A 461,373-nucleotide genomic window follows, 5' to 3' on the forward strand; every position below is an offset into this window, starting at 1 on the left:
CTACTTTACCCAGTAAGATATTACTGGAATAATACGCGCCCTGAAACACACAGTTACTGGGCGCATTTTTATGTCTGAAGTAGAACAACTCGATCAAGTTAAACAAAATATCACCCGTATGACCAAGCTGGAAAAACGCTTACGTAGCGAAGTTGGTAGTGCAATTGCCGACTACAACATGATTGAAGATGGTGATTTAGTCATGTGCTGCTTATCTGGCGGTAAAGACAGTTATGCCATGCTTGATATCTTAATTAAGCTTCAGAAACGAGCGCCAATTTCATTCAATATTGTTGCCGTCAATCTTGACCAAAAACAGCCCGGTTACCCAGAGCATGTTTTACCTGCCTACTTAGATAAATTAGGCATTGCGTATCATATCCTAGAAAAAGACACCTACTCTATCGTTAAAGATAAAATACCTGAAGGTAAAACCACCTGCTCTTTATGTTCTCGACTACGTCGTGGTACTTTGTACGGTTTTGCCCAGCGTATTGGCGCGACTAAAATTGCCCTGGGACATCATAGGGACGACATCATAGAAACATTATTTTTAAATATGTTCTATGGTGGAAGAATGAAAGCAATGCCACCTAAGTTACTTTCTGATGACGGTGCTAACATGGTGATTAGGCCTTTGGCGTACAGTCGTGAAAAAGATATCGCGGAATATGCAACTTTAAAAGAGTTTCCAATTATTCCGTGTAATCTATGTGGCTCACAGGAAAACTTAAAGCGCGGTGCGATAAAAGATATGCTTAACCTTTGGGATAAACAGTATCCAGGTAGAATTGAAACTATCTTTACCGCTATGCAAAATACTGCGCCGTCCCAAGGTGTTGATCGCGACCAATTTGATTTTCTAAGTTTACAACGCGATGCTGACGCCCCATTAAAAGGGGATGTTGCTGAGTCTGACTTACCCGCGTTTGATTTTCTAGATATTAGCAACAATGGGCATATCGATCTTGATGCTGCACAGCGCATTGATATTGTGACGACATTTAAACCATAAAAAATATTCACTTAATAAAAAGCCCTGTGAGTTCAGGGCTTTTTGTTTTTCTGATCTATGTTGCGTGCAATGATAGTCAGCTATATCCCATTGACCTGGCAATTCAATTCGGCAGCTATAAAAATAGCTAAACCATCATTATATTAATTAACCCAGGGGCTCACTACGCTTGGCTTTTCTGAAAATGTTAAATGTATCAAGGATGCAATCTTTTCACTGCTTAAGGTAAAGTGTTCATTGATCTGCTGAGTTTCGCCGTTCAACGTCATAATGATGGGTTTATCATTTGCAAACTCAAATGTTAAACCAGACAGTGGTTTTCTAAAGTACTTCATTGGAAAACCTTGTAAAGAATCAAGCAGACCATTCATGTCATTTAACACTAATTGCAATTGATTATTGCGATATTCGCTAAGAGCTTCACGTGCTCTAACCTGCATTGCTATACCGCACTGACTAGAGTCACCCTGCACTTCAATATTAATTAGGCCGCGATTTGACTTTAAATCTTCATTGAATGGAATATATATACGCTGCTCTTGAGTATACGTTAGCGGAAATGATTGCGACTCAGTAGTAATATTTCCTGAAATAATTTTACAATTATCTGATTTTGGAACACTAAATGCTAATTCAACATTCGGATAACTGCCTTTATTAACCCGCTTAAGTGGATTATAAAAACTATTATATTCTAACGAAACGGTGTCTGACATCACATTAAAGGCACTAAATGAACATAATGTGATCCCCAAAACAACTAACTTGCGCAACAACATATCAATAATCCTGTTTGGACAATAAACACCTATCAAATATGGTATAAAACACATGTTTATAGCGTGTCTTGTCGTAATGTATAATACAATCAATGAAAGCTTATTCTATCACACTCAATTGGTTAATTTCTCATGGAAAGAGACAAGTAATTATATGTTAAATCAACGTTTATCAAGCTATAACAAAGTCGTTGCTATCGGTGGCGGTCATGGATTGGGTCGCGTCCTTGCCTCGTTATCTTTTTTAGGTAATCGATTAACCGGCATTGTTGCCACAACAGATAATGGTGGTTCTACAGGACGTTTAAGACAAGACCAACAGACTATTGCATGGGGCGACTTACGAAATTGTCTGTCTCATTTAACCCCTCGCCCTTCATTAAGTGCCTGTCTTTTTGATCACCGTTTTACCGGCACCAATGAATTAAGTGGTCATAACTTAGGTAATGTTATTTTGCATGCCCTTGACCAACTTTGTGTTCGACCATTAGATGCGGTCAATTTAGTGCGTACCATACTTAAGATAAATACCTCTATTATTCCTATGTCCGAAGCCTCGACTCATTTAACGGCAATAATGGGTTGTGGTAAAAAGGTCATTGGAGAGCTTAATGTAGATGAAATGATAGAGGCACCTGTAGCATTAAGTTTAGAGCCGCAAGTTGAGGCTACCATTGAAGCATGCTTAGCCATTAAAGATGCTGATTTGATTATTCTCGGGCCTGGGAGCTTTTTGACCAGTATTCTGCCCCCCTTATTACTGCCAAAAGTTACGGAATATATTAGAGCATCGCAGGCTAAAGTCATCTTTATTGATAATTTAACGGATGAATATTCGGTAGCAAATCAATTTAGTATTGAAGAGAAAATTGGTTGGGTTAATCAAATTGTAGGCAAGGATATCATCAGTGATGTGATCCAACATTGTGATATAAAATCACCTGTTGTTACCACTAAAGTCTGTTCAGGCACTAAGGTTAACTTTCATCAGTTTAGTTTAGTCAGTTCACATCACAAAGGTTTACACGATAAACTAGCTTTAGGTGATGCTATTTGTAGTGTTAGTAGATTTAAAGCATTAAAAAGGACTGCTTAGCAGTCCCTTTCGTTTCATAACCCTATCGCGAAATTATTGGGTGTTATAAAACTTGTGCAATGGCTCGACATACTGAAGGCATGTTATCTTTGGTCAGTCCCGCAACACTGATACGACCCGAACCCACAATATAAATAGCAAATTCTTCACGTAGTCGATTGACTTGTTCTTTGCTTAAACCTGAAAAGCTAAACATACCATTTTGACGTGAAATAAAGCTAAAGTCCTGGGTCACCCCTTCAGCCTTTAAGCTCTCAACAAATAGTAGACGCATTTCTCCAATACGCACTCTCATCGCAGTTAACTCACTTTCCCACTCTTGACGTAAGTCAGCATCGGTCAAAATAGTGCTAACGATCAAACCACCGTGTGCAGGAGGGTTTGAATAGTTTGCACGAATAGTTCTTTTAATTTGGCTAAAACTGCGAGCTGCAGTAGCTTGATCCTGCGCGACTAATGTCACAGCACCAATACGTTCATTATACAATCCAAAGTTCTTTGAAAATGAATTAGCCACTAGTAACTCTGGCACAACAGCAGCAACGGCACGTAAGCCTTGCGCATCTTCCTCAATACCAGTACCAAAACCTTGGTATGCAAAATCAAATAAAGGTAATAATTCTTGTTCAAGACAAAGCTGCGCTATGACTTTCCACTGTTCAATGTTTAAATCAATACCTGTTGGGTTGTGACAACAACCGTGTAATAAAACGATGTCACCTTGTGCTGCTTCAGATAAGTCAGCAACCATAGCATCAAAATCCATGTCATGGGTTTCAGCTACATAATATTGATATTGCTTAACCGTCAAGCCGGCTGTTTCGAAAATATTTTGATGATTTGCCCAGGTTGGATTACTGACCCAAATGGTTTTAGATGTGGTGTTAGTTGATAAAAACTCAGCAGCAACACGTAATGCGCCTGTTCCACCCGGTGCTTGAGCGGTAACAACACGGTTATTAGTAACAAGTGAGCTGTTTTCACCAAACAATAATGTTTGCACTACTTTGTTGTAAGCCTCTACACCTTCAATTCCAAGGTAGTTTTTACTTTTCTCTACTTCTAAAAGCTTAGCTTCTGCTTTTTTTACCGATGTGAGTACTGGGGTTTGACCAGCCTCATCTTTATAAATACCAACACCTAAATTAACCTTATGGGCACGAGGGTCAGCTTTAAATGCATCGGTTAAACCTAAGATGGGATCAGCAGGAGCTTGGGATACTTGAGAGAAAATCATTACAACATTCCTAAAATAGTGACTTACATGATTGAGTACTGGGTGGTTTCGATATTTATACCACTGCTGTTCAGATCTGAGTAGTGAGATTTTTGAATGTTGAGATAAAAAACACACTTAAATGTGAATGCAGCAAAATAATGGTTAATTATTGCTAAATATGAAATCAATATGGCATATCAATATTATAGTTGAATCAAAGCCGCTTTTAAAAAACACCCCTGCTATAACAATAAACTTTGCAATGGGCATAAAAAAAGCCTCATCATTTGATGAGGCTTTCTCTAATTTGGCGGAGCGGACGGGACTCGAACCCGCGACCCCCGGCGTGACAGGCCGGTATTCTAACCAACTGAACTACCGCTCCAAATTCATTTTAATCTAACGTTGAGAATAATAAAGTTGTCTGTTTATGCCGTCAATAGATATTTATAACATTTTAATTTGATTAGCTAAAAAATAACCAATTAGTTTTTATCATCTGGTATTGTCAAATCAATATCATCGAGATCTAAATCTAAACTATCATCTTTTTTCTTTTTGCCAGTTTCAAGCTCTTCTTGCTGTAATCTAATCTCTGCAGCAGCTAACGCTTTTGAAAGAGCTTGCTTTTTACGCCAGATAATAAAGCCTATGATCCCGAGAAAAAACAATACCCCGTTTATCACTGCAATTAAAAAAACAGCATCTTCTTTAGCCTTTTCTTCTTCTGCCCTTGCGATAACAGCCGCTTTCTCGGCTAACTCTTCCGCACTTGGCGGTGGTGGCGGTGGCTCAACCAGATTAAAAAACATTTCAGGGATATTGAGCAGTATTTCTCGCCCACGAATAGTAGTACTCGCCACAGTTCCTTTTACACGGTAACTACCAAACGCTGAAACTGAAGGCAGAGATAACATATATTCAGGTGTTGGCACTCCCATTAATACCACGGGCACATGCAAACCAGCAGGACCAACAAGCTCAAATTGAATATGGGTTTGAGACAATAAGACTTCGGCTTCATTGACCAAAACCTCTAAATACCAGGTTCCAGTTAGTGGATCTTCTGGAGCAACCATTTTTACGTTTACAGGCTGCTTAGACAGTAAAAAAGGCATACTATATTCACGTTCAAATATGTTGTTTCTCGCTGTAACACTTAATACATAATGGCCTGACGGTTGTTCTAGGTTAGTGCTGCCAGTAAAAATGCCATCATCAGGTCGTTCATCTAAGTCTTCACCATTGTCTTTATATGCTCCAACTATAATAGTACCAGTGGCAAAATTATCATCAGTGGGTAAATGTTGGCTAGTAAACTTTGATGTCCACTCAATCATAAACTCTAAACCTGGCATCCGCATGGTTAAATCATCAGCGGTTAATCGTGCAAGGACTTTTAATCGCTCACCTTGGTATAAAGGTTGCGGCAATGGTTCAACATCAATGTTAATTTTGGATACTTTTTCAATAGTTGAACCGGGTAACACATCACCAAGCAATTGCCATGGACCTGGCGTTGGATTAGCTATTGAAATGATATCGCCAGTAATGCCATCTACCCATTTTACGGATTCAGGGTGTCTAGATGAGTACCATTTACTGCCATCTGGCTGCACGATAACCACGGGGGATGATCCATAATTACGTTGAACAATTAACGTAACCTGGTCAACTTTATGATCGATTCTGAACCTATTTTTCAGTTCCATCGCATAGGGTGCGGGCACATAATTACTCATTGTGGTTGAATTAGCGACAGCCGCATAGCTGCCTGTTGAAATAGACCAACAAAAGCTAGCAAGTATCGTTAACGTGTAAACACCCATTGATTTCATTAAGTGAATTATCCTCTCCAGAGGCATTTTCCTGATTTAGCAACTAAATCAAGTCTTTGTTCATGTAATACTATCTCATCGGCCGATGCGCGGATCACTTTAAGATTAAACGCATTTTGATCAATTCTTTTAATACCACCGGCCTCTTGTCCTGCTTTTTCACTGGATAAATTAAACTTGATCTGACCACCAGTCATAATCAAATAAACATCCGCTAAAATTTCAGCATCAAGTAATGCTCCATGATAGGTACGACGAGTATTATCAATACCATAACGACGACAAAGTGCATCTAGATTGTTTTTCTGACCTGGGTGTAAACGCTTAGCTATCGCTAACGAGTCGAGGATTTGACAGATATCTTTGGTTTTAGGACCGACTGGATTAAGTTTAGAAAACTCATGATCCATAAAGCTGACATCAAAGTTTGCGTTATGCGCAACAATTTCAGCCCCATCAATAAAGTTAATAAAATCCTGCGCTATTTGATGAAATCTAGGCTCACCCGCAACACGTTCATCGGTTATGCCGTGAACTTGAATGGCTTCGGGATCGATAGCTTGCCCGGGGTTAATATACTGATGATATATACGTCCCGTTAAGCGACGGTTTATCACCTCAACACAGCCTATTTCTATGATCCTGTGACCAATGTAAATTGGGCCGCCAGCTTGATTCATGCCAGTTGTTTCTGTATCGAGAATAATTTGTCGTGGTGCTGAAGAAATGATATTCATTTATTTAGTCATCTTAAGGTTATGAGTATACTAGCGCCAAAATGTTACTTAAAAGCAAGTGTATCAATTCAATGACTGAACTAAAACAACTTCATATTTATACCGATGGCTCTTGCCTTGGCAATCCAGGTCCTGGCGGTTATGGTGTCGTGATGATCTATAAGCAAAAGCAAAAAGAATTGTCTGCCGGATTTGAACTTACCACCAATAATAGGATGGAATTATTAGCGCCAATTGTAGCCTTAGAGTCACTTTTTGATGCTTGTAACATTATTTTGATAAGTGATAGTCAATATATGCGTAAAGGGATCACTCAGTGGATCCATGGCTGGAAGAAAAAAATTGGAAAACCTCAGCTAACGAACCAGTTAAAAATGTCGATTTATGGAAGCGTCTTGATGCTGCCAGTCAAAAACACAAAATTGACTGGCGTTGGGTGAAAGGACATTCTGGCCAAATTGAAAACGAGCGATGTGATGACTTAGCCAGAAATGCTGCTATGGGTAAAAATCTACAAAAAGATATTCATTATCAAGCCAGTTAACATCAACCCGCTATTTAACTCTTAATCCAGAGCGCCCAGCAGAAGGCGCGGTGGACCAATTAGGGGCTTTAATCTTTTGTTTATCGCGTATAGGTGTATAGGGTGAGTCAAGTTTTCGCGCCACAATCAAATACATACCGCCAGTACTAGGCAACCAGTTTTGAAGTCGGTTATGCCAGCCGAATTTACTAGGGTATTGGGTCAACAAATGGTGATACACCAAACGATCATCGGTTAATACTTGATAACCCAATAAGCCTAACCAATCTTTCACTCTTGATGGCATATAGAAATGACCACTCCAGGGCAATTGAGATTGATACTTTGGCATTAATTTACCAAAAAAAGCAGGACTAATAGGATTAAAGCCTGCGATGATAACATATCCTCCCGAGACAATTACCCTGTCCACTTCCCTGAGAATTTGATATGGGTCTGACTCATATTCAAGTAAGGCCGTCATGAGTACCGCATCAATACAATTTTGTTGTATGGGTAAGTGTTTTGGGCTGGCATTAATCGAAGCTTTTGGGTCTTGGTACACACTAAAATGATAGTTTATTTGGCAATGCAGGCTGTTAATAGCAGAGCTTAAAGGACCTAACTTCAATAAATGATAGCCAAATAGCCTTGGCCACCAGGCTTTAAGGGCTAAATTGATTTCAGATTCAATGTAATCACCGCATGCAAAATCCTGCCAAATCATGGGTGTTGTTGCGTCATTAACATCTGATCCATCTAGCAAATTGAACTCCTAAAAAGCGCATATTATTGAACAAAGTCGCTGATATGTTTACTCTATCAAAACGAATGATGAAACTCGAGAATGATAATGTATCAAATCCACCGTATTGCCGCCTTTAATGATAATTATATTTGGTTAATTCAATATAACTCAAACCATGCATATGTTGTTGATCCTGGTTGTGGCCAAAGTGTGATTGATTATCTTACAGCAAACAACATTCAGTTGGCCGGCATACTCATTACTCATCACCACCATGATCATACTGGTGGTATCAGATTATTACAAAGCTATTATCAAGATAAATTAACCGTTTTCGGCCCCTATAATGAGTCAATTACAGGATTGACTCAGCCGATAGAATTGACAGAACATCAAACTGATATACTACACATTAAAGATTGGAATACAGATATAAAGGTCATTAGTGTTCCCGGACACACTCGAGGACATATCGCCTATATTATGGATGATAATTTATTTTGTGGTGACACATTATTTAGCGGCGGATGCGGCCGATTGTTTGAGGGAACTGCACAGCAGATGTCACTTTCGCTGTCTATCTTGTCTCAATTACCAGATGCGACAAAAGTGTTTTGTGCCCACGAATATACCTTATCAAATCTGACTTTTGCTTCTGTTGTCATGCCTGATAATCAGGTTTTAACAGATTACTTTGCTGAAGTTAACGAATTAAGAAATGATGATAAACCCACTATTCCAAGCAGTATTGGTTTAGAAAAAAAGATCAATCCATTTCTTCAATGCGACGACTTAGCTATTAAAACAGCTGTTTCATTACATTTTAATACACAGATTAATGATGAAATTCAGGCGTTTAAAAACCTGAGACTATGGAAAGATGACTTTTAATCCTATATAAACAGAGTTTAATAAGACATTAAATATATTTTCTTTTACAATGTTTAATTCGGCTTTTCTAGACTGAGAAAAACTATCTCAAACAATTAGAATATAATCATATCAAATCAAGGTGTTGCGCCTTTATTTCGGGATATTTATTTAATGAAAACAAAGTTAACATTGCTTGCAGCTAGTATTATATTAGTTATAGGCTGTCAATCAGTAAAGCATGATATAGATACCGATCCTGTTATCGACCCAACGTTAGTAAAAGTCCCGACAAAATTAAGCAAGCAACCCACTTCTATAGAAGACATTGAAGATGATTTAGCACAAGCCAATGACGTTTGGCAGCGTATTCGAGATGGCATGCAGTTACGTATTGCCGATAAAGAATTAGTTGAGCATTACCGCCAAAAGTTTATCGAAAATCCACACCATTTAGAAGTGGTAACTCAACGGGCCGAACCTTTTCTATTCTTCATTCTAGAAGAAATTGAAAAGCGAAACTTACCCACAGAACTCGCCCTTTTACCCATCATTGAAAGCGCATTTGACCCTTCTGCAACATCAAGTAGTGATGCATCAGGATTATGGCAATTAACATTGCCTACCGCGGCAGCGTTTAAGGTAAAAACAAATTGGTGGTATGACGGTCGACGTGATATCAGAGCATCGACAATCGCAGCTTTAGACTTATTAGAATATCTTTATGCCAAAATGGATAAAAATTGGATTTATGCCCTTGCAGCCTATAATTCAGGCGAAGGACGGGTGTTAAACGCTATAAAGCGAAATAAAAATAAAGGCACTGAAACTAACTTTTGGATGTTAAAACTACCAAAAGAAACAGCTCATTATGTACCACAGTTATTGGCACTCGCTGACATAGTGAAAAACTCATCTGAGTTAGGTATTCACCTTGCGGCAATTGAAAATAAGCCGCGTATTGAAATGGTGAATATTGAAAGCCAACTAGATTTAAACTTAGCGGCTGAAATGGCTAATATTTCAGTCGAAGAGCTTAAGCTTCTAAACCCTGGATTAACACGATGGGCCACTGCACCAGAAGGGCCACATTACCTAACGATCCCAATTGATAATGCCCAAAGCTTTAAGCGCTCACTTGCGTCTTTAGACCCAGACTCACGTATTAACTGGGTGCGTTATAAAATTAAACCTGGTGACAGTATCAGCGAAATTGCCGATCAATTTGAAACTTCGCCAACAATGATCCGTAGCAGTAATGGTATTAAAGACAATAACATTACCGCTGGAAGGTTTTTAATTATTCCTATAGCAACTAAAGATGCAGATATAGAGAGTTTACATGCTGATCAACAGCTAGCACGCAAACCTGTAGTCAAATCGAGTACTAAGGGCCAATCATATTTAGTCAAATCCGGTGATAACCTTTGGAACATCGCTAAAAATAATAATATTTCAGTGGATCAGATAACCAAGTGGAATAGACTTCGCAAGGATCAATCGCTTAAAATTGGTCAGAACTTAATTTTTTATCCTAATGAAATAGCGCAAACAAACGGTTTATCTGAGAAAGTGGTCAATTATAGAGTTAAATCAGGCGATTCACTTGCGCGTATAGCTGCAGCCTACAAGGTTACAGTTGCAGACTTGATCGAGTGGAATAGCTTGCAAAAGAATAAATATTTACAGCCGGGGCAAATGCTAAAGCTACTCATTGCCAATAGCTAAAATAGATATTTAATTCAGTATAAAAAAAGCGGGTTAACCTAAGTTATCCCGCTTTTTATTAACCATACAGTTTGATATCGGCTCACTAATGATCCAATCGTAATTCGACTGAAATGTCATTAACTATAGGGGAATTAGTTTCTAGCGATCGGCCTTTAAACTTTGGTTGTAACGTAAAACCTCGTTTATCGACTTTGGATAGAATATCGCTTGGCACATTAAATTGTGTTTTCAATGATTTTCCCGCGCCAATGCGAATTTGCTTTAAGGCTTGGGTGAACATCATCGTATCTGACCAGGCCCAAACTTTCAGGCCTTTAGGGTCAATCAGCAATAAATCAGCCAGCATCCCAGAGTTAAATTGTAGATCAACACCCACACTGCTTGAGTTTGTGACGATTAGCTCTACCGCCATTGATTTAGCATCTTGATAATATGGACTTATCTCTAACTTGGCATGCAGCAATGATTCATCCATCGTTTGCATTTCATTCCCCGCGGTTAAGATGACTTTCTTGTTAATTTGCTTAGCATGGTTAGCCTGTACATCTGAATTAACGCCGCCAGTACAACCTATTAAGGCTAATAAGCTTATTGCGCCTAATACCTTACGCATTAGAATCCTCCTAATTTTTTAAGTAAACTGTCTTTCAACTTATCTTTTTCCTGATCTAATCTACCTTTTAATAAGGCATCAGTATCTAAACCAAACTTTGGGTCTTGAAAACTACCATTTATACTTAACGGGATATCAATCCCTTTTAAGGTATCTTGCTCACTGCCTTGACCAGCAAGTGACCCTACTACTTTGGTGAGCAGTTTATAATCAATATTTTGGCTAATAATATTAGCCGTACCTTTACCCTCTAATCTTATTAAAGGTGACGACATTGATAAATCAGGATTGTTTAATACACCTTCAAGTAAATTAAAGCTTCCAGTTAAACTGGTAAAATCAGTTTTAAGCTCCTGGGCATCTTGGGCTGATAAGTCTCCAGCTATTTTTTTTTGAGCACTGCGGATCATTTGCGGAATATTAACACCATATAAGGACCCATCAGCTACCTCAAATTGACCATTGGCTAACAGTTGTTGTTTAAGCTTACTGGGTATCAAGCTTGACCCTTCACCTTTAATTGAAAAATTAGCTATACCTGATATCAAATCCACTTCAGCCAAATCAATTAATAAGGGACGTATTTGTACCCCAGTAACTTGCTTATCAAATTGATATGTTGGCACACTTTTACGAGCATCAACTTTGGCAGAGACTGTGATATTACCCTGATAAAGTTCTGCTGATAATTTTTTCAAATCAATAACGCCCTGCTTGATAATAGTATTCATTTGCCAGTTTTGAGTCAGTAAATTATTTACCTTGATCGACTTGGCTTTTAAATTCAGGGTTAAATCAACTTGTTTAAGTGCAGATAAGTCCGGCTCTTTGTCACTTCCCTTACTGACTGAAGCGACTTTTTCATCGCTCGCATCTGCTGCAGATTTTGGCAGTAAGCTGTATAGATCAATATCACCGAATTCAATATCGAACTTGATAACAGGAATAGTGTTGCCATAATTGAGTGCGACTTTGGCATTAGCTTCTATGTTATCAAGGGTTAACTGGCTAATTGTGAGTGTCACGTCTTTACTATTAAGCGCGATAACAACATCGGTAAGCAAATCTGCTTGTAACGATTTGTTCGGTAACGATTCACCTTTAAGATTATTTGTAATCGAAAACTGATTGATATGAATACTATCCAATTTATCTGAAACTTTAATTTGCCCTTTACCCGCTGAGCTTAATTTCATTTCAGCCAATTCAGCGTCAAACTCATATTCCATATCAGCAAATTGCCCAAGTGAAAATTGACCTAACGTAAATGAGCTTAATGTAAAATGTTGCTCAGTTTTGGTTTGTTGATTAATGATATTAACTTGCATATTGGTTATAGAGATCCCACCAATATTTAGACTTGATAAGGCCAAAGGTTGATTGTTAGCTGTCTCTGCAGGCATTGCAGTTGTTTGCTTGTGTTCAGCTAAGCCATCAAAGCTTGTTTTTCCATTTGTATCGGTCACTAAATTAACCGTCAAACCATCTAAACTTAACTGTTCAATTTCGATTTCCTGACTCAGTAGCGGTATTAAAGCAACATTGGCAATAGCTTGATTAATCTCAAGCATGTGTTGAGGTTGAAATGAGTCAGGATTACTGAACGATATAGCACCAACGTTGATCCCAATAGAGGGGAAAAAGCTCCAACTTAAGTCTTGGTTTATCGTTAACGTACGACCTGTCTGTTTTTTTACCGCATCAACAATTTGCGGTTTAAAATCATTAATATTGAAAAACAATGTTAAATACAGAGCGGCACATATGCCGATAACGAGGATGGATATAACCAACCATTTAATTAATTTCATCATTCTTCCTTAGTCTGTTATGAGTAAATTACTAATCTGATCGTGTATACACTATAAACTTAAAACTGATTGACTAATGGCGACGCCATTTAAATCAGCATAAAGCATCATACCATCAACAATTTCGATTGAATTAATTTCAAGGGTTACGCCTATCTCCCCCAAGTCACGCTTCTCTGTTTTAATGGGGTTAACGCCAATTGCTTTCACACCAATATTCATAGTATTTATTGTGGCCACATCTCTTATACAACCATAAATAACAATACCCTGCCATCCATTATTAACAGCGTCTTGTGCTATCATATCACCCAATAACGCCCGTCTAGTGGAGCCGCCACCATCAACGACCAACACCTTCCCATGGCCTGGTTTAGCTAGAGTTGACTTTACCTTTGAATTATCTTCAAAGCACTTTACGGTTACGATTTTGCCTGAAAAAATGCTTTTTTGTCCAAAGGATAGCCAGGGTAAATTAATCAGTTGTAACTCTTGAGGGTATTGGTCAAACAGATCAGGAAGTAAATCAAGCATAATGCCTCCACACGATATAATTGAATAAACACACAACAAGCCTACTTAAAAAGCCATTAATGAACAAGTTGTTAAGCTTATACATGATGTAAAGTTAATAGAGACAATATGATTGCCAGCCTATTGAAGAGCACTTTCTATATTGCTTTAATTCATAAAATTGCTTAGCCCATAATCACTCTCAGTGTCACTTCAAAGCGTGATCGTATCCTCACTATTTCGGTTGTAGGGTCAAAATGTCGCAGTAAAAATCAATTAATCGATCTAGATCAAACTATTAACAATTATCTGTTAACTTATTTACAATTTCTATTTAAGCCTTGATTTAAATCAAGTTGGCCATCATTAGCGCGCCATATAGTTACCGTGAGGATATGCAAAACTCTGACATTAAGAAGGTTACTTTATGGATACTCATGCAGCTCTATATGAACAAGGCAAACAGCGTCTTGATTATTTACGTGCACTAGCACCTAGACAGCCTGTTAGTTTAGAACAGAAGATGGCCGATAATGGCATCTCTCGCCGAGATTTTATAAAGTGGAGTGCGGCTATGGCGGCTATGCTGGCATTGCCACTCCCGTTCAGTACCTTAGTCGCAGAAGCCGCGGAATTAGCAGACAGAGTACCGTTAATTTGGTTACACATGGCGGAATGTACTGGTTGCTCCGAATCGCTTATTCGTGCAGATACCCCTAATTTAGATACCTTGATTTTTGACCATATTTCATTGGAATACCATGAAACCTTGATGGCAGCTTCTGGGTGGCAAGCGGAAGAGAATCTTGAAAATGCACTTAAAGAATACAAAGGACGCTACCTTTTAGCCGTTGAAGGCGCTATTCCTACCGCTAATAATGGCGCCTATTTGACTGTAGGTTGTAAAGGACACACCGGATTACACATAGTAAAAGAAGCTGCTGAAGGTGCTGCTGCTATCATCTCTGTGGGTACATGTGCAGCATTTGGTGGCGTGCAAGCCGCATACCCGAATCCAACTGGTGCAAAAGGCGTACATGAAGTTGTTGATAAAACAGTTATTAATCTTGGGGGCTGTCCGCCAAGTGAAAAAAATATCGTCGGCACATTAATGTACTTCATCATGTTTGGCAAACTCCCTGCTTTAGATATGTTTAATCGACCAAAGTGGGCTTATGGTGCCCGCGTACATGACAACTGTGAACGACGTGGGCGCTTTGATGCCGGTGAGTTTGTTGAAACATTTGGCGATCAAGCAGCTAAAGATGGCTATTGCTTATATAAAGTAGGCTGTAAAGGTCCATACACTTACAACAACTGTCCAACAGAAAGATTCAATCACCATACTAGTTGGCCAGTACTCGCAGGTCATGGTTGTATGGGCTGTTCTGAACCCAACTTCTGGGATGATATGGCAGATTTTGAAAAACCATTAGGGCGTCAACTTTTACACGGTATTGATGCTACGGCAGACACCATTGGCGCAGTCATACTAGGTGCAACGGTTGTCGGGATCGGTGCCCATGCTGTTGCTAGTGTATTTGCTAAGCCATTGGAGGATTAATCATGAACAAACGCGTAGTTATCGACCCTATCACCCGCATTGAAGGTCACTTGCGAGTAGAAGTTGAAGTCGATGAAAACAATGTCATCACAAAGGCTTGGTCATCATCAACTTTATGGCGTGGTATAGAAGTTATCTTAAAAGGCCGCACGCCGATGGACGTCGGCTTAATCGTGCAGCGTATTTGTGGTGTGTGTACATATTCACATTATCGCTGTGGTACCGAAGCGGTGGAAAATGCTTTAGGAATGACGATTCCTATTAATGCTAAATACCTTAGAAGTCTGATGCAATCTTCATTATATATGCACGATCATATCGTCCATTTTTATCACTTACATGGCTTAGACTGGGTTGATGTAGTATCGGCATTAGGTGCTGACCCCGCTAAAGCGGCGCAGGACTCACTAAAATATACAGACAAACCCATCGCGACAGGCGAAGGAGAATTAAGGGCTGTACAAGAAAGAGTAAAAGGCTTGGTTGATACTGGTAAGTTAGGCCCGTTTGCCAATGCCTATTGGGGCAATAGCACTTACCGTTTTAGCCCTGAACAAAACTTAATTGCCTTATCACACTATTTAAAAGCTCTAGAAGTACAACGAGTTGCTGCCGAAATGTTGGCTATTTTTGGTGGAAAATCCCCACACCCACAATCATTGGTGGTTGGCGGGGTAACCTCTGTTCGCGACATGTTGAGCCCGGCCCGTTTGCAAGAGTGGAAACAGAAGCATGCCATTGTGCAAGATTTTATTGAACGCGCTTATCAAGCAGACATAGTGATGGCAGCTGAGGCATTTGGTGCTGAACCTAGTGTGTTAGGTGGCGTAAATGTGAAAAGCTTTCTGTGTACAAATGACTTTTTAATGGGAGATGGTCAGTTTTTATTTGAGCAAGGCGTAATAATGCATGGCGACTTGGCAAACGTGACTGATATTAACCCCGATTTAATCAAAGAAGACGTGACTCACGCTTGGTATAAAGCTGATGGCGCGCAGCATCCCTATGACGGTACAACGGTGCCAGATTACACAGGTTTTGTCGAAAGAGACACAGTGTATGGCAAGTTACCAACTTTAGATGGTGACGGTAAATATTCCTGGGTTAAATCACCACGCTACCAAGATGAACCAATTGAAGTAGGCCCACTTGCTTGCTTATTAGTGAACTATGCCAAAGGTAACCAAATTGTTGTTGATGCCGTTAATGGTTTATTAACTGCAACAGGTTTGCCAATTGATGCGCTGTTTACCACCTTAGGTCGCACCGCAGCTCGAATGCTGCAAACAGTATTAGTAGGTCAAGCCAGTTTAAAAACCTTTGACGCGTTAGTGACTAATCTTAAAAGCGATGAAGCTACCTACATAACGCCACAAATTGACGTTGATAAAGAATACGTGGGTCATGCCATGAATGAGGCTCCTAGGGGAATGCTCAGTCATTGGATAAGAATTAAGAATGGCAAGGTAGAAAACTATCAAGCGGTAGTGCCAACCACCTGGAATGCGGGACCAGTTGATGCTAACGGAAAAATGGGACCTTATGAGGCCTCATTAATCGGCTTAACACTTGAAGATCCTACTAAGCCATTAGAAGTTATTCGTATTATTCACTCATTTGACCCCTGTATGGCGTGTTCAGTGCATGTGATGGATTACAAAAAACAAACCTTAGGCCAATTTAAAATTGATCCTAATGGGTTTTAATCTTGAGTGAATTCAATATGGAGGGATGACTTATGCAACATCAAGCAACCCATACAAGGCACTACATTTTTACTCCAGCCATTCGAATATTTCATTGGCTAAGGGCATTATCGATACTGATATTGGTGATCAGCGGGTTTTATTTGGCATGGCCATTTCTAGTCGCGCCAGGCACATCTGATGTATTGGTTCAAGGTTGGATCCGTTTTGCACATATCATTTTTGGTTTTGCATTAACGGCAATTACCCTAGCACGCTTTTATTTGTTCTTTTTCAGTCGGCTTAATATTGAAAGACGCTCATTTAAAGACGTGTTAAGTGTATCGAGTTGGATGAGCCAATTAAAATCTTACTTATGGATGGGCAAACTGAATAAAGCAGGCGTTTATGGCCCATTACAGTTTATGACCTATGTAGCCATATCTTTTGTTGCTTTGCTTATCTGTATTACGGGTTTAGTCCTGTACGCCAATGTCTATCACCAAGGTTTGGGAGGTGCACTTTGGGAAATCTCGGCATGGATCACAGCGCAAATGGGAGGATTAGCGTACGTTCGAGTCATACACCATTATTTAATGTGGGCATTTATTATATTCGTTGTTATCCATGTTTATATGGCGGTGTGGTCTGGCATACGCTTTAGACATAACTCTGTAGACTCCATTGTATCGGGCTATGATTATCACAAGGATCATTAAAACCCATGAAAAAAATACTCATATTGGGTATTGGCAATGTGTTGTACGCCGATGAAGGTATCGGCGTACATTTTGTCAATTACATCAAAGATAAATATCAATTTAATCACCTTTCCCATCAAATAGATTTAATTGATGGCGGTACCCTAGCACAAAGTTTAATCCCATTGATTTGTCAGTATCATCAACTCATTGTGGTCGACACTGTCAATAGTTCAGAAGCCAAAGCAGGCGATGTATTCTTTTTTGATTTCGACCATGCCCCTGCTGAAATTGACTGGCAAGGCAGCGCACATGAAGTAGAAATGTTACAAACATTAACCATGATGGATATGGTCGGCGATCGCCCTGCAACTCAAGTATTAGGTGTTATTCCAACGGTAATAGAACCGATGACATTAGGGTTAACACCTTCTTTGATCGCCGCTATTCCTGTGATGGAAAAAACCCTACTGGGTTTTTTAGATGAGTTTGGAATTACCGCTGTTCAGCAACAATCCATTAAAATTGATGATGTCATCCCCGATGCATATAAACGTGGAGTCAGCTATGAAGCACCTCATTCAGTTTGAGTTTGTTTGCCTTAAACCTGTGCCGCTTTACGCATATCTTTGCCAATATTTTACGTTACGCACTGAATTCGACATTAGCTTCGGTATCGTAAAGGATGATAAACAGCTAACACATTACATAATTGAAGCTTGTGCACTACAAACAGAATTAGAAAGCCTTGCCGATGAAATTGCAGCAAATTTTCTCCTATCGGTATGGTTAGTTGATACTCAGATTAAACGAATACACAACAAACAATTCCCCCCCGTGGAAGCACTTAAATCATTATCAACAGCCCCACTATCATCAGCGCCACTGTTATATTGCCAACATTGCCAGCCTATTTTTGGCGATAATCAAAGCCAACAGTTTGGAGAGCTTAACCTGTTATGTGCTCACTGCCATGGTGAAACTAAACTCACAGCAGTTCAACAAGGCCTGACAGCAAATGATATCCGCACTATGGTCGATACACTGCTAATTCAAGGTGAATTACCGCTCTTAAGCGAGAAATTAATTCTCTCAATAGATGAACCGTTAAAAAATTCAACTAGTGAGTCGCTGTCAGAGCACCTTACCTTAAGACCGCATATTTTGATTTGTAACCCAAATACCTTAAATGCTCAGTTTTTAGTAAATGATTATCAGGTATTGGCTTTATCCAGTATTGAAAAACCTATCTTGACACTGGTCAGTTGTGATAAACAAACCGAGTCAGAAAACTGCAGTCATGCGATTCGATATGATGTGCAATTTGCTTATAACCGACTACTGCAAGTCATTTGTGAACGATTAAGACAAAAAGGCATTAATTGGGTTTATATCTCCCCCACTGCCGATAAAAAACGCTTACAAGCTAAACATGCAGAAGTAAACAAGCCATTACGCTTAGCACGAGTTAATCATCAATGGATAACAATACAACAGACAACAGAGGCTATCAGCATTGATATTTTACAGCCTTGCTTGCATGATCATGCTGTTTTTAATGACGGTAATAAACAATTCACCGCAACAGACCAGTCAAATAGCCAAGATCACCTTAAAACAATCTTTTTAAGCCACTGTATTTATAGCGAAGAAGACTTAGCCGCCAATGCTGAACAGATAACAACAAATTTATCAGAAAATGATCAACATTTAGGCTATCGATCTCTACTCGCTGGGCTGGCAAATAGGCCTGATAAACCTAAAAATGCCGCGGTATTGTATTTTAGCCAGCAGCATAAAAGTCAAATTTTCACTTTAGATGGCCAAAGTAAAGCTGAATGTTTTTTCGAATTTGCCGCGATACCTGAAAACGGTTATGAAATATGTCATCAAATTCTCTCCAGTAAACAAGCCCATTTACTCAATAAATTTAAACAACAATTTCCTCAAAGTTATTTGCGTTTACTTGACCTTAAGCTACCGCAGCAAAACGCTAACTTAAGTGGTTTATTGCCTATGGCGGCAATTATTATCGGATGTCCTATCAATGAAAACTCGCCGCACTCAGTTACACAACAATTACTCGATGGCATCATCAGCCTTGCCCAATGCTATCAAGGCAGTAACGCCCCAAGAATTGACTTCCAATTAGTTAAAGGAGAAGCCGTAAGAAGTCTTAATTGGTGTAAAACACTCGGTACTTTGATGAGTTTTAGAATTGCCGGTGAACAAGATAAAGCCAAACTTGCTTATGGATTTTTTGATTCTTTCGCTGATTATTTGAGTAATTGGTTAGCGCATTTGGATCAAAATATAGGTATCAATCAATTAGTGTTAGCGGGCAGCGAATTTAGCTATCCCCCTTTAGTGCGTCAAATACAGTTAAGGCTCGCTAATAATTTTACATTAGTGGTTGATTCTCAGATGGATTTAGACGGTGTCAATATTGCTGTCGGTGGCTTATTACTGCCCATACGCCGACGTGGTGGTGCTGTCTAATGGCCCCAAAAACTACCACTTTGATGTGCCAAAAACGCTTAATGGCCAAAGGCATTGTCCAAGGTGTGGGTTTCAGGCCATTCGTGTATCGCCTTGCAGATGAGCTCAAACTTGCGGGAACGGTACTCAATGACAACCAAGGGGTTGAGATTGTCCTACAAGGTGAGTCGGCTAAAATAGACTTGTTTATTGCTAGGTTGCAATCCTCGCCACCGCCACTGGCAAGAATAGATGAGCTAGTCTTTGTTGAGGAACCTATCAGCACGACATTTGATCATTTTAATATTTTACAAAGTGAGACTAGCGATTCCCAGGCCATAGTGGCGGTGTCCGCAGATAAAAGCACTTGCGCGGATTGCTTAACTGAGATGCAAGATAAACACAATCGCCACTATCTTTATCCGTTTACCAACTGCACCAATTGCGGGCCGCGCTATACGATTATTAAACATCTACCCTATGACCGTCATTTCACGTCCATGGCTGACTTCGATATGTGTGAACAATGTGCTAAAGCCTACCATGACCCTTTTGATAGACGTTACCATGCACAACCCGTTAGCTGTAATCATTGTGGACCACAACTAAGTTTATATGTCGATAATGTCCAAGTGAATTGCCAATCAACCGAGGTGATTACCCAAACGGTTGCCTTACTCAATCAAGGTAAAATAGTGGCGTTAAAAGGATTGGGGGGATTTCATTTAATTTGCGATGCTACCAATGACGCCGCGGTAATCACCCTTAGAAAACGTAAACATCGCCCCGCTAAACCCTTAGCGGTTATGGCTGCTAATCTTGAGCAAGCTAAACATTTGGCGGTAGGTACTGATGTTGAATGGCAAGTTGTAGACAGCGCTGAAAAACCCATTACTTTACTTGCAAAAATGACTCGTTCGTTAGAAGCATTAGTCAATCCCGACTTGTTAGACCGACAACCGTCTAAAGATGCCAGACCCGTTTTAGCAAAAAGTGTTGCACCCGGGATAGATCGCATCGGGATATTTTTACCCTACACGCCTTTGCATCACCTATTACTCCAACAATTTAACAAGCCTATCGTGGCAACTAGTGCTAATCGCAGTGGCGAACCTATTATTTGCAGTCTGGAAGGTATTATTAGCCAATTAGGTCATGTAGTCGATGCCATTGTTGACCATAACCGCCCTATCGCCAATGCTTGTGACGACAGCGTGGTACAGGTGATTAATGACCAATTACAAGTGATACGACTTGCCAGAGGTTATGCTCCACTCACCCTTGCCCATGGATTAGAACCCTCAAATTTTGAGCCTACACTCGCCGTTGGAGCGCAGCAAAAAAACACTATTGCATTGGCGTTTAATCGTAATATGATTTTATCGCCACATATTGGTGATTTATTCAGTCTTGAAGCAGAGCAGTATTTTGAAGATAACTTAACAACATTCAAACGACTTTATCACTTTAGTCCCAAGTGCATTATTAACGACAACCACCCCGAATATGCTCCCAGCCAATGGGCAAATCGCTTTATTGCCCAACATTGTGGTGTGACGCCATTATCGATCCAACATCATTATGCTCATATTCTTGCGGTAATGGCCGCTAACCAATATCGGCATAAAGTGATTGGTTTTAGTTTTGATGGTACAGGCTTAGGTGACAAAGGTATTCTTTGGGGCAGCGAGGTGATGCTGGCTGATGTGAACACATTTACGACACTCGCCCATTTTAGTGAGTTTAAGTTGATTGGCGGTGAACAAGCCATCAAGCAGCCAGTTCGCATATTGTTGGCATTGTTATTTGATTCATACACAGTAACCCAGATTAGCCAAATGCCAATTCCAGCGATTAAACGCTTGTCACTTATTGAACTTAATAATCTACATCGATTATGGCTTAACAACAGCCACTGTATACCCTGTAGAGCGGTGGGCAGATTATTTGATGCACTTGCTGTCGCACTTGGGCTTATTGAGTTAAATCAATTTGAAGGTCAAGCCGGTATGTTAATCGAGGCGCAGGCGGCTAAAACCGTGCCATTAACGGCTGCAACTGTTATTGAAACTCGAGATTCATCAGTGATAGGCAGTGCTAATGTAGATGCCGAACAAGTCAGTTTGTTATCCATAAAAGCTTTACCACAAGCGGATATTATTATTTGGCAAAGCCAAGAATGGTTTAAAGATATCATTGAGATAATTTGTCATACCAAAGACCCTGCGAAAGTATATATCCCCAAAATCTGCAATCAATTTATGAGGGCGATCGCCGATTCAATTAAACATATTGCGCAAGAGTATCCTCAATACCCCATGGTATTGAGTGGCGGTGTTTTTCAAAATAAACACTTATTGAGCCATTGTTTAACCGATGCAGAAACTGACAATCATCTTGTGTTGTCTCCTAAACTGGTGCCAATAAATGATGGCGGTATCGCATTAGGCCAACTTTGGTATGCATTACACTGTAATCAAAATAAAAGTGGGACAAAACAGGGTGAATAAAATGAGACCCGTGTCGCAAAACTGAATTAACGTTTTGTTAACAGTTAAACATTTTCCCAAAACTGATATTCATCAAAGTTTTCATATCCATTTTGGCGCAAAATTATTTTATCAACATCTCGTCAGGAAAACATATGTGCCAGGATTGCGGTTGTTCTATTACCCATACTCATCACGATCATTCATTGAAAACTAATCCTCAATTGAATGATAAGAAAACCTTGTCTGTGATCCACAAAATTCTCGATAAAAACGATATTGAGGCGCAGCACAATCGAGATCACTTCAATCAACATCAAGTAACTGCATTTAATATCATGAGTAGCCCAGGCAGTGGCAAAACAGCATTGCTGGAGCATTTACATCATTACTCCCCATTACAATATGCCGTTATTGAAGGTGATTTAGAAACCTCTCGAGATGCAGACAGATTAATCGCTCAGGGTATTGCGGCGTATCAAATTCAAACCGGATCGGCTTGTCATTTAGATGCGTTTATGGTGCATGGGGCCTTACATCATGTTGATCTTGAATCATTGAATATTTGTTTTGTTGAAAACGTCGGCAACCTTGTTTGTCCGGCTAGCTATGATGTGGGTACCCACAAAAATATTGTGTTGCTATCAGTGCCTGAAGGTGATGATAAAATTGAAAAATATCCAGTTATGTTCAGAAAAGCTGATTTAGTGGTGATCACCAAAACTGATTTGCTGCCCTACTTCGATTTTGATATTGAACAGGCAAAAACAGAACTTTATAAGCTTAATCCCCATGTTGAATTAATGCAGCTATCGATTAAAGAGCCTAACTCATTTACTCCTTTAGTTAACTGGTTAGCTGCCGAACACATGAAAAATTTAAGTCTACACTCGGTCACAAAACAAGGTTTAGACCAAAACCAGAACCTAGCAACTAAGCTCACAACTAATATTGAGGAGGTCTAGCCATGTGCCTATCTGTGCCTTCACAAGTTGTTGAAATTCATGATGATGCAAGTGTCACGGTCGATACTATGGGGGTTAAACGGCGAGTCAGCAGCCATCTAATGTCTGAGCCTCTCTCAATAGGCGATTATGTGCTTATTCATATTGGTTTTGTGATGAATAAAATTGATCATCACGATGCGCAACAAAGCTTGGTGTTATACCAAGAAATTGTCGCATCAATGAATGAGCACGGTGAATAATATGAAGCTTAAAGACTTGTATCAAGGCTTTCGAGACCCTGCGACGATTCATTCTTTAGCCGCAGAGATTAAACGACTCGCTGAACTCGTCGATGAACCCATTAATATCATGGAAGTGTGTGGCGGTCATACCCACACCATTATGAAATACGGTTTATTGCAACTGTTGCCCGATAACATCAAATTTATTCATGGCCCTGGCTGCCCTGTTTGCGTGATGCCTAAAGAGCGGATTGATCATGCCATTGCCTTAGCGAATGAGCCTAATGTGATATTAGTCAGTTTAGGCGATATGATTAGGGTACCAGGCTCTACAGGTAGTCTGGCTAATCATCGCGCTAAGGGTTGCGATATTAGAGCCATCTATGATCCACTGGATACACTAAAAATTGCAGAAGATAACCCAGATAAAACTGTGGTCTTTTTTGCCATTGGATTTGAAACCTCGACCCCAATGACTGCAGCGTTAATTGAACAGGCTGAAAAACAATCCGTCAACAATCTGCTATTTCACATCAACCATGTACTTGTCCCACCGGCTATTGATGCCGTAATGGCTGAAAAAAAATCTAAGGTTAATGCCTTCATTGGTCCAGCCCATGTCAGTGTTATTTCGGGTGCGAAAATCTATCAAGCTGCAGTGGATCAATATCATACCCCTGTTGTGGTATCGGGGTTTGAACCGGTTGATGTGATGCAATCTATATTATCAATCGTCAAACAGAAAGTCGCTAAACAGCCAAAACTTGAGGTGCAATACACTCGCTCGGTCAGTTTTGACGGCAATCTTCATGCGCAACAACTGGTTAACCGCTATTTTGAACCCAGAGATGAGTTTAGATGGCGAGGACTGGGGCCGATTGCTAAATCAGCGTTGCAATTAAAGCCTGAGTATCAACGACGAGACGCAGAGCATCATTTTAAATCTATTTTGTCCACTGAACCGATTGACGATCATAAAGCCTGTCAGTGCGCAGATATATTACGGGGACTTGCCGGCCCTAAAGAGTGCAAAGTATTCGGCCGCGGTTGTACCCCTGAAACACCTCTTGGCAGTTGTATGGTGAGCTCCGAAGGTGCGTGTAATGCTTACTATCGTTATGGAGACATTCTGAATGGGTAATATTGCTAACCAAACGATACAACTCAGCCATGGTGGAGGCGGAAAAAGAAATGGATCAGTTGATCAAATCCATTTTCTTTAGTGCATTTGCTAACCCTATCCTCTGTGCCGAAGAGGATGCCGCTAAACTTAACCTTTGTGGACCAGTGGCGTTCACCACAGATTCTTTTACCGTATCGCCGCTTTTTTTTGCTGGTGGCAATATTGGTAAACTTGCCATAGCAGGTACGGTAAATGACTTAGCCATGATGGCGGCGCAACCTGAATATCTCAGTTGCAGTTTTATCATCGAAGAAGGTTTTTTAATTACTGATTTGAAAAAAATTGTCCAAAGCATGGCCGATGAACTGCATCAGTCCGGTGCAAGAATTGTTTGCGGTGACACTAAAGTGGTGCCTAAAGGATGTGCTGATGGCCTATTTATCAATACCACCGGCATTGGCAGAATGTTAATAACTGATATTTCGGCTAAAAATGTACAACCAGGAGATGCCATTATTGTCTCACGAGATATTGGCAGGCACGGCGCAGCTATTTTAATGGCCCGTGAAGGGCTTGAACTTGAGTCTGACTTAACCAGTGATTGCGCCACTCTGTGGCCAGTGGTTGAACAATTAATTGCAGCAAATGTCACTCTTCATGCCATGCGGGATGCTACCCGTGGCGGTATTGCCGCGGTATTAAATGAATGGGCTAAAGCTTCTAATGTCGGAATTGATTTAATAGAAAAGGACATCCCTGTTGCAGATGAAGTGAAAGGACTGTGTGAGTTATTTGGTTTTGAACCCTATGACTTAGCTAATGAAGGCACCTTTGTGATTGCCCTACCACAAGATGTTGCTTTAGGTGCGGTAGAAATACTGCAGCGTTACGGACACTGTGAGCAGGCTTGTATTATTGGCCATGTGGTAGAAGCGCACCCAACCAGAGTTGTATTAACAACACCTTGGGGTAGCCATCGTTATTTAGATTTGCCCCATGGGGAACTTCTGCCAAGGATTTGCTGATGCACGAATATTCGATTGTGATGGCATTGATTGAACAATGTGAAGCATTGGCAAAACAGCACAAAGCCAACTCAATTGTGCGAGTTGACATTAAAGTTGGCATATTAAGTGGCGTGGAACCTTGCTTATTAGAACAAGCTTTTATGACCTTTAAACTGGATAGCCTGTGCGCAAATGCGCTATTGAACATGCAGATCCAACCACTGATCATACAGTGCCATCAGTGCGAAAAACAGTCAGAACAATCGCAGCGAACGGTTTTATGTCCACATTGTGGCTCAGCAGATACGCAAATTATTGATGGAGAAGACATGATGTTGATGCAATTAGAGATGGACACTTAAACACTGACTTTCTGACTAAAATTGATAAAAATAAAAAACACTCACACAAGTAGTATAAGGAATTGGCAATGATAAAATTTAACTCTGTAGTATTGAGCGCAGCAATGTCTCTGATGGTGTTTTCTGGGTCAGCCTTTGCTCATGAAGGCCATGGTGCACCGGGTTTATTCCATCACTTTGAACAAATGGCGCCAGCAATTTTGTTAGTGGCTATCGTGGCAGGTATTTTATGGAAAATGAAAAAATAAATTCATTGCAAAAAATGCAAATAAAAACGCACTCTTCAGAGTGCGTTTAGTGATGTCATTTTATTTAACTATTATGATGCTGAAGGGGTTAGCCTTTTAGGGCGTTATCAATCATTTGTTGCGCTTGAATAATGATATTGTCCAAATGCTGCTGACTGATAAAACTTTCAGCATATATTTTGAATAACGCCTCAGTGCCTGATGGACGCGCCGCAAACCAACCATTTTCTGTGGTCACTTTAATACCGCCGATTGCCGCATTATTACCTGGTGCATGGGACAGTATTGCCGTTATCGGCTCACCCGCTAATACAGTATCGGTAAAGCTGTCACGGTTTAACAATTCAAACTTTGCTTTTTTCTTGAGGCTAATTGGGCTATCTATTCGAGTGTAAAAACTCTCACCAAATTGAGCCGTTAATTCCTGATAACGTTGTGCGGGTGTTTTGCCCGTCACAGCAGTAATTTCAAGGGCCAGTAGCGCTAGGATAAAGCCATCTTTGTCTGTACACCAAGTACTGCCATCACGCTTTAGGAATGCTGCGCCGGCACTTTCTTCACCACCAAAGGCGATGGTGTTATTGGCTAAGCCATCGACAAACCATTTAAATCCAACCGGCACTTCTAAGCAAGTTCGGTTCAAACTTGCACATACGCGGTCTATCATGGCACTGGACACTAGTGTTTTACCAATAGACAGTTTTTCAGACCACTGCGGACGGTGGCTAATTAAATAATCAATGGCAACGGCTAAATAGTGGTTTGGGTTCATCAAGCCAAAGCCTGGGCAAACAATGCCATGACGATCATAATCTGGATCGTTTCCTACACATAAATCATAGTTTTCACTGTGTGCAAGTAAGCCAGCCATGGCATAAGGCGATGAGCAGTCCATACGAATTTTGCCGTCTTTATCTAATGTCATAAAGCTGAATGTAGGATCGACCTTTTCATTGACCAAGGTGATATCTAAATCATACTTTCTAGCAATATGTTGCCAGTAATAAATGCCAGAGCCGCCTAAAGGATCTACGCCTAAACGCAAATTTGCTTTTCTAATGGCTTCAAAATCAATTACATCAGCTAAAGAGTCAACATAGGGTGCAATAAAATCAACCTCTTGTACCCAACCCGATGCTAACGCTGCCCCAAAATTTACTTTTTTAACGCCACTGAGTTGTTGGGTTAAATAAGCATTGGCTTTATCTTCAATAATTTTAGTAATTGCGCCTTCGGCTGGCCCACCATGGGGCGGATTATATTTAATCCCACCATCCTCTGGCGGATTATGCGAAGGGGTAATGATTAATCCGTCAGTTAAGTGAGCAGAGCCTTTAGCTGAAGCATTAGCACAAATTATTGCCTGTGAAACAACAGGTGTAGGCGTAAAACCATCATTAGCTTGGATAAGTACTTTAACCTGGTTGGCGGTTAGCACTTCTACAACCGACATAAACGCCGCATAAGATAACGCATGAGTGTCATAACCCACAATCATAGGGCCGGTAATATTAGCCGACTGACGATAATCAACCACAGCTTGTGTAATCGCCCAAATATGATTTTGATTAAAACTGGATTTGAACGCACTGCCTCTATGGCCAGACGTGCCAAAAGTCACCTTTTGTTGCACATCGGCAACATTGGGGATCATCCGATAGTAATAACTCATTAATTTAGGAATATTCACTAAATCCGATTGCAATGCCAACGTCCCTGCACGCTCATGTATGGCCACGTCATTCTCCTTTGATTGAGGTTAAATATATTGCGCTATGGTCGATGCTTTAATGGCGTCACACCCTAAATGAACTAACACTTCAGATAAAATAGTTTGTTTCTTTGCAGTATTATTATTGGTTGTAACCCAATAGCCGCTTTGGCCTATCTCTTTAGGATTAGCGGATTGGCTGGCATCTAATAACGCCTGTTTAGATTGAGCAAAATATAAACGCCCTTTTCCTTGGATTTGTAATACTTGCTCAAAGTCTTTACCCGCTTGAACCGCTAATGCGTCGAGCAAAAACATGAACCGTCCCACAGCGCCCTTTTGTTGTGCAATTAAGTGCTCATTAACGACTGTATTAAAATCAATTTTTTTTGCGGTTCTACTTGAATGAGTCTGGGTTTCAGCAATTGAAAGAGGAATGTCTGCGTTGGCAGGATTTTCAGCTTTTACCTGATTAGATTCAATAGCTGTAGGTGCAACTGCTGAAGCAGGTTCAGTGCGAGTTTGAGCACGATGATTAACTAATTGCTCAACGATTGTCTTAGCTTTATTAAATAACGCATCTCTTGTATTGGCATCAAGCGCATCTAAGCCTGGCTGACTAATTGATTCTGGGCGTTGATCTGTCACAGATTCAACAGGAAGATCCAATAAACGACGCAAAATTTCTGAAGCGCTTTCGCCAATTCTTTCTGTTTTACTGGCGATAAAACGATAAAGTTCTTCATCAATTTCAATGTATTTCATTTCAATCATCCTTTTGCATGTTGAAGGTATAACCAAAGCATCTGGACTGCGATATCCACGTTTGGCAATACTGAGCTTATTTAATTATTATTTTTGATCAAATGCGATCGCTTATCGTCCCAGTTTAAGCTAAGGCTCTGCTAAGAATAAAGCCCCAAATCAAATAATTGATATAAATTCACCTTATAACCCCCCTTTAACTAAAAATGTTGTCCAACTTGCCGTTTTGCTGAGCAACAATACTTGATTTGAACACGGGTATCGCGCAAAATTTGCCGCAATTAAAGTCACACCTTAGGTAACAACATGCATTACGTCATCTCAGGCGCTGGTGAGCCGGTCATTTTAATTCACGGCTTGTTTGGAAATTTAGATAACTTAAAGTCTTTAGGCACGTCACTTGAAAATGATTTTCAAGTCGTTCGGGTTGACTTACCTAATCATGGCCTAAGTGAACATTGGTCAACAATGGATTACCCCAGCCTAGCTAAGGCAATCATTGCATTGATAGATGAGTTAGGGTTTAACTCAGTTAAAATAGTGGGTCATTCCATGGGTGGAAAAATCGCTATGGCGACTGCCCTATTGTATCCAGAGCGCGTTAACAGTCTTGTGGTCGCTGATATTGCCCCAGTGACATATCAACCTCGCCATCAAACGGTGTTTGCTGGCCTAAGTTCATTAGTGTTAGATAAAGATACCAATCGCAAAACCGCATTGGTACATTTAATCGATTCCGGCATTGATGAAGGTACAGCCCAGTTTTTACTGAAAAACTTACAAAGAACAGATGACGGCTTTGAATGGAAAATGAACTTAACTGGGCTAATTAACTGTTACGACCGTATTATTGGCTGGCAGTTAACCGATGATCATCGTCCACTGCATTACGATAAACCTTGTTTGTTTATTCGTGGCGATGAGTCTAACTATGTCATGGCGGAACATCGCGATGCTGTCGTTACGCAATTTCCACAGGTGAGTGCAAAAACAATCAATGGCGCAGGTCATTGGTTGCATGCGCAAAAGCCTGAAATATTTAATCGGATAGTGGCAAATTTTTTACGTTAAAATCATGGCTATTTTTACACCATTTACACAGTGACAGATAGCCGTTGTGACTCTGATGTGATATATTCGCGCCTCTTTTTTGCAATCTAAAGAAGTTAGTAAAGGTAAAGTATGCTCAATCAATATATGGAACAAATTGAAACCTTTGGCTTAAATTTCTTTTTTGCAGCAATTTTCTTTTTTATCGGCATGGCTATAAGCGATGTGCTAAAGCAAGGTAACGTACCAAAATTTGGACGTTACGTTGTTTGGAGCGTATTATTTTTAGGCTGTGCAGGTTTTGTGGCAAAAGGCATTATTCAAATGACCTGGGAAGGCTCAGGTATTGGTTAATAAGAGACATGGCAAAAGAAACAGCAGATAGAACAACCATTGATCTTTTTGACAGCGAAAGACGGCGTGGAAGACCTAGAAGTAATCCATTAAATCGTGAACAGCAACTGAAGATCAACAAGCGTAACCAAATTCAGCGTGATCGCGCTAACGGTTTAAAGCGGATAGAGTTAAAGGTGTCACAAGATTTATATGACGCCTTGAACCAACAAGCTTTGGCCAGTAACATTAGTCGTAGCCAGTTAATCGAACATATTCTGCAACAGCAAATCGACAACTGATTCGTTATTTGAACATCGCACTAAGCGAAATTGATATTGAAAGGATACCCCATGGCAACTGTAGGTCTATTTTTCGGTAGCGACACAGGTAATACCGAAGCTGTCGCCAAGATGATCCAGAAAAAACTGGGCAAGCAAATGATCGATGTTAAAGACATCGCCAAAAGCACCAAAGAGCAAATTGCAGAATATGATTTATTACTATTCGGCATTCCAACCTGGTACTACGGTGAAGCACAATGTGACTGGGATGATTTTTTCCCTGAACTTGAGCAAATTGACTTTAACGATAAATTAATCGCTATTTTTGGTTGTGGCGACCAGGAAGATTATGCTGAGTATTTCTTAGATGCTATGGGCATGGTTCGAGACATAGTAGAAGCCCGTGGCGGCATTATTATTGGCAACTGGCCTACTGCAAGTTATAACTTTGAAGCATCTAAAGGTTTAGCAGATGATGATCACTTTGTCGGTTTAGGCATTGATGAAGACCGTCAGCCAGAATTAACGGAAGAACGTGTTGATGCATGGGTTAAACAAATCTATGAAGAAATGTGTTTAGCTGAATTAGAAGACTAAATCCTTAAAGACCATTAAATAGCAGCTTATTGTTAAACAGCCTCTATTATAAAAGTCTAGAATAAATCTTCACTAAAAAGCGGCCTTAGCCGCTTTTTTACTATGTACACTAAAGCGGTACTTTATGCTAAAGCTGAATATTGAGACGCGGGAAATTATTGATAACGTGGTGGTGAAATACCATATATTCGATGTTAATCAACCTATAATGATTACGTTTCCTCCTGTCTGTCAAAGCATATCCAATATCGATGCCGCCGCTGATGCGCCTGTGTGGAGCTTTGATTACTTCGCTAATCGTAAACTGAATATTATTGCCTTTAATCATATCGGTGAAGGCAATTATTTTGACAGTGAAATGTTTATCTCATACTTAGATAAGCTTAAACACGCCATTGCCATGTTTCCAAGTAAAGTAGGTTATGGCACAAGTTTAGGCGGGTTTGCCCTTAGCTTACATGCAGACAGATTAGACTTGGACAAAGCCTTATTGATGATGCCGCAAAGTACTTATTGCAAATCAATTGCCCCTTGGGACCCTATTGTAACCAATGCCCAAGATAGTCGCATAAGTGATATGAAAACACTGGACGGTAAAGGCTGTAAAACCCCGCTAACGGTAATATATGATCCACTGTCTATTGCCGATAAATTGCATGTACAAAGGTTTGAACAAGCATTAACTGTTTTGAAAATATACGCAGTAGGTCACCGTGTTCCTCGCGCATTACAGCATTTAAATATGCTGTCAGAGGTTATTCTGCAATTTAGACTGGGCACAATTGATCAAGATTACTTCTATGCAGGCATCAGGGGCAGACGAGCCTTAAGTTATTACTTTAGGGATGCCTTTAAAAAACCAAATAAAAGCTACACTAACAGACGTGTTGCGATTATTTATTGGCATAAAGCTAAGCAAAAAATCACCCACTTTAAATTTGAACCTAGTCAAATTATTGAGCGAGTAGCGGCTAGTTGTCACAAACGCATAGGTAAAATTAAAGTTAAACTAGATCAATTCATCTCTCGTTAGCAATTTGGATGAAAACTACATTGAACACTCAAGTCACCCCTGCTCACTTAACAAACAAAACCTACGCTAAACACTGGGATATTTTCTGTGTAGTGGTAGATAACTATGGGGATATAGGCGTCACTTGGCGATTAGCCAAACAGCTTGCTGCTGAATACAGTATTCAGGTCAATTTATGGGTGGATGATTTAAACAGTTTCTCACATATTTTACCGGCATTAAATCCTCAACTTAACCAACAACAGTTTGCTGGCGTTAATATTATTCACTGGAATAAAGTCACGGAAATAAGCTTTATTGCAGGCTCAGTGTTAATCGAAGCTTTTGCCTGTGAATTACCTTCATCAGCTACAAATACGCTTACCCAACTAAAACACACACATTTAGACCAAATCCCTGTTTGGCTGAATTTAGAATATTTATCCGCTGAAGATTGGGTTGAAGGTTGCCATGGTTTACCCTCGACTCAACTATCCGGTTTAATCAAGCATTTTTATTTCCCCGGTTTTAGTGTCAAAACCGGCGGATTAATATGCGAACAAGATTTATTTGTTCAGCGCGATAACTGGCAAAATGATAATAGCAATAAACTGGCATTATTCGACAAACTCGGCCTCAGTGGCATTGAAGCGCACCATATTGTCATTTCAGTATTTAGTTATGAAACAAACGCCCTCCCCGCACTTATTAAGCATTGGCAGGTATCGACGACGCCAATTCACTTACTTATTCCAAAAGGCAGAAGCTTAAATAGTCTCAGTGCTTTATTACCTTGTCATGTAAATGAGTTAGTCACTGGTCAGCAAATTCTGCTTGATTCGGTGACGCTGCACATTTTACCGATGACAGATCAACAAGGTTATGATCAACTGTTATGGAGCTGTGATTTCAACATAGTACGCGGCGAAGATTCCTTTTTAAGGGCACAATGGGCGGCAAAACCGTTTATTTGGCATATATATCCGCAAGAAGATGATTATCATCTAATAAAATTACAAGCTTTTATGCAAGTTTACTGCGATAATCTAGCGCCTGATTTAGCCAAGCCTTGGTGTGAATTGAACTTGTCGTTTAACCAAGGCGATCAAATTGACATCGTCAATCATTGGCAAAAACTCGAATTTAATCATTTGCCTTTATTACAGCATGCTAAAAAATGGCCAATGACCGCATTAAATGATGCAGATCTTGCTTCGCGACTAGTTCAATTCGTGAAAAGTCGCTAAGATACTGCTCGAAATAAGAAATCGATAAATTATAGGAAATAATGTAATGAAAACTGCTCATGAAATCCGTCCTGGCAACGTGATCATGTTAGATGGCAGCCCATGGGTTGTTCAAAAAACTGAGACAACTCGTTCTGGCCGTAATGCTGCAATTGTTAAGCTAAAATTGAAAAACTTGTTGCTTGACTCTGGTACTGAACAAACCTTTAAAGGTGAAGACAAGTTAGACGATATTATTTTAGAACGTCTAGATTGTACTTACTCTTACTTTGCTGATCCTATGTATGTATTTATGGATGAAGAATTCAACCAATACGACGTTGAAGCTGACAATTTAGGCGATGCAGCTGCTTACATCGTTGACGGTATGGAAGATCAGTGTCAGGTAACTTTCTACAACAGCAAAGCAATTTCTGTAGAATTACCGGTCCACATTGTACGTGAAGTCACTTACACCGAGCCATCAGCTCGCGGTGATACTTCAGGTAAAGTAATGAAGCCAGCTACCATTACTGGTGGCGGTACGGTTACTGTTGCTGACTTCGTAAAAGTTGGCGATAAAATTGAGATTGATACCCGTACAGGCGAATTCAAGAAACGTGTTTAATCACATCTTGTAAATTGTCTAAAAGCCAGCTTAATTGCTGGCTTTTTTGTTTTGAAGTAGCATAAAAAACTAAAATCCTTATTGCCTGCCCCACAAAATAAGATAGAAACGCTAATTTCAGTCTGCCAATTAGAATTATTCACTAAAAATCTTTAATAAAATCTCATTTTGACACTTCCACTCTCTTTATAAATTCGTTATGGTTCGCTTACTTAGTAGTATTTTATAGAGAGTAGTATGCGTCCAATCATCAAATCGAATAAATTAGATACTGTGTGTTACGACATTCGTGGACCTGTACACAAAGAAGCACGCCGTTTAGAAGATGAAGGACACCGGATATTAAAACTGAATATTGGCAACCCTGCACCATTCGGATTTGAAGCGCCTGAAGAAATTGTTCGTGATGTGATTTTAAACCTGCCCAGTGCTCAAGGTTACTGTGAATCAAAAGGATTATTCTCTGCCCGTAAAGCTATCGTTCAACATTATCAATCTCAGGGTATTTTTGGCGTTGATATTGAAGATATCTATATCGGTAATGGCGCATCGGAACTGATTGTGATGGCGATGCAAGGTTTACTCAACCCAGGTGATGAAATGTTGATCCCGTCACCGGATTATCCATTATGGACGGCGGCAACTCACTTGTCTGGCGGTAAAGCGGTTCATTATCGATGTGATGAAGAAGCTGATTGGTTTCCTGATATCGAGGATATGAAAAGTAAGATCAGTGCTCGCACCCGCGGTATTGTGTTAATTAATCCTAATAATCCAACTGGTGCTGTGTATTCGCGCGAACTGATACAACAAGTTATTGAGCTTTGTCGTCAACACGATTTGATTTTGTTTTCCGATGAGATTTACGACAAAATTCTCTATGATGAAGCGCAACATGTTCACGCGGCTTCATTATCAGATGATATTTTAACTGTGACCTTTAATGGCCTATCAAAAGCGTATCGAGCCGCTGGGTTTCGAGTGGGCTGGATGATGCTAACTGGTAATTTAAAAGCGGCTAAAAGCTATATTGAAGGCTTAGAAATGCTGGCTTCAATGCGGTTATGCTCCAACGTGCCGAATCAACATGCAATTCAAACGGCTTTAGGGGGTTATCAATCTATCAATGAACTTATTTTACCTAAGGGTCGGCTAACAGTGCAGCGTGATGCTTGTTATGAATTATTAAATTCAATACCGGGTGTCAGTTGTAAAAAACCTAAAGGTGCACTGTACGCTTTTCCCAAATTAGATATGAAAAAGTTTAATTTACGCGATGATGAGCGCTTAGTGCTTGAATTACTTAAGCGAAAGAAGATTTTACTTGTGCAAGGTACCGCATTTAATTGGCCAGAACCTGATCATTTACGGGTGGTTTTTTTACCTCATAAAGAAGATCTCACCAAAGCATTACAGGAGTTTGGTCACTTTTTAGAAGATTATCGCCAATAAATCATTAGCAATACATATTAAAGTACAAACAACTGGGGCTGATTAATTCGGCCCTGTTTTTTTGCCAAGCCTAGATTCAACTATAGCCTGCTGTCATATCATTATTGAATTCACTTTAATTGTATGAACACGTATTCAAAGCATTTAAAAAATGTGTGATTTACACTATGATTAGTCAGCAAATTTATTATTCAGTTCGGAAGTAATATGGACAAGAAAGTCAGTTCTCGCAGTACCAAAGAAAAAGCCCTTAGACTTAATTTGGATGATAAGAAATACGGCACCATAGTTGAAATTGGCGCTGGCCAAGAGGTGGCGCGTAATTTTTTCGTTGCAGGAGCCGCGGCAGGCACTATTGCTAAAACTATGTCTGCCTATGACATGAAGTTTTCCGATGCCATTTATGGCGTACAGCAAAATGGCCGCTATGTCAGTAAAGGCCGTGTACTTGCCATGATGGAGCAAGAATACGACTTAGTAGTTGAACGTGTTGCCGATGTACGCTCACGTTCATCACGTTACTTCAGTTATGCCGCCACTGTGGCAGCAAAAAGCTTCAATAAAGACAATGAATGCCATGCATGGTGTGGTGTTAGAGTGCAAATGTACCCAGGTGCAGAGCCATCAAATATTGTGGTCCATGTGCGCATGTTTGATGACAATGCAGAAGACCAGCAGCATGCACTGGGCATTATTGGTGTGAATTTAATTTATGGCAGCTACTATTACTTCGAAGATCCAAAGAAGTTAATTGATTCGTTAACCGATAATATGAAAGCCAATCGTGTTGAAATAGACTCGATTGAATTTCAAGGCCCTTACTTTGAGGACATCGACAATAAAGCTAAAAATATCCATTTAATTCGCAGCTGGAAAACCCGTGCAGTGATGTTTAAGCCTGATGGCACCATTGGCGTACCCGCTGAGATGCTTTACAAGAAAAACGTGCTGACGATTCGCGGATCATTTAAGCCGGTCACTAAGCTTAATGTGGATATGATTGAACAAGGTCAAAAGGCTTTTGCTGAATTAGAGGGCGTTGACAAAGACAACACCATTTTGATCGCTGAAATATCATTAAATGATTTGCAAGGTAACGATGCGAATATGTCTGAGAAAGACATTCTTGAACGGGTACGCCTTTTAAATTTATTGGGTTATAACGTGCTGGTATCAGATTATACCCGTTACTTCTCATTAAGAGCCTACTTCCGCCAATTTACCAACCTACAAATTGGCATTGTTGTTGGCATGATTAACATTAAACAAATTTTTGATGTTGAATTCTATCGCGGCCTTGAGGGCGGTATTTTAGAAGGTTTTGGTAAATTATTTCCAGACAATACCCGTTTATTCGTTTATCCAGAATTGGATGATAAAGGGGCATTAAACGATTTATCCAATGTGACTGTGCCGGCCAATCTTCGTTACCTGTATCGCCATTTAGTCGATAATGGTTTTATCAAAGGCATCGAGACCAGTAATATAGAGCTATTTAGTATTTATTCCCGTGAGATCCTTAAACAGCTGGCACGTGGATCTGATGAATGGAAACTAGCTCTGCCAGAGGTTGTTGCTGAAGAAGTGATTAAGCATAAGTTATTCGGTTATAGAGGCGCGAGAAAGTAAACAATATTGCTTGATGACAATCTTAGATTTACTTAACAACGTTTCTCAAAATAAAATACAAAAAAAGCCATTAACATTACGTTAATGGCTTTTTTATGCCGTTTTTGTCACTTTAGTAGCAACGACAATCAATAGTTGCAAACATCAATCAATTATATAAATGGTCTTTATATGCTTGCGCCACCGTTTGCCAATCAAATCTTGCGTTACTGGCTTGCTGTTTAATCTGTTGCCATGGAAGTGTGCCGTAACTTTGTAAGCATTGATTAAATTGCGAGATAAAATTATTAGCCTGCATTTCAATTCCATCACCATTAAACACCCACCCATTTTCATCATGTTTAACCGTATCTTTTAACCCGCCGACGCCATGGACTAAACAAGGTTGACCGTGTTTCATGGCTAACATTTGGCTAATACCACAGGGCTCGAATGAGCTAGGCATTAAGAATAACTCCCCCTGTTGATACAGTAGCTGTGATAATTGCTCGTCGTAACCATTTAAAAAGATACTATTAGCATACTGGGCACATATCGTTTTAAGCTGATTTGATAATTGCTCATCACCACTGCCAAGTAGCATAAACAAAGCATCTGGTTGCTGCTGTTTTAGATTAATCAGTAATTGATCTAATACCGTTTTACCATTGGCTATTTTGGTTAAAAAAAGCATCACCTTTTGTGTCGTTAATCGCCCTACAGAGGTCACCAGTAGTCCCGGATAACTGCTGTCAATATTTGTATACCGACGAATATGCTGATCGACTCGTATATTGGCTATAAAATCAGTTGATGAAACCACTGATTTATATTTTTGCCACTGAATCAAAGCCTCCTGAGCAGTGCTCAACAAATCCAGTCTTTCAAATGTGAGATTTTCGGATTGAGACTTTGATACTTGCTGCGTTTCAGAACGAGCGCTATCGGCTGTATTTTGGGTATGATTATCATCAATTGTATAATCACAGCCATTAATAATGCCAACAAGCTGCTGATTTGTAGCTTTCAACTGTAAATCTTGCTCTAGCCCCTCGCCACCATAAAAGCCTTTTTCAGGATGAGATGCTAATAATATTTCTTTAGCATAAGTCGGTGATACCACATGCACCTTGTTACTAAACACAATCCCCATGCGCATCGGGTTTGCACAATTAGGATACCTAGGGTCAACAATGCCGTTGGGCAAGTTATCAAGTTGATTGGCAAAAAACCATTGCGGATACCAATGACATAATGACGATTTATCGCCAGTTAAAGGTCTTATGCCCTGCAGCGCTAGGTTGTGAATAGTATAAATGCACTTGATCTGTTTCAATGATGCAAAATCATCCACACATTCCCTGAGCATCGCAATCATTGCGGTATGCCAGTCATGTAGATGCATCACATCATAATGTCCGAGTTTACCTTGCACTAATGCACTGGCAACCGCTAAACAAAACAAGGCAAACTTATCTGCATCATCAGCAAAAGGTCTGTCAGCGGAACCTTGAGTATAAATACTGCCGTCGGCTTGATTAAACATAGGATGGGCAAATAAATATACCCAACTATGTTGCTCACTAGACCCTTTGGCTGTGCAAACCTGTGCTTTACTCTCTGGCCGTGGGATCCTATAGATGCTTATCTTTTCCATTGCCCCACCAAAAGACACTTCAATGTCAGTGACTTTATCGGCGCAATAATAATCCTTTAAGAAGCCATACTCAGGCATGGCGACATCGGCAGATATTCCACAATCACTTAATGCCTTGGGGAGATCGCGAATAACATCCCCCATGCCGCCGACTTTGGCTTTAATCAAGGCATCGTTTTCAGCGGCGACTAATAGCACTTTATTCATTAACATTCCTTATTCAAAACCAACCGCGAGCCCGAGCATTTTACGCGTGACTAAGGTGATGCCTTTTTCTGATACTCTAAAGCCGCGAGCTCTATCGTGATCATGGTTATAACCAATTTCCATGCCCTCAGGAATAATACAACCGCGATCCAAAATAGAGTTTTTAATTTTACAGTTTTTAAGTACCACAACATCGGGTAACAGCACAGAGTCTTTAACTAATGAATAGGAACACACTCTGACTTCGTCAAACAACACGCTGCGTTTTACTTTCGCACCGGAAATAATACAACCGCCAGAAATAATTGAATCTACCGCCATTCCACGTCGATTATCATCGTCAAAGACAAACTTAGCCGGAGGGAGTTGCTCTTGATAAGTCCAAATAGGCCATTTCGCATCGTAAAGATTAAGCGCCGGTGTCGGTGACAACAACTCCATGTTGGCCTGAAAAAACGATTCTAATGTGCCCACATCGCGCCAATAAGCAGGCTCATCTTCAATAGCACTGATAAACGGAAAGGCATACACGTTATGCTCTTTAATAATATTGGGAATGATGTCTTTACCAAAATCGCGTTCAGAGTGTTCATTGACCGAATCTTTTTTCAATTGATCAAATAAAAACTTGGTATTAAAAACATAGTTGCCCATAGATGCTAAGCATTTATCAGGTTTACCTGGAATAGGCTTTGGGTGTGCTGGCTTTTCTTCAAAGCCAATAATACGATTATTTTCATCAACTTCAACAACCCCGAATGCACCAGCGGCCTCTTCTAAAGGTACTTCTAAACAACAAACCGTCATATCGGCATTAGAACTCAGCGTGATCCGCCAACAGACCGGCATAATCCATGCGATAAATATGATCGCCAGATAAAATCATCACATACTTGGTCGTTTCATGGCGGATAATATCAATATTTTGAAACACAGCATCTGCGGTGCCTTCATACCAATTACCTGAGGTCTGTTGAGATGCCGGTAATATTTCAACTGATTCACCCAGTTCCTTCTTAAAATGACCCCAGCCCCTTGTAACATGCCGGATCAACGAATGGGATTTATACTGTGTCACCACCCCAACCCGTCTAATGCCAGAGTTGATGCAATTTGATAAAGGAAAATCGATAATTCTATATTTACCCCCAAAGTACAACGCAGGCTTTGCACGCCAGTCGGTCAGCTCATGCAAGCGAGAACCACGACCACCAGCGAGAATAATTGCATAAGTATCACGCGTTAAATTACTAATATACCGTACACTTTTATTCATACATTCACTCCATAGACAAAACAATTAGGTTTAAATGGGCGTTAACATCCCTGTTATTACTTTTTAACTGACATTACTTTGATTACTTTCAAAACCTAGACATCACACATGTTTGAGCCAAATATCATCACGATAGCCGGCGATGGTTTTGTCACTTGAAAACCGGCCACTGGCAGCAGTGTTACGAATACTGGTTTGCTGCCACAAGGTTTGATCGCTATAAAGTTTGGCCACGGCTGATTGCGCACCGCAGTACTCATCAAAGTCTGCGGCTAGCATCCATTGATCGTGGGGATCTTTAATGGCATTGATGATGCTGTCGAATATGCCGGGTTCAACTAAATTGAAATGGCCACCAGCTAACATATCAAGTACTCCTTGTAGCGCTGGGGAGGCGTTAATATACTTTTGTGGCTGATAATGGGGTTTGAGTGATTGGACTTGCTCTGCGGTTAAGCCGAACAAGAAAAAGTTTTCCTGGCCGACCTCCGCTAACATTTCAACATTCGCGCCATCTAAGGTGCCAATTGTTAGCGCGCCATTCATCATAAACTTCATATTGCCGGTGCCAGAGGCTTCTTTACCTGCGGTTGATATTTGTTCTGATAAATCGGTACCTGGGCAGATTTTCTCCATTGCACTGACATTATAATTAGGCAAAAAAGCAAGCCGTAAATACGGCGTAACAGCTGGGTCATTGTTAACCATATGCGCCACATTATTGATTAACTTGATAATTTGTTTAGCCATCGCATAACCAGGCGCAGCTTTACCACCAATCAACACACAGCGCGGAACCATGTCTTGAGTATCGCCAGCTAGTATTCTCTGGTACAGGTGAATAACGTGCATGATATTAAGCAACTGGCGTTTGTACTCATGGATACGCTTTACCTGCACATCAAACATCATACTTGTATCAAACTGCACACCACTTTCTGCCAACACAAACCTTGCCAACACTTGCTTATTGGCATGTTTCACTTCGGCCCACTGTTTGACGAACTTTTTATCAGAGGTAAACGCATTTAGCGCAGTTAAATGCGACAGATCGTTAATCCAGGCATCTCCAAGTTTGCTATTGATCAAATCGGTTAATAAAGGATTACAATTCACTAACCAACGTCTTGGTGTGACACCGTTAGTACGGTTATTGAATTTAGTTGGCCATAATTGATAAAAATCATTAAATAAGCCTGCTTTTAATAACTGCGTATGTAAACCTGCTACACCGTTGACCGAAAAACTGGCCACAATGGCTAAGTAAGCCATACGAACATGTTGCACTGGCCCTTCTTCAATAATCGACATCGCAGCTAACTTGGTCACATCCCCCGGCCATTGATGGGCAACCTGTTCAAGGAATCGAGCGTTGATTTCAAATATAATTTGCATAATGCGTGGCAACATATGCTGCATTAATGGTACCGGCCAGCGCTCAAGCGCTTCCGGTAATAAAGTATGATTAGTGTATGCTAAGGTTTGTGAGGTGATTGACCAGGCGCTATCCCAACCTAAGCCGTATTCATCCATCAATAGGCGCATTAATTCTGGTGCGGCAATACTTGGGTGAGTATCGTTAAGCTGAATCGCATTTTTAGCACTGAACTGGCTAAAGTCTTCACCGTATATCGCCACATATCGGGCCAATAAGTCCTGTAAACTTGCTGAACTTAAAAAGTACTGTTGCCTTAAGCGTAATTCTTTACCATTCTCGCTGGCATCATTGGGGTACAACACCATAGTAATTTGTTCTGCTAAGTTTTTATCGGCCACCGCTTCGGCATAATCGCCATCATTAAATTCTGCTAAATCGAAATCATCATTGGCTTCTGCTTTCCAAAGCCTTAGGGTATTTATACGGCCATTACGGTAACCTGGTACTGGCATGTCGTAGGGCACAGCCAGCACTGAGCGACAATCTTGCCAAACATGCTGAGTATTACCGGCCTTATCTTGATAGGTTGTGCAGTGGCCAAAAAAGGGTACTGACACAATCCTGTGGGGCATTCTCACTTCCCAGGGGTTACCTTGACGTAACCAGCGATCGGGCTTTTCTACTTGATATCCATTGACTATTTTTTGGGCAAACATGCCATATTGATAACGAATACCATAACCCGTCACGGCTAAGTCAAGGCTGGCACAGCTATCTAAAAAACATGCAGCGAGTCGCCCCAATCCACCATTGCCAAGGCCTGCGTCATGCTCATATTCTTCAATGACTTCTAGCTGAATGGCATAGTCAGTGAGCAGTTTACGGGTCTCGTCAGTTAACTCTAAACTCAGTAAAGCATTACCTAAAGCACGTCCCATTAAAAACTCAAGTGACAAATAGGCAATTTGTTTTTGATCAAATTGATTATCTTTAATACGAGTAGATCGCCACTTATCCAGCATTTGCTCTTTGACACCTAATGCTAAAGCATCAAACAGCGATGAGTCTTGGTGCTCACTGTTGCATAACCCATAACGAATTTGCCTTGCAACACTTGCTGCCAATGAATCACAGGGTTCGCAAGGTTCAGATTTGGCTAACACTTGATCAGTTAACGCATTACTGGCTAAGGATGTACTCTTTGCGCTAGATTCTGACTCCGACTCTGATTTAGTGTGACTCTTGGGCTTAGCTGGCTTTTTGTTTGTCGATTTATTCGCACTAACAGTTTTAGCTGCGGTCATGTTCCACTCCTTGAAAATGGCTATGAAATATCATCAAACTACGGGGTTGAAGGTAAAATTTCCCATCAAGATTAGCTTGAGTTTGTGCAACATCTATCTGGGTATCGCTTTGGGTATGCAACACACAGGACCAATGTTCAAAATGGATTAAGTTAGGTTGATGGAAGGTTTGCTCTAATTCGTCAGCATTAATAAACAGCATTAACGCTTGAGTATTTTCAGGAATGGCGTCGACTTCAGCTTCAAGTAAATTACCGGTCACAATGACCGTTAAAGTACGGCAGTGATGTTCACTCCACAACACTTTGGTCATCGGCTCACCCAGCTTATTAAACCAGGCAATACCATTATCAAATAAGGCTTCAGGTTGATGGATAAACGCTTTATGGCATAACAAGGGGAAATGTTTGCGCAGCTTGATCAGCTCTTGGGTAAAGTGAACTAAATCCCAATCAATGGTTCGCCAATTGAACCAATTATCAGGCGTATCCTGGCAATAGGCATTATTGTTTCCTTGTTGGGTGTGGCCAGCTTCATCGCCACTTAACAACATAGGTACGCCTTGAGATAGCAATAAGGTCGCTAAAAAATTACGTTTTTGACGGCTGCGCACAGTATTAATCTTGCTGCTATCTGTTTCGCCTTCTACCCCATAATGGCAACTGAAGTTTTCTTGATGACCGTCTCTATTATCTTCGTTATTAGCCAAGTTGTGCTTAGCTTGATAAGACACCAAATCATGCAGAGTGTAACCATCATGACTGGTAATAAAGTTAATACTTGCCGCAGGGCCACGGCCATTGTGTTCAAAGAAATCACTTGAGCCATGGAAGCGTTTAGCAAACTCAGACAATATGCCATTATCTCCACGCCAAAATCGACGCATGGTGTCACGGTATCTGTCATTCCATTCACTGAATACCACAGGATAATTACCTAGTTGATATCCACCGGGGCCAATATCCCATGGCTCAACAATTAATTTAACCCGGCACAATGTTGGGTCTTGCATTAACGCATCAAAAAAACCACTGCCAGGGTCAAAGCCATAATTTTCACGGCCTAAACAGCTAGCAAGGTCAAAGCGGAATCCATCTACTCCCATCACTTCAACCCAGTACCGTAATGAGTCCATGATTAACATTAAAACCTGAGGATGGTTAACGTTAAGGGTATTACCACAGCCAGTATCATTAATATAAAAGCGAGGTTCATTGGGCATTAAACGGTAATAGCTTGCGTTATCTATGCCTTTTAAATGATAACTTGGGCCTAAATGATTACCTTCTGCAGTATGGTTATAAACCACATCTAAAATAACCTCGACACCGGCCTGGTGCATCTTTGACACCATGTGCCTAAACTCAGCAATATCATCTGATGCCAGATATTGTGGATGCGGTGCAAAAAATCCTGCTGTGTTATAACCCCAATAATTATTGAGTTTTTTCTCTACCAAAAAAGGTTCGTCAAAAAATGCATGTACAGGGAGTAACTCAATAGCCGTGATCCCAAGTTGAGTTAAATACTCTACAACTGCGGGATGAGACAGGCCTGCGAATGTACCGCACATCTCACGTGGTAAATCTGGATGCAGTTTGGTAAATCCCTTAACATGGGTTTCGTAAATGATACTGTGGTTAAGCTCGCGCCTTATCGGCGCTATAGGTATCGCCTTAATGCGCTCAATATCAACCACTGCACATTTGGGCATAAAGGCGGCATTATCTTGCTGACTAAACGACAAATCTGCACTGGCGTCATCAACATCGTATCCATAAAGGGCATGACTATGCTGCAATTCACCAACCAGCTTTCGTGCATAGGGGTCAAGATGAAGCTTGTGGTGATTAAATCGATGACCCAGCTCAGGTTGATATGGTCCAAACACTCGATAACCATAAAGTAACCCGTCTTTAGCACCGGTTAACTCACCATGCCAAATATGATGAGTTTTATGGGTTAATATGTATTGGGCAATTTCAAGCTGTGAAATGGGATCAAATATACACAATATGACTTTGGTGGCATTGGCTGAAAACAGTGAAAAATTCACCCCATTCTCGGTTAGATTTGCCCCTAAAGGATAAGGCATACCTTCATCGAGTATTAGGTGATTAACGCCTGCAACAATTGACGGTTTATACTCAACCTTATCATTACTTTCAGTTCGATTAACCATACTCGCCACTCCTTTACAACACGCACAAAAACAATAAACGGACTTAACCAGTTTTTATCGATTACCCTTAGGTTTTAGATGACGTCTTCGGCTTTGATTTAGCTTTAGGCTCAGACTGTGCTTTTGTTTTAGGTTGCGAGAGTGATTTTACAGACGGTTTAATGACTGGCGTAAAAATCACACAGGACAATGGCGGCACTGTTATCAGCGCACTGTAATCTTGCCCTTGCCATGCTTGAACTTCAGCATCGATAGCATGTTCGTTAATCAGGTGCGATCCGCCATAGCGGGCATCATCACTGTTTAACGCTTGCTGATAAGCTGTATGTTGAGGTAAACCGATGCGAAAATCATGGTGCACTGTTGGTGTCATATTGATCACAATCACTACATGCTCATTAGACTGTTTGCCAAATCGAGCAAACACTAAAATACTATTGGCCTCGTTATGGCAATCAAGCCAACTGAAACCCGCCGGATGAGTATCAAGTGCATATAATGCCGGGGTGTGCAGGTAAAGTGCATTAAGATCTTGGATCCAGTGCTGTATTTGCTGATGAGCTTGATACTCTAGTAAATGCCAATCTAAACTTAGGTTATGATTCCATTCGTTTCGCTGTGCAAATTCGCACCCCATAAATAACAGCTTCTTGCCTGGATGAGCCCACATAAAACCAAAGTAGGCCCGTAAAGTAGCAAATTTTTGCCAGTCATCTCCGGGGATCTTATTAATGAGCGAACCCTTACCGTGCACCACTTCATCGTGACTAACCGACAGTATGAATTGCTCTGTATAGGCATACACTAAACCAAATGTCAGTTCATTGTGGTGGTGAGAGCGATAAAGCGGATCGCGCTTTAAATAACTAAGCGAGTCATTCATCCAGCCCATATTCCACTTATAACCAAAACCTAAACCTTGATGCTCGGTACTTTGAGTCACTCCGCCCCAAGCGGTAGATTCTTCAGCGACCATATCTATGCCCGGAAAAGCTTGATACATTTCGATATTCAGTCGTTTTAGAAAACTTATCGCAGCTAAATTCTCACGGCCCCCGTGTTCATTGGGTAACCATTGGTCTTGTTCTCTTGAATAATCTAAATACAACATTGACGACACGGCATCTAATCTAAGGCCGTCAAAATGAAACTCACTTAACCAGTAATAAGCATTACTTAACAAGAAACTGTTAACTTCCGCTCGGCCATAGTTATAAATAAGGGTATCCCAATCTGGGTGCTCTCCCTGGCGTGGATCGGCATGTTCATAAAGACATGAACCATCAAAACGAGCCAGGCCGTGTGGGTCTTTAGGAAAATGTGCCGGTACCCAATCAAGCAACACTGCTAGGTCATGTTGGTGACAACTGTCGATAAAGGCTTTTAAGCCTTCTGGTTTGCCAAAACGATAGGTCGGTGCATACAAGCCTACGGGTTGATAACCCCACGAACCATCAAATGGATATTCACTGATCGGCATTAATTGCAGATGTGTAAAACCCATTTTTTTGACATAGGGAATAAGTTCATCGATTAATTGCTGATAGTCATAAAAGCATTCACCTGTGTCCCCTTTGCGGCGCCATGAGGCTAGTTGCACCTCATATATTGCCATCGGTTGATTGCAACTTTGACGACTAGATTGTTGTGCGTTAGCTATCCTTTGTGTCATCCAGTTAGTATCTTGCCATTGATAAGCATCAACATCAGTCACAATAGATGCATTCCCCGGTGCAGCCTGCATCATTTTGGCGTAGGGATCTGACTTTTCATGCCTATTGCCCTGCGCATCTTCAATACTAAACTTATAATGCATGCCGGCATCAACATCAGCGATAAAGATGTCCCACAAGCCACTTGCTGGATGTCGTCTTAATATATGACGGCGCGGATCCCAATGGTTCATATCGCCAACAAGCGCAACATTTTGTGCATTAGGCGCCCACACGCAAAAGTGAACCCCTTTAATACCTTGGTGGGTTTGCCAATTAGCGCCTTGAAATAAATAAGCTTGTAACTGTGAGCCCTCGTTGAATAAATAAACATCTTTATCATCAAGTAGGCTATCAAATTGGTAAGGGTCAATAATCTCAACCACACTAAGCGGATAACTGACTCGCAATAGATATTGAAACTTATTTTTACGACGGGGAATTTTGCCACTAAAAAAACCAGCATCAACCGCAGTCAGTGTTGCCACTTTACGACCACTTTTTAAATCAATCACCTCAACCTGACTTGCCTCTGGTAAAAAGCAATTTATAACAAGTGATTTAAACTCTTCAACATAATGCATTCCAAGTTGCGAGAACACATCGTTAAATTGACCCACACTTATCTGACTAAGCACTGAAGCATGAATATTGGTGTCACTTGTTATCATCATAATGGCTTCCATAAGGTAATTTTTGTCGTTTGCTGGCGTAACGGTATTAAGTTGTTCTGGCTATTCATTTTGGTTGTGGTGATTTCTGCTCGCCAAGACTAATTGGCATCGTTGCTGAATGGCCTTATCTTGAAACAGTTGCGTCAAGGTCATCGGTAATCGGCGTTGCCAATTAGGAAACTCTTTCCAGGTTCCCGGAATATTGACGCAGTGGTTATCAGCCATCAAATCAGCAAGCTGGACACAAAATAATGTTGATTGACTTGTTGACGCCACAATCAACCAAGCATTAAGTAACCGATTGAAAACTAATTCAGATAAAACTTTTTTTAAGCCCATGTGAGATGCACGTTTGTCGACAGGTATCTGATGATATTGGCTTAACAAGGTTTGTAATTCTGCAAGTAACAAACTGACGTCATCAGGCAAATGCAGGCCACCAGATTTAACTTGGCCAAGCCCGATAACTAGCCAATCAATAAGGTGCCATTTATCAACGTCACGTTGCTCAGCTTCGGTGATAAAATCCTGTTCTGACTCATATTGCGCTAAGCGCTGACGGATCAATAAATCTTCACCTTGCCACCAGGCTTTTAATGGTGCGACATCATGATTTGCCAGCATCATTAAACTATTGGTTTTGTGTGAATCAGGCGGACAGAACTGATGTTGTTGTGTAGTAAAATAAAATAATTGATTCGATAAAATATTACGCTGAGCCATAGCATCGATAATTTCAGGCGGAACCGTGCCTAAGTCTTCACCAATAACAACACAATTAGCGCGATGGCTCTCAATACAAACAATGGCGAGTAGAGTCTCTAATGGGTAATAAACATAGGCGCCGTTGCCCCAGTGTTTATTAACAGGCCACCACCAGAGTCTGAGTAATCCCATAACATGATCAATTCTAATTGCACCATAAAAGCGCATATTGGTGCGAAGCAAATCAATAAAATGTTGATAGTCAGCCTGTTTCAGCTTAACGGGGTCTAATGGCGTTAACCCCCAATTTTGGCCACTTGCCGAAAAAGGATCTGGCGGCGCACCAATACTGGCTTGTGTACAAAACTGACTAATATTGCTTTGTACTTCATTGCCAATAAGTAAGGCGCCTATGGCTAAATCACCAATCAGGCCGATTTTCATATCAAGGGATGTGCAATATGCTTGGCATGCCTTAAGTTGCTCTACCGCGATAAACTGCAAATAGGCATAAAACTCTTCTGGCATAGTTAGCCATTGGGGAGATTGACATACCTGATCTGCACAAAACTGCTGCAGTGACTGACCTTCTTGCTCAACAAATTGGCGAAACTGTTGATAATAACTTGAATTTACAGCCTTACTATTAGCAGAAAATAATTCATACATAATTACAAACGAGCGATATTTATAGTCAAAAACCTTTTTGTAACTGATATTTTTTAAATGATTTATTTTCATATCAAAATCATTATGTTTCATATCAACATAACTATTACCGTCTTTAGTTAACAGATTGTGCATCTCATCAAGATCGATATAGAGCGGATTCAGTCGTCTTCTGTCTGTTGGACTATAGGGACTACAATTGTCAGGATTAGCAATATCAAGTGCATGTAAAGGATTAAGCATGACAAAATCAGCCCCCATAGAGGCACTATATTCAATCATTTTTTTTAAGCTGCTAAAGTCCCCTATTGCATCAAAACCCTCGCCGCCCTTTTTTAAACTATAAAGTTGGACACTTATTCCCCACAATTTTTGCTGGTTTTGCTTAACCTGCCCAGCATCAAAACAATGATTAGGGGCAATAAGTAAAGTTGCTGAGGCAGAAGAAACCGTGTTTATATTCGCTGCAGACTCAATTTCTACCGATATATGATGATAACCATCAGGAATAGCAAATTCAGTAAATTGATTGAGGGTAAATTGATAGCGGCAATAACGAACACCTTGGTAGTAATACTCACCAATAATGGCCATGTCACACGTACGACAAGTAAATACAGTGCTGCTAGGTGAATCTATAGGACGACGACTCATTTGATCAAAAATGATTTCAACCCTAACCACAGCATCTTGTTCAGGTAAATGAATGTGTGCAGCGGCCATTGATACATAACTGTATTGAAAAGAAGGTAATATCGATAACCATGGCTTTGCATCTAACGTATAAACAGTCTCTTCAACGATAGAAACACTTAAAGGTTCATCGTGACTGATACTGTTGTTAATGCTTTTATTAATGCTTTTATTAATACTGCTATTAATTGGCAAATGCTTATTTAAGGATGTTGATAATGGCTCATGGCCATTTGGTGCCAACATCGCCTTTACTATCCCTAGCCTATCGTGTTGATCAATTTTTACATGCCTGCCAAAGCAGTCAATAAACTCTGCCCCAACGCCCTGCAAATACAGTAACTTCTCTAGCCCCATATTTGTCTCCATGCTCTGCACCATAACAAGTAATAGCAGCTACCATGCCAGTGTTAAGTAACAGTAAGAAGACAGATTGATGACAATAATAAGACATACAATATTATTTAATTACAGTGCGTTATGAATAAATAAGAATATTTGGCTTATTTAGTACGCATTAAAACAGTTGTTTAAATGCACAAAAGTGGGGCGATAAATGTTCGACAACAGCGCAAATAATAGATTAGGTAGCAAAGGAGGTAGTAGCGAAAGTAACAAAACAAGCCGCACAAATTACCTATGAGGTTAATTAGCATCGATAACATACATGCGACGTTCATTGCCGAGCGATAATGATAAAGCTTGGTGAGCTTCAAGCTCACTTCTGGACAAAGGCGGGTTGAAAGGTTTCATTTTAATAAAAGTGTAACCAGATAGAATTAAATTCTCATAGGCTTGAGATTGACTACAAGTGCAGATGGTCCAGCGAGACGCCGCAAGCACGTCCATGTGGGCTTAACCAAAACATCCATGTTTTGGATACTCGCTGACTCATCTGCACCTGCATTTTTATCTCTTCGATTTAGCTTCATTTGTGATTGTATTAAAAGCTAAATCAGAACAAGAGTTAACTCGTTTTTGGACAGAAGTTTGTTAGATTTTTAGCTCTAATTCGTGAGTTTCGGATTAGTATTTGTAAGTGCATATTCCGCCCACAATGGACAATTGCTCCGCAACTCAAGGACCAGCACTCCGAATTGCTCGGACCAGGCTTCCGCTAATAATGGACCACAAAATGCCATCTAGATGGACATGACGAACTAGAACGAGCTGGAAGCCTAGGCCAGAGACAACAAAGCCCGCAATGCGGACTTTGTTATCAACTGCCTCAGGTCAATTACGGCTGCCTAGCCCTTTCTCCTCACGCAAAAAATACATTTCGGTATTGTCGTCATCCAGCGATGTGATTGAAAATGCTAATAGCCCATGTTCGATTGAGTAAAAAAACTGAAACTTTATATATTTGTTAATTTTTGAGTTGATTAAATAAGTCTGCTCAGATTTACCGAGTAGTTTTAGTTCCACCTCTTTCTTAACAGCAAACTCTCTGCCATCTATCGTCCAATTACCCCCAACTTTCAAAGGGCCAATAGGAACCGCAAAGTTAAACAGACCATCTTTAACACAGAAGTATTTTCCTTCTGATTTACATAAAACTAAGCTTCTATATTCATTTGTAGGATCCAGTGTGTATGAATCTTTTAAGTTGAAATAAAAATAACTTGGTTTACCTTCACTTTCTGCATCAAATGCATAGTTATCATAGTGGTAGTTACTAGCAAGTGCGTTAGAGGCCATAAGCAAACTCATCAACCATAAGACTGCAATTGATTTTTTCATTTTTAATCTATCCCTTTTGCAAACTTAATATCTTTCCTATTAACATCTGTTCCTGATAGCCTTCTGGGATAGTGTTTCTTTGCAAATGAATTAGCAAATCGCTCTTTTTTATCCGCATCCCATATGTTGCTATATTGCCTACCAACGACATGACCAAACTCGTGCAATCCAACAAACAAAAGCCCTGTATCTCCCCCTCTTATAACAGACTTATGATAAGGAAAAGTCATATTAGGATCATCAACATCTATCAGCTTTCTACCGACATAAATAGTTGTGCTCGTTTCATTTGCAACCCTAAAGGCGGCTACATTACTATTGGACTCTTCTTGAAATACCTTGTGGTTTGGATCGTAAATAAAATTCGTATTACTCATCTCATTAATAAGGGTTTCATCGTCTGCTTTTTCCCGATCGATGGTTGTTGACAATTTAAATGGCTCGACCTTATTTTCAGAATGTCCTGATGCTTCTGACCCCTTAGCCGCATTATCCCCCAAGCTCCCGACATTGCTGACCTGAAAACCTTGACCAGACAGCTTTCCAGCAACCGCATTCATAGCCGCAGATCTGGCCGCACCATTACCACCTGAGAAGGTGATGGTTACACCACCACTGCCGTTACTCTTGGCGGTGGCTGTTACAGTCTGCTTAATGTTGCTCCCTGTCACGCTGACTTTTATCTTTTTCTCTATTTCTTCCGCCGCATACCCGGTCGGATCTGTTCCTGCTAGCGGGTTGTTCATGATATACGAGTACGGATTCACGCTCTGGGTCGAGGTCGGACTCTGAATAAGCGGGTCTACACTCATAAACCTACCAAGGTTGTAATCGTACACCCGGCCGTTCATGTGAATGAGCGAACCTGACGTGCGTCAAAACGTTGGAGGCGTTTTCGCTTAGAGAGCTGCGGTGTTAAAGAGCATGAAATTAAGCTCAGTATACCTTGTTGGAAAAATTTTCCTAGAGACGCTTTTTTTCGTTAATTGGCTGATTTAGATAGGCTATCAGACAGCCTGTGATTGGCTGTCTGTCGAGGGAATTAGCGCAGGATAGGTGGCTATAATTGTGCTGTACACCACCGCCATGGACAGAGCAGCGTCATACGTGGCAGGCAATCGCACAAGGACACGTGCCATTGGTTCGTCAAAGGCCAAGATCTGGATGCCCAAAGTGGTCAGGCCGACAAGGGCCAGACGTCTGATATGGCCACACGGCTGAAAACCTTGGCCCGCGGCATGAGCATCAATAAACACAAGGCCATAGCCAGTGAGTATCTTGCCGAGCAACAGGCCGAACAAGCAGCCGAGAAACAGACCCTGCAATCCAACGATAACGAGCTGGCAGCCTAGGCCAGAGACAACAAAGCCCGCAATGCGGGCTTTGTAATCACTCTATTCACTGACTAATATTTTAACTATGGGCGTTTCGCTAAAGAAAAACAATGCCACCCATAATTGAACAGTGCATATAACGCCCGGCTCAGCGAGCAAAAAATTGTCCGGTGCAGCCGTTGGTTATGAGGTCTTATATTGAACTCAATGACGTCATGAAATCTTCATCGTAAGCCAACGGCATATATTTTTTTGGAAAGCCTTTCGGAAAATTTAGTTCTGGTTTATATGCAATGTGAAATAGTTTCTCAAGTTTTGTAATAAAGCTTTTACCTTTCGTATTCGCATTGATTATGAGTAAAACATAGCCACCCATTTTTAAGAAAATAACATAACCCGTTTTGATCCCTTTTACGACAGTTCTTTTCTAGATACTCAATCCAATTATTTGAATCGATATTGCTGAAAATTAGCGCTACATTAGTCGTTGATTAGTCATCTAGTGAATTTAACACTGCAGAAATACTTGATATCATTCAAGTATGAATTGGAAAGTTATTTGGAGGAAAGTTAACGGTTAAGCGCACAACCAGCGCTGACAGTTCGCTGCGCCTTGTCGTCGTTTTCGGTCTAAATGGTCACAATAGTCAGTTAATGCAGGTAAAGCTCCTACCGCACCTTTGAATAATGCGCCAAACTCGGTAGTGATTTTTAACCAGTTTTCAGCAGGAATGTTCAATCGATTCAGAATATCCTGGCTACTTGCGCTAATGGCACCGCGCTTATCTTGTCGAATAATCCTGCCGGTATCTTCAACCAGAACAATGTAGTCTTTTACACTGAACATTAACCCATTAGGCATGTTTAAAACATAGCCACCCATTTTTAAGATAACACCTAAAACATAGCCACCCATTTTTAAGAAAATAACATAACCCGTTTTGATCCCTTTTACGACAGTTCTTTTCTAGATACTCAATCCAATTATTTGAATCGATATTGCTGAAAATTAGCGCTACATTAGTCGTTGATTAGTCATCTAGTGAATTTAACACTGCAGAAATACTGATATCATTCAAGTATGAATTGGAAAGTTATTTGGAGGAAAGTTAACGGTTAAGCGCACAACCAGCGCTGACAGTTCGCTGCGCCTTGTCGTCGTTTTCGGTCTAAATGGTCACAATAGTCAGTTAATGCAGGTAAAGCTCCTACCGCACCTTTGAATAATGCGCCAAACTCGGTAGTGATTTTTAACCAGTTTTCAGCAGGAATGTTCAATCGATTCAGAATATCCTGGCTACTTGCGCTAATGGCACCGCGCTTATCTTGTCGAATAATCCTGCCGGTATCTTCAACCAGAACAATGTAGTCTTTTACACTGAACATTAACCCATTAGGCATGTTCAAACGCTCATTACCCACAAAAGGCAACAATTCTGTTGGTTGCTCACCTTTTATCGCTGAATTTATTCGACGCTGAATACTGGTATAGTCTGAGCTTTCAGGGGTAGCAGCCATTTTGGCGCGAATAGGATTCAAATCGACATAGGCCATACAGGCTAATACTGCGGCTTCATCTAGTAATGCTTGAGACTTGAACCTACCTTCCCAGAAGCGACCTGTGCATTTATCTTCTTTATTGGCCATTCTGGCTATTGGCTCACTAAGTGAGCGCATAAACCAGCTGATATCAATCAAACGTTGGCGATATTGAATGATACTGTCGTTTACCGTCTTTAATTCAAATTCATTCAGCTCTTCACCTTTTACGAACTTATGTGTCAGTAAAGTACCTTTAAAGCCTTTGTGCCATTGAATTAGCACTTCTTTATCTAACCATTGTTTTGCTTTGTCAGCATCCACTTTAACCACTACATGTAAATGATTACTCATCACAGCATAGGCACAAATATCAATGGCGAAAATTGTCGCTAATTCAAGAATACGGGCATCAACCCATTCTCGTCGATGCTCAAAGTTTTCGCCTGTTGAGTTATCAAAACCACACAAAAAAGCCTTACGCACGACCCGCGAACAACAGTGATAGTAAGGTGTATCTTCTAAGCTAACGATAGTTTGTCTTGGTCTGGCCATCTTCAAATACCATTTAGGAAGGGTACATAAAGCGTAGTTGAGCGGTTAATATTTAGCCAGCAGGAATGGGTGGCCATGATGCTAGTTGGTATATTGCTAGTTGAATTAAGCTATACCCGTGGCCACTGCCTTTAGTACCGGAAACTGTGTTTAAGGATAAATAAAAAGCCTAACACAGAATGTTAGGCTTTTAAAATAGCGACTTGCCTCATCCAAGATCTAAATTGACATAGCCAATTCAGCACCTTGTCTTATCGCACGTTTAGCATCTAACTCAGCGGCAACATCAACACCACCAATAAGATGAACCGGTAGCCCTGTCGCTTTCATTTCATCCACTAAGGTGCGATTTGATTCTTGTCCCGCACATAGCACGACATTATCAACCGCAAGAATTTGAGATACATCGCCGACTTTAATATGCAGCCCTTGTGAGTCAAATTTTTCATAACTGACTCCGGTCATCATATTAACTTCATGCTGTTTAAGCACTGAGCGATGGATCCAACCAGTCGTTTTGCCTAGGCCTTTGCCCATTTTAGTGGTTTTGCGTTGTAGCAAATAGATTTCACGGCTTGGGTGATGCTCCGCTTCTTCTGTCAGTCCACCACGATTCTGATACTCTTTATCAATGCCCCACTGCTTTAACCATTTATCGGGTTGCAATGTAGAAGACTCTTTTTCACATAAGAAATGCGCCATATCAAAGCCAATACCACCGGCACCGATTAATGCGACTTTTTGACCAATTTCAACTTCGCCATTAAGCACCTTTTGATAATCAACTACACGGGGATCGTCAAAGCCTTCTAGCTTAAGATTACGCGGCACTACACCTGAAGAAATAACCACTTCATCAAAGTGTTCTTGCTTCAATACTTGGGCATCTAACTTAGTATTTAAACGTAAATCGACCTTCAGCAGTTTAATCTGATTGGTAAAGTAGCGAATGGTTTCATTAAACTCTTCCTTACCAGGGATTTTACGCGCCAAGTTGAACTGGCCGCCCACTTCACTCTTCGCTTCAAACAACACCACATCATGGCCGCGAGTTGCTGCATAGACCGAAAACGCCATGCCAGCAGGACCTGCGCCCATAACTGCTATGCGTTTCTTCGCCTGGGTTGGTGTAAAGTTAATTTCTGTTTCATAACACGCACGCGGATTCACTAAACAAGTGGCGCGCTTCATCGAGAAGGTATGATCAAGACAAGCCTGATTACAGCCAATACAGGTATTAATTAACTCACTTTGATTAGCGGCAGCTTTGTTAACAAATTCAGCATCCGCTAAAAATGGCCGTGCCATAGACACCATATCAGCTTGACCGGAGGCAATAATATGCTCAGCAATTTCTGGGGTATTAATACGGTTTGTGGCCACTAAAGGTATGTTAACTTCTGATTTTAATCTTTCAGTCACCCATGCAAAGCCGCCCCTTGGTACACTGGTGGCAATAGTCGGTACACGCGCTTCATGCCAACCAATACCGGTATTAATAATACTCACGCCGACGGCTTCTAATGATTTTGCCAGTTCAACAACCTCATCCCAAGTTGATCCATTATCGACTAAGTCCAACATAGATAAACGGAAAATGATAATGAAATCTTTACCGACTTTCTCACGGATAGCTTTGACTATTTCTAAAGGAAACTTAACCCGGTTTTGATAACTGCCGCCCCATTCATCGGTTCTTTTATTGGTACGAGAACTGATAAATTGATTAATCAAGTACCCTTCTGATCCCATCACTTCAACACCATCGTAACCTGCTTTACGGGCTAGTTTAGCGCTGCTGGCATAATCTTTAATGGTATTATTAACTTGTCTTGATGACATAGCCGAAGGGGTAAAAGGCGTGATCGGCGATTTCACTTTACTCGGCGCCAAGCTAAAAGGATGATAGCTGTAACGACCCGCATGCAAAATTTGCATACAGATTTTACCGCCAGCGTCATGCACTGCATCGGTAACAATTTTGTGTTTACTGACTTGCCAAGGAAAGCTTAATTGGCATGCATGAGGCGCAAGACGTCCACGCATATTAGGCGCGATACCGCCAGTAACAATTAAACCTACTCCGCCAGCGGCTCGTTCTTTATAAAACGCTGCCAGTTTCTCAAATCCGCCTTTTTCTTCTTCTAAGCCTGTGTGCATAGAGCCCATTAACACGCGGTTTTTCAACTGCGTGAAGCCTAAATCTAAAGGTTCTAGTATGTGTGGAAACGACATTCAAACATCCTTTTTAAACAAGTGATTGAAACCAGCATAACCTTAACTTTGATAAAGCTCAATCATTGACACAGCGGATTGTCAAAAACGTTTACAATTGAATTTACCATTTAAATCCATTTTCAGTTAGGATGACATTATTAGAATGTTATAGGAGTGGTAAATGTCCACTAAACCCCCGTTTTTAAAAAGGTTGTTCACCTTATTATGGAATACAGTGAACACTATAAGAAAATTAATTATCAATTTTATTTTTTTCAGCATATTAGCAATCATCATTATTGCGGTCATGACTTCAGAAGATGAAATTGTGCTCGACAATCAAACAGCCTTAGTGCTCAATTTATCTGGTCACATAGTCGATCAAAAACGCTTTGTTGATCCCTTTGAAGCCGTGTTAGCACAGGGCAATGATAATCCCGATGCTGAAATTCTGTTAGCGGATGTGCTTTATGTGATTAACAACGCCACCCTAGATACACGAATTAGCACCATAGTACTTAATTTAAGTAACTTACGCTCGGCAGGTGTAAGCAAAATGACTAATATTGGCGATGCGTTAACTGAGTTTAAAGCTGCCGGTAAAAAGGTGATTGCAATGGAGGATGGTTACAGTCAAAACCAGTACTTCCTTGCGAGTTATGCAGACACCTTATTTTTAAATTCTAAAGGCATGGTTAGCCTTGATGGATTAAGCCGTTATCGCCTTTACTATAAGTCTGCACTAGAAAAGCTTAAAATTAACACCCATGTTTTTCGTGTTGGTACTTTCAAGTCAGCGGTAGAACCTTTTATTCGTGATGACATGTCTGACGCTGACAAAGCTGCGAGTGATGAATTGCTGGGCGATATTTGGCAAAGCTATTCAACTATTGTTGCTAAAAACCGCGGCATTAGCCCTGAGCAATTAGTGCTTGATACCGATGCTTATTTAGCTCAGTTAGATAAAGCAAACGGTGACAGTGCATTGATGGCAATGAATATGGGTTGGGTTGATGAGCTTGTTTCTGCTGAGCAATTTCGCCTCGCCATGATAGAACTTGTCGGTAGCAATAAAGAAGGTAATTCATACCGTCAAATAGGTTTCAATGATTACCTATCACTCACCGCACCGCTACCTCAGTTTATTGAAAATGATTCAGTAGGCATTATTGTCGCAAAAGGTAACATTCTTAATGGCGCCCAGCCTGCTGGACAAATTGGCGGTGAAACCACGTCTGAATACCTGCGTAAAGCTCGTTTAAACGATAAAGTAAAAGCTGTGGTGTTACGGGTAGATAGCCCTGGTGGCAGTGCATTTGCTTCAGAGCAAATACGCCAAGAAGTGCTGGCACTTAAAAATGCAGGTAAACCCGTTGTTGTGAGTATGGGAAGTTTAGCCGCGTCTGGCGGTTACTGGATTTCAGCAAGCGCTGATTATATTTATGCAACTCCGACGACGCTTACCGGTTCAATTGGTATTTTTGGCATGTTTGCCACCTTTGAAGATACCCTAAGCCATTTGGGTGTTAATTCAGACGGCGTAGCAACATCAGATTGGGCTGGTCTCTCACCTACTCGCAGTTTAAGTCCCAATGTAAAAGCCGTTATTCAACGTCATATAGAACGTGGTTACCATGAGTTTATTTCTCTTGTTGCCTCCGAGCGTAATATGACACTTGAACAAGTCGATAATATTGCCCAGGGCCGAGTTTGGACCGGTAACCGTGCACTTGAATTAGGTCTTGTTGATGAAATTGGCGACATGAAACAAGCTATCGCAAAAGCTGCAGAACTGGCTGAAATGGATAAGTTTGATACCAAATTAATTGAACAGGAATTGACTACTGAACAACAGTTTATTCAACAGTTAATAGGCGCCTCAGCGGCTTATATACCAGTATCTGCGCATAAATCATCCATACTCGAAACCATGTTAACCCAGTGGAGTGGCGTGATTGAAGACTTTGCTAAGTTTGATGACCCGCAGGGAGTGTACCTTTACTGTGAGCAATGTGACTTCTAGTTTTTAGCATAGAATTATTAAATATGTAAAAAAAGCCTGCTTAGCAGGCTTTTTTATATCGATTCGACAATATAACTCGTATAATTTACACATTATGTAAAATTAATCTAATTTGAGCTAATCCATGACTAAACGCGCTATTTACGTTGCCTATACGGGCGGAACAATAGGTATGCAAAAAACCGCTAATGGTTTTGCACCTGTTTCTGGCTTTTTAACCGATTGCGTTCAGTCTATGCCTGAGTTTTATCATGAAGAAATGCCAAGCTTTGTGATCCAGGAATACAGCCCATTAATTGACTCTTCAAATATGGCGCCTACGGATTGGCAACTCATCGCTAATGACATAAAAGCTAATTATGAAAAATACGATGGCTTTGTCATATTACATGGCACCGACACTATGGCTTATACCGCTTCAGCATTGTCATTTATGCTACAAGGGCTATCAAAACCTGTCATTGTGACCGGCTCTCAAATTCCTTTAGCGCAGCTTCGTTCTGACGGTCAAACAAACTTATTAAACTCATTGTATATCGCTGCCAATTACCCAATAGCAGAAGTCTGTTTATTTTTTAACAATAAATTGTTTAGAGGTAATCGTTCAACTAAGGCCCATGCCGATGGCTTTGATGCATTTGCCTCACCTAACTTCCCGCTACTACTTGAGGCGGGTATTAAGATTAATATCAAAGAAGGCAAAATCACTCAGCCGACAAACTCGCCTTTAAATGTAATTAATATCAAACCGCAGCCTATTGGGGTAGTGACTTTATATCCCGGAATTTCAACCCAGATATTTAACAATATTTTACAGCAACCGGTTAAAGCATTAATCATGCTTACCTTTGGTGTGGGTAATGCACCACAGGACCCACTGCTTTTACAGGCATTAAAACAGGCCGATGAGCGTGGCATAGTCCTAGTGAACCTGACTCAATGTTTTCAGGGCAAAGTCAATATGCGCGGTTACGCCACAGGCAATTCATTAGCTAAGGCTGGCGTAATAAGTGGTATGGATATGACTATTGAAGCAGCATTAGCAAAATTACACTATTTGCTTTCAATAAATTTGACACCAGAAGAAATTAAGAAATCGATGCAAATGAACTTGATTGGTGAGCTGTCAGCAGACTAACCAATACTCATAGCCAACGATAAACAGATAAAAACTCGCTTACAAGATTAATAATCATATTTGCGAAATAGGTGTACCAAAGTCATTATCTTAATTTAGCAGCGAGTTTTTATATTTCACATCAATTAAATTGATAGCTGACAATCCTCCTCTGCGGCCTAAGTTAATTATCAACCACATCAACTTAGGTATACAAAGTAGAAAATTCTGCTCAATTTACTGTATAAATTGATCTTCTTCCTTGGCGTTACAGTATTTATAGAAATAATTAACTGATCCAAGGTAGTGCCATGTCATTTTCATTAAGCGAAGAATCAAGAATTATAGAAATGGCTTGGGAAGACAGAACGCCTTTTGAAGCAATAGAGCTGCAGTTCGGAATGAATGAACCTTTAGTGATTAAATTTATGCGCAGTCGCCTTAAACCTAAAAGTTTCAAACTGTGGCGTGAAAGGGTCAGTGGCCGCAACACAAAGCATTTAAAACTCAGAAACCCTGAAATAAGCAGAGGTTATTGCCCAACCCAATATAAACAGCGTTAATGCGAGCAATTATAATTAGATTCATCTTCTATTCCGACCTGCTGTTTACATAATATAAGGTCGGTCTAATCCAGAATCAATAATTGCCCACTAAACCTCACCAAAACATAACCATGCAAAGTCTCCCACCCTAGCAGTAAACTTATCCTTTCTCTGAATAAAGCTTTGCAAAACGTGTATTTTAAAGGCAAAGTGTTGAATTATTAATACTATTCGTCAATCTGAGTTAAATACTCAAAACAACTTCCCTTCCTTGTTGAGTGATAGCTTAGGATCATTTAAAGATAAATATATGACTAAAAATTTGCTTAAAATAGCGCTTTCCTTGCCACTATTAACATCCTGTGTATCTAAAATAGATCAAACAATTCCTCTTTCTGATGAGTTTCAGACTAGTTCTACAGTCATCATTCTGGACAATCCTAGCTTTAGGATCCCTGATTCAGTTTATAACAATGATTTGGGTATCTATTCCGTTGTAAACGCAGAAACATCCTGGAAAAGCTCACAAAAAAACTTAGTTGATAGAAAGAAAGACATAAGTTTTATCAATTATATACTTTTTGATGATGCTCTTTCATTCATTAGCGCAGAATATGAAGTTGATGATACACAAAGGTTTTCTTTCACCCTTCAACAAAATAATGAAAATGTTTCTACATCAAAATGTGAAATTTTTTCGCAGTCTTTGACTAAAGAGACAGAAGCAAATGATATTGAATTTTCTAGTCCAAGTTCTCATTCTAGTCATAATACCCGGTTAAAAACATACCTAGTATGTGCTATCAAACACAATCAAAAACTTTGGCAGCTGACATTAAAATCTTATCAAAATCAAACAACAATAGTTCAAGTGAAAAGCGATGATCGGTCTTATCAAGTCGAAGATATTTCACAGAATGTAAGCTTAGTAAAAAAGGGGGATATTATTGAGCAGAGACATTCAGCCCCATGGCGATCATTAAGCTCAGGACTTGAGTTTTTTGATAATAAAGAACAAGTTGGTGCTTTATCTTTTGTTGGTAAGCCTAAAATTTGGCTAAAAAATGATTTGCCAGATCAAACAAAACAATTATTAGTTTCAATTAACTATAGCCTGACGATGTTTAATTGGTTGGACAGCGATTGGCGTTAAATACTATTTTCACTCTGTTTGATTAGCGTCGATATATGCCTGTAAAACAAGCCTGTAAAAGATTCTGTGTAACAGCAAAAAGAAATACTAATCTGGGTGTTATCTATCATCAACGCCCAGATTAGGAATATTTATAACGGATTAACTTCGAATGTGTTACTTAGGCAGTAATACTGTATCAATTACATGTATTACACCGTTACTTGCAGCAACATCAGCCATAATAACTTTAGCATTGTTTATCATGACGCTACCGTCAGTAACTTTTACCATCACCATTTCACCTTGAACGGTTGCAGCACTATCAATTTTAGCCACATCTGCCGCCAATAACTTTCCTGATACTACATGGTATGTTAATACAGCGACTAGCTTATCTTTGTTTTCTGGTTTTAGTAACATTTCAACAGTACCGGCCGGAAGATTTGCAAAAGCTTCATCCGTTGGTGCGAACACTGTAAACGGACCTTCTCCCTTAAGCGTCTCAACTAACCCTGCCGCTTTTACCGCAGCGACTAAAGTGTTAAAAGATCCATTTTCAGCAGCGACATCAACAATGTCTTTTTTCATACCATGATGTTCTGCATAAGAAGTGGTCACAAACGCAAAGCTGGCAAGGATAATCGATAGTGTTGTAATTGCTTTCTTTAACATTGTATTTTCCTTTTTAGAGAGTTTTTGTAGAGAGTTAAGTTTTGTTGTCGCCTTATTTTACGAAGCATTACAGGATAAAGATCACTCAATTTACATATCAATTACTTTTGACTGGTTCATCACCAATAAAAATCAGATCTAACAACAGATTGCCACCTTATTAATAATATATTAATCAATTTCTTACAGCTTAAAATAGGTTATTAACAACTACGTAAATCCCTATCGGTAACAGTCTGATAACTTTCATGATAACAAGCACACTAAAATTTTTACTGCTTAAACAACGCTAAACCTAAGCCACTACAATATTACTTCCTTGTTATTGATAGATATTACGCTCCAACGGCAAGTCGCTTAGGTACTGAACAAACTCAACTTCAAAACCATTAGGGTCAATAAAATACACACTTTTAGCATGGGGCTCATTTCCACCCCAAATACGCACCTCAAACCCTGCATTGTTTAAACGTGCTATTAAACTGTTTAAATCAGCAACTACATAAGCAAAGTGGGCTACACCCATTTCATTAGAGGCTAGCTCTCGCACTTTGCCGGTTCCGGAATCATTAAAAGATAAGTACTGTTTGTCATCACCAAAATGTACCCATTTACGTGGAACGCCATACCACGTTGACTCGCCGCCTCCCCTTATCCGCCAATGAGGCATGGCAGCACGATAAAAAGCTAATGTTTGATCTAAATCTTTTACAACGATATTTACATGTTCTAAATGCATGATATGTCCTTATTTTTAATCCCAATTAAATTAACTAGACACAGCATAAAACCTCAAGTTAACTTGAGGTAAAGCATTTTTTTCGTTATTTTAGTTATCTTAATTTTTGTGTGTGGCTTATATATGTTGAACGAGTACGATCTATCTGTGGGACAAGTGGCTAAACGTTGTGGTGTTAAGGTATCGACATTGCATTTTTATGAGCAAAAAGGGCTAATTAAATCATTGCGTAATCAAGGTAATCAGCGTCGTTATCAACGTGATGTGTTACGACGGGTATCTGTGATTAAAGCGGCTCAACAGTTCGGGATTAGCCTGCAGGATATTCAAACCGCGTTTAGTCATTTACCTGATCAAAGAACCCCAAACAAAGATGATTGGACTCAACTGTCGCAAACGTGGAAAACGCAATTAAATAAACAAATTGCAGCATTAGAAGATTTGAGGGATTCACTTGAAGGATGTATTGGTTGTGGTTGCCTGTCGATGACTAGCTGCCCTATTTATAACCCGAACGATACCTTGGCCACCAAAGGTAATGGGGCTGTATTATTGGATATAACCAATTAAAAAAAGCTTACTGATAGCAATTTAAGCCATATTGCTCACCACATAAAAACTAAAAAGGGCCTAGTCACTTCTACTAAGCCCTGATGAAACTATTCATCTAATTTGGGAGGAAATTGAGAACAATGAAACGTGTTATGAATTAAGGGTTACTCTTCGATTATACGAGAGCGAGTAATTTCAATTTTACGGGCTTTCATTGCCTCTGGGATCTCACGTTCCAAATCAATATTCAGCAATCCATTTTCTAACTCAGCGCCGACGACTCTGACATGATCTGCAAGCTGGAATACCCGTTCAAAACCTCGTTCAGCAATGCCCTGATGAAGATATTTACGTTCATCTTTTGTGTTAGCTTTATTACCTTTAACTAATAACTTTTCACCTTCACTAGTGATATCAAGTTCAGTCATGTTGAAACCAGCAACAGCCATGGTAATGCGATAAAGGTTTTCACCGAGCAATTCGATGTTGTATGGAGGATAGCCATTGTTGCCATTGTTCGCTGCGGCATGTTCCGCAAGCTGGGCTAAACGGTCAAAGCCAATAGCGCTACGGTATAGTGGGGTTAAATCTGGAGAAATAGAAAAATTACGCATAATCATATCCTTGTCTAAAGCAATATGTAAAAAATTAAGCCATTATTGGCGAGTTTTCATTGCCCTTTCGGCACAATCGATAACAAAATATCAAAACCTCTGTTGAGCGTTTTTAACTTTCATCTTGTTACAAATAAGATATAGGGATGGGATTCGTTAATTCAAGGGGAAAATAAAAAATACTAAAAAAAAGACAGCTAACTTAGCTGTCTTTTATGCATTAACAATTTCATCTTGCAAATGTTAATGTCTGTTGAGAATTAGTTTAACTGACAACCTAAAACACTATTAGAGTTAGTGTAAACAATATCACCTACTGGTGCGAAATCAGCAGCAACAATCATGCTTTTATCTTTAAAGTAAGTATAAAGCACCTCAGCATCAACATAGCCTGTTTGTACTGACTCAAGTTTTGGATAACCATCACCACCTGCAGCATTATAGCTTGGTACAGTGAAGGTGTAGCTACCATCGGCAGCATACGTTTCACCATTGATTTCACTGATATCAACACTGCTTGCTGCACAGTCGACAGTCATTTTAACGCCAGTAATTTGTGCATAAGCACCTGAACCACGTTGGAATGTCGCCACTGTAGCTAAGTATTCAGACACTTGTGCACCTGTGAGTGTGTTTAAGGTAACCATATTGCCAAACGGCTGTACGGTTAATACGTCACGATACGAGATTTCACCCGCTGCAATTGATGCACGTACACCGCCTGAGTTCATTACAGAAAAATCGGCATTAACTTTAGTACGCTGTGCTTCTGCAATTAAACGACCTAGGTTAGTTTGCTCACCACGTACAATAGCGCGATCGCCTTCAAGTTTAGCGTCAGTTTCAGCAATCACTTCGCCTAATTGACCTTGACCTTTTGCTTGATAATAAGACAGTAATTGCTTTAAATCTGCATCAGGTACAATTTCTTCACCAATAAATACTGTGGTTTTTTTACCTTCAGCATCTTCAACTGTTTTCTTCAAGTTAACTGGGATCAACTTATAGCTAGCAAGGTTCAATTTACCATTGAAGTATTCAAAATCTGCACGTCCCACATACTTGCCCCACTCATGGGCTTGCATGATGTAAGTGCCATTTTGCATATCAGGCGCACAGTCATCGCCAGGTTTGAAATCAGCGTATTCATTCGTGCCAGGTTCCATACACACTGGGTTTTGTGAATGCCCACCAATTACTGCCTGTAAATCACCTGCAGCAAGTGCTCTTGCCATTTCAACATCACCTGGGGCGTTGCTGCCATGTTTGCCATCGGCATAATGTCCCATATGGGTAGTGGCAAAAATTAAATCTGCACTATCGTTCGCTTTAATTTCAGCAATGACTTTTGCCACTTCTGTGGTTGGATCGGTAAACTTGATATCCTGAATGTATTCTGGGTTACCTAACTTCTCAGTATCTTTAGTTGTTAAACCAATAACGGCAATGCGTACGCCATTAACGTCGAATATTTTGTAGGGTTCAAAATAACGTGTAGTGCCATCAGCATGATAGATATTGGCCGCTAGCATTGGAAAGTTAGCGATAGAGCGTTGTGAATCTAATACTGCTAATGGGTTATCAAATTCATGATTACCCACTGCCATGGCGTCATAACGAATTTCGTTCATGCCAATAAAATCAGGAACGGCATCTTGTAAGTCTGATTCAGGTACGCCGGTGTTAATATCGCCGCCAGATAACAGTATACTTTCACCGCCATTAGCACTCACTTCAGCACGAATTTGATCGATTAAGGCTTTGCGCGCTGCCATACCGTATTCACCACTAGTATTTTCCCAGAAGCGACCATGGTTATCATTGGTATGAAGAACGGTAAATATTTTACAATCTGCTCCAGCTTCTGCGCAGGTGGTAGGCACTTTTGCATCGTCGTCACTATTACAGCCCATTAATGCAACTAACACAGCTGATGCCAGCATTCCTTTTATTAACACTTTAGACATATGTAACCCCATTTATTATTTATCTTGTATTTATTTGTATAAATAAGCGAACTTTAAATTCACCTTAAAATGATACCAAACAATGAGGGATACACGTGACAACTTTATGACAAAACAATGACATTTAGTGCAATCTTAACAATGAGTTACATGAAAAACTGTCGTAAATAAAGAACAGGGCAACCCTATCAAATTTATACCTATGCAGTAAACAATAAAGGCTTAACCCAATAATGAAGTTAAGCCTTTATAAACAAAGATTATTTTATATACAACCCAACAATGCACCATTGTCTCGCATAGAGAACAGTTCTGACAGTTGTGTGGTAAAGATTAATTCAATACTTTTTTCAACCATTGACCTATTTCAGATAACTGTGTAGGCAAAACACTGTGCGCCATTGAATAGGTTTTCCAAACGCTATTATAACCCGCATTATTCAAGGCATCGTATGCCATTTTGCCAGCAAATAATGGCACTACTTCATCTTGTTCACCATGATTTTGCAAGATTGGTGTGTGTTTATTTGCCTGGGCAAGTTGTTCCGGTAAATGCTCGCCACCGGGTAAATAACAGGATAAAGCCATAATTCCGGCTAAAGATTGCTCAAAGCGTAACCCAGTGAACAAACTCATCACACCACCTTGGCTAAAACCAGCCAACACTATTTTGTTTGCTGGAATACCCGCTGCAATCTGTTGCTCAATGAGACGTTTTATTTGTAGCTCTGATGCCTGCACACCTGCGATATCTGCACGATCATGTAAGTCCATGCTTTTGATGTCATACCATGAACGCATGATATAACCCCCATTAATGGTTACCGCTTGTTCTGGTGCATGTGGGAAAACAAACCGAATAGCATGATCGCCAGGTAACCCTAAAACAGGTACTACAGGAGCAAAACCGGCACCTGAATCACCTAAACCATGTAACCAGATAACACAAGATGAAGCCTTATTGCTAGGTTCAACGACAATGGCTTCTAGAGATGATTGAGTCATGTGATTCCTTATCTATTTGTATGTGGTGAACTTTGAATATTATTGAGCGTGAATACCGGTTTCTTGTAACAATTGTTCAAACTGTTGTGGATTATCCAGTTTAATTGTCCATTTCACTGTACCAGCATCAGCCGCTATGACTAATCCATGATGAAAACAACTTATATCATCGACAACTGCGCTGAGAATAATATGATTTTCAAAAAGACGACATTGTATTTCATTAGGGGTAATGATGAGCTTACCTTGGGAAAATTCGAGGATCATATAGGTACTTAATAAAGGTTTATCCCAAGTCTATTGTAGACCTGGGATCGAAACGGCTAATTAATGCTGATGACCACCGGCACCATGGGCATGACCATGGGCGATTTCTTCATCAGTTGCATCGCGTGCACCAACGACTTCAATATCAAAGGTTAATTCACGGCCCGCTAATGGATGATTAACATCCACTGTAGCCATAAACTTACCTACTTTAACTATGGTCACTTGACGTTGACCTTGATCAGAATTAACGATAGCAGCCATACCTGGCTTCCATACTTTAGCACCTGATAAATGCTTAACAGAGACGCGTTGCTCAGCTCCTTCTTGACGTTCACCATAGGTGTCAGCTGCCGGAGGCGTGACAGTAAACTTGTCACCAATTGCTTTACCGGTAATAGCATCTTCAATACCAGGCATCATGTTGTCGTTGCCATGAAGGTAAGCTATCGGATCGCGGCCTTCATTTGATTCAAGCACTTCGCCTTTTTCATCGCGCAGGGTGTAATTAAACTGCACAACCATATTGTCTTTAATGCTCATTACGTATCCTTAAAATTAATCTGTATTTGCGTCAACTGTCGATTATACAGTTAACGGCTATTAAAAAAGTCGCAAGAGCTTAACAAATGCTTATGGGGTCGGCAATTTGTTTAAGCTTATGCCTAACTTCTCAAATGTAGCATTATCTGGATAACCATCCGCTATTAAACCATGTTTACGCTGATAAGCTTGTAATCCTGTTACAGAGTTTCGACCTAAAATACCATCTGGTTTACCCACATCAAAACCCTCATCAGTCAGTTTTTGTTGCAACTGTTGAACCATTTCTCGGTTTAAACGGGGATGATTTGGTAAAGGATGAGAAATACCAGCGCCACCATTAATTTGATCGGCTAGTTTACCCACCGCAATAGCGTAAAATTCAGAACGATTCCAGCGCATTATCACATTAAAGTTTTCATAACCTAAAAAGGCTGGTCCTGTATGGCCTGCAGGCACATACAATGCAGCTTGCATGTCAGGTGTTGATAACGGCTTGCCACTTGTTTGCTTTATGTTTAGCCCAGCCCAATCAATCAATAATTTTGTATCCTTACTGCCCATATAGGCAAAATCATAATTTTTCGGTAACTGTACTTCCCGTCCCCAACGCTCATTGGCTTTCCAACCTAATTGTTGCAGAAAGTTGGCCGCAGAGGTTAATGCATCTGCGGTACTATTCCATAAATCTGCTCTGCCATCGCCATCGCCATCAACTGCATACTTAAGATAATTAGTTGGCATAAACTGGGTATGCCCCATTGCCCCCGCCCATGAGCCAACCATATCTTTATCAGCAAATTGATAGCGCTCTTTTAAGGTTAAAGCTTGCATCAACTCCTGGGTAAAATATTCGCTGCGTCGAGGGTCGCATGCCAAAGTAGCTAATGAGTTAAGCACTGACATATTCCCTTTATAGCTTCCATAGTTAGTTTCAAGCCCCCAGAAGGCAACAATATACTGACCCGGAACACCATATTTAGTGGTTAACTGCCTCAATAACTGGCCGTGCTGTGCATAGAGTTTACGTCCCTCTTTGATGCGCCAATCGGTTACACGCTTGTCATAATAATCTTTAAATGTGGTGGTAAACTCAGGCTGCTGATTATCGAGCTCAATCACCCTAGGAATGAAGCTTAAGTTAGCCACCGTAGTATCAATTGTTTGCTGTGAAATACCCTGTTGCTTTGCTTTTAACTGTAATTGACTCACACATTGTGAAAAATCAGCACTGGCTATAGCTGAATGAGAGAAACTGACGCTTAATAATAATGCTGTAATGGATAAATTAACGCGCATAAGATTCAAGTAGTACCCAAATAATAACAAATAAGATTGTGTGAATATCGTGACTGATTGCTATCAACTTCACAAGCGCTTAATAACCTTAAAAAGACCGATTTACGATATAAAAAGTGTGTTAGCTGAAATAGCCATCAGCATTAGGCATAACCAACTTGAGCTAAAGTAGGTATTCAGTATAATGAAACCGTTTTTAACTTCACTTAATGAGAATGATCATGACCGAACAAAACCCGACGTTAACTAGCTTCATCGAAAGTGTAAAAAAACACCAAATCGTTTGGGGTCTTCAGGACGAAACAGGCGAAGGATGGGTTGTGTGTGATTCATCTGAGTTTGAAGAAACTGATGTTATGCCACTGTGGTCGTCAGAAACTACTGCCAAAAGTCATTGCACCGAAGAATGGGCTGAATACACAGCGGTTAGTATCACTTTGGTCGACTTTCTTGAGTATTGGGTTGGCGACTTAAATGATGATGGCGTTTTAGTGGGTGTTAACTGGGAAAGCGATCAAGAGTGTTTTGAAATAGACCCAATTGTATTAGCAAAAAGCTTAGTTGATATCGAAAAAGATTAATTATTGTTACTTGCACTGGGATATTCATCTCAGTGCATTTGCCCATTACCTTTTGCTTAAGTATCCAATATGACAAACCCTACTATGGTCGACATTCCTTTCGATAAACGCCACATGTGTTGGTTTTGTGATGAACCCTGCCATGCAGAGTTGCCTTATTGGCGTATGGCGCATACTCCTCACCCATCATTAACCGTCCCAGCATGTCAAGAATGTAAGTTGCTGGCACAAAAGCACTTATTAACCTCTATCTGGGATTGTCGTGAAGCGGTTAAAGATCAGTTAATGAAGCGTTACCATAAGGATTTGGCAATTGGCATTAATTGGACCGAACAAGAATTAGCAGAATCTGAATTTGATTGTAGAATTTTTGGGGGCTTTAAAAAGAGCGCTTGGATGATGTTCAAGATTGCTCAAAAAAGAATCAATGCTTTAGGCTGGGCGCTAAGTATTGATGATAATCACTTTGAAGATGACCCCTTGTTTGCAGGAACTAATACCTTAGGCTTCGAATTTGATGGCTTACAATTCAACAACCTAAATCAAGGCATTAAGCATTACTGTCAAGTATTGGCGTTAGATGAAGAGTTTTTAAAGCAGTTGGTGACTTATTTAGGTAAAGATCAATTTGGTCATGCAATCAAGCTCGCCAGACTTAATATTGGCGTGACTAAAAGTATGCAACAAAAAATTCTACAAGAACTACTTGAAGATTTAGACCGCTAAATTACAGACTAACAGTTTCGCAGAATTTGACTTACTATAAACATCGTTTCAAGAGAAAAACCAATAGTTAGCACTAATAATTTGCCGTAAAATAGCCGAAGCTTCTCGTTATGGGAAATAATCTTAAATCCAACGAAACCAAAAACAATGTTCTATCGTATAAATTAGTATTATCCACATACAAGTGATTAAAATGTTCTCATTATTCAGACAAGACCCGATAAAAAAACTCACTAAACTTTATGAGTCAAAACTTGAAAAAGCGATGCACGCGCAGCGCAATGGTGATATTAAATCTTATTCTATGATTACAGCAGAAGCTGCACTGATAGAGGCTGAGATTAGTGCATTAGAAAATCAGAAAAAGCCTATTTAAACTATATTAGTCATAGGCTCGTAATGAGCCATTTGAAAGTTTACCCCAGAATATCTCTTAACCTATTTTGAACACCTGTTACTAATAAGTCAGGCTGAAATTTCGAAATAAAAGCATCGCAGCCAACCTTTTCAACCATTGCATTATTAAAGCTGCCGCTCAAAGACGTATTTAATGTGATAAATAACGAAGCCATTCGAGGATCTGCACGCACTTCAGAAGTGAGCTTATAGCCATCCATCTCTGGCATTTCAGCATCCGTTATCATCATTAATAATTCAGTAGCGACATTTTGGCCATTATCCGCCCAGGACTTAAGTAAGTTCAACGCCTGCAACCCGTCTGACGCTTCAATAATTTCAATACCCAGCTGACTGAGTGTTTCTCTGACCTGTCTTCTGGCAGTACTTGAATCATCAACAATTAATATTTTACGACCAGGCATTTGCGGGGCTAAAGCCTCATCCAAAACACCATCCGATAACCGAATATCATAGTTAATAATTTCAGCGAGGACTTTCTCTACATCAATAATCGATACTAAGCGGGATTGACCTTGGTCCTCTAACCGAGTTATTGCAGTTAGATAATTGTTTTTACCTGCCATTTTAGGCGGTGGCATAATGTCTCCCCAGGTCAAGTTAACAATATGTTCCACTTTACCAACCAAGAAACCTTGTATACTGCGATTATACTCAGTAATAATTAAATTACAGTCATCGGTAATTGGTAAAGGAGAAAAACCAATAGCGCCACGTAAATTAATCACAGGTATAGAAGTGCCTCTAATGTTAGCAACTCCAGCGATACTGTTATTACTGCCAGGAAGAGCGCTTAACGATGGCACTTTGACGACTTCTTTGACTTTAAATACGTTAATTGCAAATAGCTGAGTTGAGTTAATTCGAAACAGCAATAACTCCAAGCGGTTCTCACCCACTAGATTAGTACGTTGATCAACACTATCGAGCACTTTCTTCATTAAACCTACCACCAATCTATAAATACAAGTCGTGACTAATTATGCTAGGCACTGCACATCATATTTATCATTATAAACATAAATCAGCAAAAAGATGACTCTCTGATGACTAGATTTAGTATCTAAGCTATTTTTTTCCTAATAATGAGATTATAGCTCACTTCTGTTTAATTAAAATTTAACAAAAATATTATCAACAAATGGCAAAAGCTTCTGTTTTTAAAGGTGTAACATCAAGCGTGCAAAACATTAAAGTTAAAAGATGCCAACATGATAATTAGAAAACGACTAATGCTCATCAAGAAAAACTGCTGCAGACACACAACGAGCCTATTCACACTGTTAACGTCTATCAAATTTGAATAAAACGACAAAACGAATGTGATCAATTACCTATTAAGTTCGTATAAATTGTCAGTTTACATTGTTCATATAAAGGCTGGTTATGATAATTCCAATTTTTCCTTTGCCGATCTGTATATTACCTCAAGGGTATAGTCAGTTGCGCATTTTTGAAGCTCGATACAAACGTTTAGTCACCGAGTCGCTCAAAACAGGAGTGGGATTTGGACTATGCATGCTCAGTGATGATAAAAAGGAGATACTTCCTATAGGCACGTTATGCAAAATCATTGACTTTGAAACACTCAATGATGGTCTTTTGGGTATAAGTATCCGCGGTGAGCAAAAATTTATTATTAAAGATGTTAGCGTCGAACAAGATGGATTGAAACGCGCTAAGGTTTCACTCATTGAAGATTGGCCTGAGTCACAAATTAATGCATTAAATTCGAAAAATAAGCCAGATAAGCTTCAGCAGCGTGACAAGATACTCAGTGACACTCTTAAAGATATACTTAGAGAATACCCTGCTCACTTAGCCCACTATCAGCAAGAAAATTTTCAAGATATATCATGGGTCTGTCAGCGATGGTTAGAAATAATTCCCATAAGTGCTGCCGAAAAGTACCGCTGTATCAATAGTCACGACCATCATATGGCACAAACATTTCTCGCAGATATAATCAGTTAACCTTATTACTATGCGGATTGATCAATAGACTATTTAATCTGTTAAAAATTAATTCGAGTTATTGTAAATGTGTTGTAATTGCATGCTACACATGGAAAACTATTTTTTTATTTATTTGGTTTAAAAGTGATCCAATTCATTTATCGAGCGTATAAAAGTACATAACCGGCCCACAAAAAAGACGCGAGTGAAGATAATGGAAAATTTTCAATCACAAAGTGCACAAAATCGTTATGATAAGGCAAGTATTGCAAAACGAAACGGTGTAATAAATTTGTCTAATAGTAAAGAGCACGATGCGGAACAGTTAGCAGCGTTGATGTTAAAAGTGGCTAACGTGCGGTGTAAAGCATCATTTGCTAAGTTATTCAGCCACTTTGGCTCAAAAATTAATGCTTTTGGTAATCAACGATTACATCAGCAGGGATTAGCAATGGATTTGGTTCAAGAAACCATGACCAGAGTGTGGACTAAAGCGCATTTATACAATCCCGATAAAGCCGCTGTTAGCACCTGGATTTTTACAATCATGCGTAACCAATGCTTCGATATGCTCAGAAAAGTGCAGCACAACCGTGAAGATTCATTTGGTGATGACATTTGGCCACTTTTCGAGTCAGATGATGCTGAAAATAACGAAGATGATTTTAAGCTTACAGGCACTCTGTTACTTCACGTTAACGAATTACCTCCTTTACAACGTGAAGTTGTACAGGGCATATACATGCAAGAAATGACACAGCAAGAATTGGCAGACAAACTCGAGATACCTATAGGTACAGTTAAATCAAGATTACGCTTAGGTTTAGAGAAGTTAAAAGGCTTTATGGAGAAACATTATGATTAATTATCATCCTAACGAACAATTATTACTACTTCATATTAAGGGAGAACTACCGCTATCAATGTCATTGGCGGTTTCAGCCCATGCCGAACTTTGTGATATTTGCCACAAATCTTTATCACTATTAACCAATGAGCAAACCGTTGAAGCGTTTAACATTGATAGTTTCAGCAACGATTCGACAACAGATATAGACATGGATTTGTTGTTAGAAAAAATGTTGGATAGCACACTGGATGAACTTGATTCAACACCACATCGCCCAGTAGACAAGGGTACGTTTGAAGTATCAGTTAAAGGTGAGTCTTATACTTTACCAAGAGCATTTAGACATCAGATTAACGCTCAGTGGCAGGGTATTGGTAAAGTCAGCCGCCTGCGCTTAAATACAGGTGAAGATAAAGCAAGGGCCAGCTTATTACACATAGCTGCAGACGGTGAAATTCCTGAACATACCCATAAAGGTTCTGAGCTAACGTTACTATTAGCAGGTGAATTTAGTGATAAGTTCAACAGTTATAAGCCAGGAGACTTCATGCTACTTGATGAGAACCATGAACATTCTCCTAAAACAATGTCAGGTTGTTTATGCTACACCATAGTTGACGCACCATTGTATTTTACTAAAGGTTTTAGCAAACTGTTAAACCCTATTGGTGAGTTGATTTATTAAGGTGGGGTGTTGAGCTTAACTGTGATGCTTATTACAGATAATTTTTGTGATTGTGCTGTTTGGTAATAAATAAGTAATATCTATTGCCAAACAGGTATTTTACATATATTATCATTAAAGTTTAATTACTTTGTTTATCTGTTTACCTATCGTAAGTCTGCTCAACTTCCTTTGTAAACCACCACAAGCGCCTTTGATTTTATCTATGTTGATACACAATTAGTATCCATTAATATATTTATTCTCATTGTAATGGGCTTGTCATAAACCTATGGTCAACTATCACTGTCAAGCATTTGATGTATTATCTACACATTAAATAATTGAGTTAATTGTAAAACAACCTTTAATTAATAATTAAGATTTTTTACATATTTTTTACATATTTCTCACATAAAGACTTGATTAGTGTAAGATTGATAAGGTAACTTAATCTAGTAACTTAAATCTTTCGCAACACGAAAAATATTAAGGGAATTATATTGTTAAAACTTACATCACCTAAGGGTGAGCATAAATTATAAGGAGTATGATAATGTCATACCAATTTAACGGACACGAAATTACAGTTAACTTTCCTGTTAATTCTATTTCATCAAACAAAAACTCAATTGCTTTTACCGATTCACAAGGTAAAAACAAAACAACTTTTTCAAAACGCATTGAAGCCGTAAACTTTATGAAATGGCTGATTAGTTCGAATAAGTAATAAGTACATCCCCTACGCTTAGGCGTAAATCATTTGCTCTGTTATTTAATAAACCTGGCTAACGGTATTCTCCTCTCATTTACCGGGCGTTTATTAACAACAGGGCAAACTGATAAAATCTCTTTATCACACATTCAAAAAACTCTTATCCACAACTTCAATTAATGAAGTTAACTTTTATATATCTGTATAACGACATTATTATGTTGCAATGCAGTTGTAGATAGAGTGTTATTCTATAAAATATATATTCAATATTAATCCCTCTACATACTGCATATAGCAATCAGTTATCTATTAGCAAGCTTACGTGTATATCTGGGTAGCATAGTTGCATTCCCTAACAAACCGCCTTGATGAATATATAAAACTTGCCTATCTTGGCATTGATTCGCTTCTATGTAGCGCTTCAACACGCTCAAGCCAATAGGGTCGTATAATAAATCGAACTCTATTCCACTTGTTTTTAGCACATCGTTCCACAACTCAAATAAGGGCAAATACAACTTACCAAAGTGATACTTATTACCATCATTAATAATAGTGGGATGCTGGGTTTTATCTGGGTTTAATTCACAAAATTGATTTGCTAAATATGTATCACCGCCAACAGTGCTGCAAGTTAACACCTTAATATCAATTATTTCCTTTTGGCATTTTTTTATAAAATACTGTTGCAGAAAAACTGCTGTCGTACCTGTGCCAGATGGAAGATATACTGAAAGAGCGGATATATTTTGTCCTTTAGCCCAATCTATAATTTCACAACCAAGCTGGTAGATACCAGTTTTAGCATATTCACATCTCCCCCCTCAGGAATAAACAGTATTTGTTGCTCAGAATATCGATTTAGGTATTCAGGCCTAAATATGTTTATTACCTCATCCAAATGCTTGCAGCCACTGAGTTCAGCTTGGTCCCAATCAACTTGGATAATATTGGCACCGTTATGATGGGCTTGAGTAAAATTTGACACAATAGCAGGCGTAGCTTGTAATTGTGACTTTATATAAGCACTAATATGACTTACATAATAATCTAGCTGCCAGCCTTTCATTTTTGCCAATACCGATAGCGAATATAATGAATTTGCTTGAGCCGAACCCGATCCCACTATTCGTGTCACTTTAGGAAAGTCATTGATAAGGAAATGATAAAATTTTCGGGCTTTATTACCACTAAAATCAGGGTGTAATTTATCATCGCGCTTGACGAATATTTGTCTTCCTGCAAAATTAATTGTATCTGTTGGACTATGACTTAGCATTTATAACACCATTAAAATTGATTAGGGTCATTGTAACTAAAATTAGTTAAAATCACTCATTTTTAGTCTAAATCTTAATTCTTAGTTTACTTCATCCAAATAAAAATCAATTTAACCATTTAGATCAATATCTTAAGCCTTGGCACATTCCCTGCTTAGATATCAATATTAATCTCATATTTCAGTTGTAAAAGGAAAAAGATATGGCTATTTTTAGACTAGTTTTTAATATTGCATGGTTTATTTTAGGTGGATTTATAATGGGTCTAGCCTGGTGGCTTGCGGGGCTACTATGTTTTATTAGTATTATTGGTATTCCCTTTGGACGGGCTTGTTTCGTCATTGGTGAGATGGCGTTTTGGCCATTCGGCCAGCAAAGTGTCAACCGAAAACACTTAACGGGTGTTGAAGATCTAGGAACTGGTACCATAGGATTAATCGGTAATATTGTTTGGTTTGTGTTTTTTGGAATTTGGTTAGCGATAGGTCATTTAGCTCATGCGCTAGCGTGTTTTGTGACGATTATTGGTATTCCATTTGGCATTCAGCACCTTAAACTGGCATTATTAAGTCTAACCCCTATCGGCCAAACTGTGGTACCAAACGAACAGTATTAACATTAGGGATGCTTATTTATTTCTTGTAAATAAGCATCCAGCATTATTTGAGGTTCAAATTTTGATAAGCCATCGTTAATTATTTTAAGCCACCTTTCACCCTCTTTATTATTTGCTAATGCAACATGCAAGCTCTTAGAGTCAAGGATTTTATTATTGATTTGCAGTAGATGTGATATTTTTTCAATTTTTGGATCACTTTTTAAGTATTGATAAACATTTAAATCGATTACAATTGTATCAATACGTCCGGCTGCTAATTTTAATATATTCTGCTTTTCATTCATGGCCTCTTCGTATTTTTGCTCACCATTAGCAATCATAGTGTCTATCTCGTCTGTGTTTACATACCCCTTTACCACGCCTAATACATATTTATTTAAATCAGTAAATGTATCCCAAACAATCGGGTTATTTTTAAGCTCCAATAAACCTATCGGACTTGCGCCTAAAGACTGAGAAAAAATAAACTCATTTGTAACATTAATGTATTCAGGGAAATAGCCTATTTTAGCCCCCGTTTTTACCATTCTAATAGCACGAACCCAAGGAACAACTGTGACTTTTAATTGATGGTTGTCATAAGCAATAGCATGTTTAACTATACGAGTAGCAATACCTTTTTCAGTCAACTCAGCTCCACTAAACGGTGGCCAGTCTAGCGTTGATAATTCAAGAGTGTCTGATACACCAGCACTAGATATAAATAGCGACAAAAATATGTATAAATGCTGGTTTCTTATGCCATTAGATAACATTAACATCACTCCATCTCCATAACGTTACTCTTGAGATAAAAATCATATAGAAAACCTTGTCGATAGTGGTATCAAAAAGCTACCATCAGAGTCTTATTTATATATATTCTTGTTCTGATAATAGTACAAAATGACTACTTGGTGTGATATATGAAATATTGGTTAATGAAGTCTGAACCTGATGACTTCAGTATAGATGATTTACAAAGGTGCAGTGGACAAAAATCAGCTTGGCAAGGGATTAGAAATTATCAAGCCAGGAATTTCCTACGAGATCAAGTACGCGTCAATGATTTAGTGCTCTTTTATCATTCAAGCTGCAAAGAGCCTGCAATTGTAGGACTCGTTAAAGTAAGCCAATCTTCACAGCCTGATCTAAGTGCTTTTGATAGCTCATCACCGTATTTTGATCCTAAATCTGATCCTTTGAAACCTCGCTGGGTTGAGGTTGAAATATCATTTATTGAGAAGTTTGTTAATCAGATAAGCCTGAAACAACTTAAAGCTGACATGGAATTAGCTAATATGGTGTTAGTGGCAAAAGGTGCAAGATTAAGTGTTCAACCAGTCAAAGAATCTGAATTCAAATACATACTATCACTTTGTAGTAGGGCTTGAAGAGTAAATATATTCAGATTATTACTCATAAAGTTTTACCTTTATAAAAATCAAAATGCTTACCTTATATTGAGTAAGCACTCTTACTTGAATTTACGAATAATCTTGGATAATTGATATTTTTAAACACTATAAAATTGATTAATTAATAGATTATTAATCTTCACCTTTTGATGTACCGCCAGTAGTAGGTGCATGGGCGATAATACGATCAGCCATACGAGAGAATGGTAACGATTGTAGCCAAACGGTTCCGTGCCCTTGTAGAGTAGCTAAAAACAACCCTTCACCGCCAAATACCATAGACTTAAGCGAACCGGCTCGTTGAATGTCGTAATCAATTCCAGGAGAAAACGCGACTATACATCCAGTATCAACCCTCAATGACTCTCCATGAAGCTCTTTTCTAATTAAGGTGCCACCTGCATGAATGAATACCATACCGTCACCTTTCAAACTTTGTAATATGAAACCTTCCCCGCCGAAAAAACCTGCTCCTAAACGACGATTAAATTTCATGGTAACGTTTGTGCCCAGTGCTGCAGCTAAAAAACTGTCTTTTTGACAGATAAGCTCACCATTATGCTGAGATAAATCGACCGCTAAAACACTACCTGGATAAGGAGCTGCAAAAGCCACTTTACGCTTACTGTGCCCATCATTAGTAAAGTGAGTCATGAAAATACTTTCACCGGAAAACGCCCGCTTACCAGCGCCAAGTAACTTACCGAAAAATCCAGACTCAGGTTCAGAGCCGTCGCCCATTTTAGCCTCAAAAGTGATATCTTGTTCCATGTAATTCATCGCGCCCGCTTCTGCTATCACAGTTTCATGTGGATCGAGCTCCACCTCAACTAATTGCATACTTGAGCCGATAATTTCATAATCTACTTCGTGGCATCGCTTGCTCATTTGTCACTCCTTGGACTGTTAGTTAATCTCATTCTCAATGAATTTAGCATAAAAGTAATGACCGACTCTATCAAATCTCTGTTGGCACATTAATCGTTTATAGAAAATATTATCCAAGCCCTGTGGTATTAATCTCTTTGGAAGTGTGCAATTCAAAACGAGTAAACTCATCTAAAATCAACTCGGTAAATAGTTGCCCTGCTCGCCCTAATGGTCTTTCTAAGGTTGACACTAATTGAGGCGTAAAGCTGAATGTATTACCGCCAACAAAATCGACCGATTTTAATTCGCCTGAATTTAACTCTTCATGGATCAAAAAAGCTGGCATCCAACCAAAGCCAAGGCCTTTCAGTAAAGCATTTTTTTTCATGATAAACCCTGATAGATAAAACACCTTGTCGCCACCAAATTGCATTTCATCACGCACTAAACGCTGTGGGGACGAATCTTCAATGGTCAATTCCACATGCTGTTGTAGCTCAGTTAAACTTATCTGACTTTGCTTAACTAAGGGGTGATGGCAACTAGCAACAAGTAGACTGGTAATAGTGGGTAAGGCTTTAGGATGATAGTTTGGCCCTGTCAAATAGTCTTTTACTAACATTAAATCGGCGCCCTCTCGCTCAAACCTATGTTGCACACCGCCTAAAAATTCCATATTTAGTTGAATTTTAGTCGGTACTTTATGTTCAGCCATACGTTTGAGCGCCGTCATGATAGGTTCCATCGGCAACGCCCCGTCGATCACCAGTTCAAGTTTGGGCTCCCAGCCTTCACTAAAACGGCTAGCAAGATGCTCAATATTGGCCAAATGTTGCAATAAACGTTGCCCCTCAGCCAAAATAACTCGGCCTTCAGGGGTTAGCTCTGCACGATATTGATCGCGATTAAATAAACTTACCCCCAAATGTTGCTCTAACTTTTTGACTTGGTAACTCACCGCAGATTGCGCTTTATGTAAACGCTCAGATGCTTTAGCGAAACTTCCCTCTTCGACTAATACTTGTAAAACCTTAAATGCATCAACATCTATGCGCATTTATCACTCCTTTGTGAGGTAAATTTGTGCTTTTGTATCGATTAGCTGCCAGAAATGTACCGATAACAATACAATCTAAAAAACAGATAGAGTCTAGCTGTTTATTATTCTTTTTTTGTTCATCTAAGCAACTAAATTGAATCTATCTATGCGGCACAGGTCAAACTACTCATTGATAAAATGAGCTAGATGAACAAACTAAGTGCTGTAAATACCCGGTTAAGGAAGCTGATATGCCATTTTATGTAAAACAAGGTGAAATCCCCACAAAGCGTCATATCGCATTTGAAAAAGAAAATGGCGAACTTTACCGTGAAGAGCTTTTTTCAACCCATGGTTTTTCAAATATTTATTCTAATAAATACCATCATAATATGCCGACTAAGGCGATTAATGTGGTGCCATATGCCGTAGAACATGGCCAAGAATGGCAAGACTCATTAATTCAAAACTACAAACTTGACTCACGAAAAGCAGATTGTGACGGTAATTTTTTCAGCAGCCGCAATAAAATTTTCTATAACAGCGATGTTGCCCTTTATACCGCTAAGGTAACCCAGAGCACAATCGAGTTCTATCGTAATGCTTATGCGGATGAAATTGTGTTTGTTCATGAAGGTGAAGGACAGCTGTTAAGTGAATATGGTGTTATTGACGTTAAAAAGTGGGATTACCTGGTTATCCCCCGCGGCACCACTTATCAATTAACTTTTAATGATTACAGCAATGTTCGTTTGTTTGTCATTGAATCGTTTTCAATGGTTGAAGTACCTAAACATTTTCGCAATGAGTACGGCCAATTATTAGAGTCTGCTCCCTATTGTGAGCGGGACTTACGTACACCAGAACTTGCAGATGCGATCGTTGAAAAAGGTGAATTTCAATTAATATGTAAATTTGGTGACAAGTATCAACAAATGACACTCGAATGGCATCCATTTGATTTAGTCGGCTGGGATGGCTGTGTTTACCCTTGGGCGTTCAATATTGCTGAATATGCACCTAAGGTAGGTAAAATTCATTTACCTCCATCTGACCATTTAGTGTTTACTGCGAACAATTTTGTCGTATGTAACTTTGTGCCGCGCCCATATGATTTCCATCCTAAGTCAATCCCTGCACCTTATTACCATAACAACATTGATAGCGATGAAGTTTTATATTACGTCGACGGTGATTTTATGAGCCGCACCGGTATTGAAGCGGGTTACATGACCTTACATCAAAAAGGTGTGCCACACGGGCCACAACCAGGACGAACAGAAGCGTCAATTGGTAAAAAAGAAACCTATGAATATGCGGTGATGGTAGATACTTTCGCCCCACTGAATCTTACTTCACATGTAAAAAATTGCATGAGTGAAGACTACAACCGCTCTTGGTTAGAAGACTAAACCATAAGTCGATAGAAAATACCTTCTAACTGCATCACTTTTAACGTGATGCTGAGTTGAATATAACGAGGAATAACAACATGGCAAGCGAACAAAATCCACTGGGACTTTTAGGCATAGAATTTACTGAATTTGCCAGCCCAGACACTGAGTTTATGCATCAAGTATTTATTGATTTTGGTTTTTCTATGCTGAAAAAGGCAAAAAATCATGACATTACCTACTACAAGCAAAATGATATTAATTTTTTATTAAATAAAAGCCGTGCAGGATTCTCAGCAGAGTTTGCTAAATCACACGGACCGGCAATTTGTTCAATGGGTTGGCGTGTTGAGGATGCAGAATTAGCGTTCAAACTTGCGGTAGAACGTGGCGCAAAAGCTGCGGCAGAAGCTGAAAAAGATATGCCATATCCAGCTATTTACGGTATTGGTGACAGCTTAATTTATTTTATCGATACCTTCGGCGCTGATAATAATATTTATGCGACTGATTTCGTTGATTTAGATGAGCCAATCAATACACCTGAAAAAGGCTTTATGGAGGTTGACCATTTAACTAATAATGTCTACAAAGGCACTATGGAGAAGTGGGCAAACTTTTACAAAGACATTTTTGGTTTTACCGAAGTGCGCTACTTTGACATTAAAGGGTCACAAACCGCGTTAGTATCCTATGCATTACGCTCACCCGATGGTAGCTTCTGTATTCCAATCAATGAAGGGAAAGGCAACGATAAAAACCAAATTGATGAATATTTAGGTGAATACAATGGTCCGGGCGTACAGCATTTAGCCTTTAGAAGCCGTGATATTGTGGCCTCATTAGATGCAATGGAAGGAACTGCAATCAAAACCTTAGATATCATTCCTGAGTACTATGAAACCATTTTTGATAAATTGCCACAGGTTACTGAAGACAGAGAAAAAATCAAGCATCATCAGATCTTGATCGACGGTGATGAAGACGGTTATTTATTACAAATTTTCACTAAGAATTTATTCGGTCCTATTTTTATCGAAATCATTCAACGTAAAAATAACTTAGGTTTTGGTGAAGGTAATTTCAAAGCATTATTTGAATCTATAGAGCGTGACCAAATTAAACGTGGCGTACTGTAACGTTTAATTAGCTGATTCAAACTAAACAAAACCAGCCTAGTGCTGGTTTTTGTTTATCTAAGCATTATAATCGAATTAATTTTATCACTAAGAATATTTTATATGCCTGATTACGCAGTACTTGCGGTTTTTATCCCGACATTCTTCTTTGTATCTATCACTCCAGGCATGTGCATGACCTTGGCAATGACCCTAGGTATGAGCATCGGCGTAAGGCGTACCTTGTGGATGATGATAGGTGAACTCGTTGGTGTAGCGATTGTAGCCATAGCCGCTGTGCTAGGTGTCGCCAGTATCATGCTGAACTATCCACAGATATTTGAAATATTAAAATGGCTGGGTGGGGCTTATCTTGTCTACATCGGTGTCAATATGTGGCGCTCGAAAGGGAAAATGGCTGTTATTGATGGCCAACCAACGAACACTCGTCGGTTAAGTTTGATCAGTCAGGGCTTTATTACCGCCATTGCAAATCCAAAAGGTTGGGCATTTATGATTTCGCTGTTACCGCCATTTATTAATGTAGATAAGCCAGTGGCAACTCAATTAGTTGTCTTATTGGGTATCATAATGGTAACAGAATCTGCATCTATGTTGGCTTATGCCAGTGGTGGTAAAAGTTTACGATTATTTTTATCCCGCGGTGATAACATTCGTTGGATGAATCGTATCGCCGGCAGTTTAATGATACTTGTAGGTATCTGGTTGGCTTTAGGATAATTGTATTAGTTTTTAAACGGTAATTGTTGTGCAACTTGTACCATGTATAAATTCATTTGTTCAAGTTCTTGCTGGCAATAATGACTAATAGCATCATTAAATGCTGGGTGAATAATAATGTGTTTTGAATACGTTAATCTAGGCTCAAACCCTCTCGATACTTTATGCTCACCTTGGGCTCCAGCATCAAATATTGAGAGATTATTAGCTATTGCATAGTCAATCCCTTGGTAATAGCAGCTTTCAAAATGTAAACCATCAAGTTCAGTTAATGTGCCCCAGTATCGGCCATATAAATGCGTATCAGATACAAAAAATAACGCAGATGCGATCATTTTGCCATTCACATCAGTGACAATCAATAATCGAATCACCTCCCCCATAGTTTGTTGCAGCCCTAGAAAGAAAGCTGATGTTAAATATCCTTGATGACCTGAACGCTTTTGATAGGTCATTTGATAACATTTAATAAAATGCTGCCACTGTTCAAGCGATGCTTCAGCACCAACAACAAAGCGAAAACTTAATTGATAATTGGCAACTAACTGTCTTTCTTTGCTGATATTTTTACGTTTTCTTGATGTCATAGACGCTAAAAAATCATTAAAATCAGTGTAATTTTTATTACGCCAATGAAATTGAGTCCCTACCCGTGTTATGGCCGCGTTTTTAGGCCATAGGGCTTGTTCTTGTTCGCTAATAAACAAACCGTGCCATGATGAGTAGTCTTGTTGAGCCATTATATCGCGCAAATACTCACACAAACTCAGTAACAGGCTTTGTTTAACTTCTTCGGTTATAGCTAAGTTAAACCCTATTCTTTGTCCAGAAGCTGGAATAAAAGGCACACTGGTCACTAGCTTAGGATAATATTCTAATTGATTACGCCCATAAGCCTCAGCCCAGGCCCAATCAAAAACATACTCTCCCCATGAATGTGTTTTCAGATACAAAGGCACGATTGCAGCTATTTCTGCGGTTAACTTGTCAGAAATAACAAGGTGATTAGTTTGCCAGCCTGTTCCATCCCCAATACAAGCCGAACCTTCTAGCTGTTGTAAAAATGCATACCGTATAAAGGGGTTAGACTCACCAAAACATTGGGTCCATCTATCTTGACCAATCTCTTCAATACTCGAAACATGTGAAAATGCATACGCAGATGGCAATGTGTAGCCCTTATTATTTAATCAATTTACTTATATAGCATACCAATTTAATGACAGCTATGGCACAGTCAAATCATTCTGGTAATTATCTAAGGATTATTCGTGTCCCTAACAATAAAATTCACTCCACTGTTATTATCTACTTTGATTGGTATTAGCATGTCATCAGCTGCGTTGCATTCAACCTATACATGGGCGAATGATGACGCAATATTCAGTGAAATGGCTACCGCACAACCTATTTTTGCTAAACACGGTATGGTTGCTAGCCAGGAAGCCATAGCAAGTCAAATTGGTGTAGAAATTCTCAAACAAGGCGGTAATGCAGTAGATGCCGCTGTTGCCGTTGGCTTTGCATTAGCAGTAACACTACCTCGAGCAGGAAATATTGGTGGTGGAGGCTTTATGCTAGTTCATCTTGCCGAAGATAATAAATCCATTGCGATTGATTACCGTGAAACGGCACCCAGTAAAGCCCACAAAGATATCTTTCTAGATGAAAAAGGTAACGCGGTTGATAAATTAAGTCGTGAACACGGTTTAGCTGTCGGAGTGCCTGGTACCGTTATGGGAATGGAGTTAGCTTTAAAGCAATACGGGACAATGTCACTTGAACAGGTGTTAAAACCAGCAATTAAACTGGCAAAAGATGGCATTATTATCACATCGGATTTAGCTAATTCTTTGGCAGGAACACGCAGCCGTATTAGCCAATGGCCAAGCTCAAAAGCTATCTTTTATCGAGCTGATGGCAGTAATTTTGATGTCGGTCATATATTATATCAACCAGAGTTAGCCCATTCACTCAACTTAGTGTCTAAATTGGGTAGTAAAGGTTTTTATCAAGGTGAAACTGCAGAAAAAATAGTCAACGCTGTTCAGCAAGCTGGTGGTGTAATGACATTAGCCGACTTAGCCCATTATAAAGCAGTCGAACGTGAACCAGTTCGAGGTACATATCGAGGTTATGAAGTAATTTCAATGCCAGCACCCTCTTCTGGCGGAATTCATATTATTGAAATACTCAACGTATTAGAGCAATTCCCCATAGACAAATTTGGTCACAACACCGCACAAACAATCCATGTTATGACTGAAACAATGAAATATGCCTATGCCGATCGCAGTGAGTTTTTAGGCGATCCTGATTTCGTTAAAGTACCGACAAGTCATTTAATCAGTAAAGATTATGCTCATACGATTGCCAGTAAAATAGCCCTAAACAAAACGACCCCTAGCAGTGAAATTCTGCCCGGGAAAGTTGGTGGATATGAAAGCCCGCAAACGACACATTATTCTGTAGTCGATAAATGGGGTAATGCTGTATCTAATACCTATACTTTGAATTTTAGTTATGGATCTGGGCTGGTGGCATCAGGAACTGGAATATTACTCAATAATGAAATGGATGATTTCTCCGTCAAAGCTGGCGTGCCAAACGGTTACGGACTGATAGGAGGTGAAGCAAATTCTGTAAAAGGTAATAAGCGTCCACTGAGCTCAATGAGTCCAACAATTGTAATGAAAGACGGTAAACCTTTTATTGTTACCGGTAGCCCAGGTGGTTCTAGAATTATAAATATCACCCTGCAGATCATCATGAATGTGATTGATCATCAATTAAACATTGCTGAAGCCAGCGCAGCTGCACGAGTGCATCATCAATGGTTACCTGACTTTTTATGGGTGGAACGAAGCTTGAATCAAGACACAATTTCATTGTTAGAAGCAAAAGGTCATCAGGTAAAAATTCAACAATCTATTGGTAGTACCCAGTCAATAATGGTCACGGAACAAGGTAAATATGGAGCGTCAGATCCCCGCAGAGCAGGTTCTGCTGCCGTAGGCTACTAAAAATCAATACTCGCCATTCAGAAGATGCTCAAACTTACATCTTCTGAATGTTTTTAATACACTTAACATAAAACGTAACGCCATAGCTTGGGCTTATTATTTTTTATACACTATAGTTAACCTACTAATGTTACTTTTACTTATCTCTCAAAGATTATCTCACACACTTTCTAACAAAACTTTAATGAAACAATAACTAAAGCTTATCAATTTTACTGCCGATAGACAGATCTATATAATCAATATATGCCTTTACGTATGGCATGTGTTAAAATAAGTAACTGAATTGAAACAATTACTACAAAAGGGTTGCCATGAAGCTATCTAGCCTGAAAATTAAACACCGTATAGCAATACTCACTTTTGTTGCTTTAGCTTCATTTATTATTTCAATCGCTATCAACAGTGTCACAACCACAAGCAACACTGATCGTTTAAGTAATTTACAGAACAGGCTCTACCCAGTGCTAAGCTTAGCGACGGTCAATGACGGACTGTTGATCCAATTGGAACAAATTATCCAATCTGCGGTGACGACTGGCGAAGAAGAAAACCTACAAACGGTTGACACCATGGTGAAAACCATCATAAGAAACTTAGATGAAATTGGTCAATTATTACCAAGTGAATCAAATGATATGCAGCGATTAAAAAGTGATATCACTACTTATCATCAAAATGCTAAAACACTGGTGATGGCTTTTTTAGCCGACGATATCGATTTTAACGCAATAAAAACTCAAGCGGCTGACAATGCTGCAAGATACCAAAATCTAGTTAAGAATTTCAAAACTAATCAAGGCGATTTTGAATCGCAATTTACCAACAGTATCGAGTCTACCATCACAGATGCGAACAGTGCACAAACCTCAGTCTTAATGATAGGTATTGTCGCTACCATATTAATGGTGATTCTTGGCTTATTAGTTAATAGTTCAATTATTACTACCCTTTCTAATGTCACTAATTCATTACGTAATATTTCTGAAGGTGAAGGTGATTTACGCTCGCGTATTCAATATGATGGCAAAGATGAAATAGCCGATTTAGTCTATTGGTTTAATCAATTCGTCTCTAAACTTCAATCTTCAATAGCAGACACTAAACAAACAACAGAAAGCTTAAGTGCTGTATCAAAAACATTATTAAACGGCAGTAAAGTCAGTGAGCTTACAGTCAAAGAACAAACCGCTGCTATTGAACTAATTTCCCAAGCAATGGGTGAGATGTTTATCAGTGTGACTCATATTGCTGAATATGCTGCAAACGCTGCTAGCGAGGCAGACAACGCAAATAAAGAAGCCACTAAAGGTACTCAAGTGGTTAATACAGCCGTCTCTACCATTAAAAGGCTAGCGGAAGAAGTTAGAACCACAGCCACTTTAGTCAACCAATTAGATGCTTTCACCAATAATGTTAATTCTATTTTAGATACGATCAGGGGTATTGCTGATCAAACAAATCTTCTTGCGCTAAACGCTGCTATTGAGGCGGCTAGAGCAGGAGAACAAGGACGGGGCTTTGCCGTTGTGGCAGATGAAGTAAGAACCCTTGCTTCTAGAACACAGGCGTCAACGCAAGAAATTCAACAAGTACTGCAAGAATTAAGAACCTCTTCTAAAAAAGCGGTTCAGGCTATGCAGCATGGTGTTGAAACAGCCGACGAAGGAGTTGAGTCAACTATGCTTGCCGGCAAAACCTTGACAAGTATTACTGAAAAAGTCAGTGCAATTAGTGTTGTAAATGAACAGATTGCCGCCGCAACAGAGGAGCAACACAATACCTCAGTGTTGATCCAGCAATATGTTGCTGATATTCAGCAAAACGCTCAGAAAGTCAAAACCACTACCGAAGACATGGGCGGGATCAGTTTTGATATCCAAAATGTCAGTAAACAGCTCCAAATCATAACTAACCAATTTAAAGTGTAAATAATTCGCTTAAAAATTGGTTAGTTACGTGAATGTTAGCTATATAAATAGAGCAATATAAAAATAAACCCGATGGGTACGATGAGTGATGAGAAAGGAGTAACACTATGAAATTTTACTTGAAAGCGCTTCCGTTAGCGATTTCTGTAGCATTAGTTCCTGCCGCAGCTTTTGCTGACGAAGCAACCGATGCAAAAGTAGCTCAGCTAGAACAACAAGTTCAGGCGCTACAAGCTCAACAAACCAAAAATCTGACTGATAAATTCAATTTTAACGGATTTATTAGCGGTGCATATATCAGTTCGGATAACGATGCGGGCTATAACAATGCTACTAGCAGCGCAGATTTTACGCAAGACAGTAAAATGGGGCTACAAGCAACGTTTAACATCAGTAACCAAACTCAGGCAGTTCTTCAGCTCATGATGAAAGGTGAAAATGATTGGGATGTTGAGGCTGAATGGGCTTATTTATCTCACCGTTTTGATAATGGCGTAAAAGTGCGTGGTGGTAAGTTACGCGTGCCCTTATTTATGTATTCTGACTATTTAGATGTGGGTTATGCACAGCCATTTGCTCGCCCACCTGGCGAAGTTTATGACCAAGTGCCCTTCTCATCATATACCGGTGGCGACATTGCTTATGATTTTGAATTTGAAGACTCAACCTTAACCTTGCAAGGTTTTGGCGGTGAATCTGATGTAAGTGGTGAAGCAACAAGCCTAGATTTATCAAACATCATGGGGGTTAACGCTTCTTGGACTGATCTAACTTGGACATTGCGTGCTGTATATGGTCAAACAGACCTTGACGGTTCAGCTTCTGGTGGCGCATTGGTTATCGACGGTGAGCAAGCACAGTTTACAGGCTTAGGTGGTAGTTACGACAATGGCTCATTCATTGCTATCACAGAATGGACCACAGTTGAGATTGAAGGATTACTTGCAGATCATGAATCAGCGTATGTCACTTTAGGCTATAGAATTAAGGCATTTACGCCTTATGTAACCATGGCATATGCTAAAACGACTGACGATGATGTGAGATCAGCTTTACCGCCTCAATTAGCAATACCATTAGGGTTAGGATTGAACGAAGAACGAACTGCTTATAGCGCAGGTGTTCGCTGGGATGCCATTGATAACGTAGCGATCAAATTTGACTTAACCTATGCAACAGACTTTGGTGATACTTCTGGTGGTTTAGGTGGTAATGCGGTTGTTAACCCATTGACTAAGCAATTCTTATTTGATGACACATTAGTCTACACCGTTAAATTCGATGCAGTATTTTAAAGGAGCGATGATATGAAAAAGTTACTATGCGTATTAACGCTCAGTTTGGGTGTTGCATTTACCGCTTCTGCTGGTGTTGTTGTTATTGGTAATAATGCAGCTGGTGATATGTCAGCTGCCGATGCTAAAAAAGCATTTTTAGGCAAGGGTGATAGCTCACTGGTTGTTTATGAATTAGATGAAGGTAATAGCACTCGCTCTGAATTTCACAGTACTGTTACGGGTAAATCAGATGCACAGTTAAAGGCATTTTGGTCTAAACAAGTGTTTACTGGAAAAGGTAATCCACCTGCCACAGTATCTTCAGCAACGGCTATGAAAGCAGCTGTAGCATCAAATCCAAGTGCAATTGGGTACATTGATGAAGCTGATGTTGATGGCACAGTTAAAGTTATCTTAAAACCATAGTTCCTAACTTAAAAGGTTAAGCAAATCTTCTAAGTATAAGCTTTAAAAAGGAGATGTAGCACATATGTGTCACATCTCCTTTTGTTATAAATAAGATTCAAAAACTCAACAAGACTATTAGATCAATAGCCATTCATAACGCCACAACATAATTGATATATCCAAAACCGCAAAATCATAAGTTTTGATCAATTAATCGGCAAACTATCTTAATGCCACAAATTGATACAGCAAAATCCAGCAGAAGTCACAATACCTTCATTGGTTTTCATTATAATCCAAACGTTTTCAACATAAAAAACCAAATACTAATCATAGGTTTGTTGTTTTAAACAGGGGCAAGTTCGCTCCGGGGTCATAAAGGAAATATGAATATGTACAATAAAAAGTTACTTGCGGTATTGATCGCGAGTTCATTAGGCTTGTCCGCATGTGGTAGCTCAGATGATGATAAACAACCTGAGGTTAAACCAATTGAAGTTAATCTTCGCGTTCTGGAAACATCAGACCTTCATGCCAATATTATGGATTACGATTACTATAAATCTAAGTACGATGCCACTATCGGCCTAGCCCGCACCGCAAGTTTAATTAAACGTCATGGTGCAGACGCTGATAACTTTGTCTTAGTAGATAATGGTGATTTATTACAAGGTAGCCCTATGGGTGACTATATCGCCAACAACTTCAAGCAAGATAGCACTATTGGTGGTACCCACCCAGCTTATAAAGCTATGAATACGCTCGGTTATTCTGTCGGCAATATAGGTAATCATGAATTCAATTATGGTTTAGATTTTCTTTATGAGTCTATTTCTGGAGCGAACTTTCCGTATATCAACGCCAATGTATTATGTGAAGCCGATTGTTGGGAAGATAAACAAAAAGGCGATAATTTATTTAAACCTTACCTCATTGAAGAAAAAACAGTGCTAGATAGTAATGGCGATCAGCAAGTCATTAAAATTGGCTATATCGGATTTGTACCGCCACAAATTCTATTATGGGACAAACAAAATTTAACAGGCAAAGTGACTGTTATGGGGATTGTGGAGTCTGCTGAAAAATTTGTTCCAATGATGAAAGCAGAAGGTGCTGACATTATTATTGCGATTCCGCATTCTGGTGTTGGATCTTCGACTAATCCTGTCGATATTGATGACGAGAATGCCACTTGGGCATTATCAAAAGTTGCTGGTATTGACGCTATTACCTTTGGCCATAGTCATTCTGTATTTCCATCAAGTACTTTTGCAGGGTTAGAAAATGCGGATCTTGAAAAAGGCACTATTAACGGTGTCGCTGCCGTTATGCCTGGCCGTTGGGGTGACAACTTAGGCATAGTCGATTTCAAACTTGCAATGAAAGATGGTAAATGGTTGATTGTCGATAGAACGGCTAAATCGATGCCCATTTATGATAAAAACGCTAACACCCCGGAGTTAGTCCAGCCAGATTTTGGTATTCGAGATGCTGTTGCTAAAGAGCATGACGATACTAAAACTTACGTTGACCAGCCAATTGGTAAAGCATCATCAGATATGTATAGCTTTCTCAGTTTATTGCAAGATGATCCTACCGTTCAAATTGTTTCAGATGCTCAGATAGCAAAAGTGCAACAAAATTTACCTCCAGCGTTAAAAGACATCCCCGTACTTTCTGCATCAGCGCCTTTCAAAGCAGGTGGTCGTCACAGCACTACTGCAGATACAGAGAGCTATGTCCAAGTTGCCGCTGGTGAGTTAACTTACAAAAATGCGGCCGATTTATACCTTTACCCTAACACCATGGTTGCAGTAAAAGTCACCGGAGCCCAAGTACAAGATTGGTTGGAATGCAGTGCAAATCAATTTAATCAAATTAATCCTACAGCAACAACGCCGCAATACTTGATTAATTGGAGTACACATCGAACTTACAATTATGATGTTATTGATGGTGTTAACTATCAAATCGATGTGACTCAGCCAACCCGCTTTGATGGCGACTGTAAATTAGTCGATGCAAATGCACATCGAATTGTCGGTTTATCCTATACAGACAAAGAAGGTACTGTGTTTATTGGTGCTGAATTTGCTGAAAAAGAGTTCATTATTGCATCAAATAACTATCGTGCTTTTGGTGGTAAATTCGCTGGTACGGGTTCTGATTACGTTGTAATGGAATTGCCAGATTCAAACCGTGAAGCACTAGCACAGTATATTACTGCTGAAACTGAAACCTACGGCGAAGTGAATCCATCTGCCGACAACAACTGGGACTTTGCTACGATTAGCACAACTGTTGCTCTTGATGTCCGCTTTGAAACTCAAGATAGTGCCTTGGCTGATGCTTTTGTTTCTAAGTACCAACAACGTAAGATGATCAAACTCAATAATGTAGTAGATGAGTTTGGTTTTGCTGTTTACAGCATTGATTTACAGAACTGATCTACTACATGATGCGAATAATTAATCAGGGCGTAAATCCCTAATTCAAAGCCCTGTTTACTCAGGGCTTTTTTCAATGTAATTTTTTAACTCCCCCCAAAATAGATCATAAAAAATTCTATAAGAGGTTTATCAAATTTACTGCCTCGGAGCAGTATAACTGCAAATGCTATTCAAAATAAACGCTTACTATATCTGGTTTTATTTTCGCCAGCTTTAGCAACTAATGTTAGTATTAACGCTATTTAATATCTGCGGAACTCCCCAATGCGAGCAGCATCTAGTGCTTTATACCAAACAACAATTTGCATTACTCTATTGTGTTTAACGCTTTTCTGTTCACTTGGGTTTACTCAGCAGGTAATAGACCAGAGGGAAACTGCCATCAATGGAAATGCTCCATTACAGACGACTCAAAAATGGACTTTTATATTAGTTCGCCATGGTGAAAAGCAACTAGGTGATGATCCTCAATTAACTGAACAGGGAGATCAACGTGCTGAACGGCTTGCTCACATGCTACAACATATTCCATTAGATAAAGTATACTCAACCGATTACCAACGCACTCAACTTACCGCAAAGCCTACAGCGAATAATCATAATCTTTCGGTGATATCATATGATCCCAGTAATCTTGATGCTTTCAGTGAACAATTACTGATGCATCCAGGCAATTATTTGATAGTAGGCCACAGTAATACTACCGCGCTTTTGGCTGACAAATTAAATCAAACCTCAGAAGATAGCCATACAGAACATACTGAAGACTTTGACCGTTTATATTTGATTGAAGTGAACATCGTTAATGGAAGACGGTTAAATTCAATGTATCGTTTCAGTTATTAATTTATCTTAACAATGGAAACTGAACGATATGACTAAAATACTTGCTTGCAATCTGCATGATTATATTGAGGTAATGTGCCTATATCAGTATGAAGTGCAGATTACGCTCAACAACGGTAAACTCATTACGGGGAAATTTGACTCAACCGGCTTTATTGGTCAATCGACCGCTAAGCAAGAGGTCATTCGTGGTAAGGATGATAATGGTGTTGATTTAACCTTAGTGTTAACTGACATTAAAACAGTGACAGTATTAACTAAAAATGCACAATTTACTATTGTGCATTTTTAAAGAGTTAATAAAGTATGTCGAAGATTATTCGGGATCGAATACTGACTTATTATCATTATTTGGCCAGGCATTAATCACTGCCTTCACCAAGGATGCTAAAGGAATAGCAAAGAAAACACCCCACACGCCCCATAAGCCACCAAAGACCAAAACCGCGGCAATAATCATCACAGGATGTAAATCTACCGCATCACTGAACAAAATTGGGACCAATACATTGCCATCTAGCGCCTGGATGATACCGTAACCCAACATTAAATATCCAAACTCAGGACCTATACCCCATTGCACAAAGGCCACAAGTGCTATGGGTAATGTCACCAATGTTGCGCCAACATAAGGGATCAACACAGACAAGCCCGTTAACACACCTAACAAAGCAGAATATCTCAGTCCCATTAGCGCAAAAAACACATAGCTGGCTACACCAACGATGATAATTTCAATCACTTTGCCACGGATATAATTAAATATCTGCTGATCCATTTCGTACCATACTTTACTTGCTAAACCACGATTAGCAGGGAAAAATCGTTTACTACTGGCAATCAGTTCCTCTTTATCCTTTAAAAAGAAAAACACAAGCAAAGGGACTAAGATAACGTAAACCATTAATACTAGTACAGATGCTGAAATACCCAGTATTTGTTTAGCAAAATCCAATAAGTGTTCAGTATCGAGCAGTTTTTTGAATTCGTTAAGTGAAGCATCTATTTGTTCAGCACTAATAAACTGCGGATACTTATCGCTTAAATCTTTTACGACAATCATGCCCTTGTCCAGCATGCTGGGTAAATCTGTGACTAAACTGACCCCTTGGCGCCAAATACTCGGCATCAGTACTAACAATGTCAGCATCATTAGCCCTAAAAACGCCACCAACACAATTGAAGCCCCAGCGGTACGATTAATGCCCAGCTTTGACATTTGAGCCACAGGCCACTCTAGTAAAAATGCTAATACCAATGCAACAAGTAAAGGCGCCAATAGTTCCGCGCCAAAATATATTGTCAGCGCAATACCCATCAAAATAAACACTAATGTTATTGCTTGTGGGTCACTAAAACGAGTTTGGTACCAATCTTTTAAAAACGATAACATTGCAAAACCTTGTATAAATGAAAGAAAATTAACCTAATACCGCGCTATTTAGTGATATTAATTGCCATAATGCTTTTATCTTGTTGCAATAGACTGACCTGATATCCACTTTTTTTAGCCCATGTGGGAACATCTTTGCAGGAACCGGGGTCAGACAGTAAAACCTTTAACGTTTCACCTTGCGGTAATTGCTTCAATAACAGTTTTATCTGCACTAATGGATATGGGCATCGATAAGCGGTTAAATCTATCAGTTTCATAGGGAATTTACGTTAAATAAACTAAAGCTATTATCCTTAGTTGCATAGTAAACCACAAGCTAACAGAGTAAACTCTTACGCGTTTTTCTCTACTAATTAATCAGATTAAAGGGTGTCGTTTGGCTAAAATTACTTTCACCACCAAATCATTCAGCAAAATGAGCAAAACTTTCATCGCCAGCAGTGTTGCTGCTACACTATTTACAGCGAATATTACCAGCAGTTTTGCCAACAACGACTTACCCGATCTTGGTACTGCCGCGGTCAATACCTTCAGTCTTGAGAAAGAAATGGTTTATGGCGATGCTTATATGCGAGTCATACGCTCATCTGCCCCCCTTTTGACGGACCCCGTTTTAAGCCAGTATTTATCTGAATTAGGTAATAAATTAGTTGCTCACGCCACAGGCGTTAAAACGCCATTCTATTTTTTCTTGCTGCGTAATGATGAAATTAACGCATTTGCTTTTTTTGGCGGTCATGTTGGTGTTCATACTGGCTTATTTTTAAATGCAGATACCGAAAGTGAGCTCGCTTCAGTACTGGCCCATGAAATCACCCACGTTACCCAACGCCATTTAGCCCGTTCATTGGAAGCACAAGAAAAAAGTTCCACCGCTACGATTGCCGGTTTACTAGGGGCTATATTACTGACTATTGCTGCGCCTCAAGCTGGTATGGCGGCATTAGCAACAACTCAGGCTTTAGCAACTCAAGCTAAAATTAATTACACACGTTTGCATGAAAAGGAAGCTGATCGGATAGGCATGCAAATATTGGTTGAAGCTGGATTTGACCAGAATGGCGCTGCAAATTTCTTTGCGGAACTGGCCACTCGCTACCGCTTTACCACAACGCCACCTCAAATGCTGCTCACTCATCCATTACCTGAATCACGCATTACCGATGCACGTAACCGGGCTGCACAATATCCAAATCGTTATATTGCAGATAACTTAAATTACCAGCTTGCTAAAGCTCGCATCCAGGTCAGATTTTCCAGCTATAACGATGAAGCGGCTTTATCTTTATTTAATGTCCAGTTAAAGAAACGCTCTTACGCATTCAAAGAAGCTGCTTTATATGGCAAAGCTTTAGCACTGTTTCGCTTGAAGAAATTTGCTGAAGCAGAGGCCATAATTGATGAGTTGCGCCAAACAGATGTCAATAATTTATTTTATATCGATACAAAAACCGATTTACTAGCCGAACGTAAAGCCTTTGATGAAGCTATTACACTATTGCAAGACCAGCGTAAATTAAAGCCGACCTCTCAGGTTATTAATACTAATTTGGCCCACATTTATGTTGAGTCAGGAGCGCCCAAGCTAGCTATCCCGTTGTTGGAAGATCTCATTTTTTTCGATAAGCAAAATATACTTTCCTATCAATTGTTAAATGATGCCTATAAAAAAATGGGAAACAAAGCACTAGAATATTATGCTAATGCAGAGGTAATGGCATTAGTGGCGGATTACCCTGGCGCGATTGATCAATTAAACTACGCATATAGATACTCTGAAGGTCAGCCGCTGCAAATTGCCAGAATTGAAGCTAGAATACGTCAATTTAGAGATGCTGAACGAAATCTAGAGCAATTTAAATAACTTTTATACTGAAATAAAAAGAAAGCTAATACTATGACTAAAATTACTATTTTACATAATCCACGTTGTTCCAAAAGCCGTGAAACCCTAGCATTACTTCAAGCTAGGTCTAATGAAATAAATGTGATTGAGTATTTAAAAAATACCCCCTCAGCAGATGAAATCAGTAACATACTATCGCAACTTAGTTTAAGCGCTCGTCAATTGATGCGTACTAAAGAAAGTGAGTATAAAGAATTAGGCTTAAATAATGTCAATCTCACGGAAGTGCAACTTATTGCAGCCATGGTAAAAACGCCAAAATTAATTGAGCGACCTATTGTGTTATGCAATGGCAAAGCGGCTATTGGTCGACCTCCTGAAAATGTTTTGGCAATCATAGAGTAAATTATTAATGAAAACTAACAGCTTATTTCAGCTTTGCCGTATAGGTTATATTGCACTGGTATTATTGCTTACTGGATGGTTTGTACAACAAGGTGTGCAAGGATCTTATTCATTAATATTTAATCTAATGTGGATCATCCCGCTATTGATGCCATTAAAAGGTGTTATTCAAGGTAATCCATACACTTACGCCTGGGCGAGTTTTATTCTGTGTCTGTATCTGCTTCACGGATTAACCTTAGTCTATGTGACTGAAGACGCGCTTGTGTTTGCAATTATAGAGTCTGCGCTTATTAGTGCCTTGCTAATTGGCTTTCCATTTTATGCCAGAATAAGAGGCAGAGAACTGGGCCTGGGTTTAAAGAAAAAATCACAACAAGAAGATTAACAATCTGATTTAAATTAATTTTATTGCTTATTATTATCAATAAATGTTTCATTTTTAAAAGCGCCAATTGGCGCTTTTTTATTCTTTCGCATGCAAAAAGCACATGATATAGTCAGTAAATAATTGTAGAAGGGATTAAATAATGGCTTTCAGTCGCAGTATTCTTACGCTTCTTATTTCAACCAGCATAATAACCGGATGTGGAGGTAGCGGCGACTCAGCACCGACGCCTGTGGTCCCCGACAATACACTGCCTGTTACAGCCTGTAGTCAGCCTTTAGAGTTGAGCACTGTAACAGGTACAGATAACCTGGAGTTTTTGCTTGAGACAAGTTATCAAGTAAACCAACCAGGGGCAATTATTGCTAAACTAACGAATAAAGACTCAAGTGGCTTAGTTTTTAAATGGCAGCAAATGGCAGGTACAGATTTATCTCTAGCCAATAACTCCTCCCCCATACTTAATTTTACACCGTCCAATACCGGTGAATACCAATTTAAAGTGACAATTTCAGGTTCTGGTATTGATATTAATCAATTGATTACCATTAATGTCACGAATGCTCAACAAATATCATTATCAGTAAATGCTGATCATCAAGTCGTTGAAGGTAATGGTGTTAGCGTGAGATTAGCGTCCATTAATGGTCAAATGCCGACTAATGTAAAATGGTGTGCTTACTCAGATAATCCGATTAGTTTAGACCTAACAAAAACTGAACGACCATTATTCATTGCTCCTATTGTCAACAAAGACAGCATTGTATCTCTTAGGGCTACAGCCGAACTGAATGGGCAAACATTAACCGATGATGTCCACATCTTAATTACCAATGAAGCTGGGATCACTTCTCCCTATTTTGATCAGCCCGTTTCTCGCACCTATGCCTATAACCCTAATTCATCATATGCTGCTGTTTTACCTAAATGTGTTTACTCAAATAAACTTGATAGTAGTTGCCGTATTAATCAACTACCTTTAATTGGACAGCAAATAAGTGCCCCCTCTATTGCTAATATCATGGACAGAGTTGTGGTATCTCACGATTGGATGGGGAAGAATTTTGAGCAGTTTTTGCAGCAGCAAGACCCTAATAGTGACTTCATTACATTATTACAATCTGTTACCGCTATTATCATTAGTTATGATGTGCGCCCCTCTTTTTATTGGGTAGTTACCGGCGCGATATACCTAGATCCCGACAATCTTTGGTTAACAGCTGCTGAGCGAGATACCATTAATGAGGCACCAGATTACCGAAGTAATTTTGGTAATGATTTACAGTTTTTAATGCCATGGCGATATGTGAAAAATAATCAGTATGCTTATGCATCTTACCCATATGAAACCCGAACAAACCGCTCAGTTGCTGACTTTACCCCTAGACTTTCCTCGTTGCTGTATCACGAGTTAGCCCACGCTAATGACTTTTTCCCGCGCAGTACACACAGCACACTTCAAGGGCCAACTTTATTAGAGGATTTCAACAGACGTTCGAGTAGTAATGCTTTGGTGTCTGATCAACTCGCAATACGCTTTCCATTACAAAGCAGCGAAATGTATTCACTAGGTACTGTAAGCTTTAAGGGGCAAACAGCTAATAACACTCAAAAGTCGTATATTCCAAGTGATATTTCCACCTTCTTTAGTCAAGACCATGCATCCGACTATTACAACTATTCCTCAAGTCGAGAAGATGCTGCCATGTTGTTTGAAGAAGCCTTTATGAGCTATCGCTATAATATGTTGAGAGATGTGGCCGTAACAGACAATCCGGATAATGCTACAGGATCAAGTATTACTGTCGATTGGGGACAACGCGGTCGTATTGGCGAAGCCAATATTAAAATACGTGCACAATATGTTATTGATGAAATAATGCCAGAAGTGGCAAGTCAAAACCTTATTAACAGTCTATCGAAACCGTTGCAATTAACCCCCGGTAAATCGTGGGCAGAAAACTTAGTAGTTAATCCAACGAGTGCGAGTTCACCGCAAAAGGTGAGCCAATCCACCGAGATAAAAGCATTAGAGGATAGGCCCTTAGAATTAAGTGGCGAGCAACATAGATAATAGGATTCAGCGGACGGATCAAATAGACTTAGACAAACGCAGATTTTGAATTTTTGCCCTGGCCTTAAAGCTAGGGCAATGTATAAGCAGCTATAACTTAAGCATTTCTTTGATAAAAGGTATGGTTAATTTACGTTGATGTACCATAGATGCTTTATCTAACTTGTCTAATACATCAAACAGTGTGCGTAAATCTCGTGCCATTCTCGTCAGTAAGAAACGCCCTACTTCATCAGACAATTGCAGACCACGCATAGCGGCTCTGCGTTGTAACGCTAACAGTTTTTCATCATCAGCCATAGCTTGCAATTGGTATATTAACCCCCACTGCATACGGGAAACCAAATCAGGTAAAGCAAAACGGGCTTCAGATGGTGATGCACTGGCGCTGACAATTAAACGACAGTCTTGTTGTTCAGCAATACGATTATACAAATGAAATAAAGCTTCTTCCCAGACAGGATGACCTGCTATGGCATCGATATCATCAATGCAAATTAAATTTAAAGACTCAACACCTTCAAATAAAGCGGGCGAAATACTGGCATGAATACCTAGAGGTATATATAAAGTACGACGGTCTAAATCACTTGCATGTGCACATGCAGCATGCATTAGGTGGGTACGGCCTGATTTTTGCGGACCATACAAATAAATAGACGAAGTCATGCTCCCTTCAGCACAAGACTGAAGTTTTTGAATAAGTTCATCATTACCCGATGCAGGATAATAACTATTAAACGTTTCATCATCCGGTAAATAAACGGGCAAAGATAATTGGCGCGGAGAAGATAGGGTCACTCAAACATTCTCAAAAATAAACATAAAGCGGACGCTACTATAACACAAGCGCCCTTCGGGTAAAATATCACTGGGATTATTGCCCCTGCCATTGATAGGTTAACGTTGGCTTATCGTTCGATTTCGGCTCAAGGTAGGAATTTACATTGCCCATTGTATCTATTTTGCTTAAACGATTATCAATACTTAATAATCGTTGTAGATCTTCAACACTACTGAATAATGACAACAGGTAAGTCACTGTTTCATTTTGGAATTGGCTGATTGAAATCTCTTTTACTGCACTGAGTTGCTGCAAATACTTTTCAATTTCTACCAGTTGTGACATTTGTGTCACACCGGTAAAACTCACATGCGTTTCAAGGTTATTACCTGAAGATGCAATAGCATATTGGCTAATATAATAATCAGCTAATAAAGCCATTATGCGTTTAGATGCCGCAGCTGTATCGACTGCCTCACCTTGTTGTTTAATTAAGGGTTGAAGTGTTGAACCCGTTTGTGTTTTATCGAATAAAGACAAAGTAAATGTTACTGCACTCGTGGTCTCTGAAATATCTGCAATAGCAAAATAATCCGTTTGGTAACGAGCCGATGCGATATTGACAGGACTTAGAAACATGCCTTTTACATCTGTTGGCGATACCGCCATAAGATCATCAAGATCCATCAAAGGTAACAATACTGGAATACCTTTATTATTTGACTCAGCGATTAAATCAGATCGTAAAGCGCTCTCGCTTGAGTCAGATAAAATAACTGTATCATTAGCATCTGCAATTGTTACCCATAATAAGGTTAAAGGACGTTGAGCCCCCCAAACAGGTAAATCAGCCTGGCGCAAAGTGCTGATTACGCGTTGATGATCAAAACTTGCTGTCAGTAATAAATCACTATCAGCCTGGCTATAACCATACTGAATGAGTAATGCTTCAGGATTGTCAATTTGTGCTTTAACCGTAGGGTGCATCACGACGCTAGGGCTGCCGGAGTTTTTCAAAAAAACACTGGCTAACGCTTGTTTAAGTGCAGCAGATCGAGCACTGTTAGCGCGAGAATCAACTATGATATCTGCTTGATCTAGCTTCGTCACCTCGACAGCAGATAACTGAACATGAAAAATAGCCAGTGAAAGCACGGTAATATTGAGTAAATTTTTTAGCATTGGGAGTTATAAACGCAATCAAAATAAGTGATCAAAGTGTAACATAATAAAGATCTATCGAGTATGGTCTAATCACACTCTTTTTTATGTGAACGCACTATTTAAACATAAGCAGAAAACATGCTAACTGTACCTATTCAAAGACATAATAAAAATAATGGAGTTAATCTAATGCAACGCTTTTCAATTCCGCTCCAAGGAGCACAAATGTTATTTGTGGCCTTTGGTGCACTCGTATTAATGCCTTTAATTACTGGGCTAGATACCAGTGTAGCGCTCTTTACTGCAGGTATTGGCACACTACTTTTTCAACTCGTCACAAAGCGTCAAGTGCCTATTTTCTTAGCGTCATCTTTCGCATTCATAGCCCCGATACTTTATGGTGTGCAAACATGGGGAATACCAGCAACTATGGGCGGGCTGATGGTTTCAGGATTAATTTATGTACTATTGGGAGCAACAGTCAAAATACGTGGCGTAGGGTTTATTCATCAACTCCTCCCGCCTGTGGTGGTTGGTCCGGTCATTATGATTATCGGCTTAGGGTTAGCACCAATGGCTGTTAATATGGCTTTAGGCAAAACGGGCGATGGTTCTGTCCAATTAATTAATACCAACACCGCGTTAATTATTTCACTTGCCTCACTATCAACCACCATTCTAGTCGCGACTTTTGCAAAAGGTGTTGCCCGATTGATGCCTATTTTGGCAGGTATTATAGTGGGCTATAGTATAAGTCTATTTTTTGATGTGGTGGACTTCACGCCTGTACAACAAGCAGCATGGTTATCTATGCCCAACTTTGTCGCCCCCGAGTTTCATTGGCAAGCCATACTTTTTATGATCCCCGTTGCCATAGCACCCGCTGTTGAGCATATTGGAGATATCTTAGCGATATCTAACGTAACCGGTAAAGACTATATAAAAAAGCCCGGCTTGCATCGCACCTTAGCCGGTGACGGCATCGCAACAATGGCAGCATCGGCATTTGGTGGGCCTCCAAACACCACCTACTCAGAAGTCACTGGCGCGATTACCTTAACCAAAAGTTTTGATCCTCGCATAATGACTTGGACCGCGATTACCGCCATCATTTTAGCTTTTGTGGGTAAATTAGGCGCCTTATTACAAACAATTCCTGTTCCAGTAATGGGTGGCATTATGTGCTTGCTATTTGGATCAATTGCCGCAGTGGGCTTGAATACCTTAATTAGAAATCAAGTCGACTTATCAGAGCCGCGAAACTTAAGTATTGTCGCTGTCACCTTGGTATTTGGTATTGGCGGAATGGCATTTGGTATAGGTTCTTTCAGTCTCACTGGTATTAGTTTATGCGGTATAATCGCCATATTAATGAATATGATTTTGCCTAAAACTGATAAAAATCATCAAGCAGAACATTAATCTTATTTCAGAATGGGAAACAAATACTAAAAAGCCATCATATTTTTGATGGCTTTTTTATTCATCTTAGAACAACAATAATTTAAAAATCATAACTGCGTTTTCTGGCGACGGCTCGAAAATTTAACTTATTAATTAAATTAAGCTTTTGTGCATTATTCATAGAGTGCCACTCTAAAATCTCATCTAAAGTACGATGACAACCCAAACAAATATCTTGCTCGTCTAAACTACACTGCCTAATGCATGGGCATTCAACACTAGGGATATAGTCCATAGTTCTTACTCAGACCATACGGCAAATTCATTGCCATTGACATCGAGGAAGTGGAATCGTCTACCGCCAGGGAAAGCAAATACGGATTTATTAACGACTCCACCATATTGAGTGACCTTGCTTTGGGTCTCCTCTAACGACTGACTGTACAAAACAATTAAGGGCGCACCTATTGTGGTAGTGAAATGACTGTCAGATTCAAAGAAGCCACCATCAATGCCCACATTTATAAAGCAGCTATATTGCGGACCGTAGTCTTTAAAATGCCATCCAAATACATGCTTAAAAAAATCCTTAGTAGAAGCAATATTTTTAACCGGTATTTCTAAATAACTAATCTGATGATGTGACATGCTTTGCTTTTACTAGTGATTGAAGGATATTTTGAGTATAACGAAATAATTGCAAATAACCATTTTGACCCAATGTTTATCAGAGAAAAACTTGGGTCAAAATACTAACTTATCTAATTTGAGCTTAGTTAATTAACGCGGCGATAGCACCAATCACTCCACCTAAAACACCACCCCAAACCACTAACCAACCAAGATGTTTTTTAATCATATCTTGAATAATTTGCTTAACTAAGTCAGGTGTTAGTTCATCCAAACGCTGGTCAACAATATTAGCGACCTTAGCTTGAATATCAGCAATCACATTCGGTTGTTCTAATTCGTTAACTAAAATTTGATTAAATTGATCACTTTGAGACAGTTCAATTAATGACTGTTTCATTTTATCAATAAAAGGCTCTTTTAGGGGCATTAAAGCCTCTACTCCGCCAAACATGGCGAGCATTCCACCAAGAGATGACTTTTCAACAGTTGACACAAGCGCATCAAACGATGGCGTTAAATCAACTTTTTCTATTACAGGGGTTAAATCGATACTTTTACTGTCACTAACGGTCAGAAAACGGTCAATATTTTCTTGAGTGAAAAACTGCTCCATCATCAGATGCTTAATGCCTGCTTTAAACTCTTCAAAACGATTTGGCACAACACCTGAACCGTATAAACCAGGCACTTTCTCAAATAGCATATACACTGCTAGCCAGTTGGTGATCGCACCAGACAAGGCAAACATTCCGATTGTTAATATAATGGGCTGAACCATTAAGTAGCCAACTAACACAAACAAGGTTGCAATTAAGTTTGTAAAAAGACTTTTATTCAATCTTACTTCTCCAAATACAATAAACCCGCAATATTTTAACAGTAAAATACTGCGAGTCATAAGGATTAGAACCTATACCTTTAAATCTTGTTCAATGTGTCTATTGACTAGTGCAACTTGTGCACTTTTTGCTAACACTCTGGCTCTGGCTATCATCTGGCTGGCAATACCTCTATTACGGTATTGTGGTAATACAAAAGCATCATCAAAAAACCACACTGGCTGTAACATTAATGAAGAAAAAGAGGGATACAATTGAATAAAACCGAGCAAATGCTCCTCTTCTAATGCGACAAAAATAATCGAATCATTTTCTGATAGGCGCTGACTTAAAAATGAATAACAACCATTTATATCACTGAGCTGTTCACAAGACTGACGGTATAGATCGAAAAGATGGCTAAGTGTCTGTAAATCTATATTTGAGGCAAGACGTATTTGCATATTTCATCCTTGAATTACCAGCATAAAACTCATGATTAAAAACAAGATTAATCATAGTTCTTGTAAAAAAGTAACACAATTAACTATAAAACCTTACACACTAATATTCTAAAAGTCTATTTACTAACCATATATAAAATAGCCAATAAAAACCTCTCAATTAAGCTACTTTTTAGTTAAAATAATCTTATTCGTTTTTATGCCTAAGAGTATCGTATGGCAAGCTCATTAAAAAAATTCTCATCTAGCCCTCTTCTTAAAAGAATTCTTATTAGCCTATTTATCGTTTATGGACTGTTTTGTTTTATTTTCGGCATTATTATGCCTTTTATCGCAAAACAACACCTGGCACCTTTAGTCTCTGACAAGTTGGGCCGTGAAACTCAAATTGAAAGTATTCACTTTAATCCATTTACCTTTGAACTATCAGTAGAACATTTGATTGTCTCTGAAAGTAAACCGACACAAACTTTTATCGGGTTTGAACAACTATATATCAATATCTCACCACTGGAATCGTTAGCCAATCTCGCCATTATTTTTGAAGAAGTGTCTATTACAAAGCCCACAATTAATATAGAGCGGCTGACTACAGATAGTTATAATTACTCTAATATTATTGCCTTATTTCAATCAGTTTCTGATCCTGAGGCCCAAAATGAGGAGTCTATCGACAAACCTATTGAAATACGTATTACTAAAATAGCTATCGAGCAGGGTGCTATCTCAATTAAAGATGCTGTCAGTAATAGCCAGGTGGTGTATCCGCAAATCAATTTAGCTTTCGATCATTTTGATTCTATTGCTAAAATCAAACATCAAGCAACTAGTATTCATAATCAGTATGATTTAACTCTCACAGATGAATACAGCAGTAAGCTGCAACTTTTTGGACAACTGCAGCTATTTCCCTTCGTATTAGAAGTGAATGTTGCCTTGTCTGAATTTAATATTGCTAAATATTGGCAGTTTGTTGATGAGCACTTTGATATTCAGCTAACCCAAGGGAAATTGAATATCAACAGTAAAATCATCCTTAATATTGACCCTAAACAGGATACCCCTGTCAAATTTACACTTACCGATACTGACATCAATATTAATAGCATTATTGCTTCACATGCCAATGAAGAAAAGATCGTTATTGACGCGATAAACCTCAATGACATTCAAGTCGATAGTGCAACTCAGCTAGTTAACATAGACAGTTTTCAAACAAAATCAGGTAAAGTGGCTCTGAATATCTCTCCAACAGGAGCAGATTTAATGAAACTATTAATGCCCAAAAACCTCACTGATATCGACAATACCAATCTTGAACCCTCAATTGAGAAAGCTAGCCCTTCTTGGATAATCAACCTCAACGCCGTCGACATTGCTAATTATGATATAAACTTAGGCGAATCTGTCGCTAGCGATCAGGTTGTTTTATGGCAAATAGGCCAAATTAATATCAAAACAAGTCAAATTAAATCTGACTTGTCCATTCCATTAGACTACCAATTTTCGGCTAAAATTAACCAAAAAAGCGAACTTGGATCTGTCGGTGTATTTAACTTAGTTGACCAAACATTAAATGCAGACTTTAGTTATCAAAATGTCTCGTTAACCTCTCTGCAACCTTATGTCGAAAAATTTATCAACATTACCATCGAAGACGGCACTTTCAATACCACTGGGCGGTTGAGTTTAGACACTGAAAAACAATTAAACTACAGTGGTCAGGCTTGGATTGATAACCTTGATATTAAAGACAATTTACATCAAAAGACCTTGGTTAGCTGGCATAAAATGTCAATTAATCAATTAGAGTTTGATAGACAACAAAGTAAAATTGATATTGATGAAATTCTATTTGAGCAATTGTATTCTCGTATCATTATTGCAAAAGACAGAAGCACCAATATTTCAAATCTACTAAAAAAACCCACTGTTACGCTTCAAGCTGATAGTAATGATAAAGAGATTGAACAAAACCAACAGCAAGTAGAACTTGCACAAGAAAACAGTATTAGTCCACAAATTGCCATTAAACATATGACACTAAAAGACAGCTCAGCATTTTTTGCCGATAATTCGTTAACTCCAAATTTTGCATCTGGAATTGAATTGTTAAATGGTCGAATTAACCAACTATCTAATAATCCACAAACGATTGCATCGGTAAATTTAGCGGGAAAAATAGATAAATATGCTCCAGTAATATTAAAAGGTGAAATTAACCCATTACTAGAAAATCCTTACCTTGACCTTAATCTCATTTTTAAAAATGTAGAGCTAACCTCTGTTAACCCTTATTCAGGCACTTATGCGGGTTACTATATAGATAAAGGTCAAATCTCATTAGATTTAAACTATCAATTAAAAAATAATGTCTTAGTGGGTTCTAATCACGTCGTTATCAACCAACTCCAACTGGGTAAACCGAGTAACAGCGATCTTGCTACTAGTTTACCAATAACATTAGCTGTTGCTTTACTTCAAGACCGCCACGGCGTCATTGATTTAGGCGTTGATGTAAAAGGTGATTTAAGCTCACCCAGTTTTAGTTTTGGTAGCGTTATTTGGGGTGCTTTGGGTAATATCATTACTAAAGCCGTTACGGCTCCTTTTAGTTTACTTGCGAATTTGATTGGCTCAGACGAACCGTTGAATAAAGTCAGTTTTGATTATGGTAATGCTGAACTAAGCAATACACAGACTAAACACTTAATGACATTGGCTGATGCATTATTAGACAGGCCGTTACTGATTGTTAATGTTAAAGGTGAGGTTGATGCTATTAATGATAGCCAAGCACTGGCCAAACAAGCCCTGCATCTAAAACTGGCAAATACAGCGCAGATCCCCATTGACCAATTACCAGCTGATTTATCAGCCAGCCAGTTTCCACTATCAGGGCCAATTACAGAAGCACTTTATACACTTTTTGAACAAGAGTTAGCACAAGATTCTATGGCAATTAAGCAGTCCATTATTGATGAGTATGAAGCCCAATACCCAGATACTCCCTTGTTAGAAAATGACCTCAATACCCGTTTGCATATTGTTTTATACAACACAATCAAAAGTGCCCATGTTGTAGCACCTAGTGAATTAGGCAAACTTGCCCAACTTAGGGCTAAAACGGTTAAATCATTCTTGGTTGAGCAGGCAAACATTGAAGCTACTAGGGTGTATGTGATGGAAAGTAGAATTAATTCAAAACAAAAACTAGCAGAAGTACAACTTGAGTTACAAGCAAACTAAATAGCGCATGATAGCTGACACAATTGTTTATAAGCAGCATGAGATAAAGTAGAATTGGCGTTTACTGAAAATCAGTAAGCTCATATTTAAATTATAAAGAGGTAATTATGTTTGTAGTACGCTGGATTTTAGGTCGGATAATTCTATTACTAAATTTCATTTTTAGCCCTAAAAAACGTCAACGCCCTGAATCTGAACAAGTTAAAATTGATATGCAAACACAAAATTTATCTCTATATCAGTATAATGCCTGCCCTTTTTGTGTAAAAGTACGTCGAGAAATGCGTCGTCAAAACTTAAATATCGCCTTAATTGATGCTAAACAGGACAGCAACAAACAAGCGTTATTGATTCAAGGTGGTAAATTACAAGTACCTTGTTTGAAAATTAATAACGATGGCAAAACCGAATGGTTGTATGAGTCTAAGGCAATAATGAATTACCTCAATGACAATTATGCAAAAGCATAACCGGATAATACGCCTATTGAGCATTAATTAAATTCAAATAAATTAATGCTACATTCCATTTGTACAAAGGGTTTCAAGTGATTAAATCTATCGCATTCAATATACTATTCATTTTACTGGCGGGTTGCAGTGCTAAAGCGATTGACCCTATGGAGTTTGCTGGTCAATTCAAAGATAAATTTAACACTCAAATCAAAGGCGATGGGATTAAATTGTTTGTTTATCAAGCTAAGCTTGCAACCGTCTCCGATAGAAATATAAGTGATAAACCTGCTCATCAACAACGTATCGATCGACGTATGCAAGATGCGCGAAGCTATGCTGAAGAGATGCGTGAAAAAGAAGAGTTTCTTGAGCTGTGGACCCAACAAGTGCAAGTCGGTTTAGATAAAACTATTGTAATGACCGGTTACTGTAAACAAGGTTATATTGAATTAAGCCGTTACATTGAGAATGAACGCGGGGAAATTCGCGGGGAATGTAATGATGGGGCAACAGCTGAAGATATCAGTAAATTTGGTCGCTAGGGTTTTCGCTCAATATAGGATAAAATAGGGCTATTATTTTTTAAGATTGTTATCCAATAATCGAATACCTGCATACTGAAGATTTATTATGAACAAAAAACAAGTGATGATTAAGAAACTGGCTAAACGTGCTAAAGCACGTCAAAATAAAGTTGTGCCAGATAATCCAAGTACTAAAGTGAAAGAACGTTATATATCAAAAGCTGAACGTGCAAAACTGGCTTTAGAGCAGGAACAATCAGTCACTGAACCAACAATAGAATCAGCCACTTCGGCAGAGTAATTAAACATAAAAAAACGCCAATCAAATGATTGGCGTTTTTTTATGTTTAATTTTCTAGTATAGATTAGCTATTGTCATGAGCGATTTCAGCTGGCATATCATCTCGTAACTTCTGCCAAATCTTGCCACTTTCAATTGCATTTGTTCGCATTAAACCTGGAATTGCTTGATAACTTTTATCTTTAGCCAATTTCTCAAGCTCAATATAAAAATTAAATGCCAACTTTCGAGCCTCTTTACTTGAAAAATAGTAGCGACCCACTCGACTATAAAGCCCTTTGAAACCATTTAATATCAGCACATATAACGGATTACCAGAAGCAAACGCTAAAGTATGATGAAGTCGATAGTCAAATTCAGCATAGGTATCTGCATCATCTTCTAATTGATGAATTTTAGCTAAAATATCCGCAGCTTTATCTGGGTTTTGTCTAAATGAAGCTCTGAAGTAAATGGTACTCACACTAGCACGAGCAGACATAAGTTGATCGACCAATAGCGGAAAACCATCAGGATTTAAGTCGGCTATTGTTTCAAGAATATTAAGGCCAGAGGTTTCCCAATAGTTATTCACTTGAGTTGGCTTACCATGCTGAATTTTCAACCAGCCATCTCTTGCTAATCGTTGCAGCACTTCTCTTAATGTCGTGCGTGTGACACCGATAAGTTCCGAAAGCTCACGTTCAGCAGGTAAGATAGACCCTGGTGGAAATTTGTTGTCCCAAATTGAACGAACAATGTATTTCTCTGCAAAACTTGCAGGACCTTTGGCATTGATAATCATCAGCCTAGATTTCCTATACTTAGCGGTAATAGCAATTATTGCTACTTAAATTAATACTGATCATACCAGAGAAGCAGTAAATAAAAACTATTGTTTATTCACAATAACTTTAGTGGTCAATTTATCACCACAGAAAATTTATTTTTTCTCTTAAAATCATTCGTTTTTATGATGTAGCACATGCTTAATAATTACATTTAAGGATCAATTAAGCTAAACTAACGAAAAATACAACGTCAAAACGAGTGGGAATATAATTAATTTAATAATAATATTCTTAAAATCAAATAATTAGTAAGCAAACATCGTCTTTACAAGCTGAGCAGGTATTAGTCAAATTAATCTCTGTTAATTTATGTTTTAAACATGATTCTTGTGTTCGAAAACAAACAGCCATTTTAGACATTGCAACTAACTTATATGATATTGGCACTTAATTTGGCTATTTGATTGGTAACGTAACATTATCGGAGTGGCTATTATGCCTGCAACCCAAGCTGAGGCAATGTTTAGTAACTTTTTAGGTAACTCACCTAAATGGTACAAACTTGCAATTGTGGCATTTCTTGTAATTAACCCATTATTATTCTTTTTTGTTAGCCCATTCATTGCTGGTTGGGTTTTAGTTATTGAATTCATTTTCACCCTCGCTATGGCGCTTAAGTGTTATCCACTTCAACCAGGGGGCTTGTTGGCCATTCAGGCTGTGATGATAGGGATGACATCCCCAAGCCAGGTGCTACATGAAATTGAAGCCAATTTAGAAGTATTGTTACTGCTAATCTTTATGGTAGCGGGCATTTATTTTATGAAGCAATTATTACTTTTTGCTTTTACTAAAATGATCACTAAGGTTCGCTCAAAAATTATTGTGTCATTGATGTTTTGTGCAGCATCAGCATTTTTGTCTGCTTTCTTAGACGCGTTAACCGTAATTGCTGTAATTATCTCTGTTGCAGTAGGCTTTTACTCGATTTACCACAAAGTCGCTTCAGGTAAAAACTTTAACTCAAGCCATGACCACACCAACGAAGATGCAAGCCCACAACTCAATCATGATGAATTAGAAGATTTCCGTGCCTTTTTACGTAATCTACTGATGCATTCAGGTGTAGGTACCGCGCTTGGTGGCGTTTGTACCATGGTCGGCGAGCCTCAAAACCTAATTATTGCAGCACAAGCTCACTGGAATTTCGGTGAATTTTTCATTCGCATGTCTCCGGTTACTATGCCTGTTTTGATTGCAGGGCTTTTTACCTGTTACCTGGTTGAAAAATTAAAGTGGTTCGGTTATGGTGCGCAACTTCCTGATGCTGTTCATCAAATTTTAACCGACTATTCTAATTATGAGGATGAACATCGCACTAAACAGGATAAAGCAAAACTGATTATTCAAGCTTTAGTCGGCGTGTGGTTGATTGCCGGTTTAGCATTGCATTTGGCATCCGTAGGCTTGATTGGCCTATCCGTTATTATTATTACGACTGCTTTTAATGGTATTACTGATGAACATCAAATTGGTAAAGCGTTTGAAGAAGCACTGCCCTTTACTGCACTACTGGCAGTTTTCTTCGCCATTGTTGCGGTAATAATAGATCAACATTTATTCGCTCCAGTGATCCACTGGGCGTTAAGCTATGAAGGTAATACGCAGTTAGTGATTTTCTATATTGCTAATGGTTTATTGTCTATGGTCAGTGATAACGTCTTTGTCGGCACTGTGTATATTAACGAAGTGAAAGCAGCCTTAATTTCAGGTCAAATTACCCGCGACCAATTCGACTTATTAGCCGTAGCGATTAACACTGGTACTAACTTACCCTCTGTTGCGACGCCTAATGGTCAAGCCGCATTCTTATTCTTATTAACATCAGCCCTCGCACCACTCATTCGTCTATCATATGGTCGTATGGTTTGGATGGCGTTACCTTATACCATCGTATTATCGATCGTTGGCATAATGATGATTGAATCAGGCTTTTTAGTCGAAATGACCAGTTATTTTTATGATAGTCAGTGGTTAATTCACCATTCGGCAAAAGATATTGGTGGCGCGATTTCAGGTCATTAATATCTGTTAATGAGCAAATCTTAACATAGACAATAATCTGTAAATATTTTATGGTCTATCAATAATATCAACACCCTCATAGAGGGTGTTTTTCTTTAAAATTTACAGGATAATATTTTGACCGCATTACAACTTTTTTGCCACCATCGCATATCATGGGCGATTCTATTTCTATCTGGTTTAGGTCTTGAAGGTGCTGCGTTGTATTTTCAGTACGTCATGGAATATGACCCGTGTGTAATGTGTGTATACATTCGTGTTGCCATTTTAGGGATAATGCTATCTGCTCTGGTTGGTTTAGTTAATCCCAAGTTCTGGGTGCTGAGGCTGATTGGCATGGCTGGCTGGATAGTTTCTGCGGTTTGGGGAGCCAAACTGGCATTTGAGCTTAATGATATGCAAGTAAACCCCTCTCCTTTTGCCACATGTTCTTTTTTTCCTGAATTTCCAGCATTTATGCCACTAGACAAGTGGTTACCGCAAGTGTTCTCTCCAACAGGGATGTGCGGTGAATCAGTCTGGTCATTTATGTCGGTTAGCATGGTACAGTGGACGATAATAGGCTTTGTCGTTTATGGTGTTATATGGTTCATAATGCTATTACCTGCATTAACACCTAAGCGCAGTAGCAAATAGCACTATTAACTGTCGGTATTCAATAATCATAAAAAAACAGACCATCTGGTCTGTTTTTTTATGACTGAGTATTCTCTAATCAAAATCTTGTAAGGGCCATAAAACGATATTGTCTTCAAGGTACCTTACTTTCATTTCATTCACAGTTTTGCCTTTAACTGATATCCCTAATTTATGCATCTCATCTTTATTACCTGTAATCAATGGATGCCAATTGGGTAAATCACGACCCAAATATAACCGTCTATAGGCACAGCTTTCTGGTAACCAAGTGAGTTCAGGTAAATTAGCTAAATTAATTGCTGTACACTCTGGTACATATTTAAAGCGATCACTATAGCGTTTACACTGACAACTCTCATCATCTAATAAATGACAAGCGGCATTAGTGTAATAAAGCGCCTCTGTTTCATCGTCTATGATTTTATTTAAACAGCATTTACCACAACCATCACAAAGGGATTCCCATTGTGCGTTTGTCATATCTACTAATGCAGTGGTTTGCCAAAAATTCATGTTCCGTTTATCTCTTACTCAATCACAATAAGTGATACTTTACAAAATGTAATCTCAGTCGACTGATGAAACTATTTACTATCGAAATTTAGACTGGCTTTATGTTGTTCAAGTAAATTCTCTTTGGGAGGCGGAACTTGCAAATAATAGCCTTTAGCGAGTAATTCACTTTTAACTTTTTCGATATCCGCTAACGCTAATGATTCCCTTTTAGACAAAGGCACTAGCATTACTAATTTTGGGGCGCCAAACATTTTCATCAATGCATCAGGAACTGCATCAAAAACATCACGTTTCTCGACAAAAAGGTATGTTTCGACCTTTAGACTGCTTTTATATACTGCACAAATCATTTTAGTGTAATTTTCCGCTGTTTCAAACTTGATAGTCCACAACGCACACTATAACATGGTGTCCAATAAAATAATTGTAAATTGATTTACAAGCATAGAAATTTGGAGACTAGCGACGAGATGGCTAAACAAAATCTCGAGTTAAAAGCCACATCTTTTACTCTATCGGTACTTTATATTAATAATAGTAATTTAGATGTTGTTGCTTTAGAGCTTGATAAAAAATTAGCTGAGGCGCCACAATTTTTTCTAGGTGCACCATTAATTTTAAATCTAAGTGCCTTAGATGATACCCCAATTGATTTAGCAGCATTAAAAGCACTGTTGAATCAGCGTCAGTTGGTTATTGTAGGGATAACTGAAGCTTCTATTCCCTTTTCTGTTCAAGCTAAGGACTTAGGATTAGCTGTCGTTCGATCGGGTAAACAAGCTACAGCCGCTACAATTCCACCTCGTGGAACTAAAATAGTTAAACAAAATATTCGCTCTGGCCAACAGATATATGCAAAAGATGCGGATTTAGTCATTTTTGGTGCTGTTGGCAATGGCGCTGAGGTCATAGCAGATGGTAGCATCCATGTCTATGGCGCTTTACGCGGTAAGGCAATGGCTGGCGCTGGCGGTGATACACAAAGTGTTATCATAGCGAGCTCGCTTGAAGCCGAACTTGTTTCCGTTGCTGGGCAATATTGGATCGCAGAAAACCTGCAACAACATTGCCATGCACAAAGAGGTTGTGTTCGCCTAGATGGCGAGTCTCTCACTGTTGAAATATTGCCACAATAAGGCAAATTTAAGGAAAAAATACACATGGCACAAATTATTGTTGTCACTTCAGGAAAAGGCGGTGTGGGTAAAACAACCTCAAGTGCAGCTATTGCAACTGGCCTAGCACTAAAAGGTAAAAAAACCGTCGTTATCGATTTTGATATCGGTTTACGTAATCTAGACTTAATTATGGGCTGTGAACGCCGTGTAGTTTATGATTTTGTAAATGTAATCAATGGTGAGGCTAACTTAAATCAGGCTATGATTAAAGATAAGCGTTGTGATAAGTTGTTCATTTTGCCAGCTTCACAAACTCGTGATAAAGATGCCCTGACTAAAGAAGGTGTGGGCAAGGTGCTAGATGATTTATCTAAAGATTTTGATTATATTGTTTGTGACTCCCCTGCAGGGATTGAGCAAGGTGCCATGATGGCGCTTTACTTTGCCGATATTGCCATTGTAACGACCAACCCAGAAGTCAGTTCAGTACGTGACTCTGACCGTATTTTAGGTATGTTACAAAGTCGCTCACGCCGTGCAGAAGAGAATCTTGAACCAATAAAAGAATACTTATTATTAACACGTTACTCTCCTGCGCGTGTTAAAACTGGTGAAATGCTGAGTGTTGAAGATGTTAAAGAGATCCTAGCAATTGAACTTTTAGGGGTAATTCCTGAGTCACAAGCTGTGTTGAAAGCATCTAACTCTGGTGTACCTGTTATCATTGATCAAGAAAGTGATGCAGGCCTAGCATATAGCGATACGGTTGCCCGCCTTTTAGGTGAAGATGTAGCCATTCGTTTTATAACAGAAGAAAAGAAAGGTTTCCTAAAAAGGATATTCGGTAGCTAATTATGTCCATACTTGATTATTTCAGAAGTACTAAAAAACCTAATACGGCCTCTTTAGCCAAAGAGCGTTTGCAAATCATTGTAGCCCATCAGCGTGGTGAACGCGGTGCGCCTGACTACTTGCCAAGAATGAAGCAAGAAATCATCGAAGTGATCCGTAAATACGTGCAAATATCTGATGATCAGGTCACGGTTCAATTAGAACAAAATGATGATAATTTATCTGTTCTAGAGTTGAACGTGACTTTACCAGAGACTAAGTAGTGTGATAAATCTTTTATTTTAATGATTTATCTACCTAATCAAAAAGTAAAAAGGATATGATGAATTCATATCCTTTTTAACTTTAATTGCTACATTTGTTATAGGAACCAACAATTAACGCTAAAACTATTCACCATCAAAGGCAATACTATCTAGCTTATTGCCCACTAACGCACCACGCCAACCTTGTAAAATTAATGGCTTATCGCCCTGCTTACCTTCGAATAACCAAACTAAGAATTGATGAATTAAACGTTTCGAACCAATAAACTCAAGCGGTACAGACTGTTGCTCACTAATGTCAGTTAAACACGTTTTAATCAATTTAAAAGATGACTTATAACCTGACTTTAAAGCAATAACATCGACTTCCTCTGGCGGGTTATCCATGTCTGCATTTGCGATGACTTTTAATAAGTCCTTTCCATGAAAACGCTTTTCTTGATCAGTTAAGTCATTTAGCTGATTTAACTCTGCCAAACTTGTAGGCGCTTTTTTAGCGAGTGCAATGAGTGCATGATCTTTAACAACAAACCCAAGAGCTAAATTTCGATTGACCGCTTTTTCAAGGCGCCATGCTGCCATGACTTTTAAGATAGCAAGTTGCGGGCGAGTCAATTGGAAAGCATTCTTAACTTTCAAATAAGCTTCATCAGGATCAACACCACTTAAGCGTCCTTGGGTTATCCTTTCGCCTTCTTCATATAACCAATCTAGACGATTTTGCTCAGTCAGCTTTTGTAGAATTTGCGGGTATATCTGATATAAGTAAGATACATCATTAGCTGCGTATTGAAGCTGAGCATCACTTAAAGGCCGTTTCATCCAATCGGTGCGTGACTCACCTTTGTCTAGTTCAATACCTAAGCATTGCTCAACTAATTTAGCATAGCCTAAACCATGCCCCATACCCGCTAAACTAGCCGCAATTTGACTATCAAATAATGGCTTAGGTTGACAGTCTCCATAATGGGCGAAGACTTCAAGATCTTCACTACAAGAGTGAAGTACCTTAATAATATTTTCATTGGTTAATAATGACCAAAATGACGATAAATCTTTGATAGCGACAGGATCAATCAATGCTAGTGTTTTGCCATCATAAGCTTGAATTAAGCCCAGATGTGCATAGTAAGTACGGGTGCGAACAAATTCTGTGTCTAACACTAGCAAGCTAGCTTGCTCATATTGCTTTACTAACGAGGCTAACGCATCATCATTACTTATATACTCGAACGCAAACACAGCTTACTCCATTTATTTTATGGGCTTAAAAACAAAAAACCGGCTAGATGCCGGTTTTTCAAATTTACGCTTTATTGGCTTCGTCTCGAAGCTGTCTGCGTAAAATCTTACCCACATTGGTCTTTGGTAATTCGTCTCGGAATTCTACCAGTTTTGGTACTTTATATCCCGTTAAATGATGGCGGCAATGTTCAATCAGCTCTTTTTCAGACAATGACTTATCTTTTGCAACCACGTATATTTTGACTAATTCACCGCTAGCATCATTGGCAACACCGACAGCAGCGACTTCAAGCACTTTTGGATGAAGTGCTACAACTTCTTCAATCTCATTTGGAAATACGTTAAAGCCAGAGACTAAAATCATGTCTTTTTTACGATCGACTATGAAGAAAAAGCCTTTTTCATCCATATAACCAATATCGCCAGTAGCTAACCAACCGTCTTTATCAATTACTTTGGCGGTCTCTTCAGGACGCTGCCAGTAACCTTGCATCACTTGCGGACCTCTAGCAAAAAGCTCACCGGTTTGACCTTGAGCTAATACTTTACCATCATCGTCACGCACTTGAATAAATGTCGATGGCGCAGGAAAACCAATGGAGCCGTTATAACCTTCTAAGTTATACGGACAACAAGTCACTAAAGGTGAAGCTTCCGTTAATCCATATCCTTCCAGTAAGCGAGTTTTGGTAATCGCTTGCCATTTATCAGCAACGGCTCTTTGTACTGCCATGCCACCGCCAATTGACAGTTTTAGGCCGCTAAAATCTAAGCTTTTGAAGTCGTCATTATTAACTAAGGCATTAAATAAGGTGTTAACGCCAGTTAATGCCGTAAAGGGATATTTTTTAAGCTCACCAACAAATGCTGGAATATCTCTTGGGTTGGTGATTAATAAATTTTGACTGCCTTTATGTAAAAATAATAAGCAATTTACCGTTAATGCAAAAATATGATAAAGCGGTAAAGCAGTAACAACAAACTCTTTACCATCATCTAATGCCGGCGAGTATGCGCCATTTGCCTGTAAAACGTTAGCAACAACATTTCGGTGGCTTAACATTGCACCTTTAGATACCCCAGTTGTGCCACCGGTATATTGTAAAAAGGCTAAATCATCACCGCTAACACCTGGTTTGACGTATTGTAATCGTCGCCCTTTAGATAAGCTGTCTCGAAATGAAAGTGCGTGTGGTAAATGATACTTAGGCACCATTTTTTTAATATACTTGACTACAAAATTAACTAAAGTCCGTTTTGGCGCACTAAGTTGGTCGCCTAAGCCAGTAATTATCACAGACTCCACTGCAGTTTGATCAACAACTTCTTCTAGCGTTTTGGCAAAGTTAGATACAACAACGATGGCTTTAGCACCAGAATCTATTAATTGGTGCTTAAGTTCTCTTGGAGTGTAAAGAGGATTAACATTAACTACTACCATACCAGCACGCAATACACCAAATAGTGCTATCGGGTATTGGAGTAGATTTGGCATCATTAATGCCACTCGATCGCCTTTTTCAAGCTTCAGTTCATTTTGTAAATAAGCGGCAAAAGCGCGACTTCTTTCTTCAAGCTTTCGATAAGTCATGGTTGCACCCATGTTAATAAAAGCAGGCTGATCAGCGTATTTCGCTACAGCGCTTTCAAACATGGCGACCAATGAAGGAAATTGATCCGGGTCTATCTCAGCCGGTACATTGGCTGGGAGGTGATTAATCCAAGGCTGGTCCACGTGTGTCTCCTATAATGGCCACTGTGCTAAGACGTGCATTCCCCGTCAGTGGCTAAAAACGTTTTCCTGTTATTGGCTATTGTTATGATATGGCAATAATCAGTCAACGCGTTGTTATTGTTATCGCCTATACCTAAAATCATACAAGCGTTTTAATTTTGAACATAATCACATAATTGGCACAAAAATAATAGCGCTTTAAGCTTCATTAACATTTATTTTAGAATAAATGCTCGAATTAATAAGCATAATCCAACAGCATTACCCATATGCAGATGATGATCGCCGTCTATTTCTGCGATTTCAAGATGCTTAAACCATTTTTTAGCCTGCACTTGAGCTGATTTTAACTGCTTAAAACCAGTTTTCCCTAGCACTAACAAGGTATCAGTAGTGCTTTGGCTCATTAATGCATCGACTTGTTCAAAACTCATTCTATACACAGAATCTAATTTTAACCGCGGATCACTTCGCCAATAGTAAAGTTCATCAATAAACTCGAGATTTCTTTTTGCAATAAGTTGACACCAAACTGGGTCCATCCCGGTCAGTTGTTGTCTCGCTTTCACCACGATGTCAATTGACGAATATCCTTTTATGTTAGCTTGAAATGGCTTAGTCAGTAAATGAGTATGTTGACTGAAACTACGACTTATTCTTGATGCATTATTATTAGCATCTTCAAATAAAGGGGAAAGTGCTTCGATAAGAATTAATTGGGATATACGCTGGGGAAAACTGGCGTTGTAGGCACTTGCAACAATACCGCCAAGGGAATGACCTAAAAGAATTATTGATTGATTTGGATCAGGCTGAATAAAATTAATAAGCGCATGCAAATCATACAAATAGTCAACCCAATGTAACGGATATAGCCCTGGACGGTGGTCTGAAAAGCCGTGTCCAGGCCAATCAAAAGTAATAAGTTGGTAATGATTGGCTAAATCTGATTGTAAAAAACACTCTGCCAAGGGGATAAAACTGTTTAAATTATCTAACCAACCGTGGCATGCCAAAATAATTGGCTTGTCAGCATGGCCATATCGCATAGCCGATAAGGTTAAATGGGCCAAAGCGATTGTCATTGGCTGACCTTGCTCCACTGCTGTGAAACAGCACTTTGGCTCATTTAATGACATAATTTACTTCGCTTTTTTAATAAACTTTAATGTCATACGGTCACTTTCACCGATATCGATATATTTTTGCTTATCTTCATCACCCATTGCAAGACGTGGGGGTAATGTCCACACCCCTTTAGGATAATCTTTTGTGTCTTTGGCATTAGCATTTACTTCTGAACTTGCTAGCAATTCAAAACCCGATTTTTTAGCTAATTCAACCATTTGATTTTGTTCCATATAGCCACTTTCCGCTGCCATACCAACATTAGCTCTATGCTCAACCACTCCTAAAGTGCCGCCGTCTTTTAACACAGCATAAGCTGCATTAAACACACCTTCTAATTGCCCTTTCATTGCCCAGTTATGTAGGTTTCTAAATGTCAGTACATGATCAGCTGAATTATCTTTACCTAAGTTAAATTTTTCAGGCGGGCTTAACGTCACAAACTGCACATTACCGACAGATGCTTTATTATCTGCTACCCACTTTTCAAACTTTAAACCCGCTGATTTATAATATTCAGTTTGACGATTTTCTTCTGCAGGTTTTGTTTCAAAGTTGGCTGCAACGTACTGACCATTTTTGGCTAAGTAAGGCGCAAGGATCTCAGCATACCAACCACCACCGGGCCAAAGTTCAATAACTGTTTGATCGGCTTTAACATCAAAAAAAGCAAGTGTTTCTGCTGGGTTACGAGCGCTATCTCTTAACTTATTGGACGCTGTTCTAAAATCACTTGATACCGCAGCGGCCAAGGCATCATTCACTTTAACTTCTTCTGCCTGTGCTGGAGTAACCAATACGGTTGAATACATTCCAACAGTTGCGAAGCTAATCGCTATCGCGAGTGCTATTTTACGTTTCATTTCACATTCCTTTTTATTGAATCAACTTTTTGCCAACTGAGCCATAACATACCACAGCTCACCACTAACCAAATAACAACCCAAATCCAAGCGGGGATCCAAGTCATTTGCGCTAATGCTGCTGCATCGCCCTGACCTGCCAAACCAAATAACACCATGGGACTTGCCATGGCATTGAGGATTATCATCAATCCTAATATACGCAGTAAACTATTTAAAGGACGACTATTTTTTAATTTAAGTGGTAACAAAATAAGTCCAGTTAAACATAATAAAATAGCAATGCTCAACAAGTCTCTAGCCCACAATATAATTGACGCTAAAATAGTAAAGGCCAATAAAGACAAAGTAAATCTGATGCCATCACGCCATGTTGCTAATAAAAAAATCAAATACCCCCATAGCGCCGCACCCAAATAGCCTGCAAATGCAATAAATATCGCATTACCTCCTTGGCTATAACAAAGACCTGCCCCATTAGGAAAAAGCTGAATTGAGCTGACCACCCCACCCGACATTATGGTCGCTATCCCGTGTGACAATTCATGGAAATAACTTTCAAACCATTTAAATGGCACGCTAATAAAGGGCAGCCTTGTTAATAAAAAGGCCACTATCAGTTCCAGCACAAAACGGCCTCGACTAGGAATGCCAGATGATGAAGCTGATAAGGTATTATGATTAAAATGGGTCATTAATATTGAGATTATTTATAGAATAATTGACGTTAGTAAATCAGAATTGTCAGCAGGAGGGAATGCTTGTTAAACATTCAGATACAATGTTGTCGTAATAAGACACAAGAAGAAGTAGGAAAGAGTTAAAATAATAATCAAATAGATCAACACCAATAGATAAATTAAGCGTAAAGATCAATACCTACCATCTGTTGAATTTCATCTCGTTTTGCTGAATGCTGGGTCATTAGATAGACATTTATTGCACTACGATTAGTCTGTTTATCAGCATCATATTCGACTTTACTTTGTTGGCTATCGGACACAGAAATGGTTTTATGGTCAAAAAGCTGCGTATTGCCTTTAAACTCAAACAAGCCTGAATTCTCAACTGTTTGTTCTCTTTCTTGCTGACTTAATGAAGATGCTTCGACATCAATTTGGATGTCATTGGCTGAGGGTTGGCCTAAAAGGATATTATTTTTAACGGTTTGACTGGAATTGATTGAGTTAATATCAGACACTGATTCTAGCGGACGATTACCGGCAACAGCCTGACTCAAAGACGTTTTAAAGCCTTGTTGAGTTGCTGTTTGATGAACCGATGACTGATTTATCTGCATTTATGCTTATCTCGACAGTACTTATATCTGCAATGCTTAGCTACAGTGTAGTTTAATACTTAACATTAAAATAAAATATAATCGACTATAACTTAGCCAACCAGTTATTGCCAATGACAAAATTTTCTTAAAACGTAACCTGCGTTAAGCATTAAACAGTTTAGCAAAGTTATCACTTTATGCCATTAACATCATTTTTTCTATTTAAATACTACCGAAGATTAGGCTTTTTCTTGGTATCAGCTAACAAATAAAATACTGAAGATACATTTTTAATATCACTCTCTACCCGGTAGCTTCTTCCAGGTCACTTTATCTCGGATATACACTGGGGCAAGTTCATCCACACTAGTATGTTGATGTTGGCTAACGCCATATTCAGCTAAAGTGAGCATTGCTTTGGCATCTGGGTATTTAAGTTTATCTTGCAATTGAATATTATCTGCTAACTCAAGCAACGCTGGATACACTTCAAAACCGGTTCCACAGGCAATAATGGCTTTACTGCCGTCCAAATGCAGCTCAACCTCTTGCGGTGAACAAACATGCTCGATACCAACCAAGGTCGCTATGCCCTCTTTTGCAACAAATTGCCCCACGTACACTTCGTTCATGCGCGCATCAATAGTACAAAATACTTGCTCAGCATGGTGAGTCGTAATTGCCATTTGTGCCATCGCAGCTAATGTCGAAATACCGATAACCGGTAAATCAGTTCCCAGGGCTAAACCTTGGGTCATACTGGTACAAATACGAATGCCGGTAAAACTGCCTGGGCCGCGACCATAAGCAATGACATCAATATCGGCCAGCTTCACTTGAGCTTCTTTTAATAGTTCATCTACCATTGGCAATATACGTTGACTGTGCTCACGCGGTGCATCAACTGTGCGAGCGTAAACCTTACCATCAATAGTCAATGCAGCAGAGCAAGACTCGGTGCAGGTATCAAGCGCAAGAACACGCAGTGGAATGTGAAATGTCATGTTTACAACCAATGTGGAACAGAAATTAGGTCGCTATGATAACTTATGGGATTTGTTTTAAAAAGTGCAACGCCGTATCTAAATCACGGGTACGATGCATTGGCGGCAATGAATTAATAAAAGCTTGCCCATAAGAGCGATTAACAATGCGATTATCACATAAAATCAACACACCACGGTCTTTCTCATCACGAATAAGCCGGCCGACACCTTGTTTTAATGCAATAACAGCTTGGGGTAATGAAATAGTCGTAAAAGGATCAAGTCCTTGTCGTTCTGCGCTAGCGGCTCTTGCTCGATATAAAGCATCATCAGGCGACACAAAAGGCAACTTATCGATGATTACGCAGCTCAGCAATTTACCTCGAACATCGACACCTTCCCAAAAGCTGCCGGTACCGAGTAGTACAGCATTACCCAATTGACGGAATTTATTCAATAAGCTTTGCTTACTGCCCTGGCCTTGTACCAGTAATGGGTAACTCACTTGGCTACGTAATAAACCCGCAACTTGTTCTAACATACTATGGCTAGTGAATAAAATGAAGGTACGACCCTGCGCTGCATTTATTGCCTTTACACATACCTCAACCAATTGCTTAGCGCTATGCTGGGTTTGCCCTACTTTGCCCAAATGCCGTGGCACACAGAACATCGCTTGGTTAGGATAATCAAATGGACTGTCTAAAATAACCTGAGTCGCTTTATGTAGCCCGAGTTCTTTTGCAAAATGAGATAACTGACGGTTAACTTGTAGTGTTGCCGAAGTGAAAACCCAACTGATTTTAGGGTCAAACAGCTGCTCACATTGCTTAGAGACATTAATAGGCGAAGCACGAAGTGTGATAAACCGTGGCCCATATTCAACACTGTAAGCTGCTTGAGGGTCTTGGCATTCGAAAAATATTTTTAATCTATCATTCAATTCGTGGATTTGTTCAAAAGCATTATCTAAATCATCATCGCGGCCTAAGTGGTGTGTCAGCAATTCACTTAATTCGGTTAATGATTGATGTAATGCCCAAGCACTAAAAATAAGTGCTTTAGTCGATAACACCTGACGCCAATCAGTTTTACCACTGTCAAACATCTCATTATGCCACTGAGCTAGTTGCATGATTGAGCGGTTAGCAAAGTGTTCAATCTGAATGCTGTCGCGAATTTTTTGTTTGTGTATAGTGACTAAACTGTTTAACAGCTTATCGATTTCACGGCTACTGATGTGACTACCAAAATAACTGATACAAATATCGGGCACTAAATGAGCTTCGTCAAAGATGACAACATCAGGATCTGGAAGCAGTTCAGCAAAACCAGTGTCTTTGAGTAATCTGTCGGCAAAAAATAAATGATGATTTACCACGACCAGCTTTGCTTCCATGGCTTTAACACGTGCTTTGCGGGTAAAACACACGTCATAAAAATTACACTTCTTGCCGGTACAGCTTTCTTTGGTACTGACAATGCTTGAGATCATGGTTGAATTTTCAGACACTGACGTTAGATTACCTATGTCACCATCTTTACTGAGTACCGCCCACTGATTTATTTTAAGTAAGTCATCTAAAGCCTGCTCCCGATACTGACTGGCATGCTTCATTTGGTTATCTAAGCGCAATTGACATAAGTAGTTATTGCGGCCCTTAAGCAAAGCAATTTTTGGTTGTATATCTAACATGGTTAGCAATGCAGGGAGATCTTTTAAAAATAATTGTTCTTGCAGGTTTTTACTGCCGGTACTCACAACGACTTGTTTGCCACTTAATAACGCAGGAATAAGATAAGCAAAGGTTTTACCGACCCCTGTACCTGCTTCCAAAATTAAGTTGATTTTTTTTGCGATAGCTTCACTTACTGCTATCGCCATATCAGTCTGGGTTTGACGACTACGGTACTGATGCACATGACGGGATAATGAACCGCCTACACTAAATTCAGCGGCAACCAATGTGGTTAAACTCGCTAGCTTATGCGGAATTTGAGACGTGTTTGATTTCACAGTTTTAGTAGATACTCATAGTGTAATTCTAGTTTAAATGCATCAAATCTAGCGAAGAGATGAACAACCCAGCCATGATAGGTATTCAATCTATAGGTTCCGAGGTTTGGCTAACTCGGCGTATAGGGTCGAATAAGCTTCAGTTAATAAAAATAATTCAACTGGATAAGCGGCAAACAAGACGGTCTGAAAGCTTTTAAATATCACTGGCTCAGTTTAAAGACCAGATCAATTACATCGTCCGATATCACTGTTTACTGACTTGACTATTATGCTGATAAATAATGATTAATCCAACCAATTAACTCTGCTGGAGTATAAACAATGCAACTAGCGGTCCCTTTTTTCACAATCGATAACTTAATTATTGGCTAATTTATATCAATGATTCTATATCTTATCAAAAAAAATCATAAAAAAAGGAACCCTAAGGTTCCTTTTTCAAAGCCGATTAACTAATTACTTAGTTAAAGCTTCTTTTGCTTTTTCAACTAAAATTGTAAAAACAACTTTGTCGAATACAGCGATGTCAGCCAAAATCTTACGATCGATTTCGATAGACGCCTTTTTCAAACCGTTAATGAAACGGCTATAAGACAGACCATTTTGACGAGAAGCCGCATTGATACGTGCAATCCATAATTGACGGAATTGACGTTTCTTTTGACGACGATCACGGTAAGCATATTGACCAGCTTTAGTTACTGCTTGAACAGCAACACGGAAAGTACGGCTACGAGCGCCATAATAACCTTTAGCTAGTTTAAGTACTTTCTTGTGACGAGCACGAGCGGTTACACCACGCTTAACTCTAGGCATTGTTCATTGCTCCTTTAATTAAGCGTATGGTAGTTGACGTGCAATTGCTGGCACATCAGACTTGGCGACTAAACATTTTGCACGTAAGTGACGTTTACGCTTAGTGCTCTTCTTGGTCAAAATATGACGTAAGTGTGCTTGTTTGCGCTTGAAACCATTAGCGGTTTTTCTGAAGCGCTTTTGCACACCCTTGTCTGTTTTCATTTTAGGCATTTCTAAAACTCCGCATTGGGATATTTAATAAACGTAAGGCGAGCAAAAGCCTCAAGAGACTTTTGCTACTTTTAGGTTGCCCTACTATTTCTTTTTAGGTGCTAGCACCATAATTGCTTGTCTACCTTCCATTTTCGGGAAAGATTCAACAACCGCATACTCTTCCAAATCAGCCTTGATACGGTTCAAAAGATCCATACCTAGGTTTTGGTGTGCCATTTCGCGACCACGGAAACGCAGCGTAATTTTCGCTTTGTCCCCATCTTCTAGAAAACGAATCAGGTTGCGTAGTTTTACCTGATAGTCGTTTATATCAGTTCCAGGACGGAATTTTATTTCCTTAACCTGAACCTGCTTCTGCTTCTTCTTTTGTTCCTTTTGCGCTTTCGCTTTATCAAAAAGGAACTTACCGTAGTCCATTATGCGACAAACTGGAGGCTCAGCGTTTGGACTGATTTCAACAAGGTCTACCCCTGCTTCATCCGCGACGCTTTGAGCTTCTTTAATGCTAACGATACCAATGGGCTCACCATCTATGTCCGATAAACGGACTTCAGGAACACCGGTGATTTCATCATTGATTCTATTAGGCGCTGGTTGTCGCCCTGCTGTTCTTTTGATCTTTATGACCTATTCCTCCAACAATTTTAGACTACGGAGCGAAATCTGTTGATGTATCATGGTAGCAAAATCTTCGATTTTAAGCTTACCTAAATCAATACCATCACGTGTACGCACCGCAACTTCCTTATTCTCAACTTCTTGATCACCTACGACCAACAAATAAGGCACACGTCTTAAGGTGTGTTCGCGTATTTTAAAGCCTATCTTCTCATTCCTCAAGTCAAAAGATGCACGAATGCCCTGTTTTTTGAAGTTTTTTACAATTTCTTCTGCATATTCAGACTGTTTGTCAGTAATATTCATCACAACTACTTGCATAGGTGCAAGCCATGTTGGGAATTTACCAGCATACTCTTCAATCAAGATACCGATGAAACGTTCTAATGAGCCAAGAATGGCACGATGTATCATTACCGGTGTTTGTCGACTATTGTCTTCTGCAACATATGTTGCTCCCAAACGAGTCGGTAACGCATAATCTAATTGTACAGTACCACACTGCCAAGCGCGATCTAAACAATCATGTAAAGTAAATTCAATCTTAGGACCGTAGAAAGCACCTTCGCCTGGTAATATCTCATATTTGATATTATTAGCTTTAAGCGCTTGCTTTAACGCTTCTTCAGCACGATCCCACATATCGTCATCACCAATACGCTTTTCAGGGCGAGTGGATAATTTGACGACAATATTTTCAAAACCAAATGTGCCATATGTGTCATATACCATTTGAATACATGCACTCACTTCTGTTTGCACTTGATCGTCAGTACAGAACACATGGGCATCATCTTGGGTAAAGCCTCGCACGCGCATTAAGCCATGCAGTGAACCTGATGGTTCATTACGATGACAACAACCAAACTCAGCCATACGCAATGGCAAGTCACGGTATGACTTTAGGCCTTGATTAAAAATTTGCACGTGACCAGGACAATTCATCGGCTTAATGGCATATTCACGACTTTCGCTATTAGTAGTAAACATAGCTTCTGAGTATTTATCCCAGTGGCCTGAACGCTCCCATAACACGCGATCCATCATTAGTGGGCCTTTCACTTCTTGATAAGTGTATTGACCTAGCTTTTGACGAATGAACTTTTCAAGTTCTAAAAATATGCTCCAACCATCATTGTGCCAAAACACCATGCCTGGCGCTTCTTCTTGCATATGGTAAAGATCTAATTGCTTGCCGATTTTACGGTGGTCGCGTTTAGCCGCTTCTTCTAATCGTGTTAGGTGCGTTTTAAGGGCTTTTTTATCTGCCCAGGCCGTACCGTAAACGCGTTGTAACATCTTGTTATCAGAATTACCGCGCCAATAAGCACCAGCAACACTCATTAACTTAAAGTGTTGACAAAAACGCATGTTCGGCACGTGCGGACCACGACACATGTCGATGTATTCTTCATGATCATAAAGTGCAGGCGTAGCATCTTTGCTGATGTTTTCATCTAAGATGGCAATTTTGTATTCTTCACCGCGGGCACTGAATGCATCACGGGCTTCTTGCCAAGACACAACGCGCTTGACCACGTCATAGTTTGTTTTGGCCAACTCTAGCATGCGTTTTTCTAACGCATCTATATCATCTTGGGTAAGTTTGTGCTCTAAATCGATATCATAGTAAAAACCGTTATCGATAACAGGACCAATGGCCATTTTGGTTTGAGGCCACAGTTGCTTGATAGCATGACCTAATAAATGCGCACAAGAATGGCGAAGAATTTCAACACCTTCTTCATCTTTAGCCGTGATGATAGATAAATCCGCATCGGTAAAAATTAAATCGCAAGCATCTTTTAGTTCACCGTTAACGCGACCTGCAATACAGGCTTTTGCTAAACCGGGACCAATGTCAGCGGCGACATCAAGGGTAGATACGGGATTCGCAAACTCACGTTTGCTGCCATCAGGCAATGTAATAATAGGCATGAAAATTCCTTGTCCAGTGGTGACCCACACGTAGGGCCACTTGGTAAATAGTGAATAAAAGTTATGAACACATTTTTGAAATAAAGACAGTACAAGAGTCTTAGTTACCCAAAAATGTAGTGCCTGATTGTATGTGACAACATAGTAATGGATCAACCTTTAACGGCTTTCTATACTGCCAAAACTCAATAAACTCATGCATTACACTCAATGCGGTATAACTAAAATAGGGCTATATTTAATCAAGCACAGTAAATACGTTAAATTCCATCACTGGAGTACAAGATATGAGATTGTTGTCACGTTTAATAAGCTGTCCACATTGTGGTCAGCATCAACATGTAACCATTGATACGAGTTGTGGCGATCAAGAATATTATGATGATTGTCGAATCTGCTGTAACCCTATCCATATTAAAATGCATTTAGATGACAGCAGGCGGACCATTCAATTATTTATTGATTCAGATGATGAGCAAATTTATTAGTACTTGGCTTGGTTGTCGCACGAAACTAACCCTGTTGCTTTTTAGCTAAAATGCGCTCAACCGTATCAACAATAACTTGAGTTTGACTGTCAATTTCAATATTCATTTTATCGCCAACTTGGTGGGCTTTGATATTAGTTAATCTTAGCGTTTCAGGAATAAGGTGCAATTTAAAACCACGCTCAGTCAATTGCCCTACCGTTAAGCTACAACCATTCACCGCGACAAAGCCTTTATAAAACACGTAGTCTTTCCACTTTGCATCTAACGCTAACTCAATATCATAATGCTCAGCAGTATCACTTACCGATACCACTTCAGCTTGCGTATGAATATGGCCCGATAAAATGTGTCCGCCAATTTCACTGCCAAAGGTTAACGAGCGCTCAATGTTAACTAGGTCGCCCCGCTGTACTTTATCTAGATTAGTTAGCCCTAATGATTCTTCCATTACATCGAAAAAAACCTTATCATTCGATATCTTAGTAACCGTTAAACAAACACCATTGGTTGCAACACTGGCTCCTGTTTGTAATCCGGTAAGCAATTCAGGCTTTAGCGCAATTTCAAAACGTTTCAATCCAGCTTGCTGTTGAACCGATACCACTTCACATGTGGCTTGTACAATTCCTGTAAACATAAAGTAACTCTCGTTTATTAATAGGCTTAATATGAACAACACCGGCTTTCAAGCCAAGCGCTTAATACAACTCGCATTACCAATATTAATCGCCCAAGTGACTCAAACTATGATGGGCTTTATTGATACTGTTATGGCAGGACGAGTCAGCGCTGTCGATATGGCCGCTGTCGCTGTTGGCACCAGTTTATGGCTACCGGCCATCTTATTTGTTCAAGGCCTACTGATGGCCTTCACGCCAGTATTTTCACAGCATCATGGAGCCGATAACCAGAAGGTGATCCCAAACTTACTGTTTCAAGCTGGATATATTGCCATAATAGGCGCCTTGGGTGTGATGTTATTTTTAGCCTCTTCAAGCTATATCTTAGATTTAATGGATTTAGAGCCACAACTGCATCGCTTAACGGTAGGATATATAGATGGCATTCTCTGGGGCGCACCTGCATTCGCTTTATATCAAGTGCTCCGCGGTTGCAGTGAAGGCATATCTTACACTTTACCGACTATGGTGATTGGCTTTGTTGGCTTGGCGGTCAATATCCCTGCAAACTATATCTTTATTTATGGAGGATTTGGCATTCCAGCAATGGGTGGTGCTGGCTGTGGAATAGCAACCGCTATGGTCTTTTGGGCAATGTTAATTGCTATGACCATCTATATGCTTGTTGATAAAAAATTTATTGATATTGCCCCCTTTAAACAGTTTTATGCCCCTAAATGGTCCACCATGAAGTCAATGACTAAATTGGGATTCCCGATTGCAATGGCGTTGTTCTTTGAAGTAAGCCTATTCGCGGTTATTGCATTATTTTTAGCGCCAATGGGCGCTAATGTAGTAGCAAGTCATCAAATAGCGTTAAATTTTTCATCTATAGTATTCATGTTGCCTTTGTCGATTGGTATCGCTGCATCTATTCGCATTGGGTATTATCTTGGTCGAGAAAGAACCGATATAGCGCAACTAGTCACTTATGTCGCCTTAGGACTGTCGTTATCTCTCGCGCTGTTAACCGCTATTTCAACCGTCGTATTTAGACACGAAATAGCTCTACTATATAATGATAATCCTGAGGTTGTCGCGTTAGCCGGAAGCTTGATGTTAATGGCAGCCTTATACCAAATATCGGACTCTATTCAGGTTGTGGCGGCGGGAGCACTACGGGGTTACAAAGACACTCGCAGTGCCTTCTACATTACCCTCTTTTCATATTGGTTTATCGGCATGACATTAGGATATGTATTAGCCTATACCGACTATATTGTTCCCGCGATAGGTGCGCATGGATTCTGGATTGGGCTGATAGCTGGGCTTACCTCTGCCGCTATTCTCTTTGGCTGGCGATTGAGTTACATTCAACGAAAAGGCATTATTTTTGTTGAAATAGATTAGGTTAAAAACGAATAAATCTACGCCGCTCATTCAGCTTGTCCGAGTGAACGGCGTAAAGAAATAATAAATTTTATCTGCATTAGCCTATGAATATATAAAATTAGCGGCGCACAAAAAACGGTATTGCCACTAACATCATACCAACTATAACTAAGCTCGTCACACTGGCAACAAAGAACGGATACACCATTAAAGCCATACCTATACATAACGGAACAATTGCTTGTTGGCGTTTACCATAGACAAAATACCCCATTCCAATCGCACCAAATAATACGCTCCACATTATCATTGCAGTACTACCCATCTTATTAGCCTGGTTATCTTATTTTGGTGAATGTGTTTATCCGAGTTCGGGTCTACAGATTTTGTTTGTTCAATAATCAACACAATATTTCAATTGTCGCGATAGCTGATATTTAAAAGACGCAATTCACTTTAATATGATCACATAATTTATCCCAAGCAATCAAAATTTCACCTTTCAAGTTGCTCTATATATTTTGTCGAAGCAATGCTGTCAAAAACATACCTCTGAAATCTATGGTTAGCTGTCTTTGTCGCGCTTTTACGATTATTGCAATGCTATTAGTTCAGGTTATCAATTTAACTAGAATTCAATTCGAATAGCAGTTACCACTTAAATTTATCAGCAACAATGCTTTCAGCACAAATCTTTATCATTGACGTAAATTAGTAAATCACATGTCAGATGTGAAAATTTACCTTATCAATAACAACAACCTATATAAACAAATAACTAAAAACCTAACGACAGATCAAATAGTTTAATGTGATCTAAATCAAATAAAAACTTGATAGTTAGTACTCTAATCATTAGGATCGGTGTTAATTGAACGTTCAATCAATGATTAGCTGGATTAAAAAAGGAAATCATTAATGCCAAGACCTGTTATGAAAAGTGCGCGACAACAACAGCTAATTGAAGCGACATTAATGTCGGTTGAACGTTTTGGATTGCAAAAAACCACCATTAATACCATTAGTGGCATAGCTGGAATGTCATCAGGCATTATTAGCCATTACTTTGGTGGTAAACAAGGGTTGATTGAAGCCACGCAGAAATTTTTACTTGAACAGTTAAAGCAATCATTACTGGCAAGGACATCAGGTAAAACCTTAACCCCAACGGCAAGATTATTAATGATAGTTGAAGCCAATTTCACCGATTTACAACGTTCAAACGCCGCGGCAAAAACATGGTTAAGCTTTTGGTCTCAAGCAATGCACGATCCGGGACTGGCAAGACTTCAACACATTAATAGCCAACGCTTATATAGCAACCTGCTTTTTTCGTTCAAACAATTATTGCCAAATATGGCAGCCATTAATGCAGCAAAGCAAACCGCAGCAATTATTGACGGTTTTTGGTTACGCAGCGCGCTAAGCCACACCCCTACAGAAGATTTTAAACAAGCCCAAATTTTATCTAAAGCCTTTATCGAGGCTGTGATCGTGCAACACGGAGAAATTGAATGTCAGCGTTAATCACCTATCAAAATTATGTTCACGGTAAGTACATTGCAAATGGCAGTGGCGAAACCTTCCAGGTTATCAACCCTGCTACTGGCGAAGTCAGTTATTTAGTTGAAGTGGCAACCGAGTCTGTGCAAAAAGCTGCTATAGAAAGTGCCAAAGCAGGTTTTGCTGTTTGGTCGGCGATGACGCCTATAGAACGTAGCCGTATTTTATTAAAAGCCGTTGCCCTACTACGTGAGCACAATGATGAACTTGCTGCAGGCGAAGTATTGGATACAGGTAAACCATGGCAAGAAGCTTCGGTTGTCGATATCGTCACTGGCGCCGACTCAATTGAGTTCTTTGCCGGTCTCGCCCCAAGTATTGAAGGCAATCAACAGCCTGTTGGAGCAGATTTTTATTATACTCGCCGTGAGCCATTAGGTATTTGTGCCGGTATTGGCGCATGGAACTACCCGTTACAAATTGCTTGTTGGAAAGCAGCCCCAGCACTTGCATGCGGCAACGTAATGATTTTCAAACCTTCAGAAGAAACACCTCGCGGCGCAATGCGTTTAGCTGAAATATTCACTCAAGCGGGTGTGCCAGATGGCGTGTTTAACGTTGTTCAAGGTGACGGTAGAGTTGGCGCATGGCTCACCACCAATGAAGATATCGCTAAAGTGTCATTTACGGGTGAAGTCGGTACCGGTAAAAAAGTCATGGCTGCGGCGGCGGGTTCACTAAAAGAAGTGACCATGGAGCTTGGCGGAAAATCGCCATTGATTATCTTTAACGATGCCGATGTTGAAAATGCAGTATCAGCCGCGATGTTAGCTAATTTCTATACTCAAGGTGAAGTGTGTACCAACGGTACTCGCGTGTTTGTGCAGCAAGATATTTATCCGCGCTTTATCCAACGCTTAAAAGAGCGTACTGAGCAAAACATCGTTTGTGGCGACCCAATGCACCCTGACACCAATTTTGGTGCATTGATTTCACGCGACCATCAACAAAAAGTACTCGACTACATTGAAATCGGTAAAAAAGAAGGTGCCACCTTATTAACAGGCGGAACAGCATTAACACCTGACAATGCACCGAATGGTTTCTTTGTGGCGCCGACTGTATTTACAGAATGCACTGATGAGATGACGATTTCAAAAGAAGAAATATTTGGCCCTGTGATGTCAGTCTTTACCTTTGCTGATGAAGATGAAGTCGTTAAACGTGCCAATAGCACTCACCTAGGCTTAGCGGCAGGTGTATTTACGCAAGACATTACCCGTGCACATCGCGTTATTCATCAAATGCAAGCCGGTATTTGTTGGATAAATGCGTATGGTGCTTCTCCTGCAGAAATGCCGGTTGGTGGTTACAAGATGTCTGGCATTGGTCGTGAGAATGGCTCTGAAACATTAAAAGCATACACCCAAATAAAAGCTGTTTACGTTGGTATGCAGTCACTTGAAAGCCCATTTTAGGAGTGACCCAATTAATGTCTACGCAAATGTCTCATGAATACGATTATATTATTGTTGGTGCCGGTAGCGCAGGTTGTGTATTAGCCAACCGCTTAACGGAAAACCCAGACAATAAAGTCCTGATACTTGAAACCGGTGGTAGCGACAAGAGCATTTTTATCCAAATGCCAACTGCCCTTTCAATTCCCATGAATACTAAAAAGTATGCATGGCAGTTTGAAACGCAGGCCGAACCACATTTGGACAATCGCCGTATGCATTGCCCGCGTGGCAAAGTGTTAGGCGGTTCATCATCAATCAATGGCATGGTCTACGTACGTGGTCATGCACGTGATTTTGACGAGTGGCAGCAAGAAGGTGCAAAAGACTGGGATTACGCTCACTGTCTGCCTTACTTTAAAAAAGCTGAAACATGGTCTTTTGGCGGTAATGTTTATCGCGGTGATAAAGGCCCATTAGCGGTTAATAACGGTAATGAAATGAAAAACCCGTTATATCAAGCTTTTGTTGATGCTGGTGTCGATGCTGGCTACCTAGCGACGAGTGATTACAATGCCAGTCAGCAAGAAGGCTTTGGCCCAATGCACATGACAGTTAAAAACGGCGTACGTTGGTCTACGGCAAATGCGTACCTTCGCCCAGCAATGAAACGCCCGAATTTAACCGTGGTCACTCATGCGCTTGTGCATAAAGTGATTATGCAAGGTAAAACCGCTGTCGGCGTGCGTTACGAACGTAAAGGCGAGTTAATTGATGTTAACTGCAATAAAGAAGTGGTGTTATCGGCAGGTTCAATTGGTTCACCGCATATTTTGCAATTGTCCGGTATTGGCGATGCAAGTACTTTAGCCAGTGCAGGTATTGAGCAAGTTCATCAATTACCCGGTGTAGGTCAAAACCTGCAGGATCACTTAGAGTTTTACTTCCAATTTAAGTGTTTAAAACCGATTACGCTTAATGGCAAAATTGATCCTTTAAACAAACTGTTTATTGGTGCTCGCTGGATTTTAAATAAGACTGGTTTGGGGGCCACTAATCATTTTGAGTCCTGTGGCTTTATCCGCTCAAAAGCCGGTTTAGAGTGGCCGGATCTACAATATCATTTCTTACCCGCAGCTATGCGCTACGACGGTAAAGAAGCATTTGCAGGTCATGGTTTCCAAGTACATATCGGTCACAACAAGCCTAAAAGCCGTGGCGCGGTAACCGTGGTATCAAATGATGCAAAGGTTGCACCACAAATTCAGTTCAATTACTTATCACATCAAGATGATATTGAAGGCTTTAGAGCATGCGTTCGCTTAACCCGTGAGATTATTAACCAACCGGGCTTAGATGAATACCGTGGTGAAGAAATCCAACCAGGCCTTGCAATACAGACCGATGAAGAAATTGACCGTTTTGTCAGACGTTCAGTTGAAAGTGCCTATCACCCTTCTTGCTCATGCAAAATGGGCGAAGATGAGATGGCCGTGGTTGATTCAGAAACAAAAGTTCACGGTATTAACGGTTTAAGAGTCGTTGACTCATCTATTTTCCCAACTATTCCTAATGGGAATTTGAACTCACCGACCATCATGGTTGCCGAGCGTGCTGCCGATTTGATTTTAGGTAACACGCCACTGGCACCAAGTATGGCAAAAGTGACGCTAGCCGAAAAGTGGCAAACATCACAACGCTTACAAGCACCTAAGCGGCCAATTAAAACTTATTAAGTTAATGGGTATGAATTAATGCCCATCTATAACAGGTTCATGGCCAACCTACGTTTTTTGTAAATGGCCAATTTAGCCAAGATCAATCTATCAGGGTTTAACTATCGTCAGTACGATACTTAAGGCTTGAGGGCATTTAGCCTTTAAAAATTGTTCTATGGCATTAAAAACATACAACAAGGAGCCAACACTATGTTTGCACACACCCTTTATTCAGGAGTCAAATAATGACGACCTGGTTATCAATAGGCATTTTATTTACTTTTGCCGCTATCGCGTTTGTGATTTATCGTTGGGGTAACATGCAGTGCATTGGTGTCACGCCGGTGCGAAAATTTACCTTTATTGCGATTTTATTCACCTCAGGGCTAGATGTTGGCTTAATCATGTTCCCGTTAACTGAGTTTGCAGGATATGCCGATTTAGCCACTAGTCCGGAATATAGTTTTAGTAATCCGCTGGCAATTGAGTTTGGTTTTTGGGCCTGCTTGATTTGGGCTTTTTACTTTTTAACCTGTTTTTACTTTTGCGTAATTGAGCCAAGAGTAAAATATTTTGAAATTCCGCTGATTAAATTTATCAATAACCTTGTCATTATCGGGACTTGTGCCTTTACTGCTTACTTATTATTGACCAATTTACCTTGGTATTTACCACAATTAGGTGACGGTGAATCCATTGTAAGCAGCTTCTATCTCATCGTATTTTTGGTTATCGCTGCAGCAGTTTATTCTAGCACCAGCATCCGATATGTTCGTTACCTTAGCCTAGCTAGCACTTGGTTATTCTTTGGTTTGATTGCCGTGATGTGGTCTGGCGCCTTTTTATCAGATGACTCAAGTGTGGGTGAATTCTTTACCACCTTTGCATTAATTGGTGACTACTTCGGTAACATACATCACTTTGTGCTGCCGTTTAATGACTACCATGAGTTCTACCTGTTTTGGTGGTTTGCATGGAGCATCATGATTGGCCAATTTACTTCACGTTTTGTTGGTGGAATGAAAACCTATCAAGTATTAATTGCTATGATGGTATTCCCTTCAATACCCATCGCAATTTGGTTCACAGTGCTTTACTACTATAGCTCTAACGGAATCGATACATCAGGCTTCTACAACCTTGCTATGGTAATTGTGGGCATCACATTTGTGATCAACTCACTCGATTCGCTAGTCCGATTATATACAGACAACTTAAACCTAACGGTTGAGCGTTTTGGTAAACTGACTTACATCATCGGAAATATTGTGCTGCTAAGTTGCTTAACCTTACTATTCAAACTAGACTTTTTAGAGATCCAATGGGTAGGCGCGCTTGCCATAGGCTTAATACTAAGCTGTTTCCTTTACATCTTAAAATCTAACTACCGTAAAGTAGGAGCAATAGAACTCTCTCCAAAAGATAATAAAATCGATTTCAATAAGATCGAGTTGTTAGACTAAATCAATAATGAAAAAGGAATGATGATGAACACCACAATTAAAAAATTAGCACTATTAAGTTTATTCGCTTTACCAACCTCAGTAATGGCTGGAGAGTTAAGCACTACAGTTAATGCAACGTCTGATTATACTTTTAACGGTGTTAGCCAAACGGATAGCGGCCCGGCATTACAAGCTAGCCTAGACTATGCAGCGGATGATGGTTGGTATGTGGGTTCTTGGGCATCAAATGTAGACTTTGGTGACGCGGATGATACTTGGTTAGAACTTGATTTTTACGCAGGTAAATATTACGAGCTAACAGATAAATTATCTATCGATGCTGGTCTTGCTTATTACACCTATCATGGTGATGACGCCTCTGATGAATATTACTACCCAGAGCTATATACCAAGTTTGGTTATGCATCATCACTGGGGCAAAGTGAATTAAACTTTTGGTACACATGGGATTATTTTGGTGTTGATGCAGGTCATTACATCATAATGGCGGCGCATACTTTTACAGTTGCTGAAGGTCATGATATTCGTGTCAGCTTTGACCGTTCAACATCGCAAGATGAAGACAAATGGGCATGGGGAGACGATGCTTCTTACAACCATTATCGTGCAGAATACATGACAAGCTGGGAAGGTTTCGACTTTAACCTAGCAGTAGAAGATACCAGCCTAGATAGCGATGCAAGTGATACCCGCGCAGTGATCTCTGTATCACGTACTTTCGCGCTATAAGTCTTTAATACGACTTAACTAACATCATAGTTAGCATCACTCAGCAGAATAATGTTTATGACATTATTCTGCTTTTTTATATTTATCAGATATCTAAATATCAATTAAGTATCAGTAAGTCATAATTCTACCTTAATTATCTTATATGCCCATTCAACTTATCTGCCTTCAAGCACATGTTCAAGTTTGTTTATGCTGGCTTTAGTACCATCTACGACTCTTTACAAAAAAGTCCTTCCCTAAGGCCATTTTTACCAGTGTTCACCTCATTTAGACTCTACAAACTCAATCGCATTAGGATACTTACCAATAACAACCTCGGTCTTAAATTGGACTAAAAATCTATTTAGGTCTAAAATAAGACCCATGCAATACTAATATAGCTAACATTAAAACCTGTTATCACTCTAGCTTAAATGTAAAACGGAGAGTAATTGTTATGACTGCACACAATACCAATACATCAAACATTGATTTTGCAGAGGCAAAGACCTCAAAAGTGGGTTTTAGTGCCGCTGTATCTATTCTAGAAAAATGGGGCTGTGCGCCAAAAGATATGCTTAATATTTTACGTTTACCTCGCTCTTCTTACTTTGCATTTAAAAAACCAGAGGCGAAATTCGTGCTCGACAAAGATCAGCTAACACGCATTAGTTACATACTGAACATTCACGCAGCACTTAGAATGTATTTCTCCAATCCTGAAAACGTATATGGCTTTATGCAGATGGAAAACGCCAATCCCTATTTTGAGGGGCGTAAACCGCTGGATATAATAAAAGGTGGAGGCTTTCCTGAACTGCATGAAGTCTTTAGCCGTGTCGATAGCATGCGAAGTGGTGGTTGGTAATGACGACAATATCAACCGTTGAGCATCAGGTTGCATATAGACTTATCAATTCAAAATTTCCACCCATTTCGATGTTTGATGATGTCGCTTCTGTGGAAGATTTTGATACTATTTTTGCATTACAAAGTCTAACCAACCCAAGGTTACTGGATCAGCTTGGCCATATTGATTTGGTTAACAAAGCAGATATACCTTTTGGTATTAATGGCTGCTCATACGCCACAGCCCCTTTTACCCACATCAATAAAGATGGCAGTCGTTTCTCTAATGGTTCGTTCGGGGTACTTTATCTTGCCGATGATATCGACACAGCAATTGCAGAAACCAAATATCATCAACAAAAGATGCTAATGGCTATCAAAGGGGTTCATTATGACACGATTATCATGCGAGGCTTACGTTGTGTATTTAGCGCCGAATTAACTGACAGCACAGTGATAAGTTTAGAAGCCATATCAAAGTCGTCGATTTACCACCAAACAAATTATAGCGAAGCACAGCAGTTTGGAGCACAGCAGCGAAAATCTGCAATTGAAGGCATTCATTATACGTCGGTAAGAAACCCATTAACGGCTTGCTACGCGCTATTCACTCCAAGATGCGTCGAAGAGATTGTACAATCATCACATTACGAATACGTTTGGGGCGGTTCATCGATCGACGCAGTGAGACTAATATCCGCGCCTTAATCACTTTGAATGACTAGAGTTAAGTGGCAAATAAATAATCACATCGAAAGTTGCAGCATAAAAAACATAACGCTTAAAAGTGGTAACAAACTATTGGTATAGTTTAAAACAAGGGACTTTATTACAGATAGAGAGGAAAGGATAAACAAGATATGGTACACCCGAGTGGACTCGAACCACCGACCCCTACCATGTCAAGGTAGTGCTCTAACCAACTGAGCTACGGGTGTATATTGGAAATTGGATAAGATTAAATTGGTACACCCGAGTGGACTCGAACCACCGACCCCTACCATGTCAAGGTAGTGCTCTAACCAACTGAGCTACGGGTGTACTGACTTTGATTTCCTAACAAAGCGGTCGCCATAGTAAGGGCGTTGGCTAACGCTTGCAAGTAAAAATTACCATAACATGGCTAAATGGTGATTTGCTGTGCAACTTGCCGATTTAATGACAAAAAGTCCTAGCCATGTGAACCTAGCTCCCCTGGACTTTTTATCTAAATGTTAAAACTCAGCGATCATATTGGGGAGTAAATGATTAAATCTAATATCAAGTTTAATCTATTGCCACCAATGGCGTAGCACGATTCTCCAGTAAAACTGGAATACCATCATTAATCGGATAGGCAATTTTATCAAACTTACAAATTAGCTGTTGGGCTTCTTTGTCAAATTCCAGTTTACCTTTGCACACAGGGCAAGCGACAATATCAAGTAACTTTTTATCAAAAGCCATTTAGATTTCCTTTTTAAGTTGAATAAGTTGAGTCACTCGACTCATAAACTGAATATCAAATTGTTCACTTAGCTTCGCATTTACCGGTAAATACCACCAGTTTTGTAATGCAAAATCGCGACATTTAACCGCATCTTTTTCGGTCATTAGCAAGGGGGTTTGTGTTGATAGCTCAATCAGCTGTTGTTGATCGTAAGCTTGATGGTCGGCAAAAGCCACTGTCTGCCTAAGTTGATAACCTTGTTGAATCAAACTATCAAAAAAACGTTGTGGATTACCAATACCTGCTATCGCCACAATAGGTTGTTCAATGATTGATGCCTCTGTATCAAACAAGTCTGGGACTAAGGCTTTATCAAACGAATGTGGTTTAATCCTACATAATGGCGCTGGCACTAATTGCATCAGCTGTTCTTCCGGCCCTTGAGTCTTTGCTAATAGCGGACCACCATTATTGATAATCCAGTCGATATTATCTAAACGCCACAAGCCTTCTCTTAATGGTCCTGCTGGCAGTAAACATTGATTACCATAACGACGTGCACCATCTACTAGGGCGATTTCAATATCACGCCCTAATGCGTAATGCTGCAAGCCATCATCACAAATGATCACATCAACATCAAAGTCAGCTAATAACGTTTGCGCAGCTAACACGCGTTGACTGCCAACCACCATAGGTACATGGGTACGATTGACAATCATTAATGGCTCATCACCCACATCAACCGCTTTGCTTGACTGAGTGACACTGATTACACCATCAATACTCGCCCCGTAACCACGGCTTACAACGCCAGGTTTTAAACCATTGGCTCGTAGTAAGTTAATTAGATAAATCACCGTTGGGGTTTTACCACTACCACCAGCAGTAATATTACCAACAACAATGACAGGCACAGGCAGTTGGGTGACTTTTTTGATGCCAAATGTGAACAGCGAGCGTCTGATATGGCTAATAACAACAAACAACGCCGACAACGGCAGTAAAAGCCACCTTGCCCAGTGGCCTTGATACCAAATTTGATTTATCCATTTTTGCATTGAGGTAAAAACCTAGCTGCTAAATTGCATTTGATACAAGTTGGCATACACCCCGTTTTGGGTAATCAAATCTTTATGTACGCCACGCTCGATAACTTTACCTTGATCGATAACCAATATTTCATCGGCCGATTCAATAGTTGATAAACGATGCGCGATAACCACTGAGGTTCGGTTATGGCGTAAGTTATCTAAACCTTTTTGAATCGCTTTTTCTGATTCAGTGTCCAACGCCGAGGTTGCTTCATCTAAAATCAATACCGGTGCATCACGTAACATGGCACGGGCAATAGCGATACGCTGACGCTGACCGCCAGATAACAACACCCCATTCTCCCCTACCTGAGTGTCTAATCCATCGGGCAAGGTGTTGATAAACTCCATGGCGTAAGCAAGCTCTGCAGCTTGTTCTATTTGCTCACGGGTAGCTTCACCAGGGTAGGCATAGGCTATATTGTTAGCTATTGTGTCATTGAATAACGTGACTTGCTGAGACACCAATGCCACTTGATTACGAAGACTTTTTAATTGGTAATCATAAATGCTGGTGTCATCGAGTAAAATATCACCATTTGATAAACCGCCATAAAAACGGGTGATCAAATTAGCGATAGTCGATTTACCAGAACCAGATCGGCCAACTAGAGCGACGGTTTTGCCCGGTTTAACATCAAACTCAATTTGATCTAGGGCTTTTCTGTCTTGTTCTGGGTAGCTAAAGCTGACGCTATTAAATTGTAAATGTCCTTTAACACGATCAACGCTATGGGTGCCGGTATCGGGTTCTACTGGGGTATCTAATAATTCAAAAATGGTGGTACAGGCTGCAATACCACGCTGAAATTCAGCATTGACGCGGGTTAAGTTTTTAATTGGCTGTAACATGGCCATCATTGCACCTAAAATGGCGGTGAAGGTACCGGCCGTTAGCTCTGCCTTCATGCTGTCCCAACTGGCAGCATACAACACAAAGGCTAATGCGAATGAGCCAATGACCATAATTAACGGTTGGCTAACTGACTGCGCCACTGCTAGCTTCATATTTTGATGACGATTACTGTCATTCACTTTAAAGAAACGCGCCATTTCAGTTTTTTGACCACCAAATGACAGCACGTTTTTATGGCCTTTGATCATTTGTTCGGTTGTGGCTGTTACTCCGCCCATTGCGGATTGAATTTGCTTAGACACTTTACGAAAACGTTTACTGACCACACTGATAACAATGCCCATAACGGGGCCAATTACCAAGATACACAGAGACAATTTCCACGAGAAATAAAACATGATGGCTAACATGCCGATAACTGTCATTGAGTCTCGAACAATCGAAATAAGCGCACTGCCTGATGCTCTGGCAATTTGCTCGGTATCAAAGGTGACACGAGAAATAAGGTTGCCACTGTTTTCGCGGTCAATGTAACTGACAGGTAAATGTAGATAGTGCTCAAAAACCTGTTGACGCATGTCCATGATAAGTTGAGCGCTCATGTAAGACACACAATAGGTCGACACAAAGTTAGCCAAACCGCGCAAAGTAAACATGCCGATCACCACAAAAGGTGCCATTCGCATAATGTCATTGTCGGTATTAAAACCACCGTGGGAGGGTATTTCAACTCCGGCGACGGTAGTCGCTGATGAGGCAAAACCTTGGTCAATAAAAGGTTTAATAAACGCAATAAAACCAGCATCAACCGCGCCATAGGTAAGTAAGGCCAATACCGCCATAATAAACATGGCTTTCATCGGTAAAACATAAATCATTAAGCGTTTAAAAACGCTCCACATTTCATTATCAGAGTATGACGACATTTATATAATTCTTAACTGACAAACATAAGCGACATTCTACTCTGCTTTAACTATCTGGCCAAATCTAAACAAACGGTTATACCAAAATGGCGCTAAATCGTTGCGATAAGTGCTTATTTGATAACCAGTGTGTTTAAACTTGATACTAATTTGTCCCTGTTCTCCGCTGATAAGAGTCTTTATCCCCCGTTGTTGATAACGCGCCATCACATCAGATTTAGGAAATCCGTATTGATTATTAAAACCCGCATTCACTATGGCTAATTGTGGTGACACGGCATCAATAAAAGTGTCGGTAGATGAAGTACGGCTGCCATGGTGCGGCACAAACACAATATCAGCATCTATCTGTTGCTTGTTTGATATTAAACTTTGCTCTCTTTTCGCCTCAATATCACCCGTCAGCAATACAGCAAAAGCCTTCGCGGTTAATTCGGGTAGAAGTATATTCATTAGTTCACCTTTACCAAGATGGTCTGCACCTTGTTCAACAGTTTGAAGGTGATCATTCTCAAATTCGATATTCAGCATGATTACGCAGGATTGATTGTTATCTTTATCTGAGCCTAAATGATCTGACAAAGTGGATATTTGTACCCTTCCCCATTGCCATGATGCTGAATGGCAATCACTGATATTAATGTTAACCAGGTCAGCCGCTCGATTGATTAATGCCTTGCCATTATCAGCAATCAAGTGGGTGTTGGGAAATGCCGTTAACATCGGTATTAACCCGCCACTGTGGTCATTATCATGGTGGCTTATGACAATATAATCTAACTGGGTGATGCCCCTTGCCTGTAGAAAAGGCAATATTGCCCGTTCAGCATAACTAAAGTCACCAAAGGCTGCGCCGGTATCATAAATCATGGCTCGGTGTTGTTGTTGAAGTACGATGGCAGAACCTTGTGCTACATCTAGTACATGAAGATAAATTGGGCCATTTAAGGTAAAAACCTGACTTTGATCGCCTTTATTATCCATCTGCGACATTTTGCTAATAGCCAATTGTATTAATGGCAAGTTCATTACTAAAGCGGTGAGTAATATGATCCCATGATGATTAATTTTAGCTATCTTATTTGATTGACCGGGTTGATTGAATATTGATTTACTGCCATTAAATGAATGAGTAAGTAAACGGCTAAATGACCAGCGAAATGTCAGCAGTAATGTCCATCCCAGCAAACTAAACATACCCGCCACAACCCATGACTCACTGACGTAAACAACATTATGACTAAAGTCACTAGACCAAGTTAATAGCTGACTAAAAGGGGCGAGTAGTTTGTCTGCTACAATAAATAAAACACTATCGAAGCTAAGTTCATTTGCACTTGAAAACTGGAATAGACTCGCTAGACCGCCGGAATGTATTAAGGGGCTCAACACCAGCCAGACTATAAAACTACCCAATACAATGGGGATCACCAATATACTAAACCAGGGCACAACAATGAGGTTTATCCAAATACTGTGAATCGATAACGTGCCAAATAACAGTGCTTGCAATAACCCTAGACCTAAGGCTAATCGCCACTGAATTGACCAGAGGGACCCAATATAGCCTGTCACTTTTTGTCGCCAATGATGATCTGTGTATACTTTTTTAGCATGACTTACTGAGGTATCAACAAAGCGCAAGATAATGGCCAGTGCAATAAAAGATAGCCAAAAACCTGCGCTAAGCATTGATAAAGGGTCAATAAACAACACTCCTGCCAAGGCATACATTAGTCGTTGCCAGACACTGTGATGCTGTTTTAACAGGCTAAACAGTACCAAGAATATCAGCATAAACAAGGCCCGCTGAGTGGCAACAGCGAAGCCGGCAAGATAGGCGTAACCCAATGCTGACAATACTGCCAAAGTTAATGCTAAATAAACAGCGAACATACCGAACTGCAAGTTAACTTTGGCCATAGCTATTTGCGCCAGCTTAACCCGGGTTAGTATTACAAAGCACAAGCCGAATATTAAACCAAACACCACTGACAGGTGTAATCCAGAAATGGCAATTAAATGGCCGGTACCCGTTTGACGTAATTGCTGCCAGCGCTGATCAGATATTTGGCTTTTATCACCAAACAGTAGTGCCAGTAGCAGATCACCATTGGCTATCTTGGGGGTAATGGCTGCAAACTCAGTTAACCAACGCTGGCGCAAAGACGGCTGATACGATAACAAATCAGCCTGTTTAACTCGCCCTTTTGCGACAATATGGCGATTAATATAATACCTTTGCTGATTAAAACCGCCTTGATTAGCTATACTGGTAATAGGCTTTAATTTTGAATCAAACTGCCATATTTGACCTAGCTCTACTTTTGGCGCTTGTTGCCAGGTTAAACGGTAAATTTGATCGCCTGTTATGGTTTTAAATAAACCAGATATATTAATATTGGTTAATTTTGGTTCAATTACACGCACATCAATGCTTATCCAGTCGCGGTTATGATTTACTAGTGATACTATCTCCGCTGTAAAGGTTTTGTTAGTTTTTGGTGTAACTTCTGGCTGAAAGTCTAACGAATAGAAATAGATACTTATCCAAAAAATAGCAAAAAAAGCACCACTTAATCTAGGTGCTTTGAAAAGGCAGACCAAAGCCAAGAGTAACCAAATAGGTAAACACCATAGCGATGGGATTACAGGCCAAAGTAATCCAATGAGGCTACTGATACAGAAGCCGAAAATAAATCGATTCATAGGGTACTAGTAAAGACAGTAATCACTTAAGATGCCAAAAAAATTCATACAAAAATTTATGCCTGATCCAAAAACACTGAAAAAGCATAAATATTTGCGGGTGTTTGGTAAATTATTGGATAAACCCAATTTGTGGGTATTAAATCGTAAATCAGCCCCAGGGGCTTTTGCGGTAGGGTTATTTATTGGCTGGATGCCTATGCCATTTCAAATGGTTGCTGCTGCTGGGTTAGCCATTTTATTTAACGTTAATATTCCGTTAGCAGTGGCATTAGTATGGATAACTAACCCTATCACCATGCCATTTATGTTCTATATGGCTTATTTATTAGGCGTGAAATTACTCGGGGTTGAAAAGTTGCCCTTTGAATTTGAAGCAAGTTGGCAATGGGTAGAAACATCGATATCGACAATTGGCCCACCCTTTTTACTCGGCTGCTTTGTATTAGGCGTGGTTTTTGCTGCAATTGGTTATTTGATTATTAATAGTTTATGGAAATATTCGATACTATTTAAATGGCAAAAACGCAAATAAGCTTTAGATTGCCATTTTATTTTTGAGTTTACTTTTAGTACTGAGTTATTGACATTTTCTATTGCAATAAGCTGAGTTAAAAACAGATATCAAGCTGATATGATGACACAAGCAAACATTCAATATTACCAGCCTTTAAGCCTATTTATAAGCAATTCACGTGATGCGCTTCTTAATTTCATAGTAAGCTAGAAAAAGAAGATGCAGTAGCAATAACGCACTAAAAGCTGAACAGAAAAAAAGTAACGCTATCGATTCTACCTTAGTTGGCTGTTCTGCATAAAACCACCACCATAACGGCCAGCCGATCACAGATAGTGACGTTAACTGTGCCATGCACCTGAAGCATCTCCCCAGTTTTTGTATAAAAATTGATTCATCACATTGATTGCAAGCCATGTTATTTCTTAATTAAGTGATTCTGTTAATGAGCCCAAAATAAGATAATAACCCAATTGGCTTAACACTGACTAAATTCACTTGCTAGCATGGCATATAGGTATTCATCGCCCCACTTCCCTTTAAACATCACATTTTGCTTAAAATGGCCTTCTTGTCGAAAATTGGCTTTTTCTAACACTGCTATACTGGCTTTATTTAAACAATCAGTAATTGCAATAACACGATGTAGCCTCAACTCAGTAAATAAATACTCTAGTAACCCCTGTAATGCTTGTGTTGCCAAACCTTGGTTCTGGTGTTGTGGCGCAACGGTAAAGCCCACTTCAACTTGTCGTTCATCAATGAAATGTACCGCTAAGTCACCCAGTATTTGATCGGTTAATGGATCAGCAATCGCCAATTGATACCAATTACCTGGCACAGCGAAATCAGTGTAATCCGTTTGTGCTAGTAGCTGCTTAGCATCATCTAAACTGTATGCAGTCCAACTTTGATATTTGGCGATGTCGACAACATTTCGATATTCAGAAAAAACCACTAAATCAGACGTTATGAAGCGACGGATAACAAAGCGTTCAGATAAAAGACTTGGGGCACTAATCTTAGCAATGACTGATTTAGGCAAGGTATTTTTAGACATGACGTGCTACTTAGGCTTATTTGAGGTTAAATTGTACAAGATTAAACGCTAACAGAAATGGATTAATCTCACTATAAATATTGAATCACACGGCATTATTAATCAGTAACATCCGGCTTTGTTTAACTAGGTTACCTCTAAGTATTCAGCTGAAAGTTCAACCATTGTTAATTTATCGCAAATATATTATTCAATAAAACAAATAAACCGCAAAACACATCCTCATAATGCAAACTAGATCGCATTATAAATCGACAATTGACTACTTCCCTGTATAATTCGGCGCCTACTAATACACCCAAGTCAGTCTTATTCTCACTAAAGCCGTTTATCGCTTTTTTGTCGATCAATATTCTGTAATTACTCAATTGGATACATGTTTTGATTTCTACCGCAAATATTACTATGCAGTTTGGCCCAGAGCCGTTGTTTGAAAACATTTCGGCGCAATTTGGCCACGGCAATCGTTATGGCTTGATTGGTGCTAATGGTTGTGGCAAATCCACATTCATGAAAATTCTCAGTGGTGAACTGGCTCCAACATCAGGCAATGTTTCAATTTCGCCAGGCTTAAAAGTAGGCACCTTGAACCAGAACCAATTCGCTTTCGAAAACTTTAGCGTGGTTGACGCGGTTATCATGGGCGATGTGGCACTTTGGAAAGTGAAACAAGAACGTGACAGCATTTATTCCCAGGCAGAAATGAGTGATGAAGACGGCATGCGCGTCGGTGACTTAGAAAGCCAATTTGCAGAAATGGACGGTTATAGCGCTGAAAGTCGCGCTGGCGAAATCCTGTTAGAAGCAGGCATTGAAGAGTCGTTTCACTATGGCTTGATGGCACAGGTTGCCCCAGGTTGGAAATTGCGAGTGTTATTAGCACAAGCATTATTTGCCAACCCCGACATACTGCTACTTGACGAACCCACCAACAACTTGGACATTCATACCATTAGTTGGCTTGCTAACGAATTAAACAAACGCAAATGCACCATGATTATTATTTCCCATGACAGACACTTTTTAAACTCTGTGTGTACCCACATGGCAGACATCGATTATGGCGAACTGCGGATTTACCCTGGTAATTATGAGTACTTCCTCGCACAATCAAGTTTATTGCGTGAACAGCTTCTGGCTGGTAATGCGAAAAAGAGCGCTGAGATTGAAGAGTTACAGGACTTCGTTAACCGCTTTGGCGCTAATGCTTCCAAAGCCAAACAAGCCAGTTCTCGCGCTAAGAAAATGGACAAAATTAAACTTGATGATGTTAAATCATCAAGCCGTATTACCCCGTCTATACGCTTTACTGAATGTAAAAAACTACATCGCCAAGCATTAGTGTTAGAAGAGCTTGGGCACGGTTTTGATGAAGTATTATTTGAACATGGCGATCTTATTTTAGACGCAGGTTCAAAACTGGCTATTATTGGTGAAAACGGCGTGGGTAAAACAACACTACTGCGTTGTTTAGTTGAAGAAATTAAACATAACCATGGCCGGATTAAATGGTCAGAAAATGCTGCCATTGGTTATTGTCCGCAGGACAGTAGCGCAGATTTTGACAATGACATGACTTTATTTGACTGGATGTCATTATGGCGTACACCTAAGCACAACGACCTTATGGTACGTGGCATGTTGGGTCGTTTATTATTCACTGAAGATGACGCGAACAAGAAAGTGCGCAACTGTTCTGGTGGTGAAAAAAATCGTCTGTTATTCGGTAAGTTAATGATGATGGACGTTAACGTATTGATCATGGACGAGCCAACTAACCACATGGATATGGAAGCAATTGAAGCGCTGAACCAAGCGTTGAAATTATTTGAAGGCACATTGATATTTGTCAGCCATGACCGTGAGTTTGTGTCATCACTTGCAACACGCATTATTGACGTAAAAGATAAAAAATTGGTTAACTTCCACGGTACATTTGATGAGTACCTTGCAAGTCAACCGCCGTTGTAAGCAGGAATTGACACCGTAAATTAAGGCCTTCATTGTGATATCCAGCTATGGGATAAGAATCACAATATTAATGAAGGCCTTTTTATTTACCCTAACGTTTAGTCTTCCCGTTTTGATAAGTAAACACTGAATATCTACTGTATTGATGATTCATATTGATTAACCGTTTTGCTGTAGGCAGAACAAGACCAACAAAATCAATAAAGAATCAAAATAGTTGGCACCTGATTTGGCTTTAACGCCTGTTTCTTTTAAGCAACATTAACCCAAATAGCGAAAGTATCATGAATAGAAAAATCGAATTACTCGCACCAGGCGGCGATGTTGACGCAATTAAAGCAGCAATCATTGCTGGCGCGAACGCGGTATATTGTGGTTTAGAAACCTTTAACGCACGAAATCGCGCCGCTAACCTTACGTTTGATGATCTTCTTGGTGTTATTTCCCTAGCCCATCGATATCAATGCGAAGTTTTTTTGACCATGAATGTCGTGATCCTTGAAAATGAAATACCGACTTTGGTTAAATTGCTGAATCAACTGGTTAATACCGGCATAGATGGCATTATTGTTCAAGATTTGGCTTTGTTTCACCTAGTCAACAAACACTTCCCTAGCTTACTTATCCATGCGTCAACACAATTAACCACCCACAATGAAGGCCAAATTGGCTTTTTAGCCAAAGTGGGCGCAACCCGGGTTAATTTGTCGCGCGAAATGAATCTGGCTGAAATAAAAAGCCTCACCCGATACGCACACGATTTAGATGTACTAACCGAAGTCTTCGTGCACGGTGCATTATGTATTGCATTTTCAGGCCAATGCTATTCAAGTTCAGTCAGTGTGGGCAACTCAGGCAACCGTGGCCGCTGTAGCCAAGCGTGTCGTGATGAATATGACATTACTGCTGCGGGCAATAAGTTTCCACTAAACCTCAAAGATAACTCAGCTTATTTTGACTTGCCTGAATTAGTGGACGCTGGGGTTGACTCATTAAAAATTGAGGGCCGTATTAAAGGCGCGCAATATGTCCATACAGTAGTGGATAGCTGGCGTAAGCAAATTGATAGATTTGTGGAATCAGGCAAATTGCTGTCAGATGACTCAAATCTTTATAAAGTGTTTAACCGCGACTTTACTAACTCTTTTTTGAAGGGCAACCTGACTAAAGACATGTTTATCGACAATCCGCGCGATAACAGCTTTAAACATGCCAATGATAAAAGTAATGCCATTTCAGTGGTGCAAATTCAAGAGGCGCAGCAAACACTGTCATCAGAGAAAGATGCCATCGTTTCACTGGTAGCCGATAAGGTCAGCCAACTCAGCATTGAAAAAGTCAGCTTGTCACTGCATTTCTCAGGTAAGCTAAACGAGCCCTTAACCATTACTGCTGTCACAAAAGACACCACAGTTGAAATTCAATCGGCAGTAACACTGACATTAGCAACAGATTCTCGTATTGACGAAGCGGCAATAGTAAAACGCTTTAAAAGTCTTAAGCAAAGTGAATTTGAGTTATTACCGTTTAATTTTGATGGGTTAGAGAGTGACTTAAGCATTCCTTTTAGCCAACTAACGCAGATGAAAAATCAACTGTTGTTCAAGCTGACAAAAAGACAATACATAGGCGCGGTAACCTTACCGGCATTAACTCATTACCCCAAATTAAATAGCCAGCCAACATTGTCATTGCTTATTTGCGATGAAAAAGATGTTGATTTGTGTGATGTCACAGACGCTGACATTTACTTTAAGTTGCCTGAAAGCTTTAAAGTTAATGACAATAAGTACATTGATATATTTTTACGTAATCCAAGGTTAATTCCGTGGTTTCCAGCAGTATTAATTGGTAAGGATTACCTTGAATCCGTTAGATTATTAGAAACCGTAAAACCTAAACGCATAGTCAGTAACAATACCGGCGTGGCATTTATTGCAACCAATATGGGGATTGAATGGATTGCTGGGCCGTTTCTCAATACCACCAACTCTTATGCTTTGTTAACATTGCAAGAGAGACTGAATTGCGCTGGCGCGTTTATTTCAAATGAAATAAACCGCAACCAAATTAAGAATATCGCTAGACCAAAAAACTTTAAAATGCTTTACAGCATTTACCACCCTATTTTGATGATGACCAGCAGACAGTGCTTTTTCCAGCAAACGGTTGGCTGTAACAAGCCCAGTATTGAAGATGGCTGTATGCTGAAATGTGAAAAAGCCACTACGATCACCAATGTAAAAGGCATTTCATTTGCGGTTGATAAACAAAAAGGCGGTTATCCAAGTATCTATAACCACGAACAATTTTTAAATATTGACGCGGTTGAAGACTTATCGCATTTGTTTGATGAGTTCTTTATCGACTTAACCGATATAGGCTCAGGCTCTAAAGCTAAAATAGATAAAGTGGAATTAGTCAGCCATTTTGAAAACGTGCTGAAAGGTATTACTGAATCGAAAACGAGCCTTAAGCAGTTAGTCACCATTTCAACCAATGCCCAATACCAACAAGGGTTATAGTAACCGGTTAATATTATTCGTATTAACCTCAATTTGATAATGACTACACCGCTCAGCAAAAAGGCTTTACCTTCTACAGGTAAAGCCTTTTTAACATTTTATTTAGCAGCATTTCAGTTTGATTTTCTTATTGAAACGAACTCACTTCGTCTGCTGTTAAGTCTCGCCACTGGCCAACTGGCATATCAAGCATCACTTCACCTACTTGTTGACGATGTAAGCCGTTCACGCGATTGCCTATGGCAAAGAACATCCTTTTAACTTGATGATATCGCCCTTCTGTAATCGATAGCAGCACCTCAGTATCACTCATAATAACCAGTTCGGCAGGTAATGTAGGTTTACTTTCACCTTGCAACAATAAGCCTATTTTAAACAATTCTATTGCATCATGGTTAATAGGTTTAGCTAACTGCACTCGATACACTTTACGGCAAACACACTCTTGTCGAGTAATATTATATGACCAACGTCCATCATCGGTTATCAACACAAGCCCTGTGGTGTCGGCATCTAGGCGTCCTGCGATATGCAGCTCGTCTTTATGGGCAACATCGATGCTATTAAGTAACGAAGGATAATGGCCATCAGCATTAGAACAAATGGTGTCAGCCTGTTTATGCATCAACATATAACGAAATGGCCTTGTGGTAAGCGTCTGCCCATTTAATTGAATCAGGTTATTTTCATGCACCTGGCTAATCATGTCAGTATTCACCACACCATTAACCCTGATATTACCAAGACTAATTTGATCTATAACTTGAGCTTTAGTAAATAATGTACTTTTAAGTACAAATTTATCTAGCCGCATAAAACATCTACCCTGTTAACATTAATGCATTATTAAATTCATAGTCATGACAAACAACAAATGAAAAAACGACTTATATTCAACGATTCACTTTTGGTTGTTGCGCTAAAAAGGCTTTGAAAGCATTAACGGTTTTAAGCGGGTCTTCTTCCTGAGGAACATGACCAAGTTCGTTAAAGCGCACTAGTTGGCTACCAACAATATCCTGGTGAAATTGGTCTGCAATTTGAGGCGGAATAAGCCTATCTTGCTCACCCCAAATAATCAGAGTGGGCAGTTTAAGCTCAGATAGTCGCGATGCTAGCTGCCCGGAACGGAGTTTTGGCATCAGCTCGGCTAAGGCCTGCCTATTGCCTTCTCGGGTAGTAAGATCAAAATATCGCTCCACTAGTTCTGGGGTGACCAGCTCAGGATTACCATAAACATTTTTAACACTGCTTTCGACAAGCCCCCTTGGTAGCACTTGTTGCATGAGTTTATTTAAAATCGGCGTGCTGGCAATTCTAAAGCCTATTGGGATAGACTCGGGTTGAAATGGATATCCACTGGAATCTATCAACACCAACTGAGCAACGCGATCAGGATAAAAAACAGCCGTAGCCCACGACACATACCCTCCTAAAGAATTACCAACCAAAATAGCACGGTCGACCTCGAGCTTATCAAGCACCTCAATAACAATACGGGAATAACTTTCAATACTGTAATTGCTGTCTAAAGCTGGGCCTGTTAACCCAAAGGCGGGTAAGTCAAAACGAATAACTCTATGATGATCTTTTAACGCATTAGACCAGCCATCCCAGGTGTGAAGCGATGAGCTTGTACCATGAAGTAACACTATGGGGATCGCATCATCACGTGGCCCTTCATCCCGTAAGTGTACCTGCATACCCGCGATATCAATAAACTGTGACGGAGTTTGTGCCCATTGTGGCTTAAGTTGCTCGACAGAACGGTCAGGCACACGATTAACTAAAAAATAAATAGTCGAAAAAATGATAAACAGCAGTAAAAGGCTGCTGACTAATTTTAATATTAACCTCAATGAAAACTCCGACTTAATAATGAACCCGTTGTAGATTTTACATTCTACTGATGGAACCATTAAAGACGCAAGTATAAGATAAATAAAACATTAAGCCTGATACGGAGACGAACTCACCCATTCGTCAGATATAATCCTGCATATAGCTTTGTAAATCCATTTATGGCTGCCATTACCGTGAGTCTATTTTAGCAACCATTTCTGAACCGCGTCTTTATCCGGTATAGACCCTGTGTGCACTAATTGATTATCTATTACAACCGCGGGCGTACTCATTACATTATGTTTAAGTAATACCTCAAGACTTGGCTCTTTAACCACGCTAACTGTCACGCCACAATCATCTGCAACTGCCTGAATTAATGCTGCCGTTTTGACACATTTTGCACATCCGCTGCCAAGCACTTCTATTTTTTTCATAAGGCCCCCATTAAATATAAATAACATTAATTATCCACCCAACAAGGGTGAATGAAACGAGTAAAAGCATAAAAATGATAGTCAGTAACTTCCAGGTCATGACTTGCTTTAACAAGATAAATTCAGGAAAGCTTGCTGCAACGGTACTCATACAGAATGCTAATGTTGTACCAAGCGGAAGCCCTTTAATGATTAAACTTTCCATAACTGGAATAATCCCAGTTGCATTTGAATACAGAGGAATGCCAGCTAACACCGCCATGGGCACAGACCACCATTGGCCGCTACCTAAATTGGCAGCAAACCACAAGTCAGGGACAAAACCATGTAAAGCTGCGCCTAATCCTACCCCAATAAAAACCCATTTCCATACCCGAGTTAAAATATCTAACAACTCCGCTTTGGCAAAATCGTGCCGTGCTTTAAACGTCAACTTAGTATGAGTTTTCTGAGGGCTATCTGGCTGATTTGCGGTTTGATATGCCTTAAGTGCAAATGGCTGTAACATTTTTTCAGCCCGAATGAGATCAAGAAACATCCCCGCTGCAATCCCTATTGCCATACCTACTAGAATATAAATAACAGTTATTTGCCATCCAACTAAACTTAACAACAATAGAACTGCCACTTCGTTTATGAGCGGTGACGTGATGAGAAACGACATGGTAATACCTACAGGTATTCCTGCGGATGTGAATCCCAGAAAAATCGGTATGCTGGAGCAGGAACAAAAAGGGGTGATAGCGCCGAATGTTGACCCCATTAAATAACCCATAAATTTATTTTTTGAGGCTAAATAATCACGTACCCGGTTAATATTGAGTGAAGCACGGATCAACGCTATGACGTAAATCATCAATACTAGCAGGAAGAATATCTTAGTGGTGTCTTCAATAAAAAACTGAATCGCATCGCCGAGTTTAGTTCCGGGAACCAAACCCAATACTGAAAATACTAGCCAATCAGCTAATGTGGTAAATAGGGATAACATAAAACCTCTCAATACACATTTAAAGGTCAATTCAGTCGTAACACGTTTTACCCAAACATTGGTATGTTGAGCATTTATTATGCAAAGAAACTAATATTGATAATGTTAAGGACCTAATGAGCCTATTAGTCAGCCACTTATGCTTATCTTGTTACTTAGATATAGCAACAATACTAAATAGATTATGTATTAGGGATCGCAGTTTAGTGATTAACAGTACTGTTTATGAAAATATCTTGGTTTAATTACAACATTAGAATGTGCTAACTTGGTTACCATAGGCTAGTATAAAACAAGGCATAGGATTGCTTGGCTTTTGAGCTTAATTTATGTGATGTGATGAAATGATAAATTGATGTAAATAACTCAACCTGGAAAGGAGTACAGATTGAAACTTATTTTACTAGTAACACTATTAAGCTGTTTTAGTGCGTGGGGAGAAACATCCACAAGCAAACACACACGCCAGGATATATCACTGTATACCTATCACTATATGCCGCCTTACGTAATTGATAGTAAAAATGAAATAGGCCTGCTTTATGATGTGGCACATTTTTTTAACCAAAAGCAACAAGATTACCATTTCAGCGTGTCTTACATTCCTCGAAAACGTCTTAATCATTTGCTCGAGACACAGAAATTTGACGGTATGGTTATCGGCGTAAACCCTTTTTGGTTTAAAGACAAAGATAAAACAACTTATTTATGGTCAGAGCCACTAATGCGCGATCAAGATGATATAATTTCTCATCTAATTAATCCTGTCGAATTTGTTAATAAGCAAGCTTTGTACGGTAAAGTCGTCGGGGGCATATTGGGTTTTCGTTATCACACTATAGACAAACTCGTCGCTGACGGCTTAATGACTCGCATTGACACTTCTAACGAATCACAACTGATTAATATGCTTATCAAAAAACGTTTTGACTTTGCTATTGTGTCTAGAGCAACATCCATTTACTACCAAGGCTTACTCGAACAAAATCAACAACTTTACTTATCTTCTAAGCCTCACGACAAATATACTCGTCATATTCTGGCTCCCAAAGCACTCAGTACTCAATTTAAGGCAATTAATCCCCTTATTGTGTTACTTAGCAACAACCCAGATTGGCAAGACAGCATGCAAAAGTATAAAACATTTCTATTACCTGTTGATCTAACAAAGGTTGACTGACAACAACTAAATCAATCAAAGTTGTCATTGAATGTCCCGGCAAACAGCCTGAAAATCAACTTTTATTAATCAGTGCCTTTACTCTTGCCATTTGTGATTGCAACAGCAAACTGTGTCGATGTGAGACTACCTTACTTTCAAATATGCCATTCTCAATTAGTCTGTAAGCCTCTTCTGCTTCAAAATGATAACCTAGCGATTGCCTGTTGTCAGAAAAGGTATCGACTTGCTCATCAAGATGATACAAGTGACATTTACTCGCCCTAAAGGCATCTGGAATAATGATGTAACCTTTATCACCAATTATATAAGCATTGTTCGACAAACGGCACTGAAACGATGCGGCTAAACTCACCATCACCTGCTCGCTTTTTGCTATGATAATGACATCATCTTCCACGCCCGTTTCACAGCAATGTGCTTGAACATAAAGATTGCCTATATCAGCATCAAGAAAGTAATTAGCAATTGCCAAAGGGTAAATCCCCATATCTAACAAGCAACCACCAGCCAACTGCGGATTATAGGCTCGATCATCAGGATTAAATGGAATAGGATAGCCAAAATCAACTTTGATATGCTTTAGCTGACCAATTAGGCCATCATCTAACCACTGTTTAGCATGTTTAAGGGCGGGTAAAAAGTAAGTCCACAACGCCTCCATCAACAGCAAGTTTTTCGCTTTAGCTAAATCGACCAATATTTGACATTCTTCAACCGAAACTGTCATCGGCTTTTCACACAGCACATGTTTCCCGGCCATTAACGCATCATAGGTTTGCTGGAAGTGAAAATTATGTGGCGTTGCAATATACACGATATCAACATCAGGATCGTCAAACAGGGTTTGATAGCCCTGATAAGCTTTCTCTACATGATATTGCTGCGCAAATACATCAGCATCATCTTGAGTTCTAGCAGCTACTGCATATAAATGATTGTTTTCAGCAAACGCTATATCTTGACAAAACAAAGCAGCAATTCTGCCCGTACTGACAATTCCCCAATTTAACTTACTCATTTACGTCCTTAATAGTATTGAGATGGTTATCTCAATTATGATACAGAAGGATTCTGTGGGACATAATATATCGATACTTTTGATTAAGTGCTGCTACCAGAACTTATAAAGAGTGGGTGATGTTGTCATATAAAAAAATACACATGAAATAGCATTAAATGTTGAATTAACATTCGATATTTTGATGTTGTTTCTTACATTTATACATAGCTTTATCCGCACAGGCAAGCAAGGCATCTGACGTGGTGCCATCATCCGGATAAATTGCGACACCAATACTGCAATTCACCTCAAACGGCTTACCATTAATGGTATAAATTTGGCTTAGCTTGTTAGATAAAGTATCAATCATTGACGAAATAACGTCCTCACTTGCTATGTTTTCTAATAACAGAACAAACTCATCTCCACCAATTCTTGCAACCGTATCGGCGTGACGAATAGACCGTTTAAGCCGTTGTGCGGTTTCGAGTAATACTTTATCTCCAAACGCATGACCTTTTGTGTCATTAATGATTTTGAATTTATCTAAATCAATATAAAACAGCGCAAAGCGGAGGCTATTTCGCTCACTTTGCGCGATTAAATGCTCTAAGCGATCAAGTACTAAATAACGATTAGGAATTTTTGTCAGGGAGTCGTAATGCGCTAAATGCTCAAGCCGCTTAGTTTCGATGATACGCTCAGTAATATTTCTATTGATCCCTAATGCGCCAATCATCTGGTTAGTTGAATCATAAATAGGCACACATATAGACTCAACCCAGCCAATATTGCCATTTTTATGCAGCATTCTTACTTCACCAGTCCATTTACCTTGCTTCTCTACCGCAGATATCACTTCAGAAGAGATATGAACGCTGTCTTCGGGCACATGTAAAATATTAACGGGCTGGCCGATAGCCTCAGCTTTAGAGTAGCCATATAGGGCTTCAGAGCCTTTATTCCAATCCGCTATAATACCCTGCATATCAGTGACAACCACTGCATCAAATAAATAGTCGAATGCCTGAGCTCGTTGTTTAAGCGTATCAGAAATCATTATTTGTCCATCATTGCAAAAACTAATTGGTTGGTTAAGGCTGTATGTCGATTCACGAATAAAAATGACTTAATCTTGAATATTGTTACTGTCTACGCAACACTGACCAAAACAGATATTTCCACTTTACTATCCATATTCATACAACTTAGCATAATCAAACAGTTTAATTTAAATGTCACTGGTGCCTTGTTGAATTAACGCAAAAAATATGACTCTCATATAACTAAAGACTAGGCTAATGAGAGATTTTTACCAAAAATTTTATCTCCAATGTGCAACAATTAACATCCACTAATTAGAATTCGTTAAGTTGCTTTGTATCAGCCAGTAACAGCGTCATCGCTGAATCTGAGTCTACTGGTTTACTGTGGTAATAACCCTGAGTTTTGGTTGCACCAATTTTTTGTAATGCCTGATATTGCGCTTTTGTTTCTACCCCTTCTGCTGTTATTGCAATTCCGAGGCGATTAGCTAACAACACTATACTTTCAACAATGGCATGATCTTTGTCACTATCCATTAACCGACTAACAAAACTGCGATCAATTTTTATGTTATGAATGGGAAAACGATGTAAATAACTCAGCGAAGAAAAACCAGTGCCAAAGTCGTCTAAATGAATATTAATTCCGATAGCCTGCAGTTGATATAATATTTTCATCGTTGTTTCTGGATCATTAATTAATACACTTTCAGTGACTTCAATATTAAGGCAGTGTGCGGGCAATCCATGCTTGTCTAAAAGTGCTTTGAGTTTATCAACAACATGATAAGTTGAGATTAAGTCACTCGACGCATTACAACTCACGGTTAAATCATCGCGTTTTAACTGTTCACGCCATTGGGTTATTTGGCCTAATGCTTGATCAATAACCAGATAATCAATTTCAGCTATCCTTCGCATCTCTTCAGCTATACCTAAAAACTTTATCGGCTCAATCAATCCTTTGGTTGGGTGCAACCAACGAACTAATGCCTCAAAACCGGCTATATGGCCTGTACTAGATTTGATAATTGGTTGAAAATAAGCAATAAATTGCTTTTCATCTACAGCCTGACTTAACTCATTACGCAACCTTAACTGATTTTTTCGCCATCATATGCATATCTTCATTAAAGATTGCATAACCCCCTCGGCCTTCACGCTTTGCATGGTACATAGCACTGTCTGCATCACGTAAATATTCTTGCGCATCAAGTAGCTCTTTGCTCGCCAAAACAATACCGATACTAGCATTGGTCACAACAGACTCATTATTTAACATAAAGGGTTTATTAAGTGAGCTATTAATACGCTCGGCAAGTTTAACCACCTGATCTTCATTTGTAATACACTCCATTAATATACAAAATTCATCTCCACCAAATCTTGCCAGAGTATCTGAATTACGTATTTCATGACTCAACCTTTCAGCGATCGCAACCAGTAATTTATCGCCTTCTAAGTGACCTAAACTATCATTGACTAATTTAAATCCATCTAAATCAAGAAACAACAGAGCAAAATTGTGTTCAGCATCACGTTTATACTGCCTTACTGCCTTGGTCAGAAACTCAATAAATAATGTTCTGTTAGCTAAATGAGTCAAAGGGTCATGAAAAGCTAACTGATTTAATTTAAGTTCAGCCTGTTTTCTTAAGCTAATATCAATGCACTGAATAAAAATATAGTCGGCTAGGCCATCGATATTTTTTTGAACAAAAACATTAATATAACAGCAAAGTTCTGTACCATTTTTACAGACCAAGGTTATTTCTGTATCAAATGACTTCGCTTGTGCATGACGAATAAGCTCTAATTGTTTGTAACCTAATTCACGTTCACTTGGCTGAAGTAAATCGACATAATTTAACAGGTTGATTTCATCATAGGTATAGCCGAACGTTTTGCAGAGTGTGTTATTAGCTTGTAAGATTTTGCCATCAAGCCCTACCACAGCCATGCTAATAGTCGAATTGTGAAACACATTACGGAACAATTGCTCACTTTGTTTTTTAGCTTGTTCCGCTTTATGTTGCTCACTTAGATCTTGTACTGTACCAGTCAAACGCAGTCCATCTTGCTCAACCTGTCCTGTTGAATGAACATAACTGCGATCATGCTTATCATTAATGCTAACTAACTCATGACTCAAACTAAAAGCAACACCATGTTCGATAAACTGCTTAAACACATCTGATATGGGTTCATTATCACTTTTACCTAACCGATTAAATAATCCTTCGATATTGAGATTTGCAACTTGAGATGAATTTAACTCCAATAGTTTAACCAGCTCTTTTGACAGGATTAATTGGTTAGTTACAATGTCATACTGCCAACTCCCTAAACGTGCAGCAGCTTGCGCATTAGCAAGGTTACTTTGACTTAACTGTATTTGATGTAATTGTGTTTCCAGTACTTTGTTTGCATTCGCCAGCTGATTGTCACGTTTAATTAAATTATGATTCATTGCATTGAAAGCACTGGCAAGACGCCCTAATTCATCTGGGCGAAGATCATCTAACTTTCCTGCTTGTTCACCTCTAGATAATGCGAGGGTGGCATTATTTAGTTTTGATAAAGGCTGGGTAATTTTCTTTCTCATTACAAAAAATAGCACCATCAACTCAATTCCAAGTGCAATAAATCCTGAAATGAATACAATTATTGCCGTACTAGAAGCCACATTACTCACCAGGGCCTTAGGTATAACACTGACATAATACCAACCAGGGCCTGATAGCTTACTGACCATTAAATAAGAATCTATCTGTGCCAATTCAATCATTTTTTGGCTCGGTTCTGCACTAATTACCGCTTGATAAATTGATTTTAATGAATCGCTACCATCCCGATTAATAATAAACTGACCATCAGCCGCTTTAAGTTGTTCAATGTAATTGTGATGTGCAATCAAGCGACCATCGTGACGAAAAATAAGGTTATACGCCCCTTGGGGAGCCTGATAAATCGTTCTTTGGAACAGTTCATCCAAAGACATGTCATTGCCAATGGTGGCTATGTGTTGCTGCTGATAATAAATAGGCGTTTCTATTGAAACCATCCAAATATCAGATTGTTTATCAAGGTAAACGCCTGTCCAAACCGTCTTTTTCTCTGGATTATTTTTTTCAATCGAAATGGTAAAATACTCTTCCAAACGGATATCAAAATCAGCGGCTAATCGATAGGTAAAATCAGGAATTTCTGGCCAATAAATGGCGGCAAAGTTTTCAGTACCATAAGCATAAGTATTAATGAAACGATTGCGCCAGCTTTTGCCATAATCGCTGACGAGTGTATAAAGTAAACTTGCACGGTATTTAAGCTCGTCAGTTAATTGGACATCTTTTGCAATCCAAACCCCCGCACGTTCATTTGCATCGAATAATTTTGGATTAAAACGCACAGCATGATCATCTTGACGAATGAAGTCTTGATCGAAAAGGGACAACATCGCTGCTTTATTTGATGGCTGATAAGAATTCAGAATATCTTGCTTTAGTAATTTGTGGTTGTCTTCTGCCAAAGTGAAAATTTGGCTTTCTCTAGCCACCCTTTCTTGGGTAAAAGATTGGAATTCAGCTAACTTGGTCGACTCTATCTCGGAGAATATATGAAAATAACTTAAGGTGGTTAATATGCTTATCACTAATAAAATTCGAACACCTACCGCCATCAAGGTATGACTAACAATAGATTGCTTCAAACTTGCTAAGAGCTTTATCATTCAAGTTCCCTGTAAAAAGTGCACTAGAAACGCCACAAAAGTGCGGTAACTGAGCTTAAATTATGCTTTAGACATATTATATAAAGCATTATGGATTAACTTTAGCAGAGTTGATTGAATGTTAACAAACAGTTAGAGAAAAACATCTATGCTTACCGCAAAAGGCAGGAGTTCTATTTACGGCGCATTTTTTATCACTTAATAACTCCGAGTTTAAACAAGACCTATCATACAAGCTAAAGAAACCCTACCGCAAAGCGAAACACAAAATATAATCAATAAAAATCACTAATAAAAAACCTACCCATAAAATCAGCACCTTACACAAAGACACCAATCAAATTATGCACTAATCCAGCTAATGAATATAACCTAAACCGGCTGACACCTACATTAATATTCAAACAGAAAGAACATGAATATGACTCATGTTTGAAGTGAAATAATACCGTTTTTGTTCATGTACCGAACCACGTATAACTTACTCAGCGCAAAACACTAGACAAACTTATAACTGATCCTTAATTAAGTCATCAGGCGAAAAACCTAAAAGACTGTAAGACAACTGACTGAGAAAATGAGATCAGTAGATAAAAAATGTCTAGAAGCACAATGCATAAACTCAGGTTTGAAATCATAGAATGGATACTAAATCGCCATGAATAATAATTTTACATTTTCAATTAACAGCATTTGTCTAGATGAGAATTACCACCCTTCAGACAAAACCCGTATCACTACCAACTTTGCTAACTTAGCCAGAGGCAGCTATCGTCAGGCCAATTTACGCAACGCGTTGAAGATGATTGATAATAGTTTTAATGCCTTAGCCCATTGGGATAATCCAAAAGGCGATCGCTATACAGTAGAACTTGAAATTATTTCCGTTAATATGGACATTTCAGGCAGTGGCCAAGCCTTCCCTTCGATTGAAATTTTGAAAACCAATATTGTTGATAGCAAAACCAATAGACGTATTGAAGGCATAGTCGGCAATAACTTTTCTTCTTATGTTCGCGACTATGATTTTAGCGTATTACTGCCAGATCATAACAAAGATCAGCCCCAATTTAGCATCCCAGAAAACTTTGGTGAGCTACATGGTAAACTGTTTAAATATTTTGTTAACTCAGATACCTATAAACAGCACTTCACTAAGCCACCGGTTATCTGCCTCAGTGTTTCGGATAACAAGACCTATCATCGCACTGAAAACCAACACCCGGTATTAGGGGTTGAATACCAGCCGAATGAATCGTCATTGACCGAACAATACTTCCAAAAAATGGGCTTACAGGTTCGCTACTTTATGCCGCCAAATAGTGTCGCGCCGTTAGCTTTTTACTTCTTTGGTGATTTACTCAATGATTACACTCATCTTGAGCTGATAAGCACCATAAGCACAATGGGCACCTTTCAAAAAATCTACCGACCTGAGATTTATAATGCCAATGCCGTGGCGGGTAAATGCTATCAACCAAATTTGAAAAATCTAGATCATTCACTGACGCAAATTGTTTATGATCGCGCAGAACGTAGCCAACTTGCTACGGAACAAGGGAAATTTGCTGCGGAGTATTTTATCAAACCGTATCAAACTGTACTTGAGCAATGGTCAGCTAATTATGCGTAATTTATATATTTATTCGCACGGTTTAACCGCTTAGCTCAGTGGTTACGTTAGTCAAAATTTACGGTATCAATATAATGAAAACATTAAAAAAACAAATACTACTACCCACTTCAACTGCGGGCAGTTTACCTAAACCTCTATGGCTAGCAGAGCCTGAAACACTATGGTCTCCTTGGAAATTACAAGGTGATGAGTTAGCTGCTGGCAAACAAGACGCACTGCGTTTGTCGTTACACGATCAACAGCGAGCAGGTATTGATATTGTCAGTGATGGCGAGCAAACACGCCAACATTTTGTGACCACCTTTATTGAGCACCTCAATGGCGTTGATTTTCAAAAACGTAAAACCGTTAAAATTCGTGACCGTTATGATGCCAGCGTTCCCACAGTTGTTGGTCCAGTGAGCCGTCAAAAGTCGGTTTTTGTTGAAGACGCCAAATTTTTGCGTCAGCAAACCACGCAACCAATAAAATGGGCGCTTCCTGGCCCTATGACAATGATAGATACACTTTATGATGATCATTATAAAAGTCGTGAAAAACTTGCCTGGGAATTTGCCATTATACTGAATCAAGAAGCCAAAGAATTAGAAGCTGCGGGTGTTGATATTATTCAATTTGACGAACCTGCATTTAACGTGTTTTTTGATGAGGTGAATGACTGGGGCATAGCGTGCTTAGAAAGAGCCATTGAAGGGCTAAAATGCGAAACCGCGGTCCATATTTGTTATGGTTATGGCATAAAAGCTAATACCGATTGGAAAAAAACCTTGGGCTCTGAGTGGCGTCAATATGAAGAAGCCTTTCCCAAACTGCAAAAATCAAATATCGATATTATCTCACTAGAATGTCACAACTCCCATGTGCCGATGGAGCTCCTTGAACTCATTCGCGGTAAGAAAGTCATGGTTGGTGCGATTGATGTAGCAAGCAATACCATAGAAACGCCAGAGGAAGTGGCAGATACTCTGCGAAAAGCACTTCAATTTGTCGATGCTGATAAGCTTTACCCTTGTACCAACTGCGGCATGACACCTTTAACGCATCAAGTAGCAAGAGCCAAACTCAATGCCTTAAGTGCAGGTGCTGAAATCGTTAGACAAGAGCTATTGGTAAAGACGATTTAAGAGAGGTATTCTAATACAATCAATACAATGTAAAACTACAACTTAGTCATCTATAGCTAAGTTGTAAATTTATATTGTGCCAACCAGACACCAAACTTGCAAATATCTTCTAAATTAGTGATAACAAAATTCGGCACAACATTGACTAAAGGAGGATCAACAATAATTGTGTCGATGATGGCCCCATTGGCATAACACAAGCCATCGGTGCTAAAAATAAACGTGTAAGATACTAGTTTACTTTTTTCACTTTTAGTTTTAGCTCACTAGTTATATCGAATATTAATTAACTATAACTTTTCAATTTATATTATTCACTTCGGGATTTTTCGAATTAATTGGTAGTAAAACGGTAAACTGAGTGGAAAACTTATTATCACTATTTTGTTCAGAGTTAAGCATTATTTGGCCCGCCAAAAGTTTTGTTACCCATTGATTAACCATATATAAACCTAGTCCAATATTACCTTTCCCCCTTCCGCTTGTAACAAAGGGATCGAATAGATTATTTTGCATAGTTGAAGAGATACCAGATCCGTTGTCCGACAATAGAATAGATATTTGATTTTCACCAAACCGACGCGCTTTTATTTCGATGATACCTGTCTGTCCTGGAGCAAACCCATGTTGCAAGCTATTCATAATCAAATTCTCTAGTACTTGGGAAATAATACCTGGTCGACTTAATAATGTTAAGTTGGCCTCAATATCTTCAACAAGTACAACTTTAGTTTTAATAAATAAAGGTTGTAAGCTAACAATCAGGTCACTGACCACTTCATTCAACAGGCATTCAATATAGTCTTCATTAACGCGGTCAATTGCTAAGCGTTTAAAGTGTTTTAAATGATTAACGGCTTTATCTAAATTAACTATTGCTAGGTGCAGACTGCTGTGTATTAACTCCACTGCAGCGCTAAACTGGCTTTTAGATAAACCCTCTAACATAGATTTTTTCAACTTTTCATTGGCATTATCAGCACTAGATACGCAGATAATCGCACCGCCAAGTGGAGTGTTAAGTTCATGAGCTAAACCAGCAACCATTAACCCTAAAGATGATAACTTGTTGGCCTCAACCAACTCGTCCTGTAAAAGTTGTTGTCTAACGATATTTTTTGTTAATGAATCATTAACGCGTTTTAATTCTTGTTGCTCGTTTTGTAATCTCAACGAAAGTGCGATTAGCTTTGATTGATAACTAAACTCACGCCAAATGATGAAGAAACCACATATAGCTAAACTCAAAAAAATTACTAGTACAAAAAATAAGTACTGAGTCCTCGCACCCGACAAAAAATTTGGATTACTGGTCGCATAAAATAATAACTCGTTAGTATTAACACCTGGTTCCGCACTTAAAAATATTGCTAAAGGAATAAAACTACTGAGTACATTGTTAAGAATGTAATCGCCGCCAGTGGGATGTTCATTTTGGTAGTGCCAAAGATCTGGTGACTCAGTTTTTAAATTTAACCTTGGCTTATCTAGCATAAAGCCCCACTCTTTATCGGGTTGTGGGTGTAGCAACCAATATCCTTGACGATTGATAATAGATATTTTAGCTTCCGGGATATTATGATCCCGGATGGTTGTAAGCAAATTATCTAATCGATAATTGATTATTAGCAATCCAGATAATAGATGTGTATCTGATGATGTTTTAATTGTTCCTCTTATTACAGGTTCAAATGGTTTAGTTACTTCACCGCGTTCAACATTCAGATCAATCGGTGAAAAATACATATTTGGCGCAGCGACTTGCATTCCTTGCTTAAAATAATAACGTGCCTGTTTGTTTTGTAGACTTGTTACTTGCGGCACAACAACTTCACCGGCATCAAACTCGACCCTTACAACTTCCTGTCCATTGTGATCAAGCCAGCGAATTTGTGAGATTCTAGACGAGTTTTTACCAAATTCAATAAAATAGTTATTAACTTGTTGTTTTAATTGTAGTGTTAAACCTTGAGTCTGGCTACTTTGATCGTTTTTTTGAGAAAGAGCTTGGCTACTTGCCAGAAAAGTCAGCAAGTCACCTAAGCCGCTCAGCTCACGACTAAATAGGTTTGTTGCTATAAACAGTTTATGACTTTGAATATTTTTTAGCTCCTCCACTTTATTCTTATAAAGAAGTTGATAGGTCAACCATGCAAGTATTATTGAAAAAACCAATACCAGTAAAGACTTCAACAATAAACGGCGCTCTGGAATAGCAAGATTAGTTGTAAATAATGACATAAATACAGTACCTATTACTTGCGATATGCTGCTAGCCATTCGATTAAGTCTTGGATAGCTAAGGGCTTAGAGAATAAATAACCCTGAGCAATGTCACAACCTGCGTTCTTAAGCCACATCTTTTGATATTCAGTTTCAATACCCTCAGCCACAATGCTGAAATTGAATTTTTTTCCTAATTTCAAAATCATATTGATAACATGCTCACTGTTTTCATCTACTTCAAGCTGACTAACAAAGCTTCGATCAATTTTGATCGAATGGGCGGTAATGTTTGAAATATGTGCAAGTGATGAATAACCCGTTCCAAAGTCATCAATACTTATTTTTATGCCTAAAATCACAAAGCGTTGCAGAGATTCTTGAATGCGATCGTAATCTGCAATTGACTGAGACTCTGTCACCTCTAGCTCTAGTAACTCCGAAGGCAAGCCATAGCGAGTAATACAATTAGTGATAAAGTTAAAATAATCTGGGTGTAATAAGTCAACAGAAGAAGCATTAAAAGCGATAGGAATTCGGTACCCCATATCAACCAAGGTTTTTAATACTTCCATGGTTTTTTCAAATATCAAGCAGTCAAGTTTAATAATCAACCCAGCAGCTTCCGCGATAGGTATAAATTCATCTGGTGGCACAAAGCTACCGTCATCACGTTGCCATCTAGCTAAAGATTCAAAACCAACAATTTCTCCCGAACATAAGCATACTTTGGGCTGTAACATAACACTCAATTTACGTTCACGAATGCTATTACGTAATTCCCCCATTAAACTGTAACGACGATTTATTAAGTCTGTTTCGTGTTGTGAATGTTGTATGTAGGCAATGTTGTTCAAGGAAGCTTGTTTAAGTTCTGATTCAGCCATACTGATTATTTTGATAGCTGAGTTTTGATCTAGAGTATCAAGGGGCATATCGAGTAATGTGAAGGAAGTGATATGTGCTACACCATCAACTTCTATTTCATTAGAAGTTAGTTTATCGATTAGCTCAGGAGTCAACTCAAAATTAATGTCTAATAAAATAGAAAACTGTTTGTGCCCTGATAAAGTAACTTGTGAACTAGTCGGTAATATTTCATGCAAGAGTTTATATACATAAATCAATACATTCTGTGTAAACTCATAGCCAAAAGTAAATTTCATTTCATCATAATACTTCACATCTAGCATTATTAAGCGAGTTTGTTTCCACTCTAAAGAACTCATTTTCTGAATTTCTTTTTTTAACCAGTTACGGTTAGGAATATTCAGATCACTGTGGGTATAGGCAAGTTCAGTCACACGGTTAATTAAAGCTATATTGGTAAAACCACTACTGATATTTTCACTAAAAACTTTAAGTAAATTGATATGTGCCTCTGTTAAAGCTTTAGAGGAACTCACTACAATTAAATAGCATTTCTCGTTTACATCTTTGGTTTCAAAATAAAGCACGGAGCGTAGTCCTGTTATAACGTGACATTTTTGATTAAGTGCTTTCTGTAAATCTTCATGAATTTCAGTTAGATGACTATCAGAAATAGTGATCCCCGCGAGGTTTTCAAAACAACCAGTAGCAGTTACAACATGAGCACCCTTAATTGTGTTAAGGTTATTACCCATACAGATCAAACCACCTTCATTAGCACCAATGATATTGGCGATTTCGGCTAATACGGTTCGGGTAAAGTTGGGGAGTTCGTAACGACAACTTATACTTCTAGCAGCATCGAGCACTATTTGTAGGCTTTGATTTGCTTCAGCAAGCTCTGATATATAATTCCAGGTTCGAAAATTACTGGAAACTATAGAATGTAATTTATCGTGTTTTAAGTCAGTTTTATTCCAATATTCGTCTACATCTAAGGCATGCATAACTTCTTTTTCGGGAGCAAATCCAGGTTGCCCTGTTACAAGGACAATTCTAACTAGCGCGTTTCCTAGCTCTTCTCGGATAGTACTGACTAAACGTAGGCCAGAATCGTCTTCCTCCATCACTACATCCACTAAAATCAGACCTATATCGGGATGAGTACTGAGGATAATTGACGCTTCAAAAGCAGAGTTAGCCGTAAGTATTCTCAATCTGATGCGATCAGGTAAAATTAACGATTCTAAGCTGGAAACAAGGGCTCGTTGGTAATCTAAGTCATCTTCGATACTTAATATCTTCCATGTTTTACTAAGCTTTTCGATTTTTTGTTGATTTTTATCTGCTTCTTCTAAAAAGATATATGATTCCGTTAATTGTTCCAAGTTAACCTCCAGTTATTTGGGGACATAGTCATATTACAATTAGTTGACGCTTATATTTCTAGTCCCAAATTAGTCATTTGTCAATTTTTATAGCTTACCTATCAATCACTTTATAAATGGTCACAAGTCGACTTACTTCTTATCGAAAAATAGGTAATTATTGTTAAAATAATTACCTGTAACCCACTTTCCAAGAAAACTGTTAACCTCTGAATACAAAAACTAATGCCATTTGTTATAAGCGATATATTGACATTATGCTTATATTAAAGATGCATATGTATTGAAATAAAAAATGGGATTGATATTTAGAATACCAATCCCATTGTTGATTTGTGATATTTAGGCTTAATGCTGCAGTTCAGGGCTTATTGACCTAGCGCTGGTGTGCGTGAAGGAATAACGCGCTTATTGCCCGTCGCTTCAAATGCACTGGCAAACTTAAGCAGGTTATTGTCGTCATAGGCACGGCCTGCAAAAGTTAAACCCACTGGCATACCAATATCGGCCATTACGCCCATAGGCACAGTTACCGTTGGTACACCTAAGTGACGAATAGCCAGATTACCGTTGGCAACCCAAATACCGTTGCTCCAAGCTATGTCGGCAGACGCAGGATTAAGGTGTGCATCAGCAGGACCCACATCAGCCACAGTTGGAAACAGCACAGCATCAAGTTTTAGCTCGTCCATCCAGTCTTCTAGATCCAGCTTGCGCGTTTTCTCTAAGCCACGCAGTCCATCGGGAACACTGTCGATTTGGTTATACGACTTAAGCCCTCTTTTAGCCATGTTGACGTATTCATCCATGCCTGCGGCTAAATCGCCCTCACGATTTGGCAAGGTGCCTAAGTCATGTGGGAAAATTAAATGGCCGTTAACGTCAGAAAGCTTATTTAATTTAGGATCATTATTAGCACGCAAGAATTCATCTAATGCCCAACCTGATAATTCCCATAGCTCATCTTCCAAAAACTCAGCTGTGACTATGCCGCGATTGAACACGGTCGGCGCACCAGGTCGGTCACCTTCGCAGTTGGAAACCAGCGGAAAATCAACTTCAATGACTTCTGCTCCAGCAGACTCAAGTGCTTTGCGCGCCGCTTCCCATAAGTCGATAACTGTCGCGCGGGTATTGATACGCTGACCGGTTGGTCCACCAATACCTGGATTTTCGCTGGTGCCAGCCAATTCATCTTTATTGATGTACATGCGCGGCACCCCAAAACGCTTGCCTTTAAGCGTGTCGGCTTGTGCAGCAAGATCCAAATAAGATTGTGGTCGCACGCTTGATGCTTTGGGGATTTGAACCCAAGGTTGCAAACGCCACAAGTCACCACGGGTGATTGGGTCATCAGCCACGATAACATCAAGTACTTCGAGCATGTCTGCCATAGTGCGGGTGTAAGGTACGACCACATCCATAGTCGGTGTCAATGGCCAATTACCGCGCACAGAGATGACACCGCGTGATGGAGTATAAGCACACAAACCATTATTTGATGCAGGTCCTCGACCGCTTGACCATGTTTCTTCAGCTAAGCCAAAAGCTGAATAGCTTGCCGCGGTGCCAGTTCCGGCGCCATTAGACGAACCAGAAGCAAAAGGAGCAGTAAGGTAGTTCGCGTTATATGGACTTTCAGCGCGACCATAGTGACCGCGCTGCATACCACCATTAGCCATAGGCGGCATGTTGGTTTTGCCTATGCATATAGCACCGGCTTCGCGTAGACGCTCCACGGCAAAGGCATCATATTGAGCCACTAAATCTTTAAACGCTGGGCTGCCCGAAGCCGCTGTTAACCCCTTAACAAGGTAGCTGTCCTTGGTGGTATAAGGAATACCATCGAGTGGGCTCAGTGTTTGACCACGAGCCCGGCGTGCATCAGAAGCCTGCGCTTCTTTTATCGCATCTTGATTGCGCACCACTAATGCATTTAGCTTGGTCTGTGTCGCTGGACCGTCATAAGCATCAACTCGCGCTAAATATGACTTAACCAGTTCAACCGATGTAGTACGACCTGATTCAAGCGCTGCACGCAGCTCAGCAATAGAAATCTCAGTGACTTCGAACATGTTACAACCTCTTCTTGAAAGGCAATTGTGTTAAAGATCAATTGCTCTAAAAGATAAATATCATCAAAGACAGTGACTGAAAATTCACTGTCTTTTATTGGTCTTGGTTTTTATTTATTGACCAGAGGGGATCTGTTGGGTAATACAATGGATATTACCCCCACCTAATAAGATCTCCCGTGCAGGCACACCAACAATTTCATATTCAGGGAAAATGTCCTGTAATTTTTGAGCTGCAATATCGTCAGTTGCAGGATCAAGCAGTGGGAAAACAATACGCTGATTAGTAATAAGAAAGTTCACGTAAGAACCCGCTAAACGCTCACCCGCCGTGCGTGGTACACCAGTGCCCACTTCTACACCTTGCGCTTCTTCTTCAGTACAATACAAAGGGCCCGGTTGTGGCATTAAATGGATTTTTAACTTACGACCCTGTGCATCAACAGCATTTTGTAACACATCTAAGGCCGCTTTTGAGCGAGGATACTGCGGATCATTTTGATCATCAGTCCAATGCAAAATCACTTCACCTGGACGCGCAAAACAGCACATATTATCAATATGTCCATCGGTCTCATCCATGTAAACGCCATCTTCCAACCAGATAAACTGCTGCACATTTAAGTACTCAGACAGTAATGCTTCTATCTGTTCACGGGTCAAATCTGGGTTGCGGTTGCTGTTAAGTAAACATTCAGCACTGGTCATGCAGGTGCCTTCACCATCGACATGAATTGAACCGCCTTCAAGAATAAGTGGCGCGCGATACCCCTCAAAACCATGTTGTGCGTTCATTTGCAGTGCAACTTGCTCGTCTTTATCCCATGGAGAGTACAAACCGCCGTTATGACCGCCCCAGGCATTAAAGCCCCAATCGATACCACGACATTCGCCCTTGGCATTTACCACGACAGTAGGGCCGGTATCGCGTGCCCAGCAATCATCGCTATCGATTTCAACCAAGGTAACGTGAGCAGGCATAATCGTCTTAGCTTGCGTTAAAAATGCCTTGGGCACGCCCATATAAACGGGTGTAGCGGCACCGATGGCATCAGCCACCTTGGCAAACGTGGCTTGAGCATATGCACCAGCAGAGCGCCAGTTGTCAGGACGGTATGGCCAAAGCATCCACACAGCTTGCTGCCTCGCCCATTCGGCGGGCATATGAAAACCATCTTCAGATGGCTTAGTTGTTAACTGCGTGGTATTCACGTTTGTCATGAGTCTTGTCTCCAGTAATGCTGAAAAACGATAAAGGTAAGCGCCCTAACTATAGGACGACAGGAAAGAAATACACCTAGCATCATTCTAATAAAAATCGATTTACGGCACTCATCAGGCGGATAGTTAGGCCGAAATAGCCGCATCTTCACTCGGTGAGTTTTAGCTTTGTTAAAACATATTGCCATATCATATCATTTAAGGCTGCTTGCGCTAAAGGGTTGTATGTCTTCTAGTAAAGTAAATTTATGAGTTTTTAACATGTCTGCATGCATCAATATTAACACTGATTAATGATTATACATTCAAGTCGGTTGCTGCAATTAACAGGCCTATACCTTGATTAATAGTCGCAAGATACCCGCATAGCTCAAGTCGAGAATAATACAATTGACGCCAAATCAATCAAAGCTATAAAACCAAAAATATTTTCTATTATTTTCAAGCTGTTTCAATAATTGCATAGCATCATTCATCGCTGGTCTCCCCATAAACATTTACGGGCACTTCCTGCTAAGCTTAGTGAATACACTACCTTAACCCAATCAAAAATCGAGTCGAAAACCTTATGAGTAAGATGCGTATAGAGCATGACAGTATGGGGAACGTTCAGGTGCCAGATGATGTTTATTATCAGGCACAAACTCAACGCGCACGAGATAACTTTCAGTTTTCGAAGCGGCGCTTTCCGACGCCAGCAATACTCGCCCTACTCGACATAAAATCAGCTGCAGCACAGGCTAATAGCCAACTCGGCTTGTTAGATAACGCTATGGCCAAAGCAATTCAACAAGCGATTATCGCCAGTAAGAAGCTTGATTTTTCGCAGCACTTTCCAATTGATTTGTTCCAAACAGGCTCTGGCACCAGTTCTAATATGAATGTTAATGAAGTCATTGCCAGCCTCGCTAGCAACATTTTGCAGGCAAAAATTCACCCTAATGATCATGTCAATATGGGGCAAAGCAGTAACGATGTGGTGCCCGCCTGCATTCATATCAGTACGGTTAGGCAATTAAAGGGCTTGTTGTATCCATCGATTAAGGGCTTGAGTGACAAATTAGCAACTTTGGCCGATGAGTATTCCAATACAGTAAAAACCGGTCGCACCCATTTAATGGACGCCATGCCGATTACACTTGGCCAAGAACTGCAATGCTGGCAACAACAGCTAAACAGTGCTCAAGCTAGGTTACAGCAAGTAGAGCTGAGCCTGCATCATTTGCCATTGGGCGGCACTGCGGTGGGCACTGGCGTTAATTGTGACCCTAATTTTGCCAAACTTGCATGTGATGACTTACAACAGCAAGATCAAATCCCCTGGCAAGCGGCGGTAATGCCTGCATTGTATATGAGTAGCCAAGATCATACCTTAGCCATGGCTTCGGCGCTCAAAGGGTTAGCGGTTACCTTATTGAAAATCGCCAATGACTTACGCTGGATGAACTCTGGCCCTGTGGCAGGATTACAAGAAATTAGTTTAACGGCGCTGCAACCGGGCTCATCGATAATGCCTGGTAAGGTTAATCCCGTGATCCCAGAAGCCGTAGCCATGATTGCTGCTGAGGTTATCGGCAATGAAACAACCATCACCATCGCGGCGCAATCGGGTAATTTTCAGTTAAATGTGATGCTGCCACTGATTGCCGATAAGCTACTGTCCAGTATTGATTTATTAACCCATGCCTGCCAGGCCATGACCGATAAAGTGTTTGCCGAATTTAAGCCCAATGCAGAGCATTTGACCCAGGCATTAGAAAAAAACCCTATTCTGGCAACCGCACTTAATTCAGTGGTGGGTTACGATATGGCCGCAAAAATTGCTAAACGAGCAGATAAAGAACATAAATCAGTATTAGCCATTGCGCTTGAAGAAACCGATTTAGACGAAGATAAACTTAAAGCAATACTCGACCCGTTGCATCTGGCAAAGCCTTTTGAATAGCATTGTGCCTGACGATAAGCGCCTGTATTAACCTATATTAGATCGATTGATTGACTAATGTTTGCGTCATAATCCTTTCCATCTTAAACAAGATTGCATCAGACTCTTAGGTTAAGATAGCTTGCTGTAATAAAAATAAACCCTTGAGTTCAAAGTGCTATTCTCAGCTCAAAAAAAAGCCTTGTCATTCGACAAGGCTTTTTCGTTGAATCATGCAAAGGGATAATTTGCTTGTAATAAAGAGGAAACCAAACTCTCGAATTAAAAAGTTAACACAATATTTAAACTTATTTGGTTACAGTGATTTTAAGAATAAAAACTGCAGTGACTCACTGGGATTGACCATATTTGCATCTTGAAATAAAGCCCATTATTTCAATATAAAAATATAAAAATAGATAACTTTACGCCAAGCACCTTTTAAATGATTAGCGTAAACATGGCAGTCAAAGATCACAAAAAGAGGTAATAATGTTTATTCATCATCACGGTCATAATGAGCTTGGAGACTTTGCTCATGTTCAAGGTTGAAAGGCTCTGAGGGATCAAAAGTAGGTGCATTTTTCACTTGCTTCTGCGTCATATCAACATAAATTTTAGAGGTTGGCCAACTCACCTCTTTAATCCATTTGGGTGCAATCAAAACCAGATGGCCCAGCCACCAATTACTGGTGTTAATAATCAAATAACGAATTTCCCAAGTCTCGATATCTATTAACATACCTTGCAAATGGCCCAACTCACCGTCTATGGCATCAAGGTGATACCCCGTCACAGCATCACTACTGCGCAGATGATGATCATTATCCCGCGATAGTGCAGCGTCGATGTCTGCGAAATTGTCTGGAGAATCTAAGTCATCTGGCTTTGGCGCTACACTGTAAGAACCAGGGGCTATCATGTTAGGACTGGGATAACTTCCCCAAATACCCGTGCTATCCCAGTAATGTGAGTAACCATAATATCGCATGTATTCTACTTCATATTGTCTAGAAACCGGTTTTTCGCTATCAATGTCGGGGCAATTTTTAACCTGCTTCCTTGAAATTGTGGCAGTGAGCGTCTGTTCCTCCTGATTTAACTCTTTAATTGATATAGGTGAAAGCAAAATCTTTTTACTAAATAACCAAGATCCAGTTTCGACCACCAGATATCGGATAACCCATTGTTTATCATCGAAATAAAAATCTTTGGTCAGTCCAATATCCCCATCCGATGCATGAATGGCTAAATTTTTTAAATCATTTAGTGTATGTAACATGATGTATTTTCTCCAGATTAAAAATAGCAAACAATAAATCATTGTTTTGCTGATAGGGTGATATCTATCAGCTTGCACCAAATTTCTAATTCAATCTGTTCGGTGTCGCACCGAAGGGGCATCAATACTAGCCTAATCTAGTTCTATCTTTGAATATTGAGGTGAACGAGTATGGCTGAAATAGAAAAATTAGAGTTAGCGGCCCATCGCAGCGATATTATCGAAGACGTCCACACTTTGATTGAGAAATATCGCGCTATTTTTGGCTGGGATGTCCCCGATATCGATGAAAACCTAGCAAACAGGTTAATTTTAAATGAAGTTCGGCAGGCGATTGATGATATTCAAAATGAATAAATGGCAAATACCTGTCAAAAAATCAATGCATTCGCTTATAAAGACTATAAAATCATTCACCTAAAGCGCCTTGCATCAGACTGCACATTAACTGAATGCATACAACCTTAGCTAACGCCGTCGGCAAAGGCTAAATCTCTAGCAGCCGTTAGAAATAAGGCCCTTAAAATCACTTTGCAGCTCAATCTATTTCAAATCAGTGAAACTCAGCTCTGCAGGAGCCTTGCTTTACTGTCTATCCTTGCCACTTAAATCACTGTCGATGTGCAATAGAGACAACACAACATACGATATTTTTGAACTTAAATCATGGTTTCAATCGGTCAATATCACCGCCAATGACGTTGAGTAAGGCACTAATTTTTCGTAAAAAATCATAATTAAAAACCCACAAAATCACATAAAATATCGCACAGAACACTTTAACCCACTCAATTTAAAAAACTCTGTTATATTAACAACAGCATCATTATTACTTGTGCATTATGTCATCATGAATAAAAGCAAGAATATGGAACGATCATAGATAGTGGTAAATGATTTACTTTATATCGAAAAAGGTTATCAATGATTGCACCAAATGAGAACGGATTACTTAAAGCATTACCCGAAGAGACGCAAAAGCGTTTATTTCCTCAGTTGAAGATAATAAAACTGCCTTTAGGTAAGGTTATCTATGAAGCAGGACAAAACCTTGAAAATGTCTATTTTCCCATTGACTGTATTGTCTCTTTACTAAACGTCCTCGAAGATGGGGCATCGGCAGAAATATCTGTTGTCGGCAATGAAGGTTTAGTGGGCATTGCCGTGTTTATGGGGGGAGAAAGCACCATAAATCGCGCCATAGTGCAAAGCGCAGGCCGAGCCTATAAATTGTCCGCATCTATTTTATTCAATGAATTTAACCACAATCAAATCCTTCGCGAACTTTTTTTGCGATACATTCAAGCACTGATGGCCCAAATGGCGCAGACGGCAATATGTAACAGACACCATTCTATCGATCAGCAACTTTGTCGTTGGCTACTACTATCACTTGATAGACTGGCTAGCAACAATCTTACTATGACCCAGGAGTTGATCGCCAACATGCTAGGGGTCAGACGAGAAGGCGTAACTGAAGCCGCCGGTAAACTACAAAAACTTGGGGTAATCAACTATAAGCGCGGCCAAATTACCGTGACCAACAGACAAAAACTCGAAACACTCTGCTGCGAATGTTATGCCGTGGTAAAGATTGAAACCGATAGACTTGACACCTATTAGCTAAAATATCTACTCACTAAAATATCTATGTCAAGTTACCCTCATTGGTAGCTTGCCATGCTATTTATGGCTATCTTGTCGTTAAAAAAAATCATATAGCCATTATAAAACAATAACATCATCACCTTTCTATATGTCCTCAAACAAGATTAACTGGCTTCACTGCTAGGCGCTTAAGATAAAATGAATTGATGTCATTCAAACTCAGTGTTGTGAAGCCATATATTATGGCAATAACATTGTGAAACCATAGCCCTAGCAGTGCAACCGTTACATAGGTGCATCCATCGAAATGGAACGTACCAGCTTCTTATTAACAAACTGCTGGATGCCCATTTCGCCGAGCTCGCGGCCATAACCGGACTCTTTGACGCCGCCAAATGGAAGCGCGGCATCGGTCCAATCAATATTGTTGATGAACATCATACCTGTATCTATTTGACTAGCTACGCGTTTGCCGCGAGCTTCATCTTGGGTAAATACGGAGCCACCCAGTCCGAAGTCAGAGTCGTTGGCAAGCGCTATGGCCGTTGCTTCATCCTTGACCCGAAAGATCAACGCGACGGGTCCGAAGAACTCAGTGCGATAAGCTGGGTTGTCTGAACCAATGTTGGTCAGTATCGTGCTCTGCATGAAAGAGCCAGGGCAGTCAATACGCTTGCCGCCCATTAACACCTTGGCACCATGGGCTACGGCCTCATCGACCTGCTTCAAAAGATTAACCAGAGCGACTTCTTGCGACATCGGCCCCTTGGTGGTTTTTTCGTCCATCGGATCGCCAGGTTGCTGAAGTTCAAGTGCGGTTTGGAACTTTTCGATGAATTTGTCAGCTATCGAATCGATCACAATAAAGCGTTTAGCAGCACAGCAGGTTTGTCCCTGGTTGTACATACGCCCCCAAACAGCCCAGGGAATAGTTTTGTCGAGGTCAGCATCATCAAGCACGATAAAGGCATCATTGCCACCGAGCTCCATCGAGGAGGGTTTGAGGTTTTGCCCTGCTCGGGCGGCAACGCTTCTGCCAGCCTCAAAACCACCCGTCAATGCCACGCCCTTGACCCGGAGATCATCAATAACCCGGTTAGACTGTTCATGCGATACCAGCAGATTTGTGTACAACCCCTTAGGTGCACCCGCATCAATCAGCAGTTGTTCAAAGGCGATAGCACATTGGGGCACATTGCTGGCATGTTTCACCACTAAAACATTGCCCGCCATCAGCTGTGGGCCTGCCACTCGAGCAAGTTGATAAAAGGGAAAGTTCCACGGCTCGACACAGAAAATCACACCTATCGGGCTGCTTTCCATATGGGCTTCGCCGTGTTCTGGATTAAGTGTCTCTGGTGCTAAAAACGCTTGTGCATGCTCTGCATAATAGCTGAGGATATTGCCGCTAAAATTCACTTCACCACGGGCTTCATCAATTCGCTTGCCCATCTCAAGTGTTGCCAGCTTGGCAAAGTCATCAGTGTGCGCATGCAGAAGTTCAGCAGCTTTATTCATAATAGCAGCGCGTTGCTTATAGCTGGTATTTTTCCATGTTTGGTAACAGGTGTGCGCTGTGGCGAGCTTAATTTCAAGCTGTATATCGCTAATTTCATCAAAGGTCTTCAAGATTGTTCCGTTGTTGGGGTTAATGCTTTTGTAGGTCATAGTAAAATCCTGTTTTAATTTGGTCTTATGATTGCCACGGGCGTCTGCTCAGTTGTGTTAGGCCTCGGCGATAACTTTTAGCACTAACGCTCTTGTGAAGTCGCGAGAGTCGGATAGTCGGTGTAGCCCTTGGCGCCAGGCACGTAAAAAGTCGCTTCATCTGGAGTATTGAGCGCCGCATCCTGCCGCATCCGTGCAACAAGATCGGGATTAGCCAAAAACGGTCGACCGAAAGCGACCAGATCACCACTTTTATCAAGTAGTGCCTGTTCAGCACTTTGATGATCAAACCCTCCTGACAAGATAAACAAACCATCGAAACTAGCGCGCAGCTTGAGCTTGAAGTTGACGGGCACAGTTGGTGCCCCCATAGATGAATGATCGACCAGGTGGATGTAGAGAAGCTCATCCGACGAAAGCGCCCTGGCCAATGCCAGGTACTGTGTCTCTACGTCAGGGAATGCGCCGGTGCCGTTGAATACACCATAAGGAGAGAGCCGGATACCGACCCGTTCGCTGCCGATGGCAGCCACTGTCGCACGTACGATTTCTAGCGCAAGTCGATTACGACCATCAATGCTGCCGCCGTAATCGTCAGTTCGCAGGTTAATCAGCGGGTTCAAAAACTGCTCGATGAGGTAGCCGTTGGCGCCATGTATTTCGACACCGTCGAAACCGGCCTCCAGCGCGAGCTTAGCTGACGTCACATATTCTTTTACCACTTGAGCAATATCAACCTCGGTCATTTTGCGTGGCGTACTGTGGGGCTGCATACCTAAGGCATCGGTATACATCTCTCCGTGGCACACTGCGGCGTCAGGCCCAAGTACTTCGGCACCTGTCGGTAAGTTTTCGACATGCGCGACTCGACCGCAGTGCATCAACTGTAAGAAAATTTTACCGCCTTTGGCGTGTACTGCAGCAGTACTTGCCTTCCATGCATTCATTTGTGCGTTATCGAAGAGACCGGGGATCCGTGGGTAGCCCAGTCCGTTTGGGCTGGGCGAAGTGCCCTCGGTAATAATCAGTCCCGCCGTCGCACGTTGGCCATAGTAAGTGGCCATCAGTTCATTGGGCGTGTGCTCAGGCGTAGCCCGACTGCGTGTCAACGGCGCCATTACCATGCGATTGGCTAGCTGCAGCGAGCGGTGAGAAAACGTTTCGAAAAGCATAAGCTAGATATCCTGTTATGTATGATGAGGATGAACCCTGGCGAGCCGGAGAAAAAGATCATTGGGGCCAAGGTCTGAGACCTACAGCTTGCGCGCTCTCATTAGGCTAGTCTGTTCGATAGAACACATACCGACAAAGGGCGTCTGCGGATCCAATAGGATCATTAGCTGGCAGAAAGTTCGCTAGCGAACAGAAGAAATGTCGTTAATCACATATTGTATGTGAGATGTTTGCTCGTCAGACATGAGAGCCAGGATGATTTACAAAAGAGTTTCACTGACACTGCTACTTCTGTGTTTGGATCTTGCTGGACCGATTTGTTCGCGCCACGACTAATGAACGGAGGAATACTATGATATCCAGACCAATAAAACCGATATCACTTTGGAGCTCGTCATCACTACGCGTTACTGAGCTGACCCTTCTTGCGATATTGACCCTATTTGGGCCGCCTGCTATCGCAGGCGAAGGACCATGGCCATCATTTACAGCGACGACGCTTAACGGCGAAAAAGTTGACAGCAACAAACTGATAGGTCAACCAACACTGCTGATACTTACGCCGTCTCGAAATGCCGCAACCTCCACTCGGGAGTGGGCTAACACATTGCGCTCAAACATAGATCATACTCAATATCGGGTTCGCGACGTACTGGCTGTCAATTTACCCTTCTTTATGTCGGAAGAAGATCTCATTGGTACGGCCAAAGAGAGCGTGCCGCAGCGTTACCACGACCAAACCTGGATTCTAAACTCGCAGATTATGGAAAGCGCGTTGGGTGTACCCTCCGATAGCGACGAAGCTGTCATTGTTGTTCTAGATAAGAACGGTAATCTGGTATCGCAGGTTCATGGTAAAGTCACGTCGGCGCGGATGAGTGAAGTTACCGATGCCCTACAGAGCCTAACTAACCACTAACCGCCTCCATAACTGTCGCTGTGCATTATCACTGTCATATCGCGTTGCCAATATCATATTGGTCGGGCTGTTATGTATGGTTATCGAATGCTGAAATAATCCTCTGCATTTGCGCAGAGCAAAATTATCTGAGTGATAGTGAGCGATAAGGTTGTTAATTTGGTGCGTTGAATGTAAAGCCAGGAAAAGCTAACGAATGGGTCAACAAAATAAACTAATCTTTCTCTACTCATGCGCGCAGTGCAGACTGAGCTTGCAGCGATTCACGCACCTTGGACTGCCGCATTTCGAGCTGGGCGCGATCATGACTGGATTCAAAACAACGAGCGGTCAACTCTTCAATCCACTGTAGCTGTTGGTCAAGTGCTCTCAAGCGGTTCGGGCAGGTAGTTAAACTTCCGATGGTCTCGATGGCACCAAGCATGCGTACTAGTATAGCAAGATTCTCCTCTGCGCAACTTCGGATCTGGTCGAAAGCATCGGCCAATAGACTCTCAAAGCTCGGAACAATCGCTACCATCCGCAGAGTGTCTTCTTCATAACGATATAATGGCGGAAATTGCCGACTGGCCAATCGAGCCATAATCGAGGTTAAATAGTCCACGCACATCACTGCTGTTGAAGTGTCGTTTACCCCTGGGGACAATGCTTTTATGGCCATATCCACAATCTGTCGAATACCAAAAGCAGGATCCTGATCCACTGTGCGATGGCGGCCAATACTGTAAGCAGCATTCAAAGCATCAATCAGTTTCTGCTCTGGCGGATAAGTCAGAGCGAGCGACACTAAAGCCGTATCTTGGACAATAAACGAGCCAATGCCCTGCTCCATCCGCACTATCGTCCTGTGGTCACACGCCAGACATATTAGTCTTTTGTTATTTACGCCTAAAACGTAACCACTGCGAGCTGCTGGCACAGGATACCAGACCCGCTCATCCAGAGACTTAAGTATCGGGTGTCGTATTTCATCTTCATCAAGTTCTCCATCCGGTTTTATCGGCAGCAACCTATCTATGGCAGCATTGGTTTCCTGAGCGACCGAAGCGATGATACTTGATGCCTGGATTGACAAGGCAATATGATGAATAAAATAGATAAGCACCCCCACCCCACCAAGCGACATCACAAAGGCAAAAAACACCGCCAGACTGGGCACAAATTCATCACCACCACTGCTACCACGAATGGTGCGTAATACGATAAGACAGTAAGCGAAAATGCTCGCAAAAACCCCCAGTGTTGCTTGCGTGACACTGTTGCGCATGAAGTTCCTCAAAATGCGAGAGGTGTACTGGCCCGATGCCAGCACCAGGGCCAACAGTGTCATGGAGAAAGTGATCCCCATGACAGTCATCATCGAACCTGCCAAGGTGGACAGCATTTGGCGAGCGCCTTCTGCACCGACCCCAAACAGCTGTGGCCACTGACTTAACCATTGGTTTAAACCGGCAGACTCCGCTTCGATCAACATAACCGCTAAGGTCATGCTGACAGTGACCATCAGTGAAGGCATAAACCAAAAGCTCGACCGCAAATCTCCCCAAAACTGTCTTAACTTAATCATGTGGCCACTCCCGATTTGAATTTTTCCCGATCTCGCAGTATTTAAGGGGTTAGGCGTTTTTCTTAACTAAACTAATTACAAATAACAAAATAACAGCGCCAATTGTGGCCATAATCACAGAACCTAAAAAACCGCCTGTGGTTATGCCGAGTAAGCTGAATACAACGCCACCCAATACAGCACCAACTATACCTACAATAATATTGCCTATAACACCAAATCCTCTCCCCTTCATTATGTTGCCTGCAAGCCAGCCGGCTAGGGCACCAATTACCAAAAATATGACTAAACTAATAATATCCATGTTGTACTCCAGTGTTAATTTATAGGGCGCCTACTTGGCGCGACGACTATGCAGATTATTTAAATCTTGAAGTAGCCGACTTTAGTGAATTGCCAAGTGAGTTCCACGCACTATCTATACCTGCCTTAAGATCATCCCAAGCATCGTCACTTGCTACCTTAAGTTCAGTAAGTTTGCTGTCAGCCGTTTTCTGCATCGTTCGCAGTGCCTCTATTTGTTTGTAGTACTCAATTTGTGCATCGGCCTCTGCGTTATCCGCTTTAGCCTTGAGCTTGTCGATCTCAGCGCTCCACTCGTCCAACTGTGCCTGTAGTTTTTTTTGGTAAGCTTCTTTCCTGTTCATGGTTAAACTCCTTTATGTTGCTATTTATCAGGGCTTGGAAATCAAGCCAAATCAAAGCAGTCAGCGTGCATTACCTTTGTCCATGCTGTAACAAAGTCCTGGACAAACTTTTCCTTGTTATCGTCCTGGGCGTAAACCTCGGCATAGGCACGCAGAATCGAGTTAGATCCAAAAACCAGATCGATTCGAGTCGCCGTCCACTTAAGCTTATTCGTTTCACGGTCGCAGATTTCGTAAAGGTTATTCCCAGTAAGCTTCCACGTATTGCTCATATCAGTCAGATTGACGAAGAAATCATTGGTCAGTTTGCCTTCATGTTCGGTGAACACACCATGCTTGCTGCCGCCGTGGTTGGTGCCAAGCATACGCATGCCGCCAACCAACACCGTCATCTCAGGGGCTGTAAGGCCCATTAACTGAGTACGATCGAGCATGAGTTCTTCTGCACTGACGACATAGTCCTGCTTGAGCCAATTGCGATACCCGTCGTGAATGGGCTCCAACACGTCGAAAGCTTCTGCATCCGTCATTTCGTCAGTTGCATCGCCACGGCCAATCGAGAATGGCACAACAATATCAAAACCTGCGGCTTTAGCGGCTTGCTCAATACCGACGTTACCCGCGAGCACAATCACATCGGCGATGCTAGCGCCACTCTGGGCTGCAATGGGTTCCAGCACGGCCAGTACTTTGCTCAGACGCTCAGGCTCGTTGCCTTGCCAATCCTTTTGGGGAGCCAAACGAATGCGCGCGCCGTTGGCGCCGCCGCGCATATCCGAACCGCGAAAGGTTCTTGCGCTATCCCATGCAGTTTTGACCATTTCGCTAACACTCAAACCGCTGCTAACAATGTTCTCTTTCACGGCTTGGACATCGTAATCGTGACTCCCGGTGGGAACCGGATCCTGCCAAATCAGATGTTCTTTGGGCACATCAGGACCGATATAGCGCACTCTAGGCCCCAGATCCCTGTGTGTGAGTTTGAACCATGCCCGTGCGAAGGTTTCAGAAAAGTGCTGTGGATTCTGGTAGTAATGCTCAGAAATTTTGCGATATGCCGGATCCATCTTCAGGGCCATGTCGGCATCGGTCATGATCGGGTTTTGACGGATTGACGGATCTTCGACATCAACCGGCATATCGGCTTCTTTAATATTGATAGGTTCCCATTGCCATGCGCCAGCAGGGCTTTTTTTAAGCTCCCATTCATAGTTAAGCAGTAAATGGAAATAGCCGTTGTCCCATTGAGTTGGATGAGTCGTCCACGCCCCCTCAATACCACTGGATACCGTATCGCGGCCTATGCTGCGCTCAGCTTTATTGATCCAACCAAAACCCTGGTCTTCGATGTCACCTGCTTCGGGCTTGGGGCCAAGTAAATCGGCATCACCGTTACCGTGACATTTACCCACAGTATGGCCTCCGGCAGTGAGCGCCACGGTTTCCTCATCATTCATGGCCATTCGCAAGAAAGTTTCACGTACATCTTTGGCTGTTTTGAGAGGGTCAGGTTTGCCATCGACACCTTCAGGGTTAACATAGATCAGGCCCATCATCACAGCAGCCAGCGGGTTATCCAGATCCCGATCGCCTGAATAGCGGCTGTTAGGGGCATCGCTAGGTGCGAGCCATTCCTTCTCGGCGCCCCAATAAGTGTCTTTTTCAGGATGCCAGATATCTTCACGGCCAAAGGCGAAGCCAAAGGTTTTTAACCCCATAGATTCATATGCGATGGTTCCTGCATAGGCAATCAAGTCCGCCCAGCTAAGTCTATTACCGTACTTTTTCTTGATAGGCCAAAGTAACCGACGAGCCTTGTCCAGATTAACGTTGTCAGGCCAGGAGTTAATCGGCGCAAAACGCTGATTACCTGTAGCGGCACCACCCCGACCGTCAGCAATACGATAGGTGCCGGCCGCATGCCACGAAAGGCGGATCATCAAGCCGCCATAATGCCCCCAGTCCGCTGGCCACCAGGCCTGGCTGTGCGTCATCAGCGCATGAAGATCTTGCTTGAGGGCAGTTACGTCAAGTTTTTGGACCTCCTCCCGATAGTTAAAATCCGCCCCCATAGGATTGGTCTTAGTATCATGTTGGTGCAGAATATCTAGGTTCAGGGCCTTGGGCCACCATTGCTGGTTTGACAAGCTACTCTGTGTGACGCCGCCGTGCATCACTGGGCATTTATTTTCAGACATTGGCTAATCTCCTATTTTGTAAGCAAAAAGAAATTGTTGTTCGTACCACTTGATATAGGTCGGACAGCCGAAGAAGATGAACAAAAATAATTCATCAAAATCGCTGAGCTTTGACCACTTCAATATAGGAAAACCATTGCTTACACACCTTTTTATAAATTACAGACTTCAGCAAAAATAAGCAGGACGATTGAGCTGAATGTTATGGCTTCCTTCATCATGTTTTATAATAATTCCCGTAGGTATTTTATGTCGTTCTTTGTCGTATCGACTATTTCTGCAAATTTTCCATTAACCATTAATTTTGCCATGGAGGCTGCCATGCCTTTCACTTGATCAATGTTTACGGAAGGTGGCATTGCCAAGGCATTGGGATCGGTAAAAATATTGATTATCGCCGGCCCCTTATGCTTGAATCCGTTTGCCAGTGCTAATTCCACATCTTTGGGCTCCTTTGCCTCCCATGCTGAGATATTCATCGCTTCAGCCAATTTTACAAAATCAGGATTAACCATATCCGTCTGCCACTCCATATAACCTTCTACTCGCATTTCAAGTTTCACCATGGCTAACGAACGATTGTTAAAGATGATGATTTTGACAGGAATTTGATATTGGCTAATGGTCATTAAGTCGCCCAGCAGCATTGAAATACCACCATCACCACAAAAAGCAATCACTTGCCGGTCTGGTTGTGATAAGCCTGCCCCCATCGCCATAGGCATGGCATTCGCCATCGAGCCATGATTAAAGGAACCGGTCAGGTAGCGATTGGCTCCCGCCTTTAAATAACGGGCGGCCCACACAGCGCTCATCCCCGTATCAACGGTAAATATTGCATCGTCATCTGCGAGTTTATCCACCAAATAGGCAACATATTCTGGGTGAATATTTTTTTCAGCTCCCTTTCCTTCTACATAGCTGTCATAGATGGCTTCAATTTCTTGATGTAGGGAACGGGTTTTGTCGATGAAATCAGTGGACGTTTTTACATCAATTAAAGGCATAAGATCTTCAAGAGTTGATTTAATATCACCACAATATCCAAAGTCCACTTTAGCTCTACGGCCTAATTTTTCCGGTTTAGTATCTATCTGAATAATTTTGCATTTTTCTGGGAGAAACTCACTATAAGGAAAATCCGTGCTCAGCATCAAAAGGACATCGGCTTGATGCATGGCTTCGAAACCGGACTTATTGCCTAACAGCCCATTTAATCCAACGGCATAAGGATTTTCTTTACGTTCAAAAAATATTTTGCCTCGAAAACTATATCCCAAAGGAGCCTTAAGTATTTCTGCCAATTGCATCACTTCTTCGATGGCATAGCGACAGCCATGGCCGCAAAAAAGCATCACTTTTTCATGCCCATTTATGACGCTTGCCAGTTCTTGAAGCTGTTCATAGCTTGGGGTTATTCTAGGTTGGGTATAAAAGTTTTTATTTGCCGTATGCACAGGCTCAATACTTGCCGCAGCCACATCACCAGGAAGCCCCAGAACAGCGACTCCTTTCTTACTAATTGCATGCTGAATAGCGGTTTGCAAACCATTAATGGCTTGTTTGGGGGTATTTGCTAGAAATACATATTTTGAACAATCTTGAAATAACGATTCGGGTCTTGTCTCTTGAAAGTTGTCCAGGCCCATTTTTTCAGTATGAATAGTTGAAGCAATTGCAATAACCGGATTTTCAGCTCTATTGGCATCATAGAGTCCATTGACTAAGTGAACATGCCCTGGCCCACTGCTGCCCATGCAACAACCAATACCATTTAGCTCAGCTTCCATCGAAGCAGCATAGGCGCCAGCCTCTTCGTGCCTGACATGTATCCATTGCAGTCTGCCATCTCTTCGCACAGCATCATTGACCGGATTAAGACTGTCGCCTGTGACCGCGTAAATTCTTTTAACACCCGCTTCTACTAGCATTTCGACTAAATGATCTGATACGTTTTTTGACATAATTAGCTCCAACGTTTTAATAAAAAATATTCTATCTAATTACCAAGCTAACCTGTGCCAATAAAGAACAGCGGAATTAACATCCGCTGCGGCGTCGTACTATTTACTTTCATCTTTGTCTAAGCCTCGAACGAATTGGCGATCAAATTTTTAGTCCAATGATGATTCATCATTCCCGCAAGAAAATAGACTAACTTAACTCCTAGTACTGTGAGGCAAGTATCATCAGAATAATAGGTGGAGAGCATGACTATTGAGGTTAAGTTATATCAAAAGGTTTAAACCAAACTAACAGCACTGAAAGGTAAACAAAGCGATTATCATGAACCAGAAGCTCGACCGCAGATTGCTCCAAAATCGCCATAACTTATTCATGCTTTTACTTCATAATTCCTGAATCCATTGCCATGTTGTAAACCTATAGATCAAAGAGATGAAATATTTTTAGTATTACAGCTAACGACCAATATCACAGAAGGTAACTGTCGCAATGACCGTCCCGCGCAGCGCCATTTTGTGTGCTCTCATGTTCGAACAATCCTGCAACAAGTAACATCTCGGGCCGTTAGCGGCAGAACATAGAATCTGCTTATCTTGACCAGTGATTGTGATAGGGCTCTGCGAACACGCGGGACCATTGCAGAACGCCAGTAATGATTTGGGTTTCATTCTTCTGCCGCAGGATTTAGACAGGACCGTCTGGCATATCGATGATGCGCTTGGTCAAATCATCGGTAATCTCGAGCAAGTCATCCATACGGTTCACTCCTTCATCACTGTCTAATATCGTGCAAACGCTTTTCGTAGACATCTTTATCGATTTCGCCGTTTGCATATCGTTGCTTAAGCAACTCTTCAGCGGACACGCCACCATTGCCAGATTTTTGAGACGATATCCTCAACATTGCCCAAATAAGAGCAGCGATAATCACTATACCGGCAATCCACCAGAACCACATTCCGCCCATGTGTCCTCCTCCGTTCCAGTCATACATATCAAACCACTCCCGTAATTATTTGAAATTTAAGCGCCCGTATACGCTCCTGATGTCTACTGCTGATCCGCCTGCGCAGACTGATGTTCCATCATCTGTTGCATCATCATTTGCATCATTTTCATGCGCTCCTGAATGTCTTCCTGACGATGACCCATGGTTTGCATGTGTTGGCATTGCACATTGTCTTGCTCACAAGTCATTTGCGGTTGTTTTTCCTGCATCATATGCATTGCCATATTGGTCCGAGCTGCCTCCATATTGCCCATCATCATCATGCCCTCACGCATGCTTTGCATGTGCTGTTGCATAACGACTTTTCGCTTTTCGGGGTCGTTGGTTGCTTTGATTTCTTTCATTTTCTGCTGGGTCGTCTGCATCTGGCTGTTCATCATTTCCATCTGCTGAGCCATGGGCTTTTCCGTCGTAGGCTCGTTCTGGGCAGCCAGCATGGGTGATCCGAACATCATGAGAATTGTAAGGGTTAAAAAATATATAATCGTTTTCATTTTTTCCTCTCTTTCTTACTGTAGGACGGACAAATATGTCAAAGCCTTATCTTGAATTGACTAGCTGCCATATACCGTCGTCGATGTACAAGTTTTAAAGGGATGCTACGAGCATTGCTGCTTCCCAGAGACACATCTTTTTTTCTAACAACAATTATCCTTATCTATGCCGCGTGCGTCTGTACGCCAACGCACTTAGTTTCCTGTACGAATACCCTTGTAGTTTGCTTTCGACATATTCTATGCACCAGCGTGACAGCATAAATGGATGAGTATCCAAGTCTTCAGCCACTTGACTGACTTGCACTCCATTTTTGAAACTGAGTTTGACCGCCTTGATTTTAAAATCTGATGTGTAATGCTAGGTTTTTTGTCGATTGTGTATATTTGGTATCTCGCCACTTCCTAAGCTATTAGAAGGTGTCCTAAACGGTCAGATGAAACGGCTTGATACCACACATCATGTAGCAATAGTTAAACTAGTCTTTCTAGTTTTTAGCTACGACGGGGTTTCGAATTTAGTGACAGAGCAACAGCAGGGCAAGGAAAACGAGTGCACTGTGTTAGTTGAGATCAAGCGAAATATCAGAGCAACGTAAGCCGTGGAGAACGCGGCGGCAATAGTGACGATAATGAGGCCAACAATCACTACTGCGATCGCCCAGAGTGCCGCACGAGGTAATGTTTTTGTGGGTTGTCGATATTTTTGTAATCGTAAGTCTGTCGTTAAAAATCCCTGGTAGGCCATGAACACAGACGCAGCACCGAACAGTGCAATACTAATCCCAGCGTCAGGCAGACTCTGCGAGAGCATCTGAGGAGCCCACTGTGTAAGCCCCCAGCCAGCCCCACAATTACGACAAGCTTGAACCACACCAGAAACATCTCAACGCAGCCAGCATCACCGATACCCCGCGAGTTTAATCCAATAAAAAATAGCTGAGTTGTCCTCCCGCTATAGGCAATAGAAAACTCCCCTCTCAATGTGGATTGACAAGCAATATTTTTTTATATTCGTATTTTTTCTCCTTTTTGAATATGTCGTTTCGCGTTAGCTGACTGTTAGCGAAGGAACATAGAATTTATTTATTTTCATTTATGACTGTGGCTTTTTGGCTCGATAGGGTTATGTCGTAAAAACAGCACCTCAACAAGCAGAATAACCAACATAACAACACCAGCGACACCAACCACCAAAGGATCGCTGTTTATCTTGACCCAGACAAAACCACCCAGAACGATACAATCAAGGATAATCGCGACGATAGGGAATGCGCTTCTGGCACCCACTTCATCTCGCAGGTGACGTAAAACCCCCCAGTGGATCGCCATGTCCATAATCAAATAAAAGATGATACCCATGGCCGCAATCCGCGTCAGGTCAAAAAATATCGTCAATAGTAAACCTAAAATGACGGTATAAACCAGGGTGTGTTTTTGGATGCTACCGGGCATGCCAAAATGGCTATGGGGAACGAGTTTCATCTCTGTCAGCATTGCCAACATCCGCGAAACCGCAAATATACTGGCAATAACACCGCCTGCTGTTGCTATCATGGCCAAAACAACCGTAAACCAGACAGCGTACTCACCCAGTGCAGGCTTTGCGGCTGCAGCTAACGAGTAATTTCTTGTTTCGATGATTTGTGCAAGTGATAGGTTACTGGCGACGGCAAAGCCTACTAGCGTATAAATGACAACACAGAGACCGATGGAGATCATGATAGCTCTGCCCACATTTCGGTGAGGGGCGGTAAGCTCTGATCCACTATTGGTAATCGTGGTAAAGCCCTTAAAAGCCAAAATACCCAGCGCGGTTGCACCAATAAAACCAGCGATTGTTGCACCAGAAGTTGAAGCATCTGGACTGACTGTTAAGAAATCGACTTCTACCGAGCCTGCCACCATTACGCCAACGATACCGAACAAAACGATACCGCCAATCTTAATAAAGCCCAGCACTGACGCGACACCTTCGATCATCTTGTTGGCGGACAAGTTGATCAGAAATGCCACCAGCAATAATCCGGCACCCAGTGTCGGCACTAACACGCTGCTATCATCGATACCAAACAGCTGTAATGTATAAGTCCCAAAGGTACGCGCCAGAAAACTCTGGGCAATCACCATCGAAAAATACATCAACAGGGAATGAAAAGCGGTTGTTACCGTACTACCGTAGGCCTTTTTCAGGTACATGGCAATCCCGCCAGCAGAAGGATAAGCATTGGACAATTTGACGTAAGAGTATGCGCTGAATAACACAACCACCGCAGCCGAAAGAAAAGCCAGCGGGAAAAGACTTCCGGTCATCTGAGCCATCTGCCCCGTCAAGGCAAATATGCCAGCACCAATCATAACGCCAGTGCCAAGCGCCACCGCACCCACTAATGTCAGGCTATCTTTCTGATAATGTGACTTTTTATCTTGCTGGTCATGCATACGCCCTCCGTGATTTATCTTTTGTTTAAGCCACTCTTTATCCGGCAATCCCCAAGGCGATTGCGCTTACCAATAACATAGCCATGAATATCAAACCAACATCTAACACGTTAGGCAGTTTGAAGTAATAAAGCACATCATCAATTTTCCCAAGGAGTTTAAACACCAGAAAGTTCGACTGTGGAATGACCTTGAGTTGCGGTTCAAAAACCTTTACCGCAAGCTTGCCACTCTCGACCGCAGCCTCAATGCTCCAAACATCCGCCGTCGTTTTGGTGTGAGCCCCTGCAAGAACAAGGTTGGATATTGTCGTCTTTTGCTGTGGTATATATTGCTGGGTGTTGGTCGAATTAACCCATTTAGGTTGCGCCGATGTTATTCCTTCAGGGGAAAACGCCCATTCATGCCAAACTTTGATTTTTACCATAGAAAAATCTTGCCAGCTTTTGCCATCGTTAGCCTTTTTAACCAGTTCATCTAAGGCATGGCACTGTTTTAATTGAAATAACACTTCATCAAGGAATTGTTCCTCTGTGCATTGCTCCAAACAAAGGCCATGAACCGGGCCTGGTACTTTTGAAACGCAAGCGGTAACTGTCCACAATGATTGAATATTTTCCCCTAGAGAACTAGGCTTCCCCCAAGCTTGTTCCTGAGAGAAAAGCGTCAGGTTAAAGGCGGAATCTGAAATAACCAGCGCACATCTTTTTCGCGGCCAAGACATTTTTTCTTTAAAGCCAATTCTAAAGGACACCTGAGTATGCGGTCCCTGCTTTACTAAAGGTTTAAAAAGATTAAGTTGCGGTTTGTCTTCAAGTACAGGGGTTCTGGCCAAGATATCTGCCGCACAAAAGGGATTCAGTGCCATCACATAGATATCGGCCTGAACGGTTTCGCCATTATCCAGCTCTGCCGCTGTTATGCTGTTTTCTTCAAAACTCAAACGATGAAGTGAGGTCTGCCAATAAAACTCAACCTGCTTTTGCTTCAGGTCATCAACCCACTTATCAAACCAAACTTCACTGCTGGGCCCGTTCAGAAGCAGCCATCCAGTGCGCGCCGTGTGATCCCAAGGCCCACCGTCACTGTCTCCTGTATGATGATACGAATACTTGGTGACTAATTGCTTACGGAAAAAATGCGCCACATGATGGAAAGAAACATGCCACCAGTCGGAACCCACCCAAGAGCCAAAAGTAGCACTCCAGGTGTTCAGTGTCGAAGCGTCCAAATAGGGACGCCAAGCTTCTTTAGCATTAATGTTACTGTACTTTTCACTACTTCTGGTATTTGAACACCAGACCTTCACCATCAGCCAGCTCCAAAGCCATTTCTCTTTGGTTGTCATACTAAACAGGTTTTCCAAATCGACATTTTTGGAATTAGAATCACCAAAATGAGCCGTGCCTGAATTAGGCGCCAAGCCAAATACTACCGGCCTTGTGAGGATGTTTTCATAAAGACTGGAGTGCTCATCAAAGGGGATTTCCTTGATGAGTTCGAAAAAATTGTTATACCAAGGGCCCATTCCATGCCAAGAGTATTCAGAAGGCATATCTTGATCTTCTTTTCTTCTGGCACTTCTAAAAAAACCACCGGCATCAGAATTGGCCTCGAACACTTTGACTTTATAGCCAAGTTTTACAAATTCATGCGCTACCGTTAGTCCGGCAATACCGCCACCAAAAACAGCGACAGTTTTCGCTTTTTTGGCTGATTTTTTGGCTGATTCTGTAGATGTAGATATAGATTTGACTACCATTTATACCTCTTAATATTATCGTCGATCGCTTCTAAGACACTACTAATGCTGTGATTTTTCGGTTGCATGCTTATCCTTATCCATCCAGTAACCCAGACGACCATAATGATTGTAGATATGCATTTCCATCTTACGATCCACTTGCATATTTGAGTTATACGATGGAGCATCTTTCACTTCCTGTTGTGTCAGATTGACAGACGCGCTGGCATCGGACCAACTCAGATCTTCGATCCAGTGTCTAGGGATCAGCACTTGATGACCTAACCACCAGTTACTGGTATTCACTATTATGTATCGAATGACCCAAGTATCTTCATCGATAAGCAAGCCCTCTATATGGCCAATGTCTCCATCGATTGCTTGAATGCGATAGTCGATTACCGCCTCACAACTTCGCAGATGAATATCATCTTCTTTATGCTGTTCGGCTTTAGCCGCCTTGGTCTCTTTTGTATGGTCATCATGGTGTTGTGAAGTCAAGTCGACGTATCCCGTTAACATCATATTCGGCAACACATTGTCGCCCCACATCCCATATCCTCCCCAATAGTATGGATAGCCGTAGTACTCGAGTAAGCGGATCTCTTGCTGCCTAGAGACGGGTTTTTGGGTGTCGATGTCGGGACTGTGCTCAACTTGATATTTGGTGATCGAGACGGATAATTGCTTATCCGCCCAGTTTGCATGCCCTATTGAGATAGGTGAAATCAGTACCTGCTTTCTCGAAAGCCAAGTACCCGTTTCAACAACGAAAAAGCGGACACACCAGGTTTCATCATCGAAATAAACGTCTTTGATATGACCAATGTTGCCATCTGTAGCACTGATGACATAGTCCTCTAAATTTTTAACGGTGCGTAACATAGCTACAGTCTCCTTCGAATGCTAAATGTCCCAAGATAAGGGCGATACAAGACCATTAAAAGGCAAAGCGGTAACTGTGTCTGTACGCTATCAAACGTTAGCGTCCTTTTGATGCGATTAACAAACGGCCTGCTGCCTATATCGCCGAGTTGACAATTAAATCAAGAATATTGATGAGTGCGTTAACGCACAGACACCAGTCACCCGCTCATCCACCTTAGAAAGACAGTCGACAATCTTGCAGGCTGTAGGTAAATTTTGGAGAACAATATGAACACACCCATTAAAAAATTAATTTTAGCGTCCAGTCTGACGGTGGCGTTGATACCATTTACTGGTATGGCTTTGGCGGATGTTGAGTCTCAGGAGATGACTGAATTAAGTCAATCGGTGCAGATATCGACAGCTTATGCATTGAGCCCCTTTTTACGTGCACACGACCTGCATGTGTCAGTTAAAGGCAATAAAGCAACCTTGAACGGTAAGGTTGAAGATGAGGTCAATAAGGAACTAGCCAGGCAGATTGCGTTGGGTGTAAGCGGAGTAAATGAAGTAGATAACCAGATCACCCTCGATTATGACTATGATGCCAAAGCCGTTTCTACAGGTCGGAGTTTTGGCGAGATGGTTGACGATGCAACCATCACAGCTGCTGTGAAGTCGAAACTACTTTGGAGTAAGTTCTTCGAAGGTCTGATAATTGATGTGGACACTGAATCCGGTAAAGTCACCCTTAAGGGGACGGTAGACAGTGAGGTGAACAAGGCACTTTCAGGCAGTTTGGCGATGAACACTAAAGGCGTGGTTGCACTAGATAATCAACTTAAGATCAATAATGATAAACCGACTGTCATAGACAAAACGGTAAAAACGATTAATACGGCAGGTCAAGATATTACGGATAGTTGGATCACCACCAAGGTAAAATCAACGCTCATGTACTCTGGTAACGTGAATGCTAGCCAGATCTCAGTCATTACAAATAAAGGCGAGGTCAGCTTAACAGGTTCGGTTAGTTCCGATGCCGAACGGGCTTTGGCTATCAAAATTGCCGAGAATGTACGTGGTGTTAAGCGTGTTACTGCGAAAGATCTTATGAGTGGATATCTACTCATTGCCAAGCCTTTTTAAGCACCATATGTACTGGATAATGCTAGCTTGGTCTGCGACCAAATAGAACCCAAACACAAGCATGGGACCGAGTAGTACAGTACCCATGTTCCCCCCGACAATGGCGGGATTGTCATCTAGTGGTATAGAGTTGGCTGATATCCTATCTCAGGATATGCGCTATTTCAGTGTCGCTTGTAGGGTAATCTCACCAACACCGGCAAGGGCCTTAGAGACCGGACAGTCACACTTTGCCGCAGCGGCAATTTCCTGAAATTTTTCCTCGTCGATGCCCGCAACCTCAGCGGTCATCGTCAACGCGATGCGGTCAATAACGAAACCTTCGCCTTGTTTAGCGAGACGTACACTGGCTTTGGTGTCTATATTGGCGGTGGCAAACCCTGCCTTATCGCAGGCGAATGAAAACGCCATGGTAAAACACGCGGCATGTGCTGCGGCCAGTATCTCTTCAGGGTTAGTGCCATTCCTGTCATCCTCGAAGCGACTACCGAAGCCGTAGGGATATTGCTTCAGTGCACCGGTCTCGGTACTTATTCTACCTTGGCCTTTCTTACCTTGACCTTGCCATTGGATTGTTGCAACTTTTTCAATCATGGTGTGTCTCCTAAATATCAAAATTTCTCAAGAAGGGTTTAATTTTCGACTGTAATGGTAATTATTCCCTTATTATTAAAGTATTAAAGCATTGGTAGCTTGTCTGATTATCATAAGCCGCTTGCTACAAACCGTTGTAATTAGGTCAGTTCTGGCGCTAATAATTGGATAAATTGAGACGAATTATACTTCCAATGTAGCCAGTCTGGACTTGACCATAGGTATCCGTCTGTGCGGTATCTAACAGACGTGATTGGGTAAAATAGCGCTGCACGTTGCAGAGCTTCATGCTCCAATCAAAAATATACTTATCAGCTTCGCCTCTAGACTGTTTCATTTCAGCACCAGCTTGCCTCAGCGGTTGGATTCTCTAAAAGCGCTTCAATATTAGCAAGGATAACGCGGTAACCTACGTTGCCATACAATGTTTGACGACCATCACCAATGACATAGGAAGGACTCCCTTTAATGTTTTGCTCCTTTGATTTTTGATAATCACCCATTAAAGATGCCATAGCAGAACCATCACCAATACTGGTATTGACGGTGTTTCGGTCTAGTCCATTGGCTGTAACTAAATTATAGAGGACGTTAAGGTTGCCAATGTCCAACCCATCTACAAAAAATGCTGTTCGAAACTTTAAGGCCATCTCGATACTTTTCTTTTTATCATAAGTTATCTCTACCGCTTTGAGCATTAAATGCGCATTGGCTGAAGTGGAGGGTCTAACTTCCGTCCATACTTTCGGGTTTATATGGGCATATTCAAAGGCAGACGCAGATTGCTGTATATGCTCAGCAAAGCCAATAAAACCCCCTTTCGATTGCCATTGTGTGTTTATTTTTGTTGGTACATCACCAAAAATGTCAACGTAGTAACATTTAAGTTCGATCTTGTTTCCCAATGTTTTATTGAGTTCATCGATACGCTTCTGAGCAATCCAAGCCCAGACACAAAGAATGTCAGTGTAATAATCTATGATTAAAGTTTTATCCATTTGGAATGTATCTCCTGTCTTTGAGGTGATTTGATGACGTAATCAGATAATTACGTTCTGGCCCTTTTGGGGATGGGAACTTTGTTCCCAGCACTCCGAAAATTGAATTGTATTACTAGGACTATTTTTTTGAAGCAATAAATCGAAGATACAAGACTCCTAGTATTGCAGAAATTAACGAAGCAACCAGAATCGATGATTTAGTACTTTGCAGATGTATTGGTAGTGAGTCGAACCCTAAGGTGGCTATAAATGTCGACATCGTAAAACCGATCCCAGCAATAAGTGATACGCCGATGATATGTTGAAAACTAACGCCATTGGGTAAACAGCCGATTTTGTAGCGTAGACCCAGCCAGCAGGCACCGGAAATACCGATAAACTTTCCCAGAACAAGTCCAGTCATAATTCCTAAGCCAATTGGATGTTGTAAGCTTTCGACAAATGAGTTCACGCTGAAGGGAACGCCCGCATTGGTAAGCACAAATAAGGGTAAGATAAATAATGCCACGGGTAACTCCAGCGCATCTTCCCAGCGACGTAGTGGTGTACTAGCACGTTCTGCCAAGTCACGCATATCTAACACTTGTTCATGGGCTTCGCGACTGCCGAGAACATCGACTGAAACTGATTTTTTCTGCATTGACTTGATTGTAGACCTAGCTTTAACCAATTGTTTCTCCGATGTTAACTTTGGACGAGCTGGTACAGTCAAAGCGATAGCGACACCGGCAAACGTAGGGTGAACACCCGATTTAAGCATCATCCACCAGGCTGCTACGCCAAAAATAATATAAAAGTAGGGTTGACGTACCCCTGCGTAATTGCCCAGAGCTAAAAATGCAATCAGTGCAAATGCGCTTAATAGATGCAAGATAGATAAATCCTGAGTGTAAAATATTGCAATCACTAATATCGCACCGACATCGTCCACAATCGCGAGGCCGACAAGAAAAGCCAATAGACTGGTGGGGATGTATTTTCTTACGGTTGTGAGCACTCCTAAGGCGAACGCGGTATCGGTTGCCATGGGTATACCCCAGCCAACCAGTGAATCATGTGACCAATTGAACAACGCATAGATTACCGCTGGACAAACCATTCCACCGATGGCGCAAAGAATGAGCATACGTCGATTCTCTGGACGAGCTAGATCGCCGGCAAGGACTTCTCGTTTAATCTCAAGTCCGAGAAAGAAGAAAAATATCACCATAAATCCATCATTAATGATGTGGTTTAAGGACGTCTCCAGTTTATAACCACCCAGAAAAAAACCAATCGATGTATGTGTCAGGTTCTGGTAACTAGAATAATACTCTGAGTTGGCCCACCATAGGGCGATGATAGTCGCAAGCAGAAGAAACCAGCTAGTGGTAGCCTGCGCGCGAATAAAACTAGAAAAAGGATCCTGTATATTTTCAAGTCCACGTTGCAACGCATTTTTGGAGTCATCAGTCATGTTGTTAATCCTCTGTACACCGTATACCTAGAAACCCTTGGCGACCTGATGATGTATTTTATTTGTGTGTAATTGGCTTATCAGTAAAGAGGTAATCTTTTAACTTCTTATCAAAAGTTGAGTCTTGTCTTCTGATCCATTCCAGCAACATGGCGGCATGCTCTTTCTCTTCATCGCGATTGTGCGCAAGAATTTCCTTTAATTCTGTATCTTTACAGGCATCAACTCTTTGGTTGTACCAGTCAACGGCTTCAAGCTCTTCCATAAGTGATGTAATCGCCCTGTGCATATTTCTGGTGTCATCTTTTAGCTCACCTATTGGTTCGTGATAGCCTTCATTCGACATGCTTATCTCCTCGAGGAATGTTCAAATACGGTATAACTACTTAGCTGCGTCGACGATCATGATCATCTTTTGTTCAACATCTTTAGCAATGGCGGCTAACGCAGTATCTTGCGACAATGCCGACAGCATTTGCTCAGGCTTTATCAAACCAATTAATGTTTTTCCTTGCTCAGTAAATACCGAGATCCGGCAGGGTAAGGCCATATTTAAACGCATATCAATAGCCAACACCTTTGCTGCCTGCATAGGATTACACACTTCAAAAACCTTACAATCTTCAGTGAAATCAATCCCCTTACTCCGTAAAGTCATTCCGAGATTGTGAATATGTAAAACACCAAAATCATGACTTTTTACAGCCTCGTCGAGATCATTCGATACTTGTTCAAATGATTTATTTGTTTCTACTATGTAGTACATTCATTCATCCTTTAACCGAATTAATTTATCGTTTCGTCTACCCTAAGGTACCGTTCCCATCATCAACCGAAGTATAGTTTTTGTCTGTACGCTGCCGAACATTCCTTAAAGGTTCGGTAAGCTGTTGAGATGGTTTCCTGTAAAAAATGAGCAATTAATAGCCACAAAATGACCCGTAAGCTAAATTCAACGCAGCAAAAAAGCTCGATATCAATCAAGTGGGAATAACTTGGTGTGATTAAGAAATGATTATTTAATCACGCAGCTGGAGTTAGCAGCTGGCAATTGCATATCGTATATAGTCAGCTAAACTCTTATTAGAGTCTTAACATTTATCCTACATGAGATTATATATGGTCAAATTAGCCTTATTCCTCGTTTTTTCACTGATGCTATCCAACCCTGTATTTAGTCAATCTAAAGAAATTATTGCCTCTTTTGGGGAGTCCTTGCCTCCGTGGGTAATTGAAGAGGGTCCCACCGGAATACTGCTCAACTTGTTGCAAGATTGCCTAGAACCTGCAGGTTATAAACTGACGCCAAAAACACTGCCTTACGCAAGACGAATTGCTGAGTATCTGACAAATCAGGTTAGTGTGGTGACAGATATCAATGAAAAAACCATTGCTGAAAGAGGACTTAAAGGCTATTACACTGGCGATATCTACGCCTATGAAAACTTTCTTTTTTCTCTTTCTGAAAAGGCTCTTAAGGTCAATAAAATAGCTGATCTTGCTGAATACTCATTACTTTCATGGCAGGGAGCAATTGCGCATATTGGCGGTGAGTACGCTGCAATGGCAACGCAGAATAAAAAATATAGTGAAACTCATAATCAAAAAACTCAGCTAAGAATGTTATTCAGTAAAAGGGTCGACTTTATTCAAATGGATGGACAAATCTATCAATTTTATCGACAACAATTGTTAAATGACAACGAATTTGACGAGACAGTTGCGGTGGATAAATCCCCCCTATTTGGAAAGAGTCCCAATGGTTTTCTATTTAAATCAGAAGCGGCAAGAGATGCTTGCGTGACTAACTTAAAGCTGATTAAAGAGAACAATAAATATAAGGATATTTTATATTTTGGCAGCTAGGTTAAAAAATCCACATTCGTTGTTTATTTTTCTTAAGCTATATGATCTTTTAGGGCATAGATACTGATGAGCATCATAGATTATTTAAGAAAATCGTTAGCGCTAACACAAGCCATAATCGCTTTAGTGCTAAGTATTCTCATTGCTCTGTTAGTCAGTGGATACTCGCTTAGCTTGCATCTGTCAGACCAACGAGATGAAGCCTTTAGTTTGGCTCAAGAGATCCTTACCGCTGCTGAAGGTGGCGCTACCAATGCGGCTTGGACTTTAGATCCTGCTCTTGCCGAACAAATTGTCGCGAGTATGACGGCACTGGGCTTGGTTCAAGATGCGGTACTTATTGGTGAAACTGGAAATATTATTGCCGCTGACAGAAAACCCGTTCAGGAAAGCAAACCTTCGATTGCATGGATCACTGCTAACTTTATCGGCGACGAAATTCTCGGTGAAAGAAAACTCTATATTGAACTGAATAACGAAAAGCGCCAAGTGGGCGTACTCTCAATAAAATTAAATCCCACCCCTCTTGCCCAACAGTTTTTAACCTTTGCCGGCAGCGTAATTATTACAGGTCTGCTGCAGGCAGTTATCATTGCTTTGGTCTTATTATGGTTATCTTCATGGCTACTGAGTTCACCTTTGCGGCGAGTAACCCAGTCCATATCAAAAATTGACCCTGAAAATCCAGATCCAAGAACACTGGAGAGCTTAACTATCCATGCTAAAAATGAAATGGGACAGCTCGTAAATCATATCGAGCAAATGTTAAAAGGTCTGATTAATGCTCAAGTACAGCTTAGAAATCTAGCAACGAGAGATCCACTGACAAAAATACTCAACCGAACACTCATAGCCGACCGATTATCGCAAGCAATTGTCACCGCCAAACGAACCAAGACTAAAGTGGCGGTTTTATTTATTGATATGGACAGGTTTAAAACGATCAACGACTCTTTAGGTCATGATGTCGGCGACACTCTTCTTATTGAAGTGGCTAACAGATTATTAAAAGTACTTAGAAGTAACGATTCCGTCGGACGTTTAGGCGGAGATGAGTTTCTGGTTGTGATTGAAGGAAATAATGAACTAAGCGAATTAATGTATGTGGTTCAGCGAATTGATGAGGCATTAACACGGCCCTATTTTTTGGCTGACCGGGAAATTCGTACTTCAGGTAGCATTGGGATTTCTATTTATCCCGATAACGGAGAAGATACAAATCAACTAATGCGCTGCGCTGACTTGGCCATGTATAAAGCAAAAGGGAGTGGTAAACATTGGCACTTCTTCGCGAAAGAAATGAGCGATAAAGTCGAAGCAAGATTAAATATCGAAGCCGCGCTAAATTACGCGGTTGAGCGTGAAGAATTTCATTTGAATTATCAGCCAAAAATAAACGCTGAAACGGGTAAGTTAGTAGGCTGCGAAGCGTTAATACGTTGGAATAATAATCCTGAAGATGTTTCAGTAGAAGGCTTTATTAAAATTGCTGAGGAAAATGGATCAATTATCGCAATTGGAGACTGGGTATTAGAAACCGCTTGTCTGCAAATAAAACGCTGGGAGAAAGAGTATGGTGGAATATCCGTTGCGATCAACGTTTCTGCTCGACAGATGCAAGAAGACAATTACGTTGAACATGTGTTATCCATGCTTAAAAAACATGATGTTAATCCTAAACTGATTGAACTGGAAATTACCGAAACTGTATTGATGAAAGCTCTCGATAAAAGTTTTATTGCCTTAAAAAAATTACGCCAGTATGGGATAAATATTTCAATAGATGACTTTGGCACCGGTTACTGTTCGCTTTCCTACCTATCTCGTTTACCTGTCGATATACTCAAAATCGATCGTTCTTTTGTTTCAGGAGACCAACCATCTACTGCCGTTTTAGAAATGATTGTTGCAATGGCTAAAGCTCTAGATTTAAAAACGATTGCTGAAGGGGTCGAAACCCAAGAACAGAAAGATTGGCTCGTTAGACAGGGTTGCGATTATTTACAAGGCTATTTAATCAGTAAACCTATTTCAAGCAAAGAGCTCGAAGAAAAATTCTTAGTTAACCTCAATTAAATATCTGCCAGTCTCATAATAAATATCAAAGATGGTCGCCAGCTCAATAATACGAGCATCTACTACACACTCGCGTCGATGTTCAAAATATTACCTGTTGATGTATCAAGACAACAAAGAAAAGCCTTACGTACCAACCGCGAATAGCAGTGATAGTAAGGCATATCTTCTAAGCTAACGGTATTTTTTCTGGTCTGGCTATGTTCAATATGCTGAAAAAAATTGTGACATTGAGGGTGTTTTGTGCAAAGGTAATGAAACAAATGCCGGAAGCACTAACGAGGACAAGAGCATAAACATTCTTGAACAAAGGCTTGTTAAATTATCTGAGCTTGACCTCATTATTACCTTTTACTGACATAAAAAAATAACAAAAATAAGTAATGAAGATAATCAAATCCTATATTCTTTTCCTAGTCGGTTAATTATTTGCACAATTTGAGAAGGGATATCCTGCAAGCTTAAAATCATCTGTGCGGCTCCTAAGTCAATTGCAGCTTTAGGCATTCCAAATATAACTGAGCTTGCTTCATCCTGTGCGATAGTAATACCATCAGAGTTCAGCAGTTCCAACATTCCGGCAGCACCATCTTTACCCATACCAGTTAAAATAACACCTAAGACATTGCTACCTGCTGTTTGCGCTAAAGATTGAAACATCACATCAACTGAAGGCCGGTGACCGCTGACTCGCTCACCATCAGACAGTTTAATCCGATAATCAGCACCACTGCGAACAACAAGTAAGTGCTTATCGCCTGGCGCTAAATATGCACAGCCAGGGATCAATCTTTCACCATCCTGAGCTTCTTTCACATGTATCGCACTAATATTGTCGAGGTGTTCGGCAAAGGTTTTAGTAAACCCTGGAGGCATATGTTGGGTAATAACAATGGCTGGACTGTCGATAGGCATTTCAGCAAGTAATGATTTTAGTGCAACTGTTCCTCCTGTTGAGGCGCCAATAGCAATAATTTTCTCACTTGTTTTAAATTTAAATGCAGTATTTACTGTATTTTTTTTGATAACTTTAGGCTGAACCTTTGCCTTAGCAACAGAGCGTATCTTAGCAACAATTTCGCTACGATAGGCCTCCATGCTATTAGCAATATCCAATTTAGGTTTGGGAAAAAAATCAACGGCGCCAATTTCTAAAGCTTTGAGGGTCACCTCAGCACCTTGCTCTGTTAAACTAGAAACCATTAACACAGGAGTTGGTCTGGCTTTCATTAAACGGTCTAGAAAAGTTAACCCATCAACCTTAGGCATTTCGACATCTAATGTAATCACATCAGGACTAAAGGTGATGACCATATCTTTTGCTACAAAAGCATCTGGAGCGGCACCAACTAATGTAAAATCTGGCTCAGCTCGAATAATCTCACTCAATAAGCTCCGAATAAGGGCCGAATCATCAACTACTAATACTTTTATTTGTCTAGTCATCAAATAGCTCCACATCACCACTCATAGCTTGTGAACGTAACTTAAACTTGTACTCACTTTCACGGTCTAAAATTGTAGTGTTATGCATAGTTTTAATTTTTCTAACCAATACCCGTCCCGTATCTGGGAAAAAATAAACTTTACGGGGGTAAACATCAAGTAGGTCAGAAGCTATTATTGGAATATGTTCCATTCTTAAATAATCTTGCACAAATTCAGCGTTACGTTCACCAATATTAACAGTCATAAACCCTTGCAGCACATTACCGCCGCCAAACACCTTAGCCTCAAGCCGATTTTTACTTGCACCGAGCTTGAGTAAATGGTTAATCAGTATTTCCATCGCATAAACTCCATAGCGAGCAGACTCAGAAGTCCCACCACCTTGTGGGTAGTTATCCTGTGGTAGTAAGAAGTGATTCATACCGGCAATTCCTAGGACAGGATCTCGTAAACACACTGATACACAGGATCCTAAAACTGTCACAATAAGGGTATTTTGTGTTGTAGCAAAATACTCTCCGGGAGAAATTTTTACTGCTTCAGAATTAAAATACCGGTCATAATATCGATTAGGAGCAAGGTTCGAATTATTAACATCAAAGTTTAACAAGCTTACCTCACAGAGTGATTTGGGTAATAAGTTGTGTTGCCAGCAGATCTAACCAGATGAGTAGCATTATTAAAGGTTTCAGAATGTCCTGCTACATAAAGGCCATCAGCAGGTAATAATTTAACCATCCTTTCTAATACCTTTAACTGAGTCGAACGGTCAAAATAAATCATTACATTGCGACAAAAAATAATGTCAATTGGCTCTCTTAATGACCATTCAGATTTAAGTAAGTTAATCTGTCTAAATTCAACCATTTTCTGTAACTCTGGTACGACTTTAACCATACCAGCAAATGCTCCTTTTCCTTTAAAAAAAAATTGTTTTTTACGCTCCTCTGCTAAAGAATTTATTCTGTCGATTGAATAGATCCCTGCTTTAGCTTTTTGCAGTACCTGACTATCTACATCGGAAGCAATAATTTTAATTGGTACATCAAACATAGCAAACGTTTCAGCAACCACCATTGCTATAGAATAGGGTTCCTCCCCTGTACTACTGGCGGCACACCAAATCGTTCGTGTTTTAGGATGTGCTATCAAGTACTTTTTAAGAATGTCAAAATGATGTGGTTCACGAAAAAACGAAGTCAAGTTTGTCGTTAGCGCATTAATGAAATGTTCTTCTTCGCTAGGATGAGTATTAAGATGATGCAGATATTCCGAAAAACCTTGCAGTTTTAACGACCTAACCCTGCGGGCTAAACGGCTATAAACCATCGAGTCTTTACTATCTGCTAAGCGAATTCCTGTTAATTGATATAACAAAGTTCTCACTGAATCAAAATCAGCTTTTGCAAAACTGAACTCTCTATTATCCCAGCCTTCAGAGCTTGTCATTATAATATCCTAGTATAAATATATTATGACCCTCACCTGATGGGTGAGGGCTTCAATCATTTTATTATTTAATACTTATAAGACTAAAAACTCTCCCATTCGTCATCTTTGGGCTGCGATGGTTTGATGGCATTTCTTTTCGGTAATGTGCTCTTAGCGTGAGAAATCATTTGTGTTTTGGGTGCCGAATGTTGCAAAGCGGCTTGCACATGTTGATAATCATCGTCGAGTTTAAATTGGCTAACATTAGTCGCCAATTGTGCCGCTTGAGATAGCAAACTCTCAGCTGCAGCGGCAGCTTCTTCAACTAAAGCAGCATTTTGCTGTGTCATTTCATCCATTTGACTCACGGCTTTACCTACTTCATCAAGACCGGTCGCTTGCTCACTAGAAGCCGCGGCAATTTCTGCCATGATGTCGTTAACACGTTTAATCGATGTCACGATTTCTTTCATCGTATCACCAGACTTTCCAACTAACTCATTGCCGTTATTAATCTTACCGACAGAGTCAGAAATCAATGCCTTAATGTCTTTAGCTGCGTTTGCTGATCGCTGCGCTAATGTTCTTACTTCAGATGCAACGACAGCAAACCCTCGACCTTGCTCCCCAGCTCGCGCAGCTTCTACTGCAGCATTCAATGCTAGAATATTAGTTTGGAAAGCGATCCCATCAATTACACCGATAATGTCAGCGATTTTTTGTGATGACTCGTTAATAGATGCCATTGTAACGACAACTTGATCAATTAAATTCCCTCCGTTAATAGCAACTTCAGAAGCTTTAGCTGAAAGCGTATTGGCTTGTCTTGCATTATCAGCATTTTGACGCACGGTTCCAGTAAGCTCCTCCATGCTCGATGCAGTTTCTTCGAGGCTGGATGCTTGCTGCTCAGTACGACTAGATAAATCAGTATTACCTTGTGATATCTCACTTGAAGCGGTTTTAATAGTATCTGCGGCGGTACGAATTTTACCTAACATCTGCGCTAGGTTCTGGGAAGTTTGATTACAGCCATTTTTAAGTAATTCAAACGAACCTTGGTAATCAGCGGTTACACGCTCAGTTAAGTCTCCTTCAGAAATGGATTTAAGCACTCGGTTAATGTCATTTAAGCCACTTTCAGTGACCCTAAGTAGCGAATTTAATCCCTCAGATAATTTCAAGAAAAATCCATTTTTTCCTTCGGTCGAAATTAAACTGGTAAAATCACCCTCTGCTGCTGCTTGTACAGCAGTATTCACTTCAGACTCAACAAACACCTCTTGAGTACGATCTAACCACTCTACAACTGAGCCTAATCTTGTTCCATCATTGGCAAAAATAGGGTTAGCAACCAAGCGAAAATGACGGCTTCCAACAACAATATTTGCGGTATATGTTTTAGTTAAATTGGCAAGGAGGTGCATTTGATGAGCAGGGTTCTTATGGAAAATATCTATATTACTGCCAACAACCTTTTCAACAGAAAAGTGAGGAAGCTCTTTTCTTAAATCAGCCTCAGCAATGCGAAGCATGTTTTCAACTGATTTATTCATATAGGTGATATTACGATCAATATCGGCAATCATTACATTCGTTGTAGTGGTTTCTAATGCACCTAAAATTCGGCTTAATTCATGCTCGGAAGCGACCTCTTTCGTGCGGTCAATCCACTCCACTACTGTGCCTAATCGATTACGCTTTGTATCAAAAATTGGATTGGCAATTAACCGAAAGCTTCGACCAGCAACAACAATATTTCCTACATAAGTTTTGTCTAACGCTGCAAGCAATCTGCGTTGATGCGATGGTTCTTTGTGAAAAATATCAATATTACTGCCAATAACGGAACTAACAGAAAAATGCGGGAGGGCTTTTCTAAGATCGCTTTCAGCTTCCCTAAGCATCCGTTCAACAGCTTGATTCATATATATGACGTTGAGGTCATTATCAGCAACCATTACATTTGAAGATGTAGCTTCTAATGCTGAGGTTACTCTTAATGAAAGTAATTCATGCTTTTTCTGCTCTGTAATATCGTGCCACTCTACTGATGTACCAAGAGATACCCCCTTCTCATCACGAAGTGGATTAAGCACCAGTTTGAAACAACGCACACCGACATTGATTGAAGCCGTATGAGTTTGGGACAGCTGAGAAACAATATTTTTTTGATGTTGAGGTTGTTTGTGAAAAATATCAATATTACTCCCAATCAGAGAAGATACTGAAAATTGGGGTAACTCTTTACGAATGTCATCCTGTGCTGCGGTCAATAAATTAACTACTGCTCTATTCGCATAAACGATAACTCGTTCGGGGTCTGCAATCATAAAACAGGTGCTGCTATTGTCTAAAGCCAAACTAGCGCGGGTTAACGATTGTTGTTGCTGTCCATTATTTTCAAACCAAGATCTGATACCCATATTTATCACTCCGATGGCAATGCTGTAGAATCGAATAACCCCAGCTCTTGGCTGGAAATCAATTTTTCAATGTTAAGTAAAATAATCATTTGTTCATTAACTGGTGCTAATCCAAATAAATACTGGCTGTCAAAGGCTACACCAAACTCTGGAGGCGGTTTAATATCTGAAGCCTGCATATTAATGACATCAGACACTGCATCTACCACTATGCCAACAATGCGATTATTAATATGAAGCATGATGACAATAGTAAATTCGTTATAGGAAGCCTCACCAACATCGAATTTAAGTCTTAAATCAACAATCGGAACAATATCACCACGCAAATTCAAAACCCCTTTAATAAAGGCTGGGGCATTGGCAATTTTCGTAACTGGTTCATACCCCCTAATTTCACGTACCTTCATGATATCTAAACCGTAATGTTCATCACCTAAAATAAAGGTTAAATACTCATGTGCGGTGCTATCTTGACTATCTGCATCTTTTTTTTGTTCAGTTATCATACTTAACCCTTTGCTTTAAAGATTCATTGATTTTCAAAGCCAATGATTCTGCATCCAATATCAATGCAACACTGCCATCTCCCATAATAGTCGCTCCAGCAACGCCTTGTACTCGGCGATAATGTTGCTCCAAACTCTTAATAACAGCTTGTTGCTGCCCGATTAGCTCGTCAACAAGCAAGGCAAAGCGCGTGTTATTAGTTTCAACTAACACTAAAATACCTTCAGTTGCTAACCTAGACTTGGGCTCTAAATCCATAACCTGATATAAATTTACAATTGGCCAATAAGCGTCACGTAAATCCAAAACTTGTTCATTACCAATAAACTTTAATTGAGAACTTTGTGGTTGTACGGATTCAATAATATTTACCAGTGGAATAATAAATATTTGCCCACCAACGGAGATAGACATTCCATCGAGGATAGCTAAAGTGAGAGGCAAGCGGATTTGAAAAGAAGAACCGCGACCCTTTTCAGAGAGTATTTCTAGCCGGCCGCCCATAGACTCTATATTACGTTTCACAACGTCCATACCAACGCCACGGCCCGAAACATCAGTGACTTGTTCCGCGGTTGAAAATCCCGCAGACATGATTAATTGCCAAACCTGTTGATCGGTTGGATTTTCAGGCACATCTACATTATTTTCAAAAGCTTTAGCGAGAATACGATCACGATTGAGCCCTGCACCGTCGTCTAATACTGAGATCAAGATGTTACCCCCCTTCTGTTCAGCTTTGAGGGTGAGTACGCCGGTTTCGGGTTTACCATTAGCAATCCTGATTTCAGGCAATTCAATGCCATGATCTAGACTGTTGCGCACCAGATGCGTCAATGGATCCACCAACAGTTCAATTAAGCCTTTATCTATTTCGGTTTGGCCACCTACAATAGTTAAATCGATTTTCTTATTAAGCTTTTTAGATAAATCTCTGACAACCCTAGGAAACCGATTAAAAACAAAAGACATAGGCAACATCCTAATCGACATGATGCCCTCCTGAAGTTCTCGTGTATTCCGTTCAAGTTCGGCTAATGCTGAGCGTAGTTTTTCACTTGCAAGGCCGGTTATCTCGTCACCAATAAGATTCAGCATAGATTGCGTAATAACTAATTCGCCAACCAAATTAACTAAACTGTCGATTTTTGCTATGTCGACTCTAATGCTGCTACTTTCACTTGCTTCAGCCTTCGCTTTGGTATCTGTGTTAGATTTTGAAAGGGACGTAGATTTAGCATGTTGTGCAAGACTGGATACTGAGGTAATCGAATCGTCTGTCGTATCGTGAAGAACTGATGCCTCTAATTCAGGCTCCTCCTGATCATTGGACACCTTTTGTTTAGATGAATTTGAGTCTGGTAAATTATCGTCTAAATCAACAAAAAATCCAAAACCGTCCTCTATATCAGCGGTGCTTTCATCAACTATAGGTTCAAAGAATCCAAAACCATCGTCAGTGTCATCATTTACTTGCGACATGATTTCGGAAGTATTGCTTTTACTTGAGGAATTAAGTGGCTTAAAAAAACCAAAGCCATTTTCATCATCTTGCGACTCTGCGTGACTATCTGGTTCTAAAATAACTTCTAAAGATGCGGTGGTAGAATTAACTAAAGCCCATTCGATTTCGGTACTATCAGCATAGCTTTTTAACAGCTTACGAAGAGTATCAACAGCAATTAATAATTCATCTATGATATGCACTGAAAAATTAAATTTACCTTGTCGAGCTTTGTCAAAAAGGCTCTCCATAACATGGGTAACAGTAATTAGCGCATCAAAGCTAAACATGCCACTACCGCCTTTTATCGAATGTGCGGCACGAAAAATACTGTTTAACTCTTCGATATCTGGCGAACTTGGATCAAGGGCTAGTAATAGGTGCTCCATCTCATCAAGATGCTCTTGGCTTTCTTCGATAAAGACACCATGAAATTGACTCATATCCATTGACATAATGTTACCAACTATTAAATAAGAGGACTTATCCCAACACTTTGGAAGCTACTTGCAGAAGCTTATCTGGATCAAATGGTTTAACCATCCAGCCAGTTGCCCCAGCCGCTCTACCGCGAGCCTTCATTTCATCGCTTGCTTCGGTAGTTAATACCACAATAGCTTTCGTCCGATATGCAGGTAACCCTCGTAATGATTTAATTAATGTTAGTCCATCCATACGTGGCATATTTTGGTCTGTTAATACGAAGTCAAAAATTTTTGTTTTACATAAATCAAAGGCCTCTTGACCATCTGAAGCCAATGTCACTTGGTAATTGGCTGACTTAAGTGTTGCTTCTACCATTTGACGAATTGAAGCTGAATCATCGACAACTAAAATGCTTTTACTCATAGTTTATGTTTTCCAACCAATACCACCCTTACAGCATTTCCAGGAGGTATAATTTCAAGGGTTTCAGCTAAGTGCTTAATTAAAGTTAAGCCTCGGCCGTAGCTTTTAGACAAATTACTCGGTTCTACATCATTCTTAAAAAAACCATGACCACTATCTTCGATATAGATTTCTAAGCGCTGTAAGTGGCTTTGCCACTGAACTTTTAATATAATTTTATTGTCATTAGATAAGTGATTTACTCTTTCCATTTTTTCTTCATAAAAAGCTAAAAAGCCATTTTCTTGTGACTTAATTTCACTATTTAACTCGAGTACGCCATGTTCAAATGCATTAGTATATAACTCAGATAACACAGTAAAGACTTTGGTCACCAAGGATAATGGCAGTTGCTTAGATATTAATTCACACAAATGTCCCGGAATATCAAACAAATCGAGTGTTGCTCCCTGTAATGTGTGTTCAATAAAAAATGCACTCTCTTGAACAGTTGTTAATTCATCTTCTTCTATAAAGGACTGCAAAATATCGTGAGTATCTATTAGCACAACAGATATATCGTCTTGTGGCGATTCACATTCAACATTAAAATGCTGTTTAACACCTTCTAAAGGTTCTCCAGGTAACTTTAGTAACGAAACAAGATCATCTATGGTTAACGTTTTTCCTTTATTAGATGGAGTTTCGATAACACCATCACTGAAAAGAATTACCCTTTGGTTATCTAGCAAATCAATATGTTCTGAATTAACACTAAACTGATTATCGGACAAAATACCCAATGCCATATTTTCAGATTTTATCTGCTTAATTATTTGGTATTGCTCATCGACTATAATGACTGGTGGCATACCTCCATTCCAAATATCAATAGTTTTATTGTTTGGTTGCAAATGAATAATGACTGCCGCCACAAAACGGTCTTCTGGTAAAAAATGATTTAGTTTGGTATTGAGCTCAAAAACAATATTACACAACGGTAAGCCTTTTTCTGTCATGGCACCAAATGCCTGCATCATTGGCATAAGCGACACTGCGGCGGCTAAGCCATGTCCCATTGCATCGGCTAACATGACATAATCACTGCCGTCTGGACCACTACAGTGGATAACGCCGTCGCCACTGAATAACGATGAAGGTTTAACCCAATAATTTATTGCTGGTATATCTAAATGAATTTTTCCATGCATGGCACCAAATAAATGTTTAGCCAGCGCCTGCTCCTGTAATTGTGAATCTCGCCAAATATTTATTGCTACACGTTGTGTATTATTAACTTTTTCTAAGTAACGCTGATGAATTGACCTTTTCATTTTTAGCCATAATAAATCCATCTTAATTGGCTTTAATGCAATATCGTCAATATCTTGTTTGAATGCTTCAACAAAAAAATCGGTATCACTATTGGCACTGACAATAATAATCGCCGCCATAGGTAAGTGTTCTTTTAGCTGTGAAACAAACTTAATCCCTTCCCCATCGGGTAAGTGATTATCCAGTAACACCAATTCATAATTTAATCGTGGTCTACAAACTTCTTTTTTTGCTTTTTCTATTGATGTACATACAGCTACTTTTATTCCTTTTTCCATAAAGAATTGTTTGTACATCAAAATACAAACAGGATTATCCTCAATAATCAAAACTGATATAGGTGGGCGACTGTCGTAAAACAGTTCAAATGAAGGCATAAAGTTTAGTCATTTTTGCGATTTCTAGGATTTCCAAAGCACTACCATGAGCGCCTTTAATGATCAGTTTTGCACCAACACCTTTCTCATTTTTCTTTGATAATAAAACTAACATTCCTAGCGCAGAACTGTCTAAATAGTTCACTTGAGAAAAGTCTAATTGGATTTCTTTAATACCCGTTTTTGCAACTAATGCCTCAACCTCTTGGTTGAATGTTTTGTGGTAACTAAAATCAAAACGGTTTGGTAACCTAATACTGTAATTATCCAAAGTACTTGTCCTCAATGGTATTTCATTGTAGATGTCTGTTTTCTAGAAAAAATCGATATCACCACTTGCCATAGAACTGGCCGAAACAGGGTTATGTTTTTGAATTTTAAATTGTACAAGGCTTTCATTACACCCTTGTATCTTAGCTTCATCTTCCATACCACCAGGTTCCATCAATATATTTAATTGTGTATTAACTTGGGCTAATTGTTCAGCGGTATAAGCCAGATTTTGTGAGTTAATATCACCAAATTGCAGCCCTCGCATCGCGTCATTCAAAGACTGTTGTAATATTTGGTTATGTTCATCAAGAGCTGAAGTATGCTTTCGATTGCCTGTTGCGTTTTCCATTAATTTATCGATAGCAATGTGGACATTTTTTTTCGATTGCATCACATAAGTAACATCTTGTGAGGCGACGCCACCTATATCAGCAGTTAAAGTTTCAATTTGCACTGCCATATTTTTTAGTTTTTGTTGGATCTGATTACTAAAACCCGCTGACCGAGTAGAAAGCGACCTAACCTCATCTGCTACCACGGCAAACCCGCGCCCAGCCTCGCCTGCACGTGCAGCCTCAATTGCCGCATTAAGTGCAAGTAAGTTGGTTTGTGATGCTATTTGATCAATATCTTTCATCGCCTTCATAACATCAGGAACCATGGTATTAATTCGACCGACTTTTTCGACTAGCTCCATTGAAGATGCTGACATATTGACTGTTGTTTCAACAAACTGTTCAAGAGTTTTACTGGTTTCTTGAGCAAATGAAGTCAACCAACTATTCCCATGCTCATCGTTTTCAGCTTCTAGCAACTGCATTACGCGATCTTGTTGTAGCTCTGCCAATTCTTTTAATCGAGAAAATGAAGTAACAAGGGTTTCAATAGCATCCGATTGCACATTATTTACATCGTCAACATTTTGTTTGCATTCGAGTAGGGTTGATTTTAATGTGTCCAGAAATTGTTGTTGTAATTGGTCAACATCATTAGTGAGGGGTGGCTTTGAAATCATATTTTTCACAGCCGTAGTTTGGTGATTAACAGTGGAGCTAGTCGTTATCAATTTTAGTGCAAAACCGCCAGATAGAGTGCAGATAAGTACTGCAATAAATAAAGCAACCACTACTGGCACCCAATTCATCAATAACCAAGAAATGCAAAAAGCGATAAATGAGCCTATCGCCAAAGCTACAAATGGTGATGACATAAAATGCTTTTCTTTCAAGAGACTATCCTTAATTTCTTTTTATATTAAAAGAGTAGACAGTAATTCCTTAACTGCAAATTTTATTTATATAATTTTTATTTTTTTCTTATCTCTGATCGTTGCCAAAATTAGCGTACCACTGCTGGGCAACCTAAAATCAACAAAACATTAACATAAGAGTTAGAGTGGCTCAAGGTATTAAATTATGCTTTTTAGGAGGTATTCGAGAAAGATAACTTACTCTTTATGATGATTATAATTGCTCATGTCATTTTGTCTTAGCAGCATACAAAAGTACTATTTTGGTCGTTTTTATGGTTATTAATTTCATTTAGCTAAAAGGTGATGTTCAAAAGCGATTGCCCTATCGCACTGGGTTTTATGGTACATAATGGGCACTTTATAAACAAAAAAGAGCATAGAATACTCTACCATTCAGTTCGTAGAACTGGCTTTTTAAAAGCTCAACATTTTTACTCCACCAGTCCCTAATAAAATATCCCTAGCAGTAAGAGTGCTACAGGAAAGATTTTATTCATGGCTATTACATAGCTTTTTGTAATAGTTCTATTATATTTAATTTAACTTTTTCCTAGTTATAAGAGAATAGTATGTTTCTAACTCGTTTAATCTACGTAAGTACAGTGACAGATTTTATTAGCGAATCGTCTTTAGAGGACATACTCAAAAAAGCACGTTTGCATAATGCTAAAAATGGTATGACTGGAATGCTCTGCTTTAATAATAATTATTTTATTCAATGCATCGAAGGTAGTAGAGAAAGCGTTAATGAGACTTATAATAAAATTGTAACCGATACACGCCATTCAAACATTGTGATTATTGAATATTGCGAGATATATTCAAGGGAGTTTAGCTCTTGGGATATGGCATATGTGCCTGCAACTAAAAATATGGGGCCCATTAATTTAAAATTTTCAACCTCAACAGAATTCAATCCTTATAACATACCTGGTTCTGCAGCTTTTCAGATGCTTTTGGAGCTTCGAAACAGTCTTATTTCTGTTTAACTTAAGCAACAGCCAATAAGAAAGACGTATAAAATCATTAGTGTAGGTTTGATAAACTATGGTGTTGATGGCTTAGAAAAGGCGACGGCCCTGTCACGAATCAGTAGCGAGACTTTTCATTAGACCAGAACAAACTAGCTGCATATCTCAGCCTCTTGTCACAGAAACTGGGCTAATCTCAATACGCTGTTTGCCCACGGTTAAGACATTCGAAAGGCAATTTATACCACTAATGCCATCAAGAACCGCAAGCTATTTCCTAATGATGACTGAGCAAAGATGGTGGTTGACTTGGCTATTATGCAAGCGTCGAAGAAATGAACGATGCCGATTAGAAACCGGTAAACGGCACAGGCATTCTATACTCGCTTATCTTTTCAATAGAGTCTGTTATCGCAAAATGCCGCAAAATGCCGCAAAAAGCCTCATCATATTTGATGAGGCTTTTTGTTGAATGTAAAGAAATCATATTAAAAGTAAAACACTAGCCAAATTTCAGCCTAACACCCGCATTAACAATGAACCCATCGTTACGGGACCAAATATCTGTGGTCCACTGGCCACTGGGCATTCTATTAGGTAACAGAAGTGGGTGCTCATCAGTTTGTCTTACATTGAGTAAGTTCTCAAAATTAATGAACCAACTTGCTCGCCCATACGTTATCTCTCCCATTAACCCAAGGTGCCAATAAGGATTAGTTTCATCAATATATGGGTTATCGTTAACCCTTTGGGTACCGGTGTAATAGGATTCAAAGCCCATTCTAAAGTTGCCATGTTGCTCCCACATAGCAACAAAACCCGCAGAGTGACGTGGGGTTAACGCTATCTCTCTTCGTTCTGAACTATCGGGTGACTCTTCACTTGTGTCTAAATACAAGTAACTTGCGGTGAGCTTAATGTCACCCAAATAGTAACGCAGCAACACTTCAGATCCCCGAATTTCACTTGTCCCTTCAGCATTAACTAATCTAACTGCGTCGAATGTGCCGTTGTTACCCGAAGAAAAAGCCACTAACCCAGTCACATTATTAACATTAGATCCAAAAAAAGTCAGGCTCGTCTCTGCATTTTCAAAAGCATAAGTGAAATCTAACGATGCGGTTTTAGCCTGCTCTTGTTGTAAATTCTCAATGGGGGCTAATCTTGATAATCCCGCAGCTTCAATCTCTTCAACAAAAGGAGTTGGGGCAAAATATCCCTGTCCATAAGAGCCTCTTATGGTTAAATTGTTTGGTCGATAAAGTAGCGATACTCTTGGGCTAAATTGGGTTCCGTACTCACTGTGCTCATCCACACGTGCACTGTATGAGGTTGTGATTTGTTCCGAATGGGTATAATCAAGCTGAGCAAATACACCTGGCACCTCATAGGAATAATCAAACACTGGAAAGGTGTTTGAGGTAAAAACCTCTGACTGGTACGCTAAACCGACAACCCAATCACTGTTATCTGTATAACCCGCAAGGCTGTTTTCAAGCAAATAACTCTCGTGTTTATCTTCTTCTAAGTCAATACCATAAATATGCGTGTGTTCTTGTACCATAGCCGAGGCTCGCGTATTAAAGGTCAGTGACTCTAATACCGGAAGGCTAAACACAACACCAGCGTCAAGCCTATCTGAGTCTTGTGATTGCTCAAATGATTGACCATCTGCAAGTTTATTATCGCCTAGGGTTCCTCCCGTTCGTTGCTCTGACATCAAGCCGCTAGTCACATACAGTGTTTGCCCGGCATCTCCTTGCCAAAATATTCGAGGCCGCACGGTATACCTTTCATAGCCAGCCAAATCAATCCAGCCATCATTATCAATATCTTGCTCATCTTGATAATGAGCGCCAGCAGTTATCGAGCCTTTTATATCCTCACTCAGCGGCGATTCAATATAAGTCGTCACATCCTGACCTGCTCGAGTGGTTGAGTTTACTAACACCTCACCGTTTAATTCATCACTTGGGGTTCTAGATATCAGATTAATCACCCCGCCCAAGGCAGAGCCACCATAAAGTGATGACGCCGAGCCTTTAATAATTTCTACCCGGCTAAGATCCGTTGGCGGAATTTGTAACAAGCCTATTGATGACGCTTGATTACCATAAAGCGGTAAACCATCAGCCAATAGTTGTGTATAACGACCATACAGACCTTGGAGGCGAATATTAGCACTGCCTAAAGCCGGAGACGTCGTTTGCAACCTAACCCCACCCGTCTCAGCCACTAGCATAGAAATGTTACCAGGCCGCATCGCGGCTTTTTCTTCAATTTCTTCACGGTTAATTAATTCAACACGAATGGGCTGCTCATCGGCAATACGTCCAGAACGCGTGGCTTGCACGATAATGGTTTCCATTTTTTCTTCGTGATCATGCTCATCATCATGCTCATCATGCTCATCATGCTCATCATGCTCATCGGCATGGGTTTGCTCAGTGTGCGAATGGGTTTCGCTATTATCAGGGCTATGGATCAAATTGTCGGCAGTGCTTGCCTGACTTAAGTTTGTTATACCCAGTGACAAAATTAACGATGCCGCTGCAGAATAGCTAAACATACAACTTCCTTTTACAAAACATGACTTAAAAATGATATGCTCAAGTGTAAAGGTTACAGTTACTGGAAGGTCAAGTTGAAAATAAGTGAATTGGCATTAGCAGCCCAAGTATCGGTAAAAACAATCCGATATTATGAGCAAATTGGTTTACTATGCGCGCCAGTCCGCACTGATAATGGCTATCGTCATTACCAACAAAAAGACATAGAAACGCTAATTTTTATACGAAGATGCAGAGAATTAAACATTGCATTAGATGACATTAAACGCCTAGTTGATACCCAACAAGACCCCAAATCCTCATGCCTACTGGTAGATAACATTATTGCCGAGCAACTAGCACGTATTCAACAAACTCAGCGAGAGCTGGCATTATTAGAGCAATCATTAGCCACCCTCGCCTCTTGTTGTAAAAGCCACCAAATTAAAGACTGCAGCATTTTACAAAGCCTAAAATCACCGTCAGTCATAACGTAAGTCAATTAGCCTGCGCTTTTTACCAAAATTTAAATCCTGCTGCTAATCCCACCTTGGGTTTATATTGCCACGACTAACTTGAGGGAATTTTGCTTGGGATATTTCAAGTGCACACACTCTGAAATTGAGAATAATACTGGCTCGAAGATAACTATTGTCGCGATAGACAATTACGTAGCTTGCTTAAAAGAAAGAGGAGCACGGAGTTTAAATTCCTATTTTTCGCCCAAATAAAAAAGCCTTCTCTTTCGATAAGGCCTCTTCATTAGAATGTGGCTGAGGGATAGCTTGCTTGTAATAAAGAGGCACCTGGGGTTCAAAGTTTTATCTTTCACCAAAACAAAAAAGCCTCATCATTTCTGATGAGGCTTTCTCGGTGAATCTGGCGGAGGGATAGGGATTTGAACCCAAGCAATCAGCCACAAAATAAAACTAAAATCCATTATAATCAATAACTAATCGAAAAATCACATCTCAGATAGTGAACATTCGTAGTCGATATATGACATTTAAATATTTACCGGTTAGATTGTCAATGATTAACGCTCAAAACTGAAGAGCATTAATTGTATGGGTACCGACTAGACTGCTCAATAAACTCTTTAAAAAACTCAAATTCCTTATCACTTTCAATTGGATTAGGGTCTGTATTTGCTAGTTTCCTTACATATATTTTTCCATCGTACTTTATGGGTGAATCACCGCGTATAATTTTTAACATGACTACATCTTTGTCATAATATTTAAAGAAAACAACATTGCGCTGAATTATACGCTTTGTTTTATCATCTACAGGTGCATTTTCTAAAACTTGCTGTAGCTTTTGTTGATAAGCATCTATATCTTTATGATGAAGATTTGCTTCATCACCAATACCTGTAATAAAAAAGTCTCCATAACATCTTGGTTTAATACCATACTTTTTTTCATGCATTGATGCATCTTCTTTGCTATCAGCAACACCAAGAATTACATAATTATCACCGGCGTGAGAATTGGCCATAGCCGTCAACGTTTTTACTATTTTAGAAGTGAGTTTCTCACTAAATGAATCATTTCCAAGTAAAGCATGGAGGCCAATTTTAAAGTCGTAACACACACTTTCTGTCTTTGACTGATTCAATATATTTTCAAGATTTTGAACCCATGACTGAGATGTAAGATCCATCCCTTCTCTAGCAATAAATTGTGAATCAATTACGCCACATACAGCCTTAACCATTTTAGAACGGTCTCTGGCGAGCCATTTGTAATCTCCTTTTAATGCGCTCATGCAGTCTGAAGCAGTATTTTTTAATAGCCCTGCTAACACCTTATAGTTTAATATCTTTTTGTTTCGCTTAGAAGAAGTTCATGAAAAGCAATAATAAGTACTTGATATGACCCTTGGACTTTTGCAGGTTTATCTTTATACAGATATGTATGATATTCCTCAGGAAACTCGTTAATCACCTTTGTTAGTTCGTCAAATGTAAAACAAAATTGTTTGTAAAGAGTTTCGACACCATATTTTAAAATTGCATCATTTGCTTTGTTACTAGCAAAAGTTCCATCTATATAAGCCTCGTCCAAAAACGTTGATGAAGTTTGACTTTCAGAGTTAAGCAATATGTGTAGAATCACATGCGCAACTAGTTCCTCATCGCGTGATGCCAAAATATTCTCTACCGTAAGAATGTGATTTTTATTCCAAAAAGTGTCTTTAATATTTATACCGTAATTTAGTGATTCTTTAGTTAAACTTATAGCTCTCATTTTATCTAACTCAACAATATCTGTATGCGATACATCTCCACGTATATATATCGCACACTTCCTAACTAGTTGAGAAAAGTCAGAAATAACACCAGCCTGACGAACTTCTTGTCTAGATAAACGAACACCACCTGTATTAATCCTTCGAAAGGTTTCATCAACACTTTCATTGGATGTATAATTTGAAGTAGATATTGGAAGAGGGTAGTTAAGTAATATTTTACATAAATCAAAATCTAATTTTGGTTCTTGTTGAACTAACTTTCCAGTTTCCAGCAAACGATTCGTTTCTGCTACTACTGATAGATCAAAATATTTACCTCCCACACTAAAATCACCATCCATATATGATGTAATTGCATCCAATCGCTGCATTCCATCTAATATTTCAAAACACCGTCCTTTTGTTGGATGTTCAAATATAACACCAAGAAATAATGGGACGGGATATTGATTTAAAAGAGAATCAATAAACTTCTGTTTTTCCGGCAATGTCCATACCAATTTTCTTTGATAACGACGATTAACAATGTATTTCCCTTGTTTATATTCACTGTAAATACTCTGAATTGGTTCCCCACGAATATTAAGATTATTTTGCATTTCAATTCCTTTATCTATGTAAATCTTTTAGTAATCTTCTCGCCAAATTGGACGCTAACGTATAAACCTTGCTTAATGAAACCACATATAACATCAAAAAATATACCTTACCCTTCCGATAAAACTTATTCTTCCAAATTAATGCATTTTTTAATTTAAATCAATGATCTAAATTACTAGCAAGGAGCTAGCATTAATTTAAATTTCTAATCGATAAGCATATATAAACGAGATGAAACTTATTGCTAGGCCATTGATGACTATTTTACTTCTGTGTGTACCTTTTTTGGGGGTTAAGGGGTTCTCCCCTTGCTCGTAGCTCCTATCCGACCTTTTGGAACAAAAGTGGGATAGGAGCGTACCGGGTTACGTTGTAGTCCCACATAATTGTGGGCTGCTTTTGCTTCGCACTCACTGAGTGCGAAGCGGTTTAAATTGCACTTTTTACGTGAAAAGTTACGTGAAATTAACGCGAAAAAAGGTGAAAATTCGATTTATCAACAAGATTTATTATCGATTTACGCCCGTAGAATTTGATAAGTGCGGCTGAGAAATGATGCCGCTGATAGGTTTCATCATTTCTCAGGCTGATTTTTGGTTCTGTAAGAGCAAATTTTGGCGTATAAAGTCACTCAGGATTTACTGACTGTTGTCATGATTAACGCTCTACGGTTGATCTTTTCAGTAAAAATCCTCTCATATAATCCCACTTCTTATACTGGTAGAAATAAATTCAATGTGTAACTGACTTTATCCACCACTGGTTTTAGTGTTTTCACATCATATTGCTTACCGTATCGTCCATAGGTGATGTTGTGATAAGCGTGGCCGACGATTTGTGCCACCATCGATTCTTCTATTTGCAGTTGTTTCAGTTCATCAATAAAGGTGTGACGGAATGAATAGGCTGTAGGTCGTTTACCTGCAATAAAGTGAAGTTGGTCGAGTAATTTGCCAAATTCACGGCAGAACTTATGTGACCAAACGCCATCACTACTAGGTTGGTAATGAAATAACGGGCTGCTTGTTAATTGACTGGTTTTTGATGTTCGGTCAGTAATGGTTTGAACGAAATCAATAAAACCAAACTCAATAAGCTTTTGATGTAGCGGAACGGTTCGTTTTGACTGTGCTGTCTTAAGTTGTTGGCTCATGCCTTCATTGGTGACGTGAATGACGTTGATACCATCGATAGTGGTTATATCATTGCTGTGTAGCTGACAGGCTTCTGAAGGCCGTAAACCGTGATAGAGCATCAATAGCGTTATCCATTTAAAGTCAGGGTGTTTATCAATAAAGTCTTGTGATTGCAGCACGTGTTTTAGTTGCTCTGGTTGCCAGCGCTGACGCGCTAAATCATGCCCAGCTTGGTTACTTGGCTTTGACAGTTTCACTTCATCAAACGGGTTGGCGCTGGTGTAGCGCATCAATTTGCACCATTTAAAGAACTGCGACACCGCTGCTAGGTAGTCTTTGTTACTTTTGTGGCTTCTGCCCTCTTCAAGTAAACAATCCTTGTATTCCATCGCCTCAGCGCTGGTAATGTCGAATACATCATCTAGGTGGGTTCGCTCAATAAAGTGGCCTATACGTTGATTTAGCTGCTTTACCGTTAACACTGAGACAGACTGCTTTTGTTTAGACGCAATAAACTTAATTAACGCATCCAACAATGTGACGTTAGCGACTGAATTTGTTTGTTTTTTACTACTCGAATTATTTGAGAATGCCAAGTTTGTTAGTGAGGGACAATTGTCATATGTCGCACTATTATGGGCTAATTGCGTTGGCCGAGTGGGAATAAACTGAATAACTTCCCGCACTGGCTTAGCCTTATCATCAAGCGTATCTGTTACCCCAACAAAGCCTGCTCGGGCATCATTAATCAATTGATTAACGTCTTCCTTAAACGCATCAGGCTGTGATTGTGGGGTTAAGTTACTGATTAATGGCCGTAAGATACCCGCAACGACAAGGTTACGGCCTATCGCGATTGAGCGCTGTTTAGTGAGCAAAGATACTTTGATGTCGGCAGCGAAGCCTTTATCACGCAGATAAGCAGGCAACACCATGCGGGTGTAATAGGTACAATTTGTGGCTCGAAATAGGTACATATGTCTCAGTCATCCGTTTTGGGTCTGAGAATATGATTTTTCAAATGCTAGAAAGCAAAAAAGCCATTGATTATCAATGGCTTTTTCACTTTAGAATGTGTCGGAGGGATAGGGATTTGAACCCAGGCTATCGAATTAAATAGTTAAAATAGTCGTTTAAATTCATTTATTTGCAGGACTTTACAGCTTCAAAGTCTGCAATTGCTAACTAAGATTGACTATATGATTGAAATGAAAAATTGTCAAATTAAGGTTTGGTAAAAATTATTAACCTATACAATTGCCTTATAAACAATCAATATAAAAAGGTAGCACAAACTACATAGTCATTTTGTCGGAATCATTCTAAATTATTACGATAAAATAGTGCTTTAAAAAATAAAGCTCTGTTCCTAGCTACCATATTTGATAAAAAGTCTTTTAGGCTGTAATTGTCAACGACAAAAAAAGCTGTTCTTGACCCAAAATAAATTAGAAACGATGCTATATTTATGATGAACGAACATTTAATGCATTCGATTACAACGATAATTATTTAGATGATAAGCATATCGCTACTCAGTGATGCTGCTAACAAGACCAATGGATATAGCAAACTATCCATCAAACTGCTTAGATAATATGCTAGAAATTGATGATATGGTTGTCATGATTAGCCGGTATGCCTACAGCCAATTCACAACAGATCGATGCCACGCTGTCGCTTGTTGCAACCAATTAAATCTAAAGTCAAAAGCCGTAAACTGAAAAGATTATATAAAATAGACATCAAAGGTATTTCTACTATTAGAGTGAATTTCAACACCTGCACCCGACAACTAGCATAAGTAACCTTACGTGGTGCAAAGCAAAACTAACTGAATTGCCGCTGTTAATACTAAAACAACTCTGTTTGCTGGTTATACTCAAAGAACTTAAAAAAACAAAAGTGTAGAAGGAATTTAAGTTAGCTACCGCTTAGCATTAGTTTGAGAGGGTTAAAGATATAATTAAGAAACGTCAAACCTTTACAGTAAATAATAGAGTCGGTTTCATTCGATTACCCTCCTCTATTTGCGGCGAAAACAACAAGTGATAAAAACAAATCGGGAACTTTAAGATGCCAGCGTACACACCAAATACCATTAGTGATGATTTACAAGCACAATTAGCTGCAGCACGTGCAGAAGCGGAAAAAGTTAGAGCGACTTCGCAACAGGCTGAGATGGATAAGCAAAGAGCTGAAGGTGATGCAACCTTAACACAGCAGCAAGCACAAACCGCTAGTGATGCTATGAGCCAAGCCAGCGCCGGCGCACAGCAATCACAAACCTCTGCCGCTGAAGCCGCACGCATGGCCGATGCCGCTGGCAGCTCTGCTAACCAAGCTGATGCCGAAGCCACCGATGCCCGCGCCGCTAGCCGCCAGGCGGATGGCGCCGCCACCGACGCACAACAAGATGCCCAGCAAGCCGGCAATGCTTCAGGTGAAGCTATGCAACAAGCCGGCGCCGCCGGTGGTGCCGCAACCGATGCTTTAGCTCAATCCGCTTTTGCCTCTACCAGTGCTAACACCGCTAACACCCAAGCCCAAGAGGCTTATCAACAAGCTCAAATGGCCAGTGGTGCCGCCACCGATGCCAGCGGCCATATGCATGTCGCTGACAGCGCCGCGGGTGTTGCACAAACCCAAGCGGGGCAAGCTGCATCTGCCGCTAGTGAAGCTGCCACACAAGCCGATGCGGCGCGTACCTCGGCCACCGAAGCCGACGAACAACTGAGAGCCGCACAAGAAAAGGCCCAAGCGGCGGCAGACGCAGCACAAAAGGCGGCGGAGTCTGAACAAGCGGCAGAGCAAGCCGAGCAAGAATCTTTGGCCGCGCGCCAGGCCTCACAGCAAGCACAAACCGCAGCCGAGCAAGCCAGCGACAGCGCTCGCCAACAAGAACAACAGGCCACGCAAGCCTCACAAAACGCCGAAAAAGAAGCGCAAGAAGCCGTAGCCGCTTCAGACCTAGCCGATAAAGAAGCCCATGGCGCCACCGCCGCGCACCACCGCGCCAGCCAAGAAGCCGCCGAGGCAGTGCAAGCGTCTAACACCGCGCAGCAAGAGGCGAGCGAAGCCACACAAGCCTCTAACATGGCCAGCACATCGGCTGGCCGGGCTGAGTCGGCATCAAGTACGGCACAGTCTGCCGCCAACACGGCACAGCAAGAAGCAAATCAAGCCACGCAGGCCTCTAATGTGGCAGACCAATCGGCCAATGCGGCGCGCGGCGCGGCCAGCGATGCAGAGTCTGCATCCAACCAAGCTCAGTCTGCCTCTGGCACGGCGCAAAGCTCAGCGGGTACGGCGCAAACAGCGGCCAACACCGCCGACAGCGCCGCCAATGCGGCGTCAGCGGATGCTAACGATGCCAAATCAGAGTCTGGCCTTGCCGCCAGCGCTGCAACTGATGCTCAGCAAAGTGCCGACGACGCTGAACAAGCGGCACAACGGGCGTTGCAAGCCGCCAACTTGGCCACTAATGCCCAACAAAATGCAGTAGATGCCGAAGACGGTGCTAAGCGCGCCATTGCCGCCGCTGATGTCACCGAAGATGCCAAAGAACGTGCGTTGCAAGCGTCGCAAGATTTAATTGCCCAGCTGCAAGATGCCCTAAGCGAGGCGCTGAATTTATTGGCGCGGGTACAAAGCGCTGAAAGTGAATCCCAGTCATTAACCCAAAGCATTGGCAACCTACACAACCAGGCCGATACCACCTTGGGGCAGATTATTGAATTGGAACACACAGGCCAAGATTTGGTGGCCAGTATTCGCTATTCTGAAGGCGAAGCCGACAACGGTAATCAGCAAATTCAGCGCTTTCACACTGCAGCCAGTGATGCGCTTACTAGTACCCAAAGCTGCGAGTCAAAGGCGGACCGTTCAGCCGATACGGCTGAACGAGCTGCCGATGCGGCTGAAGCCGCTGCCGCACGGGCAAGGCAATTTTCCTAAAAGTACCCGCCGCGGCCCGTTGGTTCATCAACAGGCCGCGCGTTTTTAGACCGGCGTTACGACGGCCACTTGATGCCTAACGCTACGAACAGAACGCACCCATGTTAAAAAACACACGGCTAGCCCTGTTGCTTTTGCCCTTGCTACTGAACGCTTGCGGCGGCACCCAACCGGTAAAACAGGCCAACCAAACGCAGCTTGTTACGGCGCCCGTGCCTTAGCTTAACTTAGCTTAGCTTAAGCTGCCAAACCGATAAAGCAGCCCTTGTAGGTTACGGCCGTGGCAGCACCTTGGCACAAGCCAAACAACAGTGACCTGGTCAAGTCTACGTGGTAACGGAAGCCGGCGGTGTATTTGAAGCCGCCGCACTGGCCGAGCAAACCCTAACTACCGACACTTTTATCCTCGTTGTTAGCACTGAATCTTTAAGCCAAACCGCACTATCAAACCTGCACCGACAAAAAAATCCGCGCGTATTCAGCAGTTACTGCTTAGTCTTGAACACATGGCTGCCGATGTGGCAGTGGTGCAATTGGTGGTGGAATAAAAAACGCCCCTTGCCGAATACCTAGGGGCGGTAAATTATTAACGGAATTCTGTGTTTTCAGTGCAATACGCTTTGCTATTGCACCCTACCGCCCTAACCCGCCTTACAGCCTTCAAACGCCACTCTCCATAAGTGGCGCACCAGCGCCAGTTGCACATTGGCCTTTTGCAAGAAGGCAAGTTTTTTATGCGTATAAGCGGCTTCCACTAAACAGGCCAACACATCCAAGGTGAAACGGCGGTTGCGCGAGAATTTATCCTGCTGTGGAATGAGCCATTTCAACAGTAAATGGCAATCTTGTTAGGCTTTGGGAAGGGTGGATTCACTCATTATTCGCCAATACGTTATCAACAAAAACCACCCGCCCTGCGGGCGGGAAACCTAACAGCCTTAGCCTCTTTCACCGCCCGGCCAACTTTCAGCAGGGCTCCCTCAGGATCTTTTGAAAAGGGTAAAAGTAAAAAGGGTAAAAGTAAAAAGGGTAAAGCTAATTGTCCTGGACAAGCCGAAAGCCGACGAGATGGCTACTATCGGAAGCGAGACTCCTACTTCGGTAGGCCGAACGCGCGGTGTACGGAGAGTTGGCAACATTACCACCACGCAGCACACGTAAACGACAATCAACACCCTGCCAGGCGCTGCCATTACTCGGTGCACCAACGTAACTGTCATTCCAGCAATCCTGCACCCATTCCGATACGTTGCCATGCATATCGTATAAACCATAGGCGTTGGGGGCAAAGCTTTTGACGGTGACAGCTACGCCGCAGTCATTACAATTGGCACGATTACTGCCATAATCATCACCCCAACTGTATTTTGTGCTAGTACCCCCACGTGCAGCGTACTCCCATTCCGCTTCTGACGGCAGCCTAAAACGCTTTCCCGTGGCCTCGTTCAACCAAGGAATAAACTGCTGGGTAATATCATCGTAGCTCACAAAATTAACGGGAAGAGTGCCGTGCGGGCCCCGACCCTGACTACAGCCACCCGCTTGCACACAAGCATCCCACTGCGCAAAGGTCACTTCGTGCTCCTGCATTTTAAATGCCTGAATTGAAACAGTGTGTATGGGTTGCTCGGTTGTGCTTAAACTCTTGGCACCCATTTGAAAACTGCCGGCAGGAATGGAGATCAGATTGCCCTCGCCCTGCTGGACCAACGCAGCTTGCTGTTGACGCTTGGCTGCGACTTCTGCTTCTCCAGCTAACCGCGCGGCTTCTGCTTTGGCTTGGCTGGCTTTACGTTCCGCTGCCGCTTTGGCTACTGCATTCTCCATTGCTTTGGCTTCCCGTTCTTTATTAATGGCAGCTACTTGTCCACTGACCGCCGCTGACACAGCCTGCCATTGATTGGTTGCCTGCTGCCAGTGTTGCTGCGCTTTGGTAAACTCCCCAACAAGTTGTTGGTTGTTAGCCTGTTGTTCTTCATTTTCGGCTGCAGATACTTCAGGTGGATTTTTTAGGCGATAGTTTTTAGCCAGGTTGGCCCACGCATTGCGTGCATCTTCCATTGATTTTTCTGCACTGTAGAGCTTTTCAGCGGCCGTAAAGTTATCCCACAAATCTTTATAACCACTGCTGACTTTGTCTATACTGGCCTGCGCTTGTTCAAACACATTTTCGCGCAGCAGGGTTTCGGCCATACTCAGCTCGCCTTCTAGCGCTGTTATCTGACTGCCAGCAAAAATCCCGTTTTCAGTTAGCTGCTGCCAATGTTGAAGTGCAGGTAGGTTACTATCTTTGTTACGGGCGGCGTCTTTTACGTCGCTGTCTAATTGACGGCGGCCGTTTTCTAGGCGTTGTTTGTACACTTTAATTTCGCCCTGGGCTTTGGCCACGTTGGCTTTTTGCGTGGCAATTTCTTCTTTGCTTTTCGGTAGCAGCGAGGCCCAATCCACCGAGCCGGAACTTAGTACGCCGCCTACGCCTAAAAGTGCAATTAATACGCCGGCGGCTAGGCCGATGTTTTTCCACGGTAAAGCGGGCAAAGAGGCGCCGCCTTTTTTGGTTAACGCGGTTTTAAATTCTGTGATGTTGGCGAAGCGATCTTCGGCTTTTGGCGCTAGCGCGGTATCTACCGCGCGGGCTAAGCTTGCGGGCACGTCTTTGCGGATTTTATGCAAGCTTTCGATGCGCCCAGTGGGTACTTCGCCGGCTAGCATTTCATACAGCAATACACCTAGGGCGTATTGATCGGCGCGGCCGTCGATGTCGCCGCGGCCCTTAATTTGTTCGGGCGCCATGTAATAGGCGGTACCCATGGCGGCGCCGGTTTGGGTGCGCTGGCTGTTGGACATTAAGCGGGCTATGCCGAAGTCCATCAATTTAATGGTGCCGTCTTCACACAGGAATATATTTTCCGGTTTGATGTCGCGGTGCACGGTTTTGGTGTGGGCGTGTTCCAGGGCATCACACAGCTTGCTGACGATTTCTAGCGTTTCTTCAATATCTATGGGCGTGCGGGTGGCTTCGTGACTGGTGATGAAACTGCGTAGGCTTTGGCCTTCTAGCAATTCCATGGTGATAAACCAGTTATCGCCATCTTGTTGCACGTCGAATACGTTGATGATGTTGGGGTGGCTCAGCTCACTGGAAAGACGGGCTTCATCTAAGAAACGTTCGCGCGCCCGCTCGCTGCTAGTGAGTGCCGGCAGCAATACTTTAATGGCGATGTTTTTATTGCGGGTACGATCGAAAGCGCAATACACCGCGCCCATGCCACCGGCGCCTATTTGTTCTTTCACCTCATAGCGACCGGTTAAGATTTGTCCCACTTGCAGTTGCACAAGTGTAGTATCGCCGGCCATATTAGGTAAGTCGGCCAATTTAGTTTGGCTCAAGGGTGAGCTTGGCCTTTGTGCTGAGACCGGCGATGTCGATTGCAGCAGCGCTTGGGCTTGCGCCACTTGAATTAGCAGTTGATCAAATTTAGCTTTTAATGCATCAGTAGGTGCTGTATCGCGTTTTTGTTGGAGCATTTCCTTTTTGGCGGCTATTGCATTTGCCAGTTCAGTCGCAGAAAACTGTTCACTTAAACCTAGTAAGGTTTGTGCATGTTGTTTATCCATAAAATATCCTGTGTACATGTAATATCAAAATCATGGCTAATGTTATCAATGCTGGTTTAATTATTTTTTTGGTTCAAATTACTCAGGTAACGCTCAGTTTTTTCAAGAAGTTGGGATGCGTTTACTTTTAAGCGCTGAATTATGGGCGTACTTTTTTGCCATTCACTAATTTGAGTGTCAATAGCTGTGATACGCGTTTTAGCTCGCGTCATATTTTGATCTCGCTCAATCTGACTTCTCCCCTGATGCTCACGTGCCAACAGCTCTAACTGCTGTTGCCACTGTTTTTTTAGATTGTCGGTGTAGTCGGCTAATTTATTTTGTTTTAAGCGGTTAATATCCATCAATACACGACGGCTAGCGCTTAGTAATTCGTCACGCACCCTCACGAGTTCTTTATCTAAGCGATGTTGTTCATCTTTTTTAAAGCTAACAAAAGAGTAAATTACAGTACCTATAAAAACAGGTAACAATATAAGCCCTATCCAGCCAGAGTTACGTAAATCAATACCGATGTAACCAAGCAACATGGCGCTCATCATCAATACCATTACACCTTTTCTTCCCTCTGCTAGCCGGTCAACAAAACCTCGCTTTGGTAGTTCGCCCTGATAACGTAACTCTAAACCAATCATGCCGTTGATATCCTGCCAAAGCGCATTGTCATCTACTGCTGGCATATTAAAATTAGGTTTATAACCAAGCAGAACCTTACATTGCTGACCAAGGCTTTCTGCATGCAGCTGAAATTGTTTATTTAATAGCTGAACATCTTGCTTAAGACTTTGCTTGTTACTCTGTTGTAAAAACTGCAACAGTTCAGCCTGATAACTGCTTCCAAGGCTAAGCTTGATCGTTTTATAAGCTTCTTCACGGTCTAAATCATGATAGGTTAGTGTGTCGGTATGCTGTTTCAAACTAATGTTACCTGTACTATTTGGTAACTCTCGTTTGCGCCCTGTTTCTTGTAAGGTTTTCAAAGTTTGCTGACATTGGTCATTTAGTTCTGCGCGAAGCTGAGTCCACAGCGTTAAATCATGCTGAGAAACTGTTGTGGTGTCGCTTTTGCGTATTTCACGTTTTTTTCTACTTTGTAATTGTCTTAATTCTTGTTCATAACGATCGATTACAGCATCGCTAACTGAGAGCTGCCGCTTTGCTTGCAATGATAGCTGAAGTGCGCGGCGTAAATCGTTTTGCACTTCAGATAAGTGAGCAGGAATTTCAGCATCAATATGAGTTGTCAACAAAATAGGGGGAGATTGAACAATGCCTGGATTTGTGTCCACCAGCCTTTTGTAGGAATCTGTAGATCAGGCAAAAGCTCATCAACTGGGAGTAATGGCCAAAATGCAACCATATCTTCCAATAGATGATTAATAACGTCTTTATCTTTTTGCGTCAGTTGGTAATCAGGAGCTGCCGCCACCATCAACAAATTAGATTCGGTGATAAGACGGGTTAACAATGCTGGGGATTCAGCAATAAATTTAGTATCCTCAGGCAAAAGTACTTGTAAATTACGAACATTAGTAGGTGCCTGAGTTCCTACTTTTAATTCTGTTTTGGTTTTTTTTAAGCCAGCCTCTGATGGAACGCCAGATAAACTTGCATCGTTCACAGCAGTAATAAAAGCGTCCCAGGTTTCAAACTCCTGCCGTTCACCTGTACTTTTTTCCAGCGAATAGCCCTGTTCTTTCAAATGCACTTCCAGCAGGCCAATTTGCTGACTGACTTCCAACGAAAATACAGCAAAATTGTGGCCGTATAGCCACTTTAGGGCTGCACTTCTGGCTTGTGGGTTGAGTCCCAACAACGTTAACCCTAATGGTTTGCCATCGATACCTTTGCCTAATTGCTGAAACAAATCTAATAACGGGGTATATGCCTGACCCCGTTCAATTAATTGGCAAACCTCTTGCCCTTGCTGGTTGCAGTTGTGAAACTCAGCAATTAACTCTTCTAATCTACTCATAGACTTTCCTATTTGGTTTGTTCACAGGCAAGTCAGATTTTCTGCACTGTATTTCAAAACATTTGATATCAAATATATGAGGAGTTCATTATCCTCATATATTAACCACGTAATTGAACTAATACTCTGACCTTAATAGCCCGCTTCTACAGTCTTTAAATCATTAAGCTTGTTTTATTGTGTCTTTTAGTTAGAGCTAAACCGTTAGCTAGTTGCTAATCATTATTATCAATTTTTACAAAGATAGATTTTAGCCAGCGGCCAAAAATAAAGGGCTCTGCGCTGAGTAAAATAAAACTGAAATTGTCGCTGGCGGTGGTTGCCAATACGGCAGACTGTAAACGTTTCGCCGCATTAACATCATCAATTTCGTCCGATAAACACTTAGCAATGGCAGCATCAGGTAATAGATCGTGAACACCGTCGGTGCAAAGCAACAGGCGATCGCCGCACGCTAATTTATGGCGCTGCAAATCAACTTTTAACTGCCGTAAATTGGCTTGGCCCAAGGCTTGATTAACTAAATGTTTCTGTGGGTGCTCGCGCGCTTCTTCGGGGCTTAACACGCCCCGCTCTACCATATTTTGAACAAAAGAATGGTCGCGACTTAATAAGCTAAGCTGGCCTTTTCGCCACAGGTAAATACGACTGTCCCCCACCCAAGCTAACTGCACATATCGCCCCTTTGCCTGCACCGCCACCAAGGTAGAACCCATGCCTGATAAGGCGGGTTCAGCTTGGGCTTTAGCCAATACCGACACATGGGCATGCTTAATGGCTTGATCCAAAGGCTCACCATGGGCACAAGCAGCGGCCGTTGTTTCGCACACCAATTTGCTAGCAACATCACCACCGGCATGCCCCCCCATTCCATCGGCCACTAACCATAAACCTGCGCTGTCGTCGCTGTGAATGGCGTCTTCATTTCGTGGGCGCAGATGACCAGTGTGGCTAAGACTAGTACTAAGCCAGCGCGGCTTATTGGTTAATAACCAGACCATTAATCCAACTCTGTTGTTCCAATAATTCACGGTCCATGGCTTGGCTATCTTTGTCCATTTCCTGCTGCATTTGGCGACCAGTTTCTGGGTCGCACGCAGTAATCACTACGCAACCTTCTAGGTCATAGGCCAGCTTGATTTCAACTGGGTATTTGGCGCGGGGATTATCAATGGTAAAAGCAAAAAAACCTAGGCTACTTTCTTCCTGCCCTTGATCTGTCTCCCGCTGCTGCACGGCTTCAATGATCAGTCGAGCTTGATCGGCACGGTTAGTGTAAAAGGTGGTACTTTCCGCTGCGGGTACCGGTGTATTCTTGTTCACCAGCACTTTCACGGCAGGCTGCCCATCAGCTCCGCGCACACGAATGCCTAGATCGTATGCACAAATAGATTGCAACTTTTTGGCGCCCCCGCCGCCGGTAAATTGTTGTGCGGCTAAAATCGCTGCACCATAGGCAACGGCTTGGTGTGGTTGTCTGCACACAAGCTGATCTTTGGGGCGGCCACTGGCGCGGGAAATTTTCTCAGGTACAAGCGGTAATAGCGATGAACCACCAGTTAGCAAAATGGTGTCGATAAAACTCCACTCTAAGCCCGCGGCTTTTAAACAACGCGTGCAAACAGCCAAGGTTTCATCTACAAAGGTATCTATCATTTGATGGAACAAATCGCGAGTAAGTACAAAATCTAGAGTTTTCCCAGCCAACACCAAGGTTTTTGCCACCTTAGTTTTACCCGGTTTCACCAAGGTAAGCTTAGTGTCATGAGCGAAGCGGCGAAGCGTCATAAGGGTGGTTTCATCGCTAGGCCGAACGCCGTGCTGACGATGATATTCATCTAAAATAAAATCCATAATAAATTGATCAACCCGCATACCACCATGTTGGTTACTGCCTTCTGTGGCAAGCGCATAAAGCCCGTCATCACCCACTTGCAGTACAGTAGCATCAAAGGTGCCGCCGCCTAAGTCATACACAAATAAGGTTTGCTCTGCACCCTTGCGGTTATAACCGTAAAATGTTGCCGCTGCTACCGGCTCATCCAATAATTTCACTCGATTAAGGCCAGCCAATTGAGCTGCTTCACGGGTGGCCTTGCGCTGGGCATCGTTAAAGTTAGCGGGCACGGTAATTAATGCACCAGCCACTTCATCGTGAGCAAAGGCTTCTACATCGTTAAGTATTTTCTTTAATACCAAGGCCGATAAGCTTTGTGGCCACCAATGGCGCTGACGATGGTCTCTATAAACTCCCTCAGGTTCACCCATGGCCAACTTAAAAAAGCGCGCTTGGGACAGCTCTGGTTCGTCTTCCAGCATTTCCTCTAAGGCCGAACCTACAAAGCAGCCTTCATCACCAATGTGCACCACCGAAGGCGTGCGAAATTCATTGGCATTGTGGTAATCCGGAAACAGCGTAGGCTGCCCGTGATCATTCATGTGAGCAACCAACGAATAAGTGGTGCCTAAATCTATGCCGAGATATAACAAAAAGAATATCCTTAAGGAGTCTATATTGGTTGAGGCGTTTCTAAACTTGCAAAAAACACCAGAAGAAAAGTATCTCAATATGCAATAGTAAGATCTAGAACTTTAAAATCGAAGTTTAGCGCTCTATTTTTCAAGTACCGACCTATCAATAGTCCATTGACTATGTATTTCTCCATCACATGCCCTGAAAATTTCTGCTTTCACACTGCTGTCCGAAACATGAATTAGCATATAATTATTTTCTGGACAGGATTGATTCACTATGTTCACTGTAAAGCTTCCTGGGCGACTTTCGGGCGCGATCGCCAATTGCGACAAATCCTCAGGCAACACCCCCTGCTCCAGCTTACGCAACAAAAACTGTTTTTTACTTTCAGGCTGAGTCCCAAACGTAATCCAGTTAAATGCAGAAGATACGAGGCTAACAGCAACCAGCTCGCTTTCATCGGCAATTGTACAATGGATTTCCGCCATACACGACACGTGCAAATCGCCACTTAATAGTATAGGACGCAAACCGGGGGCGTTCCTGATGATATGCAATAGTTTATTTCTCTGCTCGGGGTAAGCACGCCATGTATCGCTATGAAAGCCACTATTGTTATTTCGCAAAATTTTGGTTGAGTCGAAATTATCATCGTGATTGGTATCAGGTGCGATAGGTACAGGTGAAACAATAAACTTATAACGTCCAACCCCCTCTGTTAGAAATAACTCTATCTGGTCAAATTGTTCATCAAGCATTTTCGGATCATTACCAAATGGGTCACTGCGTTCAGTCCTGCCATCGAGAATCAACAAATCGGCCAAACCATTACTGAACTTATAGCCCCAGTGTGGAGTTGAAACACCAATATTACTCAATCGTTTATTAACAGAATCGCCAGAATCGGGGGGAATAGCGGAGAGTGACTAGCCTGATAAGCGAGATAACTGATAAGCCCTCGCCTTAATATTTTCGGATTCCAACCTCGATTTTCAGGTTTCTTGAAAATATTGGAGACAGATTTTTTTTTCCCTTTTTTCTCGGTAAAGGTACCCGCCCCAATTATTCTCTACCTCGTGATCATCCAGAATCATATAAACAGGCAAAGTTGCCATCAGATTACGCAATGATATATTCGAAAAATCATGCCGGTATTTCACAAAGTAGCCTTCTGTACTATTTGGAGGGTTGTTGGCTGCAATCCATGGAATAAATGGCACAAGATCATTAATGGGGTGATCTGCATAGACCTGATCACCCATCATCAAAATAAAATCAGCCAACTCAGCATGCACAACTCCCTGAGTGCCAGAATCATTCTCCAATATTGTTTGAAACGCCTCCCCTCCTTTACGGCCAAGCCCATACCCTCGGTGTGAACAAGAACCAGCAATAAAACAAAACTCCGCATCGCTTGCGGGTGCAGGCCTTACACGCCCTCTGAGTATCTCAACATTCTGCGAAGTCCAGCGCTCATCGTTTACCTCGGGATCGCTTGCTGCTTCTGGGTAGAACAGAATTTCCACTGTAATTGGTTGCTTGGCTATAGGAAAAAAAATCTGAGTGATACCAGTAAAATCAAGTAGCGGATTAAGGTTCAGAGTCTTCTTTTGCCAATTACCAGTCGATTCAGCTTTCCAACGAGCAGTGGCCTTCCATCCTTTACGCCCTTTAACCCAAAGTGTAGAAAAATGTTGAGTAGTGTAACCAAATATGGGACCTAAAAGAGTGTTTTTATTTGGCATAGCGAATCCCTCAATACCCAACAAACGTTTCGGTTAGTTTCTTTTGGACCTTATTAGAGGCGAAAAAGGTAATGTGCCAGACCTCGGACTGGGCATCACTTTCATCACCGAATTCAATTAGGTTGGTTTTGTTTACAACACCGTCAAGATAGTTTTGATTCATGCCTGCCCCTTCAAAAGGCACAACTACATCATTGCCAAGCCCTTCAAATACAAGCCTGTCAATAAAAGCTTCATCTACCACATTGACAATGGTATTTTTCGCATCGAAATTAGCACGAATATAGTAATAGTGATTAGCTCGGGTATATTGACTTGCTTTTAGTTTATTAATCCAATCGCCCTCAGGGTTAAGGCAGTCGGTTCCGGGCAACTCCTGAAACCCTCTGAATATCAATTTAACAATTTGGCTCCACACCCCAGCAGATAGCTTTGCACTTGGTGATAAGAGCCTATTAATTGCAGCGTGAGTCTTAAACAATCTGTCAACCATCTCAGGCTTCGCCAGCGCAGAACCTTCGCAAGCACCAGCGACAAAACAGACTTTGTCAAATTTGAGATTTTTAGCCTCGCACTTAGCCTTAAGTGCATCAGACTCTAGCAACGAACGCACTACACCAGCCCCCCGGCTGTGGCAAATCACATCAATAGTGATGTTATCCGGCAGCAGCGTTAATAGGTGTTGTGCATTCTCAAACGTTGACTTACTAAGCGTCCAATGATCGTAGGCCAGAACACGGCCACCGTAAGCATCTGATAATGTCTGCCAACAAAAGCCTTCATTTGACTCTGTCAAGGCATCAAACGCCCCTTTTGAGGAGGAAATTATTCCGTGCACAAATAGTAGAACACGCTTACCTGCCATAGCGATTTTTTCGTCGGCCGTAACGTCAGGTAATGTCATTGTCTTATCGAACCATTGCAATCTTTCATGCGGTACGATTTTTTTGTCAATTAAGCTTACTGCAGGAATAAGAGCACTCCCAATCAGTTTTTCTAGCTTCGGTATAGAAAACAGCTGAATGATTTTCTTCACACCTGGAGCGAAGGATTTCACAAAAGGCTTACCGTCGACTCTACCGAAGGCAAGATCTTGTTGGCGGGCTATTAGTGGAGTCTCAAGTCGAGCAAAGGGTAATTGTTGTGCTAATAAATCTACTGAGTTCGAATTTCCATCACCAACCAGAGCCCAACCAATCACATCCCCAGTCTGCTCATCAAATTCCACCTGTACTTGCAGCTCATTGACCGGAACTTGTGTTTCCAGAATAAAGCGTGGCTTTGGAAAGTGAAATTTATGGCCACTAAGGAATGGTGCACGAGATTTCATGGCAGTCAATCCAACCATTGGACTGATAGATGTAAATCCTGCCGCCTCAAATTCCGCAACAGATGACTGCAACGCTGGCGATGGAGGAAAATCAAACTCAGTGACAGAGAGTTCTGCATCAATAGGAGACAAGCGAATAACTCGCCCACCATTAAGAAAATCAAAAGACTCACCATCTATTATTTTTTTTGACATAAAAATTCCTTTTTAATTTATGCTAAGTAGAAGTGAAGCCTTACAACAATTTTCAGTTCACTACCTTTTACTGTTAAGCCCACAGTAAAATCTAAATACGCTTTCAAAAGCAGAGTGGCTTAGCGGCAGCATAACCCACCTTATGAATAACAATCGGACGCATGAATTTCTCGGTGCAATACGCTGTGCTATCACCCCCTATGGGCTTTCAGCTGCTTCACACAACCTTTATGCAAATCATTATTCTAGAAGTAAATAGCATTCGAATATGATTTTTTGTAATTTATTTTGCAATAAAAAACTTTTACGCACACCCGGCCTACTGGCGAGAACCTTAGCCTCTTTCTGTTAATTGTCCTGGACAAGCCGGAAGCCGAAGTTACTGCCGCGATTGGAAGCGGCGGACCTGACACGGCGGGCCGAACGCAAGTTGACAGGATTAACGCTCCAAGTGCCGCCACGCAGCACACGCATACTACAATCACCACCTTCCCAGGCACTGCCGTTACTTGGCGTGCCGCTGTAACTTTTATTCCAACAGTCCTGTACCCATTCCCACACATTGCCATGCATATCGTATAAACCAAACCCGTTTGGCGCAAAGCTCTTGACCGGTGCGGTGTTACTATCATCCCATTGACTGCCACAACCATCACAATTGGCTCGGTTTGAGCCCACTGAATTACCCCAGGTAAAATCCGTGGTTGAACCTGCCCGCGCCGCATATTCCCACTCTGCTTCACTGGGTAACCTAAAACGTTGGCCTGTGGCTTTATTCAGCCAGGGGATAAATTGTTGCATAATGTGGTTGTAACTCACGTTAATGACCGGCCGGTTGCCACGGCCCCATCCTCTGTCATCAGGCTTATGTGAACAACCACCCGACGCAACACAGTTATCCCACTGAGCAAAGGTCACTTCATGCTCTTGCATTTTAAAGGCTGGAATAGTGACGCGGTGTACGGGTTTTTCATCATCATCTCCATTACCCGTTAAATCACCCATGCGAAAACTGCCCGCTGGTATAGAGACTAGATTACCCACCTTTTGTTTTACTAAGGCAAGTTGCTGCTGAGCAGCTTCGGCTTCTTGCTTCGCTTTGAGGGCATCTTCGGCATCGGCCTTTTGCTTTGCTTTGAGGGCAGCTTCGGCTTTTTGCTTCGCTTTGAGGGCAGTTTCGGCATCGGCTTTTTGCTTCGCCTTGAGGGCAGCTTCGGCATCGGCTTTTTGCTTCGCCTTGAGGGCAGCTTCGGCATCGGCTTTTTGCTTCGCTTTGAGGGCATCTTCGGCATCGGCCTTTTGCTTTGCTTTGAGGGCAGCTTCGGCTTTTTGCTTCGCTTTGCGGTCACCATCAATACGTGCCACCTCGCTGGCCACCGCAGAGGGCGCGCTTAACCAATGGCTTTTTGCTTCTTTCCAATGATTATTGGCGATACTGAATTCACCCGCCAACTGCGCTTGTCTGGCTTCGCTCTCCGCGGTTTTGGCTAATGCGGCCGGCGGCGGGTTTTGTAAGTCGTATTCGGCCACTAGTTTTTGCCACGCAGTTTGCGCATTTGTGGTGTCGGCCTCTGCCGCATACAAACCCTCCGCTGCGGTAAAATTTGCCCACAATTTTTCATAACCATCGCGCACCTTGTTCATACCCGTTTCCGCGGGTTCGAAGGCATTTTCCCGCAGCAGGGTTTCTGCCATTGAAAGTTCACCTTCCAGCTCAGTAATTTGGCTGCCGGTAAAAATGCCGTTTTCGGTGAGTTGTTGCCAGTGTTGCAGTGCCGCTAAGTTTTTATTGTTATTGCGCTGGGCATCGCGCACATCGCTATCCAGTGTACGGCGGCCATTTTCTAGGCGTTGTTTGTACACTTTAATTTCGCCCTGCACTTTGGCAATGGCACCTTTTTGTGCGGCGATTTCTTCTTTGCTGGTGGGCAGTAAATTTTTGAAATCTATCGCGCCAGAACTGAGCACACCGCCTATTCCTAAGAGTGCAATGAGTACACCGGCGGCTAGACCGATAGGTTTCCACGGCATGGCTGGCAGAGAGGTGCCGCCTTTTTGGGTTAACGCGGCTACAAAGTGCTCTACATCAATGAAGCGGTTTTCGGCTTTGGAGGCCAGCCCTTGGTGGATGGCGGCCACCATACTTTTTGGGGCATCTTTGCGATGTTGATTGAGGGGTTCAATCATACCAGCAGGTACTTCGCCGCTTAGCAGTTCATACAACATTACCGCTAAGGCATATTGGTCGGCTCGTCCGTCAATGTCTTTTTGCCCTTTAAGTTGCTCTGGCGCTATGTAGTAGGCGGTGCCCATGGCTGCGCCAGTTTTGGTGCGCTGGCTGGTGCTTTGCACTTGGGCGATGCCGAAGTCCATCAGTTTGTAAACGCCGTAATCGGTTAGCCACACGTTTTCCGGTTTTAAGTCACGATGAATGGTGTACTTATGGGCATACGTTAAGGCGGTGCCTATAGCGTTGGCGATGTCTTGCGCTTCTTCCACGGTAAAGGGCTGGCGGGCCAAGGTACGGTTTTCCATCACTTGGCGCAGGTCTTGGCCTTCTAGTAATTCCATGGTAAGAAAATACAGTTCGCCATCGTTTTGCACATCAAACACGTTAACAATGTTGGGGTGACTTAGCTGTTGGGAAATTCTGGCTTCGTTTAAAAAACGTTCGCGTGCTGTGTCATTTTTTAATAATTCTGGTTGCAACACTTTAAGTGCAATGTCGCGCCCCATGGATTGATCAAAGGCGCTGTACACCACGCCCATGCCACCGGCGCCAATTTGCGCTTTGATTTGGTAGCGCCCGGCTAAAATTTGCCCCACTTGCAACTCCACCGGCGCGGTAGCACCCGCCATGTTAGGCAAGTCTGCTAATTTAGTTTGGCTTAAAGGCGAGCTTGGTTTCTTCACAGAAGCAGTGGCAGGCGCGGCTGATTGCAGCAGCGCTTGGGCTTCGGTCACTTGCATTAGCAATTGGTCAAATTTGGCTTTTAGTGCTTCGGTGGGTGCGGCTTCTTGTTTTTCTTGCAGCTGTGCCATTTTGGCCTTAGCCGCAACAGCGATCTCTGCCGTTGTGGCCGTTTCAGTTAGGCCAAGCATACTAAGCGCTTTTTGTGGGTCCATTGCAATATCTCATAATGATTAATCTAAAGGGAAAGTATAAATGGTTCAAAGCTGATGGTGTGACGTCTCAATACCGGCATATGCTCAAATCTATAAAATCACGTTTACCATTAAACTATATTGAAACAATTGCGAAAACACCTTTTTGTAACATTTGGAGCAAAAGTCAGTTCCATATCGAACCAGCCTTCGTATTCTCGGTGCAATACGCTGTACTATCACCCCCTATGGGCTTTCAGCTGCTTCACACAACCTTTATGCAAATCATTATTCTAGAAGTAAATAGCATTCGAATATGATTTTTTGTAATTTATTTTGCAATAAAAAACTTTAACGCACACCCGGCCTACGGGCGAGAACCTTAGCCTCTTTCACCGCCTTACCATTTGGTAGAAGGTCTCCCTAAGGAAATTTTGAACACGCTTGCAAATCCATTCGCCCGTGTCATACGTCCACTTAGGTTGTGCGTTATAAGGTAAATTCTGTAACTTATTATATTTTAGGTAAAAAACCTTTTAAATATCATTTAATCCACCAACAATTTATAAATTGAGCTTCGTTCTGAAGATGCTTTGTGTAGTGTTATCCGACAGCTATAGTCGCAATAGGCTATAAATCTTCACCAGAGCAGATCGAAATTAATTTTTTGACATTACCTTCTGCCCCTTTGCGTAAAGCGATTTGAGCAGGTTGATCGCGGCTCATTCTTAATTTTTTAGTTGCTTCTATGGTCTTCAGAACTTCGAGAAACTTCCAATATTTTTGCATGCCCCCGCTATAAAAATCATCTGGGTCTCTGCTTGAATTATATTCTGCAATAAATTTATTGCGTAACCCAGTTAGAACAAGCCATTTTTTTTCATTATCATTTTTCAAAAAATCATTAGATTGATTTACTTTAAATACTCCTCCCCAAGGAATTGACCATTCCTCTCGGTAAACGTCCAAGTAATACTTCCAATAATTATCTTGGTCATAACCTTTTCGATAAGAAAAAATTACTGCAGTTTCACGAGTCTCGAGTCTATAAGTAGTAAATGAACAATCAAGTCCACCAGTCCCATTTAACACAACCCTGATATCAATATCGTAAAAACCGTAAGTCGTATAGTCTGTTTTTGAGATTGAAGATTTTAATAATACTGTTTCCTTTGGAATAATTAGTGAGATTAATCTTAATGCAAGTTCTTGCTCAACTCCCAACTGAATACCGAGCAACTTTCGTGCTTCATCTAAATGACCGGTGAAGCTCGACCCCAAATACGACCTTGTTGCTTTGCTCGTATTAGTTTTAACCACACGACTCCATTCATCATCGTCTCGTTTTTTTCCGACATTAACCTTACGCTGTCGATCGATTTTTACCAGTTCATCCTTTACAGACTCAGATGCTTGAGTCCACAATTCTCTAGCCTTTAACCATAGATTAGCTGCTAATTCAAATTCACCAGCCATCTCTTGTTCATGAGCATTAGACTTATTAATTTTGGCTTGTTCTGCATATTCTGAATCTTTTAACCCATAATTATCTTTCCTTTTTAACCACTCTGTTTCAGCTATCAACGCTGAACTTCGTTGTGCGAGTAGAGAATCCGCAGCGAGTCTTGCGGAAAGCCAGGCATCCGCAGCCTGTTTCCATAAGTTTAAGCTGGACAAAAAGTCCCCAACATCCATTTTTTTTATCGCATTAATTTCAAATTCTATTGCGACTTTAGACTCTTTAGGCTCTTCGGATTTTTCATTTCCTTTAAATTCCAACCATTGATTCTTCGCTTCAGTCGCCCTAAATTTTTCGATTAACAAAAATTCTGCCGCACCAAACTCTTTCAATAAATTTTTATAACCGTCACTCACTTTATCCATGACCACTTGTGCTGACTCAAACGAATTTTCCCGCAATAGCGTTTCTGCCATGCTCAGATCACCTTCAAGTTCGGTAATTAGATTACTGGAAAAAATCGAGCTTTCAGTAATTTGTTGCCTTTGTTGCAGTGCGGCAAGGTTTGTATCGCTATTGCGCTGAGCGTCGCGCACGTCGCTATCCAATTGCCGGCGGCCGCTTTCTAAACGTTGTTTGTAGACTTTAATTTCGCCTTGGGCTTTTGCTACATTGGCTTTTTGGCTAGCAAGCTCTTCTTTGCTTTTAGGCAACATTGATGCCCAATCTACTGAACCAAAACTTAATACCCCGCCTATTCCTAAGAGTGCAATGAGTACACCGGCGGCTAGACCGATAGGTTTCCACGGCATGGCTGGCAGAGAGGTGCCGCCTTTTTTGGTTAACGCGGCTACAAAGTGCTCTACATCAATGAAGCGGTTTTCGGCTTTGGAGGCCAGCCCTTGGTGGATGGCGGCCACCATACTTTTTGGGGCATCTTTGCGATGTTGGTTGAGGGGTTCAATCATACCGGCAGGCACTTCGCCGCTTAGCAGTTCATACAACATTACCGCTAAGGCATATTGGTCTGCTCGTCCGTCAATGTCTTTTTGCCCTTTAAGTTGCTCTGGCGCCATGTAGTAGGCGGTGCCCATGGCTGCGCCAGTTTTGGTGCGTTGGCTGGTGCTTTGCACTTGGGCGATGCCGAAGTCCATCAGTTTGTATACGCCGTCATCGGTTAGCCACACGTTTTCCGGTTTTAAGTCACGATGAATGGTGTATTTATGGGCGTAGGTTAAGGCTGTGCCTATAGCGTTGGCGATGTCTTGCGCTTCTTCCACGGTAAAGGGCTGGCGGGCCAAGGTACGGTTTTCCATCACTTGGCGCAGGTCTTGGCCTTCTAGTAATTCCATGGTAAGAAAATACAGTTCGCCATCGTTTTGCACATCAAACACGTTAACAATGTTGGGGTGACTTAGCTGTTGGGAAATTCTGGCTTCGTTTAAAAAGCGTTCGCGTGCTGTGTCATTTTTTAATAATTCTGGCAGCAATACTTTAAGTGCGATATCACGCCCCATGGATTGATCAAAGGCGCTGTACACCACGCCCATGCCACCGGCGCCAATTTGCGCTTTGATTTGGTAGCGCCCGGCTAAAATTTGCCCCACTTGCAACTCCACCGGCGCGGTAGCACCCGCCATGTTAGGCAAGTCTGCTAATTTAGTTTGGCTTAAAGGCGAGCTTGGTTTCTTCACAGAAGCAGTGGCAGACGCGGCTGATTGCAGCAGCGCTTGGGCTTCGTTCACTTGCATTAGCAATTGGTCAAATTTGGCTTTTAGTGCTTCGGTGGGTGCGGCTTCTTGTTTTTCTTGAAGCTGAGCCATTTTGGCCTTGGCCGCAACAGCGATCTCTGCCGTTGTGGCCGTTTCAGTTAGGCCAAGCATGCTAAGCGCTTTTTGTGCGTCCATTGCAATATCTCTTAATGATTAATCTAAGGGGAAAGTATAAATTGTTCACAGTCGGTGGTGTGACGCCTGTTTACCTGCACATGCTCAAATCTATAAAGTTACATCAACTATATATAACAATATCGAAATAATTACAAAAAAACACTTTGTTGTAACATTTGAAGCAAGAGTCAGTTCCATCTCAATTTATCTTGTCTGCTGCGAAAAGTGTAGTGTAAGGTTAGACATAATCATGCGCTTATAGAAGCAAATATTTATCTCAATATTTTTTTAGAAGTAAAATTAAGTTTGTAAACTTATGATTATGTGAAAGATTTCAATAAAATAGTAATTTTGTGGATATGTTAACCAACGACAAAACGCTATTATTTGATAAGCTGATCCATTAATTTAAGTTGTGTTGCAGTAGATGGGATTAATCGTAGAGCTTTGATACATATTAGTCTAATACAAGAGGGATAATTTCAATAGACTGCTCAAGTTCATTATTAAACAGCCCAAAATCTGCGAAGTTAAAACATTCATCGTCAAAATTGGTGTTTTATCCAAATTATAAGTAAAACTGGATTTTAAAATGTTACTTCGCACCACTTTTAGATTACCTAAATAAACATAACTAAATTTGCCTATGCAGCCACAAGCAATGAAACACATCAGCATTTACATACTATTCGCATTTCTTTGTGCCTTGGGCTCAACCGCCTGCGAAAAGGAAGATAGTTCAACGTCTAAACGACACAACGCAACAAAAGTGATCATCAATCAAAGCAACATTAAGATGACATATCAGGAATCAAACTCTTTTGAGCCTAAAGTTGCATCAGAATTGCAAATACTGGCTCACTATTCGGACTATCCCTATGTAGTTTCGCAATCACAACACTTCACGTTATTACAGCCGCCCATAGGGTTAGAAGGCATTTTTACCTTGACGGTGCGTGAAAAACTGCAAGATTACACCCAAATAGAATTGCTATTTAACAACCGCCTGCTCTACAGCCGTGAACTAAACCAAGCTAGTTTCGGAGGCTACTGCCAAATGCCTCAGACTAAAGCTCTGGTGTTTTTTATAGATAGCGTTAATGAAGGCATTGACACCTACAAACACCAAATCTTATATGAAAGCGAAGCGCAAGGTTGGCTAGCTAAAGAATTACCAGGACAAGATAGCCCCACTATTTTTGATGCATACTCCCGATGCGAATTTGTCGAAAGTAATAACGCCATCATAGCCAACAACAAAACTAATCTTGCCGAGTGCAGTTGTGCCTTGAATGACAGTGTTTTTAGCGTAGCACAAACAAAACAATGGCAAACAGCCATAGGCAATACAGAGGTTGCTCTGTTTGAACTACCCTCCAGCTTTCAACAAGGTCAACCACAAACTTTAAACCTGTATCCCATTACTGATCAGGCTGCACTTCAAGTCCTTATCAACAAGGCAGAACGAGACGTTAGTTTTGAGCTATCTCGCATTAACGTTGACAGCCGCACAGTATTAACAGTTTCCCTGAACATCGAACCTTATTTTAATCTCGGTTATGGTTTTTTATGGGACAACGAGCGCTGGTATTTATGGTACACCGCTGGCGACTCTTCTAAATTTTTTCAGCCAATTACCCAGCTCAAGCAAACTGGTGAGCACACTGTCAGCATGGAATTATGCACCAATGATTGTAACTGGTGGGGAAAACGAACAGACATAGAAATAGATTTAGCGACGCTTACATTTAGAAAAACAGCTGCTGAAAAATAGTATATTTTACAGTGTTGTTTCTGCACAGCAAATCGAGCTTGATAAAGCACTCAACTAATTAAATACAGGTAAAAGGATACCGCAATTGGATCTATAATTCCCTCTGAAACGAAAAAGATTTAGCGCTAGTGATCGGCCATGAAACCAGCATAGTCGGCGGTGAAAAATAGATTTTTTTACTTACTCTTTGAGCCGCGTTAGATGGTAAGGCCTGAGACATCTTGAAATCTTTATATAGTAATAGCAACTAAACTCCGTTGTTTTTGTCATATTACTTAGCGAACAAACTCTCTGGGATAATGCGTTTTATATGAGCGGAAAAAACATAATCACCTATAACTCGAACAGGTACGTCTTTTTTAACTTCGATCCAGTCCAAATAGATTAAATCAATAATTACATCGTGCATCCGCTCGGATAAATCTTCGGCACACAACTGGCTGTTACCACTCATTTTTTTGAGTAGCTCCTCGTCAAGTAAATCACTAACGGTTAAGTTTGGTTCCAGTTGTTGCAAAGCTTCGCAAAGGCTTTGTAATTTAGATATGAGAAAGTCATGTTCTCCAGATAACATTCGGCTCATAAACGTCTTGTTTAAGTCTGAGTTGTAACCAATTAAGTTCGATGCTCGTATGCTGTGTTTTTGGAGTAAACCGGAAACGTTTTTAGCAACTGTTTTCGTTAACATTAGCGCTAATCCTTGTGTCTAATGATGAAATTAAGTAGAAGGTTACTTAACATCTTTGAAAATAACAACAGTAAAAGTTTATAGCCATCATTTCCATATTGCTGCGAAGAGTTTCCATGCAGTTAATAGTACTTAAACCGTGGCTAATTTAACTTGACCACTTGTAATGGTTATAACTACAGTCAGCAGAGGACCATAAAATCTACAAATTTTTTATCTTCGCTTTTTGAAATGCTTTTGGGGTTAAGGGGGACTCCCCTTGCCCGAGTTTATCTCCCATCTTTTTGGAACAAAAAGTGGGAGATAAACGTACCGGGTTACGTACTGGTCCCACATCATTGTGGGCTGCTTTTTGCTTCGCAGTCGATGACTGCGAAGCTGTACTTTTTCGCACTCACCAAGTGCGAAGTTAAGGTTTGTTTGGATTAGAGCCAAACATTATCATGTTGTAAAAAACAAATGGCCATGCGGGTTTTACACTATCGCAGACAAGCTCGTTTCAACACCAATAAGCTTCAATCGTACATGTTGTTCAAAGCTCAATTTATCAAATCGATATTTTCATTATTTCACCTTAACCGTTTGCTCTCTAAAACGACCTCTGACATGTTTAATGCCGCCACTGGCAGCGTAAGTGCCATCTGTGGCAGCAGTGCTGTCAATTAAGGCTAGATAGCGCTATTGACACCAACTACACTGCATAACTCGATACAAACATAGCCTTATGCTTTGTCGTTAGTTTAAGCCTGACATTCGCAGCGATTAATAAAAAATCGGTCATCACTTTATAATAGTAATGACCGATTCTATGCTTATTTTGCGAGCAACTTATATTGTATTAACTCTAATCTTAGCGAATACGGTTAACGTATAATTTAGCGAATATTGAACGCGTGCTTATCACATATCAAATGAGTCGTTAATCTGACTGTCTTTGCGTGTTAACGCGTTTTCAAGCTCTGTATCGCCAGTATTATTCGTAATTTTTATTAGTGTTTTTCGGAGCTCAGCTGGCAAATCTGCACTAAAGGCTTTAATGATATGTTGCATGAACTCCGCCGCTCCCGCTCTTCCTTTTAGTATTAAGCGATTGTTCATGTGCTCCAACATTTTGTGCAATGGATACAATGCTTTAGTTGTCATTACGCTAAGTCTTTCTAAAATTGATTGTTTTTCAGCTATAGCGCTATCTAATTCTGTGTGTTTTTGCTGTTTAAGCAAAATCGATGCATCTATTTTCTTTTCTTCCTTTATCTTTGTGCTTAAACGCTCATCAACTTCTTGCTCAAGCCGCATGTTTTTACTAAGTCTACGCTGATTTTGTTGAACAACTATCTCGATATCAGACAGTCTTTCTTCTTGCTGAATACATTGTTGTTCAAGTGCGTCATGTTTTATTGTCAAAGCGTCATAACTTTTACTCACGTTAACAATTTTGCTCTCTACATCATCAAGCGCTTGCTTTCGCTCAGAAATTTTATCATCCAAACTTTTAAGCTGAATTTCTAAACTGTTTACATTTTCAAGCAGTCTAGCATGATAGTTGAATGCTCTATCACGCTTAGCCAATTTCGCTTCTTTTCGCATTTGCTTTCGTTTTTCAGATTTACGAACCGATTCCGGATCAAATGCAGCATTGATGTTCTTCGGATGAAAGAGATGTTCATTGACAAACTCATAGAACATCTCTTGCATGTGATGCGCAACGTCACCAGCCTGTTCATAATTCAAACGCCCAGTTTCAGAAAATAAATTAGCTGACATACCATCACGTTTGAATAGAAACTCATTCACTTTTTTAATTTGTGCGATACGCAAATCGTACTTGCCTGTTAAAGCATTTTTTCCCGAAATAAACGCGTGAACATGCGCACCTGTAGTTTCACGCGCTAAGCGCTCATCATCATGCAACAGCATTAATTTGATTGGATAATCTGGATAAAAATGTACGATGAATTCCTTCATTGTTTGCATCATTTCTTTACCGCTCACAATGTCAGCACCAATTCCATTCACAATTGGGATTTTGAATAATATTTCTTGGAAATTAGTAAAGTTTAACGTTTTTGGCTTATCGATAAGTGCATTATGGGCGTTGATATAATTGGTTAGTTGCTCAATTTTCTGTGATTTACGCTTCATATCAAACAGATTAAATCGATATTTCGAGTGATGAACATTCACAACATTTTCAGACGCTAATATTTCTTTGACAAATTCAATCCCCTCATCACAAAAATCGTCTTTTTTAATCCATTGATTTAGCTTGTATTTTGCGCTGGATTTGATTTTGCCGAACTTACTAGCATTCGCTGCTCTGAGTAAGGGTGGCTCAACAACGTCAAGCAACAATTGCTGTCTTTGAGCTTGAGTAAAAGCGTCAAGTCGAACGATACCGTCCTCTGTATCAATTAAATTTGCATGTGACAATGAGCTGTCCCATTCGATTTTTATTTCATTTTTAGTGCGCATAAGCTCATGCGATTTATTTAAATATTTTTGTTTAAGCTCAAGTTGCTCCATAAGTCGTAACGAATGAATTAATGAAGCTTTTCCATTTCTGCGCCCTTTTTTATTCAAGCCGTAATTTGCAAAAGAATAGAATAAAGTACAATTTCTCATAGTCATTGCTTTATCCTCCAACACTCTGACTCAGCAATCGATTGAGATACTCTGTTATCAAGCGGGGATTACTAATGAGCAGTTGTGATAACTGTTGCTCTGAAAGCTGAATATCAGCGTTTGAAACCGTGTTGTAAGTCGTTGTTAAATCTGATGTGTTTTCATCTGCAGCTATAGATTCATCAAAAAGTTTGGGTGTAAAAATGCCGCTAAACTGTTGTTCTACTCTGTTAACAAAGTCTGGTGCATCTGCACACATCCAACGAGCATAGTGAATATCAATCATCGCAGTGCTTTCATGCCCTAATTGCCTTGCGATCCACTCTTTTGAGACACCTGATGTCAGGGCTTGACTTGCAAAAGTGTGTCTAAGTTGGCCAGCGCCACGATGCTTCACTTTTGCAGATGCTAAAAATGGGGTGAAAAACGTTTTGTTAAATTGTTTTGCGCTAATAAACGGCTGATTTGTTTGAGTGTTGTAAAAAACGAGTGATAAATTTTCGATTTTTTTCGTTTTATTGTCGCGCTGAAGCACTGAAATCTTTCTAGGTTTTCTATGTCCTGTAATCAGTTTTTGCTGTGTTAATATGCTTATAGCAGATGCGCATAACTCAACTGTACGCTGTGAGCCTAGTGTTTTTGGTGTTTTATATTGCTTATCTACTAATGCAATTCTGACTTTGAGTTTTGCGTTAATAAAGTCAATATCTTCCCAGCTTACAGCGAGCAACTCACTTATACGAAGTCCGGTCAGAGCGCATAACTGAAAAGCATTTTTTCCAGATGCACACAACACTTTAGTTTGTGCTAACGCTGTTAATTCTGCACGTGTGAAGGGGTTAGGCTCTGCGTGACAAACCGATAGATTTTGAACCCCATCCATTGGATTTCTAACGATTACTCCATCTCGAAATGCATTGTTAAATATTGCACGCAGAATGATATAAAACTCGTTTATTGTCTTGTTTACATAGCTTTTATGCAACTTTTGACGCAACTGAATGATGTCACTGTGAGTGACAGAATCAATATAGCGCTGCCCCATTATTTTAATGATTTTTGATGCTTAACAGCGTTCAGAGCGTAACGTTGACGGAGCTACTTCATGTTTCCTAGAAGATAAATATTGTTGAACATAAAACTTGATGCTCAGGTCTTGCATAACGAACCCTTTGCAGCTCTAACGGCTGCTTTTTCTTAGGGTTAGATTAACATATCGTTAAACATACACAATACAAAAATTAATAATGAATCGTTATATTTCAAATGATTACATACTATTAACGTTTGAAAAAGTCAATATTACAACGTTTGGGTTATGATAAAACGTTACATAATCACAGTGTTAAATATCATAGCGAACACTTTTAAAATGAGTAAAACCATCATCAACAATTTAGATTGTTGAGTACATTATTTTTTGAATATATTGAAAAATAGGCTGAGGGTTAGGAGGTATTAACGGTTCGTCATGACACAGTAATGTTACCGACATTGTTGAGCTGTCATACCATGCAGTAACTTAGTTAACCTGGCAGTAATCATTTCAATACCAAAAAAGTATCGCTAAATGAAATTGTATATTGATGGGCAAAAATAATATTTGGCAGTTGTAAGCACCTTAGCTTTTTATCTTGTGCTTAAGTGGTTTTTGCCAGTCAGAATGATACTTAACTAGCATTAATATTCGCCATACTGCAAATGACTGTCATGGAGTTGTGTCTAAATCGCGCTTCGATAAGATTATTCTCATAACTGCATTAAGTAGCATGTCATCTCCTCTAACGTTAAATAAACCCTCACTTTACTCGGCAATCTTATGTCTTAACGTTATTCATTTTCGTGTGAAAGTTCTTTTTCATCGGGGATTAAATCATGCACTGAGCATTCAAGAATAGCAGCAATAACAAACACTTTCTCTAAGCTAATGCTTTTCTCACCGCGCTCTACGATGCCGATATAATTAAGACTAAAGCCACATTGTTGAGACAAGTCTTTTTGAAGTAGTCCTTTTTCTTTTCTTTTTTCTTCGAGTTTTCTTCCAAACTCAATCGCAATCTTTTTTTTCATTCTTATCTTGTAGATCAGAACAAAACACACTATAGTGTGTTTTGTGGTAATTAATCACTTAGCTAATATCAGTTTGCCGCTGCCACATTAGCTAAACTCCCGCCCACTGATGTTCGCATCAGTGGGTTCATTTACTCACAACTCGAATCCATCAAAGATGAAACAAATTGATTTTATAGCGATTATTAATAAACATTGCCCCGTTGTTTTTCAAACGGAGTTTTTATTACAAGCACTTATTGTTACCGCTAAAGCTAACTGCTATGAAGACATCGCCATTCTTCGAAAGTGTATGTATAACCACTTATCTAGATTAGAAAAACAATATCTTGTTAAACGGCTTTCCCCTAAAGGAAGCCGGAATGCCCATTATGAACAACTTTTTAGCCTAAAAAGCCCCATTCAAGTGTTCATCAAAAGACATGACAACACTCAAGATAAGCATTGTCATAATCAGAGCCTGCTGAAAAGCCACTATAGTGTACTTCAACAACATATCAAGCAGTTAACACATAAACTCGATGCGTTTAAATTACTTAATGATAAGTTTGACTCATACAGCCCCATAATTAATCGCAAGCTCAAGCTGTTGGATGCTGAGCTGTATCTTAAAAGTATTGAGTTCAATGCGGTTAATGAGTTGATGGATGAGATCAAAAAAAGCCATGTTACGTAAAAGGTGTTGTCGATTTTAATCTAGTGTAGTGACCGACGAATACTGCCACTACACAGCCAAAAGGTGGCACAACTAAGCAAAGATTTTTTCAAGAAGGTTAGTACAAAGGCTTCTTGAATAGGTTATCAAAGTTTTCTGCTTCAATGATTTGAGCAACTAATGGGTAAAACATCAAAACAGGCCCTAAGAATTTATCGCGAATGTGTGTTAAAGGGCGTGGTGTATAACACCTCAATATGAAAATCTAAATCAGACTGTAAACTTTATACAAAATAGTTAATGCACTGACTGTGAGTTTGATGAAATTCTACCTGCTAGGCTCAAATATAAAATAAAACTAGATTAGTGCTTATATTTAAATTGGGCCTAATTAATTTACATTTACAGCAGCACTTTAGTAATTAAAATCATTAACTTATTAGCTAAGGTTATAATGGAACTGATAAGAAAAGGTTCCAAAGCCATATTGTTTAATCAAATCTGCAACACTGGGCAAATGAGTTTGCAATACATATGCTGCTCGCAAGCGTTTATCATCCATTATGCAAGTTTCATTCATACCCTCGCATTCAATCAATGCGCTTTTCATTTCTTCAAACGAGTAAAATCCTAACCCCGTTGAAAAATAAGGCCCAGCAAACTCGTTAATTTGAGTCTTTGTACCGGATGCTATTACATACGTAACACCTTCTCCAGTAGCAAAATACTCACAAATACCAACGTATTTAGTATCCATAGAACTACTGTTTAAATCAGTTGTCATGAAGTTAAGCTTCCTATAATTAATTCAGCGCATTGGTCGTGATTTCAAGTTGATGAGCCATTAAACAATGAGCTAGTTATGTGCTCATTAAACTTGAAAATGGACATTTCCGAGTTACAAAGATCGGACAAAGTTTGGTTTTCAGATAACTTCTAGTATCACAATTACTTACAAATGACTGGTCAAAACTACTGAGCCACTACAATGCAACTTCTAAAGCCTCTTTATAAATAGCCTCTATGCAAAAAGAATCTTTTAGTTTAAATGCCGTTGTTTTAATAGAAACAGAGTTTTCTGTTTCCCCATAAATTTCCCACATAACCATATTTTCTTTCAAAGATTTATGCCAACAACTTATGAATGTGTTACGGCTTATATACTCTTGGAATTCGCCAACATTTTTGACAGGTAAGTCTTGGTGAAAGTCAGGCCTTTGCGACATTACATTATAAAAATCTTCAAGCTCTTTTGTCATCGCAATATGAAAAATTCCTTCTCGTTTATCCTTAAATGTATCAGACCTAGCAAGCCAAATAGAGGAGCTACTTAAAAGGGATAAATACTTAGGGAGATCCATATATTTCCATAAAACTTCATCGTCTAATAAAGTTTTTTGAATGACTTTATACATGCAATTACCCCGAAAAATATAACGCTCCGTTAAGGGGCGTAAAATGCATGGCTATAATCGTGAGGAACGAACGTCAGCCATGCGTTAGACGTCCATACCTTTAACGGCTTGTTATATTTTATTTACTGCGTACTTTGTCTTTAAAAAAGTTTTCAACATGCACTACAGCATGTTTTATTTTTAATGTAAATTCATCATCTTCAGAGATGTAGTACACAATTTTATCATTTTCTATTCTACGTTCAGCACTATTATCCACGGTTGCACCTGGACCGGCATATGCACCTTTCATCCAGAAGTGAAGCCAGATACCTCCTCTTAATTTTCCAATAATATCTCTGATTTCATTGAAACTTTCAGCGGCGGCATCATCCCAAATGACCTTGGACTCAAGTTTTATGGTTTGTAATTCAGCCCATTTACTTTCTAAAACAACGAAGCGATCTGCATATATTTGTTGTTCGGCTTCTAGCTTACGCCCAGCCTCAACTTCGTCTTTTGGAAGGTGTAACATAGGATTTCGTACACCTTGGATAGCTTGCTCAACTTCATATGTAAGTAATATCGCTTTTTTAGCTACTTCATACTCACTTGTTCCTTTCAATTGTCTGCGCCAAGTGGTTAATCCGATTACACCAATAACAATCGCGGAGATTGTTCCAATAATCGCAAACACATCCTTAGTTATTGCCCAGTCAATTTTTGAAATAGTTAGACAAATACTCACAGACTCTCCAAAAAATATAACAGCTTATTCAATAGCAGCACGATAACGTTCCAGGCTGCTCAATTCATGCAGAAAAGATACCATCGCTAAGTTATTGTTGTAAATAGAATATTTTTACAAATACTTTAGCAATGCTTAAAGTACCGCTGGAGAAAGAATGCGTCTTTGTTTACGAGGTCTATTGTTCTGGTCTAATTCCATCGGACACTTAATTTTGAGACAGTATGGTCAATAAATTAAGAGGTCAATATGAGTCTAAAAAAATCACATAAGAGTTATCCGCAGGTATTTAAAGATGAAGCCGTCTTGATGGTGCTAGAGCAAGGTTATAGCGTTGCTGATGCAGCAAAGTCTCTTGGGGTTAGCACTAGCCTGCTTTACAACTGGAAGGAAAAACACCAAGCCCTGCAACAAGGTATCACCTTAGAAGAATCTGAGCGTGATGAGTTGAAACGATTGCGTAGAGAAAACAAAGAATTACGCATGGAGAAAGAAATACTAAAAAAGGCAAGCGCCTTCTTTGCGAGAGAAATGAAGTAAAATTTCGCTTCATCAAACAGCAATCTAACCGGTTCCCTATCGCACTCTTATGCCGAGTAATGAGTGTCAGTAAGTCAGGCTATTACGATTGGCATAAACGCCCAGCAAACGTGATAAGCCTTGAAACACTGAAGCTTTATCGCCTTGTTAGACAGCTATTTAAGCAAAGTCGAGGCAGCTTAGGAAATCGTGAAATGGTGAAGAAATTGCGCAAGGAAGGCTACCAGGTTGGTCGCTATCTCGTTCGTAAAATTATGCACCGCCTTCGACTCAAAGCTACCCAGCGACGAGCTTACAAGGTGACTACACAGCGCAAACATTCAGATGCAGTGGCTGATAACCTGTTAAACATGAACTTTAACCCAGTATCGGCTAATGAGGTTTGGGCGGGTGACGTGACCTATTTAAAGACAGGTGAAGGCTGGATGTATTTAGCAGTGGTAATGGATTTATATTCACGCCGGATTGTTGGGTGGCACATAGACAAACGCATGACTACAGATTTGGTATCCAAGGCATTAATGAAAGCCTACAACCTGCGCCAACCGGCCAGAGGGCTGGTATTTCACAGTGACCGAGGCTCACAGTATACCAGTAAGCAATTCGGTAGGCTGCTATCGAGCTATGGTATCCGAGCCAGTATGGGTGATGTGGGTGCGTGTTGGGATAACGCAGTCGTTGAGCGTTTCTTTGGCAGCTTGAAACACGATTGGATTTTTAACGTTGCTCAACCAACAAGGGAGTTTATGAAGCAAGATGTGACTGCTTACATGAAATATTACAACTTGGAGCGACTTCATTCTGCTAATGGTGATCTGTCACCGGTAGAGTTTGAAAATTCTCAACTAAAAGTGTCCAGTTTGGCTTGACCAGTACACGCTACTTTCTCTTTATGATCATAACTTATTGCAGCTTCATCTTCAGTCCTCCACCGCCCCCATTGGCCATCAATCAACCCAGCCCATTGAATACTCGATGGATTTACCTCGCATACATAGTTCCACGTTGTATTATCAGATGAGCGAATATATGAAATGTAAACTAAATCTTTAATGTCGACCCTTTCCAGTTTCATTATATCCCTTGGCTTTCCGAATTGATCTGCTATGTATGCTTTGCATAGCGATACTTTCTCTTGTGCCGTCCATTCTTTTTTTGTTTGCTGCTTTGATTTTGATGAATTCATACCTAGATAGACAATAACTAGAATGATCGCTGCTAGTGTCCATATAAAATATTTTCTTAGGAAGCTTTCTTCTTTTTTATTTTGTGGTTGATGCTCATTCATAACAAAGTCCTTTTTGTATTGTAGTTATATATCTATTTTTAATTGTTTGCTTTGTTTAAATTCAAAGCCTAGTGCTGCAACTGTACGCTATTTCTTAATTTTTTCATATTTGATAACCAGATCAGCTGCGCCGATTAAGCTCTTTTATTGCCGGCTTAATAAAATCACTATTCAAAACCTTAAACTCTGCATATTTATCTTCTAATTTTAGCGCAACCTGGGGTTTTGCGCCCATCCCCTCGAAATTAACCTTAAGAAAATTTCTATACGTGAATGTTAAGATCCTTTGAGATAAGAATATAATGTCTGCCGGCTAATCTTATACTCACTTGCTAAAGCCGTCTTGTTTTCACCTGCAACAGCCCTTTGCTTAAGTTCAGTTATTTGTTCCATTCTGAGAGCCTGCTTTCTGCCTTTATATACCCCTTTTTTCTTCGCAAGCACGATACCTTCGCGTTGTCGCTCTTTGATCAATGCTCGCTCAAATTCTGCAAATGCTCCCATTACAGATAACAGCAGATTTGACATAGGAGAGTCTTCACCATTGAAAGTGAGCCCTTCTTTAACAAAATAGATACTAATGCCCTTATCGGTGAGCTTTTTGACTAACTGCCTTAAGTCATCAAGATTACGAGCCAGCCTATCCATGCTATGCACAAATACAGTATCTCCCTCTCTGACGAACTGTAGCAATTCTTGCAGTTGAGGACGATTGGTATCCTTGCCTGATGCTTTATCTGTAAAAATGCGATCTAGCTTTTCGCCTTCTAACTGACGATTTTCATTTTGCTCAAGTGAGCTGACTCGGACATACCCAATTTTTTGCCCTTTCATCATTTTATCCATGTAATTTGTAAAGTTAGAGTCTAAACTATTATTTACTATTGTCAATGAATGCAATATTAGATGCTATCTTTACACTTTTAAACTATACGCACTAATGTTCATTTAGGGTGTACCTTAAGTTTACGGTTAGATAAAAGCCATAAATATCAGTAGATAATTGAATGTAAGGTTAATTTCGAGGGGATGGTAACAAAACTCCAACTTGTCAGGAATAGGACTTGTAAAAACGAAGTTGCTCTGTAGCCCAGTGATATCATGACCTCTAGAGCATTAAGCGAATAATATGCCGTTTATGCACAATACCCCTTTAACCCCCAATTATCTCAATTTGAAGCAATTCAGTTATACCTGTGTAGATAACCAGTCTTTTTAGCGGCAAGTAAAGCCGTTAAAAAAGATTACAAAAAGTAAGATTATATTGATTCGTTCTAAATAGCCTCGTTGCTACCGCTGACTAGCAATGGGGCATAAACGTGCCAGAACTGATCGGCCTGACACGAGTTTGGACCAAAGCGCGTTAGCCCAAAGCCTGCGCAAAAATGGCGGGGTTTTACGCATGAACCAGACTAGGCAAGTCTGGTTCAGTGAATCAGTCTGACCTAGAGTGATTCACTGGCTGATTTTTGGACATTTCCGAGTTACGGCCCACAAAGTACTCTGAGTATTTGCATTACATGAAGTATGGCAAATGAAGTCGAAAAACTCAGTCTGTTCATTATTCTTAATTTGCGACTCATAATCGTCAGCTCCCTGATTCAAGTCCTGATGGCCAGCATATTAACCCCGTAGCCGCAAGGTTTCTGGTTTTTTACTATTTTGTCGCTTTCGTATAATATGCTTACATTTGAGCTTAGCTACGCTCACAGGGAGTGATTAATGTCCGACTACAAAAATCTAAATCTCGATAGAGATACAATTGATGCTCACGTTGCCAAGTTTTTAGAATGCAACAATATGGTAGAAGACGGCGAGCCAACAGTAGTCGGAAAAGCAAAGCGTTATAAATTCGGTTCTGCTGGATCGAAGTTCGCTATGGTAGACCTTTACCTGAACCAAGATGGTACGACAACCATTAGCCACAGAATTGGCAGCAATCAGGAACTAGGTGAACATTTTGCTGATTACTTGAAAGCAAGTATCAATCCAGCAGAATCTGAATCTGTAAATCTGTCTATTGACGGAATCAGGGCAGAAGATTTCGATTCAGTAATTGCTTTCATCAATGATACGGGTGAGTTTGAAATAGAAATCAATCGTGATGAGCCTGCGTGCAAGCAAATCACGCTTAAAAGCATTGCGCACCAAGACCAACTTAAATTAACCAGCCATAGAACCACGAGAAATATGCAAATACAGGGGAGGCCTCTATCTTGCTATCGGCGAGTGATTTTCATGCTGACCGATCTGTTAGATCTTAAAGCGCTTGCTCAAGTTCTCTACAAGAAGGACGATAATAGTGCAGAGATAGTTCGGACTGAAATGGCAGAAGATCACCTAAAGCGATTTTTTGTGAAAAGTTACGAACAATTGTCTGCGCAGGTAAAAAAGTTGTTGATTTCGAGTTGCTGTGTAAAACTTGCATCGCCTCAGCTCCCCGATTATTGCCTTCTGCTATACCCAGATCTCAGGGCGTTAGAAGGAGTGTTGAAGCTACTTCTTGACAGCTATGGTATGTCTGTTGCTGACGCTGAACATGGTTTTGGTGATTTTTTTAACGTCGACACAAAAAGTGGGCAGTGTACAATTAAGCCAGCTTTCAGGGCCCAAATCGGAAATGCCGCAATGGAAAGCGCCTTCAATGTCGGCTATAGTTTTTATAGGAAACATCGGCATACCTTATTCCATATGGAGGAGTTCGATGGCGGTAGCCGTTTAATATCAAATTTGGAGATGGCTATTAGTCTTTCAAACGATGCTTACAATGCCATTGATAATTTGTATACCGCTAGAACATGACAATTATGATCAAGAAGATACGCATTATAGGTGAAATTGCTGTGGTTACTGCTACCGCAGCCTTTCACCCTTTGCGTCAGTTAAAACAGCTAACCGTAGAACTCGATAACTTACAGTTCGAGGGTACGGTTTTATTCGATTTGCTAGCCGTAAATGGCTTGGCAGAGAACCGCTTTGCATCCATGAAATTCTCCGAACGGAAATTCGATCGATCTTCCTTCGCGCTTGAATCAGAAGTGAACCCAAGTATCAAAGACGAACAAGACACTATTGCCAAACAAGATCAGACGTTCTTACTTGGCAGCGTCCTCTCATCCGAAGAAGTTAAAAAATTTACTCACTGATCTTTGCGCGGTTGTTATTGCTCACATAACATTACTAGGCCCCGTAAAGAGAAGTACGGGACAGGTCTTGCTTCTTGCAGTTCATTACTTTTATATATCAAAGTTACCTGAATATCAGTGTTTGAACTTTAGGTTGTTACTCATAAAGGGGCAAAGATGGGTCAGCAGCGATCGCACTGGTTCGAAGGTAGATGTCGACGTGACATCAGCATCACTGACCCCATGCGTTTACACTACCGCTCTCACGTTACAAAAATTCATCATGTAGACTTTACCCACTGTTTGTAAAAATCAATTTCTAGCATTTCAGTGATTAAGCGATTAAACGAGCCTTTGTCACCGTAGGAACTAGCTAGGTCTTCAAAAGCTAAGTATTTACAGTTAAACGATAACGTGGGAAAACCATTTGAGAACCACTTATCAAGCACTGCCGATCGAGCAATTAGCCCCCACTTATCTGAAACCAAATATTTTTCTCCTAGATAGGTGATATAAAGCTCTTGATTAATGCATTGAGCAGGCAACTGCCGCTCCAAAATGGAAATCATGCTACCTGATACACGAGAATCGTTATGGGAAGTTTTACAGGGTTCCATAAAACGCTTGGTAAACTCATTTTTTGATAGTCTGTCTAGGCCCAGTTTTGCCTCAATAGGGAAGCATGTCTTAGCTTCAGTATCTAGAATGCAAATGTCTACTTTATGTACACCATCAAAAATTAACCCTGCACAAGCATCAAGTCTAATTTCTGGTACCGCAATAAAAGTCGAAGATTTGAGCTCCATTGCTTTCATCAAAATTGACCTTACGGAGTTAGAACGGTTAAACAGTTCGCAAGCAAGCGCTTCGCCAATATGACTCAGTTCAATCAAAATTTTCTCTTCCTGTATTGCTACACTTTAAAAAATCGAAGATTTTCGATTTAACTAAACACTACACTGGTTAGAAAAAGTAGGTCAAATACCTATTCGTAAAGTGTGACAGATAATCATGCTAGCTAGGAATGGGGCAACTGTGAGTTACATTGGGAAGTGTTCATTTTCATATGTTTCAACTAATGAAATCCATTTTTCGAGCTCAGAACCTTCCGCGGTATTAGGTATTGCATCAAACAATCCTTCAATTTTCTTTAATGCTGCACGATACTCATCATCAGAACTCAGGGGCGTATCTTCGCAATCCGTGACAATCTCATTTCCAACAGAAGGAGAATCAAGCCATTCAGCTAAGTCATCAGGTATTGGTGCCGTTACGTCACATTTTGAGAGCAATATATTGAGTTTAGTATTCTTCATTATCAATTCTTCTCTTTGAATCGTCACCGTTACAGCAGCCACTCTGTAGTATGACTGAAATTGGGTCTAATTTATCCTGACACTTTGGGGGCATAAACGTTTTAGCAGGTTTAATGCAGAATCCCTATATCTTTAAAAAATAAAGGTCTAGCTAAAACTACTTACTCACTCTTTAACACAAATTTTTTTACTCTCAGTGAGAGCAAAAAGGTTTGTTTCGCACTACCCTGTAGCTGATGATATCTGGGTTACAGAGCATTTAAGACAATTTAATAAATAAGCAATGTTTGAAACATTTGTTTGATTAAACTGTTATATTTCGCACTCACTGACTGCGAGCCATTTTCAACAGCCTAATTATTCGCTCTCTGCTGTAGCGAAATAATTACAGCTTTGGCAGTGTTTGTGCCTCAACTGACACTGTTACTGCCAATCGAGACAGATTGTTAATTTAGGTTTAAAGTTTATTTATTAACCACACCCGATCATCAAATGTCATATTCAATTCTCTCAATATCCTTAAGCAATGCTGCAACGTTTATATCTTTGCCGTAACGACTGAAAGTGATGTTGGGATTAGCGTGACCGACGATTTGAGCAACGATGTGCTCGCTGATATCCAGTTGCTTCATTTCATCGATAAACGTGTGTCTGAAGCCGTATGCTGTTGGACGCTTATTTGCTTGCATACCTATTTCGTTTTGAAGCTTTGCCAGCTGTTTGCAGTGGTTTTTTGACCAGTCTTCGTTTATACCAACGGGTTTATAATCAAACAGCTGGGTATGTGTTGATTTTCGCTGAGTAACGAATGCCATAAAGCCTTGTTCAAGTAATGCGTTATGAATTGGCACATAGCGCTTGGCATTGAGGTTCTTTAATCGTTGTAAAGCGCCACTGTCATCAACGCTAATGCAGTGTATGCCGTCGATTAGCTTGATATCGGCTGGTTTGAGCTGGCAGGCTTCTGAGGGCCTTAAACCACCATAAAGCATCAAACGGGTGACCCACTTGAAATCGATTGTTGAAGCCTTGAATGATGAGCTGCGAAGTAGGCGTTTAAGTTCAATGTGCGTCCAGCGGTCTCTAGCTTGATTCGGTTTAGCTTTTGGTTTTTGACCTACAGTAACGCTTTCAAAGGGGTTGTGGTTGCAATAGTTCATTAGTTGGCACCATTTAAAGAACTGGAATACAGCAGCTAAGTACTCTTTATTGCTTTTGTAGCTTCGGCCTTGAATCAGTAAAGCATCTCGATAGGTCATCGCATCAGCGCTGGTGATATCGTGCACACATTTGCTCTCAGCGTTAGTTTTGGATCTTGATTTATCTTTTGATGATACGGTATCAATAAAATGCCTAGTACGCTGCTCAAGTTGCTTGATAGAGAGCGGTCTGATGGCTGATTTTTGTTTTGAAATAATAAATGCGCTTAATGCTTCATTTAACGCTAAGACAGGCATTGCTTGAGCCACAGTGGTGGTTTCACGATATTCCGACAACTTAGTGTCTCTAATGGGGATAGCATGAGGTTTCGGCGTGATGTTGAACGTAATATCAGAATCATCAGCATCAAACTGAGCTCTAAGATGGTTAATCACTTCATCGACGTAGCGAATAAAGTCATTAATACGGGTTTTATGGTCAATAGACTTGATGATTTTTTTGAGTGTTCCGGCAACATCAATGTTACGGATGACCGCTTCTGCTCTGTCACGAGTCAGTAAGGAGACTTTTACGTCAAAGGGGTAGCCCTTGTCGCGTAAATATTTGGATAAACAGATACGTGTGAAGTATACGTTGTTGGGTGCTCGATAAAGATACATTGTCTGAGTCAATCCTTATGGAGAGCCCCTCAAACGCCAGAAACAAGAAAAGCCGTTGATAATCAACGGCTTTTCTCGTATTTAATGTGGCGGAGGGATAGGGATTTGAACCCTAGAACGGGATAAACCGTTGCCGGTTTTCAAGACCGGTGCATTCGACCACTCTGCCATCCCTCCGAACGCGGCGAATAATATGACAACCTATTGATGCTGTAAAGTCCTAATTGAAAAAAAATGTTCAATTGTCTACTTTAAGATCACTTTGGCTAATCTTCATCCTTTTTAAAGGCAATTCTTGCTGGATCTGGCATTGTGAAAGAATTTTTAAAGCTTTCCCATGTTGTATGACGACTGGTGTAATAGGCGCTAAATACCATCACTGAACAAATTAAAATGCCTAAACCGATTGCCTGCTCACCTGCTCCAGCAAATGCGGCCACAATACTTGATGCGCCAAATGCGACATTGATTTGAATAAAGTTCTGTAAACCAGCAGCTTTTGCGGCATCATCTTTAAATGTTTGCAATGCATTGTTCACTACAATGGGGTATATCGCACCATTTGCTGCGGCCATAAAAGCAAACACGATTAATAGTGGATAAATGGTTGTCATCTCAAACACTATGGTCAAAATTGAGATCAAGATTGTTGTGGTAAAGAACAGGCCTAACTGCACTTTCAATGCGGTTTGACTGCCAAGACGTTTAATGAGTATTTTTCCGCTATAACCACCAACAATGAACATGATAGTTTGTGGAATAAAACTTAAGCCGATCGCAGTTGCATCAAAACCAAATTTATCCATTACCGCAGGCCACAGGGTTAAGTAAGCAAAGAATGCACCAGAACAAGCAGCAAATATCATCACATTACCCACATAGAATGGATTTGCTAACATTTGCTTGAATGTCATCGCTTTATCTTTATCGGCTTTAATTGCTTCTGCGCTAGGCTTGTCGGCTTTGACAAATATTTGTGTCATCAAAATCAACAAAACACCGAGTAACGCTAAACAAACAAAAATACTCTGCCATCCCCAATACGATAAGAAAAACGCACCGATTGAAGGCGCTATCGCGGGTGATAACGCAACCAGTGGCATAATGTTAGACAATACATGCTGAGATTCTTGAGCATCATACTTTTCAATGACCAAAGCTTGCCAAATTACACTGGCACTGCACACTCCTATAGCTTGAATGAAACGGCCAATGTTCATCATGACAATATTATCGCTAACAATGATTAGGCCAGTAGCCATAACAAATAGCAATAAACCTAATAGCAGTGAATTTCGCTTACCCCATTTTTCAACCAACTTGCCATAAAGCAGTTGACCAAAAGCTAAGCCCGCTAAGAATGTCGTGAGCGACATTGCCACATCCGCAGAGGATGCATTAAATGAGCCTTCAATTGATTTAAAAGCAGGCAAGTACATATCGGTGGCAATAAAACACAGCATACTCAGAATGGTTAAATAGAGAAAAAAACCAGCTTTCTCAATAGCACCAGGGGATTGTTGTTGTTTATTCATATCTAATACTCAAATTAATTTTCATTGGAACTAGTTTAATTATTAGAAATTCATCTGTGAAACGTTTATATTTGAACACAGCCATCAAAAAATATCACAGCAAAGGTTGCCCTATGCTTTCAGAACAAACGTTACACATGATTGATATTGTCGCCCGATTAGGCAGTTTTACTGCGGCGGCAAATGAATTACATAAAGTGCCGTCAGCGGTGAGTTACGCTGTTAAACAAGTAGAGACTGATATTGGCGTAGTGTTATTTGAACGCCACCATAGATCGGTAACCTTAACCCAGCCAGGAGAGCATTTTTTAAAACATGCTCGAGAGTTACTCAGGCAAATGGATGAACTGAAACGTGAAACACAACGAGTTGCCAATGGCTGGCAACCCACTTTGTCGATTGCGTTAGATAATATCGTACGAGCTGATAAAATCAGTTCCTTAATTGCTGATTTTTATCGCCATTTTGATGATGTTGAATTAATTATTCAAATTGAAGTGTTTAATGGTGTGTGGGAGTCTCTGGCGAGTGGCCGCAGTATGGTGGCAATTGGTGCTACAACCGCTATTCCTGTTGGTGGGGTTTATCAATACCGTGATATGAAAGACATTGAATGGGCATTTTTAGTTAGTAAAAACCATCCATTAGCCGCGATTGATCGACCGCTTGAAGACGATGAACTGAGACAATATCCCGCTATTTGTTTAGAAGATACCTCAAGAGAAATCCCCAAACGCACTACCTGGCTTTTAGACAATCAGCGCCGTTTAGTAGTGCCAGATTGGATAAGAGCCATTAATTGTTTTCGCTCCGGCTTAGGCGTGGGTTATATGCCAATTCACCTGGCGCAGCCGTTTATTAGCGGTGGAATGTTAATTGAAAAGCAATTAATAAACTCTAAACCCTCTAGCCCTTGCTGCTTAGCCTGGGATCAAGACCGTATGACCCCTGCGCTGCAATGGGTGTTAGATTATTTAGGTGACACAGAAAAATTACACCGGGAATGGTTGGCTTAGTTTTATTAGCTTTATTTTATTAGCGTCATTTTGATAACTTAAACGATTTGCATTTTGTGCTTCACACAGCATCACTTGGATTGTATTTGACATTAATTTTTGGAAACTAATAAGTTGAGTTTTCAGCTTTCGCCCTCATATTTACTGATATAGATATAAAAAATGCTAGCGTAATAATAATGCTAACGTGAAAGTACCCTAAAAGCGTTATTTTTAATATTGGCTTAAGCTAGCTTGATAACAATGGTGACATATTTAAATTTAAATGGCTTAAATTATTGGTTAACCCTTATTTATGGTGCTAAATCGCTATGTTTACTTTAAGCTGGGTCATATAAATTAATTAATTAATCAACTATTTGCGTGTGGTTGTTTATTGTTCAGAATACGCATTTTACTGTCTTGGAGACTGTTATGAATCAACAAACTTTGTCGGGCCATCAAGCTACGACGGTGGAAACAAACAAACTTATCAAAAACACCTATATGCTGTTGTCGATGACGTTGGCATTTGCCGCGGTAATGGCGGGTGTGGCCATGGCGTTAAATATTGGTCCATTCATGTCTATCGGCTTATCATTAGGCAGTATTGTGGTTATGATAGTCACCTTGAAAAAAGCCGATAACGCGTCAGGTTTAGCGTGGATATTTGCTTTCACTGGTATGCAAGGTGCATCACTAGGTTACATTTTGAACCACTATGTCGGTTTAGCAAATGGTCCTGAGTTAATCATGCAAGCCTTTGGATTAACCTCAGTTATATTTGTGTCGCTGTCAGCTTACGCAATCACCACCAAGAAAGATTTCAGCTTTATGGGTGGCTTTTTGTTTGCAGGTTTATTAGTGGTTATCGGCGCATCACTGATTAACATGTTTGTGGGTAACGGCGTAGCATTTGTGGCGATTCAAGCTGCTGTAGCACTGTTGATGGTAGGCTTAATCCTTTATGATACAAGCCGTATCGTAAACGGTGGCGAAACCAATTATATTCGCGCTACCATTTCGTTATTCTTAAACTTCATCAACTTATTCATGGCGCTACTGCACTTATTAGGCATGAATAACGACGATTAATCGTCATTGACAGTAATTTACGATAAAATGGCCTAAATTAGGGCCATTTTTTTTATAATGAATAAATTTATTGTACAAGTGAACGGACCAGCCTATGGGTCTACTGCCAGCTTTAGAGCGCTTAAGTTCTGCCAAGCTGCGGTTTCTGCTGGCCATCAAATTGTAAAAGTCTTTTTTTATCAAGACGGTGTTTACAATAGTAATGCCCTTAATTGCCCTGCTTCCGATGAAGTTAACCTACAGCAAATGTGGCTAACCTTCTCACAAGATAATCACACCCCAGTTATCAATTGTGTTTCCGCGGCACTGCGCCGTGGTGTGTTGTCTGAACAAGATGCGCTTGAAAATGCTAAAGCCCATTGGAACAGTAACGATGTATTTGTGATGGGTGGCTTAGGTGAGCTTGTTAGCGGCATAGAACATGCCGATCGCTTAGTGTGCTTTTAAGGACTGACTAAAATGAAACAGATTTGCATTGTATTTCGTCACGCTCCTTATGGCACAACTTATACCCGCGAAGGGATAGATTTTGCCTTACTGAGCGCCAGCTTTGAGCAGCAAGTGTCGTTGATTTTTTGCGATGAAGCTGTGCTGCATTTATTACCTGAACAACTCGCTGAACAGGCCGGAAGTAAAGACTACGTATCGGTTTTTAAAGCGTTTGATTTATACGAAATAGAAACCGTATTGGCCTGTGAGCAGTCTCTTAATGCCATGGGGTTAACAGTGGATGATTTAGCTATTGATGTGCAGTCAGCAAGCGCTCAAGCGATTACAGCACAATTAGCTTTGGCGGATGAGGTATTGGTATTTTGATTTTACATCACATTCAAACATCAACCACGAGTGATAATGCTTTAAGCCTATGTTTAAGATACATAGCGGCTGATGACAGTATTTTATTGGCGGCTGACGCGGTAAACGCCCTACTCAAGCCGCAATTATTAACGGCTATGCAAAATAATGACGTCTATGTGTTAAGTGATGACATTCAAGCCCGAGGCTTATCAGCAAAAATAGCCAAGCTGCAATATCCTAATATTCACCCGATTGATTACCCTGAATTCGTTAATCAAACACTGCGCCACGCTAAGGTCATCACATGGTAGAAAAGTCATTTGAATTTATGTTCGAATTTAATGGACAAGCGATTGAAACAGACAAGCAAGGCTATCTTAAAAGAGTGGATGATTGGCAGCTTGATATGGCGCCCGTTTTAGCGGCTACTGAAAACATTGCCTTATCTGAAGCGCATTGGGAAGTTGTTCATTTTGTGCGTAACTTCTATTTAGAATATAAAACCAGCCCAGCTATTCGGGTATTAGTGAAAGCCATTGGCCAAAGCTTAGGAGCGGATAAAGGTAATTCCAAGTATCTGTATACCCTATTCCCCGTTGGTCCGGCTAAACAGGCAACAAAAATTGCCGGATTGCCTAAACCCGCTAAATGTCTTTAAGATGAATTGCAATATTATTTGATAAAAGTGCCTTTAATGTTAAAGGCACTTTTTATGATCTAGCCGTTTACTCGCTTGCAAATAGCTGAGCAGTTTATTAGCGACCAGCCAATTATTATCGACCAGCCAAGGCCGCTGCAGGGGCAATTTTAGTGGCTTTCCAAGCGGGATAAATCGTCGCCAACAAGCTCATTACTAGTCCAATAAACACCACAAAAAGTACATCGTGGGTTTGTAATTGTGATGGCAAAAAATCGATAAAATAAATGTCCGAGTCCAACAGCTGGATCCCTAACATTGATTCTAAGCCCTTCGCTATCGCACTTAAATTGATAGCAATCAACATACCTAAAATACCGCCTATCGAACAACCTAATAAGCCGTTTAGTCCGCCTTGCATGATAAAAATAGCCATAATAGCGGAGCGTTTTAATCCCATGGTCATTAAAATTGCAATTTCAGACGCCTTGTCGCGTACAGTCATCACTAACGTCGACACAATATTAAAACAGGCTACGGCGATAACTAACGCCAACACTAAGTACATCACCATCCTAACCAATTGAATATCTTGATAAAGGTGACCTTGGGTTCGCGTCCAGTCATTTAGGTATAGATATTGTTCCTGCGCATAACCTAAGTCGCGGGTAACGCTAGGGGCGCTAAATACATTATCGACTTGTAATCGAATACCACTGACGCCATCGCCCATATTCAATAGTTCACTTAAATATTTTAACGGCACATAGGCTTGTGAGGCTTCAATTTCACCACCTAAATCATACACGCCACTGACCACAAACCGATGACTTTTAGCGGCACTTAAGCGATTGTTGTTAGCGGCAGGCGTGTACATTGCCAAGGTATCGCCCACCTCTAATTGCAGTTTGTCGAGTAAACTGCGACCCAGCACAATATGATTGTCTGAACCTTGCAAAGACTGCCAGGCACTGTCATTCATATATTGCGCAATGCTTGATACTTGCGACTCATAATCAACATCAATACCATTCACCACAATGCCCTGAAAACCACCAGGCTTTTGCACTAATCCCTGCAAGCGCACAAATGGCGCTAAACCGGTAATTTGCGGGATGTTTTTAGCGGTTTCAGCAATGGCTTGCCAATCTTGAATCGGCTCATTCACGCCGACTAATTCGCCGTGTGATATCACCCCCAGCAATCGGGTTTGTAGCTCTTTTTCAAAGCCGTTCATGGCTGACAATACAATTATCAATACCGCCACACCCAAGGCGATACCTGCGGTAGAGGCAAATGAAATAAAACCAATAAAACCATTATTTTGCCGCGCGCGATAAAAACGCCAACCAATTAAAAAGGGTAACCATTTACTCATGGTCACTTCCTACTGACGGGTTATTAACAGCAACCTGTAATACGCCATCTTTCATGGTCAATTGACGGTCCATTTTAGCGGCTAATTTATGGTCGTGCGTTACCACCACAAAGGCTGTACCAAATTGCTGGGCTAGTTCACGGATCAATTGATATACGGTTTCGCCACTGCTGGCATCTAAGTTGCCCGTTGGCTCGTCGGCTAACACTAATTTAGGTTGATTAATTAGCGCACGGGCAATCGCTACACGTTGACGCTCGCCGCCGGATAATTGCGCTGGGATATGCTCCAATCTATGGCCTAAACCAACCCGCTCTAATAACACTTTGGCATTAGCTAACGACTGTTGTTTATCTTTACCTTGAATAAAAGCTGGCATGGCGACATTTTCAATCGCACTAAATTCTGGTAACAAATGATGAAACTGGTAAATAAAACCTAAATCTTGGTTGCGCAGGCTTGCTTGTCTTGCCGATGATAGCTGATAAATATCTTCGCCATCTAACATAACCGTGCCATCACTTGGGGTGTCTAACGTGCCCATAATATGCAGCAAGGTACTTTTGCCCGACCCTGAACTGCCTACTATTGCTAACTGTTCGCCTTTGTAAACCTCAAGATTAACATCAGTAAGCACCTGGGTGGTGACGTCACCATCATGGTAATGCTTACTAACATGGCTAATGGTTAATAAAACCTGTTTTTTCTGGGTCATTATTCGTATCTCAATGCGGTAGCGGGTTGAACCTGTGCGGCGCGTAACGCTGGGTAAATAGTAGCTATTAGGGTAATCAACAAGGTGCCAACAATAATGACACTTAACTGAGCGAATGATAATTGCACCGGCAGTGTTTGGCCTGCGCCCAGAATAGAGACACCTAAGGTGGTTAAAATCTCATTTAAGTTCAGGGATAAAATAACGCCAATAAGGGTGCCTAATCCTAAGCCTAACAAAGCATTTAGCGAGCCTTGCACGATAAAGATGTTCATTACAGCAGCTGTCGTTAATCCCTGGGTTTTAAGCACTGCTACATCTGTGGTTTTATCAACCACCATCATGACCAATGCTGACACAATATTAAAAGCCGCTACCGCCACAATAAGGCTGAGCATTAACGACATCATGTTTTTTTCCATATTTACCGCAGCAAATAAATGGCCAAAATCAGCACGCCAGTCACGGTAAGTTGCTTCAACACCTTGATTTTGTAACAGCTTGGTCGTCAATGGCGCGATACTAGCAACATTAAATGGATCAGTTAAATACACTCGCAGCTCAGAAATAACATCAGGGTCTTGGCGCATTAAGCGACGAGCGTCTTGATAATGTACATAGGCAACTGAAGCGTCAACCTGAGCGCCCATTTCAAATACGCCGGCCACAGTAAATTTACGCTGACTTGGCACAGGACCTAGCGGTGAATACACCACACCATCACCACTTAAAATGCGAATTTGATCGCCGGTTTTAACCGCTAAGTTTCTAGCGAGTTCGCTACCTAATACAATGGCATAGCTTCCCGGTGTTAACGCATCAAAGGCGCTTGAATATGTGTGGGATATAATGCTCGACAAACCTTGTTCAAGCTCAGGGTAAACGCCTAATACTTGCGCAGCGGCGATATTAGCACTGGATTGCAGCATGCCTTGGGTGGTCGCACTGGGCACAATGCCGACAATGTCATTCTTTAGTTGTTTGTGTTGCTGTAAAAAGGTGGCTTGAGCCTGCCAATCATCAAATCCTGTTTGATGCACTAAGGTCAATTGCGGTACAGCACCTAAAATGCGGTTTTTAAGTTGCCCTTCTAGGCCATTCATTACCGAGCTGACCACAATTAACGCGGCCACACCGAGAAAAATACCAGACACGGCAAACAACGTGATAAATGACGCAAACGCATTGGCTTTACGTGCACGCCAATATCGAAACCCCATAAAAAAAGAAAATCCAAAATTCATATAAAATTTGTCATCCAATGCGCATATTAGCGCGTATATTGGTTATGCTTGAGTCAAAATTGACGCTAAAACCATTACAAAAAGCTTATGACTTGCTAAACCATCAAGTTGGGCATGATAATAGGTGTATTAGATTGATAAATAAAGAGGCAAACCTTGATAAACGATAGCAATTCTTATTTTAGCGTACCTCACCAATTTAATGTTTATCTTTCGGCCTGGGATAAACAACGTCCTATCCCTGATGACACCCAACTCAGGCAAATGCAATCTACTGGACTTAAACTACTGTCAGAAGTTAAAGCGCTTGAATCAAATTGCTTGCTGCAGTTACGCCAGCTAGACAGTGCGACCCAATCTATTGTTGAATTTTTAAAGTTACAATCCCGTAAAGTCGATTTAGTATTGCAGCATGTGCTTGAAAAAGAAGCCCAAGCTGGTGTGCAATATCAAGGACATCAGTTTGGCGGCAGCGGCTTGAGCCTTTTTTCAGACAAACAAATGGATGTTGGCAGTATTTTTAGTTGTCATATATATCTTCATGCAGAAGTGGTTGCCGTACTGTGTATTTGTGAAGTCACTGGCTCATACCCAGCAGATAAACAAGAAGCCATTGCTCCAAATAATCCAGCAACGATTGAACAGGCATTATGGCAAACTGACCTCGCCTTTATTCAAATTTTAGATGAAGATGTTGAACAGTTAGTTAAAGCCAGTTTAACTGTGCAACAAAAAATGCTTAAACTGCGCAAGCAGCTGCGTAAAGACAATCTGTAAGTTCTCTTAATACAAGTTAATCAATTAAATGAAACAATTTAGTGTAATCGCTCCGCCAAGTGTTAAAAAAGGCCAACAACAGCAAGTTTTAACCACCCTAGGCGGCGTATCCCAAGCGCTCACTGTCGCAAATTTAATTAACCAGCATTCAGGCACTAGCTTGATTGTCACCCATGACACCCCAAGTGCACTGACCTTAGAAGCCGAACTCAGCTATCTTTTGGCCCATACCGGTGTCAATGTGTGTTTATTTCCTGACAGAGAAACCCTGCCCTACGACAGTTTCTCACCGCATCAAGACTTAATCTCGCAGCGCTTAGAATCACTGGCGCAGATAAGCCAAAGTAATCATAACGTGGTGATTGTGCCGGTAAACACCTTGATGGTGCGACTCCCGCCAAAATCATTTTTAACCGCCAACGTGATGATTTTGAAAAAAGGCGACATATATAGCCTTGATCAAGTTCGTCAGCATCTTACAGATACCGGCTACCATATTGTTGATCAAGTCTATGAACACGGTGAGTTTGCCATTCGTGGTTCGATTATTGATATTTTCCCTACGGGTTCCAAACAGCCACTGCGTATTGAACTGTTTGACGATGAAGTGGAAACCATCCGCTTTTTTGATGTTGATACCCAACGTTCAGGCATGGCACTTGAGCAAATTAGAATGCTGCCCGCGAAAGAGTTTCCTACAGACAGTGCTGCAATTGAAGGCTTTAGGCTGCGATATCGTCGCCGTTTTGAAGTGATTTCTAAAGAAGCCGAATCAGTGTATCAATCGGTGAGTCGTAATATCATGCCAGCGGGCATAGAAAACTATTTACCGCTGTTTTTTGATGAATCATCTAGCTTATTTGATTACCTGCCAGAACAAAGCCAGCTTATTACCTTGGGTGACATTGATAAAGCCTGCGAGCATCATTTACAGGAAGTGCACAGCCGTTATGAAGATCGCCGCGTTGATCCATTAAGGCCCCTATTAGAACCCAAAGAGCTTTACCTGCTAGCGGACCAACTGTTTGCGGCATTTAAACCTATGCCCCGCAGTCAAGTTATTAATGCGGTGTTTGATGAACAAGGTCAAATTAATCCAGATTCACAGCCAAAACATGCGCTACTTGCTAAGGCAAATAGCATTAGTGATATCAATGCCAATCACAAACTCAAACAACCCTTATTAGCACTACAAGAATACAGTCAACAGCATCCGCAAATGCTGTTTGTGGCTGAATCTGAAGGTCGACGTGAAGCGTTAATTGAATTGCTGGCAAAAGTTGGTATTAAACCAAAACTGTTTAAGCACATTGATGACTATGTCACCGCCAAAGAGTTTATCGGTTTAGTGGTATCTCCGCTTTCTCGCGGATGTGAGTTAGAGCTAGGATCTAAAGGTAAAGTCAGCATTATTTGTGAAACCGAATTATTCGGTCATCGTATTTCACAGCAGCGTCGACGTGAGAAGCAAAAACAAGTCAGTACTGATGTGTTGGTTAAAAACTTAGCCGAACTAAAAGTTGGCCAACCTATTGTGCATTTAGAGCATGGTGTCGCGCTTTATCAAGGATTAGAAACCTTAGACACCGGCGGTTTAGTCGCTGAGTATTTAAAACTTGAGTACGCTGGTGGTGATAAACTTTATGTGCCTGTGTCTTCACTGCATTTAATCAGCCGTTTTAGCGTCGGTAATGATGAAAACACTCAACTAAATAAGCTAGGCAACGAAACCTGGGCCAAAGCCAAGAAAAAAGCCATTGAACGTATTCGCGATGTTGCCGCTGAATTACTCGATGTTTATGCCCGCCGTCAAGCACGACCAGGTGAAGCCTTGGCACTTGATGAAGAAGAATACGCCGTATTTGCCCAAGGTTTCCCCTATGAAGAAACCGTTGACCAAGAAAGCGCGATTCATGCGGTATTAGCAGATTTACAAGCACCTATGGCGATGGACCGTTTAGTGTGTGGCGATGTGGGCTTTGGTAAAACAGAAGTAGCTATGCGCGCAGCCTTTGTTGCCGTCAATGCCGGAAAACAAGTCATCGTATTAGTACCCACCACCTTGTTAGCACAGCAGCACTATGAAAACTTTACTGACCGCTTTGCTGATTGGCCATTCGTAATTGAAGTGATGTCACGTTTTAGAACCACTAAAGAGCAAAATCAAGTGGTGCAGTCATTAAGTGAAGGCAAAGTGGATATCGTTATTGGTACCCATAAGCTGCTCACAGCAGAGGCTAAGTTTGATAACCTCGGCCTACTGATTATTGATGAAGAACATCGCTTTGGCGTGCGTCAAAAAGAAAAGATTAAAGCCTTACGTGCCAATATCGATATTCTGACCTTAACCGCCACGCCTATTCCGCGCACCTTGAATATGGCCATGTCGGGTATGCGAGATTTATCGATTATTGCTACGCCACCAGCAAAACGTTTAGCGGTGAAAACATTTGTGCGCGAGTACGATATTGCCACTGTACGAGAAGCCATTTTGCGTGAAATTTTACGCGGTGGCCAAGTGTATTATTTGCATAATAATGTCGAAACCATTGAAAAAGCCGCCCAGGACATTCGCGACCTATTACCCGAAGCCAGAGTCGTAACCGCCCATGGCCAAATGCGTGAACGCGATTTAGAAAGAGTAATGGCTGACTTTTATCATCAACGTTTTAACGTACTGGTATGTACCACTATTATCGAAACTGGCATTGACGTGCCTAGTGCCAATACCATTTTGATACACAGGGCTGACATGTTTGGTTTAGCCCAGTTACATCAATTACGGGGCCGAGTGGGCCGTTCACATCATCAAGCTTACGCCTATATGATGACACCGCACCCAAAACGTATGACCTCAGATGCGCGTAAACGCTTAGAAGCCATTGATGCACTGGAAGATCTGGGCGCAGGATTTTTGTTAGCCACCCAAGATTTAGAAATCCGTGGAGCAGGTGAATTACTCGGTGATGAGCAAAGCGGACATATCAGTAAAATTGGTTTTAGTTTGTACATGGAAATGCTCGAATCAGCCGTCAAAGCGCTTAAGGAAGGCAAAGAGCCGTCATTAGCCTATATGATGAATGCGATTTGTGACATTGACTTACGTATTCCAGCCTTGCTGCCTGAAGATTATGTTGGTGATGTTAATATGCGTTTATCACTATACAAGCGAATTGCCAATTGTGACTCTGAAACCATGATTGATGAACTTAAAGTCGAGTTTATTGACCGTTTTGGTATGCTACCCGATCCAACCCGTAACTTGATGGACATTACCTTATATAAACACCAGGCAACAGAGTTAGGGCTGCAACGTATTGAGATGCACTCAAAAGGTGGCAGCTTAGAATTTGGAGCGGAACATAGGGTCGATCCGATGTTTATCATCGGTTTATTACAAAAGCAGCCACAAATCTATCGAATGGATGGGCCAAATAAGTTAAAGTTCACCATTCCAGCTGAAACCAGTAAAGACAGGCTCGAATTATTAAAGACTTTACTTGAACAGCTTGCTAAACATCAAACTGGAGAGCAGTAGTGCTTTTGAACATAACAGTACTTTTTAAAAAAAATGTGCTTTGCAAAATATCAGCGTTACCCAGTATCGCGATAACCATGGCAACGCTCGGTGCGTTAACGTTTTCATCTCAAGCCCAAGCTGAATCTTGGTTTGAGGTTGAGGTATTTGTTTTTGAACGTGAAAGCTCATCGCTTGAGCAATGGACTAATGCCGTTGCACCGAAAATTAGCGATCGTGCGGTCGACTTCATCACGCCCTTAATCAGCACAGATATTACCGGCGTTGCTGCGGGACTCAGTGGTTGTAGTGCTAATGATTGGTCTACCGAGATCACCCCAGACTGTAATGACCCGTTAACCAGCAGTACGGTACGCAGTCACCCAAGCCAGGTGCCATTTACTATTGCAGCATCAAGTGAACAGCAAGCTTATATAGGCACAGGGCCACTCTTGCTTGCCGACAGCCAAAGCAAATTTAAAGATATTATCCGTACCGTTAGCCGTGAACGTAATGTCAAACCGGTTGTGCACTTAACCTGGCAACAAAATATGGAGTCACAGCGCAGATCAACTCCGGTAAGAATATTTGGTGGGAAAGACTTTTCGAAACAATTTGATTATCACGGCCAGCAAGTGAGTGGACAATCTCAAACCGAATCGTCATATCAACTGTCAATGAATGACTTTTCAACCTTGGGCGATATGACTCAAACCGAGCAAAAAAACCGGTATGGGAGCTCGACGGCACCATCAATATTTATTTAAGCCATTATTTATATATTGAAAATAATTTAGCGCTGCGTAAACCGACTCAAAAGTTAGTCGAGTCTAACCGTAGCGAGTTCAATCAGTTTAATGCGGTCAATACTCAAGTTGAAAAGACGATGAAGCCGTTTTTACAAGTGATCCCATTAGCGCAAAACCGTCGGGTACGCAGTGGCGAAATTCACTACTTTGATCATCCGCAAATGGGCATGGTAATGCAAATTCGCAAAATGGCTCAGCCTACCTCGGTAAAGCCAATTGATTTAAGTGAACCTAGCTATCAAGCCCAACCAAACTCTCAAAGTCAAAGTCAAAGTCAATCCGGTGTTGTGCAACCCTATGGCCAGTAATCCTTAAGTTAATGCTATCTAGGTGAATAATATCTAGAACGAGTACAAACCGGATCATGTATCCGGTTTTTTTATACTTAAAAATATGCTTACTGTACGACGATAATATAGTTTGATAAAAAATTAAGGTTGTCATGAACGGTAATGACGTAATAGTTTGATAAATTATCAGAGGACAAATTTCATTTTTTGAGAATAAAGTTTGATCACTTTGAAACTCACTTTTGGACAAAAATGAGCTAGAACCAAACTCTAAAAATGACGACTAGTGTTAGGAAAAGTATGGGAATCGAATATTCGATAACGCCGCATTAGTTGCACTTTAACGCTTTCTTGATTATTGAAATATTAATATTATTTTTGCCCCAAGTGGCAACTGATGACTTTTTATAAGGAGATGGGCGAGAGTTAATTGTAATTGTTTGCTCACTGAAAGTTATAGTGACTAATTCCCCCCAACTTCTCCATGTTGCTTTGGTATGGGCTAATATTTCAGATGAATCATCTGATTCGAGTATTTCCCACTCATTTTCCTTTATTGCCGCAATACATAAATCAAAGTTTTCTTTGGTTCCCGGTTTATCTAAAGTAACCACCCTCAAGTTTTGTTTTTGTTTAAAGTGGAAAGCGGCTGCCATAAGAGTAAAAGGAATTGCCATAATTAACGAGATAGAATCAAACTCAAGCATAATGATTGAATAGCCCGCCATTCCTAAAAAGAATGCGGGAAGAATATAGAGAAAAAACCAATCTTCTTTTTTCGGCTCAATACTTTGATCCAACACTGTATCCTCGTACAACTAACGCCCCTCTAATAAGAGAACCATGTGCTGGCGGGCGATTTGCCCAGCAAATGGCATGACAGCCTTTGTGAATCTTAATTCAGAGGCTTGTTAAGTGCCTCTATAAAGGTCTGACGGTCCAAGTAGAGTAAGTGGAAAATAACAAAAAATGGAAAAAGCCCAGCAATCCAATAATTGAAATCGGTGGCAGCATACCAAAGAAAAATAAGCCAAGTCGTTGCCCAAAATAGTAAACAAATTAGAGTTATCATTGGGCACTTGTTTTTTCGACTATGAAACACACTGAACATTAATTTGATAGTTGCCCATATCCCAGCAGTTCCACCTAAAAATACCATAAAGGGCAACAAGTAATCTCCTGCCCAAAGATTATCTGCTGCCATCTTAATCGCAGATTGCAACATCAAACCACTCACTAAGCCAACAGGCAAAGAAAACAATGAAATTTCGAAGATAAAGAGAATTCTAAATTTTTCAGTCATAGGCATTTAACAGCTTATTGATTAGCAGCAGGATAACCTCCTGCTTCCTTGTAAGTTTCTTTGTCAAAATATCACTTGTAAGTGTTTGTTGTAAATATATTATTTAACAAATTAGGGGGTCAGAGTAAACTTTAAAAAGGGAGCTGATGGGCACATGCTATTGAATGGCTTTTTCTTCCCTAAATGGCGCACTCGATGATTACGTTCGAGGTTGCCCTACTTTGTCCTTAAGTTTCCATACTTTAATCTACTTTATAGCTTTAATTCAATGTTTTAATGCACATTACATTGGATAGATTAAGTCAGTCCGTGACTTCAATCTCATCTATTGCCTGCAGCAGGTTATTATGCAGATGATATTTTCGCTTCTTCGATTTAACTATGTTCATAACTAGTAGACACAAAACCTTCCAGACTAAATTTGAATTGAGGTCATCGAGAAAAGGCCGTGAGCTTGGCATGGATGCCACGCTAGCTTTCGTTGGGCCAGGGACGGCTCATCGGAAGCGTTAGGGCTTTTTGATAATGGCCGAAGCCGGTTACAGATGAAGTTTAAAGCTGGATCGATCCCCATCGAAATTATGTAAATTAGTGGGGTCAGGGTAAACATTTTAAGGGAGTTAATAAACGCATGTTATTGAATGGCTTTACCTTCCCTAAATGGTGCGCTCGATGATTATGTTCGAGGTTACCCTTCTTTGTCCTTAAGTTTTCATACTTTATAGCTTTAATTCAATGTTTTAATACAAGTTATATTGGGTAGGTTAAGTAAGTTCGCAAATTCTATTTAACCAATTGCCTGCCGCAGGCCTATGTGCAGATGATCCAGCGAGACGCCGCAAGCACATCCATGTGGGCTTAACCAAAACGTCCTGTTTTGGATACTCGCTGGCTCATCTGCTCCCGAAATTTTCACATCTTCGATTTAACTTCATTTGTAACAATTCTATAAGAAAAGCTGGGATGTCCGTTTTGAATTGAGGTCATCGAGAAAAGGCCGTGAGCTTGGCATGGATGCCACGCTAGCTTTCGTTGGGCCAGGGACGGCTCATCGGAAGCGTTAGGATATTTTTTATATTAGGTGACAATGGCCGAAGCCGGATACAGATGAAGTTTAAAGCTGGATCGATCCCAATCGAAAATTATGCGCTTTTCAGCATTTTTCGTCAGGGGCGGCAGGGCCTAATTCTTTAATTAAAAGTATAGAGGGTATTGCTGTTGAAACCTCTTGGTCTGGTGTGGGTGAAGCGCCACGACGTTGGTGGCCGTAGGCCATATTTCCAAACAAACCTTGGGGCAGAAATGTGTTAGTCCTTAACCCGTTTCCTCACCAAAAGTCCCAAAAAATATCAAACTATAATATAAACGCACACTTACGGTGTAAATAATATCTAAAAAAATGGCTATCTATTGATAGCCGCTTTTTTTATTGTTACTGCGAAAACTTACACTGCTGCATGGATTTGTTTAGCCGTTGCAATTGCCGCTAACCAGCGCGCATCTTGCTCTAACGCATTAACCACATTGAGTGTGTCAGGTTTTAAACTTAATGCATTGGCTATCGGAGGAATTGCTGGCCAGGTAAACTCGCTTAATAATGCCGCTACACCGGTTGGGTCATTACAAACTAAAATCATGTCACAACCCGCATCTAACGCCGCTTGCGCTCGACCTAAATAGTCACCGGCAAAGCTGGCTCCTTTCATGCCCAAGTCATCAGAGAAAATAACCCCTGTAAACCCTAAACGTTGGCGCAATACATTCTGTAGCCAGTAAGTAGAGAATCCCGCAGGGTTGGGGTCAACTTGATCATAAATAACATGTGCAGGCATAACACCATTTAATTGCCCTTTAGCCATTAAGCTAACAAAAGGCAACATATCAAAGGCTTCAATTTGTGCCAGGCTGCGACTGTCTACAGGCATAGCCACATGGGAATCTGCGGCAACGCTGCCATGACCAGGGAAATGCTTACCCACTGCAGACATGCCCGCTTGTTCCATACCAATAATAAATTCTGCCGCTAAGCTGGTCACCTCATCAGGATTAGCACTAAAACTTCGCTTACCAATCACTTCACTTATGCCATTAACATCTAACACAGGTGCAAAACTTAAATCAATATCACAGGCTAACAGTTCAACCGCCATTAAAAAACCGCACTCTTTAGCCCACAATTTTGCTAATGCTAAATCACCTTTTGCAGCAGGTAAAATATCGCCCATAGCAGGAATATGGGTAAAGTCCTGCTTAAAACGTTGCACTCGACCACCTTCGTGATCAACCGCAATTAATAGCTCTGGCCGAATATTTCTGACTTGCTTAACTAGCTCAATGAGTTGAGATTTACTCCCGTAATTGCGGGTAAATAGAATAATACCGCCCACTTGAGGATGTTGTAGTTGCTCTGCTTCTAGCGCTGACACTGTCAGCCCGGCTAGATCCATCATTAAATAGCTCAATCGTATACCCCGTATAATTTAACCTAAAAAGCTTTATCAATAAGTTAGGCTAATCTGAAAATAATGCATAAAAAAAACTAATGAACTGTCTAATCAAAAATATGGGATACTTCAGCCAATTTAACGCGTGTTAAAAAATACGAGTATGCCATCAAACAAGTGTTCAGTGTTTTGCTAACTGTTTGTTATCTAGGTTGCGAAACAGATCACGTCACACTCAACTATAGTGAATCAGCTATAATTAAGTCACTTCGACTATAGTGACTTTTACTATATTGATTTGAACGATCGTGACGTGATGATTTTAATAGCGCGATGATAATACTCTCAAATAACTAAAACAATAAACGACCACATAAAGGCTAAAAATTATGATTAGCGTATTTGACATGTTTAAAATCGGTATTGGCCCGTCTAGCTCACATACCGTAGGCCCAATGAAAGCCGGCAAAATCTTTATGCAGAACTTAATAGACCAAGATTTGCTATCGGGTATTGATGAATTACAGTCAGAATTATTTGGCTCATTAGGTCAAACAGGTAAAGGCCACGGTACAGGCAAAGCGGTGATTTTGGGCTTAATGGGTGAAGACCCTGAAACCGTTGATACCGACGCGATTGACGGTATTTTAGAAGCCGTATCGAACGATCAAAAGCTTAAACTAGCCGATGGTAGATTTGTTAAATTTACCCGTGAAAATGGCGTAACTTACCATCGCCGTAAAACGCTACCAGCCCATGCAAACGCGATGACTTTATATGCGTTAACCAAAGGCGAAATCACTTATCAGCGTACTTACTATTCAGTTGGTGGCGGTTTTATTCTTGATGAAGATGAAATCACCCAACGCAATGCATCACCCGCAACACCTATAAAAGAGGCGCCATATGATTTCAACAGCGCAGCGCAATTATTAGAATTGTGCTGTGAAAACGGTTTAAGCATTTCATCTTTGATGATGTATAACGAACTCAGTATTGCCAGTGAAGAGGAAGTAAAACAAGGTTTGTGGAAAATTTGGCAAACCATGAAAAGCTGTGTTGATCGTGGATATCAAAAAGAAGGCATATTACCTGGTGGCCTTAAACTTCGCCGTCGTGCGCCCTCTTTATACCGTCGTTTAAAAGCTGAAGGCCGAAATAACACAGATCCGTTAACCGCGATGGACTGGGTAGATTTATTCGCCTTATCGGTCAACGAGCAAAATGCAGCAGGCGATCGCGTAGTGACCGCGCCAACAAACGGCGCTGCTGGTATTATTCCTGCGGTACTGTGCTACTACGACATGTTTGTGCAAGAAGTTGATATTGACGTTTGCAGTCGATATTTATTAACCGCTGCTGCTATTGGAATTTTGTACAAGAAAAATGCCTCTATTTCAGGTGCAGAAGTGGGTTGCCAGGGCGAAGTCGGCGTAGCGTGTTCTATGGCTGCTGGTGCACTAACTGAAATTATGGGCGGCACAGTTGAACATGTTGAAAACGCGGCTGAAATTGGCATGGAACATAACCTAGGCCTAACCTGCGACCCTGTTGGCGGCCTGGTACAAGTGCCGTGTATTGAACGTAATGCTATGGGCGCCGTCAAAGCGATTAATGCCTCACGTATGGCGTTACGTGGTGATGGTAACCATAAGGTATCACTAGATAAAGTGATTAAAACCATGATGGATACCGGCCGAGACATGCGCAGTAAATACAAAGAAACCGCTAAAGGCGGTCTAGCGGTCAATATTGTCGAGTGTTAATGACTTTTAGCTAGACTGCTGAGTTTTTACATCAAATCAATGCCAACCTATTTAGGTTGGCATTTTCATTTAAAACACATTGTTTTTACCGAGTATTTAGCGTTATATAAAGTATAGAACAACCCATTTTAGCTAAAAAGATGAGATTGAATTGATGAAGAATATTATCTGCGATATTGATGGCGTATTACTGCACGATAACAAGTTAATCCCCGGCAGTGATAAGTTTATTCATCGTATTATCGAACAAGGTAATCCACTGGTATTACTGACTAACTACCCAGTGCAAACCGGTAAAGACTTACAAAATCGTCTTGGTGCTGCCGGCATTAATGTGCCCGAAACCTGCTTTTATACCTCAGCCATGGCTACCGCTGATTTTTTAAAGCACCAACAAGGCACTAAAGCCTTTGTGATTGGCGAAGGCGCCCTCACCCATGAACTGTATAACGCAGGTTTTACCATCACTGACATTAACCCAGATTTTGTAATTATTGGCGAAACCCGCTCGTACAACTGGGAAATGATCCATAAAGCCGCGCGCTTTGTTGCTGGCGGTGCACGCTTTATTGCCACCAATCCTGATACCCATGGGCCACAATTTAGTCCTGCCTGTGGTGCACTATGCGCACCCATTGAGCGTATTACCGGAAAAATGCCATTTTATATTGGTAAGCCTTCAAGTTGGATCATTCGCTCTGCCCTTAATCATATTCAGGGCCACTCTGAAAATACCGTGATCATCGGCGATAATATGCGTACCGATATTTTGGCAGGATTCCAAGCAGGTCTAGAAACCATTCTGGTCACCAGTGGTGTTAGCCAGATGGGCGATATAGATAAAGAACCCTTCAGACCCAATCATGTATTCGCCTGTGCCGGTGATATTGATGTAGTCTAAGTTTTAGGGACTTACCAATTTATCTAATTAAACGTTAGCAAGAACGACTAAATTTACATTAGGTAACACATTATCAAGCCAGTACGCTTTTATAAGATGCTGGCTTGCTTCATTATAATCTGCAAGATGTTAACGCTAATAATCTCTAACCACTTTTTCTACTCACTTTGATTAAAAATAATAAATAATAATTGGAATCCTGATGAAGCATTTATTTCCCCTTTGCGCGATTGCATTGTTGGTGAGCGCCTGTAATGGCGACACTAAAGATAACGCACAAGTATCACAGGCTAGTAATGACGAGCTAGCCAGCTCAACAACGGCATTAGTCACTTTTGACGAGCAACGTTTTCGTCAAGATATAAAAGTACTGTCTTCTGATGAATTTGAAGGTCGCGCCCCTACTACTAAGGGGGAAAAACTGACCTTAGACTATTTAACCAAACAATTTACCGACATGGGATTAACCGGTGCCAACCAAGGTAGCTTTTTACAAGCTGTGCCTATGGTGACCTACACCCCAAGCGAGCAACAAACGATTACCTTGGCCGATTTGCCAATGCAGTATCGCAAAGACATCGTACTGAGTAGCCGTCACGCTAACGAGCAAATCACTATCGACAAAGCGCCATTGGTATTTGTGGGATATGGTATTAATGCACCTGAATCACAATGGAATGATTACAGCGGCATCGATATGACAGGCAAAATAGCGGTTATTTTGGTGAATGACCCAGGTTTTGCGAATCCTGAAGGGACTAAGTTTAATGGCTTAGCCATGACCTACTATGGTCGTTGGAGTTATAAATTTGAAGAAGCCAGTCGCCAGGGCGCATTAGGTGCCATTATCATTCACGACACTAAACCCGCTTCTTATCCCTGGTCTGTGGTAGAAAATAGCTGGACAGGCCCTCAACAGGATTTAGTGCTTAATACAGACGAAGCTAATAATCGCATTCAAGTAGAAGGCTGGATGACCTTAGATGCGGCCAATCAACTCTTTACTAAATCAGGCTTTTCATTACCAACCTTAATGGAACGTGCCGCTGATGAGCCTGTCAATGTTGAACTTGCCCAAACCGCGTCGATTAAGTTTGCCAATAAAGCCAAATATGCCGACAGTTATAATATTGTCGCTACCTTAAAAGGTACTAGTCAGGCTGATGAACAGTTATTGTTTACTGCACATTGGGATCACATTGGCAAAGATGAAACTAAAGAAGGCGATCAAATCTATAACGGTGCCCTAGATAATGCGTCGGGTACTGCGGGTATTATGGAAATTGCCCGTCAGTTTGCGGTGCAAGCAAAACAAGGCAATGGTTTAAAACGTTCATTAACCTTTGTAGCCACAACGGGTGAAGAGCAAGGTTTATTAGGCTCGCGCTTTTATGCGGCAAATCCAATTTATCCACTGGATAAAACCGTTGCCGTATTTAACCTAGACAGCACCAATGTGTATGGCAAAACTAAAGATTACACTATAGTTGGTAAGGGTCAGTCTGAATTAGAAAACTACCTTGCCGATGCAGCAAAACTGCAAAACCGTGAGGTTAAGTCAGAACGTAACCCTGCATCAGGCGGCTTTTTCCGCTCAGATCACTTCAGCTTTGCTAAATACGGCGTACCGGCAGTATTTGCTGGTGGCGGCAGTGAACCGCTTGATGATGCAACCGCAGCCTATAAAACTGAAATGGAAAAAACCATGAAAGGCTGTTATCACAATGTGTGCGATCATTATCATGCGTCATGGGATTTATCGGGCGCATTGCAAGATTTACAGGTGTATTACCAAGCGGCAGAGACCCTAGGCAACAACCAAGATTGGCCAGGTTACCTAGCTGGCTCAGAGTTTAATAGCTTACGTCCAGCCAAGTAATCATTTGCAAAATTGATGAAGAGCCTATTAATTAATAGGCTCTTTTTTTAAGCCAACCTCAAACCTTGATACAAAATTGGGTAAAAAAATCAATTTTTATCACTTAATAATCTTCAGCAATATCATTAACAATTCCTCAAAAATGGCGCACCTTAGCCGCTAAAATCAAAGATTCATCAATAGATCTTAAATTTTTATAAACAATCCTCAAAACAAACCTGATTAGATAGACACATAATCATTAAAACAGCCAATTTAATGAGCTTTAATCAAAAATAATACTTGGCTAGTGAATAAAATGCTGTCAAAGTACCAAACAGATAAAGATTAAATAATGTTGTTGGAGTCGTATTATGTGTTCAATATTCTCAATTTTAGATATCAAATCAGATGCAAGTGAACTTCGCCAAGTGGCACTTGAAATGTCAAAGCTGTTACGTCACCGTGGCCCAGACTGGTCAGGCATTTATGCAGATGAACATGCGATTCTTGCCCACGAGCGTTTAGCGATTGTTGATGTTGACCATGGTGCCCAGCCGCTTATTAGCCAGGATGGCAACATCATATTAGCCGTCAATGGTGAAATTTATAACCACAAGCAACTTAAAGCTGATTTAGGTGATAAATATCAATACCAAACAAACTCTGACTGTGAAGTGATTTTATCTTTATACCAGGAATACGGTTGTGACTTTTTAGATAAACTTAACGGCATCTTTGCGTTTGTACTGTATGACAAAGCCAAGCAAACTTATTTGGTCGGCCGTGATCACATGGGTATTATCCCGCTTTACACTGGCTTTGATACTGCGGGTAACTTCTACATAGCATCTGAAATGAAAGCACTTATGCCTGTGTGTAAAACCGTGGCAGAGTTTTTACCAGGCCAGTACTTATATTCAGCCGATGGTCAACCAACGCAATATTATGTCCGTGACTGGATGGAATATGATGCGGTAAAAGATAACCCAGCCAGTATTGATGAGTTACGTGAGGCCTTAGAAGCTGCGGTTAAACGTCAATTAATGTCTGATGTGCCTTACGGCGTATTGTTATCTGGTGGCTTAGATTCATCGGTTGTGTCAGCGATTACCCAAACCTATGCAAAACATCGTATTGAAAACGATGGTGAAACCGGCGCCTGGTGGCCACAGCTTCACTCATTTGCGGTTGGCTTAGCGGAATCACCCGATTTAGTCGCGGCGCAAAAAGTGGCCGATGCCATTGGCACCATTCATCACCCAATTGTGTATACATTCCAAGAAGGGTTAGATGCTATTAAAGAAGTGATTTATCACTTAGAAACATACGATGTCACCACAATTCGTTCAGCGACGCCTATGTATCTAATGGCACGAAAAATTAAAGCTATGGGCATTAAAATGGTGTTGTCTGGTGAAGGTGCTGATGAATTATTTGGTGGTTACTTATACTTCCATAAAGCCCCTAACGCGCAGGCATTCCACGAGGAATTAGTGCGTAAGTTAGATAAACTGCATTTGTTTGATTGTCTACGCGCCAACAAAGCGATGGCCGCCTGGGGACTTGAAGCCCGCGTGCCTTTCTTAGATAAAGAGTTTATGGATGTGGCAATGCGCATCAATCCAGAAGCGAAAATGTCTAAAGATGGTCGTATCGAGAAACACATTCTGCGTCAGGCATTTGAACATAAATTGCCAAAAGAAGTCGCGTGGCGCCAAAAAGAGCAATTCAGTGATGGTGTAGGCTATTCTTGGATTGATGGCTTGAAAGAACATTCGGGTAAACATGTTGATGATGTGCAATTGGCAAACGCAAAATTCCGTTTCCCTTATAACACACCAGAAACCAAAGAAGCTTATTTTTACCGTTGTTTCTTTGAAGAGTTCTACCCGTTACCAAGTGCGGCTGAAACCGTACCAGGTGGCAAATCAGTTGCCTGCTCTACCCCAGAAGCACTGGCTTGGGATGAAAGTTTACGCGGCATTATCGACCCATCTGGACGCGCAGTGCGTAACGTACACGCCAGCAGTTACCAGTAATCTGCTATCTAGATTCTAGATTCTAGATTTTAGATTCTAGATTTTAATTTTAACAATGCCTAAACGCCCGCGACTTATGTCACGGGCGTTTTTTATTCTGCTAGTTCATATCTGTTAGGTTGATAATCGTTCAGTTCTTATTTCAAATACTGGAAGTAGCCTATGTGCAAACACTTCTGCAACACGCCGCAAGCACATCCATGTAGACTCTACTCCAGTTTGAAAGTGATCATGATGATTACCATACGTTTACTTTGGTTCAACAGACGATAAGATGCTAACAGTGAAGAAAGGTTATTTTATAAACGTCTTACCTTCGTAATTATAACTTGAGTCAAATTAGACATAACAATCAGTATTTAAAGGGAGTGTCGGATCATGAAAACGGAAGTTCAACACAAATTTGAAAGCTACCCTGAACAGATAAAGCCGTTATTAATTCATCTGCGGCAGCTTATTTTAGACATTGCCAGTCAACATCATTTAGGCGAAGTTGAAGAAACACTAAAATGGGGTGAACCGAGTTACGCGGTTAAAAATGGTAGCCCGATAAGAATTGACTGGAAACCTAAATACCCCGAGCAGTATTTCATTTTTTTCAACTGCAACACTAAACTGGTTGATACATTTAGAGAGCTGTATCCAGATGTAATTCAATATCAGGGAAATAGAGCCATAGTATTAAAGGTTAATTTTCCGCTTCCAACTAAAGTGATTGAACACTGCATAACGCTGTCACTGCAATACAAAAGTATCAAACATTTACCTTTGCTTGGGGCTTAGTTCAAATTTAACATTAGTTCAATTTTAACATTAGGCGCTACAAGCCATTCTACGCAAAAATTGTACAACTAAAGCATAACCATAAAGTGATGCCATACCCATAACAGATTTTAAAAGCGCCCTTGCGACTATGCTTTCCCCTGCAAAATGCTACTATCTGAATGCTGGCTAAATCCATTCAACTACCTGAACTTGAAAATAAAGGCTTTTATATGACTCGTGCTAAATCCACCCTTGAGCAATGGCGAATTTTACAAGCTGTGGTTGATCATGGTGGCTATTCCCAGGCGGCCGAACAACTCAATAAAAGCCAGTCATCACTAAACCATGCTGTGGCAAAATTACAGCATCAGTTGGGTATTCAGTTATTAGAGGTAAAAGGCCGCAAAGCCTATCTTACCGAGCAAGGTGAAGTACTACTGCGCCGATCTCGTCATCTGACACAGTCAGTAGATGAACTCGAGCAGCTAGCAACCAACCTTGGCCAAGGGTGGGAGCCCAGTATCACCATAGCCAAAGAGATCATTTATCCGACCGAGAAACTGGTCGATGCGCTTGAAGCCTTTATTCCACTAAGCCGCGGTACCCGAGTGACTGTGCTTGATTCAGTCATTTCTGGTACCCATGACTTAATTAACCAGCAAATGGTTAATATTGCCATTTGTGCCACTCCACCGCGTGCCCATTTAGCACAACCATTATGTGAATGTGATTTTGAATTAGTGTGTCATCCTAACCATCCATTGGCTCAGTTAGACAGTATTGAAGATGAAAAGCAGCTTGCGCAGCATTTGCAGATAGTGATTAAAGATACTGGGTCAAACTCAATCAATGATATTGGTTGGTTAAAAGCTGAGCAGCGTATTACCGTATCAAATTTTCATGAAGCCAAGGTTATTTTAGGTCGCCAGCTTGGATTTTGTTGGATCCCCAACTTTTTGGTTGAAAATGATGTGAAGCAAGGTAAGTTACATAAATTAAAACTGCATGGCAGTTATCAGCGCAGAATAACCTTAAATTTAGTTGTGCCGAATAGAGACCGACAAGGCCCTGCATGTCGTTTACTAGAAAGTTTAATTTTATTGCAGCACGAAATAGAAACCAGTCAGCCTTATACTGAAAAAGCTAACGCCTGATCAGATTTATCATACATAAAAGAATTGGTTGAGGATGTGTTGGGAACCGCTTGATTTTGTAGGTAAGCTAAAGTTGCTAGTGGTACTTGAGGTGTTCGCGTATCTTGTGACTCAGCCATCTTTTGACTAAATCGACTTTTTGCATCTGCTGTTGCTGTATTCTTTTCAGCCAATGTGAAAGGGGCTAACTGTGACTGCTGAAATCCATTTTGTTGAGCATCAGCCTGCTTGTAGGTATTAGCTAGTTCATTGATATGCTGAATATCTTCAGCGGGAATAATTTTTTCCTGACGCGATTCAGCCATTTCAGCTTTAGCTTGATTCATTTTTTGTACCGCTTCAGCTGCGACACGAATATCGGCACTAGATGGCTGATTAGGCGCCATTGCAGCGGCATATACCTTTTGCATTTTATTAAATGTCGCTTGTGGATCGCCAGAGACAGCACCTACATCAATTTGAACTTCACCATCAACCGCATAACGTTTACCATCGGGGCCTTTTTCATAAGAAAAAGAAGGACTTTGAGCAAACATTCCACCCACGGCTTTGTGGGCTTGTTCGTGGGTTTTTACCTCAATGTCACGCTTTGATAATTCACTGATTATTTGTTGTTCAGCTTGGGCAACTTTTTGTTGTTGCTGCTCAACTTGATCACTAGCCTGCTGTTGCTGTTGTTCTTGCGTTTGTTGCTGCTGTTTTTGTTGCTCAGCAGCAATGGCTTGTTCTGATGTTGAAGCTTGTTCTGCTTGACCGTTTACTTGAGCGTCTTGCTGACGATTATTAGCATCCTGATTAACAGCGCTCTGACTAACAGCATTTTGACTAAACCCGGTATTAATCTCACTTGGTGGTGTTTTATCTTCAAAAGGATTAATGCGCTCTTTTTCAACGTCTACATTAGACTCGGTTTGTGTTTGCTGTTGAAACAACTGCTGATAATCGGTTTTGGTATCAGTAGGTTCTGTTTCACTAGGCTCTGTTTCGCTAGGTTCTGCTGTGGCAAAAATATTGACTGCTTGTATTGCATCAACACTAACTGCACTTGTTTGACTCACTTCAGGTTTAGCTATTTGTGCAGGATTAATAGCCGCAATATGACTTGCACCTGTGCGCAAATTAAACCCATTAGATGAAATAGTGCTGGGACTGTTAGTTGGGGTAACACTCGGGTTTTGATTAGCTGCAGCGCTACTGGTGTTGATCGGCGATACAGTAGCAAAACTTGCTGTTTTGACGGCCGTTGTCGTCACCACAGGTGATACATTTTGGCTAACAGCTGCTGCAGTTGGGGTAACGGTTGATTTAGCAATTGGCTTAGCTGTTGTAAGTGCCACATTGGCCGCTAAACTGGCGCTGGAAGACGGAATGATTGATACCGAACTTATTGACGCTAAATTTGCTGAAGCTAGGTTTGAAGCAGAAACGGCGACAACCTGCTTAGATTGACTCGTCGCAGGTTGAAAATTATTGCTTGGTAAGCTTGATTGACGAATGTCCATTTTTCATCACAAGTGAGATAAGTGGTGCTGTGGCGCTAAAGATTCATTAAACGCTCACCGCTCACTTAACTCATTAGGCCTCAATATTGATGATGCTGCCAACCGTTTCGGTGGCGGCTTCTATCACTTTAACTGAGGCCTCGCCCTGCTGCCTTGATTCAACGGCAGAGACTAATGCACTGGTTTTATCTGACTGTTCAACAGCTTGGCTACTTAATGTTACCGTATCCTGTTGAGCCGCAGGTGCTGTCGGCTTAGGATCGGGTGCTGCAACTGCGGTAGTTGCCTGCGCCAGACCTTGTTGTGAATTTTGTAAACCTTGAACGCCCGATGAATACGCGGATTGAATTTGCATAATACGTCCTCTGATAACCAATAAAACTTATCTCAGTATCGCTCATACTGGCTAAAATGTACAGTATTTAACCGTTTCTATTATCATTTTATCCAGCTATTTTCCCAATCTTTAAACACAGGATTAAAACCTTTTTGTTGCATGGCTGCTATTACCTGTCCGACATTGCGCTGGTCGCTTATTTCAAACTGATCCAACTGACTATCAGGCTGCTGATAACCGCCTGGTTGGGTTGAACTGCCCGCGCTGATATTGGTAATCCCAAGTGGCAGTAGGTTATCCCTAAACTCGGGGGTTTCACGGGTAGACAAACTAATATCAAGCTGATGATTAAACAGTCTAAATGCACAAATCATTTGCACTAAGCCCATATCGGTTAACACTACTTTAGGCTCAATTCCGCCGGTGCATGGCCGTAATCTTGGCAGTGAAATACTGTAGCGGGTTCGCCAATATTGTCGCTCAAGATAATCAAGATGATACCCCATTAATAACGCATCTATACGCCAGTCATCTAACCCTAACAGCACCCCTAATCCGATTTTATCCACCCCAGATTCAGCGACCCTGTCAGGAGTATCGAGACGATAATTGAAATCTTGTTTTTTACCTCGGGTATGATGTTTTGCATAAGTGCGCGCCCGATAGGTTTCTTGATAAACCATTACAGCATCTAACCCTTGGGAAACTAGACGACGATATTCATCTGTTTCAAGCGGCTGTACTTCCATTGCCACATAACTAAAATGTTGCTTTATTTGTGGTAAAACATGAGCAAAATATTCAATACCAACTTTGGTTTCGTGTTCACCTGCAACTAACAAAACAGAGTCAAATCCACGGGATTTAATGATGGCCACTTCAGCTAAAATTTCATCATCATTTAAGGTTTTACGTTTGATTTTATTACTCATGGTAAAACCACAGTAATCACATTCATTGGCGCACAAATTTGACAAATATAAGGGTAAGTACAACCCTAAGTTAGCCCCAAAACGCTGTCGAGTTAAACGAGCCGACTCCTGTGCCATCTGCTCAATATACGGCTGTGCAGCAGGCGATAACAGCGCCATCAAACTGTTTAGATTGCCACTTGGACACTGTAATGCTCGCTCAACATCTGCTTCTGTAGTGGCGTATAACTTCATTGATAAATCATCAATATTGAGCTGGCTAAATATTTCAGAGTAGCGCATTAGCCCACCATACTCGAGGTTAAAAAACCCGTTAACGGACTGGTATTATGGGCATTAGCACTAACTACACCCAGGCCTGCTTGATAAGCTTGCCGACCACTTTGGACTGCTTTTTTAAAACAATCGGCCATTAAAACAGGATTAGCGCTACTGGCAATGGCAGTATTGACTAACACAGCATCAGCTCCCATCTCCATTGCACGGCATGCCTGTGAAGGTGCACCGATACCGGCATCAACAATCACTGGCACGCTTGATTGCTCAATAATTATTTTTAAAAAAGCTTCGGTGGCTAAGCCTTGATTACTGCCAATAGGGCTTCCCAGTGGCATAACTGCAGCGCAGCCAACTTCTTCTAAACGACGACATAACACAGGATCAGCATGGATATAGGGCAATACAATAAAGCCTCTCTCACATAGCGTTTGGGCAGCGATTAATGTCTCTATTGGATCGGGCATTAAGTATTTTGGATCAGGATGAATTTCTAGCTTAATCCATTTAGTGCCTAACATTTCAAAGGCTAGTTCGGCGGCAAAAATCGCTTCTTTAGCATTTCTGGCCCCTGCAGTATTAGGCAGTAGTTTTACCCCTAATTGCTGTAACGGACTCAGTAAATCATCTAAGCCATTTTTAAAATCAATTCGCTTCATCGCTAGCGTCACTAACTGTGACTTTGACGCTTCTATAGAGGCCAACATAGTGGCCGAATTAGCAAACTTACCTGTACCAGTGAATAGGCGGGATTCAAATTGATGATCGGCTATCGTTAACATATTACCCTCCCGCTACGGCGGAAAAAAATTCAATTTGATCATTAGCTTGGCATTGATATTGATGCCACTCGCTGCGTGGAATGATTTGCTGATTAACCACCAGCGCGACACTTCTAGGCTCTATCTGTTTTAGCACTAGCACTTGGGCTAATGAGGTATTGGGCTGAAGATACTGTAGTTCTCCATTGATGTTGATTTCAATCATCACGGCACCTTAACTATTGTGTTTGTTACTGTTAGTGTTCAACAACCTTGCTCATCATTTAGGTCATCAACTTTTGCCATCACTGACAGATACGTTACTGGCAAACATGGCAATGCTTATCAATATTCATTTTGGCTTTTGACCAAGACAGCCTTTTAGCATCAAAACGATGTAAGACCCCGTACTCTATTGGTCGACCGATCATCTGGTTCATACCCGCTAACGCCTGCATCGATGCCATAACCCCAACTGCTGGGCCTAACACCCCTGCTTGGCTACAATTTTGGCTTAATATACTGTCGGACGGATAAACACAGTGATAACAACCGTGAGAGTTAATGCTTAATGCTTGCATCTCAGATGAATTTGACAGAGGTAAATAGGCGAACCATTGGCCTTGATCAGCAGAAATTGATGCACTGATCAGCGGCATTTTATATTCAATCGCGATCCGATTAACTAATTGCCGGGTAGTAAAATTGTCGCTGCAATCAAACAATACGGCTGATGAAAGGCCGCTAACTAATGAACATTTGGGGACAAGGCTGTCAAATAATTCCTGATAGTTACCAGGATTAATAAACACCTGATGGGCGCTTAAATCACAAACCACATTCCTTTGATGTAATTTTTTCATAGCAATACTGGCTTTATTATTCCCTATATCATTAGCATCAAAAAATATTTGCCGAGGCAGGTTAGACAACTCGACATCATCACCGTCAATTAGATGAATTATACTCACCCCAGATGCGGCTAAGTATTGCGCCACCAGCTGCCCTAAACCTCCAACGCCGACGATAATAGCGGTGGCATTCATCAAAGCTAACTGGCCTTTTTCTGACACATCAGTTAGTAGCATTTGTTTGGAGTACTGAATGTATTCATGATCATTTAAGCTAGTTTTCATATGCCCTCCAAATGCGTTTGGCTAGCGGTAATATCACTATCTTGGTATTGGGCGTGCTCATTAGGCTGAGTTGGCGAAGTCGATTTAGATTTAGATTTAGATTGAAATTGAGAACTAGATTCCGTTTGCTGTGTTGGTTCTGTTTGAAATGACGACTCGGTTAACTGTTGCCATTGCTCACTCAAGTTTTTATAGGCAACAACCGCATCTTTGGCCTGAGTTATTGCCCGCACCACTGCAACATCCTCTACACCAGTTTCGGCAACCTCTTTTAAGCAATCACCATCAATTCCCCCAATAGCAACAGTGGGATAATGACCATTTAGTAACGACACATAACAGGCTAGTTTTGTTAACCCCTGTGGCTTGGATGGCATCTGTTTAGTCGTGGTCGCGAATATATGCCCTAGGGCGATATAGGATGGTTTTAACTGAGTCGCGAGTAGTATTTCAAAGTAACTATGGCTAGATAACCCAAGCGCGATATTATTTGCTGCAAGGGCCGATAAATCTGCAACTAAGGCATCTTCTTGACCTAAATGTACCCCAAATGCACCGTGCTTAAGTGCAAGTTGCCAGTGATCATTAATAAACAATTGGGCATTAAAGTCTCGACCTAGCTGAATAGCACGTTGTATTTGTTGTTCTAACTCCTGTTGTTCTGACTGGTGTTGATCTAACAGGTATTTAGCGGCAATAGGCGGCTCTGACGCCTTCGGCTCTGAAATTAACTGCCCTGAACCGTATTTCGCTAACCACATCGCTTTGTGCTGTTCATCAACAAAACTGTGCACCTTGTCATAGGACGCTACTTGCATATCATTCACATCTTGCTTAATACGCAGTTGCACTGTTTTACAGCCCACTTTCAATAGCTTCTCTAACATATCTACCGATGACACCACAGGATAAATACCTAATGGTGTCGACAGTTTTGTGAAATTAATAGTAGCTGTTCTTAATAGCGAGTTATTAACTTGTTGTTCAATAACAAGGGACGGTTTTACAGCAAAGGTAACCTCCTTTGGCGCGGTATCGGTAGCTTTAACATCTGCTACTAACTGTACAATATGTGGCATTAACTCAAGCAATGTTGGCCAACCGGTTCTGGCTAAACATCCAGGCCCTTGACCAAGCTTAATACCGTGTTTAAGACCGTTAGTGACATAGGCTTTAGCCAATACTATGGCATCGTGCAGCACAAAATCCTGTGCGATAAAACTGGCCATTGCAGATGACAAGGTGCAGCCACTGCCATGGTTGTTTACGGTATCAACGCGATCTGAGCTTAATATAAACACGCTGTTGTTATGCTCGGCGCTGCCACCTTCAACATGATGACAAATATAAACATCATGGGCTTTGTCAGCTTGCCATGGCGCATCGCCACCTTTGGCGACAACAGCACACTCAAAATAATCACTCACCCGCTTGGCCATATTAACCATGCAATCAAGCGTCATATTTTGTGTATCAGTTAACTTATGCTGACTGCCACTATCATCTGCCACGTTAGCTTTTGATACTTTAGTCTCTGTCGCATTAGTGTGTATTGCATTAGTTTCAGTCGCGCTAGCATTTATCGCTTCAACAAGGCTGATTAACTCCATCTGATTTGGGGTGATCATATTAATCACTCCTTTAAATGGACTAAAATCTAGCCTGTGCTGATTAAGCTTATCACCGCTGCTGGCCACCATAACAGGGTCGAGGATCACTGCTATGCTTGCCCTACCATCGAGCTCGTTATTCGTACTAGTGCTAAAATTTCGCAACCAATTAGCCAGCTGATTAAGCTGATATTGATTAGCAAGCAAACCAATTTTAATTGCTTTAGGCGGCATGTCGGTGACTAACGTATTGAGCTGTGCCAGTAACATTTTTTCTGACACAGCCTCAACTAAACTTACCTTTACCGAGTTTTGGGCTGTAAGCGTGGTGATGACACTGCAACCATGGCATTGCAAGTCAGCAATAGTGGCTAAGTCGGCTTGAATACCGGCTCCGCCACCACTGTCTGATCCTGCAATAGTCCACACTATCGGCTTAAGCCCTGCTGACTTTTTAACAGCTGATTGGACAGATTGAATTACTGGCGCCATTACTCAGCAACCTCTGCCACCGATTTTTGATGATACAGATTTGAGCCTGTCGCTTTAAATTCCGCTGACTTTTGTGCCATTTTTGCAGCTATTGTGTCTTTTGACTGAGTAGGTAGCAGATCACCTTGTGCTTGATAGGATTGATAATCAGCTGGCGAAATCACTTCAACATTTTGCAGCGCTTGTTTTTCAAGGTTGGCGGCATATTCACGCACATCTTGAGTGATTTTCATCGAGCAAAATTTAGGGCCACACATGGAGCAAAAATGGGCGACTTTGGCCGACTCTTGCGGCAATGACTCATCGTGATAGGCTCTGGCTGTGTCAGGATCAAGCCCTAGGTTATATTGATCTTCCCATCTAAATTCAAAACGGGCTTTTGATAATGCGTTATCACGTACCTGTGCCCCCGGATGTCCTTTGGCGACATCAGCGGCATGCGCTGCTATCTTGTAAGCAATTAGCCCTTGTTTGACATCTTCTTTGTTCGGCAGACCTAAATGTTCCTTGGGTGTGACATAACACAGCATAGCGACGCCATACCAGGCCATCATTGCCGCACCTATGCCAGAGGTAAAATGATCATAACCCGGTGCAATATCAGTCGTTTGTGGTCCTAAGGTATAAAATGGCGCCTCATCACAAAGTGCTAGTTGTTTTTCCATATTGATTTTAATCAACTGCATTGGCACATGGCCAGGGCCTTCAATAATGGTTTGTACATCATATTCCCAGGCAATTTTAACCAGCTCGCCTAAGGTTTCTAATTCGGCAAATTGCGCCTCATCATTGGCATCGGCAATCGAGCCTGGACGCATACCATCACCGAGTGACAAGGACACGTCATAGGCGGCACAAATCTCACAAATATCTCGAAAGCGTTCATACAAAAAGCTTTCTTTATGATGACTTAAACACCACTTGGCCATAATAGAGCCACCACGAGACACCATGCCGGTTAAGCGTTTGGCTGTCATAGGCACATAGCGTAATAACACGCCAGCATGAATGGTAAAGTAATCTACGCCCTGCTCGGCTTGTTCAATCAAGGTATCTCTAAATACTTCCCAAGTAAGATCTTCTGCCACGCCGTTTACTTTCTCTAGCGCTTGATAAATGGGGACTGTGCCAATAGGAACAGGTGAATTACGAATTATCCATTCGCGGGTTTCGTGAATATATCTGCCAGTCGATAAATCCATTACCGTGTCAGCGCCCCAACGTGTCGACCACACCAACTTCTCAACTTCTTCTTCGATGGACGATGTCACCGCTGAGTTACCAATATTGGCGTTCACTTTAACCAAAAAGTTACGCCCAATAATCATAGGCTCTGACTCTGGATGATTAATATTAAGCGGAATAATAGCGCGTCCTCTCGCCACTTCACTGCGGACAAATTCAGGGGTAATTAACTCACCAATCACAGCACCAAAAGCTTCACCCTTAGCTTTTTTTGTTAGCACAGGATCGCTAACCTCTTGCCTTGCCATGTTTTCACGTATAGCAATGTATTCCATTTCAGGAGTAATAATCCCCTGGCGAGCGTAATGCATTTGCGTCACTCGCTTACCCACTTTAGCGCGGCGCGGTGGCACTAGCGCATCAAAGCGTAAATGGTCCAAACCATCGTCAGCTAAACGTTGTTGGGTAAAATGAGAGCTAGCACCATCAAGTGCTTCGGTATCATCACGTTCTTCAATCCAAGTTTGACGAAGCTTGGCTAAACCCAAGCGCACATTGATTTCAGCATTGGGATCAGAATACGCACCAGCACAATCGTAAACCTTTAACGGAGGATTTTGCTCTGTAAGGGGATTGGTGTCATCACCGCCCAAAATGGTATCGGTTTGATGAATTTGGCGCATGGCTACGTGTAAATCAGCACGGCTACCTTGCAGATAAATTTTCTCAGAATTGGGATGTTGTAATGGTTTTAAGTTATCAATAAAAGCTTGTGCGCTAGCACGGGTTTCGCGACGATTTGACATGAGCAACCTCGAATAAAATGAGAGAAAGTTGCTTGTCTGGAGGAAAGTGTGTTGAGAGCGAGCAATGTCGTTAACGCAATTCAAACAATGGTTAGACGCAATTGCTGTCAATAATCAAAAGAGGTAAACACGGGTAAAACTAAGTGGATATGGTAAAACCACTTAAGTTTTACGCATGAATAATCACCAAGGATTATTATGCTTGTTACCTACGCAGGTTTTAGCCTGATCAGGTTCAACGGATCCCGAATTAACGGTCTCAGCCTTAATGGCACTCCGACAAGATTCGATTAGTATAGCCAGAATTAAACCTCAATAACAAGATGTAATATCTGCATATGTTTTCAAGGTGATCTTTAACCTCCCAAGTTGAGCAATAAAGAAAAATGAATTATTTTTCAATAACTGTCGCAGTCTCCCCACTAACCTAGTTATAATTAGCGGGTTTATGTAAACGCAAAGATGCGTAGAATTTTAGGAGATAATTTCCATGCCAGGTTTTGAATTATTCGGTCCAGAAGAAAAGCAGGAAGTCGCTGACGTAATGGAGAACGGTTTTACCTTCCGTTACAACTTTGACCATATGCGTAATGATCGCTGGAAAACTCGCGACATGGAGCAATTACTCTGTGAGAAGATGAACGTTAAACACGCTCATCTTGTATCAAGTGGTACTGCTGCACTTCAAACGGCTATGGCTGCAGCGGGTGTTGGCGCAGGTGATGAAGTTATTGTACCGCCGTTTACTTTTGTGGCTTCTGTAGAAGCAGTATTTATGGCTGGTGCCATCCCCATTTTTGCTGAAATTGATGAAACCTTATGTTTATCGCCAGAAGGCATTGAAGCGGTAATCACTCCTCGCACTAAAGCCATTAACTTAGTCCACATGTGTGGTTCTATGGCTAAAATGGACGAAATTAAAGCGGTTTGTAAAAAGCATAACCTAGTGATACTAGAAGATGCATGCCAGGCCATAGGTGGTAGCTACAAAGGCCAAGCACTAGGCACTATCGGTGATGTCGGTTGTTACTCTTTTGATTCTGTTAAAACCATCACTTGTGGTGAAGGTGGTGCTATTGTCACCAACAATTCAGAAATCTACAACCACAGCCATATGTTCTCTGACCATGGACATGATCATGTCGGCAGTGACCGTGGCGCTGAAAGCCACCCAATTATGGGATTAAACTTCCGTATATCTGAAATGAATGCCGCGATGGGTTTAGCTCAATTACGTAAGTTAGATAAAATTATTGCGATTCAACGTAAAAACAAAAAAACCATTAAAGATGCAATGGCACAAATTCCAGAAGTGACTTTCCGTGAAATTCCTGATCCAGAAGGTGACTCAGCAGGTTTCTTAACCTTCTTTTTACCTACAGAAGAGCGCACTATTGAGATAAACAAAAAACTTGCAGCTAACAAGGTCGATGGTTGTTTTTACTGGTATATCAACAACTGGCATTACCTTAAAAATTGGAAACATATTCAGGAACTTAAAGCCCCTGCTGCGTTACCAATTATGTTAATTGCTGACCGCCCTGACTATACACAAATTAAAACACCAAAATCAGATGCCATTATGAGCCGTACGATTTCGATGTTAATTAAACTGTCTTGGACAGATGAGCAAATTGCAGAGCGTATTGAAAACATCAAACGTGCTTTTGCTTAAATAACTTATCTTCTATCACCTCATTTGAGGTGATAGTACTTTTTACAGTAAATATCTCAATTGGAGAGTGTTGTAATGAGTTTTAAAAATTTTAAATGTGTACCAAAAATGATTTTTGGTCGTGGTTCGTTCGTGCAATTGGACGTGGTATTAGAGCAAGAGCGCAAAGAAGCAGATGATTTTGTGGTATTTCTGGTTGACGACGTACACCAAGAAAAACCATTAGCAGGGCGAGTTCCCAACAAAAGCCAAGACTTAGTCATCTACGTTAACGTAGATGATGAGCCAACAACAGTTCAAGTTGATGAGTTAACCGCTCAAGTTAAAGCGTTTAACACTAAGCAACCAGTCAGTGTTGTTGGTTTAGGCGGCGGATCTACTATGGATTTAGCCAAAGCGGTATCGCTTATGCTGACTAACCCAGGTAGCTCATCTGAATACCAAGGTTGGGATCTAATTAAAAACCCTGCCATTCACCACATTGGTATTCCTACAGTATCCGGTACCGGCGCTGAAGCATCACGTACTGCGGTACTGTGTGGCCCAGTGCGTAAGTTAGGCTTAAATTCTGACTACACTGTGTTTGATCAAATCATTATGGATTCTGAGTTAATTGCAGGTGTTCCAACAGATCAATGGTTCTACACTGGTATGGATTGCTTCATTCACTGTGTTGAGTCTTTACAAGGGACTTACCTGAACGAATTTGCGAAGGCCTTCGCTGAAAAATCGATGGATTTATGCCGCCAAGTTTACCTAGACGATCATCCAGAAAAAGATGACAAGCTAATGATGGCCTCTTACATGGGCGGAATGAGCATTGCTTATAGCCAGGTGGGTGCATGTCATGCGGTGTCTTACGGTTTAGGCTATGTATTAGGCTACCATCACGGTATTGGTAACTGTTTAGCATTTGATGTGTTAGAAGAATTCTATCCAGAAGGTGTGAAAGAATTCCGTAAAATGATGGAAATTCACAACATCACTCTACCGAAAAACATCTGTAAAGACTTACCAGACGAAACTATTGCTAAGATGGTTGCGGTTACTAAGAGCATGGGCCCATTATGGGACAATGTTTACGGTAAAGGCTGGGAAGAAAAAGTTACCGATGAAATGCTGACTAAGCTGTTCCGTCGTATATAATACGTCTAAGTCATTTTGTCATAAGGGCTCAGATGAGCCCTTTTGTTTACCATTAAAATAGGTTTTTATTGATGAATGTTACTCTATTAATTCCAGCTCGTTATGGTTCAAGCCGTTTTCCTGGAAAGCCATTAGCGCCGATTAATGGTAAACCGATGATCCAACACGTTTACGAACGTGCCTCATTAGCCAGAGGATTAGACAATATTTACGTTGCCACAGATGATGTTCGCATTAAAGATGCCGTTGAAGGTTTTGGTGGTAAAGTGGTTATGACTAGCGCTGATGCCGCATCGGGTACCGATCGTATTAATGATGCTATCAGCCAGTTAGGCTTAGCCGATGATGATTTAGTGATTAACCTACAGGGCGATCAACCCTTAATCGACCCTATTTCGATTGAACAAATCATTAGCTTATTTGAACGCCATCCTGGTGAATTTGAAATGGCGACCTTAGGGTTTGAAATCACCGATAAGAAAGAATTAGACGACCCAATGCACGTAAAAATGGTGTTCGATAATGACTTCAACGCACTGTATTTCTCACGCGCACGCATTCCGTTCGGCCGTGACACTAACGACTACCCTGTCTACAAACACTTAGGTGTTTATGCTTACACCCGTCGTTTTGTTAATGCCTTTGCCCAATTACCACTAGGTAAGTTAGAAGACCTAGAAAAATTAGAGCAACTGCGTGCATTAGAATACGGCTATAAAATAAAAATCGCGATTAGCGCATTCGATTCACCAGAAGTCGATACCCCTGATGATATTCGTAAATGTGAATTACGCTTAGCGGTTGATTAACTAAACCTTGGAGCATCAGTATGGATTTATCAGGTTTTGAAGTGTGGATTATCATTGGTTTAGTGGTGGGTGTTATTGCCAGTAATTTAGCCGTATTAAAGTACAGCGCTAAATTTAAAATGCCACATTTAGGTGATCACAAAGATAAAAGCATTGCTCCAGGTGAAAGCGCAGATAAAAATGCCGATGAACATCAGAATGACAATACAGGCGCTAATGCTGGTATAAATAGTACTGATACAAGCAAAAAAGATAACCCATCAACAAAAGCAGATTAATGCTCACTGGCTGTTGTTAAATCTTTAAAACCAATGTTGTTACTTACATTTAAGGCTTCTCATTTTAATGAAATGAAGCCTTAAATGATTTTGAGTAATTGTTTTTAAATTAGGTTAATACCCTCTAAAAATTCAGTATTCAACCTTAGTTTCGCATAATCCTTAGGAGTAATATGCCCCTTACCGCCACTGATACCAGCTCAAACACAACCCATAAATCATGTACAACAACGACGACAAATTCACCTAAAGCAAACCTAATGTCAGACGAAATGCACGCCCGCATTGACCAGTCTGAAGCTCGCGTCATTAAAGCTATTTTTCCGTCTAACACCAATCATCACAACACTTTATTTGGTGGAGATGCATTAGCATGGATGGACGAAACCGCTTTCATTGCTGCGACCCGTTTTTGCAGAAAGTCTTTAGTTACTGTTAGCTCCGACAGAATTGATTTTAAAAAAGCCATTCCAGCAGGCAGTTTAGCCGAATTAGTCGCTAGGGTTATTCATGTGGGTAATACCTCGCTTAAAGTTGAAGTGAATATTTTCGTCGAAAATATGTATGACGACCATCGCGAACATGCGATTAGAGGTGTATTTACTTTTGTTGCTGTGGATGAACAACGCAATCCTACCAAGGTTTGGCCATTAAGCTAACGCACATAGCACATAGCACTCCAATAATAGAAACATCAACTGTATCAATGACCACAAGGATGTCGGTCAAGTTAACGTCAGCTATTTTCCAACCACATCACATTTACACTAATACCTGGCGGGTATTTTTGATGAAATGATGAATTTGATTCTCAACTTTAATATCAATCATCTCTTGGGGGCGGCAGCTATTTGGGCATGGCATATTAGGTGTAGTACCAAATAACCGGCATATTAATGGTCTTTCATCGTAAACCGTACAACCATTTGGCCCTAAATGTACGCAGTTAAACTCATTTAATGCCGCGTCATGCTCAGCATCTGTTTTCACTGGTAAACGTGACATTTCTTCTGAGGAGGTGGTGACAGGCCCGCAGCAGTCGTGGCAACCTGGTTTACATTCAAACGTCGGAATACGATCGCGTAAATGGTCAACTATCTCTCGGTTATTATTCATAACGGCCTAATATTCTATAATTTATCGTTATTATAGTGGCATACATACCACATTAGAAGTTGATCTTGGTTCTGGAGAGCATCAAGCTGATGAGCAAGTGTGAGGTTATATGATTAATAGACCGTAAACAGTATATAAAAAAACCACTGTACCGCGCACCTTAATGCGCAATACAATGGTTTACATTCAAATATTGCCTTTAGATTTGCAATCTAAGCAGCTATTTATGTTTACGCTATATCAAAACGGTCTGCATTCATTACTTTAGTCCACGCGGCGATAAAGTCGTCAACAAACTTTTGTTTGTTGTCATCTTGAGCATACACTTCTGCATACCCCCGAAGAATCGAGTTAGAGCCGAATACCAGATCAACCCGTGTTGCAGTCCATTTGACTTTGCCGCTATCTCGCTCACATATTTGATACAGATTTTTGCCTGCCGGTTTCCAGGAATAATTCATATCGGTCAAATTGATGAAGAAGTCGTTAGTTAACGCGCCCTCTTGCTCAGTAAATACTCCGTGTTTGGTATTATCGTGGTTAGTACCAAGTACCCGCATGCCGCCAACTAATACTGTCATTTCGTGGGCGTTTAGCCCCATCAATTGAGTACGGTCTAGCATTAACTCTTCCGCGCTCACGGCGTAATCGTTTTTAAGCCAGTTACGATAAGCATCATGAATGGGCTCTAGCACATCAAATGACTCAGTATCGGTCATTTCAGCTGTAGCATCACCCCGACCTGGCGTGAATGGTACTGATACATCACTACCTACAAGCTTAGCCGCCTTTTCAATACCGACATTACCAGCCAGAACAATAACATCAGCCATGCTTGCACCGCTTTGTTTTGCTATTGGCTGCAATACCGCTATCACTTTAGATAAGCGTGCAGGCTCATTACCCAGCCATTGATTCTGTGGCGCCAAACAAATACGAGCGCCATTAGCACCACCACGAAGATCAGATGACCTAAAGGTTCGCGCACTGTCCCATGCTGTGGCGACCATTTCGCTGATTGTTAAATTACTGGCGGCAATCTTGTCTTTAATCGCCTGAATATCGTAGTCAGTTTTACCTGCTGGAACAGGATCTTGCCAAATTAAGGTCTCTTCTGGCACATCAGGGCCAATGTAGCGAGCTTTAGGTCCTAAATCACGGTGGGTTAATTTAAACCAAGCTCTAGCAAACACATCAGAGAAATATGCAGGGTCTTTGGCAAATCGTTCGGTGATTTTACGATACTCAGGATCCATTTTCATGGCCATATCGGCATCGGTCATAATTGGATTACATTTAATCGATGCATCTTCAACGTCAGCAGGTTTGTGCTCGTCTTTTATGTCTACAGGTTCCCACTGCCAGGCGCCTGCGGGGCTTTTCTTAAGCTGCCAATCATAATTGAGTAGCATGTCAAAATAGCCGTTGTCCCATTGGGTTGGATGAGTTGTCCATGCGCCTTCTATACCGCTGGTGACAGTATCACGGCCTATGCCGCGTTTGGTTTTATTTAACCAGCCAAAGCCTTGGTCTTCAATCTCTGCACCTTCAGGCTCAGCGCCTAATAATGAGGCATCGCCATTACCATGGGCTTTACCTACAGTATGACCGCCAGCAGTTAGTGCTACCGTTTCTTCATCATTCATTGCCATGCGGGCAAAGGTTTCACGTACATCTTTAGCTGTTTTAAGTGGATCAGGGTTGCCGTCTACGCCCTCAGGGTTAACATAAATAAGCCCCATCATCACAGCGGCTAACGGATTGGCTAACTCACGGTCTCCTGAGTATCGGCTATTCGCGTTATCAGAAGGTGCTAACCACTCTTTTTCAGCGCCCCAGTAGATATCTTTCTCTGGATGCCAAACGTCTTGACGACCAAAGGCAAAACCAAATGTTTTCAATCCCATAGATTCATAAGCTATGGTGCCTGCATAGGCAATTAAATCGGCCCAACTTAGCTTATTACCGTATTTTTTCTTGATCGGCCAAAGTAGACGGCGTGCTTTATCCAAGTTACCGTTGTCTGGCCATGAATTTATTGGGGCAAAACGTTGATTTCCCGTACTGGCTCCGCCTCGACCATCGGCAATTCGGTATGTTCCTGCAGCGTGCCAAGTCATACGGATCATTAGTCCACCGTAATGGCCCCAATCCGCTGGCCACCATGATTGGCTGTCAGTCATGAGTAAGTGAAGATCTTTTTTAAGAGACTCAACATCGAGCTTTTTAACTTCGTCTTGATAATTGAAATCAAGTCCCATCGGATTGGTTTTGTTGTCGTGTTGATGAAGAATGTCTAGATTTAGCGCTTTAGGCCACCACTCCATATGTGACATATCACTCTGTGTCGCGCCGCCGTGCATAACTGGGCATTTACCTGCTGACATTGTGTGTCTCCTATTAGTTACTTAAAAAAGGCATTTAATTGTGCTGCGTCAGTAACATTGAAACTCTACTTTTTAAATCACTTACTTAAACTGACGCACTAACTTAGCAGCTATATACTAAAAAACATGGGGTTAGGATCAAAAAAAACCAACCTTTATCAAGTATTAAGCTTAGTTAATGCGTTATGAATTTCAATATTTCACCGCTCAACCACCATGTATAGACCATTCAACCGATTAAGATAGCCAATTTAATTAGACCAAAGTCTACTTTTGTTGTAATTTTGCACTATTGTCGGTTCATTTAGACACAAAGCAATGGAATACCAGATAACTTTTCTGTTACATTGATTTAATCTTCAAGCGCAACAACGAATATAAAAGCCATGAAGCTAGAAAATTTAAGTATCATTATTGCCGACGACCACCCCTTATTTCGTAATGCCTTGCGACAAGCTTTAAGCTTAGCTTTTAATAACACTCAATGGTTTGAAGCTGACAGCGCAGAAGCATTACAAAAATTGATGGACTCCGCCGAAGTCCCTGTTGACCTTATTTTGTTAGATTTACAAATGCCGGGATCACATGGATATTCGACGCTTATCCATTTGCGCAGTCATTACCCTAATATTCCTGTTGTGGTCATTTCCGCACATGAAGACATCAATACCATCAGCCGTGCCATACATTATGGTAGCAGTGGTTTTATCCCGAAATCGTCATCAATGGAAACCTTGGCAGAAGCCCTAAATGCCGTTTTATATGGCGATATTTGGTTGCCCGCTGGCACCCAAATTTTACCAGTAAGTGATGATCCGACAGACCAAATGGCCAGCCGTTTATCTGATTTAACCCCGCAGCAGTACAAAGTATTACAAATGTTTGCCGAAGGATTATTAAATAAGCAGATTGCCTATGACTTTGGTGTGTCAGAAGCGACCATTAAGGCCCATGCTACGGCTATTTTTCGTAAACTCGGGGTTCGTAATCGCACGCAAGCGGTTATAGCGTTGCAGCAACTGCTTATGGATAAGGTTAATTTATCTTGATTGAGTTAGCGCTTTTACCCTTTTCTCAAGCGTGTGAAAACAACAAACAACCCATTTTAGATATTATTGCGCCACGGTTAATTAACCCACTTCATTTATTGGAAGTGGGAACTGGCACAGGTCAACATGCGGTATTTTTTGCCCGTCAATTACCACATATTTGTTGGCAAGCCAGCGACCAAGTCGTTAACTTAAATCATATCAATGCCCGTATTGCGCACGCTAATATCATTAAGTTACCCGCAGCAATTGCCTTAGATGTTAGTCAGCAGTGGCCTAAGCAAATATTTGATGCTATTTATACTGCCAATACCTTGCACATTATGAGTAGCAAGCTAGTTGAAGCTTTTTTTGTCGGTGTCGGGCAAGTAACTAAAGTAAATAGCCAAGTATTTATATACGGGCCATTTAACTATAACGGACATTTCACCAGCGACAGTAATGCCAATTTTGAACAGTGGCTTAAACAAAATGATCCCTCAAGTGGAATACGAGATATTGAATGGATACTCGAATTAGCCAAAGCACAGCAATTAATGTTAATTGACGACTTTAGTATGCCTGCCAACAACCGTTTATTGCATTTTATCAAGCGATAATTTCCACAGTTGAATAACTTACTTTTTTGAATAAAAAACGTTAACTTACTACACAGCCTTAAAACACCACGAAGTTGAACACAAGGAAATGTATTATGGGTTCAGTGACCACCAAAAAACATCAAAATGGTCTTGATTATGTCGAGGTCAGTACCGATTTATGCCAAGCACGGATCTTTCTTCAAGGGGCACAAATTGACCAGTTCGCCCCGACTGGCAAAGCACCATTATTATGGGTATCAGCAGCAGACGATTATCAAGTAGGTAATGGGATCCGCGGCGGTATACCCGTTTGTTGGCCATGGTTTGGTATGAGTGGCAATGGCGGATTTCCTCAACACGGTTTTGCCCGTACTCGGCTTTGGAGTCTTGACTCTATCAATATGCACGATGAAATAGTGGATTTGATATTTAGCCTAAAGCTCACAGAACAAGACCGCCAATATTGGCCACATGATACCGAAGTTAAAGTGCTATTTACCCTAAGTGATACTTTATCCGTCAGTATCGTTAATAAAAATAATGCTAACTATCCTGTCAGTTTAACCCAAGCACTCCATACCTATTTACCTATTAATGATATTCATCAACTGTCAGCCACAGGTTTTGACGGTTCCAAGTATATTGAATTTGGTGAAGGTCCTTATCAACAACCCAATGATAAAGTGAACTTTGATAAAGAAACAGATCGAGTGTACACGGATTTATCGCCAGTTCAGCACTTACACACGCCAACTGGGATTATCGAAGTTAGCCGAGAGAACAGCCAATCGGCAGTATTGTGGAATCCGTGGATAGAAAAGTCGACTCGCCTTTCTCGTTTTAAAGCAGATGACTACCTCACTATGGTATGTTTAGAAGCCGCCAATGTATTAGATGACAAGGTGACCTTATCTCCCGGCGAAACCCATACCCTAACAACTCATATTCGCTGGGTTTAAACGGTTAATTCTGCATTAATTCAACAATAGATAACATTACTTTTAAGCCAGAGTTTGATACGCTGGCTTTTTATTTAACTTCTTGAAGTGTTAATGATTAAAGGCATATTCACCGTTAAGCGAATATTACTACTTTTACTGCTGATGATTATCGGTGCAACTTGGTATGTCAGCCAAAATATTCACCCTATCAGTATCAAGGTGCTCAACAAACTGTTATCACCCTATGATATTCAAGTACTGAACTTAGACACACAGTTAGTATCGATAAATCAACTGCGCATTCCTCGGCTTATCTTACAAATAGAAGACAGTTACATTTCCATACAAGGTTTTGAACTCACCCTAACAGATACCCTTGCCATAGCAAAAAAACAACAACTCGATCCCAGTGACATTGTTAAGTTGAGTAGTAAAAGCGTTTATGTTGATTTAGGCGCTAGCTTTTTTAACCGTCAAACTCAGCAACAAACCGAGTCCAGTGCAGCATGGCAATTAGTATTTAACCACATCCCCGACATTGATTTAGGTGAAACGATAATTCGCTTACCCGCTTTGCCCGCTGCCGGACCTGAATTAACCATGGCTAATGGTGTTGTGACTCATTTTCGCCACAGTTTAAAAATGGATACATTTACTCTTAACCCACAAGGCGCTTTATCTACCCTGTGGCGATTCGATGACAATGAATTATTTAACGTTAATGCGCAAATAATGCCAACACAATTGCACTTGTCCACCAAATTGAATCTCAAACAAAGTCAGCTGGGATTAAATGCATTATCAGACTATCTCACGGCCGCAATTACTTCGCTTAAAGCTAAGAGAAGTGAGCAGGAAACATACGGCATGATTGTTGGAATCCAACAACAATTAGCCACTGTTTTAGCCCCTCTTAAGCAATATCAAATTGATATTGATGGTAATTGGCATGCCGATACCCAAATTAACTTAACCAATAATGAAATTTATTCGGTTAATCATTTCATCGCACTCAAAGTTGAGTCACAAAAATTTGAGCACTTAGCATTTAATGTACCTGATGACTTTAAAATAGAAGTGGATGTTAAACAACAACCTGTTCCTGCAGGTATAAACCAAGGTGCGCAAAATATTTTTGCAGCCAAAATCGATATAGCGCCCTTTGAACAACAAATCAGTTTTAATCAACTTCAGCTTAGTCAACTTCTTAAACAGTTGTTTGCGGATAATATCGCGTCTCAGCTTAATGCGTTTATTGACGGACTAAAAGTTGACTCACGCGACGCCACTAGCCAGATTGGTTTATTGGTATCAGTGCCTAAACCAAGTTTATTGTGGTTACCTTTAGCGGCATTAGAAACAAATGAACATTCAAATAATAATACTAGCACTGTAGTGCCAGTCAGTTTTTTCACACCTGAAATTATTGCCAGTGTCTCAGGCGGTATTATCGACAACACCTTTCGCCTAACTGATGTTCAGGTCAATGATTTAGGCGAAATCCATATCGCCCCTTCTGTTGAATTAGACATCACTCAAGCAGTTGATATTGTAAAGCTATTTGCGCCATTAACCGAGTCCCCCTTAGCACTAACATTACCCTTTAATGAATTCACCTTGTCTAAAGCACGCGTAACCTTTGAAGCAGAATTTGAACGTTTATTAAATAGGCATAATAACAGTGAACAACATACGCTAAATAAAGACTTTACTGATAAGCTCATTATTATGCCGTCAAGCCAAATTTTAATGTCTCAGTTATATGTGAATAAAAATAACTCAGCATTAGAATCGACCATCGCCCAAACGAGCTCACAAAGCTTTACTAGTACAGAAATGAGTATTCAATTTCACCAACAAAGTAAATTTGAATCGACAACAGGTTATACTCAGCTAACGTTAGCCCCATTACAACTTGAACTGCAAAAAGTTAACGCTGTAGCAATCGATTCCATAGGTAAAAAGCAATCATTTTCTGCTAAGAGTGCTCAATTTGATTGGCTGCCATCAACTCATTTTACTTTGCAAGTAAACACAACTAACAGCCTTATCGATCAATTCCTTGCGCAAAGCAGTCAATATCAAATTAGTAGTCAATTAGATCATATCAAACTCAACCAGACACTCCCAAAACAGCGAAAACAGGCGTTACTTAATTTAGGTCATGTCAGTTTAAAACAGCAAACATCTGTAGATAAAGGCTTAATTCAAAGCCAAGAACAATGGCAATTTGATAATATCAATGCCACCAGCCAACACTTCTTTCAGCCTAAATCTCAATCGCTAGCAGGACAATGGCTGCTAGAAACCGATATTAGCCAAGCATTACCTACCATAGGTAAAAATCAGCCTATTGCACCAGGTTTAAACATCGCAGGTCGGGTTAAGGTAGCGAGCAGCTATTCAATGAGAGAGCAGGATGGAATCCAATATTTTGAAATGTTAATTCAACCTCAGCTGACCGATTTAAACCTTGATTATATCGACTATTATATTTCAGACTCTTGGATCAATACTCAATGCCAATTTAATTGGCAACAACACATTGAAGATTCGATATCAACAAGTCAGCTAACATGCCCTGAAACCAACATCAATATCGCAAAAGGCCGTGCAGGGTTACTGTTTAGCAATCTGAATTTACAAGCTAATATTGAACTCAACATGGATCCGACTAAGCCACTGAATAATTGGTTACAAAAGCTGACAGGACTGAGTGAAACAGATATCAAAATGACCCTAAGAGGTGATGCTTTGGGGGGCCAGTTTCTTGTGCCAGAGTTTGTATTCAAACTGCATGATAAATCCCATGGCTATTTACTGTTACAAGGCTTAAGCCTTAAACAGTTGCTTGAGCAGCAACCGCAAGTGGGTGTGTATGCTGATGGCATCTTTGATGGCGTTTTACCCGCCGAATTTATTAACGGTGAACTGACTATAACAGGTGGACATATAGCCGCACGACAGCCTGGCGGCCTAATTAAAGTGGATAATAATGAAGCCATTGAACAATTAAAACAATCACAGCCTTATCTGAACTTAGTCTTCGGTGCTTTAGAACATTTAAACTATCGTCAGTTATCGGGTAAAGTTGCAATGCACTCTAATGGCGATGCACAAATTAATGTTGCCATTAAAGGTAAAAGCCTGGATATTGCTCGGCCAATTCATCTTAACTACACCCATGAAGAAAATTTGATTCAATTGTACCGCAGCACCCAAATTGGTAATCAGCTACAATCGAATATAGAGAAGTCCGTTAAATAAGGAAGACACTGTGAAACTTGCCGCCCTGTTTGCTTCAACTTTGATGTTAATCAGCTTAGTTTCAGCCTGTACGCCCACGGTTAGAATTGAGCCATCAGATAAGCCTATTGTGATCAATTTAAACGTTAAAATTGAGCATGATATTAGAATAAAAGTGGATAAAGAACTCGATAATTTATTAGAAAACGAGCAGCTATTTTAATAGGAATTTAATATGAAATATACCTTACCCGCCCTATTAGTTAGCTTACTGCTCAGTTTCAATGCATCGGCGATGACGTTACAGGATGCTAAAAATAATGCACTTGTGGGTGAACAAATTAACGGTTACCTGGCGGTAATAACAAGCTCTGCCGAGGTTGAGGCATTAGTCACTGATATTAATGCTAAGCGTTTACAACATTATCAACGTATAGCTCAAAAGAATGGCCTCAGTACTGCCAGCGTAGCAAAACTCGCCGCAGAAAAAGCCATTGAAGCGGCTAATACAGGCCATATCTATCAGGATAAAAAAGGCATATGGCAAACCAAGTAAAGACACAAATACTTTGTTTTAACCACTGAGATAATTTTAATTTAACTACCGAATCAAATTAACGGATCAAATTGTTCAATAAAAAAGCCCAGAAACTTCTGGGCTTTTGCTTGAAACATCCTAAATCAAACCGGATTAACCACATCGACAAAATGATGAGTTAAGCCAAACTTATCCGCTAAATGCTGACCTAAAGCCTGAATACCATAACGCTCAGTTGCGTGGTGGCCTGCTGCAAAATAATGAATATTTTGCTCCATTGCACTGTGGTAAGTTCGCTCTGACACCTCACCACTAATAAATGCATCTACACCCATCTTAACGGCATAATCAATATAGTCTTGCGCCCCACCAGTACACCAGGCAAGGGTATTAATAGGTTTACTGCTATCGCCAATATGTAGCGCTGGTCTTTTCAACACCTGACTTATGTGCGCATTGAACTCGCTGGCACTCATGGTTTGCATTAAATGACCATGCCATAATAAATCTTGCGGAACATCTTCATAAACAGTTGGATTTAAAATACCTAGTTGCTGTGCAAGTTGCACATTATTACCGACACCATGATGAGCATCTAGCGGAAGATGATAGCCAAATAAGTTAATGTTATTATCCATGAGTGCTTTAATGCGTTTGTATTTCATTCCAGTTAATACTTCAGGCTCATTTTTCCAAAAAAAGCCATGGTGAACCAAAATAGCATCGGCATTCAAAGCAATGGCTTGTTCTATTAACGGTTGGCAGGCTGTCACCCCAGTCACAATTGTGCGAATAGCGTTTTTGCCCTGCACTTGTAATCCGTTTGGCGCATAATCTTTAAATTTTGCGACATTCAAAAACTCATTTAAGTAAGTTGACAAAGAATGACGATCTATTTCGCTATGACTCATGGTAGTAATCCATTATTGATGCTGGGTTAATCATATTATTTTACAGTATCTGCTAATCAAGTGACACCCTGTAAAAAGCATGAAAAATGATTCATTTGAGTACCTTAATGCTTAAGACTAAGATGAATTAATATTTTTCAATGGTGTCAGGGACGGTATATGAAACATTTATCACGATTTTGGATATTGATGCTCTGCATTTTGGCTACGTTAGGCTGTTATGTAATGGGATTTTCATCTGGCATTGCCGCTTTTATAGGTTTAGGAATATTATTCGAGGTGTTGTTTTGGGGACTTATCATTGTTAAAAGTCGTGGTTCAAACAGACAAAACAACACCTAAAGTACCAACAATAACAAATACTGTTTAACATAAAAAATACCCTAAATTGGACTTTTGTGTCATTTAACCTATAAAATTAGCTGAAACCAAAAAAGTAAGTTAGCTAAAAATAGGTTAAATTATGACAACATTATCAAAGGAAGACGTTATTAGTTCATTGCAGGCTGCATTAGAAAAACAGTCAGGTACTGCAGTTAACATCGAACAATCTGGAAGTTGGTATAAAATTGATGGCGGAAAATCAGTTCGTTTTAGTGAGCTAGAATCAATGCTAACAGCAATGGATAGTGGTTCACAAATCGTCACGAAGGCGGCAACAAAATCCGCAGCTAAAAAAGCCACCGTGACAAAAGCAAAACCAGTTTCCGCTAAAAAAACCTCTTCTACGACAGTTAAATCAGCTCAAGCGAGTGAAGGTTCAGGCTTAAGCCCAAAAGAGCTATGGCGTGCAAAACTTGAAAATGCCAAAGGTAAAAATACCTTACCGCGTGGTTTTTAAATTGATTTAAATTCCAACAATAAAGGCGCTTTATGCGCCTTTGTTATTTCTAAACGTGATATGTTTAAATAGATTACATTGCTAAAGTTACATCGCTACATCAACTCGAACATAACCCTGTAAGTAAACCACTCTGACTTCATCTCCGGCTTTAAACACCATTCCAGGGTCTAAGTCTTGAATGATCATCACTTGAGTACCGTCTTCTTGTTTAATCATCATTTCAACTAATTTGTACTCAAGATAATATTCTTGACTACCATATTGGTTTGCAATTCCACCACCTAATAGTGCCCCAAGTACTGTGGCAACATCTTGTCCGGATCCACCACCAAATTGATGCCCAATAACCCCGCCAATAAGCGCACCACCAAAAGTTCGCCACCCTTGTTTTTTATCGACGACCAGTTGTTTCTCGGTAATATTTTTAACCGATTCAATATAACCATAGAGTACTTTTTCTACGGGTACTGCTTGGTTTCTGTCGTAAGCTGCCAATACTGGCGAATTTACGCTGCCGAACAGAAATATTAACAGTAAAAAACCAGATAATTTACTCGCTGAGATGTTCAACATACGCTTTTTCCGTTAACTTAATAAGTAAGGTCTATATGCTAACTATAATCAATTGTGAAATCACTGTCTTATTTAAATGAGTTAATTAATTTTCCCCCACCAGAACAAGCTTTAGCTGAACCTAATGGTTTATTAGCTGTAGGGGGTGATTTATCTCCAGCAAGATTATTGGAGGCGTATTATCATGGTATTTTCCCCTGGTTTAACGTAAATGACCCAATATTATGGTGGTCACCTAATCCAAGAGCAGTATTTACTCCCAAAATGAATTTTGGCAGTAAAAGTTTAAAAAAGTATCTAAAGAAAGTACCTTGGCGATACACCATCAATCATGCTTTTTTGGATGTGATGGCAGGATGCGCGCAGCCTCGAGCCGATCAAAATGGCACCTGGATCACCCCAGAAATTCAAATGGCTTATTACGAGTTACACTTACAAGGGTTCGCCCATTCGTTTGAAGTATGGGATGAGGATCGGCTAATTGGTGGCCTATATGGTATTCCAATAGGTAAGGTGTTTTGCGGTGAATCGATGTTTCATCGGCAAACCAATGCCTCAAAAGCAGCATTTACCATGTTAAATCAACATTTGGCAAAGCATGATTTTGCGCTTATTGACGCTCAATTAGTTAACCCACACTTGATTAATTTAGGCGCAGAGACAGTTAATAGAACCTCATTTTTGACGACTTTAAGACAAAATAGAGAACTAGATGTTTCACCTAATATATGGCTCAAGCAAGAGGTAAAATTTGAATTCTAAATCTGTCACAGTAGGAATTAGTAAACCTTTTGATTGCAGCTATATCGTTGGTAATCAAGAGCAACTACTGGTTATTCAAGAGTCTCATCTTGATGGGCAATTGTTTGAACAATTACTCGCGATGGGCTTTAGACGTAATGGGAATGCGATTTATAAACCGCGTTGTCCTGCTTGCCAGGCATGCCAGTCTATCCGTGTGCCCGTGCAAACATTTATGTTGTCAAAACGTCAAAAACGCACCTTAAAAAAAAATCAACACTTGCATTGGAAAGTGGTTGAAAGCAGCACTCCTGCTCATTATGCATTATATGACCGCTACATAAGTGCACGTCATCACGACGGGCCGATGTACCCACCTTCACAGGCTCAATTTGATGATTTTTTATTGTGTGATTGGCTACCATCAACCTTTATAGAACTCTACGATCAAGATAAATTGATTGGCGTTGCTGTCACAGATAATCTTGCCCACAGCTTATCGGCAATTTACAGTTACTTTGATCCAGACTATGAAAAAAATTCATTAGGTTCTTTGATGATTTTAATCCAGTGCCAGCTGGCAAAATCCCTAGGTAAACACTTCATCTATTTGGGTTATCAAATCGATGAAAATCGTAAAATGTCTTATAAGCGCCAATATCGCCCTTACCAAATATTAACTGCTGACGGTTGGCAAAATGAAGAGCAAGTTAAGCCGTTATCTTGTTAACGGCCTTTACAGCAAGGCGTTTTTGCGGCATGATACGCCCGATTTTCATATTTGAAGGCTAATGGGATAATTTATTAATGGCGAAAGAAGACAACATTGAAATGCAAGGGACTATCCTTGAGACCTTGCCCAACACAATGTTCCGCGTAGAGCTTGAAAATGGACATGTGGTGATAGCCCACATTTCTGGCAAAATGCGCAAAAACTACATCCGTATTTTAACGGGTGATAAAGTCACTGTTCAGTTGACTCCTTATGATTTATCTAAAGGACGTATCGTCTTCCGCGCACGTTAATGATTATAGTTTTCGTATGAAAAAAACCGACTCTTGTGTCGGTTTTTTTATAGTCACTGTTACGATAATGTAGGCATAAAGCTGATTGGTATTCTGGTGCAATTTTTACTTCACAAAAACCAACTCAGCAAGCTCGTATCATTATAAAGCCATAAAAAAAGATGGCAGTGGCCATCTTTTTATAAAACTCATTATATCGATATATTAAGACACTTTTTCAGGTGTTTCACACTCGATATAAATCTCACCGTCTTTAACGTCGATATGCGCTATGCCACCGGCTTCAAGCTTACCGAATAGGATTTCATCCGCTAATGGGCGTTTAATCAATTCAGTGACCACACGGCTCATTGGACGCGCTCCCATGTCTTTGTCGTAACCTTTCTCAGCAAGCAAGGTACGGGCTTCATCACTGACCTCTAAGGTGACACGTTTATCATCTAACTGAGCTTGAAGTTCAACTAAGAACTTGTCGACCACTTTGGCAATCACGGTTAAGTCTAAATGGTTAAACCACACAATCGAATCTAAACGGTTACGAAACTCAGGTGTGAACACTTTATTGATTTCAGCAAGCGCATCTTGGGTATGATCTTGCTGTTGAAAGCCAATCGATTTACGAATGGTTTCTTGCACACCCGCGTTGGTTGTCATCACTAATGTGACATTGCGAAAATCAGCTTTACGGCCATTGTTATCGGTTAAGGTACCGTGATCCATAACCTGTAGTAACAAGTTATATACTTCAGGATGCGCTTTTTCAATTTCATCTAAAAGCACAACACAATGTGGGTTTTTAATCACCGCATCGGTCAATTGACCACCTTGATCATAACCGACATAGCCTGGAGGTGCGCCTATCAAGCGTGAGACCGCGTGGCGTTCCATGTACTCTGACATGTCAAAACGAATTAGCTTTAAGCTTAACGCAGCGGCTAATTGATTGGTCACTTCCGTCTTGCCCACCCCTGTAGGGCCTGCAAATAAGAAACTACCAACCGGCTTTTTATCGCTACCTAACCCGCTGCGAGAGAGACGGATAGCCGCTGATAAGCTCTCAATGGCCTTATCTTGGCCAAAAACCACCATCTTAAGGTTCCGCTCAAGGTTTTTAAGTAAGTCCTTGTCAGAAGAGGATACCGACTTTTCAGGAATACGCGCAAGTTTAGCGATAATGGCTTCGATTTCAGCTTGGCCAATGGTTTTCTTGCGTTTGCTTGCGGGCATCATCACCATGCGAGCACCCGCTTCATCAATGACGTCAATCGCTTTATCTGGCAAGTGACGATCATTAATGTGCTTGGCGGATAAAATAGCCGCGCTGCTGATTGCTGCTTGGGTATAACGAACACCATGATACTCTTCGTATTTAGACTTTAAACCCATCAAAATTTTAGTGGTTTCAGCAACAGAAGGCTCATTGACATCAATTTTTTGGAAGCGACGCGCCAATGCCCGGTCTTTTTCAAAAATACTTTGATATTCCTGGAACGTGGTTGAACCCATGCAACGTAATTTGCCACTAGACAATAATGGTTTGAGTAAATTAGAGGCATCCATGACGCCGCCAGAGGCCGCACCAGCGCCAATAATGGTATGAATTTCATCGATAAATAAAATGGCATGTTCATCTGCGGCTAGTTCTTTGAGCAAGCTTTTAAAGCGTTTCTCAAAATCACCACGGTATTTTGTTCCGGCCAATAATGAGCCCATGTCTAATGAATACACAGTGGCATTCGCCATCACTTCAGGCACTTGCTTATTGACAATACGGTAGGCTAACCCTTCGGCAATAGCAGTTTTACCAACACCGGCCTCACCCACTAACAAGGGATTGTTTTTGCGGCGACGACATAATGTTTGTACCGCACGCTCAACTTCTGCATCGCGGCCAATGAGTGGGTCAATGACCCCGTCTATTGATAACTGATTTAGGTTGGCTGCAAATTGCGACAACATGCTGCGATCTTCAGCTGACTCAGATTGATCTTCTGAATGTTCACTGCCGCCATCATCGGCTTTTTCTTCATCTTTTGAAAAACCGTGGGAAATGTAATTAACCACATCTAGACGAGTAATTTCGCAACGACGTAATAAATACACCGCCTGTGACTCTTGCTCACTGAAAATGGCAACCAAAACATTGGCTCCGGTGACTTCATTACGCCCAGATGATTGAACATGAAATACTGCTCGTTGCAAAACACGCTGAAAACCCAATGTTGGTTGGGTTTCTTTTTCATCTGCACTATCTGCAATAATTGGCGTGGTTTGTTGAATAAAATTATGCACTTCTTCACGAAGTTTATTAATGTCGGCCCCACAAGCAATCAACGCCTCATAAGCTGCGGGGTTGTCTAATAGCGCTAATAATAAATGTTCTACCGTCATGTACTCATGACGCGAATCTCTAGCTTGCTGAAACGCTAGGTTCAAGGTGACTTCTAAGTCTTTGTTCAGCATAAGCACCCCCTCAAATTAACCACAAACTGCAGAGTAAGATTATTATGTCTTAAGCTACACTATTCTTTCTCTAAACTACACAGTAACGGATGTTGGTTTTCTCTTGCACACTGATTTACTTGTAACACTTTAGTTTCAGCAATGCCGAATGGAAAAACACCACAGAGTCCTTTTCCTTGGTGATGAATAGCTAACATGATATCCACTGCCTGCTGTTCATTCTTATCAAAGAAACGTTGTAACACTTCAACGACAAAATCCATTGGCGTGTAATCATCATTATTTAAGACTACCTTATAGAGATTGGGTCTTTGAATGTCTGATTCAACTTTTTCTTCAACTTTTTCAATGCTGCCTATTTTAGCCATGCTTTAATACTAGCCTCTCATTTCAATACCGACCACATGATAATAATAAATTAATTTAATGTTGTCTTTTTGTTAATTTCCGCTTGACTTCTTTTCGTACAAATTTCATTCTGTTTGTCAGGCGGCGTTTAAAGACCGCTGAATAATAAGTTTTACTATCTTACTGGTAAGTAGACAAAAGAAGGAAGTGGAAGTATGGCAAGCGGAACTGTTAAATGGTTCAACAACGCCAAAGGATTCGGGTTTATTTGCCCAGATCAGGGTGGCGAAGATGTATTTGCGCATTATTCAACTATAGAAATGGAAGGTTACCGTACGCTTAAAGCGGGACAACCAGTTTCTTTTGAAATAGAAGCAGGCCCTAAAGGGATGCATGCTTCAGCCATTTCACCAACTAATTAGTTGGATGGAACTATAAAGCAAAAAGACAGGGATTTTAATCCCTGTCTTTTTTTATTTTTAGTAAATAAATTTGAAAAAACAAAAACGCGCCCAACTAGGCGCGTTTTTTATTAGCTTAAGTAAGGTCTTACGCCAAAATTAAACTGTTTAACGTTTTGCTTGGGCGCATTGCTTGTTCAGCTTTAACAGCATCTAAACGGTAATATCCGCCTAAATCAACTGCTGGGCCTTGTGCTTCATTAAGTTCAGCAACAATAACCGCTTCATTTGACAATAAGTCTGTCGCTAACTTTGTAAACTTAGCGGCAAGAACTGCGTCAGTCGTTTGTGCTGCAAGTGCTTGTGCCCAGTAAAGTGCTAAATAGAAATGCGAACCACGGTTGTCTAACTCTCCCACTCTGCGTGATGGAGACTTATTACAATCAAGGAATTGACCGATAGCCACGTCTAACGCATCGGCAAGTACTTGCGCTTCTGTATTGCCCGTTGTTTGGCTTAGGTGTTCAAGTGAAGCTGCAAGTGCTAAGAACTCACCTAAAGAATCCCAACGCAAGTGGTTTTCTTTTTCAACTTGTTGCACGTGTTTTGGCGCTGAACCACCTGCACCGGTTTCAAACAATCCACCACCGTTCATTAATGGCACGATAGATAGCATTTTGGCACTTGTGCCTAATTCAAGGATTGGGAATAAATCTGTTAGGTAATCACGTAAAACGTTACCGGTAACAGAAATTGTATCTTCACCTTTAATGATGCGATCTAATGTGAAACGGGTAGCATCTACTGGTGACATAATGCGGATATCTAACCCAGCAGTGTCACTGTCAGCTAAATAGGTGTTCACTTTTTTGATGATCTCAGCATCGTGAGCACGGTTGCTGTCTAACCAAAATACCGCAGGTGTATTGCTTAAACGTGAACGCTTAACAGCAAGTTTTACCCAGTCACGGATTGGGGCATCTTTCACTTGGCACATGCGGTAAATATCGCCCACTTCAACCGCGTGGCTCATAATGACATCACCCGCTTGATTGATAACCTTAACGGTACCAGCTGCTGTGATTTCAAATGTTTTGTCGTGGCTACCGTATTCTTCTGCTTTTTGCGCCATCAAACCTACGTTAGGTACACTACCCATTGTTGTTGGATTGAATGCACCATTGGCTTTACAGAATGCGATAGTCTCTTGATAAACACCGGCATAACAACGATCTGGGATCATCGCTTTAGTGTCTTTCAATTGACCATCTGGGCCCCACATTTGGCCTGAAGAACGAATAGCTGCAGGCATAGAAGCATCAATAATGATGTCACTTGGCACGTGTAAGTTGGTAATACCTTTATCTGAATCAACCATAGCAAGTGCTGGACGTGCGGCATAAACTGCAGCAATATCTGCTTCAACTTCAGCACGCTGTGCGTCTGGTAAAGATTTAATTTTGGCATATACATCGCCAAAACCATTATTAACATCAACGCCTAACTCAGCAAACAAGGCACTGTGTTTATCAAATACCGCTTTAAAGAACACTTTAACGGCGTGACCAAATAAAATCGGATCAGATACTTTCATCATCGTTGCTTTCAAGTGAAGCGATAATAAAATATCTTCTGATTTAGCAGCTTCAATTTCATGGGTATAGAATTCAATTAATGCTTTCTTACTCATTACTGCAGTATCAATCACTTCGTCAGCTAATAACGCTAAACCTGATTTTAATACTTGCTCGCTGCCATCGGCTTTCGCTAAAACGATACTGACTTTGTCAGCAGCCGTTAACGTCACTGATAATTCGCTGCCATAAAAATCGCCTTCGTTCATATGAGCAACGTGTGACTTAGAATCACTCGCCCATTTACCCATTGAATGTGGGTTTTTCTTGGCGTAATTTTTTACAGACGTTGGCGCACGACGATCTGAATTGCCTTCACGTAATACAGGGTTTACTGCACTGCCTTTAATTTTGTCATAACGTGACTGAGTTTCTTTCTCAGCGTCAGTTTTTGGCTCATCCGGATAGTTTGGAATGTCATAGCCTTTAGCTTGAAGCTCAGCAATACACGCTTTTAACTGTGGCACTGACGCGCTGACGTTAGGTAATTTAATGATGTTAGCTTCAGGCTGGTTAGCTAATTCACCTAACTCCGTTAATGCATCAGCAATTTTCTGATCTGCTGTTAAATTTTCAGGGAAGTTAGCAAGCACACGACCAGATAAGGAAATGTCACGTGTTTCAACTTTAACGCCTGCGGCATTAGTAAAGGTACGAATAATAGGTAACAGAGAAAGTGTCGCTAATGCTGGTGCTTCATCGGTTTCAGTATAAATAATCGTTGGAGAGTTATCTTTCATGGTTTTTCCTACATTATTGTAAATTAATAATTTATTAGAATATTTTGGTGCGGATATAAAGTCGATTTCACGCTTATGTCATCATGCAAGCATAATCTGTATACATTGATGAAATGAAGTTGAGCCAATACACCCTATTAGTGAGTACCCATTAAATGTGCATCGCTAACCAGTGTTTTTGTTCCAACGCTGGTGAAATCCCCAATCCCATTTTTTATTATTATTAGTACTTGCTGCATTGCTTTAGATACCAAGCAATGAAAAATCAGTTACTTGCTTCATAGCAACCGTTGAGCTTTCATCGTCAAAAATCATATCGAAAGATCAATTGTCACTGGTACAGTAAACCCATTTTTTAAAAAAATTAGGTGCAGATCACAATTTTCAGGCCAACATCATAGAGCATTCTGAATAATATTCAAATTCCACTTATGGCGAATAAGCAGTAAACTTGTTGCTGTTCATTTTATTTTACTGTTTTAATGCTGATTAAACTTAAGTTAACCCTTGGTTTTCAATAGCCGACTTTACTTTGGCTAAATTGAGACAATTGCATAAACACACAAAGGCTTTCAGTTCCCATTATGGCGCTTCCCGCAAATAAAAAATCGACTAAAAAACCATTCAACAGTAAAGCATCTAAAGCTGCTTCAAATTTTTTTACAGATAAAAAACAAATATATAAAAAACCATCTCCTACTTCACCTCACTCGGGTAAAGTAAAGCCAAGGCCGTCAAACCCAGTCATTGTGTTGTTTAATAAACCCTTTGATGTGCTATGCCAGTTTACTGACGAAGCGGGCAGGCAGACCTTAAAAGATTTTATTCCCATAGCCGATGTTTATGCCGCGGGACGCTTAGATAGAGACAGTGAAGGATTATTACTACTCACTAATGATGGCCAATTACAGGCAAAAATTACCCAGCCAAACCAAAAAACATTTAAAACCTATTGGGTACAAGTTGAAGGCGAGCCTACCCAAGATGCGATAACCGCGCTTCAATTAGGCGTTGAGTTAAAAGACGGTAAGACCTTACCTGCCAAGGTACGTTTAATGCCTGCACCTGATGTTTGGCCACGCACACCTCCAGTAAGAGAGCGCAAAGCGATCCCGACCAGCTGGTTAGAAATTCAAATATGCGAAGGAAAAAATCGCCAGGTAAGGCGAATGACGGCACATATAGGTTACCCTACTCTTAGATTAATCCGTTATAAAATAGGTCAATGGTGTTTGGATGATCTTCAAAGTGGTGAATTTTCGGTACTGCCAGCAAGCAGTACATAACGGCAATAAAGTGGCGTGTAAACTAGGCTTATTACTATTACAATCATGATCAATTTAAGAGAAATTTATGAGCCCGCGATATAAACCTAACACCACAGTGGCTTCTGTCATTCATTGTAGCGGTAAGTTTTTATTGGTTGAAGAATGGATTGATGGACAAAAACGTTATAACCAGCCTGCTGGGCATCTAGAAGCTAACGAGACCATTATAGCCGCCTGCAAACGTGAAGTACTGGAAGAAACAGGCCTTAATATTACCCCATCTGGGTTAGTCGGCATTTATCAATTTACCGCCGCCAATGATGTCGAATTTGTTAGGTTTAGTTTTTGTGTCGAGCTACCTGTGCAGGTCACTGCTATTCCACAAGACAGCGTAATTACTGCTACCCACTGGTTTACACGCGATGAAATAAGTTCAAAATCGACGCAAATGCGCAGCCCATTAGTGCTTAAATCTATCGATGATTTTTTAGACCAACAAGGCCAACATTACCCGCTAGATGTGCTGAATGCAGACTACTTTTGAACGCGGTATACATGAAACAAACAAACCCAGCTTCAAGATAGCCCCAAAGGCTAATGCGTGATAGAATATGCGCCGCAGAATTTACACAATTTCCCTTTTTGCAATGCCCTAAAAGGGCGTTTCATTGATACACTGAACGGTTTATAGGATCTATGACATCAATCACACCCACTAATGGTAAAAAAGTCATCGTTGGCATGTCCGGCGGTGTGGACTCTTCAGTTTCAGCTTATCTGCTTATGCAGCAAGGCTATGAGGTTGAAGGTCTATTTATGAAAAACTGGGAAGAAGATGACACCGATGAATATTGTGCTGCCAGTGATGATCTTAAAGATGCACAATCGGTTTGCGACAAGCTAGGTATTAAATTACATACTGTCAACTTTGCCGCTGAATATTGGGATAATGTTTTTGAGTACTTTTTAGCCGAGTATAAGGCTGGCCGTACACCTAACCCCGATATCATGTGCAACAAAGAAATCAAATTCAAAGCGTTTTTAGAATTCGCTGATGAAATTTTAGACGCTGATTACATCGCTATGGGTCATTATGTCCGCCGACGTGACAATGCCGACGGTACTACCCAAATGCTACGTGGTGTTGATGGTAATAAAGATCAAAGCTATTTTTTATACACGCTCAGCCATGAGCAAGTCGCACGCAGCTTATTCCCTGTCGGCGAGCTAGAAAAACACCAGGTACGTGATATTGCTAAAGAAATGGGCTTAATCACCCATGACAAAAAAGACAGTACAGGTATTTGTTTTATCGGCGAACGTAAATTCACTGACTTTTTAGCCACTTATCTTCCTGCATTACCAGGTAGCATTGAAACAGCTGAAGGTGAAGTCATTGGTACTCACCAGGGCTTGATGTACCACACTTTAGGTCAACGTAAAGGTTTGGGGATTGGCGGCTTAAAAAATAGCAATGACGATCCTTGGTATGTGGTTGATAAAGACTTAGACCGCAATGTGCTTGTGGTTGGCCAAGGTGGTCATCATCCACGGTTAATGTCTGTTGGCATGATGGTGAATCAGTTAGATTGGGTTGATCGTAAAGGCCCTACTGATGCAAGCAGTATCAGCGTAAAAACTCGTTATCGTCAACGTGATGTTAACTGTAAAATTAAACACATCAACAATGACACTATCGAAGTCATTTTTGATGAACCTGTTGCCGCTGTTACCCCTGGGCAATCAGCAGTATTTTATGATGGTGAAGTATGCTTAGGCGGCGGCATCATTGATAATTTAATTAAGGGATAGGTAAGCCGCACAGTGACTGACAATATATTATATGAACGCACTATGGCTTTTGCAGGCATTTTACAGGCCATCGGGCAAGTACAATATATCGCCCGCCATGGTGAGAGTGACGAGCAAGCCCTAGCGGCAAGCCTTAATACAATTTTGGTGACTAATCCTGATGGCATTACCGATGTGTATCCTGATAAGGATTTATTGGATAAAGGCTATCAGCTTATTCAAAACCAACTAGGTGACGGCAGCAATAAAGACGTTGAAACGACGCGTTATCTGGTTGGTGTATTGGCATTAGAGCGTAAGCTATCTCGCTCACCTAACGGCTTAGGCATGCTTGCTGAACGTATAAGTCAAGTGCATCGTCAACTTCACCATTTTGCGATTACCGATGAACAAGTATTAGCAAATTTTGCCAGTATTTACAGCGATGTGATTAGCGCCCTTGGCCCTAAATTACAAATTTCGGGTAATCCTGCATTTTTAAAGCAAACACATGTGCAGCATAAAATTCGCTCCCTATTATTATCAGCTATGCGCAGCGCGGTACTGTGGCGTCAATTAGGCGGCAAACGTCGCCACTTAGTGTTTGCTCGTAAAGCAATATTTGATATGGCTGTCAGCAGCCAGCAAAATAAATAATTCGAATCACCCTACAATATAAAAGTTCATCAAGGAGCTTCAAATGGATCTTTCCGCACTGACTGCTATCTCGCCGGTAGACGGTCGTTATGGTAGTAAAACCGCCTCATTAAGAGAGATTTTCAGCGAGTTCGGTCTTACTAAGTACCGCGTACAAGTTGAGATCAACTGGTTAAAATTGTTATCTAGCTGTCCTGACATTGAAGAAGTGCCACCGTTCAGTGAAACAGCACTGGCTTTATTAGACAGCATCAAAGATAACTTCAGTGAGCAAGATGCATTACGTGTTAAAGCTATCGAAAGCACCACTAACCATGATGTCAAAGCCGTTGAATACTTCATTAAAGAACAAATTGCTGACAATGCTGAATTAGTCGCAATAGATGAATTTGTTCACTTTGCTTGTACATCTGAAGACATCAACAACCTGTCACATGGGTTAATGTTAAAAGAAGCACGTGAATTAGTCCTTGTGCCACAGTGCCAGCAAATTATTGATGCGATTAAAAAGTTAGCCCATGACAATAAAACCGTGCCTTTAATGTCGCGTACCCATGGACAACCAGCCTCACCTTCTACCTTAGGTAAAGAAATGGCTAACGTGGTTGTCCGTTTAGAGCGCCAATTGAAGCAAATTAAAGCCGTAGAAATTATGGGTAAGATTAATGGCGCAGTAGGTAACTATAACGCCCACCTATCAGCATACCCAGAAGTAGATTGGCATGCATTGTCACAACGTTTTGTGACCAGTTTAGGTATTCATTGGAATGCTTACACCACTCAAATTGAACCGCATGATTATATTGCAGAGCTATTTGATGCTATCGCGCGCTTTAACACCATTTTAATCGATTTCGATCGTGACATTTGGGGCTATGTTGCCTTAGGTCACTTCAAACAACGTACCATTGCTGGTGAAATTGGTTCTTCAACCATGCCACATAAAGTTAACCCTATCGACTTTGAAAATTCTGAAGGTAACTTAGGCATCGCCAATGCATTAATGCAACACTTAGCGGCCAAATTACCGGTTTCTCGCTGGCAGCGCGACCTTACCGACTCAACGGTATTACGTAACTTAGGTGTGGGTATTGCACATTCATTGATTGCATATCAAGCCACGTTAAAAGGCATTAGCAAGCTAGAAGTAAACGAAGCGCACCTTCGTGCAGAATTAGATGTTAACTGGGAAGTACTTGCTGAGCCAGTGCAAACCGTTATGCGTCGTTATGGCATTGAAAAGCCATATGAGAAGCTAAAAGAATTAACCCGCGGTAAGCGCATAGATGCACAACAATTAGCGGTATTTATCGATGGACTTGAGCTTCCCGCTGAAGTAAAAATCGAACTTAAGAAAATGACCCCAGCTAATTACATTGGCCGTGCAGAAGCCTTTGTTGACGAACTAAAATAAGACGTCAGCTGAGGTGTATTCACCTCACTGAATCTAGCGGCAGTTCGACATTCGAGTTGCCGCTTTTCTTTTATAATGCTTTCACACCGAACAGAGAGTAAGACCATGTATCAATTAACTTTTGACACCCAAGCATTCATAAAAAAGCACTGGCAACAAACCCCAGTGGTATTAACACAAGCCTTCGAGGACTTTTTTGACCCGATTGCCGCAGATGAATTAGCTGGTCTTGCTTGTGAAGAAGAAATTTCATCACGTATTGTGGTCACTGAAGCAAACCAGAATCAATGGAACGTTATTCAAGGTCCATTTGAAGATTATGATGCTTATGGTGAGACCCACTGGCAACTGTTAGTTCAAGCCGTTAACCATTGGTATCCAGACTCGCAACCATTAGTTGATGCTTTCCGCTTTTTACCTGATTGGCGTTTTGATGATTTAATGGTGTCCTTTGCGACCCCATTAGGCGGAGTCGGACCACACATAGATAATTATGATGTGTTTATTATTCAAGGTGAAGGTGAACGTCGCTGGAAAGTCGGTAACAAAGGCGATCATAAACGTCGCGGTGGTGACGAAAACTCACCATTAGTTGAAGATTTTGAGCCGATTATCGACGTGGTATTGAAAAAAGGTGATGTGTTATATATCCCACCTGGATACCCACATTGCGGTGAAACCTTATCTTTAGCTATAAGCTATTCAATAGGTTTCAGGGCACCAAGCCAACAAGAGTTGCTAACTCAGCTAGCTGATTCACTGATTGATAACAACAGTGGCCACCAGCGTTTCACCTCAGACTCAGAAGCCCTAGAACCAGGAATAGTCAGTCAAGAACAACAACAAGGGATTATGCAGCTATTAGCTGAGCTGGCTACCCAACCTGAAAAATATCAAACTATGTTAGGTAAGCTATTAAGTCAAAATCGTTTTGAGCTTGATATTTGTGAAGGTGAAGAGCCGCTTGATTTAGAAGAATTACAACAAGTCATTGAAGATGGCGCCAGCATATTGCGCATTGGCGGCTTAAAAGTATTACGTTTAGAAAATGATAATATTAGCCGCTTGTTTATTAATGGTGAAGTGTTTGCACTTGAAAATGTTACCGAAGCAGAACTTGTCAGCTTTGCTAATACTGTGAATTTAGACAATGAACTTGCTGCAACAATGTTCGACAATTTAGCGATTGCAGAACTATTAGTTGAGCTGATAAATCAGGGTCTGTATTACCTAGCTGAGTAATGTTTTAACTCATTTGAATAAAATAAAAAAGGCACTCAATGTGCCTTTTTTAATCTATAAATCCAGTCAACATATGTTACTAAAATTTACGATCAGAGCTTACGTTCAGAGCTTAAGACCAAAGCTTTTCATCTTCATGCATTCTGTATAGACTTTCTGCACGAGTTACCAATAAATTAGCAAATTTAAGCTGGGTCTGATCACGCGTGGCACCAGATTTATGTAAATTTTCAGCTTTAAGCTGCCACATCATTGAAAAGTGACGCATTGCTTCACGAGCTGTTTTAGCCACTTTCACATCGACATAATCTGTAGGTAAATCACCAGACATCACCCAAAAGGTTTGTTTAGTCGGTTGTTTAGAATCCATCTTCCAAATCGCTAAATAAGGTGCAAGGTAACGACTTTCTTCTGCATACACTTTATTTGGCAGCACACCTTTTTCAGCTAAAAAACGATTGGCTTTTTGAAATTGTGTTTTTACCCAATCTTGTCTTAATGCTTCTTGATCTACAGCGGGTGTTGCAACCTGCTCAACTACTTCATCAGTCATAACACTTCCTATCTTATTGTTATCACGCATTCGTCGGTCATAATTCAAGCACCAACGACACTTAATTTAACACACATCCTAAAATACTTTACGTTTACGTAAAGTGGCAAGCAAAATTGCCAGCTTAATTTCAAAATTTACGACATCAGGCTTTGTTGAGAGTATCGCTAAATGCTATCTTGCTGCAATACCAAATAACGAATTTGGTACATATTTGATATTTTGACCTTAGACCATACAAAAGTAGTACTAAGCCATTGGTGTAGCTCAATCTACCCTTGCTGAATTGTTACTTTTAATCTTGTCTATTCCTGTGTTCAAGTATTATCAAATATGCTAATAATTAAGTGTTGGAAAACTAACACACGACCCAAAGCAAGTGGAGAATTTACGTGGCGGTATTTAATCATGTCTCGTTTGATGAGCACGAACAAGTGGTGTTTTGTCATGATAAAGAAAGTGGCTTAAAAGCCATTATTGCGGTGCACAATACCAACAAAGGCCCCGCTGTGGGTGGTTGTAGAATGTGGAATTATCAATCTGATGATGAGGCATTGACAGACGTCTTGCGTCTTTCTAGAGGGATGACATATAAAAATGCCCTTGCTGGTTTAACTATGGGTGGAGGTAAAGCCGTTATCATTGCTGATCCTAAAACCACTGACCGTGAAAAACTGTTCCTCGCTTTTGGTCGTTTTGTTAATAGCTTAGGCGGAAAATACTACTCTGCGGAAGACGTTGGCGTATCCACATCAGATATGATGATAGCCAACCGTGAAACCCCTTATGTAGCAGGACTTGAAGGCAAGTCAGGTGATCCTTCGCCGTTAACAGCTCTAGGTACCTATTTAGGCATTAAAGCGGCTGTTAAACACCAACGTGGAATTGATAGCTTAGAAGGTATTAAAGTGTCAGTTCAAGGTGTTGGCCATGTCGGATACTATTTGTGTAAACATTTACATGAAGCCGGTGCAAAACTCATTGTTACTGATATTCATCAAGCGTCCCTGGACCGTGTCGCAACCGAGTTTGGTGCTACCGTAGTAGAGCCGCAGGATATCTACAACCAAGATGTTGATGTGTATGCACCTTGTGCCTTAGGGGCAACGTTAAATGACATTACATTACCTTTATTAAAAGCCACTATTGTCGCAGGTTGTGCCAACAATCAACTAGCTGAAGTGCGTCACGGTGAAAAGCTCAAAGAAATGGGTATTTTATACGCACCTGATTATGTGATTAATGCCGGTGGTATTATTAATGTCTCTTTTGAAAATAACTATGATAAAGCAGCTGCAACCGCTAAGGTTGAGCAAATTTATCAAACATTATTAACTGTGTTTACTCGCGCAGATGCTGAAAACCGCACAACAGGTTCAGTCGCCGATGAAATGGCTCGTGCCATTATTAATGCAGGCCGTTAAATCAGTTCAAAGTAATGATAGTTAAATATTCATTACCCAAGCAGGATCAAAAAAGGGAAGCATAGGCTTCCCTTTTTGTTACTTGTTCAAGTCAATTAACTCAGTAGCAATTTGTAAGCTTCATCTAAATGCAATATATCCGTCACGAATTAGTCAATAATCCCCAGTAAGCTTTCATTATCTTAATGCAATACTATTTGTAGAGATTAAGCGAATGGATAAAATCAGTGCGTTATTTAAACAAGTCTCGCAAGCATCTGCTCATTCTGTATTCTCATCTCATATATCGACTAAACACCTTCATCAAGAAAATGATAGCGAAGAGGAGTCATCATCCCAGCAACAGTCATTTTATGCCGTTTGGCTGTCGGATGTTCATTTAGGCAGTATTGACTGCAAAGCTGATTTTTTATTAGATTTTTTAAATAATCACCCATGCCAATACCTGTATTTAGTCGGTGACATCATCGATATTTGGGCATTAAAAAAACGGGTCTACTGGCCAGATAGCCATCAAGCCGTATTAACCAAAATACTGTCATTAGCCCAAAATGGCACCCAAGTATTTTATATCCCAGGTAATCACGATGAGATGTTCAAACCATACGTAGATAGTCATTTTCGTGGTATCACAATCGCACCAAGTTATATTCATCAATCTATTCTGGGCAAACGCTGCCTGATTTTACATGGGGATCAATTTGACTCTGAAGTGTGTGTCAGCCGCACCTACGCCAAATTAGGTGATCATTTATACGATGTTTTGTTATGGCTAAATCGACATCTTCATAGTGTACGCAGCCAACTTGGCTATCCTTATTGGTCACTTGCCAGCTATATAAAACTCAGAGTAAACAAAGCCCAACAAGCCATTAATAGTTTTAAAGACGCAGTGCTACGATTTGCCTTAAAACAACAAGTCGATATGGTCATTTGTGGCCATATTCATCAGCCCGAGCTCTCTATTCACCATAAGGGTAAGCATAGGATTATCTATGCTAACGACGGTGATTGGGTTGAAAACTGTACCTTAATCGCGGAAACCCTCTCCGGTGACTTTCAATTATTAAAATGGAATGAACTGACTAAAACACCGCAAATTATCGACAATATTGGCACCACTGACCCCTTACCGCTTCATACCGCTTCATCCCAGAAACACCCTAATAAGAAGGTAGCATAATGAAGTCAGCAGAAATGATGTTTACTGTCGATCAAATGGTTGACAAAAATTTACCTCAATTGGCTAAATTCCCTTGGTTATCTAGACCGACCAAAACCATGTTACGTTACCTTCTGCATGAGCAGCAATGCAATGATATTGCGATGCAGTATAAACATTTAACCGGGGTAGACTTTGTTGAACAGGTACTGGCTAGCTTTAATTTTAGTTACAGCGTACCCAATAATGAAATTGAAAACATTCCAATTGACGGCCGAGTGGTGATTTATGCTAACCACCCTATCGGCTCACTTGACGCCCTTGCATTAATCAAGTTAATCAGCAAAGTCCGCCCAGACATTAAAGTGGTCGCCAATGAGTTATTAATGGCTATCAAACCACTGCACTCAATTTTATTACCCGTCAGAAACATGACTGGCGGTACCCCAAAGCAAAATTTAGATAATATCCATCAACACCTAAAGCGTGAAGGAGCAATATTAATATTTCCATCGGGTGAAGTGTCTCGATTACGCCCAAGCGGGGTGACGGATTTACTGTGGCAAAGTGGATTTGTTAAAATGGCCAAAGCCTGTAATGCACCATTGTTACCTATGTTTGTTGATGCGAAAAATTCAGCAACTTTTTATGGTGCGTCAATGATTTATAAGCCATTAGCAACACTGTTACTTGTTAAGGAAATGTTTCGCCAAATCAATCAAGTGATGCCAGTTCGTATTGGCAAACTGATTGCGAAAGAAACCGTGTCTAATAATGACTTTCCGTTAAAAACTCAGGTTAAGCTACTAAAAAACCATCTCTACCGTATAGGTAAAAATAGGCCACCGCTGTTTAGTACTCAAAATGCCATTGCTCACCCAGAATCGCGCACCACTTTACAACATGAATTACAACAATGTGAACAACTTGGACTCACATCAGACAATAAAATCATCTATCTTTATCAGCATGATGCCAGTAGTGCCATCATGCGTGAAATCGGCAGATTACGCGAAATAGCCTTTAGAGCTGTAGGTGAAGGCACGGGTAAACGCAGAGATACCGACAAATATGATAATGACTATTGGCACCTTGTATTATGGGATAAAGATGATTTAGAAATCGTCGGTGCTTATCGTTTTGCAAGTGCAAAGCGTATTCATAGTGAAATATCTACCACAGGACTATATAGCCAAACCCTATTTCAATATCAGCCAGATTTTAGCCCTTATTTTGAGCAAGGCTTAGAGTTAGGTCGAAGCTTTGTGCAACCTAAATATTGGGGCAGAAGAAGTCTTGAATATTTATGGCAGGGGATTGGCGCATTTCTACTCAAAAACCCTCAATATCGTTACTTATTCGGCCCTGTTTCGATTAGTAACAACTATCCAGAGCCCGCTAAAGAATTACTTATTTATTTTTATAAAAATCAATTTCCAACCCAATCTATACTCGCAACCTCATTTAACAGTTACCAGTTTACCGATGAACGGTCACACCAATTATGTCGTCAATTCAATGGTGAGACATACGCTGACAATTTTAAAATTCTGAAAAGGACATTAGCTAATATGGGTGTTTCAGTACCGACGTTATTTAAACAATATGGTGAATTGTGTGAAGATCAGGGCGTGCAATTTATCGACTTTGGCATTGATGCTGAATTTGGTGATTGTATCGATGGCCTAGTGTTGGTTGATGTTCATCAGCTCAAACCGATTAAAGCACAAAAATATCTTGGCTTAACGAGATAGCGTTTAGCTTTTTTCTGATTAAGATTATGTAGCTAACTCATTGTTGTACTATAGTTTATCTGATATACATAAATAATACGGCTTACGCCTATATTATTCGCCGTGTTATAGGAGATAAATATGCCTGCAGCAATGATATTAGTTCGCGACATTATGACAACACGTATTGTTACCGTTTCGATGGATGATAGGCTATCTGTTGCAAAAAACATTTTCGACAATGTCAGCTTTCACCATTTATTAGCCATTGATGAAAATGACAAACTGCAAGGTATTTTATCTCATCGAGACTTTCTAAAAGCTCTCAGTCCTAACCTAGGCACCGCTGCAGAACTTATCCGCGACACTGAAACGCTCAATAAGCGCGTCCACCAAGTAATGACCCACAACCCGATGACAGTCTCACCTAGCACATCAATCAAACATGCTTGTGAGATTATTCTTAAACATGGCATAGGCAGTTTACCTGTTTTGGATCATGGTACATTAGTTGGCATTATTACTTGGAAAGATTTGCTTAAAAGTTACAGTGAGTCGGAGTAACGTTTGGCTTATCATCGCAAACGTAAATAAGTGTATAACCGCCATTTAGGCAAGAAAATATAGTGAAAATAAAAATTCATTTAGCCACCAATCAATTAGCCTGTTTTCTTTAAACCTTCATATTTTGACACTGGAAAATGTCATATTACTCTGCTTAGCTTAGTACTAGCCGCAACAGTTAAAGCACAACAGGGGTGATGCTATGATCAAGTTTAATTATCTTTTAAACCAAGACAATTTTGAGTTACAAGCCAGCGATTGGTGTGGACTCGAAAAAGTGATGTTAAATGGTAAAGTCGTCTCAAAAAAATTCAATTTCGGCATTTTAAGTTGTCACGACATCTTGTTAAATGACGGCCATAAATATCAATGTAAATTATTGGTCGATCCTCAAACCGATCTGCTCACATGCCGAATTTATAATCAACGCAGGTTAGTCACAGTACTTAGGCAAGGGAAAAAACAATTACAGCAAAGTCAGCGACTAATAGAAGCAAGCTTAATGACTCTACTGCTCTCGTTACTCGTCATTTACATTCTTGCTTAAAGTCACTCAATGCTTATTCAAACGTAGGAAACATGTAAATATTTAAAGGCCTATATTGCACTAACCTTACTACATTGAAACCAATACTCGCTGATAACAGCGATAGATAACGATTTTAAAGTCGTGATTATCCTATTATAAAAATTGACTAGTGGCCATACAAGGTCACCACAACAGCACCACCTAAACCCACATTATGTTGCAATGCTAAGCGAGCACCTTGCACTTGACGAGCACCTGCTTGATCGCGTAAATGCCAAACAAGTTCTGCGCATTGCGCTAATCCTGTCGCACCAATCGGATGACCTTTAGACATTAAGCCACCTGAAGGGCCAATAACAAACTGACCACCATAGGTATTGTTTCCTTGCTTAATAAACTTTTCAGCCTCACCCTCTGCACATAACCCCAAAGCTTCATAGGTGATAACTTCATTAGGGGTAAAGCAGTCATGTAGCTCAATCACATTTACATCCTGTGGCGATATGGCTGCGGCGTTATACACTTTTTGCGCCGCCATTTGAGTCATATTCTGGCCCACTGCATTAATAGGATCTTGCCAAGAATCTTGGGTATCGGTTGCCATAGCTTGAGCAAGAATTTTAACCCTGGAGCTTATACTATGCTGTTGAGCAAATTTATCACTGCATACAATGACAGCTGCCGCTCCACAGGTTGGAGGGCACGCCATAAGGCGAGTTAAATAGCCATCGTAAATCACCTTATCTGCCAATACTTGCTCTGCACATAATGGCATTTTCAATAAAGCATAAGGGTTGTTCATCGCATGGCGACGGGACTTTACTGCAACCTTGGCAAATAATTCAGCAGTGACATTATATTTATCCATGTAATGTCGACCCGCTGCACCAAAAGCCCGTAAAGCGATTGGACCATCTGGTGCATTAAACTGACTTAACACCGGTGCTATTCGAGTAAATGGGCTTTCTCTGTCTTGCCAATTTGACCCTAGGGCACCTGGCTGCATTTCTTCAAACCCAAAGGCTAATACGCACTCAACTTCACCAGACATCACAGCCTGCCTAGCTAAGTACAAAGCTGTTGAACCACTAGAACAATTATTATTGACATTAATTATAGGTATCCCATTTTGAATAACATCATAAAAAGCATGTTGCGCGCAGGTACTATCACCATAAATATATGCACCGAATGCCTGTTGTATTTGCTTAGCATTAATACCGGCATCGGCCAAAGCTAACTTAATTGCATTGGCAGCCATCACACGATAAGGCTGATGCTGTCCTGGCTTACAAAAAGGCGTCATACCTACGCCAGCAATAACAATGCTACTCATGGCTGACTCCACACATCTCTAGTGTGACATTGGTAATGCATACTTTTTGCTCCAACCGATAGCGTCCACTGCCTGCGGTAACAGTCATAATGGTTACCTGCTGTTCCCCCTCGGCATCATTTGAAATCGAGACTTTAGATATAGTGCCATCACGGGGAAAAGTTATACCCGCGGCAAAGTCACCCACATCGAAATTGCGATATAACTTAACGCTAATACTGCCAATAGAACGAGGCTCTAATCGTCCTTCCTCAACGATTAGAGACATGCCTTTAGTTAAACTGAACACCTGAAAATAGCTGTCAGCAGAGTGAGATTGCAGCAAGTTTTCAGTAGGATTAATGAAGGACTCATTGGCATTCGCATAAAATGATTTAAAAACTAACACAACAAAAAGACTAAAAATACCCAATAACTTCAACATAGTGCATATCTCCAAATAGTGCATATCTAAAAATGTAGCAATGTAATGATAATACGCTGTATTGAAAAAATGTTAATCGTTAATCTATTCCACCTAGCTCACATCAATTGACTCTTTTTTGATTTACATCAAAAAAACGGTAACTATTGTAACCATATTGTTGTTATTTCTAACATCTAAGGCACACTGATTACATAAGCTAACGAATTGGCTAGATTGTTGATTTTAATGGAGGATGGATGTCAGCACTGCTCAAACTATTAACCTCTATGTTCAGTAGTTTTAAAGACTTAGTTCCCATTATTGTCGTTGTGGTTTTTTTTGAAATTTTTATTCTAAAACAAGCACCCGATCAATTAGGTTCAATTCTTATTGGGCTAGTATTTATTGTACTAGGTTTAACATTCTTCGTTTTTGGCCTAGAAATGGGCTTATTCCCTATCGGTGAATCTTTAGCAGAAGCCTTAGCCAGAAAAGGCAGTCTGTTTTGGCTAGTTATTTTCTCTTTTTCTCTGGGGTTTGGTACCACACTGGCAGAGCCTGCATTGACAGCCGTAGCCAATGAAGCTGCTAAAGTTGCCGCAGAAGCAGGTGCCATAGCTAACAATGAAGCTGCTTTAAATGACTATGCTATGGGCTTGCGCTTAACTGTAGCAATATCCGTTGGTTTGGCCATTTTACTCGGTGTTATTCGTATTTTAAAAGGCTGGCCTATCCATTACATGATCATCGGCGGTTACTCCATCGTGATGATACTGACCTTTTTTGCCCCAGCAAGTATTATTGGTATTGCCTACGACTCTGGAGGTGTCACTACATCGACCATAACCGTTCCATTAGTGACGGCTTTAGGCGTAGGGTTAGCCACCGTTATTAAAGGCAGAAATCCTATGCTGGATGGCTTTGGTTTAATTGCCTTTGCTAGCTTAACGCCAATGATTTTTGTCATGCTTTACGGCATGGTCTTTCTATAAGGAGCCAACATGTTTTATCAGCTATTGGAAACCTTATTACTGACAGCCAGAGATGTGGTCCCCATTGCGGTTATCTTATTTGGCTTTCAATTAGGCGTACTAAAACGCCCTATTCCTAACTGGCGTAAAGTGGCCTTGGGTTTCATTTATGTCATTGTGGGTTTGACTTTTTTCTTAGTCGGATTAGAGATGGCGTTATTCCCTATAGGCGAAAGCATGGCCAATCAGCTCACCACAGCAGAATTTTTGCATCCTGACGGCGCGCCCACACCGTTTATTTGGCAAGATTATTTATGGGTATACGTATTTGCAGCTGCAATAGGTTTTAGTACCACAATTGCAGAGCCCTCACTGATTGCAGTAGCAATTAAAGCCAATGAAGTATCCGGTGGTACTGTTGGCATCCAAGGCCTGCGTATATCGGTTGCTATTGGTGTTGCCTTTGGTATTGCATTAGGCTGTTTTCGTATCGTAGTTGGCGACCCCATTCATTACTACATCATGGGCGGTTACATCATAGTGGTCATTCAAACTTTTTACGCCCCTAAAATGATTATTCCATTGGCCTATGACTCTGGCGGAGTCACTACCTCAACCGTTACCGTGCCTCTCGTTGCCGCATTAGGCTTAGGTTTAGCCACTAACGTGGAAGGCCGTAACCCTTTAATTGATGGCTTTGGTCTGATCGCTTTTGCCAGTTTATTTCCGATTATTTCCGTGATGGCCTATGCCCAAATAGTCGAATACATCTCTAAACGTAAAGCTGCCGCTGAGCAGCAAGAGGAGCATACAGATGCGCTTTAAATTAATTGTCGCCTTTGTAGATGACGACTGTACCGATGAAATTTTAGATGCCGCCCGTGAAGCTGGCGCAACTGGGGCAACGGTAATTAATCATGCAAGAGGTGAAGGTCTGGTAAAGAAAAAAACCTTTATGGGCTTAGGCTTAGATGTACAGCGTGATGTTATTTTCTGGTTAGTTGAAGAGCACATGTCACGTCATATTTTGGAGACAATTTCTAGAGTGGGTAAATTTGATACCAATAAAGGCCGCGGAATAGCCATTCAAATAGATGTTGAAGACGCCGTGGGTGTGGCGCATCAAGTACAACAGCTGACTAAAGAGATTGAGGATCAAATATGAACATTAGGACCCCTGTAAGAAACCGTGATGTGTTAAATCAAGACTATGCCATGGTAGATGGCACAATTACAGTGTCAGAAGCAATTGCCACCGCTGTTGCCAATAATGTCAAAGTGTTAGTGGTTAATAAACGCACTGAACATGACGAGTATGGCCTGGTTTTGATGAGTGATATTGCGCGCAAAGTTTTGGCCAAGGACAAGTCACCGGATCGCACCAATGTATATGAAATTATGATTAAACCGGTGTTTTCTGTTTCAGCTGATATGGATGTGCGATATACCGCCAGATTATTTGAGCGTTTTGGCATTAACAAAGCACCAGTATTAGAAGACAACGACATCAAAGGATTTGTAACCTATGACGATATTGTATTAAAAGGCATGATTGACAAGTAAATGGGTCGGAACATCAATTGTTATATGCGTCTGGATTAACAAAGATTATCAAAGTCTGAGTTTATTAGCAGACGCATTGTTTCACCAATACATAGCACTACTTTTAGAAAACTTTGCTATCAACTTTTCCAGAAAAATCTAAGCAAGCTTTGACCCGAATTTGCTGCACAGTAGATAGATCAGCAATATCGAAATATTGGTACTCGCTGTGTTCTGAACTCAATGCAATCATGGTTACATCCATAATATTGCATTTAAAAATAAACACCTGTGATTGATAAGCACCGTGATAATAAACGCCCGACAGATAGTCAATTGCAATATCGCAACCTAACTCTTCTAAACACTCACGTATAACGGCTTGATGTATGGTTTCACCTAACTCTAACGCGCCACCAGGCAAGCCCCAATGTTTAGCGCCATAGGTCGCTTTAAGTTGTAATACCTGCCCTTCATCATTAGTTATTACCGCATGGGCACTCAGCCGAAACATATCATTAAACGCCATCTGCATTCCTTTTAATATTGTCATCACTCAATTAATAAAAGCTTATGAATAACACGCTCTAACCAGAGATCGACTGTAACAGCCGTTATCTGCCATTCAATGATGATTTTATAGCGCTGCACTATAAAAAATTCGATGTATAAAAGTGCCTTACCTTAAGTTGAGGATAAGTCGCAGTCATGCATCGAGTTCAAATAACCTAGCGAATACTTAATAAGCACTGTTCTAGCGCTTAATGGGCGGCTAATAAATGACTAATTAGCATCAAATTAACGTTGAACTAGCTGAATATTTGATCATTAAACACATTATCGATTAGCATAAAAAGAAAAATATTCTCTGACTTCTTTTTCAACACTTGGCGGGCTCTCTAATTCAACATAATCCCTTCCCGAAACAAATTCATTTGCTTGAATGGCAAAACTTATATTCACGAGTATAAGCACCAATAATTTAAGCAATAAATTGGTCTTAAAATATGTTTCATAGGTGTTTATTAGTTGCATGACTCATTCCTTGTCTTATAAAAAAAACAGCCTTAATCTAACTTTATATATCAGCAATATACGCAGCACTTACACCCCATACAAGCCAAATAACGGTTAACAAAAAAACGTTAAAATTTATAACAAAAAAAACAACCACAAGCTAAAGCTGAATACCGAGAGCAATGTCGATAGCACTACCGTACTGCCTAAAGTCGACTCATGTTGTTTAAGTTCAGTGGCAATTAAGTAGGCATTAACCCCTAAAGGTGAAGCGCTGAGCAACACAAGCATGGTCGTTTTTTGGCTTTCTAAATTAAATACCATCACCGACATCAGGTAAACAAGTGCTGGAAGCAACAGAATTTTTAACCCACTCGCCAATAACGCTAACCGCCAACTGTCGCCTATTTTATAAAAACTTAAATTAGCACCAAGTACGAATAAAGCACACGCTAAGGCTGGTTTTGAAAGTAACGTAAGGCTTTCTTGTAAATGTGTGCCTAAATTGAGACCAACAGCGTTGGCTGCAATCCCTAAACTAATACTCATCACAACCGGGTTTAACACCATAGAACGAGTAAATTTTCTCCAAGAGAAACCCTGTTCGTGTGCTCTTGCTGCCAGAATAAAAGTTAACGCAAACAAACAAGCGCTATGAAATGTAATAATCATAAATACTTGCCCTATCATCGCCTGACCTAATGCGGCAATAATTATCGGCAAACCAACTAGTACGGTATTGGAGTAGCTTGAGCCTAAGGCAAAAACAGCACTGGCGTCTCGGCTTCTAAATTGAACCGGATTAAAGCGGCGATTAATACGATAACCCAAAGCGAAAATGATCAGTACGGGAATATAGAACGATAATAATGCATAGATGTCGATACTTTCAGATAAAGGTGCTGCCAGCATATTGATAAACAAAAAGGCAGGAATACTGACATAAAAGGTAAATTTACTAATGCCGCTTATATGCTCTTTAGTGAAAAAATCAAAACGTGTCAGTAGATAACCCAAAGTTACCATAAATATTAACGGAAAAATGATCCCAAAAATCGACATAACAGCTATCTCAAACCTATGCTTATTGATTTAAAGAACATCAATAATGGTCAAAATTAAAAACAAAAAAGGCGCCGAAGCGCCTTTTAAACGAGTGGGTAACGATATTACCAACCAGTACGAGTACGCAGTGCTTTACCAATGTCAGCTAAAGAGCGAACTGTAGTTACGCCTGCAGCTTCAAGAGCAGCAAACTTATCTTCAGCAGTACCTTTACCGCCAGCGATAATTGCGCCAGCATGGCCCATGCGCTTACCTTCTGGTGCAGTAACACCAGCAATGTAAGATACAACAGGCTTAGTTACGTGTGCTTTGATATAAGCAGCAGCTTCTTCTTCAGCATTACCACCGATTTCACCGATCATTACAATCGCTTCAGTCTGTGGATCGTTTTGGAACATTTCCAATACGTCGATGAAGTTAGTACCAGGAATTGGGTCGCCACCGATACCTACACAAGTAGATTGGCCGAAACCTTCATCAGTAGTTTGCTTAACCGCTTCGTACGTTAATGTACCAGAGCGAGAAACAATACCCACTTTTCCAGGTAAGTGGATGTGACCAGGCATAATACCAATCTTACATTCACCAGGAGTGATAACACCTGGACAGTTAGGACCGATCATGCGTGTGCCAGTTTCTTCTAGCTTCACTTTCACTTGTAACATATCAAGTGTTGGGATGCCTTCAGTGATACAAACGATCAGCTCAATGCCAGCATCGATTGCTTCAAGAATTGCGTCTTTACAAAATGGAGCTGGTACGTAGATAACAGTTGCAGTAGCACCTGTTTGAGCTACCGCATCTTTAACAGTGTTGAACACTGGAAGACCTAGGTGAGTTTGACCACCTTTTCCAGGAGAAACACCACCAACCATTTGCGTGCCATAAGCAATCGCCTGTTCAGAGTGGAAAGTACCCTGACCACCAGTGAAACCTTGACAGATTACCTTGGTATCTTTGTTAATTAAAACAGACATTATTTGCCCTCCGCAGCTTTAACAACTTGCTCAGCCGCGTCAGTTAGACTTGTTGCCGCGATGATATCAAGACCAGACTTAGCCAATACTTCACGACCTAATTCGGCGTTAGTACCTTCAAGACGTACAACCACTGGCACTTTAACGCCAACTTCTTTAACTGCACCGATAATACCTTCAGCGATCATATCGCAACGTACGATACCGCCAAAGATGTTAACTAATACTGCTTTAACATTGCTGTCAGAAAGAATGATTTTAAATGCTTCAGCAACACGTTCTTTAGTTGCTCCACCGCCAACGTCTAAGAAGTTAGCTGGCTTGCCACCGTGTAGGTTTACGATGTCCATTGTACCCATCGCTAGGCCGGCACCGTTAACCATACAACCTACGTTACCGTCTAAAGCAACATAGTTTAATTCAAATTTAGCAGCGTGCGCTTCACGAGCATCATCTTGTGATGGGTCGTGCATCGCTTTGATTTTTGGCTGACGATATAATGCGTTGCCATCAATACCAATTTTGCCATCTAAACAGTGAAGATTGCCTTCAGTGGTGATAACAAGTGGGTTGATTTCTAATAACGCAAAATCATGGTCGTTGAACATGTTCGCAAGACCCATAAAGATCTTAGTGAACTGCTTCATTTGAGTTGGGTTTAAACCTAACTTGAAGCCAAGATCACGAGCTTGGAAAGCTTGAGGACCTGTTAACGGATCAATGATAGCTGTGTGGATAAGCTCTGGCGTATGTTCAGCCACAGTTTCAATATCAACACCACCTTCAGTCGACGCCATGAACACAACGCGACGCGTGCTACGGTCAACTACTGCACCTAGGTACAATTCGTTGGCGATGTCAGTACAGCTTTCAACTAGAATTTTAGCAACTGGCTGACCTTTAGCGTCAGTCTGGTACGTTACTAAGTTCTTACCTAACCAGTTTTCAGCGAATGCTCTGATTTCGTCTTTATTACCGGTAACTTTAACGCCACCTGCTTTACCACGGCCGCCTGCGTGTACTTGACACTTAACAACCCATAAGTTTCCGCCAATGTGGCCAGCTGCTTCTACTGCTTCTTGAGCAGTATCACATGCAAAGCCTTCAGAGACTGGTAAACCATATTCGGCAAATAAAGATTTTGCCTGATACTCATGCAAATTCATGATGATCTATCCATATACTTCTAATCAAATCCAACTGGCTCAATATGAGCCAGCGACGAGGGGTTTATCTAACTACTTATAAATCAAGCAGCAGACGAGTTGGATCTTCTAAGAAGTCTTTAATAGCAACTAAGAAGCCAACTGACTCACGACCATCAACAATACGATGATCGTAAGAGAGTGCTAGGTACATCATTGGCAGGATTTCAACCTGACCATTGACTGCCATTGGGCGATCTTTAATAGCATGCATGCCTAAGATTGCGCTTTGTGGCAGGTTCAAAATAGGGGTGGACATCAGCGAACCAAAAACACCACCGTTAGTTACGGTGAAGTTACCGCCGGTCATGTCAGCAACAGACAACTTACCGTCACGTCCTTTGATTGCGAGTTCACGAACCGCTTTCTCGATTTCAGCTAAGTTCATGGTATCGGTGTCGCGTAACACTGGTGTTACCAGGCCACGAGGAGTTGATACTGCAATGCTGATATCAAAATAGTTGTGATAAATAATATCATCGCCATCTATAGAAGCGTTAACTTCAGGGAAACGTTTTAGCGCTTCAGTTACCGCTTTGATGTAGAAAGACATAAAGCCTAAACGAATACCGTGACGCTTTTCAAAAATATCTTGATATTGCTTACGGATATCCATGATTGGCTTCATGTTAACTTCGTTAAACGTAGTTAACATAGCGGTAGAGTTTTTAGCTTCTAACAAACGTTTTGCAATCGTTTTACGCAAACGAGTCATAGGAACACGTTTCTCGCTACGACCTTCTAACGGTGCAACGGGTGCAGCCACTGCAGCCGATTTTGCCGCTGGTGCTGATTTAGCGAACGCTTCAACATCTTCTTTAGTGATACGTCCGCCAACACCTGTACCTTTAATTTTTGCAGCATCAAGATTATGCTCAGCAATTAAACGACGCACTGATGGGCTTAATGCATCGTTTGATTCGTCAGAACTTGGCTCTGATGCAGCTTCAGCAGCAGGCGCAGTCGCCTCAGCTTTAGTCACTTCTTGTCCAGACACGGCACCTGCAATAAATCTTGCAATAACTTGCTCACCTAAAACGGTGTCGCCTTCTTCGAATAATAATTCAGAAATTGAACCGTCTTCTGGTGCAACAACTTCTAGAACAACTTTGTCGGTCTCGATATCAACTAAGTTTTGATCGCGAGACACCTGTTCACCAGGCTTAACATGCCAAGTAGCAATAGTTGCATCAGCAACAGACTCTGGTAATACGGGTACCTTAATTTCGATACTCATGGAAAGCTTCCCTTTATATAAATTATCTTTACGACAGTTTTAATGCGCTATTAACTAATGATTCTTGCTGATGTACATGCAACCCTGGATAACCACACGCTGGTGCAGCTGACGCTTCACGACCAGCATACGTTAATTGAGCGCCTGCAGGAATGTTAGCCCAGAAGTGATGCTGACTACAGTACCACGCACCTTGGTTTTGAGGCTCTTCCTGACACCAAACAAAATCAGTAACATGTTGATATTTTTCTAATGCCGCACGCATTTCCACATCAGGGAAAGGATACAGCTGCTCAACACGAATAATGGCTATGTTAGTGATATTTTCTTTACGACGTTTTTCAAGTAACTCGAAATACACCTTACCGCTACAGAACACAACTCGGTCAACTTTACTTGCCTCTAAAGTATCAATCTCGCCAATGATGTTTTGGAAAGTACCTTCAGCAAGCTCTTCTAGGCTAGACACAGCTAATGGGTGACGTAGCAAAGATTTTGGTGACATCACCACAAGTGGACGACGCATTGGACGCACAACTTGGCGACGTAGCATGTGATAAACCTGCGCCGGTGTTGATGGAACACATACCTGCATATTATGGTTAGCACATAACTGTAAGAAACGTTCTAAACGAGCACTGGAATGCTCAGGCCCCTGGCCTTCATAACCGTGTGGTAATAACATTGTTAAGCCACATAAACGGCCCCACTTTTGTTCACCAGACGATAAGAATTGGTCAATCACCACTTGGGCACAGTTAACAAAGTCACCAAACTGTGCTTCCCAAATGGTTAATCCACCTGGTTCTGCTGTGGCATAGCCGTATTCAAATGCTAATACAGACGCTTCAGACAATACTGAGTCAGTAATATCAATCGGTGCTTGCTCTTCTGCCACATTACGCAAAGGTAAATAGGTTGTACCGTCTTTTTGATTATGTAATACAGCATGACGATGGAAGAAAGTACCACGGCCAGAGTCTTGGCCAGTAATACGCACACGTTTTTTATCTTCAAGGATAGAAGCATAGGCTAAAGTTTCTGCGAAACCCCAGTCGAGCAACTTCTCACCTTTGGCCATTGATAGGCGGTCTGCACAAATTTTGGCAACTCGTGATTGCAGCGTATGATTTTCAGGAATATCAACTAACTTATTAGCTAAGTTTTGTAGACGTTCCATTGACATAGAACCTGCGTAATCTTCATCCCATTCGCGATTCAGATAAGGTGTCCAGTCAACGGTATGTAACGTCATTGGACGCCACTCTTTGACCACACAGTCACCGGCATCAAGCGCATCACGGTAATGATTAATTAAGCCTGTTACTTCATCAGCAGCAATGCTGTTTTCAGCAATTAACTTGTCAGCATAAATTTTACGCGGCGTTGGGTGTTTTTTAATTTTTGCGTACATCAACGGCTGTGTTGCACTAGGTTCATCAGCTTCGTTATGACCATGACGACGATAACAAACTAAATCAATCACCACATCACGCTTAAACTCATTACGGTAATCCACCGCAAGCTGCGAAATAAACGCAACCGCTTCAGGATCATCTGAGTTAACGTGGAAAATCGGTGCCTGAACCATTTTAGCAATATCAGTACAGTATTCTGTTGACCGGACATCTGCATGGTTAGATGTGGTAAAACCAACCTGGTTATTTACGACGATGCGGATACTACCACCCACTGTAAAACCACGGGTTTGAGACATGTTAAATGTCTCTTGTACGATACCCTGCCCAGTAATAGCTGAGTCACCATGAATAGTAATAGGCATAACTTGTAAGCCATCTTTACAGCCGCGACGATCTTGACGAGCGCGTACGGAACCGATAACCACTGGGTTAACGATCTCAAGGTGTGATGGATTAAAAGCTAACGCTAGGTGAACATTGCCACCTGGCGTTTCAAAATCTGATGAGAAACCTTGGTGATATTTAACGTCACCTGAACCATGCGTGTCGGCATGCTTGCCAGCAAACTCGTCAAATAATTCACTAGGACGTTTACCGAGCACGTTAATGAGTAAGTTTAAACGACCACGGTGAGCCATACCTACGACGATTTCTTTAGTTCCCGCTTCACCGGCACGGTAAATGATTTCGCGCATCATTGGAACAAGCGCATCACCACCTTCTAAAGAGAAACGTTTAGCGCCTGGGAATTTTGCACCTAAGTATTTTTCAATACCTTCAGCAGCATTTAGGCCTTCAAGAATACGTTTTTTAACCGCATTGTCGTAATTAGCCTTACCTAAGGTTGGCTCTAGACGTTGCTGGATCCAACGTTTTTCGTCGGTATCAGTGATATGCATATATTCCGCACCAATCGAGCCACAGTAGCTGCTCTTAAGGGCAAAAATAATATCCGCAAGTTTCATGGTCTCACCGCCTAATGCGAATGAACCCGTGTTGAACTCACGCTGCATATCTTCAGCTGTTAAGCCGTGGTAAGCAGGATCTAGCTCTTGAACCACGTCACGCTTCCACATACCTAATGGATCTAGGTTAGCATTTTGATGACCACGGAAACGATGAGCGTTAATTAATTGCAGTACTTTAACCTGCTTTGCATCTAACTCTGGGTCACTGACACGAGCAGCCCCTTTCGCACGGCTTTCTAAGGCTAAACTACGGAAATAGTCACGAACTTTAGAGTGGGAAACCTCTGGTACTTCAACAGAACTACCATTAACAGGTGGGAGATTATCAAAAACGACCTGCCAATCAGCAGAAACTGATTGCGGATCTTCTTGATAGGCTTCATACATCTCTTCTACATAGGTCGCATTCGAACCACTTAAGTGAGACGACTCGAGCCAGGCTTTCATGATGCCTTGGTGCATTGTTATTCCTTTCAAACTTGATACACGTGCTAGCCATAATGCATAACAATTAACACAATCGTCATGCTTAACTTCTATCTCTGCCAAAGACTTGTACTAAATAACGGATCTAACAAATTAATGACAAAGGTAATCCGTAAACACACAAAAGAGCCATCTCCAATATGAAGATGACTCTCATAAAGAGCTAATTAAACGTATTTAAAGGCTCTTCTGTGTTCATTAAACAGCTCGTTTCAATAACATTGACTTGATATGACCAATTGCTTTAGTTGGGTTTAGTCCTTTAGGACAAACATCAACACAGTTCATAATTCCGTGACAACGGAACACACTGTAAGCATCGTCAAGCTCAGATAAACGCTCTTCAGTAGCGGTATCACGGCTGTCAATTAAGAAACGATACGCATGTAATAAACCACTTGGTCCGATAAATTTATCTGGATTCCACCAGAAAGAAGGACAAGCCGTAGAACAACATGCACACATGATACATTCGTATAAACCATCTAAGTGCTCGCGCTCTTCAGGTGATTGTAAATGCTCACGCGCTGGGGCCTTTTCATCATTGATAAGATAAGGCTTAATTTTTTCGTATTGCTTATAGAACTGAGTTAGATCAACGACCAAATCTCGCACAACTGGCATGCCTGGTAAAGGACGAACTACAATTTTTTTCCCTTTAAAGGTCGAAATTGGCGTAATACACGCTAAGCCATTTTTACCATTCATGTTAACACCGTCAGAACCACACACACCTTCACGGCATGAACGACGAAACGCAATTGTTGGGTCTTGTTCTTTCAGCTTAATTAATGCATCTAACACCATCATATCAGAGCCATCAGGCACTTCTAAGGTGTAGTCCTTCATATAAGGCTTGGTATCTACATCAGAATTATAACGATACAATGCAAATGTTAATTTCATCTTTGCAACTCCTGCCTAATAGGTACGTTTTACCGGTGGAAACGCATCACGTAATTTAGGTGTCATATTGACATCACGTTTTGTCATAGCTTGTGTTTTTGGATCATACAAGCTGTGGCATAACCAATTATCATCATCACGGTCTAAATAATCTTCACGAGAATGTGCACCACGGCTTTCAGTACGGAAGTTAGCTGCATAGGCAGTTGCCAGCGCTGTTGACATTAAGTTATCTAATTCTAAACATTCAATACGTTGAGTATTAAATTCATCAGAGTTATCAGATAGCTTAGCCTTCTCAAGACGCTTTTGGATTGCTTGTAGCTGTTCTAGACCTTCTGCCATGGATTCACCACTGCGGAAAACAGAGAAATTTAACTGCATACACAATTGAAGCTCTTTACGGATAACCGAAGGATCTTCGCCGTCTTTGTTGCTTTCCCAACGATTAAGACGAGCAAGTGATGCACTAATTTCTACGTCTGTGGCCGCTTTTGGATCAGGCGTAGCATCTAAAGCTTTACCTAAGTGCTGACCTGCAGCACGACCAAATACCACTAAATCAAGAAGAGAGTTACCACCTAAGCGATTCGCACCGTGTACAGATACACAAGCGATCTCACCTACAGCAAATAAACCTAGTACGTCTTGCTCAGTACCATCAGCATTCTGACGAATAACTTGACCACTGACTTTAGTTGGCAATCCACCCATCATATAATGACAAGTTGGAATAACAGGAATTGGACCATCAGCCGGATCAATGTGAGCAAAAGTACGTGATAATTCACACACACCAGGAAGACGGGCTTCAAGGGTCTCTTTGCCTAAATGATCAAGCTTAAGTAATAAGTGTGGACCTAAAGGACCATCTAAACCACGACCTTCACGAATTTCAGTCATCATTGAACGTGCTACCACGTCACGCGATGCTAAATCTTTGGCATTTGGTGCATAACGTTCCATGAAACGTTCGCCATCTTTATTTAAAAGATATCCACCTTCGCCGCGACAACCTTCAGTCACCAATGTACCTGCGCCAGCAATACCCGTAGGGTGGAACTGCCACATTTCCATGTCTTGTAACTGAACACCAGCACGAGCCGCAATACCAACGCCATCACCAGTATTGATGTGCGCATTAGTAGTTGACGCATAAATACGCCCTGCTCCGCCAGTTGCTAAAATAGTTGCTTTTGCTTTGAAATAAACAATGTTGCCCGTTTCAATTTCAATCGCAGTACAACCAACAACAACGTCATCTTCATTTTTAACAAGATCTAAAGCATACCATTCAGAATAAACATCTGTTTTATGCTTGACGTTTTGTTGATACAAACAGTGCAGTAGAGCATGACCTGTTCGGTCTGCGGCAGCAGCGGTACGCGCAGCTTGCTCACCACCAAAGTTTCTTGATTGGCCACCAAAAGGTCGCTGGTAAATAGTACCATTTTCAAAACGAGAGAATGGTAAACCCATTTGCTCAAGTTCGATAATCGCTTCTGGACCGGTTTTACACATAAACTCAATGGCTTCTTGGTCGCCGATAAAATCAGAACCTTTCACCGTATCATACATGTGTTGTTCCCAGTGATCTTCATGCGCATTACCTAACGCAACAGTGATACCACCTTGCGCAGATACGGTATGAGAACGGGTAGGAAACACTTTTGATAAAAGCGCACAGCTTTTACCTTCTTTAGAAATCTGTAATGCTGCTCGCATACCAGCGCCACCAGCGCCAATCACGATTGCATCAAATTCGCGTACTGGAATACTCACTTATACACCCCACACTATCACGATGCCGGCCGCTAAATAACTGAATGCGGTCACAACGAAGGTAAATTGTAATACACCACGTAACGATGTGCTTTTTACATAGTCAGTCAATACTTGCCATACACCAATCCAAGCGTGGACGAGTAAAGCAACTAAGGCTAACAGTGTAAATACTTTCATTGGCAATGTGCTAAACAAGCCATGCCAAATTTCGAAAGTCAGTGGAGAACTACACGCGATAAATCCCACCAAGAAAATAGTATAACAAGCTAGGATCACCGCACTTGCGCGTAGTAAAATATAGTCATGGACACCACTACGTCCAAAACTTGCTGCGTTAGTTACCATACCCAAATCCCCGCAATGATAGAAAAGGTTGCTGCTAAAGCAAACATCACTTTAGCTGAAGCGATACCTGAAGCTAGCTCTTCCCAACGGCCAGTATCCATAATCAAATGACGTATGCCACCTAATAAGTGATATCCAAGCGCGGTTAGAATGCCCCAAAGGATGAACTTCATTACGAAACCATCAAACAAGGTTTGTACGCTAGCGAAGCCTTCAGCAGAGGTTAAAGTTGAATTTAACAGCCACAAAAGAATACCAATAGCGAATAGCATGATGACACCGGAAATGCGGTGTAGGATAGATGCGATAGCTGTCGCAGGGAAGCTTATCGTCTGCAGGTCTAGATGGACAGGTCTTTGCTTTTTCACGTTCTGCTCACTCAGCTCCATTGAGCATTATTTTTTTATGTATCTCTTTTTTGCTTTAAACGCATCAAGGTCAAAAAATGTTTATTACATTATTTGAGCAAAAAAGAAATTACTATCAAACATCTAAGCAATTGAGAAATCACTATTTTAGTTTGTAAAGTAATCATTTCTAAAGTGTGATGTTTGTCGCCCTTAGGGACGTAGGCAAGTATACTCGTGAGAATTGTCAAATACAAACATCACATTATGCAAATTCTGTTTTTTTATGATTTTTTTATTCTAAAGCCTATACCACAAGGCTTTCAGCTAGATATATACCTTGGTCTAACAAATTTAAACGCTTATTTAAATTGATCTGTGATCCCTATTCACTGTAAAGTAATGTCCGCTTAACATGCCGCACTCATAGATATAGAATGACGTAAGGAGAACGGGGTATGGCTGATAATATAGCCAAATTAGAGTTACCAGGTAACGATTCAATCGACTTACCAATCAAGAAAGGTACTGAAGGGTTTGATGTAATCGACATCAGTACATTAGGGAAGAAAGGTTATTTCACTTTCGATCCAGGCTTTCTAGCAACAGCTTCTTGTGAGTCTGCAATTACATATATCGATGGTGATCAAGGTATTTTATTACACCGTGGTTATCCGATTGATCAACTTGCAACTGAATCAACTTATTTAGATTTATGCTACTTGCTTTTATACGGAGAGCTACCGTCTAAGGCTGATTTCGACAAGTTTGAAGCCACAGTGAAAGAACACACTATGGTTCACGAGCAAATCGCTTTCTTCTTCCGCGGTTTCCGTCGTGACGCACACCCAATGGCAATGCTATGTGGTGTGACAGGGGCACTGTCTGCTTTTTATCAAGACTCTCTTGATGTTAACAATTCTAAGCATCGTGAAATAGCAGCTTATCGTTTGGTGTCAAAAATGCCAACAATCGCTGCTATGTGTTACAAATACTCAATGGGTCAACCATTTGTGTATCCACGTAACGACTTAAGCTATGCAGGTAACTTTTTATCGATGATGTTCGCAACACCTTGCGAAGAATATAAAGTTAACCCTGTTGTAGAAAAAGCAATGGATCGTATTTTTGTACTCCATGCTGATCATGAACAAAATGCTTCGACATCTACTGTGCGTTTAGCTGGTTCTTCTGGTGCTAACCCATTTGCGTGTATCGCAGCGGGTATCGCATCACTATGGGGCCCTGCTCACGGCGGCGCAAACGAAGCTTGTCTTGCTATGCTTGAAGAGATTGGTTCTGTGGATCGTATCCCAGAGTTTATCGCTAAAGCGAAAGACAAGAATGACCCATTCCGCTTAATGGGCTTTGGACACCGTGTTTACAAGAACTTTGACCCTCGCGCAAAAGTGATGCGTGAAACCTGTCATGAAGTTCTAAATGAACTTAAAGTTGTTGATCCATTACTCGACGTAGCAATGGAACTTGAGCGTATTGCACTTGAAGATGAATATTTTATCTCTAAGAAGCTATATCCGAACGTTGACTTCTACTCTGGTCTCATCATGAAAGCCATTGGTATCCCTAATGATATGTTTACAGTGCTATTTGCATTGTCACGTACCGTTGGTTGGATTTCACATTGGAAAGAAATGTTAGATCAACCAGGTCACAAAATTAGCCGCCCTCGTCAGTTATATACTGGTGAGTCAGCGCGTGAATTTGTGAGTTTAGACAAACGTTAATTCATTAAATGATGTCTAAATAAAAAAGCGCCGAAAGGCGCTTTTTTGTATTCAAAAAACAAATATTCACCCTAGGTCAAACGCTTTCCCCATTCTTTGAATATGCTTCAAAGGAACATTATGCTTGTTTCGCTGTGCGCACAGGAGTTGATGCGCCTCTGATTTTGGCTCACCAGTTATAACAATTTTCACCTTATACCCTAAAGCGACAGCAGCAGTTTTATAAGCGATATATTCCCAATGACACACATTGGTATTATCACATATCACTATGGGTTCACCTCTTGATAAGGCCTCAATGAATAAGCTTAAATTAATTTGATGATATTCAGATAATTTACTGATATCAAATTGATACAGCCCCTCAACAACAAATAAACTATCGGTTGAGAAATAACCATATTGCTTAATTTGCAACGCAACAGATAAAGGTTGCGATTGAATGAATTGTTCTATCCAATGGGATTTACCACTTCCGGGTAAGCCACGCATAATGATAGCTAGCCTATGGGATAACTCACCATCAATGCATGTGTGCTCAGTGCTCACGGACTCATTATCTATTGTTTCAGAATCTATTGACTTAATATCTACGGAATTGGTACTCATGACTATGTTGACTCACTACCAATGGTTTTACCCTGTAAAATATTGTCCACTAACTGGGGCATAATGTCCCCTGCTTTACCGGTAAAATGGTATTGGAATTGACTATGTCTATCGGGCGCAACAAGATTAACCTCAACGGTTTGCGCACCATGATGATTAGCACTATCAACAAAACCTGCTGCAGGATAAACCGTACCTGAAGTGCCGATAGCGATAAATAGGTCGCAGCGGTCCAGTGCATCATGTATTCGGTCCATTCCGAAAGGCATTTCACCAAACCAGACAATATGTGGCCGTAAACGCATTGCAGGAATACAGCAGGTACAGCAATTGTCGGGACCAAAGGGTTCGCGCAAAATAAATGTTTGCAGTGATTTAGGGCATCGACCTTTGGATAATTCCCCGTGCATATGCAATAAACGTCTTGAACCAGCACGTTCATGCAAGTCATCTACATTCTGGGTAATCACTAGTAGATTGCCCTCAAACTCAGCTTCTAATTTGGCCAAGGCAATATGAGCCAAATTCTCACATACTTCACCTGAATGTAATTGTGTCCAACGGTTATTATAAAATCGCTCAACTAATGCAATATCTTTAGCATAGCCTTCAGGTGTCGCCACATCTTCTATGTGATGCTGCTCCCATAAACCATCTTGATCACGAAAAGTGCGAATACCTGACTCTGCAGAAATGCCTGCGCCGGTTAACACGACAATATTCCGGTACATGGTGCTTCCTTTTTATTATTAAGGTGTATTTTTAAGTTATATAATGAAACAGCTCTGCCGCTGCCAGACAAATAGCAGGCTAAGTAATCAAGCTTACACTATCAATAGCAGGGTTTAACCTGCAACTAACTTCAATCATTTTTAGTTTTATTTATTTTAATAGACTTAATAAAACATATTTTCTAGTGTTAATCCAAAGACCATTAATGGCAATAATCCCTTAGTATAAGTAGGCTTACTGTCACAATTAAGCTATTTTTTTGCTAAGCGTTGTTAATAACGACGATTTTTGGGCTAATAAGTCGATTAAGCAGTTTAAGAGGTTTAAGTTTTCCGATTCAACACATATAATGAATTAATTACCCACGGATGAACCGATTGGTTCTGCAATCAAGAGATTAGCAATGACAGATGGAAATCAAGCGCTTAAAAAAGCCGGTTTAAAAATTACCCTGCCAAGAGTTAAAATTCTAGAGCTAATGCAAAACCCTGAAAATCAACACATCAGTGCAGAAGACTTGTACAAGCGGTTACTTGAAGTAGGCGAAGAAATTGGCTTAGCTACTGTTTACCGCGTGCTTAACCAATTTGATGATGCCGGTATTTTAAACCGTCACCATTTTGAGTCGGGTAAAGCGGTATTTGAAATGTCGACTCAAAAGCACCACGACCATTTAGTGTGCTTAACCTGTGACAAAGTTATTGAGTTCTCTGATGATGTTATTGAACGTCGCCAGGACGAGATTGCTATGCGTCATAATATTAAATTAACTCACCACAGCTTGTACCTTTACGGCCATTGTACTAATGATACTTGCGACCACGCTGACGAATAGTTAATGCTATTGTTCAGAAAGCTAGATTATTAAGATTAGTAAACTATTTATTGCATCAAGCAAATAAAAACCAGCTAACATAGCTGGTTTTTTTGTATCTAAAATTATCATCAATGGTCTTTATAAATCGCGCTGATAAACATGCACTTTATGACCATAATACTCGCTCTGTTCAAAGACTGACATTCCCACCTTTTTAGCTACCGCTTCTGAGCCAACATTTCCGTGCAAAATTAATGCTATAGCAAGTTCAATTCCATATGATGGCTTGAATGTGTTAATTGCAGCTTGTGCCGCTTCATAACCAATTCCCCTTTTCCAATACTCTGGTAAGTAACGGTAACCCAATTCGACCTTATCAAACTCAGGTAAATATTTAGGCCCACAAAAACCAATGACCTTATTGTCTGCTTTATGATGTACCGCCCAGCGGCCAAACCCATGTAGTTGATAGTCTGCAGTAATCACATTTTCAAAAATATCTAACGCTTGCGACTCTTGAGTCATTGGCTCTGCAGGAATATAGGTAAGAATTTCTGGGATACTGTTCAGTAAAAAAAGGCTAGGCACGTCTGATACCGTAAAAGGGCGCAAAATTAAACGTTCTGTTTCAGCAATAATGCTATTTTCATCAACCATGATTGGCTATTCCATTTTCAATATTTATTGATTGTTAATCTATTATCATAATTGAAAACGTTGAGATTTTAGCATGTTTTGTTGATTTTATTTAACAAACGCATTAACTCTTGTTGCTCAGTATAGGTCAGTTGCTCCAAAAATTGTTCATTGACCCATTCTGCTTCATGGATGAGGTCATGCTCTAAGGCTTTACCGTTGTCGGTTAAATAAATTTGAAATGCGCGCCGATTATCGGCTTCTTGGTGGCGAGTGACGAACCCTTGCACTTGCAACTGATCAAGTAACCGCGTCATGGTGTAATTAGCTACATCACATCGTTTAGACAGTTCTGTTTGACTCAAGCCTTCTTCTTGCCACAGGGTAAACAATACCGGCCATAGCTTAATATCTAACTCATATCGCTTGAGGCGCGCATCTAACGCTTGCTGCAGCGTCAAATTTAAATGTGATACCAAATAATTTAAACTTTCGAATCGTTTCAATTAATGCCTCCTCGCTGCGGTTGTACTGCGAATACTCCGAAGATCAATTTTCACTCATAAAACATATCGTATAAACTTACGTTAAAGCATACGCTACAAAGCAGTATTTTAGTCAAAATCGACATGTTCATTAATGTATCGGTAATAGCAAGCGCGGTTTAATATTGCTGTTAATCCCCTAGGAAGGCTTACAAAAATTCCCTGCTGTTCCAATTCAATATCTGATGGTATCACGTTAAAGTCAGTATCAAGGTTAGATTTAAAGCAAAAACCTTGCTCTGTTTTATCGACATCAACCATTAACAGTGGCCAGGTTTCAACAGATACTTTCACCTTTTCGACAGGAGTAATTAAGAAGTACTCAGTATCGATGCAATGTAAAATATGACTAAACATTCGCGCAAATTTAGTCGGTAGCGGACTGTTAAGATACAGCCAACTACCATCAGATAAAATACTGAATAACACCTCATCACTGCATAACTTCGCCCCGTCTTTATGGGTGAATTGCTCAATAGATGGCATTGTTTCAGTCTCGTTATCTATCATTTCATCACTACCTAGTTATTATCAAGCAAAGCTAGCAATGCTTCTATTGGGTGCTTTGGATTAAATTTGGCAAACCGTTTAACCTGACTTCGACATGAGTACCCTGACACTAGAATCTGGCTCTTTTGAGCCACTTTATCAATACTTGATTGCCAAGACATGTCAAATAACGCTTTAGACCGCTCAAGATTTTCTAACTCATGACCGTATGTGCCCGCCATACCACAGCAGCCTAGATTTAAACTACTTACCTTAGCACCAAAGTGACTAAAAATAGTTTGCCATTCCTTACCTGTATTGGGTTTAGCCGTTGATTCGGTACAGTGGCTAAACCAGGTAAACTCTGCAGGTGTCTGCTTAATGATTTTAGGTAAATGTTCAATTGCGGTAACTAACCACTCATTAGCCAGTTTTACTTCAAAGTCGCCACGCTTTTTCCCCAAAGCTTCGTGGTATTCGTCTCGGTAGCACAATACTAAAGCAGGATCTAAACCGACCATCGGCATCCCAAGGGAATGGACCTTATTTAAAAAGTCAGCACTGTCTTGAGCCGTTTTAGCAAACTTAGACAAAAAGCCCTTGATATGGCTAGGCTTACCATTGGGTTTAAAGGGTAATAAAACCGGTTTAAAGCCTAGCTTTTCGATTAACTGAATAAAACGATACACTATATCGGCATCATAAAAAGAGTTAAACGGATCTTGTACAACAAGTACGTATTGGGCGCGATCAGCTTCAGGAATACTGTATAAAGCATCTAGGTCATAACCCCTACTTGGGTGACCATCTAAACGTTGCTTTAATGTCGGGACTGACAGCTTGGGGGAGTCGACATAACCAATCGTTTTTTTAATAATCCATTGGCTTAACGGATTTTGTGACGCAAGGTTGGTCAATTTTGGCATTGAGGCCATTAATGGCAGCGAGTCTTCAATGCCGGCAACTAAATAATCTTTAGCCGGACGTAAATAACGTTTGTAGTATATATCAAAAAATTGTGCCCTAAATTTCGGCACATCGACTTTTACCGGACACTGACTAGAACACGCTTTACAGCCTAAACACCCTTTTAAAGACTCCATCACCTCATGTGAATAGTCATAATCACGTTTAGCATTAATGGTATTTTGCACCCGTTGCAATAAGCTTAATGACTTTGATGCGGCTAACGCTTTGACATCAACACCTTCAGCTTCAAGTAACCTTAACCACTCTCGCATTAATCCCGCACGCCCTTTAGGCGATTGAATTCTGTCACCTGTGACTTTAAAAGATGGGCACATAGGCGAATAAGCACTGTAGTTAAAGCACAAGCCATTGCCGTTACAATTCATCACATCGGGAAAAGCGTCACGCACTACCACTGGAATTTGTCTGTCAAAACTGCCTCGTTTGGCGCTATCAACATTAAACATCAATGGCCCAGATTCTGCTGGGGCAACTAACTTACCAGGGTTTAAACGATTATCTGGATCAAATAAGCCTTTTATATATTGCAGTACGCCATATAACTCGTCACCAAAAACCGCAGGGCCATACTCGCCGCGTACACCTTTTCCGTGCTCGCCCCACATCAAGCCGCCGTACTTAAGGGTCAATGCCGCCACTTGATCAGAAATAACCTTTAATAATTTTTCATCGGCTTCATCACACATATCAAGGGCTGGGCGTACGTGCAGTACACCGGCATCTACATGGCCAAACATGCCATATTGCAATTTATGGCCATCTAACAGATCTCGGAACTCCATAATAAAGTCGGCCAAATTTTCAGGTGGCACTGCTGTGTCTTCAGCAAATGCGATAGGTTTACGGCGACCTTTAGTGGCACCCAGTAAACCTACCGCTTTTTTACGCATACCATATATTTGCTCAATACTGGGTTTATCGCTGGTTATTTGAAAACCAACAAGTCCATACAATTCATCGGATAATTGCTGGGTAAGTACCGCTTCTAAACTGGCGACCTTGGCCCGAACGTCAGCATCATCACCAGCAAACTCAACCATATTTAATCCTTCAATAACCTTGTTAGGCACATCTTGAATTAAATCAGCTACCGAGTGCCAAATAATATCTTTTTTTGCTAGGTTTAATACTTTGGAGTCAACGGTTTCAACTACTGTGGCTTTGGCTTGAACTAATGATGGAGCGTGGCGTAAAGCAGACTCAAATGAGTCATATTTTATATTAACCATCATCCGTGTGGTGGGTAATGGTGTGATATTCAATTTTGCTTCGGTGATCACTGCAAGTGTGCCTTCTGATCCAGCAAGAATACGCGATAAATCAAATTGACTTAAGGTATCATTCCACACATGTTTTAAATCGTAACCGGTTAAAAAGCGATTTAATTTAGGAAATCGGTTATCGATTAATTCACGCTTATCACGACAAATATCAGCTACTTTGGCAATAATACTATCTGCTAGTGCATTTTCTGTCGGTGAAGAATGGGTTGAATCTTGATTAATTGGTCTAGTCGTTAAAACACTACCGTCGATTAATACACTGGTAAGTCCTAAAACATGATCGGATGTTTTACCGTACACCAAAGACCCAGCCCCTGAAGCATCTGTGTTAACCATTCCGCCAATGGTTGCACGGTTTGATGTGGATAAGTCAGGACTGAAAAAGTAGCCATGGGGTCTGAGTGCATCATTCAACGCATCTTTCACTACACCGGCTTGTACTTTAACCCATCCCTCTTTGGCGTTAACCTCGATCACTTGATTCATATGACGAGATACGTCTAAGATAAGTCCATGGGTTAATGATTGACCATTGGTGCCAGTTCCGCCCCCGCGCGCGCTGAACGTTACCGCCCTAAACTCAGGTTTTGCAGCTAAACGTAAGACCAGCTCAACATCTTTTTGACTGGCTGGATAAATGACCGCTTGGGGCAAAAATTGATAAACAGAATTGTCGGTGGCTTGAATAAGTCTGGCGCTATATCGTTTGTCGATTTCACCATTAAAATCACTTTGTTCCAGCACGTCTAAATACGCTAGATAAATCGGTTCTAAAGTTTGTTTATGTGAAAGTAGAGGTAACATGGCAGACTTATTATTTATTATTAGTTGCAGCCATTATAAACAAAAAAAAGCCGCTAAATAGCGGCTTTTTTATCAACTTGATAAAAATAGCTGTAATTGGCTTCGAAGCTAAATGCTAAATCGAATTCAAACCAGCTATTTTGATAAGTTTAATTGATTAAGCATGATCTTTTGCTAAGTACAACCAAGTGTCGATCACAGTATCCGGATTAAGTGATACGCTATCGATACCTTGCTCGACTAACCATTGTGCAAAGTCAGCATGGTCAGATGGGCCTTGGCCACAAATGCCCACGTAAGCACCTTTGTCTTTAGCCGCTTTAATTGCCATAGCTAAAAGCGCTTTCACGGCTGGATTACGCTCGTCGAATAGATGGCTGATAATGCCAGAGTCACGATCTAAACCCAAAGTTAACTGCGTTAAATCGTTAGAGCCGATTGAGAAGCCATCAAAGTACTCTAAGAACTGTTCGGCAAGTAATGCGTTTGACGGTAATTCACACATCATGATAACGCGTAACCCATCTTTACCGCGCTCTAAGCCTTCTTCTTTAAGTAAGTCGATAACTTGAGCTGCTTCGCCTAGGGTACGTACGAATGGGATCATCACTTCAACGTTGGTTAAACCCATTTGGTTACGCACGCGTTTAATCGCTTCACACTCTAACGCGAAACAATCGCGGAATGATTCAGATATATAACGACTCGCACCACGGAAGCCCAACATTGGGTTTTCTTCTTCTGGCTCATAATGTTCACCACCGACTAAGTTAGCGTATTCGTTAGACTTAAAGTCTGACATACGTACAATCACTTTTTTCGGGTAGAAAGCAGAAGCGATAGTCGCTATACCTTCAACTAAACGTGCGATATAAAACTCAACAGGAGAGTCATAACCAGCAATCATTTCGTTGATTTCAGTTTGCAACTCAGCAGTTTGTTGATTGAACTCAAGCAAAGCTTTAGGGTGAATACCAATCATACGGTTGATAATGAACTCTAAGCGCGCAAGACCTACACCTTCGTTAGGTAAACGAGCAAAATCAAATGCACGGTCAGGGTTACCGACATTCATCATGATTTTCATTGGTAAGTCAGGCAAGGTATCAACACGATTGGTGACGATTTCAAACTCTTGTTTACCAGAATAAATAAAGCCTGTATCACCTTCAGCGCAAGAAACGGTAACGAGTTCGCCGTTTTTAATAAGGTCTGTGACGTTGCCACAACCTACAACAGCAGGAACGCCTAACTCACGCGCAATAATGGCGGCATGACATGTACGGCCACCACGGTTAGTGACGATTGCACTAGCGCGTTTCATGATAGGTTCCCAATCAGGGTCTGTCATGTCAGTAACTAGTACATCACCTGGTTGAATCTGATCCATGTCGGCAATTGACGTTAATACTTTTGCTACGCCTGATCCAATTTTATGCCCAATTGCACGACCTTCACACACTACGTCGCCTTTGGTTTTTAAATGGTAACGTTCAATTAACTGAACATCTTCACGGCTACGCACGGTTTCAGGGCGAGCTTGAACGATATATAACTTACCGTCGTTGCCATCTTTTGCCCATTCAATATCCATTGCACGGCCATAATGCTTTTCGATAATAACGGCTTGTTTCGCCAGTTCCATCACTTCAGCATCATTGATTGAAAATATACGGCGTTGATCAGCAGCAACATCTTCAATTTTAACTTGTTTACCGTGAGATGTTTCATCAGAGTAAACCATTTGAATTAACTTGCTGCCGATATTACGGCGCACAACAGCTTGATGCCCTTGCGCTAAAATTGGTTTGTGTACATAAAATTCGTCTGGATTAACCGCGCCCTGCACAACCATTTCACCTAAACCAAATGATGAAGTGATAAAGACAACGTCGTTGTTACCTGATTCAGTGTCCATGGTAAACATCACACCTGATGCCGCTTTGTCCGAGCGAACCATACGTTGAATACCCGCAGACAATGCCACACCTTGGTGCTCATAACCTTGGTGAACCCGGTATGAAATAGCACGATCGTTAAAGAGCGAAGCAAACACATGCTTAATAGCAAGAATAACTGCATCGTAACCTTTTACGTTTAGGAAGGTTTCTTGCTGACCAGCGAATGAAGCGTCTGGCATATCTTCAGCGGTTGCCGATGAACGCACGGCAAATGAAGCCTCTGAAGTTTCGCTAGCTAACTGCTCGTAAGCTTCACGTACGGCGGCTTCAAATTCTGGATGGAATGGAGTTTCAATAACCCATTGTCTAATCTGTGCACCGGCTTTAGCTAGCGCGGTTACATCGTCTACATCTAAGGTTTCGAGTAGGTCGTAAATCTTTTGATTAACACCACTTTGCTCAAGGAACTCATTAAACGCATGAGAGGTAGTTGCAAAACCACCAGGTACTTGAACGCCTGCATTGGCTAGATTACTGATCATTTCTCCAAGGGATGCGTTTTTACCGCCGACCTTGTTCACATCACCCATGCCTAATTCTTGATACCAGAGTACGTATTGCTGCACAGTTTTATCTCCGCAAGTTTTTATTTCAGTGGCCACTTCACATAAGGGCAGCAGCATTTTACACTCCCCTATAAGACGCGTAAATAATTAATTTTATTTGTAATTTTATTACTACAAGAGGTCATTATGGCACCTAAAGTATTCTACATATCAGATGGAACAGCGATCACAGCAGAGGTTTTTGGTCATGCGGTGCTATCACAATTTCCTATTCAATTTGAAGCACTTACCATTCCATTTGTCGAAACACTCCAAAAAGCGGAAAAAGTAAAGCTTCAAATAAATGATAGTTTTATTACCACAGGAGAAAGACCCTTGGTGTTCCATTCTATCGTTAACCCCGACATCAGGAATGTCATATTCTCGTCAGAAGGAATGGATTATGATTTTTTAAACACCTTTGTTGCGCCATTAGAACAACATTTAGGTGTCGAAGCTAAACCCGCTTTACATCGAACTCATGGTAAAGCTAACCACAGTTATGAAGCTCGAATTGAAGCGATTAACTTTTCAATGGAAAACGATGACGGCCAAACCATGAAACATATGGATAAAGCAGACATCATTCTTTTAGGAGTATCGCGATGTGGAAAAACTCCTTCAAGTCTCTATTTATCAATGCAATTTGGTATAAAAGCAGCGAATTATCCTTTTACTGAAGATGATATGGATAACCTTAAATTACCCGATGCGCTTAAACGAAATAAGTCTAAATTATTCGGTCTAACGATTGATCCCAACCGTTTACATGAAATTCGTCAAAGTCGCATGGAAAATAGCCGCTATTCATCGCTTAGACAATGCCGTTTAGAAGTCAAAGAGGTTGAAATGATGTATAAAAGGGAGCGTATTCCCTTTGTGAATACCACTAATCATTCAGTAGAAGAGATAGCGACTAAAATTCTTGATATTACAGGATTAGAGCGCCACATGTTCTAGGTTGTCTTTAATATAGAACAATCTCTAACACGGCTGATTTGACGAATATTTCATCTATATAATGAAGGAGTATTCGTCAAAGCTATTTCAAAAGCTGTCTGGAATTTATTCGAAAGCATGTGAAAAAGGGCCTAATCGGATTTACCGCTGAAGATCATTGATATTTTTCAAGCATTAGTTGACCTCTGAAACTCGCATCGTCAGCACATTTGAGGTTATAATCGCCTCCATTATGGTGCAAATAAGCATCTCACGATTTAGCGGTAAGATGAATGACGATTAAAACAGATGAACTACGCACATCCCTATTATGCAAAGTAATTTCACCCGCACAACTTGCGTCTGAATACCCGCTTACTCAAAATGCCGCTGACTACCTTGTTCAGCAGCGTAGAGAAGTAGAAGCTATTATTTCTGGTGAAGACCAACGCCTGTTAGTGATTATTGGACCTTGCTCGATTCATGACACTAAAGCCGCATTAGATTATGCCCAGCGTTTATCGACATTACACCATGAATTAAAAGATGACTTATGCATTGTTATGCGAGTCTATTTTGAAAAGCCTAGAACCATTGTAGGTTGGAAAGGTCTGATTTCAGATCCTGACTTAGACGGCAGCTTCAGCCCTAATAAAGGCTTACGCATGGCGCGTCAACTGCTACAACAAATTACTGAATTAAAGCTGCCTATAGCCACTGAGTTTTTAGACATGGTAAATGGTCAGTACATTGCCGACCTTATCACCTGGGGCGCTATTGGTGCTCGTACCACAGAAAGCCAAATTCACCGTGAAATGGCATCGGCTTTATCGTGTCCAGTTGGTTTTAAAAATGGCACAGATGGCAATATCAACATAGCCGTTGATGCCGTTCGTGCAGCCCAAGTGCCGCATATATTTTATTCACCGGATAAAGATGGCGCTATGGCGGTTTACCGCACCCACGGAAACCCTTATGGGCACATTATTTTACGTGGTGGTAAACAGCCTAACTATCAAGCTGCTGATATAGAAGCCGTACGTAAGCAACTTGAAGATGTAGGGATCAGCCAACGTATAGTGGTTGATTTTAGTCATGGCAATAGCCAGAAAAATCATAAAAACCAATTAAATGTTGCCGATAGTATTATTTCCCAACTACGCGAAGGCTCAACAGCCATAGCAGGAATAATGGCAGAAAGCTTTATGATTGAAGGTAATCAGAAAGTGATTGAAGGCCAACCGCTAACATACGGTCAAAGCATTACTGATGCATGTTTGCATTGGGACGACTCTGAAAAATTACTGCGTGACTTAGCGCAAGCTTCTCGCGACCGTAAAGCAAAACTAGCTCAACCGTAGTCAGCTTTATCCTGTGTAAATAGCCATCGCGATTGCAATCATAAAAAACCAGTGTTTAACGCTGGTTTTTTTATGTCTATACCTTGAGCTTACTCTGGGTTAAGTGAGGTAAAATCTATAGTTACCGGTAAAAAGGCGTTAACAATATCAGGGGCAAACAATATACCTGACTGCTGCTTAATAAACTTAATTGCAGCATTATGACCCATTACTTGCTGATAACTTCGTTCAGTCGTCATGCCATCATAAACATCAATTAATCGCATAAGGCGTGCACCTAGTGGAATAAGTGTATCCATAGTATTTGTTAATATCCTGACCCATACCAATTTTTATGTTGAAACACTCATCTCACTTAACGCTTAAGATCAAGATTAGCAAACGTTTAAAATCAATAACAAAGCCCCTAGCAATCAAAATTAAAGCTTTACACACCCATCTCAATAGCTTTTTTCGGGGTAAAACTGCTGCCAATAGAGGCAACAATCACTAAACCAATAGCGGACCACTGCAATAAAGTTAGTTGCTCAGCTAAAATAATAAAACCAGCCAATGCAGCAATTGCTGGCTCTAAACTCATTAACACACTAAAGGTTTGAGTAGGCATGTTTCTTAATGCCACCATTTCCAAAGAATAAGGTAGCGCACTCGATAATATGCCAACTAACAATCCTAATGGTAATACTTCCCAGCTAATTAACGCTAACCCCTGACTTACGGCGCCAACAGGAACCAGCACAATGGCAGCAACCGTCATCCCCAATGCCACTGTAATACCACCCGATGCTTGCTTACCAGTTCGAGTACCAAACAAAATATACCCAGCCCAGCATGCCCCTGCTCCTAAAGCTAATAACACACCTGTAAGGTCAAGCCCCTGTGCACTCGATGAATCAGGTAATAGTAGTAAAATGCCTGCAATTGCACAGCCTACCCATAGCAAGTCAGTTTTTCGTTTTGAGCCCAAAAGCGCAAGCGCTAAAGGCCCAGTAAATTCAAGAGCTACTGCTATACCCAATGGAATACGTGCAATAGACAAATAGAACAAAATATTCATTCCACCTAAACACAAACCATAAATGATAATACTTTGCCAATCTCTGCCTTGGGGTAATGCGCGCCATGGGCGGAATACTAGCCAAAGCACCGCAGCAGCAAAACCTAAACGCAGTGCAGTTGTTCCTTCTGGACCAACTATAGGAAAAAGTTGTTTAGCTAAAGAAGCACCAGACTGAATAGTCACCATAGCCAATAAAACACTGCCAATAGCCGTTAGAAGTAAACGATTGATTTGCATTTTAAATAGATCCAAAAAAATAAAAAAGTGATAGTTAGTCATTCTACCTGACGCATCTTAAACCCTGCAGCAATTATTAATTGCAAAATAATAAAAACTCCCTTGATATAAACATACCATAGGTAAAACTGACTTAGTTTTCCTTGTATATAACCACAATAGTTAATTTCATTTTTAGTCTAAATCACGTAAACTACGCGCTGATTTTTTAAGTCTCTTTTTAGGTAAATAATGATCCGTTTAAACCAAATACAATTGCCTCTAGACCATAATGAAGATGCTTTGCAACAAGTCGTATTGCAAAGGCTTTCTATTACAGCGGATCAGCTGACTAAGATACATGTATTCAAGCGTGGTTATGATGCCCGCAAAAAGAGTGCAATTTTCTTAATTTATACCCTAGATGTCACCTTAATAAATGTCGACGAAGCAGCGTTATTAGCGTCCCTTGCTGATGACCACAACATTCGCGTATCGCCAGACACTGATTATAAGTATGTTGCCACTGCGCCAACAGGATTAACCGAACGGCCGATAGTAATAGGCATGGGACCTTGCGGTTTATTTGTTGGCCTAATATTGGCACAGATGGGCTTTAAACCTATTATTTTAGAACGCGGCAAATCTGTTCATGAACGTGCTAAAGATACCTTTCGCTTTTGGCGTACCAGTGAGTTAAACACAGAATCGAATGTGCAGTTTGGTGAAGGTGGAGCAGGCACATTTTCGGATGGAAAACTGTATAGCCAAGTTAAAGACCCTGGATTTAAAGGCTTAAAAGTAAAACAAGAGTTTGTAGCTGCTGGTGCGCCGGCTGAAATCATTTATGTCAGCAAGCCTCACATTGGTACCTTTAAGTTAGTGACCATGGTGGAAAAAATGCGTCGTGAGATTATACGACTAGGCGGTGAAATACGTTTTGAAACCCGTGTTGATGAAATCAATATTAGCGATCGACAAGTCACAGGTGTCACCCTGAGAAATGGTGAAATTTTACACTCTAAACATGTCATTGCGGCAATAGGCCACAGTGCCCGCGATACCTTCCAAATGCTGCATGATAAAGGTGTATTTATGCAAGCTCAGTCATTTTCGATTGGCTTTCGTATAGAGCACAAACAAGAAATGATCGACAAAGACCGCTTTGGCATTAACGCAGGTCACCCTTTATTAGGCGCGGCTGATTATAAACTAGTGCATCATTGTGAGAGTGGTCGCAGCGTTTACAGTTTTTGTATGTGTCCTGGCGGTGTGGTTGTAGCAGCAACCTCAGAAGAACACGCGGTAGTCACTAACGGTATGAGCCAATACTCGCGCAGTGAACGTAATGCTAACAGCGCTATCGTAGTCGGTATTGATCCAAGCGACTTTAATAATGACCCACTTCAAGGAATCGCATTACAGCGCAAATTAGAACGTCACGCCTATATTATGGGTGGCAGTAACTATGATGCCCCGGCGCAAATGGTAGGTGACTTTTTAGCGGCAGGCTCAGGTAAACCGTTTGAAAACGTTGAGCCATCGTATAAGCCTAATGTCAAAATGACCGATTTAAGTGACGCGCTACCGCAATTTGCGATTGATGCTATTCGCGAGGCAATACCTGCATTTGGCAAGAAAATACGCGGCTTTGACAGCAAAGATGCCATGTTAACAGGGGTTGAAACTCGTACCTCTTCACCATTACAAATTAAACGTGGTGCTGATTATCAAAGTATCAACACCAAAGGCTTGTACCCTGCAGGTGAGGGTGCTGGATATGCTGGCGGCATTTTATCTGCCGGTATTGATGGTATTAGTATTGCTGAAGCTGTGGCATTAAACATGATAAAACAGATGACAAACAATTAAGCTAGCACTTAAGCTTTATTTATCATTATGTGCCAACTTATCTGCAGCAAGTTATCTTAAAAAGATTATCTGAGTACTGGACACAATTAATATAAAAAGAGCAGCCGTATGGCTGCTCTTTTTACTGAGACCAATAAACACTGAAAATGTGCCACGATGCTAATAACGCTTTATTTTAAATATGATGATGCATTCAGATTGCGACAATGTACCTTAATTAGCAGGAGGATTAAAAAGCAAATAGCATGAAACTGACTCATACCGTTAACCGACCTAAGCACCTAAAATCTCTTTTAACACAAGTAGCCCAAATAATTGAATATTCGGCAACAATTATCAGTTTCCCCGTTAGACAAAAGATATTCTAAAGGCTAATCTAACATTAACCCCTTACTATTTAGAGTATTCGTCATCCGCTTTCTATGGTTGTTGTTATTATTTTATAGTCTTTGTGCCACAAGCAAAACTATTGAATTATCTAACGTTTCTAGTGAATTATTCATTAACGAACACTTAAGTATTCTACAAGATAGTAGTGCGAATTTGTCGTACCAAAATGCTTTAACACAGTATAAGCAAGGACTGTTTACTGAAAACAGAGATAAAAAAGTCAGCTTTGGCTTTACCCATGATGTATTATGGGCGTCTGTGTTAATAAATAATGCGTCAGCAGAGGAGGTAAAAAGAGTATTCTATCTCGATACAGCCTGGTTAGATCATGCGGATTTTTATTTCATTCATCAAAATAAGCTGACAGATAAAGCCTATATAGGGGATGCGCTACCCTACCACGCCAGAAAAAAACAAACCCGCATGTTATCTCAACCACACACATTTAAACCGGGTATGACCCAGGTGCTGATGCGATTTAAGTCCAATGACCCTCTGCTAATTCCACTTTACTTATCGACCGAAGAAACCATCCAAAACAACCTCGTGTCCTCAAGCTACTTTTATGGATTTCTATATGGTGCATTTTTTATCTTATTTGTTTATAACATTGCGCTTTTCATCAGCCTAAAAGATGTCAGTTACATTTTTTATGCCTTGTATTTACTATCATTTTTAAGTTTAAATATTGCTTACACTGGTCATGGTTTTAAATTTATTTGGCCTAACAATATTTTATTACAACAATGGCTCATGACCCTATTTTTGTATTTTTACATTATTTTTGGTATCGCTTTTTGTTTTGAATTTCTTAAATTAAAAGTGTTTTCACCCAAAATATACAAACTCAATAACTGGATATACACCAGCCTGGTTTTACTCATTGTCTGTTTATTGATTAATGCAGATCAATTACTCGCAGTGAAGGTGGCTGTCGCACTCACGTCGCTATTAGTCATTATTTTTGTATCTCTGGGTTTTTTAGCCTTGAATAATGGTCATAAAATGGTGAAATTTTTTATCCCAGCGGTCTTTATGGGCGCCGGAGGGGCTGCTATTTCGGCGGCAACTACTGGTGGGGTAATTCCTTATAACACATTGTTATTCCATAGTATTGAAATCGGTATGTTAATTGAAATGTCAATTTTGGCTTTGGCATTGGCGTTTAATTTAAAGGAAGTCGATAAAGCCCGTATCACTGCAGAGGTCACCGCACAGGTCGATCACTTAACGGCGCTATATAATCGGCGTGCGTTTACCGCCACTGCCAGCCTATTGTGGGATTTAGGTATTAGGGATAACACAGACTTTTCGATGATCTTACTAGATGTGGATTGGTTTAAGAAAATAAATGATGAACATGGTCATCCTGCAGGTGATGCGGTACTTAAAGGTATTGCAGATACGTTAAACCAGCACATAAGAGATAATGACATTTTAGCCCGTTGGGGCGGTGAAGAATTTATTATTTTTTTACCCAATACCAATAAACAGGCTGCGGTGGCATTGGCGAATGTGATCCGCAACAGGATAGCAGAAATGGTTGTTTTACATGATGGAGGCTCGCTATCTATCACCGCAAGTTTAGGTGTCGCTAACTTTAATAATCAAATGGGTGAATTAGAGGATCTTATAAAACTTGCTGATATTGCTTTATATAAAGCGAAACACAGTGGTCGAAATACAGTTTGTGAAATGCCATCCCCTCCAAAACAAACGGAAGCTGACCGATAGATAAACTTTTTATCAACATTCACCCTAACCAACCCCATTTTTTTATACAAAACTTGCCGTAAGATTTAATGTTTAAATACTAAATTACACTTGTACATCAATGCGCCAGTTTCACTATACAGAAAACCTTCACCGCCGCCCTAACCTTCAATATTATAGCAAACGGACTTTACTCTTTCTATTTATGTTCTGCACTTAGAGTATTAATAGCCGCTAGTGCTAATTGCGCTTTATCTATTGGGATAAAAATATGATCATGATAATAAGCCGCCACCACATTAGCACTAATATTATGCTCGGTTAATTGAGTGGCAATAGCAGCCGTTAACCCAACAGCCTCTAAACTTGAATTGACCGTGAGAGTAATTTGTTTAAAAGTACCACTATAGGCAATATTATTGTGATCTGCCTGAGTTTGACTAAGCAGTAACGTTAACCCTTCAGCTTCTACAAAAGTAGCTAGCGGATTAAGGTGTACGTAATCCACTAATGTCCCTTTAACCGTACAAAACACCCAATCTCCGGGCATAATAGCAGGCTTCATAGTCGCTAATAATGTCGATAAATTAATAATTCCATTCATTTATGACTCCACAATGCTGTCAGTTTATAAGCAGTAAATTAACAACAAAAAATGGCTCAATCAAGAACCATTCATCAGCCCGTTATTATTAATCTTACTGTGGGTTAACTCGTGCGATATTGTGCCAAAATTTGGCTTAGCCCTTTTGAGGACACATTTAAGTCTTTGGCAATAACCAATGCCTGATTGGCATTAGCCAGAATAGTATCGGATTGACTTCTTACTTCATTAACTTGTGAAACGATGTCAGCGGATGCGACACTTTGCTCTTCTGCTGAGGCAGCAATCTGGCTACTCATATCAAATACGACATTAATCGATTCTGCCATATGGCTAATCTCTTCCCCTACAGCTTTAATACTGACGCTTCCCTCGTCTGCCTGCTCAACTATTTCATTGGTGATTTGAGTTAACTTGGTTGTACCTGTTTGTAACCCTTCAATCATAGTTTGAATTTCAACAGTCGCTTTCTGCGTCCGCCCTGCAAGGGTTCTGACTTCATCGGCAACTACTGCGAAGCCGCGGCCTTGCTCACCTGCTCGCGCAGCCTCAATGGCCGCATTTAATGCCAGTAAGTTAGTTTGCTCTGAAATAGAGTTAATGGTTGTCACTACAACATTAATTTGGGTCGCATCTTTAGACAGTTTCTCTACTGAGGCGAAGGCGTCAGAAATGCGCGCAGTTAAAAAATTAATACGCTCTTCAGCATCTTTAATTCCTTTACGACTTTGATTCACTTGGATTGAGTTTTCTTTAGTATGACCTGAAGTTGTTGATGCGTGATGTGATACATCTGCAATGGCTGCTGTCATTTGTTCCATAGAATGTGAAACCGAATCTAAAAAATGATGTTGATGTTTTATTAAGTCTTCATTGGTACTGGCTTGTTGGCTGAAAGTGCTTGCTGCCATAGCTAAGGTTTTAGCATTTTCACCAATGGCGGTGACCATTTCACTCATATTATCTGCGCAGCGATCAATTTCAGTGGCAATTAAACTAAAATCATCGGTACCAAAAAAGTTAAGCCTTTTGCTTAAATCGCCATCAGCTAAACGTTTAATCGCGACATACATATCCCATAATCCGCCACCTAACGAGGTAGAGATCCAATAGCATAATTGAAATAACGGCAATAAACCCAGTAAGGCATACCAAAATAAGCTGCTATCAGATTGCATTTGCTCCCATTGGGCAACATTTCTTGTTAATGATAAAAATTGACCAGCCACTGGTGCCGTTACCGTGATGGAATCACCTCGTCTAGTTGCAGACGATTGTGTCACCACAGATAATTGGTTCGTTTCAGCAAACTGATTTAATTGCTCCGCAGACAGTTGCTGGTTTGCTGCGACATCTGCAAACGCCTGCACGCTCGCACTGACCTGAGCCATTGAACTGGCTTGTATCATTGCTTGATTATGCTGATGATTTAACACTGCTATGGCAAGTGTAATCACGGTAACAAGTGAGCAAACAACCCAAAACTTACCGTTTAAACTGAGCTTAATAAGCATAGCATCGACTTTACGAAACTGAATAGCCTTCATAAGATTTCCCTAGTAATCTTTAAGTACACAAAAAAGTAATCTGAACCAAAGTATAGTGTATTAATTTTTTAATTTAATTTTGCTCAGATAAATATGTTGAGATAAAGCCTAACCACAAGACCAATAAAAAGCCTAAGTGTTGACCCAACACTTAGGCTTGTATCTATGTCGGCATAGACCTATTTATACTTTAATTAAATGATCTGTTTAGAGCGATAAATCACGATTTAGGGGTAAATCTCGATATCTTTTCCCTGTCGCGGCATAAATAGCATTAGTTAAACTTGGCGCTACGGGTGGAACACCTGGTTCTCCTACTCCTGCAGGGTTGGCATTTGAGGGCACTAGTATCACTTCAATATCCGGACATTGTGGTAACCGTAGAAGTAGATAATCATGGAAGTTTGATTGTTCCACTTTACCCTCTTTAAAGGTAATTTCACCCATCATAGCTAAACTTAAACCAAAGATAACCGCGCCTTCAGTTTGTGATTTAACCCTATCAGGATTAACCACTAAACCCGCGTCAATCGCGGCAATGGTTTTTAATACCCTAAGCTTGCCATCTATTACTTCAACTAACGTTGCCACTGCAACGTAACTGACAAAACTGCGGTGAATAGCAAAACCCCAGCCTTGGTTTTTCGCTGCTTTAGGCAGCTTGGCTAACTTGTCTTCCATGATATCGAGCAAATGATGATAACGGCCAACATCAACGGGATGAGCAGCTAATTCTTCACCATAATTACCGTATTCAAAACCTTGATTAGAAAAGGTTTCTTTCCGTGAAGCCCCAAGTATATCACGCCACATTTGAATACAAGACTTATTGGCTTTAACCGCTAATTCATCAACAAAACTGCCAATACCAAAAGCATGTTGAATATTACAAACTGATCGCATCCAGCCAATGCGTGTGTGCGCTGTTGCCTTAACGGCTTCTAACTGAATGTGGGGTAACGCAAGCGGCACATCTGAAAAACCTAAATCGAGTTCACCGGCTGATGGCATATCAACACCTTCGGCAAACGTTGAACTGATTGACGGAAAACCTGTTCGCGCTAAAAAAGCATCAACTTTATTGTTACCATCAAACCTTGCTTGATAAAATTGAGCACTAATAGCATGGTAATAACCGTGCTGAATTTCATCTTCGCGGGTCCATGATACCTTTACGGGTTTATTTAATCGCTTAGAAATAATCGCCGCTTCTACACTGAAATCCGGCTTAGATTTACGCCCAAAACCACCGCCTAATAAAGTGACATTCACTTTGACTTTATCTTCTGCTATGCCCAAAGCGCCGGCCACATTTTGCTGAGTACTTTGCGGGGTCTGGGTTGATGACCACAGCTCACACCCCTCACTAGTAACATGCGCGGTGGCAACCGGAGGTTCCATCATGGCATGGGTTAAATAAGGTACTGTATAAACTGCATTTAGCGTTGATTTTTCTGGCCAGTCTTGGACACTGTCGCCTAATTGGCGCATCACCTTGCCAGGTTTTTGAACGTTTACGACCAGTTCAGCCATATATTTATCAGTATCATGACTGTCATTTACTGACGCAGTCCAGGTCACTTTTAATGCTTTACGACCTTGCATCGCGCTCCAGGTATTAGTGGCAATAACAGCCACACCACCTAACGCATGAAACAGCGGCGCACCTTTTGGTACTGGCAACTGAATAACATCGATAACCCCAGCCACTTTTCTGGCCTCAGTGTCATCTAAACTGGCTACATCACTGCCCAAAACTGGCGGGCGACTAATACTGGCATACACCATACCGTCGAGCTTAATGTCGTAGCCATATATCGCTTTGCCATCAAGCATCGCTTGCATATCAACAATGGTTTTAGATTGGCCAATATGGGTAAATTCACTTGCAGGCTTTAAGGTTAACGACTCGATTTCAGGCACTTTTTGCTTGGCTGCATCAAGGGCGAGTTCGCCAAATGATAAGCTTTTATTTGATCCTTTATGGTGTACTTTATTCGCTTTTGAATAAACTTCAGTAAGGGCTACTTGCCATCTTTCAGCCGCTGCCATTTCTAACATGGTTCTGGCCATCGCACCCATCTGGCGCATACGGGTGTAATGTTTACGAATACTGCGACTACCATCGGTATTTTGGCTGCCATAACGTTTATCTGCTAAACCTTGCACGACAACAATATTGTCCCAATCCGCTTCTAACTCATCGGCTAAGACTTGTGGAATTCCGGTACGGATCCCCTGTCCCATTTCTGAACGATGACAGGTTAAATAGACTTTATTATCTTCGCCAATAGCGATGAACATATTCATCATCGCCAGCTTATCTTGTGCTAATGCCATTGGGCTCCAGGCTAGGCCTGTCGCACCTAATGCTAATCCACCACCTGCTGCACCAAAAAGCTTTAATACATCGCGGCGACTAATATTTTCTACTGCGGTAAATGTTGTCATGATTACGCCCCCGCACTGTCAGTTGTAGTCGCTTTTATGGCAGCTTTAATACGTGGATATGTACCACAACGGCATAAATTGCCTGACATAGCTTGATCAATTTGGCTATCTGTTGGTTTAGGCGTTTGTGCAATTAATGCGGCAGCAGACATAATTTGCCCCGCTTGGCAGTAGCCACATTGTGGCACATTATGTTCAGCCCATTTGGCTTTTAGCTTGTCAGCTTCGACACCTTCAATAGTCGTTACTTGCTTACCGCTAACTTGTTTAAGACTAGTTAAACAGCTACGCATTGGCGCACCATCAACATGAATGGTGCATGCACCACAAAGCCCTGAACCACATCCAAATTTGGTGCCGGTTAAGCCTATAATATCGCGTAATGCCCACAGAACTGGCATATTAGGGTCTGCTTCTATGGTAAAGCTTTTACCATTAACTAATAGGGTTTGGGTTGGAATTGTCATCACTCACTCCTTGTTTGCCAAAAATCTTGATAGATCGGCTCGGGTATCAATATCTATGCTCGCTTGCGGTAAATCTATTGCCACTAAGCGATGTGATTGTTGTCGTTTTTTTAATATTTTTTTAGCGCCACTGTCACCAGTTAGCCCTAACAATAGTTCAAAATCATCTGGTAAAAATATAGCTGGCACGCCCACACTTTGCTGATAAAAAGCACAGACTGTCTGATTATGCATGGCAAAAGATTGCAATAAGGTCAGGTAGTGTTGACGAGTTAATGCGACCTGGTCAGCTAATATCAGCATTAATCCGCAAGCTTGTTGTTCAAGCGCATAATGAACCGCACTGTGTATCGAGGTGGACAAACCTTGTTGCCACTGTTGATTAACCACCACTTCTACTTGGTTAATCATCATGGAGGATAATTTATCGTCCATTATTTGCTGTTGATTTGCGCCCAATACCACTGCCACTTTCGCCAGTGTAAATGCACTTTTACGGATAATATTGGCTTGCTCTGCACTATTTCTATTAACGTCGACATAATTAAATGCCTGCTGCGCGGCGTTAACAGCCTCAATTGTCGAAACCAGTATGGAATGACTCGCATTAATTTGCGCGATTTGTTTAACACCTTCAAATCGACTGCTGCTACCTGCGGCTAAAATGACCGCGACGAGTGATTTATCATCCTGTTGGTTTGGATTGGGTATTTTGATGAGTGACATTAACGCATCACTTTATCTAAGCTAATTAACTGGCTGTTATGTAATATCCCATGGCATTGTGCCAACATACTTAATCCTACCGAACTTGGTAACTCACCGCCCAATGCTAGCCCTGCTGGGGCTGAAAAATAGCCACTAAAATCATTAATATTCAATTGGGCTATATTAAGCGTTTTATCACGCCTATGGTTTGGCCCCAATAAGGAAATGTACCCTAAATTAAACTTAACCAGTTGGTTAAGCGCCTTAGCATCAAGAATAAGGTTGTGGGTCATTACAAAGGCGGCGTCCAAAGTTTGATACACCTCATCATTAACACCATCAAACGGCATTTTCATTATGTTGGCGCTGGGAAAATCGTATTGACGAGCATAGACAGTGCGTTCATCAAAAATAGTCACTTGCCAGCCCAAAATAGCGGCCATTTGTGCAATAGGTTGTGCATCTAATCCGCCGCCAAAAATACCAAGATGAATTGGCGGAGTAATAGGAATAATCAACTGCCCTTCTATATGATGAGTTTGAGCATCGTCTGAGCTGACGCTTTCGCTTCCCTTAACGGATCGGATAAAAGTCGTTTTTTCAACCTGTAGATTTTTAGATTTAATCTGCCATTTACCACTGACCTTATTTGAAGGTGTGTCCTGTTTGGCTATATCGATTTGAAACTCACCTGCTTTACCGCTATTTAAATCAAAATAGAGCTTTTGCAGGCCTAAATACTGATTTGATGAATTGATCGGTAACATCATAATATTGACAATTCCACCGCAACCTAATTGATAGCTAGTGTCTGACTCGTCAGTGGCATCATAGGTTAATTGCACAACTTGCTGGGTTTGAATAGCGCGCTGTGCATGTCGGCGTAAATCGGCTTCTAAGCAGCCACCACTGAGCATTCCTAATGTTTTCCCTAGCGGATGAAAAAACATGATAGCTCCGGGTTTTCGATACGAAGAACCTTGTACATGTGTAAGAATAGCGACAACCCAATCATCTTGATAATCAGCTTGCCAAACATCTAATAAATCAACCAAGTGTTGGCGCATTCAGAACTCGAACTACAGTGCTATGTAGATTAAACCTAACACTGTACGCTATGTATGAAAAGCATGAAGATGTATAAAAGTATGTAATGTCGTTTTATCTAGTTTGGGGAATGCGTTATGAACACCTATAGCTGAATCTATAACTGAGTAATTGATCGGCAACAAAAGGATTATGCTCACGTTCTTCGGCAAAAGTAGACATAGGGCCGTGACCAGGAATAAAACTAACATGGCTACCCAAAGGCCATAGTTTTTGGGTAATTGAGCAGACTAAGTCTTGATGATTAGATTGCGGAAAGTCTGTACGGCCAATCGATCGTCTAAAGAGCACATCTCCAACCCAAGCCAATCCTGAAACTTTGGAATAAAACACAATATGTCCCGGAGTATGTCCAGGGCAATGTAATACCGATAAAGACTGTTCCCCCACGCGAACCACATCTGCGTCATTCAGATACTGATCCGGTTCAAACGCTTCAACAAGCGGAAAACCAAAATTTTGACTTTGTTTAACAAGTCCTTGCAACCAAAACTGGTCAGCTATATGCGGGCCAATAATGGGAACATTTAATTGAATAGCAAGTTTCTTAGCGCCACCGACATGATCGATATGCCCATGGGTTAACAGTACTTTTTCAACCGTTAACCCCAGTCTTTTCACTTCAGCTATAATTCGGTCTATATCACCACCGGGATCAACAACCGCAGCTTTTAGGCTAGCTTCACACCAAATCACACTGCAATTTTGCTGAAACGGGGTAACCGGTATGATTTGATATTTCATCTAAACTCTCCTAAATGCCGTTGCTAAGTTATCATTATTATTTAATTTTACCTTTGCTAACTTGATCTTGATAGCAATTTACTTAAATTTAATCAGTCAGATTGATTGTGATAAAACAAGCGGGCACATACAATTACACTCAAATTAATAACGATAAGCTCATATGATTATTTCACAAACCTTAAAAGACATTGTTGTTCAAAAATACACCTTTTCAGTGCCTTTGGACTATTTGTCCAGCTCAAGCCAGCAAATTTCAGTCTTTGCCCGTGAAATCGTCAGTGTCGCAAATCAACATAAACCGCTTCCATATTTAGTATTTTTTCAGGGTGGTCCAGGGTTTGGTGCCGCTCGGCCTGTGACGAATAGCGGTTGGATAAAGCGCGCCTTACAAGAATACCGTGTATTGTTACTCGATCAACGTGGTACAGGGCTCTCTACACCTGTTAATGCCGTATCGTTAAATCATTTAACGGCTAACCAACAAGCCGAGTATTTAAGTCATTTTCGCGCCGACAATATTATTCGTGATGCAGAGTTTATCCGTACTAAATTATCGGCAAACCAGCCATGGAGCATTTTAGGCCAAAGCTTTGGCGGTTTTTGCGTGCTGCATTATTTATCTGCTGCACCACAGGGCGTTAAAGAAGCCTATATCACAGGCGGTATTCCCTCCCTAACACGCAGCGCAGATGAAGTTTACCAAGCCACTTATCAACGTGTGTTGGCTAAAAATGCTGACTTCTTCACCCGTTTTACTGACGCTAGAACCTTAGTAGACCATATCGCCCAATATTTGTATGAGCATAAAGTCTACTTAGCAACCGGTGAGCAGCTCACCGTAGAAATGTTCCAGCTACTGGGAATTAATTTAGGCATGGAACAAGGCCCTGAAGCGGTTTATTATTTGCTAGAACAAGCCTTAATTGAAACCAGCCATGGCATTGATGTTAATCCACTCTTTTTACATCAATTTAGTCAGTTTTTAGATTACAACACCAACCCGATATTTGCCCTATTGCATGAATCTATTTATTGCCAACAAACCGCATCAAAATGGGCAGCACATAGGGTGCGTGATAATTTTCCTGAGTTCCAGTATCAGCCGAATAAACCACTACTGTTTACTGGCGAGATGATTTACCCGTGGATGTTCAATCAATTTGATGCGTTAAAGCCGCTAACGGCTGCAGCAGAATTAATCGCCAGCAAAAATGATTGGCCTAAGCTATATGATTTACATCAACTTGCAAATAACTCGGTTCCTATTGCTGCAGCTATTTACAGCGAAGACATGTATGTAGAAATGCAATACAGCTTAGAAACAGCCAAACAAGTCGGTAATTTAAAGTATTGGTTAACGTCTGAATACGAGCACAATGGTATTCGTATTGATGGTGAACATATTTTAGATAAGTTGATTAGCCTTAATCGTGGCCACTGCTTGCGTTGATAACATCACGAGACTGAGAGTCATAAATACAAGAGTGATTATACTATTTGCCATTAAATACTGATTAACACGCACTTCATTTCTAATTAAGTATGAGTTAAGTATCAATGGGTAAGATGACATTGTTCTAAACACTCTTTGTACATTCATTTCCGTTTAATGATTGATATTTAACCCATCACATTAAGTTTTAAACCCTTCCCGTATACAGGTAAACCTCCCATTGGTTTACCTTTTTTTACTTTTCGATTGACTTATTTATAGATTTCTCACCTTTTAGACCCTGCATCAAAGCCAGAAAAATCAAGATGGTAATCAATAATATGCACAAACGCATATTCAAAAGTACCCGGATGAACGTCTAAAGAGATACTCTTAAAAAGAGAAGCTAACAGGATCGTCAATGATGTGGCTAATGAAGCAATGACCGCTCTCTATCACCATTATGAAAAATGCTATTTAAGTAAAGCGGAACGACGTGATGTCAATAAAGCAAATAACAGTGGCAGGCCATGCTATAAGATTCTGGCCCCATGGTTTTGTAGAATAGACTTAATGCTTTGTCAGATACTGGTTAAACATTTTCAACGGCAAGGGTTTACTAAATAAATATCCTTGGTAGTTTAAACAACCTTTGTTAGTCAGTAGTTCTTTCTGTTTTTCTGTTTCAACGCCTTCAGCGATCACCTCTAGATTTAAACTATTTGCCATAGCTATAATCGTCCGCACAATTGCCCTGTCATTGGGGTCATTTTCAATATCTTGAATAAATGATTGGTCAATTTTAAGCTGATCCAAGGGTAAGCGTTTTAGGTATTGCAATGACGAATATCCGGTACCAAAATCGTCAATAGAAAATTTGATACCCCGCGCCTTAAGGGCTGTCATTTTTGTAATTGTATCTTCCATATTTTCCAATAAGATGCTTTCTGTAATCTCTAGCTTAAGTTTCTCAGGGTTAATATTCGCATGACTCACGATACTTAATACATTCTCAACAAATGCAGGAACGCCCATTTGTCTTGCACTAATATTCACTGCCAAGGTCAAATGAGCTGATTTCGGTTCTAACGCCCAACTTGCAAGTTGCTGGCAGGCTGTTTCTAAAACCCAATTCCCCAAGGGTAAAATCAAACCTGACTCTTCCGCAATAGCAATAAACTCTAAAGGTGACACAATACCTCGGTCCACAGTATTCCAACGAATTAGCGCTTCAGCTCCCGTTACAATACCTAATGAGTTAATCTGAGGCTGATAATAAAGTTCAAACTGTTTTCCTTTATTAATGGCTTCGCGTAATTCGGTTTCAATACGAATACGCGAAATCAGATGAGCTTGCATGTCGGGGTCATAGAAAAATAGCGCACTGCCACCTGATTTTTTAGACTGATACATAGCAATATCAGCTTGCTTAAATACTTCATCAGCATTTTGATGACCTGCACCCAATAATGTAACACCTATACTAGGGGTTATAAGATATTGATGAGACGCAAGTTGGTAGGTTTCAGACAATGAGTGGAGAATTTTTTTGCCGACAACGTCCGCTTCTGACACAGCAACAATCGCTTGTTCACTGAGCCCTTTAAGCATGACCACGAACTCATCACCACCTAAACGAGACACTGTATCACTCTCTCTTACACAAGCTTTGATGCGACTTGCAACCTGCTGTAATAATAGGTCACCCATATCATGGCCTAATGAGTCATTGAGCGCCTTGAATTTATCTAAATCAATAAATAAAAGAGCGGCTTGCTTTTTACTGTGTACTCTTGCAGCGAGCTCCTGATTTAAACGGTCGAGTAATAAACGCCTATTCGGAAGCAGGGTCAGTGAGTCAAAAAAAGCAAGATTATTAACTTCATCTTCTGCATACTTTCGTTCAATTGAGACACTGGTTAAGCGAGCCGTTCTCTTAATGAGTTCGATATCATCTGCAGAAGGTGTCGCCACTTCACGGCAATACATTGCAAAAGTACCTAATATTAAGCCTGATGAAGAGATAATAGGCTGAGACCAGCATGAAGCTAAGTTTGCCTGTGTTGCCAGTGCTTTATAATTACTCCAAAAAGGATGTGTCTGAATGTCTTCAACAATGACCCGTTCTTTAGTGAACGCCGCAGTGCCACAAGAGCCAACACCTATGCCAATTTCAATCCCTTCAAGCGCTTTGTTATAAAAATCAGGTAAGTTAGGGGCTATCACTTTAACAAATTTTTTACCGCTTTGATCAATCAACAGAATACTGCAAATAAATTTTTCTTTTAGATCCTCGAAACCTAATACGATGGATTCAAGAATATCATCTAAATTTTTATTCTGGGCCAATAACTCTAGAGTATGTGTATGGAATTTATCATAAGCTTCAATTTTTTCTCGCTCGTGAATTTCGTGATTGAGTTGCGTATTTTGGTCATTAAGACTCGTTAAATGAGTTAAAATACCTTCTTGCATACTGACGATACTATTTGCCAGTAGCCCTAGTTCATCTTGCTTATAATTTGTAAGTCGAGTCACCTGATTTGTCTGACTAAAACGACGCACAACCGCTACCAAATTCTTCAAGGGACGCACAAATATTCTCGCCACTATGAGCGAAATAAGAATACCGAAAAAACTCAATCCCAGAACAACCCGCAGGCCTGTTTCAGTTAAAATGTTCGTTTCAGATAAAGCAAAATCAATCGGCACAGTTAACCCGATAATCACAAAGCGATTACCGGTAGATTGACCAAAAGGAACACTGGTGAACCCACCAATACTTTCAATATTATTAAAACCTAGCGTTTGGTGAATCGTGACGGCTTGTGCGCCAGAATTAATAATTTGATCAACCGGCTCAAAGGTCTCTTGCACTAAAAATTGTCGTCCACGATCAAAACCAAAGGTTTCTAGTCTATTGGGATGAATAAGAAAATCACCTGCCTCATTAGTCAAATACAGTTGATACTCTTCAGACATATCTGACTTCAATATGCTAAACATCAAATTCAAGTCGACATTAATGACAATCACCCCAATGGCTTTGCCTTTATCATCAATAACAGGCGATGCAACCTGCAATGTAGGTTGGCCTAATCCAGCATGAGCCCCCTGTTCATGGTTAATGAATATTTTCGAAAAGAAAACTTCGCCTTTATTCAGTTTTAAGGTTTTATAGACATAAGGATAATGTTGTTTTTCTTGTAGATGGGTTTGAGGGATCACAACTAGTTGGCCTTCATCCCGATCAACCCTAACCATTTCGCGTCCATACTCTTGCGCGCCAATTAATCTAACTTGAAAATATTCAGGGTAAACCGACAACAAACTTTTGAAATTATCTGACAAAGATTCTCGGGCAATCACCGAGGCATTATCATGACCAAAAGAATCGTCTACTAACTTTGTATTTGCCAGAACTCTTGTTTGGTTAGCGACCTCATTAGCCATAGAATAAAAACGTCGGCCAAGAAGTTTTGTGGCATCAATCATTCCTTGCGTGGCTTTGTCCGATAGGATGTCGCGGGTGGCATTAAAGGTGAAATATCCTGTAGAAGCACTGGCTAAAATCCCAAACAGGGACAGCAGGATAGTAAGTTTAATCGCAATGCCAAACTTAACAGGCTGATTATTATTCGATGACACTGCTGCCATTAAAATTCTTCCGGCACGTCGCCAGAGATAATTCTATCCCATAGCAATTTACGTTTTTCCATATTTTCGACCCGCTCCAACCAGATGAGTTTATCTGATGCTGTTAACCCTTCAGGTTTTTCAAGCGTATTCGCTAAGCCTTGTCTTTCTGATAAAACATGACTCACCTTTTGTTCCAATAGGAAATTAATCCAATCTTCCGCTAATTTTTTATTTTTGGCATCACGAGTAACAGACCAACAATCCAACCAGGCTAAAGCACCTTCCTTGGGGATCACATAGCCAATATTAGCTCGAGTTTCTTTGAGCATTTTGACTTGTTGAGAACCATAATTTGCGAACATTAATGCAATATGATTTTCGTTGAATAGCAGCGTCGCTTCTTCCGGTTTCTCATAATAAGTCAAAATATTTCGACGCAAAGCAATAACTTGTTTGGTGACTAAGCCAAACTCTGAATTGGGGATCTGAAAAGGATTTTTTAAACCAAGCGATAACGCGGCAAATGAAAAATTATGCTCACTGCCCGCATACATCAATACTCGACCTTGATAACGCTTATCCCACATTACCGAAAAAGAATCAGGAGGCTGGCTAAACTCATTTAGATCATAAATAAGGCCCATTTCTGAATAAGTGTAGGGAATGGCGTATACTTTGCCGTTTCGGATCAGACCCGGTATTGAAGAAAGATCGCTAAAACGGGGTAATTGTTTTTGACTATTGGGGATATTAGTTAATGTTAAGGGGATGCTAATGCCCTTATCAATATAACGTTGCAATTGGGCAGTATTGACAGCAAACACATCAAATTTATCCCCATTACTTTCATTTAACCGCTTCCACATAACGTCATCAGATTCGACCAAGGTGACATCAACCTTAACCTGATGACGCTGTTCAAAAATGTTAACTAAATCTGGATCTGCATACCCAGGCCATGCCAGTACACTTAACGTATCCTGAGAATAGGCAGCAAGACTAAAACAAATGGATGCCAGAAATATAACAAAACAACGCATTTTTTTATACGTATTAGACATCTAACTACCACCTGATGTTGAAGTATTTCAACATTAATAATACAAATTTTGATACACTTAGAGAAAGTATTTTTTACTTAAATAATGAAATCGAATAGAAATCATATCCTGTAGGTATAGCATAGTAGAGAAGTGGTAATTACCACTACGAAAGTACAAAAATAGCTGACAAGGATTATATAAAGTGTTTACCAAATGGCTTTTAACATTTAAAGCGATCAGAAAAATTTTTAATTCCCAAAAATTAACATGCGACAAAATTAACTCGTCACCCTTTTTTGAAATAACAACATAACCCCTTTCGTTTTGAATTATCAATACCTATTACTATTTTCCAAACCAACAGATTCAACCTATAGTTTTACAAATATGGTCTAAATAGCCACAGCATGAGACATAAGTTCAATTCAACACAGCAGAACAGCTTGATAACTATCAAGTAAGCAATGGGGGAATGAGTTATTATTGCATACGCCTGACAGTAAACAGCACCTTATCGTCAGACCAAAGTTCCCCTGTCACAGCTTGCCGCCTTCTTAGCCTTTCGTTTTAGCTTTCTTTTTATTCGTTTTTTTAAAGCTGCGTTTCGGTGCACTGCTAGCTAAGCCTTTTAGTGCTGATGGATGGACGCTCGCTAGATGCTTGGCTATTGAGGTTATCTAATTGGCTCAATAATGGCTGCATAAAAAAATCATACCTAAGCCGTTTTTGACTGATGGCATCCAAGCTGTTTTCCCATAATGCGGTCATATCAGAAGTAGTTGCTGATTCTGGCAAACTGCGGATTAAACCAGTTCCCACTGGGGTGGCCAATATCGATTTACCCTGGCAAACTAAATAACCACGCTTAAACAATAACTCAATAATCCCTGCTCGAGTCGCTTCGTTGCCAAGGCCATCAGTTTTTTTATGAATGTTCTTAATTTCACCGTTTAATAAATAGTGACTAATGCCTTTCATAGCAACCAATAAGGTGGCATCAGTAAAATCCTTTGGCGCCTGGGTCCTTTTTTCTAATAACTCGCCGCGCTCACATTGCAGTATCTGACCTTTTACTAATGGTGGCAACGACTGCAACGCCTCGTATCAAATAATAGAAATTTTGGCCCGCGAAACGAAACTACTTATTCATTGAATAAAATGTCCCATTGCACTAAAAATAGTGATACTTTTGCTATGAAGCAGTCGTTTTTTGTACAAAAAATGACTACACTCCTTTGCCCGAATTTGCGGGTAATTACTAGGAGTTGCCATCTTGGGTAACACACGCTTAATCCGCAACAAGCTCCACCTTATCTGGTTAGTTTTTTTATTAAATGCCTGTGCAATGCCACTGCTGCTGTTGTCTCCACAAGGGCAAATGATGTGGGCATTAATGAAGCCTTTAGTTGGATTAGACCCTAACGATGTCGGCCTGTTTGAGCAGCCCATGGTCAAAGATAGAATGCAGGCGATTTTAGGGCCGCAATATGGCAATGCCATGAAAATACTGGCAACGGCCGATGAAATTCAACAACAAGGCCCCTTGTATTATGTGATTTCCAACCACAGCCCAATTCCTGATATTGCCGACAAAGCAGGCTTTGTGTGGAATGCAGATAATAACCAGATGGCAGTGATGTTACTTACTGGCGGTTCACCGCAGATTTTTGCTGAGAAACTGGTGAAAGACACGGTCAACACCAAAGTTGAACAGACTCAAGAGCAAATAACACAAGCGGGTAAAGATGAACTGGTTCAGCAAGTCCCCCTTTGGCCCACAGAGCTTACCGCCATCATTGAAGCTAAGCAGCTTACTAACCCTTAACTAACACATTACAGAAGCCCCCTGCGTTAGTGCATCAATCGACTAATGCAGGAAAAGCACTAAATGCGGACATCAAAGCATTATCTTTAAGCACTTTTTATAAAAATTATTTATATACAAACCTTGCAACCAGCCACACTGAAAAATAATGTAAATTGTAGTAATGAATTACACGAAAATGAGTTTAATTCTGTTTTGCTAAGCGTTCAATCGTATGCCAAAGATAATGAATTAAATGTGTATTTAAAACTTAATGACAATGATGATATTTTTAGATTTATGGAAGACCAAACATCTAAGAGCTTGGTGAAGATAAGCCTGGTTATTTTAAACCTATTACGCTTTATACGTAGGCATTTAAGTTGATAGGTTATAATTACCCAATTTATAGGACCAACAAATCAGATCCATCATTATAAAACAATAAGATAGTCCACTTTCAAGGTCACTCAAGCAAGATGAGATCACTGCCTGAAAGGCAATATGACATGAATTTATGTAAGCTGATTGGCTAAATTAACTGATCTCATTCAGAAAAAGTGATTTCCATCCACCATATCTAACCCATTAAATGGGTAAACTCTGTAGTGAGCTTGAGCCATTTATCTTAAGGGAAATTCAATCCTGTGAGTAATTTAGCGCTTAGTTTGTGCTTTAGTCCTTGGTGTAGTGGTTGATTTGAAACTTGATCTAGTACTTGCAATAGCTTTCTTCTTAAAGAGCTTTTTCGCGCCCTTATGAGGGCTAGCAACACCTTGTAATGCTGACGGTAACTGACTAGATGCTTGGGTAATTAGGTTATCTAATTGACTCAATAATGGCTGCATAAATGCATCATATTTAAGCCGTTTTTGACTAATGGCGTCCAAGCTATTTTCCCATAATGCGGTCATATCTGGAGTAGTTGCTGATTCTGGTAAACTGCGGATTAAGCCAATACCGACCGGTGTAGCAAGAATAGATTTACCTTGTCTAACTGAGTAACCACGCTTAAATAACAATTCAATAATCCCAGCGCGAGTCGCTTCGGTGCCCAGGCCATCAGTTTCCTTAAGAATTTTCTTAATGTCACTATTGGTGACATAACGGCTAATTCCGGTCATAGCACCTAATAAGGTGGCGTCGGTAAAATGCTTTGGTGCCTGAGTCATTTTTTCTAATAACTCGCCGCGCTCACATTGCAGTATTTGCCCTTTAACTAAGGGTGGCAACGACTGCACCGCATCGTCGTTATCGTCTTCACTGTTGTTTGAATGTGTATTGGTATGACTTGCCGTAGCTACCCGTTTAAACAGTTGCTTCCAACCTAAGCTTTTGTCTTGACGTGCTTTAGTGGCAAAAAGACCACCAGCAATAGTGACTTCAACTGTGGTTTCTGCATAAATATAAGCTGGGTAAAACTGGGCTAGATATTGGCGCGCAATATGCTGATATAACTTTGCCTCATTACTGGATAACGATGATAAATTAGCCACTTTCTCTGTAGGCACTATGGCATGGTGGGCATCTACTTTACTGTCGTCCCACGCTTTAGATTTAAGCTTGGCGTTAGGCACGTCGCAACCGTCAACTAATCCGGCCGCACCATTAAGTACCGCATCCAATACTTTAGGAGCCAAGCTATGTTGATCTTTGGGTAAATAGCGGCTGTCTGAACGTGGATAAGTAATCAATTTATGCCGCTCGTACAAGCTTTGACAGGTATCTAACACCTCTTTTGCCGATAGCCCAAAGCGCTTTGCTGCATCGATTTGCAATGCTGATAAGCTGTAAGGCAATGGTGAGTTTTGGCGTTTATCTTTGGCCTCAAGTTTGGTGACTTCTGCGGGTTGACCATGAATACGCTTAACCACATTTTCGGCCAAGCCTTTGGCTAATACCCGGCCGTCTTCATCCATATAAGGCTGGCAAGCTTCGCTAGGTTGCCATTTAGCACTAAAGGTTTGTTGTTGATCGGTAACTAAATGCGCTAATACTTCATAGAAAGACTTGGGCTTAAAATCGGCGATTTCATCATCACGGCGCACCACTAACCCCAGTAAGGGGGTTTGCACCCTGCCCACTGACAACACACCTTGATAACCGACCTTCTTACCTTGAATGGTATAAGCTCGTGTCATGTTCATGCCATATAACCAATCTGCACGGCTGCGGGCTAATGCTGAGGTTGATAATGGAATAAATTCCCGATTACTGCGCAGTTGCCCTAACGCCCTTTTAACCGCTTGTGGATTTAAATCACTGATGAGTAAACGTTGAACATCATTCAGCTTGTTGCCTTTTACGCCTAGGTAAGAAATCACTTCATCGACTAAAAGCTGACCCTCGCGGTCGGGATCGCCAGCATTGACTATCGACGATGCTTGCTTAACCAATTTACGTAACACGGTTAATTGGCTGCGGGTTTTAGGTTTGGGTTTTAATTGCCAGGTTTGCGGAATAATCGGTAAATGCTCGAGTTTCCATGATTTAAACGCTGCATCATAGGCATCAGGTTCAGCTTGCTCGAGCAAATGACCAATACACCAGGACACACAATCGCCGTTGGCTGCGGTAATAAAGCCCTCACCTTTTTTATGCGGTTTAGGCAATACATCAGCAATGGCTCGGCCTAGACTGGGTTTTTCTGCAATGTATAAAATCATTCAACACTCAAGCACTGTATATATTAACAGTAAAATAGCGGATTGAATCATGTTTAGCAAGTTATCAGCCATTAAAGATACACGCCATTACTTGAGGTATGTAATTGGCTCAATGCTATTGGTGAGTACCTATTACGTGATGTTCTATGTTTTAGCCGTTGGCTGCAGTATTAATTTTGGATAGCGTTCAAGCCACTTTTTCTGGATGACACGCTGTTCAAATATACTTGATGAGCGCTTTGGGTTATGGCTCAGACTAAAATTAAATAAACATGCTAATTCAAAGGCATGAATAAATTCCAATGTGTTGGCGCTAATGCAAGAGCCAGTTTTCCCATTAACGCTATAACTGGCATGCTGCGGGTTCACATTAACCGCATTCAATTTAACCGCTATCGCAGTTTGCTTTTCAGGCCAATACCCCATTGCATCGAGACATGAATGATATTGTGGGTCTTGATTACGAATATGCATCCTGGCTTGGTTTTTAACCGACCAATTTAGCGGCATCAAGCTTAACAGTATTTGCTGAATGTGCTTGTCTTGAGCTTGGGTGATGTTTTTTTCGCAATAGTAAATGACATCGATATCATTTAACTCGCTTAACTCACTGATTGAACAACCGTGCAGTTTATCCCAAACAAAGTCACGTACAAAGCCGGCAGCAATAGCCCAGTCGGTTATATTGAGTTTGGCAAACACTTGTGCACAAACCGTTAAAGCCTGCATCCGCATTGCATCTTGCTCAAACCACTGATTTAATTTAGCTAAATCAGCTAACGGTGCTGAGTGTTCTACACAGGACTTGTCAGCGGCTAGTTTTACAATACTGTGTGGCGCAGGCATTAGGTATTAACTCGCGTCAGCTTGTTGTTCTGGTGCTGCTTGAATAAAGGCATCAAGTTGGTTGCAGTTCTGCCATACACGGACAATGTTTGGGTAAGCATCCATAGGCACCTTAAAGCGCTCGGCATTATAAACCTGTGGCACCAGGCAAATGTCAGCCAGAGTGACCTTGTCGCCAAAACAAAATTGGCCAGAAAAACGTTCAAGCTGCGATTCTAATGCGCTAAAACCAACATGAACCCAATGATGGTACCAGGTCATTTTTTGGGTTTCATCTACGCCCATTTCTTTGACTAAATATTGTAATACCCGCAGGTTATCGAGTGGGTGGATTTCACAGGCAATAGCTTGCGACATGGCGCGCACCACGGCTTTATCTTCTAAATTAGTCGGTAGTAAATTAATTTGTGGGTGTTTTTCGTCAAGGTATTCAATAATCGCCAAAGACTGGGTCAGGCTAAACTCGCCTTGTTCGTTGCTATCAACTAACGCAGGTACTAAGTGCTGGGGATTAAGTTGATGAAATGCCTCTGAATGTTGCTCACCACCATTATTAACTAAATGCACTGAAATATGTTCTGCGCTTAATTGCTTAAGATTAAGTGCTATGCGAACTCGGTATGCGGCACTAGAACGCCAATATCCATACAATTTCATCTTATTTTCCCTATAAAAAAGGCAATAACATGGTCTGTTATTGCCTAAATATCATCTTAATTGATAATGAATTAACCTTTGTACTCAACAACTTTTTGGTCAATTGAACCAAAAATACTGACATTATTATCGTCAAACATCTCGATACGAACCGTGTCACCAAAACGCATAAATGGCGTGCTTGCTTTGCCATCGGCAATAATTTCAAGCATACGTTTTTCAGCTAAACAGCTTGAACCGGCACTACGATCATAATTTGAAATAGTACCTGAACCGATAATAGCACCTGCTCCCAAAGGACGTGTTTTCGCAACATGAGACACTAGCTGACTAAAATCAAATGTCATGTCCACGCCAGCATTTGGGCGACCAAATAATTCACTGTTTAAATGCGTCACTAACGGCAAATGAACCTTGCTGTCTTGCCATTTATCACCTAATTCATCAGGCGTAATGGCCACAGGAGAAAAAGCACTTGACGGTTTAGACTGGAAGAAGCCAAAGCCTTTAGCTAGCTCACCAGGAATAAGATTACGTAAAGATACGTCGTTAACTAACATCAATAATTTAATATGCTTAGCGGCGTTTTCACTGCTTACACCCATTGCAACATCATCAGTGATGATAGCAACTTCTGACTCGAAATCGATACCATACTCTTCACTGGCCATTTCGATATCGGCTTTAGGAGCGATAAAGCTGTCTGAACCACCTTGGTAGACTAATGGATCTGTCCAGAATGTTTCTGGCATTTCAGCGCCGCGTGCTTTACGCACTAACTCAACGTGATTCACGTAAGCACTGCCATCAGCCCACTGATAAGCGCGTGGTAATGGTGATAAACATTTGCTTTCGTCAAATGCAATCGCATTGTCCATTTGGCCAGCGTTCAACGCTTCATATAATTCTTGTAATTGCGGGTTTAATAAATCCCACGCGTCAAGTAGTTGCTGCATAGTGTGAGCAATAGCAGGTACCGCGACAGCTTTAGTTAAATCTTTGCTTACTAACATAAGTTGGCCATCACGACGACCGTTGTTATAACTTGCAAGTTTCATTATTGCTCCTAATATTCGAAAAGTCTGTCGGCCGTATAAGAATGCGAGCCAATCAGAAAATACAGCTTGATTGATGATAGAAATAACCGATAAACCGTGCAATAAACAGCTTGTGAGCTGAATCACATATCCTAGTATCAACCCTGATTTTGTAAATATTTATATACACTTATAAACACAGCCTGAAAATGATGATTTTCAGGCTATACATTGGCTAAATAGCCAACAAAACTGTGGCATCAAAACGTTACAGTGTATTTTTCACTGACCACCTATCGTTTCTTTGAAATACTGTAATCACGTAATTTATTCGCAATAGCAGTATGTGATACGCCAAGCTTTTTAGCTAATTGACGGGTACTTGGATAAGCAGGATATAAACGACGTAATAAATTCGCCTCATATTCTTTCATCGCTTCATCTAATGTGCCTTCAAACTCTTCATCAAAGTAGCCAAAACCTTCGGCATATGAGGGCAATTTAAGTTGCTCAACCGTTAATTCAGCCGAACCATCCCACATAGACACTGCACGGAAAATAGCATTTTTCAACTGACGCACGTTACCTGGCCATGCATAGGTAAATAAATAATCACGACAAGAGGCTGATATTCTGCGCAGCGGGCTGGATAATTGATGACTGTAATGCTCTAAAAACATTTCAGTTAACGGAATGACATCAACCTTACGCTCACGTAATGATGGCATGTGATAACTCAGCACATGAATACGATAATAAAGATCTTCCCTAAACTCACCAGATTGGCATAGCTCGGCGAGATTTTTTTGAGTCGAACAAATAATTCGCACATCCGCACGCACTTCTTCATCACCGCCCATGCGCCTAAATGCACCATCTTGTAATAAACGCAGTAACTTAACCTGAGCAGCTTTAGACATTTCGGCAATTTCATCTAAAAATATCGTGCCACCTTTTGCTTCAGCAAAAAAGCCCCGTTTGACAATTTGCCCATTACTAACAAAACCAAATAGCTCTTCTTCAGCCACACTGTCGGGTAATGCGGCGCAGTTAATGGCTATAAATGGATGCTCACGGCGCATACTGGCGTCATGACTAGCTCGCGCCATTAACTCTTTACCTGTGCCAGTTTCACCCGTGATAAGTAACGGTGCATCTAATTGCGCCATTCGCTTAGCTTGCTTAAGCACATCTTTCATTTTGTCACTGACCGCAAGCACATTATCAAAACCTGTGGTTTGGTTCTGTAACGCATTAAACTGTTTACCTACCCTAGCTGGCGATTTAAGTGATACCACGGCGCCAGCAAGAATGGTTTTGTCATTATCATCAGGTAGATAAATGGGCAGCATTTCGGCTAAGTATTCACTGGCATTAATGGTAACTCGCGATGCAATGGCAGGCACTTGAGGCTCGCTTAACCAACGCACAAAGTTAAAACCCTGCACCCAATGATTTAATGATTCAGCTACGACTTCATGTTCGGCCATATTTAGGGTCAATAAAGCCGACTCGTTGACAATACGAATACGTCCCTTAGCATCAAGGGAAAATACCGAATCTGGTAGGGTTTTTAATAAGGTTTTTAACGCGTAATGCTCTTGCTCTGAAGGCATGAAAGATACCGTACGCACATCGTGCACACTTTCTACCTTACGGATAAGGGGCATTAACTCGCGCAACATTTCAAAACTGATTTCGGCAAATTGCAGATACAAAAAGCCTTTGTTGCTAGCATCAATGGCAATTAAATTAATGCCATATTTTTCAAGTACGACGAGGATGTCTTTCGCGAGGCCGACGCGATCGTTACAACTCACTTCCAAACGCATAATGCTGTGATTCCCTAATTTATTAGTTTTTTCTTTGGAAACTGCGCATACGGTAGAGTGTTATGATAGAGGTGGCAAGTGAAGTTTACAGCAGAATTGTAACAGAGAAAGAATTCAGCAAATTACGTTTACGTAACATGCTGAATTATTTGGTCTTGTTGTTAGTCTAACAACTGGTCGGTCTTGGCGGCCATAATAAAGTCATTCTTGTGTAAGCCCTTAATTGAGTGCGACCACCAGGTTACAGTAACCTTACCCCATTCGGTAAAAATACCTGGGTGATGAAATTCTTCTTCTGCCAGATCAGCAAGCTTGTTACTAAATGCCATGGCTAATTTGAAGTTTTTAAATTTATACACTCGCTCTAATTGCATTACGCCATCACGCACTTCAACACCCCAATCTGGGATCATTCGTACTAATTCACCTAACTCGGCATCGGTTACTTTTGGGGCATCAGCTTGGCAAGCTTCACATTTCATTTCAGATAGTGCAGTCATTGGGACTCCTAAATACGGCTAATTTATGAATAAGAATTAAAAAATAACACTGCAAAGTTCGCCACAAATGGCTTAACTTGCTTTTACTTTGGGGGCAAATTTAGGTTCAAACATCCCCAGTTCACGGGCTTTTTTCACATAAGCCATAATATCCATCTTGGAAATTTCATCCAAATATTCAATATCTTCGATAACATAATATATCGGTTGCATGATATCGATGCGATACGGTGTTCTCAATACATCCAATAAATCAAACGGTTTAAGCTCTGGCTTATCACTTAGCGCATATAAGGTTTCGCCAGGGGAACTTAAAATGCCTCCACCATAGATGTTTAAAGGGCCATCTTTAGCTTGTACTAGACCAAATTCAACGGTAAACCAGTATAACCGAGCCAGAAAAACGCGATCTTCTTTTGATGCCGCTAACCCTAATTGACCGTAAATATGTGAAAAATTGGCAAATGCTGGATTAGTTAATAAAGGGCAGTGACCAAAAACCTCATGGAATACATCAGGTTCTTGTAAATAATCAAATTCTTCTTTAGTGCGAATAAAGGTTGCTACCGGAAATTGCTTACTGGCCAGTAATTCAAAAAACTTACCAAATGGAATTAATGCCGGAACCGCGGCGGTTTTCCAGCCAGTTAATTCTGTTAAGACATTATCGAGATCAGGCAGTTGAGGTATTTTATCAACTGACATATTTAATGTCTGAATACCTTGTAAATAGGCATCACATGCTCGCCCTGGCAAGTTAGTAATTTGGCGCTGATACAATTGCTGCCATAAATTATTCTCTTGGTCTGAATAATTAATATACCCTTGGGTATCAGGTTGATGAGAAATATATTTTGTCACGTTGCTCATTAGTTCCACTTTACGTCAACTTCACTCCCTTCATATTGTGCTATGCCATCGATTTTGTTAACTCCCTCACACTTTATAGTCGGGTCAACAATGTTAGCTTTTTGTAAACATAAGCATACATTGGCGTATACTCTTAAAAAATACCTAATTATATCAGACCAATATAATGGATAGGATTTTTGACAAACTTGGTAACGACTCGACATAAACCATCATAATTACCCGTTAAATCGGTTTTTTTATAGTAATTCTAAGCAACTGATTTACAATAAGCACTAAAGGCAAATTCAAAACTTTAGATAATTTAGGATATAAACATGGCAATTTTAGTGACCGGTGGTGCAGGTTATATTGGTACCCATACAGTTATAGAACTATTGGCTATAGGACAGGAAGTCATTATTGTAGATAATTTGTCTAATTCAAGCGTTGAAGCGTTAAAGCGTGTAGAACGTATTAGCCATAAAACGGTAACTTTCTACCAAGGTGATGTACTAAACAAAGCCTTGCTGCAAAAAATATTCTCCGATCATGAAATTGACTCAGTTATTCACTTTGCTGGACTAAAAGCTGTGGGTGAATCAGTCGCTTTACCGCTCAAATATTATGAAAACAATGTCACTGGCAGCATCATTTTATGCCAAGTGATGGCTGAACATAATGTTAAAAATCTTGTTTTCAGCTCATCTGCAACTGTGTACGGCGATCCGGCCAGTTTGCCCATTAAGGAAGACTTCCCGACAGGTGCAACTAACCCTTATGGCCAATCAAAGCTGATAGTTGAACATATTTTAGCTGATTTATATCATTCAGATAACAGCTGGAATATTGCCTGTTTACGCTACTTTAATCCTGTAGGTGCCCATGATTCAGGCTTAATTGGCGAAGACCCTAATGATATTCCTAATAATCTTATGCCATTTATCGCACAGGTTGCCGTGGGTAAACGTGATAAATTGAGCGTTTTTGGCGGTGATTACAATACCCCTGACGGCACTGGAGTGAGGGATTATATCCATGTTGTTGATTTAGCCATGGGACATTTAAAAGCCTTAGATAAACTCTCAACCAGCCCTGGATTAGTCACTTATAACCTAGGTACAGGGATTGGTTACAGTGTGTTAGAAATGGTTAAGGCATTTGAAAAAGCATGTAATAAAACATTAGCTTATCAAATAGTAGACCGCCGCGCTGGCGATATAGCCTCTTGCTACGCAGACCCAAGTTATGCTGCCAGCGAGCTTAATTGGCATGCTACTCATACTATTGAAGATATGGCCAATAGCAGCTGGAAATGGCAGTCACATAACCCTAATGGTTATAAAGCCTGATTTATTAGGCGTCAAAAATCAGGACAATATAGGAGTCACAATGAGTCAATCTGTCAACCAAGGTCGCCGCAGTTTATTTAGCCGTCGAAAGAGTAATGCATTAAGGCCGCCTTGGGTAAAAACAGATATTGAATTTACTGATATTTGTACTCGTTGTGATAACTGCATTAAAGTCTGTGAAACCAGTATTATCAAGCGAGGGGATGGCGGTTTTCCTGAGGTTGACTTTACCCTTGGCGAGTGTACTTTTTGTCAAAAGTGCGTCACAGCATGTGAGGAACCTTTGTTCGACACTGAACAACACGCACCTTGGCTGATTGTAGCCAATATCAAACAAACCTGCCTAACTTACAATGGCGTATGGTGCCAAAGCTGTAAGGATGCTTGCGATCCGCGCGCGATAAGTTTTGTCATGGCGGTAGGGCAAGTCCCAAAACCGATTATTGATACCAGTGCATGTACTGGTTGCGGAGCATGTGTGTCGCCCTGCCCTTCAAATGCCATTGCATTAGCTGCACCTTAAAGTAATATTCAAACTCACCTTAATACTGATTTTTAATTTACATGTCAGTCAAAATGATTATATTAATGTCCATTGCAAATAATGATGTTAAAAAAAATAAGAGCAACTGATGTTTAATCCAAAAAAAGACACGCCCCAATTAAGTTTTATTGCCCAAGGCTGCGAGCTCACCGGAGATTTTCAATTTAATGGCGACGTGATGATAAGCGGTAAAATACTCGGGGATATTATTACTCAAGGTAACGTTGTCGTCGAAGCAGGTGGTGAGGTTAATGGCGATATTCAATGTCAGGATGTCAGTATTACAGGCCTAGTAAAAGGCACTGTGCAATGTCAAAAGTTACTCATTTCATCAACGGGCTTATTTGACGGTGATGCTTACAGTGAAAAATTAGAAGTGATTGATGGTGGGCAGTTTTTAGGCCAGCGCCACCGAGAATCAAAGCATACAAAAAACTAACTAGCAGGTATCATCCCATTTAACTAACCGTAAATGCATTTTATTATGTTTTTGAAACGCTTTCATTTCTCGCCTGCGGGTACCTTTTACAATTGTCGTCAATCTTTAACCACTTAACTTGGCTGTCGGTGTAAATATGATACTTAGGTGAAACTAAGTTAGGGTTATCTAAGCTAGCAATCGATCATACACTGGACCTTAAGCATTAAGGCCTGAAAAAATTCCATCTAACGTTATGTCTTTTCTAGATTTTCTTTGTTGTGACTTTTTTGCGTTTATTGTTATATAGCAGACCGCCCAGTCTATCTTTTCTGTTATTTCTGACCAAGCCCGATGACAGATACACTCAAAGATTGGCAGCAGCCAAACGTCCACATTCTTTGCCGCTTTGAACAGCGAAACTGAAGGCATGATGCGCATCGCTGTGCTGCGTCTGATGATAAGTGCCAGCAGGCTGGCCCATACTAGGCCGTCAACTATCGCTTTCTGCGCGGTGGCAAATCTCTGCCAGTTTGTATGTGATTTCAACTCTTTGAACAGCAGCTCAACCTGCCAGCGGCAGCGGTAAATCGCCATAATGTCATCGGCTGAGTAAGACTCTGCCGGTAAGTTGGTTAGCCAGATGCAAAATCTCTTTTCTTCTGCAAACCAACGCCTTATCACTCGAAATTCCTGCGTTCCCCGCTGGGCTTTTAGGTCAAGCACTTCTGAGCGATTGGTGCGACGCGTGATGTCTTTAAGTTTCACTCCGGCAAGCTTAGGCAGCACACGGCCCTTGCCATTTCTAGCTTCAACTATTCTTGGGTTGAGTGACTTTGTCCCCCGAAAAATATAGAAACCATTATGGCGTTCCACATTGGCAAAATATTCGAAATCAGGATAGCCCGCATCAGCCAGAAGCAGTGTATTTTTCATTCTAAAGGCCATGGGGAGATAGGTTCTTTCTGAAGCGGTATCAGCACTTATCGCCATTGCTGTGGGATTAAATGTGCGCAATGACATGGTCATATGGCACTCTATCGCGGCGGGATTACGCTTAAAGCGGCTTGGGTACACGTCAGCTAACGCCTTGTGAACATGAAAAGAACTGCCGTCCTGAAGCAAAATATCATCAAAGCCTGACAACTTCTTCGGAAGCGAAGCGCATTGTTGGCGTGCAAACTGAGCGATAGCCAGCTGAACCAGTTGCTTCATAAAATCAGCAAAGGCGGCTTTGCGGAGCTGATTATGAAAAGGTTTGTAAGCCACATTATCATTTTCTGTCAGACACATACCATTAAACTGACGATGTAAGTCAGCAATGGCATGGCAGTTCCCTTTGCTCAACGCAGAGACCAAGCTCGGCACCAATAGTTCAGGTAATACAGCGCGATTTCGCTGTATAAACCCTGTGCGCTTAGCCATTTTTTGAAGGATGTCTGCATTGAAGAATTGCATAAATTGCTTTTTTAAGGTGATAATTGTCATCGGCTTTATTTATTGGTCATGTTGATTTGTTTGGCGACAATTATCAGATCATAAATAAGGCCTTTTTTCTATCTAAAATATAGGTTTATTGCTAAAGATCCTGTCTATGAGCAATCGATAGGGTGATATATTCTGCATAATCTTGATGCCGATAACTCAAACTACAGCCACACTGTTGGCAAAAACCACGCTTAATTTTTTCTGAAGAAGCAAACTCTGTTACTTTGCCGATAAGCCAAGAGACTTTGTTAACCTTAAAATCCATCCATGACATGACGACAGCACCAGATGAACGTTGGCATTGACGACAATAACAATAATCCGCATCAAACGGCTGACCAACTATCTGGTAACGTATCGCGCCACATAGACAGCCACCTTGAGAAATGATGTCATCACTCATTTACATTCCTCGCATCGCTTTTTGCTGCCACTCACGCAATAAAGTGAGCATCTCTTTTGAGTCTCGGTCTAGTGCATCATGGGATACATATAAATGAAAACCCAAATTTTCTGCTAAGGTTTCACTTCTGCGGCCAAACATAGCTAATACTCCACGGTAACGTTCACCATGGCTCACAAACGGGCTAAACTCTGCACTTAAGTATTGTTCTAAACTGTGTAAATCTTCATCATGAGTCGCCGCTGTCATTAATAGCGGCCGCTGCTCAGTCAATAAACCCGTTGCAAGTCTAGGTGAAATAGAATCTAACACAGGGTTCATTTTTTTCACTTTAAAGCCAATATAGGGTAGCTCTATTAACTCCATATTTTGGGTTACTCTGACATTATCGATCCGCTGTAAATTGAGCCACTCAAGCGTCACTTGGCCACGACGGTGAAAATACGTCACTCCTGTTTCATTTAATTCAAGGCTTATCAAAGGTTCGTTTAATTTAGCGGCGCCCAGCAACACGCTTACACTTGATAACCCAAACAACACCAATGAAAATGGAAATAAGCTACTGTATTGAATAAATAACACAAAGCTAATCAACAGTCCTGTCGCGCCCGCTAATGTAAACGTCAGCCCATTACGTTTTGTATGTGGGTATATCGCTAAAGCTTCAGTCATTTAATTCAATTCCTTATCAAGTGACAGTTGATTTACCATTTGATCAGCCGACACACCTTTAATACTCAGCCACAACATCCCCACGTACTCATGAATACTTCTTTGGGATGCCAACAAATTACTAGCATCAATACGCCACCACACACTTTTTTGCGCAATAAAATCTGCTGGTGCGGCTTGGGGGCTCATTCCTAATGCGCTAAATATCATCATAGAGCGCGGCATATGGGTTGCAGATGTGACTAATCTAAACGGCTGTTGTCCAATAAGCCTATATAAAAACATTGCTTCTTCAATAGTGTCTTTTGCTTCAGGAAAGCTAATAATAGTGTCAGAATTAACCCCTAACTCGATTGCAGCCTGCTTCATGATGGTAGCATGCGCGGTTTGCATATAGCCGCCATTCCAGCCACTGACGATCAACTGACAATTTTGTCCCAGTGATAACTGACGGACACCTTCGGTTAACCGCCCTAAAGCAGTGGCCGATAGTTGATGCACTGCGGTTAACCCTGCTTCCTCACTATGGCCCGAGCCTAACACCATCACCACACAGCGCTGACGAGAAATAATCGGCACTGAATTTACTGGGTACTGAGACTCTAATGAATTGGCTAAATAATAGCTGCTATCAGATTGGCTTAAACCAACCAGTATTGCCAGTGCTGCGAGTAAGCTTAACTTTGCAATAGACTTTAATTTTGATGCTGCAAATGTCATTAATAACAAAGAGAGTAAAATGAATAACACCGTTAGCGGAATAGGCATAAATAATTGTGAGATGATTTTTTTAAGCCAAAACATTCAATAGCTATCCAATTGAGAATAATCGCAATAGTGTAACGACTCACCCTCAAATTAGCGAAAGCAATTTGAGTAGTTTTACAATTATTTAGCTGGGCCACAAAAACAAAAATGCCATTGAATCATCAATGGCATTTTTAGGCTGATTTGCATTGGGCTTCGAACTTACTTACCCCATAACCACGCCGCACCACGTACACCCGATGAGGCACCAAAGAGGTTTTTAACCACAGGTGTGCGACACTCACGACCAACCACATATTGGGGTAATACTTTTGGTAACTCAGTGTAAATGGCGTCGATATTAGATACTCCACCACCTAACACAATAACGTCAGGGTCCATCATATTAATCACATGCGCTAGTGAACGGGCTAAACGGTCAATAAAACGATCAAAAGCCTGCTTAGCAAACTCATCACCTTCAGCCATCATTTGTGCAATTTGAATACCGCTAGTTGCTTCGCCGCCAGCCGCACGAAAATCACGCACAAAGCCAGTACCCGAAATAAAAGTCTCAATACAATCTTTATTACCACAAAAACACTCGGTTGAATGATGCTCTTCTGCCGTCATCCAGGGGAGTGGATTATGACCCCATTCACCGCCAATACCATTACCACCGCCATGCACTCGGCCATTAATAGCAATGCCAGCGCCACAGCCGGTGCCTATTATGCCACCAAATACCACACCTTTACCTGATGCCGCACCATCTACGGCCTCTGATACCGCAAAACAATTTGCATCATTAGCGACTCGGATTTCGCGTTCTAAACGAGCGCCTAAATCTTTGTCTAAAGGATGGCCATTAATCCAGGTCGAATTGGAGTTTTTGACTAGGCCTGTAAATGGCGAAATAACCCCAGGAATACCTACACCTACCGAGCCTTTCTGGCCCAGTGTTGTTTCGGCTTCATTCACTAGGCTGATAATCGCATCTAAGGTGTCAGGATAATTTCGTGGTGTCGGGATACGTTTTCGAAATAACTCATCACCGTTGTCAGCCAACGCCACTAATTCAATTTTGGTCCCACCAAGGTCAACGCCCATGCGCATCATAACTTGTCTCTCCATTTAATTATTATTCATTCTGGTGTCGTATTTGGCTGACGTAAACAAATGATTTATTAGGCTAACGCTCAAACCATGCCGCTGATGCAGCAATAAAATACGGATTTAAAATATTTTCTTTTTGGTTGTACTGTAAAGGCGTTAATGCCGGATATTCAACCACAACACCACCAGCACTTTCTAAAACCGCTTGTGCTGCTGCGGTATCCCACTCACTTGTTGGTCCAAGTCTTGGATAGACATCAGCTTGGCCTTCGGCCACCATACAAAATTTTAACGAACTGCCGACGCTGAGCATTTGATGCTCGCCCACAGTGTGTAAATAATCAGCAACATCAGGGCTTACATGTGAGCGACTGCCGACAACAACAGGTATAGGCAAAATATTGCGCTGGCTAATATCCAAACGACTAACTTGGCCATTATGTTCAAGCCAGGCACCATTCCCCACAATACCGCTATAACATTTACCTAAAACGGGCGCATAAACCACACCCGCTATTGCTTGCCCTTGATGTATCAAGGCGATGTTGACGGTGAACTCACCATTACGCTTTATAAATTCTTTAGTGCCATCTAACGGGTCGATTAACCAATAAGTCTGCCACTGCTTACGCGTCGCCCAGGAAATGTTGGCATCTTCTTCGCTCATGACAGGGATATCAGCAAAATGACTTGTTAACCCTTTAATAATCACATTGTGGCTAGCAATATCGGCCGCGGTAACCGGACTATCATCCTGTTTAATCTCTACCTGGAGGTCGGTTTGGGCATAAACATCCATAATGGCATTACCCGCTTGCTTGGCAATAGTCACTATTTGCTGCAGCTCAGCTTGAGAAAGTACAAAATTAGACAAATCAATTCCTTAGCAAAACGCTTGGTTCATTAAAACACTTAATAATGGTATATTATGCCATTATTAAGATCATTGATTTATAACTATTTGATTGTACTTCTATCAAAAACAACTAACTTTGACTTGATACTATGCTAAGCACTGAGTCAGGCAAAGAAAACAGTGCGTTTTTGCATTCGTATTCAATAAAAACACTTACAATAAGATGCACTTAAATCAGTGTAGCCCTGAGTTTATTGGGTCAGCTTAATATTATCAATTTGCAATACCACACCTTGTTGGTCGCCCCACTTAGGAAAAATAACAATCGGGGTATCAACTTTGGCTAAATCCAGACTTGAGCCGTTGTTAGCCACCAGATCAGTTAATGCAATATCATAATGGGTCCATACACCTACGTCGGGAGGCATTATGTCAAAATCTCCAGAACTACACGGGGTTTGACAGTCCATTTTAATCTTCATACTTCGCACTTCACGCAGATCTGTCACCACATTCAAATCGAATGATAAGAAGTTAAACCCGCTAAAATCCATCACAGTGCCACTGCTTTGATAAAATCCTACAGCTTCATTGGTGTTAAAGGTTAATTGGGTCACTATTTTATGTTCGCCTCCAACATCAACTTGCTCCTCTAGTAATTGTCCAGATGCTGCAAACAAACCAAAAGCATAGGGCGCCACAGCGGCATCATCATATACCACCAATTCAGTCTGCTGAGCCACTTGGTATTCATAACGAATATTATCCAGTTTTAATACCACAGGGCCTGTTGGTTCGATAACAAATGGATTAACAACATCGGTTAAATTGACCGTACTGCCGGGTGAAAAGCGATTACCACCGGCCACAAGACTGGCAAATGATATTCTGACTTCTTGCCATTGATTGAGGTTATCCGGCAGTGAAATACTGATATCGCCAGTATTTGGCCAACCACTATCCACTTTAACCAATACTTCTGTTCCCTCTGCAATTGAGGTCACATTAATATCAAACACTAACTCACCAAGCTCTTGCCAATGGGATAAATCAACTCGAGGAGAATATTCAAAAAATAGATTACCTACCGCTGCTGTTTTGGTGATTTCTAGGACCTGACCACGCACATCATCGCTACCAACTTGATAGGTTATCGCACCATCAGGATTATAACTTCCAAAAGATAAATCTGTGTTAAGTGCAATGGCATCGGCATAACTAAATAGGCTAAAAGTGGGCCCTTGACCAAATTGCGTATCCGGTATCACAATCTCTGGGGCGCTGTGACCCGGCACAATAATCGCCGCATCATCAATAGTGGCGCAACCTGCTCCCGTATTTGGAGAGTCGGCGCATTCATACACGCGCACATAATCAATTTGCATTGCCTGAGGGAACACACTTTCATCAATACCCGTATTATTGACATTCGCCGCCCAAGACCCGCCAACTGCAAGATTCAATAACATATGAAATTGTTGATTAAAAGGTGCATCATCGGGTGCATTGACAGTATTGCCATTTTCATCAATGTATTGGCTATACCAACCAGATGAGCGTTGCGTCGCATAATGAACATCATCAACATACCAACGGATCTCATCTTCTTGCCATTCTAGGGCGTAAACATGAAAATCATCGGAAGGGTTTTGTGCGTTAGGTAAAGCGTAATCTTGTCCACTGTAAACATTATTCGGCCAGGTTTTGCCAAAATGCAGTGTGCCGTGAACCGCTGATTCAGGTTCGCCACCATTGGTCACCGTTTTTAAGTTAACGGCTTCCATGATATCTATTTCACCCGATCCCGCCCAAGGGCCATATACCCAGTCAGTTGGCAACATCCAAATAGCAGGCCATGTGCCCTGGCCTTGCGGTAATTTAGCGCGAATTTCAAAACGGCCATATTTCCAGTCACCTTTGTTTTTGGAGACTAACCTTGCCGAGGTATAGTCCGAAGTTTTAGACGTATCTAAAGGATCATAATTTGGATCAGAGTCATTCACCGCAGGCCCAGAGAATGTCTCTCTTAGGGCGGTGATGGTTAATAACCCTTCCGCCACCTGCGAGTTTTCAGATCTTGCGGTATAACATTGGGCTTCGTCATTACCACCACCAAAACAATCAACTGCAAAACTCCACTTGCTGCTATCAACCTCAGTACCGTCAAATTCATCTTGCCACACCATTTGCCAACCCGTAATGCTTGTGGGAGGTGTTGCTTCAACGTCGGCAACAACGGTGGAATTGTCTGAACCGCACCCTAATAAAAACAGTCCTGACAAGACAATCGCGGTGATATTCAGCTTAAAAGGTAGCCTATTTATTTGCTGATTCATTTTTGCTCCTAAACGAAATTTAATCGCGCTTTGTCAATAACGGCGCCCAACTCAGGGCCCATCAACTGCTTTCACTCGGCACATTTTTGCATGCACTTAGCTAAGCTTTACTGATATCAGCAAAGCTTAGCCGCACTGTGGCTTAATGATTAATTACATTGAATAGTGTTTGGTTGATGGTTTGCTTGAATAATGACATCGCTAAAGCTCAGTTCAACCTTAGCGTCTGTTGCAAGGAAAAAAGGCGATACAATTTTGCCAAAATCCATTGACTCAGATGCAAAACAATTCAATGCCACACTGACATTATTCCACTCGCCAACAGTCACTTGCTTGCTAATGTCGTACTGAGGACGACAATCGCCTTCACACGCCATACCCAGCCACAAAGGTTGAGTTAATGCAGTGTCAACCTTAATGCTAAACGACAACGCCGAATCAGTATTACTATAGGCACGAAAATCTCTTGGGAAATTACTCAGTAAACCCACTGTACCTAATTCAGTACCATTAAATGTCACTAAACGGGCATCTTCTTGAACAACTCTGTCCATGGTGCGAATTTTAAGCGCACTATTTTTAGCCACACTGCTGCTGAGTCCTTCTCGCTGCGTTGCTGTAGCAATAAACATTGACCATGGCGATTTAACCGCACGTTCAAATAACGCTAAATCTTCAAGAGATTGAGTTGATGACAAATTATCTTCTGATAAATTATCTAAGGTGATGACATCTGTTGGTGCAGATTGATAGCTTAAACCGTAACCATAGGGAATAAGTGGTTGATAATTGCTGCTTAACGCAACTAATGCTTCCATTTCTAAAGGCACATTGACTGAAGTTTGTTGCGGGTTAGCCGGCCATGAAAATGATAACTTACCGACAAAATCATGGTTAACTTTACCCTCTGCATCAGTAAACAACACATCTGCAATACCATTACCTTCCGAACCGGGTAACCAAGCTGCAACAAAAGCATCCGACTGATTAAGTTCTGCATTAACCCACATTGGTCGGCCGCTGATAAACACCGACACCACAGGTATGCCCTGTGCTTTAAGTTTTTTAAGTAATGCTAAATCACGTTTATCACCGCGTTGATATTCTACATTATCAATGTCGCCATTACCTTCGGCATAAGGCTCTTCACCAAACACCACTATGGCCACATCCGGCTTTTGCGCCAATTCAAACTCACCATTGACACTTAATATCGCTTTGCCGCCAGCTTGCGTAATGACATTATCAATGCCAGCGAAAATAGACGTTGCCCCAGGAAAATCACTGTTTTTATTATCAGTACCTTGCCAAGTAATAGTCCAACCACCTGATTGCTTACCGATATTATCTGCAGCATCACCTGCCACTAATACGGTCAACTTAGGCGATAATGGCAATAAATTTTGTTTATTTTTTAACAACACGAGTGATTCACGTACTGCTTGTCTTGCTACTTCACGATGACTGGCTTGACCAATTAACTCAGTTTTACCCGAAAGTGGTCGCTTAGCAGGACTAGGTTTATCAAATAATCCAGCACGAAATTTAACCCGTAAAATACGCGTCACTGCATCATCAATTCTAGACTGGGCAATTTCACCACTGTTAACTTGCTCAATTGTATTGTAATACAGGGGTTTCCACGCAGCGGTTGGCACCATAAAGATATCCAGTCCGGCATTGGCCGCTTGCGCACATGATTCATTAGTACAACCTGGCACTTGTCCATGGCCGTTCCAATCACCCACAACAAAACCATCAAAGCCAAAGCGACCTTTTAGTACATCCGTTAGTAAGTATTGATTGCCGTGAATTTTATCGCCGTGCCAGCTGTTAAATGAAGCCATAACAGATTGAGCGCCTGCAGATAAACCACCGACATAGCCTTGGGCATGAATAGCATATAAATCTTGTTCAGAGGCCGTATTGTCCCCCTGATCTATGCCCTTTTCTGTGCCGCCGTCACCGATAAAATGCTTTACCGTTGACAGCACATGTTGATCACTTAAAAAGTCACCATTGACAGCACCTTGCAGGCCTTCAACTATCGCAAAGGCATAATCCCTTACAATACGAGGGTCTTCTGAATATCCCTCATAAGTGCGGCCCCATCGGTCATCACGAACCACGGCAACTGTAGGGGCAAACACCCAGTCAATACCGGTAACCATGACTTCTTTGGCGGTAATTGCGGCAATTTTTTCAATTAATGCAGGATTATCTGCTGCACCTAAGCCAATATTATGTGGGAATAAGGTGGCACCAATCACATTGTTATGGCCATGAACCGCATCGGTTCCCCACATAGTCGGAATACCTATCCCGTCAACAGAATCATCTATCGATGCTTGATAAAAATTTTCAGCCAGTTTTATCCAATCAGCTGGCGTAGCATGCTTATCGTTATTGGGATAAGCACCACCGCCATTTAGGTATGAGCCAAAACCATATTTACGCATATCCTCAACCGTGATATCACGAATTTCAGGTTGGATCATTTGCGCCACTTTTTGCTCAAGTGTCATGGTCACTAATAATTTGGCAATTTTATCCTCTAATACAGGATCAACCGCTATAGCCGGTGCTTGCTGAGGCCAAAGACTAATATCTTTAGCTGGCACAGCCTGCAAATTTGCCGCAGAGGTATCAACTACAACCGCAAGAGTCTTATCAGCACCCTCTACCGTAGTAGATATAACCTGAGGCTGACACCCGATTAATCCCAAACCCATCAAGGTCGATACGGTTAGCATAGTTCGGCTCAACGGCATCACTGCGGATAAACTATGACGCACAGCAGAATCATTTTTTGTTGTGTTAAATAACATTTTAAGATCCTTTAAATTGACTCGTTAGGACGGTTAGCATTACAGCCAATGAGTCCGTAATAACCAATAAAACCATAACAAAGCAGTGGTAACACAAACGCTACTTGAATACCAAATGAGTCGGCTAACATCCCTTGTAACAATGGCACCACGGCACCACCGACAATGGCTAAACATAAAATGCCTGAACCTTGGCTGGTATATTGTTTTAAATCCTGTAACGCCAAACTGAATATCGTTGGGAACATAATTGAATTACAAAGCCCGACTAACAGTAACGCCCACATTGCCGTCGTACCCTGGGAAAATATCGCCGTAGCCACCAGTAAACAGGCAAAAATAGCGTTAAACGCTAGCACCTTACCGGCGTTAATTTTCTGCATTACCAAAGCGCCAATAAAGCGTCCGACCATGGCACCACCAAAATAGTAAGCTATGTATTTAGCCGCCTGTGATTCTGTTAACCCACCAATTTCATCTTGGGTTAGGAAGTTAATCAAAAAGCTACCAATACCCACCTCTGCCCCCACGTAGACAAAAATCCCCACCGCGCCTAACACTAAATGTGGATAACGCCATGCGCTACCAGAGCCAGATTGATGGCTTTCGCTTGGATCTTTTTTACCTAACAAGGGTAATTTTAAAAACATAAAAATAATTGCTAGCAGAAATAATGCGGCCGCAAGAATTAAATATGGCACTTGTACCGTACTGGCTTGCTCAGCAACCGTTAAAGTAGCGATAGCTTGATCTAGCTCAGTAACCGAATCAGGATGTTCAATAGTTGATAGAATTAACCAACTGCCAAAGAATGGCGCAACTGTTGTCCCCAATGAGTTAAATGCTTGGGTCATAGTTAAACGTGATGAAGCGGTATTTGCTGGCCCTAAAGTACTGACATACGGATTAGCAGAAACCTGTAAAATAGTAATCCCAGATGCCAACACAAAAAAAGCAAATAAAAACATATTGTAAGAAGCTAAACTGGCAGAAGGATAAAATAATAAACACCCTATGCAGGCAATAATTAAACCAGCGATAATACCTTTTTGATAACCAATTTTACCGACTAAATTCCCTGCAGGAATAGAAACAATAAAATAGGCACCAAAGAAGCAAAACTGCACCAACATGGCCTGGGTATAACTTAAATCAAACATGTTTTTTAAATACGGAATGAGGATGTCATTCAAACACGTTAAAAATCCCCACATAAAAAATAGTGACGTTAATGCAATTAACGCAAAACGATACTTCCCTGGCTGATGCGGTGCATCTTGTGCCACGGTAGTTTGAATTGATGCATCAGAAGTTGCCCCGGCCATATGTTTCCACCTGTTATAGTTATATGTTTGTTTAAAAGCGTGTGTAAAACAAGTTATCGCGTTTTTACGCTTAAAACTTGTATTGACCTTTTGATAATTAATCACTAGTCTCAATGTAAGCGCTTTCATTTTTAACATAACGATAACCGATGTCAACGATTTTTGATTCAAACTAAACATTTTTTGACATGATTGGTCAACAACGAAGATAAACCGTGAAGTAATGCAAACGCGCACTTAAAGACTTTACTCAGCCAATTTCGTTGCGACATAACATGGGTCAATTCAAACAAAACTAAGTGAATAGAAATATGAAAATAACCTTACCCGCTACATCACCTATGCTTTCTAAGGATTTTACATTTGGAGTGGCTACCGCCTCATTTCAAATTGAAGGCAGCGCACACAATCGCTTACCGTCAATTTGGGATACATTTTGTGCAACCCCGGGGAAAATTAGTGACGGTTCTGATGGAAAGCAGGCATGTGAGCATGTGAAGCTATGGCAACAGGATGTTGAGCTTATTGAATCACTGGGGGTTGATGCTTATCGTTTATCTATTTCATGGCCTCGAGTAATAAAGCAAGACGGCAGCCTTAACTCAGAGGGTGTTAACTTTTATATCCAGTTATTAGATAGCTTACTTGCTAAGGGCATAAAACCTTATGTCACTTTATATCACTGGGATTTACCGCAGCATATTGAAGACAACGGTGGCTGGCTCAATCGCAGCACTGCATATTTATTTCAAGACTATGCGAGTAAAATAGTGGCTGCATTGGGCGACAGAGTGCATTCTTATGCCACCTTTAATGAACCTTTTTGCAGCGCATTTTTAGGCTACGAAATTGGTATCCATGCACCAGGTAAAGCCAAGGTCGCTTATGGTCGTCAAGCTGCGCACCATATATTATTAGCGCATGGCTTAGGTATGCAAGTGCTACAAAAACAAAGTCCTCATACTCTTAATGGCATTGTACTTAACTTTACCCCTTGCTACCCACACTCATATAACATCGCTGATATTAACGCAGCCAAAAAAGCCGATGAATATATGAATCAATGGTATATCAAGCCGCTTTTTGATAAATGCTACCCGGATATCATTAATGATTTATCTAGTGATGACCGCCCGGTGGTTGAAGCTGGCGACTTTGATATCATTGCGCATAAAATCGATTTTTTAGGGATTAATTTCTATACTCGTGCAGTATATCAAGCCCATACAGAAACCATTTATGCTCAGGTCGATATGGTCAATGCTCCGAAAACGGATATGGGCTGGGAAATATACCCACAAGCCTTTACCGATTTATTAGTATCGCTTAGTCAAACTTACCCTTTACCGCCAATCTACATTACCGAAAATGGTGCAGCCATGCCTGACAAGTTAATTGACGGTCAGGTCAATGATGTCGATCGTATCGACTATTATCAATCGCACCTCAATGCAGTAAACAATGCTATAACCCAGGGTGTTAATGTGGCGGGTTATTTCGCCTGGAGCTTGATGGATAATTTCGAGTGGGCGGAAGGATATTTAAAACGATTCGGTATTGTATATGTTGATTATCACACTCAACAACGTACCATAAAAGCCAGCGGTAAAGCCTACCGTGACTTAATTAGTTCTCGTTAGAAGCGTCATAAAATCAGAATAATAAGAGGCTAGGATGATCAGCATAAAAGAGAAAATTGCCTACGGATTAGGTGATACTGCCAGTAATATTGTGTTTCAAACTGTGATGTTATTTCTCACCTTTTTTTATACCGACATTTTTGGTATATCGCCCGCATTTGTGGGCACGATGTTTTTAGCTGTTCGCTTAATTGATGCGATAACCGACCCCTTAATGGGGGCGTTAGCAGATAGAACCAATACTAAGTGGGGTAAATTTCGCCCCTACTTACTCTGGTTTGCGTTGCCATTTGGGGTGATCAGTGTGCTGGCATTTACCACGCCTGATTTGTCTGAAGATGGTAAAATGATTTATGCCTTTGTCACTTACACGGCATTAATGATGGTTTATACCGCTATCAACATACCTTATTGTGCGTTAGGTGGCGTGTTAACTGCCGATCCTAAAGAGCGTGTATCGGTGCAATCATATCGCTTTGTGTTTGCTATGTTAGGCGGTCTACTGGTATCTGGATTAACTCTCCCACTGGTCGAATTTTTAGGCCAAGGCGATCAAGCCAAAGGGTATCAACTGACGATTGCTGCGATGAGTATTTTAGGCGTAGCGATGTTTCTAACTTGCTTTTGGGGCACTAAAGAGCGTTTACATCCACCTATTGATCAGCAATCTAGCTTTAAACAGGATTTAGCTAATTTGTTAAAAAATGATCAATGGCGAATACTGTCAATAGCTTCAGTGTGTTTGCTTTCTGGTATGGTACTCAGAACCAGCTTGGCGATTTACTACGTTAAATACTTTTTGAACATGCCTGATTCTATTACCTTATTTATTACCTTAGGTATGTTGGGTAACATTTTTGGTTGTATGTTAGCAGAGCCGCTAGCCAAAAAAGTCTGTAAAGTTAAGGCCTATATAAGCTTACAGGTTATTGCCGCTGCTTTATGTATTGCCAGTTATTTTGTCACCGCAGACCAAACGACACTTGCCTTTATTATGTTTATTGCTTGGGGTTTTACCTTCAACATGGCCACTCCCCTTTTATGGGCAAAAATGGCAGATGCGGTTGATTATGGGCAATATAAAACCGGCGTTAGAATTACTGGGATGATTTATTCATCGATAATTTTCTTTATTAAGTTGGGCGTTGCTGTTGGCGGCGCTGCTGCTGGTTGGTTATTGTCTGGTTATGGCTATCAAGCCGATACCGCTCAAACACCAGAAACCTTAGAGGGTATATTAATGTCGTTTACCCTATTTCCTGCTATTGGCTCAATTCTTGTTGCCGTTGTGATGAGTTGGTATAAATTAGACTCTGCCAAGGTGGATGAAATTCATTTGCAACTGAATAAGCAAACCTAGTGATTATTGTTAAGTTTAATCACAAATACTTTCACTATTTTTGGTTTTTATTTGTTTGATTTCCAAATGTAATAGAAACCATGTTAACCTTCTGCCGATTTTAATTTATACAAGAAGCAAGCAAAAATATGGCGACAATTTACGATGTTTCAATACTGGCAGGTGTTTCACTCGCGACCGTATCGCGGGTGATGAATAACAACACCAAAGTCAGTGATAAAACTCGACAAAAAGTGCTAGATGCTATGGCATCATTAGGTTATCGCCCTAATACTATTGCACAATCGCTTGCTTCTAGTTGTTCAAATAGTATCGGGGTTTTGGTGTCTCAATTGGACGGTCCATTTTATGGCCCAATGATGACCGAAATCGAAACGGCACTTCGCACAGCCAATAAACACGTCATCATTGCCGCAGGGCACGCTGATGAAGCGCAAGAAAAAGACAGTGTCGAGTTTTTATTGAGTCGAGGCTGCGATGCACTCATTTTAGATGTCGAAGCGGTTTCTGATGAATACCTCATCGAACTGCATAAACAAAAAACCCCTATTGTGTTGATCAACCGTTACATAGAAGCGTTAAAAGACAATTGTATTTATCTTGAAAATGAACGTGGTGGCTATCTGGCAACAGAATACATTTTATCTTTAGGTCATAAAGATATCGCCTACATTTCAGGGCCTATGTACAAACGAGATGCCAGAGACAGACTCCAAGGTCACCAAAGAGCATTAGCAGAGCATAAAGTCATGTTTGACCCTGCTTTGTGCTTTGAGGGAAACTTCCGTGAATTTGGCGGTAGTGATGGGATGAGGCATTTGCTCAGCTTAAATAAAAAATTTACCGCTGTAGTGTGTGCCAGTGACCAAATGGCATCAGGTGCAATTGCTATCTGTTTAGATAAAGGTATTCGCGTGCCTGCTGATATCTCATTTATCGGTTACGACAACACCCCCTTCCCTCAATACATATCACCCAAACTCACCACAGTCAGTAACCCGATTGATGAAATGGGTAAAATGGCAGCATTTTGGGTATTAAAAAACGTCTATAAAAATGACAAGGTCACTGTCGATTGTTCATTTTCACCAGCACTTTTCGTTAGAGAATCAGCAATAACGACAATGTAATCTTTGTCCTCATAAAATCCAAAACGTAATTAAAACTTGTGCAAATGGCCATTTGCACATCAGCTGAGTCAACTCTGCTTACTGCTACTTGGAACATATCCTCAACACCACAAAGAAAGCGCTTACAAACTCAGCATCAAAGCAACACCAAGTATTTACTATTAAATACAGCCACCTATATAAAAAACCTACATAACACCTCACGAAAGTTAATGAAATGTTGATTTTAATTACCATTTATATTGACTCAGGTCACAAATTAATCTAGTTTTATGTAAGCGCTTACATAGCTATTAACAACACTGTGACGCTAATAGAGAATTACAAATCGATTTGCACTTTATTCAAGGGCAAACTATAAAATAGTAAAATCTAGTCAATGGGGATTTCCTAGATGAAAACAAGAACATTTACCAAAACTAAGCTAGCAACAAGCCTATCACTTGTGCTTGGGCTCAGTTCAATGATGCCAGCTCACGCTGCTGATGAAGCCGCTGAAGAAAATATTGAAGTGGTTCAGGTTAAAGGCATACGTGGTAGCTTAATTAAGTCAATGGACATTAAACGAAGCTCTCAGGGTGTAGTTGATGCCATTAGTGCTGAAGACATGGGTAAATTCCCAGACACTAACTTAGCCGAATCATTACAGCGTATATCAGGTGTATCAATCGACCGTTCAAACGGCGAAGGGTCTAAAATTACCGTTCGTGGTTTAGGGCCAGATTTTAACCTAGTGACATTAAATGGACGTCAAATGCCGTCGTCCAACTTAGAAGCAACCACAACAAGCAGCTCACGTTCATTTGACTTTGCTAATATTGCTTCAGAAGCAATCAGTGGTGTTGAAGTTTATAAAACAGCAAAAGCCGATGTTTCAAGCGGTGGTATTGGCGCTACCGTTAATATCCAAACAGCAAAACCATTAGATAATCCAGGGCAACAAGCTTCTTTTGGTGTTAAAGGAGTAATGGACCAGTCGACTGATGAAGGTGATAACATTACCCCTGAGCTGTCTGGTATCTACAGTAATACCTTTGCTGATGACACCATTGGTATTGGCATTTCATTTAGTCACCAAGACAGAAATGGTGCCACAAAAGAAGCCGTCGTTCCTCAATGGCACACTCAAGCTATCGCTCCAGTTGATGGTTGGAACGGTGGTGTCAATAATACTGATTGGGATGAGGGTGATACCTTTAACCGCCCACAACAGTTCCGTTATAACTTTACCGAATTTGAACGCAAAAGAGATAACGGTCAGGTTGTTTTTCAATACGCACCAACAGATGACCTAACACTTACAGCTGATTATACAATGTCACAGCAAACCGTTTCATCGACCTCAAACGGTATCGGTGCATGGTTCTGGGAAGGCGAAACGATTGACGGTAATTTAAATAAATTTACCGATGGCCCAAATCATTCACCACTTGTATGGCATTCTGGTGCGGGTCCTGATTTATCTTTTTCTACTTCTGAATCTGGCCAAAAGAACAAAAATGATTCAATCGGTGTTAATTTAGCGTGGGATGTTAACGATAATCTAACCCTAGAACTTGATTATCATAACTCATCAGCCACCTCAAAAGCAGATAGCCCATACGGCAACAGCTCTGTAATCGAATATGCTGTTAACTCTCGTCAAAGTACCACAATTGACTTCAGATCAGACTTCCCTGTTATGTCTATCGCGCAATTAGACGGCTTAACTGGTGCTCCATCTGAACTAATTGCTACCGGTAGCTCATTAAGAAACAGTCAGTTTACTAATGATTTAGACCAAATCCAGCTACGTGGTAAATACGTATTTGATGATGGCTTCATTACTAGTGTCGATTTTGGTGTATCGAAAACTGATAATGATGTCAGAGCATCTATTATGACGGCTCAACGTGATACTTGGGGCGGCGAAGGCAGTGTTGATGATGTTAGTGATAGCCTATTTACACCAGGCAGTAGCTCAGGTCAATTAAGTGACCTGCCAACAACTGGCCAAAATGCTGCTGGTGACCAGATAAATCTTTTCGACCTGTTCTACAAATTTAGTTTTGCAGACGCAGCAAGCGAAATCGCTTCTTATGCAGCGCCTGATAATAGCGGTAATCAAGTATCACCTGGTGTATGGCCTTGTAGCGATCGTTTCTGTGTCAATGACAACTGGACAAGAGATGAAATGATAGCTGAACAATATCAGGCTATTTTTGCTCAAGTTAACATGGAATTTGATATTTCAAATATGCCGTTAAATGTCTCTGTCGGTTTCCGATATGAAGATACAGATGTTAATGCGAGTGCTATGGTGCCAGCATATACAGGCATTGATTGGGTTTCTAATAATGAATTTGCAACCATAGATACTGGTGAAAGTGCATTTACCGATTTCAACGGTAGTTACGACAACTTTTTACCTAATATTGATGCTAGCTTAGGTATTACTGATGATTTAATTGCAAGAGCATCAATCGGAAAAACCCTTTCAAGACCAACTTACAATCACATTCGTGGTGGTGTAGGTATTGGTGAAGTAAGACAAGGATTTGCTACAGCAAACAGTGGTGATCCAGGGTTAGTGCCTTATGAATCGACAAACTTTGACTTTTCCCTAGAATGGTATTTTGCTCCTGCGAGCTACGCATCTGCTGGATACTTCAAAAAAGACATTGAAAACTTTATTGGTACTCGTACAACCAAGGGTAATTTGTTTGATTTAAGAAATCCAACTAACGGCCCTCGTTATGCAGAAGCCCTTGCTGCGGTTGGAAGCAGTGATAACGCAGCAATTAGACAATACATTTTCGAAAACTATCCAGAATCTAGTACAGTCACGGGTGCAGACTCAAACGGAAATTCAACAGGTAATATCCACTCAACGGCTGAAGATAGCCTAATTGATTTCGACATTACCAAACCATTTAACGAGCGTGATGCTTCAATTGATGGTATTGAACTTGCTTTCCAACATACATTAGAAATGGGTTTGGGTATGCAAGCCAACTATACTTTTGTATCTAGTGATGCAGAGTATGACCCTAATGTATTTGATAGCCAGTTTGCACTACCTGGTTTAAGTGATACTGCAAACGTTGTGGCTTTCTATGAAAACTATGGGTTTTCACTTCGTGTCGCTTATAACTGGCGAGACGAGTTCTTAGTCTCAACCAATAACAACCTTAATAATCCACGTATTAGTGAGGCTTATTCGCAAATCGATATCAATGCTAGTTATAACATAACTGAAAACTTCATCATTTTTGCTGAAGGCATAAACATTACTGATGAAACACAGCGTATGTATAGCCGTCACAGCAGTGAATTACTGAATGCTATTCAGTCAGGTGCTCGTTACAACATTGGCGCACGCTACACTTTCTAAAAGTGAGCTATATTTAAAAAACCGCCTTCTGGCGGTTTTTTAATAATAAAAACAAGTGCAAAATTTTACATTATTTCATATTAATGAATTTAAATTATAAGAGATAAATTATGTCAAACCACCAAATGTTAAATAATGAGCAACATAAAAACTTAAAGGTTCACACCAAAAGAAGTTCAGATTTAGGTGATAATGTAATGCTTACACTCACTTTCCCTAGTGAGTTTTACGCTATTCAGTCTTACTATCCCATTGTCTTTTATAAGAACGAATCAACCGAAGAGTTTCAAGCATTCGCATTATTAGGTTTAGAGAAAAAAGAAAATCTATTTCTTTCACCAGATGAAAATTGGGATTGCGGCTATGTTCCACATACTATTAAGGCGCAACCATTTTTAATTGGTTATCAAAATCAAGAAATAAATGGTCAGATTCAAAAACAAAAAGTCATCCACCTTGATGCTGATAGCCCAAGATTAAATGAACACGAAGGTGAAAGTATATTTACTCAATATGGTCAAAACACACCATTTATAGAACATATAGGTAATATTTTAGGGGAAATAGACCAAGGATTCGAAGATAGTAAACAATTTTTCAATTTATTAAGCCAATTTAATTTAATTGAGAAGTTTGTTTTCGATATCAAATTGAATGACCAAAGTAGCAATAGATTGTCTGGTTTCTATACCGTAAATGAAGATACTTTAAGCAATTTATCTTCCCAGCAACTTTTTGAACTAAACCAGAAAGGTTTTTTAAAACCTCTTTATATGGCTAGTGCGTCTATGCTAAATATGAGCGAGTTGATAAAAAGAAAAAATCAGAGATTACAAACAAAATAGAGGATAGACATGTTAGATACGCTGAAAAAAGTGGTCACTGTAGAGGGCATATCTGCTTCTGATGTCCCTTCTTTTGTAGTTAATTCTAAACAACCTCTGATACTCAAGGGCTTCATTAACCAATGGCCTATAGTCAAAAAAGGGCATGAGTCTGAAGATGCTTTAAAAGACTATTTATTAAAGTATGCTAACAATTTAGCACTCACCGTTGGTCATGGCTCCCCAGATATCAATGGTCGAATTTTTTACAATGATGAGTTTACCGCGTTAAATTGCAAAGCGTACAAAATGTCATTAACCGAATTGTTTAAGCATATTGCTCAGTCTAAGGGGAATGAAAAACCGCCGTTATACTATATGGGCACAACATCTGTTGATAACTATTTTTCGAGCTTAAGAAATGAAAATGATATCCATATAGAGGGCAAATCTCCAACAATGAACTTCTGGATGGGCAATCAAAGTACTATACCGGCTCATTATGATGTACCTCATAATATTGCATGTAACGTATACGGTAAGAGACGATTTACTTTATTTCCGCCAGATCAACTTGAAAATCTTTATATTGGACCGCTTGATTTTACCCCTGCGGGACAATCAATTAGTCTAGTAGATATAACAAAGCCAGACTTTAAAAAATACCCTAAATTTCAAGATGCCCTGCAACATGCTCAAGTGGCAGAACTAGAAGCTGGGGATGCATTATTTTTACCCAGCATGTGGTGGCATCATGTAGAAGGCTTATCCCATTTAAATTTATTAGCAACCTTTTGGTGGTCGGCAACCGATTATGCTACCGACGAGTCAGGTAATGCTTTGCTTTATGCGGTAATGGCATTAAGACATTTACCGGAAGAAAAGAAGCGAATGTGGTTAAACCTGTTTAACCACTATATCTTCGATGCTCAGCCTCTCGACCATATTCCAGAACATGCTAAAGGTATGCTTAATCCGCAAAGTGAAACAACACTTAGAAATTTTAAAGACTACCTAATTAAACGTTTACGATATTAGAAAGGATAATGAATAAATGAATAATTTATCAGCTGTAAAAAATGTTGTAATTGCAGGCGGAGGAACCGCAGGTTGGATGGCAGCAACAGCACTAGCAAAACTTATTGGTAATAAACTGAATATTACACTAGTAGAATCAGATGAAATTTCTACTGTTGGTGTTGGTGAAGCAACAATTCCGCCCCTAGTCACGTTTCATAAGATGTTAAAAATTAATGAAGCGGAATTTATGAGTAGTGTCAACGCCACATTTAAACTGGGTATCAATTTTGAAAATTGGAAAGACACTAGCAGCGAATATTTCCATTCTTTCGGTACCACTGGCAGAGATTGCTGGGCAACGACTTTTTTACAATTTTATAATCGCAGCAAGCAGGAAGGTTATCAGGCAAACTATGAAGACTACTGTTTAGAGCTTCAGGCGGGAATGAATCAAAAATTTGCCCATTTACCTGATAGTGGTTTGAAGTATGCCTACCATATAGATTCGACTTTGTACGCACGGTTTTTACGCACCATATCGGAACAGCACGGTGTAACAAGAATAGAAGGTACTATTGATAAAGTTAATATCGATGAAGAATCTGGCTTTATCTCCTCGTTAAGATTGACTTCAGGACACATTATAGAAGGTGATTTATTTATTGATTGTACCGGTTTCAGAGGTGTTTTGATTGAGCAGGCTTTACATACCGGCTACGAAGATTGGTCACATTGGTTACCCTGCGACCGTGCTGTAGCCGTTCAAACAGAAAGTATTGAAGACCCTAAACCTTATACTCGTTGCATTGCTCATGAGTCTGGATGGCAATGGCGTATACCGTTACAACATAGAACGGGTAATGGGCTTGTTTACTGTAGCAAGTATTTAAATGATGAAGATGCCGAACAATTATTACGTAACAATGTTGAAGGGAAAATATTAAAAAAACCACTTTTTATTAAATTCTCCCCAGGCCAACGTAGAAAGCATTGGAATAAAAACTGTGTTGCATTAGGTTTATCTAGTGGATTTATTGAGCCCTTAGAATCAACAAGTATTCATTTAATTCAACGCGGTATCATTAGATTGATGCAAATGTTCCCAAAAACAGGGATTACTGACAGTGTAATAAATGAATATAATTTCCAAGCCAAAGAAGAAGTTCAATATATTCGGGATTTTATCATTCTGCATTATCATCTCACCAACAGAAATGATTCAAACTTCTGGCGTTATTGCAGCAAAATGGAGGTTCCAAGTTCACTAACACATCGACTTGAACTATTCAAAGACCATGGCTATGTATTCAAGGCTCCTTGGGACTTATTTGCAGAAAACTCTTGGATTCAAGTAATGCAAGGTCAAGGTTTATCCCCTCAAATGCACCACCCTATAGCGGATATGATGTCTGATAAAGAACAAGATATGTTTATGAATGGGATCAAAAATTCCATTTCACAAACCGTTCAGTCGTTACCAACTCATAAACAATATTTAGATCAATATTGTAAATCAAAAGGCTAACTGGCTTTGATATGAGCATTAACACTATTTTTAATGCTCATTTTTGCAAAGTGGAAGCTCTATTAATTGCACTATTAATTGCACTATCCCTGAATTCACTTCGAAGAGCGACATTTATTCTCTGTGATTTACGTCCTGTTAAATACATTAACGTCCGTGTTTAGTCCTATTTTAAATGTCTATTTGTTATGCAAAATGACTAGTCGTTAGCTATTTCGTTATCGTTATCGTCCATCTCAATTGTTGTATCAAAATCATTGGATATTTCGACTTGCAGTTTTTCAAGCTCGTCGAGTATGCGAATAAATTTCTCACCAAATTCGGTGACGTTATATTCCACCCTAGGTGGCACTTCGTTAAAAGTGACTCTTTTTAAAATACCAAATTTGGTGTTTTTCTGCAGGCAAGTGTTCAGCACTTTAGTGGTTAATCCATCCACCGACCGCACCATTGCCCCAGGCCGATTAATACCATCAGACAATAATTGATACACGGTTAATGACCATTTACAGCCATAAATTGTCTCTACCATTCGGGCACTTCGCTCGGGAGCGGACTTCTTTAAATATTTTTTTTCGTTAGTTTTCATTAAAACGTACCAATATGTACCTACTACACTTGATTGTGCCTACTTTTCAATAGGCTAACGGCTTTTGTAATATGTGTCCACACCTTACAAACAAGTCGAGAAAATGATGATACCAACACAAGTGGCAATGATTATAGGCGGTTCAAGCGGCATGGGGCTGGAGACAGCAAAGCAACTTCACCTACAAGGTGTTGATGTGATTATTATTGGCCGAGATCCCGACAAGTTAGCCCAAGCAAAACAGATGTTAGCGGGCGCGGCGAAGGTTGAATCAATTGAAGCGGACCTTTACTCAGCTACAGATGTAGAACGGCTAATTAGCACGATTAATCAATCGACTCGCCACATTAAATATCTTGTTAATGCCGCAGGTTATTTTAACCCTACCCCATTTTTAGACCACAAAGTGGAAGATTTTGATATTTATGCTGATTTAAATCGTGCGACCTTTTTTATCTCCCAGGCGGTAGCCAATAATATGCGTCATCATGGTGGCGGCTCTGTGGTCAATATTGGCTCTATGTGGGCACATCAAGCAATTAAGGCGACGCCATCATCTGCATATTCGATGGCTAAGGCTGGGCTTCATTCACTTACCCAGCATATGGCAATGGAATTAGCTGAATATAACATCCGGGTTAATGCGGTAGCGCCTGCGGTGGTTAACACCCCAATATATGGCGCATTTATCGACGAAAAAGACATGGACAGCGGGCTAGCTTCTTTCGATGCATTTCATCCTATCGGTAGAATTGGCACTGCGACAGATATTGCCAACACGGTTTGCTTCTTACTTGGGGATCAATCAACTTGGGTAACCGGTGCCATATGGGATATTGACGGCGGCGTAATGGCAGGCAGGAACTAATTTTTAAATCTGGCTGAATGTTAAAAAGGCCTAGTCGCCTTTTTAACATCATCGCTGCGTATTTAATATTAATTTAATACGTTTTTCTCAGCATCGGCAATTATCAGGTGTAACTTACCCGACTTAACTAAGTTCTTAATGCCGTTATCGATAATAGGCACAAGCTCTTTTTTGTTCGGATGAATATATACATAAACAGGTTGCGTTTTTATGGTTGCTGATTGCACGATTAAATTATTTGCGTGCATTTTATTGATAGTGGCCATGCCATCCATATAACTGGCAATGACCACATCAACTCTTTTCTTGTCCAATAAATCCATCATTTTTTCAGTTGTAGTAGAGTAGAATACCTTTTTAGGATCAAGCCCTAAGTTTTGTGTATGCTTTACCCCGGTTAATACCCCTACATTTAAATCAATAATATCGGCAACAGATGCGATTTTATACTGAGTATCTTTACGGGTAAAAAAAGCAGTTTTTATTTCATAATATGCCGTTGGTACCCTAATAAAATCCGGGTTATCTTCACCATAACGCCAAACTCGCATAATTTCACCGTTGACTAACCCCTCACGCATATTCCGTTCAGCACGCGGAGCGGGTAACATTTCAATATTACAATGTAACTGCTGGATAAAACAAATCTGATCTAATACTACTCTGCCAATATTTTGAATTGATGAGTCAGCAACACCCACAAAATGATTAGTAGTATCGTCACTCAATACTTGGGGAGTAAAACCCAGAATAAACAGGCATAACAGCGACTTTAGCTTTTTTTGACAACTTCTATACGCTTGAAATGAAATAAATAATCTAACTAGGGCATCCTTCATTGGTTGCTCTCTTGTTGTTTTGCGACATCATTAGCTTTAGTCGTTGAAATACCTGCTGTCAAATTAAACCGCATAGCATCTTCAAATGACCAATCTACTTCAATTAAATCTTCACGCCTAACCAATGTGGTTACCCCTGCCATTTGATAACTGAGCTGAAATAATACTGGTACCCAGTCACCTTCCGGCAAAGCATCAGCTAAAGGCTGAGGCGGTTTATCGCTCATAATAGAGCCGACAATATAGCTACCATTAGCTTGTTTGATTAACACTGTTTGTTGCGGCTTAGGATTACCATCACGGTTCATTAACCCAGCCAAGTCTCGAATGCTGCCATAGACTGACTTAAATAAAGGGAACTTCATTAGTTGGCGCTCTAACCAGCCATAAAGTAGCACTATTGGGCTGACCGAAAATAACAGACCGGCAATAAACACAATAATTGCCACTAGGATAAATCCCGCACCGACAAACAAATCTGTAAAACCTAGCAGGCTGAGTAATAGCTTACCAAGTCCATCCAGTGAGATAAATAATGACCAGAATAACCATATAGATAACACCATAGGTAATAAGTTGGTCAGTCCGCGTGCTAATGTGTTTTTCATAGTGTGAATAATTAATTTTCGTTGCCAATATTCTGGCTATTAAAGCAAATAAAAACGCCTTAAGCGATGACTTAAGGCGTTTTATTATAGATAGGCTTTATTTACATATGCAGGCCATCAAACAAAATGGTTTACAGTTTTAAGTCTTTTTCCATATCTTCATATGAGGTGTGACGAACATCTTTACCCTTAACATAGTAAATAATGTACTCACAGATATTTTTACAACGGTCGCCAACTCGCTCTACAGCACGCGCAGCCCATAACACATCAAGTACACCCGGTATTGAACGCGGGTCTTCCATCATGTAAGTCATTAATTGACGAATAATACCTTCATATTCTTTGTCTAATTTAGCATCTTCTTTATGCAACTCTAAGGCTTGCTCGGCATCCATACGCGCCAATGCATCCAATGTAGCATGTAAAGTACGCGTTGCATGACGCCCCATACTTTCAATGCTAACCAATAATGGCTCTTGGCTTTTAGCGCGTTTGTCCACTGCCGCTTTAGCAATACGTACACAGGCATCGCCAATGCGTTCTAAATCAGTAATGGTTTTAGAAATAGCAAGTATTAAACGCAAATCGCTAGCTGCTGGCTGACGCTTGGCAATGATACGAGTACATTCCTCGTCAATCGCCACTTCCATACCGTTAACTTTATGATCGCCTTCGATAACCGTTTTAGCCAATTCGGCATCTAGGCCGGCTAAAGCATCTAATGCCTGCTCTAGTTGGCGCTCTACCAAGCCACCCATTGCCAGCACGCGATTACGAATATCATCAAGTTCTGCGTTAAATTGACCTGAGATATGCTTGTTTAAATTTACTTTTTCCATTTTATTCAACCCTAAGCTAATTTTTGAACTTTACGCTAATCTTTTCAATTGCACTCTAAGCCTACGATATCGAGTATTAGGCTTGGCAGTGTCACTAGTGAGTAACAATTAACCGTAACGACCGGTGATATAATCTTCTGTTTTACGTTTTTGGGGTGTAGTAAATATAGTATTAGTATCAGCATACTCAACTAACTCACCCATATACATAAACGCGGTGTTATCAGATACACGGGCAGCCTGTTGCATATTGTGTGTCACAATCACTACAGTATATTTTTGCTTCAGCTCAGTGATCAACTCTTCAATCGTTAAGGTTGAAATAGGGTCAAGTGCCGATGTTGGCTCATCGAGTAACAACACTTCTGGCTCAATGGCAATGGCACGGGCAATAACTAAACGTTGCTGCTGACCACCTGATAAACCAAAAGCATTGTCATGCAAACGATCTTTTACTTCATCCCAAATAGCTGCGCCACGTAATGAACGCTCTGCCGCTTCATCAAGTTCACGACGATTATTTAACCCTTGCAAGCGCAGGCCATATACGACGTTTTCATAAATTGATTTAGGAAACGGGTTCGGACGCTGGAAAACCATACCAACATTACGTCTTAGCGCTGCCACATCAACCTTTTTGTCATAAATATTTTGACCATGCAGTAAAATTTCACCTTCTATTTTACAGATGTCCACTAAGTCATTCATGCGATTAATACAACGCAGTAAGGTCGATTTACCACAACCACTTGGACCAATAAAGGCTGTAACCTGCTTTTTAGGTATTTTCATCGACACATTAAATAGCGCCTGCTTTTCTGCGTAACGTAAATCTAGGTTACGAATTTCTAAAGCGGTATACTCTGCAGTTAAGTTAGCTAAATCTACCGTTTCAGTTTGCATGTTTGTACGATCAATCGAAATCATTTTAATTTTCCCTCAGGATATCGCTATTAGTGTTCTAGCGAACGGAATTTTTCACGTAAATGGTTACGCACGCTAATGGCGGTTAAATTTAACGCGACAATTACCGAGACTAATAAAAACGAGGTAGCGTAAACCAAAGGACGCGCTGCCTCAACGTTAGGGCTTTGGAAGCCTACGTCATAAATATGGAAGCCTAAGTGCATAAACTTTCGCTCTAAATGCACAAATGGAAAGTTCATATCTATTGGCAGTGTTGGGGCAAGTTTCACCACACCCACTAACATTAAAGGAGCAACCTCACCGGCAGCGCGCGCAACGGCTAAAATTAACCCGGTCATAATAGCGGGACTCGCCATTGGAATAACAATCCGCCATAGGGTTTCGGCTTTCGTCGCCCCTAACGCTAAACTGCCTTGACGCACAGCACTCGGAATACGGCTTAAACCTTCTTCTGTTGATACAATCACTACGGGTAAGGTTAAAATAGCTAAAGTCAGTGCAGACCAAATTACCCCTGGCGATCCAAATGTTGGCGCGGGTAATGCTTCTGGGTAAAACAATTGGTCAAGTGAGCCACCTAACATATACACAAAGAAGCCTAAACCGAACACACCGTAAACAATAGATGGCACGCCAGCTAAGTTAATCACCGCTATGCGGATCATCTTAGTAATTGGGCCTTTTTTAGCGTATTCGTGTAAGTATATCGCTGCAACCACACCAAATGGAGTCACTATAACCGCCATCAGCATAACCATAAACACGGTACCAAATATGGCTGGAAATACCCCGCCTTCGGTATTTGCTTCGCGTGGGTCGTCGCTAACAAAACGCCCCATACCAATAAACCAGTGTCCAATTTTACCAATAAAACTCATGTGGTTAACATAGTTAACATCAAGAATGCTGTCTAGCTTTAAGGTCACTTCTTCGCCGCGCATATCGCGAATAATTACCGAATCCCGTGCCGCTTTGTCACGTAATGCAAAAAGTGACTTTTCAAGGACTAAGTAATCTTGGTTAAGTTGATAAATGCCAGCCTCAATTTCTGCTTTGGTTGCTGCGGTCAACTTACCTTCTAACTCGTACTTACGCTCTTTTAAACGTAGGCGTTCAATTTCATAGTTAATTGTTCCTATATCACTTTTTTGTAACGTTAATGCTTCGTCACCAATATCAACCGCACGGTTGATGTGATCAATCAATGATGTTTCAAGCGCGCCACCTTCAAGCGCTAAGCGCTTACCATCTTCGATAACCGCAATAGGATAACCGTAAAAGTTACCATTTTTAGTACGCTCAAATTTTGCGACATCTAATGGCGTGCTGCGACTCACTATGTCTGTCGCTAATATCCATCTAAAATCTAAACCAACAAATTCACGGTTACCGGTTTTCACCAAGTAACGCGTCACAAACTCTCCAGGATGTTGATTAAATTGGTGCCCTGCTGATATTAAGCGTTCAGTGGGGACTTCTTCTCGGTCATAAATTTCGCCAATAAGGGTACTTTTAATGCCTTTTTGATCCTGTAATTCCCACTGATAAACCTCAGCAGGCCAAAAGTAACTTAAGCCACGCCAAGCAATCAGAAGTAATAAGCCAATTACGGCAATCAAACTGATACTTACTGCGCCACCTGTCATCCAAATCCATGGTGAGCCTGATTTAAACCACTTACCCATTATATAAACCTCTCAAGACGACCGCGGAAATTGTGTATATAAAAGTCATCATTATTCCTTAAAGCGAACTGTAGCGGTCACGTAAACGTTGACGAACTACCTCTGCAATGGTGTTGAATACGAAAGTGAATATAAACAGCACGAATGCCGCTAAGAACAGCACGCGATAATGAGATGAACCAATTGCAGATTCTGGCATTTCTACTGCAATATTAGCCGCAAGTGTTCTCATACCTTCAAACACACTCCACTCCATTATGGCGGTATTTCCTGTTGCCATCAGTACAATCATGGTCTCACCTACAGCACGACCTAAGCCCATCATAATGGCAGAGAAAATACCTGGACTTGCGGTCAGTAATACAACTCGCGTAAGGGTTTGCCAATTTGTCGCACCTAACGCCAAACTACCATTAGATAAATGACGCGGTACGGAGAAAATAGCATCTTCAGCAATAGAGAAAATGGTTGGAATAACCGCAAAGCCCATGGCAATACCGACTACCAATGCGTTGCGTTGGTCAAAGGTAATACCTAAGTCATTGGTAATGAATTGACGCGTGTTGCCATCAAAAAACATGATTTCAATGGTTGGGCTAATAGCAAATGAAAACCAGCCAACAAAAATAATCACCGGAATTAACATTAATTCCTGATAAGTTTCAGGCAGACGTTGCTTCCATTTTTGCGGTAACTTGCTCCAACAAAATGCGCTGGTTAAAATAGAGGTAGGTAATAGTATCAACAAGGCTAAAATGCCGGGTAAATGATCCTCAATCAGCGGCGCTAACCATAAACCGGCTAAAAATCCCAAAATAACTGTCGGCAGTGCTTCCATAATTTCAATGGTAGGTTTAACCACATTACGCACTTTAGGTGTCATAAAGTATGCGGTGTAGATAGCACCAGCAATAGCTAATGGCACAGCAAATAGCATGGCATAAAATGCGGCTTTCATAGTACCAAACGCTAACGGCATCAAGCTGAGTTTTGCTTCAAAATCATCTGAACCGGAGGTTGATTGCCATACATACTGTGGTTCAGGATACCCTTCATACCACACTTTTTGCCACATGGCGCTCCACGACACTTCAGGATGACTATTTTCAACCGCAAATAAATGTAGCTGCTTATCCGCTTCAATGATAAGCCCATTTGAACGCGGACTAAATGACATCAACCCTGGATTAGGTAGCTCAAATTTCTCATCAAACAAATTACGTTGGCTAGTAGCATATAATAGGGTTAACTCACCTTCAGGGCTCAATACTGCAAAGCTTTTACGATAAAACTCTGTCGCCATAGTGCTAATTGAAGCTAACTCGTCGAACTCACGAATGTACTGATATAAACGGCCGTTATCACTATTGACTTGAAAAAACTGACTCACAATACCTGTATCGTAACTGACCAATATTGAACTCGCACCGGCAAGTAAATTTACCTGTTTAATATTAGCATCGCCTTTTGTGACATCAATCACTTGCATCAACTCAACGGCTTCTGCATCACTGATATCATAAACATACAACTTATTGGCTGATGGTAGGATAAGTTGGCGATGATCTGGGGTCATTAATGGCATTAATGATTTTGACGGCGCTTCTTCAATAACAGAATGATATGAAACCCACTCAACCTCTTCGGTCATCATATTTTCTTCACCATCAAGGCGATTGATATTCCACACACCCTGTTGGTCTTGGAATACAAAGCTCATGCGGTTGTCTGAAAAATCAAATGCTAAATGATGTACTGAACCATTAGCATTAATCGTTAATGGCTCTTGGTTCAAATAACGCACTTTTGGCGTAATCAAGCGTTGATTATCAGGATAAGTGACCTCGAAATCGATTCCCAGTACCAGCACCTGACCATTACTTAATCCCAATGCAAAGCGTTGCTCATTCGGACTTGATTTCGCACTACTAGTCACGGTAGTTCCGATTGGAAGCTTAACAATATGCGAGGTGATAAGTTGGTTTGTTACCGAAGAATAAAAATCCACTTGGCCATCGTTTGCCACGCGAAATAACACTTCATTCTGTTCATCACTACCAACCATTAGGGTTGGCACATCAGTGTGTAACATGTTCACTTTACTGCTAGGCTGAATATCAGCACCGTCGAAAATAGGTTTAATCACGTATAGCAGATAGAAAAATATCAGTAATAACGCAACAAACACCATGGTGCCGCCAACAGTTACAGCAATTTGTGCTGCCTTATCCTTAAATGCTCTGCGTGTTGCATAGCGATCTACAAGTAGACTTTTAGCCGCAGAACCAGGTTGACTTACCTGACTTTCCATTAAGAACCTCTATATTTAATCATTCACTAAAATAGCGCTTTGATTGTGTAATTTACTGTGTTAACAATAAATGCTGATGACAATATATGTCTTTCATTATTAACCCAACTTAAAGTGGTTGGCATTATATGACGTAAAGATGACAGTAGTGTTACAGTCAAAATTTTAGTTTCATGTAGGAGAGGATATTTATGATGCGTTATTTGGTTACCCTGCAAGCTCCTGATAGAAAAGGCTTAGTTGAACAGATCGCTAATGCAGTAAGCCGTCAAGATGGTAATTGGTTAGATTCAGAAATGCGCCACCTGGACGGTATTTTTGCTGCAATATTACAATTAGAAATGCCCGTCGATAAATGGGATGCATTTGTTGATGCGCTAGAATGTATTGATGGCCTGTCATTAACTTATTCACAAGCCAGTCAAACCGCACCACCTATCAAACATGTAAGTTATCAACTTGTCGCTTACGATCGGCCAGGACTGGTGTTACATATTTCAAATAGTCTCAATGCGCTTGGGGTCAATATTGAGCACTTTAGCAGCCAATATGAAACAGCCAGTCATACTGGCGTGGCCTTATTTAGGGCGAATATGAGCTTAGGCTTAACCGAACTCATTCAAGAAGAACAAATCGTGGAGCAATTTTATAAATTAGGCGACGATGTTGTTTTAGATAAAGTCACTAAAACCAACTAGCAATAAATATGCAGCCAACCTTAGGCAAAGATTAAAATGCACTATTATATAGTGCATTTTAATAATGCCATCGAAATTATAGACTTCCACTAGCATGAAAATACTGTTACGCCTCAGTTTCTATAAGCTAGGAATTGTTGATTTTTCGACAAGGCTTTTACAACAGTTTGTCATCATTACACTTGGACATCTCACTTAGTATCGAAGTTAAGTATCTGATTATATATGGTCTATTAGTTAATAAGGAGTATACATAATGCTAGATTATGATAATCTTCATTTATAAGACTAAAGGGATAATTAGTACTGTGACACCGATGAATATGACCTCTTCAAAAGCTTGTGTGCTGTTGATTTGCTTTCTAGTTAATATTTATAGCTCAAATGGACTTGCAAACGAGTCAGTTGAATATTTTGAAAACTATGCAGGATCTCATTCTGTAGAAGAAACGCTGAAACACTTAGATCAATTCAATATCGAAACAAGCATTTTAGCTAGTGAAGATAAAGCCAAGTTGTATTTTTTATACGGTCAACTGTATGAGAAAAACCGCCAGCTTGATTTAGCAATTAGCAGTTATGATAACAGTATCAATTTGGTTAACACATTGGCCATATCTGATACCTTAATTGACAGCCATCTTGAACGCTCTTTTGCGCTCTACCTGCAAACAAATGACCCTGCTATTTACTGCGTCGATCGCTATAAAGCGCTTGAATATGCAAGACAGCAAAATAATACCGAGCTATTAACCAAAACATTGACCCAAAATGCATTTTGTTATGAAGGAGCAAATACCATACATATAGGCATTGCTTTACTGGATGAAGCGATGGATATTGTCGATAAAAGTGAAAAGCTAAATGCTAATAGAAAAGCGTTAATTTATAACGCCACAGGTAGCCTTTATCGTAATGTCGGCTTGCATCAGCGTAGCTATGACAATTTTGAAAAAGCTTATCAAACCTGGGCGACCATTAATGATAAACAAGACATGTTTAATATGTTGCACAACATGCTAAGCCAAAGTATTAAGCTAGGTCATTGGCCTGAAGCAAAAAACAGTGTAGAAGCACAATTTGAACTCGCTAAATCAAACCTGGAATTCAAAGATTTTACTTTTTTCGCGCACTTAAATGCGGGACGAGTAGCACTGGGTATGAATGATTATCCAAAAGCGATAGCAAACCTAAAAAATGCCATTCAATTACGTCACACTACCCAAGAGCAATATTTTGTCACTAGTGGTTATCTATTTCTAGCAATCGCTTACATGCGTAATGGACAGACTGCAGAGGCTGATGAGATGGCGACGCTATTTAAACAGGATCAGGACTTCAGAACAGACAAACAACAGATGACACTTAAAGCGGATGCAATTATTGCATTTGCAAAACAAGATTACTTAACTTCAGTCAATTTACTGTTTCAATTAATTGATGATGAACGTAAAAATAACCTCAACATGTTAAATCCAGAAGTCATCAACTCGGCGTTAAATCACCATGCCAAAGTCGCTGAGTTTGAAAATATTCTCCTCGCCAACAAACTGGCTATTAATGAGCTAAAGCTCACCGCCATTCAAGATAAAGAAAGAATTAATGAGCTTACACTAACCATCGTGGCTTTATTAACTATTACACTGGGCTTGTTTCTAGTTTTTGCACTAAACACTTACAAAAAACGTTCACAAACAGACTTTTTAACAAAAATTGCCAATCGAGGATTTACATTTATTAAAGGGGAGCAGTTAATCAAACGTGCGATAAAATTGCAGCAACCTGCCTCAGTGATCATTTTTGATATAGATAATTTTAAGGAAATCAATGACAAATACGGCCATCACATTGGTGACTTAGCGATTAAAGCACTCGCACAAAGAGCGCAAACTTGTATTAAAAAGCAAGATCTCGTAGGGCGTATCGGGGGAGAAGAGTTTTTAATCGTGTTACCACAAACGTGTGAGCAGGATGCTTGGGCTATTTCAGAACGCCTTAGAAACAGCATTGCCGAAAAAAACTTCATCTTTGATGGCATTACAATAAACTTTACCATTAGTTTAGGTCTTGCTGAATTACATTCATCAACCTCCTCACTTCAAGAATTAATGATAGAAGCAGATAAAGCCCTATATCAAGCAAAGTTTTCGGGTAAAAACAAAGTCTACCTAGCAAGGCAATGTGCTTAACAAAGCACAACTACATTTCGATTAAGCAGCCCTTAAGACGAATGTAAAAGTGCAATTGAACTAAATTGCCGCATAGTTTAGCCATCACATCTGTTAAACTCTGTTGCAAAAGCTCATAAATGGAACGCGCATGTTAGGCACATTATCAAAACTCAACACTTCACTTAACTCAGCGGATGAAGTGCAATATCAATTACCTGTGGGTGACTCACTTATTGCACTTAATCCCTTAATCGGTAAATCACTGACGTTAACGCATACTGGTAATATTTTTTGTTGTAATTGTGGCAAGAAAACTAAAAAAAGTTATTCCCAAGGCCACTGTTATGTTTGTATGCAAAAATTGGCTAGTTGCGACATGTGCATCATGAAGCCCGAAACATGCCATTTTGACCAAGGTACTTGCCGTGAGCCAGAATGGGCGCAAAGTCATTGTTTTGTGCCCCATTATGTCTATTTATCAAATACCTCAGGGATAAAAGTCGGCATTACTCGTCACAACCAAATACCGACACGTTGGATTGATCAGGGTGCCACCCAAGGATTGCCTATTTTTAAAGTGTCGACCCGTAAAATGTCAGGGTTAATTGAGATAGAATTAGCAAAATTCATCAATGACAAAACCCATTGGCAGGCCATGCTTAAGGGTCATAATGATGATATTGATTTAGTGTCTCAAGCGGCTGAGTTGATACCTTTAATCGCTGATAAATTACAACAAATAGCCGCTGAACATAGCGATATAATTATTGAGCGATTAGACGCGAACATTCAAGCAATTCAATACCCTATTGAGCAATTTCCACTAAAAGTAAAATCACATAACTTTGATAAAGTGGCAGAAGTAACAGGTATATTACAGGGTATTAAAGGGCAATATTTGATATTTGATACTGGGGTGATAAATATCCGTAAATTTAGCTCATACGAAGTTGAAGTCAGTAACCCGTAGTCTGTTGTCTGTTGTCTGTTGTCTGTTGTCTGCTAAGAAAAAACATCAATTTTAACAACTAAAAACACAAAAAAAGCCCTAGAACATTGTCTAGGGCTTTTTTATTACGTTTCAGCTAGTCATAGGATTAGCGTTAACAAATACTCGATATTAGAACTTCACGTTAGCACGAACGAAGAAGTAACGACCTAACACATCATAAGTGTACGGGTCGGTATTTGAATCGTTGTTACCAGTGAAATATGGAGGTTCTTCATCAAAAATGTTATTCACACCAGCTGACATGCGAACAGTGTTTGTCACGTCATAAGAACCTGATAAATCGTGGTAAACAATGCTGCTTACAGTAGGTGCATAACACTTAGTGGTGTCAGCTTTACATGCAAAGGAGTCCATACCATCGATATAACGCGCTTCATAAGTTGCGCTCCAATCCTGACCAGTTGCTGTGATGTTAAAGTTTGACTTAAACTTAGCGTAAGCACCGACACCGCCAGTGATATAACCACGGTAGTCAACAGCTTTACCATCTGGATCAAACTCTTCATATGAAGAAAGAATTGAAGAGTCTAAACCCGCTTTCCAGCTTAAATCTAACGCATCAAACACATAAGCTACGTTAATGTCATAACCTGAAGTATTGGTTGCGCCAATGTTTTGTAAACCATTGTCAAACTTAATACGACCAGTGCTGTCAAGTTCAATATTTGAAGACTGACATAGTGCAGTACCTGTATTGATTTTGTTACCACCGGCATCTAAACACTGGTTAGCCACATAGTTAGAGTCAACAGCGGTAATGGTGTTAGTTATCGCAATATCGAAATAATCAACAGTGAACGATAAACCTTCAACATAGCTTGGAGAGTAAACCAAACCAAGAGTGGTGATATCAGCTTCTTCTGGAGTCAGTAATTCATTACCACCTACAGTCACTTCAGCTTGAGTTTGGTCAGTTGATGGGTGAACAATTTGATTAAACGATGGAGACTTGCCACCAAATAACTCACTTACTGTTGGCGCACGGAATGCTGTAGAACGACCACCACGAACCATTAAGTCATCATATAAGCGCCAAGTTAAGCCTAGCTTCCAAGTTGTATCATCACCAAAAGTGCTGTAGTCAAAGTAACGCACTGCTGCGCTCATATCAACTTGCTGTGCCATTGGTAAGTCAGCTAACAATGGAATCGCTAATTCAGCATAAAGCTCATCAACACTGAATTCACCAGCGGTAGCTTCAACACGCGGGTCGTTAGCTAAGCCCTGAGCCGTTAATGAGTCAGGCGTATAATGCGCAGACTCTTTACGGTTCTCATAACCTGCTGCAAAACCTAATTCACCCGCAGGTAAATCCATGATTGCACCAGATAAAGTAGCCGCTGCGATATCTAATTCACTGCCACCGCTGTTTACTTCGGTGTAAATAAATGGGGCAATACTTGCGCCTTCCCAAGAAGACTGAGTAAATGGGTCGAATGTTTTTGCAGTAACTGCATCATTAATAGAACCGATGTTATGCAGGTTAGCTAAAGTATCAACTGAGTCGTTCTTACCTTTGTTGTAAGAAGCATCCCATGCCCAACCATTGTCGAACTCGCCTTCTAAACCAAGAACAATACGCACTGTATCTACAGTTTGGCTAAAGTCACGAGAACCTGACTCAACCATACGACGACCATAGCTGACTGCCTCACCTTCTTGAACTTTACCAATAAGTTCTTTATTCATCCACGATGAATCATAAACCCAAGGATCTTTACTCCAAATTGGCTGTGGCGCCATTTGTTGTTCAGATGAGCGCTTAGTGTACATAGCTTCAGTAAAGAACATGATGCTGTCAGATAGCTCGTAGGTACCCGAGAAGCTTAAGTTTAAACGCTCCATAGGGGTTGATAAGAAACTGTCTTTAGCGTAGTTGTAAGCATCTGCTGAGCTATAGTCATGATACTCACCACCACGACCACTTAGATTTGCTTCAGTGTTGTTTTCGTCAAAATAAGCAAACTTAGGCTTACCTTTGCCGTCATTAATATATTGGCCATAGAAGCCTGAATCACCGATTGCATAATCACCTTCTGCACCAGTAGGTGTAATACCGAAGTTACTATCACCCCAGATATGCCCACCTTGTGAATAAGAACTGCCGCCACAATAAAGTGTTTTCGCGCCTGCAGCACCTTTTTCAGCAATTGGACACTCAGAGAAACCACGGTCAGCTTGGCTAGCTTCACCGCGTTTGGTGTACTGAGCATTTAAAACTAAATTGCCTTTATCAAATGTGTTACCTAAAGTAAAGTCGATGCTTGTTTCATCAGCATCACCCTGTGCAGATAAACCTGTTTGAGCATTCATTTCAAAGCCGTCGAAATCACGCTTTAAAATAACGTTCACAACACCCGCAATAGCATCGGTACCGTAGACAGCTGAAGCGCCATCTTTTAATACTTCGACACGTTGGATCATTGAAACTGGAATCGTGTTTAAATCAACCGTTGAAGCTGCGCCAGTACCTGATGCGATCATACGACGACCGTTTACCAGTACTAGAGTCCGGTTTGAACCTAAGCCACGTAGGTTCATTGATGCATTACCACCAGAACCATTGTTAACTGCAGCGTTAGTCATTGCGCCGCCTGAAGATGTCATTTTTTGCAAAACATCATCAATTGAAGTCGCGCCAGATGAAAGAATAGCAGACGCATCGATAACACTGACTGGGCTGGCTGTTTCCATGTCGGTACGTTTAATACGTGAACCGGTAACAGCAATACGCTCAACTTTTTGAGCCTGTTCTTCTGCTGCAATAGCAGAAGCTGAAAATACACTGACAGATGCAACACTTGTTGCTGCAACTGCTAATAAACTACTACGAATAGCTTTCGCAGTTAATGAAACTGAACTCATAATAAAACTCCCTGCAACTTAGTTTTAAAAACATCAAGTTGTTATATTTTTTATAATGCAATTAGCCAAGCGCTAATTACAGGGCAGCATTATTAATAAATAAAAAACCATTAGTCAACAACGTCAACATATCAAACACAATAGGGGTGACAATTTATCCATATAGACAACACAAAACCCAAGACGCTGATTTTAATGCAGAAAAAATACACCCGCAATTAATTTAAATGAAAATAAAACAAAATAATTTAAAATAATAAACAAATGAAAAACATAAAAAACCATAGTTATTAACAGGGGAACAATATAAGAACAAATGCATCAATAACTACACAATTCAAGTGATTGTTAAATAGACTGAATTAATGAAATAAATACATAAACTGATAGGTAATTACTTTTTTATTGCCAACATTGTGATAAAACTCACTTTAATAAGGTTGTAATTAAAAGCTTATCTATTGAAAATATTGTATATAAAATACACTCAAATAAATTAACATAATTAGTTTACTAAATTCGTTAACAATTCCACTACTTATATAACTGCTTATATAACTGCTTATATAACAGCTTATATAACAGCTTATATCGTGACAATTCTGTACCCTTGGGTAATCTACATACAAACAACAAGCTAAAAATACAATTATTAAGCTAGTAAAATACGATATTTTTACTGCTATAAAATACTAAATGTAATGACTTCGGTCACAGTACAATGGATAGCGATAATAGGTTAAATCTCAAATTTAGGGCAATAAAAAAGGCGCCTAGGCGCCTTCTCATTGCTTAGCAAAGATTAACGAGTGCGTGGGCACACTTGATCAGCGCTAAAGAAGTAAGCAATTTCACGAGCTGCTGATTCAAGTGCATCAGAACCGTGAACTGCGTTTTCATCTATGCTAGCAGCATAGTCGCCACGTAGCGTGCCACGAGCAGCTTCAGCTGGGTTAGTCGCACCCATGATTTCACGGTTAGCTAGAACAGCGTTTTCGCCTTCTAACACTTGAACCATTACTGGACCAGAAGTCATGAAAGAAACTAAAGCACCAAAGAAAGGACGTGCGCTATGTTCAGCGTAGAATCCTTCAGCTTGTTCTTTAGATAAATGAACCATTTTAGAAGCAACGATCTTAAGACCTGCTGATTCAAAACGATTATAAATAGCACCGATGTGGTTGTTAGCAACTGCATCTGGTTTGATTATAGAGAATGTGCGTTCGATCGCCATAACTAGCTTCCTTAATGTGAGCAAGTTTATAAAATTCGCGCGGATTATACGTAATTTAATATTGTATTCATAGCATAAGTGGTGTTTTAGGTGAAAATTGCTTCTTTACGGACGCATTTTTAACCATACAACGGCGATAACCAGGCGTGAATATCTAGTGGTAAAAACTAGTGGTATTAATCAAACACAAAAAGGGCAATAACCCTCTAGGTTATTGCCTTTTTAATACGGCTAAAATAGTTAATGACTGGCCTAGCCTTCACTGACCATATTGACGGTATATTTAGGGATATCAATCACCATGTCACATGCAACCACTTTAGCCTGACAAGATAAACGGCTCTCAGGCTCTAGTCCCCAAGCTTTGTCTAACATGTCATCCTCAAGCTCATCACTTGCTTCAAGTTGATTAAAACCTTCACGCACAACCACATGACATGTAGTACATGCACATGACTTTTCGCAAGCATGCTCAATATGAATACCATTGCGTAAAGCTACGTTTAAAATGGTCTCACCGACTTCAGCTTCAAGTACTGCCCCATCAGGACATAACTCACTATGGGGTAAAAAAACTAATTGTGGCATGTTCTCACCTATATATTGTCGACAGAACGGCCCTTAAACGCCGCTTTTATCGAGTTATCCATACGTCTTGCCGCAAAATCTTGGGTTTGGGCATCTAAATCGTTGATGGCTTTTTCGATCGCATCAACATCATCTTTTTCTGCGGTAGCAGCTAATAACTCAATAGCAGTTTGTAGCTGAGAACGCACATTGGCTTCGAGTAAATCACCGTCTTTTTGTAATGCAGCATTTAACGATTCAATAACTCTAGCAGCTTCAACTTTTTGTTCTGCAAGCATACGGCGAGTAATATCCTCTTTAGCATGCTTCATAGAGTCTTTAAGCATTGTAGCAATTTCTGTATCAGATAAACCAAATGATGGCTTAACCTGAATGCTGGTTTGTACTCCGCTAGACTTTTCCATTGCAGTGACATTCAGTAAGCCATCTGCATCGACTTGAAATGTCACTCGAATATGCGCAGCACCTGCGGCTAAAGCAGGAATACCTTGCAAGGTAAAACGCGCTAAAGAGCGGCAATCATCAACTAATTCACGTTCGCCCTGCACGACATGAAATGCCATAGCAGTCTGACCATCTTTAAAGGTGGTAAACTCTTGAGCTCGTGCAACAGGAATGGTGGTATTACGGGTAACCACTTTCTCTACAAGGCCGCCCATGGTTTCAATGCCTAGGGATAACGGAATAACATCTAATAATAATAAGTCTGACTCAGGCTTGTTACCGACTAAAATGTCAGCTTGAATTGCGGCGCCAATAGCGACAACTCGATCAGGATCGATTGAGGTTAACGGTGTTTTATTAAAAAAAGCTTCAACCTGCTCACGCACCAAGGGCACACGTGTAGAACCGCCAACCATAACGGTTTCAATCACTTCATCGATAGTCACACCCGCATCACGTAATGTGCGGCGACAACTACCAATAGTTTTTTTAACTAACGCAGCAATTAAAGTGTCAAATTCAGCTTTAGTAACAATTAAATCAAGTTGTTTATCATGGTACGACAAATTCGCGGTCACGTTTTGATTATCTGTTAGCGCTTCTTTGACTCGACGAGCTTCAATCAATAGTCGACGAGACTCTTGTGCTGTCAATGTGGTTAATTGCCAGGATTGCTTAAAGTGTTCAACTAAAAGATGATCAAAATCATCACCACCTAATGCAGAATCACCACCGGTGGCGAGTACTTCAAATACACCACGATTTAAGCGCAGAATAGATATATCGAATGTGCCGCCACCTAAATCATATATGGCAATCACACCTTCTTGTTTAGAGTCTAAACCGTAAGCGATAGCGGCTGCTGTAGGTTCATTAAGTAAACGCAGTACCTTTACCCCTAACAGCTCTGCGGCATCTTTGGTCCCTTGACGTTGTGCATCGTCAAAATAAGCCGGAACAGTAATCACTACGCCCTGTAATTCACCGCCTAAGGTTTTTTCAGCACGTTTTATCAAGGGTTTTAAAATTTCAGCGGACACTTGAATAGGATTAACTTTAGCTTGCTGAGTAACAAACACAGGTAACCCATTCTCACTTGCCTCAAACTGATAAGCATGCTGAGCATCGCGATTTTGAATATCTTGTAAGCTGCGGCCCATAAAGCGCTTAACCGACACAATAGTATTTTGTGGGTCAATCGCGGACTGTGCTTGAGCCTCACGGCCCACTAAAATAGTATCTTTACCGTAATGAACCACAGATGGCAAAGAATGCTGACCTTGCTCATCGAGTAATGTGCTTGCTTGGCCGCTTCTGACTGCCGCGACCAGTGAATTAGTGGTACCTAGATCAATACCGACAGCTAAGCGATGTTGATGCGGCGCGGCGCTTTGTCCAGGTTCTGCAATTTGCAACAGTGCCATAGTGTTCCAACTTTGTTGTAGATAAGCCACAGGGCTTATCAAAAAAATTACCGGGCGAAGTCGATAAGTGACAGCTTGTAATCTAAGGAAAAATATTGCCCTAGCTTAATCAAGCAATGCATCTTCGATACGTGCGAGTTCATCGTGTAATTTTGCCATAAATTTTAATTTACGAATTTGATCTGCCGCTTGCTTATTATCATTCTCATCAGCTTTTATTAGCTGCTGGCTCAATAAAGAGAACAATGACTTTTCATAAGTTGCAAAAGAATCGTATAAGGTGTCAATAATACCATTTGGATCAGCTGAGTCGTTGATGTCTTCTAACATCTCTCGCCATTCCATTTGCTGCATTAAAAAACCCGTATCTTTAATGGTCATCGTTTCATGACTTAGCTCAATGCCGCGCAAGCTTAACATGTGCTCTGCACGTCTGAGTGGACTTTTTAGGGTTTGATAACCATCATTGACTTGCGCTGTACGCTGAACAGACAATAGTTTTTGCTGTTCTGTATCATTGGCAAACTTATCGGGGTGCACCGCCCGTTGCAGATCGCGGTAGCGCTCTGCAAGCGTAGCGGTATCAATATCGAAGGATAGAGCGAGGTCAAACAATTCGAAGTAATTCATTTAATAACATTCATACTTGCATGTTTAAAACACAGTGAAGTGATCATTTACACGGTAAAGCTTTCACCGCAACCACACTCACCTTTGGCGTTAGGATTATTAAATTGGAACCCCTCATTGAGGCCCTCTTTAATAAAGTCTAACTCGATGCCCTGCAAATAGATAAAGCTTTTGGCGTCGATGATGATATTAACACCATCAATAGTGTATAACTCATCATCGTCATTAAGCTCATCTACAAACTCAAGCACATAAGCCATTCCTGAACAGCCAGATGTTCTCAACCCAAGGCGTAAGCCGAGGCCATTTCCGCGATTAGCAAGAAATGATCTTACTCTGTCAGCCGCAGCTGGGGTCATTGAAATTGCCATCTTTAACTCCAGGTATTACTTAGACTGCTTCGACTTGTACTCTTCAATTGCCGCTTTAATAGCATCTTCTGCTAAAATAGAGCAATGAATTTTCACTGGTGGTAACGCTAATTCAGCTGCAATATCAGCATTTTTGATGCTTCCAGCCTGGTCAACCGTTTTACCTTTAACCCACTCTGTTACCAGCGAGCTAGAAGCAATTGCACTACCACAACCGTAGGTTTTGAATTTAGCATCTTCAATAATGCCATCGGCATTAATTTTAAGTTGCAGCTTCATCACGTCACCACAAGCTGGTGCGCCAACCATACCGGTTACTACTGAAGGGTCGTTCTTGTCAAATGAACCCACGTTACGTGGATTTTCATAATGGTCGATTACTTTTTCGCTATAAGCCATGATACTGCTCCAAAATCTCTGTCATTTATCAGTTGGTATTAATTGGTGAGATAACCCAATTAGTGATGTGCCCATTGAACTTGGTTCAAATCGATACCATCTTTAAACATCTCCCAAAGTGGAGACATTTCACGTAACTTATCGATAGACTCAGTGATTACATTAATTGCATGATCAATTTCTTCATCGGTAGTAAAACGACCAATAGAGAAACGAATTGAACTGTGCGCCATTTCATCATTTAAGCCCAGTGCACGAAGCACATAGCTAGGCTCTAAACTTGCGGATGTACAAGCTGAACCGGACGAAACCGCTAAATCTTTTAGTGCCATCATTAACGACTCACCTTCAACAAAGTTAAAGCTCACGTTAAAAATACCACAGAAGCCTTGCTCAGCATCGCCATTGATATAGGTTTCTTCAATGTGATTAATGCCAGCCCAAAGCTTGTCACGTAGACGACGAATGCGCGCTGTATCTTCTTGCATGTCTTGTTTTGCAATAACAGACGCTTCACCTAATCCTACAATTTGGTGAGTTGCTAATGTACCACTTCGCATACCACGTTCATGTCCGCCACCGTGCATTTGAGACTCTAAACGGATACGAGGTTTACGGCGAACGTACAACGCACCGATACCTTTAGGCCCATACATTTTATGGCCTGATATTGAAATCAAATCCACTTTTGTTTGCTGTACATCAAGCGGTATTTTACCTGCACTTTGTGCTGCATCCATGTGGAAGAAAATACCTTTAGCACGACAAAGTTCACCGATTGCGTTGATATCTTGTATCACGCCGATTTCATTATTAATGTGCATAATGCTGACAAGAATAGTGTCATCGCGCATTGCGGCCTCAAGACGAGTCAAAGGAATTATCCCATTGGCTTCAGGCTCTAAATAAGTGACTTCATAGCCTTCACGTTCTAACTGGCGACACGTGTCTAACGTGGCTTTATGCTCAGTTTTACTGGTAATAATATGCTTACCCTTCTTATGATAGAAGTGAGCAATACCTTTAATCGCAAGATTAGATGATTCTGTTGCACCCGATGTGAATACGATTTCACGATGGTCAGCATTAATCAGATCAGCAACTTGATTACGGGCAATATCGATTGCCTCTTCAGCTTGCCAACCATAACGATGAGATCGAGATGCTGGATTACCAAACACTCCGTCCATAGTCATATGTTGAACCATTTTCTCTGCGACACGCTTATCGACAGGGGTTGTTGCGGCATAATCTAGATAGATAGGAAGTTTCATAACACACTCCGTACTTAGTATTCTCAGTTGAGTCTACATACAACGTACAAATAATAATTATATTTAAATCAACACTGTGTTTAATAACTACCAGTTATAAAACACGGTGTTCCTTCTGGATTTTATCTTGCTTAATAGAGATAAATTGCACGTCTCTTTTGTTCATCAGACCAGCAAGTGAAATACCATTTAAAAACTCTGAAATTTGTTTGCTTAAATCACCCCATAGAGAGTGGGTAAGACAGCGGGTGCCACTTTGGCAATTCCCTTGTCCTTGGCAGCGAGTGGCATCAACAGATTCATCAACTGCATGGACAACCATGCCAACGGAAATGGCATCAGCCTCTAGGCCTAAACGGTATCCGCCACCGGGTCCGCGTACACTTGACACCAGACCGTGCTTTCTTAACTTAGCAAAAAGTTGTTCAAGGTAAGACAACGAAATGCCCTGCCTTTCAGATATATCTGCTAAAGGAACAGGCCCTGTTCCAGAATGAATCGCAACATCCAGCATAGCTGTGACTGCGTAGCGACCTTTTGATGTAAGTTTCATAACTTGCTACTGCTCCCAAAAAGTATGCAGTAATTTCATCATACCCGAGTAATTTAGTCAAGTATTAATCCTACTAATTTACTCAGGTATTAAAGTAAGGAAGTGCTAAAACAGCTTGATTTCAGCCGAGGTATTTAACCTTTTTATAGCTTAAAATTCAATGCCAATAGGGGAATTTATTCCTCTATTGGCATTATTTTTTAATCGCGATAGGCATTTAACACTTTTTAAGCTTTATATTAACTACAGCTTATCAAGTTTACTTATATGCTTGGATCAAACTCTGTCAATTCACGTTTTCGGTTTTTGGCGGCCGCTTTTTCAGCTTCGTCAAAGTCACCTACATTCAATTGAGGTAACTTTTCAGTGCACACTTCTCCACCCATAGTTTGAACGGCTTGACAAAGCTCCTGTACTTTAGAATCCATTAGATGCATATGATCAAGCATCTGGCCAATCGCATTGGCGACAGGGTCAGGATTGTCCGGCGACACTGCATATGCATCAAAGCCATATTTTTTAGCCATCTCAGTACGACGTTCAGCTTTTTCTTTTGACTGCGTGCTTGGTGAAGAGACAACTCTTCCCGGAATACCCACAACAGTATTGTCGGCCTCAACATCTTTAACCACCACTGAGTTAGAGCCGACTCGAGCACCATCATGCATGGTAATTGGACCTAATATTTTAGCCCCAGCACCAATGACCACATTATTACCTAATGTAGGGTGACGTTTACCCGCCTGCCAGGTTGTTCCACCGAGAGTAACCGAATGATATAAAGTACAATCGTCACCAATTTCAGCCGTTTCACCGATCACCACACCCATGCCATGATCAATAAAAAAACGTCTCCCTAAGGTCGCTCCTGGGTGAATTTCAACCCCGGTTAGCCAGCGGGAAAACGTCGACAAGCAACGCGCTGTTAATCGCCAATTTTTTCGCCAAAACTTATGACTAATCCTATGTAACCAAATTGCATGCATGCCAGGATAATTGAGTAAAATTTCAATCGTGCTGTTTGCTGCAGGATCACGGTGATAAATAGATTCTATATCTTCTTTTAATCTTGATCTCACGCCCATGTGAACTCCCTTATCACCACTATTTTTTATCTATCTTTTTATCTATCGAGGTTAAAATACCCCGTAAAATATTCATTTCTTGCGCTTCAATTCGAGCACGGCTGTATAAACGGCGAAGTTTGGTCATCACATTACCGGGATGGTTCTTAATAACAAAGCCAGTCTCTGATAAGGTAGATTCTAAATGTACAAAGAAACGTTCTAAATCTTCAGCCAGAGGATATTCCTCCTCTGGAGCAGGCTGCTCACCCAAAGCTAAATGCGCCACACGAGTTTCATAGCAAATAATCTGTACGGCTTGGGCTAAATTTAATGAACTGTATTCTGGGTTAGCAGGGATAAACACATGATAATTACACTTTTGTAATTCTTCATTACTAAGCCCATGATTCTCACGTCCAAATACAATGGCAACCGGGCCTTTAATACTTTCAAGCGATAATTTTTCGCCAGCTTGGCGTGGGTCAAGCATTGGCCAATCTAATGTACGGCTACGTGCACTTGTCGCAATAACTAAGCTACAACCAGCAATAGCCTCATCCAATGAGTCAACTGTGGTGAGATTTTTTAAAATATCAGATGCACCTGCCGCCAGTGCAATAGATTGGCCATCAGGCTCTACTCTTGGCTCAGCAAGGTATAAATTAGATAAACCCATGGTTTTCATTGCACGGGCGGTCGAACCAATGTTTCCAGGGTGAGACGTGCCCACAAGCACAACACGAATATTACTTAACATGACACCACTTTAATTCAAAAAATATTGACCATATGTTACCACAAGCCCTGTTTATAACGTTATATGAAAATCTGCATTTGATATAACTATTGAATAAGGTATAATGCGGCCGCTGTTTTATTCGTTCTTTAAAATCCAGGGGATTGCTATGCATCCGATGATGACTATTGCCACACGCGCTGCCCGCGCTGCTGGCCAAACAATTATGCGCGCCTATACTGAACTCGACCGTGTTGAGGTAAGTACCAAAGGAATTAATGACTTTGTTACGAGTGTAGACAAGGAAGCAGAAGCAACTATTACATATCAGATTCGTAAATCTTACCCTGATCACACGATCATTGGTGAAGAAGACGGTGAAAACCGTGGCGAAAGTAAAGATTATGTCTGGATAGTAGATCCTTTGGATGGCACCAACAATTTCGTTCGTGGTATTCCTCATTTTGCTGTTTCAATTGCCCTTCAATATAAAGGCGTGACAGAAGTCGCGGTTATTTATGATCCTGTTCGTGAAGAGCTGTTCTCAGCTGTTCGTGGTAAAGGCGCAAAAGTTAACGACTTCCGCATGCGTGTTACCAGTGTCGGTGAATTGGACAGTACCATTATAGGTACAGGTTTCCCATTCAAAGCTCGTCAGCATACTGAAACCTATATGAAAATTTTAGCAGATGTATTTCCGCAATGTGCAGATCTGCGTCGTACAGGTTCAGCAGCTTTAGATTTAGCTTATGTTGCAGCAGGCCGTTTAGACGGATTTTTCGAAATTGGTTTAAAACCTTGGGACATAGCTGCTGGCGACCTAATTTGTCGTGAAGCTGGCGGTACGGTTACTGATTTCACTGGCGGTCATAATTACCTGATTTCGGGTAACATTGTTGCTGGCACTCCAAAAGTAACCACTCAATTAGTTAAAATTATGCGTCCTTTACTTAATGAAGCGTTAAAGCGTTAGTTATCGACTGCGAGTAATAATAGAAACGATTGCTCGCACTCGTCAAAATAGTCGCTAAAATATTGAAACCGCTAATTTAATTAGCGGTTTTTTTGTGTCTGTGATTAAGATCGCTGGGCAAGCGGCTTACTTTACGGAATAATACCATCAAGATTTCACTACAAAATAACAGAGATAACATGCACAGAATCAAACATGCCAGCATACAATCTTTAAAATCGATCGAATATGTCGTTCTTTTCATTATTGCTTTGGCCACTACTTTTGCTATTGGCGAAGAGATAATGCATATGTTCGCCATTAGAACAGTCGAGCTTGCCGATCTGTTATTATTATTTATCTATCTTGAAGTCTTGGCCATGGTGGTCAATTACATCGAGTCAGGTAAGTTACCTATCCGTATGCCGCTGTATATTGCCATTGTTGCCTTAGCACGATACCTTATTTTAGATATGAAAGGCATGGATGACTGGCGTATTTTAGCTATATCATTTTCAACCATACTGTTAGCAGCTACGGTAATCGTGATCCGCTGGGGACAATTAAAAATGCCTTATCCCAGAAATCAAGACTACGACAATTAACGTTAAGTCACTTAACACTAAAACGCCAAGCATTTTGTTTGGCGTTTTTGTTTTTAATAACCGTTTGGTATTGCTTAAAAAAGCCAATATGCTAAAACTAAAGAATCGAACCCACTTAAGGAGAAATAAAAATGGACCAAGAGCCGACAGGTTTTGATGAAAAACGTACTTCATTGCGCGTAGATATGGAAGCAGAGCGGATCAAGTTACATTGGATTAATAAAGCTGGTGAAAGTAATGAAGATGATGGTGTTTGTATTGACTTGGCTCGCAAAGGCGTATTATTTGATTACCGTCAGGCTTTTGAATTGGGGCAATTAATCGCACTCACATTTAATCCCGGTAGCGATAAACAAAATACCATTAAGGGGCAGGTATGTCGCTGTAGTCAAAGTTCACCGCACAGCTATCACATTGCGTTGCAATTACTTTAACAACGACTTTCCAGTCGTGTTCCATTAGAGCAAAGTGTTATAGGTATTTACCCAGAGTGAAAAACATGTTCTATACTCAAATTATTAAGTTACATAGATGACACTTATATTGTTAAGAAACCACAATGGGAGAAGAGTATGATACTGCTCGTAGGCGGTGAAAAAGGAGGCAGTGGCAAAAGCTGTTTAGCACAGAACCTTGCCGTTTATATTACTCAAAAATTCGCTGCTAATGTGTTGATGGTAGATTGTGACCCACAACGTACCACATCTGATTGGATCCAGGCTCGTAATACAGATCCCAGCCTTGCACCCATTAACTGTATTCAACTCTACGGTAAGATTCGTAATGATTTACTCAGTTTAGATGAGCGCTTTGACTACGTCATTGTTGATTGTGGTGGCCAAGATAACCTTGCTATGCGCGCAGCCATGTCCGTGGCAACTTATGTGGTCATTCCCTTAAGACCAAAACGTCGTGACTTAAAAACCCTTCCCCATATGGAAGATATGTTAAGCACCTGTAAAATGGTCAATCCTAAGATGGTAGCAGCAATTGTAATGACCCAGTGCCCTTCTTTACCGACCCAGTTTAAACGTATTTTAGAAGCCAAAGAAGTTGTCGAATCATTTAACCTTCGCGCTTTAAACTCAGTTACTTTTAGCCGTAATATTTATGACGATAGTGAAGAAAGCGGCTCATCGGTTATGGAAATAGAGCCAGATGGTAAAGCTGCAATTGAAATCCGTGCAATTGCTGATGAATTATTTGCTATACCACCAGAAAATAGTTATGAGTTTAACTGACCTTAAGCGTAAAAAGCCGAAGCAAAAGAAAAAGTCTGTTTCGGTTGACGACTTTATCGAAGATGCCAATAACTATGCGTTGGGCAAACAGACTGTTGTGGGTGAAAATCCACAGATGCAACAATCGACTCAAGCATTTTTAAGTGGCCTAGATAAAAAAAGTGTCAAAATTTATCGACATGCAACTTTTACACTCACAGAGAGAAGCATTACCCAATTAGACAAACTGTCTAAAAATAATAATGTGGCTAAATCAAAACTGCTGCGTATCCTAATTGACGATTTTTATCATTTATCAACAACAGATCAACAAAAGCAGTTAAAGTAATATTGAAACTCCCTGTAGGATACTATTTTAGCGTATAATCTTGATCTATCATTTGATTATCGGCCTTACTTTTATTATGACTCAGCAAAATAATCCGCTTCACGGCATTAAATTAGAAACAATCATTACTTATTTAGTCGACAAGTTTGGCTGGGAAGATTTAGCCCTTCGGATCAACATTCGCTGTTTTAAAGACAATCCTAGTGTTAAATCCAGTTTAACCTTTTTACGTAAAACCCCATGGGCGCGCGATAAGGTCGAATATCTATATTTAAGGTGTAATAAGCTGCCATTGCCGATAAAAAAAGAGCAAGAGGCTCCTTCAAGATCATCGACCCAAAAATCAACTCATAAAAAAATCACCACAAAGGTAAAGCCTGTTGCTTCGCCTGATAACACTTGTGATGATAAACCTGTAAATGCAAATATATGGGGTAAGTAAGCTCAGCTTGGAATAATTAAGTCTTTGTAGAAAGGGTTACAACGGAAATTCGAAAATAAGTCGCCACACCTGTAGCCCACCCCCAACCTGATAACTCACACCTAGCCGATCTATTTTTAAGCCATCCCAGCCAAAGACATCATAACCTATCGGTTTAGAGAACTTCAAAGTCGCACCCACTTCATAGGTGTGATTAGTGACAACATCAGCACCAACAGGATTCACAAAGGTTAGGTTGTCGAAGAACCAGCGCCCGGCGAAGAATAACCTAGGCTCAACCTCAATATCCTCCCAAAGCCAGCTCGTTCCCAAGCCAAAATCCAGACCACTTTGTAAAACAGAATAACTCTCGGCACTATCATTTAAACTGCTGCGATAGCCAGCAAAATACAGTCGATTTACCCAGGTAGGAGAATAAGTTGGTATATCAATTTGATAAAGTGATGATATACCAAATGACATGATCCCAACGTTACTTTCATTTGAAAAATTATAGCCATAACCCATATCTAAATAGCTTTCGAGCGTCAATCGTTCATCAACAAACCAATGGTACTCAACTCCAGGTGTGAAGGTTATGGTACCGACGCTTTTGGGTAATTGCCCGCCAGGTAAATCATTAAATGAATAGTCGAAAAAACCCAAGGATATAGGTAAGCGTAACTTAACTAAATGATCTTCAGCTTGGTCGATAGCAAATGAAATAGGTATATTTGCTACAGCAGCACTTTGACCTGATGTGCGATAAATACCACTGCCAAGATAGTTTGCAAAAGCATAGTGTGAGGCATCTGGAGAGGATATAGGTGCTTCAGGTATATCCTGTGCGGCTGACATAGCAGAGTATTGCAAAGCCGTAACAGTCGTGATGACTTTGCAATATTTTGCCATATTTGAATAATATGGCAACTTGACTAAAACTTGATTAGTCTTGCTTATCATTGAAATGATGTTCAGACATCATATGTCCAAGCTCGGTGGATTTGGTCTTTAAGTAGCCTTCATTGTAACGATTTTTGCCTACTTGTAATGGCACTCTTTCAACGACTTCAATGCCTTCATTTTCCATCGCTTTTACTTTACGAGGATTATTGGTCATTAATCTGACTTTAGATACATTGATTTGCTCAAGCATAGGCTTAATCATATCGTATTGACGCATATCAGCTGCAAATCCTAAACGTTCATTAGCTTCGACAGTATTAGCTCCGCCATCTTGTAGTTCATAAGCTCGAATTTTATTTAACAAGCCAATTCCACGCCCTTCTTGACGTAGGTATAAGATAAAGCCTTGACCCTGCTCGGCAATATTCTGCATCGCGGTTTGTAACTGAAAACCACAATCACAGCGCAAACTAAATAACGCATCGCCGGTTAAACATTCCGAATGAATACGCCCTAAAATTGCTGAGTCGGCATGTAACTCACCGAAAGTTAATGCAACATGCTCTTTGCCAGTTTCAGTATCTTCAAAACCGTGCATAGCAAATATACCCCAAGGGGTAGGTAATTTAGAGGTAGCGATATATTTTATCGACATGAAATAGACCTTACAACAACACTCATTCCCTGAGACCTAATATGAGACCGTATTTCCTGAGACTTACTTGCCTAAGAATGGTCGTTGACGACATCACCTATAGCTGCAATCAACTACACAAAAAATTGAAACTGTATCAGAATTTGCTAGGGGCAAAACCCGTCACTGTCTTAATGCCCATTTCACGACCTAATGCAGTCATAGGGTGAACAACCACTAAGCCTTTCACAGACTTTTTTAATTGCCCCATGTCCGCTTGCTCGACTTTGGTTAGCTCTCGTTTGAAAGTTAAACCCTTCACTTCACTGCCTTCTTTATTAAGCTCGCGAGTTTGTTGGCCTTTAACGTTAGCAATACGTTTAGTCATTGCGGTGATTTCTTTTTTGAACTGCAAAATAATAGCTGCGTCACCGCGCTGTTCAGCCGCCGCTAATTTACGACGAAACGTATCTAATTTACCATTAAGAGTTTGCAGTTCTTGCTTTAAATTCATTACTTTACCTTTAAACTATTCAGACAATTACAATAAGGATTGAATAGACGCTATTCAATATAAAACCACATCATAATTTAAGGAGGGAATTATATACCCAAACCTTGCTAATTTGCGAAAAAAAATCACAGGTATGTGAATAATTTCAACAGAAAATATCAAGTGATAGTGGCTTCAAGGCTTACTTTACCGTTATGCTGATTTTAATAATCACATAACGGCGAGTTTAATCATGTCGAAAGATCTCTTTAGCGCGGTTCAAATCACACCGCAAACAATACTTAAAAACCGTTTTGTCAAAGCCGCCATGGAAGAAAACTTAGCCAATAATCAACAACTACCCGATGAAAAGCTGTTTCGGTTATACCAACAATGGGCCCAAGGCGGCGTTGGGTTAATTATTACTGGTAATGTCATGATAGACAGAATGGCCATGACAGGCCCTGGGGGGGTTACCCTTGAGCATGACACGCCCTTAGCACCCTTTATCCAATGGGCAAATATAGCCAAAGCTAATAATACTAAAGTGTGGATGCAATTAAATCACCCAGGTAGGCAAGTCTTTAAAGCCTTGGGCGGTAAAAGTATTGCTCCTTCAGCCATCAGCTTAGACCTAGGTAAGCATTCCAATTTATTTTCAATACCTCAGGCAATGATTGAAGATGAAATACAAGATGTGATTAAACGGTTTGGCCAAAGTGCTTATCAAGCTCAGTTGGCTGGCTTTGATGGCGTAGAAATCCATGCCGCTCATGGTTATTTGTTAGCGCAATTTTTATCTCCGTTAACCAATCAACGCACTGACGAATGGGGTGGAAGTTTACTCAATCGCGCTAAGTTATTAATTGAAGTAATAAAACAAGTAAGGCAATCCTGTGGTAATGATTTTGATGTGGCAGTAAAGCTTAATTCTGCAGATTTTCAACGGGGTGGTTTTGATATTGATGATGCAGAGCAAGTCATTAACTGGTTAGCAGAGTATAACGTAAACCTAGTAGAGTTATCGGGCGGAAGTTATGAAGCTCCTGCAATGCAGGGGCGAAGTGCGGATGACAGAACATTAGCACGCGAAGCCTATTTCTTAAGTTTTACAGAGTTACTGGTTAAACGCTCACCTATTCCGTTAATGTTAACCGGTGGTATTCAAAGGCTACCCATTGCGCAAAAAGTCATTGATGCAGGTTTTAGTATATGCGGTCTAGCAACAGCCCTTGCTTATCAGCCTGACATTATCAATAGGTGGCAAACCAATCCGGAGATGTCTGTTGCCATTAAACAAATAAGTTGGGAAAATAAAACCTTCGCAGCACTTGCTACAATGGCGATAATTAAGCGTCAATTACGTCGAATGAGTCGAGGCAACAAGCCAAAAATGAACGATTTTCCACTGTGGAGTTTAGTATTGGATCAAATTAAAACTAAACGCAGAACGGCTAAATATAAGAAATATTTACAGGCTTGCTATTTAGCTACAAAAAATCAACTTTAGCCACCTTAATTAACTGAGTCAATTGACGCAAGTTAATGCATTAAACCTTTAACCTGATTTTTGCCAATATTATGCTGATTTAAGGGAAGCCTCATCTAAATCAGCACATAACAAGTGGCGCTTAAACTTCGTTTCACAACTAAAAAACGTAACAAAATTACACTTGCAACTTATCTGTGAACTGGATCACGACAAAATCGCTAAAAAAAGGTAATTTTACAACATAAGTTTAATAGGTATTACACAAAGAATAGTTAACTAAAACTGATTTATTTAACTATTTTTTAAAGGAAGTCATTATGACAGTCACCAACACAGAGCAACTTAACCAATTAGTCGACAGAGTGGCTTACGCGCAAAAAGAATATGCCAATTTTAGCCAACAACAAGTCGATAAAATATTTAGAGCCGCTGCACTTGCCGCCTCAGATTCACGTATTTTGTTAGCGAAAATGGCGGCAACTGAAACTCAAATGGGCTTGCTTGAAGATAAAGTCATTAAAAACCATTTCGCCTCTGAATACATTTATAATAAGTATAAAGATGATAAAACCTGTGGCATCATTGCAGAAGATATCACCTTCGGCACCATTATTATTGCCGAACCTGTTGGGATAATCTGTGGCATTGTGCCAACAACCAACCCAACCTCTACCGCAATATTTAAAGCGCTTATTAGCCTTAAAACTCGCAATGGTATTATTTTCTCACCTCACCCGCGTGCGAAACAATCGACCACAACAGCGGCTAGAATTGTGTTAAATGCAGCCATTGCCGCTGGAGCACCCAAAGACATTATTGGTTGGATTGATGAGCCTTCAGTTGCATTATCTAATCAACTAATGACCCATGAAAAAATTAATCTCATTTTAGCCACTGGTGGCCCTGGCATGGTAAAAGCTGCCTATTCATCTGGCAAACCTGCTATTGGTGTAGGAGCAGGTAATACACCGATTGTGATTGATGAAACCGCAGATATAAAACGTGCTGTTAGTTCTATATTAATGTCTAAAACCTTTGACTACGGTGTGGTATGTGCATCAGAGCAAGCAGTCATTGTGGTCGATAGCATCTATGACCAAGTCAAAGAACGTTTTGCCTCTCACGGCGGGTATATGCTGTCAGTGGCTGAAACCCTATTGATGCAAGATGTTATTCTAAAAAATGGCAATTTAAACGCTGATATTGTTGGCCAAAGCGCGGAAAAAATTGCGGCAATGGCAGGAATAAAAGTACCAAGCTGGACCAAAGTATTAATAGGTGAAGTTACTGAAATTAGTGATACAGAAGCTTTTGCCCATGAAAAACTATCACCCCTATTAGGTATGTACCGTGCTGAAGATTTTAATGATGCCATGGATAAAGCAGAGGCACTGGTCACCCTAGGCGGTATTGGCCATACATCAGGTTTATATACAGACCAAGACAGCCAAAGCGATCGCGTGAAAACCTTTGGTTTTAGAATGAAAACAGCACGAATTCTGATCAACACTCCTGCATCTCAAGGCGGGATTGGCGACTTATATAACTTTAAACTGGCGCCTTCGCTGACTTTGGGATGTGGTTCTTGGGGCGGTAACTCTATCTCAGAAAACGTCGGACCAAGTCATTTAATTAATAAGAAAATAGTCGCAAAAAGGGCAGAAAATATGTTGTGGCATAAACTTCCTTCATCAATTTATTTCCGCCGTGGCTGCTTACCGATTGCACTTGAAGAGTTAGAAACCAAGAAACGCGCGCTTATCATCACAGATAAATACTTATTCAATAACGGTTACTGCGATGAAACTATTAAGATTCTTAAAGCCCAAGGACTAGAAACTGAAGTATTTTATGAAGTAGAAGCCGATCCGACACTGGCGATAGTAAAACAAGGTGCTAAAGTAGCGCAAAGCTTTCAACCTGATGTCATCATAGCCTTAGGCGGCGGTTCACCTATGGATGCCGCGAAAATCATTTGGGTATTGTATGAACATCCTGATGTCGATTTCGCCGACTTAGCACTGCGCTTTATGGATATTCGTAAACGTATTTATAAATTCCCTAAACTTGGCGTCAAAGCACAAATGGTCGCTATCCCTACTACCTCTGGTACAGGCTCAGAAGTGACACCCTTTGCAGTAGTGACTGACGAAGTGACTGGCATGAAATACCCAATTGCAGATTATCAACTCACGCCCAACATGGCCATTGTTGACCCTAATCTTGTGATGAATATGCCAAAATCACTAACTGCGTATGGCGGAATTGACGCGATTACTCACGCACTTGAAGCATACGTCAGTGTGATGGCTAACGAGTTCAGTGATGGACAGGCCCTTCAAGCATTAGACTTACTATGCGAACATCTTCCAGCAGCCTATGAGCTAGGTGCAAACGCACCGGTTGCAAGAGAGAAAGTGCATAATGGCGCAACCATTGCAGGTATTGCCTTTGCCAATGCATTTTTAGGTATCTGCCACTCAATGGCGCATAAACTCGGGGCAGAGTTCCACCTAGCCCATGGCTTAGCCAATGCTTTATTAATCAGTAATGTTATTCGTTTCAACGCTACTGACATGCCGACTAAACAGGCCTCATTCAGTCAGTATGACCGTCCTAAAGCACTATGCCGTTATGCTGCTATTGCAGAGCATCTCAAACTTGATGGTGTCACGAAAGCTAAAACGGATAAGCAAAAAGTTGATCTGTTAATTGCTAAAATTGATCAACTTAAATCAGTTATCGGCATACCGGTATCTATACAAGCTGCCGGAGTCAACGAAGCTGACTTTTTAGCTAAATTGGATGAGTTAGCTGAACATGCATTTGATGATCAGTGTACTGGCGCGAATCCACGTTTCCCGTTAATCAGTGAACTTAAACAAGTCTTACTAGACAGCTTTTATGGCACCCCATACCAAGATAAATAGCGCAATATATAATACGAAGTACTGCTGAGTGGCTAGCGAAGCTACAAAAGGGGCAGTATTAAAGCTAGTAGCTGAGTAAATTGAAATTAACTAAACGAAGGCGATAATCAAAAGATTAACGCCTTCGTTTAGTAGCAATCTAATGTTACGACTTTTACTTTACCTTGCTAAGACCAATCAAAACCGTAATAGCCCCTCCCACCATGCCTAACCAAGCTTCAATCGGTGTGTCACCATTTATGGCGCGAGTTACTTGAGCACTTGCTGAATCATAAATGTTGTACCCCCAAATAAATAACGCTGCACCTACTGCAATGATTACGATACCAAGAATTTTTTTATTCATTATGACTCCAAGTGTTTATAAAATTTTTGTCTCGACAGCAATGATTAATACGACTATTTTGGTCCAGCCCTTTATAAATAATATTGGTTTTTAATCGCAAAGCATTATAGCTTGAAAAAGGCTATTTAATCGCTAAGGAGTACGTTATATGAACAAGAAAATTCTACCACTTATCATTTTTAGCACCTTTATAGTGTTTTCGATTGGTCATAGTGTTGCTAAAGACAAAGATTCAAAAACTAATAACGGCAAACAAAACTCTGAAAAACACCAAACAAAGCATAACAATGATAATGAACAGGCCTCGCTGAGCTATTTTAGTCATGACCGTCAGATAGTCATTAAAAATTACTACGACACAATTCGAAGTGAAAAGCATTGTCCACCAGGACTAAGCAAGAAAAACAATGGTTGCCAACCTCCTGGACAAGCTAAAAAATGGCACAAAGGCCAACACCTGCCGAAAGATGTAATTTACTATGACCTGCCTCTTGCACTTACTACTCAGCTAGGTCGCACTCCAGAAGGGCAAAAGATTGTCCGGATAGGAACCGATTTACTTTTGATTAGTGTAGGTACGGGGATGGTGATAGATGCGTTAGAAGACCTTAATGGTATTTTTTGATAAGAGCTTGATAATATAAATATTTTAACTAATTTCAAATAAATAATCTCAATTCGGGTTAGCTGAATAAAGGATATTTAAATAGTCAAAGTTCAAATGTTTATCCTCAAACTTGAGCTTTGCGCTGATAACAATGCGAATTAACGTGTCAATAGCGGTCCTGTTGCGAATTTTTATGTGTAAAAAAACGTAGTTAGCGTTGCAAAGAGCTGTTTGATATGCATTTATTATCCCCAACTGAGGTTAAATAGCACTGCTAAAACAAAAAATAAATCGAAACACTTGTTGTAAATACTAAAAATCAATTCGTTATCAGTTTCTGTCTACTAATAGGTGTTATCACCTCAGTAAAAACCAACGCAATGTCATCGAAACAACCATAGCTGATTAAAGTAAAAATGGGCCGCATTGCTGCGGTCCAGCCACAAAGTAAACCGTATTCAAAAAACGGGTTTGCTTTTAAAGCTCAAGATTTCTGGTTAATACTTCAGCGGATGTAATTATGCGCTTTGTACGGTAAAGTTCAGGATGTTTTTCACTATCAGCGTAACCTACTGGTTCGCCTGCGCCTGTGTTTACAAACCAAGAGCTTTCAGGAGTGCGGTCGCCGAGTAGTTTTTTTAATTCAGCTGGTTTGATACCTATTGCTTTGGCTGCCGCATTGTATGTACAGCGGATCCTAGCTTCGTTTAGGTAATCTTGTATGATGTTAATTTTATCCTGCATTAAAATGTCATTCCTAGAAAGTTAACGCCCAATAAATGGGATAATTTATTGTTGGCAAAAGTGTTGAACGGAGTGAAAACAGCCAACTGTAAATTTTCCCTCTTGGGTGTTTTGTAGCCTGCGCACAAAATAAATAATTATACTTCAAAAAGCAGTTTTTAGCTGTATTAGAATGCCTCAATCTATCAAATAGACCTTTTAAGCTGATTAAGTCTAGTAAGCCAGCCACATTCCCTGCAATAAGCACAAAAAAAACACTACCGAACATCAATTAAGTGACTCTAATAATCAATTAACATCACACGTCCCACCTAATGACAATCAATTTCATCGTTAATATATATGTACAATAATAGATATAAATAGTTTTATTTGCTCTTGTTGCAAAATTTAAGTCTACACTTATTCAGTAATTGCTTGTATCTAAGCGCAGATGTGTAATTGATGCTAACTCATTTTATGCAGATTATTAGATTAACCTAAGCGTTGTAATACTGGTCGATACTAGTACACACATAATAAAAATAGGATTACTAACGAGCGAATAAATTTAACCCATTGTTTAATAACAATGTAAGGCAATAGACAAACAGATAAGAGATTACCCTTGATATCAATAACAGCTCCAACAGGTTATTTACTTGGGTTCAATTTTTCATTTCTAGGAGATATTATGAAATTTAACTATGCCATTTTGGGATTACTATTCGCTGTCGGCAGCGTATCCACTCACGCCGAAACCGTAAACCTTACTTCACTAGATTGGGCCCCCTATTCAGGAAAAAGTCTAGAAAATAGAGGAGCTAGTGTTGTGGTAGCTCAAGCGGCATTTAAAGCTATGGGTCATGAACTTGTTGTCGATTTTTTTCCATGGAGCCGAGCTGTAAAACTGGCTTCAGAGCCGGGGTCTAAATATGCAGGATATTTTCCAGAATACTTATATGAGTCAAATGAGTTTACTTTTTCAGCGCCCATGGGACAGGGTCCGCTAGGTTTGGTTGAAAACATAGCATCGCCTATTAGCTGGGCTGAGGTAAGTGATCTCGCTAAATATAAATTGGGCGTAGTCCAGGATTATGTCAATACCGAAGAACTTGATGCACTTATCGCCAGCAAAGTGATTAAACCTCAGGTTGTCACATCAGATGAGATTAATGTTCAAAAAGTTGCAGGCGGTCGTATCGATGCAGCAGTGATTGACGCAAACGTATTCAATTACATGCTCGCCAACAGCAGTAAGCTGGTAAAAAAATAAAGATAAGGTACAGATGAATACAAAGTTATTAATGAACAAAGAGCTTTATGTAGCATTTCGAAATGATGCCGATGGCAAAAAATGGCAAGAAATTTACAACCAAGGCTTAGCTAAAATTGATATAGATGCGCTGATGGCAGAACATTTAAAGTAATCACTAAGTAGTCAATAACAAGTGCCGACATGTTCCAATAGATTTCGGACTGCTATATCGGCATAAGTAATATTTAAGTATCGCAATAAAATGGATTACGTTGCTTTATACACTCAAGTTAAAATGAGTACTTTTTATGACGCTAATGAAATCAATTTCTTTTAAGTTAATCATGGCAGCGCTGGTTACTGTAACCTTTTTAGTTGTAATATTTGGGGTGTATGACTATCTAGCACAAAGTGCAAAATTACAACAGAAACAAAATGTTCAACTTGATTTAGTTGCTTCAAGACTACAGTTAAGCCTACCTAGCGCAGTGTGGAATTATGAAGAATCTCAAATGGCTCGATTACTTGATTCAGAACAACAATCTGATGATGTTGCTTTTTTAAGTTTTCATAATGATAACGGCGACCAGATTGCCCAATCTAAAGGTGAAAAAAGTACTAACTTTCGTACAATACCCCTACAATATGTAGAAAATGATACCGCCTCTGATATCGGTACAGTAAGATTATACATTGATGATACTAGCATCAAAGAAGAGCTAACAGAGCTCGCTTTTAGGGCTATTTTAAAAGGGTTATTACTGGATGTTTTTTTAGTAACCGCACTCTTTTTTCTATTTAGTAAACTGATTACTCGCCCACTCACCCATGTTGCTAATGCCTTAGAAAATATAGCCAGTGGCGAAGGCAATTTGACCCGTAGGCTTCATGTGAGTCGCGAAGATGAAATTGGCAAGGTATCAAGTTCATTTAATATATTTGTAGAAAAAATTCAAGTGCTTGTACAATCTATACAGTTTTCTGTTGATGATGTGTTTCGTGCTGCAAGAAATGTACACACCGTAGCTGAACTCAGTCGTGGGCATGTGCACGATCAGCAATTAGAGACCGATCAGGTTGCGGCTGCAATCACCCAAATGTCAGCCTCAGCAAAAGAAATTGCTATCAGCGTGAAGCTTTCAGCAGAATCGGCATTGCAAGCTAATATGGATACCAAAGAAGTATCCAACATTATAAATGACTCTATTGATTCTATAAACGATCTATCTAGTCAATTAACAGAAGCCGCCACTGTAGTAAATTCGCTAGATAAAGATGTCACGGCGATCGTGTCCATACTAGATGTGATCCGCAGTATTGCGGAGCAAACGAACCTATTGGCGTTAAATGCAGCTATTGAAGCAGCTCGAGCCGGAGAGCAAGGCCGTGGTTTTGCTGTAGTGGCGGATGAAGTTCGTGCACTTGCTAGCAGAACCCAACAAAGTACTGCTGAAATTCAAACCGGTATTACTAAGTTACAATCCGGTGCTAAGTCAGCAGTAAAAGTGATGCTTGAAAGTCAAAGTAAAAGTGAGGCTTCAGTGGTCAATGCCCAAAGTTCGGGAACAGCCATCAATAGAATTTTAATTTCTACAGAAAAAATCACCGATATGGCAACTCATATTGCAACAGCAGTAGAACAACAAAGTACGGTAGCCGAAGACTTAACCCATAACATCAACCGTATTGTCACATCGGGTCAGGATAATCTTATACAGCTAAGTGAAATGAATAAAAACTCTGAAGATTTAGAGTCGACATCAAGAAATTTAAAGAAATTAGCCAATCAATTTAAAGCCTAACTATCTAAGTGGCTCTGGCTAATAATGCTAGAGCCACCTATTTTTATAATCAATTAATATCTCGTCTATCCACTTTAATACGATAGCCTTAATGGCTATTCAAGCTTAAAAATAGAATCCGAGTTTTCAATTAATTTAGGCGCTTACAAGCAAGCTAAGAGTAATCTAAAGCGAGTTCGATAACTCACTCGCTAAAATCAACATAATATCGGGTCAAACTTGTTAAAACTCAAGTGCAGCTTCGATTCTAGCTAGACCTCTTTCAGCGCTCCTCATCATTAATAATGTGCTTCCCATACACCTTTTAATATTTTTTATTGACTATCAAATTGTTAACCAAATAGATCCGTAAGTGCATCGATATCTTTGATAGTAAAGGTGAGTAGCGCTCTCGATAAAGTAAGTAACTATGATACACAAGGAGTTCGAATGAACATTAACCAGAGAAATTTAACACCCATTCAAGTTACAATTTTTGCTGTCTTATCTGGTTGCGGCAGTTGTTATGGTTATGGTGAATCCTCAAGATACTAAATACCTTAACAACGAGCTATAAAAACAAATAAATACTAATCAACTACTTCAATTTTAACGTTAATCAAACCATTAGATATATTAGCGATGCTGTTGAAGGCTGACTTAGAAAGGTCAATGATACGGCCCTTAACAAAAGGACCACGATCATTGATTTTCACGATAATACTTTTGCCATTGTTGATATTGGTCACTTTGACATTTGAGCCAAAAGGTAAACTTTTATGTGCTGCTGTATTTTGACTGTGAATATATAAATCACCGCTTGCCGTTTTCTTGTTTTGATGTCTGTCAGAATAGTATGAGGCTTGACCGGATTCAGTGAAGTTTATTCTCTTTCCACCGGCATCTGGCTGTAGCGAAGTACACCCTGTTAATATGAAGAAAAAAATTAACAACTGAATTTTTCGAGAAATGGCAACCATGTTTTGTCTTTTAGTATGTTCACATAACGAGCCTGTGGAATGGCTCATTTGTGGTGATTTAATAATGTCACGAACACTAACTGAGTTTGAATAGTGATTCAAATGAAACCGCTGTTTTATTAATGATTAGGGTAAATATCGTTTTGTGGTGCCAGAAAACTGTGGGGATGTGTTACAAGTAAGCAATATAACGCACAGGGCTATTGGCCGACTATTAGGTATTTGCTTCCTTTGAGCCGCACAAGAGTTTCAATCCGACAGTGTTGGCCAATTAATAATTTAGTATGCTTTTCCACTGTGATTAGAAAGGCTTCTGAATGTTTTCAGAAGCCTTTTATAAAAACTAGAAAGTCGTTTGATATGGGCTAAATAGTGTTTAACAGCATGAGAACTTTTCCTCACCGTTTATAAACAAACACTATCACCCTATTTTAACACTATAGCTTTTGCCAAACATTGTTCACGCCGGGCTCATCGCCTTTTGTCCACCATTTTGCCTGGTATTGCGCATTGTTATGGATAACTTTATCACCACCATTGTAAGTAGAACCCGTATTCCAGCTTCCTATCGGGCTACCATCTGTAATGACGACCTCCCAAGCACCACCTGCGTCAGGTCTATCACCCTGAGTCCACCATTCGGCTTTATATTCAATACCTTGATATTTAACCTTATCGCCTGTGTTATATATTTTTGTGGCAAGCCATGTGGTGTCGCCGCCAGCATCGATATTGTTAACTGTTACTGTAAAGCTCTTAGTCACATTACTTGTGCCATCAGACACGCTAACGCTAACAGTATAAACGGTGTTCTTGCTAACCTCGACCGCCAATAAGCTAATATTCGCACCACGGCCTTGTAAGGTTAATCCTGCTGGAACAGTCCAGTTATAAGTTAACGCATCGTTGTCGGCATCCGTTGCATTTACACTGACTGTAGCGGTTTTATTTTCATTGATACTCAGATTGGCAATATCCGCTATCACAGGAGGTTGATTAATAACATCATTTGCAAGAACTGTGACTGTGGTTGATTTAGTCACAGTAGTCGTACCATCAGATACACTTAAAGTGGCAATATAATCTGTGTTTTGACTTACATTAGGGGCATTAAGCACTAGAGTATTAGTATTGACACCTGTTGCGGTAAATGCAGTATCAACTGCCCAGCTATAGGTTAATGGATCATTATCTGCGTCAGTTGCGGTTGCTGCTACGGTAAGTGAATTACCGGTTTGAACGCTATAGCTAGCCATTAGCTGAATCACAGGCTTACTGTTAACAGGCGTACCACCCGCTAAACCTTCATGCATAGCATTGAGGATATCACCGTTATCAGCATCGATTTCCCAGGCAAATAGTCCTGCCAAACCTAAACTACGAACATATTGACCTTTTGCATTAACAGAACGAGGGCTATCATAGGCAGCCAAAGTACCACTGCTTTTATTCCAAACATACGCCGCCAGTGCTTGTTCGTCATAAAAGGTTTCAAAACCATTAACACCGTTACCCGATGCACCAATCATGGCATTTTTCATGCCTTTATAGTCTTGAATACCCGGCTCCCAAACACCATTGGCAATCGTGCCGGTCAGTTTGCCTTTGCCCATTGCGGTCATTGGATTATTACCTATGGCGTTAGCAGGCATCACACCCTCCCAACCTCTACCATACATAGCTGCACCGACTACAATTTTAGATGCAGAAACCCCTTTAGCAAGCAGCTTTTGTATACCGTTATCTGTAGTATAAGCAGGGCCTTTACGCGGTTTACCTTCATCATCTAACCCAGTACCATCACATTCTCCAGCGGTTAAATGTTCACCACAGTAAATACCGGTTTGATGTCCGGTGACATTGTTCCAGCCACCATAAAAGTCATAACTCATGGCAAAGATATAATCCATGTATTGTGCAGCTTGGCCATAATCCACATCTTCAATTTTATCAAATCCAACACCTATCGCTGATGTCAGTTGATATTCACGTCCAGTATCTGCCTCTAAACCATCAAGCATGGCTCTTAACTCTTGCATTAATGCGACATAAGCTGGGCCATCATTAATTGGATCGCCTAAATTAGGATTTGGTCCACTTCCACCTGGATATTCCCAATCGATGTCGACTCCATCATAAAATTTCCACGTTTGCAGAAATGTCTTCATTGAAGCAACAAAAGTGTCGCGATTAGCTTTATTTGTGAAAGAATGAAAGGGATCAGACAAAGTCCAACCACCAACAGAAGGTAATATCTTTAGGTCAGGATAACGTTGCTTTAACGCCATTAATTGGGCGTATGTACCACGGATAGGATCTGTGTTACTTATGCCCGGTAAGGTTTTTTGAATGGCCGCCCAAGGATCATGAATAACCACCTCATATACTGCGCTGCCTTCACAGGCTTTTTGTAAAGCACGCCAGCTATTACCATTTTCAATCTCTTTTAATGATTCATTAGCGCCACAAATAGGAATAAAACCATAGAGTATATGGGTTAAGTTTTTTGCGGGAATTTTTGAGACATCAAAGTCTCGACCATAAATACCCCACTCAAAAAAATAAGTTTAAAATGAAGCTGAGATCAACAGGAAGGTGAAGTATTAATCTCATCAACACCTCCCCAAAGAGACTTTCTGCATGGATGACTGGGTATATTTAAATAAACTATCATCGGGTTAACGTTAGAAAAGATCTTCTACCCATTTAATAACAACACCCATTGTGACCATAGCATTTAACTTTAGCAGTGCAACAGTATCACCCGACTCAAGTTCGCTTTCACCACAACGGGGATCTGAACGCTGCAATGCGCCTGTCATACTATGGTCAATTGGAATAGGTTCGCAGCCATGATCGGACTCACAAATGAAGTCCCATTTATCGCGCGCGGGTAAGTGACAAGTAAAGCAATTACCGCCAAAACGATTGTTCACATCGACAAAACCACGCTTTGCAATGGTAGAACCTTGCTCATCAACGGCGAGTTCAAAAAACTCCCAATCACCAGTGGCTGGAAAGGTGCCCGCTTCTCGCTTAACCATCACTTCGGTGGGCACTAATTGCACTACGGAACCCGTTGGATAAATAGCCCCCTCAGGCGCATTGGCAGCGGCTAATGTTCCCTCCATATTACCGAGTAAATTATCAACATAAAAGTGACGTACTGGAGTCATGTCTCTGATACAACTAAAGCTTTTTTCACTTATATTTAGCACACTTTGTTCTGCACTAATTGAAAATGCCATGAAAGATAATATTAACGAACTTGTAATTGTCGTGATTATTTTATCGTATGTATTCATATAAAAACCTATAACGTTGTTGATAGAAACAGCCTGTCTTAAACAAGCTATTTCCGATGATTAACTATAACTTAAACTTATCAACCTAACGGTTTTTTTATGTACTCTTACGCATCTGCTGCCAAGTTAGCAAAGTTCGGATCGCACCGCATATTAATCCTAAAAAAATAAGGTTAACTCCAGCGCCAAAATGCGCTGGCATCTCTGCAACCTCTGCCATAATTTCATCGGCATGGGTAATGCCATACCAAGAAAGACCAACACCTAAAATCAGTGATAAAAGTGACAAAAATAAAAATAAACCTGATAAATACTTCATCGCTGTGTGGCAAATTTTCTATTAATTAAGCAAATAATTTTGTGATAAAAAGTAACTATATTCGTAATTTAGGCAAGTCGTGGGAAGAATTTAGCCGTAATCCTCATAAAATCGCTAGTTGCTAGTTGCTGGTTGATATGATGAAAAACTTCAATTTGTACACTATACTTTAATAGCATAGCTTTACTTCATTAAGCTTCTGATCTAAATATGATTAAAACCACTAATGTCGTTAATTCAGCTCAGTATATTATACACTTCCTCATGAGGCCCCATTGACATTTAACCATCAATTTTACAGAAGTTTATGCAAGATGTTTCGAACAACGGCTAGCAATACTTGAATAAACAACAACGTATTAGAAAGTTACTGCATACTTAAAAAGCTTAGGGTAAATATGTACTTAAAATTTTTGCCTAACAACTCAAACCTATAAGTAAAAGAGCTACATTATTGAGATAGATATTATGAAGACCATTGACCTGGCTGCGCTAAAAGATGTGATGGATTTAATGCTCGATGCTGTTTGTGTTGTGAATAAAAATGGATGTTTTGTATTTGTTAGCGCGGCGTTTGAAGATATATTTGGATATGCGCCAAATTAAGTCATCAATAAACCAATGATTGACTTTGTTTATCCTGAAGATGGAGTCAAAACACTTCAAGTTGAAGAAACACTTATCAGTGGTGAGAATCAACGTCGTTTTGAAAATCGTTGGGTGCGAAAAGACGGCAAAGTTGTTGATATTCTTTGGTCTGCAAGGTGGTCTGAAGAACATCAATTTAGAATCGCAATTGCCCATGACATTACTGAACGTAAACAAATGGAACAGCAACTTCATCATATTGCTGGACATGATCCTTTAACACAATTACCTAATAGATCATTATTATTTGAACGCCTGCAGGCTTCGTTAGGATTGGCGCGCCGAGGCGGAACACATTTGTCATTATTATTTATCGATATCGATGGTTTTAAGCATGTAAATGATAACTATGGTCACCTCGTTGGCGACAAATTGTTAAAGAGTATTGCTAAGCGTTTACATGATTGTGTGCGCAAATCTGATACTGTTGGGCGTTGTGGTGGCGATGAGTTTTTAGTGATATTAAATAACATTGAGTCATTTGATAAAGTACTTATTATTGCAGAAAATATTCGCTCCGAACTCGATAAACCTTATCAGTTTGATGAGTTGGTTTTACAGTTATCTCCAAGCATTGGCTTAGCCCGTTACCCTGAAAATGGTGATAATGAGCAGCAATTAATACAACATGCTGATCAAGCTATGTATCAAGCTAAAAGCACCGGAGGAAATAGCGTAAAAACCACAGTAAACAGTACTAAATAATATTAAGCAGTTCCTTCATTTAATTGATAAATAATTTGATTTGAACTGCCGCGCCATTTTAACCTTGGATCAGCCAAAGACTGTTCAAACTTACCATCAATCAATACATCTACCAGTGCGGTAATGGCCTGTTGCTCAAGGGTTAAATTTGCTAGTTTATAGCCAGTCCACAACCAAATATCTTTGTCATTACACTCTGTTTTTACTCGCCTAACTAACTTAAGTACAGCAGCAATATTACCAGGATGCAAAGGATCACCGCCGCTTAAGGATAAACCTTTACGACGTATACGGCTGTCATTCAAATCAGCTATGATTTCGTCTTCTAATGCTTGAGTAAATGCATGTCCAGCATCAGATCGCCAAGTTAGCTGGTTATAGCAGCCTTTACAGGCATGCTCACAGCCGCTGACAAATAAGGTGCAACGTGTGCCCTCGCCATTAACAACATCAACACTGTGATATGCACTATAAAACATTAAATGTGTTTCACCCGTCGTTTTACTTCTTGTTGTTTGCCATGATTAAACGGCCTGGCATCTGGGCTACCTAAATAACCGCATACTCGGCGGGTAACCGACACTCGGCTAGGTTCATGGTTACCACATTTAGGGCATACAAAACCTTTACTGGTGCAATTAAACTCACCGATAAACCCACAGTCGTAACACTCGTCAATAGGAGTATTAGTGCCGTAATAAGGTACTCGGGTATAACTGTAGTCCCATACGTCCTCTAAAGCTTCTATGTTATTTTGCATGTTAGGATATTCACCGTAACAAATAAAACCGCCATTAGTTATTCCTGGATACGGCTGTTCAAAGTCTATTTTATCGTATGGGTTCACTTGCTTTTCAACATCTAAATGAAAACTATTGGTGTAATAACCTTTGTCTGTTACCCCTGTTAACACCCCAAACTCTTTCGCGTCTAAACTGCAAAAACGGCTACAAAGGTTTTCACTTGGGGTGCTGTATAAACTAAAACCATAGCCAGATTCTTGCTTCCATTGTTCAGTGTTTTTCTTAAGGTATGACACGACTTTAAGCGCTTTTTGACGTAACACTTCATCGTCAAACACAT

General features: G+C 40.6%; 403 protein-coding genes, 4 tRNA genes, 13 pseudogenes and 1 riboswitch (1 of these 421 only partly in view). Of the genes and pseudogenes, 181 read left to right on the forward strand and 239 right to left on the reverse strand.

The window, feature by feature from the left end:
• The first annotated feature begins 70 nt into the window (after window positions 1–70).
• The gene (gene ttcA / locus ACRWP9_RS11695; protein WP_434926157.1) at window positions 71–1,015 is read left to right on the forward strand and encodes a tRNA 2-thiocytidine(32) synthetase TtcA; all 945 of its coding nucleotides are present in this window, start codon (window positions 71–73) and stop codon (window positions 1,013–1,015) included.
• A gap of 143 nt (window positions 1,016–1,158) precedes the next feature.
• Here ttcA and ACRWP9_RS11700 read toward each other — a convergent pair whose 3' ends face one another.
• Entirely contained in the window at window positions 1,159–1,794 is a 636-nt protein-coding gene (locus ACRWP9_RS11700) for a DUF2987 domain-containing protein (protein ID WP_434926158.1), read from the reverse strand.
• 154 nt (window positions 1,795–1,948) lie between these two features.
• On the opposite strand from ACRWP9_RS11700, the gene yvcK reads away from it, so the two are divergent.
• The gene (gene yvcK / locus ACRWP9_RS11705; protein ID WP_434926159.1) at window positions 1,949–2,890 is read left to right on the forward strand and encodes a uridine diphosphate-N-acetylglucosamine-binding protein YvcK; all 942 of its coding nucleotides are present in this window, start codon (window positions 1,949–1,951) and stop codon (window positions 2,888–2,890) included.
• A 43-nt stretch (window positions 2,891–2,933) separates the two neighbouring features.
• Here the strand turns inward: yvcK and ACRWP9_RS11710 are convergent, their stop codons facing one another.
• The 4 genes from ACRWP9_RS11710 to dnaQ form a co-directional block, all read right to left on the reverse strand.
• Window positions 2,934–4,127 carry an amino acid aminotransferase gene (locus ACRWP9_RS11710; protein ID WP_434926160.1) on the reverse strand — a complete coding sequence of 398 codons (1,194 nt, stop codon included), beginning with the start codon at window positions 4,125–4,127 and terminating at the stop codon, window positions 2,934–2,936.
• A gap of 290 nt (window positions 4,128–4,417) precedes the next feature.
• A tRNA-Asp gene (locus ACRWP9_RS11715) sits at window positions 4,418–4,494 on the reverse strand.
• 100 nt (window positions 4,495–4,594) lie between these two features.
• Window positions 4,595–5,974: a TIGR03503 family protein gene (locus ACRWP9_RS11720; protein WP_434926161.1), complete on the reverse strand. Its 1,380-nt coding sequence runs from the start codon at window positions 5,972–5,974 to the stop codon at window positions 4,595–4,597.
• Window positions 5,956–6,684: a DNA polymerase III subunit epsilon gene (gene dnaQ, locus ACRWP9_RS11725; RefSeq protein WP_434926162.1), complete on the reverse strand. Its 729-nt coding sequence runs from the start codon at window positions 6,682–6,684 to the stop codon at window positions 5,956–5,958. Before dnaQ ends, ACRWP9_RS11720 begins: the two co-directional genes overlap by 19 nt.
• A gap of 71 nt (window positions 6,685–6,755) precedes the next feature.
• Here dnaQ and rnhA point away from each other — a divergent pair.
• Window positions 6,756–7,228 (forward strand): annotated as a pseudogene (gene rnhA / locus ACRWP9_RS11730) (ribonuclease HI).
• Between the two features lie 10 nt (window positions 7,229–7,238).
• On the opposite strand, the gene ACRWP9_RS11735 reads toward rnhA, so the two are convergent.
• A complete protein-coding gene (locus ACRWP9_RS11735) occupies window positions 7,239–7,934 on the reverse strand; it encodes a class I SAM-dependent methyltransferase (RefSeq protein WP_434929044.1) in 696 nt (231 codons plus the stop codon).
• Between the two features lie 126 nt (window positions 7,935–8,060).
• Here ACRWP9_RS11735 and gloB point away from each other — a divergent pair, with 126 nt between their 5' ends.
• Together gloB and ACRWP9_RS11745 are read left to right on the forward strand one after the other, a co-directional pair.
• A complete protein-coding gene (gene gloB / locus ACRWP9_RS11740) occupies window positions 8,061–8,846 on the forward strand; it encodes a hydroxyacylglutathione hydrolase (protein WP_434929045.1) in 786 nt (261 codons plus the stop codon).
• A 153-nt stretch (window positions 8,847–8,999) separates the two neighbouring features.
• Window positions 9,000–10,553 carry a LysM peptidoglycan-binding domain-containing protein gene (locus tag ACRWP9_RS11745; protein WP_434926163.1) on the forward strand — a complete coding sequence of 518 codons (1,554 nt, stop codon included), beginning with the start codon at window positions 9,000–9,002 and terminating at the stop codon, window positions 10,551–10,553.
• An 85-nt stretch (window positions 10,554–10,638) separates the two neighbouring features.
• On the opposite strand, the gene ACRWP9_RS11750 is transcribed toward ACRWP9_RS11745, so the two are convergent.
• The 3 genes from ACRWP9_RS11750 to ACRWP9_RS11760 are packed head-to-tail and all read right to left on the reverse strand — an operon-like array spanning window position 10,639 to window position 13,514.
• Window positions 10,639–11,169: a BsuPI-related putative proteinase inhibitor gene (locus tag ACRWP9_RS11750; RefSeq protein WP_434926164.1), complete on the reverse strand. Its 531-nt coding sequence runs from the start codon at window positions 11,167–11,169 to the stop codon at window positions 10,639–10,641.
• Window positions 11,169–12,980: an AsmA family protein gene (locus ACRWP9_RS11755; RefSeq protein ID WP_434926165.1), complete on the reverse strand. Its 1,812-nt coding sequence runs from the start codon at window positions 12,978–12,980 to the stop codon at window positions 11,169–11,171. Before ACRWP9_RS11755 ends, ACRWP9_RS11750 begins: the two co-directional genes overlap by 1 nt.
• Window positions 12,981–13,031: 51 nt before the next feature.
• Window positions 13,032–13,514, reverse strand: a complete 483-nt coding sequence (locus tag ACRWP9_RS11760) for a putative 4-hydroxy-4-methyl-2-oxoglutarate aldolase (RefSeq protein ID WP_434926166.1) — start codon at window positions 13,512–13,514, stop codon at window positions 13,032–13,034.
• Between the two features lie 406 nt (window positions 13,515–13,920).
• Between ACRWP9_RS11760 and hyaA the strand changes: the two genes are divergently transcribed.
• The 12 genes and pseudogenes from hyaA (at window position 13,921) to ACRWP9_RS11820 (ending at window position 26,339) form a co-directional block, all read left to right on the forward strand.
• Window positions 13,921–15,057, forward strand: coding sequence for a nickel-dependent hydrogenase small subunit (gene hyaA, locus ACRWP9_RS11765; RefSeq protein WP_226415744.1), 1,137 nt, complete (start codon window positions 13,921–13,923; stop codon window positions 15,055–15,057).
• Between the two features lie 2 nt (window positions 15,058–15,059).
• Window positions 15,060–16,763 (forward strand): nickel-dependent hydrogenase large subunit, encoded by a 1,704-nt coding sequence (gene hyaB, locus ACRWP9_RS11770; RefSeq protein WP_434926167.1) that lies wholly within the window; start codon window positions 15,060–15,062, stop codon window positions 16,761–16,763.
• 32 nt (window positions 16,764–16,795) lie between these two features.
• Window positions 16,796–17,461, forward strand: coding sequence for a Ni/Fe-hydrogenase, b-type cytochrome subunit (cybH, locus tag ACRWP9_RS11775; RefSeq protein WP_434926168.1), 666 nt, complete (start codon window positions 16,796–16,798; stop codon window positions 17,459–17,461).
• 5 nt (window positions 17,462–17,466) lie between these two features.
• Window positions 17,467–18,033: a HyaD/HybD family hydrogenase maturation endopeptidase gene (locus tag ACRWP9_RS11780; protein WP_434926169.1), complete on the forward strand. Its 567-nt coding sequence runs from the start codon at window positions 17,467–17,469 to the stop codon at window positions 18,031–18,033.
• A complete protein-coding gene (locus tag ACRWP9_RS11785; RefSeq protein ID WP_434926170.1) occupies window positions 18,011–19,942 on the forward strand; it encodes a NiFe hydrogenase in 1,932 nt (643 codons plus the stop codon). The genes ACRWP9_RS11780 and ACRWP9_RS11785 overlap by 23 nt, the downstream gene beginning before the upstream one ends.
• Window positions 19,942–22,431: a carbamoyltransferase HypF gene (gene hypF / locus ACRWP9_RS11790; RefSeq protein WP_434926171.1), complete on the forward strand. Its 2,490-nt coding sequence runs from the start codon at window positions 19,942–19,944 to the stop codon at window positions 22,429–22,431. The genes ACRWP9_RS11785 and hypF overlap by 1 nt, the downstream gene beginning before the upstream one ends.
• Window positions 22,432–22,565: 134 nt before the next feature.
• A complete protein-coding gene (hypB, locus tag ACRWP9_RS11795; protein ID WP_434926172.1) occupies window positions 22,566–23,375 on the forward strand; it encodes a hydrogenase nickel incorporation protein HypB in 810 nt (269 codons plus the stop codon).
• A 2-nt stretch (window positions 23,376–23,377) separates the two neighbouring features.
• Window positions 23,378–23,617, forward strand: a complete 240-nt coding sequence (locus ACRWP9_RS11800) for a HypC/HybG/HupF family hydrogenase formation chaperone (RefSeq protein WP_226415735.1) — start codon at window positions 23,378–23,380, stop codon at window positions 23,615–23,617.
• Window position 23,618: 1 nt separating this feature from the next.
• Window positions 23,619–24,740: a hydrogenase formation protein HypD gene (hypD, locus tag ACRWP9_RS11805; protein ID WP_434926173.1), complete on the forward strand. Its 1,122-nt coding sequence runs from the start codon at window positions 23,619–23,621 to the stop codon at window positions 24,738–24,740.
• Window positions 24,733–25,747 (forward strand): annotated as a pseudogene (gene hypE, locus ACRWP9_RS11810) (hydrogenase expression/formation protein HypE). The gene hypD and the pseudogene hypE overlap by 8 nt, the downstream one beginning before the upstream one ends.
• On the forward strand, window positions 25,747–26,091 hold the full coding sequence (locus ACRWP9_RS11815; protein ID WP_226415730.1) for a hydrogenase maturation nickel metallochaperone HypA: 345 nt from the start codon (window positions 25,747–25,749) through the stop codon (window positions 26,089–26,091). Before hypE ends, ACRWP9_RS11815 begins: the two are co-directional and overlap by 1 nt.
• A 68-nt stretch (window positions 26,092–26,159) precedes the next feature.
• On the forward strand, window positions 26,160–26,339 hold the full coding sequence (locus ACRWP9_RS11820; RefSeq protein WP_434926174.1) for a hypothetical protein: 180 nt from the start codon (window positions 26,160–26,162) through the stop codon (window positions 26,337–26,339).
• An 88-nt stretch (window positions 26,340–26,427) separates the two neighbouring features.
• On the opposite strand, the gene pgm is transcribed toward ACRWP9_RS11820, so the two are convergent.
• Both pgm and seqA read right to left on the reverse strand, forming a co-directional pair.
• Window positions 26,428–28,077: a phosphoglucomutase (alpha-D-glucose-1,6-bisphosphate-dependent) gene (gene pgm, locus ACRWP9_RS11825; protein ID WP_434926175.1), complete on the reverse strand. Its 1,650-nt coding sequence runs from the start codon at window positions 28,075–28,077 to the stop codon at window positions 26,428–26,430.
• A 21-nt stretch (window positions 28,078–28,098) separates the two neighbouring features.
• Window positions 28,099–28,815: a replication initiation negative regulator SeqA gene (gene seqA, locus ACRWP9_RS11830; protein WP_434926176.1), complete on the reverse strand. Its 717-nt coding sequence runs from the start codon at window positions 28,813–28,815 to the stop codon at window positions 28,099–28,101.
• A gap of 306 nt (window positions 28,816–29,121) precedes the next feature.
• Between seqA and ACRWP9_RS11835 the strand changes: the two genes are divergently transcribed.
• The 9 genes from ACRWP9_RS11835 to ACRWP9_RS11875 all read left to right on the forward strand — a co-directional run bounded on the left by ACRWP9_RS11835 (window position 29,122) and on the right by ACRWP9_RS11875 (window position 37,026).
• On the forward strand, window positions 29,122–29,886 hold the full coding sequence (locus tag ACRWP9_RS11835; protein WP_434926177.1) for an alpha/beta fold hydrolase: 765 nt from the start codon (window positions 29,122–29,124) through the stop codon (window positions 29,884–29,886).
• Between the two features lie 111 nt (window positions 29,887–29,997).
• Complete coding sequence (locus tag ACRWP9_RS11840) at window positions 29,998–30,219, forward strand: DUF2788 domain-containing protein (RefSeq protein WP_226415723.1); 222 nt, start codon at window positions 29,998–30,000, stop codon at window positions 30,217–30,219.
• Between the two features lie 8 nt (window positions 30,220–30,227).
• Window positions 30,228–30,500 (forward strand): LexA regulated protein, encoded by a 273-nt coding sequence (ybfE, locus tag ACRWP9_RS11845; RefSeq protein WP_226415722.1) that lies wholly within the window; start codon window positions 30,228–30,230, stop codon window positions 30,498–30,500.
• 51 nt (window positions 30,501–30,551) lie between these two features.
• On the forward strand, window positions 30,552–31,079 hold the full coding sequence (fldA, locus tag ACRWP9_RS11850) for a flavodoxin FldA (RefSeq protein WP_226415720.1): 528 nt from the start codon (window positions 30,552–30,554) through the stop codon (window positions 31,077–31,079).
• Window positions 31,080–31,203: 124 nt separating this feature from the next.
• Window positions 31,204–32,112, forward strand: a complete 909-nt coding sequence (locus ACRWP9_RS11855; protein ID WP_434926178.1) for a hypothetical protein — start codon at window positions 31,204–31,206, stop codon at window positions 32,110–32,112.
• A gap of 8 nt (window positions 32,113–32,120) precedes the next feature.
• Window positions 32,121–33,338 carry an elongation factor P maturation arginine rhamnosyltransferase EarP gene (gene earP / locus ACRWP9_RS11860; RefSeq protein ID WP_434926179.1) on the forward strand — a complete coding sequence of 406 codons (1,218 nt, stop codon included), beginning with the start codon at window positions 32,121–32,123 and terminating at the stop codon, window positions 33,336–33,338.
• 46 nt (window positions 33,339–33,384) lie between these two features.
• Window positions 33,385–33,945: an elongation factor P gene (efp, locus tag ACRWP9_RS11865; RefSeq protein ID WP_235084850.1), complete on the forward strand. Its 561-nt coding sequence runs from the start codon at window positions 33,385–33,387 to the stop codon at window positions 33,943–33,945.
• A 237-nt stretch (window positions 33,946–34,182) separates the two neighbouring features.
• Entirely contained in the window at window positions 34,183–35,397 is a 1,215-nt protein-coding gene (locus ACRWP9_RS11870; protein WP_434926180.1) for a pyridoxal phosphate-dependent aminotransferase, read from the forward strand.
• A gap of 207 nt (window positions 35,398–35,604) precedes the next feature.
• Window positions 35,605–37,026 carry a TonB-dependent receptor gene (locus ACRWP9_RS11875; protein WP_434926181.1) on the forward strand — a complete coding sequence of 474 codons (1,422 nt, stop codon included), beginning with the start codon at window positions 35,605–35,607 and terminating at the stop codon, window positions 37,024–37,026.
• Between the two features lie 148 nt (window positions 37,027–37,174).
• Here the strand turns inward: ACRWP9_RS11875 and ACRWP9_RS11880 are convergent, their stop codons facing one another.
• The 9 genes and pseudogenes from ACRWP9_RS11880 to ACRWP9_RS11920 form a co-directional block, all read right to left on the reverse strand.
• A complete protein-coding gene (locus ACRWP9_RS11880; RefSeq protein WP_434926182.1) occupies window positions 37,175–38,869 on the reverse strand; it encodes a glycogen synthase in 1,695 nt (564 codons plus the stop codon).
• Window positions 38,870–38,878: 9 nt separating this feature from the next.
• A pseudogene (glgC, locus tag ACRWP9_RS11885) lies at window positions 38,879–40,145 on the reverse strand (glucose-1-phosphate adenylyltransferase).
• 102 nt (window positions 40,146–40,247) lie between these two features.
• Complete coding sequence (locus ACRWP9_RS11890; RefSeq protein ID WP_434926183.1) at window positions 40,248–42,827, reverse strand: glycogen/starch/alpha-glucan phosphorylase; 2,580 nt, start codon at window positions 42,825–42,827, stop codon at window positions 40,248–40,250.
• Window positions 42,814–44,922, reverse strand: coding sequence for a glycogen debranching protein GlgX (glgX, locus tag ACRWP9_RS11895; protein WP_434929046.1), 2,109 nt, complete (start codon window positions 44,920–44,922; stop codon window positions 42,814–42,816). The genes ACRWP9_RS11890 and glgX overlap by 14 nt, the downstream gene beginning before the upstream one ends.
• A gap of 154 nt (window positions 44,923–45,076) precedes the next feature.
• The gene (glgB, locus tag ACRWP9_RS11900; protein ID WP_434926184.1) at window positions 45,077–47,395 is read right to left on the reverse strand and encodes a 1,4-alpha-glucan branching protein GlgB; all 2,319 of its coding nucleotides are present in this window, start codon (window positions 47,393–47,395) and stop codon (window positions 45,077–45,079) included.
• A gap of 60 nt (window positions 47,396–47,455) precedes the next feature.
• Complete coding sequence (gene malQ, locus ACRWP9_RS11905; RefSeq protein ID WP_434926185.1) at window positions 47,456–49,819, reverse strand: 4-alpha-glucanotransferase; 2,364 nt, start codon at window positions 49,817–49,819, stop codon at window positions 47,456–47,458.
• An 876-nt stretch (window positions 49,820–50,695) separates the two neighbouring features.
• The gene (locus tag ACRWP9_RS11910; protein WP_011497744.1) at window positions 50,696–51,202 is read right to left on the reverse strand and encodes a hypothetical protein; all 507 of its coding nucleotides are present in this window, start codon (window positions 51,200–51,202) and stop codon (window positions 50,696–50,698) included.
• A 2-nt stretch (window positions 51,203–51,204) separates the two neighbouring features.
• On the reverse strand, window positions 51,205–51,948 hold the full coding sequence (locus ACRWP9_RS11915; protein ID WP_434929152.1) for a hypothetical protein: 744 nt from the start codon (window positions 51,946–51,948) through the stop codon (window positions 51,205–51,207).
• A gap of 24 nt (window positions 51,949–51,972) precedes the next feature.
• Window positions 51,973–52,053, reverse strand: a pseudogene (locus ACRWP9_RS11920) (RHS repeat-associated core domain-containing protein); the annotation flags it as partial.
• A 354-nt stretch (window positions 52,054–52,407) separates the two neighbouring features.
• Between ACRWP9_RS11920 and ACRWP9_RS11925 the strand changes: the two are divergent.
• Window positions 52,408–52,554, forward strand: a complete 147-nt coding sequence (locus tag ACRWP9_RS11925; protein WP_434926186.1) for a hypothetical protein — start codon at window positions 52,408–52,410, stop codon at window positions 52,552–52,554.
• 559 nt (window positions 52,555–53,113) lie between these two features.
• On the opposite strand, the pseudogene ACRWP9_RS11930 reads toward ACRWP9_RS11925, so the two are convergent.
• The 3 genes and pseudogenes from ACRWP9_RS11930 to ACRWP9_RS11940 all read right to left on the reverse strand — a co-directional run.
• A pseudogene (locus tag ACRWP9_RS11930) lies at window positions 53,114–53,401 on the reverse strand (transposase); the annotation flags it as partial.
• Window positions 53,402–53,652: 251 nt separating this feature from the next.
• On the reverse strand, window positions 53,653–54,630 hold the full coding sequence (locus ACRWP9_RS11935; RefSeq protein ID WP_434926187.1) for a transposase: 978 nt from the start codon (window positions 54,628–54,630) through the stop codon (window positions 53,653–53,655).
• A 219-nt stretch (window positions 54,631–54,849) separates the two neighbouring features.
• Window positions 54,850–56,865 carry an FAD-dependent oxidoreductase gene (locus ACRWP9_RS11940; protein ID WP_434926188.1) on the reverse strand — a complete coding sequence of 672 codons (2,016 nt, stop codon included), beginning with the start codon at window positions 56,863–56,865 and terminating at the stop codon, window positions 54,850–54,852.
• A 163-nt stretch (window positions 56,866–57,028) separates the two neighbouring features.
• Between ACRWP9_RS11940 and sppA the strand changes: the two genes are divergently transcribed.
• The 4 genes from sppA to ACRWP9_RS11960 all read left to right on the forward strand — a co-directional run bounded on the left by sppA (window position 57,029) and on the right by ACRWP9_RS11960 (window position 61,685).
• On the forward strand, window positions 57,029–58,870 hold the full coding sequence (gene sppA, locus ACRWP9_RS11945) for a signal peptide peptidase SppA (RefSeq protein ID WP_434926189.1): 1,842 nt from the start codon (window positions 57,029–57,031) through the stop codon (window positions 58,868–58,870).
• 124 nt (window positions 58,871–58,994) lie between these two features.
• Window positions 58,995–60,008 (forward strand): asparaginase, encoded by a 1,014-nt coding sequence (gene ansA, locus ACRWP9_RS11950; RefSeq protein WP_226415699.1) that lies wholly within the window; start codon window positions 58,995–58,997, stop codon window positions 60,006–60,008.
• 290 nt (window positions 60,009–60,298) lie between these two features.
• Window positions 60,299–60,550 (forward strand): TIGR03643 family protein, encoded by a 252-nt coding sequence (locus ACRWP9_RS11955; protein WP_434926190.1) that lies wholly within the window; start codon window positions 60,299–60,301, stop codon window positions 60,548–60,550.
• 292 nt (window positions 60,551–60,842) lie between these two features.
• A complete protein-coding gene (locus tag ACRWP9_RS11960; protein WP_434926191.1) occupies window positions 60,843–61,685 on the forward strand; it encodes a hypothetical protein in 843 nt (280 codons plus the stop codon).
• Between the two features lie 156 nt (window positions 61,686–61,841).
• On the opposite strand, the gene ACRWP9_RS11965 is transcribed toward ACRWP9_RS11960, so the two are convergent.
• Together ACRWP9_RS11965 and ACRWP9_RS11970 are read right to left on the reverse strand one after the other, a co-directional pair.
• On the reverse strand, window positions 61,842–62,339 hold the full coding sequence (locus ACRWP9_RS11965; protein ID WP_434926192.1) for a fasciclin domain-containing protein: 498 nt from the start codon (window positions 62,337–62,339) through the stop codon (window positions 61,842–61,844).
• 322 nt (window positions 62,340–62,661) lie between these two features.
• Window positions 62,662–63,081, reverse strand: a complete 420-nt coding sequence (locus tag ACRWP9_RS11970; RefSeq protein ID WP_434929047.1) for a VOC family protein — start codon at window positions 63,079–63,081, stop codon at window positions 62,662–62,664.
• A gap of 120 nt (window positions 63,082–63,201) precedes the next feature.
• Between ACRWP9_RS11970 and soxR the strand changes: the two genes are divergently transcribed.
• Window positions 63,202–63,648, forward strand: coding sequence for a redox-sensitive transcriptional activator SoxR (gene soxR / locus ACRWP9_RS11975; protein WP_434926193.1), 447 nt, complete (start codon window positions 63,202–63,204; stop codon window positions 63,646–63,648).
• 146 nt (window positions 63,649–63,794) lie between these two features.
• On the opposite strand, the gene ACRWP9_RS11980 is transcribed toward soxR, so the two are convergent.
• The 6 genes from ACRWP9_RS11980 to ACRWP9_RS12005 all read right to left on the reverse strand — a co-directional run bounded on the left by ACRWP9_RS11980 (window position 63,795) and on the right by ACRWP9_RS12005 (window position 69,325).
• Entirely contained in the window at window positions 63,795–64,244 is a 450-nt protein-coding gene (locus ACRWP9_RS11980; RefSeq protein WP_434926194.1) for an Hsp20 family protein, read from the reverse strand.
• 260 nt (window positions 64,245–64,504) lie between these two features.
• Window positions 64,505–66,211: a bifunctional UDP-sugar hydrolase/5'-nucleotidase UshA gene (ushA, locus tag ACRWP9_RS11985; RefSeq protein ID WP_434926195.1), complete on the reverse strand. Its 1,707-nt coding sequence runs from the start codon at window positions 66,209–66,211 to the stop codon at window positions 64,505–64,507.
• A gap of 333 nt (window positions 66,212–66,544) precedes the next feature.
• A complete protein-coding gene (locus tag ACRWP9_RS11990; protein ID WP_434926196.1) occupies window positions 66,545–67,216 on the reverse strand; it encodes an alpha/beta hydrolase in 672 nt (223 codons plus the stop codon).
• 39 nt (window positions 67,217–67,255) lie between these two features.
• Window positions 67,256–67,483, reverse strand: a complete 228-nt coding sequence (locus ACRWP9_RS11995; protein ID WP_226415690.1) for a DUF3389 domain-containing protein — start codon at window positions 67,481–67,483, stop codon at window positions 67,256–67,258.
• A 60-nt stretch (window positions 67,484–67,543) separates the two neighbouring features.
• The gene (locus tag ACRWP9_RS12000) at window positions 67,544–68,026 is read right to left on the reverse strand and encodes an FKBP-type peptidyl-prolyl cis-trans isomerase (RefSeq protein WP_226415689.1); all 483 of its coding nucleotides are present in this window, start codon (window positions 68,024–68,026) and stop codon (window positions 67,544–67,546) included.
• A 90-nt stretch (window positions 68,027–68,116) separates the two neighbouring features.
• Window positions 68,117–69,325 (reverse strand): lytic murein transglycosylase, encoded by a 1,209-nt coding sequence (locus ACRWP9_RS12005; RefSeq protein WP_434929049.1) that lies wholly within the window; start codon window positions 69,323–69,325, stop codon window positions 68,117–68,119.
• Between the two features lie 221 nt (window positions 69,326–69,546).
• On the opposite strand from ACRWP9_RS12005, the gene ACRWP9_RS12010 reads away from it, so the two are divergent.
• The 3 genes from ACRWP9_RS12010 (at window position 69,547) to ACRWP9_RS12020 (ending at window position 71,008) form a co-directional block, all read left to right on the forward strand.
• On the forward strand, window positions 69,547–69,906 hold the full coding sequence (locus ACRWP9_RS12010) for a DUF2750 domain-containing protein (RefSeq protein WP_434926197.1): 360 nt from the start codon (window positions 69,547–69,549) through the stop codon (window positions 69,904–69,906).
• Between the two features lie 69 nt (window positions 69,907–69,975).
• Entirely contained in the window at window positions 69,976–70,632 is a 657-nt protein-coding gene (locus tag ACRWP9_RS12015) for a hypothetical protein (protein WP_434926198.1), read from the forward strand.
• A 193-nt stretch (window positions 70,633–70,825) separates the two neighbouring features.
• The gene (locus tag ACRWP9_RS12020; RefSeq protein ID WP_434926199.1) at window positions 70,826–71,008 is read left to right on the forward strand and encodes a DUF6435 family protein; all 183 of its coding nucleotides are present in this window, start codon (window positions 70,826–70,828) and stop codon (window positions 71,006–71,008) included.
• 40 nt (window positions 71,009–71,048) lie between these two features.
• Here the strand turns inward: ACRWP9_RS12020 and ACRWP9_RS12025 are convergent, their stop codons facing one another.
• On the reverse strand, window positions 71,049–71,990 hold the full coding sequence (locus ACRWP9_RS12025; RefSeq protein WP_226415682.1) for a chemotaxis protein CheV: 942 nt from the start codon (window positions 71,988–71,990) through the stop codon (window positions 71,049–71,051).
• 445 nt (window positions 71,991–72,435) lie between these two features.
• On the opposite strand from ACRWP9_RS12025, the gene ACRWP9_RS12030 reads away from it, so the two are divergent.
• From ACRWP9_RS12030 to ACRWP9_RS12045, 4 genes are all read left to right on the forward strand, one after another.
• A complete protein-coding gene (locus tag ACRWP9_RS12030; protein WP_434926200.1) occupies window positions 72,436–73,023 on the forward strand; it encodes an LON peptidase substrate-binding domain-containing protein in 588 nt (195 codons plus the stop codon).
• A 196-nt stretch (window positions 73,024–73,219) separates the two neighbouring features.
• On the forward strand, window positions 73,220–73,870 hold the full coding sequence (locus ACRWP9_RS12035) for a sigma-70 family RNA polymerase sigma factor (RefSeq protein WP_434926201.1): 651 nt from the start codon (window positions 73,220–73,222) through the stop codon (window positions 73,868–73,870).
• Complete coding sequence (locus ACRWP9_RS12040) at window positions 73,863–74,540, forward strand: ChrR family anti-sigma-E factor (protein WP_434926202.1); 678 nt, start codon at window positions 73,863–73,865, stop codon at window positions 74,538–74,540. Before ACRWP9_RS12035 ends, ACRWP9_RS12040 begins: the two co-directional genes overlap by 8 nt.
• A 535-nt stretch (window positions 74,541–75,075) precedes the next feature.
• Window positions 75,076–75,249: a hypothetical protein gene (locus tag ACRWP9_RS12045; protein ID WP_226415678.1), complete on the forward strand. Its 174-nt coding sequence runs from the start codon at window positions 75,076–75,078 to the stop codon at window positions 75,247–75,249.
• A 290-nt stretch (window positions 75,250–75,539) separates the two neighbouring features.
• Here the strand turns inward: ACRWP9_RS12045 and ACRWP9_RS12050 are convergent.
• Window positions 75,540–76,516 (reverse strand): annotated as a pseudogene (locus tag ACRWP9_RS12050) (1-aminocyclopropane-1-carboxylate deaminase/D-cysteine desulfhydrase).
• 203 nt (window positions 76,517–76,719) lie between these two features.
• Between ACRWP9_RS12050 and ACRWP9_RS12055 the strand changes: the two are divergent.
• Entirely contained in the window at window positions 76,720–77,133 is a 414-nt protein-coding gene (locus ACRWP9_RS12055; protein ID WP_434926203.1) for a YccF domain-containing protein, read from the forward strand.
• A 2-nt stretch (window positions 77,134–77,135) separates the two neighbouring features.
• Here ACRWP9_RS12055 and ACRWP9_RS12060 read toward each other — a convergent pair whose 3' ends face one another.
• On the reverse strand, window positions 77,136–77,897 hold the full coding sequence (locus ACRWP9_RS12060; protein ID WP_434926204.1) for a substrate-binding periplasmic protein: 762 nt from the start codon (window positions 77,895–77,897) through the stop codon (window positions 77,136–77,138).
• 144 nt (window positions 77,898–78,041) lie between these two features.
• Between ACRWP9_RS12060 and ACRWP9_RS12065 the strand changes: the two genes are divergently transcribed.
• Window positions 78,042–78,509 (forward strand): EVE domain-containing protein, encoded by a 468-nt coding sequence (locus ACRWP9_RS12065; protein WP_434926205.1) that lies wholly within the window; start codon window positions 78,042–78,044, stop codon window positions 78,507–78,509.
• Between the two features lie 156 nt (window positions 78,510–78,665).
• Here ACRWP9_RS12065 and ACRWP9_RS12070 read toward each other — a convergent pair whose 3' ends face one another.
• Window positions 78,666–79,421, reverse strand: a complete 756-nt coding sequence (locus ACRWP9_RS12070; protein ID WP_434926206.1) for a TIGR00266 family protein — start codon at window positions 79,419–79,421, stop codon at window positions 78,666–78,668.
• Between the two features lie 109 nt (window positions 79,422–79,530).
• Window positions 79,531–80,460: a LysR family transcriptional regulator gene (locus ACRWP9_RS12075; RefSeq protein WP_434926207.1), complete on the reverse strand. Its 930-nt coding sequence runs from the start codon at window positions 80,458–80,460 to the stop codon at window positions 79,531–79,533.
• 233 nt (window positions 80,461–80,693) lie between these two features.
• Here ACRWP9_RS12075 and ACRWP9_RS12080 point away from each other — a divergent pair, with 233 nt between their 5' ends.
• The 3 genes from ACRWP9_RS12080 to ACRWP9_RS12090 all read left to right on the forward strand — a co-directional run bounded on the left by ACRWP9_RS12080 (window position 80,694) and on the right by ACRWP9_RS12090 (window position 83,695).
• Window positions 80,694–81,854 carry a homogentisate 1,2-dioxygenase gene (locus ACRWP9_RS12080; protein ID WP_434926208.1) on the forward strand — a complete coding sequence of 387 codons (1,161 nt, stop codon included), beginning with the start codon at window positions 80,694–80,696 and terminating at the stop codon, window positions 81,852–81,854.
• Between the two features lie 80 nt (window positions 81,855–81,934).
• On the forward strand, window positions 81,935–82,975 hold the full coding sequence (gene hppD, locus ACRWP9_RS12085; RefSeq protein ID WP_226415668.1) for a 4-hydroxyphenylpyruvate dioxygenase: 1,041 nt from the start codon (window positions 81,935–81,937) through the stop codon (window positions 82,973–82,975).
• A 102-nt stretch (window positions 82,976–83,077) separates the two neighbouring features.
• Window positions 83,078–83,695, forward strand: coding sequence for a LysE family translocator (locus ACRWP9_RS12090; protein ID WP_434926209.1), 618 nt, complete (start codon window positions 83,078–83,080; stop codon window positions 83,693–83,695).
• Window positions 83,696–83,700: 5 nt separating this feature from the next.
• On the opposite strand, the gene ACRWP9_RS12095 is transcribed toward ACRWP9_RS12090, so the two are convergent.
• On the reverse strand, window positions 83,701–84,864 hold the full coding sequence (locus ACRWP9_RS12095; protein ID WP_434926210.1) for a GNAT family N-acetyltransferase: 1,164 nt from the start codon (window positions 84,862–84,864) through the stop codon (window positions 83,701–83,703).
• A 159-nt stretch (window positions 84,865–85,023) separates the two neighbouring features.
• On the opposite strand from ACRWP9_RS12095, the gene ggt reads away from it, so the two are divergent.
• The 7 genes from ggt to ACRWP9_RS12130 all read left to right on the forward strand — a co-directional run bounded on the left by ggt (window position 85,024) and on the right by ACRWP9_RS12130 (window position 93,922).
• The gene (ggt, locus tag ACRWP9_RS12100; protein ID WP_434929050.1) at window positions 85,024–86,718 is read left to right on the forward strand and encodes a gamma-glutamyltransferase; all 1,695 of its coding nucleotides are present in this window, start codon (window positions 85,024–85,026) and stop codon (window positions 86,716–86,718) included.
• Between the two features lie 314 nt (window positions 86,719–87,032).
• Entirely contained in the window at window positions 87,033–88,649 is a 1,617-nt protein-coding gene (locus ACRWP9_RS12105) for a methyl-accepting chemotaxis protein (RefSeq protein WP_434926211.1), read from the forward strand.
• 107 nt (window positions 88,650–88,756) lie between these two features.
• A complete protein-coding gene (locus ACRWP9_RS12110; RefSeq protein ID WP_434926212.1) occupies window positions 88,757–89,944 on the forward strand; it encodes a hypothetical protein in 1,188 nt (395 codons plus the stop codon).
• A 12-nt stretch (window positions 89,945–89,956) separates the two neighbouring features.
• Window positions 89,957–90,352, forward strand: a complete 396-nt coding sequence (locus ACRWP9_RS12115) for a phosphate ABC transporter substrate-binding protein (RefSeq protein ID WP_434926213.1) — start codon at window positions 89,957–89,959, stop codon at window positions 90,350–90,352.
• A gap of 374 nt (window positions 90,353–90,726) precedes the next feature.
• Window positions 90,727–92,781: a bifunctional 2',3'-cyclic-nucleotide 2'-phosphodiesterase/3'-nucleotidase gene (locus ACRWP9_RS12120; RefSeq protein WP_434926214.1), complete on the forward strand. Its 2,055-nt coding sequence runs from the start codon at window positions 90,727–90,729 to the stop codon at window positions 92,779–92,781.
• 267 nt (window positions 92,782–93,048) lie between these two features.
• Entirely contained in the window at window positions 93,049–93,630 is a 582-nt protein-coding gene (locus ACRWP9_RS12125; protein WP_434926215.1) for a histidine phosphatase family protein, read from the forward strand.
• Between the two features lie 28 nt (window positions 93,631–93,658).
• Complete coding sequence (locus ACRWP9_RS12130; protein ID WP_434926216.1) at window positions 93,659–93,922, forward strand: Rho-binding antiterminator; 264 nt, start codon at window positions 93,659–93,661, stop codon at window positions 93,920–93,922.
• A 24-nt stretch (window positions 93,923–93,946) separates the two neighbouring features.
• On the opposite strand, the gene ACRWP9_RS12135 is transcribed toward ACRWP9_RS12130, so the two are convergent.
• Together ACRWP9_RS12135 and ACRWP9_RS12140 are read right to left on the reverse strand one after the other, a co-directional pair.
• Window positions 93,947–95,023 carry an AI-2E family transporter gene (locus ACRWP9_RS12135; RefSeq protein ID WP_226415656.1) on the reverse strand — a complete coding sequence of 359 codons (1,077 nt, stop codon included), beginning with the start codon at window positions 95,021–95,023 and terminating at the stop codon, window positions 93,947–93,949.
• 44 nt (window positions 95,024–95,067) lie between these two features.
• A complete protein-coding gene (locus ACRWP9_RS12140) occupies window positions 95,068–95,283 on the reverse strand; it encodes a sulfurtransferase TusA family protein (RefSeq protein WP_226415655.1) in 216 nt (71 codons plus the stop codon).
• Window positions 95,284–95,441: 158 nt separating this feature from the next.
• Between ACRWP9_RS12140 and ACRWP9_RS12145 the strand changes: the two genes are divergently transcribed.
• From ACRWP9_RS12145 to ACRWP9_RS12160, 4 genes are all read left to right on the forward strand, one after another.
• Entirely contained in the window at window positions 95,442–96,890 is a 1,449-nt protein-coding gene (locus ACRWP9_RS12145) for a M48 family metalloprotease (RefSeq protein WP_434929051.1), read from the forward strand.
• Window positions 96,891–96,923: 33 nt separating this feature from the next.
• A complete protein-coding gene (gene arsC, locus ACRWP9_RS12150; protein WP_434926217.1) occupies window positions 96,924–97,277 on the forward strand; it encodes an arsenate reductase (glutaredoxin) in 354 nt (117 codons plus the stop codon).
• 7 nt (window positions 97,278–97,284) lie between these two features.
• Window positions 97,285–97,665: a DUF2069 domain-containing protein gene (locus tag ACRWP9_RS12155; RefSeq protein ID WP_434926218.1), complete on the forward strand. Its 381-nt coding sequence runs from the start codon at window positions 97,285–97,287 to the stop codon at window positions 97,663–97,665.
• 142 nt (window positions 97,666–97,807) lie between these two features.
• Window positions 97,808–99,739, forward strand: coding sequence for a hypothetical protein (locus tag ACRWP9_RS12160; protein WP_434926219.1), 1,932 nt, complete (start codon window positions 97,808–97,810; stop codon window positions 99,737–99,739).
• A 90-nt stretch (window positions 99,740–99,829) separates the two neighbouring features.
• Here ACRWP9_RS12160 and hda read toward each other — a convergent pair whose 3' ends face one another.
• Both hda and ACRWP9_RS12170 read right to left on the reverse strand, forming a co-directional pair.
• On the reverse strand, window positions 99,830–100,540 hold the full coding sequence (hda, locus tag ACRWP9_RS12165) for a DnaA inactivator Hda (RefSeq protein WP_434926220.1): 711 nt from the start codon (window positions 100,538–100,540) through the stop codon (window positions 99,830–99,832).
• 76 nt (window positions 100,541–100,616) lie between these two features.
• Window positions 100,617–101,705 (reverse strand): DUF2066 domain-containing protein, encoded by a 1,089-nt coding sequence (locus tag ACRWP9_RS12170; RefSeq protein ID WP_434926221.1) that lies wholly within the window; start codon window positions 101,703–101,705, stop codon window positions 100,617–100,619.
• 171 nt (window positions 101,706–101,876) lie between these two features.
• Between ACRWP9_RS12170 and ACRWP9_RS12175 the strand changes: the two genes are divergently transcribed.
• Complete coding sequence (locus ACRWP9_RS12175) at window positions 101,877–103,109, forward strand: uracil-xanthine permease family protein (protein ID WP_434926222.1); 1,233 nt, start codon at window positions 101,877–101,879, stop codon at window positions 103,107–103,109.
• 82 nt (window positions 103,110–103,191) lie between these two features.
• On the opposite strand, the gene ACRWP9_RS12180 is transcribed toward ACRWP9_RS12175, so the two are convergent.
• The 4 genes from ACRWP9_RS12180 to ACRWP9_RS12195 all read right to left on the reverse strand — a co-directional run bounded on the left by ACRWP9_RS12180 (window position 103,192) and on the right by ACRWP9_RS12195 (window position 105,006).
• Entirely contained in the window at window positions 103,192–103,386 is a 195-nt protein-coding gene (locus ACRWP9_RS12180) for a DUF1289 domain-containing protein (RefSeq protein ID WP_434926223.1), read from the reverse strand.
• A gap of 5 nt (window positions 103,387–103,391) precedes the next feature.
• Entirely contained in the window at window positions 103,392–103,739 is a 348-nt protein-coding gene (locus tag ACRWP9_RS12185; protein ID WP_434926224.1) for a VOC family protein, read from the reverse strand.
• A gap of 124 nt (window positions 103,740–103,863) precedes the next feature.
• Window positions 103,864–104,562, reverse strand: a complete 699-nt coding sequence (locus tag ACRWP9_RS12190) for a DUF445 domain-containing protein (protein WP_434926225.1) — start codon at window positions 104,560–104,562, stop codon at window positions 103,864–103,866.
• A 72-nt stretch (window positions 104,563–104,634) separates the two neighbouring features.
• Window positions 104,635–105,006, reverse strand: a complete 372-nt coding sequence (locus ACRWP9_RS12195; RefSeq protein ID WP_434926226.1) for a GNAT family N-acetyltransferase — start codon at window positions 105,004–105,006, stop codon at window positions 104,635–104,637.
• 216 nt (window positions 105,007–105,222) lie between these two features.
• On the opposite strand from ACRWP9_RS12195, the gene ACRWP9_RS12200 reads away from it, so the two are divergent.
• From ACRWP9_RS12200 to ACRWP9_RS12215, 4 genes are all read left to right on the forward strand, one after another.
• Window positions 105,223–108,255 (forward strand): DUF748 domain-containing protein, encoded by a 3,033-nt coding sequence (locus ACRWP9_RS12200; protein WP_434926227.1) that lies wholly within the window; start codon window positions 105,223–105,225, stop codon window positions 108,253–108,255.
• Window positions 108,256–108,362: 107 nt separating this feature from the next.
• The gene (locus ACRWP9_RS12205; protein WP_434926228.1) at window positions 108,363–108,725 is read left to right on the forward strand and encodes a glutathione S-transferase N-terminal domain-containing protein; all 363 of its coding nucleotides are present in this window, start codon (window positions 108,363–108,365) and stop codon (window positions 108,723–108,725) included.
• A 77-nt stretch (window positions 108,726–108,802) separates the two neighbouring features.
• Window positions 108,803–109,252: a hypothetical protein gene (locus ACRWP9_RS12210; protein ID WP_434926229.1), complete on the forward strand. Its 450-nt coding sequence runs from the start codon at window positions 108,803–108,805 to the stop codon at window positions 109,250–109,252.
• Between the two features lie 88 nt (window positions 109,253–109,340).
• On the forward strand, window positions 109,341–109,535 hold the full coding sequence (locus ACRWP9_RS12215; RefSeq protein WP_434926230.1) for a DUF2986 domain-containing protein: 195 nt from the start codon (window positions 109,341–109,343) through the stop codon (window positions 109,533–109,535).
• A 64-nt stretch (window positions 109,536–109,599) separates the two neighbouring features.
• On the opposite strand, the gene fadR is transcribed toward ACRWP9_RS12215, so the two are convergent.
• Window positions 109,600–110,319, reverse strand: a complete 720-nt coding sequence (gene fadR, locus ACRWP9_RS12220; RefSeq protein ID WP_226415640.1) for a fatty acid metabolism transcriptional regulator FadR — start codon at window positions 110,317–110,319, stop codon at window positions 109,600–109,602.
• A 481-nt stretch (window positions 110,320–110,800) separates the two neighbouring features.
• On the opposite strand from fadR, the gene nhaB reads away from it, so the two are divergent.
• Together nhaB and dsbB are read left to right on the forward strand one after the other, a co-directional pair.
• Window positions 110,801–112,390, forward strand: a complete 1,590-nt coding sequence (gene nhaB, locus ACRWP9_RS12225) for a sodium/proton antiporter NhaB (RefSeq protein ID WP_434926231.1) — start codon at window positions 110,801–110,803, stop codon at window positions 112,388–112,390.
• A 117-nt stretch (window positions 112,391–112,507) separates the two neighbouring features.
• Complete coding sequence (gene dsbB, locus ACRWP9_RS12230) at window positions 112,508–113,026, forward strand: disulfide bond formation protein DsbB (RefSeq protein WP_434926232.1); 519 nt, start codon at window positions 112,508–112,510, stop codon at window positions 113,024–113,026.
• A 75-nt stretch (window positions 113,027–113,101) separates the two neighbouring features.
• Here the strand turns inward: dsbB and ACRWP9_RS12235 are convergent, their stop codons facing one another.
• Both ACRWP9_RS12235 and ACRWP9_RS12240 read right to left on the reverse strand, forming a co-directional pair.
• Entirely contained in the window at window positions 113,102–113,542 is a 441-nt protein-coding gene (locus ACRWP9_RS12235) for a YcgN family cysteine cluster protein (protein ID WP_434926233.1), read from the reverse strand.
• Between the two features lie 71 nt (window positions 113,543–113,613).
• Window positions 113,614–113,895 carry a YcgL domain-containing protein gene (locus ACRWP9_RS12240; protein WP_434926234.1) on the reverse strand — a complete coding sequence of 94 codons (282 nt, stop codon included), beginning with the start codon at window positions 113,893–113,895 and terminating at the stop codon, window positions 113,614–113,616.
• 120 nt (window positions 113,896–114,015) lie between these two features.
• Between ACRWP9_RS12240 and minC the strand changes: the two genes are divergently transcribed.
• From minC to minE, 3 genes are read left to right on the forward strand one after another with little or no spacing between them, the layout of a single operon-like run.
• Entirely contained in the window at window positions 114,016–114,681 is a 666-nt protein-coding gene (minC, locus tag ACRWP9_RS12245) for a septum site-determining protein MinC (RefSeq protein ID WP_434926235.1), read from the forward strand.
• A gap of 24 nt (window positions 114,682–114,705) precedes the next feature.
• On the forward strand, window positions 114,706–115,515 hold the full coding sequence (gene minD, locus ACRWP9_RS12250) for a septum site-determining protein MinD (RefSeq protein WP_226415632.1): 810 nt from the start codon (window positions 114,706–114,708) through the stop codon (window positions 115,513–115,515).
• A gap of 2 nt (window positions 115,516–115,517) precedes the next feature.
• Complete coding sequence (gene minE, locus ACRWP9_RS12255; RefSeq protein WP_434926236.1) at window positions 115,518–115,778, forward strand: cell division topological specificity factor MinE; 261 nt, start codon at window positions 115,518–115,520, stop codon at window positions 115,776–115,778.
• A 126-nt stretch (window positions 115,779–115,904) separates the two neighbouring features.
• Here the strand turns inward: minE and rnd are convergent, their stop codons facing one another.
• The 12 genes from rnd to thrS form a co-directional block, all read right to left on the reverse strand.
• Complete coding sequence (gene rnd / locus ACRWP9_RS12260; protein ID WP_434926237.1) at window positions 115,905–117,023, reverse strand: ribonuclease D; 1,119 nt, start codon at window positions 117,021–117,023, stop codon at window positions 115,905–115,907.
• A 64-nt stretch (window positions 117,024–117,087) separates the two neighbouring features.
• Window positions 117,088–118,761 (reverse strand): long-chain-fatty-acid--CoA ligase FadD, encoded by a 1,674-nt coding sequence (fadD, locus tag ACRWP9_RS12265; protein WP_434926238.1) that lies wholly within the window; start codon window positions 118,759–118,761, stop codon window positions 117,088–117,090.
• Window positions 118,762–118,976: 215 nt separating this feature from the next.
• A complete protein-coding gene (locus ACRWP9_RS12270) occupies window positions 118,977–119,846 on the reverse strand; it encodes an alpha/beta fold hydrolase (protein ID WP_434926239.1) in 870 nt (289 codons plus the stop codon).
• Window positions 119,847–119,903: 57 nt separating this feature from the next.
• Window positions 119,904–120,752: a class I SAM-dependent methyltransferase gene (locus ACRWP9_RS12275; RefSeq protein ID WP_404830026.1), complete on the reverse strand. Its 849-nt coding sequence runs from the start codon at window positions 120,750–120,752 to the stop codon at window positions 119,904–119,906.
• Window positions 120,749–121,447, reverse strand: a complete 699-nt coding sequence (locus tag ACRWP9_RS12280; RefSeq protein WP_434926240.1) for a M50 family metallopeptidase — start codon at window positions 121,445–121,447, stop codon at window positions 120,749–120,751. The genes ACRWP9_RS12275 and ACRWP9_RS12280 overlap by 4 nt, the downstream gene beginning before the upstream one ends.
• Window positions 121,448–121,611: 164 nt before the next feature.
• Window positions 121,612–122,052 (reverse strand): hypothetical protein, encoded by a 441-nt coding sequence (locus ACRWP9_RS12285; RefSeq protein ID WP_434926241.1) that lies wholly within the window; start codon window positions 122,050–122,052, stop codon window positions 121,612–121,614.
• Between the two features lie 278 nt (window positions 122,053–122,330).
• Window positions 122,331–123,038: a tRNA (adenosine(37)-N6)-threonylcarbamoyltransferase complex dimerization subunit type 1 TsaB gene (gene tsaB / locus ACRWP9_RS12290; protein WP_434926242.1), complete on the reverse strand. Its 708-nt coding sequence runs from the start codon at window positions 123,036–123,038 to the stop codon at window positions 122,331–122,333.
• A 43-nt stretch (window positions 123,039–123,081) separates the two neighbouring features.
• Entirely contained in the window at window positions 123,082–125,037 is a 1,956-nt protein-coding gene (locus ACRWP9_RS12295) for an ATP-dependent DNA helicase (RefSeq protein WP_434926243.1), read from the reverse strand.
• 459 nt (window positions 125,038–125,496) lie between these two features.
• Window positions 125,497–125,856, reverse strand: coding sequence for a 50S ribosomal protein L20 (rplT, locus tag ACRWP9_RS12300; protein ID WP_226415616.1), 360 nt, complete (start codon window positions 125,854–125,856; stop codon window positions 125,497–125,499).
• Window positions 125,857–125,874: 18 nt separating this feature from the next.
• Window positions 125,875–126,069, reverse strand: a complete 195-nt coding sequence (rpmI, locus tag ACRWP9_RS12305; protein WP_055023949.1) for a 50S ribosomal protein L35 — start codon at window positions 126,067–126,069, stop codon at window positions 125,875–125,877.
• Window positions 126,070–126,153: 84 nt separating this feature from the next.
• Entirely contained in the window at window positions 126,154–126,696 is a 543-nt protein-coding gene (gene infC / locus ACRWP9_RS12310) for a translation initiation factor IF-3 (RefSeq protein WP_264177979.1), read from the reverse strand.
• 3 nt (window positions 126,697–126,699) lie between these two features.
• Window positions 126,700–128,628 carry a threonine--tRNA ligase gene (gene thrS / locus ACRWP9_RS12315; protein WP_434926244.1) on the reverse strand — a complete coding sequence of 643 codons (1,929 nt, stop codon included), beginning with the start codon at window positions 128,626–128,628 and terminating at the stop codon, window positions 126,700–126,702.
• Between the two features lie 287 nt (window positions 128,629–128,915).
• On the opposite strand from thrS, the gene ACRWP9_RS12320 reads away from it, so the two are divergent.
• Complete coding sequence (locus tag ACRWP9_RS12320; RefSeq protein WP_434926245.1) at window positions 128,916–129,116, forward strand: CPXCG motif-containing cysteine-rich protein; 201 nt, start codon at window positions 128,916–128,918, stop codon at window positions 129,114–129,116.
• A 25-nt stretch (window positions 129,117–129,141) separates the two neighbouring features.
• Here the strand turns inward: ACRWP9_RS12320 and ACRWP9_RS12325 are convergent, their stop codons facing one another.
• Complete coding sequence (locus tag ACRWP9_RS12325) at window positions 129,142–129,756, reverse strand: riboflavin synthase subunit alpha (protein WP_434926246.1); 615 nt, start codon at window positions 129,754–129,756, stop codon at window positions 129,142–129,144.
• A 31-nt stretch (window positions 129,757–129,787) separates the two neighbouring features.
• Between ACRWP9_RS12325 and ACRWP9_RS12330 the strand changes: the two genes are divergently transcribed.
• A complete protein-coding gene (locus tag ACRWP9_RS12330) occupies window positions 129,788–131,149 on the forward strand; it encodes an MATE family efflux transporter (RefSeq protein ID WP_434926247.1) in 1,362 nt (453 codons plus the stop codon).
• A gap of 100 nt (window positions 131,150–131,249) precedes the next feature.
• On the opposite strand, the gene ACRWP9_RS12335 is transcribed toward ACRWP9_RS12330, so the two are convergent.
• On the reverse strand, window positions 131,250–131,456 hold the full coding sequence (locus ACRWP9_RS12335; RefSeq protein ID WP_434926248.1) for a hypothetical protein: 207 nt from the start codon (window positions 131,454–131,456) through the stop codon (window positions 131,250–131,252).
• 593 nt (window positions 131,457–132,049) lie between these two features.
• Between ACRWP9_RS12335 and betI the strand changes: the two genes are divergently transcribed.
• The 7 genes from betI to ACRWP9_RS12370 all read left to right on the forward strand — a co-directional run bounded on the left by betI (window position 132,050) and on the right by ACRWP9_RS12370 (window position 139,543).
• The gene (gene betI, locus ACRWP9_RS12340) at window positions 132,050–132,658 is read left to right on the forward strand and encodes a transcriptional regulator BetI (protein ID WP_434926249.1); all 609 of its coding nucleotides are present in this window, start codon (window positions 132,050–132,052) and stop codon (window positions 132,656–132,658) included.
• Entirely contained in the window at window positions 132,646–134,112 is a 1,467-nt protein-coding gene (betB, locus tag ACRWP9_RS12345; protein WP_434926250.1) for a betaine-aldehyde dehydrogenase, read from the forward strand. The genes betI and betB overlap by 13 nt, the downstream gene beginning before the upstream one ends.
• Before the next feature lie 26 nt (window positions 134,113–134,138).
• Window positions 134,139–135,827, forward strand: coding sequence for a choline dehydrogenase (betA, locus tag ACRWP9_RS12350; RefSeq protein WP_434929053.1), 1,689 nt, complete (start codon window positions 134,139–134,141; stop codon window positions 135,825–135,827).
• Window positions 135,828–136,054: 227 nt separating this feature from the next.
• On the forward strand, window positions 136,055–137,272 hold the full coding sequence (locus ACRWP9_RS12355; RefSeq protein ID WP_434926251.1) for a BCCT family transporter: 1,218 nt from the start codon (window positions 136,055–136,057) through the stop codon (window positions 137,270–137,272).
• Window positions 137,273–137,296: 24 nt separating this feature from the next.
• Window positions 137,297–138,004 (forward strand): TorF family putative porin, encoded by a 708-nt coding sequence (locus ACRWP9_RS12360; RefSeq protein WP_434926252.1) that lies wholly within the window; start codon window positions 137,297–137,299, stop codon window positions 138,002–138,004.
• Between the two features lie 439 nt (window positions 138,005–138,443).
• Window positions 138,444–138,854, forward strand: a complete 411-nt coding sequence (locus tag ACRWP9_RS12365; RefSeq protein WP_434926253.1) for an antitoxin Xre-like helix-turn-helix domain-containing protein — start codon at window positions 138,444–138,446, stop codon at window positions 138,852–138,854.
• A complete protein-coding gene (locus ACRWP9_RS12370; protein ID WP_434926254.1) occupies window positions 138,854–139,543 on the forward strand; it encodes an RES family NAD+ phosphorylase in 690 nt (229 codons plus the stop codon). Before ACRWP9_RS12365 ends, ACRWP9_RS12370 begins: the two co-directional genes overlap by 1 nt.
• Window positions 139,544–139,696: 153 nt before the next feature.
• Here the strand turns inward: ACRWP9_RS12370 and ACRWP9_RS12375 are convergent.
• From ACRWP9_RS12375 to ACRWP9_RS12400, 6 genes are all read right to left on the reverse strand, one after another.
• Window positions 139,697–139,773, reverse strand: a tRNA-Val gene (locus ACRWP9_RS12375).
• A gap of 26 nt (window positions 139,774–139,799) precedes the next feature.
• Window positions 139,800–139,876, reverse strand: a tRNA-Val gene (locus ACRWP9_RS12380).
• Window positions 139,877–140,101: 225 nt separating this feature from the next.
• Entirely contained in the window at window positions 140,102–140,281 is a 180-nt protein-coding gene (locus ACRWP9_RS12385) for a Trm112 family protein (RefSeq protein ID WP_434926255.1), read from the reverse strand.
• The gene (gene lpxK / locus ACRWP9_RS12390; RefSeq protein WP_434926256.1) at window positions 140,282–141,325 is read right to left on the reverse strand and encodes a tetraacyldisaccharide 4'-kinase; all 1,044 of its coding nucleotides are present in this window, start codon (window positions 141,323–141,325) and stop codon (window positions 140,282–140,284) included.
• A gap of 12 nt (window positions 141,326–141,337) precedes the next feature.
• Complete coding sequence (msbA, locus tag ACRWP9_RS12395; RefSeq protein ID WP_434926257.1) at window positions 141,338–143,140, reverse strand: lipid A export permease/ATP-binding protein MsbA; 1,803 nt, start codon at window positions 143,138–143,140, stop codon at window positions 141,338–141,340.
• 36 nt (window positions 143,141–143,176) lie between these two features.
• Complete coding sequence (locus ACRWP9_RS12400) at window positions 143,177–145,849, reverse strand: ComEC/Rec2 family competence protein (RefSeq protein ID WP_434926258.1); 2,673 nt, start codon at window positions 145,847–145,849, stop codon at window positions 143,177–143,179.
• A gap of 31 nt (window positions 145,850–145,880) precedes the next feature.
• Between ACRWP9_RS12400 and ACRWP9_RS12405 the strand changes: the two genes are divergently transcribed.
• Entirely contained in the window at window positions 145,881–146,384 is a 504-nt protein-coding gene (locus tag ACRWP9_RS12405; RefSeq protein WP_434926259.1) for a DUF2062 domain-containing protein, read from the forward strand.
• A 156-nt stretch (window positions 146,385–146,540) separates the two neighbouring features.
• On the opposite strand, the gene ACRWP9_RS12410 is transcribed toward ACRWP9_RS12405, so the two are convergent.
• Both ACRWP9_RS12410 and ACRWP9_RS12415 read right to left on the reverse strand, forming a co-directional pair.
• A complete protein-coding gene (locus ACRWP9_RS12410) occupies window positions 146,541–146,783 on the reverse strand; it encodes a DUF3624 domain-containing protein (RefSeq protein ID WP_434926260.1) in 243 nt (80 codons plus the stop codon).
• 61 nt (window positions 146,784–146,844) lie between these two features.
• On the reverse strand, window positions 146,845–147,426 hold the full coding sequence (locus ACRWP9_RS12415; RefSeq protein ID WP_434926261.1) for a GNAT family N-acetyltransferase: 582 nt from the start codon (window positions 147,424–147,426) through the stop codon (window positions 146,845–146,847).
• A 381-nt stretch (window positions 147,427–147,807) separates the two neighbouring features.
• Between ACRWP9_RS12415 and ACRWP9_RS12420 the strand changes: the two genes are divergently transcribed.
• Complete coding sequence (locus ACRWP9_RS12420; RefSeq protein WP_434926262.1) at window positions 147,808–149,397, forward strand: ABC-F family ATPase; 1,590 nt, start codon at window positions 147,808–147,810, stop codon at window positions 149,395–149,397.
• Window positions 149,398–149,681: 284 nt separating this feature from the next.
• Window positions 149,682–151,922 carry a peptidase U32 family protein gene (locus ACRWP9_RS12425; protein ID WP_434926263.1) on the forward strand — a complete coding sequence of 747 codons (2,241 nt, stop codon included), beginning with the start codon at window positions 149,682–149,684 and terminating at the stop codon, window positions 151,920–151,922.
• 127 nt (window positions 151,923–152,049) lie between these two features.
• Here ACRWP9_RS12425 and ACRWP9_RS12430 read toward each other — a convergent pair whose 3' ends face one another.
• The 4 genes from ACRWP9_RS12430 to ACRWP9_RS12445 form a co-directional block, all read right to left on the reverse strand.
• On the reverse strand, window positions 152,050–152,736 hold the full coding sequence (locus tag ACRWP9_RS12430; RefSeq protein WP_434926264.1) for a pseudouridine synthase: 687 nt from the start codon (window positions 152,734–152,736) through the stop codon (window positions 152,050–152,052).
• Window positions 152,737–152,815: 79 nt separating this feature from the next.
• Window positions 152,816–153,781 (reverse strand): alpha/beta fold hydrolase, encoded by a 966-nt coding sequence (locus tag ACRWP9_RS12435; protein WP_434926265.1) that lies wholly within the window; start codon window positions 153,779–153,781, stop codon window positions 152,816–152,818.
• 183 nt (window positions 153,782–153,964) lie between these two features.
• Window positions 153,965–154,201, reverse strand: a complete 237-nt coding sequence (locus ACRWP9_RS12440) for a thioredoxin family protein (protein ID WP_434926266.1) — start codon at window positions 154,199–154,201, stop codon at window positions 153,965–153,967.
• 10 nt (window positions 154,202–154,211) lie between these two features.
• Window positions 154,212–155,192: a permease gene (locus ACRWP9_RS12445; protein WP_434926267.1), complete on the reverse strand. Its 981-nt coding sequence runs from the start codon at window positions 155,190–155,192 to the stop codon at window positions 154,212–154,214.
• Window positions 155,193–155,580: 388 nt separating this feature from the next.
• On the opposite strand from ACRWP9_RS12445, the gene ACRWP9_RS12450 reads away from it, so the two are divergent.
• Window positions 155,581–156,372 (forward strand): hypothetical protein, encoded by a 792-nt coding sequence (locus ACRWP9_RS12450; protein WP_434926268.1) that lies wholly within the window; start codon window positions 155,581–155,583, stop codon window positions 156,370–156,372.
• Between the two features lie 55 nt (window positions 156,373–156,427).
• On the opposite strand, the gene ACRWP9_RS12455 is transcribed toward ACRWP9_RS12450, so the two are convergent.
• The 4 genes from ACRWP9_RS12455 to ACRWP9_RS12470 form a co-directional block, all read right to left on the reverse strand.
• Window positions 156,428–157,393: a Gfo/Idh/MocA family protein gene (locus ACRWP9_RS12455; RefSeq protein ID WP_434926269.1), complete on the reverse strand. Its 966-nt coding sequence runs from the start codon at window positions 157,391–157,393 to the stop codon at window positions 156,428–156,430.
• Window positions 157,394–157,559: 166 nt separating this feature from the next.
• The gene (locus tag ACRWP9_RS12460) at window positions 157,560–158,435 is read right to left on the reverse strand and encodes a diguanylate cyclase domain-containing protein (RefSeq protein ID WP_434926270.1); all 876 of its coding nucleotides are present in this window, start codon (window positions 158,433–158,435) and stop codon (window positions 157,560–157,562) included.
• A 298-nt stretch (window positions 158,436–158,733) separates the two neighbouring features.
• On the reverse strand, window positions 158,734–159,513 hold the full coding sequence (locus tag ACRWP9_RS12465) for an EAL domain-containing protein (protein ID WP_434926271.1): 780 nt from the start codon (window positions 159,511–159,513) through the stop codon (window positions 158,734–158,736).
• Window positions 159,506–162,151, reverse strand: a complete 2,646-nt coding sequence (locus ACRWP9_RS12470; protein ID WP_434926272.1) for a diguanylate cyclase domain-containing protein — start codon at window positions 162,149–162,151, stop codon at window positions 159,506–159,508. The genes ACRWP9_RS12465 and ACRWP9_RS12470 overlap by 8 nt, the downstream gene beginning before the upstream one ends.
• A gap of 658 nt (window positions 162,152–162,809) precedes the next feature.
• Here ACRWP9_RS12470 and ACRWP9_RS12475 point away from each other — a divergent pair.
• Entirely contained in the window at window positions 162,810–163,784 is a 975-nt protein-coding gene (locus ACRWP9_RS12475) for a DUF1852 domain-containing protein (protein WP_434926273.1), read from the forward strand.
• A gap of 74 nt (window positions 163,785–163,858) precedes the next feature.
• Window positions 163,859–164,911 carry a methionine synthase gene (locus tag ACRWP9_RS12480; protein WP_434926274.1) on the forward strand — a complete coding sequence of 351 codons (1,053 nt, stop codon included), beginning with the start codon at window positions 163,859–163,861 and terminating at the stop codon, window positions 164,909–164,911.
• A 300-nt stretch (window positions 164,912–165,211) separates the two neighbouring features.
• Here ACRWP9_RS12480 and ACRWP9_RS12485 read toward each other — a convergent pair whose 3' ends face one another.
• From ACRWP9_RS12485 to aguA, 4 genes are all read right to left on the reverse strand, one after another.
• Window positions 165,212–167,152, reverse strand: a complete 1,941-nt coding sequence (locus ACRWP9_RS12485; RefSeq protein WP_434926275.1) for a sensor histidine kinase — start codon at window positions 167,150–167,152, stop codon at window positions 165,212–165,214.
• A 14-nt stretch (window positions 167,153–167,166) separates the two neighbouring features.
• Window positions 167,167–169,392 carry an EAL domain-containing protein gene (locus ACRWP9_RS12490; RefSeq protein ID WP_434926276.1) on the reverse strand — a complete coding sequence of 742 codons (2,226 nt, stop codon included), beginning with the start codon at window positions 169,390–169,392 and terminating at the stop codon, window positions 167,167–167,169.
• 368 nt (window positions 169,393–169,760) lie between these two features.
• Entirely contained in the window at window positions 169,761–171,467 is a 1,707-nt protein-coding gene (locus ACRWP9_RS12495; RefSeq protein ID WP_434926277.1) for an amidase, read from the reverse strand.
• 114 nt (window positions 171,468–171,581) lie between these two features.
• Window positions 171,582–172,688 (reverse strand): agmatine deiminase, encoded by a 1,107-nt coding sequence (aguA, locus tag ACRWP9_RS12500; RefSeq protein WP_434926278.1) that lies wholly within the window; start codon window positions 172,686–172,688, stop codon window positions 171,582–171,584.
• A 568-nt stretch (window positions 172,689–173,256) separates the two neighbouring features.
• Between aguA and ACRWP9_RS12505 the strand changes: the two genes are divergently transcribed.
• Window positions 173,257–174,633, forward strand: a complete 1,377-nt coding sequence (locus ACRWP9_RS12505) for a lyase family protein (RefSeq protein WP_434926279.1) — start codon at window positions 173,257–173,259, stop codon at window positions 174,631–174,633.
• A gap of 475 nt (window positions 174,634–175,108) precedes the next feature.
• On the opposite strand, the gene ACRWP9_RS12510 is transcribed toward ACRWP9_RS12505, so the two are convergent.
• Entirely contained in the window at window positions 175,109–175,894 is a 786-nt protein-coding gene (locus ACRWP9_RS12510; RefSeq protein WP_434926280.1) for a PRC-barrel domain-containing protein, read from the reverse strand.
• 171 nt (window positions 175,895–176,065) lie between these two features.
• Between ACRWP9_RS12510 and ACRWP9_RS12515 the strand changes: the two genes are divergently transcribed.
• Window positions 176,066–176,251, forward strand: a complete 186-nt coding sequence (locus tag ACRWP9_RS12515; protein ID WP_434926281.1) for a hypothetical protein — start codon at window positions 176,066–176,068, stop codon at window positions 176,249–176,251.
• 567 nt (window positions 176,252–176,818) lie between these two features.
• Entirely contained in the window at window positions 176,819–177,517 is a 699-nt protein-coding gene (locus ACRWP9_RS12520) for a Crp/Fnr family transcriptional regulator (RefSeq protein WP_434926282.1), read from the forward strand.
• A gap of 270 nt (window positions 177,518–177,787) precedes the next feature.
• On the opposite strand, the gene ACRWP9_RS12525 is transcribed toward ACRWP9_RS12520, so the two are convergent.
• Together ACRWP9_RS12525 and ACRWP9_RS12530 are read right to left on the reverse strand one after the other, a co-directional pair.
• Complete coding sequence (locus ACRWP9_RS12525) at window positions 177,788–179,170, reverse strand: NAD-dependent succinate-semialdehyde dehydrogenase (RefSeq protein ID WP_434926283.1); 1,383 nt, start codon at window positions 179,168–179,170, stop codon at window positions 177,788–177,790.
• Window positions 179,171–179,253: 83 nt separating this feature from the next.
• The gene (locus tag ACRWP9_RS12530; RefSeq protein ID WP_434926284.1) at window positions 179,254–180,342 is read right to left on the reverse strand and encodes an alkene reductase; all 1,089 of its coding nucleotides are present in this window, start codon (window positions 180,340–180,342) and stop codon (window positions 179,254–179,256) included.
• 353 nt (window positions 180,343–180,695) lie between these two features.
• Here ACRWP9_RS12530 and ACRWP9_RS12535 point away from each other — a divergent pair, with 353 nt between their 5' ends.
• Window positions 180,696–181,262 carry a hypothetical protein gene (locus ACRWP9_RS12535; protein WP_434926285.1) on the forward strand — a complete coding sequence of 189 codons (567 nt, stop codon included), beginning with the start codon at window positions 180,696–180,698 and terminating at the stop codon, window positions 181,260–181,262.
• A 229-nt stretch (window positions 181,263–181,491) separates the two neighbouring features.
• On the opposite strand, the gene ACRWP9_RS12540 is transcribed toward ACRWP9_RS12535, so the two are convergent.
• The 11 genes and pseudogenes from ACRWP9_RS12540 to ACRWP9_RS12590 all read right to left on the reverse strand — a co-directional run bounded on the left by ACRWP9_RS12540 (window position 181,492) and on the right by ACRWP9_RS12590 (window position 194,213).
• A complete protein-coding gene (locus ACRWP9_RS12540) occupies window positions 181,492–182,829 on the reverse strand; it encodes a DUF2254 domain-containing protein (RefSeq protein ID WP_434926286.1) in 1,338 nt (445 codons plus the stop codon).
• Between the two features lie 49 nt (window positions 182,830–182,878).
• On the reverse strand, window positions 182,879–183,133 hold the full coding sequence (locus tag ACRWP9_RS12545) for a GlsB/YeaQ/YmgE family stress response membrane protein (protein ID WP_434926287.1): 255 nt from the start codon (window positions 183,131–183,133) through the stop codon (window positions 182,879–182,881).
• Between the two features lie 55 nt (window positions 183,134–183,188).
• Entirely contained in the window at window positions 183,189–183,476 is a 288-nt protein-coding gene (locus ACRWP9_RS12550; protein ID WP_434926288.1) for a coiled coil domain-containing protein, read from the reverse strand.
• A 41-nt stretch (window positions 183,477–183,517) separates the two neighbouring features.
• The gene (gene katG, locus ACRWP9_RS12555; RefSeq protein WP_434926289.1) at window positions 183,518–185,674 is read right to left on the reverse strand and encodes a catalase/peroxidase HPI; all 2,157 of its coding nucleotides are present in this window, start codon (window positions 185,672–185,674) and stop codon (window positions 183,518–183,520) included.
• A 224-nt stretch (window positions 185,675–185,898) separates the two neighbouring features.
• Window positions 185,899–187,638: a thiamine pyrophosphate-dependent enzyme gene (locus ACRWP9_RS12560; protein WP_434926290.1), complete on the reverse strand. Its 1,740-nt coding sequence runs from the start codon at window positions 187,636–187,638 to the stop codon at window positions 185,899–185,901.
• A 773-nt stretch (window positions 187,639–188,411) separates the two neighbouring features.
• Entirely contained in the window at window positions 188,412–188,606 is a 195-nt protein-coding gene (locus ACRWP9_RS12565; RefSeq protein WP_434926291.1) for an SHOCT domain-containing protein, read from the reverse strand.
• Between the two features lie 83 nt (window positions 188,607–188,689).
• The gene (locus ACRWP9_RS12570) at window positions 188,690–189,142 is read right to left on the reverse strand and encodes a hypothetical protein (RefSeq protein WP_434926292.1); all 453 of its coding nucleotides are present in this window, start codon (window positions 189,140–189,142) and stop codon (window positions 188,690–188,692) included.
• A 160-nt stretch (window positions 189,143–189,302) separates the two neighbouring features.
• A pseudogene (locus ACRWP9_RS12575) lies at window positions 189,303–189,488 on the reverse strand (transposase); the annotation flags it as partial.
• Window positions 189,489–190,234: 746 nt separating this feature from the next.
• Window positions 190,235–191,584: an APC family permease gene (locus ACRWP9_RS12580; RefSeq protein ID WP_434926293.1), complete on the reverse strand. Its 1,350-nt coding sequence runs from the start codon at window positions 191,582–191,584 to the stop codon at window positions 190,235–190,237.
• A gap of 37 nt (window positions 191,585–191,621) precedes the next feature.
• A complete protein-coding gene (locus ACRWP9_RS12585; protein WP_434926294.1) occupies window positions 191,622–193,346 on the reverse strand; it encodes an FAD-dependent oxidoreductase in 1,725 nt (574 codons plus the stop codon).
• Between the two features lie 42 nt (window positions 193,347–193,388).
• Window positions 193,389–194,213: a PRC-barrel domain-containing protein gene (locus ACRWP9_RS12590; protein ID WP_434926295.1), complete on the reverse strand. Its 825-nt coding sequence runs from the start codon at window positions 194,211–194,213 to the stop codon at window positions 193,389–193,391.
• 270 nt (window positions 194,214–194,483) lie between these two features.
• Between ACRWP9_RS12590 and ACRWP9_RS12595 the strand changes: the two genes are divergently transcribed.
• A complete protein-coding gene (locus ACRWP9_RS12595; protein WP_434926296.1) occupies window positions 194,484–195,344 on the forward strand; it encodes a BON domain-containing protein in 861 nt (286 codons plus the stop codon).
• A 159-nt stretch (window positions 195,345–195,503) separates the two neighbouring features.
• Here the strand turns inward: ACRWP9_RS12595 and ACRWP9_RS12600 are convergent, their stop codons facing one another.
• From ACRWP9_RS12600 to ACRWP9_RS12620, 5 genes are all read right to left on the reverse strand, one after another.
• Complete coding sequence (locus tag ACRWP9_RS12600; protein WP_434926297.1) at window positions 195,504–195,938, reverse strand: OsmC family protein; 435 nt, start codon at window positions 195,936–195,938, stop codon at window positions 195,504–195,506.
• A 338-nt stretch (window positions 195,939–196,276) separates the two neighbouring features.
• On the reverse strand, window positions 196,277–196,936 hold the full coding sequence (locus ACRWP9_RS12605; RefSeq protein ID WP_434926298.1) for a DsbA family oxidoreductase: 660 nt from the start codon (window positions 196,934–196,936) through the stop codon (window positions 196,277–196,279).
• 121 nt (window positions 196,937–197,057) lie between these two features.
• On the reverse strand, window positions 197,058–198,395 hold the full coding sequence (gene nhaA / locus ACRWP9_RS12610; protein ID WP_434926299.1) for a Na+/H+ antiporter NhaA: 1,338 nt from the start codon (window positions 198,393–198,395) through the stop codon (window positions 197,058–197,060).
• A gap of 58 nt (window positions 198,396–198,453) precedes the next feature.
• On the reverse strand, window positions 198,454–198,741 hold the full coding sequence (locus ACRWP9_RS12615; RefSeq protein WP_434926300.1) for an encapsulin-associated ferritin-like protein: 288 nt from the start codon (window positions 198,739–198,741) through the stop codon (window positions 198,454–198,456).
• Window positions 198,742–198,777: 36 nt separating this feature from the next.
• A complete protein-coding gene (locus tag ACRWP9_RS12620) occupies window positions 198,778–199,161 on the reverse strand; it encodes a DUF302 domain-containing protein (protein WP_434926301.1) in 384 nt (127 codons plus the stop codon).
• A gap of 353 nt (window positions 199,162–199,514) precedes the next feature.
• Here ACRWP9_RS12620 and ACRWP9_RS12625 point away from each other — a divergent pair, with 353 nt between their 5' ends.
• Both ACRWP9_RS12625 and ACRWP9_RS12630 read left to right on the forward strand, forming a co-directional pair.
• On the forward strand, window positions 199,515–200,261 hold the full coding sequence (locus ACRWP9_RS12625; protein ID WP_434926302.1) for a hypothetical protein: 747 nt from the start codon (window positions 199,515–199,517) through the stop codon (window positions 200,259–200,261).
• A gap of 66 nt (window positions 200,262–200,327) precedes the next feature.
• Window positions 200,328–202,337, forward strand: a complete 2,010-nt coding sequence (locus tag ACRWP9_RS12630; RefSeq protein ID WP_434926303.1) for a putative bifunctional diguanylate cyclase/phosphodiesterase — start codon at window positions 200,328–200,330, stop codon at window positions 202,335–202,337.
• A gap of 393 nt (window positions 202,338–202,730) precedes the next feature.
• On the opposite strand, the gene ACRWP9_RS12635 is transcribed toward ACRWP9_RS12630, so the two are convergent.
• The 10 genes from ACRWP9_RS12635 to ACRWP9_RS12680 form a co-directional block, all read right to left on the reverse strand.
• The gene (locus ACRWP9_RS12635; protein WP_226415498.1) at window positions 202,731–203,783 is read right to left on the reverse strand and encodes a protein-glutamate methylesterase/protein-glutamine glutaminase; all 1,053 of its coding nucleotides are present in this window, start codon (window positions 203,781–203,783) and stop codon (window positions 202,731–202,733) included.
• Complete coding sequence (cheD, locus tag ACRWP9_RS12640; protein ID WP_226415496.1) at window positions 203,776–204,396, reverse strand: chemoreceptor glutamine deamidase CheD; 621 nt, start codon at window positions 204,394–204,396, stop codon at window positions 203,776–203,778. Before cheD ends, ACRWP9_RS12635 begins: the two co-directional genes overlap by 8 nt.
• Window positions 204,397–204,398: 2 nt before the next feature.
• Complete coding sequence (locus tag ACRWP9_RS12645; RefSeq protein ID WP_434926304.1) at window positions 204,399–205,235, reverse strand: CheR family methyltransferase; 837 nt, start codon at window positions 205,233–205,235, stop codon at window positions 204,399–204,401.
• A gap of 83 nt (window positions 205,236–205,318) precedes the next feature.
• The gene (locus ACRWP9_RS12650; RefSeq protein WP_434926305.1) at window positions 205,319–207,643 is read right to left on the reverse strand and encodes a methyl-accepting chemotaxis protein; all 2,325 of its coding nucleotides are present in this window, start codon (window positions 207,641–207,643) and stop codon (window positions 205,319–205,321) included.
• 5 nt (window positions 207,644–207,648) lie between these two features.
• On the reverse strand, window positions 207,649–208,152 hold the full coding sequence (locus tag ACRWP9_RS12655) for a chemotaxis protein CheW (RefSeq protein ID WP_226415492.1): 504 nt from the start codon (window positions 208,150–208,152) through the stop codon (window positions 207,649–207,651).
• The gene (locus ACRWP9_RS12660; RefSeq protein WP_434926306.1) at window positions 208,142–210,112 is read right to left on the reverse strand and encodes a chemotaxis protein CheA; all 1,971 of its coding nucleotides are present in this window, start codon (window positions 210,110–210,112) and stop codon (window positions 208,142–208,144) included. The genes ACRWP9_RS12655 and ACRWP9_RS12660 overlap by 11 nt, the downstream gene beginning before the upstream one ends.
• Window positions 210,113–210,140: 28 nt before the next feature.
• Complete coding sequence (locus ACRWP9_RS12665; protein ID WP_434926307.1) at window positions 210,141–210,506, reverse strand: response regulator; 366 nt, start codon at window positions 210,504–210,506, stop codon at window positions 210,141–210,143.
• Window positions 210,503–212,197, reverse strand: a complete 1,695-nt coding sequence (locus ACRWP9_RS12670; RefSeq protein ID WP_434926308.1) for a SpoIIE family protein phosphatase — start codon at window positions 212,195–212,197, stop codon at window positions 210,503–210,505. The genes ACRWP9_RS12665 and ACRWP9_RS12670 overlap by 4 nt, the downstream gene beginning before the upstream one ends.
• Window positions 212,184–212,468, reverse strand: coding sequence for an STAS domain-containing protein (locus ACRWP9_RS12675; RefSeq protein WP_434926309.1), 285 nt, complete (start codon window positions 212,466–212,468; stop codon window positions 212,184–212,186). The genes ACRWP9_RS12670 and ACRWP9_RS12675 overlap by 14 nt, the downstream gene beginning before the upstream one ends.
• A 42-nt stretch (window positions 212,469–212,510) precedes the next feature.
• Window positions 212,511–213,680 carry a methyl-accepting chemotaxis protein gene (locus tag ACRWP9_RS12680; RefSeq protein WP_434929055.1) on the reverse strand — a complete coding sequence of 390 codons (1,170 nt, stop codon included), beginning with the start codon at window positions 213,678–213,680 and terminating at the stop codon, window positions 212,511–212,513.
• Between the two features lie 611 nt (window positions 213,681–214,291).
• Here ACRWP9_RS12680 and ACRWP9_RS12685 point away from each other — a divergent pair.
• Both ACRWP9_RS12685 and ACRWP9_RS12690 read left to right on the forward strand, forming a co-directional pair.
• The gene (locus ACRWP9_RS12685; protein ID WP_434926310.1) at window positions 214,292–214,711 is read left to right on the forward strand and encodes a BLUF domain-containing protein; all 420 of its coding nucleotides are present in this window, start codon (window positions 214,292–214,294) and stop codon (window positions 214,709–214,711) included.
• A gap of 144 nt (window positions 214,712–214,855) precedes the next feature.
• A pseudogene (locus ACRWP9_RS12690) lies at window positions 214,856–215,029 on the forward strand (IS256 family transposase); the annotation flags it as partial.
• 166 nt (window positions 215,030–215,195) lie between these two features.
• On the opposite strand, the gene ACRWP9_RS12695 reads toward ACRWP9_RS12690, so the two are convergent.
• Window positions 215,196–217,262, reverse strand: a complete 2,067-nt coding sequence (locus ACRWP9_RS12695; RefSeq protein WP_434926311.1) for a TonB-dependent receptor plug domain-containing protein — start codon at window positions 217,260–217,262, stop codon at window positions 215,196–215,198.
• A 75-nt stretch (window positions 217,263–217,337) separates the two neighbouring features.
• On the opposite strand from ACRWP9_RS12695, the gene ACRWP9_RS12700 reads away from it, so the two are divergent.
• Window positions 217,338–217,739 carry a Cd(II)/Pb(II)-responsive transcriptional regulator gene (locus ACRWP9_RS12700; protein WP_434926312.1) on the forward strand — a complete coding sequence of 134 codons (402 nt, stop codon included), beginning with the start codon at window positions 217,338–217,340 and terminating at the stop codon, window positions 217,737–217,739.
• A 562-nt stretch (window positions 217,740–218,301) separates the two neighbouring features.
• Here the strand turns inward: ACRWP9_RS12700 and ACRWP9_RS12705 are convergent.
• From ACRWP9_RS12705 to ACRWP9_RS12715, 3 genes are all read right to left on the reverse strand, one after another.
• Window positions 218,302–219,012 carry an AlbA family DNA-binding domain-containing protein gene (locus ACRWP9_RS12705; protein WP_434926313.1) on the reverse strand — a complete coding sequence of 237 codons (711 nt, stop codon included), beginning with the start codon at window positions 219,010–219,012 and terminating at the stop codon, window positions 218,302–218,304.
• Between the two features lie 47 nt (window positions 219,013–219,059).
• On the reverse strand, window positions 219,060–220,097 hold the full coding sequence (locus ACRWP9_RS12710) for a DUF262 domain-containing protein (RefSeq protein WP_434926314.1): 1,038 nt from the start codon (window positions 220,095–220,097) through the stop codon (window positions 219,060–219,062).
• A gap of 713 nt (window positions 220,098–220,810) precedes the next feature.
• Window positions 220,811–222,211 carry a site-specific integrase gene (locus ACRWP9_RS12715; protein ID WP_434926315.1) on the reverse strand — a complete coding sequence of 467 codons (1,401 nt, stop codon included), beginning with the start codon at window positions 222,209–222,211 and terminating at the stop codon, window positions 220,811–220,813.
• A 1,099-nt stretch (window positions 222,212–223,310) separates the two neighbouring features.
• Between ACRWP9_RS12715 and ACRWP9_RS12720 the strand changes: the two genes are divergently transcribed.
• Together ACRWP9_RS12720 and ACRWP9_RS12725 are read left to right on the forward strand one after the other, a co-directional pair.
• Window positions 223,311–225,191, forward strand: a complete 1,881-nt coding sequence (locus ACRWP9_RS12720; protein ID WP_434926316.1) for a hypothetical protein — start codon at window positions 223,311–223,313, stop codon at window positions 225,189–225,191.
• 330 nt (window positions 225,192–225,521) lie between these two features.
• Window positions 225,522–225,764 (forward strand): hypothetical protein, encoded by a 243-nt coding sequence (locus ACRWP9_RS12725; RefSeq protein ID WP_434926317.1) that lies wholly within the window; start codon window positions 225,522–225,524, stop codon window positions 225,762–225,764.
• 68 nt (window positions 225,765–225,832) lie between these two features.
• On the opposite strand, the gene ACRWP9_RS12730 is transcribed toward ACRWP9_RS12725, so the two are convergent.
• From ACRWP9_RS12730 to ACRWP9_RS12780, 11 genes are all read right to left on the reverse strand, one after another.
• The gene (locus ACRWP9_RS12730; RefSeq protein WP_434926318.1) at window positions 225,833–226,021 is read right to left on the reverse strand and encodes a hypothetical protein; all 189 of its coding nucleotides are present in this window, start codon (window positions 226,019–226,021) and stop codon (window positions 225,833–225,835) included.
• A 205-nt stretch (window positions 226,022–226,226) separates the two neighbouring features.
• On the reverse strand, window positions 226,227–228,809 hold the full coding sequence (locus ACRWP9_RS12735; protein ID WP_434926319.1) for a protein kinase domain-containing protein: 2,583 nt from the start codon (window positions 228,807–228,809) through the stop codon (window positions 226,227–226,229).
• 56 nt (window positions 228,810–228,865) lie between these two features.
• Window positions 228,866–230,098, reverse strand: a complete 1,233-nt coding sequence (locus tag ACRWP9_RS12740; RefSeq protein ID WP_434926320.1) for a hypothetical protein — start codon at window positions 230,096–230,098, stop codon at window positions 228,866–228,868.
• Window positions 230,053–230,784 carry a hypothetical protein gene (locus ACRWP9_RS12745; protein WP_434926321.1) on the reverse strand — a complete coding sequence of 244 codons (732 nt, stop codon included), beginning with the start codon at window positions 230,782–230,784 and terminating at the stop codon, window positions 230,053–230,055. Before ACRWP9_RS12745 ends, ACRWP9_RS12740 begins: the two co-directional genes overlap by 46 nt.
• Before the next feature lie 215 nt (window positions 230,785–230,999).
• Window positions 231,000–231,785, reverse strand: coding sequence for a PP2C family protein-serine/threonine phosphatase (locus tag ACRWP9_RS12750; protein ID WP_434926322.1), 786 nt, complete (start codon window positions 231,783–231,785; stop codon window positions 231,000–231,002).
• Window positions 231,763–233,274, reverse strand: coding sequence for an Hsp70 family protein (locus tag ACRWP9_RS12755; RefSeq protein WP_434926323.1), 1,512 nt, complete (start codon window positions 233,272–233,274; stop codon window positions 231,763–231,765). Before ACRWP9_RS12755 ends, ACRWP9_RS12750 begins: the two co-directional genes overlap by 23 nt.
• A gap of 123 nt (window positions 233,275–233,397) precedes the next feature.
• A complete protein-coding gene (locus tag ACRWP9_RS12760; protein WP_434926324.1) occupies window positions 233,398–234,138 on the reverse strand; it encodes an alkaline phosphatase D family protein in 741 nt (246 codons plus the stop codon).
• Between the two features lie 114 nt (window positions 234,139–234,252).
• On the reverse strand, window positions 234,253–235,005 hold the full coding sequence (locus ACRWP9_RS12765) for an alkaline phosphatase D family protein (RefSeq protein ID WP_434926325.1): 753 nt from the start codon (window positions 235,003–235,005) through the stop codon (window positions 234,253–234,255).
• Window positions 235,006–235,015: 10 nt separating this feature from the next.
• The gene (locus ACRWP9_RS12770) at window positions 235,016–236,530 is read right to left on the reverse strand and encodes a DUF7379 domain-containing protein (protein WP_434926326.1); all 1,515 of its coding nucleotides are present in this window, start codon (window positions 236,528–236,530) and stop codon (window positions 235,016–235,018) included.
• 348 nt (window positions 236,531–236,878) lie between these two features.
• Window positions 236,879–239,656 carry an SUMF1/EgtB/PvdO family nonheme iron enzyme gene (locus ACRWP9_RS12775; protein WP_434926327.1) on the reverse strand — a complete coding sequence of 926 codons (2,778 nt, stop codon included), beginning with the start codon at window positions 239,654–239,656 and terminating at the stop codon, window positions 236,879–236,881.
• Window positions 239,657–240,265: 609 nt separating this feature from the next.
• Window positions 240,266–243,001, reverse strand: a complete 2,736-nt coding sequence (locus tag ACRWP9_RS12780) for a serine/threonine protein kinase (RefSeq protein ID WP_434926328.1) — start codon at window positions 242,999–243,001, stop codon at window positions 240,266–240,268.
• Between the two features lie 643 nt (window positions 243,002–243,644).
• Here ACRWP9_RS12780 and ACRWP9_RS12785 point away from each other — a divergent pair.
• Complete coding sequence (locus ACRWP9_RS12785; protein ID WP_434926329.1) at window positions 243,645–244,757, forward strand: hypothetical protein; 1,113 nt, start codon at window positions 243,645–243,647, stop codon at window positions 244,755–244,757.
• Window positions 244,758–245,028: 271 nt separating this feature from the next.
• On the opposite strand, the gene ACRWP9_RS12790 is transcribed toward ACRWP9_RS12785, so the two are convergent.
• Window positions 245,029–245,445 carry a hypothetical protein gene (locus tag ACRWP9_RS12790; protein WP_434926330.1) on the reverse strand — a complete coding sequence of 139 codons (417 nt, stop codon included), beginning with the start codon at window positions 245,443–245,445 and terminating at the stop codon, window positions 245,029–245,031.
• Between the two features lie 465 nt (window positions 245,446–245,910).
• Between ACRWP9_RS12790 and ACRWP9_RS12795 the strand changes: the two genes are divergently transcribed.
• On the forward strand, window positions 245,911–246,111 hold the full coding sequence (locus ACRWP9_RS12795) for a hypothetical protein (protein ID WP_434926331.1): 201 nt from the start codon (window positions 245,911–245,913) through the stop codon (window positions 246,109–246,111).
• A 234-nt stretch (window positions 246,112–246,345) separates the two neighbouring features.
• Here ACRWP9_RS12795 and ACRWP9_RS12800 read toward each other — a convergent pair whose 3' ends face one another.
• The 3 genes from ACRWP9_RS12800 to ACRWP9_RS12810 all read right to left on the reverse strand — a co-directional run bounded on the left by ACRWP9_RS12800 (window position 246,346) and on the right by ACRWP9_RS12810 (window position 250,137).
• Window positions 246,346–248,073: a hypothetical protein gene (locus ACRWP9_RS12800; RefSeq protein WP_434926332.1), complete on the reverse strand. Its 1,728-nt coding sequence runs from the start codon at window positions 248,071–248,073 to the stop codon at window positions 246,346–246,348.
• Window positions 248,074–248,077: 4 nt separating this feature from the next.
• Complete coding sequence (locus tag ACRWP9_RS12805) at window positions 248,078–249,112, reverse strand: tyrosine-type recombinase/integrase (RefSeq protein WP_434926333.1); 1,035 nt, start codon at window positions 249,110–249,112, stop codon at window positions 248,078–248,080.
• A gap of 785 nt (window positions 249,113–249,897) precedes the next feature.
• Window positions 249,898–250,137 (reverse strand): helix-turn-helix domain-containing protein, encoded by a 240-nt coding sequence (locus ACRWP9_RS12810; RefSeq protein ID WP_434926334.1) that lies wholly within the window; start codon window positions 250,135–250,137, stop codon window positions 249,898–249,900.
• A gap of 157 nt (window positions 250,138–250,294) precedes the next feature.
• On the opposite strand from ACRWP9_RS12810, the gene ACRWP9_RS12815 reads away from it, so the two are divergent.
• The gene (locus tag ACRWP9_RS12815; protein WP_182742552.1) at window positions 250,295–250,813 is read left to right on the forward strand and encodes a hypothetical protein; all 519 of its coding nucleotides are present in this window, start codon (window positions 250,295–250,297) and stop codon (window positions 250,811–250,813) included.
• A 418-nt stretch (window positions 250,814–251,231) separates the two neighbouring features.
• On the opposite strand, the gene ACRWP9_RS12820 is transcribed toward ACRWP9_RS12815, so the two are convergent.
• The 3 genes from ACRWP9_RS12820 to ACRWP9_RS12830 all read right to left on the reverse strand — a co-directional run bounded on the left by ACRWP9_RS12820 (window position 251,232) and on the right by ACRWP9_RS12830 (window position 252,934).
• Window positions 251,232–251,576, reverse strand: a complete 345-nt coding sequence (locus ACRWP9_RS12820) for a hypothetical protein (RefSeq protein WP_434926335.1) — start codon at window positions 251,574–251,576, stop codon at window positions 251,232–251,234.
• A 199-nt stretch (window positions 251,577–251,775) separates the two neighbouring features.
• Complete coding sequence (locus tag ACRWP9_RS12825; RefSeq protein ID WP_434926336.1) at window positions 251,776–252,207, reverse strand: hypothetical protein; 432 nt, start codon at window positions 252,205–252,207, stop codon at window positions 251,776–251,778.
• 118 nt (window positions 252,208–252,325) lie between these two features.
• On the reverse strand, window positions 252,326–252,934 hold the full coding sequence (locus tag ACRWP9_RS12830; RefSeq protein ID WP_434926337.1) for a hypothetical protein: 609 nt from the start codon (window positions 252,932–252,934) through the stop codon (window positions 252,326–252,328).
• Between the two features lie 249 nt (window positions 252,935–253,183).
• On the opposite strand from ACRWP9_RS12830, the gene ACRWP9_RS12835 reads away from it, so the two are divergent.
• Window positions 253,184–254,343 (forward strand): IS3 family transposase gene (locus ACRWP9_RS12835; RefSeq protein ID WP_434925975.1). Its coding sequence is split into 2 segments (ribosomal slippage): window positions 253,184–253,433 and window positions 253,433–254,343, totalling 1,161 coding nucleotides; the frame shifts between segments, so codons are not numbered across the junction.
• Here ACRWP9_RS12835 and ACRWP9_RS12840 read toward each other — a convergent pair.
• From ACRWP9_RS12840 to ACRWP9_RS12850, 3 genes are all read right to left on the reverse strand, one after another.
• Window positions 254,316–254,762, reverse strand: coding sequence for a hypothetical protein (locus ACRWP9_RS12840; RefSeq protein ID WP_434926338.1), 447 nt, complete (start codon window positions 254,760–254,762; stop codon window positions 254,316–254,318). The two genes, ACRWP9_RS12835 and ACRWP9_RS12840, sit on opposite strands and share 28 nt — an antisense overlap.
• 121 nt (window positions 254,763–254,883) lie before the next feature.
• Entirely contained in the window at window positions 254,884–254,997 is a 114-nt protein-coding gene (locus ACRWP9_RS12845) for a hypothetical protein (RefSeq protein WP_434926339.1), read from the reverse strand.
• Window positions 254,998–255,038: 41 nt separating this feature from the next.
• Window positions 255,039–255,596 (reverse strand): recombinase family protein, encoded by a 558-nt coding sequence (locus ACRWP9_RS12850; protein ID WP_434926340.1) that lies wholly within the window; start codon window positions 255,594–255,596, stop codon window positions 255,039–255,041.
• Window positions 255,597–256,484: 888 nt separating this feature from the next.
• Between ACRWP9_RS12850 and ACRWP9_RS12855 the strand changes: the two genes are divergently transcribed.
• Window positions 256,485–257,564 carry a type II toxin-antitoxin system RnlA family toxin gene (locus ACRWP9_RS12855; protein WP_434926341.1) on the forward strand — a complete coding sequence of 360 codons (1,080 nt, stop codon included), beginning with the start codon at window positions 256,485–256,487 and terminating at the stop codon, window positions 257,562–257,564.
• 5 nt (window positions 257,565–257,569) lie between these two features.
• Window positions 257,570–257,908 carry a type II toxin-antitoxin system RnlB family antitoxin gene (locus ACRWP9_RS12860; protein ID WP_434926342.1) on the forward strand — a complete coding sequence of 113 codons (339 nt, stop codon included), beginning with the start codon at window positions 257,570–257,572 and terminating at the stop codon, window positions 257,906–257,908.
• Between the two features lie 260 nt (window positions 257,909–258,168).
• Here ACRWP9_RS12860 and ACRWP9_RS12865 read toward each other — a convergent pair whose 3' ends face one another.
• The 5 genes from ACRWP9_RS12865 to punC all read right to left on the reverse strand — a co-directional run bounded on the left by ACRWP9_RS12865 (window position 258,169) and on the right by punC (window position 262,558).
• Window positions 258,169–258,780: a hypothetical protein gene (locus ACRWP9_RS12865; protein ID WP_434926344.1), complete on the reverse strand. Its 612-nt coding sequence runs from the start codon at window positions 258,778–258,780 to the stop codon at window positions 258,169–258,171.
• A gap of 147 nt (window positions 258,781–258,927) precedes the next feature.
• Entirely contained in the window at window positions 258,928–259,203 is a 276-nt protein-coding gene (locus ACRWP9_RS12870; protein ID WP_182743084.1) for a transcriptional regulator, read from the reverse strand.
• A 488-nt stretch (window positions 259,204–259,691) separates the two neighbouring features.
• Window positions 259,692–261,023: a tyrosine-type recombinase/integrase gene (locus ACRWP9_RS12875; RefSeq protein WP_434926345.1), complete on the reverse strand. Its 1,332-nt coding sequence runs from the start codon at window positions 261,021–261,023 to the stop codon at window positions 259,692–259,694.
• Between the two features lie 87 nt (window positions 261,024–261,110).
• Window positions 261,111–261,200: transfer RNA gene (locus tag ACRWP9_RS12880), tRNA-Ser, on the reverse strand.
• A gap of 89 nt (window positions 261,201–261,289) precedes the next feature.
• Entirely contained in the window at window positions 261,290–262,558 is a 1,269-nt protein-coding gene (gene punC, locus ACRWP9_RS12885; RefSeq protein ID WP_434926346.1) for a purine nucleoside transporter PunC, read from the reverse strand.
• 113 nt (window positions 262,559–262,671) lie between these two features.
• On the opposite strand from punC, the gene punR reads away from it, so the two are divergent.
• From punR to ACRWP9_RS12915, 6 genes are all read left to right on the forward strand, one after another.
• On the forward strand, window positions 262,672–263,574 hold the full coding sequence (gene punR, locus ACRWP9_RS12890; RefSeq protein ID WP_434926347.1) for a DNA-binding transcriptional activator PunR: 903 nt from the start codon (window positions 262,672–262,674) through the stop codon (window positions 263,572–263,574).
• A gap of 414 nt (window positions 263,575–263,988) precedes the next feature.
• Entirely contained in the window at window positions 263,989–264,648 is a 660-nt protein-coding gene (locus ACRWP9_RS12895; protein ID WP_226415474.1) for a Bax inhibitor-1/YccA family protein, read from the forward strand.
• Between the two features lie 57 nt (window positions 264,649–264,705).
• A complete protein-coding gene (gene tusD / locus ACRWP9_RS12900) occupies window positions 264,706–265,095 on the forward strand; it encodes a sulfurtransferase complex subunit TusD (protein ID WP_434926348.1) in 390 nt (129 codons plus the stop codon).
• 12 nt (window positions 265,096–265,107) lie between these two features.
• Window positions 265,108–265,464 (forward strand): sulfurtransferase complex subunit TusC, encoded by a 357-nt coding sequence (gene tusC / locus ACRWP9_RS12905; protein WP_434926349.1) that lies wholly within the window; start codon window positions 265,108–265,110, stop codon window positions 265,462–265,464.
• The gene (gene tusB, locus ACRWP9_RS12910) at window positions 265,461–265,757 is read left to right on the forward strand and encodes a sulfurtransferase complex subunit TusB (RefSeq protein WP_434926350.1); all 297 of its coding nucleotides are present in this window, start codon (window positions 265,461–265,463) and stop codon (window positions 265,755–265,757) included. Before tusC ends, tusB begins: the two co-directional genes overlap by 4 nt.
• 17 nt (window positions 265,758–265,774) lie before the next feature.
• Window positions 265,775–266,104, forward strand: coding sequence for a TusE/DsrC/DsvC family sulfur relay protein (locus ACRWP9_RS12915; protein ID WP_226415904.1), 330 nt, complete (start codon window positions 265,775–265,777; stop codon window positions 266,102–266,104).
• A 115-nt stretch (window positions 266,105–266,219) separates the two neighbouring features.
• On the opposite strand, the gene lolE is transcribed toward ACRWP9_RS12915, so the two are convergent.
• From lolE to ACRWP9_RS12930, 3 genes are read right to left on the reverse strand one after another with little or no spacing between them, the layout of a single operon-like run.
• Window positions 266,220–267,461, reverse strand: a complete 1,242-nt coding sequence (lolE, locus tag ACRWP9_RS12920) for a lipoprotein-releasing ABC transporter permease subunit LolE (RefSeq protein WP_434926351.1) — start codon at window positions 267,459–267,461, stop codon at window positions 266,220–266,222.
• The gene (gene lolD, locus ACRWP9_RS12925; protein WP_434926352.1) at window positions 267,454–268,176 is read right to left on the reverse strand and encodes a lipoprotein-releasing ABC transporter ATP-binding protein LolD; all 723 of its coding nucleotides are present in this window, start codon (window positions 268,174–268,176) and stop codon (window positions 267,454–267,456) included. The genes lolE and lolD overlap by 8 nt, the downstream gene beginning before the upstream one ends.
• On the reverse strand, window positions 268,176–269,420 hold the full coding sequence (locus ACRWP9_RS12930) for a lipoprotein-releasing ABC transporter permease subunit (protein WP_434926353.1): 1,245 nt from the start codon (window positions 269,418–269,420) through the stop codon (window positions 268,176–268,178). The genes lolD and ACRWP9_RS12930 overlap by 1 nt, the downstream gene beginning before the upstream one ends.
• A gap of 156 nt (window positions 269,421–269,576) precedes the next feature.
• On the opposite strand from ACRWP9_RS12930, the gene ACRWP9_RS12935 reads away from it, so the two are divergent.
• The 4 genes from ACRWP9_RS12935 to ACRWP9_RS12950 all read left to right on the forward strand — a co-directional run bounded on the left by ACRWP9_RS12935 (window position 269,577) and on the right by ACRWP9_RS12950 (window position 274,831).
• Window positions 269,577–270,197, forward strand: coding sequence for a hypothetical protein (locus tag ACRWP9_RS12935; protein ID WP_434926354.1), 621 nt, complete (start codon window positions 269,577–269,579; stop codon window positions 270,195–270,197).
• 28 nt (window positions 270,198–270,225) lie between these two features.
• On the forward strand, window positions 270,226–273,735 hold the full coding sequence (mfd, locus tag ACRWP9_RS12940) for a transcription-repair coupling factor (protein ID WP_434926355.1): 3,510 nt from the start codon (window positions 270,226–270,228) through the stop codon (window positions 273,733–273,735).
• A 77-nt stretch (window positions 273,736–273,812) separates the two neighbouring features.
• Window positions 273,813–274,481, forward strand: coding sequence for a CsiV family protein (locus tag ACRWP9_RS12945; protein WP_434926356.1), 669 nt, complete (start codon window positions 273,813–273,815; stop codon window positions 274,479–274,481).
• Between the two features lie 14 nt (window positions 274,482–274,495).
• Entirely contained in the window at window positions 274,496–274,831 is a 336-nt protein-coding gene (locus tag ACRWP9_RS12950; protein ID WP_434929057.1) for a CsiV family protein, read from the forward strand.
• A 311-nt stretch (window positions 274,832–275,142) separates the two neighbouring features.
• Here the strand turns inward: ACRWP9_RS12950 and ACRWP9_RS12955 are convergent, their stop codons facing one another.
• The 3 genes from ACRWP9_RS12955 to nagZ all read right to left on the reverse strand — a co-directional run bounded on the left by ACRWP9_RS12955 (window position 275,143) and on the right by nagZ (window position 278,578).
• Window positions 275,143–275,613, reverse strand: coding sequence for a hypothetical protein (locus ACRWP9_RS12955; protein ID WP_434926357.1), 471 nt, complete (start codon window positions 275,611–275,613; stop codon window positions 275,143–275,145).
• A 95-nt stretch (window positions 275,614–275,708) separates the two neighbouring features.
• On the reverse strand, window positions 275,709–276,116 hold the full coding sequence (locus ACRWP9_RS12960; protein ID WP_434926358.1) for a hypothetical protein: 408 nt from the start codon (window positions 276,114–276,116) through the stop codon (window positions 275,709–275,711).
• Window positions 276,117–277,561: 1,445 nt separating this feature from the next.
• Entirely contained in the window at window positions 277,562–278,578 is a 1,017-nt protein-coding gene (nagZ, locus tag ACRWP9_RS12965) for a beta-N-acetylhexosaminidase (protein ID WP_434926359.1), read from the reverse strand.
• A gap of 371 nt (window positions 278,579–278,949) precedes the next feature.
• Between nagZ and ACRWP9_RS12970 the strand changes: the two genes are divergently transcribed.
• The 6 genes from ACRWP9_RS12970 to ACRWP9_RS12995 all read left to right on the forward strand — a co-directional run bounded on the left by ACRWP9_RS12970 (window position 278,950) and on the right by ACRWP9_RS12995 (window position 287,046).
• Entirely contained in the window at window positions 278,950–280,326 is a 1,377-nt protein-coding gene (locus ACRWP9_RS12970; RefSeq protein ID WP_434926360.1) for an L-serine ammonia-lyase, read from the forward strand.
• Window positions 280,327–280,480: 154 nt separating this feature from the next.
• The gene (locus ACRWP9_RS12975; protein ID WP_226415416.1) at window positions 280,481–281,227 is read left to right on the forward strand and encodes an HAD-IIA family hydrolase; all 747 of its coding nucleotides are present in this window, start codon (window positions 280,481–280,483) and stop codon (window positions 281,225–281,227) included.
• Between the two features lie 202 nt (window positions 281,228–281,429).
• Window positions 281,430–283,106 (forward strand): M28 family metallopeptidase, encoded by a 1,677-nt coding sequence (locus ACRWP9_RS12980; protein WP_434926361.1) that lies wholly within the window; start codon window positions 281,430–281,432, stop codon window positions 283,104–283,106.
• A gap of 353 nt (window positions 283,107–283,459) precedes the next feature.
• On the forward strand, window positions 283,460–285,127 hold the full coding sequence (gene asnB, locus ACRWP9_RS12985; protein ID WP_434926362.1) for an asparagine synthase B: 1,668 nt from the start codon (window positions 283,460–283,462) through the stop codon (window positions 285,125–285,127).
• Window positions 285,128–285,505: 378 nt separating this feature from the next.
• Window positions 285,506–285,910 (forward strand): DUF1801 domain-containing protein, encoded by a 405-nt coding sequence (locus ACRWP9_RS12990; RefSeq protein WP_434926363.1) that lies wholly within the window; start codon window positions 285,506–285,508, stop codon window positions 285,908–285,910.
• A 212-nt stretch (window positions 285,911–286,122) separates the two neighbouring features.
• On the forward strand, window positions 286,123–287,046 hold the full coding sequence (locus ACRWP9_RS12995) for a LysR family transcriptional regulator (protein WP_434929058.1): 924 nt from the start codon (window positions 286,123–286,125) through the stop codon (window positions 287,044–287,046).
• Here the strand turns inward: ACRWP9_RS12995 and ACRWP9_RS13000 are convergent.
• From ACRWP9_RS13000 to thiC, 8 genes are all read right to left on the reverse strand, one after another.
• The gene (locus tag ACRWP9_RS13000; protein WP_434926364.1) at window positions 287,022–288,548 is read right to left on the reverse strand and encodes a putative metalloprotease CJM1_0395 family protein; all 1,527 of its coding nucleotides are present in this window, start codon (window positions 288,546–288,548) and stop codon (window positions 287,022–287,024) included. The genes ACRWP9_RS12995 and ACRWP9_RS13000 overlap by 25 nt on opposite strands.
• A 73-nt stretch (window positions 288,549–288,621) precedes the next feature.
• Complete coding sequence (locus ACRWP9_RS13005) at window positions 288,622–288,903, reverse strand: chemotaxis protein (RefSeq protein WP_434926365.1); 282 nt, start codon at window positions 288,901–288,903, stop codon at window positions 288,622–288,624.
• A gap of 83 nt (window positions 288,904–288,986) precedes the next feature.
• The gene (gene thiH, locus ACRWP9_RS13010; protein WP_434926366.1) at window positions 288,987–290,099 is read right to left on the reverse strand and encodes a 2-iminoacetate synthase ThiH; all 1,113 of its coding nucleotides are present in this window, start codon (window positions 290,097–290,099) and stop codon (window positions 288,987–288,989) included.
• A complete protein-coding gene (locus ACRWP9_RS13015) occupies window positions 290,099–290,875 on the reverse strand; it encodes a thiazole synthase (RefSeq protein WP_226415400.1) in 777 nt (258 codons plus the stop codon). The genes thiH and ACRWP9_RS13015 overlap by 1 nt, the downstream gene beginning before the upstream one ends.
• Before the next feature lies 1 nt (window position 290,876).
• The gene (thiS, locus tag ACRWP9_RS13020; RefSeq protein ID WP_434926367.1) at window positions 290,877–291,080 is read right to left on the reverse strand and encodes a sulfur carrier protein ThiS; all 204 of its coding nucleotides are present in this window, start codon (window positions 291,078–291,080) and stop codon (window positions 290,877–290,879) included.
• 94 nt (window positions 291,081–291,174) lie between these two features.
• Window positions 291,175–291,990, reverse strand: a complete 816-nt coding sequence (locus ACRWP9_RS13025) for a HesA/MoeB/ThiF family protein (RefSeq protein WP_434926368.1) — start codon at window positions 291,988–291,990, stop codon at window positions 291,175–291,177.
• The gene (locus tag ACRWP9_RS13030) at window positions 291,987–294,092 is read right to left on the reverse strand and encodes a bifunctional hydroxymethylpyrimidine kinase/phosphomethylpyrimidine kinase (RefSeq protein ID WP_434926369.1); all 2,106 of its coding nucleotides are present in this window, start codon (window positions 294,090–294,092) and stop codon (window positions 291,987–291,989) included. Before ACRWP9_RS13030 ends, ACRWP9_RS13025 begins: the two co-directional genes overlap by 4 nt.
• Window positions 294,092–296,083, reverse strand: a complete 1,992-nt coding sequence (gene thiC / locus ACRWP9_RS13035; RefSeq protein WP_434926370.1) for a phosphomethylpyrimidine synthase ThiC — start codon at window positions 296,081–296,083, stop codon at window positions 294,092–294,094. Before thiC ends, ACRWP9_RS13030 begins: the two co-directional genes overlap by 1 nt.
• A gap of 189 nt (window positions 296,084–296,272) precedes the next feature.
• Window positions 296,273–296,372: riboswitch (TPP riboswitch) on the reverse strand.
• A 201-nt stretch (window positions 296,373–296,573) separates the two neighbouring features.
• Here thiC and kdnA point away from each other — a divergent pair.
• The 5 genes from kdnA (at window position 296,574) to ACRWP9_RS13060 (ending at window position 300,650) form a co-directional block, all read left to right on the forward strand.
• Window positions 296,574–297,758, forward strand: a complete 1,185-nt coding sequence (gene kdnA / locus ACRWP9_RS13040) for an 8-amino-3,8-dideoxy-alpha-D-manno-octulosonate transaminase KdnA (protein ID WP_434926371.1) — start codon at window positions 296,574–296,576, stop codon at window positions 297,756–297,758.
• Window positions 297,759–297,833: 75 nt separating this feature from the next.
• Window positions 297,834–298,904 carry a 3-deoxy-alpha-D-manno-octulosonate 8-oxidase KdnB gene (kdnB, locus tag ACRWP9_RS13045; RefSeq protein ID WP_434926372.1) on the forward strand — a complete coding sequence of 357 codons (1,071 nt, stop codon included), beginning with the start codon at window positions 297,834–297,836 and terminating at the stop codon, window positions 298,902–298,904.
• 71 nt (window positions 298,905–298,975) lie between these two features.
• On the forward strand, window positions 298,976–299,713 hold the full coding sequence (gene kdsB / locus ACRWP9_RS13050; protein WP_226415386.1) for an 8-amino-3,8-dideoxy-manno-octulosonate cytidylyltransferase KdsB: 738 nt from the start codon (window positions 298,976–298,978) through the stop codon (window positions 299,711–299,713).
• 20 nt (window positions 299,714–299,733) lie between these two features.
• Complete coding sequence (locus ACRWP9_RS13055; protein ID WP_434926373.1) at window positions 299,734–299,991, forward strand: DUF2897 family protein; 258 nt, start codon at window positions 299,734–299,736, stop codon at window positions 299,989–299,991.
• Window positions 299,992–300,251: 260 nt separating this feature from the next.
• The gene (locus tag ACRWP9_RS13060; protein WP_434926374.1) at window positions 300,252–300,650 is read left to right on the forward strand and encodes an acyl-CoA thioesterase; all 399 of its coding nucleotides are present in this window, start codon (window positions 300,252–300,254) and stop codon (window positions 300,648–300,650) included.
• Between the two features lie 103 nt (window positions 300,651–300,753).
• On the opposite strand, the gene ACRWP9_RS13065 is transcribed toward ACRWP9_RS13060, so the two are convergent.
• Both ACRWP9_RS13065 and katG (ACRWP9_RS13070) read right to left on the reverse strand, forming a co-directional pair.
• Window positions 300,754–301,107, reverse strand: a complete 354-nt coding sequence (locus ACRWP9_RS13065; protein ID WP_235084494.1) for a YkgJ family cysteine cluster protein — start codon at window positions 301,105–301,107, stop codon at window positions 300,754–300,756.
• A 230-nt stretch (window positions 301,108–301,337) separates the two neighbouring features.
• Entirely contained in the window at window positions 301,338–303,494 is a 2,157-nt protein-coding gene (katG, locus tag ACRWP9_RS13070) for a catalase/peroxidase HPI (protein ID WP_434926375.1), read from the reverse strand.
• 386 nt (window positions 303,495–303,880) lie between these two features.
• On the opposite strand from katG (ACRWP9_RS13070), the gene ACRWP9_RS13075 reads away from it, so the two are divergent.
• The 6 genes from ACRWP9_RS13075 (at window position 303,881) to ACRWP9_RS13100 (ending at window position 309,867) form a co-directional block, all read left to right on the forward strand.
• The gene (locus ACRWP9_RS13075) at window positions 303,881–304,543 is read left to right on the forward strand and encodes a response regulator transcription factor (RefSeq protein ID WP_434926376.1); all 663 of its coding nucleotides are present in this window, start codon (window positions 303,881–303,883) and stop codon (window positions 304,541–304,543) included.
• Window positions 304,540–305,142: a DUF938 domain-containing protein gene (locus ACRWP9_RS13080; protein WP_434926377.1), complete on the forward strand. Its 603-nt coding sequence runs from the start codon at window positions 304,540–304,542 to the stop codon at window positions 305,140–305,142. The genes ACRWP9_RS13075 and ACRWP9_RS13080 overlap by 4 nt, the downstream gene beginning before the upstream one ends.
• A 95-nt stretch (window positions 305,143–305,237) precedes the next feature.
• Window positions 305,238–306,083 carry a D-hexose-6-phosphate mutarotase gene (locus ACRWP9_RS13085; protein ID WP_434926378.1) on the forward strand — a complete coding sequence of 282 codons (846 nt, stop codon included), beginning with the start codon at window positions 305,238–305,240 and terminating at the stop codon, window positions 306,081–306,083.
• Between the two features lie 93 nt (window positions 306,084–306,176).
• The gene (locus ACRWP9_RS13090) at window positions 306,177–309,332 is read left to right on the forward strand and encodes a YdbH domain-containing protein (protein ID WP_434926379.1); all 3,156 of its coding nucleotides are present in this window, start codon (window positions 306,177–306,179) and stop codon (window positions 309,330–309,332) included.
• Between the two features lie 43 nt (window positions 309,333–309,375).
• Window positions 309,376–309,534, forward strand: a complete 159-nt coding sequence (locus tag ACRWP9_RS13095) for a YnbE family lipoprotein (RefSeq protein ID WP_226415897.1) — start codon at window positions 309,376–309,378, stop codon at window positions 309,532–309,534.
• A 12-nt stretch (window positions 309,535–309,546) separates the two neighbouring features.
• The gene (locus tag ACRWP9_RS13100; RefSeq protein ID WP_434926380.1) at window positions 309,547–309,867 is read left to right on the forward strand and encodes a YdbL family protein; all 321 of its coding nucleotides are present in this window, start codon (window positions 309,547–309,549) and stop codon (window positions 309,865–309,867) included.
• A 125-nt stretch (window positions 309,868–309,992) separates the two neighbouring features.
• On the opposite strand, the gene ACRWP9_RS13105 is transcribed toward ACRWP9_RS13100, so the two are convergent.
• Window positions 309,993–310,745: a Nif3-like dinuclear metal center hexameric protein gene (locus tag ACRWP9_RS13105; protein ID WP_319002919.1), complete on the reverse strand. Its 753-nt coding sequence runs from the start codon at window positions 310,743–310,745 to the stop codon at window positions 309,993–309,995.
• Between the two features lie 174 nt (window positions 310,746–310,919).
• On the opposite strand from ACRWP9_RS13105, the gene ACRWP9_RS13110 reads away from it, so the two are divergent.
• On the forward strand, window positions 310,920–311,102 hold the full coding sequence (locus ACRWP9_RS13110) for a hypothetical protein (protein ID WP_434926381.1): 183 nt from the start codon (window positions 310,920–310,922) through the stop codon (window positions 311,100–311,102).
• Window positions 311,103–311,223: 121 nt separating this feature from the next.
• Window positions 311,224–311,601, forward strand: coding sequence for a hypothetical protein (locus ACRWP9_RS13115; RefSeq protein ID WP_434926382.1), 378 nt, complete (start codon window positions 311,224–311,226; stop codon window positions 311,599–311,601).
• An 87-nt stretch (window positions 311,602–311,688) separates the two neighbouring features.
• On the opposite strand, the gene ACRWP9_RS13120 is transcribed toward ACRWP9_RS13115, so the two are convergent.
• Window positions 311,689–312,177 (reverse strand): glycine zipper 2TM domain-containing protein, encoded by a 489-nt coding sequence (locus ACRWP9_RS13120; RefSeq protein WP_434926383.1) that lies wholly within the window; start codon window positions 312,175–312,177, stop codon window positions 311,689–311,691.
• A 54-nt stretch (window positions 312,178–312,231) separates the two neighbouring features.
• Here ACRWP9_RS13120 and aat point away from each other — a divergent pair, with 54 nt between their 5' ends.
• The 3 genes from aat (at window position 312,232) to infA (ending at window position 313,944) form a co-directional block, all read left to right on the forward strand.
• Window positions 312,232–312,939, forward strand: coding sequence for a leucyl/phenylalanyl-tRNA--protein transferase (gene aat, locus ACRWP9_RS13125; protein WP_434926384.1), 708 nt, complete (start codon window positions 312,232–312,234; stop codon window positions 312,937–312,939).
• Window positions 312,929–313,648 (forward strand): arginyltransferase, encoded by a 720-nt coding sequence (locus tag ACRWP9_RS13130; protein WP_434926385.1) that lies wholly within the window; start codon window positions 312,929–312,931, stop codon window positions 313,646–313,648. The genes aat and ACRWP9_RS13130 overlap by 11 nt, the downstream gene beginning before the upstream one ends.
• A 77-nt stretch (window positions 313,649–313,725) precedes the next feature.
• Entirely contained in the window at window positions 313,726–313,944 is a 219-nt protein-coding gene (gene infA / locus ACRWP9_RS13135) for a translation initiation factor IF-1 (RefSeq protein WP_011496276.1), read from the forward strand.
• 204 nt (window positions 313,945–314,148) lie between these two features.
• Here infA and clpA read toward each other — a convergent pair whose 3' ends face one another.
• Both clpA and clpS read right to left on the reverse strand, forming a co-directional pair.
• Window positions 314,149–316,407, reverse strand: coding sequence for an ATP-dependent Clp protease ATP-binding subunit ClpA (gene clpA / locus ACRWP9_RS13140; protein ID WP_434926386.1), 2,259 nt, complete (start codon window positions 316,405–316,407; stop codon window positions 314,149–314,151).
• A 59-nt stretch (window positions 316,408–316,466) separates the two neighbouring features.
• Complete coding sequence (gene clpS / locus ACRWP9_RS13145; protein WP_434926387.1) at window positions 316,467–316,775, reverse strand: ATP-dependent Clp protease adapter ClpS; 309 nt, start codon at window positions 316,773–316,775, stop codon at window positions 316,467–316,469.
• Window positions 316,776–316,970: 195 nt separating this feature from the next.
• Here clpS and cspD point away from each other — a divergent pair, with 195 nt between their 5' ends.
• Window positions 316,971–317,177, forward strand: a complete 207-nt coding sequence (gene cspD / locus ACRWP9_RS13150; RefSeq protein ID WP_226415349.1) for a cold shock domain-containing protein CspD — start codon at window positions 316,971–316,973, stop codon at window positions 317,175–317,177.
• A gap of 127 nt (window positions 317,178–317,304) precedes the next feature.
• Here cspD and ACRWP9_RS13155 read toward each other — a convergent pair whose 3' ends face one another.
• Window positions 317,305–319,530 (reverse strand): NADP-dependent isocitrate dehydrogenase, encoded by a 2,226-nt coding sequence (locus ACRWP9_RS13155; protein ID WP_434926388.1) that lies wholly within the window; start codon window positions 319,528–319,530, stop codon window positions 317,305–317,307.
• A gap of 584 nt (window positions 319,531–320,114) precedes the next feature.
• On the opposite strand from ACRWP9_RS13155, the gene ACRWP9_RS13160 reads away from it, so the two are divergent.
• From ACRWP9_RS13160 to ACRWP9_RS13185, 6 genes are all read left to right on the forward strand, one after another.
• Window positions 320,115–320,816 carry an rRNA large subunit pseudouridine synthase E gene (locus ACRWP9_RS13160; protein WP_434926389.1) on the forward strand — a complete coding sequence of 234 codons (702 nt, stop codon included), beginning with the start codon at window positions 320,115–320,117 and terminating at the stop codon, window positions 320,814–320,816.
• A gap of 67 nt (window positions 320,817–320,883) precedes the next feature.
• On the forward strand, window positions 320,884–321,342 hold the full coding sequence (locus ACRWP9_RS13165; RefSeq protein ID WP_434926390.1) for an NUDIX hydrolase: 459 nt from the start codon (window positions 320,884–320,886) through the stop codon (window positions 321,340–321,342).
• A gap of 152 nt (window positions 321,343–321,494) precedes the next feature.
• Window positions 321,495–322,610, forward strand: a complete 1,116-nt coding sequence (gene mnmA / locus ACRWP9_RS13170) for a tRNA 2-thiouridine(34) synthase MnmA (protein WP_434926391.1) — start codon at window positions 321,495–321,497, stop codon at window positions 322,608–322,610.
• Window positions 322,611–322,622: 12 nt separating this feature from the next.
• Window positions 322,623–323,246, forward strand: a complete 624-nt coding sequence (gene hflD / locus ACRWP9_RS13175) for a high frequency lysogenization protein HflD (protein WP_264177966.1) — start codon at window positions 322,623–322,625, stop codon at window positions 323,244–323,246.
• A 43-nt stretch (window positions 323,247–323,289) separates the two neighbouring features.
• Complete coding sequence (purB, locus tag ACRWP9_RS13180; RefSeq protein WP_434926392.1) at window positions 323,290–324,660, forward strand: adenylosuccinate lyase; 1,371 nt, start codon at window positions 323,290–323,292, stop codon at window positions 324,658–324,660.
• A 105-nt stretch (window positions 324,661–324,765) separates the two neighbouring features.
• Window positions 324,766–325,902, forward strand: coding sequence for a JmjC domain-containing protein (locus tag ACRWP9_RS13185; RefSeq protein ID WP_434926393.1), 1,137 nt, complete (start codon window positions 324,766–324,768; stop codon window positions 325,900–325,902).
• A gap of 112 nt (window positions 325,903–326,014) precedes the next feature.
• Here the strand turns inward: ACRWP9_RS13185 and ACRWP9_RS13190 are convergent, their stop codons facing one another.
• Window positions 326,015–326,455, reverse strand: coding sequence for a DUF4826 family protein (locus ACRWP9_RS13190; protein ID WP_235084457.1), 441 nt, complete (start codon window positions 326,453–326,455; stop codon window positions 326,015–326,017).
• 392 nt (window positions 326,456–326,847) lie between these two features.
• Here ACRWP9_RS13190 and ACRWP9_RS13195 point away from each other — a divergent pair, with 392 nt between their 5' ends.
• The 5 genes from ACRWP9_RS13195 to ACRWP9_RS13215 all read left to right on the forward strand — a co-directional run bounded on the left by ACRWP9_RS13195 (window position 326,848) and on the right by ACRWP9_RS13215 (window position 331,885).
• Window positions 326,848–327,879 (forward strand): Glu/Leu/Phe/Val dehydrogenase dimerization domain-containing protein, encoded by a 1,032-nt coding sequence (locus ACRWP9_RS13195; RefSeq protein WP_434926394.1) that lies wholly within the window; start codon window positions 326,848–326,850, stop codon window positions 327,877–327,879.
• Between the two features lie 214 nt (window positions 327,880–328,093).
• Entirely contained in the window at window positions 328,094–329,062 is a 969-nt protein-coding gene (locus tag ACRWP9_RS13200; RefSeq protein ID WP_434926395.1) for a UDP-2,3-diacylglucosamine diphosphatase, read from the forward strand.
• Window positions 329,062–330,795, forward strand: coding sequence for a GNAT family N-acyltransferase (locus ACRWP9_RS13205; protein WP_434926396.1), 1,734 nt, complete (start codon window positions 329,062–329,064; stop codon window positions 330,793–330,795). Before ACRWP9_RS13200 ends, ACRWP9_RS13205 begins: the two co-directional genes overlap by 1 nt.
• A 120-nt stretch (window positions 330,796–330,915) precedes the next feature.
• Window positions 330,916–331,338 (forward strand): CBS domain-containing protein, encoded by a 423-nt coding sequence (locus ACRWP9_RS13210; RefSeq protein WP_434926397.1) that lies wholly within the window; start codon window positions 330,916–330,918, stop codon window positions 331,336–331,338.
• 202 nt (window positions 331,339–331,540) lie between these two features.
• Window positions 331,541–331,885 (forward strand): hypothetical protein, encoded by a 345-nt coding sequence (locus ACRWP9_RS13215; RefSeq protein WP_434926398.1) that lies wholly within the window; start codon window positions 331,541–331,543, stop codon window positions 331,883–331,885.
• 148 nt (window positions 331,886–332,033) lie between these two features.
• On the opposite strand, the gene ACRWP9_RS13220 is transcribed toward ACRWP9_RS13215, so the two are convergent.
• On the reverse strand, window positions 332,034–333,203 hold the full coding sequence (locus ACRWP9_RS13220; protein ID WP_434926399.1) for a lipid-transfer protein: 1,170 nt from the start codon (window positions 333,201–333,203) through the stop codon (window positions 332,034–332,036).
• Window positions 333,196–333,627 (reverse strand): PliI family lysozyme inhibitor of I-type lysozyme, encoded by a 432-nt coding sequence (locus ACRWP9_RS13225; protein ID WP_434926400.1) that lies wholly within the window; start codon window positions 333,625–333,627, stop codon window positions 333,196–333,198. Before ACRWP9_RS13225 ends, ACRWP9_RS13220 begins: the two co-directional genes overlap by 8 nt.
• Before the next feature lie 239 nt (window positions 333,628–333,866).
• On the opposite strand from ACRWP9_RS13225, the gene ACRWP9_RS13230 reads away from it, so the two are divergent.
• The 4 genes from ACRWP9_RS13230 to ACRWP9_RS13245 are packed head-to-tail and all read left to right on the forward strand — an operon-like array spanning window position 333,867 to window position 336,143.
• Window positions 333,867–334,601, forward strand: coding sequence for a DUF1538 family protein (locus tag ACRWP9_RS13230; protein WP_434926401.1), 735 nt, complete (start codon window positions 333,867–333,869; stop codon window positions 334,599–334,601).
• A 9-nt stretch (window positions 334,602–334,610) separates the two neighbouring features.
• Complete coding sequence (locus ACRWP9_RS13235; protein WP_434926402.1) at window positions 334,611–335,405, forward strand: DUF1538 domain-containing protein; 795 nt, start codon at window positions 334,611–334,613, stop codon at window positions 335,403–335,405.
• Entirely contained in the window at window positions 335,395–335,745 is a 351-nt protein-coding gene (locus tag ACRWP9_RS13240) for a P-II family nitrogen regulator (RefSeq protein ID WP_434926403.1), read from the forward strand. Before ACRWP9_RS13235 ends, ACRWP9_RS13240 begins: the two co-directional genes overlap by 11 nt.
• Complete coding sequence (locus ACRWP9_RS13245; RefSeq protein WP_434926404.1) at window positions 335,742–336,143, forward strand: CBS domain-containing protein; 402 nt, start codon at window positions 335,742–335,744, stop codon at window positions 336,141–336,143. The genes ACRWP9_RS13240 and ACRWP9_RS13245 overlap by 4 nt, the downstream gene beginning before the upstream one ends.
• Window positions 336,144–336,246: 103 nt before the next feature.
• Here ACRWP9_RS13245 and ACRWP9_RS13250 read toward each other — a convergent pair whose 3' ends face one another.
• From ACRWP9_RS13250 to sdhC, 10 genes are all read right to left on the reverse strand, one after another.
• Complete coding sequence (locus ACRWP9_RS13250) at window positions 336,247–336,651, reverse strand: NUDIX hydrolase (RefSeq protein WP_226415306.1); 405 nt, start codon at window positions 336,649–336,651, stop codon at window positions 336,247–336,249.
• Window positions 336,652–337,274: 623 nt separating this feature from the next.
• Complete coding sequence (locus ACRWP9_RS13255) at window positions 337,275–338,201, reverse strand: AEC family transporter (protein WP_434926405.1); 927 nt, start codon at window positions 338,199–338,201, stop codon at window positions 337,275–337,277.
• 107 nt (window positions 338,202–338,308) lie between these two features.
• Window positions 338,309–339,181 (reverse strand): succinate--CoA ligase subunit alpha, encoded by an 873-nt coding sequence (sucD, locus tag ACRWP9_RS13260; protein WP_434926406.1) that lies wholly within the window; start codon window positions 339,179–339,181, stop codon window positions 338,309–338,311.
• Window positions 339,181–340,347, reverse strand: a complete 1,167-nt coding sequence (sucC, locus tag ACRWP9_RS13265; protein WP_226415298.1) for an ADP-forming succinate--CoA ligase subunit beta — start codon at window positions 340,345–340,347, stop codon at window positions 339,181–339,183. The genes sucD and sucC overlap by 1 nt, the downstream gene beginning before the upstream one ends.
• A gap of 76 nt (window positions 340,348–340,423) precedes the next feature.
• On the reverse strand, window positions 340,424–341,623 hold the full coding sequence (odhB, locus tag ACRWP9_RS13270) for a 2-oxoglutarate dehydrogenase complex dihydrolipoyllysine-residue succinyltransferase (RefSeq protein WP_434926407.1): 1,200 nt from the start codon (window positions 341,621–341,623) through the stop codon (window positions 340,424–340,426).
• A 28-nt stretch (window positions 341,624–341,651) separates the two neighbouring features.
• Window positions 341,652–344,474: a 2-oxoglutarate dehydrogenase E1 component gene (gene sucA, locus ACRWP9_RS13275; RefSeq protein ID WP_434926408.1), complete on the reverse strand. Its 2,823-nt coding sequence runs from the start codon at window positions 344,472–344,474 to the stop codon at window positions 341,652–341,654.
• A gap of 222 nt (window positions 344,475–344,696) precedes the next feature.
• Window positions 344,697–345,404, reverse strand: coding sequence for a succinate dehydrogenase iron-sulfur subunit (locus ACRWP9_RS13280; protein ID WP_226415291.1), 708 nt, complete (start codon window positions 345,402–345,404; stop codon window positions 344,697–344,699).
• 15 nt (window positions 345,405–345,419) lie between these two features.
• Window positions 345,420–347,186 carry a succinate dehydrogenase flavoprotein subunit gene (sdhA, locus tag ACRWP9_RS13285; RefSeq protein ID WP_434926409.1) on the reverse strand — a complete coding sequence of 589 codons (1,767 nt, stop codon included), beginning with the start codon at window positions 347,184–347,186 and terminating at the stop codon, window positions 345,420–345,422.
• Window positions 347,187–347,534, reverse strand: a complete 348-nt coding sequence (gene sdhD, locus ACRWP9_RS13290) for a succinate dehydrogenase, hydrophobic membrane anchor protein (protein ID WP_434926410.1) — start codon at window positions 347,532–347,534, stop codon at window positions 347,187–347,189.
• Entirely contained in the window at window positions 347,528–347,923 is a 396-nt protein-coding gene (gene sdhC / locus ACRWP9_RS13295) for a succinate dehydrogenase cytochrome b556 subunit (protein WP_226415282.1), read from the reverse strand. Before sdhC ends, sdhD begins: the two co-directional genes overlap by 7 nt.
• 416 nt (window positions 347,924–348,339) lie before the next feature.
• Here sdhC and ACRWP9_RS13300 point away from each other — a divergent pair, with 416 nt between their 5' ends.
• On the forward strand, window positions 348,340–349,626 hold the full coding sequence (locus ACRWP9_RS13300; RefSeq protein WP_434926411.1) for a citrate synthase: 1,287 nt from the start codon (window positions 348,340–348,342) through the stop codon (window positions 349,624–349,626).
• 66 nt (window positions 349,627–349,692) lie between these two features.
• Here the strand turns inward: ACRWP9_RS13300 and ACRWP9_RS13305 are convergent, their stop codons facing one another.
• Together ACRWP9_RS13305 and cobB are read right to left on the reverse strand one after the other, a co-directional pair.
• Complete coding sequence (locus ACRWP9_RS13305) at window positions 349,693–350,118, reverse strand: AAA family ATPase (RefSeq protein WP_434929059.1); 426 nt, start codon at window positions 350,116–350,118, stop codon at window positions 349,693–349,695.
• Between the two features lie 119 nt (window positions 350,119–350,237).
• Window positions 350,238–350,966, reverse strand: coding sequence for a Sir2 family NAD+-dependent deacetylase (cobB, locus tag ACRWP9_RS13310; RefSeq protein ID WP_434926412.1), 729 nt, complete (start codon window positions 350,964–350,966; stop codon window positions 350,238–350,240).
• A 404-nt stretch (window positions 350,967–351,370) separates the two neighbouring features.
• On the opposite strand from cobB, the gene fur reads away from it, so the two are divergent.
• Window positions 351,371–351,802: a ferric iron uptake transcriptional regulator gene (gene fur, locus ACRWP9_RS13315; RefSeq protein ID WP_226415204.1), complete on the forward strand. Its 432-nt coding sequence runs from the start codon at window positions 351,371–351,373 to the stop codon at window positions 351,800–351,802.
• Window positions 351,803–351,922: 120 nt separating this feature from the next.
• Here the strand turns inward: fur and ACRWP9_RS13320 are convergent, their stop codons facing one another.
• From ACRWP9_RS13320 to ppsA, 5 genes are all read right to left on the reverse strand, one after another.
• Window positions 351,923–352,423 (reverse strand): GNAT family N-acetyltransferase, encoded by a 501-nt coding sequence (locus tag ACRWP9_RS13320; RefSeq protein WP_434929061.1) that lies wholly within the window; start codon window positions 352,421–352,423, stop codon window positions 351,923–351,925.
• Window positions 352,424–352,509: 86 nt separating this feature from the next.
• Entirely contained in the window at window positions 352,510–352,926 is a 417-nt protein-coding gene (locus ACRWP9_RS13325; protein WP_226415202.1) for a MarR family winged helix-turn-helix transcriptional regulator, read from the reverse strand.
• 108 nt (window positions 352,927–353,034) lie between these two features.
• Window positions 353,035–353,475, reverse strand: a complete 441-nt coding sequence (locus ACRWP9_RS13330) for a DUF1285 domain-containing protein (protein ID WP_226415200.1) — start codon at window positions 353,473–353,475, stop codon at window positions 353,035–353,037.
• An 11-nt stretch (window positions 353,476–353,486) separates the two neighbouring features.
• The gene (gene ydiJ / locus ACRWP9_RS13335; RefSeq protein WP_434926413.1) at window positions 353,487–356,531 is read right to left on the reverse strand and encodes a D-2-hydroxyglutarate dehydrogenase YdiJ; all 3,045 of its coding nucleotides are present in this window, start codon (window positions 356,529–356,531) and stop codon (window positions 353,487–353,489) included.
• A 157-nt stretch (window positions 356,532–356,688) separates the two neighbouring features.
• Window positions 356,689–359,058, reverse strand: coding sequence for a phosphoenolpyruvate synthase (gene ppsA, locus ACRWP9_RS13340; RefSeq protein ID WP_434929063.1), 2,370 nt, complete (start codon window positions 359,056–359,058; stop codon window positions 356,689–356,691).
• Between the two features lie 126 nt (window positions 359,059–359,184).
• Between ppsA and ppsR the strand changes: the two genes are divergently transcribed.
• Entirely contained in the window at window positions 359,185–359,997 is an 813-nt protein-coding gene (ppsR, locus tag ACRWP9_RS13345; protein WP_434926414.1) for a posphoenolpyruvate synthetase regulatory kinase/phosphorylase PpsR, read from the forward strand.
• A 272-nt stretch (window positions 359,998–360,269) separates the two neighbouring features.
• A complete protein-coding gene (locus tag ACRWP9_RS13350; RefSeq protein WP_434926415.1) occupies window positions 360,270–361,337 on the forward strand; it encodes a 3-deoxy-7-phosphoheptulonate synthase in 1,068 nt (355 codons plus the stop codon).
• An 89-nt stretch (window positions 361,338–361,426) separates the two neighbouring features.
• Here the strand turns inward: ACRWP9_RS13350 and ACRWP9_RS13355 are convergent, their stop codons facing one another.
• Window positions 361,427–361,636: a hypothetical protein gene (locus ACRWP9_RS13355; protein WP_434926416.1), complete on the reverse strand. Its 210-nt coding sequence runs from the start codon at window positions 361,634–361,636 to the stop codon at window positions 361,427–361,429.
• A 128-nt stretch (window positions 361,637–361,764) separates the two neighbouring features.
• The gene (locus tag ACRWP9_RS13360) at window positions 361,765–362,634 is read right to left on the reverse strand and encodes an EamA family transporter (RefSeq protein ID WP_434926417.1); all 870 of its coding nucleotides are present in this window, start codon (window positions 362,632–362,634) and stop codon (window positions 361,765–361,767) included.
• Window positions 362,635–362,865: 231 nt separating this feature from the next.
• Between ACRWP9_RS13360 and ACRWP9_RS13365 the strand changes: the two genes are divergently transcribed.
• Both ACRWP9_RS13365 and ACRWP9_RS13370 read left to right on the forward strand, forming a co-directional pair.
• Window positions 362,866–364,485 carry an NAD(P)/FAD-dependent oxidoreductase gene (locus ACRWP9_RS13365; RefSeq protein WP_434926418.1) on the forward strand — a complete coding sequence of 540 codons (1,620 nt, stop codon included), beginning with the start codon at window positions 362,866–362,868 and terminating at the stop codon, window positions 364,483–364,485.
• A 429-nt stretch (window positions 364,486–364,914) separates the two neighbouring features.
• Entirely contained in the window at window positions 364,915–366,609 is a 1,695-nt protein-coding gene (locus tag ACRWP9_RS13370; protein WP_434929064.1) for a sensor domain-containing diguanylate cyclase, read from the forward strand.
• A gap of 178 nt (window positions 366,610–366,787) precedes the next feature.
• On the opposite strand, the gene ACRWP9_RS13375 is transcribed toward ACRWP9_RS13370, so the two are convergent.
• From ACRWP9_RS13375 to ACRWP9_RS13405, 7 genes are all read right to left on the reverse strand, one after another.
• Complete coding sequence (locus ACRWP9_RS13375) at window positions 366,788–367,192, reverse strand: ACT domain-containing protein (protein ID WP_434926419.1); 405 nt, start codon at window positions 367,190–367,192, stop codon at window positions 366,788–366,790.
• A 104-nt stretch (window positions 367,193–367,296) separates the two neighbouring features.
• Window positions 367,297–368,739 carry a methyl-accepting chemotaxis protein gene (locus ACRWP9_RS13380; protein ID WP_434926420.1) on the reverse strand — a complete coding sequence of 481 codons (1,443 nt, stop codon included), beginning with the start codon at window positions 368,737–368,739 and terminating at the stop codon, window positions 367,297–367,299.
• Window positions 368,740–368,946: 207 nt separating this feature from the next.
• Window positions 368,947–371,190: a molybdopterin cofactor-binding domain-containing protein gene (locus ACRWP9_RS13385; protein ID WP_434926421.1), complete on the reverse strand. Its 2,244-nt coding sequence runs from the start codon at window positions 371,188–371,190 to the stop codon at window positions 368,947–368,949.
• Between the two features lie 2 nt (window positions 371,191–371,192).
• Window positions 371,193–371,657, reverse strand: a complete 465-nt coding sequence (locus tag ACRWP9_RS13390; RefSeq protein WP_434926422.1) for a (2Fe-2S)-binding protein — start codon at window positions 371,655–371,657, stop codon at window positions 371,193–371,195.
• A gap of 3 nt (window positions 371,658–371,660) precedes the next feature.
• Window positions 371,661–372,383 carry a nucleotidyltransferase family protein gene (locus tag ACRWP9_RS13395; RefSeq protein ID WP_434926423.1) on the reverse strand — a complete coding sequence of 241 codons (723 nt, stop codon included), beginning with the start codon at window positions 372,381–372,383 and terminating at the stop codon, window positions 371,661–371,663.
• Complete coding sequence (locus ACRWP9_RS13400) at window positions 372,383–373,432, reverse strand: XdhC family protein (RefSeq protein ID WP_434926424.1); 1,050 nt, start codon at window positions 373,430–373,432, stop codon at window positions 372,383–372,385. Before ACRWP9_RS13400 ends, ACRWP9_RS13395 begins: the two co-directional genes overlap by 1 nt.
• A gap of 115 nt (window positions 373,433–373,547) precedes the next feature.
• On the reverse strand, window positions 373,548–374,216 hold the full coding sequence (locus tag ACRWP9_RS13405; RefSeq protein WP_434926425.1) for an MBL fold metallo-hydrolase: 669 nt from the start codon (window positions 374,214–374,216) through the stop codon (window positions 373,548–373,550).
• A 163-nt stretch (window positions 374,217–374,379) separates the two neighbouring features.
• Between ACRWP9_RS13405 and ACRWP9_RS13410 the strand changes: the two genes are divergently transcribed.
• Window positions 374,380–375,669 carry an alpha/beta fold hydrolase gene (locus tag ACRWP9_RS13410; protein ID WP_434926426.1) on the forward strand — a complete coding sequence of 430 codons (1,290 nt, stop codon included), beginning with the start codon at window positions 374,380–374,382 and terminating at the stop codon, window positions 375,667–375,669.
• 552 nt (window positions 375,670–376,221) lie between these two features.
• Here ACRWP9_RS13410 and ACRWP9_RS13415 read toward each other — a convergent pair.
• The 3 genes from ACRWP9_RS13415 to ACRWP9_RS13425 form a co-directional block, all read right to left on the reverse strand.
• Window positions 376,222–379,308 carry an EAL domain-containing protein gene (locus tag ACRWP9_RS13415; protein ID WP_434926427.1) on the reverse strand — a complete coding sequence of 1,029 codons (3,087 nt, stop codon included), beginning with the start codon at window positions 379,306–379,308 and terminating at the stop codon, window positions 376,222–376,224.
• A complete protein-coding gene (locus ACRWP9_RS13420; protein WP_434926428.1) occupies window positions 379,308–380,351 on the reverse strand; it encodes an extracellular solute-binding protein in 1,044 nt (347 codons plus the stop codon). The genes ACRWP9_RS13415 and ACRWP9_RS13420 overlap by 1 nt, the downstream gene beginning before the upstream one ends.
• A 597-nt stretch (window positions 380,352–380,948) precedes the next feature.
• Window positions 380,949–381,419, reverse strand: coding sequence for a DNA topoisomerase (locus ACRWP9_RS13425; RefSeq protein ID WP_434926429.1), 471 nt, complete (start codon window positions 381,417–381,419; stop codon window positions 380,949–380,951).
• A 187-nt stretch (window positions 381,420–381,606) separates the two neighbouring features.
• Here ACRWP9_RS13425 and ACRWP9_RS13430 point away from each other — a divergent pair, with 187 nt between their 5' ends.
• Complete coding sequence (locus ACRWP9_RS13430) at window positions 381,607–382,158, forward strand: hypothetical protein (protein ID WP_434926430.1); 552 nt, start codon at window positions 381,607–381,609, stop codon at window positions 382,156–382,158.
• A 635-nt stretch (window positions 382,159–382,793) separates the two neighbouring features.
• On the opposite strand, the gene ACRWP9_RS13435 is transcribed toward ACRWP9_RS13430, so the two are convergent.
• The 7 genes from ACRWP9_RS13435 to phhA form a co-directional block, all read right to left on the reverse strand.
• Complete coding sequence (locus tag ACRWP9_RS13435) at window positions 382,794–384,803, reverse strand: DNA topoisomerase III (protein ID WP_434926431.1); 2,010 nt, start codon at window positions 384,801–384,803, stop codon at window positions 382,794–382,796.
• Window positions 384,804–384,947: 144 nt separating this feature from the next.
• Window positions 384,948–385,649, reverse strand: coding sequence for a nucleotidyltransferase family protein (locus tag ACRWP9_RS13440; RefSeq protein WP_434926432.1), 702 nt, complete (start codon window positions 385,647–385,649; stop codon window positions 384,948–384,950).
• Between the two features lie 6 nt (window positions 385,650–385,655).
• Window positions 385,656–386,306, reverse strand: a complete 651-nt coding sequence (gene maiA / locus ACRWP9_RS13445) for a maleylacetoacetate isomerase (RefSeq protein ID WP_434926433.1) — start codon at window positions 386,304–386,306, stop codon at window positions 385,656–385,658.
• A gap of 71 nt (window positions 386,307–386,377) precedes the next feature.
• Window positions 386,378–387,364, reverse strand: a complete 987-nt coding sequence (locus ACRWP9_RS13450) for a fumarylacetoacetate hydrolase family protein (RefSeq protein ID WP_226415152.1) — start codon at window positions 387,362–387,364, stop codon at window positions 386,378–386,380.
• A 272-nt stretch (window positions 387,365–387,636) separates the two neighbouring features.
• Window positions 387,637–389,175 (reverse strand): transcriptional regulator TyrR, encoded by a 1,539-nt coding sequence (gene tyrR / locus ACRWP9_RS13455; protein ID WP_434926434.1) that lies wholly within the window; start codon window positions 389,173–389,175, stop codon window positions 387,637–387,639.
• A gap of 161 nt (window positions 389,176–389,336) precedes the next feature.
• Window positions 389,337–389,675 carry a 4a-hydroxytetrahydrobiopterin dehydratase gene (locus ACRWP9_RS13460; protein WP_226415150.1) on the reverse strand — a complete coding sequence of 113 codons (339 nt, stop codon included), beginning with the start codon at window positions 389,673–389,675 and terminating at the stop codon, window positions 389,337–389,339.
• A 72-nt stretch (window positions 389,676–389,747) separates the two neighbouring features.
• Entirely contained in the window at window positions 389,748–390,545 is a 798-nt protein-coding gene (gene phhA / locus ACRWP9_RS13465) for a phenylalanine 4-monooxygenase (RefSeq protein ID WP_434926435.1), read from the reverse strand.
• A gap of 317 nt (window positions 390,546–390,862) precedes the next feature.
• On the opposite strand from phhA, the gene galE reads away from it, so the two are divergent.
• From galE to ACRWP9_RS13480, 3 genes are all read left to right on the forward strand, one after another.
• Entirely contained in the window at window positions 390,863–391,876 is a 1,014-nt protein-coding gene (galE, locus tag ACRWP9_RS13470) for a UDP-glucose 4-epimerase GalE (protein WP_434926436.1), read from the forward strand.
• A 40-nt stretch (window positions 391,877–391,916) separates the two neighbouring features.
• Window positions 391,917–392,399: a ferredoxin-type protein NapF gene (gene napF / locus ACRWP9_RS13475; protein ID WP_434926437.1), complete on the forward strand. Its 483-nt coding sequence runs from the start codon at window positions 391,917–391,919 to the stop codon at window positions 392,397–392,399.
• A gap of 109 nt (window positions 392,400–392,508) precedes the next feature.
• Window positions 392,509–392,859, forward strand: coding sequence for a bactofilin family protein (locus ACRWP9_RS13480; protein ID WP_226415139.1), 351 nt, complete (start codon window positions 392,509–392,511; stop codon window positions 392,857–392,859).
• 198 nt (window positions 392,860–393,057) lie between these two features.
• Here ACRWP9_RS13480 and ACRWP9_RS13485 read toward each other — a convergent pair whose 3' ends face one another.
• The 9 genes and pseudogenes from ACRWP9_RS13485 to fucP all read right to left on the reverse strand — a co-directional run bounded on the left by ACRWP9_RS13485 (window position 393,058) and on the right by fucP (window position 404,609).
• Window positions 393,058–394,326 (reverse strand): IS4 family transposase, encoded by a 1,269-nt coding sequence (locus tag ACRWP9_RS13485; protein WP_434926438.1) that lies wholly within the window; start codon window positions 394,324–394,326, stop codon window positions 393,058–393,060.
• Between the two features lie 97 nt (window positions 394,327–394,423).
• Window positions 394,424–394,729 (reverse strand): annotated as a pseudogene (locus ACRWP9_RS13490) (GFA family protein); the annotation flags it as partial.
• Window positions 394,730–395,401 (reverse strand): DUF2982 domain-containing protein, encoded by a 672-nt coding sequence (locus tag ACRWP9_RS13495; RefSeq protein WP_434926439.1) that lies wholly within the window; start codon window positions 395,399–395,401, stop codon window positions 394,730–394,732.
• The gene (locus tag ACRWP9_RS13500) at window positions 395,402–396,205 is read right to left on the reverse strand and encodes a YdcF family protein (protein WP_434926440.1); all 804 of its coding nucleotides are present in this window, start codon (window positions 396,203–396,205) and stop codon (window positions 395,402–395,404) included.
• A 165-nt stretch (window positions 396,206–396,370) separates the two neighbouring features.
• A complete protein-coding gene (gene mak / locus ACRWP9_RS13505; RefSeq protein ID WP_434929066.1) occupies window positions 396,371–397,267 on the reverse strand; it encodes a fructokinase in 897 nt (298 codons plus the stop codon).
• A gap of 73 nt (window positions 397,268–397,340) precedes the next feature.
• The gene (gene cysQ, locus ACRWP9_RS13510) at window positions 397,341–398,138 is read right to left on the reverse strand and encodes a 3'(2'),5'-bisphosphate nucleotidase CysQ (protein ID WP_434926441.1); all 798 of its coding nucleotides are present in this window, start codon (window positions 398,136–398,138) and stop codon (window positions 397,341–397,343) included.
• Between the two features lie 233 nt (window positions 398,139–398,371).
• Window positions 398,372–400,456, reverse strand: coding sequence for a family 16 glycosylhydrolase (locus ACRWP9_RS13515; protein WP_434926442.1), 2,085 nt, complete (start codon window positions 400,454–400,456; stop codon window positions 398,372–398,374).
• Window positions 400,457–400,605: 149 nt separating this feature from the next.
• Window positions 400,606–403,209 carry a glycoside hydrolase family 3 protein gene (locus ACRWP9_RS13520; protein WP_434929068.1) on the reverse strand — a complete coding sequence of 868 codons (2,604 nt, stop codon included), beginning with the start codon at window positions 403,207–403,209 and terminating at the stop codon, window positions 400,606–400,608.
• Window positions 403,210–403,295: 86 nt separating this feature from the next.
• A complete protein-coding gene (gene fucP, locus ACRWP9_RS13525; protein ID WP_434926443.1) occupies window positions 403,296–404,609 on the reverse strand; it encodes an L-fucose:H+ symporter permease in 1,314 nt (437 codons plus the stop codon).
• A 311-nt stretch (window positions 404,610–404,920) separates the two neighbouring features.
• On the opposite strand from fucP, the gene ACRWP9_RS13530 reads away from it, so the two are divergent.
• From ACRWP9_RS13530 to ACRWP9_RS13560, 7 genes are all read left to right on the forward strand, one after another.
• A complete protein-coding gene (locus tag ACRWP9_RS13530) occupies window positions 404,921–406,249 on the forward strand; it encodes a GH1 family beta-glucosidase (protein WP_434926444.1) in 1,329 nt (442 codons plus the stop codon).
• Window positions 406,250–406,283: 34 nt separating this feature from the next.
• Complete coding sequence (locus ACRWP9_RS13535) at window positions 406,284–407,609, forward strand: glycoside-pentoside-hexuronide (GPH):cation symporter (RefSeq protein ID WP_434926445.1); 1,326 nt, start codon at window positions 406,284–406,286, stop codon at window positions 407,607–407,609.
• 128 nt (window positions 407,610–407,737) lie between these two features.
• Window positions 407,738–408,739, forward strand: a complete 1,002-nt coding sequence (locus ACRWP9_RS13540) for a LacI family DNA-binding transcriptional regulator (RefSeq protein WP_434926446.1) — start codon at window positions 407,738–407,740, stop codon at window positions 408,737–408,739.
• 394 nt (window positions 408,740–409,133) lie between these two features.
• Window positions 409,134–412,112, forward strand: a complete 2,979-nt coding sequence (locus ACRWP9_RS13545; RefSeq protein WP_434926447.1) for a TonB-dependent receptor — start codon at window positions 409,134–409,136, stop codon at window positions 412,110–412,112.
• Between the two features lie 110 nt (window positions 412,113–412,222).
• Window positions 412,223–412,957: a SapC family protein gene (locus ACRWP9_RS13550; RefSeq protein ID WP_434926448.1), complete on the forward strand. Its 735-nt coding sequence runs from the start codon at window positions 412,223–412,225 to the stop codon at window positions 412,955–412,957.
• A 9-nt stretch (window positions 412,958–412,966) separates the two neighbouring features.
• Entirely contained in the window at window positions 412,967–413,974 is a 1,008-nt protein-coding gene (locus tag ACRWP9_RS13555) for a cupin-like domain-containing protein (protein ID WP_434926449.1), read from the forward strand.
• Between the two features lie 16 nt (window positions 413,975–413,990).
• The gene (locus tag ACRWP9_RS13560) at window positions 413,991–415,481 is read left to right on the forward strand and encodes a tryptophan halogenase family protein (protein ID WP_434926450.1); all 1,491 of its coding nucleotides are present in this window, start codon (window positions 413,991–413,993) and stop codon (window positions 415,479–415,481) included.
• A 199-nt stretch (window positions 415,482–415,680) separates the two neighbouring features.
• On the opposite strand, the gene ACRWP9_RS13565 is transcribed toward ACRWP9_RS13560, so the two are convergent.
• The gene (locus ACRWP9_RS13565; RefSeq protein ID WP_434926451.1) at window positions 415,681–416,070 is read right to left on the reverse strand and encodes a winged helix-turn-helix transcriptional regulator; all 390 of its coding nucleotides are present in this window, start codon (window positions 416,068–416,070) and stop codon (window positions 415,681–415,683) included.
• A gap of 106 nt (window positions 416,071–416,176) precedes the next feature.
• On the opposite strand from ACRWP9_RS13565, the gene ACRWP9_RS13570 reads away from it, so the two are divergent.
• Complete coding sequence (locus tag ACRWP9_RS13570; RefSeq protein WP_434929070.1) at window positions 416,177–416,938, forward strand: SDR family NAD(P)-dependent oxidoreductase; 762 nt, start codon at window positions 416,177–416,179, stop codon at window positions 416,936–416,938.
• 68 nt (window positions 416,939–417,006) lie between these two features.
• On the opposite strand, the gene ACRWP9_RS13575 is transcribed toward ACRWP9_RS13570, so the two are convergent.
• The 6 genes from ACRWP9_RS13575 to ACRWP9_RS13600 form a co-directional block, all read right to left on the reverse strand.
• The gene (locus tag ACRWP9_RS13575; protein WP_434926452.1) at window positions 417,007–417,777 is read right to left on the reverse strand and encodes a substrate-binding periplasmic protein; all 771 of its coding nucleotides are present in this window, start codon (window positions 417,775–417,777) and stop codon (window positions 417,007–417,009) included.
• Window positions 417,774–418,385: a DUF502 domain-containing protein gene (locus tag ACRWP9_RS13580; RefSeq protein WP_434926453.1), complete on the reverse strand. Its 612-nt coding sequence runs from the start codon at window positions 418,383–418,385 to the stop codon at window positions 417,774–417,776. Before ACRWP9_RS13580 ends, ACRWP9_RS13575 begins: the two co-directional genes overlap by 4 nt.
• 131 nt (window positions 418,386–418,516) lie before the next feature.
• Window positions 418,517–419,227, reverse strand: coding sequence for a phosphate signaling complex protein PhoU (gene phoU, locus ACRWP9_RS13585; RefSeq protein WP_226415065.1), 711 nt, complete (start codon window positions 419,225–419,227; stop codon window positions 418,517–418,519).
• 108 nt (window positions 419,228–419,335) lie between these two features.
• Window positions 419,336–420,154 carry a phosphate ABC transporter ATP-binding protein PstB gene (pstB, locus tag ACRWP9_RS13590; RefSeq protein ID WP_434926454.1) on the reverse strand — a complete coding sequence of 273 codons (819 nt, stop codon included), beginning with the start codon at window positions 420,152–420,154 and terminating at the stop codon, window positions 419,336–419,338.
• 26 nt (window positions 420,155–420,180) lie between these two features.
• Window positions 420,181–421,839 carry a phosphate ABC transporter permease PstA gene (gene pstA, locus ACRWP9_RS13595; RefSeq protein WP_434926455.1) on the reverse strand — a complete coding sequence of 553 codons (1,659 nt, stop codon included), beginning with the start codon at window positions 421,837–421,839 and terminating at the stop codon, window positions 420,181–420,183.
• A gap of 58 nt (window positions 421,840–421,897) precedes the next feature.
• Window positions 421,898–424,150, reverse strand: coding sequence for an ABC transporter permease subunit (locus ACRWP9_RS13600; protein WP_434926456.1), 2,253 nt, complete (start codon window positions 424,148–424,150; stop codon window positions 421,898–421,900).
• Window positions 424,151–424,341: 191 nt separating this feature from the next.
• Between ACRWP9_RS13600 and ACRWP9_RS13605 the strand changes: the two genes are divergently transcribed.
• The 3 genes from ACRWP9_RS13605 (at window position 424,342) to ACRWP9_RS13615 (ending at window position 427,989) form a co-directional block, all read left to right on the forward strand.
• Window positions 424,342–424,848 carry a glycine cleavage system protein R gene (locus ACRWP9_RS13605; protein ID WP_226415055.1) on the forward strand — a complete coding sequence of 169 codons (507 nt, stop codon included), beginning with the start codon at window positions 424,342–424,344 and terminating at the stop codon, window positions 424,846–424,848.
• 317 nt (window positions 424,849–425,165) lie between these two features.
• Window positions 425,166–427,037, forward strand: a complete 1,872-nt coding sequence (locus ACRWP9_RS13610) for a diguanylate cyclase (protein ID WP_434929072.1) — start codon at window positions 425,166–425,168, stop codon at window positions 427,035–427,037.
• Window positions 427,038–427,167: 130 nt separating this feature from the next.
• Window positions 427,168–427,989 (forward strand): DUF2797 domain-containing protein, encoded by an 822-nt coding sequence (locus ACRWP9_RS13615; protein WP_434926457.1) that lies wholly within the window; start codon window positions 427,168–427,170, stop codon window positions 427,987–427,989.
• A gap of 150 nt (window positions 427,990–428,139) precedes the next feature.
• Here ACRWP9_RS13615 and ACRWP9_RS13620 read toward each other — a convergent pair whose 3' ends face one another.
• From ACRWP9_RS13620 to trmJ, 11 genes are all read right to left on the reverse strand, one after another.
• Window positions 428,140–430,896 carry a TonB-dependent receptor gene (locus tag ACRWP9_RS13620; protein WP_434926458.1) on the reverse strand — a complete coding sequence of 919 codons (2,757 nt, stop codon included), beginning with the start codon at window positions 430,894–430,896 and terminating at the stop codon, window positions 428,140–428,142.
• 802 nt (window positions 430,897–431,698) lie between these two features.
• The gene (gene ndk / locus ACRWP9_RS13625) at window positions 431,699–432,130 is read right to left on the reverse strand and encodes a nucleoside-diphosphate kinase (protein WP_226415046.1); all 432 of its coding nucleotides are present in this window, start codon (window positions 432,128–432,130) and stop codon (window positions 431,699–431,701) included.
• 252 nt (window positions 432,131–432,382) lie between these two features.
• A complete protein-coding gene (fdx, locus tag ACRWP9_RS13630) occupies window positions 432,383–432,718 on the reverse strand; it encodes an ISC system 2Fe-2S type ferredoxin (RefSeq protein ID WP_226415044.1) in 336 nt (111 codons plus the stop codon).
• An 8-nt stretch (window positions 432,719–432,726) separates the two neighbouring features.
• On the reverse strand, window positions 432,727–434,586 hold the full coding sequence (hscA, locus tag ACRWP9_RS13635) for a Fe-S protein assembly chaperone HscA (protein ID WP_434926459.1): 1,860 nt from the start codon (window positions 434,584–434,586) through the stop codon (window positions 432,727–432,729).
• A 105-nt stretch (window positions 434,587–434,691) separates the two neighbouring features.
• The gene (gene hscB / locus ACRWP9_RS13640) at window positions 434,692–435,216 is read right to left on the reverse strand and encodes a co-chaperone HscB (RefSeq protein WP_434926460.1); all 525 of its coding nucleotides are present in this window, start codon (window positions 435,214–435,216) and stop codon (window positions 434,692–434,694) included.
• 47 nt (window positions 435,217–435,263) lie between these two features.
• The gene (iscA, locus tag ACRWP9_RS13645) at window positions 435,264–435,587 is read right to left on the reverse strand and encodes an iron-sulfur cluster assembly protein IscA (RefSeq protein WP_434926461.1); all 324 of its coding nucleotides are present in this window, start codon (window positions 435,585–435,587) and stop codon (window positions 435,264–435,266) included.
• A gap of 15 nt (window positions 435,588–435,602) precedes the next feature.
• Window positions 435,603–435,986 carry a Fe-S cluster assembly scaffold IscU gene (iscU, locus tag ACRWP9_RS13650; protein ID WP_226415036.1) on the reverse strand — a complete coding sequence of 128 codons (384 nt, stop codon included), beginning with the start codon at window positions 435,984–435,986 and terminating at the stop codon, window positions 435,603–435,605.
• 59 nt (window positions 435,987–436,045) lie between these two features.
• Window positions 436,046–437,260: an IscS subfamily cysteine desulfurase gene (locus ACRWP9_RS13655; protein ID WP_226415034.1), complete on the reverse strand. Its 1,215-nt coding sequence runs from the start codon at window positions 437,258–437,260 to the stop codon at window positions 436,046–436,048.
• Window positions 437,261–437,354: 94 nt separating this feature from the next.
• The gene (gene iscR / locus ACRWP9_RS13660; protein WP_226415032.1) at window positions 437,355–437,813 is read right to left on the reverse strand and encodes a Fe-S cluster assembly transcriptional regulator IscR; all 459 of its coding nucleotides are present in this window, start codon (window positions 437,811–437,813) and stop codon (window positions 437,355–437,357) included.
• Window positions 437,814–438,076: 263 nt separating this feature from the next.
• Window positions 438,077–438,898: a serine O-acetyltransferase gene (gene cysE / locus ACRWP9_RS13665; RefSeq protein ID WP_226415030.1), complete on the reverse strand. Its 822-nt coding sequence runs from the start codon at window positions 438,896–438,898 to the stop codon at window positions 438,077–438,079.
• 19 nt (window positions 438,899–438,917) lie between these two features.
• Window positions 438,918–439,637 carry a tRNA (cytosine(32)/uridine(32)-2'-O)-methyltransferase TrmJ gene (gene trmJ, locus ACRWP9_RS13670; RefSeq protein ID WP_434926462.1) on the reverse strand — a complete coding sequence of 240 codons (720 nt, stop codon included), beginning with the start codon at window positions 439,635–439,637 and terminating at the stop codon, window positions 438,918–438,920.
• A gap of 148 nt (window positions 439,638–439,785) precedes the next feature.
• Between trmJ and suhB the strand changes: the two genes are divergently transcribed.
• From suhB to ACRWP9_RS13700, 6 genes are all read left to right on the forward strand, one after another.
• Window positions 439,786–440,589: an inositol-1-monophosphatase gene (gene suhB, locus ACRWP9_RS13675; RefSeq protein WP_226415026.1), complete on the forward strand. Its 804-nt coding sequence runs from the start codon at window positions 439,786–439,788 to the stop codon at window positions 440,587–440,589.
• A 179-nt stretch (window positions 440,590–440,768) separates the two neighbouring features.
• Complete coding sequence (locus ACRWP9_RS13680; RefSeq protein ID WP_434926463.1) at window positions 440,769–441,173, forward strand: phosphate-starvation-inducible protein PsiE; 405 nt, start codon at window positions 440,769–440,771, stop codon at window positions 441,171–441,173.
• Window positions 441,174–441,304: 131 nt separating this feature from the next.
• Window positions 441,305–441,607, forward strand: coding sequence for a PilZ domain-containing protein (locus ACRWP9_RS13685; protein ID WP_434926464.1), 303 nt, complete (start codon window positions 441,305–441,307; stop codon window positions 441,605–441,607).
• 138 nt (window positions 441,608–441,745) lie between these two features.
• The gene (locus tag ACRWP9_RS13690; RefSeq protein WP_226415019.1) at window positions 441,746–442,414 is read left to right on the forward strand and encodes an AAA family ATPase; all 669 of its coding nucleotides are present in this window, start codon (window positions 441,746–441,748) and stop codon (window positions 442,412–442,414) included.
• Window positions 442,401–442,742 (forward strand): replication protein RepA, encoded by a 342-nt coding sequence (locus tag ACRWP9_RS13695; protein ID WP_434926465.1) that lies wholly within the window; start codon window positions 442,401–442,403, stop codon window positions 442,740–442,742. Before ACRWP9_RS13690 ends, ACRWP9_RS13695 begins: the two co-directional genes overlap by 14 nt.
• Before the next feature lie 76 nt (window positions 442,743–442,818).
• Complete coding sequence (locus tag ACRWP9_RS13700; protein WP_434926466.1) at window positions 442,819–443,184, forward strand: VF530 family DNA-binding protein; 366 nt, start codon at window positions 442,819–442,821, stop codon at window positions 443,182–443,184.
• Between the two features lie 36 nt (window positions 443,185–443,220).
• Here the strand turns inward: ACRWP9_RS13700 and ACRWP9_RS13705 are convergent, their stop codons facing one another.
• From ACRWP9_RS13705 to ACRWP9_RS13715, 3 genes are all read right to left on the reverse strand, one after another.
• On the reverse strand, window positions 443,221–444,075 hold the full coding sequence (locus tag ACRWP9_RS13705; RefSeq protein ID WP_434926467.1) for a hypothetical protein: 855 nt from the start codon (window positions 444,073–444,075) through the stop codon (window positions 443,221–443,223).
• Between the two features lie 34 nt (window positions 444,076–444,109).
• Window positions 444,110–444,724, reverse strand: a complete 615-nt coding sequence (ribA, locus tag ACRWP9_RS13710) for a GTP cyclohydrolase II (protein WP_434926468.1) — start codon at window positions 444,722–444,724, stop codon at window positions 444,110–444,112.
• Between the two features lie 136 nt (window positions 444,725–444,860).
• Window positions 444,861–445,217: a YibL family ribosome-associated protein gene (locus ACRWP9_RS13715; protein WP_434926469.1), complete on the reverse strand. Its 357-nt coding sequence runs from the start codon at window positions 445,215–445,217 to the stop codon at window positions 444,861–444,863.
• A gap of 232 nt (window positions 445,218–445,449) precedes the next feature.
• On the opposite strand from ACRWP9_RS13715, the gene ACRWP9_RS13720 reads away from it, so the two are divergent.
• Together ACRWP9_RS13720 and adhE are read left to right on the forward strand one after the other, a co-directional pair.
• Window positions 445,450–446,706, forward strand: a complete 1,257-nt coding sequence (locus tag ACRWP9_RS13720; RefSeq protein WP_434926470.1) for an NADH:flavin oxidoreductase/NADH oxidase family protein — start codon at window positions 445,450–445,452, stop codon at window positions 446,704–446,706.
• 287 nt (window positions 446,707–446,993) lie between these two features.
• Window positions 446,994–449,618 (forward strand): annotated as a pseudogene (gene adhE, locus ACRWP9_RS13725) (bifunctional acetaldehyde-CoA/alcohol dehydrogenase); the annotation flags it as partial.
• Window positions 449,619–449,772: 154 nt separating this feature from the next.
• On the opposite strand, the gene ACRWP9_RS13730 reads toward adhE, so the two are convergent.
• Window positions 449,773–449,964 (reverse strand): DUF3185 family protein, encoded by a 192-nt coding sequence (locus tag ACRWP9_RS13730; RefSeq protein ID WP_226415000.1) that lies wholly within the window; start codon window positions 449,962–449,964, stop codon window positions 449,773–449,775.
• A 148-nt stretch (window positions 449,965–450,112) separates the two neighbouring features.
• Between ACRWP9_RS13730 and ACRWP9_RS13735 the strand changes: the two genes are divergently transcribed.
• Complete coding sequence (locus ACRWP9_RS13735) at window positions 450,113–450,589, forward strand: hypothetical protein (protein WP_434926471.1); 477 nt, start codon at window positions 450,113–450,115, stop codon at window positions 450,587–450,589.
• Between the two features lie 459 nt (window positions 450,590–451,048).
• On the opposite strand, the gene ACRWP9_RS13740 is transcribed toward ACRWP9_RS13735, so the two are convergent.
• A complete protein-coding gene (locus tag ACRWP9_RS13740; protein ID WP_434926472.1) occupies window positions 451,049–451,315 on the reverse strand; it encodes a hypothetical protein in 267 nt (88 codons plus the stop codon).
• Between the two features lie 673 nt (window positions 451,316–451,988).
• On the opposite strand from ACRWP9_RS13740, the pseudogene ACRWP9_RS13745 reads away from it, so the two are divergent.
• Window positions 451,989–452,724: pseudogene (locus ACRWP9_RS13745) on the forward strand (substrate-binding periplasmic protein).
• A gap of 145 nt (window positions 452,725–452,869) precedes the next feature.
• The gene (locus ACRWP9_RS13750; protein WP_434926473.1) at window positions 452,870–454,354 is read left to right on the forward strand and encodes a methyl-accepting chemotaxis protein; all 1,485 of its coding nucleotides are present in this window, start codon (window positions 452,870–452,872) and stop codon (window positions 454,352–454,354) included.
• Between the two features lie 569 nt (window positions 454,355–454,923).
• Here the strand turns inward: ACRWP9_RS13750 and ACRWP9_RS13755 are convergent.
• From ACRWP9_RS13755 to ACRWP9_RS13770, 4 genes and pseudogenes are all read right to left on the reverse strand, one after another.
• Entirely contained in the window at window positions 454,924–455,313 is a 390-nt protein-coding gene (locus ACRWP9_RS13755) for a septal ring lytic transglycosylase RlpA family protein (RefSeq protein ID WP_434926474.1), read from the reverse strand.
• A 437-nt stretch (window positions 455,314–455,750) separates the two neighbouring features.
• A pseudogene (locus tag ACRWP9_RS13760) lies at window positions 455,751–457,877 on the reverse strand (glycosyl hydrolase family 18 protein); the annotation flags it as partial.
• A gap of 120 nt (window positions 457,878–457,997) precedes the next feature.
• Window positions 457,998–458,561, reverse strand: a complete 564-nt coding sequence (locus tag ACRWP9_RS13765; protein WP_434926475.1) for a hypothetical protein — start codon at window positions 458,559–458,561, stop codon at window positions 457,998–458,000.
• Window positions 458,562–458,715: 154 nt separating this feature from the next.
• Window positions 458,716–458,937, reverse strand: a complete 222-nt coding sequence (locus tag ACRWP9_RS13770; protein WP_434926476.1) for a hypothetical protein — start codon at window positions 458,935–458,937, stop codon at window positions 458,716–458,718.
• A 468-nt stretch (window positions 458,938–459,405) separates the two neighbouring features.
• On the opposite strand from ACRWP9_RS13770, the pseudogene ACRWP9_RS13775 reads away from it, so the two are divergent.
• Both ACRWP9_RS13775 and ACRWP9_RS13780 read left to right on the forward strand, forming a co-directional pair.
• A pseudogene (locus tag ACRWP9_RS13775) lies at window positions 459,406–459,765 on the forward strand (PAS domain S-box protein); the annotation flags it as partial.
• Window positions 459,763–460,290 (forward strand): diguanylate cyclase domain-containing protein, encoded by a 528-nt coding sequence (locus ACRWP9_RS13780; RefSeq protein WP_434929074.1) that lies wholly within the window; start codon window positions 459,763–459,765, stop codon window positions 460,288–460,290. The pseudogene ACRWP9_RS13775 and the gene ACRWP9_RS13780, both read left to right, overlap by 3 nt.
• 2 nt (window positions 460,291–460,292) lie before the next feature.
• Here the strand turns inward: ACRWP9_RS13780 and nrdG are convergent, their stop codons facing one another.
• Both nrdG and nrdD read right to left on the reverse strand, forming a co-directional pair.
• The gene (gene nrdG / locus ACRWP9_RS13785) at window positions 460,293–460,769 is read right to left on the reverse strand and encodes an anaerobic ribonucleoside-triphosphate reductase-activating protein (RefSeq protein ID WP_434926477.1); all 477 of its coding nucleotides are present in this window, start codon (window positions 460,767–460,769) and stop codon (window positions 460,293–460,295) included.
• Window positions 460,769–461,373, reverse strand: partial view of an anaerobic ribonucleoside-triphosphate reductase gene (gene nrdD / locus ACRWP9_RS13790; protein WP_434926478.1) — the 3' portion only. It continues 1,513 nt past the right edge of the window; the window shows 605 of its 2,118 coding nt (coding positions 1,514–2,118); its start codon lies off the right edge, out of view; the stop codon is at window positions 460,769–460,771. Before nrdD ends, nrdG begins: the two co-directional genes overlap by 1 nt.

The sequence above is a fragment of the Shewanella sp. HL-SH2 genome, assembly GCF_051164935.1.
Taxonomy (GTDB): Bacteria; Pseudomonadota; Gammaproteobacteria; order Enterobacterales; family Shewanellaceae; genus Shewanella; species Shewanella glacialimarina.

Excerpts from the sequence above, each read along its gene's own strand:
- ttcA (WP_434926157.1), top strand. The coding sequence starts at position 71 with ATGTCTGAAGTAGAACAACTCGATCAAGTTAAACAAAATATCACCCGT.
- ACRWP9_RS11700 (WP_434926158.1), bottom strand. The coding sequence starts at position 1,794 with ATGTTGTTGCGCAAGTTAGTTGTTTTGGGGATCACATTATGTTCATTT.
- yvcK (WP_434926159.1), top strand. The coding sequence starts at position 1,949 with ATGTTAAATCAACGTTTATCAAGCTATAACAAAGTCGTTGCTATCGGT.
- ACRWP9_RS11710 (WP_434926160.1), bottom strand. The coding sequence starts at position 4,127 with ATGATTTTCTCTCAAGTATCCCAAGCTCCTGCTGATCCCATCTTAGGT.
- ACRWP9_RS11720 (WP_434926161.1), bottom strand. The coding sequence starts at position 5,974 with ATGCCTCTGGAGAGGATAATTCACTTAATGAAATCAATGGGTGTTTAC.
- dnaQ (WP_434926162.1), bottom strand. The coding sequence starts at position 6,684 with ATGAATATCATTTCTTCAGCACCACGACAAATTATTCTCGATACAGAA.
- ACRWP9_RS11735 (WP_434929044.1), bottom strand. The coding sequence starts at position 7,934 with ATGATTTGGCAGGATTTTGCATGCGGTGATTACATTGAATCTGAAATC.
- gloB (WP_434929045.1), top strand. The coding sequence starts at position 8,061 with ATGTATCAAATCCACCGTATTGCCGCCTTTAATGATAATTATATTTGG.
- ACRWP9_RS11745 (WP_434926163.1), top strand. The coding sequence starts at position 9,000 with ATGAAAACAAAGTTAACATTGCTTGCAGCTAGTATTATATTAGTTATA.
- ACRWP9_RS11750 (WP_434926164.1), bottom strand. The coding sequence starts at position 11,169 with ATGCGTAAGGTATTAGGCGCAATAAGCTTATTAGCCTTAATAGGTTGT.
- ACRWP9_RS11755 (WP_434926165.1), bottom strand. The coding sequence starts at position 12,980 with ATGAAATTAATTAAATGGTTGGTTATATCCATCCTCGTTATCGGCATA.
- ACRWP9_RS11760 (WP_434926166.1), bottom strand. The coding sequence starts at position 13,514 with ATGCTTGATTTACTTCCTGATCTGTTTGACCAATACCCTCAAGAGTTA.
- hyaA (WP_226415744.1), top strand. The coding sequence starts at position 13,921 with ATGGATACTCATGCAGCTCTATATGAACAAGGCAAACAGCGTCTTGAT.
- hyaB (WP_434926167.1), top strand. The coding sequence starts at position 15,060 with ATGAACAAACGCGTAGTTATCGACCCTATCACCCGCATTGAAGGTCAC.
- cybH (WP_434926168.1), top strand. The coding sequence starts at position 16,796 with ATGCAACATCAAGCAACCCATACAAGGCACTACATTTTTACTCCAGCC.
- ACRWP9_RS11780 (WP_434926169.1), top strand. The coding sequence starts at position 17,467 with ATGAAAAAAATACTCATATTGGGTATTGGCAATGTGTTGTACGCCGAT.
- ACRWP9_RS11785 (WP_434926170.1), top strand. The coding sequence starts at position 18,011 with ATGAAGCACCTCATTCAGTTTGAGTTTGTTTGCCTTAAACCTGTGCCG.
- hypF (WP_434926171.1), top strand. The coding sequence starts at position 19,942 with ATGGCCCCAAAAACTACCACTTTGATGTGCCAAAAACGCTTAATGGCC.
- hypB (WP_434926172.1), top strand. The coding sequence starts at position 22,566 with ATGTGCCAGGATTGCGGTTGTTCTATTACCCATACTCATCACGATCAT.
- ACRWP9_RS11800 (WP_226415735.1), top strand. The coding sequence starts at position 23,378 with ATGTGCCTATCTGTGCCTTCACAAGTTGTTGAAATTCATGATGATGCA.
- hypD (WP_434926173.1), top strand. The coding sequence starts at position 23,619 with ATGAAGCTTAAAGACTTGTATCAAGGCTTTCGAGACCCTGCGACGATT.
- ACRWP9_RS11815 (WP_226415730.1), top strand. The coding sequence starts at position 25,747 with ATGCACGAATATTCGATTGTGATGGCATTGATTGAACAATGTGAAGCA.
- ACRWP9_RS11820 (WP_434926174.1), top strand. The coding sequence starts at position 26,160 with ATGATAAAATTTAACTCTGTAGTATTGAGCGCAGCAATGTCTCTGATG.
- seqA (WP_434926176.1), bottom strand. The coding sequence starts at position 28,815 with ATGAAATACATTGAAATTGATGAAGAACTTTATCGTTTTATCGCCAGT.
- ACRWP9_RS11835 (WP_434926177.1), top strand. The coding sequence starts at position 29,122 with ATGCATTACGTCATCTCAGGCGCTGGTGAGCCGGTCATTTTAATTCAC.
- ACRWP9_RS11840 (WP_226415723.1), top strand. The coding sequence starts at position 29,998 with ATGCTCAATCAATATATGGAACAAATTGAAACCTTTGGCTTAAATTTC.
- ybfE (WP_226415722.1), top strand. The coding sequence starts at position 30,228 with ATGGCAAAAGAAACAGCAGATAGAACAACCATTGATCTTTTTGACAGC.
- fldA (WP_226415720.1), top strand. The coding sequence starts at position 30,552 with ATGGCAACTGTAGGTCTATTTTTCGGTAGCGACACAGGTAATACCGAA.
- ACRWP9_RS11855 (WP_434926178.1), top strand. The coding sequence starts at position 31,204 with ATGCTAAAGCTGAATATTGAGACGCGGGAAATTATTGATAACGTGGTG.
- earP (WP_434926179.1), top strand. The coding sequence starts at position 32,121 with ATGAAAACTACATTGAACACTCAAGTCACCCCTGCTCACTTAACAAAC.
- efp (WP_235084850.1), top strand. The coding sequence starts at position 33,385 with ATGAAAACTGCTCATGAAATCCGTCCTGGCAACGTGATCATGTTAGAT.
- ACRWP9_RS11870 (WP_434926180.1), top strand. The coding sequence starts at position 34,183 with ATGCGTCCAATCATCAAATCGAATAAATTAGATACTGTGTGTTACGAC.
- ACRWP9_RS11875 (WP_434926181.1), top strand. The coding sequence starts at position 35,605 with ATGGACAAGAAAGTCAGTTCTCGCAGTACCAAAGAAAAAGCCCTTAGA.
- ACRWP9_RS11880 (WP_434926182.1), bottom strand. The coding sequence starts at position 38,869 with ATGAATAAAGTGCTATTAGTCGCCGCTGAAAACGATGCCTTGATTAAA.
- ACRWP9_RS11890 (WP_434926183.1), bottom strand. The coding sequence starts at position 42,827 with ATGACCGCAGCTAAAACTGTTAGTGCGAATAAATCGACAAACAAAAAG.
- glgX (WP_434929046.1), bottom strand. The coding sequence starts at position 44,922 with ATGCCTTATCCTTTAGGGGCAAATCTAACCGAGAATGGGGTGAATTTT.
- glgB (WP_434926184.1), bottom strand. The coding sequence starts at position 47,395 with ATGATGATAACAAGTGACACCAATATTCATGCTTCAGTGCTTAGTCAG.
- malQ (WP_434926185.1), bottom strand. The coding sequence starts at position 49,819 with ATGGGGCTAGAGAAGTTACTGTATTTGCAGGGCGTTGGGGCAGAGTTT.
- ACRWP9_RS11910 (WP_011497744.1), bottom strand. The coding sequence starts at position 51,202 with ATGAAAAAATCAATTGCAGTCTTATGGTTGATGAGTTTGCTTATGGCC.
- ACRWP9_RS11915 (WP_434929152.1), bottom strand. The coding sequence starts at position 51,948 with ATGAACAACCCGCTAGCAGGAACAGATCCGACCGGGTATGCGGCGGAA.
- ACRWP9_RS11925 (WP_434926186.1), top strand. The coding sequence starts at position 52,408 with ATGGCCACACGGCTGAAAACCTTGGCCCGCGGCATGAGCATCAATAAA.
- ACRWP9_RS11935 (WP_434926187.1), bottom strand. The coding sequence starts at position 54,630 with ATGGCCAGACCAAGACAAACTATCGTTAGCTTAGAAGATACACCTTAC.
- ACRWP9_RS11940 (WP_434926188.1), bottom strand. The coding sequence starts at position 56,865 with ATGTCGTTTCCACACATACTAGAACCTTTAGATTTAGGCTTCACGCAG.
- sppA (WP_434926189.1), top strand. The coding sequence starts at position 57,029 with ATGTCCACTAAACCCCCGTTTTTAAAAAGGTTGTTCACCTTATTATGG.
- ansA (WP_226415699.1), top strand. The coding sequence starts at position 58,995 with ATGACTAAACGCGCTATTTACGTTGCCTATACGGGCGGAACAATAGGT.
- ACRWP9_RS11955 (WP_434926190.1), top strand. The coding sequence starts at position 60,299 with ATGTCATTTTCATTAAGCGAAGAATCAAGAATTATAGAAATGGCTTGG.
- ACRWP9_RS11960 (WP_434926191.1), top strand. The coding sequence starts at position 60,843 with ATGACTAAAAATTTGCTTAAAATAGCGCTTTCCTTGCCACTATTAACA.
- ACRWP9_RS11965 (WP_434926192.1), bottom strand. The coding sequence starts at position 62,339 with ATGTTAAAGAAAGCAATTACAACACTATCGATTATCCTTGCCAGCTTT.
- soxR (WP_434926193.1), top strand. The coding sequence starts at position 63,202 with ATGTTGAACGAGTACGATCTATCTGTGGGACAAGTGGCTAAACGTTGT.
- ACRWP9_RS11980 (WP_434926194.1), bottom strand. The coding sequence starts at position 64,244 with ATGCGTAATTTTTCTATTTCTCCAGATTTAACCCCACTATACCGTAGC.
- ushA (WP_434926195.1), bottom strand. The coding sequence starts at position 66,211 with ATGTCTAAAGTGTTAATAAAAGGAATGCTGGCATCAGCTGTGTTAGTT.
- ACRWP9_RS11990 (WP_434926196.1), bottom strand. The coding sequence starts at position 67,216 with ATGACTCAATCATCTCTAGAAGCCATTGTCGTTGAACCTAGCAATAAG.
- ACRWP9_RS11995 (WP_226415690.1), bottom strand. The coding sequence starts at position 67,483 with ATGATCCTCGAATTTTCCCAAGGTAAGCTCATCATTACCCCTAATGAA.
- ACRWP9_RS12000 (WP_226415689.1), bottom strand. The coding sequence starts at position 68,026 with ATGAGCATTAAAGACAATATGGTTGTGCAGTTTAATTACACCCTGCGC.
- ACRWP9_RS12005 (WP_434929049.1), bottom strand. The coding sequence starts at position 69,325 with ATGCGCGTTAATTTATCCATTACAGCATTATTATTAAGCGTCAGTTTC.
- ACRWP9_RS12010 (WP_434926197.1), top strand. The coding sequence starts at position 69,547 with ATGACCGAACAAAACCCGACGTTAACTAGCTTCATCGAAAGTGTAAAA.
- ACRWP9_RS12015 (WP_434926198.1), top strand. The coding sequence starts at position 69,976 with ATGACAAACCCTACTATGGTCGACATTCCTTTCGATAAACGCCACATG.
- ACRWP9_RS12020 (WP_434926199.1), top strand. The coding sequence starts at position 70,826 with ATGTTCTCATTATTCAGACAAGACCCGATAAAAAAACTCACTAAACTT.
- ACRWP9_RS12025 (WP_226415682.1), bottom strand. The coding sequence starts at position 71,990 with ATGAAGAAAGTGCTCGATAGTGTTGATCAACGTACTAATCTAGTGGGT.
- ACRWP9_RS12030 (WP_434926200.1), top strand. The coding sequence starts at position 72,436 with ATGATAATTCCAATTTTTCCTTTGCCGATCTGTATATTACCTCAAGGG.
- ACRWP9_RS12035 (WP_434926201.1), top strand. The coding sequence starts at position 73,220 with ATGGAAAATTTTCAATCACAAAGTGCACAAAATCGTTATGATAAGGCA.
- ACRWP9_RS12040 (WP_434926202.1), top strand. The coding sequence starts at position 73,863 with ATGATTAATTATCATCCTAACGAACAATTATTACTACTTCATATTAAG.
- ACRWP9_RS12045 (WP_226415678.1), top strand. The coding sequence starts at position 75,076 with ATGTCATACCAATTTAACGGACACGAAATTACAGTTAACTTTCCTGTT.
- ACRWP9_RS12055 (WP_434926203.1), top strand. The coding sequence starts at position 76,720 with ATGGCTATTTTTAGACTAGTTTTTAATATTGCATGGTTTATTTTAGGT.
- ACRWP9_RS12060 (WP_434926204.1), bottom strand. The coding sequence starts at position 77,897 with ATGTTAATGTTATCTAATGGCATAAGAAACCAGCATTTATACATATTT.
- ACRWP9_RS12065 (WP_434926205.1), top strand. The coding sequence starts at position 78,042 with ATGAAATATTGGTTAATGAAGTCTGAACCTGATGACTTCAGTATAGAT.
- ACRWP9_RS12070 (WP_434926206.1), bottom strand. The coding sequence starts at position 79,421 with ATGAGCAAGCGATGCCACGAAGTAGATTATGAAATTATCGGCTCAAGT.
- ACRWP9_RS12075 (WP_434926207.1), bottom strand. The coding sequence starts at position 80,460 with ATGCGCATAGATGTTGATGCATTTAAGGTTTTACAAGTATTAGTCGAA.
- ACRWP9_RS12080 (WP_434926208.1), top strand. The coding sequence starts at position 80,694 with ATGCCATTTTATGTAAAACAAGGTGAAATCCCCACAAAGCGTCATATC.
- hppD (WP_226415668.1), top strand. The coding sequence starts at position 81,935 with ATGGCAAGCGAACAAAATCCACTGGGACTTTTAGGCATAGAATTTACT.
- ACRWP9_RS12090 (WP_434926209.1), top strand. The coding sequence starts at position 83,078 with ATGCCTGATTACGCAGTACTTGCGGTTTTTATCCCGACATTCTTCTTT.
- ggt (WP_434929050.1), top strand. The coding sequence starts at position 85,024 with ATGTCATCAGCTGCGTTGCATTCAACCTATACATGGGCGAATGATGAC.
- ACRWP9_RS12105 (WP_434926211.1), top strand. The coding sequence starts at position 87,033 with ATGAAGCTATCTAGCCTGAAAATTAAACACCGTATAGCAATACTCACT.
- ACRWP9_RS12110 (WP_434926212.1), top strand. The coding sequence starts at position 88,757 with ATGAAATTTTACTTGAAAGCGCTTCCGTTAGCGATTTCTGTAGCATTA.
- ACRWP9_RS12115 (WP_434926213.1), top strand. The coding sequence starts at position 89,957 with ATGAAAAAGTTACTATGCGTATTAACGCTCAGTTTGGGTGTTGCATTT.
- ACRWP9_RS12120 (WP_434926214.1), top strand. The coding sequence starts at position 90,727 with ATGTACAATAAAAAGTTACTTGCGGTATTGATCGCGAGTTCATTAGGC.
- ACRWP9_RS12125 (WP_434926215.1), top strand. The coding sequence starts at position 93,049 with ATGCGAGCAGCATCTAGTGCTTTATACCAAACAACAATTTGCATTACT.
- ACRWP9_RS12130 (WP_434926216.1), top strand. The coding sequence starts at position 93,659 with ATGACTAAAATACTTGCTTGCAATCTGCATGATTATATTGAGGTAATG.
- ACRWP9_RS12135 (WP_226415656.1), bottom strand. The coding sequence starts at position 95,023 with ATGTTATCGTTTTTAAAAGATTGGTACCAAACTCGTTTTAGTGACCCA.
- ACRWP9_RS12140 (WP_226415655.1), bottom strand. The coding sequence starts at position 95,283 with ATGAAACTGATAGATTTAACCGCTTATCGATGCCCATATCCATTAGTG.
- ACRWP9_RS12145 (WP_434929051.1), top strand. The coding sequence starts at position 95,442 with ATGAGCAAAACTTTCATCGCCAGCAGTGTTGCTGCTACACTATTTACA.
- arsC (WP_434926217.1), top strand. The coding sequence starts at position 96,924 with ATGACTAAAATTACTATTTTACATAATCCACGTTGTTCCAAAAGCCGT.
- ACRWP9_RS12155 (WP_434926218.1), top strand. The coding sequence starts at position 97,285 with ATGAAAACTAACAGCTTATTTCAGCTTTGCCGTATAGGTTATATTGCA.
- ACRWP9_RS12160 (WP_434926219.1), top strand. The coding sequence starts at position 97,808 with ATGGCTTTCAGTCGCAGTATTCTTACGCTTCTTATTTCAACCAGCATA.
- ACRWP9_RS12170 (WP_434926221.1), bottom strand. The coding sequence starts at position 101,705 with ATGCTAAAAAATTTACTCAATATTACCGTGCTTTCACTGGCTATTTTT.
- ACRWP9_RS12175 (WP_434926222.1), top strand. The coding sequence starts at position 101,877 with ATGCAACGCTTTTCAATTCCGCTCCAAGGAGCACAAATGTTATTTGTG.
- ACRWP9_RS12180 (WP_434926223.1), bottom strand. The coding sequence starts at position 103,386 with ATGGACTATATCCCTAGTGTTGAATGCCCATGCATTAGGCAGTGTAGT.
- ACRWP9_RS12185 (WP_434926224.1), bottom strand. The coding sequence starts at position 103,739 with ATGTCACATCATCAGATTAGTTATTTAGAAATACCGGTTAAAAATATT.
- ACRWP9_RS12195 (WP_434926226.1), bottom strand. The coding sequence starts at position 105,006 with ATGCAAATACGTCTTGCCTCAAATATAGATTTACAGACACTTAGCCAT.
- ACRWP9_RS12200 (WP_434926227.1), top strand. The coding sequence starts at position 105,223 with ATGGCAAGCTCATTAAAAAAATTCTCATCTAGCCCTCTTCTTAAAAGA.
- ACRWP9_RS12205 (WP_434926228.1), top strand. The coding sequence starts at position 108,363 with ATGTTTGTAGTACGCTGGATTTTAGGTCGGATAATTCTATTACTAAAT.
- ACRWP9_RS12215 (WP_434926230.1), top strand. The coding sequence starts at position 109,341 with ATGAACAAAAAACAAGTGATGATTAAGAAACTGGCTAAACGTGCTAAA.
- fadR (WP_226415640.1), bottom strand. The coding sequence starts at position 110,319 with ATGATTATCAATGCCAAAGGTCCTGCAAGTTTTGCAGAGAAATACATT.
- nhaB (WP_434926231.1), top strand. The coding sequence starts at position 110,801 with ATGCCTGCAACCCAAGCTGAGGCAATGTTTAGTAACTTTTTAGGTAAC.
- ACRWP9_RS12235 (WP_434926233.1), bottom strand. The coding sequence starts at position 113,542 with ATGAATTTTTGGCAAACCACTGCATTAGTAGATATGACAAACGCACAA.
- ACRWP9_RS12240 (WP_434926234.1), bottom strand. The coding sequence starts at position 113,895 with ATGATTTGTGCAGTATATAAAAGCAGTCTAAAGGTCGAAACATACCTT.
- minC (WP_434926235.1), top strand. The coding sequence starts at position 114,016 with ATGGCTAAACAAAATCTCGAGTTAAAAGCCACATCTTTTACTCTATCG.
- minD (WP_226415632.1), top strand. The coding sequence starts at position 114,706 with ATGGCACAAATTATTGTTGTCACTTCAGGAAAAGGCGGTGTGGGTAAA.
- minE (WP_434926236.1), top strand. The coding sequence starts at position 115,518 with ATGTCCATACTTGATTATTTCAGAAGTACTAAAAAACCTAATACGGCC.
- ACRWP9_RS12270 (WP_434926239.1), bottom strand. The coding sequence starts at position 119,846 with ATGACAATCGCTTTGGCCCATTTAACCTTATCGGCTATGCGATATGGC.
- ACRWP9_RS12275 (WP_404830026.1), bottom strand. The coding sequence starts at position 120,752 with ATGAAACGTAAAATAGCACTCGCGATAGCGATTAGCTTCGCAACTGTT.
- ACRWP9_RS12280 (WP_434926240.1), bottom strand. The coding sequence starts at position 121,447 with ATGACCCATTTTAATCATAATACCTTATCAGCTTCATCATCTGGCATT.
- ACRWP9_RS12285 (WP_434926241.1), bottom strand. The coding sequence starts at position 122,052 with ATGCAGATAAATCAGTCATCGGTTCATCAAACAGCAACTCAACAAGGC.
- tsaB (WP_434926242.1), bottom strand. The coding sequence starts at position 123,038 with ATGACATTTCACATTCCACTGCGTGTTCTTGCGCTTGATACCTGCACC.
- rplT (WP_226415616.1), bottom strand. The coding sequence starts at position 125,856 with ATGCCTAGAGTTAAGCGTGGTGTAACCGCTCGTGCTCGTCACAAGAAA.
- rpmI (WP_055023949.1), bottom strand. The coding sequence starts at position 126,069 with ATGCCTAAAATGAAAACAGACAAGGGTGTGCAAAAGCGCTTCAGAAAA.
- thrS (WP_434926244.1), bottom strand. The coding sequence starts at position 128,628 with ATGCCTATTATTACATTGCCTGATGGCAGCAAACGTGAGTTTGCGAAT.
- ACRWP9_RS12320 (WP_434926245.1), top strand. The coding sequence starts at position 128,916 with ATGAGATTGTTGTCACGTTTAATAAGCTGTCCACATTGTGGTCAGCAT.
- ACRWP9_RS12325 (WP_434926246.1), bottom strand. The coding sequence starts at position 129,756 with ATGTTTACAGGAATTGTACAAGCCACATGTGAAGTGGTATCGGTTCAA.
- ACRWP9_RS12330 (WP_434926247.1), top strand. The coding sequence starts at position 129,788 with ATGAACAACACCGGCTTTCAAGCCAAGCGCTTAATACAACTCGCATTA.
- ACRWP9_RS12335 (WP_434926248.1), bottom strand. The coding sequence starts at position 131,456 with ATGGGTAGTACTGCAATGATAATGTGGAGCGTATTATTTGGTGCGATT.
- betI (WP_434926249.1), top strand. The coding sequence starts at position 132,050 with ATGCCAAGACCTGTTATGAAAAGTGCGCGACAACAACAGCTAATTGAA.
- betB (WP_434926250.1), top strand. The coding sequence starts at position 132,646 with ATGTCAGCGTTAATCACCTATCAAAATTATGTTCACGGTAAGTACATT.
- betA (WP_434929053.1), top strand. The coding sequence starts at position 134,139 with ATGTCTCATGAATACGATTATATTATTGTTGGTGCCGGTAGCGCAGGT.
- ACRWP9_RS12355 (WP_434926251.1), top strand. The coding sequence starts at position 136,055 with ATGACGACCTGGTTATCAATAGGCATTTTATTTACTTTTGCCGCTATC.
- ACRWP9_RS12360 (WP_434926252.1), top strand. The coding sequence starts at position 137,297 with ATGAACACCACAATTAAAAAATTAGCACTATTAAGTTTATTCGCTTTA.
- ACRWP9_RS12365 (WP_434926253.1), top strand. The coding sequence starts at position 138,444 with ATGACTGCACACAATACCAATACATCAAACATTGATTTTGCAGAGGCA.
- ACRWP9_RS12370 (WP_434926254.1), top strand. The coding sequence starts at position 138,854 with ATGACGACAATATCAACCGTTGAGCATCAGGTTGCATATAGACTTATC.
- ACRWP9_RS12385 (WP_434926255.1), bottom strand. The coding sequence starts at position 140,281 with ATGGCTTTTGATAAAAAGTTACTTGATATTGTCGCTTGCCCTGTGTGC.
- lpxK (WP_434926256.1), bottom strand. The coding sequence starts at position 141,325 with ATGCAAAAATGGATAAATCAAATTTGGTATCAAGGCCACTGGGCAAGG.
- msbA (WP_434926257.1), bottom strand. The coding sequence starts at position 143,140 with ATGTCGTCATACTCTGATAATGAAATGTGGAGCGTTTTTAAACGCTTA.
- ACRWP9_RS12400 (WP_434926258.1), bottom strand. The coding sequence starts at position 145,849 with ATGAATCGATTTATTTTCGGCTTCTGTATCAGTAGCCTCATTGGATTA.
- ACRWP9_RS12405 (WP_434926259.1), top strand. The coding sequence starts at position 145,881 with ATGCCAAAAAAATTCATACAAAAATTTATGCCTGATCCAAAAACACTG.
- ACRWP9_RS12410 (WP_434926260.1), bottom strand. The coding sequence starts at position 146,783 with ATGGCTTGCAATCAATGTGATGAATCAATTTTTATACAAAAACTGGGG.
- ACRWP9_RS12415 (WP_434926261.1), bottom strand. The coding sequence starts at position 147,426 with ATGTCTAAAAATACCTTGCCTAAATCAGTCATTGCTAAGATTAGTGCC.
- ACRWP9_RS12425 (WP_434926263.1), top strand. The coding sequence starts at position 149,682 with ATGAATAGAAAAATCGAATTACTCGCACCAGGCGGCGATGTTGACGCA.
- ACRWP9_RS12430 (WP_434926264.1), bottom strand. The coding sequence starts at position 152,736 with ATGCGGCTAGATAAATTTGTACTTAAAAGTACATTATTTACTAAAGCT.
- ACRWP9_RS12440 (WP_434926266.1), bottom strand. The coding sequence starts at position 154,201 with ATGAAAAAAATAGAAGTGCTTGGCAGCGGATGTGCAAAATGTGTCAAA.
- ACRWP9_RS12445 (WP_434926267.1), bottom strand. The coding sequence starts at position 155,192 with ATGTTATCCCTATTTACCACATTAGCTGATTGGCTAGTATTTTCAGTA.
- ACRWP9_RS12455 (WP_434926269.1), bottom strand. The coding sequence starts at position 157,393 with ATGAGTAAGTTAAATTGGGGAATTGTCAGTACGGGCAGAATTGCTGCT.
- ACRWP9_RS12460 (WP_434926270.1), bottom strand. The coding sequence starts at position 158,435 with ATGATTTCTGATACGCTTAAACAACGAGCTCAGGCATTCGACTATTTA.
- ACRWP9_RS12470 (WP_434926272.1), bottom strand. The coding sequence starts at position 162,151 with ATGATAAAGCTCTTAGCAAGTTTGAAGCAATCTATTGTTAGTCATACC.
- ACRWP9_RS12475 (WP_434926273.1), top strand. The coding sequence starts at position 162,810 with ATGAATAATAATTTTACATTTTCAATTAACAGCATTTGTCTAGATGAG.
- ACRWP9_RS12480 (WP_434926274.1), top strand. The coding sequence starts at position 163,859 with ATGAAAACATTAAAAAAACAAATACTACTACCCACTTCAACTGCGGGC.
- ACRWP9_RS12485 (WP_434926275.1), bottom strand. The coding sequence starts at position 167,152 with ATGTCATTATTTACAACTAATCTTGCTATTCCAGAGCGCCGTTTATTG.
- ACRWP9_RS12495 (WP_434926277.1), bottom strand. The coding sequence starts at position 171,467 with ATGTTCGAAGTCACTGAGATTTCTATTGCTGAGCTGCGTGCAGCGCTT.
- aguA (WP_434926278.1), bottom strand. The coding sequence starts at position 172,688 with ATGACAAACGTGAATACCACGCAGTTAACAACTAAGCCATCTGAAGAT.
- ACRWP9_RS12505 (WP_434926279.1), top strand. The coding sequence starts at position 173,257 with ATGAGTAAGATGCGTATAGAGCATGACAGTATGGGGAACGTTCAGGTG.
- ACRWP9_RS12510 (WP_434926280.1), bottom strand. The coding sequence starts at position 175,894 with ATGTTACATACACTAAATGATTTAAAAAATTTAGCCATTCATGCATCG.
- ACRWP9_RS12515 (WP_434926281.1), top strand. The coding sequence starts at position 176,066 with ATGGCTGAAATAGAAAAATTAGAGTTAGCGGCCCATCGCAGCGATATT.
- ACRWP9_RS12520 (WP_434926282.1), top strand. The coding sequence starts at position 176,819 with ATGATTGCACCAAATGAGAACGGATTACTTAAAGCATTACCCGAAGAG.
- ACRWP9_RS12525 (WP_434926283.1), bottom strand. The coding sequence starts at position 179,170 with ATGACCTACAAAAGCATTAACCCCAACAACGGAACAATCTTGAAGACC.
- ACRWP9_RS12530 (WP_434926284.1), bottom strand. The coding sequence starts at position 180,342 with ATGCTTTTCGAAACGTTTTCTCACCGCTCGCTGCAGCTAGCCAATCGC.
- ACRWP9_RS12535 (WP_434926285.1), top strand. The coding sequence starts at position 180,696 with ATGATATCCAGACCAATAAAACCGATATCACTTTGGAGCTCGTCATCA.
- ACRWP9_RS12540 (WP_434926286.1), bottom strand. The coding sequence starts at position 182,829 with ATGATTAAGTTAAGACAGTTTTGGGGAGATTTGCGGTCGAGCTTTTGG.
- ACRWP9_RS12545 (WP_434926287.1), bottom strand. The coding sequence starts at position 183,133 with ATGGATATTATTAGTTTAGTCATATTTTTGGTAATTGGTGCCCTAGCC.
- ACRWP9_RS12550 (WP_434926288.1), bottom strand. The coding sequence starts at position 183,476 with ATGAACAGGAAAGAAGCTTACCAAAAAAAACTACAGGCACAGTTGGAC.
- katG (WP_434926289.1), bottom strand. The coding sequence starts at position 185,674 with ATGTCTGAAAATAAATGCCCAGTGATGCACGGCGGCGTCACACAGAGT.
- ACRWP9_RS12560 (WP_434926290.1), bottom strand. The coding sequence starts at position 187,638 with ATGTCAAAAAACGTATCAGATCATTTAGTCGAAATGCTAGTAGAAGCG.
- ACRWP9_RS12565 (WP_434926291.1), bottom strand. The coding sequence starts at position 188,606 with ATGGGCGGAATGTGGTTCTGGTGGATTGCCGGTATAGTGATTATCGCT.
- ACRWP9_RS12570 (WP_434926292.1), bottom strand. The coding sequence starts at position 189,142 with ATGAAAACGATTATATATTTTTTAACCCTTACAATTCTCATGATGTTC.
- ACRWP9_RS12580 (WP_434926293.1), bottom strand. The coding sequence starts at position 191,584 with ATGCATGACCAGCAAGATAAAAAGTCACATTATCAGAAAGATAGCCTG.
- ACRWP9_RS12585 (WP_434926294.1), bottom strand. The coding sequence starts at position 193,346 with ATGGTAGTCAAATCTATATCTACATCTACAGAATCAGCCAAAAAATCA.
- ACRWP9_RS12590 (WP_434926295.1), bottom strand. The coding sequence starts at position 194,213 with ATGTTACGCACCGTTAAAAATTTAGAGGACTATGTCATCAGTGCTACA.
- ACRWP9_RS12595 (WP_434926296.1), top strand. The coding sequence starts at position 194,484 with ATGAACACACCCATTAAAAAATTAATTTTAGCGTCCAGTCTGACGGTG.
- ACRWP9_RS12600 (WP_434926297.1), bottom strand. The coding sequence starts at position 195,938 with ATGATTGAAAAAGTTGCAACAATCCAATGGCAAGGTCAAGGTAAGAAA.
- ACRWP9_RS12605 (WP_434926298.1), bottom strand. The coding sequence starts at position 196,936 with ATGGATAAAACTTTAATCATAGATTATTACACTGACATTCTTTGTGTC.
- nhaA (WP_434926299.1), bottom strand. The coding sequence starts at position 198,395 with ATGACTGATGACTCCAAAAATGCGTTGCAACGTGGACTTGAAAATATA.
- ACRWP9_RS12615 (WP_434926300.1), bottom strand. The coding sequence starts at position 198,741 with ATGTCGAATGAAGGCTATCACGAACCAATAGGTGAGCTAAAAGATGAC.
- ACRWP9_RS12620 (WP_434926301.1), bottom strand. The coding sequence starts at position 199,161 with ATGTACTACATAGTAGAAACAAATAAATCATTTGAACAAGTATCGAAT.
- ACRWP9_RS12625 (WP_434926302.1), top strand. The coding sequence starts at position 199,515 with ATGGTCAAATTAGCCTTATTCCTCGTTTTTTCACTGATGCTATCCAAC.
- ACRWP9_RS12630 (WP_434926303.1), top strand. The coding sequence starts at position 200,328 with ATGAGCATCATAGATTATTTAAGAAAATCGTTAGCGCTAACACAAGCC.
- ACRWP9_RS12635 (WP_226415498.1), bottom strand. The coding sequence starts at position 203,783 with ATGACTAGACAAATAAAAGTATTAGTAGTTGATGATTCGGCCCTTATT.
- ACRWP9_RS12645 (WP_434926304.1), bottom strand. The coding sequence starts at position 205,235 with ATGACAAGCTCTGAAGGCTGGGATAATAGAGAGTTCAGTTTTGCAAAA.
- ACRWP9_RS12650 (WP_434926305.1), bottom strand. The coding sequence starts at position 207,643 with ATGGGTATCAGATCTTGGTTTGAAAATAATGGACAGCAACAACAATCG.
- ACRWP9_RS12655 (WP_226415492.1), bottom strand. The coding sequence starts at position 208,152 with ATGATAACTGAACAAAAAAAAGATGCAGATAGTCAAGATAGCACCGCA.
- ACRWP9_RS12660 (WP_434926306.1), bottom strand. The coding sequence starts at position 210,112 with ATGTCAATGGATATGAGTCAATTTCATGGTGTCTTTATCGAAGAAAGC.
- ACRWP9_RS12665 (WP_434926307.1), bottom strand. The coding sequence starts at position 210,506 with ATGAGTAAAAGCATTTTAGTTGTCGATGATTCAGCTTCAATTCGTCAA.
- ACRWP9_RS12670 (WP_434926308.1), bottom strand. The coding sequence starts at position 212,197 with ATGCCTTCATTTGAACTGTTTTACGACAGTCGCCCACCTATATCAGTT.
- ACRWP9_RS12680 (WP_434929055.1), bottom strand. The coding sequence starts at position 213,680 with ATGTCATCACCATTTGTAGCTTTGGCGATAGGCTCATTTATCGCTTTT.
- ACRWP9_RS12685 (WP_434926310.1), top strand. The coding sequence starts at position 214,292 with ATGTTTCTAACTCGTTTAATCTACGTAAGTACAGTGACAGATTTTATT.
- ACRWP9_RS12695 (WP_434926311.1), bottom strand. The coding sequence starts at position 217,262 with ATGTTTAGCTATTCTGCAGCGGCATCGTTAATTTTGTCACTGGGTATA.
- ACRWP9_RS12705 (WP_434926313.1), bottom strand. The coding sequence starts at position 219,012 with ATGAGCGCATTAAAAGGAGATTACAAATGGCTCGCCAGAGACCGTTCT.
- ACRWP9_RS12710 (WP_434926314.1), bottom strand. The coding sequence starts at position 220,097 with ATGCAAAATAATCTTAATATTCGTGGGGAACCAATTCAGAGTATTTAC.
- ACRWP9_RS12715 (WP_434926315.1), bottom strand. The coding sequence starts at position 222,211 with ATGTACCTATTTCGAGCCACAAATTGTACCTATTACACCCGCATGGTG.
- ACRWP9_RS12720 (WP_434926316.1), top strand. The coding sequence starts at position 223,311 with ATGCCAGCGTACACACCAAATACCATTAGTGATGATTTACAAGCACAA.
- ACRWP9_RS12735 (WP_434926319.1), bottom strand. The coding sequence starts at position 228,809 with ATGGATAAACAACATGCACAAACCTTACTAGGTTTAAGTGAACAGTTT.
- ACRWP9_RS12745 (WP_434926321.1), bottom strand. The coding sequence starts at position 230,784 with ATGAGTAGATTAGAAGAGTTAATTGCTGAGTTTCACAACTGCAACCAG.
- ACRWP9_RS12750 (WP_434926322.1), bottom strand. The coding sequence starts at position 231,785 with ATGGTCTGGTTATTAACCAATAAGCCGCGCTGGCTTAGTACTAGTCTT.
- ACRWP9_RS12765 (WP_434926325.1), bottom strand. The coding sequence starts at position 235,005 with ATGCCAAATAAAAACACTCTTTTAGGTCCCATATTTGGTTACACTACT.
- ACRWP9_RS12770 (WP_434926326.1), bottom strand. The coding sequence starts at position 236,530 with ATGTCAAAAAAAATAATAGATGGTGAGTCTTTTGATTTTCTTAATGGT.
- ACRWP9_RS12775 (WP_434926327.1), bottom strand. The coding sequence starts at position 239,656 with ATGGACCCACAAAAAGCGCTTAGTATGCTTGGCCTAACTGAAACGGCC.
- ACRWP9_RS12780 (WP_434926328.1), bottom strand. The coding sequence starts at position 243,001 with ATGGACGCACAAAAAGCGCTTAGCATGCTTGGCCTAACTGAAACGGCC.
- ACRWP9_RS12785 (WP_434926329.1), top strand. The coding sequence starts at position 243,645 with ATGAAACACATCAGCATTTACATACTATTCGCATTTCTTTGTGCCTTG.
- ACRWP9_RS12790 (WP_434926330.1), bottom strand. The coding sequence starts at position 245,445 with ATGTTAACGAAAACAGTTGCTAAAAACGTTTCCGGTTTACTCCAAAAA.
- ACRWP9_RS12795 (WP_434926331.1), top strand. The coding sequence starts at position 245,911 with ATGCGGGTTTTACACTATCGCAGACAAGCTCGTTTCAACACCAATAAG.
- ACRWP9_RS12800 (WP_434926332.1), bottom strand. The coding sequence starts at position 248,073 with ATGACTATGAGAAATTGTACTTTATTCTATTCTTTTGCAAATTACGGC.
- ACRWP9_RS12805 (WP_434926333.1), bottom strand. The coding sequence starts at position 249,112 with ATGGGGCAGCGCTATATTGATTCTGTCACTCACAGTGACATCATTCAG.
- ACRWP9_RS12810 (WP_434926334.1), bottom strand. The coding sequence starts at position 250,137 with ATGAAAAAAAAGATTGCGATTGAGTTTGGAAGAAAACTCGAAGAAAAA.
- ACRWP9_RS12815 (WP_182742552.1), top strand. The coding sequence starts at position 250,295 with ATGAAACAAATTGATTTTATAGCGATTATTAATAAACATTGCCCCGTT.
- ACRWP9_RS12820 (WP_434926335.1), bottom strand. The coding sequence starts at position 251,576 with ATGACAACTGATTTAAACAGTAGTTCTATGGATACTAAATACGTTGGT.
- ACRWP9_RS12825 (WP_434926336.1), bottom strand. The coding sequence starts at position 252,207 with ATGTATAAAGTCATTCAAAAAACTTTATTAGACGATGAAGTTTTATGG.
- ACRWP9_RS12840 (WP_434926338.1), bottom strand. The coding sequence starts at position 254,762 with ATGAATGAGCATCAACCACAAAATAAAAAAGAAGAAAGCTTCCTAAGA.
- ACRWP9_RS12845 (WP_434926339.1), bottom strand. The coding sequence starts at position 254,997 with ATGGGCGCAAAACCCCAGGTTGCGCTAAAATTAGAAGATAAATATGCA.
- ACRWP9_RS12850 (WP_434926340.1), bottom strand. The coding sequence starts at position 255,596 with ATGAAAGGGCAAAAAATTGGGTATGTCCGAGTCAGCTCACTTGAGCAA.
- ACRWP9_RS12855 (WP_434926341.1), top strand. The coding sequence starts at position 256,485 with ATGTCCGACTACAAAAATCTAAATCTCGATAGAGATACAATTGATGCT.
- ACRWP9_RS12860 (WP_434926342.1), top strand. The coding sequence starts at position 257,570 with ATGATCAAGAAGATACGCATTATAGGTGAAATTGCTGTGGTTACTGCT.
- ACRWP9_RS12870 (WP_182743084.1), bottom strand. The coding sequence starts at position 259,203 with ATGAAGAATACTAAACTCAATATATTGCTCTCAAAATGTGACGTAACG.
- ACRWP9_RS12875 (WP_434926345.1), bottom strand. The coding sequence starts at position 261,023 with ATGTATCTTTATCGAGCACCCAACAACGTATACTTCACACGTATCTGT.
- punC (WP_434926346.1), bottom strand. The coding sequence starts at position 262,558 with ATGAATAAACAACAACAATCCCCTGGTGCTATTGAGAAAGCTGGTTTT.
- punR (WP_434926347.1), top strand. The coding sequence starts at position 262,672 with ATGCTTTCAGAACAAACGTTACACATGATTGATATTGTCGCCCGATTA.
- ACRWP9_RS12895 (WP_226415474.1), top strand. The coding sequence starts at position 263,989 with ATGAATCAACAAACTTTGTCGGGCCATCAAGCTACGACGGTGGAAACA.
- tusD (WP_434926348.1), top strand. The coding sequence starts at position 264,706 with ATGAATAAATTTATTGTACAAGTGAACGGACCAGCCTATGGGTCTACT.
- tusC (WP_434926349.1), top strand. The coding sequence starts at position 265,108 with ATGAAACAGATTTGCATTGTATTTCGTCACGCTCCTTATGGCACAACT.
- ACRWP9_RS12915 (WP_226415904.1), top strand. The coding sequence starts at position 265,775 with ATGTTCGAATTTAATGGACAAGCGATTGAAACAGACAAGCAAGGCTAT.
- lolE (WP_434926351.1), bottom strand. The coding sequence starts at position 267,461 with ATGAGTAAATGGTTACCCTTTTTAATTGGTTGGCGTTTTTATCGCGCG.
- lolD (WP_434926352.1), bottom strand. The coding sequence starts at position 268,176 with ATGACCCAGAAAAAACAGGTTTTATTAACCATTAGCCATGTTAGTAAG.
- ACRWP9_RS12930 (WP_434926353.1), bottom strand. The coding sequence starts at position 269,420 with ATGAATTTTGGATTTTCTTTTTTTATGGGGTTTCGATATTGGCGTGCA.
- mfd (WP_434926355.1), top strand. The coding sequence starts at position 270,226 with ATGAAACAATTTAGTGTAATCGCTCCGCCAAGTGTTAAAAAAGGCCAA.
- ACRWP9_RS12945 (WP_434926356.1), top strand. The coding sequence starts at position 273,813 with ATGGCAACGCTCGGTGCGTTAACGTTTTCATCTCAAGCCCAAGCTGAA.
- ACRWP9_RS12960 (WP_434926358.1), bottom strand. The coding sequence starts at position 276,116 with ATGACTGAAAAATTTAGAATTCTCTTTATCTTCGAAATTTCATTGTTT.
- ACRWP9_RS12970 (WP_434926360.1), top strand. The coding sequence starts at position 278,950 with ATGATTAGCGTATTTGACATGTTTAAAATCGGTATTGGCCCGTCTAGC.
- ACRWP9_RS12975 (WP_226415416.1), top strand. The coding sequence starts at position 280,481 with ATGAAGAATATTATCTGCGATATTGATGGCGTATTACTGCACGATAAC.
- ACRWP9_RS12980 (WP_434926361.1), top strand. The coding sequence starts at position 281,430 with ATGAAGCATTTATTTCCCCTTTGCGCGATTGCATTGTTGGTGAGCGCC.
- asnB (WP_434926362.1), top strand. The coding sequence starts at position 283,460 with ATGTGTTCAATATTCTCAATTTTAGATATCAAATCAGATGCAAGTGAA.
- ACRWP9_RS12990 (WP_434926363.1), top strand. The coding sequence starts at position 285,506 with ATGAAAACGGAAGTTCAACACAAATTTGAAAGCTACCCTGAACAGATA.
- ACRWP9_RS12995 (WP_434929058.1), top strand. The coding sequence starts at position 286,123 with ATGACTCGTGCTAAATCCACCCTTGAGCAATGGCGAATTTTACAAGCT.
- ACRWP9_RS13000 (WP_434926364.1), bottom strand. The coding sequence starts at position 288,548 with ATGGACATTCGTCAATCAAGCTTACCAAGCAATAATTTTCAACCTGCG.
- ACRWP9_RS13005 (WP_434926365.1), bottom strand. The coding sequence starts at position 288,903 with ATGCAAATTCAATCCGCGTATTCATCGGGCGTTCAAGGTTTACAAAAT.
- thiH (WP_434926366.1), bottom strand. The coding sequence starts at position 290,099 with ATGCGCTACTCTGAAATATTTAGCCAGCTCAATATTGATGATTTATCA.
- ACRWP9_RS13015 (WP_226415400.1), bottom strand. The coding sequence starts at position 290,875 with ATGTTAACGATAGCCGATCATCAATTTGAATCCCGCCTATTCACTGGT.
- thiS (WP_434926367.1), bottom strand. The coding sequence starts at position 291,080 with ATGATTGAAATCAACATCAATGGAGAACTACAGTATCTTCAGCCCAAT.
- ACRWP9_RS13025 (WP_434926368.1), bottom strand. The coding sequence starts at position 291,990 with ATGAAAACTAGCTTAAATGATCATGAATACATTCAGTACTCCAAACAA.
- ACRWP9_RS13030 (WP_434926369.1), bottom strand. The coding sequence starts at position 294,092 with ATGGCGCCAGTAATTCAATCTGTCCAATCAGCTGTTAAAAAGTCAGCA.
- thiC (WP_434926370.1), bottom strand. The coding sequence starts at position 296,083 with ATGTCAAATCGTCGCGAAACCCGTGCTAGCGCACAAGCTTTTATTGAT.
- kdnA (WP_434926371.1), top strand. The coding sequence starts at position 296,574 with ATGCCAGGTTTTGAATTATTCGGTCCAGAAGAAAAGCAGGAAGTCGCT.
- kdnB (WP_434926372.1), top strand. The coding sequence starts at position 297,834 with ATGAGTTTTAAAAATTTTAAATGTGTACCAAAAATGATTTTTGGTCGT.
- kdsB (WP_226415386.1), top strand. The coding sequence starts at position 298,976 with ATGAATGTTACTCTATTAATTCCAGCTCGTTATGGTTCAAGCCGTTTT.
- ACRWP9_RS13055 (WP_434926373.1), top strand. The coding sequence starts at position 299,734 with ATGGATTTATCAGGTTTTGAAGTGTGGATTATCATTGGTTTAGTGGTG.
- ACRWP9_RS13060 (WP_434926374.1), top strand. The coding sequence starts at position 300,252 with ATGTCAGACGAAATGCACGCCCGCATTGACCAGTCTGAAGCTCGCGTC.
- ACRWP9_RS13065 (WP_235084494.1), bottom strand. The coding sequence starts at position 301,107 with ATGAATAATAACCGAGAGATAGTTGACCATTTACGCGATCGTATTCCG.
- katG (WP_434926375.1), bottom strand. The coding sequence starts at position 303,494 with ATGTCAGCAGGTAAATGCCCAGTTATGCACGGCGGCGCGACACAGAGT.
- ACRWP9_RS13075 (WP_434926376.1), top strand. The coding sequence starts at position 303,881 with ATGAAGCTAGAAAATTTAAGTATCATTATTGCCGACGACCACCCCTTA.
- ACRWP9_RS13085 (WP_434926378.1), top strand. The coding sequence starts at position 305,238 with ATGGGTTCAGTGACCACCAAAAAACATCAAAATGGTCTTGATTATGTC.
- ACRWP9_RS13090 (WP_434926379.1), top strand. The coding sequence starts at position 306,177 with ATGATTAAAGGCATATTCACCGTTAAGCGAATATTACTACTTTTACTG.
- ACRWP9_RS13095 (WP_226415897.1), top strand. The coding sequence starts at position 309,376 with ATGTTAATCAGCTTAGTTTCAGCCTGTACGCCCACGGTTAGAATTGAG.
- ACRWP9_RS13100 (WP_434926380.1), top strand. The coding sequence starts at position 309,547 with ATGAAATATACCTTACCCGCCCTATTAGTTAGCTTACTGCTCAGTTTC.
- ACRWP9_RS13110 (WP_434926381.1), top strand. The coding sequence starts at position 310,920 with ATGAAACATTTATCACGATTTTGGATATTGATGCTCTGCATTTTGGCT.
- ACRWP9_RS13115 (WP_434926382.1), top strand. The coding sequence starts at position 311,224 with ATGACAACATTATCAAAGGAAGACGTTATTAGTTCATTGCAGGCTGCA.
- ACRWP9_RS13120 (WP_434926383.1), bottom strand. The coding sequence starts at position 312,177 with ATGTTGAACATCTCAGCGAGTAAATTATCTGGTTTTTTACTGTTAATA.
- infA (WP_011496276.1), top strand. The coding sequence starts at position 313,726 with ATGGCGAAAGAAGACAACATTGAAATGCAAGGGACTATCCTTGAGACC.
- clpA (WP_434926386.1), bottom strand. The coding sequence starts at position 316,407 with ATGCTGAACAAAGACTTAGAAGTCACCTTGAACCTAGCGTTTCAGCAA.
- clpS (WP_434926387.1), bottom strand. The coding sequence starts at position 316,775 with ATGGCTAAAATAGGCAGCATTGAAAAAGTTGAAGAAAAAGTTGAATCA.
- cspD (WP_226415349.1), top strand. The coding sequence starts at position 316,971 with ATGGCAAGCGGAACTGTTAAATGGTTCAACAACGCCAAAGGATTCGGG.
- ACRWP9_RS13155 (WP_434926388.1), bottom strand. The coding sequence starts at position 319,530 with ATGAAAGATAACTCTCCAACGATTATTTATACTGAAACCGATGAAGCA.
- ACRWP9_RS13160 (WP_434926389.1), top strand. The coding sequence starts at position 320,115 with ATGGCGCTTCCCGCAAATAAAAAATCGACTAAAAAACCATTCAACAGT.
- ACRWP9_RS13165 (WP_434926390.1), top strand. The coding sequence starts at position 320,884 with ATGAGCCCGCGATATAAACCTAACACCACAGTGGCTTCTGTCATTCAT.
- mnmA (WP_434926391.1), top strand. The coding sequence starts at position 321,495 with ATGACATCAATCACACCCACTAATGGTAAAAAAGTCATCGTTGGCATG.
- purB (WP_434926392.1), top strand. The coding sequence starts at position 323,290 with ATGGATCTTTCCGCACTGACTGCTATCTCGCCGGTAGACGGTCGTTAT.
- ACRWP9_RS13185 (WP_434926393.1), top strand. The coding sequence starts at position 324,766 with ATGTATCAATTAACTTTTGACACCCAAGCATTCATAAAAAAGCACTGG.
- ACRWP9_RS13190 (WP_235084457.1), bottom strand. The coding sequence starts at position 326,455 with ATGACTGATGAAGTAGTTGAGCAGGTTGCAACACCCGCTGTAGATCAA.
- ACRWP9_RS13200 (WP_434926395.1), top strand. The coding sequence starts at position 328,094 with ATGGATAAAATCAGTGCGTTATTTAAACAAGTCTCGCAAGCATCTGCT.
- ACRWP9_RS13205 (WP_434926396.1), top strand. The coding sequence starts at position 329,062 with ATGAAGTCAGCAGAAATGATGTTTACTGTCGATCAAATGGTTGACAAA.
- ACRWP9_RS13210 (WP_434926397.1), top strand. The coding sequence starts at position 330,916 with ATGCCTGCAGCAATGATATTAGTTCGCGACATTATGACAACACGTATT.
- ACRWP9_RS13215 (WP_434926398.1), top strand. The coding sequence starts at position 331,541 with ATGATCAAGTTTAATTATCTTTTAAACCAAGACAATTTTGAGTTACAA.
- ACRWP9_RS13220 (WP_434926399.1), bottom strand. The coding sequence starts at position 333,203 with ATGAGTAGCATTGTTATTGCTGGCGTAGGTATGACGCCTTTTTGTAAG.
- ACRWP9_RS13225 (WP_434926400.1), bottom strand. The coding sequence starts at position 333,627 with ATGTTGAAGTTATTGGGTATTTTTAGTCTTTTTGTTGTGTTAGTTTTT.
- ACRWP9_RS13230 (WP_434926401.1), top strand. The coding sequence starts at position 333,867 with ATGTCAGCACTGCTCAAACTATTAACCTCTATGTTCAGTAGTTTTAAA.
- ACRWP9_RS13235 (WP_434926402.1), top strand. The coding sequence starts at position 334,611 with ATGTTTTATCAGCTATTGGAAACCTTATTACTGACAGCCAGAGATGTG.
- ACRWP9_RS13240 (WP_434926403.1), top strand. The coding sequence starts at position 335,395 with ATGCGCTTTAAATTAATTGTCGCCTTTGTAGATGACGACTGTACCGAT.
- ACRWP9_RS13245 (WP_434926404.1), top strand. The coding sequence starts at position 335,742 with ATGAACATTAGGACCCCTGTAAGAAACCGTGATGTGTTAAATCAAGAC.
- ACRWP9_RS13250 (WP_226415306.1), bottom strand. The coding sequence starts at position 336,651 with ATGGCGTTTAATGATATGTTTCGGCTGAGTGCCCATGCGGTAATAACT.
- ACRWP9_RS13255 (WP_434926405.1), bottom strand. The coding sequence starts at position 338,201 with ATGTCGATTTTTGGGATCATTTTTCCGTTAATATTTATGGTAACTTTG.
- sucD (WP_434926406.1), bottom strand. The coding sequence starts at position 339,181 with ATGTCTGTTTTAATTAACAAAGATACCAAGGTAATCTGTCAAGGTTTC.
- sucC (WP_226415298.1), bottom strand. The coding sequence starts at position 340,347 with ATGAATTTGCATGAGTATCAGGCAAAATCTTTATTTGCCGAATATGGT.
- odhB (WP_434926407.1), bottom strand. The coding sequence starts at position 341,623 with ATGAGTATCGAAATTAAGGTACCCGTATTACCAGAGTCTGTTGCTGAT.
- sucA (WP_434926408.1), bottom strand. The coding sequence starts at position 344,474 with ATGCACCAAGGCATCATGAAAGCCTGGCTCGAGTCGTCTCACTTAAGT.
- ACRWP9_RS13280 (WP_226415291.1), bottom strand. The coding sequence starts at position 345,404 with ATGAAATTAACATTTGCATTGTATCGTTATAATTCTGATGTAGATACC.
- sdhD (WP_434926410.1), bottom strand. The coding sequence starts at position 347,534 with ATGGTAACTAACGCAGCAAGTTTTGGACGTAGTGGTGTCCATGACTAT.
- sdhC (WP_226415282.1), bottom strand. The coding sequence starts at position 347,923 with ATGGAGCTGAGTGAGCAGAACGTGAAAAAGCAAAGACCTGTCCATCTA.
- ACRWP9_RS13300 (WP_434926411.1), top strand. The coding sequence starts at position 348,340 with ATGGCTGATAATATAGCCAAATTAGAGTTACCAGGTAACGATTCAATC.
- ACRWP9_RS13305 (WP_434929059.1), bottom strand. The coding sequence starts at position 350,118 with ATGCGTGGCTTACCCGGAAGTGGTAAATCCCATTGGATAGAACAATTC.
- cobB (WP_434926412.1), bottom strand. The coding sequence starts at position 350,966 with ATGTACCGGAATATTGTCGTGTTAACCGGCGCAGGCATTTCTGCAGAG.
- fur (WP_226415204.1), top strand. The coding sequence starts at position 351,371 with ATGACAGATGGAAATCAAGCGCTTAAAAAAGCCGGTTTAAAAATTACC.
- ACRWP9_RS13330 (WP_226415200.1), bottom strand. The coding sequence starts at position 353,475 with ATGATAGATAACGAGACTGAAACAATGCCATCTATTGAGCAATTCACC.
- ydiJ (WP_434926413.1), bottom strand. The coding sequence starts at position 356,531 with ATGTTACCTCTACTTTCACATAAACAAACTTTAGAACCGATTTATCTA.
- ppsR (WP_434926414.1), top strand. The coding sequence starts at position 359,185 with ATGGCACCTAAAGTATTCTACATATCAGATGGAACAGCGATCACAGCA.
- ACRWP9_RS13350 (WP_434926415.1), top strand. The coding sequence starts at position 360,270 with ATGACGATTAAAACAGATGAACTACGCACATCCCTATTATGCAAAGTA.
- ACRWP9_RS13355 (WP_434926416.1), bottom strand. The coding sequence starts at position 361,636 with ATGGATACACTTATTCCACTAGGTGCACGCCTTATGCGATTAATTGAT.
- ACRWP9_RS13360 (WP_434926417.1), bottom strand. The coding sequence starts at position 362,634 with ATGCAAATCAATCGTTTACTTCTAACGGCTATTGGCAGTGTTTTATTG.
- ACRWP9_RS13365 (WP_434926418.1), top strand. The coding sequence starts at position 362,866 with ATGATCCGTTTAAACCAAATACAATTGCCTCTAGACCATAATGAAGAT.
- ACRWP9_RS13375 (WP_434926419.1), bottom strand. The coding sequence starts at position 367,192 with ATGAATGGAATTATTAATTTATCGACATTATTAGCGACTATGAAGCCT.
- ACRWP9_RS13380 (WP_434926420.1), bottom strand. The coding sequence starts at position 368,739 with ATGAAGGCTATTCAGTTTCGTAAAGTCGATGCTATGCTTATTAAGCTC.
- ACRWP9_RS13385 (WP_434926421.1), bottom strand. The coding sequence starts at position 371,190 with ATGACAACATTTACCGCAGTAGAAAATATTAGTCGCCGCGATGTATTA.
- ACRWP9_RS13390 (WP_434926422.1), bottom strand. The coding sequence starts at position 371,657 with ATGACAATTCCAACCCAAACCCTATTAGTTAATGGTAAAAGCTTTACC.
- ACRWP9_RS13395 (WP_434926423.1), bottom strand. The coding sequence starts at position 372,383 with ATGTCACTCATCAAAATACCCAATCCAAACCAACAGGATGATAAATCA.
- ACRWP9_RS13400 (WP_434926424.1), bottom strand. The coding sequence starts at position 373,432 with ATGCGCCAACACTTGGTTGATTTATTAGATGTTTGGCAAGCTGATTAT.
- ACRWP9_RS13405 (WP_434926425.1), bottom strand. The coding sequence starts at position 374,216 with ATGAAATATCAAATCATACCGGTTACCCCGTTTCAGCAAAATTGCAGT.
- ACRWP9_RS13410 (WP_434926426.1), top strand. The coding sequence starts at position 374,380 with ATGATTATTTCACAAACCTTAAAAGACATTGTTGTTCAAAAATACACC.
- ACRWP9_RS13415 (WP_434926427.1), bottom strand. The coding sequence starts at position 379,308 with ATGGCAGCAGTGTCATCGAATAATAATCAGCCTGTTAAGTTTGGCATT.
- ACRWP9_RS13420 (WP_434926428.1), bottom strand. The coding sequence starts at position 380,351 with ATGTCTAATACGTATAAAAAAATGCGTTGTTTTGTTATATTTCTGGCA.
- ACRWP9_RS13435 (WP_434926431.1), bottom strand. The coding sequence starts at position 384,803 with ATGATTTTATACATTGCAGAAAAACCCAGTCTAGGCCGAGCCATTGCT.
- ACRWP9_RS13440 (WP_434926432.1), bottom strand. The coding sequence starts at position 385,649 with ATGCCTGCGCCACACAGTATTGTAAAACTAGCCGCTGACAAGTCCTGT.
- maiA (WP_434926433.1), bottom strand. The coding sequence starts at position 386,306 with ATGAAATTGTATGGATATTGGCGTTCTAGTGCCGCATACCGAGTTCGC.
- ACRWP9_RS13450 (WP_226415152.1), bottom strand. The coding sequence starts at position 387,364 with ATGAAACTTGCAAGTTATAACAACGGTCGTCGTGATGGCCAACTTATG.
- tyrR (WP_434926434.1), bottom strand. The coding sequence starts at position 389,175 with ATGCGTTTGGAAGTGAGTTGTAACGATCGCGTCGGCCTCGCGAAAGAC.
- ACRWP9_RS13460 (WP_226415150.1), bottom strand. The coding sequence starts at position 389,675 with ATGACTGCACTATCTGAAATGAAATGTGAAGCTTGCCAAGCTGATGCC.
- phhA (WP_434926435.1), bottom strand. The coding sequence starts at position 390,545 with ATGAGCAACGTGACAAAATATATTTCTCATCAACCTGATACCCAAGGG.
- galE (WP_434926436.1), top strand. The coding sequence starts at position 390,863 with ATGGCAATTTTAGTGACCGGTGGTGCAGGTTATATTGGTACCCATACA.
- napF (WP_434926437.1), top strand. The coding sequence starts at position 391,917 with ATGAGTCAATCTGTCAACCAAGGTCGCCGCAGTTTATTTAGCCGTCGA.
- ACRWP9_RS13480 (WP_226415139.1), top strand. The coding sequence starts at position 392,509 with ATGTTTAATCCAAAAAAAGACACGCCCCAATTAAGTTTTATTGCCCAA.
- ACRWP9_RS13485 (WP_434926438.1), bottom strand. The coding sequence starts at position 394,326 with ATGACAATTATCACCTTAAAAAAGCAATTTATGCAATTCTTCAATGCA.
- ACRWP9_RS13495 (WP_434926439.1), bottom strand. The coding sequence starts at position 395,401 with ATGACTGAAGCTTTAGCGATATACCCACATACAAAACGTAATGGGCTG.
- ACRWP9_RS13500 (WP_434926440.1), bottom strand. The coding sequence starts at position 396,205 with ATGTTTTGGCTTAAAAAAATCATCTCACAATTATTTATGCCTATTCCG.
- mak (WP_434929066.1), bottom strand. The coding sequence starts at position 397,267 with ATGATGCGCATGGGCGTTGACCTTGGTGGGACCAAAATTGAATTAGTG.
- ACRWP9_RS13515 (WP_434926442.1), bottom strand. The coding sequence starts at position 400,456 with ATGAATCAGCAAATAAATAGGCTACCTTTTAAGCTGAATATCACCGCG.
- ACRWP9_RS13520 (WP_434929068.1), bottom strand. The coding sequence starts at position 403,209 with ATGCTAACCGTATCGACCTTGATGGGTTTGGGATTAATCGGGTGTCAG.
- fucP (WP_434926443.1), bottom strand. The coding sequence starts at position 404,609 with ATGGCCGGGGCAACTTCTGATGCATCAATTCAAACTACCGTGGCACAA.
- ACRWP9_RS13530 (WP_434926444.1), top strand. The coding sequence starts at position 404,921 with ATGAAAATAACCTTACCCGCTACATCACCTATGCTTTCTAAGGATTTT.
- ACRWP9_RS13535 (WP_434926445.1), top strand. The coding sequence starts at position 406,284 with ATGATCAGCATAAAAGAGAAAATTGCCTACGGATTAGGTGATACTGCC.
- ACRWP9_RS13540 (WP_434926446.1), top strand. The coding sequence starts at position 407,738 with ATGGCGACAATTTACGATGTTTCAATACTGGCAGGTGTTTCACTCGCG.
- ACRWP9_RS13545 (WP_434926447.1), top strand. The coding sequence starts at position 409,134 with ATGAAAACAAGAACATTTACCAAAACTAAGCTAGCAACAAGCCTATCA.
- ACRWP9_RS13550 (WP_434926448.1), top strand. The coding sequence starts at position 412,223 with ATGTCAAACCACCAAATGTTAAATAATGAGCAACATAAAAACTTAAAG.
- ACRWP9_RS13555 (WP_434926449.1), top strand. The coding sequence starts at position 412,967 with ATGTTAGATACGCTGAAAAAAGTGGTCACTGTAGAGGGCATATCTGCT.
- ACRWP9_RS13560 (WP_434926450.1), top strand. The coding sequence starts at position 413,991 with ATGAATAATTTATCAGCTGTAAAAAATGTTGTAATTGCAGGCGGAGGA.
- ACRWP9_RS13565 (WP_434926451.1), bottom strand. The coding sequence starts at position 416,070 with ATGAAAACTAACGAAAAAAAATATTTAAAGAAGTCCGCTCCCGAGCGA.
- ACRWP9_RS13570 (WP_434929070.1), top strand. The coding sequence starts at position 416,177 with ATGATACCAACACAAGTGGCAATGATTATAGGCGGTTCAAGCGGCATG.
- ACRWP9_RS13575 (WP_434926452.1), bottom strand. The coding sequence starts at position 417,777 with ATGAAGGATGCCCTAGTTAGATTATTTATTTCATTTCAAGCGTATAGA.
- ACRWP9_RS13580 (WP_434926453.1), bottom strand. The coding sequence starts at position 418,385 with ATGAAAAACACATTAGCACGCGGACTGACCAACTTATTACCTATGGTG.
- phoU (WP_226415065.1), bottom strand. The coding sequence starts at position 419,227 with ATGGAAAAAGTAAATTTAAACAAGCATATCTCAGGTCAATTTAACGCA.
- pstB (WP_434926454.1), bottom strand. The coding sequence starts at position 420,154 with ATGATTTCGATTGATCGTACAAACATGCAAACTGAAACGGTAGATTTA.
- pstA (WP_434926455.1), bottom strand. The coding sequence starts at position 421,839 with ATGGGTAAGTGGTTTAAATCAGGCTCACCATGGATTTGGATGACAGGT.
- ACRWP9_RS13600 (WP_434926456.1), bottom strand. The coding sequence starts at position 424,150 with ATGGAAAGTCAGGTAAGTCAACCTGGTTCTGCGGCTAAAAGTCTACTT.
- ACRWP9_RS13605 (WP_226415055.1), top strand. The coding sequence starts at position 424,342 with ATGATGCGTTATTTGGTTACCCTGCAAGCTCCTGATAGAAAAGGCTTA.
- ACRWP9_RS13610 (WP_434929072.1), top strand. The coding sequence starts at position 425,166 with ATGAATATGACCTCTTCAAAAGCTTGTGTGCTGTTGATTTGCTTTCTA.
- ACRWP9_RS13615 (WP_434926457.1), top strand. The coding sequence starts at position 427,168 with ATGTTAGGCACATTATCAAAACTCAACACTTCACTTAACTCAGCGGAT.
- ACRWP9_RS13620 (WP_434926458.1), bottom strand. The coding sequence starts at position 430,896 with ATGAGTTCAGTTTCATTAACTGCGAAAGCTATTCGTAGTAGTTTATTA.
- ndk (WP_226415046.1), bottom strand. The coding sequence starts at position 432,130 with ATGGCGATCGAACGCACATTCTCTATAATCAAACCAGATGCAGTTGCT.
- fdx (WP_226415044.1), bottom strand. The coding sequence starts at position 432,718 with ATGCCACAATTAGTTTTTTTACCCCATAGTGAGTTATGTCCTGATGGG.
- hscA (WP_434926459.1), bottom strand. The coding sequence starts at position 434,586 with ATGGCACTGTTGCAAATTGCAGAACCTGGACAAAGCGCCGCGCCGCAT.
- hscB (WP_434926460.1), bottom strand. The coding sequence starts at position 435,216 with ATGAATTACTTCGAATTGTTTGACCTCGCTCTATCCTTCGATATTGAT.
- iscA (WP_434926461.1), bottom strand. The coding sequence starts at position 435,587 with ATGGCAATTTCAATGACCCCAGCTGCGGCTGACAGAGTAAGATCATTT.
- iscU (WP_226415036.1), bottom strand. The coding sequence starts at position 435,986 with ATGGCTTATAGCGAAAAAGTAATCGACCATTATGAAAATCCACGTAAC.
- ACRWP9_RS13655 (WP_226415034.1), bottom strand. The coding sequence starts at position 437,260 with ATGAAACTTCCTATCTATCTAGATTATGCCGCAACAACCCCTGTCGAT.
- iscR (WP_226415032.1), bottom strand. The coding sequence starts at position 437,813 with ATGAAACTTACATCAAAAGGTCGCTACGCAGTCACAGCTATGCTGGAT.
- cysE (WP_226415030.1), bottom strand. The coding sequence starts at position 438,898 with ATGGGCGTGAGATCAAGATTAAAAGAAGATATAGAATCTATTTATCAC.
- trmJ (WP_434926462.1), bottom strand. The coding sequence starts at position 439,637 with ATGTTAAGTAATATTCGTGTTGTGCTTGTGGGCACGTCTCACCCTGGA.
- suhB (WP_226415026.1), top strand. The coding sequence starts at position 439,786 with ATGCATCCGATGATGACTATTGCCACACGCGCTGCCCGCGCTGCTGGC.
- ACRWP9_RS13680 (WP_434926463.1), top strand. The coding sequence starts at position 440,769 with ATGCACAGAATCAAACATGCCAGCATACAATCTTTAAAATCGATCGAA.
- ACRWP9_RS13685 (WP_434926464.1), top strand. The coding sequence starts at position 441,305 with ATGGACCAAGAGCCGACAGGTTTTGATGAAAAACGTACTTCATTGCGC.
- ACRWP9_RS13690 (WP_226415019.1), top strand. The coding sequence starts at position 441,746 with ATGATACTGCTCGTAGGCGGTGAAAAAGGAGGCAGTGGCAAAAGCTGT.
- ACRWP9_RS13695 (WP_434926465.1), top strand. The coding sequence starts at position 442,401 with ATGAGTTTAACTGACCTTAAGCGTAAAAAGCCGAAGCAAAAGAAAAAG.
- ACRWP9_RS13700 (WP_434926466.1), top strand. The coding sequence starts at position 442,819 with ATGACTCAGCAAAATAATCCGCTTCACGGCATTAAATTAGAAACAATC.
- ACRWP9_RS13705 (WP_434926467.1), bottom strand. The coding sequence starts at position 444,075 with ATGGCAAAATATTGCAAAGTCATCACGACTGTTACGGCTTTGCAATAC.
- ribA (WP_434926468.1), bottom strand. The coding sequence starts at position 444,724 with ATGTCGATAAAATATATCGCTACCTCTAAATTACCTACCCCTTGGGGT.
- ACRWP9_RS13715 (WP_434926469.1), bottom strand. The coding sequence starts at position 445,217 with ATGAATTTAAAGCAAGAACTGCAAACTCTTAATGGTAAATTAGATACG.
- ACRWP9_RS13720 (WP_434926470.1), top strand. The coding sequence starts at position 445,450 with ATGTCGAAAGATCTCTTTAGCGCGGTTCAAATCACACCGCAAACAATA.
- ACRWP9_RS13730 (WP_226415000.1), bottom strand. The coding sequence starts at position 449,964 with ATGAATAAAAAAATTCTTGGTATCGTAATCATTGCAGTAGGTGCAGCG.
- ACRWP9_RS13735 (WP_434926471.1), top strand. The coding sequence starts at position 450,113 with ATGAACAAGAAAATTCTACCACTTATCATTTTTAGCACCTTTATAGTG.
- ACRWP9_RS13740 (WP_434926472.1), bottom strand. The coding sequence starts at position 451,315 with ATGCAGGATAAAATTAACATCATACAAGATTACCTAAACGAAGCTAGG.
- ACRWP9_RS13750 (WP_434926473.1), top strand. The coding sequence starts at position 452,870 with ATGAAATCAATTTCTTTTAAGTTAATCATGGCAGCGCTGGTTACTGTA.
- ACRWP9_RS13755 (WP_434926474.1), bottom strand. The coding sequence starts at position 455,313 with ATGGTTGCCATTTCTCGAAAAATTCAGTTGTTAATTTTTTTCTTCATA.
- ACRWP9_RS13765 (WP_434926475.1), bottom strand. The coding sequence starts at position 458,561 with ATGGCATTTTCAATTAGTGCAGAACAAAGTGTGCTAAATATAAGTGAA.
- ACRWP9_RS13770 (WP_434926476.1), bottom strand. The coding sequence starts at position 458,937 with ATGAAGTATTTATCAGGTTTATTTTTATTTTTGTCACTTTTATCACTG.
- ACRWP9_RS13780 (WP_434929074.1), top strand. The coding sequence starts at position 459,763 with ATGGAACAGCAACTTCATCATATTGCTGGACATGATCCTTTAACACAA.
- nrdG (WP_434926477.1), bottom strand. The coding sequence starts at position 460,769 with ATGTTTTATAGTGCATATCACAGTGTTGATGTTGTTAATGGCGAGGGC.